This window comes from Cognatiyoonia sediminum, from assembly GCF_900129845.1.
In the GTDB taxonomy this organism is placed as follows: domain Bacteria; phylum Pseudomonadota; class Alphaproteobacteria; order Rhodobacterales; family Rhodobacteraceae; genus Cognatiyoonia; species Cognatiyoonia sediminum.
The window spans coordinates 113096-565897 of the sequence record NZ_FQXB01000001.1; the positions used below are offsets into that span (position 1 = coordinate 113096).

The window sequence follows — 452802 nt, forward strand, 5'->3', positions numbered from 1 at the left end:
TCATCCTTGGACAGTCATAACTGTTCGAACAAGATTCTGTTCCACGCCACTGCCTTGCGGTGGCTTTTTAAGAAAGGGAAGGGGTTGAACAGCCAACTTTGGTAGTGCTGCAATCAACCTAAATCAGGGATGCGGACTAGCTTTTCGCGCATTTGTAAAAAGCGTCTAAACAACCACATTTGATGGCGTTGAACGAAATAGGTAGTTGTATATACAAATTTTTCTAAATAGCCGACATGTTAAGGTGAGCTTAGAAAATTAAGAAAGCTTCAAACTCGAAGGCATTTTTTCCCTTACAATAAACAACATCGTACTAAACTTCCACTTTACGTTTCTTACGCAGACCTAAACCGGCGAAACCAGCGATAGCAGTAAGCAGGAGTGGAAAGCCTGCGGGGATAGGAACTGGAGTGATGCTGGAAAGTTCAATCACGGAAATGTTCGCGGTATCCCAGCTAAATGAAGATGAAAACTCAGAGATTTCACCGAACTTGCCCTCGGCTCGCACCAATAAGCCATCGTAATCGGCACCGGAAATATTTTCGTCTACGAACAGTATTTCGAGCAAACCATTCACAATATCATCTTCAAAAACTAAAGCACTTGCACCGGTAGCTTCGACTTGGGTTGGCAATCCGTCATCGATAATCAAATTATGATTTGCGGGTATTAGCACGTTGGTGTTGGAGCCAGCGGCCGTGGCTTCACCTTTCACTAAACCAGTTATCAGGTTCGGGACTGTGTAAGATAGCTTAGCCGGAATTGTTACAGGAAAACCACCTACATCAATTTCCGCTATTGGGCTATAAACTAATGTCCCAGCTCCTGTCGTAGCGTACAAAGTACTGGCTTCTTTGAGGCCAAATTCGGCAGGATTAATACTAGCTGCGTTCGCTTCGAACCCGGTAAAAATAATGGTAGCAATCGCTGCGGCTTTATTGACCAGCTTCATTCCGACCTCCAACCGTACTTAATACTTTTTACCGTTGAAAGTATGTTGGCAGAAACGTTAGTTGTCAATTGATATGCCTCAAGGTGTAGCGAGCATCGGTTTGGCGCCTCATCTGGCCCTTCCTTTAAACGGTCGTTTTCGATGGGCTCCAACGATCAAAAAGTTGGTCGACTGAAGTTTCCGTAGCGGACCCTGAGCTTGGTGTGGCTGGGTGCCGGGTAATCCAAGTGGTCTGTAACAAAACCAAGTGTTGAGCTAATTGAGCGTCAGCTTCGAGCTCGGATCGACGAATACTGCCAAAAGGGCCAACGACCGCTTTGGATAAAGGTAGCTGCAACGAGCCATCCTTACAGAAAAGCCCGTGTCTCTGGTTTACTTGTCAAGAAATGCACGGATCAACGGCAGTGTTTCGTCTGGATTGTCCCAAATCATATCGTGACCAGAGTGGGGTACGATGGAAAGCTCTCCGTTCTGAAAATAGCTCAGGTGAGCACGTTGGGCGTCCTCGCCGATCCAGTCGTTGCATGCACTGGCGAGCAAAAGGACAGGTCCCGAATAGCGTTCGGCACCTTGGGCAATGAGTTCAATTTCGGCAGCACCAGTTTTGCCTGCGGTTTGGCTGGCCGTTGCCCCAAATCGCCACGCCGCCGCATCGAATTCTTCACCGGGGCAGTGGTACGGGTTTTCCGGGTGATTAAGGAACCTATGAATGATTTCGCTCATCATGTAGTCCTTAGCCGCGCTGGAGTCTGGGCCGGACACATGTAGAGACTGAATGGCGGCGATAGCAGCTTGTCGATAAAATCCCAATCCGGACATATATTGGCTTGCTTGTGCCATCCAATCCTGAGCCTCGTCACCATTGAAAAAGCCCGGTTCCAACAGAATTGCGCGTGCAACTTTTTCGGGAGCTTCGCCCAAATAGGCCGTCGCAAGCATTGCACCCCAGGAATGCCCAAGCAGGGTCACTGGGCGATCTGGTGAATATCTATCAATAACAGCATCGAGCTCTGCTATATAGGCTGGGACAGTTAACTTTTGCGCTGGAACTCTTTCAGACAGTCCCGCACCTCTTTGGTCGTAGAACACTACAAAATTTGTATCCGCCAGTGATTTTGAACCAAGGAGTGATCGGTAGTCTCCGCCCGGACCACCATGCAGAACAATGATCACTGGATTGGATGGGTCGCCGTATGTCTCGGCATGCAGACGCACGCCGTTGATCTTAATCTGTGGTAACGAGGCATCGTCTACCACTGTGGCAGACACCAAGTATTGCCCGGATATGGCAAAATACAAACCTATTGCTGCTAGGATAAACGCCCCAGTAACGCCAATCGAAATTATCAAACCAACCTTGAGTGCCTGCGCAATTCGATTTTTTATAGGTTTTTGATTGTAGGAAACTATTACGGAATCCTCTATCGATGCTGTGGGGGTTTCGCTGGCTGTAAGATCGGCGAGTGCTGCCTTTTGGCTCTGCTGCAAAGGTGAATTCGTCATTTCGTTCTCCTTATCGTTGGAACGGTCGTACTGAGCACGTGCAAGGCTGGCATTATCGTTTGATAAGGAATTCGGGATTTGGACCTTTTGACTTTTTTGAGCAGTTCTTTGAGCGCTCTAGACAAAGATATCGCGCGTGAGTTCGCTGCAGCATGGAGCGTCCAACATGTCGTAAAGGGGTGTTGCCTTGCAGCGCAGGGCGAACCAGACCCAATGGAGCACATCATTCTAGATGGACGCGCCGCTAGCCAAATCAGCGATCTCGACGGTCGAGCCGTTTGTGTTGGCTTTCACGCTGGTCCTTGTGTGGTAACACCAAATATTGTGAGAACAAGAAACGGGACCTCGCTTGTGTCAATAGACGCCGTTACGGACGTGTTGGTTGCGCAGATGGACAACCGCGCTTTGATTGAGCTCATGCTGGTTTCGGAGCCAATACGCGAATGGGCAAACGGCATTATGCAACAAGAACAGGTCCGTAAGGCTGATCGAGAATGGTGTCTTGCAGCTCTTGGTGGCGCAGACCGCCTAGCTTGGTTTCGCAGAGCTTTCCCGCGTCACGAAGACTTCTTCGGACATTATTTAATAGCTTCCTATCTCGGTATGACCCCGGTCACACTCAGCCGACTTCGCGGTGCTGAGCGAAACACGACGCTTGATTGAGGGTTAGATCTGGGAACCGATTGCTAGTAAGGCAGATCTTGGTAGCTACCGTAGCGAAATGGCGCTTTTTCCAAGGAAGCTGACCGTCTCTGCCTTTCTCAACGACGAATGCCAAAAAGGGTCTTTATCGCTGGCGTCACACTTGCCGTGAAACTGATCGGGTAGTTTTACAAGCGGAAACTATAAAAATGGTAGATTACTGGAACGCAATTTAGAACGTAGCATCTGCACGCATTTCGGCGATGGCGGGGTCTTCTAAAACCTCCAAAGATAAGAGGAAAAGTTCGCGCGCGTGCGTGTGATGTTCGGTATCACGAAGCCTAGTCCAGTATGAAATCCAACACACACCCCGCGCCCGTTGGTGTTGGTGACCTAATTCACTATCTTTCCGCTAAGCACCATGACCTCTCGAGTTACATGTTCACCCTGACACGCGAGAATTTCGCCCTTCTTTGTCAAACGGGGCGTTCACTTAGATGCAAATTCGGCCAGCATTTCTTAGGAAAGACCGGGCTGAGGGCGTCAATCAGGCTGTAAAGATCCAAACCTCTTTCCCATTATCAATTATTAATGCCGCTGCCTCGCGAAGCTGCAACACTGGTGGCAATCAAAGGAGATTGTCACATGAGATTGACGCTCAAGCCACGGTCAATGCAATCGACGGAAAATTCTGGCGGTCGCGACAAACGGGAAGGATGTAAAATGGTACTCGCAATGGCCCTTCGCATCTTCCTGGCGCTTTTCATTATCTTGGTGCTTTTGGGCATCGGGCTCTATGCCGCGGCCATTAAGGCCCCGCGCGCACCTCAAGGCGTGGTCGAACAGAGTGAAGTCGTAGAGTACTTGGACCTTTTGGTGGCGTCTAAAACGGCAACGGCCGTCTCCGTCGCGGTCATGCGAAACGGCGAACTCATTTGGGAACACGCCGCGGGACAAGCTAATCCGTTCGAGGCTCGTGATGCGACACCAGACACGGTCTACCATATCTGGTCAGTGACAAAGGTGGCGACTGCGTTGGCGGTTCTGGACCTTGCCGAGGATGGGCTTCTCGATCTCGACTCACCGGTGACCTCGGTACTCCCTTGGTTTGACGTTGAAGCGAAGGAAGGCCGGGCGATGACAGTTCGCGATCTTCTGGGGCACACATCCGGTCTGCGCGACACGGTTCCGGCTGTGTTCGGATGGCTACGCTACGACGAGGATCTGCCCAATCAGACCGATTACCTGAAAGCAAAGATGCCGGAGTATCGCTCTCTGCGGTTTGCGCCGGGAGAAGACCGGCGCTACAGCAACCTCGGCTATATGGTGCTAGGCGCGATCGTCGAAGGTGTTACCGGCGAGGAATACTCGGACGTCATTCGTGAGCGTGTTTTGGAACCCGCAGGGATGACCTCCACAGATTTTACTTTTACGTCCGACCTCGCTCCTCGGGAAGCGCTCGGGAGTCATCCCATCATCCATGTCTTTAGCCCGCTTCTGCCGTTTCTTATTGACATGGGCGACTTCACTCATATGCATGACGGCCCGCTGCTTTGGCAGAACCGGCTCTATGTCGAGGCAACCCCGCCGACGGGTCTGATCGCATCAGCGCGCGATGCCGCCCGTCTGGCACAAGCCGCCCTGTCGCCCGGCGTTGTACTTGAAGAGGAAACGCTCAGCCTAATGCGCCCGAGTTCACCTGACCAAACCCCACTCGGTTGGTTCGAACGCGGCAGCGAAACGCGTCATTGGCTCCAGCACCGTGGAGGTGGACCAGGTTACGCGGCAGCTGTCAGGGTCTATCCGGACGAAGGCCTTGTGATTGCTGTGCTGGCGAGCGGAACGGCCGCCCCTGCATCAACGATCACAGATCTGGTTGCCGGGCTAAAGAACTGAACCTGCCCCAATCTGATGAAAGCCCACCTTGTCTAGTGATTAGACAGATATGTGGCCGGTATTTGCCGGCGGCCTCTCGCCCAACTCGCTCGCAGTCATTAAGCCGACGGGCTTTTGTTTTGGTGTCCCGCCGGAACTCTCTATCGCTGAGGCGTTCACTCAGGTAGTTGTGTTCGATGTGAAGCGCATACCATTTATTGATGTTGAGAAACTCATGGAGATGCTGTGGGACTTTGCGTAAAAAAAAGCGTTCGCGATCGAAAAGAAGGTGCCAGGGTTTGATCTGTCTGGCCATCTTGGTGCCGAAAATAGCTTAAAAAGTACTGGAAATCGAACAAACTCGGCATGTTTCCGTGCTACATGTTCAATTTTTTAAATCACTAGGTGGAGTGGTGGGCGACCCTGGAATCGAACCAGGCGTGCGTCTCCGCGAGGGAGTTACAGTCCCCTGCCACACCTTGCGGCCTGTCGCCCACTGACGGGCTGATTACTTGTGTGACTTCAGGGCGTCAACCTCAAATGTGAGGCTTCACAGATTGATCAGGCTCCGGTATCCGCTAAGGCCTTGGACATGGGGTTCGTTATGAAAAAACCAAAGTGGGTTGTTGCAAAGGAACAGGCGAAACGTGCTGCTGCGGCAGAGACGGTTTGGCTCTTTGGAATTCACGCAGTGCGTGATGCTTTGATGAACCCGAAACGTGAAAAGCTCCGCCTCGTTGTTACTAAAAATGCGGCTGACCGTCTCGCGGATGCGATTGAGGCGTCTGGCGTCACGCCAGAAATGTCTGACCCGCGTAAGTTTGCCGCCCCTATTGATCCGCAATCTGTGCATCAGGGCGCAGCCTTAGAGGTCAAACCATTGGATTGGGGGCGATTGGATGAGATCGCGACGGGCGATGGCCCAATGCCGCCCAGAATCGTGATGCTGGACCGCGTGACCGATCCACACAATGTAGGTGCGATTCTACGATCAGCGGAGGTTTTCGGTGCGCGGGCAGTGGTGTCGATGTCCCGTCATGCGACTCCCGAGACCGGCGCCTTGGCAAAAACAGCAAGCGGTGCATTGGAGCGTCAGCCGTATATTCGAGTGCGCAACTTGGCCGACGCTATGACCGAGTTGAAGTCTGTGGGGTATTTGGTGCTGGGCTTGGATGGAACGGCAGACCAAACGATTGAAGAGGCTGTCGACGGGAAACGTGATCGCGCGATTGCTTTGGTCATGGGTGCAGAAGGGCCGGGATTGCGAGAAAAAACCCTGGCGACCTGTGATCACTTGGTCCGAATTGATTTTTCTGGTGGATTTGGTTCCCTTAACGTCTCAAATGCGGCGGCAGTTGCCCTATATGCCTCTAAAGGATGAGGCAAAGAGGGTCTGATGCAGGGCACTAAAATCGCGACATGTTGTTATTGCGGCACCAAAGCTGCGCTGGTTTTGCGAGGTAAAACGCACCATGAATTGAGCTGTTCCAGCTGTGGTGCGCCTTTGCAAGCGATGAAGATGTTGCCATCGGGGCTTGACCGTGTGACCGCGCCTGCGGCGACGCCCACCCGCCCAAAGCCCAAAAAACGCTCCAAATCGAAGCCGTCGCACTGGGGTGAAAAGAAGCGCAAATCCAAGAAAAGGAAGGGATTTGGGCAGAAGCTCTGGTCTGAATTTTGGGACGAGATCGAGGATATTTTTGATTGACCCATTGAGGTGGGGTGTTCCTTGGGTGTTTCGATAATCACCAAGGCGGCCAACGCGAGTTATCCGGAAGCTTCGGGCTTGCCGTCAAAAGAACATACCACCACGGAAACTACCATTCCCCCTTTGAAAGGAACATGTTAGCGGGCCGCATGACTTATTCAGACGCGTATCTTCGCGATATCCTTTGCCGTACAAAAGTGATTGCCCAAGTTGGGGCGTCAGCTAATCCAGTGCGGCCGAGTTTCTATGTCGCGCGCTATCTGCGCCTAAAGGGGTTTCGAGTGATTCCTGTGAATCCTGGATTGGCCGGGCAGGAGCTGGGTGGGGAGTTGGTTTATCCCGATTTTGCCTCGATCCCGGATGCTGTGGATATGGTGGATATCTTTCGTAGATCAGAGGTTGTGCCAAGCATCGTAAAAGAAGCATTGGCGCGTTGGGATGAATTACAGACCGTTTGGATGCAGATTGGGATTGAGAATGCGGACGCGACTGCACTGGCCGAAGCACGGGGTGTGGAGGTTATTCAGAACCGGTGCCCCAAGATTGAGTATCAACGGCTCTTTGGTGAGTTGCGTATGGGTGGGTTCAATACTGGCGTGATTTCGTCTCGCCTGACGTTGTAGGGCGGGGGCCAGCCCCCGCACCCCTGAGGTATTTTGGGCAAGAGGAAGAGCTTAGCGGTTGGCTTTTTCTTCGATACCGGAGGTGCCTTGGCGGCGGGCGAGTTCTGCAAGAACGTCATTAAGGTGGACGCCGCTGGCTGCGAGCATGACCAGCAAGTGGTAGAGGACATCGGCGGCCTCCGACGTCAGGCGGGTTTTGTCGCCTTTGGTGGCTTCGATGATGGCCTCGATAGCTTCCTCACCGAACTTCTCGGCGCATTTTTCTGGACCTTGGGTCAGGAGTTTTGCCGTCCAACTGCTGTTTGGATTCGCTGATTTGCGGGCCTCGATGGTAGCGTAGAGATCGGAGAGGGTCATGTCTGCCTCACTGGGATGCCGGCCTTGGCCATATGTTCTTTGGCCTCAGCAATTGTGTAAGTGCCAAAGTGGAAGATGGAGGCAGCAAGCACGGCGGAGGCTCCTCCTTCGGTCACGCCTTCGACAAGGTGGTCGAGTGTGCCAACGCCGCCCGAAGCGATGACGGGGACGTTCACCGCATCGCTCACGGCGCGGGTGAGGGGCAGGTTGAAGCCGGATTTGGTGCCATCACGATCCATTGAGGTGAGCAGGATTTCTCCTGCGCCCTTGGCGACCACGGTTTTGGCGAATTCGACGGCGTCGATACCGGTTGGCTTGCGGCCGCCGTGGGTGAAAATTTCCCATTTTCCAGGCACCACTGTTTTGGCATCGATGGCGACTACGATGCATTGCGATCCAAAGCGCATCGCGGCTTCCGCGACGACGTTGGGGTTGGCCACGGCCGCGGAGTTGAAGCTGACCTTGTCCGCGCCTGCAAGCAGAAGATCTCGCACGTCATGGTGGGTGCGTACCCCACCGCCGATCGTCAGCGGCATAAAGCATTGTTCCGCAGTGCGGGTTGCCAAATCGAACATCGTACCGCGGTTTTCATGGGTGGCTTTGATGTCCAGAAAACAAAGCTCGTCTGCGCCGGCGGCGTTATAGGCGATGGCTTGTTCCACCGGATCGCCCGCATCGATCAGGTCGACGAAATTGACGCCTTTGACGGTGCGGCCTTCGGCGACGTCAAGGCAGGGGATGATGCGGGTTTTGAGCATAGCGCGTCTTTAGCAGCGTTGGGGCCATGTGGAAAGCGGGCCTGCGGGGAGAATTTTTTGGGCCAAGATGGGAGGGCATTAGGCGTTTAGGGTGGCGAGCGCTTCTTTCAGGTCGATGGCCCCGTCATACAGCGCACGGCCGGAGATAGCGCCAGAAATGACACCGGTTTTCATGAGTGCTGTGAGGTCGGCCATTGATGAGACACCTCCAGAGGCAAGCACGGGGATGTCGACCGCTCGGGCGAGGGCTTCGGTCGCGGCGATGTTGGGGCCTTTCATCGCGCCATCGCGGAGGATGTCGGTGTAGATGATCGCGGCGATGCCAGCGTCTTCGAAGGATCTGGCGAGGTCGGTAACTTGGATGTCAGTTTCCTCGGCCCAGCCTCTTGTCGCGACAAAGCCGTTGCGGGCGTCTAGGCCCACGGCCACCTTGCCAGGGAATTCTTTCGCGGCTTCGCGTACCAGATCGGGGTTTTCGACTGCGACGGTGCCAAGGATGACGCGGGCGAGGCCTTTGTCGATCCAGCGTTCGATCGTCGCGAGGTCGCGGATGCCGCCGCCGAGTTGCGCGGGCACTGGGCAGGCTTTCAATATCGCTTCTACCGGCGCGGCATTAACGGGTTCCCCTGCGAATGCACCGTTTAAGTCGACCAAATGCAGCCATTGGCACCCCGCGGCAACAAACTCTTTCGCTTGGGCTGCGGGGTCGTCGTTGAACACGGTGGTCTGATCCATATCACCGTGCACAAGGCGCACAGCTTGTCCGTCTTTGAGGTCAATCGCGGGGTAGAGGATCATTGGGCGACCTTTCTTGAGCAGTTTGGCGCCCCTATCGCAAGGGTGGCGGGGAATTGCAACGGACCCAACGTCATACTTGATTGAAACCGTCACCTGTTGGAAGGATTTCGCATCACCCGAGGGAGGACGGTATTATGAGAAAGATTGTTTTGGCACTTGTGGCCCTGTTTGGTTTTGCAACGGCGGCGGCGGCTCAGGATGCTGCAGTTGGTGTTTGGCAAACAGAACCAGATGACGGCGCTTTTGCGCATATCGCGATTTCGCCATGTGGCGGGGCATTTTGCGGCGTAATCCAGCGCGTGTTTGACACCAGCGGCACACAGATTGAGAGCGACAACATCGGCCTGCAAATTGTCATCGACATGGTTCCGAATGGCGACGGGTCCTATAACGGTCAGGTGTTCCGCCCATCTAACGGAAAGACCTACACCGGCAAGATGAACGTCAGCGGTGACCGGCTTGAGCTGAAGGGCTGTATTGCAGGTGGGCTTCTTTGTGCGAGCCAGAACTGGGTTCGTGCTGGCTGATTGCCAAGCAGAATAGTGAAATTAAAGGGCTCGCCGGAATGCGGGCCCTTTATTTATTCCGACCTTAGGCCCGTTTCGACCAACATACCGCGTCGCTTTGCTTCAAAATAAAAGCCGCGCGCATACCACATCACGGCTGTTTCTTCGCTGCCATCGGAGAGGAGCCAAGCGCCGCGCAGATATTTGCCAGCGTATTTTAGGTTGGTTTCCGCATCCAAAAGCTCTTCCGGCGGGCCGTCGTGCCCCATTGATCGAGCCGTTGCAGGCAGGATTTGCATGAGACCCCAATAGGGTCCGTTTCTGGCCCAGGGACGATGCGTGCTTTCGCGGATAATGACGCGGTGCAAAAGCGTGACGGGAATGTCATGGATATCGGCGTATTTGTTGATTAATGCGCGCAGTTCCGGCGTTTCATTCGGATGAAGCGGAATGGTATCGCGGCTCACTTGAACAACGGCAACGCGGGCCTCTTGTGGCGCGTCACGTCGCCCACACGCGGCGAGGGCTGCGATTGAGCAAACGAATAGGCGTCGGTGCATGTGCAAGTCCCTGCTTTTGGCTGACCCCACGATACGTAAAAGCTCAAGCCGGTGAAGGGGCTTACGGTGCCCACTGCAAGAAATTGCCGATCATCCGAAGGCCGGCGGTCTGGCTCTTCTCCGGGTGGAATTGCATCCCAATCACGTTGTCCTTGGCGACAATGGCTGTGACATCGTCACCATAATCCACATGTGCCAAAAGGTCTTTGGGATCAGAAACTTGCATGGCGTAGCTGTGCACAAAATAAGCGTGATCACCTGTCGAAACACCCTCTAAAACAGGGTGTAACCCGTTCAGAACCAAATTGTTCCAACCCATATGCGGGATTTTCAGGCTTGGGTCATTCGGTGCAATCCGATGAATGTCGCCCGCGATCCAGTCTAGTCCGGGGGTTTCCTGATACTCGTGACCCGTCGTCGCCAGCATCTGCATGCCGACGCAAATCCCCATGAAAGGCACGCCACGCGTTTTCACCGCTTCGATCATGGCCTCAGCCAGATCACTGCGGGCGAAAAGTTCGTCTCGACAATGTGGGAACGCGCCGTCGCCGGGAAGCACAACGCGATCCGCTCTAGAAACAACATCTGCATCCGAGGTAACGACGATCTCGCCGCCGTCCACCTCTTTCGCCATACGTTCAAACGCCTTTTGCGCTGAATGCAGGTTGCCGCTGTCGTAATCGATCAGAACAGTGGTCACAGGGCGCCCTTTGTCGACGGGATCGCATCCGCTTTGCGCGGATCGGTTTCCAACGCGTCCCGCAAGGCACGCGCGACGGCTTTGAAGGCAGCCTCGGTGATGTGGTGCGCGTTAAACCCGTGCAGCTTGTCAATGTGCAACGTGATCCCGCCATGCGTGCTGAGCGCTTGAAAAAACTCGCGCACAAGCTCGGTATCGAAGGTGCCAATCTTTCCGAACGGCAACTCCAGATTGCAGATCAGATAGGGACGTCCAGATAAATCAAGGGCACACCGGACTTGCGCATCATCCATCGCAAGATGGCAAGACCCGTAGCGCATGATCCCTTTTTTGTCGCCCATGGCTTCCGTTAGAGCCTGACCAAGTGCGATCCCAACATCTTCAACGGTGTGGTGATCATCAATGTGCAAATCACCATCCGCGCGGACGGTCATGTCAATCAAAGCATGACGCGACAATTGGTCCAGCATGTGGTCAAAAAATCCAACGCCGGTTTGGTTGTCGTAAACGCCTGTCCCGTCGAGATTAATCTCAACGGAGATATCGGTTTCCGCCGTCTTCCGCGTGATTTTTGCTGTGCGCATAACGATTGCTCCTGCTTTCGTGGATGCCTTATACCGAACCTACTTCGGTCGCCAAGCTGAGATCGGAGAAACGGTTGAATTTGTGGCATTTGTCGACCCATTCATAGCATTAGTAGGTCATAGTTCTGCCCTTCTGTTTGTGTAGTATGATCAAAGCGCTCGAGTAGTTGGAGTTTTCGATCTTGAAGGTCATCAGCGGCGATAGACGGATCGACGGTGTTTTGATCACCGAAGATGGTGGGTTTGACGACCCTGTCTTGTCGTTTCACCAGGCCAATACTCTTGGCACGGGCGTAACGGTTACTTTCAATTTCCTGACCGATTCCAACTTGCCCAATTTTGAGGTGATGAACGCCTCCCAGCGCAATGCGGTCCTCAATATTCTTGCGATGTTTGAAACCTTTGCGAACATCGAATTTGAAGAAGTCGCAGACGGTCAGGAAGCCGACATTCAATTTGGAAACGCGGCACTTGGGCAAGATGGCAGCGGGACGGTTGGTATCACGTATCTGTCCTTTGACACCATCGACGGAACCTACGGCTGGCTGGAAGATGTCGAGGTTTACTTGGCGAATGACGCCAGAGTGAACCCTTCGGAATATGAAAACCCGCAGCCCGATACCTTTGCTTATGGCGTGTTGATCCATGAAATCGGGCACGCTGTCGGTTTGGAGCATCCATTCTTTGGGATACGAACGCCGATCGGGACGGATAGTACCGAATATTCGATGATGTCCTATACGGATGGCTTCGCCCAACCCGAAGAACCGCGGACGGTGATGCCTTTTGACGTTCTGGCTCTGCAATACCTCTACGGCGCGAACATGTCGCATATGTCTGGCAACACGCGGTATGACATCACGGAGTTCGAAGAGGGCAGCATCCAAACGATATGGGACGCCGGCGGGTCCGACACCGTTGATCTGAGCGCGCTTGGCGAAGCCGGCCCACGCTTTGGCGGACAGTCGCTGCACTACGTCGACTTGGATCGACTGATCGACACGGGGGCCAAGGTATTTGTTGCCGAAGGCAGCAACCTAGAACATGTCGTTGGCAGCAACTTTGCGGATTGGGTTGTCGGAAACGGTCTCAATAACAACATCAATACTGGTCCCGGTGATGATCTGATCGAATCCCGAGCAGGTACGGATACTGTATCGGCCGGCAGCGGTGATGATTCCTTTATGAACTCTGCGGGCGACGATGTGTTCCGGGGCGAGGGAGGAGACGATCGCGCGTTGGGTCAAGCTGGAGACAATCTGTTCTACGGTGGGTCTGGCGCTGACGTTCTGCTCGGCGGTCTGGGGCAGGATAGTTTGCTTGGCGGCGGTGGAGATGATGCTATCGCCGGTGACGGGTATTCGACATATTTCGGATCGGACGACCGGCTCGACGGTGGTGCGGATGATGATCTTTTGATGGGTGGTTTGGGAGCAGATACCTTTGTGTTCCGACCATTCGAAGGGTCAGACACAATTGCGCGTTTTGATGTCGAGACGCAGGAAATTCTAGGTCGCGATTTTGAGATTGGTCAGGATTCTTGGATGCTGCTGGGATTTGGCTTTTCCGATGCGGACCAAGCCTTACAGGCGTTTTCAAACACCGCGAATGGCGCTGTCTTTTCTAGCTCCGGTACGACAATCCTCATCCGTGGTGTCACGGTTGAAGAACTGACGTCGGATAGTTTTGTGTTCGTGGATGTGGGGGCTTAATTGATGAAACATCAGATCAACCTAATTGTTTCGTTAGCTGCGAGCGTCGCGCTTTCTGCTTGCGGCGGAAGCGGAACAGGATCGAACTCTGGGTCAATCGTTCGTCAACTCGTTCCGAACGGGCTAAACGACACATCTGTCACAAGGACGATTGAAGTGAGCGTCTTTGGTGCAACGGGAACTCAAACGGGCCAGTTTACACCATCTGAAGAAGAATTGGTTCTGGGCAGCGCCCGTATTTCAGTTGCCGAACCTTCCGTCAATCTTGGGCTTGGAAGTGTAACCGTGCTCGATGGCGACCGGTTTATCTTCCTTCCGGTGCCAGATGGCACACCTACGCCGACTGGTGCTGTGAATTATTTCGGTCAAGGATTGCTCGTTGTTAGCGAAGCCGATACAGGAACGGTTTTTGAAGGCATCGCCGATACCAACGTTTCTGTGCGCTTTGGTGGCGCTTCAAGCGGCTTTATCAGTTTCTCCAATTTTGAGGGGCAGCGGCAAGTCGGTGCCCTCGCGCCTGCTTCCACGGCGGGCCAACGGCTGACCATTCAGGGTATTTCGGCTCGTGCAAACGGGCTAAACGGTGGGACCTCGATCACCGATAATACCTTCTCGGATACAGATTTTTCCAGCGGTGACTTCGATATCACCGGTGCGTTTGCGGGCGACGACTTCGAAGAAGTCGGAGGGCTCGTTAATATCGTCGCCAATGACGGCAGTACGGTTCGTTCAAGTTTTGGCGCTGCGCGCTAGAACCTGACGTTTTTATGCTTTGGCGATCGCAGTCCCTATGCCAACGTCACTTTGAAAGAGTAACGGCGCAAGTTGGGTGAACTCCCCAAATGCGGAAACAGGGAAATTCGATATGAAAGTTGGCTTCATTGGGCTTGGGAACGTTGGCGGTAAGCTGTCAGGATCATTGCTGCGAAACGGTGTGGACCTCACCGTCCATGACCTGAACGAAGCACTGGTCGATAGTTTCGTCGAAAAGGGCGCAAAGAAAGCAGATGGACCTGCCCAGCTAATGCGCGATTGCGATGCGGTCATCACTTGCCTGCCGTCGCCTGCCGCATCTGCCGCCGTGATGGATGAAATGCTGCCGGAAGTGACCGCTGGAAAAATCTGGATGGAAATGTCCACCACGGATGAGGCCGAAGTGAAACGTCTTGGCGCGCTGGTTTTGGAGCGCGCGGGAGCCGCAGTTGATTGCCCAGTGTCCGGCGGCTGCCACAGAGCGGATACCGGCAATATCTCTATCTTCGCTGGTTGCGATCGAGAAACCTTCGAACGCATTCTCCCTTTCCTCAAGACCATGGGCCGACGTGTCCTGCACACAGGGGATTTGGGTTCGGCATCTGTCTTGAAGGTCGTGACCAACTACCTTGCCACCGCAAACCTGATCACCTGTTGCGAGGCTTTGGTCACGGCAAAGGCTGCGGGCATGGATCTCAACACGACCTATGAAGCGATTAAAATTTCATCGGGTACATCGTTCGTCCATGAAACAGAGAGCCAAGTGATCCTGAACGGATCGCGCGATATTTCGTTTACGATGGATTTGGTGAAAAAGGATGTCGGTCTGTTTAAAGAAGTCGCCGATCGCGCGAACGTACCCTTGGAGATTGCCCCGATGTTGGTCGAAATTTTTGACGACGGAATTGCGCGTTACGGAGAACGGGAATTATCTCCGAACATTGTCAAACGGCTCGAAGAAGCGACCGGCTTAGACATTCGCGCCCCGGGTTTTCCACCCGAAATGACCGACGATGAGCCGGAAGAGCCGGGGTATGAGGTCGTGCCTCAGGGTAAGGGCTAAGTACTGACTTCGAAACCTACGTCTGATCGTAGGCTGAAAAAATTAACGGCATCCCAAATCTTTTGGGATGCCGTCATGGCTTCTCAACTTTTACTCAAATATCCATCGTATTGTCTTTTTCCCACTGGCTGAAGTGGGAGACGTATGAGTTCCACTCTTCATGTTTCATCTTCAGGTAAGCAGCGGAGAACTCATCACCCATTGAGGCTTTGAGGTCTTTGTCCTTGTCGTAGGCGCGTAGGGCGTCGAGCATGTTCAAAGGCAGCTTTGGTGCGCCGCGCACTTTGTGACCTTCGGCGTACATGTCGATGTCGTGGCGTTTCCCTGGATCGGCTTTGGAGCGGATACCGGAGAGGCCAGCGGCGATGATCACGGCTTGCAGCAGGTAGGGATTTGTCGCGCCGTCGGGCAGGCGCAATTCGAATCGGCCGGGGCCGGGGACGCGGACCATGTGGGTGCGGTTGTTACCAGTCCACGTGACTGTGTTGGGTGCCCATGTGGCCCCTGACATAGTACGAGGTGCATTGATCCGTTTGTAGCTGTTCACTGTTGGGTTGGTGATCGCAGCGAGGGCTGAGGCGTGCTTCATGATGCCGCCCAAGAAGTGCTTGCCGCGCTCGGACAGGCCAACCTCGCCGGTTTGTCCTTCACCGGTCCCCGCAAAGACGTTGGTTTTGGCGGCCGACCCCGGCGCATCCCAGACAGAGATATGCGCGTGACATCCGTTGCCGGTAAGGCCTTCCACAGGCTTCGGCATAAAGGTCGCGCGGTAGCCGTGCTTTTCAGCGACGGTTTTGACCATGAACTTGAAGAAGCTGTGCTTGTCAGCTGTGTTCAGCGCATCGTCAAACTCCCAGTTCATTTCCCACTGGCCGTTCGCGTCCTCGTGGTCGTTCTGGTAGGGGCCCCAGCCCAGCTCCAGCATGTAGTCGCTGATCTCACGGATAACGTCGAGGCGGCGCATGAAGGCTTGCTGGTCATAGCATGGCTTGGCTGCGGTGTCGTACTCGTCGGAGATTTGGCTTCCGTCAGGAGTTAAAAGGAAGAACTCCGCCTCGATGCCGGTTTTGACGTGCATGCCTTCGGCAGCGGCTTCATCAATCAGGCGACGCAAAACGTTGCGCGGGGCTTGGGCGACGGGTTCGTCCTCCATCACGCAGTTTCCTGGCACCCATGCGATTTCCTTGTTCCAGGGCAGGATGATCACAGCTTCGGGGTCCGGCACGGCGAGCATGTCGGGGTGGGCCGGTGTCAGGTCGAGCCATGTGGCGAAGCCCGCAAAGCCTGCGCCGTCTTCTTGCATGTCCGCGATGGCAGAGGCAGGCACCAGTTTGGCGCGTTGACCCCCGAAGAGGTCGGTGAAGGAGATCATGAAGTATTTGACGCCGTTGTCTTTGGCAAATTGTGCGAGGTCTGTAGCCATTGTTGTTTCCCTGTCGTCTAAAGAGTAGGGGCGCGGTCTGCTGATCGCCGCGCCCTCGTTTTGAGATTAGTATCTAGTGCCGGTTTTGCCGGGGTACCAGTCGGTGCCTGCCAGCGGAACTTTTGCCATGGCGGCGGCTTCCATGGTCAGCGCCACCAAATCCTCTGGCTCAAGGTTGTGCAAGTGGTTCTTGCCGCAAGCCCGCGCGATGGTCTGCGCCTCCAGGGTCATTACCTTGAGGTAGTTGCGCAAGCGGCGGCCGCCTTCAATGGGATCAAAGCGCGCCATAAGGTCAGGATCCTGCGTTGTGATACCCGCAGGGTCTTGGCCTTCATGCCAGTCATCGTAGGCGCCAGCCGTGGTGCCGAGTTTGTTGTATTCGGCTTCCCACTTTGGATCATTGTCGCCAAGCGCGATGAGGGCGGCCGTGCCGATGGCGACCGCGTCAGCACCCAGTGCCATGGCTTTGGCCACATCTGCGCCAGAGCGGATGCCGCCGGAAAGGATCAGTTGCACTTTGCGGTGCATCCCGAGGTCTTGTAGCGCTTGCACGGCGGGGCGCACGATGGCGAGGGTGGGCAAGCCCACGTGTTCGATGAAGACGTCTTGCGTGGCTGCTGTGCCGCCTTGCATCCCGTCCAGAACAACCGCGTCTGCACCTGCTTTCACCGCGAGCGTTGTGTCATAGTAGGGGCGGGCGCCAGCGACTTTGACGTAGATCGGCACTTTCCACCCAGTGATTTCGCGCAGCTCGAGGATCTTGATCTCAAGATCGTCTGGGCCGGTCCAATCCGGGTGACGACAGGCAGACCGCTGGTCGATCCCTTTGGGCAGGTTGCGCATTTCAGCGACGCGGTCAGAGATTTTCTGACCCAGAAGCATACCGCCGCCGCCTGGTTTTGCACCTTGGCCAACGACAATCTCAATCGCGTCCGCTTTGCGCAGGTCGTTGGGGTTCATGCCATAGCGGGACGGCAGGTATTGGTAGACAAGCTTATCTGAATGCCCGCGTTCCTCAGGCGTCATGCCGCCATCACCCGTGGTGGTGGAGGTACCTGCGGCAGAGGCGCCGCGCCCCAAGGCTTCTTTTGCAGGGCCAGAGAGCGCACCAAAGGACATGCCCGCAATGGTGATCGGGATATCGAGTTCGATGGGGTTAGATGCGTTCAGACCGCCGATGGTGACGTTGGTGTCGCATTTCTCACGATAGCCTTCGAGCGGATAGCGAGAGATCGACGCGCCCATGAAGAGCAGGTCGTCAAAAGACGGCACCTTGCGTTTCGCGCCACCGCCGCGGATGTCATAGATGCCGGTCGCCGCGGCGCGACGGATGTCGGAGTTAACGTCTTGGGTAAAGGTCGCCGACTGCCGCGGCGTCGTGTGCGGTATACCCTTGGGATCGTGTTTGTTCATCAGATCGGGTCCTTAATAAGCGCCAGCGTTGTCGACGTCGAAGTTATACAAGTTCCGAGCAGAGCCATAGCGGGTGAACTCGGATGGATCGGCTTCAATCTCTGCTTCGGCGAGGATCTCTTTTAAGAACGCGATGTGCTCTGGACGCATCTCTTTCTTCTCGCAGTCCGCACCAAGGGACTTCACCTCACCACGCACAAAGAAGCGTGCCTCATAACAGCTGTCGCCCAATGCGTCGCCTGCGTCACCCAAGACTACGAGGTTGCCGGATTGGCCCATAAAGGCGGACATGTGGCCGACGTTGCCCTGCACCACGATATTGACGCCCTTCATGGAGATGCCGCAGCGAGAAGATGCGTTGCCTTTGACAACAATCAGGCCGCCGTGGCCCGTTGCACCCAAGTACTGGCTCGCGTCACCTTCGATGACGATTTTTCCTGACATGATGTTTTCGCCGGTACCCGGGCCGGCGGAACCGTCGATATTAACGGTCGCTTGCTGGTTCATGCCCGCACAGTAATACCCGGTGGAGCCGCGCACGGTGACTTCGATGGGTGCATTTAGCCCGCAGGCAATGGCATGAGAGCCACGTGGATTGATGATTTCCCACACGGTTTGATTGGTGTCACCGGACTGCGCGTGCAACGTGGCGTTGGTTTCGCGCAGGCCAACTTCTGTCAGATCAATGGTCTGCATGTCTTATGCGGCCTTCTCTTTAGACGTTGGAGCCGCGTCATGGCTCCAGAAGTAAACGGTTGCGGGCTCTGGTTCCCAAACGCGGGCATCCTCGATCCCCGGCAAGTCAACCAGCGCGCGGTACTCAGAACCAAAGGCCACATATTGATCGGTCTCTGCCATCACGGCTGGCTTACAGGCAATCGGGTCGCGGACCACGCCAAAGCCGTCCTTGGTGCCGACAACAAATGTGAAGAACCCATCCAGATCCTCAAGGCTGCTTTCCAGCGCTTCCCCCAAGGTCGCGCCATTTTGCATCTTCCAGGTCAGATAAGCCGCACCCACTTCGGTGTCATTCTCTGTCTCAATATGCACACCTTCACGGCGCAGCTTGCGGCGCAAAGAGTTGTGGTTGGAGAGCGAGCCATTGTGCACGAGGCACTGATCGTCACCGGTATTGAACGGATGCGCGCCCATCGTCGTCACGGCCGATTCCGTGGCCATGCGGGTGTGTCCAATTCCGTGGCTGCCGGACATTTTTTCAATCTCAAAGCGGGCGGCGACGTCTTTGGGTAGGCCGACTTCCTTGTAAATTTCCAGGCTGTCGCCGCGGCTCATTACTCTGATTAAAGGATCTAGCTCTGCAAGCGCCGCGCGGGCAGAGGCAGTCGTTCCCGCCGGAATCTCAAGCACAGCATGAGTGCTTTTAACTTCGGAGCTGACGGTGCAGCCCATAATCTTCCCTAGCCGAGCATCGAGTTTTTCGAAAGCTTGTTCTGGTCTGTCCGACTGAATCGCCATCTTAGTTTTGCCGTTTGCTTCACCACCATAGATGGCAATGCCTGCACTGTCCGGACCGCGATCCGTCATAGTGATAAGCATTGAAGAAAGCATCTCACCCAACTTGGGTTCGAGCGACTTGTCCTTTAGGAACAATCCTACAATTCCGCACATTGCGTTCCCCTTAATCATTAAGTCTGCGTGTCGAACAGATTTCGAATCCTAGTTAGCACTAGCAGTAAACACATTCAACTGAAGAGAAACTTTTATTCTTGAGGTGCAATTTTTTTTTCGTGTCATCATATATGATCGCCTTTGCCTGCTCTGTTAAGGTGAATTCGGGCGGCACTATTCGAACGGAATGGGCATGAATGTTTGATATCTGAAGTTGTTATAAGGTTTGCAGCAAGGACACCAAATTTGCCTAAGTGGCCCGATTCTTTCGGGTAGGAGAATGACACGCAGATAGGTCATGAATTTTCGACAGATCGGTAGAGATCAAAAGGCCTAAGTCGTTCCTCTATTGTTTTGGTTTCCCTTGTATTTGAGAGTTTGCCGCGTTGACCGGACACCGGCTGATGATCCTAAGCATTTGAAAAAACTGTTTTTCAGAACCTCGTGTCTGAACCAGCGGTTTTGATGCAAAGGAGAAGTAGGATTTTATTTTACCACGTCCGTTCGTAAATTTTTTCCAGTGGAATTTCTTCATATTTTCCTGATAGTATAAATTTGTGAACAAAGGTGAAGGTATAACAATTGGGTTCCTGATCTTTCCGGGATTTCCTATGGCGTGTCTTACGTCTTTGATCGAGCCACTGCGCGCTGCGAACGAAATTTCGTCGACAAATACTTTTTCCTGGAGACTGATTTCAGAAAATGGAATCCGTGTTCAGTCGAGTGCGTCAGTTTGGTTCGAACCAGACTTGGCGCTCGCTGAAGCCGATTCACTCGATGCAATCTACATTTTGAGTTCCCCGTCCGGTACGTTTGAAGATGCAAAGATATCCAACGGTAGATTGCGAAAATTGGAACGCCATGGATTGGATCTAGGTGCCGTCAGTGGAGGCGTCTTCCCACTCGCTCGATCTGGCTTGCTCGACGGATACACTGTGTCGGTTCATTGGTGCTATGCTGCGGCCTTTGATGCAGAATTTCCGGATTTAGATGTGACCGATGAAGTCATCGCGATTGACCGACGCCGACTAACCGCATCTGGGGCGTCGGCTGCTTTTGACTTGGCCCTAATACTTATTGATCGTCATCTCGGCCCAGAAGTGGCGACGGAGGTTGCCTGTTGGTTCCAACACCCGCTGGTGCGAGGAGAAGGCATTACGCAAAAGGTTCCAACGGCAAATAGTATAAGTACTGACGATATGTTGCCGCGCTCCGTTCAACAGGCTGTCGCGCTGTTCAGTAGTCATATCGAAGACCCGATCAATGTTGCAGATGCTGCTGCCGTAGTCGGTATATCGGTGCGCCAACTTGAACGAATGTTCAAGCAATCCACAGGTCAATCACCGCATCACTACTATCGTACGATCAGGATGAAAGCCGCGCGACAGCTTGTTCTCTATTCCAATGACAGTTTAAGGGACATTGCGTTGGCTGTTGGCTACTCATCAACTGCTACCCTGACCCAAAACTATAAAGAGACCTTTGGCATTCAGCCGTCCGTGGATCGGGAAAAGGTGAATTTGTTCAGGGTACGCGAAACTCAGATCGCGCGTTCAGCTTAAGCCACGGATTTTGCTGCCACTTCGATAGCATGATAAAGTGATCTTGCCGAAGCGCGTGGTCCCACCACCCGAAGTGTGTTGCCAGAATTCATTGGCGTTACGAAGCAGCCAAGTTGGTGGATAGATGTGCGGCACACATCCCCTACATTCATTTCGCGGATCGGAACGGCGCAGAGGCGTTCGCACACGTCGGGCATTGCCGCACCTGAGATATCAAAGATAGCCCATGCGCCGGTTTGTTCTGTAACAGATGCTTTGGAAACCACAGCCGCAACGAGGTCGTCCGCGATCGTTTCGTGGGTCTCGAGTGGAGCCGTGATCATCCATTGATCTGGTCCCATCCAAAAACCGGAAAAACTGCCTTTCGAACAAGTTTTGCCCACAGCAGGCACGGACCCTATCATGGATTTCAACACCTTCTCGGTCACGGTTTTGCCGCCTTTTCGCGTGGCGATAGAAGCCAGCGCAAGAGAGTCGATTTCCGAAACGTTGATAGACCCAATGGTTGTAATCTTTGGCGTCTGACCGCCAAGAGCAGTGATCGGCGAAAGACTATGCACGGAGGCGCTCCCCCTCTGGGTCAACGAAATGAGCGCTGACAATTTCAATTTCGGTTTCCACCTTGGTCAGTGGGCTGACGAGGCGCATTTTCTCACCCTTGCGATTGCCGCCACCTTTCACGAAACCAAGCGCGATGTGGTGGCCTAGGATCGGGGAATAGCAGGCAGAGGTCACATATCCCTGATCGTGATCTGCATCGACGGGTCCGGTCAGGTTCATCAAATGGGCACCGGCGGGCACGGGTTTGGACGGATCAACTGGTTTGATCCCAACCTGCATTAATACATCGTCGGTGTTCAGTCCTTCGCGCTCAGACAGGATCGAACCGATACTGTCTTTCTTTTTTGATACCATCCGGCCCATGCCAAGGTTCAGCGCTGTCGTTGTGCCATTGAGTTCGTTGCCCGTGGCATGGCCCTTTTCAATCCGCATCACGCCCAGTGCTTCTGTACCATAAGGCACGACGTCAAATTCCGCGCCTTCCTCCATGATGCGGCGCATCAAAGCGTCGCCGTAGCGAGTTGGCACAGCGATTTCATAGGCCAGTTCGCCACTGAATGAGATGCGGAACAAACGTGCGCGCAACCCACCACAGATCGTGATGTTTCCACAGGCCATAAATGGGAAGGCTTCGTTTGAGATATCGTATTCTGGATCGACGATCTTTTGCAAAAGTCTGCGAGAGTTCGGTCCGGCGACTGCGAACTGCGCCCAAGCTTCGGTGGTAGAGATCAGTTGTACGTCCATATCGGGGAAGAGGCATTGTCGCACAAATTCCATGTGGCGATAGACGCCCAAAGCGTTGGCGGTTGTCGTAGTGACAACGAAATGATCCTCGGCCATGCGGGCGGCGGTGCCATCGTCCATGGCGATCCCATCTTCGCGCAACATCAGGCCATAACGTGTTTTGCCCACGGCGAGTTTCGCAAAACCGTTGCAATAGATTTTGTTCAGGAACTCCGCGGCATCAGCGCCCTGCACATCGATTTTACCCAAGGTGGTCACATCGCAAACGCCGACAGATTTACGCGTTGCGATGACCTCACGGTCGACGCTTTGGCGCCAATGGGTTTCACCTTTTTGTGGGAACCATTGCGCGCGGAGCCAATTACCAACTTCGACGAACACGGCGCCTTGTTCCTTGGCCCAATGATGTGAGGGCGTTAGGCGCTTGGGGTGAAACTCCTGACCGCGCGCGCGACCGGCAAGGACCCCAATCGCTGTTGGCGTGTAGGGAGGACGGAAAATCGTCGTGCCAACTTCAGGGATCGTCTTGCCGGCCAACTCTGCCATGATGGCCAGGCCACCCATGTTCGATGTTTTGCCTTGGTCAGTTGCCATACCTAACGTGGTGTAGCGCTTAAGATGCTCCACCGAGCGGAAGCCTTCTTGATGCGACAGCTTCACGTCTTTGACGGTGACGTCGTTCTGTTGATCGAGCCAGGCCCGGCCTTTGCCTTCTTTCACGTACCAGAAAGCAGAGATGTTGATCGGCGCATCTTCGGCTTGCGGTAGCTTGGTGGTTTTGGCTTTGAGGCCGATCGCCTTCAAAGCGGATTTTGCGCCGATTACACCAGAGGCCATGGCGCCAGCGGTCGAGAAATCGCCATTCGCCGCACCGGCAACGGTCATGCCAGCCGGTAGGTCAGCACCGGGGACAAAGGCTGCAAGATCGTCGTTCCAAACGGGGCGACCGCGTTGATGGCAGGTCATATGGACGTTGGGGTTCCACCCGCCGCTCATCCCCAATGCACCACATTCCAGCGTGCGCTCTGATCCATCGGCCAATCGAACGTCTGCGAAGGTCAGACCAAGGCGACCCTTGGTGTCGATAACCTGCGCACCTACAAGCACTTCATAGTCATTGTTGCGCGGTGCATCCGCGCGTGTATCCACCACGGCAGAGATTTTCACGCCTTTCGCGTGCAAATCTGCAGCCGCGCGGTGCCCGTCATCATTGTTGGTGAAGATCGCGACGCGCTTGTCGGCGGCAACGGCCCAACGGTTCGCATAGGACCGCATGGCAGAGGCGAGCATGATGCCCGGACGGTCATTGTTCTCGAACCCGATGGGGCGTTCTAACGCGCCTGCGCAGACGACGGCTTGTTTCGAATAGATGCGCCACAAGGTTTGGCGCGGCTTGCCCTCATCCGGCGTTGCGACATGGTCGTTGTTGCGTTCCACCGCACCATATATGCCGTGGTCAAATGCTCCAATAACCGTTGTGCGGGACATCAGGCGCACATTGGGCAAGCTGGCGAGTTCTGCGACCGTCGCTGCGGCCCAATCCGCGCCGCTGGCATCCCCGATTGTGAAGGTCTCGCTGTTCAGGCGGCCGCCCATTCGAAAATCTTCGTCCGCTAGAATGACGCTCGCCCCGGACCGCCCAGCGGTTAAAGCTGCGGCAAGTCCCGCCGGACCGGCACCGATGATCAGTACGTCGCAATGCAAAAACCCTTTGTCATAGACATCTGGGTCTTCTTTGAGCGATAGCGATCCAAGACCAGCAGCCTTGCGGATAATCGGCTCATAGAGCTTTTCCCAGAACGCGGCAGGCCACATGAAGGTTTTGTAGTAGAACCCGGCGGTCAGAAAGTTCGACAGCCGATCATTGATGGCAAGCAGGTCGAATTTTAGTGATCCAAGCCGGTTCTGGCTGTTCGCCAAGAGCCCATTGTAAAGCTCAACCGTGGTTGCACGTGTGTTAGGTTCTTGCCGTGCACCACCGCGGAGTTCGACCAGCGCGTTAGGCTCTTCCGATCCAGCGGAAAGTACGCCGCGCGGACGGTGGTACTTGAACGACCGCCCCATGAGGCGCACGCCATTTGCTAGGAGGGCGGAGGCGAGCGTATCACCGGGGTGGCCGGTGTACTGTTTGCCGTCGAAAGTGAATTTCAGAGTCTGACTGGTGTCGATCTGGCCGCCGGAGATCCGATTTTGCTGAGTCATTTGCTGCGCCCCCGTGCGCGAGCCACATCGCGGGCAAGTTGGACGTCGGTGATTTCATGGGTCAGGGTGTTGCGCGTAACAACAAGCCACGACCGATCGCCGCTTTCGTGAAACCAGAGTTCTTGGTGTAAACCTGCGGGATTGTCGCGCAGATATTGATATTCATAGAAATCCTGCGCCGCTGTTTCTGACTGCCAATCAGGCCGGTCAATGAGGCTGGCATCGCCAAGATAAGTGAACTCTGACGCATCGCGTGGGCCGAGGAGGGGGTGATTGATGATCATTTCTTGTCCTCCTCAGTGCAGGTTGGGCTGAGCGCCCATACCTTTTTCATCGATCATCAGCCCCTTTTCGAAGCGATCAAACCGATAGGCTTTGGCGGTGGGGTGGGGGGTGTCTTTGGCCAGAAGGTGTGCAAAGCAGAAGCCAGAGGCCGGCGTCGCCTTAAAGCCGCCGTAGCACCAGCCGCCGTTGAAGTAGAGGCCGTCAATGTGAGTGCGGTCGATAATAGGTGATCCATCCATCGACATATCCATGACGCCGCCCCACATCCGCAGCAGCCGCGCCCGACCGAAGGCGGGGAAGATTGCCATGCCGCCCTCGCAAACGTCTTCGACCACAGGCAGATTGCCGCGTTGGGCGTAGGTATTGTAGCCATCGATGTCGCCACCAAAGACCAAGCCGCCTTTGTCAGATTGGCTGCAGTAGAAGTGACCTGCACCAAAGGTTACAACACCCGGCATCACCGGTTTGAGACCTTCTGACACGAAGGCTTGCAACACATGACTTTCCATCGGAAGACGCATATCAACCTTGGACATCAAGCGACTGGAAGACCCAGCCACCGCACAGCCGACCTTGCCCGCGCCGATATACCCGCGCGAGGTTTCGACGCCCACGACCTTGCCATTTTCGCGCCGGAAGCCCGTGACCTCGCAGTTTTGGATAATATCGACGCCACGACTGTCGGCTCCACGGGCATAGCCCCAAGCCACTGCATCATGGCGCACAGTGCCGCCGCGATGTTGCGCCAGCCCACCTTTGATCGGGAAGCGGGCATCGTTGGTGTTGAGGAAGGGATAGCGTTCCTTAATTTGACGTGTGGTCAACAGCTCGGCGTCGGCGCCATTCAGGAACATCGCGTTGCCACGCCGGATAAAGGCATCGCGCTGTGCATCGGTATGGATCAGGTTCAAAATGCCACGCTGCGACACCATGGCGTTATAGTTGAAATCCTGCTCCAACCCTTCCCAGAGCTTGAGGGAGAATTCATAGAAAGGTTCGTTGCCATCGAGCAGATAGTTCGACCGGATGATGGTTGTGTTCCGGCCAACATTGCCGCCGCCGATCCAACCCTTTTCCAGAACAGCGATCTTCTTTTGCCCAAATTCTTTCGCCAGATAATAGGCCGTCGCCAGCCCATGCCCGCCACCGCCAATAATCACGTAATCGTATTGAGATTGCGGATCAGGATCACGCCACGCCGGTGTCCAGCCTTTGTGGCCAGTCAGGGCTTCTTTGATCACTCTCAATCCAGAATAACGCATGCGACGTTCCTTTCACGCGCATCATCAATTTTTCAGCGTGGCTCCGTAAACATCAAATCTGACAAACATGGGTAAAAAGGCGACATCATTGGCAATTGGAGGCTGTTTCTCCGCAAAGCTTCGAGTTGCTTGCTTCGATCTCTCACCAACGACTCAATCAGGGCTTCCTGCCGATTGGAGGCTATGTAGCAAAGTCATGCTAGAGAAGCTCGCAAATTGCGATTTACAAGTCTCGAAGTCGGGAAAACAAATTGGAGCGGGCGATGAGATTCGAACTCACGACCCTAACCTTGGCAAGGTTATGCTCTACCCCTGAGCTACGCCCGCATACCAATTCGTGAGGCGTGATCTATAAACTGTTGACCCGCACTGCAAGTGGAAAAACGCATGAAAGCGGGAAATTGTTGGAATTCGCCTTAGTGCTTCGCCATTGAGTGAAGATCACTTTGAACATCCGACCCGATCCCAACATCTTCACTGTGAAATACCACGCCATTTTCCGTCAGGAGAGCCAATCCGTAGCTGCCGGGTTCGTCGAGCGAAAGTGTCGGATCGATCTTCTCAAGTTCTAGCGGTCCGTGGTGGCAGGTGCTTTTTAACATACTCCATGCCACGCCTTTCAAACTGCCGGAGATCGTGCGGTGAACGTGGCCACAAAAAAGATGCGTATTTGGGTATTGCGCGAGCAAAGCTAACAAGTCCTCGCCATCTTTGAGCTTGATATAATCCATCCCGATGATGCCCGTATCGAACGGCGGGTGGTGGGCAAAGACCAGAGGAATGCGGCTACCCGCGCCCTCTAATGCGTCTTTCAACCACGCCAACCTCTGTGGCCCCAACATCCCCGCATGATGCCATTGCGGGTAGGGCGGGCCGTCGAGCGTATCGAGCGTGATGATCCGATGCGATGACAGATCGACAATTTGCTGGACATGTCCATCCGAGGTCACGGGGGTGTCGGAAAACACCTCCACGAAAGCTTCGCGCCGGTCATGGTTGCCGATCATTTTGATCACATGCATCGGAATATCGGCAAGGGCAGGGGCCAGTCGTTCATATTGAGACACGCGGCCGTGGTGGGTCAAATCCCCCATCAGGATCATTGCTTCGGCATCTGAATGGCGGTCAAGGGCCGCATCACGGGCGAGGCAAAACCGTTCCAACGGATCAAGGCCAATGATTTTTTCCCCTTCATCCGTGATGTGGATGTCGGTCATGATGATGAGTTTCTTTGCGTCGCCGATCATTTCTTATCGCCACCGGCTTTGTGAGACGTTAGGAAGTAGGTCAGACCTGCTATGACCAAGGCAATTGCTGCGCCGTACCCCAAAAGATCGCGTTCACCATCCCAACTTACAATCTGGCCGAGGAATAGAACGCCGAGCACAACGATCACGACAGCGATGAGTTTGTTTTTTAGATCGTCCAATGTTTTGATGCTGAGCCATTTCGGCACCGTGATGTTCGGACTTATGAATAATTCATAAAGCCCAATTGCGACGATGTAGAAGACGGTTCCAAGCAAGAACAAATCGATGATTTCGATGAACTCCAGCGAGAGCGCCTTGGCGACCTTTCGTGACACTTCGCCAGTCACGATGGTTTTTTGAACGAGGTTGATCGTCTCCAGAAGGCCAAAAATCATCATGGTTGTAGCTGCAATCAACGCGCCAATCACAGCGAGGATGATTAGAAAACGGCTTGCTCCGAGTATGTTGGCCATAGCGCCCTCCCTTCACGAAGTTGTGGTCAGGAGAGAGGGATCAAGTCAAGCGTTTTGAAACTGGATCAAGTCCCAACGGTTGCCGAAGGGATCGCGAAAAACGGCCACGATTCCATAAGGTTCATGGCGCGGCTGTTCTTCAAATGACACACCGTTAGATGTCATTCGCCGATGATCGCGTTCAAAATCATTGGTTTCGAGGAACAGCCAGACGCACCCGCCACCTTGATTTCCAATAGCCGCTGCTTGGTCGTCATCCGCTTTCGCAAGCAGGAACTTCGTTTCAGCACCAGCGGGTGCCACGCGTACACAGCGTTTGCCTTCCCCTAAACCGGTATCTTCTAAGAGCCGAAAACCCATTTGGCCCACGAAGAACGCAATACCTTCGTCATAGTCGGGGACCAAAATTGACAGAAGTGCGAGGCGCTGCATTACATCAAACCGATCAGGTTCAACCCCATGCCAAACACCAAGGCAATCAAAGTGAGGAGCATTCCAATCTGGCGATAGATGAATTGCTTTGGCACATAGGACATGCCGTAGCCGTGCAGGAAACGGCCGACCAAAAGCGTGACACCCGTTACATGTACTAGAGCGGTCGAAACGCCCTGCAGTTCCGCCATCACCATCATTAGCAAAGTGATCGGCACATATTCCGACCAGTTCGCCTGCGCCCTGATTTTGGCCTGTACCTTTAAGCTGTCGTTGTCGCCATAAGCAAACCGTTGGCCGCGCCGCTCTGCAATGACCCGCCAAGACAACACCAAGAACAGGGCGACCAGTGGGATGGAATAAAGCGGCGTGACCAAATCCATCATTCGAACTCAACCAGCAGGTCTTTGGCGTCGATCTGACCACCTGCGCTGACGTGAACCGCTTTCACAACAGCGTCACGCTCGGCGTGAATACCGGTTTCCATCTTCATCGCCTCGATCGTCAAAAGCAAATCACCTTCTTTGACTTCAACACCCGCCTGTGCAGCGACCGTTGCCACAACACCGGGCATCGGCGCACCGATGTGGTTCGAATTACCATCTTCGGCTTTTGGGCGGCTCACCTTCTTGGCTTCGACCAAACGGTTCATCACACGCACAGTCCGTGGCTGACCGTTCAACTCGAAGAAGACTTTGACTTCGCCGTCTTCATTGACTTCACTGACCGCCTGCATGCGGATTTCCAACGTCTTGCCGGGATCAATCTCGGCCACAATTTCTTCGCCGGGCTTCATCCCATAAAAGAAGGCTTGGGTCGGAAGTGTCCGGACTGGGCCATAGGTTTTGTGGCGCCCCATGTAGTCGAGGAAGACCTTCGGGTACATCAGGTAGCCATTGAGATCTTCATCGTCGATGTCCATCCCATCCAACTGTTCCGACAGATCTTTGCGTGTCGCTTCAAGGTCGACAGGCTTTAGAGCAGCCCCAGGGCGTTCGGTGCTGGCTTTCTCGCCTTTGAGGACTTTCTTCTGAATATCCTTTGGCCATCCACCGGGAGGCTGGCCAAGGCTACCACGCATCATATCGACGACCGAGTCTGGGAACACAACTTCGGTTTTCGGGTTTTCGACGTCGTCACGGGTCAGGTTCTGGCTGACCATCATCAGGGCCATATCGCCTACAACTTTGGACGATGGCGTCACCTTCACGATATCGCCGAACATTTGGTTCACGTCCGCATAGGTCTGCGCCACCTCATGCCAGCGTTCCTCCAGACCCAAAGACCGCGCTTGCGCCTTGAGGTTGGTGAACTGGCCCCCTGGCATCTCGTGGAGATACACCTCTGACGCTGGCGCCTGTAGGCCACTTTCAAACGCCGCATAGTGCGCGCGGACTTGTTCGAAATAGTTGCTGATATCACGGATTGCCCCGATATCGAGGCCGGTATCACGCTCTGTCCCGCGCATCGCTTCAACGATAGACCCCAAGGTCGGCTGGGACGTATTGCCAGACAGCGCGTCCATCGCGGCGTCCACACAGTCCACACCGGCATTCGCCGCGGCAAGAACCGTCGCAATCGCAGCACCCGAAGTATCATGCGTGTGGAAGTGGATCGGCAGATCCGTTTCTTCCTGCAACGCTTTGACCAACGCCGTCGCCGCGGCTGGTTTCAGCAAACCAGCCATGTCTTTCAGGCCAAGAACATGCGCACCTGCTGCCTCAAGCTCTTTGGCCATGCCGACATAGTATTTCAGGTCGTACTTGCTACGCGCAGGATCAAGCAGATCGCCGGTGTAGCAGATCGTGCCTTCGCAAACCTTGTCGGCTTCAACCACCGCGTCCATCGCGACGCGCATGTTTTCGACCCAGTTCAGGCTGTCAAACACCCGGAATACGTCAACGCCGGAGGTCGCAGCTTGCTTCACGAATGCCTGCACCACATTGTCAGGATAATTCGTGTAGCCAACGCCATTCGAAGCCCGCAGTAGCATCTGCGTCATGATGTTTGGCATCTTCTCACGAATATCGCGCAGGCGCTGCCAAGGACATTCCTGCAAGAAACGATAAGCTACATCAAAGGTGGCACCGCCCCAGCACTCAACCGAGAAGAGCTGGTTCATCTTGGTCGCATACGCAGGGGCCGCGTTTATCATATCGATCGAACGCATCCGCGTGGCCAGCAAAGATTGGTGCCCGTCCCGCATCGTGGTGTCAGTGATCAAAAGTTGGCTTTGATCTTTCATCCAATCCGCAACGGCTTGAGGGCCGGACGCGTCCAAGATCGTCCGCGTACCTGACGGCACATCAATGGTTGGCTTCACCGGCGGTTTTGGCGGCTTTACATCCGCAGCAGGGCGCGGGCGGTCCGTCGTCTCGGGATGCCCGTTGACAGTGATGTCAGCGATATAGGTCAGGATTTTCGTCGCGCGGTCGCGGCGCTTTTTGAAATCAAAAAGATCAGGCGTCGTGTCGATGAATTTGGTGGTGTATTCGTTCGACAGGAACACGGGATGCTTTAGCAGGTTCTCTACAAAGGCGATGTTGGTCGACACGCCGCGAATACGGAATTCCCGCAACGCACGGTCCATCCGCGCAATCGCCTGTTCCGGTGTCGGCGCACGGGCTGTCACTTTGGTCAGCAAAGAATCGTAATAGCGCGTGATAACTGCACCTGAATAAGCAGTGCCGCCATCCAAACGGACACCGGGGCCAGTGGCGGAGCGATATGTTTGAATGCGTCCGTAGTCCGGAATGAAATTGTTGCGTGGGTCTTCTGTAGTGACGCGGCACTGCAACGCGTGACCGTCGAGTTTTACGTCATATTGCGACGCACAACCTGTTGCAGTAGCCAGATGCTTGCCTTCCGCGATCAGGATTTGAGCGCGGACAATATCGATGCCTGTGACCTCTTCAGTCACAGTATGTTCCACCTGCACACGCGGGTTCACTTCGATGAAGTAGAATTCACCTGAATCCATATCCATCAAGAACTCAACCGTGCCTGCGCATTCGTAATTCACATGCGCACAAATTTTCTTGCCGAGATTACACAGCTGTTCACGCTGCGTGTCTGATAGGTAAGGAGCCGGCGCGCGCTCTACCACTTTTTGGTTGCGGCGCTGAACTGAACAATCCCGCTCCCACAGATGGTAGATCTTACCATGCTGGTCGCCAAGGATTTGAACCTCAACGTGACGCGCACGGATGATCATCTTTTCCAGATAGCCTTCACCGTTGCCAAAAGCAGCCTCGGCCTCGCGACGTCCTTCCAGAACCCTCTCTTCCAACTCGTCTTCGCTCTCAATCGGGCGCATCCCGCGCCCCCCTCCGCCCCATGACGCTTTGAGCATCAGCGGATAACCAATCTCTGCCGCTTCTTTCTTGATCGCGACCATGTCGTCGCCCAGTACCTCGGTGGCTGGGATCACAGGAACGCCGGCTTCAATCGCCACGCGCCGCGCGCTGGCTTTGTCACCCAACTGGCGCATGGTCTTTGCTTTGGGGCCAATGAAGGTGATGCCGTTGGTTTCGCAGGCGTCCACAAAATCAGGGTTTTCTGACAGCAAGCCATAGCCTGGGTGGATCGCATCGGCGCCAGACATCTTTGCGACCCGAATGATTTCGTCGATGCTCAAATACGCCGCAACCGGACCCAGATCCTCACCAATGCGGTAGGCTTCGTCGGCCTTAAATCGATGTAAGCCAAGCTTGTCTTCCTCCGCAAAAACCGCGACCGTCTTTTTCCCCATCTCATTTGCAGCCCGCATAATACGGATCGCGATCTCGCCGCGGTTGGCAATCAGGATCTTTTCAAAGTCTTTCATGAGGGGGTCCTTTCGCAGTTGCAGCATTACTAGGCAGACGCCGCGAAAAGGTCTATACGTGAAATCCCGTAGAAATAGGGGCTTTTGCGGCGATTATACCCTTTTTTGAGGCAGAATCACCGCAGTGTTGCACAAATTCAAGGTGATCTCAGTGTCCAAGGAAAAGATCAGTTTTATCGGCGCGGGCCTCATGGGACAGGGGATGGCGTCGAACATTATTCGATCAGGCTATAACCTAAATGTCATCGCCAACCGCAACCGCGTGCCAATTGAAGCGCTGGTCGCTGCCGGAGCAAACGAAGTCATGACATTCCAAGACATGGCGAAGACCTCAGACATCATTCATATCTGTGCTCCAGGGTCGCCCCAAGTCGAAACCATCGTTTCCGGTCTTTTGCCGCAACTGAAGGCAAACTCGGTGATTATAGATTGCTCAACAAGCGACCCTACTTCGACAGCGAAACTGGCCGCTCAACTCGCTGAAGCAGGCTGCCATATGGTCGACGCCCCTCTGGGTGGCACGCCCGTTCAGGCGCAGGCCGGCTCCTTAAGCACAATGGTCGGGGCTGATGATAATATCTTCGAGCGCGTGAAACCCGTCATCGAATGTTGGGCAGAGACGGTTGTTCACCTCGGCGCGGTGGGTATGGGTCATAAAATGAAACTGCTCAATAATATGCTCTCGCTGGGGTATGGCGCGATGTATTCCGAAGCGCTAGCTGTCGCGAAAGGTGTCGGAATCAGCGTTGAGCAGTTTGACAGCGTAATCCGCGGTAGCCGGATGGATTGCGGGTTTTATCAAACCTTCATTGACTGCGCGCTGAATGACAATCGTGAGAGCCATAAGTTCACGTTGACCAACGCGGTGAAAGATTTGACCTATCTGGAAAGCATGGCCGCCGCTGCGCGTGTGCCAAACCCTATCGGCAATGCCACTAAGAACAGTTTTGCTATGGCGGTGGCTGAAGGTGGAGATGGGGCAGAGGACTATATTCCGCATTTGCCCGATTTTGTCGCCAAACGCAGTGGCGTCTAAGCGACGAGCTTAGCTTTCAAGTCAGCCAAACGGTGTGTCCCCAGCTGCCCCATGCAGCTGATCATATCCTTGCGTAGAATATCAATTACATGCGCTGGGCCCTCTGCACCCATTGCGCCAAGGCCATAGTGAAACGCGCGTCCGAGCATCACAAAATCCGCGCCAAGGGCAATCGCGCGCAACACGTCCAAACCGCTCTCTATTCCGCTGTCGAAAACAATCGGGAGATTGGTTGCCGCGCGAATGGCGGGCAATTGTTCGATGGTGGCAGGGGCTGCATCAAACTGACGCCCCGCATGATTGCTGACCCAAATCCCATCGACGCCAAACTTTTCAAGATTCGGCGGGTCTTCTGGGTCCAAAATGCCTTTGACGATCATAGGCCCATCCCAAGCGTCCCGTACTGCTTTCAAATATTCCCAATTGGGCGAGGTGCGCAGCAGGTAGCCCAGATGTTGGTTCGACGGTAGACGCGTCTTTTGTTCGGCATAGTCATCCACCAGCTTCATCGTTGGCATACCCGTTTTGCGAATGCCATTCAGCCAAACCGGACATTGTGCGGCCTGCAGCGCCAGCCGGGGGCTCAGACGTGGCGGCTGGGTGAGCCCGCCGCGGGTTTGGCGCTCACGGCGCGAGGCAACGGGCACATCAAGCGTAACAACAAGTGTCGAGAAGCCGGACGCTTTGGCGCGTTTCAGCATATCGGCGCGGATGTCCGGATCGCGCGGCGGATAGAACTGAAACCACGCATGCTCGCCCGTATGTGGGCCGACCCGTTCTGGCACTTGCGTTGTGACTGTGGAGAGCGTGTAGGGGATGTTGTCTTTCGCGGAGGTTTTCGCCAGAAGCCGTTCCGCATCCGGCCAGATCAGGCCGGACATGCCAATGGGCGCAATGCCGAACGGCAAGGGCAGAGTTTTGCCAAGGAAATTGGTTGAGAGGTCTGGCTCAAACTCTCCGTGCAGGATGGAGGGCATCAAGAGGACCTCATCGAGCTTTGCGCGGTTGCGACGCAAGGTTTGTTCCGTGCCGGTGCCGCTGTCGAGGTATTCCCAGACAAAATGTGGGATTCGGCGTTTTGCGCGGGCTCTGAGATCGCTGATCGCGGGGTATTTGGCGAATGGGTCCATGAGCGGAAGCTAGTGGGTGTTTTGGGGATTTGGAAGTCGGGTTTGTGACGCTCGGCTGCGCCATCGCCCCGCCCACCCTTCCGCTTGCCTTCGGCGAAGGTATTTATGCTCAAAAGAGATAGGGAACGGAATGTGAACATGGGTTTTCTTTCTCAGGCGACCGGTCTAGTTTGTGTGCCATGAGCAGTATGTCCGAAGATGACGCCTTTGAAGCGGCGGTGCCGCTGTCACAGCAGGCGATGACAGCGCGGCCTGCGCCCTATTTAGATGAGCTGAACCCTGCACAGCGTGAGGCGGTGGAGGCCTTGGATGGGCCGGTTCTAATGCTCGCAGGGGCAGGGACGGGTAAGACCAAGGCTTTGACCAGCCGTATCGCGCATCTCCTGATGACGGGAACTGCGCGGCCGAATGAAATTTTGGCGGTGACCTTCACCAATAAAGCCGCGCGTGAGATGAAAAACCGGGTGGGCCGTTTCTTGGGCGAAGCGGTGGAGGGGATGCCCTGGCTGGGCACCTTTCATGCGATTTGTGTGAAGCTTTTGCGGCGCCATGCGGAATTGGTTGGGCTGAAGTCGAATTTCACCATTCTGGATATGGATGATCAAATCCGGCTTTTGAAGCAGCTGATTGTGGCCGCGAATATCGACGAGAAACGTTGGCCGCCACGGATGCTGTCTGGGATCATCGATGGCTGGAAGAATAAGGCCTATACGCCGGATACCGTGCCGGTGGCCGATAGCGGGGCGTTTGATCACAAAGGTGTCGATCTTTATGCCGCTTATCAGACCCGTCTGAAAGAGCTGAACGCCTGTGATTTTGGCGATTTGCTCTTGCATATGGTAACGATCTTCCAGACCCATCCGGACGTTTTGGAACAGTACCAGCGCTGGTTCCGCTATATTCTCGTGGACGAATATCAGGACACCAACGTCGCGCAGTACCTGTGGCTGCGGTTGCTTGCCGGCGGGCATAAAAACATCTGCTGCGTAGGTGATGACGATCAATCGATCTATGGTTGGCGCGGGGCAGAGGTGGGCAACATCCTGCGGTTTGAGAAGGATTTCCCCGGGGCGCATGTGGTGCGATTGGAGCAGAATTATCGCTCGACCGGGCATATTCTAGCCGCAGCGGCCGGAGTGATTGCGGCCAACAAAGGGCGGCTTGGCAAGACGCTATATACCGAAGGCGAGGATGGCGAAAAGGTGCGCCTGATCGGCCATTGGGACGGTGAGGAAGAGGCGCGTTGGATCGGCGAGGAGGTTGAGGCGCTGCAACGCGGGACGCGAGGCCTCACGCCCTATTCCTTGGATGACATGGCGATCCTTGTGCGCGCCTCGCATCAAATGCGCGCCTTTGAAGATCGGTTCCTGACCATCGGTTTGCCTTACCGTGTGATCGGTGGCCCGCGGTTTTATGAGCGGATGGAGATCAGGGATGCTATGGCCTATTTCCGGCTCGCAGTATCTCAGGATGACGATCTGGCGTTTGAGCGGATCGTGAACACACCGAAGCGGGGCCTTGGTGACAAGGCGGTTCAAACCATACAGCGGACCGCTCGAGCGAATGGGGTGTCTTTGGTCGAAGGCGCGCGGCTTTGCGTTCAGGGTAAGCTGCTGGGTGGGAAGGGCCTGAAAGAGCTTGGCATTCTTGTCGTTGGTTTGGATCGTTGGCATGCGCAGGTTCGAGCCGAGGCTGATACCCATGTCGAACTGGCCGAGATGATCCTTGATGAGAGCGGCTATACCGGTTTTTGGCAGAACGACAAAACGCCCGAGGCGCCGGGGCGGTTAGAGAACCTCAAGGAGCTGGTCAAAGCTCTGGAAAACTTCGAGAACCTGCAAGGCTTCCTCGAACACGTCAGCCTGATCATGGACAACGAAAGCGAGGACGCGGAAGAGAAAGTGTCGATCATGACGCTGCACGCTGCCAAGGGGCTTGAATTCCCCGCTGTGTTCCTGCCCGGTTGGGAAGATGGGTTGTTCCCCTCGCAACGCTCCATGGATGAAAGCGGGCTCAAGGGTCTCGAGGAAGAGCGGCGCTTGGCCTATGTCGGCATCACGCGGGCGGAAGAGATTTGCACCGTGTCCTTTGCCGCCAATCGGCGCGTCTATGGCCAATGGCAATCGTCGATGCCCTCGCGCTTTATCGACGAATTGCCAACCGAACATGTGGAGGTGCTGACCCCACCGGGCCTTTACGGTGGCGGCTTTGGTGCGGCAGGGATGGCGGCCAGTGCCAGTCCTTCGGCGCAGGGGATGATGGGATCATCCTTGCATGAGGAGGCGTCCAAGGCCGACGTCTATAACTCGCCGGGTTGGAAACGCCTGCAAGCGCGGAGCCAACAGCGCGGCATGTCACAGCCCTCTGAAGCGCGGAATATGACGATTGATCTGGATGCCGTCAGCGCTTTCACCGAAGGGGATCGGGTGTTCCACCAGAAGTTTGGCTATGGCGAAGTGATGGGGATCGAGGGCGACAAGCTTGATATCGAATTTGATAAGGCTGGATCAAAGAAGGTGGTGGCGCGGTTCGTCGTCTCTGCCGCTCAGGCGGATGATATTCCGTTTTAGTCGTCGACAGATTTCATAATCTTTGCAGGATTGCCTGCGACAACCATGTTTGGCGGCACATCTTTGGTCACGACGGACCCAGCGCCCACAACGGCCCGCGCGCCGATGGTGACACCGGGCATGATAATGGCACCAGCACCGATCCACGCAAAATCGCCAACCGTGATCGGATGCGCGATATTGACGACTTCAAAGGGTGGGAATTGATCGGGTTTCAACTTGATCCGATCTTCGGACCGCAGAGGATGGGTCGCGGTGATGAACTGAACATTTGGGCCGACCGCAACATGATCGCCAAGAGTGATCAGGTTATCATCCAGAAACGTGGCCCCGCGATTGACGAAACACCATTTTCCAAGCCGCACATGGCTGCCGAAACTGATCGTGAACGGCGGCATGACAAACGAAGGTTCGTTCATCTGACCGAACACTTTGGTGAGGGCCTGTATCCAGGCAAAAATATCCGTCTCAGGGATTTCTTCGAGGGCTGCTTTGGCAGCGATCCCCGCCATTTGCTTTTCACTGATTTCGGGATCGCGAGGGTTGTAAGGTTGGCCGGCAAGTAGTTTTTCATATTCGGTCATATAGCCAGCCTATACCGCAGGGCGTTTACATTCCAGTAGGGCTAGCCAAGCTGGCCCTGCGATTTAAATTAGTTTCATGACAAAGCGATATGACATCCCTGACGCGCAGATCAGTGACATCATTCAGATGGCGCTATCCGATCACATTCGATTTGAAGACATTCGCCGCGAATATGGTTTGGCGGAAAAGGATGTAAAAGCTCTGATGCGGCAGAATTTGAAACCGGGCAGCTACCGAACCTGGCGCAAACGCGTGCGTGATTTTGGCACGCGACGTGAGACGTATAAATGAAGGGGCGTAGGGCAGATCGGCCCTCCGGAGAGAGTTTTTTTCGCCAAGATGGCAGAGCTTAGCCGAACCAGACAGGGATAAGTGTCAGCACCAGTAGGGCTGCCATGGTCCAGTTGAACGCACGGAGAAGCGCGGGTCGCGTCAAAAGCCGCTTCACCTGCGTACCGATCGTCGTCCACAACATGATAGATGGGAAATTGGTGCAGGCGAAAACGATGGCGACCAAGAGGGCGGGCCAAAAGATGCCCTCGCCTTGAGCGTAGTTGGTGATTGCAAAGATCGCCATATACCACGCCTTTGGGTTGACCCATTGGAAGGCCGCAGCTTGTAGGAAGGTGAAAGGTTTACCCTTCGCTTCGCCGTCAGAGGGCGGGGCGGCAGTCGCGATCTTCCATGCCAGGTAAATAAGGTACGCCGTGCTGAGTACACGTAGGATGGTTTGCGCCAAAGGGTAGGTCACAAAGAGCTGACCTAGACCAAGCCCGACCATAGTCACTTGAAACGAATGTCCAATCGAAATGCCAAGCATATGCGGTAATGTCCGCCGAAATCCGAAATTGGCACCAGAGGCCATCAGCATCAGGTTGTTGGGGCCAGGCGTGACGGAGCTGACAAAGGCAAAGCCAACCAGCGCGATGAGGAGTTCATAGGTCATGGCGGCACTTTATGCGGCTTTATATCGAATGAAATTGTCATTTTGTGTGGTTTTTCTATAGGATCACAATTTATGAGCAAATTAGACAACATAAGCGCTGCGATATTGCGTGAATTAGAGCGTGATGGCCGGATCAGCAACCTGACCTTGGCGGATAAGGTTGGCCTGTCGCCCTCGGCCTGCCTTCGGCGTGTGCAAGATCTCGAAAAACGTGGAATTATCCGCGGCTACCGCGCGCGGTTGGACCCTAGACAGACCGGTCGGGACTATGTGGTCTATGTAGCTGTTGGATTGGCGGAACATACCAAAGACGCGCAAGAAACCTTTGAGCGTGCAATGCAGCGCGCTGACGAAGTTACCGAATGTCATAACGTGGCTGGGGTCTTCGAATACATGCTGCGGGTCGAGGTGGCGGACCTTCCTGCTTACAAGGCCTTTCACACGGACACGCTGGGCACCGTGCCGCATGTGCGGTCGATCACAAGCTATATGGTGATGGGCTCTCCCAAGGATATGCGTGCATAAATCCTCTTGATCCATGCGCCTCTTTGGTTAAATTTCGCCTTGGGCCAGCGATGGCGTCGCAGCTGCTAATGCAGGGCCTAACCCAAAACCTTCCTGAACGCCGGGATCTTGCTTTGCCGCGACGGTGGAGGGGGTCTTTCCATCAACCGCGGTATCGCGACACGATGGAAACTAGGATGAACCGTCCACAATTTCACCGCTTTCACCAAGGCGAAAAATGCCTTCCATTTTCTGATGCCGAATATGAAGCGCGCCTTGCTGGCCTGCGCCAGATCATGGCCGATCAAGGTGTCGATGCCTGCGTCATGACGTCGATGCACAACATCGCCTATTATTCCGGCTTTCTTTATTGCGCCTTCGGTCGCCCCTATGCTCAGGTGGTCACGGCGACGGAAACGGTCACGATCAGCGCAGGCATCGACGCCGCCCAGCCATGGCGGCGCGGCTTTGGTGACAACATCACCTACACGGATTGGGAACGGAACAATTACTGGCGTGCAATTAAAACCGTGACGGGTGAGGGGCGCGTCGTCGGGTTCGAGGGCGATCACCTTTCGATCGTGCAGATGTCGTTGCTGAATGCCTTCCTTGCGCCGAAAGCCACCAAAGACATCGCGCCCGCCACCATGCGCCAACGCATGTCGAAATCCGCTGCCGAGATTGATCTGATCCGCGCCGGCGCCAACACGGCGGATGTTGGCGGCTTTGCGATCCGCGATGCCATCAAAGCAGGTGCGCGAGAGATCGACGTCGCAATGGCAGGGCGCGACGCGATGGAGCTGGAAATCGCCCGCCGGTTCCCAGATGCGGAATACCGTGACACATGGGTTTGGTTTCAATCCGGCATCAACACCGATGGCGCGCATAACCCTGTCACCAGCCGCAAACTGGAACGCGGCGATATCCTCAGCCTCAACACTTTCCCGATGATTTCTGGCTACTACACCGCGCTCGAACGGACCCTCTTTGTGGAAACCGTCGACGACGCCAGCTTGAAGGTGTGGGAGGCCAACGTGGCCGCACATGAATACGGGATGAGCCTTCTCAAACCCGGTGCCACATGCGCTGAGGTGACAGAGCAGATCAACGCCTTCTTTGCTGAACGCAACCTGCTCCAATACCGCACTTTCGGCTACGGCCACAGCTTTGGCGTGCTGTCGCATTATTACGGGCGCGAGGCCGGTTTGGAGCTGCGCGAAGACATTGATACCGTTCTTGAACCTGGCATGGTGATTTCGATGGAACCGATGCTGACCATCCCTGAGGGCCAGCCCGGCGCGGGTGGGTATCGCGAACATGACATCTTGATCATCACCGAAGATGGAAACGAAAACATCACCGGCTTCCCCTATGGGCCAGAGCATAACGTGGTGGGCTAATTTCTAATCCTAGCTGACCGCAGCGCTTTTTGGGCTGCGGTCTCAGGTTTTCGCTTGAACCTCGCGGGTTATCCATTCCACGGTCGACCTAGTCCAGAATGGGAGAAGACTTTTGGAACCAACTGATTTGGCCGAAAAACTGCGCCAATGGCGTCGCCATCTTCACGCCCACCCCGAATTTGGATTTGAGGAAAAGCAAACGGCCGCTTTCGTTGTCGAACGCCTCAAGGAATTTGGGATTGAGGATATTCAAACCGGCATCGGTGGCACGGGTGTGGTCGCGACATTGAAACGTGGTCACGGCGGCCGGACGATTGCCCTCAGGGCCGACATGGATTGCCTCAAAATCCATGAAACCACGAATCTGCCATATGCCTCAAAAACATCCGGCTTGATGCACGCCTGCGGTCATGACGGGCATACCGTTGCGCTGTTAGGCGCAGCTGCACTTTTGGCCGCGTCAGAAGACTTCGACGGAACCGTTCGCTTTATTTTCCAACCTGCGGAAGAATGGGGGCAGGGGATGAAGGCCATGATCCGTGATGGTCTTGGCACCAATTTGAGCTTTGATGAAATCTACGGACTTCACAACAAACCGGGTCTGCCTGTTGGCTCGTTCGAAACCAAAGTGGGGCCCTATATGGGGGCCGAGGACGGGTTTCGTATTGTTGTCAACGGACGCGGCGGTCACGCGTCGCGACCTCAAGATTCTCAAGATGCCATCGCCTGCGCTTGTTCCATCGTGGGCGAATTGCAAACAATCGTCTCGCGCGCCATCGATCCTGCCGACCTTGCGGTCGTATCGGTGACATCGATCGCGGGAGACAACGTCAAAAACGCCATCGCAAGCGAAGCGGTGATTGAAGGCGATTGCCGCCATTTTGACGATCGGGTCAGCCAAAGCATCGAAGCCACAATGCGCCGGATCGCAAAAGGTGTTGCTGCGGCACACGGCTGTACCGCTCAGGTCACCTATGACCGCGTGTTTATCCCTCTTGTAAATGACGCTGCTGCAGTGGCCCACGGACTGAAAGCAGCAGAACAAGTGTATGGGGCGGAGCATACCAGCGCCGAAGCGCCCCGAATGGGCGCATCAGAAGACTTCGCCCAAGCGCTCAGCCTCGCACCGGGTGCATTCTTCAACTTCGGCAATGGCGACAGCGCAGCCCTTCACAATCCGGAATATGACTTCAATGATGAAGCGCTGATGCCAGCGGCGCGTTGGTATGTGCAATTGGTGAAGAACCGCCTGCCTAGAGCCGACGCATAGACCATACCTAAAACAAAAAAACGGCGATGCGCGGGAGGAGTTGCGCATCGCCGTTCCTTTTTCTGATGGCCCCTCAGGGAGGAGGAAGAAGGACCATCTTGGTGCAAAACGATCAACCCGGGAGGAGGTGGGTCTCTCATTTTGACAGGACGCCTCAGGGAGGAGGAAGAGGCGTCATGTTCATTTCAGACCAGCGGTGGTCAAAAGGGAGGCATATCGCGCCGCTGGTCTGTCATGTCGCGCGTCACATCGGGAGGAGGAGGTGTGTTGCGCTGTCAGAGGCCCATATGAAAAGGGAGGAGATCGGGCCTCTGTCGGAACTTATTTGCCGTAGGCGGCTTCCAAAGCGACTTGCTTGATCATGGAACGGTGAAGGCCCAAGTCAGCCAATTCGCGGTTGGACAGTGCAGAAAGCTCAGACATTGTTGTGTTGTATGTTTTGCGCTGCGCAGAAGCTTCAGCCATGCGTGCACGGAATTCGTTGAACCGCTGACCGAAGGTCACGGATGTGGCGCGTGTTGTTGATACGTAAGCCATTGTAAGGTCTCTTTTCTCTCGTCGTCGTCTTTTCGTATGTCAGGGCGCGTTGTGCCCTTGCCAACCAGAAATAGGCTTTTGCTGCGTGTGCACAATGGAAGTTTCTGCAATGCGGCTATGCGCTTTTTGCATGGGGTTTGACGCGGTTCCTTTACAATGGCGCGTATCGGTATGGATGGCGCGTATGGGCTTGTGGTTTCTGTGCAAAGCTGGAACATCTGCACTCAGTTTTTACGCGACTTAGGAACAACGTACATGGCTCTCTCACGCGACGCGGTATTGGCGGTTTTGTCCAAAATCACACTTCCGAACGGAAAGTCTTTGGTGGAGGTCGACTATGTCCGTGCGCTGAGCATTGAAGGCGGTACGGTCAAATTCGTAATCGAAGCGCCAGATGCAGCTGTGGCGGCGCAGTTGTCCGCAGTGCGGGATGCGGCCGAGGCTGCGGTTAAGGCAATAGACGGGGTGGAGACCGTTTCGGTCGTTTTGACGGCCCATGGCGGCGCTCCAAAGCCTGCTGAGCCGCCATCGCTGAAGGTCGGGCGCCATCCAACGCCGCAGGCAGGTCCAGCACCTGTCGCCGGTGTGGACCGTATCCTTGCGATCGGGTCTGGCAAAGGTGGCGTCGGGAAATCGACGGTATCCTCAAATCTCGCCGTCGCTCTGGCGAAACAGGGCAGGCGTGTTGGTCTGCTTGACGCTGACATCTATGGCCCAAGTCAGCCCCGCATGATGGGAGTCAGCAAGCGCCCAGGCAGCCCTGACGGGAAAACAATCATTCCGCTGCAAGCGCACGGCGTCACGATGATGTCGATTGGCTTGATGGTAGACCCTGACAAAGCCGTGGTCTGGCGGGGCCCGATGCTGATGGGCGCGCTGCAGCAGATGTTAGGGCAGGTTGAATGGGGAAAGCTCGATGTTCTGATCGTCGATTTGCCACCTGGCACCGGCGACGTCCAACTCACCCTATGTCAAAAGACCCAACTGACCGGCGCTGTCGTCGTCAGTACGCCGCAAGACGTGGCTTTGCTTGATGCGCGTAAGGCGCTTGATATGTTCTCGTCCTTGCGGACGCCGGTTCTTGGGCTGATCGAGAACATGTCCACCTTCCACTGTCCGAAATGCGGTCATGAATCTCAGATCTTTGGTCATGGTGGAGTGGCGGCAGAGGCGGAAAAGATCGGCGTTCCTTTCTTGGGCGCTTTGCCGATTGATCTCGATACGCGTCTTGCAGGCGATGGCGGCACCCCAATAGCGGCGGGCGAGGGCCCAATGGCTGACGCCTACGCGCAATTGGCGAAACGGTTTATTGATGGTGGAATGGCTTAATCCGAAACCGGAACAATAGCAGTCAAATCTTGAGTGCTATCGCGGGTGACTTCGATCTGTGAGGGCGCTGCGTTGCTTTCCAGCGCGCTCGGCGGCGCGCCTCCTCGTTCGACAACCAAACTTGGGTTGTCCTCGGCGTAGCGCTTCATGCTTTCAAGAATATCGTTATAGGCACGGCTCGTGTCATTAACGAACACGATCACGGCAAATGCACCAATTGCCAAAGTCACTAACCAAACAACACGCACACGATTAACCTTCACACGCTTTACACCTTCGTGGTGGCGTATGGGGGCAATTGTGTCAATTCCTTGATGGCCCAACAACGGTCTGTTTCCAATCCGAGAACATTTTAAATATCGATTGGGAAAATATGGAATCAATCCTGAATTGATCTCAAATTATCTGCATTTTAGATGGCTAGCAGGTTATATAGAAACAAATTTCCGGTATACACCATATCACATCACAGATTTTTTGGGATCTTTTGGAAAAACTGTGAATACCCCATTTGAACTACATATAGTTGTAATATAGGTAACTTACGCTATATATCCGCAAATTATCGTGATGCTCAAGTGATCGCCTCTCTCATTCAGCCATTAAGTTCCATGAAATCCCAAAAAAACTGTTGATTGGTGACATTTCCCGTGGCACAAAGCTATCACGGTAACAACGGGCACATAACAATAGGGGCGAAAAGAACCCCAACCGGCAAAAGTCAGGTTTCATACAGGCTCCCGAATTTACCGCACAAAAGGATCCGGCGCGCGAGCGAGCAGACATCCCCCCCAGGTGGCGCGCGCAGCTGGACTTTCGCCCTAATGGGCTGGAGCGGCGGATTGAACAGTGGCAGCAGTTCAATCCGCCTTTTCCGTCAAAGGACCCTGTTTTTGGGTCGAGGAGTGGAAAGGGTAACGTGACTTTAGGGTTCACAGGCGAATACACCCAAAAGGTGGACGGCAAGGGACGTATGAGCGTGCCTGCTGATTTTCGTCGTGTGCTCGAAGCGGGTGACCCAGAGTGGACCACGGGCCTGCAGGCCGGTCTATACCTTCTTTACGGCGACCATCTGAAAGAAACCCTTCACGCCTACACCGTCGAAGAATTCCGCAAGACCATGGCCGATATCAACGCCATGCCCAAGGGCGATCCGAACAAGCGCGCCTTGTCACACCTGATTATCGGTCAATCGATGCGTCTCGACGTCGATAAAGACGGCCGCGTCGTGATGCCTCTGAAACAGCGCGAAAAGCTGGGCATCAAAGACGGTGAGCTTTTCTTCCGCGGCATGGGCGACCATTTCGAGGTTTGGAAGGCCGAAACCTTCCACGCCACTATCGGCGCCAGCCTGCAAGACTGGCTCTCTGATAAGCCGGACGATTTCGATCCGCTCAGCCTGCTAGGGACTTAGAGGATACGATGTCAGCTGCCCCCGACACTTCCTCTGCCGCTCATATCCCTGTTCTTATCGGGCCGCTGATCAAAGCGGTCCAACCTGTTTCTGGGACTTGGCTTGATGGCACCTTTGGCAATGGCGGCTATACCCGTGAATTGCTCGCGGCCGGTGCGGATAAGGTGATTGGTGTCGACCGTGATCCGATGGTCTTTGAGATGGCTAAGGATTGGATTGCCGATTACGGCGATCAGATTGAGCTGGTAGAAGGCACATTTTCCAAGCTTGACGAATATGCGTCGGACCTTGATGGCATCGTCCTCGATCTCGGCGTTTCCTCCATGCAGCTCGACATTGCCGAACGCGGCTTTTCCTTCATGCGCGACGGGCCGCTGGACATGCGGATGTCGCAATCCGGCCCCTCCGCTGCTGATCTTGTCAACGACAGTGACGAAGGCGAACTGGCTGATATTATTTACCTTTATGGGGAAGAACGCGCCTCCCGCCGTATCGCGAAATCCATTGTCGCTAACCGTCCAATCACGACAACGCTGGAGCTGGCCAAGATTGTCGAGGGTTGCCTTCCACGCGCAAAACTAAATCAATCGCATTCCGCCACGCGAACCTTCCAAGCGTTGCGCATCGCGGTGAACAACGAATACGGGGAACTCTTTGAGGCGATGATGGCCGCCGAACGGGCGCTCAAGCCCGGCGGGCAACTGGCCATCGTGACTTTCCATTCGGTCGAAGACCGTATGGTCAAACGCTTTTTCTTAAAGCGCAGTGGCAGCATGGCCAACGCCAATCGCTACGCGCCGGAAACCCAACATGACGAAGCCGCATGGACCCTTGCCAACCGCAAGGCCATTTCAGCGGACGACACAGAATTACAAATGAACCCGCGCAGCCGGTCGGCCAAGCTGCGGGTCGCAAGGCGGACGTCGGCAGCAGCGGGAACAGTTGCGCCGAAAGACATCGGAATGCCGGTGCAAAAAAAGGGCAGGTAAATGCGGGGCGTTCTTTACGTATTCGCGGCTTTGGCGGTCATTGGACTAGGGTTTTGGGCCTATCAGGAAAACTACAAAACGCAGCAAGCGATCAAAGACACGCGGCTGCTTCATGCCAAGATCGGTGCCGCGCATGAGCGGATCAACATTTTGCGCGCGGAGTGGGCCTATTTGAACCGCCCCGACCGACTGCGCGACTTGGCGGAGCTGAATTTTGATCGCCTTGGCCTGCTGCCGTTGATGCCCGATGCCTTTGGCGATGTGAAAGACATTATCGAACCGCTGCCTGAGATCCTGCCGATCACCAACCCGATCGACGTCAATTCCATCGGCCCTTCGAATGACGAGGATCCGCTATGATCCGCACACCGCTCCGCCCGCTCGCCCGCGTGCTCGAAGCCCGCGACAACGGCGATGATCCCGCTCTCATTGAGGCTGAGAATAAGCGTCTCCGCCATGAGGCCATGCGCGACAAGGCAAGGCTGCGCGCCGAAGGGCGTTTATTGGTTTTGGGCGCTATGTTCTTTTGTGCTTTTATGACAATCGGCATTCGGATGGGGGCTTTGGCTTCCTCTGAGCCGGAAGAACCACGCGCGGCTGTTGCTGGCAACCCGATCATTGGTCAACGTTCTGATATTGTTGACAGAAATGGACGAATCCTCGCCACAAATCTGGAGACCCATTCCCTCTATGCGCATCCGCAAGACATGGTTGACCCAGAATTTGCTGCCGCCGAACTTGCACATATCTTCCCTGAGCTCGATGAAGAGAAGCTTCTGGCCAATTTCACCGGCGACCGCAAATTCTTGTGGATTCGCAAGCAAATCAGCCCAGAGCAGTTGCAAGCAGTGCATGACATCGGCAGCCCTGGCTTGCTCTTTGGTCCGCGCGAAATGCGCCTTTATCCCAATGGTCCGATTGCGGCCCACATCCTCGGCGGCGCAAGCTATGGTCGCGAAGGTGTTGCCAGCGCCGAAGTGATCGGCGTCGCGGGAGTCGAACGCTTCTTCGACGCGTACTTGCGCGATCCTGCAAACGAAGGCGCGCCGCTCGAACTCTCCATCGACCTGACCGTTCAGGCTGCATCCGAACAGGTGCTTGCCGGTGGCATGTCGATCATGAACGCGAAAGGGGCGACCTCGGTTCTGATGAACATCGATACTGGCGAAATCATCTCCATGGTGTCGCTGCCTGATTTTGACCCCAACAACCGCCCGCCGGTTCTGACAACGGGCGATCAATCCGATAGCCCGCTCTTCAATCGAGCTGTGCAGGGCGTGTATGAACTTGGGTCCGTCTTCAAGATATTCACCATTGCACAGGCGATGGACCTTAACCTCGTCAATCCTGAAACCCTGATTGATACGACCGGTCCGCTTACGTGGGGTCGGTTCAAGATCCGTGACTTCCGCAACTATGGGCCAGAGCTGACAACGACGGATATCATCGTGAAATCCTCAAACGTCGGGACGGCCCGCATCGCCAATATGATCGGCGCGGATCGTCAGCGTGAATTCCTCAACAGTCTGGGCTTTCTAGAACCGACCACGGTTGAGATGGTCGAAGCCCCAACAGGCAAACCACTTTTGCCGCGCAACTGGTCAGAAATCTCAACGATGACAATCTCTTACGGCCATGGTTTGTCATCCTCACCGCTGCACCTCGCAGCAGGCTATGCCTCGCTTCTGAACGGGGGCACGCGGGTGCAGCCGACTCTCCTCCGTCAGGATACCGTGCAAACTGGCGATCGCGTTGTGCGCGAGGCTGTCAGCACTCGGTCGCGCGATATGCTGCGCCAAGTGGTCGAACGCGGCACCGCCTCCTTTGGTGAGGTCGCAGGCTACAAAGTTGGCGGCAAAACCGGCACCGCTGATAAGCCGCGCGAGCGTGGGGGCGGATATTACGATGACAAGGTCATCGCGACCTTCGCGAGTGTTTTCCCAGCGGATGATCCGCAATACGTGCTGATCGTTACCTTGGACGAACCTGTCGAATCTTCTGGCGACGAACCCCGCCGCACCGCGGGTTGGACAGCCGTACCTGTCGCCGCAGAAATGATCCGCCGCGTCGCACCGCTTCTAGGGATGCGGCCAGAAGTTGAAACTCTTGAGCCCATCGGTGTAACACTGACCTCAAACTAAAACCTCACGGATAAGAGGGCGGGCATGGCGAAATCATCCTCACTGGCGGCACTGGGTCTGACGGCCCAAGGCGGGCGCGAGGCAACGATCACCGACATCACAGTCGACAGCCGAGACGCCGGACAGGGCACGCTTTTTGCCGCCCTGCCGGGGTCCAACGTACATGGCGCCAGTTTCATCGGAAAGGCGCTAGCCGCTGGTGCAAGCGCCATATTGACCGATGCCGAAGGGGCGGAGATTGCCGCCGAAGACCTCGCCGCATCTGACGCCGCACTGATCGTAGCGCAAGACCCGCGCCAAACCCTCGCGCAAACCGCCTCACTCTGGTTCGGCGCACATCCTGCGACGGTTGTGGCTGTCACGGGAACCAATGGCAAAACCTCCGTCTCCACCTTCACCCGCCAAATTTGGGAGGCGCTGGGCATTGCGGGCGTCAACCTTGGCACCACTGGCGTCGAAGGCTCATGGTCTCACCCTTTGCGTCATACAACGCCTGAACCGATCACGCTGCACCGCGTTCTGGCTGAAGCCTCCGCCAACGCCATCACTCATGTCGCGATGGAGGCGTCAAGCCACGGCCTCGACCAATGCCGCCTTGATGGCGTGCATCTGACCGCTGCTGGGTTCACCAATTTTACGCAAGATCACCTCGACTACCACGAAACTTTTGATGCGTATTTCGACGCGAAAATGGGCCTCTTCACCCGTGTGCTTTCGCCCGAAGGGGTGGCGGTCGTAAACCTTGATGACCCCAAAGGCAAAGAGGTCGCCAAGATCTGTGAAGAGCGCGGGCAAGAGGTCATCGGCGTCGGCGCGTCAGAAGACGCGCGCCTGCGCCTTTCCGCGCGTCGGTTCGATGCAACAGGCCAAGACCTGCGATTTACGTGGCAAGGCAAACCTTTCCAGACGCGTCTGGACCTGATGGGGGGATTCCAAGCCGACAATGTCTTGCTGGCCGCTGGTCTCGTCATCGCTGCCGGAGCCGCACCGTCCGACGTGTTCGAAACGCTGGACACTCTGACAACGGTGCGCGGGCGCATGGAACTCGCCGCGACGCGCGACAATGGCGCCGCGGTCTTCGTGGATTACGCCCACACGCCAGACGCCGTCTCAACAGCCCTGCAGGCGATGCGCCCACATGTGATGGGCAAGATCGTCGTCATCGTTGGCGCAGGTGGGGATAGAGACACCACCAAGCGCCCGCTGATGGGAGCCGCCGCAGCTGAACACGCCGACGTGGTCATCATCACTGACGACAACCCCCGCTCCGAAGACCCTGCAGCGATCCGAGCTGCTGTCATGGCGGGTGCCGTGCAAGCGGGCGAAGCGGATCAGATCATCGAAGTGGGCGACCGCGCCGAAGCCATCCTGCGCGGGATCGACATGCTAGAGGTGGGGGATGCTCTGCTGATTGCGGGCAAAGGTCATGAAAGCGGTCAGATCGTCGGCGACAGCGTGCTGCCTTTTGATGATGTTGAACAAGCCTCCGTCGCCGTCGCCGCGTTGGAGGGTCGGATATGACGCTGTGGACCGCGAAGGACGCTGCCCAAGCCACAGGCGGGCAGGCCACAACCGACTGGCAGGCGAACGGTGTCTCCATTGACACCCGCACGATCCAAATGGGCGATCTCTTTGTCGCGTTGAAAGACATCCGCGACGGCCATGATTTCGTCGCCCAAGCGCTCGAAAAAGGGGCCGCCGCCGCTCTGGTCACGCATCGTCCCGATGGTGTTGCGGAAAATGCGCCGCTCCTGATTGTCCCCGACGTATTGAAAGCCCTCGAAGCCCTTGGCTCCGCCGCTCGCGCGAGAACAGATGCGAAAGTCATGGGCATCACCGGTTCCGTCGGAAAAACCTCCACCAAGGAAATGCTGCGAGAGGTTCTAAAACCCCAAGGCAAAACCCACGCCGCCGAAGCTTCTTATAACAACCACTGGGGCGTCCCGCTGACACTTGCGCGGATGCCGCAAGACACTGAATTTGCCATCATCGAAATCGGGATGAGCAATCCCGGCGAAATCGCACCGCTCTCGAATCTGGCTCAGCCGCATGTCGTGATGATCACCACCGTGGCCGCGGCACACCTCGAAGCCTTTGAAAGCATCGAAGGGATTGCCCACGAAAAAGCCGCCATCATGGACGGCTTGCTCGCGGGCGGCACCGCGATCCTCAACGCTGACATCGAGACGACAGCGATCTTGCAAACAAAAGCCAAAGACATCGGCGTGACGCCTATCCTATTCGGGACTAAAAACGCGGATTGGCAGATCACCGATGTGCGCCTCTCCACCGACCGCACAATCATCAGCGCAACCCATGGCGATGCAGACTACTTGTTCAAACTCTCAGTTGCCGGTCGCCACTTTGCCTCAAACGCCGTCGGCGTTCTGGCATCTGTCGAAGCACTTGGCGCGGACCCCACCCAAGCCGCACTCGACATCGCACACTGGTTGCCGCCTGCGGGTAGGGGGACACGGGAGGTCGTAACTCTCGACCCCGCCAGAACCGACGAAACGCTCGACTTGATCGATGACGCTTTCAACGCAAACCCCACCTCGATGACCGCGGCCCTCGAAATCCTCGCTGCAGCCACGCCGGTCGACAATGTAGGTCGCATCATCAAAGGCCGCCGCATCGCAATCCTTGGCGACATGTTGGAGTTGGGCGGCGAGGAGATGGCCATGCATCGCGATCTCTCACAAGATACTAACCTTCAAACTGCTGACCTGATCCACTGCGCTGGTCCGCGCATGAAGCATCTATACGACGCTCTGCCAGAAGAAAAACGTGGCCTGTGGGCGGAACAGGCGCAAGAGTTGGCAAGCCAGCCTGCGGCCCTTGTCGACGCGGGTGACGTTGTGTTGGTTAAGGGATCTAAGGGCAGCAAAGTCAGCTTGGTCGTTGACGCCATCCGCAAACTGGGGCATCGCTAGACCCCAATAAAAATAAGAGGGCGAGCAAATGCTATATTGGCTGACAGAGCTGTCGGACGGCGGGGATTTCTTTAATCTCTTCCGCTATATTACATTCCGTTCTGGTGGAGCCTTCTTCACAGCGCTCTTATTCGGTTTCTTCTTTGGGCCGCCTTTGATCAACGTCTTGCGCCGCAAGCAAGGCAAAGGTCAGCCGATCCGTGAAGACGGGCCGGAGGGTCATCTCGCAAAAGCTGGAACTCCGACGATGGGCGGCTTGCTTATTGTCGGCGCTCTTTTGACCTCAACGCTGCTCTGGGCGCGGTGGGATAATGGCTATGTCTGGATGGTGCTATTTGTGACCATGTCCTTTGCCTTGATTGGGTTTGCAGACGATTATGCTAAGGTTTCAAAGCAGAATACCGCGGGCGTTCCGGGGCGCATTCGTATTGCCCTGGGTCTGCTGATTGCAGCAATTGCCGGTTATTGGGCCGCTCAACTGCATCCGATTGATTTGTCCAACCAACTTGCCGTTCCAGTGTTTAAAGACGTTCTGATCAACCTCGGGATCTTCTTCATACCCTTCGCGATGATTGTGATCGTCGGGGCTGCGAATGCTGTGAACCTGACAGACGGCCTCGATGGCCTCGCGATTATGCCAGTGATGATCGCAAGTGCTGCCTTGGGCATCATCGCGTACTTCGTTGGACGTGTGGACTTTACCGCGTCTCTCGGCCTTCACTACGTCCCCGGCACGGGTGAGATGCTCGTCATCGTAGCGGGCCTGATCGGCGGTGGATTGGGGTTCCTCTGGTACAACGCGCCGCCTGCGGCAGTCTTTATGGGAGATACCGGTTCGCTGGCTTTGGGCGGCGCGCTGGGCGCAATCGCCGTTGCGTCTAAGCACGAGATTGTCCTGGCAATCGTTGGCGGATTGTTCGTCGTTGAAGCGCTGTCCGTCATCATCCAGGTGTTCTACTTCAAAGCCACTGGCAAGCGCGTTTTCCTCATGGCGCCGATCCACCATCACTACGAAAAGAAGGGCTGGGCAGAACCACAAATTGTGATCCGGTTTTGGATCGTCTCGCTGATCTTAGCGATGATTGGTTTGGCGACCTTGAAAGTGCGGTAAGCGGGCTTGGACCGAAAATGGGCAGCGCAAACCCAAAACTAGAGCGGAAGGCAGCGCAGGTTGCAAAACGTTGGGGGTTGACGCTTGAGCAGCAACTTGTCGCCGAGAAAAATCGGATCGCATTCAAAGTGTCGTCGCCATGGGGACCAGCCGCGCTCAAGGTCTACCGCGACCTAAATGCCGCTGGCGAACGTTCTGCCGCTTCGTTCTATCGTAAACTCCCCAAAGGCCTTGGCCCGACGCTTTATAAGACAAGCCCGTTGAACCGCGCGATCTTGGTCGAATGGCTGGACGGCCCAAATCTAGGGGAGTTGCGTGCCTCCGGTCAGGAAGATGAGGCGAATGTCTATTTGGCTCAGGTCACGCGGGCGCTCTACCGTGCCAAAATTCAAATTCCGTTCCGATATTTGCGACTGGCCAAAACGATGGAGCAAAAGCTCAAGGTCGCGTCCTCGGTAACTATCACAGATGAATTTGCAAAAGCGCTTGATCAGGTCGCGAACCTGCTCAATGAGCTGAACAACACCACGCAGACAGAGCAGGTCATTCACGGTGATCTTCACTACGAAAATGTCATCCTGACGTCTGAAGGCCCAAAGCTCTTCGATCCCAAAGTGTATCGCGCCGATCCAGCAGCGGAGCTTAGCAAAGGTTTATTAGCCGGTCACGCTGACAGGCCGATCGAAGAATTCTCAGATCGTATCACAAAACGTGCGGATGCTTTGGCTCCAGCAACCGACAGTCAGCCGGAGCGTTTGATCGGGTGGAGCACGGTGCTGTACGCGACCCGCCTGTTCAAAGCGAAGCATAAGGTGGTTCATCAAAGTGATTTTGAGAAACTTGATCTCCTCTTGAAGCTTTCGGCGACTATGTAAATGGCGGGTTCGCCGATTGGCTCAGACAGTAGGTTACATCTGGTTACACTCTCACCAATAGACCGTCCGCATCCTTTATCCCTTCCGTTGTCATACGCCTGTATGCACAGGCTGTGTACGCCCTGTGTACAGCTGGTGTACGAGCGAAATAAGGAAAACAACGCCATTAACCCCTATTAACGCGCCCTTGCGCTGGTTTGCGTTCCCCGCCACTTTGACGACAAGGGAGAAGGGCATGATTCCAGTTCAAGGATACACCGGAAAAACCGTCGCCGTGCTTGGTCTTGGTCGTTCTGGCCGTGCCGCCGCCGCGGCGTTAGAGGCCGGTGGTGCACGGGCTGTCTGTTGGGATGACAGCAGTGCCGCCCAACAAGCGGCTGAGGACGACGGGCTAGAGCTGCGCGATCTTCGAAAAGAAGGCGCATTTGACGATGTGTCGGCACTGATCGTCTCCCCCGGAATTCCGCATTTATATCCCAAGCCGAACGCCGTTATCGCAGCCGCTTGGGACGCAGGCGTTCCCGTGGATAATGACATAGGTTTGTTCTTCCGGTCCTACGCCACGAATGATTGGGATGATTTTGACACCACGCCCAAGGTGATCGCCGTCACCGGTTCAAACGGCAAATCCACCACGTCAGCCTTGATCCATCATATCCTTGTTGAAAACGGTCGCCCCGCGCAATTGGCGGGCAATATCGGACGCGGGGTTTTGGACCTCGAACCGGCGCATGACGGGGAGGTGGTGGTGTTGGAGCTGTCCTCCTACCAAACCGACCTCGCGCGGGCGTTGACCCCCGACATCGCTGTTTTCACCAACCTCAGCCCGGACCACCTGGATCGCCACGCGGGTTTGGGAGGGTATTTTGCAGCGAAACGCCGGCTTTTTGCTGAAGGCGGGCCTGATCGCGCGGTGATCGGTGTGGATGAGGACGAGGGCCGCTATATCGCCAACCAGCTTGCCGAAGCGGGTGATGATTGTGTTCTGCGAATCTCTGTTGAGCGCAAGCTCGGCGGCGACGGCTGGAACGTTTTTGCCAAGAAAGGATTTCTGGCAGAGACCCGCAAAGGCCGCCAGGTTGCCTCGATCGATCTGCGCGATATTGCTGGTCTTCCGGGCGCGCATAACCACCAAAACGCTTGTGCGGCATACGCAGCCTGTCGGACTTTGGGCATTGGTCCGAAGGGCATTGAGGCTGCGATGCGCAGTTATTCGGGGCTACCGCACCGGTCTCAGATCGTGGCTGAGCGAGACGGGGTGACGTTCGTCAATGACAGTAAGGCCACGAATGTCGATAGCGCGGCAAAGGCCTTGCAGGCGTTCAAGAAAATCCGCTGGATTTGCGGCGGTTTGCAGAAAGATGGTGGGTTAGATGCGCTGTTGCCGCATGTTGGGTCTGTGCAGAAAGCCTATGTCATCGGTCGTGAGGCAGATGATTTCGCGCGTCAGCTGACTGGAGTGGAGACGCAAGTTTGTGGGATCATGGAGGCCGCAGTCGGCGCCGCTGTTGCGGATGCAGAGGCGGGGGAAGTTGTTCTTCTAGCGCCCGCGGCGGCGTCCTTCGATCAATACGACAGCTTTGAGAAGCGCGGAGATGATTTTGCGCGTTTGGTGCAAGAGGCGTTGCGTTAAGCCTTTGGTAAGCTGACCCACCGGGGGAGTTTTTTGGCCAAGATGAAAGAGCTTATTGTTTGGCTTTGTTGGCTTGGCCCGCAACCCATCCCGACGACCAAGCCCATTGGAAGTTGTATCCGCCAAGCCAGCCGGTGACGTCAACCGCTTCGCCAACGAAATAGAGGCCGGGGACGGATTTGGCTTCCATGGTTTTGGAGTTGAGATCGGCTGTGTCAACGCCGCCCAGCGTAACTTCTGCTGTGCGATACCCTTCGGAGCCGGAGGGCGTCAGCGTCCAGTGATGCAGGTCTTGCGCAAGGTCTATAAGCCGCGCATCGGACCAATCTGCGAGATTACCATCGAGCGTCCAAGCCTCTGCCAAGTAGCTGGCGAGGCGTTGCGGAATGACTTGCGCCAGTACCGTTGAAATGTCTTTTCGGCCTTCGGTGGTCTTGCGCGATTTCAGGTAGTCAAAGATGTCGGTTTGCGAGGCGCAGTTGATCTCGATGGGTTCCCCTTCGCGCCAATAGCTTGAGGCTTGAAGGATCGCGGGGCCTGACAGGCCACGGTGTGTGAAAAGGGTGGCTTCTTCGAATGTGGTGGCTCCGGCGGTTACTGTGCTGGGCAGCGCCGTGCCCGCCAAGGGTTTGAAGCGGTCATCGGTGAAGGTCAAAGGCACAAGGCCCGGTCGGGGAGTGATGATGTTGAGGCCGAATTGCTCGGCTATGCTGTAGGCAAGACCGGTGGCTCCCATCTTTGGGATCGATTTGCCTCCGGTTGCGACGATCAAATTGTTGGCGCGGATGGTGATCGGCTCGCCGTCTTTGGCAGCCAGGACTTCGAAGGCATCCGTTTTGCGGATATCCGTGATGTCCGTCTTGAGCCACAGCGTCGCGCCCACCTTGGCCATCTCTGCTTGGAGGAGGGCAATGATGTCTTTGGCGCTGGTATCGCAGAAGAGCTGGCCGAGCGTTTTCTCGTGATATGGGATGCCGTGCTGCACGACCAAATCAATGAAATCCCATTGCGTGTAGCGGCTCAGCGCGGATTTCGCGAAGTGCGGGTTTTGGGAGAGGAAATTCTCCGGCCCTGCATAGAGGTTGGTGAAATTGCATCGCCCGCCGCCGGAGATGCGGATTTTTTCGCCGGGCAGTTTGGCGTGGTCAATCACAAGCGTGTTCGGGCCTGCATGGGCTGCAGCCATCATGCCGGCGGCCCCTGCGCCGAGGATGAGCGTGTTAACGAACATGAGGTCCCACTTGTCTTGGTTCGTGCGACTTGGCAAGCGCCGGATGCCTCCGGCGGAGGTATTTTTCGCTCAAAAGATATGGGGTACGGGGCCAGATTTTCAGTGGAATTCTGAGGCCGTTGCGCGTATGATTGGAGGATAGACCTCGGAAAACCGAGGCGTTGAGGCAGATTTGGCGGTGGCTCCATGACGGAAATGGTCTATGGGACGGTCCCTGTGGTATCGGTTGATCCGATTATTCCACGGTGGTGGCGGACAGTTGATAAATGGACATTGACCTGTGTGTTCGTTCTATTCGGGATCGGCTTGTTGTTGGGTTTGGCTTCTTCGCCGCCATTGGCGAGCAAGAACGGGCTTGAGCCATTTCATTATGTGATGCGGCAGGGGTTCTTTGGGGGCCTTGCGCTGGCGACCATGCTGGTGGTGTCGATGATGTCGCCGCAGCTGGTGCGGCGCTTGGCCGTCATAGGATTTGTCTGTGCTTTCGTGGCCGTAGCGCTGTTGCCTATTTTTGGGACGGACTTTGGTAAAGGGGCCACGCGGTGGTATTCGCTCGGCTTTGCGTCGCTTCAGCCATCAGAGTTTTTGAAGCCGGGTTTTGTGGTTGTGACCGCGTGGCTCTTGGCGGCTAGTCAGGACATTGGCGGCCCTCCGGGCAAGACCTATTCCTTTGTTTTGACGGTGATGATCTGCGCGATGCTGGCGCTTCAGCCTGATTTTGGACAGGCGTGTCTGGTCTTGTTTGCTTGGGGTGTGATGTATTTTGTTGGCGGCGCACCGATGCTTTTGTTGATTGGCATCGCCGGTCTTGTCGTCATGGCGGGGAGCTTTGCGTATTCGAATTCGGAACATTTTGCGCGCAGGATTGATGGGTTCCTGTCGCCTGATGTCGATCCGACCACTCAGCTTGGCTATGCCTCGACTGCCATCCGTGAGGGTGGTTTGTTTGGTGTTGGCGTGGGTGAGGGGCAGGTGAAGTGGTCGCTGCCTGATGCCCATACGGATTTCATCATCGCCGTTGCGGCAGAGGAATATGGGCTGATCTGTGTGCTGGCGATCCTCGCGCTTTACACGACAATTGTGGTGCGCAGCTTGATGCGGCTGATGAAAGAACGCGATCCGTTTATTCGGTTGGCAGGAACGGGGCTGGCTTGTGCCTTTGGTGTTCAGGCGATGATCAACATGGGTGTTGCGGTGCGTTTGCTGCCCGCAAAGGGTATGACTTTGCCGTTTGTGTCTTATGGTGGATCGTCGTTGATTGCGGGTGGGATCGCGGTTGGCATGCTGCTGGCCTTCACGCGCACGCGGCCTCAGGGTGAGATGGAAGACGTTCTGATGCGGCGTATCGGGCGATGAGCGGGCCGCTGTTGGTCATCGCCGCTGGAGGCACCGGCGGACATATGTTTCCCGCACAAGCCTTGGCGGAGGCGATGTTGGCCAAAGGCTGGCGCGTCCGGCTTAGCACCGATGCGCGCGGCGCGCGATATACCGGTGGGTTTCCGGACGCGGTGGAGGTGCAGGTTGTCGGATCAGCGACCTTTGCAAGGGGCGGAATTCTGCAAAAGACTATGGTTCCGTTTCGTATTTTAGGCGGGTCCTTAGCGGCTATCCTACGGATGCGGCGCGAACAGCCTGCGGTCGTTGTTGGCTTTGGCGGCTATCCCGCGATCCCCGCGATGGTGGCCGCTTGGGTTCTGCGAAAACCGCGGATGATCCATGAACAAAACGGTGTTCTCGGGCGGGTCAATCAGATCTTTGCGACGCGGGTGGATAAGGTTGCCTGCGGAACGTGGCCCACCGAATTGCCCGAAGGCGTCGAAGGCGAAGATGTGGGTAACCCTGTCAGAGCTGCCGTTTTGGCGCGTGCAGGAGCAGGGTATATTCCGCCGGGCGATTATCCAATGTCGATCCTGATGATGGGCGGGTCGCAAGGGGCACGGATCTTGTCTGACGTGGTGCCTGCTGCTTTGGCGGCTGTGCCGGAAGATTTACGCCAAAACATTCGGATCAGCCATCAGGCGCGTGAGGAAGATGTGGGTCGTGTCGAGGTCGCCTATGCTCAGACGGGTATTTCAGCGGAAGTGCAGACCTTCTTTACCGATGTGCCGGACCGTTTGTCGGAGGCGCAATTGCTGATCGCGCGGTCGGGGGCATCCACGGTTGCGGATGCGACGGTGATCGGACGCCCTTCGATCTTTGTTCCCTTGGCGCAAGCGATACGCGATGAACAAACCGCCAACGCCCGCGCAATGGTGGAGGCAGGAGCGGCAGTCTTAATGCCGGAAAGCACATTTACACCGCAGGCCCTCGCCGAAACGATCGAACGGATCTTGGGAAACCCAAAGGCGGCGACCCAAATGGCGCAGGCGGCTTTGGCCTGTGGCAAGCCCGACGCGACGGAGCGGCTTGTGGCCCTGGTTGAAACTCTGGCAGAGGGAGAGCAGAATTGATGGATGGAGTGGTTAGGATGAATGCGGCAACAAAACTCCCCCTCGATGTAGGGGCGATCCACTTCGTAGGGATCGGCGGAATTGGCATGTCCGGCATTGCCGAGGTGCTCTTGAGCCATGGCTACACTGTTCAGGGCTCTGATTTGAAGGCGACCAAGATCACCGATCGTTTGAAATCACTTGGTGCGATTGTCTTTGAAGGCCAGCGGGCGGAGAATTTGGAAGACGCCGAGGTTGTCGTGATTTCCTCTGCCATCAAGCCGGGCAATGCGGAGTATGATGCCGCACGGGCCAGAGGTCTGCCGATTGTCCGTCGCGCCGAGATGTTGGCGGAGTTGATGCGCCTAAAGTCGAACGTGGCGGTGGCCGGCACGCATGGAAAAACCACAACCACAACAATGGTGGCAGCCTTGCTGGATGAAGGCGGGATCGACCCGACCGTCATCAATGGCGGGATCATTCATGCCTATGGCTCCAATGCTCGCATGGGGCAGGGCGAATGGATGGTGGTGGAGGCCGACGAAAGCGACGGTACCTTCAACCGACTGCCAGCGACCATTGCGATTGTGACGAATATTGACCCAGAGCATATGGAGCATTGGAAAACCGAAGAGGCGCTGCACCAAGGCTTCCTCGATTTTGTATCCAATATTCCGTTCTATGGCTTGGCGGTATGCTGCACTGATGACCCAGATGTTCAGTCGCTGGTGGGTAAGATCAGCGATCGCCGCGTGGTGACATTTGGCTTTAACGCACAAGCGGACGTTCGGGCCGTTAACCTGACGTATAAGGCCGGTGTGGCTCATTTTGACATCGCGCTTCAGACCGAGGGGTTGGTGATCGAGGATTGTGAATTGCCGATGCCGGGGGATCACAATGTCTCTAACGCGTTGTCCGCTGTTGCGGTCGCGCGGCATTTGGGCATGAAGGTCAACGAGATCAAAGCCGCCCTAAAGAACTTTGGCGGCGTAAATCGGCGCTTTACAAAGGTCGGTGAGGTTGATGGCGTGACGATCATTGACGATTATGGCCACCATCCGGTTGAGATCGCGGCCGTCTTAAAAGCGGCGCGGCAAGCGACAGAAGGCCGTGTCATTGCAGTTCATCAACCGCATAGATACTCGCGCCTGAGCCATCATTTTGATGAGTTTTGTGCCTGCTTTAATGATGCCGATGTTGTTGGCATTGCAGAGGTATTTTCCGCAGGCGAAGAGCCAATTGAAGGCGCAAGCCGCGATGATTTAGTTGCTGGGCTTGTCCGTCATGGCCATCGTCATGCGCGATCTGTGGTGGATCAAGACGACCTGACCCGACTGGTGCGAGAGCAAGCCGCTTCGGGTGATATGGTGGTTTGTCTTGGCGCTGGTACGATCAGCGCATGGGCGAACGCATTGCCGGAGCAGCTTAAGAAATGACACTATCTCTCATTTTGGGATGTCTTTGGGGTATGGCGTCTGCCGTGGTGGCCATGTTGCCGATGCAGCGTCAGTTTGGACCGGGCATCGTGCTTTTGATCGCAGCACCGGTTTTGATCGTCTGGATTGGCTATGACTACGGTTGGTGGCTAAGCATTGCCGCTGCGCTGGCGTTTTTGTCGATGTACCGTAATCCACTGCGCTATCTTTGGAAGAAGGCCACAGGCCAAGAGGTTGAGGTGCCGAAATGACGCTGTCTCTCTTTGCCGCAAGCCTTTGGTTCGTTTTGGCCGCTGTCCTTGCGTCCATTCCATCGAATGATCAGCACTGGCGGCGGGCCTATTTCCTGATCGCGATTGGTATTCCGATCGTTGGCTGGGTTGCCTATCAAAACGGCCCCTGGATCGCGTTGATCATTCTCGGTGCTGGGTGTTCGTTCTTGCGGTGGCCGGTTTATTATCTTTGGCAATGGTTTAAGCGCAACGTGACCCAACGCACATGACCGATATCTTCGTCCTTTCCGGCATGATAGCAGCGGCGATGGTGCCGTTTGCTATTATGGCCTTTTGGATGCGTCGAGGACGAACTGGGTATGCATTGACCCTGATTTCCATACTGGGTGCGGCCTTTGTCATTTTCCTTTATGGCGTTCAAACTCCGATTGGATTGACGCCTGTGCAGGCGTATTCCTTCGCCTTGCTCTTTGCGCTGCCAGCGGTTCTAGGTGCCGCGGGTGGAGGGCTGTTGGGTTGGCTGCTTCGCAAACGAGATGATCGAAAAACGCTATGACAAAAAGCCTCCCAAACGTGCGTGGAACGGTGACGCGGAACAAAGACCTTGGTGGCCTGACATGGCTGCGGGTAGGTGGCCCAGCTGATGTGCTTTTCCAGCCTGCGGATGTTGAGGATTTGGCCGCATTTCTTTCCGGACTTCCCACTGAAGTGCCTGTTTTTCCGATGGGTGTCGGCAGCAATCTGATCGTGCGCGATGGTGGGGTCCGAGGCGTGGTGATCCGGCTCGGGCGCGGGTTTAACGGGATCGACATCGACAGTGATCGCGTGACCGCAGGAGCTGCTGCGCTGGATGCCCATGTCGCCCGGAAAGCTGCGGAAGCAGGTTTGGATTTGACCTTTTTGCGCACCATCCCCGGTAGCATTGGCGGTGCAGTTCGTATGAATGCAGGCTGCTACGGCAGCTATACCGGCGATGTCTTTGAAAGCGCGGAGGTGGTGCTGCGGGATGGTACACGGGCGACGCTCTCAGCGAGTGATCTGAACTTCGCCTATCGATCGACCACATTGCCTGAGGGGGCGGTGATGGTTTCTGCAACCTTCAAAGCGCCGAACGGCGACCCCGAAGAACTTACCGCGCGGATGGAGGCCCAACTGGCCAAGCGTGATGAAACGCAGCCGACAAAGGACCGCACAGCAGGGTCGACCTTTCGTAATCCGGCGGGATTTAGCTCAACGGGCCGCGAGGACGACACACATGATCTCAAAGCATGGAAAGTGATTGATAACGCTGGAATGCGGGGCGCCACTCGCGGTGGTGCAGTGATGAACACGATGCACTCCAACTTCCTGACCAACGCCGGTGGCGCGACGGCTGCGGATTTGGAGGATTTGGGCGAGGAGGTGCGAAAAGCTGTTTACGCGCAGAGCGGTATCACGCTACAATGGGAAATTATGCGGGTGGGTGAGCGCGACGCTCCGAAGGCCGCGAAAAAACAATAAGTTGGCTCCAAACAAGGGGCCTGATCCGAGGCAAGGATCGACATGATAAAGACGGGTCACAAGACCCGCGCAAGAGGCGGTTTGGGATATGTCGAGCAGGGCAGACCCCAGCGTTGTTGTATTGATGGGCGGACCATCGGCTGAACGTGAGGTGTCCCTCAGTTCCGGCCGTGAATGTGCAACAGCATTGCGGGCATCAGGATGCGAAGTGGTGGAGGTCGATGCTGGCCCCGACCTTGCCGCGCGCCTGATCGAGATTTCACCGGATGCTGTCTTTAACGCGCTTCACGGCCGCTGGGGCGAAGATGGCTGCGTTCAGGGGATGCTCGAATGGCTGCGTATTCCCTACACGCATTCCGGTGTGGTGGCCTCTGCCGTGGCGATGGATAAGCAACGGACAAAGGATGTCTATCGCGCCGCGGGTTTACCCTTTGTTGACTCAATCATTGCAAAGTCATCCGACGTGTCTGCTGCGCATGTGATGGAACCGCCTTACGTCGTGAAACCCTACAACGAGGGGTCCTCGGTCGGCGTTTACATCGTCGGTGAAAGCCCGAATGGTCCGCCTCAATTGGCGAACGACATGCCGGTTGAAGTGATGGTTGAAACCTACGCCCCGGGTCGTGAACTAACAACAACCGTTCTTGGCGATCGCCCACTGACGGTGACGGATATCATCACCGACGGTTGGTATGATTATCACGCCAAATATGCCGAAGGCGGGTCGCGGCATGAATTGCCTGCGGATGTCCCGACCGAGATTTTCGACGCCTGCATGGACTTCGCGGTAAAGGCCCATAAGGCGCTCGGTTGCCGTGGCCTATCCCGTACAGATTATCGTTGGGATGAAACCCGAGGCATCGACGGGTTGATCCTGCTCGAGACAAACACCCAACCTGGGATGACGCCAACATCTCTGGCGCCCGAACAAGCCGAAAACTGCGGGATTTCTTTCCCCGATCTGTGCCGCCAGTTGGTGGAGGACGCCTCATGCGACCGCTGATCCGCCGCAACCACCGTGCGTCGTTGCGCGATCCGGCCCCGTCGAAATGGGGCTATCGGATGCAGCGGCTTTTGCTGACACCAGGGTTTGTGACCAGTGTGCGCGTTGGTATTCCTTTGGCCTTGATCGGGATCATCGCCGCAACGTGGTTTTCAGACGAACAGAGGGTTGCCGACTTCAACAAGCGGATCGCGGAAGTCAAAGCTTCGGTTCAAGAACGGCCGGAATTCATGGTCACCTCACTCGACGTAGTGGGCGCGGGTCCGGTCTTAGAGGCAGATGTACGTCGTGTTCTTCCGATAGACTTCCCGGCCTCCTCATTCGATTTGGATTTGGAAGCCATGCGTGAAGTTGTGGCCGCTTTGAACGCCGTGGCCGACGCAAGCGTCCGTGTAGGTGAGAATAACGCGTTGACCGTTGAGGTGACACCGCGCATCCCAGTGGCGCTGTGGCGGGCGCATGACAACTTGCGTTTGATCGATGCTGATGGCGTGTTCTCTGGTGTCGTCGCTGAACGCGGGGATCGTTTGGATCTTCCGTTGATTGCCGGCGATGGCGCACATGATCACATTCAAGAAGCGCTGGCTCTGTTCCGCAATGCAGGCCCCTTGGCCCCGCGTGTGCGCGGCTTGGTACGCATGGGTGAGCGTCGGTGGGACATTGTTCTAGATCGCGGCCAACGGATTAAACTGCCTGCCGAGGGGGCCATGGCCGCGCTCGATCGGGTGATCGTCCTCCACCAATCCAATGACATTTTGGAGAAAGATGTCGTGGCCATTGATCTGCGCAATCGCGATCGAGCCACCGTTCAAATGACGACAGAAGCAGCATCCGCGCTCAGACGGGTGAATACATTCGAGGCAGAAGACCAATGAAAGACGTGTACGAAAGCCAGCGCGCCATGCGCAACATGCGTAAAGCAGCGATGCAGCGCGGAGTGATTGCGATTTTGGATGTGGGGACGTCTAAGATCGCCTGTCTGGTTCTGCGGTTTGACGGTCCTGACCAGTTTGGCACGCCTGAGGGGATCGGATCGCTTGCTGGCCAATCGCAATTTCGAGTGATCGGGGCTGCGACAACGCGGTCGCGGGGCGTGCGTTTTGGCGAAGTTGACGCGATGCAAGAAACTGAACGCGCCATTCGGACAGCGGTTCAAGCGGCGCAGAAGATGGCGAATGTGCGTGTGGATCATGTGATCGCCTGCCTTAGCGGGGCGCGGCCTCGGTCCTACGGCCTTGATGGGATGGTTGAGATTGAGAACGGAATGGTCACGGACAATGACATCGCTCGCGTGATGGCGTCGTGCGATGTGCCGGACTACGGTCATGATCGCGATGTGCTGCACGCGCAACCAGTGAATTTCTCGCTGGATCATCGCAGCAGCCTTGCCGATCCACGTGGACAGATGGGCAATAAACTGACCACGGATATGCATATGTTGACCGTGGACAGTGTGGCGCTGCAAAACCTGTTTTTCTGTATCAAACGCTGTGACCTGGAATTGGCCGGCATCGCATCGTCGGCTTATGTGTCCGGTATTTCTTCGTTGGTCGAGGATGAGCAAGAGCTTGGCGCGGCCTGTATTGACTTTGGCGGCGGATCAACCGGTGTGTCGATCTTCATGCGCAAGCACATGATCTACGGAGATGCTGTGCGCATGGGTGGGGATCACGTCACAGGCGACATCTCCATGGGCCTGCAAGTGCCGATGGCGACGGCGGAACGGATCAAGACATTTTATGGCGGCGTGCTGGCGACTGGCATGGATGACCGCGAGATGATCGAGATCGGTGGCGAGACGGGTGATTGGGAACATGATCGTCGGACTGTGAGTCGCGCGGAACTGATCGGGATAATGCGCCCGCGGGTTGAAGAGATATTGGAAGAGGTTCGTTTGCGTCTAGACGCCGCCGGATTTGATCATTTGCCAAGTCAACAGATCGTATTGACGGGCGGGGCGAGCCAGATCCCAGGTTTGGACGGTCTGGCGAGTAAAATCTTGGGCTCACAAGTCCGACTCGGTCGACCGTTGCGCGTGCAAGGTTTGCCGCAGGCGGCAACGGGTCCAGCCTTCTCGGGTGCCGTCGGTTTGACGCTTTTCGCCGCACATCCGCAGGATGAGTGGTGGGATTTCGATATTCCGGCGGATACCTATCCCGCGCGCTCGCTTAAGCGCGCTGTGAAGTGGTTCAAGGATAACTGGTAGGAAATTTGGCTCGCCCAACGTCAACAACGGCGAGCAAGCTGCTGAAAGTTAACGACGTCTTCCTTCGCGGGTGAAGAGCGGAGCCGATTGTGGTGGTCAATTGGTGACCCACAAAGGAATGTGTGATCGGCGAAATCTTACCGAAAACAGTAAGAAACCTCCTATATTTTGTGGTTTTTTCGCGCTTTGCACGTGACGAATCTGCGACAAAAGGGTATCGTCCGTTCAATTTCAAAGAATCTGCCCAACGGGACGGGCTGAAAAACAGGCGGACAGAGCATGACATTGAACCTATCCATTCCTGGACATGAGGAAGAGTTGAAGCCCCGCATCACGGTATTTGGCGTGGGCGGTGCTGGTGGTAACGCAGTAAACAATATGATCGAGCAACAGCTCGAAGGGGTGGAGTTCGTTGTCGCGAACACCGATGCGCAGGCACTGCAGCAATCGCAGTCTGGCGCAAAAATCCAGATGGGTGTGAAAGTCACCGAAGGTCTTGGCGCAGGTGCACGGGCGACCGTTGGTGCTGCTGCTGCCGAAGAAAGCATCGAGCAGATCGTCGATCACCTCGCCGGCGCACACATGTGTTTCATCACTGCAGGTATGGGTGGGGGCACCGGTACCGGCGCTGCGCCGATCATCGCACAAGCAGCTCGTGAGCTGGGCGTGTTGACGGTTGGTGTTGTCACAAAGCCGTTCCAATTCGAAGGCGGCAAGCGCATGAAGCAAGCAGAGGAGGGTGTCGAAGCGCTCCAGAAGGTTGTGGATACGCTGATCATCATTCCGAACCAGAACCTCTTCCGCCTTGCGAACGAAAACACAACCTTCACCGAAGCTTTCGCTTTGGCTGACGATGTTCTCTACCAAGGTGTGAAGGGCGTGACTGATTTGATGGTTCGTCCGGGCCTCATCAACCTCGACTTCGCAGACGTCCGTGCGGTCATGGATGAGATGGGCAAAGCGATGATGGGTACAGGCGAAGCCGAGGGCGAAAGCCGCGCGGTTCAAGCGGCGGAGAAAGCGATTGCCAACCCACTGCTGGACGAGATTTCGTTGGAAGGCGCAAAGGGGGTGCTGATCAACATCACCGGCGGCTACGATCTGACACTATTCGAACTCGACGAAGCTGCGAACAAAATCCGCGAAAAAGTCGATCCAGATGCAAACATCATCGTCGGCTCCACATTGGACACCGGCATGGAGGGTCAGATGCGCGTGTCCGTTGTGGCAACGGGTATCGACGCAATCGCGAAATCATCCGATGTGCCACTGCCACGCCGATCCATGGCGGCCCCATTGACACCACAAGCTGCACAGGAAGAGGCACCGGTTGCCGCTCCAGCGCCAGCACCAGAAGAAGTTGCAGCGACCCCAGCACCCGTTGAAGCGCCAGCTGCCGTAGCGGCGCCTTCAACACCCGAGCCGTCCTTGTTTGAGGATATGCCGGAGCCTGAGCCATACGTGGCCGAGCAAGCTGCACCAGCGGTGGCAGATGATCTTCCGCCGCCTGCATACCAGCCAGCGCCAGCAACAGAAGCTGAAACCTTTGTCGCACCAAGCGCAAGCGCACCAGGTACGCCGACACCTGAGGCGATGGCACGGCTGCAAGCCGCTGTAAACCGCGCTCCGGGCGCACAGCCAGCTGCGGAACCAGCGCCATCTGTTGCAGAAGGTGACAAGCCACGGTTCGGTATCAATTCACTGATCAACCGGATGACAGGTACGGCTGCACCAGAGGCGCCAATACGCCAGCAACCGCCTGTCACGCCGATCCGCGAAGAGCCAGCAGCAGAAGCTGATCCAGATCAGGAACGCATCGAGATTCCTGCGTTTTTGAGGCGTCAGGCGAACTAAACTACAGTTTTTCGTCACACACAAATTGGTGTGACGCAGCGTTCAGATTGAAAGAAAGGCCGCAGAGTTGCGGCCTTTTTTGTTTTGAATCAAAGCGTTGTGGGCGTTTTCTTGAGTAGTGTTACAAAACCCTTCCGCATATTTCAGTCCGTTACAAAGAGTGAATTGAGGACTCAGAGGGCGCACCCTAGGTAGGTGTGCAGGTAAACGGACGATAAACGTGCAAACGACGCTGAATTCAACAACCAACTTTGAGGGCTTGGGCCTTCACACAGGGAAACCTGTGTCAGTTGAATTGCGTCCTGCCTCTCCAGACACCGGAATCGTTTTCCATCGCGTTGATTTGGCCGATGGCGTTGCGGTCCTACCGGCGCTTTGGGATCGGGTAACCGTATCGCCTTTGAACACGCGCCTTTGTAACGATGATGGCATTACAGTTTCAACCATTGAACACGTTATGGCCGCATTGGCTGGCTGCGGCGTGCACAATGCGATTGTTGCAGTGAATGGCCCTGAACTTCCAATTATGGACGGAAGCAGCGCAGCGTTTGTGCGTGGCATCCTTGACGCAGGCGTATGTGAGACGGCCGTCCCGTTGAAGGCGATTGAGATTTTGAAACCTGTTCATGTCGAAGTCGGCGATGCCTGGGCGAGTTTGACACCAGCGACCAGCCTTCAGATAGATTTTGAAATTGATTTCGCCGATAAAGCGATTGGTCAGCAAAGCAAGACTCTTAACCTCGCCAATGGCACATTCGTGCGCGAGCTCTGTGATAGCCGGACATTCTGCCGCCAATCCGACGTCGATGCGATGCACGCCAATGGCTTGGCCCTTGGTGGGTCGCTCGAGAATGCTGTTGTCGTGGATGGCGATGCGATCCTTACGCCTGGTGGCTTGCGTCATGAGGATGAGGCTGTTCGGCACAAGATGCTGGACGCCTTGGGTGATCTTTATACAGCCGGTGCTCCGATTCTGGGTCGGTATCGCGGTGTACGCTCCGGCCATGCGGTGACCAATGCGCTTTTGAGAGCGCTTTTTGCAGACGATAGCGCGTGGCGTTGGGTGGTGTGTGATGCGCAGGTCGCGGCACGTTTGCCCGGTGTCGGTGTCACCAAAGCCGACCTCCACGCCGTCGCTTAAGAGCCCTTCCATTCACAGAACCGCGCAATGGGTGCAAAAGTCATTTTGCCCTCGTTTTTTCTATGTTACACCGATCAAAACGGGACGATGTTAACCGTCCTAGGGTATGGTGGTTGAGCGAGGGCTGGCGATGTCAGGCAATCGAAACAAAGGGTTAGGGCGCGGATTGCGCGTGATCGCGGGTTTTTCGGTTGTTGTCGCTTTGGTGGCGTGTAGTTCATTCGACTCGCGCAGGCCGGGCGCACTTGAACAATATACCGCGAAGGAAATTTTTGAACGCGGTGAGTTAGAGTTGGAACGCGGCGACGGGGAAGAGGCCGCGTTCTACTTTGGTGAGATTGAACGCCTCTACCCCTATTCAGAATATGCAAAGCGTGCGCTGATTATGCAGGCCTTCGCCTATCACAAAGAGCGCGATTACCCGAATTCACGATCTTCGGCCCAACGCTACATTGATTTCTATCCTGCAACCGAAGATGCAGCCTATGCACAGTATCTTTTGGCACTGTCATACTACGACCAGATTGACGAAATCGGACGCGACCAAGGGCTAACGTTCCAAGCGTTACAATCTTTGCGCACAGTGATCGAGCAGTATCCAGACACGGAATATGCGCGGTCATCCGTTCTTAAATTCGATCTTGCCTTCGATCACCTCGCCGCGAAAGAAATGGAAGTTGGCCGCTACTACCTCAAACGCAATCACTTCACTGCTGCGGCCAATCGGTTCCGTGTGGTTGTTGAGGATTTCCAGACAACCACCCACACGCCCGAAGCGCTGCACCGTTTGGTCGAATGCTATTTGTCACTGGGATTGATCCAAGAAGCCCAGACAGCGGCCGCGATCCTTGGTTATAACTTCCAATCGACGGAATGGTACGAAGCAAGCTACGCGTTGCTAACCCTGCAAGGCTTGGAGCCTCGTTCAATCGGAGACAATTGGCTGACAGCGATTTACCGCCAGATGATCCGCGGCGAATGGTTGTGACACGAGCCTGACATGCTGCGCGGGCTAGATATCCGGGACATGTTGATCATTGACCGGCTGGAACTTGAGTTTCAGCCCGGGTTGAACGCGTTAACTGGCGAGACCGGCGCAGGAAAATCTATCCTTTTGGATTCGTTAGGTTTTGTACTGGGGTGGCGTGGACGCGCTGAGCTTGTTCGGAGCGGTGCGGAGCAGGGCGAGGTTACGGCGTGGTTCGATTTGCCTGTCGATCATCCGGCGCGCGCGGTTTTGGACGAGGCTGGGATTGGGGCGGAAGATGAATTGATCTTGCGCAGGGTCAACGCCAAGGATGGCCGCAAAACCGCTTGGGTCAATGACAGGCGTGTGAGTGGTGAAGTTCTGCGCCGATTGTCCGATGTTCTGGTTGAGCTTCATGGGCAACATGATGATCGCGGTTTGCTGAACCCGCGTGGGCATCGTCAGTTGTTAGATGAATTTGCGGGGCTCACTGAGGATGTTGAAGCGTTGCGCGGCCTCTGGCGTAGTCTGGCCGCCGAGAGGTTAAAGCTGGAAGCGCTGAATGCCAATATCGCAGCGGCACGTGAAGAAGAGGATTTCTTGCGACACGCGGTTGCTGAGCTGGAGACGCTCGAACCTCAACCCGGCGAAGAAGCGACACTTGATGCGCAACGTCGGTTGATGCAGGCGGCAGAGAAGATCAGAGAAGACATTACGCGTGCAGCTGAGGCGCTGGGGTTGCAAGGCGCCGAAGGCATGTTGTCCGATGCGTCTCGCTGGTTGGGTTCCGTAGCGGACAAGGCTGAAGGCCAGCTAGATGATCCTATGGCCGCGATTGAGCGGGCGATGGTGGAGCTTGATGCGGCGCAGAGCGGGGTTGTTGCCTCCCTCGATGCCTTGGCTTTCAACCCGTCTGACTTGGAAGACACGGAAGAACGGTTGTTTGCGATCAGAGCGTTGGCGCGGAAGCATAACGTCCTTGCGGATGATCTGGGTGAATTTGCTGCTGAGTTGCGGTCTAAACTGGCAGTTGTTGACGGCGGAAGTGCTGAATTGAGCGCGCAGGAAAGACGTGTCGAGGCTGCGCGTATTGCTTATGTGCAAGCAGCCGAAGCGGTTCGTCAAAAACGGACTGCAGCTGCAAAAAAACTCGATCAAGCGATGACAATGGAACTCGCACCGCTGAAAATGGAACGGGCGGTCTTTGCAACTAAATTGGACACCAGCGACGAGGGTCCGGAAGGCATTGACGATGTGCATTTTGCAGTCGCCACCAATCCGGGAGCGCCGGCAGGCCCGCTCAATAAGATCGCATCAGGTGGCGAGTTAAGTCGTTTTTTGTTGGCTCTAAAGGTGTGCCTTACCAAGTCGAGCAAATCCGGGTTGACGATGATTTTTGACGAAATTGACCGTGGTGTTGGCGGCGCGACGGCTGATGCGGTGGGTCGTCGATTGGCGGAGCTTGCAGAGACCGGTCAGATTTTGGTGGTCACGCATTCGCCTCAGGTCGCAGCACTTGCTGGCCATCATTGGCTTGTTGAGAAGACTCAGAGCACGTCCGAGACCCTGTCTTCGGTTATTCCGCTAGACGCGTCAGATCGCATCGACGAAATCGCTCGGATGTTGTCCGGCGATAAAGTAACAGAGGCTGCGAAAGAGGCTGCAAAGGCCTTGATGGAATAAGAAAAGGCGCTCGACGCAAACGTCGAACGCCTCAATAACCACATTTGCATCAGGGGCTAACCTAGGATGCAAACACCGTTACCACACTCACGAAATGCGCTTTCACGCATATGGGCCGCAAACGACCCAGTGTTACTTTATTGCAGGGTATCAGTTAGGTAAAGGTATCAGTTTTGATTTACCAATTTTCCTGGATTCATGATGGATTTGGGGTCGATGGCCTTTTTTATCAAACCCATCACGCTCCAAGCGTCGCCATGTTCAGCTTGCATCAGGTCTAGTTTTCCCATTCCGACGCCATGTTCGCCAGTGACTGTTCCGCCAAGACGCAAAGAGCGTTCTGCCATTTTTGCAGATAACTCTTTTGCAACTCGAATCTCTGCGGTGTTTTGAGGGTTAACCAACAAGATGGCATGAAAATTTCCATCCCCTACATGACCAAGGATCGGACCTTCGATTGGACTATTCTCAATATCGGTTTGCGTTTCTTCGATCGCTGTTGCGAGCTGTGAGATCGGCACGCAGACATCTGTGACAAGGGCGGTGGACCTAGGTTTGCTTTGAGTGATCGCGTGATATGCGTCATGACGTACTTGCCAAAGCTTATTCCGGTCTTCGGTTTTGGTGGCCCAGTTAAAGCTGATTGATCTATGTTCGTTGGCGATCTCTTTGAGCGTTTCAGCATCTTCTGCGACAGCGGACTCGGACCCGTGAAACTCGACTAAGAGATGCGGTTGCTCCGGTAAACCGAGTGCACCCTGCGCATTGACGGCGGCGACGCTTGCAGCATCCAGAAGTTCGATACGGGCCATCGGTACGCCCATTTGAATGGTCTCGATTACGGTGTCGACCGCATCGCCCACAGTTTTGAAAGCACAGACGGCCGCCCCTATGGCCGGAGGTTGCCCATGAAGTTTCAGCGTGAGTTCCGTGATAATACCGAGTGTTCCCTCCGAACCAACAAAGAGTCCGGTCAAATCATATCCGGCGCTGCTTTTGCGAGCACGGGTGCCGGTTCGGATGATGCGGCCGTCGGCCAATACCACCTCAAGCCCCATCACATTGTCGCGCATTGTGCCGTAGCGCACTGTTGTCGTTCCACTGGCGCGTGTCGATGCCATACCGCCAAGAGAGGCATTCGCTCCCGGATCGACGGGGAAGAACAAACCCGTTGCTCGGAGCTCGTCATTCAAAGCCATGCGGGTCAGGCCGGGCTGGACGCTTACATCCATGTCCTCAGCATTAACTTCTAACACCTTGTTCATAAGCGATAAATCCAAAGTCACGCCTCCGCGCACCGCTAGGGAATGTCCTTCCAAGGACGTACCTGTACCCCATGCGATGACGGGGCAGTTGTGTTTTGAACAGACTTTGATGATCTCGGATACGTCTTGCGTGGTTTCAGGGAATGCCACTCCGTCGGGTTTGATTGGATCAAAATAGGTTTCAGAATGGCTGTGTTGGTCAAGATCGGACTTGGACCGCGAGAAACGTTCGCCTAGTAAGGTTTCAAGCTCCGCGATTGCGGTTTCAATGGTCATGCCCTGATCCTTTGTTGTGTCTGCAGCAGGTTATGGAAATCAGGCCGACGATACTAGGGACAGGTTGGGCATGAGTGCTCCAATAAGATCAGCCGCCAAGGAACGCGTCGATCACTTGGTTCATAAATGCAATCGCGGTTGGCATGTTCTGAAAAAGCAGGGCCCCAACCAAATTCAATTCTGGTTCATTGCTTTGGCGATTGGGATCGCTGCCGGTATCGTCACAGTCTTATTCCGACTTGGGATCGATTGGCTGCAGCGGTTGGTTTACGGGGCAGACGACATCAATACTTTGCACAGCTTTGCAGCGAGCCTGCTTTGGTATCATCTGCTGATCGTTCCGATGATTGGAGGATTGGTTGTTGGCATTATCTTTGACCGCTTCACATCTGATGGTCGGGTCAGGTCAGTTGCTGATGTGATCGAGGGTGCGGCTCTGAACGAAGGGCGTGTCGAAGTGCGACAAGGGATAGCGTCTGGTTTTGCGAGTTTGATTACGTTGTCGACGGGTGGCTCAACGGGGCGGGAAGGACCAGTCGTTCACTTGGCTGCGATGATTTCCACGGCGGTGAGCAAGGTGATCCGAGCCGATGGCGTTACGGGGCGCGATTTGCTGGGCTGCGCGGTCGCGGCGGCGGTATCAGCAAGTTTCAACGCGCCGATTGCAGGCGCACTTTTTGCTTTGGAGGTGGTGCTAAGGCACTTCGCCGTCCACGCATTTGCTCCGATTGTGATCGCTTCTGTCGCCGGAACTGTGATCAGCCGCTCTGTGTTTGGAGACGTGACAGAGTTCATGTTGCCTGTCGCGAATACGTTGGAATTTTACGTCGAACTGCCTGCATACCTCATCCTCGGTGCCATCAGTGGCTTGGTGGCCGTCCTTCTTATGCAAGCGGTGTTCTGGGCAGAAGACTTCGGGAATTTCTTTAGCGAAAAGTTCCGCATTCACAACGTATTACGCCCCGCAATCGCAGGAGCGGGCTTGGGTGCACTCGCCATCTATTTCCCTCACATTATCGGAGTTGGGTATGAGACAACATCTCTCGCTTTGACGGGCGATCTTGTGTTGCACGAGGCGATTGTGTTTGTGGCGCTCAAGATCGTCGCAGTTGCGATCACCATGGGCGGGCGCATGGGGGGTGGTATCTTTTCCCCTGCTTTGATGGTTGGAGCTTTAACGGGCTTGGCATTCGGTATCATCGCAACCAGCATTTTCCCGACGGTGTCTGGCGAGGAAACGCTCTACGCACTTGCGGGAATGGGAGCAGTTGCTGCTGCGGTTCTTGGTGCACCGATTTCAACGACATTGATCGTCTTTGAACTGACCGGTGACTGGCAAACGGGGCTTGCTGTTATGGTGTCTGTTTCGCTTTCCACCGCACTCGCGTCGAGTTTGGTCGATCGGTCGTTCTTCCTGACCCAGTTGGAACGGCGCAATGTGCATTTGGCGGCAGGTCCGCAGGCTTACCTTTTGGCGACGTTCAAAGTGGCAAGCATTATGCGAGAGCGTGGTTCAGAAAACGGCGCTCCAGATGAGGCGTGTTGGGATCTGATGTCAGACGGTGTCTACATTGACGGAAACGCGACCCTAGAACAGGCCATGCCAATGTTCGAACAAGCGAACCATCGGTTTGTGCCAGTCGTTACACTAGGCGATCAGGACAGCCCGCCCGAGCTTTGGGGCGCGTTGTTTCAGGTCGACGCGCTGAAAGCGATGAACAAAGCGTTGTCAGAAACCGCCGCTGAAGAGCATTCTTAAACTTCTTCGACGGCTGCTTTGTCTTTGAAAAAGGCAAGGTGGCCTTGGATTTGCTCCATACCTGCGATCGGGTCTTCATATGACCACGCCGCATTGGCGATTTCACCGCTTTTGGCGATGATCGAATAGTAAGTCGCGTTGCCTTTGTAGGGGCAAGTTGACGTCGTCTCTGTCTTTTCAAGAAACGCCATCGCCATGTCATCGCGTGGGATATAGATCACCGGTGGATAATCTCCTTCGCTGAGCTCGAGTGCATTTTTGGTTTCACCAATGACTGCGCCTGCTGCGCGAACAACCCAAGTTCCGCTCGCTTCGCGAATTTTAATGTGATCAGCCATAGTGAAATCCTTCCCATTTTTGCCGGCACCCTAGTCCAGCAAGATGTCGTTTTTACAACGGCGCGCAGGCTTGCTCAAGCCATTCCTTCGCGGGGCCATCAATCAGAGGTCCAATCTTGGCCATGGTTTCGGCGTGGTAGCCGTTGATCCAGTCGCGTTCATCGTTCGAGAGCAGTGCCACATCGATCAGCCTGCGGTCGATTGGGACATATGTGATCGTCTCAAACGACAGCATATCGCGGTCATCGCCACCTTCGATGTCTGGCGCGGGACCTGTGACGATTAGGTTCTCAATACGAATGCCGAATTCGCCAGTCCGGTAGTATCCGGGTTCATTAGAGAGGATCATGCCTTCTTTCAATGGCACATCGCCACGACGCGACAGGCTTTGCGGTCCTTCATGGACGCATAGATAGCTGCCAATCCCATGTCCTGTACCGTGATCGTAATCCATACCGGCCGTCCACAAAGGGAAGCGAGCAAGTGAATCGAGGTGTTGGCCCTGAACGCCTTTTGGGAAGCGCGCGCGGCTGATAGCAATCATGCCTTGTAGGACGCGGGTGAAGCAGGAGCGGTGGAGCTCTGATGGCGTCCCAACGATAACAGTGCGGGTGATATCAGTGGTGCCGTCAATGTATTGCCCACCACTGTCGATCAGGAGGAGTTCATCGCGCTTAACTGGTCGATTGGTTTCTTCAGTCACGCGGTAGTGAACGATCGCGCCATTACCGCCTGCGCCACAAATGGTTTCAAAGCTCACGTCCAGCAACTGATTGGTTTCGCGGCGAAATTGTTCGAGTTGTTTGACGACGTCGATCTCGGTCAGACTGCCGTTGGGGGCATCCGCGTCCAGCCACGCAAGAAAACGCACCATGGCGGCACCGTCGCGGAGGTGGGCTTCCTTCGCACCAGCAATTTCGGTGTCGTTCTTGCAAGCCTTTGGAAGAAGACAAGGATCATCCTTGTGCCGAATGGTCAGCCCTGCCTTCGCAGCTGTTGTCGCAACGATGGCTGGGCACCATTTTGGGTCCAAATTGATGTCACCGGTGAGGTTCGAGATATGGTTAAGAAAGCTATCTTGGGGGTGAATGCGAACATCCTCGCCCAAGTGATTTGCAACTTCGGCGGTCTTGCCATCTTGTGCGAAGAGATCGACGTGCCCGTCCGTGTTCAAAATCGCAAAGGCGTGCGGCACCGGATTGCGTTCAATGTCAGTTCCGCGAATGTTCAAAAGCCAAGCGATGCTGTCTGGTAGAGTCAGCACGGTCGGAGCTGAGATCGTTTCAGCGAGCCGTTTACTCTTTGATTGACGCGTTTCTCCTGCAAACTCAACAGGGTAGGCGGTGAACTTAGCCTTGGGTGGTTCCGGTTGATCTGACCAAATCGCGTCAACCAGATTGTCAGTTGGCACCAGTTCGATGCCGCTATCCACGAGGGCCTTGGTCAGTTGCCTAATTGCTGACACCGTATGGAGCCATGGGTCAAAGCCGACCTTGCCGCCGTTGGGCAGTTGTTCCTTTAGCCAATCTTCCAATTGAACTTCCGGCCAATCTACTGGTGTGAAATCATCTGCCACCTGATCGCGGACTTGCAGTCGGTATCGGCCGTCAACAAAGACACCCGCGATATGCGTCAAAGCCGCGCAAAAGCCAGCAGACCCCGTAAACCCCGTCAACCATGCGAGACGGGCGTCTCTAGGCGCGACGTATTCGCCCTGGTGCGCATCAGCTCGCGGGATAAGAAATCCGTCTAACCCTTTGTCTGCAATATGTTTTCTGAGGTTCGATAGCCGAGGAGGGCCCTGATCGGGTGACGTTGTTGCTTCAAACGTTTGAAACATGTGGTCTCCTTTGTCGCGGGTTTCTTAGCTGGCTTTGCGCATCCCAAGAACACGCGCACGGCTGCGTGGATCGCTGTCGAAGAGTCCAGCGAGTTGCTCGGTCATTGCTCCGGCTAGTTGTTCGACATCTGTGATGGTGACAGCACGTTCATAATAGCGCGTTACGTCGTGGCCGATCCCGATGGCGACGAGTTCCACCGCCTTGCGCTTTTCGACCATAGAGATGACGTCGCGCAAGTGTTTTTCAAGATAATTCGCCGGGTTAACGGACAAAGTTGAGTCGTCCACCGGTGCACCGTCAGAGATCACCATCAGAACTTTGCGTTGTTCAGGCCGCGCTATCATTCGGCGGTGGGCCCATTCGAGCGCCTCTCCGTCGATGTTTTCTTTCAACAGCCCTTCTTTCATCATCAGACCGAGGTTAGGACGAGTCCGTCGCCATGGCGCATCCGCGGCTTTGTAGATAATATGTCGTAAGTCGTTCAGGCGGCCAGGAGTTGCCTCGCGGCCATCCTTGAGCCATTCCTCGCGACTTTGCCCGCCTTTCCAAGCTTTCGTCGTAAAGCCAAGGATCTCAACCTTAACATCGCAGCGTTCCAACGTCCGCGCCATCACATCGGCGCAGATGGCCGCAATGGAAATCGGGCGGCCGCGCATCGAGCCTGAGTTGTCGAGTAGCATTGTCACGACAGTGTCACGGAATTCCATGTCTTTTTCGACTTTGAACGACAACGGTGTGGTGGGCGAGGCAACGATCCGGGCTAGGCGGCCAGCGTCGAGAATGCCTTCCTCTCGGTCGAATTCCCAACTGCGGTTTTGTTTTGCTTGTAGACGCCGTTGCAGCTTGTTGGCCAAGCGGCTCACAGCCCCTTTCAGAGGCTCAAGTTGCTGATCAAGGTAGTTTCGCAACCGCTCCAATTCAGCTGGCTCCGCGAGATCTTCCGCCGAGATTTCTTCATCGAATTCAGTCGAGTAAACACGGTAATCTGGATCAGCGTCCGAAATTGGCTGTGGCGCGGGTGGCTCCAACGGGGCCTCGCCGTCGGGCATTTCAGTCTCTTCGCCCATCTCAGCGTCAGCCTGATCGTCCATGCTCACCTGAGCTTGGGACGCGTCTTGCTGTTCTTCCTGACTTTGTTCTGGCGAGGCTTCGGCTTCTTCCCCTTCGCTTTCGTCGTCGCCGGTGCTTTCTGGCTCTTCCTCTTGATCTTCGCCGTCTTCGGCTTCGTCCTCTTGATCGTCGTCGATATTATCAGGATCGTCGCCCAATTGATCGGCATAGCCGAGGTCAGCGATCATCTGACGCGCAAATTTCGCAAACTCTTGTTGATCGTCGAGGATGGTTTCGAGGCTTTCAAGCGTTCCGCCGCAGTGATCTTCGATAAACCCGCGCCATAAGTTCATAACGTTCTCAGCGCCGGACGGCAGGTCGCGGCCCGTTGCGAGGTGGCGGATCAGATAGCCCGCAGCTGTCGCGAGGGGTGCGTCAGAGGCTTGTTTGATCTGGTCATAACCCTTGCGCAACGCGTCATTGCCGATCTTTGCGTCGATGTTGCCAGCGGTGCCAGGCATGTGTTTTGCGCCAACGGCCTCAATCCGCGCGGTTTCCATAGCCTCATAAAGGTCTTTGGCCATCTGGCCTTGCGGCATGTATTTGGCGGCTGTGACCTCGTCATGGAACTTGTGGCGGAGCGCGAAGGCGTCAGCGGTTCCTCGAGCCAGCAAGACTTCATCACGGGTCATGCGGCGGCTGACTTGGGGCAGGCGGATGGTATCTGACGTCTGACCCGCCGGATCAACGGAATAGCTGACCGACAGTTCGGGGTCGTCGGCAATCACCTTGGTCGCTTCGGCCAAGGCCTTTTTGAACGGATCGGCTGGATTGTCAGATGGGTTTTGCATCTCGTTTATCCTTTACAGCCAGAAGCCTAGAACCAGATCAAGTGCTTGGCCAGTGGGCGGGCAATTTCCTTAATGTAGGAAATTTCAAAAAGTCTTAGACAAGACTTTTTGTGCCTAGCCCAAGCTCATGCTCGCCGCACTTTCTGGCAGTTCCTCGTCAAAGCAACGCTGATAGAATTCCGCCACTGTTTGACGCTCTAACTCATCACATTTGTTGAGGAAAGAGAGGCGGAAGGCGTAGCCGACATCTTGGAAAATGCGGGTGTTTTCAGCCCACGCCAGAACTGTCCGTGGCGACATAACGGTCGACAAATCGCCATTCATAAACGCGGTACGTGTCAGGTCCGCGACAGTGACCATCTGACTGATTGTCTTGCGGCCAACCTCAGTATTGAAGTGTGGTGACTTTGACAAAACGATTGCCGCTTCCGCGTCGTGCGATAGGTAGTTCAACGTCGCGACCAATGACCAACGGTCCATTTGCGCTTGGTTGATCTGCTGTGTGCCGTGGTAGAGGCCGGTGGTGTCACCCAAGCCGACGGTGTTTGCTGTCGCAAAGAGGCGGAAATAGGGGTGTGGTGTGAGGATTTGGTTTTGGTCCATGAGGGTCAGCTTGCCATCGTGCTCCAGCACGCGCTGAATCACGAACATCACGTCCGCGCGGCCTGCGTCATATTCGTCGAAAACGATGGCAACGGGATTGCGCAGCGCCCATGGCAGGATGCCTTCGTGGAATTCCGTCACCTGCACACCGTCGCGCAGCTTGATCGCGTCTTTACCTATCAAGTCGATCCGGCTGATGTGGCTGTCAAGGTTCACGCGCACCGCGGGCCAGTTCAGTCGCGCGGCGACTTGTTCGATATGCGTCGATTTACCGGTACCGTGATACCCTTGGATCATCACGCGGCGGTTGTAGCCAAAGCCGGCGAGAATGGCCAAAGTCGTATCTGGATCGAACTTATACGTGCTGTCGATTTCAGGCACACGATCGGAGGCATCGGCAAAGCCCTTAACCTTCATATCGGTGTCGATGCCGAACACCTCACGAACAGAGATTTCTTCGGTTGGTTTTGCATCCATATCGATCATGCCGTCGGCCATGTCTTCGCCTTTCAAATTCAACGCCGCTTCCTCGCGCTCTGGATGCTACATAACGCGATGAGGGGCAAGGGCTAGGGGAGATTTGGTCGCTTTGGGCCAGGTATTTTTGAAAGCTTGAAGTACCCTGCAAGAGATTAACTAAAATCGCGACTCCAAAAGCCAAAAACTGGCAGGTTTGATTTGCTAGGTACTTATTGCTTCCAAATTCGAGAAAATGCTGGTTGAAATTCGAAGATTGGTTACATCTGATTTAGCCCTTAGGCGGATAGGGGCCGATTTGGGTGGGCTTGGGGAAGGAAAGGAAGACTTTACGCCAACTACGGTTAACTCTGGTCAAGACGCGGTGAGTATTGGCGGATTGTTGACTGCCGAAACGATTCTGACTTTAGAGGCTAAGACAATGACCGTGCATGACAAACTCAACGAAGATCGTCCAATAGCTGCAGAATATGTTTTGGGTCTCTTGGAGCCATCAGACGCCGAAGACTTTGAAAAGGCCATGAAAGACGATCCATTTCTTCGTGCAAGTTACGCGCAGTGGGCAGCCTATTTTGCGAACGAGAACTCTCAGATCGCTCCTGTCTCTCCGCCAGAGCATGTTGTCCAGAACATCGATAAAACGATCTTTCTGAATGACGTTAAAGAGGAGCCTGTCATAACGCGGTGGGGAATGCTGCCTTTGCTTGCCTCTGCCTTATGCGGATGTGCGGCTTTGATGGTTTGGATAGTTTTCTAGGCAAAAAGGCGGGTCGGCCGGCAACTTTTGAAACGCAGTGTTTCCTTGATGAATTTTCGATTTTGCTCCATTCGATTTGGTACGACCTAAGATTGTATCAAGTGCCTATGTTTAGCGGTTTCAAACTATCAGACCTCACCCAAGGTGAAAAAGCTTTGCTGGCGAGCTACGCCTGCGCTGGCGCGGTCGGGGCGTGGACCTCTCATATTGTAGCGCATCGGTTACTGGGGCGGGACGCGGTGCTGTCCAATACGCTGGGTATTTTTGAAATTTGGACCCTTTGCGCCGGAGCGATCGGTGCAATCCTCGCAATCTATCTTAACAGGCGATGGTTTGGGCATCTCGGGTTTACCGGTTTCAAGTTCACACTCGTTGCGGTTCTGAACACGACCTTTGTGGCAACCTTGATTGGTGGGACGCTCGCCTTGCCCATTTTCGGAACAATGTTCGGCCCGCTCGCCATCACAGGCACATTTTGGTCGAGCCCGCCGGTGCTTTATCTCTGGTTGGCGTCCCTCTTGGGGGCGAACTATGCCTACGGACTTTACCGAAAAGAACGCGCATCCGTGTTCCTCGCCCGACTGTCGAGCGAGGAAGACCCGATTAGTCGGCGTCTCTGAAGTTTCGGCTGTCTTTGATCTGATCCCAAGCCCAAACAACTTCGGCCAACTGTTCTTCTTGGCTACGGTCTCCGCCATTCATGTCGGGGTGAAGAACTTTGATCAACGCTTTGTAAGCCTTGCGAATTTGCGGTTTCGACCAATCGTCCTTGGCCTCAAGAATGTCCATAGCACGGCGCTCAGTCGGAGGCAGCCTGCGTTTTGCGCCGCCATTCTTGCCTGGGTTCTGAGTGGCATTTCCACCCAACACCTGATGCGCGTCATCGATGCCTAGGCGGGCCCAAGCGGCCTCTTCAACGCTGCGTTTGAATGGTTTTGTTGGGCGCTCCCAAGTCTTATCCCGCTCCATCTGAGCCATGATCTCGGCTTCGGAAGTGCTGTCGAAGAAGTTCCATTTTAGGTTATATTCGCGAACGTGCGTCTGACAGAACCAAAAATAGTCGTCCATGGTATCAGGCGATTTAGGCGCTCGATACAATCCCGGCTCATTGCAGCCTTCATGATCGCAAATGCGCGTTGATGTTTCTGATGCTCCAGACATCCCGCGGCGACCCCGCGGGTTTTTCTTTTTCGAGCTCGACACTGACATGTCGAATCCAAACGGATCTTTCTTGTCCATGACGCCTGTTCCCTTTCCGACTCGGAGAGGAGAGAATAAACCCTGATGCAGGAGATTGAAGAGGGTGTCTGAAAATAATGAGCTTGGAACAGCAAATTTCTGAGGCATTGAAACAAAGTTTCGCGCCTAGCCATCTGGACGTCATTAATGAAAGCCACTTGCACGCCGGGCACGACGGTGACGACGGATCTGGCGAAAGCCATTGGAAGGTGGTGATCGTGTCAGACCAATTTTCCGGTCTGACACGTATAGCTAAACATCGCGCCGTTCACGCGGCTTTGGGTAAAGACATCCTGAACCGCATTCATGCGCTGTCTTTGGATATTCAGTCGGACGCCTAGGATTTACTTCCAAGAGCGACGACCTTTGGCGGGTCGATTTCTGCTTGCGTGTTGGCAGCAGCTGGTTGCTTTGACTTGAAAGCAGGTTCCGGATTGATTTCGATGCCCTTTGGACGAACGCGCCGCACAACGATGGGCTTATCCATGGAAGCCTGTCTAACGGGGCGTACTTTTGGCGGGTAGCCATTTTCCAAGGACTGGACAACGCGGGCAAACACCATCTGGCGGCCATCTTCGCGGTCGCCCATATATTCCCAATGATCGGTGGACATAGAATTGAGCAGGTCGTTCAGCTCCTGCATCTGACGTGCGGCATTCTTCCGAAGGCCAAAACTGTTTCTGCCGTTGGGTGCGGCAATCACTTGGTACTCGTACATTTACTCACCTCTAAAATTAACGTTGTCGAAAGTATCGCGGGGGAAAGCACGGGCCAAAGGAAATCTGGCTTAAATCTGTCTGAAATGTGGCAAAACTAAGGTGCGAAGAGATAAAGTATAAATATAACAGATACTTAATAAGTTCTCGTTTCGCTACTTGTGTGGGGATTTGACAATCCCGCCGAAAGCCGACCGTTTCGCTTCCGAAGTCATTCTGCGAGATGGAGAAATAGTATGGAGAAATCGGAAACGGCGCTCAATTCAGGGTAGAGCGCTGTTGCATACTATTTGAGAAAACTGATTCTGCTAATTTGATCAGATGCGCTGAGTGTCTTCTTCGACCAAAGAGCCGTCAGATCCATCTGTAACATCGCTGGTGTCTTCGTCCGACACCGAAGCCTCTTCAGTCTCGAATTCCTCGACTCCTGCCTCGTCAGCTTGCACCTCGGGCTCATCCAACGGCGGAGGCAAGCTACCTGCTATTTCAACTTCGGCTTCTTCTTGAGCAGGGCGCTTAAAGACCAAGACATTCTGATACATTGTCGTCTTGCTCATCAAGCCTTCGCGTTCTTCCGACGGCAAAGTCTCAGCGCGCAGAAACTCCCACCCCTCTTTAGCGTATTCGTTGATCGCCGTCTCAAAGGCCAAACTAAATCGATCGGCAGTTGTTTTGAGGCCTTTGGCTTTCAGCCCCTTAGTCGGGGCGGGAACAACTTTGTATTCATAAATCATTGAAACTGCTCATGCTATGTTTGGCGGAACCTAACGGTTTGGGGCCAATTTTGAAAGCTAAGGAAGGGTCTCGATAGATTAAAGGCCCAACTTGCCTTGTATCAATTGGTTCACAATAGCTGGGTTCGCCTTGCCGCCAGTCGCCTTCATCACCTGACCGACAAACCAACCGGCGAGTTTTGGGTTCACCTTGGCTTTCTCGACCTGAGCAGGGTTAGCTGCGATGATCTCATCCAGCGCGGTTTCAATGGCGCCGGTATCGGTCACCTGTTTCATCCCGCGCTCTTCAACGATCTGCGCGGGATCGCCGCCCTCGGTGTAGACGATCTCGAACAGGTCTTTTGCGATTTTACCGGAAATATCGCCGGATTTGATCAAAGCAATGATGCCACCAAGTTGGTCAGCAGTAACGGGGCTGTCGGTGATACCTTTGTCGTCGTCTTTCTTCAAACGACCGAAGAGTTCATTGATTACCCAGTTCGCGGCAAGCTTGCCATCACGGCCTTCTGCCACAGCCTCAAAGTAAGCGGCATTCTCCGCTTCGGCAGTCAGAACACTGGCGTCATAGTCCGACAAGCCGAAATCGGCCATGAAGCGGGATTTCTTGGCGTCTGGCAATTCTGGCAGGGAAGCAGCGATATCTTCGACCCACGCCTGTTCGATTTCCAATGGCAGCAGGTCGGGGTCGGGGAAATAGCGATAGTCATGCGCTTCTTCCTTTGACCGCATAGAGCGCGTTTCGTTTTTGTCCGGATCGTAGAGGCGGGTTTCTTGAACAACTTCTTGGCCGTCTTCGATTAGGGCGATCTGACGGCGAGCTTCGACCTCAATCGCCATCTGGATGAAACGCATAGAGTTCATGTTCTTGATCTCACACCGGGTGCCGAGGTGGCTGAAATCCTGCGTTTCCTGATATTTTTCATAATCGCCCGGCTTGCAGACGGACACGTTGACGTCCGCACGCAAGTTGCCGTTCTGCATATTACCATCGCAGGTGCCTAGGTACCGCATGATCTGACGCAGTTTGCCGACGTAAGCGGCGGCTTCTTCTGGTCCGCGAATGTCAGGGCGCGACACGATTTCCATCAACGCAACGCCGGTGCGGTTAAGGTCAACGAATGACATATGCGGATCCATGTCATGGATAGACTTGCCAGCGTCCTGCTCCAAATGGATGCGTTCAATCCGAACCACGCGCGCGGTGCCGTCGCCCATTTCGACCAGCACTTCGCCTTCGCCGACAATCGGATGATAGAGCTGCGAAATCTGATAGCCCTGCGGCAAATCTGGGTAGAAATAATTCTTGCGGTCAAAGGCGGAATTCAGATTGATCTCTGCCTTCAGTCCTAAGCCTGTGCGCACGGCTTGTTCCACGCAGCCTTCATTTATGACGGGCAACATGCCGGGCATGCCAGCATCAACAAATGCCACATTGGAGTTTGGCTCCGCTCCAAACAGCGTGGAGGCACCAGAGAAGAGTTTCGCCTTGGTCGCGACTTGTGCGTGGACCTCCAAACCGATGACAAGTTCCCAGTCAGATGTCGCGCCCGCAATGGTTTTTGGGGCAGGGGCGTCGTAGGTCAAATCCAGCATAATGCGCTCCGAAATTGGTCTCGGTCGCTTCTAGGCCAAGGCTGTGGTGGCGGCAAGTGGGGTGCAGTGTTTAAAGCAATCCGCGTGCGGCGGCTTGGGCGCGAAAGTCGGCTAAAATTTCATCCATGCGGTCGATGTTCCACGTTAAGTCACATGGGTTTCCGTCCGGATCGGTGAAGGTAAACCGCATTTCACCGCCTTTTTCTAGGAGCGCTTCAAAGTCGGCAGCGTCTTGTGCTGTGAGTTTGCATTCACGTCCTGCAAGGCACGGGCGACGTGTTTCTTGCCAGACCACTTCGCCGTCACGTTCGACGCGAAATCCATCTGGTTCAAATTCCATCCCGCGTTCGAGGCCAAATTCAATCTCGCCTGGGGTGAGGAAGAAGAACGTCGCCCCAAAATTCGGACGTTTCGAAAACACATCGACGTAGCGAACATAGCACCGTTCTTCCAGCAGATCGCCAGTGGTGCGCTCGTCACAAAAACTGTCCCATAACCCAAAGGCTTTCTTGTGGGTCACAATCCATTCGCCGGGCGTATCATTGCCATCGCGATCTTGAGCGATAACTGGAAACGCGATGGCAATGGTAAGGGATAAGGCGGCGAATAGGGTTTTCATGTCGGTCTCCAGCTTTCGAGAGTTGCATAACGCAATTGGATGCGCCGTGTGATCACGTTGCCGTGGACAAGTTTTATTTCAAAGTGGCTAGGGGTGTGCATATGCCAAAGATGAGGAAGAAGCGGGACCTGCCTCAGAAAACCTGCCCAGTATGCCAAAAGCCCTTCGTCTGGCGAAAGAAATGGGCAAAGGACTGGGACAGTGTTCGCTATTGTTCGGAGCGCTGCCGCAGAGCGGGTGTGCGATAATTGGTAAAGTATTTTTACCATGCTTGTTGCCTATAGGAAACTTCTAAACTAGGTCGGTCGTTAAGAGGAAAGAAGAGGTGCACATGTCACAGCGTATCGAAAAGAACGGCCTTCAAGTAGATGCCGAACTTGCGGAGTTTATTGATGAGAAGGCGCTGCCCGGCTCAGGCGTGAAACCCGAAGACTTTTGGCAGGGGTTTTCGAGCCTAGCTCATGATTTTGCACCTAGAAACAACGAGTTGCTTGCCATACGTCAAACCATCCAAGGGCAAATTGACGATTGGCATATCGTAAGGGAAGGACAGGCACTTGATGGTGCGGACTACAAAGCCTTCCTGCGCGAAATCGGGTACCTCGTCGACGAAGGGCTAGAATTCGAAATTGAAACGGCGAATGTCGATCCGGAGATTGCATTGGTCCCGGGGCCACAGCTTGTTGTGCCCATTACAAATGCGCGTTTTGCTTTGAACGCCGCGAATGCGCGTTGGGGCAGCTTATATGACGCCTTCTATGGCACTGACGCGATGGGAAGCCTGCCGCCTGCGGGCGGGTATGATCGCGGGCATGGGGCGCGTGTTGTCGCTAGATCGCGTGTCTTCCTCGATCAAGCCTTCCCGATTGAGAATACAAGCCATGCTGATGCGCGGCGCTACTATGTTGATAAAGGCGCTTTGCTCATCGACGACGAGCCTCTGAAAGATCCATCGCAATTTGTTGGCTATACGGGGCATCCGAAGGGGCCGGACAGCATTTTGCTTCGAAATAACGGGCTCCATGTGCAGTTGGTCTTTGATCGTGCGCATCCGATTGGCAGCCGAGATCAGGCGTTGTTGGCTGATGTTCGGTTAGAAAGCGCGGTTTCTGCGATCATGGATTGTGAAGACTCGGTTGCTTGCGTGGATGCCGAAGACAAGGTTTTGGCCTATTCGAACTGGCTGGGGCTGATGCAGGGCAATCTGGAAAGCACGTTCCAAAAGGGCGGTCAGTCGATGACCCGCCGTTTGAATGACGACATTTCCTACACGGCCGCTGATGGGTCGGACGCTACGATGAAAGGGCGGGCCCTGCTTTGGGTGCGCAACGTTGGCCATTTGATGACCAACCCTGCCATTCTCTTGAAGGATGGGTCCGAAGTCTACGAAGGCTTAATGGATGCGATGATCACAACTTTGATCGCGATCCATGATCTCAAGCGCGACAGCGGCAATTCGGTTCATGGGTCGGTTTATATCGTGAAGCCGAAGATGCATGGTCCGGAGGAAGTCGCCTTTACCAATGAAATTTTTGCGCACGTAGAGGACACGCTCGGTTTGCCGCGTGACACGGTGAAGGTCGGGATCATGGATGAGGAGCGCCGCACAACGGTGAACCTCAAGGAGTGTATCCGTGCGGCGAAATCTCGGGTGGCCTTTATCAACACGGGCTTCCTTGATCGCACCGGCGATGAAATCCACACCTCTATGGAAGCTGGGCCGTTTAGCCGGAAGGATTTTATCAAGCGCAAACAATGGATTGGCGCATATGAAAACCAAAACGTCGACATTGGTTTGGAATGCGGGTTTTCTGGCAAAGCGCAGATCGGCAAGGGCATGTGGGCCATGCCGGATAAGATGGCAGCGATGATCGAACAGAAGATTGAGCATCCGAAATCAGGCGCGAACTGTGCGTGGGTGCCAAGCCCTACGGCTGCAACCTTGCACGCTCTGCACTATCATGCGGTTGATGTGATGGCGGTTCAGGCGAAACTGAAAGCGGGCGGTCGGCGGGCCTATGTGCAGTCAATCCTTGATATTCCATTGGCGGCATATCGCGCTTGGACACCAGCGCAGATTCAACGCGAGATTGAGAACAACGCGCAAGGTATCCTTGGGTATGTTGTCCGCTGGATTGATCAGGGGGTTGGCTGTTCCAAAGTGCCAGACATCAATGATGTTGGTTTGATGGAAGACCGTGCCACCTGCCGGATCAGCTCTCAGGCGCTTGCGAACTGGTTGCACCATGATGTGGTCACGCAAGATCAGGTCATGGATACGATGCGCAAGATGGCCGAGGTTGTGGATGGGCAAAACGCCGATGATCCAAAATACCGTCCAATGGCGCCAGATTTTTCTGGCGTCGCATTCCAAGCGGCCTGCGATCTGGTGTTCAAAGGGCGAGAGCAACCGTCTGGATACACTGAGCCGGTCCTCCACCGTCGTCGGTTGGAACTCAAAGCACAAAGAAATCACTAAGGAACACAGATATGGCTGAAATTTCGGCAAACCGTGCGCGCACGATCATTCGCAAAACTTTAGCTAAGGGCAAAGAAATGGGCCTAAAGCCGCTTTCCGTTGTTGTTTTGGACTCAGGCGGGCACGTCAAAGCATTCGAACGTGAAGACGGTGCAGCGCCGGGGCGTTTCGCGATTGCGCATGGTAAGGCCTATGGTGCGGTGATGTTGGGAATGCCAGGTTCCGCTCAGATGGCGCGCGCCGAAAAGCAGCATTATTTCATGACGGCGGTAAACGGTGTCTATGGCGGGCAGGTTGTTCCGGTGCCGGGCGGTATCTTGGTTCTTGATAAGCGCGGGAATACGATTGGCGCAGTTGGTGTGACTGGAGACACATCCGACAACGATCTGGAAGCTGGCATGGTTGGAATCGAAGCAGCCGGGCTGAGCGGGCAGGGTTAAGTCCAGCTAAGACATCTGTGCGTCAGCTGCCACGCCGCTGTGCAGCATAATTGGGTTTCATTCTTTCACTGTGGCATTACATTGTCTCAGTGAAAGGAACTAATATGACTCGTCCAGTTATCGGCATCATTGGCAACAGCGGATTGATGAACGACGAATATCCCGTTCAAGCCTCTGGTACTCTGAATCTGGATGCTGTGGCCGAAGTTTGCGGCGGCATGCCGATTATTGTGCCTGCCAGCCCTGGTTATGTTTCGGTTCAAGAGCTCATGGAAATCTGCGACGGATTTGTTTTCACCGGGGGCCGTCCCAATGTGCATCCGGAGGAATATGGCGAGGTCGCGACCGAAGCGCATGGTGCTTTCGACCGAGATCGTGATCGGATCGCGCTTCCTTTGATCCGAGAATGCGTTGCCGTTGGTTTGCCCATTTTGGCGATTTGTCGTGGGTTTCAGGAGCTCAACGTGGCCATGGGCGGTTCTCTCTATCCAGAGATTCGTGACTTGCCGGGGCGCGATAACCATCGGATGCCGCCCGACGGGACACTGGAAGAGAAGTTCGCGATGCGTCATGTGGTGACAATGACCGAAGGCGGTCCGTTTCATCGCGTATTGGGATCGACCGAGGTTCTTACGAATTCTCTTCACGGGCAGGGTATTAAAGAAAAGGGCGACCGGATTGTGATCGATGGCTACGCCCCCGATGGGACGCCCGAGGCTATCTATGTTGCCGGCGCGCCGGGTTTCACTTTGGGTGTTCAGTGGCACCCCGAGTGGCAGGCAGGTTCTGATCCCGTATCAAAACCTTTGTTTGAGGCGTTCGGCGCTGCCGTTCACGCGTGGTCCAACGCCAAAAAGGTCCAACCTGCGAAAAGCGCTTGAGTTGAGCGCAGGCTTGGTGTCAAACATCCAAAGTGTTAGCGCAAACAGCTTGGATGGCCGGTATGAAACGCTCAAGAATTAACGACATTATGGCGGAGGCGGATGAGATGATCCGCCATTACGGGTTCGTTTTGCCGCCTTGGGCCTATTGGTCACCGGATGAGTTTGTCTCTCGCAAAGACGAAGCTTCTCGCGTGATTTCTGCCCGCAACGGGTGGGATATTACCGATTACGGCGACGGCGATTTTGATAAGATGGGGCTGTTTCTGTTCACCTTGCGCAACGGACGCTTGGATGATCTGCAACGCGGCGGTGGTATGTGCTATGCAGAGAAGCTGTTGATTTCGCGGCAAGATCAACTTTCGCCGATGCACACGCATGTCATCAAGGCGGAAGACATTATCAACCGTGGCGGTGCGACTTTGGTGGTGGAGTTATTTGGCTCAGATGCAGATGGAAACTTCGCCGAGGACAAAGGTGGTACCGTATATTGCGACGGCATTCAGCGCGACTTTTCAGCTGGCGAAAAATTGAAACTTGCCCCAGGTGAAAGCGTGACTTTGATGCCGGGTGACTGGCACGCGTTTTGGGGTGAAGGTGGGGATGTGTTGATCGGAGAAGTGTCGACCGTCAATGACGACGAAACCGACAATATCTTCAGAGAGCCCATCGGTCGTTTTGCGGAGATCGAAGAAGACGTGGCACCAACGCATTTGTTGGTCAGCGATTACCGTACGTGGCTGTCCTAGATATTAAGTAGCTTTGTTTCATGCTTTTTGAGGCACCGGCGTGCAGTGTCGCCATAGCCCTTTAAGTCCGCGCGAAGGTCGGGGAACAAGGTGAACAGTTCCTCGCGGGCGGCATCGGTGACGGCATCGACGCCTTGCGCACCCGGATGGAAGCTTTCGGTGGCTGCCCCGTCAGCATAGACGATTTCATGCTGGGCAAACATCATGTGGATGTAGGTCACATGGCCGCCTTCGTCTTGCGTGACGGCCTTACCGTCGACGAGGTGCTTCGCGGCTACCAATACTTCTGACTCACCGAACAGAAGTTCAGCGCGATAACCTTGAAACAGCATCCGGTGTTGGGGGGAAACCAACAAATCCTTTTGTAGGCCTGTGATCACGCCAGGGCGAATGCGGATCGGGGCGAACTTGCTAATGGCGTGGACGGTTCTGCTTTGAATCCAGCGGATCGGCTGAAGGCCATGATCGCGTGTGATCACCAAATCTCCAACGCGTAGGTCCGCGATATCTCTTGCCCCATTTGGTGTCGCAATCATTGCGCCGGGGGTGAAGCAAATGACATTCTCGATTTCAGAGAAGTTGACGATCGTGCCGTCGAACAAAGTGACTGAACCAGATAGGCTGCCTGTGCCGTCATCTGTTGTCGACAACGTAGACATATCGGCGATACCACCAAGTGCGAGGGTGTCGCCTATGGTCTCATCGCCGGAACCGCCATCAATCGTGATTGTTCCGTTGGTCGACTCACCCAGATCATCTATATCGATGATGTCATCGCCCGAGCCAGCAGAGATGCTGTCGCCTTCATTTGCAAAGATCGTATCGTTACCGGCACCAGCGTCGACGGTATCAGAGCCTTGACCGGTGGAAATCTGGTCGTTGCCATCACCTGATATGAAGGTGCTGCTACCGCTGTTTCCCGTGATAGTGTCGTTACCGCTTCCGGTCGTGACGTTCTCAATCTCGGAGTATGTCGCCGTGTCGGTTCCGTTGGTGAGCGTTCCGGCCCCTTCCGAGGTGAATGTGACCGTGACATCCTGTGTGAGCGCCGCACCATCTATGGTGTCGCCAGTAGTCTCGCCACCATTGCCGCCAACGATTGTGTCGTTCCCGAAATCGTCCGAAATCTGGAACGTATCATCGCCATCGCCCATGTGGACGCTATGGCCATCGCTGTTGTCGATAACCAAATCGTCCCCGGAGCCGAGGTTATATTGTTCAATGCCGGTCAGTTCCGCCGAGTTTGCACCGGTCTCCAGCAAATGGTCGCCACCAGTTCCGCCGGTCTCGGGGTCTGGGTCCGGATCGGGATCAGGCGGCGGATCTGGAGGTGGGTCCGGCGGCGGGTCCGGTGGAGGGTCTGGCGGGGGATCAGGTGGTGGATCGGGGTCACCTGGATCACCCGGATCGCCGGGATCAGACGACCCACCTCCGCCGCCAAACGTTAGAACGGAGTCTTCCGTAACAGCGGTCGCATCAAGAACATCGCCAACTGTTTCGTCGGAGTCGCCTCCGAAGATAACATCGCTGCCTGGAACGCCGGTGTCACTATACCCGTCCTCCAGAATGAAAACGTCGTCGCCACCGCCACCGTCCATGCCATCTTGGCCAGTGCCGCCGATGATCGTGTCGTTACCTTCGGCGCCGAGGATCTGGTCGTTGCCGGCCCCGCCGTCGAACGTGTCATTGGATAGGGTTGAGCCGGTATCCAGAATGGTATCGTCGCCGTCACCACCGTAAATGGTATCGCCGTCATCGCCGAAGCCGGTTTCTAGGAAATCGTTGCCATCACCACCAAAGATTGTGTCGGCACCTTCGCCACCGGATATGCTGTCGTCGCCAAGTCCGCCATAGACTTCATCATTGCCCGCGCCCGCTTCGATTGTGTCGTCGTCGGGGCCACCGGGGCCGGTGTTGTCACCGTTGTCGACCAAATCACCTTCGGGATCGCCAACATAGCTGGCATCGATCAGGTCGTCTCCAGAGGTGCCGCTAACCGTCCCGTTAGGCATTGAAGCCTCCCGAGTTCAATTGTTGGGTAGTGCGCAGCCGGATTGCAGCCAATTTTGACTGAGAGATTTCTGAATATGAAAGCATCGTACGCTGCATTCTCGACCCAAATTCGGTTTTAGAATGGGAATGCGCCTGTTCATTTGACTGCGCCCATCCACAAACAGGGTTAACTGGTTGTGATGGCACCATTGGGAGAGGCCTGCGGCATCAATGCGGAAGCCAAGTTTATTTTGTGGCGAAGGGCGCGAAATGTGGCAAGAGCGCGGCGAAAGCCGTTGATTTTACTGGTTTTGTTCTCTTTTTGAGCCTTTCCGTATTAACGGAGAGTTATTTGTTCGCGAATTGTAGACGGTCGGATCCACTGATTCTAAATCAGAGATGGCTGCCGTAGTCCGTCGAGCAATCGAGGGATGATGGATTTGAACTTGAAGAACCCTGCGGTTGCGGCGGACCAGCCTATGCTATCGTAGTCTCGAACCTGCGGTTGGAGAGATACTCCGGCCGTTTCGATCGCATTCAGCCAAGGCGAAATGTGATCGTGGGACGGGCCAATTGTGAGATGATGAAATCCGAGGCGGCGAATGGAATGAGAAGCCACCCAATCGTTCAACTGATCTGCTGAATTTACCAAAGTCGGCGTTTCGCCGAGTTTTGCTATGCGTCTGCAAGCATCATTCGCAAGTGCGGTTTTGAAGTCTTGTTGCAACCCTGAGGGCCGCAAGTTGCCTTCAGTCGAACTCGGAACCAAAACCGCAATGGGACAATTGGGTTGGGCAAGAGTATCTGTTGATAGGTCGCTGATATGTAAAGCAAATCCGTCGAAGCCTTCGCCAGAATCAATTGGTGCAGGGCCCAGTGGCGGTAAATTTGGATTATCAAGTGGTGCCGCGAATTCGGCCAAGCCCCTAGGTCTGAAACGGTCCTGAGTGTATTTTGCGATATTGTCTGGCCTTGCAAGATACGTCTTCCCTGTTGTTTGCAATCCGGCGACCCAGCGCCACGACAAGGTGTTTGATGCAGCGTCAGCATCCAGCAAATGCCGCATGAAAAAGTCTGCGCCTAGCGTCCACGGCAGCCTCAGCGTAAAGATCCAGATTGATGCGAACCACATACGCGCGTGGTTGTGCAAATAGCCTGTTTCAACCAATTCGTTCGCCCAATGATCAAAGGCATCGATGCCGGTACGTCCAAGGCAAGCGTCTTCCCACTCCGATCGTAAACCGGATTGCGTTTGAATCTGGTTCCACGAAGCGTTCAGGTCCGCTTTGTAGCGGTCCCAAAGGGCAGGACGGCGCTCCAAAACACCTTTCCAATAGGTGCGCCAGCAAACCTCTTGGATAAACTTTTCTGCGTCCTTGGCGGTGTGGTGCCGAAGCACTTCGATCAGCACTTCCTCTTCCGAAATCACGCGATGGGTCAGGTATGACGACAGGGCGGAAACATGAGGATGGTTGGTTAGGTCAAAATTTCGGAGTCGTGCATAGCTTGACCCGGCTTTCGGGGCGAAAGATTTTAGCCGGTCTAAAGCGGTGGCTCTGCTCGGAGGAAACTCAATCATTTTTGGCGACTTAAGCCGCCAGTGATTTCGGTCAAGCGGATGGTGTTGCGACGAAGTTTGTCAGACAATAGCGACCAAAACACTCCGCCAAAACGAAGTCCCAACCGGTTTGGTAATTGCCAGCAGTTGCGGTTGCCGCATCACCCAAACGGTCAAATCCGGAATGGGTCAGCTCAATACGGGTTCCGGTGTCCGTCGGAATGAAGATCACTTCTAAATCTGTTGCTTCACCTTCGGAACGGCCAACATACCAGCTGACGCCTAGAGCGCGGCCTTCGTCCCACTTTGTAATGGTGGCCCATCGGCCTGTCGTGCCGTCATGTTTCGTCTCTGTGATATAGCCGCCTTCGCGCATTTCTACGTCGACGGACTTTGGAAGTTCGCCATCGCCCGCAGATAGGGAGTGGCTGTCGAGAGGCCACCATTTATCCAGGTTTTTTGTAAAGAGATCAAAAGCTTGCTTTGGTCTCAATGGCACATTCAAAGTCTTTTCAATGGGTTGGGTCATAACTGTTCCTTTTTCGACTGAGCAGCTTCAGAAAAACATGCCAGCGCGTCGCCCCACAGGCTGTCGAGGTAACGCCTCAATGCATCAACACCTTCTGGAGAAATAGCGTAGAGGCGCTTGGTTCCACTGCTGGCGCATGTCAGCAATCCGGCATCTGTTAGAACACGGAGGTGCTGGCTGACGGCTGGTCGTGAGATGGGTAGCCCATCTGCAATCTCGCCAACTGGTCGGGCGCCAGTGCGCAGGCTTTCCACGATTGCGCGGCGAGAAGGATCGGCTAAAGCTGCTATTGCATCTTCGTAACTCATGACTTACCGTAAGTGGTGACTTACACTCTTGTCAAGTCGGCCTATATATCGAGGATAGTGCGATGCAGGCTGAATGTGCCGCACTTGAAGCCCCTGCAGGTCACCACTAAGACTCTGTCAGGAAAAATGTTGTAAGGACGCCTGCGTCCCCCAATTGAGGCAATGAAAATGCAAGATCCCGTCGAAACATATATGAACCTTGTGCCAATGGTTGTTGAGCAAACAGCCCGCGGCGAGCGCGCTTACGACATCTTCTCGCGCCTACTGAAAGAACGGATCGTTTTCGTTAACGGACCCATTCACGATGGGATGAGCCAATTGATTGTGGCGCAGCTTCTTCACCTTGAAGCCGAAAACCCCAAGAAGGAAATTTCGATGTATATCAACAGCCCAGGTGGTGCTGTTCATTCGGGCATGAGCATCTATGACACGATGCAGTATATCCGCCCGAAGGTGAGCACGCTGATTTGCGGTATGGCAGCCTCCATGGGGTCCGTAATCGCTGTTGGTGGTGAAAAGGGTCTACGTTTCGCGCTACCCAATTCTGAAGTCATGGTTCACCAGCCATCCGGTGGTGCGCAGGGTATGGCGTCTGATATTTTGATCCGCGCCAATCACATCGAGCAGACCAGAGAACGGATGTATAAACTTTATATGAAACATACCGGTCAAACTAAGAAAGAAGTCGAAAAAGCTTTGGACCGCGACAAGTGGATGACACCCGAAGAGGCAAAAGAATGGGGCCATATCGACGAAATCGTCGAGAACCGTCCTAAGTCCGATGACTAACGCAAAGTGACCTTAAAGTGGTCATTTTGACATTGTAGACCTTTGCGGGCTGTCCTAAGGTTGACCTAAGAGGGCAGTCCGTTTGTTTTTTTGAGGCGATCGTCAGGGATCATGTGATGGCAAATAACTCCGGTAAAGATAGCAAAAACACGCTTTATTGTAGCTTCTGCGGTAAGAGCCAGCATGAGGTGCGAAAGCTGATCGCTGGTCCGACCGTGTTCATCTGCGATGAATGCGTTGAGCTTTGCATGGACATCATTCGTGAAGAGACGAAATCCGCTGGTCTGAAAGCAGGCGAAGGTGTGCCGACGCCAACCGAAATTTGCGGCGTTTTGGATGACTACGTGATCGGACAGATGCACGCAAAGCGCGTTTTGTCAGTTGCGGTGCATAACCACTATAAACGCCTTAACCATTCTGAGAAGTCCGACATTGAGCTGGCGAAATCAAACATCATGCTGATTGGCCCAACGGGCTGCGGTAAGACGTTGTTGGCGCAGACGCTGGCCCGCATTTTGGACGTGCCGTTCACAATGGCGGATGCGACCACACTGACCGAGGCCGGTTATGTGGGCGAAGATGTCGAGAATATCATCCTAAAACTGCTCCAAGCCTCCGAATACAATGTCGAACGCGCGCAGCGTGGCATCGTCTATATTGACGAGGTCGATAAGATCACGCGCAAGTCTGACAATCCGTCTATCACTCGTGATGTGTCAGGTGAGGGTGTGCAGCAAGCGCTGTTGAAGATCATGGAGGGCACAGTTGCCTCTGTGCCACCGCAAGGTGGGCGCAAGCATCCTCAGCAAGAATTCCTGCAAGTCGATACGACGAACATCCTATTCATCTGTGGCGGGGCGTTTGCGGGTCTGGACAAAATCATTGGTCAACGCGGCAAAGGCTCTGCAATGGGCTTCGGTGCGGATGTGCGCGAAGAAGACGATCGCGGGATTGGGGAGATCTTTACCGACCTTGAACCAGAAGATTTGTTGAAGTTTGGTTTGATCCCCGAATTTGTTGGACGTTTGCCAGTTATTGCTACGCTGACCGATCTGGATGAAGACGCTTTGGTAACGATCCTGACGCAGCCGAAGAACGCGCTGGTGAAGCAATATCAGCGTTTGTTTGAGCTAGAAGATACCAAACTGACCTTCACCGACGACGCCTTGCGCGCCATCGCTGGACGCGCGATTGAGCGTAAGACAGGTGCACGTGGATTGCGCTCTATTCTAGAAGATATCCTGCTTGATACGATGTTCGATCTGCCGGGCATGGATAGCGTTTCAGAAGTGGTCGTGAATGAAGAGGCTGTGACCTCAGACACCGCTCCGCTGATGATCCACGACGATACGAAAACCAAAGAAAGCGCGACAGCAAGCTGATGCGCTTAGGCCGCGCAACCCCCATCTTACGCATGTTTGATGAGGGGAAGGCGCGGGAGTTTTACGTGGATTGGCTTCAATTCAAAGTTCAATTCGAACACAGGTTCGGGGCAAATATGCCGCTCTATCTCGGCTTGGTTCGAGACGATTTGGAGCTTCATCTTTCAGAACACCATGGTGACACAACGCCGGGAACACGCGTGCGTTTGGCCGTTGATGGCATTCATGCGTTTTATGATGACATTGCATCGCGCCGATATGCGTTTCTGCGCCCGGGTGCGCCGCAGAAGCAAGAGTGGGGCGAATGGGATCTTACGCTTACTGACCCCTTTGGGAACAAACTGACTTTCTATGAGAACATGCAATGACCGTGAGGCGCATTTCTACTGGATCGCCCTTCGAAAAGCAGATTGGCTATAGCCGCGCAGTCGTTGCCGATGGTTGGGTCTTTGTTGCAGGAACGACGGGGTATGACTACGACACGATGGTCATGCCAGACAGTGTTGCGGATCAGTGTCGAAACGCTCTGAATACGATTGAACGAGCGCTGAAAGAGGCGGAGAGTAGCTTAGATGAAGTTGTTCGCGTTAACTACATCGTGCCCGACAAGGACGATTGGCCAGAATGTTGGCCGATCACGTCAAGGGCTTTCGCGAAAGCGCTGCCCGCAGCGACAATGATTTGTGCTGATCTTCAAAACCCCGAAATGAAGATCGAGATCGAAGTTACTGCGCGCGTCAGTCGTTAGGGTTTTCCGCCAACGCCGATCTCCGCTCTGGACCTTTTTAGCGGTTTGCTGCAAGACAGTACCAAGAGATTTCGGAGCGGATCGACGCAATGGCGAACTTCATCAAACGCATTTTTACCTGGTGGGATGGTCAGACTTTTGGCACCCAGTTTTGGACCTGGCGCAAGGGTGAAAAGGTTGGTGAGGACGAAGTTGGTAACATCTTTTACCGCAATGCGGACGACAGCAAACGCTGGGTCATTTACAATGGTGAGATTGAGGCCTCCCGCATCAGCCCTGAATGGCACGGCTGGCTTCATCGGACGTGGGACGAGCCGCCAACGGAACGGCCATTGGTGCGCAAAGACTGGGAACAGCCACATGAAGAGAACCTGACAGGCACCATGGCAGCCTATGCGCCTGCCGGGTCTTTGCGTCAGGCGACGCCTGCGGCACGCTCCGATTACGAGGCGTGGACGCCAGAATAATGCGGGAGAATGGCGCAGAGGTGGCCATGGGGGCCATTGTTCTAGCCGCCGCCGCTGGCTTTTTCTTCTATGTGACGCAGGTCGCTGGCGTTGGCGGGTTAGGGCGCACTTATGATTTGACCGCAAGCTTCCGATCAGTTGAGGGCATTTCGGTCGGTACTGACGTGCGTTTGGCAGGTGTGAAGATCGGTTCGATCTCTGGCATCGACCTTAATCAGGAGACCTACCGAGGTGATGTAAAGCTTGCCATCGAGCGTGGTATTGAAATTCCAAATGACAGCGCCGCGGTTGTTGCGTCAGAAGGGATTTTGGGTGGAAACTTTATCGAGATTATCCCCGGTGGGTCATTCGACACTTTTGCCGAGGGTGAAGAAATCTTGGACACGCAGGGGGCGGTGAGCCTTATCTCGCTACTCTTGAAGTTTGTCACCGGTGAAGGCGAATAATGAAGACTGCGTTCGTTTGTCTTTTGTTGGCCTTCAGCGCCTGCAGCGCGATCGCGCAAATTGCCTTGGAGGGTGTTGGCGGCGAACTCCGTGTTCTAGACAAAGTGACCGGCGAAGTTAGTGATCTAGACCTCCGAATTGGTCAGTCAGAGCAAGTTGGCCGTCTAAATATTACTTTGGAAGATTGCCGCGTGCCACGCGTTAATCCGACGGGTGATGCCTATGCGCGAATAACGGTTTACTACAGCGACAATATCTCCCCGGCTTTTGAGGGCTGGCTCATCGCCTCAGCCCCTGCGCTACATGCGATGGATCATCCACGCTACGATATCTGGGCTCTCCGCTGTAGCACGTCCTGAGCGCTGGACAGTGGCCCTGCAGGTCCGAACGTGGCGATTTGCTCTACGGCCATATCGAGTTGCAGATGATAATCCGCTCTCGTGATTTCAATGGCGCCAAGGCTGCTCAAATGCGGCGTGATGAACTGGGTGTCAAAAAGGCGATAGCCTTGGGTGATCAAACGATCTATTAGGAAGAAGAGAGCTGCCTTTGACGCGTTTGTCGCTGTCGAGAACATGCTTTCGCCGAAGAACGCGGCACCTAGCGTGACGCCATAGACACCGCCGACCAACTCTTCATCATCCCAAATCTCCACCGAATGAGCATGACCCATCTGATGTAGCTGCAGATAGAGATCAAAGATGGTGTCGTTGATCCACGTCTCTGACCGGTCCGCGCATCCCGCAACAACGTCTCGAAATGCCATGTTCGCCGTTGCCGAAAAGTGTCCTTTTCTCAGCGTCTTTTGCAGACTTCTTGAGGCATGAAACCCGTCTAGTGGAAAGACGCCCCGCATCCGTGGGTCGACCCAAAACACGCTCGGGTCGTCGCGGCTTTCCGACATTGGAAACACCCCAACGCGGTAGGCTTGCAACAGAAGCTGAGGCGTTAGGGGTGGGTCCTCGTCACGCATCTTTAGTTCAGATTGTCTTCCAACCAGTGTTCGAGCCAGTGGATATTGTAATCGCCTGTGAGCACCGCGTCTTCGTTCAAGAGCGCATGAAACAAGGGTACGGTCGTATCGACGCCATCAACGATCAATTCGCCGAGTGCCCGCGCCAGACGCGCCAAAGCTTCTGGACGGTCGCGCCCATGCACGATCAGCTTACCGATCAAGCTGTCGTAGTAGGGTGGGATGCGGTAGCCATCATAGAGAGCGCTATCCATCCGCACACCAAGGCCGCCGGGTGCGTGATATTGAGTGATGGTACCAGGGCATGGCGCGAAGTTGGGCAGGCGCTCCGCATTGATCCGCACTTCGATGCTGTGGCCGTTGATCTCCAGATCATCTTGGCCGAACGACATTGGCAAGCCAGAGGCGACGCGAATTTGCTCGCGTACCAAGTCGACGCCAAAAATGCCTTCGGTCACAGGGTGTTCGACCTGCAAACGTGTGTTCATCTCGATGAAATAGAACTCATCGTTTTCGAACAGAAATTCGATGGTGCCTGCGCCGATGTAGTTAATCTTTGCCACGGCATCCGCACAAACCTTACCGATCTTTTCGCGCAGCTCAGGTGTGATGCAGGGGCCGGGGGCCTCCTCGAATACCTTCTGGTGGCGCCGCTGAAGGGAACAGTCTCGTTCGCCTAAGTGGACGGCATTGCCCTTTCCATCGCCAAAGACCTGAATCTCGATATGGCGTGGAGTGGTCAGGTATTTCTCGATGTAGACTTCATCATTGCCAAAGGCCGCTTTGCCTTCTGCGCGAGCGGAATGGAATGCTTGTTCCATGTCGTCTGCGGTCTGAGCGACTTTCATGCCACGGCCGCCGCCACCTGCGGTAGCTTTGATGATCACAGGATAGCCGATCTCTTCGCCGATACGCTTTGCGTCGGCCAACGTATCAACACCACCGTCAGACCCGGGCACGCAAGGCACACCAAGCTGCTTCATCGTGTCTTTGGCGGTAATTTTGTCGCCCATGACGCGGATATGTTCCGCAGTTGGGCCAATGAAGGTAATGCCGTGATCTTCGACGACTTGAACGAAGTTCGCGTTTTCGGACAAGAACCCATAGCCGGGGTGGATCGCTTGAGCGCCAGTCACTTCGCAGGCTGAGATAATAGCCGGGAAGGAGAGGTAGCTGTCAGTGGACGAGGGTGGGCCAATGCAGATGGCCTCATCCGCCATGCGAACGTGCATCGCATCTGCATCCGCCGTCGAGTGGACGGCGACGGATTTGATGCCCATTTCTCGGCAAGCTCGCACGACGCGGAGCGCGATTTCGCCCCGGTTTGCAATCAGAATTTTATCGAACATCTGCTGCGCCTATTCGATGATGACCAATGGCGCGCCAAATTCGACGGGCGAGGCGTCTTCAACCAATATCCGCTTGATCGTGCCTGAGCGCGGGGCAGGGATGTGGTTCATGGTTTTCATCGCTTCGATGATCAAAAGCGTGTCGCCTTCTGAAACTGTTGCACCTGCGGAGATGAAAGCCGCAGCGCCCGGTTCTGGCGACATATAGACCGTGCCAACCATGGGTGAGGTCACAGCACCTGGGTGAGACGCGGGATCGTCAGATGCGCCTGCAGCCGGGGCAGGGGCGGCTGCTGGTGTTTCGGCGGCAGGCGCCGCTGCTACTGGTGCTGCCACGGCGGCAGGTGCTGCTGCTTGGACCACGGTTTGTTGTTGCTGACGGCTGACCCGAACATTCAAACTGTCTGCTTCGCCGTATTCACGCTTAACCTGAACTTCTGTCAGGTCATTTTCGCGCAATACTTCTGCGAGCGCTTGAATAAAGCTGACGTCACTGTCGCGTGTGGATTTGTTGCCCATGTTCCGCCTTGGTCCCTTGCCCAATTGTCTTTTTACGTTGTCACGTAACGTAACTCCGACAGACGTATAGTAAAAGGGGCAAGGTGTGAAAAGCACCAAGCGCGGATGAACTTGGTGCGTTTTCAGGTCTTTAAATAGCTAGATACTTCGCTCTGAGCTGTTCGTCTTCCAGAACTTCCTTGGCAGAACCGTCATAAACGACTGTCCCGGTGTCCAAGATCACCGCCCGATCTGCCAATTTCAAAGCGGCAACGGCGTTCTGTTCTACGATCACTGTGGTGATGCCCTGATCGCGAATGATGTTGAGGGTTTTCGCAATTTCCTGAACGATGACCGGTGCCAAACCTTCGTACGGTTCGTCCAAAAGCAGAACTTTGATGTCACGAGCCAGTGCGCGCGCTATGGATAGCATTTGCTGTTCACCACCGGAAAGCGTCACACCTTCCTGCCTCCGGCGTTCACCGAGGCGTGGGAACAGATCATAGATGCGGTCTAGGGACCAACCGATGGGAGGTGTAATTTGCGCGAGTTGAATGTTCTCTTCAACTGTTAGCCCAGGAATGATGCGTCGATCTTCTGGAACCAGCGCGATACCCGCTTTTGCGGCTTCGTGGCTGCGCATGTTGTGAAGCGGTTGATGATCCAGCCAAATTTCACCATGCTTCAGTTGTGGATCTTCCATCCGCGCAATTGTGCGCAGAGTAGAGGTCTTACCAGCCCCGTTACGACCCAAAAGCGCAAGAATTTCGCCTTCGTGGATATTGAAGCTGATGTTTTGAACAATGTAGCTTTCGCCGTAATACGCCTCAATTTCCCAAACACTGAGGTAGGCGGGGTGAGTGGTGGCATTGTTCTGGTTCTTATTGAACGGTGCGTTCATCTGTCTTTCCTTTGCGGCTGCGGCAAAACTCTTACTAAAGAGTTTTGACAAATTTCTTTTTCAAGAAATTTGCGCCTTAAACTTGTGCCTCGCCCAGATAGGCTTCGCGTACTTTCGGGTGGCCCTTAATGTTTTCCGGTGTCTCTTCCACCAACGGTGTGCCTTGCGCCAAAACAGTGATCCGTTCTGCAAGGGAAAACACAACGTGCATGTCGTGTTCGATAATCGCCATAGTGATATCGCGCTTCTCGTGAATCTCTTTGAGCAGATCGATCGTGTTGTTGGTATCTGCGCGCGCCATACCTGCGGTTGGTTCGTCCAGAAGCAGGAGTCGCGGTTCTTGAACCAAACACATCGCCATTTCGAGGCGGCGTTTGTCGCCGCGCGAAAGACTCGCGGAATGCATGTGACGCTTATCCAACATGCTCACATCGTCCAGAATAGCCTCGGCCTGTTCCAAGATGTCCTTTTCCTTTTTGACATCCCCGATACCGTTCATTTTGAACGCCCCGTCGCGTTTAGCAAAGCAGGGTATCATAACGTTTTCAAAAACGGTCAAGTCGCCAAAAATCTCTGGTGTTTGGAAGACGCGACTGATCCCAAGTTGATTGATCTCATGCGGTTTGCGGCCAAGAACGGATTGGCCGTCAAACATCACCGATCCGCTGTCAGGGATGAGTTTCCCGACCAGCACGTTGAGTAATGTCGACTTACCCGCACCATTCGGACCAATGATTGCATGGACCGAGTTCTCTTCCACGCTAAGGTTTACGTCGCCCAACGCTTGCAAACCACCGAAGCGTTTGTTGATGCCTTTGACCTGAAGAATAGCCATGAATTTTCTCCTTATTCCGCAGGTGTTTCTTTGCTGACCAGAGCATCCTCTGACCCTTTACGGCGGAACCGCGACGCGACACGCTGACCAAGTTCAACCAATCCGCCGGGTACGAAGATCACGACCAACATGAACACGAGGCCAAGTGTCAGGTGCCACGCATGTCCGACAAAGAAGTTTGCGAGGATATAGACGAGGAAGTCTTCCAACCCATCGGGCAAGATCGATAGCCACGAATGCAGCTGCGATTCACTGATGGAGGACAAGATCTTCTCCATATATTTGATCGCGCCTGCGCCCAAGATCGGACCCAATAGGGTTCCCGCGCCGCCAAGGATCGACATGATCACGATTGTACCGCTCTCGGTCCAGAACATCCGTTCCGCACCTGCCTGAGCATCCATTGCAACCAAGAGGCCGCCGCCCAATCCCGCGTAGAGGCCGGAAATCACAAAGGCAGCCAGCATATAGGGCTTGGGGTTCAAGCCCGTGTAGCCCATACGGTGGTTGTTTGCTTTGATCGCGCGAAGCATCATGCCGAACGGTGACCGGAAGACGCGGATCGACAAATAGAAGCTCAGGACCAGAACAAGCGCACAAAGGTAGTAACCAGCCTCAAATGTAAAAGACCAATTCCCGACTTCGGCGACGTATTTCGCATTAAGGTCGAAGCCAAAGAGGTGAGGGACAGTCAGTCCGTTTTCACCTTTCAGGATCATAGGATCGTTGATTGGGTCAGGGGAGAGATTGGTCTCACCACCTGTGATTGGTGTCAGCACAGAATAGCTGAGACGATAGGCCATTTCAGCGAACGCAAGCGTTAAGATCGAGAAGTAGATACCAGTTCTACGAAGACAGATCCAACCGATCAGCACCGCAAAGATACCTGTGACAAACATCGCCATTGGGATGGAGATGATGACGTTGAAGTTCAGTAGCTTATACATCCACATCGCAGTGTAGCTGCCGATCCCGATAAAGGCGGCGTGTCCGAAAGACAGGTAGCCTGTTAGCCCGAACAGGATGTTAAAGCCGATTAGGACAATCCCGAAGATCGCAAAGAGCTGCATCAGAGCAGGATAGCCTGCGTTCAAGAAGCTCAGCGTGCTGGTTTCAGGGAAGGGGTTAAGTAGGATTGGTGCTGCCGCGGCCATAAAGGTGACAAGGCAGAGTAATCCGAAGTCTTTCTTGTTCAATCCAAGCACGGGATCAGTCCTCCATCACGCCTTTGCGGCCCATAAGACCACGCGGACGCGTCAGCAAAATAATGATGGCGATGAGGTAGATGGCGATTTGGTCGACACCGATGATCAAGTTCGCGATCAGGTTCGAGTCGTCGAGACCAAGCCACTCAACAAGGTTGTTTTTCCAGGTTGGGAGCGAAGCAAAACTCTGCACGATACCCAGCAGGAAGCCCGCAAGCACGGCGCCGCCAAGTGAGCCCATGCCACCGACAACAACCACAACAAAGCAGGGCACAAGGTATTCCATGCCGAGGTTGTAGCTCGGCGCCTGGATCGGTGCGAACATCACGCCGGCCACACCAGCCACGGCCGCGGCCAAACCAAACATCATCGTGAAGTAGCGGTTGATGTCGATGCCCAAAAGCCCAACTGTTTCGCGGTCAGCCATGCCAGCCCGAACCACCATGCCGAAGGTCGTGAACTGAAGGAACGCGAACACGCCTGCAATGATGAACATAGAGAAGAAGAAGTAGACGATACGCCATGCGCTATAGGTGATCGTTGAGGCCTCGTATCCGAGGTAGACACCGAGATCTACGGGGCCGTTCAAGGCATCAGGCATCGGTGTCTGGATGGGGTTTGCGCCGTACATAGCGCGGATGAGGTCGCCCAGAACGATTGCCAAACCAAAGGTCACAAGGATTTGGTCTGCGTGTGGGCGATGGTAGAAGTGACGGATGAGGCCACGTTCCATTGCCCAACCAATGAAAATCATGATCGGGATTGAGACAAGTACGGCAATCGGAACCGCCCAATCAGACAGCCAGTTGCCGAAGCTTTCTCCAAACCAGATCACCCAATAGGATGTCTCGACCGCCAGCGGTCGTCCTAAGAAGTCGGTTTGGGTGGGGTCCTCCACCACCTGAACGAGCTTGAAGAAGTCATCGGCACTGCCAATCTCGCGAATATCGCCCAAAACATCGCTCATCAAAACGGCGACAAAAGCGCCAATCATAAAGAGCGCGCCGTGGGCGAAGTTGACGACACCGAGTGTGCCAAAAATGAGTGTCAGACCAAGGGCGATCAGCGCGTATGCAGAACCGCGATCTAGCCCATTGACGACCTGTTGAATAATCTCTTCCATGCTCGTGTTCCCTCAGATGACATGGGTCAGTTTTGCCGGTGTCCGGCATTGGCGCCCCGCAAAAAGGGGACGCCAATCGTTTTTTAAGTCGCCCTTAGGCGCCTGAGTTACACTCACCGAGTGTCGCGTCTGCGCCACCGAAGGATGGGTGATCAGGTGCGTATTCGACCTGTGCACGTGGTGTAACTTCCACGATTTCCAGCGTGTCGTACTGGTTGGATGGGTTCTCTTTACCCTTCACAACAAGAACGTCTTTAAAGCACTGGTGATCTGCGCCACGGTATGTGGTTGGACCGTTGCCCATGCCGTCGAATTCGAAGTCTTCGAGGGCTTCAGCAACGCCACATGGATCGAATGTGCCTGCGCGTGTCACAGCATCCGCATAGAGCAGTGTCTGTACGTAGCATGTGTGCGCTGCGTTTGATGGTGGACGGCCATACTTTTCACCGAAGGATTTGGTGAAGGCGGCAGTACCAGCATCTTCAAGCTGCCAGTTCCAGTTCATGGAGCCAAGGATACCCTGAATGTTCTGGCCAGCACCGGCTGCCATCAATTCAGAGTAAAGCGGAACCACGATTTCCATCTGAGTGCCGTCGACCACACGGTCACGGATACCAGCCTGGATCGCCTGTGTCAGCGAGTTCACCATGTCACCACCGTAGTGGTTCAGAACCAGAACGTCTGCGCCGGAGTTCAAAACAGGTGTGATGTAGCTGTTGAAGTCACCAGCGCCAACAGGTGTCAGCACAGTCTCAACTGTTTCCCAGCCCATCGCTTCTGTGGATGTCTGAACAGCTTCCTGAGTTGTGTAACCCCAGTTGTAGTCAGCAGTCAGGTGGTATGCGCGACGCTGATCACCGTAAGCGTTCTTCAACACAGGCGCCAATGCCGCACCGGACATGTAGCTGTTGAAGAAGTGGCGGAAACCGTTTGCTTTGCGGTCTTTACCAGTGGTGTCGTTGGAGTGTGTCAGGCCAGCCATAAAGATGATGCCAGCTTCTTGACAAAGCGCCTGAACAGCAACAGCCACACCAGAGGATGAGCCACCGTTCACCATGATCACGCCTTCGCGTTCGATCATTTGCTGGGCGGATGCACGAGCAACGTCAGATTTCGTCTGTGTGTCACCTGTCACGAACTCAACCTTGCGGCCCAGAATACCTGTGCCGTCGAGGTTCTTTTCAGAGAAGGTGTTCAGCATACCGCCGTCACCCATGCCGTTGAGGTGCTCAACAGCGAGTTCCTGCGCACGCAGTTCGTCTAGACCTTCTTCGGCGTAAGGACCAGTTTGCGGTACGTTAAAGCCGATTTTTACGGAACCAGCGCCAGGCTCGTTTGTGTAAGCTCTCGCGGCTGACGCAGTAAAGATCGTGGGAACTGCAAGGCCCGCACCAGCGATGGTACCGGACTTCAGCACGCCACGACGTGTTACGTTGTTATTGGACATTAATATCCTCCCTTAGGGTTTGTCTCGACGCGAGCCTCCCCGCCCGCGTACGAATTGCGCTTTACAGCACTGCGCTGATCATGGTTTTCGATTGTGTGTTTGCACAGTTGATGCCTGCAAATGCTGGACTTTTTTGTAAAGTAATGCACAGAATGCAATTGTGCACTGTAAATTGCTGCCTTCGCAGGTGCAGAAACGGTTTGAAAAGGTTTAAGGAAATGTCGGTTGCGAGCGAAGCAAAGACGGGGTCTCGGATACGCGAACGCCGTATTGATTTGGGGCTGCGGCAGGCTGATCTAGCTCAATCTGTCGGAATTTCGGCCTCGTATTTGAACCTAATCGAACACAACCGCCGCAGAATCGCGGGACGACTTCTGGGTGACATTGCTCGATCACTCGATGTCGAAGCAGCACTACTGATGGACGGTGCCGATCGCGAGGTTCTTGAACAAATGCAGGCGGCGGCGGTTCACGCCAAAAGCAAAGCCGAGATTGATCGCGCGGAAGACCTAGCTTCCAGATTTCCGGGGTGGGCGGAGTTGATCTGCGAACAAACACGCCGGATCACAAACCTTGAGGCAAAAGTTCAAGAGTTGTCGGATCGGATGTCACACGATCCGGCGCTGGCGGCGTCGTTGCATTCTGTGATCTCATCGGTGACGTCGATCCGATCGACCGCCTCTATCCTCACTAGCGACGAAAAGTTGGACGCTGACTGGCAGAACCGCTTTCACAAGAACATTCACGACGACGCTGTTCGGTTGGCTGGAAACAGCGAGAGCCTCATTGGGTATCTTGAAGCGCCTCAAGAGACCTTGATTGGAAACTTGCCCGCGCAATTGGTCGAAGAGTGGGTCGAGGGAAACTATGAACTCATTCGTGGCATGGAAACGAGCAGCCGGGCTGTTGATGATGTTGTGGGTGAGGCCGAATTGGATGGCGCTGCGTCGTTGCTGCTGACGCAGTATTTGGACGAGGCGATGAGCGATGCTGCTGTCATGCCAATGTCTGAGTTCGCGAGAGAGGCAAAGAAACGAGACTATCATCCGGGCGAGTTAGCAGAGGTGTTCGAAACCAATCTGAGTGCCGTGTTCCGCCGTCTGTCTGTACTCGGCCCTGAGTCGGGTCACCCGCCAATGGGGCTAACCGTCTGTGATGCTTCAGGTGCGATTTTGTATCAGAAAATAGCGCCTGAGTTTGGCTTGTCACGCGCCGGCAATGCGTGTCCGCAATGGCCGATTTTCGAAGCGCTTGGCCAGCCCGGTCGTCCGGTTGAACGGGAAGTGGTTTTGCCGACCGCACCAAAAACACGGTTCATGTGTTATGCTTTGGCCGAGCAAACGATATCGGTATTGAATGAGCCGCCCATCATCAAAGCAACCATGTTGGCGATCCCAAACCCGTCCGAAGGGGCAAAGCCACCATTAACCGTCGGCCCGACCTGCCGGATATGCGCTGCGACAGATTGCGCAGCGCGGCGGGAACTCTCTGTCTTGACGTCAGCTTGAAGGGGCTTTGACAGGCCGCACATAAGTCGCAATAGTCTGGGCTGTGCCTTTCGGGAGGGCAGGCGCCACACGTTTTGGGAGGAACGGTGACATGGGCAAACGTGTCCTGCTGATCGAGGATGAGCCAAACATCATCGAAGCGATCAGCTTTATTCTGTCGCGCGATGGGTTCACCGTCCATACGCATGAAGATGGCGAGACGGCGATGGAGAAAGTCCGCGCAACGCCTCCGGACATGATCATTCTTGATGTGATGCTGCCTGGGCGGAGCGGTTTTGATATCTTGCGAGACCTACGTGCCGATCCAATAACCGCAGGGCTGCCTGTGTTGATGCTGACGGCACGGGGGCAGACCAAAGATCGCGATTTGGCGGAACGATTGGGCGCTGATCATTTTATGACAAAACCCTTTTCAAACAGCGAGGTGCGTGATCATGTTCGCGCAGTTCTTGAGGCGTGACAGACAAACGAACTCAAAGCCTGTTTCTTGAAAGAAAGGGGTATCGCCAGCGTCGGTTTCGAGATGTGGCGCGCATGCTTCCGATCTTAGGAGGTATTCTTTGGACAATCCCATTGATGTGGCGCCAACAAGGTGAAGAGGCCGTCAGCAACGCGACGGCTCTCCTTTACATTTTCGGAGTATGGGTTTTTGTTATCTTTTGTACGGCGCTCGTATCTAGATTGATCGAACCTGGGAGCGATTTGATCGAAAAAGAAGGTGGCTCCTGATGCTGTCCTTTAACCTTTTGGTTGTCGTTGCGCTAGCCTACGTCTTGCTGCTCTTTCTTGTGGCATTTATGGCGGAGCGACGCGCAGCCGAAGGCGAAGATGGCTGGCTACGCTCACCGATGATCTACACGCTTTCGATCTCGATCTACTGTACCGCATGGACGTTTTACGGCGCAGTTGGTTACGCCGCACGATCGGGATTCGAGTTTGTCACCATTTATCTCGGCCCCACTTTGGTCATGGTGGGGTGGTGGTGGATTTTGCGCCGGTTGGTCCGCATCGGAAAAACTCAGCGTATCACCTCCATTGCGGATTTGATTTCGAGCAGGTTTGGTAAGTCTACACAGCTCGGCATGATCGTGACGATTATGGCTGTCATCGCAACGACGCCTTACATCGCCTTGCAACTTCAGTCCGTTACGCTGTCATTCGCCGTTTTCGCTGACAGCGATGGCAGCAGTTGGAGCCTAGGAGATCTGAACGCAACCGCGATTTGGGTTGCTATTGGTCTCGCGGTTTTCACTATCGTCTTTGGTACGCGAAACTTGGACGCCAACGAACGCCACCATGGCATTGTGATCGCGGTGGCCGTTGAAGCAGTTGTCAAATTGGTTGCTTTGCTGGCCGTAGGTATCTTTGTCGTTTGGGGATTGGCGGGTGGCCCGTCTGAAATGCTCGCACAAATCGAGGCGTCGGAGCTTTCGACGTGGAACCAAGATGGCGGGCGCTGGATCACGTTGATTTTCTTGTCAGCTGCTGCCTTCTTGTGCCTGCCAAGAATGTTTCAGGTTTTGGTGGTTGAAAATGCGGACGAACGCCACCTCCACGTCGCAAGCTGGGCTTTTCCGCTCTACTTGATGGCGATGAGTCTGTTCGTGCTGCCAATTGCCGTCGTGGGATTGGACCTTTTGCCAGAAAGCGCAAACCCTGACCTGTTCGTTTTGACCCTACCGCTCAGCCAAGGGCAGAACGGATTGGCGATTTTCTCCTTCTTAGGTGGCTTCTCCTCGGCCACATCGATGGTGATTGTGTCGACGATTGCCCTTGCGACGATGGTGTCGAACCACATCGTCGTCCCGATTTGGCTGTCGTCTGGCGGCAACGAAGGCGCCATGCAGTCAGGCGACGTTCGCCGTGTGATAGTGATTTCAAGGCGGCTGTCTATCGCGGGCATTTTGGCGCTGGGCTACCTTTATTACCGTCTGTCTGGCGGCGGTACTGCGCTCGCGGCCATTGGATTGGTGTCCTTCTCTGGCGCTGTTCAGGTTCTGCCTGTCATGCTTGGCGGTATCTTTTGGAGAGGCGCTACACGTGTCGGAGCCGCATTGGGCCTTGTCACTGGCTTAATCGTTTGGGGATGGACGCTGTTCTTGCCGAGCATCGGTGAAAACGCAGTGCTGTCTGCAGCGGTTCTTTTAGAAGGTCCGTGTGGCATAGCATGGCTCCGCCCACAGGCTTTGTTCGGGATCGAAGGTTTGGATCCGCTCATTCACGGTATCTTTTGGTCGATGCTGTTCAATTCAGCGATGTTCTTCCTCTGCTCGGTCATGAGTTTTCCCTTACCGCTTGAACGGCTGCAAGGCGCGCAGTTCGTGGACGTTTTTGCCCACTCAGCACAATCACGGACTTGGACCAGAGGAACGGCCGACGCCGAAGATCTGTTGATCATGTCTCAAAGGATTCTTGGGAGCACTCAAGCGCAAAGCGTTTTCCAAGCCGCTGCGATGGATCAAGGCAAAGAAGGGTATCTGCCCGACGTCACGCCTGATTTTGTGGAGCGACTTGAGAGAGAGTTGTCGGGCTCAGTTGGGGCGGCAACAGCGCACGCGATGATTGGTCAATTGACGCAAGGCTCTAACGTTTCGGTTGAGGATTTGATTGCGGTTGCTGACGAAGCTGCTCAAATTTTGGAATATTCAAACCAGTTGGAAGCCAAGTCGGCAGAGCAAGAAAGAACAGCGCGGGCGTTGAGAGAGGCCAATGCGAAACTGACGGAAGTATCAGAGCAAAAGGACGCGTTTTTGAGCCAGATTTCGCATGAATTGCGAACCCCGATGACGTCTATCCGATCTTTCTCAGAAATCCTGCGCGAAACGGAGATCGGCCCGAAAGATCGGTCGAAGTATGCGGGGATCATTCATAATGAAGCGATCAGATTGACGCGACTTTTGGATGACCTTCTGGACTTGTCAGTGTTGGAAAACGGACAGGTCGAATTGCATCAACAAAGCGGCAGTTTGTCCGAGTTGATTGAACGCGCCATCGACGCGTCAGGTGTTTCGAAAAAAGAGCTTAGGATCATTCGGGTGAACGCAGAGGAAGATGTTCCCTTGCACACAGATTTGGATCGACTTGCTCAGGTATTTATCAACCTCATCACAAATGCTGCCAAATACTGTGATGTAGAAGAGCCGGAACTACGGATTTCGGTCCAAGCAATTGGCGGAGGGCATGTAGTAGATTTCGTCGACAACGGTGCTGGCATCCCCCGCTCAAAGCAGGCCATGATCTTCGAAAAATTTACACGCGTTTCGGATCAATCCACCGCCGGCGGTGCGGGCTTGGGATTAGCCATTTGTCGGGAGGTGATGAGCCGTCTCGGTGGCGGGATCACCTATCTACCGGGGCAGGGCGGTGCAGCGTTCCGCGTGACCCTTCCGGCGCCTCAGGCCCTTGCGGCCCAGTAGTTAGCTTTTCTTGAGCGAGTCCAAAGTTGGACGCATGCCGCCGAGGTCATAACCTGCCGCTGATGTCGCATTGAGAATGTCATCAGCTGACGTATCCTCGGCCTGACCAAGCGCCCAGACAATCGAACACCGCGTGCCAGAGGCGCAATAGGCGAAGACAGGTTCGTCGCTCGCATCGATGATTGCGCGCTGCTCTTTTGCAAGTTCCACACTCATCGTCTGATGAGTCAGCGGAATCTTAACAAAATTCAAACCGACATTCTCAGCCGCAGCTTTTACCACTTCGGCGTGATGAGATGGCGGAATTTCCATGTCAGGACGATTGCAAATGATCGTCCCAAATCCTGCTTCTTTGATGGCGGTCACATCCTCAGGATTGATCTGAGGCGATACGGCGTAGCTGTCGCAAAGTCTTCGAATATCCATGTCGTCTCCTTACGCGGTCTGCGGTGAACCGTCCAGATAGCGATTGGCGGTGGGAGCCATCGCCATGCCACCGATCATCGCCGTTGCGAATACTAAACCGGAGAGCCCACCGAAACTGAGGGAGGCGATGGCAGGGCCTGGGCATGGGCCAGATAGGCCCCAACCGGCGCCAAACAGGACTGACCCAATCACGATGCGACGGTCCACTTGGGGATCAGACAGCGCTGTAAAGGCACCACCGATCAGGGCAGTTCTGCCCTTGGTCAATTGCCAAGCGATGGCCATTGGAATGATCGCGCCACCCATCACAAAAGCAAGCGTTGGGTCCCAATCGCCAAAGATGTCGAGCCAGCCCTGAACCTTGCGCGTGTCGGTCATGCCAGAGATCAAAAGGCCTGCGCCAAACAAGCCGCCGACAAGGAATGCAACAAGTGATCGCATCAGATGATCCCCCAGATATGCTTGAAGAGGACGACAGTTAAGCCACCTGCGCCGATCTAGAAAACCGTCGCCACGATGCCGCGCAATGAAAGTCGACTTATCCCGCAAACACCGTGGCCGGAGGTGCAGCCGTTGGCGATCCGAGTTCCAAGGCCAACGAGCAGGCCGGCGATGATAAGGATGGCGAGGTTCGACGTCGCAAATGTGCTCGCCCCGCCTTGCGCCAAGGCGATGATGGCGGGAACAAAGAATAGGCCGAGCAACAGGGCCCCGCGCTCTTTCCAAGCATGATGACCCGAACCATCGACAAGACCGCCGACGATGCCGGATGCGCCCATGATGCGACCATTCACAAGAAGATAGATGGCTGCGGCAAGGCCGATAAGGCCCCCACCGATGAGCCCGTTGATCCAATCAATTGGCATGAGAAATCCTATAGTTCGTTGATCGGGACCTTGAAGTAGCGTTTGCCGCTTTCATCCGGTTCCGGCATGTGACCCGCTCGCATGTTCGTTTGCAAAGACGGTAAAATTAGGCGTGGCATTCCGAGCTTCGCGTCGCGCTCTGTTCGCATGGACACAAAATCTTCCATCGGGCGGCCTTCACCGATGTGGACGTTGAGCGCCTTTTGCTCTCCTACAGTAGTTTCCCACGCAAACTCATCGCGTCCCGGGGCTTTGTAATCGTGGCCGACAAAAATTCGGGTTTCGTCGGGTAGGGACAAGATTTTCTGGATCGATTGATAGAGGTCTTCTGCGGACCCTCCTGGGAAGTCGCACCGAGCGGTCCCAAAGTCAGGCATAAAGAGCGTGTCACCAACGAAAGCGGCGTCTCCGATCACATAGGTGAGGCAAGCGGGTGTATGGCCCGGGGTGTGCAGCACGTCGACGCGCAGTTGACCGACGTGTACGCTATCGCCTTCGGAGAAGAGCGCGTCAAACTGGGAGCCGTCGCGTTGGAATTGGGTTCCTTCGTTAAAGATTTTTCCGAAGGTGTCTTGGATGACCGTGATTTGATCCCCAATGCCTATTTTGCCGCCGAGTTTTTCTTGCAGGTAGGGGGCCGCTGAAAGGTGATCTGCGTGCACATGGCTTTCAAGGATCCAAGCCAGTGACAATTCGTACTCTTGGATGTAGTGAATAATTTGGTCTGCAGACTCTGTAGAGGTGCGGCCTGCCGCTTGGTCATAGTCCAAAACGGAATCAATAACGGCACATGACGCGCCTTCGGGGTCCTTAGCCACGTAGGAGACAGTATTGGTGGCTTCGTCGAAAAAGGCTTTGATCTCAGGGCTCATGGCATTCTCCTTTGCATAAAGGATAGTATCGAAAGAAAAACATTTCAATATTGAAATGTATTAGCTAAAGAACTAGCTTGGCCCCATGAAAGATATGCACCTTGATCAAATGGATGCGGCTGCGGAAGAGGCGGCGCAATTCCTGAAAGCCTTGTCCAATCCCGGAAGGCTCCGCCTTCTCTGCGCGCTTGTTCCCGGAGAGATGACAGTCGGCGAACTGGAACAGACGCTTGGCGCCAGTCAGTCTTACGTTTCTGGGCAACTGATGAAGTTGCGCGAGCAAGGCTTTGTCAGTTGTAGCAAAAGTGGTCGGGTGGTGACCTACAAGATCGCTGACAACCGTGTACAGCGAGTTCTGGAACGCCTGTATGAGGTTTTCTGTTCAGACGTTAGCTGAACGAAATTCCCAAGATCACCATCATCAACCCGATAACGGACAAGAACAATGAGCCGAGGTTAAGCGGCAGGATTTTTGAGATCCGTTCGCGCATGTCTTCGTCTGACAGATTCGCTTTCTTAGCTTTGGAGACACGGACAATGCTCATGATGATACCTGCCAAACCTATGACGGAAATGACCGTTCCGATCCAAATCAGGTACTGCATTGCGTTCTCCTTTGTTCGGCGCTTCGCCTAGCGCGTCAAACCACCGCTTGCAAGGCTTAGAGCGGATCGATAGGGAAGGGCGGACCAAATAAGGAGCGCATGATGTCAGACGAATCCACAAACTCAGAACCTTCCGCGACAACAAGCGTTGCAGCGCAAGAACTGCGTCAATTTGTGGAGCGGATCGAACGGCTTGATGCTGAAAAGAAAGACATCATGGACGCCCAAAAGGAGGTCATGGCAGAGGCGAAGGGGCGTGGCTACGACACCAAAGTTCTGCGCAAGCTGATCGCCATTCGGAAACGCGATCTAAACGACCTCGCAGAAGAAGAGGCTGTGCTGGATATGTATAAAGCTGCGCTTGGTATGTAGCGCGTTCAGGGTTCGATAAATCGAACCCCTGACATCTGGCTGATAACCTCGACGTCTTGATCATAAATCTCGGTCAAATCCTCGACCATTTGTTCGTCGAGACCCTGTAAATCTACAGTCTCTTCGATTTCTTCATCGAGGGCGTATTTGTCTAGGAATGCGGCAATGATCTTGCGCTTATGCGCCTCCGATTTCGGAGGGTGGCTGCGCATGTAGTCCAACATCCGCTTCATCCCGTCTGGGGCCATGATTTTTGCCAATAGGTCAAATCCGCCGGTGATTTGATGCGTTTCCGGCAGGTCAGCAAAAGCACGAATAAGTTCGGCCCAGATGAGCGGCGTATCTTCATTGCACCAGACTGTTACGCGGGCGTTTGGCATCACATGATTGATCCGCCGAATGATATCCGACCACCGAATGTGTGTTGGATGAAACCCCTTAAGAAACGCGTCTAGTGTTGCCGCTTTGCTTTTGCTGAAGGCTGCTGGAAGAAAAGTAGCAGGGTTTCTCAGCCCAATAAAAATCTCAAAGTCAGCATCTGGGAAAAGCGCTGCCACCCCGCGCAATTTGTCCTCGGTCTGTGGGTAAAACGTCCCGCCATCAAACATACGGTTTGGAATGCAGATGAAGTTTGAATTGCTCATAATGAGGCGCTGGGGCTCTTCGCCATCAACGATCACGTCTTGAATGTAGAGTCGTGTGGCTTCTTCCGGCTTAGCACCATCAAGGTTTTGGATCGTTTCACGGAGAATTCGGCGGTATTTGCTAGGACCAGGGACCTTGATCCTTTCCTTCACGAAAGTATCCGCGTTCTTCAGCAGCGACTTTAAAAGTTTGTCGTCGTCTGTGCAATTTGCGCCGATATGGAGTGCGATTTTCATGCCGATCTTCTGCCTGTTTCTTTTGAGCTTAGCATAAGGAGTTTTATGGACAGTTGAAGACGCATCGATTATGCGCATTTTTATGCCCGAGCAAACGACTCAACTATTCACCCAAGTGCCAAAACGTGGAATCGACATCTGGTCGGTTGGCGCTGTGGTCATTGCTCTGCTTGTAATTGCGCCAGTGGCGGCTGTTGTGTGGTTTGCTCTGACGCCAACCGAAAACATTTGGCCCCATCTGCTGAATACAGTTTTGCCACGTTACGTGCGCAATACACTGGTTCTTATGTTTTCCGTCGCGCTGCTAACGGCTGCAATCGGGATTGGGGCCGCATGGCTTGTCACAATGTATCGGTTCCCGGGGCGGAGGTGGATTCAGTGGGCCTTGCTCATGCCTTTGGCAGTGCCGGCTTACGTGGGCGCTTATGCGTTGGTCGATTTCCTCGAATACGCGGGGCCCGTTCAGACGTGGATACGGTCCACCTTCGGGTTCCAAACATCTCGAGACTATTGGTTCCCTGATATCCGCAGCATGGGAGGCGCGATCGTTGTCCTAAGCGCCGCCCTTTACCCTTACGTCTATATTTTGGCCCGCGCTGCGTTAAAGGAACAATCCGCAGCCAGCTACGAAGTGGCTCAGGCGCTGGGCGTTGGGAGCTTTGGGCGGTTCTGGCGCGTTGGCTTGCCGATGGCACGACCGGCGGTGGCGGCTGGTGCTGCCGTTGTCATGATGGAAACGGTGAATGACTTCGGCACGGTTGATTATTTTGCTGTCCAAACGCTCACCACAGGTATTTTCTCGGCTTGGCAGCAGGGGGGCAATCTGGGCGGTGCGGCGCAAATTGCATCCTGCATCCTTGTTTTGATCGCCGTGCTCGTCACCATGGAGCGGCTAAGCCGCCGTCGGTTGAAATTCGCAGCTTCCTCGCGTCACCATCGACCTGTTCAGCCTAGAGCACTGAGTGGCGGGCGGGCTTGGACCGCAACAGTTCTGTGTTTCGTACCGATCTTGATTGGGTTCATCTTTCCGGTAGCTGTACTCTTGGCGAATGCGACAAATGCGTCTGAATGGGTGGCACCGGGTCTCCTTGACGCCCTGCAGCGCACCTTGTTCGTGGGGCTGTCCGCAGCAGCGCTGACGGTTCTGGGTGGGCTATTCATGGTCTATGGGGCGCGGATCTCTCGCCACAGCTTGCCCAAACTACTGATACCCTTCACAGCGCTCGGCTATGCCGCACCGGGAGCAGTGTTGGCATTGGGCATTTTGGTCCCATTGGCCACGATTGATAACGCACTTGCGGATACGATCCTCGCAGTAACTGGGACCGACCCAGGCTTACTCTTGCTTGGGAGCGCGGGCGTTCTGATCTTTGCCTATTTCGTCCGCTTCTTCGCCATCGCGATGGGATCAGCAGACGCCGCGCTGGGGCGGGTTTCTCCGAGCCTTGGAATGGCATCAAGATCGCTTGGAAAAACTGCTGGCGGCACCCTCCGAGCTGTCCATGCCCCATTGATGCGCGCGACCATAGGGTCTGCGTTTTTGCTGGTGTTTGTGGACTGCGTCAAAGAGCTCCCAGCAACGATCATGCTCTCTTTTGAACCGACGCTTGCTACACGTGTTCATGCCAAAGCCTCCCTGGAGCTTTTGTCCGAAGCGGCCCCTGCGGCTTTGATCATTGTCGGTGTTGGGTTGGTTGCCGTAACTCTTTTAGCAAGATCGAACCGATAGGGGTTGCAAGGTCGAAATCCCTAGGCTAAACGCCCCCCTAGTGCCCCTATAGCTCAGCTGGTAGAGCAACTGATTTGTAATCAGTAGGTCCGCGGTTCGAGTCCGTGTGGGGGCACCATTTTCAGTAAAAATGGCACTTTAGGCGACGTTCACGTTGTTTTCGTGTTCCGACGAGATTTTTTGTCTGTCAACTGATTGCATGACACCGGGAACAACGTCGGTCGCTATGCCCATTGTTCTAAGCAATTCCAGCTCTTCAGTTGTTTCGTTTTCACCGTTGGCAGCTTGACCGACTAACCTGACGACTTTGTCGCCCCGACGAACCGCTGACACAAGTATCTGTGTCGTTTTATCACGTGGCCAAATCTGGCATCCGGAACGATTCCCAAAAAAGACACGTTCAGCGTCGCGTCTTGCTAGTTCCAGGATGTCCGGGTCCACGGAATGATCGTAATAAATGACGTCCGCTTCTTGAAGGCGTTGCACGCCTCTGAGCGTCATTAAGTCTTTCGCTCCGGGGCCAGAATGAACAAAGCACAAGGCACCACCATTGCCCGCGTCGAAGGTGCCCGTTTGGATCGCATCCTTGATCATTCTCGTGGCTTGTCGTTCGGCCCCAGACGCAAAAAGGCGCCGCGGCGTTTCATTGAAAACCCAGCGCCAAAGATCGCGTCGCTTCCGTGGTGATAACCTCATCGCCGCTGACGCTCTTAGTCGTCCTGCCAAAGCCGCAAGTTCACCTAGGCGGGGTTCCAGCGTCTCCTCAATCCTGGTCTTTATCTGCCTCGCAAGAACCGGTGAAGTGCCTTCTGTTCCAATGGCCACCACGACTGGGTCGCGGTCGACAATTGAGGGGGTGATGGCGTCGCATAGAGTTGGCTGATCGACGACATTCACCGTTGCTCCGCCTTCTTTGGCCAGCGCGTGCAACGCCATGTCTGCGCCAGGGCATCCCGTGGCGATGAAAGTGAGCGCTGTATTTTCAAAGCTCGATGGGGCGATTGGCCCCGCGTCATGCTGAACTCGTCCGCTTTGCACTAAGTCAGACAGTTCGGCGTCAAGCTCTGGAGCGAGAAGAGTAATCTTAGCCTCAGTTTTAAGGATCAAACGGGTCTTTTGAGCCGCTTGTTCCCCACCTCCAGCGATGACAACTTGGCGGCCAGCCATTTGTAGAAACATGGGGAAAGTTTTCATACGCTCAGACTTTCGGGGTTGTGGCGACGGTGCCAGAGGGCCTCTGCCATCGATTGTGCGTCGCTCAAAGTACTCGCTGCATTAAGCGACCATAGGGCTATTGCAGCAGTGCCTGTTACGGATGCTTCGGCGAGAGGGTCTTGGTTCTTCCCGTGCCAAACGGCACCTAGATCAATGGGTTGGTTTACGTCGTGCAACATTCGCTTTTCGGGTGTTAAAGCAGGCGCTGATTGATCGAGGAATTGCCCAGCCATCCAGCCGTATATCGCGACCCTCTTGGCGGGGTTTCTTTCAAATTCGCCACCGCCCCCTTTGATCACAACCAGATCATTTTCGTCGATGATCTGAGCTGCTTCGGCTTGCAGGCCTCGATAGGACGGATGAAATACGCCTTGTACCGAAGCCGGTGCTCGCGACGGGTTCCACATGCGTAAGACTGTGTTGATGCACGATCTCAGACCGAAAGTATCCCTAAGCTTTAGCAAGGCGAATGCTTCGGGGCAGAGGTCTTCGATTGCAGAGTAACGAACTGTTGGCGCTGCCCATTTCAAAGCACCTCGCACAGAGGCCGAGGCTTGTTGATGCGAGTTCCAACCATGCATTGAAACTGAATACCCAGCTTGAGAAACCAGGCGAGCCGCGAGAATAAACAGAGGTGATCCACGCGTGCGGCCTGCGGCGTAGGAGGGCCAATCCAGATCTGCCTTTGGTAAGATGTTCTTAACATGGTTTCGTAGCCCGACGGTAAAGCCAGAAATTTCTTCGGCGGTTTCCTCGCGCAGGCGCATGACCATTAACACTGCGCCCAAAGCTTCCGGTTCAGCTTCGCCATTTAGAATGATGGCCATTGCGTCCACCGCTTCTGCAAAGCTCATCGATCGACCGCGCCCTTTTCCGCGCGCGACGATTTGGACGTAGGGTGCGAGGCTCATTCGGCGGCCATAGGCGTTTTTGCCTTTGCGATCAGGGCGGCCAGCTCTGGCTTGCAAGACCCGCAATTGGTTCCGGCGTTGGTGGCGTGTCCCAGGTCAGAGACCGTACTTGCGCCAGCGTCCAAGGCGTTCAGCAACGTATTTCGCCCGACGCTAAAACAGCTACAAACGATTGCGCCGGAATCTGGTTGATCCGATGGGGGTCGGCCTGCCAATGCGGGAAGCGCCGACTGTTCGCGACCAATCACCGAAATAGATTCTGTACGCGACAAGAGAACCGGCTTCGTAGATGCGAAGAAGAGCGCTTGAATTTTACCATGATTAGAGAAGGCGATGCGGACAAGGTTCCGTTGTTTGTCTTCAAAAACAGCAGCTTCACCGTCGGTTTTCTCAATCAGGGATCGTGCCTCGGTTTCCCAATCCTCGGGGCGATGACGTCCTGCAACTTCGGCTTGCCATCCTGTTTTGGTTCGAGCGATTGCTGCATATGGTGTTGATGGGCTTAGCTTTTGAGAACTCACCAAGAAGCCGTACCATTTCGCTCTAAACACTTCGGCAGCAACACTGACTGATTTGAGCGCGGGTTGACCAGAAATTGGATCGGTCGTTGGTTCAGTGAGGCTGTTAACGGTGCCTGCGCCAACCTGTTGCCGGGTCCAATGCATGGGTGCAAAAAGCTGACCGGGCGCGATGCGGGGTGTGATAAGAGCGCGCAGGATTGATTGGCCGTACTCGCCTTTCACCCGGATCAAATCACCGATCCTAGCGTTGATGGCCATAGCATCTTGCGGATGAATTTCGAGATAAGGTTCGGCAAGATGTGACCCAAGACGCGGTGATTTTCCCGTTCGCGTCATAGTGTGCCACTGATCTCGATTCCGGCCGGTGTTAAGCTCGAACCTAGGTTTGGTGAGCTTCGGTTGAACCACTGGGATCATCTTTGCTTTGCCATCAGGATGATAGAACTGACCATCTGCAAAGAAGCGTTTACCATTTCGCGGCCATTGGGCAGGGTCGAGCGTTTCATAGTCGAGACCAGCAAATTGGCTTAGGTCCAAGTCGCGCGAGAAATGAGTTGTAGCTGCGTCTAAAGCTAGGTATTCGGCAAATACGTCTGCAGGAGACTTGAAGGCAAAGGCAGAACCATAGCCCATTCGTCTTGCGACATTGCAGATGATTTCCCAATCTGGTTTCGCTTCGCCGGCTGTGGGTAAGAAAGCCCGTTGGCGGGAGACCCTGCGTTCTGAATTGGTGACGGTGCCATTCTTTTCGCCCCACCCAGTTGCCGGAAGGCAGACATGAGCAAGATCGTTGGTGTCGGTCTTTCCCATGATATCCGACGTCACCACAAAGGGTACATTTCGGATCGCAGCAGCGACACCATCCGCATTCGGTAGAGATACAGCAGGATTGGTCGACATCACCCAGAGCGCTTTGATCTGTCCGCTCGCGCAGGCTTCAAACAGTTCGACAGCCTTAAGGCCCTGTGCAGTGCAAATCGTCGGACTCTGCCAGAATTCTTGTACTGCAGCGCGGTGATCGGGGTTCCCTAGTTCCAAATGATTGACGAGCATGTTTGAAAGACCGCCAACCTCTCGACCGCCCATCGCATTCGGCTGCCCCGTGACAGAAAACGGCCCCATGCCGGGCTTGCCAATCCGCCCGGTGGCGAGGTGACAATTCAAGATAGAGTTAACCTTATCGGTGCCGCAGTCTGATTGGTTTACTCCTTGCGAGTAAACAGTGACGACTTTCTCAGTATCCGCCCATAATTCGAAGAAGTTTCGTAGTTCACTGTCGGTTAATCCTGTCGCCGATAGACTTGTCAAACGGCTTGCGACGATTGCCTCAGGTAATTCGTTAACGTGCGCTTCGGTATAGTTGACGTCGATCTTTCGATGGTCAGACAGATGGGCCAAAAGACCGTTGAACAACGCAATGTCGCTGTCGGGTGAGATCTGCAAATGTAGGTCGCACAACTCACTGGTGGCCGTTCGGCGCGGATCGATGTTGACGATCTTCATCTGTGGTCGGTCGGCTTTTGCCGCGGCGATCCTCTGGTAAAGCACAGGATGGCACCACGCGAGGTTCGAACCAACCAAAACGATCAGGTCGGCCTCTTCCAGATCTTCATAGCATCCAGGCACGGTATCAGTCCCAAACGCGCGTTTGTGACCTGCAACAGAAGAGGCCATGCAAAGCCGCGAATTCGTGTCGATGTTGGCAGAACCGATGAAGCCTTTCATCAGCTTGTTGGCGACGTAATAATCTTCGGTCAAAAGCTGACCGGAGGCATAGAAGGCAACACTGTCAGGTCCATGTTCCGCAATCGCGTCGGAGAATTTCTGCGCGACGAGATCGAGCGCCGTGTCCCAATTTGCTTTTTGGCCGTGGACGATTGGGTGCAAAAGGCGCCCGTCGAGATCGATTGTCTCGCCAAGTGCGGAACCCTTTGAGCACAAACGCCCAAAGTTCGCTGGGTGATCAGGGTCGCCTTTGATCGTGCCGTCTGCTCCGGCGAGGACCCCGCATCCTACGCCGCAATAGGGGCAAGTGGTTTTTGTCAACGTCATGCAGCAACACGCGCTAGCAAGAAGGCGCGGTCAAGCAAAATACGGCCAGCTTCTACTTTGGCAGGGTAGGTCGCAACGCGCCCCTCATCCTCGCCCTGGGCTTCACCTGTTTCCAGCGAAATCACCCAGTTATGAAGAGGGCAAGTGACGGATTTTCCATGTACGATGCCTTCAGCCAAGGGGCCTGCTTTATGCGGGCAGGCATTGTCGAGGGCATAGACTTCATCTTCACCAGTGCGGAACACAGCAACGCAGCCCATCGCGGTTTTGACCATGCGTGCACCGCGTTGAGGCACATCTTCCAAAGCGGCAATATCTACCCAATTGGTCATTCCGCGGCCTCCAGAGATAGATTTGCGAGCGGGCGATAGCTGTCCGCTTTGGTGCTGGCGTGTTCGGCCCATGGGTCTTTGCGATAGATCGCTTGGCTCAGCTCAAAACGGTCGACTAGAGCGGCGCGCTCGTCGATGTCATCCACGATCCGCTCTTTGATCCAATCAAGCCCAACCTTGCCCATCCATTTGTAGATCCGGTCGAGGTACTTGGCGTTCTCGCGATACAGCTGTGTAACCGCTTTGATGACCAAGACAGCCTCGTCTTCAGTTGGAACCTGAACGAGAAGCTCAGTCTCTTTCACGTCCATACCAGCCGCGCCGCCGATGCTGACTTGATAACCGCTGTCGACACAAATGACGCCGATATCCTTGCAAGTCGCCTCTGCACAGTTTCGGGGGCAACCGGAGACGGCGAGCTTCAGTTTGTGCGGCGTCCAAGACCCCCAAAGCTCTCTTTCCAGCTTGATGCCGAGGCCGGTGCTGTCTTGCGTACCAAAGCGGCAATGATCGGTTCCAACACAGGTTTTGACGGTGCGCAGACCCTTGGAATAGGCGTGACCCGACACCATTCCGGCGGCGTTCAAATCCGCCCAGATGTTGGGCAAATCTTCACTTTTCACACCAAGCAGGTCGATGCGCTGGCCGCCGGTGACTTTCACGGTTGGAACCATGTATTTGTCGGCTGCATCTGCAATCGCACGCAACTCATTCGGTGTGGTGATACCACCCCACATCCGAGGGACGACGCTAAAGGTACCGTCTTTCTGGATGTTGGCGTGTTTGCGTTCGTTAATGAACCGGCTCTGCGGATCGTCTTGATACTCAAGCGGCCAATCGGCCAACAGATAAAAGTTCAGGGCAGGGCGGCAGACATGGCATCCACAAGAGGTTTTCCAACCGCATTCCTGCATCACGGCCTGCATCGATGTCAGCTTTTGACTTTTGATCATGCGGCGCACGTCTTCATGCGTCATATCGGTGCAGCCACACATCGGTTGCGCCGTTGGCATGACGAATGCGTCGCCGAGGGTGCTGGCCAGAACCTGCTCCACCAGCCCCGTGCATGTACCACAGGAGGCCGAGGCCTTTGTTGTTGCTTTGATCGCGCCGAGATCTGTGGCGCCTGCATTGATCGCCTCGACGATCGTTCCTTTGCAGATTCCGTTGCAGCCGCAGATCTCAGCATCAAGCGGTAAGGCTGCAACAGCCGCTAAAGGGTCCGGGGGTTCTCCCCCTTGGTAGGCCGGACCGAAAATGAGCGTGTCGCGCATTTCCGATATGTCGGTCTTGTCTTTGATCAGGCCAAAGAACCAGTTGCTGTCAGCGGTATCGCCGTACATCACGGCACCGATGACCACGTCGTTCTCAATCACAAGTCGGCGATACACACCGCGGGCGGGATCGCGGAATACGATGTCCTCGCGGCCTTCGCCGTCTGCGAAATCACCGGCTGAGAAGAGGTCGCATCCTGTGACTTTGAGTTTGGTAGAGAGTTCTTTTTGAACGAAGGTGTCTTCTTCACCCGTTAGTGTTTTCGCGACGACCTTTGCTTGGTCATAAAGCGGGGCGACAAGGCCGAAGATCGCGCCGTTGTGTTCGACGCATTCGCCCACCGCAAGGATGTTTTCGTCCGATGTCACCATCTGATCGTCAACATGAATGCCTTTTCCGACGGCCAAACCAGCCTCTTGCGCGAGCGCCACGTTCGGGCGAATGCCAACGGCCATGACGAGGAGGTCACAAGGTAGCTCTGTCCCATCGTCGAGCATCAGCGCTTTGACATGGCCGTTCTCGCCGAGGATTTCCTTGGAGTTGGCGGAGCATTTGACGGTGATGCCTTTGTCGACCAGTGCTTTGCGCAATAGGTAGCCGGCGGCTTCGTCTAGCTGTCGCTCCATCAAATGACCCATGATGTGCACGACCGTGACGTCAACGCCGCGCGCGGCCATGCCTGCGGCAGCTTCGAGGCCCAAGAGGCCGCCACCGATGACAACGACTTTGTTGTCCGGACCCATCGCCATCATACGTTCGGTGTCTTCCAGATCACGATAGGCGATGACACCTTTTAAATCGTGCCCGGGCAGCGGGATCATGAAAGGGTTGGAACCTGTCCCGAAGAGCAACTTGTCGTAGGAGAGGACATCGCCGTTGTCGGCTGTTACGGTCTTTGCGTTGCGGTCGATGTTGGCGATCTTTTCGCCAAACCGGCAGGTGACATTATGCTCGGCGTACCAAGCGTCGTCATGGGTTACGATTTCTTCATATGTCTGTTCACCTGCCAATACAGGCGACAACATGATGCGATTGTAGTTCCCGCGCGGTTCCGCATTAAAAAGGGTGACGTCGTAATCGCCGCCCGTATCGAAAAGGTGCTCAAGCGCCCGACCGGAGGCCATGCCCGCACCGATAACGATAAGCTTCTTGGTCATTGGTTACTCCGCCGCAATCGCTGCAAGTTTCTTGGGTTTGGGCTTTGCGCCGTGTTCGTATTCTTCGAGGAAATCCAGAACATCTTGGCGATAAGCGTAATAGTCGGGGTGTTCCAACAACGCCTTGCGAGTCCTTGGACGCGGCAGGTCGACATCAACGATCTTGCCGATAGTTGCCTGAGGGCCATTGGTCATCATGACCACGCGGTCTGCCAGAAGGATCGCCTCATCTACATCGTGGGTCACGCAGATTGCGGTGACTTTGGTGCGGGACCAGACTTCCATGAGCACTTCCTGAAGTTCCCAACGGGTTAGGCTATCGAGCATGCCGAAGGGTTCATCGAGGAGGAGGAGTTTTGGAGAAAGGGCAAAGGCACGAGCGATACCCACACGCTGTTTCATGCCGTTCGACAAGTCAGCTGCACCTTTGTCCATGCTGTCTGCCAGCCCCACGCGTTCAAGGTAGTATTCAACCACATCCTGACGCTCAGTCTGAGAGGCCTTTGGGTAAACCTTGTCGACGCCAATTGCGACGTTCTCTTTGGCAGTAAGCCATGGGAAGAGGTTAGGAGATTGGAACACCACGGCGCGTTCGGGATCCGCGCCTTCCACGTGGCGCCCGTCCAATCGGATGGCGCCTTTGGAGATTTCATTGAGACCTGCGGCCATCGTCAAAACTGTAGACTTGCCACAGCCGGAGTGACCAATGAGGGATATGAATTCCCCCTTGTCGATCTTCAGGTCGAAATCCTCAACGACCGTCAACGGTCCGTTGGGTGTTGGATAAACTTTATCCAGCTGAGAGAAGTCCAAGAAGCGATTTTCGATCAACCCTTCCTGAGCCTTGGCGACCGCCGCTGGTACTCCGTGGATCGGAGTTACGTCAGGCAGAATACGCGATCCTTCAACCTTGGCTTCAATACCCACATCCATCAGGTACTTGGTGACATCGCGGCGCAAAGTCTTGAACGTCTCGTTGTTGTTCATTTCCATCCGATCGCGAGGTCTTGGAATGCTGACTTTGAATTCGTCACCAAGTGTTCCGTCGGGGTTCAACGCAATTATGCGGTCCGCGAGGATGATGGCCTCATCCACGTCATTTGTGATCAGTACGCAGGTTTTCTTATCCTTGTGCCAAATAGCTTCGATCTCATCTGCGAGGTTGGCGCGGGTGAGGGCGTCGAGCGCAGAAAGTGGCTCGTCCAACAGCAACATCTCTGGGTCCATCGCCAAAGCGCGAGCTACGTTCACGCGTTGCCGCATACCCCCCGATAGTTCAGCTGGACGCCGCGTTGTGGCGTGGCTGAGACCAACCATTTTGACATAGTGATCAACTTTCGCGGCTCTCTCTTGCTTCGAAAGTTCCGGAAACATTGTGTCAACCGCTAGCGCAACGTTCCCATTCACCGTCAACCAAGGCATGAGCGAATAGCTTTGAAAGATGACGCCGCGCTCACGCCCCGGTTCCGTAATTGGTTCACCTTTGAAGGTGACAGAGCCGGATGTCGGCATCTCAAGACCGGCCATCAGATTGACCAAAGTGGTCTTGCCGGTGCCGGAGAAGCCGAGGATGACGACGAACTCGCCTTCCTCAACATCCAGGTTGATGTCTTTCAGAACCGGCATATCGCCATAGCCCTTTGAGACGTCTTTGAAAGATAGAAAGCTCATCTGGATTACCGGTTGTTGGTGAAGGTGAACATGGATTGCAGGGCGTACATCACGCGGTCGAGCAAGAAGCCGATGATACCGATGGTGAAGACAGCAACCATGATGCGGGCGAGGGATTGCGAGGAGCCATTTTGGAATTCATCCCAAACGAATTTACCAAGGCCAGGGTTTTGGGCGAGCATTTCTGCCGCGATCAAAACCATCCATCCGACGCCGAGTGACAGTCGCAAACCAGTGAAGATCAACGGAAGCGCTGAGGGCAGAACCAGTTTTGTAATTTTGCTACCGGTATTCATCTTCAGTACGCGGCTGACGCTGACGAGATCTTTGTCGATACTGCTGACGCCGAGGGCTGTATTGATCAGTGTTGGCCAAAGAGAGCAAAGCGTAACCGTAATCGCTGAGATCAAGAACGACTTGGAAAACATGCCGTCGTTGGTGGTGTATACAGCTGAGACAACCATGGTCACGATCGGTAACCAAGCGAGCGGAGAGACCGGTTTGAAAATCTGAATGAGAGGGTTCATCGCGGCGTTCGCTGTTGGCGAAAGTCCTGCTGTGATGCCCAGTGGTATGGCCACGATGGAGGCAATCATGAAACCAAAGAAAACGGTTTTTATCGACGTCCAAATTTGATCGTAGTAGGTCGGTTTGCCGGTATATGTCCGATCCCGAACTTTGTCGGGTTCTCCATTTGCAATGTGCTCTGCGTTACGTGCATCTTGTCTTTCGTAAAACGCTTCTTCCTTTTCGCCTTCCCGAACCGCATCTTGATGCAATTCACCGACCTGTTCCCAAACATCGGCAGGGCCGGGAATGGCGCCGAGAGAGGTCTGCACTTGCGGGGCCAGCGCGGCCCAAAGCAGCAAAAAGACACAAATAGATGTCAGAGGGATTCCGAGAAGGCGCCAAATCTCACCCATTTGTGCTTTGGGATTGTCGCCTGCAAGCGCTCGAAAGATCGGCGTGACCCACGAAAGTCCGAGGACCCGAAACCATGAGTCGGCCTTTGTGATGCGCGCAAATCGTCGCGCGCGGCGGGCTTCTACGTCTAGAGAATGGGAGTCAATCGCGGTCATGTCGAATGTCCAATGGAAAGTTGTCGTTGGAAGTCGCGATTGCCCTGCGGTCCGCAGGGCAATCAATTTTGCTTAGCCTTGGATTTCGCTGTCGATGACGGTTTGACCAGACTTCAGGCCAATCGGAAGGCTATCGATGTAAGCGTTTGGCGTCCGTCCGTCGTAAGGAATGCCATCGATGATATCTGTCGCAGGTGTCGCCGCTTTGAAGCCGTCTGTATCCCAAGGGAAATCTGCTTCATTCGCCAATCCCTCGTCGACAAGCAAACGTGCCGCTTCGAGATAGATGTCAGGGCGGTAGACCTCAGCCGCTGTTTCAAAATACCACTCATCTGACATGGTTTCTGGGATTTGGCCCCAGCGGCGCATTTGCGTCAGGTACCAGATCGCATCTGAATAGTATGGATAGGTCGCATTGTAGCGGAAAAACACGTTGAAATCTGGGGCGGGGCGCACGTCGCCTTTTTCAAACTCGAAGAAGCCCGTCATTGAGTTGGCGATCACTTCATAGTCGGCGCCGACGTATTCGGAACGAGACAAAATCTCGACCGCTTCAGGCCGGTTTGCGTTGTCGTTTTCATCCAACCACATCGCTGCGCGGATCAATGCCTTGGTCAAAGCAAGTGTGGTGTTTGGGTTCTCTTCGGTGAATTCCTTTGTCAGCCCGAAGACTTTCTCAGGATTATTTTTCCACATGTCATAGTCAGTGATGACAGGAACGCCTATGCCCTTGAACACAGCTTGTTGGTTCCATGGTTCACCAACGGCATAGCCGTAGATTGTACCCGCTTCCATCGTGGCAGGCATTTGCGGTGGTGGCGTGACGGACAGCAAAACGTCTGCGCCAATCTGGCCAGAGATGTCTTGCGGGCTGTAGTAGCCTGGTTCTAAGCCGCCAGCGGCAAGCCAATAGCGGATTTCATAATTGTGCGTGGAGACGGGGAACACCATGCCCATGTTAAATGGCAGGCCTTGGTCCTTATAATCTTCAACAACCGGAGCAAGCGCAGACGCGCTGATCGGGTGCCGTGGTCGGCCATCGTCCATAAGTGGCACATTTGGCTTCATTTCTTCCCAAATTTCATTGGAAACCGTAATACCGTTACCGTTTAGATCCATAGAGAATGGCGTAATAATATGGGCTTCGGTGCCATATCCAATCGTGGCGGCAAGAGGCTGACCTGCAAGCATATGAGCGCCGTCAAGCTGACCGCTGATCACACCGTCCAAAAGGACCTTCCAGTTGGCTTGCGCCTCTAGGGTCACAAACAAACCTTCATCTTCAAAGTAACCCAATTCATACGCTATTGCCAAAGGGGCCATATCGGTCAGCTTGATAAATCCAAATGTCAGATCCTCTTTTTCAAGGTCTAACGATTGCGCTGACGCTGTGGTCGCGAGAACGCTGGTTGTTGCGAGTGCAATTGCACGCAATGCTTTCATTTTGGTCGCTCCTTTTCCGGCCCCGAGGGGCGCAAATAAAAAAGCCGCGCGTCTAGATCACGGGGGAGGAGGTCCGTGTACTAAACGAGCGGCTTTGCTCTTGAATTGATGCACTTGCCTTCAGCGACAGGCGCTCACGATGGGACGTCGATGCCCCGTTGACGGTTACATTAGCCTTGCCGCGGCGAGAGGCAAAAATTCATGCTGCGGTGCCGCAATTTTTCTTCGCCAATGCAGAAAGTGCGTAAGAATTGGGCGAAGAGTCAGGTGAAATCAAACGTCCTGCCATCGAAGAAGGCATCAGGAGCAAGAATCATGCGACCTTTTGTTGAGGCCACTCCCGTCTCTTCCGAGAGCGATCCTTCGACCTTTTCTGAAGCTGTGGGCAAATCCACGCCAATGCCTTCCAGGTTGTTTCGATAGAGGTCGCTTCGAAAGCTAGACTTAGCTCTATTCACATCCTCTTTGCTGCCGCCGAGTTGATCTGCAATCCATGCGGCTTGGCTCCGCCAAGGGAAATTCGCGGCGAACCTATGAAATTGCAAGAAGCGATCGATTTCGATTGGCGCTGCTCCTTTTACTGCCGTCAACTGACCAGTCAGGCCAGGGTCGATGAGCTCGGTTGGCAGATCCAAATGATCGCTTCGGCTGAGGATCTCAATTGCGAGTGGCTTGTTTTCAGGCGCATCCAGCCACTGTGCCGCTCGATAAACTGCGCGTGTCAGCGAGCGAGCGTCTGCGTCATTTTCCAATATCCAGTTCCGCCTAGCCGCTAACACCTTTTCCGGAGAAAACTGCCAAACGTCGCGCCCAGTCATTAGGAGTTGGGCAATGCCTCGTTCAACTGCAACGGTCCCCCAAGGCTCTCCAACCCAAAAGGCGTCGATCCGATCCTCAGCTATGGCATCTGCCATACGAGGTGGCGGAATAATAATCCTTTCAATCTCAACAGCGGGTTCAGTTGATATCCAGTATGATAATAACAACCGATGCATTGAGTGGTGGAACGGCAAACCAATGCGAAGTGGGTCTGCATCTCTTGCTGCAATTGCTCTTTTGATCGTGTGAGGATGGCCAAATGGAATTGGGCCGATTTCTGCGGCAACTTTGTTGGAAACGCCAAAAGCTGTTCCGTTTGCAGAAAGCACCATAAGTGCGTCGATTTCTGCCGAGAGGCTACCAATTCCCAAAGTCATCGCGATCGGCATGGGGGATAACATTTGTGCAGCGTCCAAATGACCTAAGGCCAGCATATCTCTTAGGGCCGACCATGAAGGTTGACGCACCAAGTTCAATTCAACGCCTTCTTCCAAGGCAAATTGCAACTCTTTGGCGATAATCAAAGGCGCGCTGTCGACCAATGCGACGTACCCGCAATTAAGAATGGTCCGCGTCATGACAACAAATCCGCAGCGGTTACGAGAGCCTGAGCAACATCAATGACACGCCTGCCTTGATCCATCGCAGTTTTTCGCAAGAGGCGGTAAGCTTCCTCTTCGCTCAGACTGCGTTGCCGCATGAGGAAACCCTTAGCACGATCAATTGTCTTACGATCTTCAAGAGCTCGTTTCGCCGCGTCCAATTCCGATTGTATCTGTCGAATGACTTTGAAGCGTGCAATTGCCGTTTCGAGCACCGATTTGATCCGGTTCCTATCAAGACCGTCGACGACATATGCACTGACCCCCGCTTTCAAGGCCGCACTCGTCAATGCATCATCTGTTTGATCTACGAACAAAGCGACCGCTCGTTTTCCAGCGCCGCTTGCGTGAGTTATGTTTTCAAGCGTGTCGCGGTCTGGGTTTGCCAGGTCGATGAGAACGATGTCGGGCTCATAGTCTTGCACGGTGCGAGCGATCGAGGATATTTCAGGCAGCGCTCTGACGTCTGTCCAGCCAACATCGGTCAAAGCGTCAACGATTTCGCGTAACCGGTTTTCATCCGGTTCTACTACCAATATTCGCAAGGCGGTCGTCATAAGAATGCTCAACCTTACTTGGAGCGCGCAGACCATTCGTAAGAAGGAATTTATGCACCTGGGTCGGCGAATGTCTTAAAATTTGGGCAAAACCGGTTAGATTGCGTGCGCAATTTGCATATTTTTTGCCATTCGCCCGGATCCAGTTGGCGTTTGGCTACGTTCTGGTGCGGGTTCTTTGTCCGATGCACCTGATCAGAGCGAAAAGTTACTGGATTAAGAACGTCGATAAAGCAGGGAAGTAACTCAACAAGGTCAAAACGAGAGCCACCGCGATCAGGAAGGGCCAAAGCGTTTTCAGGATCGTTCCGGGTTTAGTGTCGCTCATCGAGGCTGCGATATATAGACCGATGCCAACGGGTGGTGTCAGAAGGCCAAGCACAAGGTTCAAGCAGGCAACCCAAACCAAAGGCGCGTGGCAATCATGGCGCGGAATTGCCATCCGTCATTGTTGGCTTTCTTGGAAAATCAATAACAACTTGCTTGGTCAATCGCGGCCATCTGGGGGTGTCGTAATGCTCAAGCCTCAATTCCGCCAATCGAGCAAAATGCCAGTCATCGGTCATTCGTTCCTAAGAAACTAAGAATTCGGTTCTTCCAAACCACTTCTCGAGTCTCTTGCGGTGCGTCAATTTTTCGGCTCACCTCCTTTCATGAGTACACAAATGAAGCGTGGCGGTCGTAAGGCGCGTCATGCGCAAAGAGCAAGTAAACCGCAGGTAAGCCCTGCGCCTCCCGGGCAAATTGGTGGCCGCTTTAGGCCGTTGGACGAAGTGGATTTGCTCGAAATTAAAGCTACTTCCTTTCGCTTACTTGCTGAACTGGGAATGGGAGAAGTTCCGAATAAGTTGGCAGATTTGCTAATACAAGGTGGAGCTTCAAAACAGGGAAGCCGTATCTGCTTCCCACCGCACCTGGTCGAAGACGCAATAGCTGCTGCGCCGAAATCCTTCACTTTGCACGGTCGAGACCCCAGTCGCTCAATTGATATCGGTGGAGCGTCAGTACATTTTGGCACCGGTGGTGCGGCCGTCCAAACCCTCGATCTTGACACCGGCCTTTATCGTGCCTCGACATTGGCGGATTTGAAGGACTTTACGCGGCTTCAAGACACGCTTGAAAACGTCAGCTGGTTTACGCGTTGTTGTATTGCGACGGATGTTCCGGATATATTCGATCTTGATTTGAACACGGCCTTCGCTTTGCTCAAGAACACGACCAAACCCGTCGCGACGGCCTTTACGGTGGCCGAGAACGTGGCACCAATCGTTGAGATGTTTGATATTGCCGCCGGAGGCCCGGGCGCTTTTGCCAAACGCCCCTTTGTCAAAGCACATATAAGTCCGGTAATCTCCCCAATGCGTTACGGGGAGGACGCGGTTGATGTGACGTTTGCATGCCTCGAACACAATATACCTGTCTCCTGCATTACGGCCGCTCAGGCTGGCGCAACGGCGCCTGCGACCTTGGCTGGCTTTCTGGCGCAATCTTTAGCCGAAACGTTGGCCAGCCTTGTAATGGTGCATGTCATCAAACCTGGCCATCCGATGGTCTTTTCAAACTGGCCCTTTGTGGTTGATTTGCGGACAGGGGCGTTTGCCGGAGGAGGCGGTGAAACCGCACTATTAAACGCAGCCTCTGCGCAATTGTCGAACTGGTTGGGCCTCCCGTCTGGTGTGTCGGCCTCCATGTCGGATGCAAAGGCAATTGACGCGCAATATGGATCAGAAAAGGCGATGACGTCACTGGCCGCAGCCTTGGCGGGCGGCAACCTTATCTATGAGAGCTCAGGGATGACGGCGTCGCTTCTGGGGGCGAGCTTTGAGGCTTTTGTCCTAGATGATGAAATGCATTCAAATACCTATCGTATTCTGCGTGGCTGCGAAGTGACGGAGGAAAACCTAGGCTTTGACGCAATTTGCGAAGCTGTCCTGGGAGACGGCCATTTTCTTGGCAGTGGACATACGCTTGCCGCGATGGAACGGGATTATGTTTACCCGTCCCTGTCAGATCGAGATACGCCAAAGGGCTGGGAAGATGCTGGGGCCAAAGATGCCTGGGCGCGCGCCAACGCGCGGGCAAGGGAGATATTGGAAGAACATCACCCGACTTATCTGACGGCTGGGCAAGAGGCGGAAATCCGGGCGAAGTTTAACATCCTTTAGGGTTAGGTGTCTGATAGATCAGTGAAAATCCCGGCTTTTTGGGATAACGGAAACATTACGCGGATGCCGCGATGACGGTGCGGGGAGGGGGCGATTGACCTCATCCGCATGTGCCATCGCCGGTTGCAACCCATCAGGCGAAAGCTTCAAAAGCGCATCTGAACGATCCTCAAGGTGCTTGGCGATGACATGGATGATCTCCACATCGCGCTGCACATACCCCTCCACCATCAGCAGGCGCGATTGCATCACAACCTTGCGGTAGTGCTCCATCACCTTTGGCCATACGACGACATTGGCAACCCCCAGCTCATCTTCAATCGTGATAAAGCACACCCCCTTAGCACTGCCCGGTCTTTGCCGGATCAAGACAAGCCCCGCCATCTTCACCTTTTGCCAGTTTCGGCTCGGCAAAAGCTGCTTGGTGCTGATGAAACCCTGCTTATCCATACTCTTGCGCAAGAACGACATCGGATGCGCTTTCAAAGACAAGCGCATGGTCTGATAATCCGCGACAACCTGTTCACACACCGGCATTGCTGGAAGAGGCACCGGCACTTCCGCCCCTTCATCCCGCGTGTCTTGAAACAGGGGGAGGTCGGGCGCATCTTTCAGCGCCTTTGCTTCCCAAAGTGCTTGCCTGCGATCAATAAACATCGAGCGCATCGCATCTGCTTCGGCCAGTCGGCGCACAATGGGGGCGGTGATCCCTGCGCGGACCTTCAGGTCTTCTAAATCGTGATAAGGGGCCTCCCGCGCTGCGATGATCCGAGCAGCGGCGTCCTCCCTTAACCCGCTGATCTGGCGCATCCCAAGGCGTATCGCGAATGTTCCGACCTCGCCTGTGACCGGCTCCAGAGTATTGTCCCACTCGGAATAATTCACATCCGCCGCACGCACCTCGATGCCATGCTCCCGCGCGTCCCGAACCAGTTGTGCAGGCGCATAAAAGCCCATCGGTTGGGAATTGAGTAGGGCGGTCGTGAATACTGCAGGAAAGTGGCATTTCAGCCAGCTTGAGACATAGACAAGCTGCGCAAAACTTGCCGCGTGACTTTCCGGAAAGCCGTAATCGCCAAATCCTTTGATCTGATCGAAACAGCGCTGGGCAAAATCGGGATCATAGCCGCGCTTTGTCATCCGTCCGACCATCTTATCTTGCAAGGTCTCAATCGTGCCTCGTGACCGGAAGGTAGCCATCGCCTTGCGCAGATCATTGGCCTCTTTTGAGGAAAACTTGGCTGCATCAATCGCGATCTTCATCGCTTGTTCCTGAAAGATGGGAACCCCCAAAGTGCGGCCCAAAATCTTCTTAAGCTCCGCTGGATCATGTGGCGCACCGGGCGAGGGATATTCCACTGCTTCCTCGCCAGAGCGTCTGCGCAGATAAGGATGCACCATGTCCCCCTGAATGGGACCGGGCCGGACGATCGCAACCTCAATCACAAGGTCATAAAAGGTGCGGGGACGCAGGCGCGGCAACATGTTAATTTGAGCCCGACTTTCGACCTGAAAGACGCCAATGCTATCACCTTTACAGAGCATATCATACACGCGCGGGTCTTCTTGCGGGACGGTCGCCAAAGTCCAGCTCTGACCATAATGCGCCTTGATCAAATCAAAACACTTGCGAATGCATGTCAGCATCCCGAGTGCCAGAATATCAACCTTCAGAATGCCAAGCGCATCGATGTCGTCCTTATCCCATTCGATGAAGGTCCGATCCGGCATTGCCCCATTGCCGATTGGAACGGTTTCGATCAAGGGCCGCTCGGTCAGAATGAAACCACCTACGTGCTGCCCCAAATGTCGAGGCATTCCAATCAGTTGCTGGGCAATGATAAGCGTTTTGCGCAAGATTGGATCGCTCAAATCCAATCCGGCCTCGCCGACGTTGCTGTCATCAACGGTCTTGCCCCAACTGCCCCAAACGGTTTTGGCCAGGGCCCCTGTGACGTCTTCAGACAACCCCATCACCTTACCCACCTCGCGGATGGCAGAGCGGGGGCGGTAATGGATCACTGTCGCACAGAGCCCCGCGCGATCCCGTCCATATTTCTGATAGATGTGCTGAATGACCTCCTCACGCCGCTCATGTTCAAAATCGACGTCAATATCAGGGGGTTCTTTACGTTCCTCGCTGATAAAACGCTCAAACAACAGGCTGTGTTGGGTCGGATCGACCGCTGTGATCCCAAGCACATAACACACAGCAGAGTTTGCCGCTGACCCACGCCCTTGGCAGAGGATTTCTGGGGTCGCCCCCTGTCGTGCAAAACGGATGATGTCATGGATCGTCAGAAAATACTGCGCGATGTCGAGTTTCTTGATCATCGCCAGTTCTTTATTGAGGATGGCTCGCGTCTCTTCCGATACCCCATCGGGATAACGCTGCTCCGCATGATGCCATGTCAGCTGCTCAAGATAGGCTTGGGGCGTCATATCCTGCGGGATCACTTCACGCGGATATTCATAGGCCAGTTCTTCCAGATCAAAGGTGCAGGCATCCGCCACACGCCGCGTGGCTTGAATGGCGTGGGGCCATTCTGCAAAAAGTTCAATCATTTGCGCGGGAGACTTCAAGTGCCGTTCCGCGTTGGGTTCTAAAAGATAGCCAGCCTTTTGGATGGTTGTCTTTTCCCGAATGCAGGTCATTACATCCTGCAAAGGGCGCCGATCTGGCGCATGATACAGCACGTCGTTGGTGGCCAAAAGCGAGAGACGATACCGGTCTGCCAAAGCATCCAGCGCATTGATCCGTGCACGATCGTTCACCCGATACAGATAGCTTGCCGCTATATAGCGCAGGGCGGGTAAAGCCTTCAGCAATCGAGGCAATCGGGCGGCAAATGCATCGACATCTACATCCGGGATCACAATCAACTGTACGTTTTTGCAGGCGCCAGCCAAATCTTGAAGCGTCAGATCGCACACCCCTTTCGCTTGCCATTCCCCTTCAAGATCGCGGGTCTTTCCTTTGGACAGCAATGTCGAAAGCCTGCCATAGGCATCGCGGGTCTCAGGGTAGGCGAGAAATACTTCTCCAGTGACAAGCGCAATCCGACATCCAATCACGGGGCGCATCTTGGTCTTCTTGGCTTCAGTATGAATGCGTACGACGCCCGCAAATGTATTCAGATCAGCGCATCCAATCGTATCATACCCCAAGGCCCATGCAGTTTTTGCGAGGTCCACGGCATCTGATGCTCCCCGCAGAAAGGAAAAACAGGTCGTCAGACCAAGTTCGACAAACACAGCCTTTGAATTAGGCTCAAAATCACCATCTTCAGGCAAGGTGCGTCTTGGGTGCGCGTGATCATTCTGCGGCATCGCACCCTCTCTTTTGAGCAAAAATACCTCCCCCGGAGAGAAAATTTTTGACAAAAATTTTGTTCAATTTTTTATCTAAAAAATTAGCGCTCATGCGAAACTTCCGTGCAAAAACCAGCGCGGCGTCGCACCACGGCCATCGCCCATAACTCCATCCCGATAGAGCCAAAACCGCTGTCCGAAATGATCTTCAACGCGGTAATAATCCCGCAGCCGCGTGCCCGGGCTGTCACGCCACCATTCTGGCGCGATCCGCTCTGGCCCTGAAAAGCGCGTCACGCGATGGGTGATCCGACGCCACACAAACTGCGCTGGCGGTCCTTCTGGAACCGCATAAAGCACGCGCACTTCTTCGGGGGGATCAAACAGCCGTAGCGGGCGCTCGGGGCGTAAATGAGCCACCTGCGGTGCGCGTTCCAAAGCGCTACGCCACTCTTCGGTCCGTTCTGGCATATGGCTGGCAAGGGGGAGGGCGCAGCGGATGTTATGGCTCCCAAGCCGCGCGGACAAACGATCCACCAAACGCGCAAGCTCTGCTCCGTCATCGACACCCCCATCCAGCCGTGTTTGGTGGGTGTGCAGATTTTCCGCAACTGAGGCGGCTAGAGTGATCAGGTCAAACCCAAAGCCGGGGTTGATATTATCAAGTTTGCCATCAAAGAGCCGAAGCAGATGGTCCGCGTCGCGGCTGGCTTGGGCTGTAGCAACAGTGACATGGGCGACCTCGCCGTCGGTACGATAGATCGTCAGCGTGACGCGCCGTGCCCCAAAGCCTTCTGAGTGCAGGCCTTTACAGAGTTCTGCACAGAGGTCGGGCAGATGTGGGGTGGGGTCTTGGACAGGCTCTGCGAGTGTGGATTGCACAGCAAACCGCGGCGGATCGTCTGGGGCGTTTACGGGCTCTGCCAGTTTCCCCATCATTTGATCCAATCGCAGCAGCGGATTTTGCGGCAGTGGAGCGGTATTAAACCGGCGCGCAAGAGAGACGCGCGGCACAGCGGCCAGATCGCCAATGGTTTTCAGGCCGAGGCGTTTGAGAAGTAGGATCGTATCCGGCTCCAACCGTAACGCGCGTACGGGCAAAGGGGCCATATGCACTGGAAGCGTTTCTGGCGCGCAGATGTCGCGGACGCCGCCAAAACGCGACAAGGCCCAAGCTGCCCCATGGGTGGGGGCTGCGGCAAGATTGGCAGACAGCCCTAGATGTGAGAGTTTCTCTTCTATGTCGCGCATCATCTGCGCCTCACCCCCAAAGAGGTGATCAGATCCGGTCGTGTCCATCACCAGTCCGGCTGTTCCATCCACAGCCGTCCAGGGACACCAGCGGCGGCACCAGTGCATCAGCTTTTCAAGGGCGCGCTGGTCCCCGCCAATATCGGCAAATTCTACCTTGAGGTCGGGGCAAAGCGCGCGCATATCCACAACGCGTGCGCCCGTATGAACGCCCTGCAATTCCGCGCTTCGGTTTGTGGCGTGGACCACGGGGCCATGTGTGCCTTCAATGGCAAGTGCGATCGGCAGGTCATCTGGCGACGCATCGCCTTGCCGTGTGGCCCAGCGTTGCCAGCGCTCCATCGCAAAGCGGGGCAAATGGATCGCGACAACCCGCCGTGCCAGCAGGTCGCGCTCCAGCTCTGGTCCGGTCGGTGCGGCTGCGCCTGCGGCGACACCCGCCCGCCCGGACCCAGACGCTGATTTCATCTGATCACTGGCGCGCCATGTCGGGGTACCGATGGGTGAGAAGCTCTCCGGTTCTGGGCGGGGGTCCTGAACGGGTTTGGGTTTCTTCAGCTCAGCTTCCAGTGCGCCGCGTAACGCATCAATGGCGCGGGCCAGATCATCTGGGTTGGCACGGGGGGAAGCCTTGGGTTTCGGGCGGGGTCTTGGGGGTGGAAACGCAAGGACGGGCAGCTTGTCCTGAGCGGTCATCGGTGGGCAGAGGTCCTGTTTGGGTATTTATACTCAAAAGACGATCAGGCTGTGTGCTGATGTGAAGGTGCGTCGTTTAAGCCATGAGAGAGGGTTAAGCCTGTAGCGCTCTGGCGGGCGACCCATTCGCCCGGTGGTCGCCAACGGGCGCGAAAGAGTTCTGCGCGCCAGAGGGGGTGGCCTGGTGCGCGCATATCATAGCGGTTTGTTTCGGACGGCAGGGAGCTGATGCGCCAGCGCATGCGGGCAGCGCTCAGGTTTGGGGTCGCCGCACGTCGGATTAACCAAGCTGGCAGGTCGCGTGCCTCTGCCCGTAAGGCAAGGCGTTTGCTAGCGGTGAAATCGAGGCAGGGCGGATCGCCCCAGATTTCGCCCAAAACGGCAGAGAGGCCGGTGCAGCGCAACCCTTCTTCCATTGACCAGAGCACATCGGCGGGTTTGGAGACGGTGACAGAAATCACTTTCAGTGGGGCGGATAGCCCTGCGAGGTAGGGTTTGCCCGCTTCGCGTCTGGACAAGCGATCCTGAATCCACAGGATAGGTTTACCAGCTGCCGCGAGTTGCGCGCAGATAAAGCCCGTGGCGGCGGCATCGACGACCGTATCTGCAAAAACCTCTGCAAATGTGGCTTCTGGCGCTTCTTGCTTATGGTTGCGGTTGCGCAGCACCATTTGGGGCGTGTTTTCGCCTTTTGTGGTGAGAGGGGGCAGGTGCTGCATGAGTCTCTTTCGATTAAATGTTCCTATTTTGTTCTAATTTTCTTCTGATCAATCGTCAATCCCTCATGGCCTGCGCTTGTAACCCTTAGGGGGATTTGGCACATCCACCCTAAACGCCACAGACCATTCAAACGAGAGCCCCCCATGACCGATCCGCGTGCGCAGGCCCGAGCGATATTCCAAGCAGGTGTTGCAGCTGCTGATCCTTATGAACGTGTGCGGGCATCCCTCAACAATGTAGCTGAGCAACCGGCACACATAATCGCAGTCGGGAAGGCTGCGGTGCGGATGGAGGAGGCGGCGCGAGAGGCCTATCCAGACACACCCGCTCTTGTTGTAACGAACTACGAGAACGCTCAGGCGCTCAAAGGCGCTACGGTCATGCCCGCAGGGCATCCGATCCCGGATGAGAATGGGTTGAGGGCTGCTGAAGCGGTTATCGACACCTTATCCTCTGCCACGGGTCCGATCTTGGCGTTGATTTCGGGCGGTGGGTCGGCCTTGCTGCCAGCGCCCGCCGACGGGATCAGCTTGGAGGAAAAGGCAGCCGTGAATGCCGCACTTTTGGCATCAGGGATCGAGATTACTGAGATGAATTTGGTACGGCAGCAGTTGTCTCGCTTGAAAGGTGGGGGGCTGTTGCGCCATGCGGCACCGAATGCTGTGACGGCTTTGATCCTATCAGATGTCATCGGCGATGAACTCTCCGCCATTGCGAGCGGTCCGACGGTTGCGCCTTTGGGAACAAAAGCAGAGGCCAAGGGTATTTTGGAGCACTACGGGATATGGGATGAGATGCCTCAAAGCGTGAAGGCGCATTTGCTGGCGGGCGAAAAAGAGAGCGTTCTTCCCGCGCATACGAACCACCTTATAGGGTCGAACGGGCAAAGTGTGGAGGCGATGCGAGTGGCCGGAGATGCTGTGGCAATTGACACGCCGATTGAAGGCGATGTTGCCGACGCTGCGCGGCGGATTTGTGACGCTTGCGGCACTGGCACCACCGTTTGGGGCGGTGAGACGACAGTGATCCTGAAAGGCGACGGGCGCGGCGGGCGCAATCAGGAGTTGGCGCTGCGGATTGCGCGAGAGGCGGAGGCACGCGGGTGGACGGATTGGACGTGTCTTCAAGGAGGCAGCGACGGGCGCGATGGGCCGACGGATGCGGCCGGTGGCTTGGTCGATTCCGGGACGTTGCAACGCATATCCGATAAGGGTGGTGATCTTGATGCTCTGCTTGGAAATAATAACAGTTATCAAGCGCTTGCGCTGGCGGACGATCTGTTGATGACGGATGCAACGGGCACCAATGTCGCTGACCTTGGCGTTATGATCCGCCGTTAATCTACAGGTAGACCACTCGGTACCGTCTCTGGCCTCCCAAGCGGCCGGTCATCTGCGGTTTCACCGGTAAGCGCGTTCAAAAAGGCAACAAGATCTGCAATGTCTTTTTCGCTCAGATCAATGGGGCGTTTTTCTATCGTGGCTTCCTGACGGGCTATCTCGCGAGTGTCCTGCTGTATAGCGAAATCGACTTTGGCCAGCCACGGCACCTCGGGCAGTTGCGCATCCGCTGGCGTCCAGCTTTCTCTCGCTGCGACCGGATCGGCATGGTGGCGGATCATCGCCTCGAGTGTGGCATAAGCACCGTTGTGGCCATAGGGACCTGTTAAAGCCACGTTCCGCAACGATGGCGTTCGGAACTTGTAGGCGTCCTCCAAAGCGTCCGTTTCGGCCATTCGTCCAACATCACGCGAAATCTGATCCCAACGGCGAGTGCGACCGGGGCCAAAGGCGGGAAGGCCGAGCGCATGAAAGGCCTGATCGGTGAAAAGATCACCCGCGTGGCAAGAGGCGCAGCGTGCTGAGTTGTAGAAGAGTTTACGCCCACGATCTGCATCATCGGGCAGAGGCGTGCCGGTCAGCCATGCGTCATAAGGGCTATCGTAACTTTGCCATTCAGAGGCAATAAAAGCCCCCAAAGCATTGCCGATTTCCACGATTGTGACTTCTGAAGGTTCTTCAATATGATCAAAGGCTTCTACGAACATGCTGCCATATTCAGGAATGACCCGAACCCGCTTGGCGATGATCGGCCAGCCGTTGTCGATGCGGTCATGGACAGCACCTGTGACTTCGTTTTCGCCGGGGTTTCCGGCCATCTCAAACTGCGCCGTCATCGGGAATAAAGATTGGGCAGCAAGCAGGTTGTCGAGGCCCTTTGGAAGCCATTCCTCTGCCGGACTGTCGAAGCCGTTTCCGTAGAGATCGGACTCCGTCAGGCGACCATCATGAAAAAGAACGTTGATGTCGCGGTGCCCCAAATTCCAAAGGGCAGGCGCGTTGCGTGGAATGCGCTTTCTGATCCGATCAGCACCCATGCCGGGCGTGCGATCCGGGCCAACGCCGACACCGCCTTCACCGATACCTAAGCTTAGTCCATCGCCACCGGCATGGTCATGGTGATGACATGTCCCACAACTGATGTTCAGATTGCCAGAGAGGATCTTGTCATAGAACAAAAGTTGTCCCAATCGGGCTTGAGCTGGGTCGACGTCAATGTAATCCTCAGCAGAGATTTGGGCCTGAGCCGTGCTCGCAAAAAGAAGGACACATGCCGTATGCAATGCGTACACAGAGCGTACACAGCCTGTACATACACTATGGCGTTTCTGCTGTTTTGGGCCGTTCCGGCGCAGGCCACGATGGAAGAGGCCAAGGACCTTATGGAAGCCGGTGAATTCGAGGCGGCCAAGGAGCTTTTTGAAGTGTACGCGCGCTCTGGAAACGCCGATGCGGAAGAGCTGATCGGTGTCATGTACGCCCTTGGGCTTGGCGTCGAAAAAGACGATGTCCGGGCGTTTGACTGGTATCTTCGGGCGTCTTTGAAAGGGCATGCAGGCGCTCAATCTGGTATCGGTTGGTACTACGAGGTTGGTCGAGGCATGCCCGAACCGGACTTGGTTAGAGCCTATCTTTGGTATGCGCTTTCAGCAATAGGTGGCGACGTTGACGCGCCCGACAGTCTGGAGGAATTGACACCTAAATTGACTCCGGAACAAAGAGCGCAAGCCGAGAAGATGATCGACGATTATCGGGTGTGGATGTACCCGTTTAGATGAGGTTTTGACGACAAATTAGAAGCGAATTTTAGGTAGTTTTATCAGCTAAGAATTCCGCGACTTCACCTAACATCAATTTTTCCCACCGATACAAAACACCTGTCTTGAGGACGAATAGGTGTGGATGTGACAGCAGGTACAATCGGCCGGTTTTGGTCCCTCAGATGGTTAACCACCAACCCAAGCCGTTTGTGGAAAAGGTATGTGGTTGCGATAGGCTTGATCGTACTCCTACTGATAGGATCGCAAGTCGCACACACGATGACGCTGACCGAGACAGCCCGCGACGCGAGCGTCATAAATCTGAGTGGTCGGCAACGGATGCTCAGTCAGCGGATACTCTACCTCGCTACGCAGCTTGAACTCTCGCAAGACAGTCCAACAGCGGCCATGTTAACGGATGCAGTTGGTGAGTTTGAAAACGCTCACAATCGATTGGTTGGGATTGCGATGGAGTCCCCTCAACTATCGGAGTTTTTTGCCGTTGGTACCCCAGAGAGGCTTGATGCGAGGGCGCGCGATTACGTCAACACTGCCCGTGCTATCATTCAATCGCCTCTCGATCCACAAGTTCTTCATCCCTTGCTTGAAGATCTAAAGGCGTTTGGGACATTTGAGTTATTGCGGGATCTCAACACCGCAGTTCAGCTTTTTGAAGAGGACGCCAACGACCGCGCAGAGCGGTTGAGTCAGTTGCAAGAGGCCACGCTAATTTTGGCGATCCTGACGATTATCATTGAAGCCGTACTCATTTTTTGGCCAGCTCAAATCAGTATCAATCGAGCGCTGGACGGTTTGGAAAGCCGGAATCGCGACATCGTTAAATCGAACGAAGCCCTGCAAGAATTGACACAGCGTCTTTCGTTTGCGGCACATCATGACAGTTTAACAGGCGTGGCGAACCGCAAGAAACTGAAGGAAGAATTGTCAGAGAGATTGGCCAAAATTGACCACGATAAACGCTCTATCTGCGTCATGCATTTGGACCTGGATCGGTTCAAAGAAGTCAATGACACGCTTGGACATATTGTTGGAGATTCCGTCTTAAGCCGCGCTGCCGAGATCATGGCGTATACCGTGCATGACGATGACATTGTCGCTCGGGTCGGTGGGGACGAATTTGTAATTGTTATGGACATGCCGAGAGCGGCTGGCGTCAAAAGGGCGATGGAGATCGCGGAAACTCTCATTCGCCGCATTTGTGAGCCGATGATGTTGGACGACGCAATGGTCACTGTAGGAACAAGTATTGGAATTGCTTTTTCATCAGAACAAGAAGCCGAAGCCGACCTGCTAATTGGGAACGCCGATATCGCACTTTACGAGGCTAAGAGAGACGGGAAAGGTGTTGCGCGTCTCTTTACGCGCAGCATGCGAGAAGGCGTCGAACAACGCCACAATATGATCCAAGATATTCATGAGGGTTTGGAAAAGGGTCAGTTCATTCCATTTTTTCAACCGCAAGTGAGCTTTGATACCGGCGAACTGATCGGTTTTGAAGTTCTGGCGCGTTGGGATCATCCCAAATACGGATTACTTCCCCCCGCTGATTTCATTCCACTCGCAGAAGAAATCGGGGTGATTGACCAAATAGATATGCAAGTCGCCATCGCGGGCCTTGATGGACTAAACAAAATCAGAGCGCGAGGCCTCAAAGTACCTAAGCTTTCTATCAATGTGGCTGCGCGATCTTTGCGTTTGGGCACCTACCGCGACGACTTGCATAAGGCTTTGAAAGAACGTGGTCTGTCCCCATCCGACATTGTTGTCGAGGTTTTGGAAACGACCCTCATCGAAGGGAAGGATGACCCAGCATACCAGATGATTGGTGATTTGGCCTCTGACGGCTTTGACATCTACATCGATGACTTTGGGACCGGATACGCATCGCTTGCGAGTTTGGCGCAGCTGGATTTGTCAGGCATGAAAATTGACAAATCCCTCGTCGCGAACCCTGAAGATCGAAGAGCCAACCAAGTCATCGCTGCGGTTTCCAGTTTGGCCGATGGCCTAGGTCTAACCATTGTTGCCGAAGGCGTGGAGACACCGCAAACCTATAGCGCACTAAAACGAATGAAGTGCCACGTTGCTCAAGGGTACGGCATCGGTGTGCCGATGTCTCAAGACGATGCGATCGGTTGGATGGCAGACTACGGCGCGTCGCCTCAACAGCTTGCGGACTAACCTCGGAGTGACCGCAAGAACAAGCCGAGTCCACCAAAGAGGAGGATCAAGATTACCAAAAGGTCAAAGATGCTAAGTGCCGCGAATTGAATATTCAGGTTGGCAATGACGCCGGCAACCAAGGCGATGACGGACCCAATCGCGAGGCCCCAGCCAAATTTGCTACTACTATTGTAGAACACGAGCCCGACGCCAAAAATAAATGGGATCAGGATCATGCCGGTGGTGATACCAAATCCACCGATATTAAATGCCGCCGTACGAAAGCCAAAAACCGGCCTGATCACGATGTTGCTCAGCAAAAGATACCCGCCTGCAATCATCATCGCCAATCCGATAAAGAAGGTCAGCGTCCCGCCCTCTGATCCACCCGCGCCGCGCATGTCTGCTCTCCTGTTTTTTCTAGACACTAGCGTTGGCAGCAAACGCCCGCAACTTTGGCGTCATACACTCACCCCAAAGAGCCTACCTATGGCCGCTGTCACGATCATCGTACCGACACTCCATGAGACGACCCACAGGACCGCAGGCAGTATCGGTGCGCCGCCCGCTTTCGCGCCCAGAGCTCCGAGGATGGCCAAAGCCGATACGGTCGCAACTAAAACGACAGAGATGATAGAGGACGCTGGGGCGAGGAAGGCTGCGACTACTGGGATGGCGGCCGCAACAGAAAAGGTAAAACCAGATGCAAGAGCGGCGCTTAACGGATTGGCTCCGAGTTCGTCGGTCAAACCTAACTCTTCACGCACATTCGCGGCCAAGGCATCTTTTCCGCTGAGTTCCGTGGCAACGGTGCGAGCGGTTGCTGGCGTTAATCCGCGTTTTATGCAGATATCAATCAGTTCCTCGAACTCCTCTTCGGGCGCTTCATCTAACGCACGCAATTCCCGCGCAATATCTCCGCGTTCCATATCGGATTGCGAGGAGACCGACACATATTCGCTAACCGCCATCGACATCGCACCAGCCGCAAGCCCGGCTACCCGTGCAATCAGGATCGCGTTTCGATCTGGGTTCGCGGCCGCTACTCCGACAACGAGTGCTGAGACAGAGACGATCCCGTTGTTGGCTCCTAGAACAGCGGCACGGAGCCAATTGCTCCGACCGAGGTAGTGGGGGTCATCGGGGTGCGCACTTGTTTCGGGCATTGGTGATCTCGCTCTTGCTGTCGAGGAAGGTCAAATGTCACCGAGAAAATCTCAAACAAAAAGGGCCACCCGAAGGTGGCCCAAATCGTAGAAGTCTACAAAACCTTAATTCAGGTCTTTGGCGTAGTCGTCAGCCAACTCGGCTTCCGCCTCCGCAACCGCTTCAATCAATGCGTCGAGGATTTCATCGCCACCGTCCACGTTGGAACGGAACCAATCCTGCACAGGAGCAGCGGCTTCTGCGAAAGTTGCTTTCTCTTCCGGTGTTGGAACGTAGAGATCACCGCCGCCAGCAACGAAGTCCTGATAGGCTTGGATCGACTTACGCTTTGGAGATGCAAATGTCGCTTGCTGCAACTGGCTGAAGCCATCGACAACAACGCGGCGAAGATCTTCTGGCATTGCCATAAAGTTCTCGTTGCTCATCCACCACAGCGCACCCATGTAGGCGTGGCCGTCAAGTGTCAGGTATTGCAGGCCAGCATCTGGAAATTTCATGCCCATGATGTCGGTGATACCGTTCTTGGAGCCGTCAACAACGCCAGTTTGGAACGATGTGAAAAGCTCTGGCCATGGAATTGGTGTCGCAGAGGCGCCCAGTTCCTGAACGAGGATCTGAGGAAGGTCAGCCACAACGGTCCGGATCTTAAGGCCTTCAAAGTCAGCAGGGGATGCCAAACGACGCTGCGTATTGGCAAAGTTACGCCAGCCGCCTGTGTTCCCGATGGTCATCAAACGGATCGCACCGTCAGATGTTTCCAGCGCCATATCACGCATTTTGCGGGTAAAGTCGCCCGTCAAAACAGCTTCTGCCACGCGGTCGTCAGCCATCAGATATGGCAGGTCGAGCACCTGAACATATGGGAAGATGCCTGCCGCACCGCCTGAGGTGGAGATGTAGACGTCAATCGTGCCTTCGGCGACGCCTTCAAGGCATTCAGCACCGTTGCCGCAAAGCTGTGTGCCGATGAAAAGCTCTACGCCAATCCGGCCGTTAGAAGCGGATTCAACATAGTTCTTGAACACGACTAGACCGTCATAGTCTTCGTCGTTTTCGTTTGAGTTTGCTGTGGCGCGGATTGTGAATTCTTGGTGACCGTCCGCCCATGCGGCGAATGGTGTCGCCAAGAGCGCAGCGGTTGCCGCCACTTTGGTTAGAGTTTTCAGCATATAAACCTCCCTTGGAAAATGCTTAATTTGGTATCGGCGTTGGGCTGATACATTCGGAGAAACCAACTTCGGGTCCGCACCCTAAGAAGCCGGTCAGATATGGCACGGTCATCGAAATGGCCGGGACATAGGTGATGAGGAAGATCACAAAGATCTCCACTGCGAGGAATGGCAGGATCGCTTTTGCGATGGTTTCAACTTTTTCTCGACTGACGGTCGAGGCGACGAAGAGGACAAGCCCCATCGGCGGTGTGGCCAAACCCACAGTCAGGTTGACGCTCATGATGATCGCGAAATGAACGGGATGAACGCCAAGTTCCACAAAGATCGGGCCGAGGATCGGGCCGAGGATGATGATCGCGGGGCCTGCATCGAGGAACATGCCTACGATAAAGAGCAGGATGTTGATGAGGAAGAGCAGGACCAATGGGTTTTCAGACAGTCCAAGGATCGCCTCGGTCAAAATCTGCGGAGCATAAGAGAGCGACACAACTGTTTTGAAGGCCACCGCCGCGCCGACGAGAAGAAGGACGGCTGACGTGGACAATGCCGACTTGCTTAAGACCTCAATCAAGTCGCGGCCATTCATCGACCGCAGGACAAAGAAACTGACGATCAGCGCGTAGGCGACAGCGATGGCCGACGCTTCGGTCGGGGTGAAGACGCCGATCAGGATACCGCCCAAGATGATGATTGGGGTCTGTAACGGAGCGACAGCTTTTTTACAGACGATCCGAAAATCATTCGAGACTTGGCTTTTGATGTACTGAACGATCACATGGGCGATCGGCAGTAGAATCAAGAAGACCAGCCAGTTCGATGGCTCTGTCGGCAAGAACATCGTGACAAGGCCAGAGAAGGCATAGAGCAGGCCTGCGATATTGATGCGGATCAGACCCCAGCTGACGACGCTTTCTAAGGGTGTGATGGTTTGGTCTTTAGTGACGATCCGCTCCGCTTTCGGCAGGTCGTAACGGTCTGCCATGAGGCGAACCATGATCATCAACCCAACACCGACCATTACACCGGGGACGATGCCCGCAAGGAAGAGTGCTGCGACGCTTTCGCCCATCACATAGGCGTAGATGATCATGATGCCGGACGGCGGAATGATCGGACCGATGACGGAGGAAGCAGCCGTGATCGCTGCGGCAAATTTACGGGTGTAGCCGTTCTTTTCCATCGCTGGGATCAGGGTGGATCCGAGTGCCGATGTGTCGGCCACGGCGGACCCAGAGAGGCCCGCGAAAAGGATGGACGACAAGATGTTCACATGCGCGAGGCCGCCACGTAAATGACCCATAAAGGCTTGGCTGAATTCGACAAGACGGGTGGTGATGCCGCCACGGTTCATGATCTCACCCGCCAACATAAAGAAAGGCAGCGCCATGAGTGGGAAGCTGTCCATTCCGTTGTAGAGGTTACGATACAGCACTGAGAGCTGGCGTTCTTGGCCATCGAAGATGAGCAACGCACCCGGGGCTGCGAGCAGGGCGAAAACCACCGGCAGGCCGATCATGATCAGGACGAGGAAGACGGGAAGGAACCAGATGAGCATCAGTCAGCCCTCACTGCGTTTTCATCGTTGAGAAGTGTCAGTTCATCGCCGCGTCCACCGATGATGATGAACTGGCGTATGATCAATTCAATCGCTACAAGGATCATCAGATTCACGCCGACGAACAAAGATGCGAACTGCCAATTGTTGCGGAACTTGATGTTTTCGCCGCCAAACATCTCAAGCGGGATGCGCAAGGACGCCGAAGAACCGCGGCCGGAGAGGCTATCGACGTGATTGTTGAGGCCCTTGTCCCACGCGATCAGAAGGACGCCGAGAGAGATCAAGAGGAGGAACAGCGTCAAAAGGCGGGAGAGAGCGGTTGGAAGTGCGCGTTCGAGCATGTCGATCGCAACAAACCCACCCATGCGCATGGCTGAGGGGGCCATCAGGCCTGTCATCCAGAGCATCCCAAAGCGGGCGGCTTCTTCTGTCCAATTGGGCGCGTCGTTGAGAACGTAGCGAAAGAAGACCTGCCCTAAGATCAGACAGACCATGACGGCCAAAGCTATGATCGCAATGACCCTCCCGATGCCCAAAAGGACATTGTTTATTCTTTCAAGGGGCCAGAGGGCCCCGAACAAGACTGACATCGTCAGCTCCTCCCTTGTTCATATCTTTGGGGCTTTTGCCCTTCTTGTTATGCGGCGCGGCTTACGCCGCATTCTTTTTTGGTGTTGGGGCTTTGCCCCCGGCGCTGGCGCGCCTCCCCCAAGGTATTTTTGGCAAGAGGAAGATCAGGTTTCGTTGAACTCCCCATATTTTCCGCCATGAAAGACCAATGGTGTGCCCGTGCTGTGGGTGCAGCGGGTGACTTCGCCAACAATGATGACGTGGTCTCCTGCGTCATGGGTGGCGTGCAGATTGCATTCGAAGGTCGCCAAAGCGCCATAGATGAGAGGCATACCACAATGGGACTTGGTCCACGTGACGCTGTCGAAAGCAGTTTTTGATTTTGCGAAGGCGGCGCAGACGTCGCGTTGATCTGCGGACAGGACGTGAATCGCGAAGCGGCGTGAACCTGCAAAATGTTCGAAACGTTTAGATGCTTTTGCCGGCGACCAAAGGACCAAAGGTGGGTCCAAGGACACGCTGGCAAAGCTGTTTGCGACGATGCCAATAGGGCCTTCGGGGCTGTCGGTTGTGACAAGCGTGACGCCGGTGACAAATGTTCCCAATGCGCCGCGGAAGCTGCCTGCGTCGGTGCTTGGGTCAAAGCTGGCGATGGTGCCTGCGTCCATTATGGCACCTCCGCGCCGAGGGCGGCGGTGTAAAGTTCGAACCAAGTTTCACGGTCCATTCTGACTTTAAGCGCATCGGAGAGTTTGCCGATGCGGCTCAAGTTGTTGGTGCCCATGACCGCCATGATGTTCGCGGGATGCGCGAGTAGCCAGGCGACAGCGACGGCTCCGGTGTCTACATCATTCTCGGTTGCGACTTTGGTCATCGCGTCTTGGACCGGACCTTTGCTAGTCATCAAGCTCCCGCCGCCAAGGGGGGACCACGCCATTATCGGAATGTTGCGTTCCTGCAGGTATGCGACATCGCCGTTGGTGAAACCCTCATGCGCAGAGAGCGAAAGTTCGATTTGGTTGGTGACCAATTCATTTTTCATTGCGGATTGCAGCAGGGTCCAATCGTGCAGTTTGAAATTGGAAACCCCGACAGTGCGCACCTTACCTGACGCGACGACTTCATCGAGCGCGGCACCGGTTTCGTGATGATCCATGAAGGGATCGGGGCGGTGGATCAGAAGCGTATCGATCCGGTCGATGTTCATCAGGCGCAGGGAGTGATCGACGGAGGCCACAATATGCGCGCGGCTAGTGTCATAGAATTTGCCGCTGACGTTCGCATAGCGCCCCGCAGGGATCAGGATGTCGCATTTTGTTACGACTTCGATTTTGTCCTTGAGATGAGGTGCCGTTTTGAGGGCGTTGCCAAAGACCTCTTCAGCCTCATAGCCGCCGTAGATATCGGCTTGGTCCATGGTTGTGATGCCTTGTTCAAGGCAGCTTTCGATTTTCGCCTGAACATGGGCGGGGGAGGTGTCTTCTGCCTCTGCCAAGCGCCACATGCCGTAGATGATTTGGCTAAAAGAGAGGTCTTTTTTAATCGTGATGCGTTTCAAGTGCGCGGTCCTGTGCCCAGAGGGGTTGCGGGTGTCTCGGCTGGCACACGACCATAAGCGTGCGGCAGCGAGCAGGTTTTTAGCTCTGGCATAACGCGTTTGCCGAAGTGTTTGGCTTCGTCGATATGCGGGTAGCCTGAGAAGATGAAAGCACGGATACCCATCTTTTGATAGCCCTCGATTTTGCTCAAGATTTGATCGGTTGACCCGACGAGGGCGGCGCCGCAGCCGGAGCGCGCGCGCCCAACCCCTGTCCAGAGGCCGGGTTCAGTGTAGCCGTATTTGTCGGCGAGTTCGCGGGCGCGGGCTTGGTGGGCTACACCAAGCGAGATGCTGTCATGAGCGCGGTCGCGGATCAGTTTGCCGTATTCATCGTCAAGCTTGGACGCGATGTAGTCGGCGTATTCTTTCGCTTCTGCTTCGGTGTCGCGCACGATCATGTGTACCCGCAGACCATAGTCCAGCGTTCGACCATGGCGTTCGGCGACGGCATGCACATCTTTCATGCGCTGGGTCAGCATGTCCTTGGTCTCCGGCCACATCAGATAGACGTCACATTGGGCGCCGCAAAGTTCGAGCGCCGCTGGGGAGTAGCCGCCGAAGTAAAGGAGCGGTCCGCCGTTTTGTTGGTAGGGTTTAGCAGGGCCTGTGGGCACGTTTTCGAAGTTATACACTTCGCCTCGGAAATTGATTTCGTCTTGGGTCCACGCTTGGCGCAAGATTTCCACAACCTCATGGCTGCGTTTGTAGCGGTACGCGCTTTCTGCGACCTCGCCGGGGAAGTCCGAGCTGATGACATTAAGTGTCAAGCGCCCTTTGAGCATGTGATCGAGCGTGGCCACTGTGCGGGCGAGCATAATGGGTTGCATCTCGCCGCAGCGGATCGCGGCGAGGAAATTCATTTTGCTTGTCAGCGGCGCCATGCCCGCGACAAAGCTGAGGGTGTCTTGGCCCACTTGGTACGAAGACGGGGCAAGGATATTCCGGAAACCTTGTTCCTCGGCCGTGAGGGCAATGTCTCGGCAATGCTCCCAAGACGAACGAAGATCGCCATCAGGCACACCTAGGAATTGGTAGTCATCTGAGCAAAGGGCGGAAAACCAGCTGACTTCAGCTGCATCCAGATCAGCGCTTGTCACTGGTACGATCTGGCTCATCGTGTCCCCCCAAAGAATCCTCTTGCCAAATGCGTAGCACGGGTTTTTATGTGCAGCAATAGTGTATCAATTTGGCGCAGCCACGGGAGGGGCGGCCGTCATGACGCAATCCGCGACACCCCAGGCGCTGCCGATTTATGTGCAAATAAGCGAACGGTTGATCCGAGAGATTGCCGCAGGTCACATCGCCGACGGTGCGCGTTTGCCGCCTGAGCGCGAGATGGCGAATGAGCTTGGCGTTGCCGTCGGGACGCTACGCAAGGCTTTGGCGGACTTGGAAACCAAGGGGATGCTGGAGCGTATTCAAGGGTCGGGGAATTATGTTCGTCACCGGCCACAGGTTGCATCAGTTTATGCGTTTTTCAGATTGGAGAAAGTCGGTGGGGGTGGTTTGCCGACGGCTGAAGTTTTGTCGGTGGATCGCATGAAAAAGCCAAGCGATGCGCCGTTCTTTGGACTGTCCAGTGAAGGCCACAGGATTCGCCGTTTGCGCCATTTGGATGAAGACGCAATCGCGGTCGAAGAGATTTGGCTCGATGGCGGCTTACAAGATCGCATCACGCGGGATGATTTGTCAGACTCACTCTACCTCTATTATCGGGAACAGCTTGGCGTCATTGTCGCTTCCGTTGCTGATGAAATTGGGGTCGGGCAGGTGCCGGATTGGGCAGACCCGAGGTTCGGCTTGGACCGTGGGCAAGCCTGCGGCTACATCGAACGGGTGAGTTGGGATAGTGCCGGCCAACCGGTCGAATTCTCGCGGACATGGTTTGATAACAACAAAGCGCGGTACATGTCGCGTATGGGCAAAGGATAGGGTGTTGGAACAGGTCAAATATGGGCTGATCGGCTGTGGCATGATGGGGCAGGAGCATGTGAAAAACATCAACCTGCTGCCGCAAGGTGACGTTGTCGCCGTCTATGATCTGCATCGCCAGCTGGCAGAAGTCTCTGCGGAGTTGGCGGGTGGTGCCTATGTTGCGAAGAGTTTGGATGATTTGTTGACGCGGCCGGATCTGGATGCTTTGGTCATTGTGAGCCCGAATTTTGAGCATGTGGGGCAGTTGAAGCAAATCGTTGCGAAACGCCCTTTGCCGATTCTTTGCGAAAAACCGCTTTATACGAAGCCTGAGGATAAGGCTGACCTAGATGCATTGTTTGACGGCTATCCGCATCCGGTTTGGGTGGCGATGGAGTATCGCTATATGCCACCCGTTGCGGCTTTGATCGAACAGGCCGAGCAGGCAACTGGCGGCATCGCGATGTTGACGATCCGAGAGCATCGGTTTCCGTTCCTGCCTAAGATCGGTGATTGGAACCGCTTTAACGAAAATACGGGTGGCACTTTGGTCGAGAAATGCTGCCATTTCTTTGATTTGATGCGGTTGATTTTGAAGTCCGAACCCGTGCGAGTGATGGCCTCTGCTGGGCAAGCCATGAACCATCTGGATGAGCGGTATGATGGACGCGTGCCGGACATCTGGGACAATGGCTATGTCATCGTGGATTTTGAAAGCGGTGCGCGGGCGATGTTGGAGCTTTGCATGTTCGCTGAAGGATCAGAGTTTCAAGAAGAGATCGCGGCCGTTGGTCCAAAGGGCAAGATCGAGTGCTTTGTACCGGGGCCAGGCAGGTTCTGGCCAAAGGCGCTGGGCAAACCACCTGTGCCTAAGTTGGTGATATCGCCTCGTGCTCCTAAGGGGCCGTTGGAATCAGAGATGCCGGTTGATCCGACATTGTTGGATGCGGGGGATCACAATGGGTCGACCTATTACCAGCATATGAAGTTCAACGCGGCTGTACGTGGCGAAGGCGGGATTGAGGTGTCGTTGAAAGATGGCGCGCGCGCGGTTGAGATTGGTTTGGCGGCGCAAAAGAGTGCGGAGACGGGCGAAGCTGTGAAGCTGTGATGTCGATGCCGCTGCCTGCCTATTCGGCAGATGCGCCCCACCCACCATCCCGCTAAGTGAGCGGGTTTGTTTGATACAAGGTCACGCGCAGACCGCCATTAGGAATAGGAGCATCCGTTGGTTTGAACGGGAGGCCCATGGCCTTTGCCAATCCGCCGTCGGTTGTGACAAGCCCAACGCGCCAGCCTTTGAAATGGGTTGAGAGCTGTTTGCCGAGCGCTCCATACAGGCCAAATAGCTGTCTTTTGTTGCCGATCCTGTCGCCGTAAGGTGGGTTAATCATGACAAGGCCGGGCGGCCCGTCTGGTGGCAATGCGTCGCTGAAGCTTTGGCATTTGAAACGCGTGCAGTCTTCGATACCTGCGCGCTGGGCATTTGCGAGCGCGCCTTTGATCGCACCTTCGTCGCGGTCTGAGCCGGTGAAAACAAACGGTGTGGTTTGTTGCGTCAGATCTGCGAGCATCGCCTTCCAGCGTTCCGGTTGAAAGCTCGCCAATCTCTGAAACGCGAAGTCTCGATTGCGTCCGGGTGCTAACCCGCTTGCGATCTCAGCAGCTTCTAAAACGAACGTACCCGACCCACACATCGGATCGAAAACAGGTTCATCGCCCGAATACCCGCAGTGCCGCAAAAACAGCGATGCCAACGTTTCGCGCATCGGTGCTTTGCCGACAAAGGCTTTTGCCCCGCGTTTGTGCAACGGCTCGCCCGATGTGTCGACCGATAGGGTGCAAATGTTGTTCTCAATGCGGACCCGAATACCGCCAGACGCTTCTCTGACAATGGGACATCTCAACTGCGTCCTGATCGCGTTTTCAATCCGCTCCGCTGCGGCGCTTTGGTGGTAGATTTTTGAGTTTCGGGTTGTGACCTCTACATGCACCGATTCCCCAACTTTCAGAACTGTGCTCCAATCAAACTCACTGGCGCGGCGGTTCAATTCTGCGAGGTGATAGGCTCGAAACTGACCGATGCGTGCGAGAATGCGCGTGGCGCCCCGCAGATGCAGATTGGCGCGCCAAACAGATGTCCAGTGGCCCAAGAAGGCGATGCCACCTGGGACGGCTTTGGCGTGCTTGAAACCCTTTTCGATGGCTTCTTCCTGAAGGGTGGTTTCCATGCCCGGGACGGTGGCCGCAAAGATCTCAAATGGCTTACTCATGCCCTGTCCCTAAACTGGATCTGACGTAAGGGCGAGGGGGCGCACTTCTGTTATCAAGCGAAAAGAGCACTTATCTTTGTTCGGATAGGCGATGTTGGAAGAGTGATTTACAACTGTGGATTGCTCAACCGACAAACTGCGTGTTAGCGTTTGAGGCATAAAGCCAGGGAGACAGGCGAACAATGTTTAGAACAAAGATGCTTGCTGCCATTGGTGGCGCGTTTCTTGCAACAGCTTCGATGGCGGTTGCGGATATTTTCCACTTGGAAGCGACAATCTCGTACCGGGAACGCATCCTGCTACCAGAAGAAGCTGTTCTTGAAGTGGAGCTTTTGGACACATCCCGTGCCGACGCGCCGTCGATCCGGATGGCATCCCAACGTTTCCGGCTTGGTGGCGTACCACGCCGGGTCGAGATTGCTTATGATTCTGATCTGATCGATGACCGGCATACCTATACGGTGGCTGCGAAAATCCTTTTGGGTGACGAAGTGCTGTTCCGTTCAACAACCGCCTACATGGTCCTCACCCGCGGTGCGCCTGATAAAACAGAGATCGTCTTGGAGGCGATGCCAGTGCAGGCTGATATGGGTGATGCAGATGACCAGTCCATCTACGGTGAAACTTGGACAATCTATGAAGTGACCGGTCGTTTGTTGGTGACAGAAGATCTACCCGTGATGATGATCGATGAAGAAGGCAATTTCGGCCTATATGCTGGCTGTAACAACTTTGCAGGCTCGCTGACGGCCGAAGACGGTGTTTTGACCATGCCCGCGGCGTTCGCAGGGACAAAAAAGCTGTGTGAAGAAGGCAAAATGACTCTTGAACAAGACATCATTGACGCTTTGTCCGTGTCGACAGGATACGTGCGCAATGACCAAATTCTGGCCTTTACGAACGATGCTGGCGTTACAGTTTTGCGGATGCAAATTACAGAATGATCTCCTGTAGAATTTGAATTGGACGGCCCCTTAGCGGGGCCGTTCTTATTTCTTAGGGTGTTTCGCCCCGTTCTCAGGACATTTTGGGCCTCCGCTTACCCAAGCGACTATGCTAGAAGGCGCGTCGAAGAATCTCGGATGTGGTCAAGTGACTGAAAAGACGCCGCAAAGATTAGAGCATCATGCCCGCCTCTCCGTCGCCCCGATGATGGATTGGACGGATCGGCATTGCCGTTACTTGCATCGTCGTATGTCCAAACATGCATTGCTCTATACCGAGATGGTGACGGCACCCGCAGTTATTCATGGCGATCGGGAGAGGCTCCTTGGATTTAACGAAACAGAGCATCCTGTTGCCGTTCAACTTGGCGGGTCCGATCCAAAGCAGTTGGCAGAGGCTGCGAGGATTGCCGAGGACTACGGATATGATGAGATCAATCTGAATTGCGGCTGTCCATCGGATCGCGTGCAATCGGGGTCGTTTGGTGCGATCCTGATGGAGACGCCAGCTTTGGTCGCGGAGTGCTGTGCCCAGTTGATTGCCGCGGTAGATGTGCCTGTTACGGTTAAGTGCCGCATTGGCGTCGATGATCAAGAGCCAACGGAAGTGTTGCCGGATTTCTTGGCCCGGGTCAGCAGTGCGGGCGTAGGGCGCTTTACGATCCACGCACGCAAAGCTTGGCTGCAAGGTCTCAGCCCGAAGGAGAATCGCGATATTCCACCGCTTGATTATCCTTTGGTGCATGAGATGAAAGCGGTGTTCCCGCATCTGCATTTATCGATCAACGGCGGCATCGAGAGTCTCGATCAAGCTGAACCGTTTTTAGACGCCTTGGATGGTGTGATGATCGGTCGCGCGGCCTATCATACGCCCAGCGACATTCTGCTTGATGCAGATCGCAGGATTTTTGGTGGAAGAGTCGGGCCGACTGCGGAAGAGGTCGTTATGGAGATGTTGCCCTATATTGACCAGCACCTTGGAGCCGGTGGCAAACTGCACCATGTCACGCGCCATATGTTGGGCCTGTTTCAAGGGCGGCCTGGCGCGCGGATGTGGCGGCGCTATCTCTCCGAGAATGCGCATAAAGACGGAGCAGGGTGTGACGTTGTCGAAACGGCTCTGGGATTTGTCACGCAGCAGGCTGCTTGATCGCGTGAGGTTGAGCATTTGATTAACGGTTTCAAAGTGTTCGATGCCGACCCTTATGTAAATAAGTGGGTTAGTTCAGCGCGTCGCGTTGTTGAAACTCTGGACGTCAGCCAACGGCGACACGGGCGCACATGGTTTGTTGGTGTGGATGCTCTGCCGAACAACACAGACGGCAGTATTCGTGGCGCTACGCTCGGTGGCGCTTGGATGGATGATCTCAGCGCACATCCGGAGTTTGATGGATGGCATAAGGCGCAGGTCTCAATCGTCTATGATGGCTATCCGCGCCAAGACCCCGATGAAAGCGACGCGGCGCATCGGTTTCGAGTGAAACGGGATGCGGCGCATATGGATGGCTTGCTGCCAGAAGGGGCGGTCAGGCGGCGGCATCTTCGCGAACCCCATGCGTTTATCGTTGGGCTGCCGTTAAACAACGTGCCATCCAGCCCATTGGTTGTTTGGCCCGACAGTCATCGCGTCATGCAAACTGCTTTTTCTAAGGTATTTGAAGGTGTTGAGCCGTGTTATTGGGGCGATCAAGATGTCACTGACGTCTATCAAGCCGCGCGGCGTGAAGTGTTTGAACGCTGCGAACGGGTCGAGGTTAGTATGCGCCCGGGGCAAGCTGTTTTGCTGAACAGGCATCTTATTCACGGTGTCGCCCCGTGGGAGGGGCCGAATGTGATCGAAGGCCGGCAGGTAGCCTACTTTCGTCCAATGGTCGCCAATGTGGCCGATTGGCTCTAGCCTTTTTGCCGAAGGTAGGCCGCATAAGACTTGTCGGCTTCATCGACGAAAAGCCCCGGTAAGATACGCAGATCGCTGATTTGATCGACGCGCAACTCATCAAAGCTTTGCGTGGTCTCGCACCACGCCACACAGGTCCACAAGCGCCCCCAATAGTCGAGTTGTAGCGGGCGCAATGTTCGTATGTTATCATCCAGCGTAACAGATAGTTTTTGCCGCGTTCGAATGGCTTGCCGAATGGTCGGAAGATGCTGGAACCCTCGTGCAGCATCCGCGAAGGGATAAACAGCGAGGTTAAAACCCTCCGGCGCTTTACTAGGATCTTCGGGCATGACGCTGTCGAGTTTGCGCGCTAGATCCTTCGCCGCCTGCGTTAGATCGGGGTCGGTTGAGGTGCTGACAGCCATGAGGCCAAGGTGCAGCGCCTCAACTTCTGTCATTGTCAAATTCAGAGGGGGCAGGGTGATCGCTGCCATGACGCGATAGCCAACGCCGCGCTCCCCTTCGATGGGAACGCCAGAAGCCGCGAGCGTGTCCATATCGCGGTAGATCGTCCGTAAGGATACGTCTGTTCGTTTTGCCAAATCTTCAGCTTTGTGGAGCGAGCCATCACGAAGAATCTGAATGAGGTTCATAAGACGGTCTGATCGGCGCATTTTTGAAGGTGGTTTGTCATTTTTCTGTCAACTGACAGAAAAATGACATAAAAAAAGAAAAACTCAATAAAAAAAGGGCTTTCTGGCGCCAAGAAATGGCAATTTTCCCTTTCCTCGGGCGATATGGGGCCCTATTTATCACTTCAGCACATGAGCCTTGGCGCTCAGAAAGAGGAGATTGAGAGATGCTCAACAATATCGGACTTCCTGGCCTGCTGCTGATCGCAGTTGTGGTTTTGGTTTTGTTTGGCCGTGGCAAGATTTCGTCACTGATGGGTGAAGTCGGCAAAGGTATCACAGCGTTCAAGCGTGGTGTTGATGACGGCAAACAAGAGATTGAAGACAGCTTGGCAGAAGCCAAGGACGTCACACCTGCTGAAGAAAAAGACAAAGCCTAAGTCGTATGTTCGGACTCAGCTGGGGTGAACTTATGGTGGTGGGCGTTGTTGCGCTCATCGTTGTGGGGCCGAAAGACCTGCCGGGTCTGTTTCGGTCTGTTGGGGAATTCACGGGTAAAGCCCGTCGAATGGCCCGCGAGTTCAGCCGCGCGATGGAGCAAGCGGCGGAAGACTCTGGCGTGAACGACATCAACAAGACGATCCGCGCAGCAACCAATCCAACCAAATTTGGAACGGACGCGATCAAAGACAGCGTCACCTCGACCTTCAAAGAGGGGTCAGAGACGGCCAAGCTGTCCGAACAGCGCCAAGCTGACAAAAAGAAGATCGACGAGGCGATGGCAAAAGCGGCCACAGAACGTATGGAACGCGAAGCGGCGGAAAAGGCAGCAGCGGAGGCCACTCCGAAGCCAGCGGCCAAGCCGAAGCCTAAGACGGCGACGAAGGCTAAGCCGAAGGTGGCTGCCAAACCAAAAGCAGCCCCAAAGGCAAAAGCGAAACCAAAGCCCAAACCAAAGGCTGAGACATGAGCACAACGGACGAGATTGAAGACAGCTCCGCCCCGTTGATTGAGCATTTGGCGGAACTTCGCACACGCCTGATCCGCTCTGTCGGTGCGTTCTTGGTCGCTATGATCATATGCTTCAGCTTTGGAAGCACAATCCTAGACTTTCTGCTGATTCCGATCGAAGAAACATTGCGCGCGCTGGGTGATCCTAATCCAGTGATGCAGTACACCGCGCCGCAAGAGTATTTCTTCACGCTGGTCCGCATTTCGGTCGTGGGTGGGTTGATCCTCGCCTTTCCTGTCATCGCGTTTCAGCTTTGGCGGTTTGTGGCGCCCGGACTTTATAAGAACGAAAAGAATGCGTTCCTTCCATTCCTGATCGCTTCGCCTTTCCTCTTCCTTTTGGGCGCTGTATTCGCCCATTACGTTGTTGTCCCGCTTGCGATGACCTTCTTCCTCGGATTTGCGGATATTCCGTCGATGGTCCATGCACTCATCAATGAAAACTTCCAACCACCTGCGGACGGGGCTGCGTTGCTTCCTGGTGCGGGCGGTGGTGCAGCGCTTCCGACGACCACTGAAGATGCGGGCATCGACATCGTGTTCATCGGTAAGGTGAACGAAAGCCTTGATATCACTCTGAAAATGATCGTGGCTTTTGGCCTGTGCTTCCAATTGCCTGTTCTGCTGACGTTGATGGGGACCGCTGGCTTGGCCAGTTCGCGCGGTCTGCGCAACACGCGGAAATACGCGGTTGTTGGCATTCTGATGGTTGCTGCACTGGTTACTCCACCTGATGTTGTGACGCAGGTGATCCTCTTTACTGTTGTCTACGGCCTCTATGAAATTTCGATCCACCTTGTTGCCGCAGTTGAGCGGAAAAAGGACCGTCAAGCGCGGGCCGAAGGGGTGATCGGGGAAGGTGAAAGCCTGTTCGATGATATCGAAGACGACGCGGACATCGAAGAGGAAGCCGCGAAGTGAGTGATCCGCTAGATCGGATTGCAGACGCACTGGAGCGGATGAGCCCTGCGCCTATCGCCGCTCCAGATTTCGACGCAGCCACTGCGTTTGTCTGGCATCCGGACCCTGATCGGTTGGTCCCTGTACCGGAAGTTAATCGCGTCGATGTCGGCCTTTTGGTCGGCATCGATAGGTCGCGCGACACACTGATGGCCAATACCGAACAATTTGCCAAAGGCTTACCGGCGAACAATGCGCTCCTTTGGGGTGCGCGTGGGATGGGTAAATCCAGCCTTGTCAAAGCCATCCACGGTAAGCTGGGGGTGGAGTATCCCGACCTCAAGATCGTAGAGGTTCAGCGCGAAGATTTGCCAACCATTGGGCGTTGTCTGAACATGCTTCGTGGCGCGCGGCATCGCTTTATCATGTTTTGTGACGACCTTTCGTTCAGCCATGACGATGCGCACTATAAGTCGCTCAAGGCTGTACTGGATGGTGGTATTGAAGGGCGTCCAGATAACGTCGTGCTGTATGCAACCTCAAATCGTCGCCACCTCATGCCACGCGATATGATCGAGAATGAACGATCGACCGCGATAACGCCGGGAGAGGCGGTTGAAGAAAAGGTCTCACTGTCTGATCGATTTGGGCTTTGGCTTGGCTTCCATCCATGTGACCAAGATCAGTATCTCGCCATGATCCGCGGTTATTGCGACGCCCACGGAGTGGATATTTCGGACGAAGATCTACGTGCCGAAGCCATTGAGTGGCAAGCGACGCGGGGCAGCAGGTCAGGCCGCGTAGCTTGGCAGTATTTTGTCGATCTTGCAGGGAGCAAGGGCGTGACCCTTTAAGGGAGGAACTCAGCAGGGTCGAGCGCTTCGAGCCCACGCCTCACTTCGAAGTGCACGAAGCTCGGATCGCCAGCCTTAACCGTACCGATGGTTTGGCCGCGGCTGACGCTGTCGTTCTTCTCAACCGTAAGACCTTCGAGGTTTGTGTAAACGGTCAGTAGGTTGTCAGCGTGTTTGATCACGACGATAGCGACGCCATTGGTATCTGTCGTCACGGCGGCGACAGATCCAGCGTCAGCCGCCTTTACAGCTGTTCCGGCGGCGACGCCAATGTCGATGCCTTCGTTTCGGCCTGGTGCGAATGCACGGATGACGCTGCCTTCAACGGGTCTAATGAACCGCGCAGTAGTGGCCGGTTCTTGCGTGGCAGTACCAAGGTCTGGTGCCTCAGGTGTCGGCGTTGGCTCGACGAGTGGAATCGTGTCGTCTTCGGGGAGCGGCACAGTCGCGCTTGGTGGAACAGGCGTTTCTGAGCCTGCACCCGGCTCGGACACGTCATTGGTTGAGGTGGCTGCGGGTGGTCTTGCACCTGCTCGCGGCACCAGAAGGACCTGACCTTCGCGTATTGTCAGATCGGACCCTAATCCGTTCCATTCCGTGAGGTTTTGAACCGGCACGTTATAAAGGCGGCCAATTTGGAAGATGGTTTCGCCCGGCTGAACGCGGTGTTGAATAGGTTCTGGCGATGATTGTGTAGGGGCAGGTGCTGCTGCAGGTGCAGACGGCAATGTCGTCACTGTTGGCTGAGCGCTGTCGACACGTTCGAGGGCTGTGGTCGCAACTGATGCAATATCCAACGTTTGGATGGGGCCGCCCGCAGGTTCGGCTACGCGACTTGGCAGGGCAATGATCTCGCCCTGTCTGAGAGCAACATCCGGCTCAATCCCATTAAAGGAAGCGAGTGTCGTCGCGTCCAGATTCAATCGCGTTGCGATCGTACGGATCGTGTCATCACGTTGGGCAACGACAACTTGGTAATTCGGGTAGGAGATGACGCCGCGGGCATCTGGCGTCGGGCGATCCGGCAAGTTGGCGACGGCGGCACTGGTGTCAAAGCCATCGCCCAGATCGCGCAAATCGAAGTCTGGCACGGTGTCACATGCCACAAGAGAGACCGCTGCCACGCCGGTCCAAAGAAGTCTGTTGAGTGCCATTGCTCTGCTCCTCATCGTGTTGCCCCTTATTTTTGGGGTCATTCACTTATGGTTCTAGTCCTTCCCGAGCCCTTCAATCAAGGGGACAAAACGGACATTGCGCAGCTCTTCGTAGTCATAGCCCTGTTCGAGCCGTGTGACTTTGATCAGACTTTGTACTGTATCGGATTGTCCGACGGGCAAAACCATGATCCCACCAACGCGAAGCTGCGCGAGCAGGGGGCCAGGTGGGTCTTCGGCGGCAGCGGTGAGCAGGATGCGATCGAAAGGCGCTTGTTCGGGCAACCCAAAGCTGCCGTCTGCTGTCATCGCGGTAATATTGGTGATGCCCAAGCTGTCAAAAATACGCTGAGCCTCTTGTACGAGGCGGCGGTAGCGGTCGACTGTGTACACACGTCGTGCCAACTGGCTCAGGATCGCAGCCTGATAGCCGGAGCCGGTGCCGACCTCGAGGACTTTGTCACGGGGTGTGACGGCCAGGGCTTGCGTCATAATGCCGACAATAGAGGGCTGGCTGATGGTTTGGCCGCAGGAGATCGGCAGGGGCGTGTCCTCATAGGCGCGTTCTGAGAAGAGCCCTTGCATGAATGCCGCGCGATCAACCGCTTCGACGGCGCTTAGAACGCGCGCGTCGGTGACGCCCTTGCTCCGTAGGGCGAAGAGAAACTGCATCTTTGTTTCGGCGTCGAATGTCACCTGAAGATGTCCTGTAAGGTCGCGAGGCGGCTGTAGTCTGTGAGGTCAGCACGCATCGGAGTGACCGAAATATAGCCATTCAAATTGGCGTGGACATCTGTTCCGGGTAGGGTCGGCTGGTTTTGAGGTCCGCCCTTGACCCAGAGGTAGTTGCGGCCAGAGGGTGAGGTTTGAGAGGTCACACCGAATGTCACGTCCTGTCGGAACCCTTGAGAGACGGCTCTGATGCCTTTTACAGTGTCGGCCGAGGTTGGCGGGAAATTCACGTTGAAAAAGAGCTTATAGTCCGCACCATCCCATCCGCCGTTGTCGAGGAGTTGCTGAACCAGTTCGGCACCATGCGTTGCTGCGGCTTCGAAAGGATCATCAAGATCCCGGTTGTCTGAGCCATAGTACTGGGACAGGGCGATCGATTTGTATCCTTGCAAGGCGGCTTCGATGCAGGCGCCAACCGTGCCGGAGTAGAGCGTGTTCTCACCTGCGTTGTTACCTCTGTTCACACCTGACAGGATAAGATCGGGCGGCGCGTCTTTCATCATGTGATGGATGCCCGCGAGGACACAATCAGCGGGCGACCCTTCAACGGCGAAACGGTGCGTGCCGTATTGGGCCGTCATGGTAGGGCGCGTGTAGTTGATGCAGTGGCCAACGCCTGATTGTTCGAAGGCGGGTGCAACGGTCCAAACCTCACCAGTTTCGCCAGCAACGGTTTTGGCGATGGCTTCTAGGGTTTTAAGGCCCGGTGCATCGATGCCGTCGTCGTTGGTGATCAAGATACGCATGTGCTTGCCCTTTGCGGTTGTGACTTTGTGGTAGAGGGCGCGTGAAGGGGCGGCAAGACCGTGTGGCGTAACTTCTATGCGCTGTGGCGTTGTGGACTCAGAGCGTGTCAAATTGTGCGGCTGCGCCGCGCGCGACTTTGGTCCGGCCATCCGGCCGGACGGTGCCTCCGGCGGAAGTATTTTTACTCAAAAGACGACAGAAGGCGTTTTGCTTCGGCTTCGGGTGCAAAGAGAGGCGTGCGGTCTTCTCCCGGGAAGAAGCGAGCGCGGGTTGCTGTCGGCATCGGGTTTGGGGTCACGATGGACACTTTTGGCCCGGTGTTGCGTGTTTCGCTTTGCCAACTGCGGGCGAGGGCGATTTGGGCGGCCTTTGTCGCGCCATAGCTGCCGAAAAAGCTGTTGCCTGCTTGGGGATCGTCGAAAAAGACGGCTCGGCCATTGGTCCCGAGCAAGGGGGCGACATATTTGATCAGGCGAGAGGTTGCGGTGATGTTGATGTCGACTGACTTGGAGAAGTCTTTCTCCCCGATGTGATTGGCTGGTGTGAGCGGGGCCGCGTGGATTGCAGTATGGAGCCAGAGATCAAGTTTCCCCCAACGATCGAAGATTGACCGGCAGAGTTGTTGCATGGCGGAATCGATGGTGATGTTCATGGGGGCCAGCGTTGCTTGGCCTCCGGCGGTTTGGATTGCGTCGTCGAGCTCTTCCAGCGCGCCGGTCGTTTTCGCCACGGCGATAACGTGATGTGTTGTGGCAAGTTCTTTGGCCAGAGCGGCACCGAGGCCACGGGATGCGCCAGTGATGAGGGCAATTTTTGTCATGGGCGGTCTTTGGACCGCTGCGCCGCTGGCGTCAAGCGCGCTATTCGGCGGCGGTTTTCATCTGAAAGCCGTCTTCGATCATATCCGATGGCGCGACCGGGTATTCGCCGGAGAAACAGGCGTCGCAATAGGCGGGACAGCTCGAATCGCGACCATTGGCCTCCCCCACGGCGCGGTAGAGGCCATCGAGTGAGATGAATCTAAGAGAATCCACACCGAGATGGTCGCGCATTTCTTCTTCGGACATGGTGGCGGCGAGGAGTTTTTCGCGTTGTGGTGTGTCGACCCCGTAAAAGCATGGCCAAGCTGTCGGGGGGGATGCAATGCGGAAATGCACTTCGGCGGCGCCTGCATCAAGGATCATTTCCTTGATTTTGCGGCTAGTGGTCCCGCGGACAACGCTGTCGTCGACAAGGATCACGCGCTTGCCTTTGATCAATGCGCGATTAACGTTGAGTTTAAGACGCACGCCCATGTTGCGGATCTGCTCGGTTGGTTCGATGAAGGTACGGCCCATGTAGTTGTTGCGGATAATGCCCATGGCGTAGGGAATACCGCTTTCGAGGCTGTAGCCGATGGCCGCGGGTGTGCCGCTGTCTGGAACGGGGCAGACGAGATCGGCGTCGACTGGATTTTCTTTCGCCAGTTCGCGGCCGATGTTTTCACGCGTTTCATAGACAGACCGACCGCCCAATTGGCTATCGGGGCGGCTGAAATAGACATGTTCGAAGATACAGAACCGAGAGGCGGCTGGGCGGAATGGGAAGTGGCTTTGGACGCCAGATCCATTGATGACAACCATTTCGCCCGGTTCGATTTCGCGGACAAAGTCAGCGCCGATGATATCCAAGGCGCAGGTTTCCGAAGCGAGCACCCATCCGTCGCCAACTTTTCCCAAAACCAATGGGCGCACGCCCAAAGGATCGCGGCAGCCGATCAGCTTTGTGCGAGTCATTGCGACGACGGAGAAGGCTCCTTCGACCTTGCGCAGCGCTTCTTCCATACGGTCAGGGATGTTGCGGCCCATCGAACGCGCCATCAAGTGGATGATACATTCGCTGTCAGATGTGCTTTGGAAGATGGAACCACGTTCGATCAATTCGCGGCGCAGCGATAGCGCGTTGGTGATGTTGCCATTGTGGGCGATGGCAGCGCCCCCCATGGAGAATTCGCCAAAGAACGGCTGCACGTCTCGAATTGCCGTCTGGCCTTTGGACCCAGCGGTGGAGTAGCGGACATGGCCGATACCGATGCCACCTGGGATTTTTGCCATAGTGTCAGCGGATGTGAAGTTATCCCGTACCAAGCCAAAACGGCGCATTTGGTTAAAGCCGGTCTCAGGATCATGAGTGACGATCCCGCCAGCCTCTTGCCCACGATGTTGCAGCGCGTGAAGGCCAAGTGCGATGAAGTTGGAAGCGTCTGAAACACCGATGACGCCAAATACACCGCATTCCTCCTTTAACTTATCGTCGTCAAAAGGGTGGGCGGGCGGCATTTGGGAGGACAAGGGGCAGCTCCGAATCCTATGAAACAGATAGGTAACTCTTTAGCCGCTCAGATCGGGGATGTCATGCGAAAGGGCATCGTGGAACGGGCATTGTTGCAAAAACAAAGCGGCGCCCTTTTGGAACGCCGTTCAAATGGTATCAAACGAGACTTTTTCTTAGGGTTTGCGACGCTTGTAGAAACCTAAGCCCATGATGGCGGCAAGAAGCAGCCCACTTGAAGCTGGAAGGGGGATTTCGCTGAGTTCGACTTGGATGTTTGAAATCTTGATTCCGCGATTTCCAGGGCCGTTAGGTACCACCCCTTGAATGGTGAAACTGCTCGCACCGTTTAGGAGCGATGCCGTGAAAGTTTGCAATGACACACCATTAGTGCCGCCAAACGCAGTTAGTAGGCCGTCAGAACCAAAAATAAACTGTTCGTCTTCCGAGCCGCGTTCCCAAATTGTGGCCGTGAAGCTGTCGATGCGATAGCCGTCGAACGTGAAGGTCAACTGCTCACCCAACCCGATGCGCGCGCCCTCAGGGTTTCCTCGAACGCCGATACCGTTTCCTGCGCGATGAACTTGGCCACCGGTCGACGAGACTGTCAGCGTGACGCCATTTTCAATGTAATCGACCGAGGTTTGGTTGTCTGAAAGGTTCTGCTCGAAGTCGTAGAGCACGGTTATCGCTGACGCCGACGTCGCGAATGACAAAAAGAATGCTGTGAGTAGGACGGAAAAAATACGCATGGGAGGTCCGTTAATAACTAGATAGCGCACGCGTACTATGGACCAGTGGCACCTTTTGGTTCGAAATGTGTCAGCTTTGTGGCGGGTGGGCCGATTGTTATTCGGGTGCAGGGGCTCCGCAGGCACCAACAAGCTGTTCGTACTGAGTGGTGATCCAGCTGAGTGCTGCTTCGGGATCTTGTCCTTCAACCTGGCCGGTGAGACGGGCGAAGACCTTTGCGGAGCGGCTGTCTTCGATCATCGCAATATCCTGCGTCGCCAAGACCGTTTCATAGACGAAGAAAGCAACAGCAACCAAGAGAATGCCTCGCAAAACACCGAAAAGGAAACCGGCACCTTGATCCAGCCCGCCGAGTGCAGACCGCTGTACCAGAGTGGAAAAGAGCGGGGTGAAGATAGACACCACGACAAGAGAGACCGCGAAGACGAGTGCGAAGGCAGCAATGATAGAAAGTTCGCAGCTGTCGCCTATGAAATCGCCCAAAATTGGGATTTGACGAACGAGTGGCTCAACCTGATCTGCGAAGATGAAGGCCAGGATGGTCGCACCGATCCAGCCTGCAATTGCCATCGCTTCGCGGACAAACCCACGGCTATAGGCCAGCAAAGCTGAGATAACGATGATCGCGGCGACGACGCCGTCGACAATGGTGAACCCTTCCATGGTCTAACTCCTGCAGGCGGCCTAGCGGGCGCCGAAAACCTCTTCTACGAACCCGGCCAAATCGGTCATTTGACGCAGATTTATGCCGGACGTCGCGTGTTTCTTATGCGAATGCGACGAAATTGCGGACGTAAAACCAAGTTTTTCGGCCTCTTTCAATCTATTTTCGGTTTGAGCGACGGGTCTGAGCGCGCCTGAGAGCGAGATTTCACCGAAAATGACCGTATCTTTTGGCAGTGCTGCGTCTTCTCTGGCAGAGATCAGCGAGGCCGCAATTGCAAGATCTGCCGCGGGCTCTGAAATGCGCAAACCCCCAGCAACATTGAGATAAACGTCTAGTCCCGCGAAAGGAACACCGCATCGAGATTCGAGAACAGCAAGGATCATAGCGAGCCTTCCGCCGTCCCATCCCACAACAGACCGGCGCGGTTGGCTGTGTGGCGAAGGGGCCACAAGCGCTTGGATCTCACACAGCATGGGGCGGCTGCCTTCGATCCCAGCAAAGACGACGGAACCCGGAGCAGGATCGCCCCGATCAGATAGGAACAGGGCAGAGGGATTCTTAACCTCTGCCAAGCCTTTGCCGGTCATCTCAAAGACGCCAATCTCATCTGCAGGGCCAAACCGGTTTTTGACGGCACGAAGAATGCGGAATTGGTGACCACGTTCGCCTTCGAAATAGAGGACTGTATCGACCATGTGTTCGACCACGCGCGGTCCGGCGATGGCCCCTTCTTTGGTGACGTGGCCGACCATGATGACTGCGATGCCGTGACGTTTGGCGAAATTGGTGAGCTCATGAGCAGACGCGCGGACTTGGCTGACGCTACCGGGGGCGCTTTCCACGTTGTCGGCCCACATGGTTTGAATGGAATCGATGATTGCGAGATCAGGCTTTTCGGTCTCCAGCGTCGTGAGGATGTCGCGCAAGTTCGTCTCAGAGGCAAGCTGAACGGGGCTTTCTGTGAGGCCAAGACGACGGGCGCGCATTTGCACTTGGGCCGAGGATTCCTCTCCAGAAATGTAGATGACTTTCAATCCGTTGCGGGCAAATCTTGCAGCGGCTTGCAGGAGCAGTGTGGATTTCCCAATGCCTGGATCTCCGCCGACCAAAAGGGCAGATGCCTTGACCAAACCACCCCCAAGAACGCGGTCGAGTTCGCCGACACCGGCATGGGTACGCGGGGGCTCTTTTTCTTCGGTAGCAAGGTCTGTGAGGTTGATGGTTTTGCCGCGATGCCCGCCGAGTGTCTTCTTTTTTGGGCCAGAGGAGATCGCTTTGTCTTCGTGGATCGTATTCCATTCACCACAGCTTTCGCAGCGTCCGGACCATTTGGTGGTGACTGCTCCGCAGGCGCTACAGGAATAAGATATATTTTTTGCCATGAAGCGGTTGTGCCTGATCGGGTGGGGCTGTGCAACGGAACAGACATGCCCAAATTGGAAAAACTAGCTCTGGGTTGTGAGAGGCGGATGCCTCCGGCGGAGGTATTTATGGCTCAAAAGACGATGAGGGTGTGGCTTCGCTGGATTTCGTCAGACCAGAGATGATGATTGAGGAGAGGATGCAGGCGGTGAAGAGATAGAGGCCCCAAGCGGTTTCGACTTGGCCAATACCGATGCCTTTCACGACGACGATGTAAAGCGCGATCAAGAAGATGTCGGCCATGGCGAGTTTTCCGATCCACGTCAGCACCGGCAATGTCGCGTCTTTCAGCAGGTTAAACTGCACTAAGGCGAGGCCGATTGTTTTGAGGTAGGGTGCGAAGATCGCCAGAAATGACACCAAAAGCGCAAGGATGACGTCGGTTTCCCATAGGCTTTGCATGCCTGAAATGACGCTAATTTCGGAGAGACCAAAAAGCGGTAGCAGACCCGCCCGCAACAAAGGCGCAAACCAAGCGATTGGGAACAGAACCAGTAAGCTGAGGTTTGCGATGCGGAGGAAAAGTTGCATGGGTGTCCTTTACGCGTGCTCGATGAACCTGTGTATCGCGGAGGTCCCCGTCAAGGGGCAGCGCGGCCAGTAACGAAAGCGTCTACGTCCGGGTTTGAGGAGGCGCGCAATTCATCTGGCACCCCTTGCCAGATTATTTTGCCGTCTTTCAGCATGGCCACTTTGTCCGCAATGGCGTCGACCGACGTGAGGTCGTGGGTGATCGTCAGAGTCGTGGCTCCGATCTCATCCACAACCCCGCGGATCAGCGTGTTAATCGTGTTCGCACGGATTGGATCGAGGCCCGTCGTCGGTTCATCAAAGAAGATGATGTCAGGATCGGAAAAGATCGCGCGGGCGAGACCGGCGCGTTTTCTCATGCCGCCGGAGAGGTCGGAGGGAAATTGATCTGCGACTTTAGCGCTAAGGCCGACGCGGTCGAGTTTTTCGATGGCTCGTTTCTTTGCCATCGGGCGTTCTTGGCCTGTTTGGAGGGCGCGAAACGCGACGTTTTCCCAAACCGGAAGGCTGTCGAAAAGGGCAGCGCCCTGAAACAACATGCCGAAACGATCCAAGAATTGCGGAGGATTGGCGGGTTTGCCATCGACGGTGATCGTTCCGCTGTCAGGGGTCTCTAGCCCAAGGATGCACTTAAGGAGAACCGATTTGCCGCTGCCGGAGGCTCCAATCAGGACAAGGCTTTGGCCTTGTTCGATGTCGAGCGTGACCCCTTGTAGAACTGCGGCTGAGCCGAACGATTTATGGACATTGGACAAATGTATCATGCGGAGAAGAAGGCCTCCGTCAGGACAAAGTTGGCCGCAAGAATGAGGACCGATGCCGCAACCACCGCGGATTTTGTTGCGCGTCCGACGCCCATCGCACCTCGGTCTGAATTCATGCCGAAGAAACATCCCATAAGGGCAGCGATAAATCCAAAAACCGCGCCTTTGACGAGAGAAGAGGCAATATCCTTTGCTTCAAGGAAATCTACCGTGTTTTGCAGATAGGCGGCGGAGGCAAACCCCAAACGTTCGGTGCCGATGATGTAGCCGCCCATAATGCCGATGGTATCTCCAACGGCGACGAGGAAGGGCGTCACCAGTGTCGCAGCCAAAACGCGTGGTGCTGTAAGGTATTTCATCGGATTGGTCGAAAGGGTGATGAGCGCGTCGATTTGTTCGGTGACTTTCATCGTCGCGATTTCAGCGGCAATGGAGGAAGTGACGCGGGCCGCCACCATAAGCCCGACCAAGACCGGCCCCAGTTCACGTACCATGCCGATGGCGACGATCTGCGGCACTGCAGCTTCAGCACTGAAGCGCGCGCCGCCTGCGTAGATTTGCAAGGCGAGCGCCCCGCCAGTGAAGAGCGCGGTTAGGCCGACGACGGGCAGGGACAAAAAACCGATTTGGATCAGGGCCGTTCCGAAGGCTCGGCCATAGAACGGTGGCGTGACGATGTGGCGGAGGCTGTCAAAGGCAAAAAAGGAAAGTCGGCCAAGAAAGGCGAGGGCCGAGAAACTGGCCGCTCCGATCAGGGCGAAAAATCGCGTCATGCGCCCTTATAACGGCGCGAATAGCGACCGCCGAGTGATGTTAAGATTTCATAGCCAATTGTTCCGGCAGCATTGGCCAGATCGTCGACGCCTTGCTGCGGGCCGAGGAATGTCAGCGCTTGTGGCGTTTCGCGTAGGTCCGTGACATCGACGGTGATGAGGTCCATGGATACGCGGCCAACAAGCGGGCAAGGCGTATCTTCATGCCAGAAGGTGGCCTTTCCTGACATCGCGCGGATTATTCCGTCGGCATAACCAGCTGATACAGTTGCGATTTTTGATGGTCGTTTGCACTGCCAAGAATTGCCGTATCCGACGACTTCGCCTTCTTCCAAGCTACGGATTTGGATAACAGGCAGGTCCATACGAACGACATCCCGCGCCTCGGTAAATGGCAGACCACCGTAAAGTCCAACGCCAGGGCGGCAGAGATCAAAGTGGTAGTCTTTTCCGAGCAATATGCCGCCAGTGGCGGCGAGCGAGCGAGGCGTTGAGATGCCGTCTGTCATCTGATGAAACACATCAAGCTGGTAGGCATTCATTGGGTGATCTGGTTCATCAGCACAGGCAAGATGGCTCATCACCAAGGTCGGGCGTTGGGCGAGCGCGAGCTGCGCGATGGCTGCCCATTCATCCCATTCCATGCCGAGCCGGTTCATGCCGGTGTCGAGTTGCAGGCCAAACGCGTGGCCGGGCAAGGCTTCGAGATGGCGCGTCACTTGGTCGATCGAATTGAGCATCGGGGTGAGGCCCAGGTCACCGATCATATCGGTATCGCCACGCATATGGCCAGAAAACACATTGATTTCAGGGCCTTCGCCTAAAGCCTGCCGTACAGCGGCGCCTTCTTCAGCGACCGCGACAAAGAACTTTCGCGCACCGGCCTTGGCGAGGGCAGATGCGACTTTGCCCGATCCCAAACCATAGCCATCTGCTTTGATCACAGCCGCGGTTTCGCAGTTGGTTTTGGCATCCAAAGCGCGCCAGTTTGCGACGAGCGCGTCGAGATCGATGGTCAGGTGTCCGGTACTCATGGCGGCTGTTTTGACAGGGGTTTTCCGGCGCGGCAAGAGGCGGTTTTGGTATAGAAACAAATAGTTCTATGGTGTTTTGCAAAATGCCGCCGCCGCAAACCCGAGGTGTGATACCGTCCAGGGGCGAATGGCTAAGTGGTAAGTGCGTTGGCTAAAAGGAGGCCGCGATGGCGAATGACGAACCCAAAACGATCTGTCGAACGCCGGCAGAAGGCAAACCTGGAACCACACGCATCCCGACTTGGAAATTTGACCTGCTACGTGGTCATATTTTGAACGTTGTTCGCGAAGCTGGATCCGATGGATTACCGTTTAGGGACTTGTCGTCTCTCGTCGCAAAACGATTGACCGAAGAAGAGACAACGCGCCTTGGATCAATCGGGTGGCACACGACGACGGTGAAGCTTGAGATGGAAGTCGCGAGAGATATCAAACGCTTGGAAGGTGTTTCTCCACAACGGCTCGTTCTTGCTTAACTGAGAGGCGTTAGAGTTCGCGAATGTCCTCAGCTTCAGGGCGTTCCAAAATTTGCTCAATCTCGATCATCTGCTCTGGCGTCAGGGGACCGGCATCTAGTGCACCGCAAAGATCGGTCGCTTGTTCCGCTGTTCGAACTCCCGGAATCGGCATCGTGTTGGCTGACCTCGCCCAGAGCCACGCAAGTGCCCCTTGCGCAATACTGCGCCCATTCGACTGAAGGATGTCTCTAACAGCCTCGCGTTGTGACAACGCGGTCTCTGTGATCCGTCCGTCCATCAGATACGTGTTCGACGCATCACCGGTGTTGCGAATGTCATCTTTCGAAAAGCGGGTGGTGGAGTCATATTTCCCTGTCAGCACACCCATCGCCAAAGGTGAGCGGATCAAGGCGACAAGATTGTTTTCTTTCGCCAATTCACACATGCCGGACGCAGGAAGGAAGACATTCATGGCATGTTCAACCGCGGTGAAGTTCAGCCGATCTGCTTGCGGCGATGCGTTTTCTGGGAAATCCGTGGACCAACCAAATGACCCGACTTTTCCGTCTTGAATCATATCGTCCAACGCATCGAAGATTGGATCAGCGTTTTCTTTCTCCAATTGGTTCAGATGCAAAAGAACCAGATCAATATGATCGCGTTGTAGACGTCTCAACGATCCCACGAGGCTTCTTTTGATCTCTACGGGGTCTGTCATCGGTCCCGTAATCAGTTTCTTTTCGCCATTGATCTCAAGCCCGATCTTTGTCGCGATTGCCACATCTCGACCTTTCAGCGCCTGCCCCAAAACCGTTTCGGAGTGGCCTGCGCCATAGGCTTGAGCCGTGTCGAAATGGACGACGCCATGGTCTAACGCAGCGTGAAGCGCCTTGGTCGAAACGGCGTCATCGACCTCACCCCAGCCTCGAGCGATGCCGTCGAGGCTATAAAACGGACCGCCGATGGCCCAACAGCCGACGCCAAGTGCTTGTTTTGCATGTATTTTTTTGAAATTAACCATTTAGAGCCCAAGTTTTGATGTATATGTGGAAATTTTGAAATTCAGATAGTCTTCGCAGGCCTCCAACTCCGCGCGTCTCTGCGAGAGAGTTTCGGCATGAGAGCGTAAGAGATCGAGCCGCTTTCGTTGTTCGGTCGAGGTTTCCGATTCAGCGCTTTGGGCTGAGGCGGCAAACTCTCGGACCGCCTTCAATGGCATCCCTGTTGCGCGAAGGCGTGCAAGGACGATGAGCCATTCAAGGTCATCTGGCGCAAACTGCCGCCATCCTCGCTGATCCCGCGCGATGGCTGGAAGCATGTCCGATTTTTCATAAAACCGAATTGTATCGGGGGTCAGTCCAGACTTTTCAGATACCTCGTCTATTCGCATAGGGTAATCCTTTCCACCCTATGCCTAGCGACTTGGAGTAACTCTAGGTCAAGTTAAAATTCTTGATCGCTGCCCTGTTGCCAAGGTTTGACGAGGTTGCCGAAGCGCGTGAAGCGGCCTTCGAAGCTGAGTTCGACGGTACCGATAGGCCCGTGACGCTGTTTGCCGATGATCACTTCGGCTTTGCCGTGCAGGCGTTCCATCTTTTCTTGCCACTCGGCCATCTTTTCCATCTCGTGGTCACCGGGTTTTTCGCGTTCGGCGTAATATTCCTCTCGGAAGACGAACATAACCACGTCAGCGTCCTGCTCGATTGACCCTGATTCCCTGAGGTCAGACAGCTGCGGGCGTTTATCGTCCCGCGCTTCAACTTGACGAGACAGCTGAGAGAGGGCGATCACTGGGATATTGAGCTCTTTGGCAATCGCTTTGAGGCCCATCGTGATTTCCGAGATTTCATTCACCCGGTTCTCGGATCGGCCAGCGCCGCGGACCAGCTGGAGATAATCGACCATCAACACATCCAAGCCATGCGTGCGCTTCAATCGGCGGGCGCGGGCTGCCAATTGGCTGATGGGCAGGGCGGGCGTGTCATCGATGAAGAGCGGGCAGGCTTCCAAGGCTTTCGCGGCTTCCACAAAGCGACGGAATTCGGCTTCCGTCATATCGCCGCGCCGGATCTGTTCTGAGGGCACTTCGGATGCCTCTGACAAGATCCGGGCGGCGAGCTGCTCTGCGCTCATCTCTAGTGAATAGAACCCAACAACACCGCCATCGACGGCGCCCTCGCTACCGTCGGGAAGGATGCCTTTTTTGTAGGCCTTCGCGATATTGAAGGCGATGTTGGTCGCAAGAGAGGTTTTCCCCATCGATGGACGACCGGCGAGGATCAAAAGGTCGGATTTATGAAGCCCGCCAAGTTTGCGGTCCATATCGGTTAGGCCGGTTGAGACGCCAGAGAGTTGGCCATCCCGTTGATAGGCTGCATTTGCGACATTAACAGCATCAGTTACGGCTTTAAGAAAGCTTTGAAAACCGCTATCCGAGCTGCCTTGTTCAGCGAGACGATAGAGCTCTTGTTCTGCCTCTACGATCTGTTCTTTTGGTTCGCTGTCGACGGCCACGCGGCTCGCTTTTTCAGCGATGGTTTGGCCGACTTGGATCAGCTCGCGGCGGATCGCTAGATCATAGATCATTTGGGCGTAGTCTCGGGCGGCAAAGGCGGAGATTGCAGCACCAGCGAGGCGTGCCAGATAGGCCGGGCCGCCCAGCTCTTTCAGCCCTTCATCGTCCTCCAGAAAGGTCTTCAAAGTAACGGGCGAGGCTAAGGCATTTTTTGCGATCCTGTTCGCGGCAGTCTCAAAGATGCGCGCGTGAACAGGGTCAAAGAAGTGCTGCGGGCCAACAATGCTCGCCACGCGATCAAAAATGTCGTTGTTGGTAAGGATCGCGCCCAACAACTGTTGTTCCGCTTCAACGGAATGAGGAAGAGTTTCGCCTTCGGCGGCTTCGATACCTGTCGCGTTGAATTGCGTGATCTCGTTCATGTTTCCCTGTCCCGACTGCCCGCGTCTGTCTTAGCACTTTGGCTTTTCTGAAAGCTATCTGGGTATGTCTGTGGACAACCCAACCTGAACTGCTGTGAACAACCTTGGGGACGGTTGAAGTTCCCTAGATATAGCCGAAATGCCAGAGCAAATCTACCATATCTGTAAGTGCGCCACACCGAATCGTGTAACCGTCACAACAATCTGTGGAAAAGAAAGTTAGGCTGGGGACCAGCCTGATGGGTCGTTTAGATATGCTTCTACAGCGTTTAATGTCTCTGGATCATATGCGTTTCTGGCCTTGGCTTCGGCCAATACATCCCACCATGTGCAGAGGCTGAGGAGCTGCACGCCGTGCTTCGCCAAATTGTCTTCAACACCCTCGAAAATACCGTAGTAAAAGATTACCGCTGTGGCATTGCAGGTCGCACCCGTTTCGCGGATCGCATCAACGAAAGACAGCTTCGACCCACCGTCTGTTGTCAAATCTTCCACCAAGATCACGCGCTGACCTTCGGTCATCACGCCTTCGATCCTTGCGTTGCGACCGTACCCTTTAGGCTTTTTGCGCACATACGTCATCGGCAAGGCAAGACGTTCTGCAATCATGGCACCAAAGGGAATTCCCGCGGTTTCGCCACCTGCCACGTTGTCGAAGGCTTCGAAACCTGCTTCCCGCATTATCGTGACGGCAAGGAAATCCATCAGGGTGCTGCGGATACGTGGGAAGGAGATCAGCTTGCGGCAATCTACATAAGTGGGTGCTTGCTTGCCAGAGGCATGGGTGAACGGCTCTGTCGCGTTGAAATCAATGGCTCCGATTTCGATCAACATTCCAGCGGTAAGGCGTGCGATTTCTTCTTTGCTGGGGAAGGACGTCGGGATCATTGATGTGCTTTCTTTTGGTTATGTTTCGATATGCCAGTGCAGCGGGAATCCGGGATCAAACAGGGTGACAGGGCCGTCACCTGTTTCGATGTGATCCGGATAGGCGATGGGGTCGCCCTTGCGAAGGGTGATTGTGTCCGTATTGGCAGGCAGACCGTAGAAAGCAGGCCCGTTTAGCGATGCAAAGGCTTCCAATTTGGGAAGCGCGCCAGCGGCCTCAAATACTTCCGCCAAACAGGACATAGTGTTCGTCGCCGAGAACACCCCCGCGCAGCCACAAGATTGGAGCTTGTTTGCATCGGTATGCGGCGCGCTGTCTGTACCTAAGAAGAACCGCTTGTCGCCGGAAATTGCTGCTTGAACCAGTGCCACTCGATGTTTTTCGCGTTTCGCAACAGGCAAGCAGTAATAATGCGGGCGGATGCCGCCGGCGAGAACGTGGTTGCGGTTTATGATCAAATGGTGCGTTGTGATCGTCGCCGCGAGGTTCTTGCGATTGTCGCGGACATAATCTACGGCGTCTTCCGTCGTGACATGCTCCATGATCACACGCAGATCAGGGTTCTTCTTGCGGATCGGTTTGAGTACGCGGTCGATGAAAACGGCTTCGCGGTCGAAGATGTCGATTTCGCTGTCAGTCACTTCGCCATGAACGCAAAGCGGCATCCCAATCTCTGCCATACGGTCGAGCACTGGACGCACTTTGTCGAAGTCACGCACACCCGAAGAAGAGTTGGTCGTCGCACCGGCCGGATACAGCTTCACCGCTGTTGCAATGCCGGACGCATGTGCGTGTTCAACATCGTCGGGGTCAGTATCTTCGGTCAGATACAGCATCATCAGCGGTGTGAAATTGCTACCGACAGGGCGCGCCGCCATAATCCGATCTCGATAGGCGGCCGCGTCAGCTGCGGTCACAACCGGTGGCACCAAATTGGGCATCACAATCGCTCGCTCAAAATGGCGGGTCGTTTCAGGCAACACGGCTCTTAACATTGCACCGTCGCGTAAATGCAGGTGCCAGTCGTCTGGCCGTGTGATCGTGAGTTCTGTAATGGCTCTGTCAGGCATGTGTGTCGATTACACTGCATTTTCTACGGTGACCAGTAGGGGCAGGGACCCACTTGAGCGTTATCCGAAATTTTTGCATCTTTAAGCTGCAAAGCACGCGGAGAGAGACATGTTTGGATTTCTAATTGCCTTGGGCGCTGGGTTCTTAACGCCTTTTCTGGAAAAACCACTGGCCGAACCATTGGCAAAGGCCATGGAGGGTCAGATCAAGGTGGAAGCGGGCGAGATGCGTTTGCTGGCCTTTATGATCGCCATGCTGATCGGTGCCATATGTTGTGCGGCCCTAGGAACAGGCAGCATGTTTTCTATCGTGATTGGCGCGTCCTTGGGGTACTTTGGTCTTCGCATTGTCGACGTCATCAAAGGTGCGGTCGACGGGAAGCCGAAGAACTAAGGCGAGGCCCTGGCTATTGGGCGGCGCTGCTGATCACTGGTCGAGCTGGGCGTAGCCCGTCTGCGGCAAGCTCAGCCAATCGTTCGCGAAAGAATGGGTCATCTGTTTGACGCAGGACATAGGCGCACAGGTTTGCAGCCAGTTGCGTGTGACCTGCTTTCAAGGCTCTGTTCAGGACGCGGCGAATGTAAGGGTCATGGGCACGACGGGCGCGCATAAGCTTGGCAAATTTCAAAGTCGTAAGCCGGCCTTCCATGGCGGAAAGCATCATGTCATCATGTGTGCCGAGGCCGTCGAACGTCGTTTCGATGTCGCGTCCGATGCTTGTAGCCTGCAATAAATCCACATTTCGTTTTGCAAAGAGCGCCGCATGCGCCCCATCGATCTTCTGCATCGGGTCGAATACCACATAGGCCTGCATCGCGGCATCAATCATCTCCGGCGCGAACCCGTACCTTGATGTAAAGTCATAACGGCGGTGGGGTTTGAAACGGGTGTCAAAGCCAGCGATCCGCGGATCGAGCGTCGCCTGTGGCTGAATGGCGAGAACCCGAGCCCCTGGGGCTGCGACGCTATAGGCCGCCGCGGCATAGCCTCCTGCGAGTGCGCCGTAAAAGAGCACATCCTCAAAGGCTTCGAAAAAGCCCTCATCGGTCAAAGCGTCGAAATAGCTGTAGATCACCTGATCGCGGAACCAACTTTGCCGTTCCGATACAATTGTCAGGCAAGACCATCCTTCTTCCCGGGCATAGACAATCCCGCGTGGTTCAGCGGACAGTTTAGAGGCGCGAATACGCTCTACGCTTTCAAATGTCACCAAAAGCTGTGGGCCGGCCTTCAGGAAATAGGCTGTGTGATCGGGCCCAAGTTCTTTAGCCGTGCCAAACTCATCTGCGATTTCTTGAAGACGGTTCGACCAATCTCGGATCGAAAGCCCCTTTAAGCGGGGTTCGAATTCGAGCGCATGGTCTTCCATTATCAACGTCCCAACTCGTTAACGGTTCAACAGTTTCCCACCTAGGCACGCTTTGCGGCGAAAATGGGCTCCCCTCAAGACAGATCATGGGTCATTGCTGGACAAACAAAAGCAATTTTGGCGATCCATTGATGCTGCGACCGTAACAATGGCCCCATTTTTGTTTATTTTCCATAAGAAAATGATGATTTGCGGTGACGACTGGTTCCCTTGCCATCCGCTCCTAAGTGAAGGAGGGTGAGCTTCACTGAGGTTCGCACTTGAAACCTTTTGAGACACCGGAATTGGGAACAAATGATACGATCTGACCACGATCTTTTGGCGCTCGCTTTAGACTGGCACAAAGCCGGTCGAAAGGTTGCCATTGCAACTGTGCTTGAGACTTGGGGCTCTGCACCACGTGGCGTCGGGAGCCTTTTGGTGATGGACGATGCCGGTGCGATGGAAGGGTCGGTGTCAGGTGGCTGTGTTGAAGGCGCGGTTATGGTTGAGGCCATGGATGCAGTGTCCGATGGCAAGCCTCGCGTTCTTGAGTACGGTGTGTCCGACGACACGGCTTTTGAAGTTGGACTCGCGTGTGGTGGAACCATTCGGATTCTGGTGGAGGCGGTCGGCGCTTCCATGGGTGAAGACGTCCTCAGGTCTTTGGTTGCGAGCAAATTGAGCGCGAAACCAGCGGCTTATGTCGTTGATTTGGAAAGTAACGCGCGCCGTGTGTCAGATGCTTCCGAGTATGTTGAACGCTTTCGAGTGGATCGCTCTGGTATCGAAGAGGACGGGCGCACTTTTGTTGCGATCCACAATCCACCTCTCCGGCTTTTCATCGTTGGGGCCGTCCATATTGCGCAACATCTGGCGCCGATGGCGCGTGCGGTTGGCATGTCGGTGACAGTCATTGATCCGCGCGAGGCCTTCGCAGTTGCCGCGCGGTTCCCGGATGAGACTTTGGTGCATGAATGGCCAGACGAGGCTATCGACGCATTGGCCCCTAATGAACGCACGGCGATCGTGACGCTAACACATGACCCCAAACTAGATGATCCGGCGCTTCAATCTGCGCTCAAGTCTAAAGCCTTCTATATTGGCTGCCTTGGGTCAAAACGAACCCATGCAAAGCGCGTCACTCGTCTGGAAGAAAGCGGTTGGACCGTTGACGACATCGACCGCCTACATGCCCCGATCGGATTACCCTTGGGCGGTCGCGCACCCGCAGAGATTGCTGTCAGCGTCATTGCCGAGATCGTTCAATCTTTGAGGTCCGCCCAATGAAATTTGGCGAAGTTCCGATCTCGGAAGCCGAAGGTGGTATCCTTGCGCATCGCGTCTCGAATTTGGGGAAAGGCAAAGTTATCACAGCCGACGATGTGACGCTGCTAGACAAGCAAGGGATTGAAACGGTTGTTGTTGCCCGGCTCCAAGACGGGGACATTGGGGAAGACGAAGCGGCACAGCTATTGGCCGGAGCTCTTGTCGGGAATACCTCCGGCCTACGTTTGACCAAGGCATCTACCGGTCGTGTTAACGTTGTTGCTGATGTTCCGGGGCTAGCAGCGGTGAGTGCTGACGTCATCAACGCAGTAAATGCGGTTGATCCCATGGTAACTGTCGCGACCGTTCCTGACCTGCACCGGCTAGATGCCGGAAGCCTTCTCGCAACCATCAAAATCATCTCCTATGCGGTGCCAAAAGAAGATGTTTTGCGTGCTGTTGACCATGCAAGTGGCGGCTTAGGTTTGCACCTGCCACAGCCAAAGACCGTGTCTTTGATCGAAACCTATCACGGGGAAGAACCGCAATCTGACAAGGGTGAGCGGGCCTTGCGGACAAGGCTAGAGGCCTTGGGGCAAACGCTGGAAACAAGTGACTTTGCGCCTCATCAGATCGTCCGTGTTGCTGGGAAACTCACATCTGATCCTTCAGATATCATTTGCCTTCTGACGGCGTCAGCCACATCTGATGCGCGTGACATTGGGCCAGAGGCAGTCCGTGCAGCAGGGGGCGAATTGATCCACTTTGGAATGCCTGTCGATCCTGGAAACCTGCTTTTTTTGGGGCGGATCGGAGATCAGATCGTTCTTGGCTTGCCCGGTTGTGCTCGATCTCCGGCACTCAACGGCGCGGATTGGGTGCTGGAGCGGCTCATTTGCGGCATAGATGTCAGGGCGAGCGATATTGTCGGTATGGGAGTCGGCGGGTTGCTGAAAGAGATACCAACGCGGCCCCGCCCACGTAGAAGTCACGAATAACGATGTCCAACCTATTGAGAGACATCTGGGCGAGCTTTTGGCGCTTACCACTTTGGGTGAAGGTCTGGATGGTCTTCATTCTGGTACCCGTAAACCTCGCGAGCCTCTGGTTCATTCCATTCTTTGGCGGTGACTGGATTGCAGGCCTCGCGATCGCAGGAATGGCCTTGAACATCCCGATTATGTTCAAAGACCGAGGCATGTCGAAGCTTATGGCGTTACCTCATCTCATCTTTTGGATACCCTTGGTTTTGTTCGCCTACTGGATATTGACGAACAAAGGCGGGGTTCCATCGCATTATGTAGTGTATCTTCGCGTTTTGATTGCAGTTAGCGTCGTATCACTGGTGTTTGATATCCCAGATTTCATTCGGTGGCTTCGCGGTGACCGCGCAACAGCCTAAGCGCGCCTGCGTGCGTCGAGCTCATCCAAAGCTGCGTCAAAAACGTCATTGTCCCAGCCTTCATCCAAAGCTTCGCGAAATAGGTCAGCGTGCGTTTGAGGCACCAAGCCGCCGATGGGCGGATCACTATCGAGATTGGTTGGGAATGAGTATCCTTCAGCGCAGCACGCGATGGCCGCATCTTTTTCATGGGGGCTTAGGTTGGCGCGTCTCAATTCGGGATAGAGCGCTTTGCACATCGCCGTGCGGTCAACCGCCTCGATTGATCGACCCATTGCCGACCCAACTTGAAGGAGGTTGGCGAAGCGATTGATATCCTTGGATGTATTCGACCCGGCAGCGTGGAACAGGGCAGGGTTAAAGAAGATCGCGTCGCCTTTTTCCAGTGGTATCTGAACATGGTTTTCTTCGAAATGGTCCTGAAACTCTGGCAGACGGTAGGCCATATAGCCCGGACGATAGGATTGCGAAAACGGGAGCAGTTTTGTTGGCCCGCTCTCCACCGGCATATCGCAATGGGCAATCGCGCCTTGCAGCGTCATAACCGGAGACAAGTCGTGCACATGCGCTGGGAAAGAGCCGGCTACATCCGCCGTCTGAAAGCCTAGGTGATAATCACGATGCGCGGTCTGCGCCGCTCCGCCGGGGTAGACGAGATTCACTTGCGCCGTCATTTGGTACATCGGTCCAAGCCAAGCCTCGCTGGCGGCTTGGATGGCTTCGTTGCCGAAGTATCTCGCAAAGAGTGCGGGATCAGCCATACATAGCTTTTGAAGGGCATTCCAAACGCGGTCATTGCTGCCCGCGGCGGCAAAGTGATCTCCAACTGCGCCGGATTGTTCCTTCTCTTCGGCGATGATCTTTAGGTAGACATCGGTTGCCTCATCGATGGCATCTGTATGCGCATAGGCCGATTTCAGGACAATCACACCACACCCATTCAGCATGACCGCAGCCCATTCGGAGAGCAATGCGCGCCGCCGCTCGCTGTGCAAGGTCGGTCGAAGCTCTTCCATGTCATAGATAGGAATGTTGTGGACGATACTCGATGCAAATGGAACAGCGTCTGACGCCGTCACCTGATCCAAATGCGCCGCGAAATTATCGATATTGCAATCTGCGTCTGAAAAATAGCCCTGCATAGCCCACCCCCAACTAGGGGTAGGCTAAGACGCTACATTCAGTTTTGCAACCGGTTGCAATTGCGCTGTTCAGATTATTTCTGAACCGGCCCAATCAACATGACCATTTGGCGGCCTTCCATCTTGGGGAAGTTCTCTACCTTGCCGGTCTCTTTGGTGTCTTCTGCAACGCGCTCCAAAAGCTGACGGCCCAGTTCTTGGTGCGCCATCTCACGACCACGGAACCGAAGTGTGATTTTGACCTTGTCGCCGTTTTCCAAGAATTTGAAAACGTTGCGCATTTTCACTTCGTAGTCGTGGTTGTCCGTATTTGGACGGAACTTGATCTCTTTGATCTCAATCGTTTTTTGTTTCTTCCGAGCCTCAGCTTCTTTCTTCTGGGTCTCGTACTTGAATTTGCCGTAATCCATGATCTTGCAGACAGGAGGATTGGCATTTGGTGAAATCTCAACCAGATCGAGGCCGGCATCTTCTGCCATGACGAGGGCGCGTTCAGGAGAGACAACTCCGACATTTTCGCCTTCAGCGCCGATGAGGCGGATTTCTGTGGCCCGGATTCGATCGTTGATGCGGGGGCCAGTGTCGCGCTGTGGAGGCGCGTTGTGGGGTCTGCGTGCTATGGTTTTCGTCCTTTTAGCAATTGGTGTTGTGCGCACAAACTAATGACGCATCGATATGCCTTCAACCCGCAAAAAAGCGCCGATGCAAGTTGTTTTCCCCTTAAGGATTGAAATGACTCGCGTCATGGTGGTGTCATAAACCAGGGAGCGGTGGCGTAGAGACCGCTGACATTTTTAAGGAAGGACAGATCTGATGAGAGCAATTCTAATTTTGGTGATTGTGGGCGCTCTTGGCTATTTTGGATACCAGTACTTTGCCGGCGACGAAACGATGAGTGACGTTGTCGATGACGCAGCGGACGCGGCCAGCGATGCCGCAGAAGCGGCGGCCGATACTGCAGAAGAAGTGGTCGATGGAGCCGCGGATGCTGCTAGCGACGCCGCCGACGTTGTTGAGGAAGCTGTTGATGACGCTGCCGCAGCGACCGAGGAAGCTGTAGAGGAAACCACGGATACAGCGACTGAGATGGCCGACGACGCGACGGAAGCGGTCGAAGAAACCGTTGATGAAGCAGCAGATGCTGCTAACGCCGCGACAGATACTGCCACAGATACCGCCGAGGCTGCCGCGGATGGTGCCGATAGCATGGTTCAGCAACTGTTGTCGCTCGACGGCTTCGATGCTGACAAAGTGGGCGAGATGATTGCCAACTCCGATTTGAGCGACGTTCAGAAAACTACTCTCACGACCGTGCTGGAGGGAGCGAAGGACAATCCTGAGCTTCTTGAAGGTGCGCTTGAGCAGATCAAGACAGCGCTGGGCCTCTGAATCACAAACAAAAAAGCCGCGCGGAGTATTGCGCGGCTTTCAAAGTGTTCGGTCGATCAATTAGCCTACAAATGCCTTTTCGATGACAAACTGTTGTGGGTCAGAGTTCGCACCTTCTTTCAGGCCAGCTTTTTCCAGTAGGTCTTTGATGTCGAGGTTGAAGCCGAGTGATCCACACACCATGGCGCGGTCCGTTTCAGGGTTCAGCGGTGGGACGCCAAGATCCTCAAACAGTTCACCGTTTTCGATGAGCGTCGTGATCCGACCCATCTTCGGGCTCTCTTCCCGCGTGGTGGTCGGGTAGTATTGGATCTTATCGCCAAACCCTTCGCCCATCAGCTCGTTCATCAGTTCATCTTTTTTCAGATCCTCGATGAGGTCACGGCCATAGGTCAGCTCATCGACGTCACGACATGTGTGCGTGATGATGACTTCGTCGTAGTCCTCATAGGTCTGAGGCTCGCGTAGAAGCGATGCAAAAGGCGCAAAACCTGTGCCTGTCGCAAAGAAATACAAACGCTTTCCGGGCAGCAAGGCGTCATGCACCAGGGTTCCAACAGGTTTTGGACGAAGAATAATCTCTTCGCCGGGCTGGATGTGCTGCAATTTAGATGTCAAAGGCCCGTCAGGGACTTTGATGGAATAGAACTCCATCTCTTCCTCCCACGCAGGGGAGGCGATGGAATAAGCGCGCAAGAGCGGCTTTTGTTTGCCCGTTTCAGGATGCGGATCGCCCATAAGACCGATCATCACAAACTCACCAGATCGGAACCGAAGCGACGCAGGGCGCGTGCAGCGGAAGGAAAAAAGGCGGTCTGTGTAGTGTTTTACTTCCGTCACGGTCTGCGCGTCGGGCAAGGCCGGTACGGCTTTTGCGGGTTGATCGGTCACAACTGTATGCTCTGTCATAGTCTCATCTCTTGCAGCTATTAGCCACAATTTTAGTAGTTAGTCAAATTTTTGAATGATTGTGGTTTGTGATCTAGCCACGCATCCGCGATTGATAGTCATGCGCACGCCAATCTGTACGGCGCAACCACTGATCTTCGGGCTGGCGTGCGGCGAGTGCATCATCGATTTCAACTTCGTCAAAACCGCTACGACGCGCCATCGCATATTGATCCGCCAAGACATGTCCTTTGGCACGTAACCGACCACTGAAGCCCGCACGGCGCAACATCGCAGCAAGCGTAAAGCCGCGACCATCTGCCGAGGTTGGAAAATCAATGCGGATCATCGGCGCGTTGATCAACCCAGCCAATGCTTCAGGCGACGTGTCGGATCCAAGATCGATCCCATAGTCGCTGTCGTTTGCGGCGGACTCGTCCAAGGCAACGAAATTTCCTGCCCAATCATCGGATGCGAAACCGCTGTCTGTTATAATGGTGCTCATGCTGCAGCCTCTTTGGTTCGGGTGGCTTTCCCACCGTCAAAATGAATTCCGCATTCGGTCTTTGCGGTGTCGCGCCAACGACCGGCGCGGGAATCTTCGTGATCGCCGACGCGGCTTGTGCAAGGCATGCATCCGATAGACGGGTAGCCCTTTGCCACCAGCGGGTGGCGCGGCAGATTGTGCTTGTCCATATAGGCGGCGATGTCGTCGCGCGTCCATTTTGCCAGCGGGTTGATTTTGATCTTGCGGCCGTCCTTTTCGAACAAAGGAAGGGTTTGGCGTTGTCCGCCTTGAAATTGCTTGCGACCAGTGAGCCAGCCACCGAACTCTTGAAGCGCGTTCTCAAGCGGCTCAACTTTGCGCAACGCACAGCACGCGTCGATCTCTGCCTGATGCAAAAGCCCATCTACGTCGCGCTCAAATACCGCAGCACGTGACGGTTTCACAACGCGCACATCGGTCAGGCCGAGGTGCTCGGACACATCCTTTTGGTACTGAAGCGTTTCTTCAAACAGCATTTCGGTGTCTAGGAAGATGATCGGCGTATTTTTGTCGATCTCAGAGATCATGTGCAAAAGCACGACGCTTTCGGCACCAAAGGATGAGACAAGCGCCACCGGACCGATATGCAGATCGGCCAAGGCGTGCCGTAGCACGGTTTGCGCGTCGCTTTTCCGGTGCAGCGAATTGCGGCGTTCTGCAAGTTCCTTAAGCGGCATTGGCTTCGGCCTTTTCTGGGTAAAGGATGGCTTTGAACGGCTCCATGCCAAGGCGGCGATAGGTCTGAAGGAACGTCTCATCCGCGCTGTCGCGAATGTCGAGATAGCCCAGAACCAAGCGTTCGATGGCCGGAATGATTTCATCAGCAGAGAAGCCAGGGCCAGCGCGTTCGCCAATCGCCGCATCTTCGGTGCCGTCACCGCCCAGAGTGATCTGGTAGTTCTCGACACCAGCCCGGTCGAGGCCGAGGATGCCGATGTGCCCAACATGATGGTGACCACAGGCGTTGATGCAGCCAGAAATTTTGATCTTCAGCAGGCCTACTTCATGTTCCAGTTTCAATTCGTCAAACCGCGTCGCGATCTCTTGCGCAATCGGGATCGAGCGCGCCGTGGCCAGCGCACAGTAGTCCATGCCGGGGCAGGCGATGATGTCACTGATCAACCCGATGTTAGCGGTCGCCAATCCTTCTTCGCGCAGCGTGTTATAAATCTCTGGCAGGTCCGATTTATGGACATGCGGCAGGATCACGTTCTGCTCATGGCTGATCCGCAATTCATCGTGGCCAAGACGCAAAGCAAGATCTGCCATAGTGCGCATCTGTTCTGAACTCGCATCGCCCGGCGTTGCGCCGTGCGATTTGAGCGAAATAGAGACAATCGCGTATTCAGAGTTCTTGTGTTCGGCCAGGTTCGTGTCGGCCCAAGACTGGAAGGCTGGGTTCGCCGCTTTATACGCATCAAACGCGTCTGTTGCGCTTGACTTGTATGCGGGTTCCGCGAAATGCTCTTTGATTTCGGCAAAGAGTTTCTGATCCACACCAGTGAAGCTTGGGCGAATTTCGGCAAATCGCTGTTCGACCCGTTCGCTGATCTCTTCGATGCCGTGTTCGTGCACGGTGATTTTGATCCGCGCTTTATATTTGTTGTCGCGACGACCGAGCAGGTTCCAAACGCTGACAACCGCTTCGACATAAGGCAGCAGGTCCGCTTCTGGCAGGAAGTCACGCAGGACTTTGCCGATCATCGGCGTACGGCCCAGGCCACCGCCCACAAAGATGCGGTAACCGCGCTGGCCGTCTTTTTCGACGATCTGCACCGCGACGTCATGCGCGCGCAAAACAGCGCGGTCATTCTCGGCTCCAGATACCGCGATCTTGAACTTGCGGGGCAGGGCTTGGAATTCAGGGTGATCGGTCGACCACTGGCGCAGCAATTCTGCGACCGGGCGTGGATCTGCAATCTCATCCCCCGCAGCACCGGCGAAGTGGTCAGCCGTCACGTTGCGGATCGTGTTGCCGGATGTCTGGATCGCGTGCATCTCAACATCGGCCAAAGCCTCAAGCATATCAGGCACATCTGGCAGCTTTGGCCAGTTGTATTGGATATTCTGACGCGTGGTGAAGTGGCCGTACCCTTTGTCCCACTTCTCGGCAATGAAGGCCAATTGGTTCATTTGGCGGCTGTTGAGTGTGCCGTAAGGGATGGCCACGCGCAGCATGTACGCGTGCAGCTGCAGATAAAGGCCGTTCATCAGTCGGAACGGTTTAAATTCATCTTCGGTCAGGGAGCCATCAACGCGACGTTCTACCTGTCCGCGGAACTGGGCCACGCGTTCACGGACAAAAGCTTCGTCAAAGTCGTCATACTTATACATCTCTTAAGCCTCTGCCTGCTTGCCGTGGTGGTAGTTGGATGGGCCGCGCGTGCGGAACTCTTCGCGGAAATGCGTCGGCGCCGGGCCATTCTCTGTCTGCTTTGCATCAGCGAGATACGCACCCGCGATCTGATCGGCGAACGCCTGTGCTTCGATCAAACGAAGATCGGCGTGTGTTTCATCCGTGATCAATTCCGCATCCGCGATGTCGCGGGACCATTCGTTGTTTTCTGTGAACCAAATCGCGTCGCCTTCAAGCAATGCATTGGCTGTGATGACTTTTGGGGTAAAGGCGCGAGGCATTATGCAAGCTCCTGTTCTTTGATATCGTAACTGGCCGCGACCGCATCGCGCGGAGCAAGACCGTAGAAAGTGAGGGCGGGGCCAGTGAGGCCTGCGTTCGAAATGGTCGGTTCCATCTCGGCCAAGGTGGTCGAAATGATCCGCTGATCGGTGCGGCTGACGTTTTCGATGATGGTCACAGGCGTTGCTGGGTCGGCACCATGCATCAGCAAGCGACCTTGGATAAACCGCGCCGCTTTCTTGCCCATATAGATCGCCGCAACCTGACCGGGTTCGGCCAGAATGCGCCAATCCTGATCGGCGTAGCCCTTGGTGTCGTGGCCCGTGATCAATCGCACGGCGGAGTTACGATTGCGCTTTGTCAGCGACTGACCAATGGAGGCCACAGCGGCGGAAGCAGCTGTAATGCCCGGAACAACACGCCAGCTGACGCCAGCGGCTTCGCAGGCTTCAATCTCTTCGTCCAAGCGGCCAAAGACAGTTGGATCGCCCGCTTTCAAACGGACAACGTGATGACCGCTCATCGCATGTTCGATGATGAGTGAGTCGATATCGGACTGCTTCGTCGACTGGCCAAAGCCCTCTTTGCCCGCATCGATGATGATAGCTTCGCGACGGGCCAGTTCCAGAATTTCCGGCGTGACCAAACGGTCATGGATCACAACGTCGGCCTTATCCAATGCCTTGCGCGCTTTGAGGGTCAGCAGTTCTGGATCGCCCGGGCCCGCGCCTACCAGATCAACGTGACCTTCGGCACCTTTAGCCATGACGTGAGTGTCCAGAAGGGCGCCAAGGGCCGGAAGAACGCCCTCAGCCCCTTCTGCTTCCACGGCTTCGGGACCGTTTTTGAAATAGTAGTTCGACCAGAACTCGCGACGCTTGCGGCCCATCGGCAAAACCTCGACCGCGTGGCGGAAGGTCTTTCCGATGCGCGCCAGTAGACCAAGCGAAGAGGGCAGGCGCTCCTCCAAGTCAGCTTTGATCGCGCGCGCCAAAACTGGAGCCGCACCTTCTGTACCGATAGCGATCGTCACCGGATCGCGATCCACGATCGCTGGTGTGATGAACTGGCTATCCGCAAGATTGTCGACGATGTTGACTTTAGCACCATCCGCATGAGCCAAAGCGGCAACCCGCGCGTCTTCAACATCATCTTCGTTGGCTGCGTAGAATAAAACCGCACACATCGCGTCACCCGCTTCCATCGCGCGCGGGATGTAGGTTAGCTTACCCTCAGCGGCCCAAGCGTGAATTTCAGGGGCCGCCTCTTCGGCAATTACAGTGATCTTCGCTGTCGTCTTGAGGATCAGACGCAGTTTCGCCAAAGCCGCATCCCCCCCACCAGAGAGGACAATGCGGCGGCCTTCGACAGCCATGAAGATAGGAAAGTGGTCCATTTGGGAGGGCTTTCTCAGTTCCTTGCTCTCTATATAGAACAAAGTTCTTTATTTTGCCCATATATTGAGATAATTAAGAACATAAGTTCTGAATTGGTTGCTAAATAGGCCAGTTCTTCTCAGATTCAGGAGAATTTGGAATGGCGTTGCGAATAGATGAAACAGATCGGAAAATACTCGCAGAGCTGCAGCGCGATGCAGCCCAATCTTTGGATGAAATCGCCAAGAATGTAGGGAGTTCCAAGACACCTGTTTGGAACCGGATCAAAAAATTGCGGGATGCCGAGATCATCGGTCAGCAGACGGTCATGTTGGATGCCGAAGCACTTGGGTTCGAAGCCTGCTTTTTCGTGCTCATACGGACGTCAGAGCATGAGGCGGAATGGCAGGCTAAGTTTTTGAAAGCGCTGCGAGATCGGCCAGAAGTGCAAGAAGCTCACAGGCTTGCAGGGGACATTGACTACATCCTGAAAGTCCGCGTGGCGAATGCGCGGGCCTACGACGATTTTTATCAAGCATTGATTTCAGAGGTCCGCGTGCACAACGTGACCGCGTTGCTATCGATGGAGGAAATTAAATCGACGGTGGCTTTACCGCTTTAAGCCATTTGCTTGTCCTAGAAGACGATGTCTGCAAGGACGTACATCTTCCAACCTGCGTCGGTTTTCCGAAACGCGTAGAAGCCATGGACTTTCTCAATCACGCTCCCGTCCTTTCGGCATCGCGTGGCTTTTGCGACCATATGCGCCGTGGTTTCGTTCACGCCGGCCACATCAAAAGACCAATCGGTGGAATGATCCCAATCTAGTTCTGCTTTCAACGCCGCTGGATCGACAGGATATGTATCCCGCAAAGAAACCTCGCCGTCTTTGATGTAGGTGATCGGGTAGTCGACGATCTTATCGATGAGCGATATGTCATTGGTGCGAAAACCTTCGACGTAGTATGTTTGGTAAAGTTCAATCAGATCTTCAGTCATTTTCTCCCTATCTTTAAAGTATCAATTCTGAACTTTGAGCGATTTCAGCCCGTGAAAATGATAGAAATCCGCATATTCTGGCGGCTCAACCAAACGTAAATTCGGCATTACCTCGAGCAAAACGCGAAGCCCCACCAACAGCTCTAATCGAGCCAGGGGCGCACCGACGCAAAAATGAATACCCCCGCCAAAGGCTGTGTGCGCTTTGGCCGTTCGATCAGGTATGAAGCTATTCGGGCTATCGTATATAACCGGATCACGGTTCGCCGCTCCCAAGAGGCAGGCAACCTGATCGCCGCGTTTCAACTGTGCCCCATGAAACTCGATGTCCTCATAGACCCATCGCGTGAACATATGCAGCGGCGGGTCAAAGCGCATGATCTCTTCCACAAGCGTAGGGGTCACCTCCGTCACGCCAGCCTCCAACATAGCTTTGACGCCATTGCCCATGGTGTGGACGGTCGCCTCATGGCCTGCGTTCAACAGCAAAATGACGGTGGTCATCAACTCGTCTTTGCTGAGCTTTTCGCCATCTTCTTCTGCAGCAATGAGTGAGGACACCAAATCGTCTTGAGGCGATTGGCGCTTTTCAGCAATCACGTCAGACAGATAGGTTTTGAATTCTAGCGTTGCTTTGACAGCGGCGTCTTCGATCTCCCTCGTGCGTCGCGCCTGATACATCGCAACCATCGCATTGGACCAAGCGAGCAGGTCGTCTGCTTTATCGTCTGGCACGCCAAGTAGCCGTGCGATGACTGTAACGGGCAAGGGCTGCGCGAATGTTTCCAACAAATCAAACGGTTCCGGTCCGAGGTTCGCCAAGAGATCGCGCGCCAAAGCTTCAATCTCTGGCTCCAGTGAGGCAATCCGCCTGCTTGTAAATGCCCGCAGAACCAAGCCGCGCAGTCTTGTATGTCTCGGCGGCTCAAGTTCCAACATCGAATGCGCTTCGACGTCATAGAAGGGTTGAACGTGGTCTGCTATCTTTGGCGCAAACTCCGGCGGTGCCTCACGGCCCATACGTTTGTCACGCAAAGCCTCCGACACGGCGGAGCGGGACAAGGCGCAGACCATCTCATAGTCAGACCACCAAAACACATCTCCCGATTGCCGCGCCAAATCGTAGAAAGGGTAGGGGTTTTGAACGAAATTTGGATCGGTCGGGGATTGAGAAAAGGTCTTCATAGCGATGTGATGCGCCTTCGTATCCGCTCGCGCAACCCAAATCTTTCTGCGCCTGCAGCGCGACCTTCTGACGCGGCCCGCTTTGGCATCCCTGTGGTACGGTTAGCCAACGCATACCGTGGAATGCCGAATGGTGTGTTAGCCAACAGGGAGCTCGTGAAGGTGGCAAACAAGCCATTTGACGACAGGGAACTAGATCAAGAGGCATACGAGCAGGCGGAAGAGCACTTTCGTCTGGTTCAAACTCGTTTGCCGCAGGACGCAGTTGAGGCCGTGGCCCGCGAGGTCGTGCGCAGGTTGGCGTTTCGGCTGCCACGAAACTTGTCCTCAGGGCACATGCCTACAGAGGAAGAAATCGATCTACTTTGTGAGGCTTTGTTGTCGAATGATGAAGTCGCAGGTGATCGGATTATTCTTGCGGCACGCAGGGACGGGATAGAGCCGGAAAATATCTATCTTGGATACGTCGCAGGGGCCGCGCGCCGGCTCGGTGTGATGTGGGAAGAAGACCGCGTGAGCTTTCTTCAAGTCACAATGGCGTCGGGAAAACTTTACCGCATTATTCGTGGCTTACGGCACGTTCTTGATAATAGCCTGAACCTCGCGGGCCCGGAAAAGCGGTCGCTCTTTGCATTGGTGCCGGATGAGACGCATACCTTAGGCATTGAAATCGCTACCGATGTCTTCCGCCGTCAAGGCTGGGACGTTGAAATGGTTATGGGCGAGCCGCATGACGCCATCATCGCCATGACCGAGCAGCACAGGTTTAGGTCTGTTGTTTTGGTCGCGCATTCAGAACGGATGCTGGCCGCGCTGATCAGTCTGGTTCTGGCCATCCGTATAACACAACCGATGGCCTATATCGTTGTGGCGGGGAATATTGTTGATCAGGTCGAAGACGTGAGCACTCTTGTCGGGGCGGATGATGTCATCCCAGACATTGAAACCGCTGTCGGCCGTCTTGGCGCCATAATCGACTTTGACTAGGCGTTTTCGAGCGCGCTAACGATTGGACTGAAGTCGGCAGCTTTGAGGCTGGCGCCACCGACCAAAGCTCCGTCAACATGTGGAACCTCAAAGATTTCTGCCGCGTTGGAACCCTTCACAGAACCGCCATAGAGCAGCGAGAACTCAGCGCCGTCTGCGAAACGGCCCGCCAATTTCGCCCGAATATGCGCGTGAACTTCGGCAATCTGGTCCGTAGTTGGTACTTTCCCTGTCCCAATTGCCCAGACCGGTTCATAAGCAATAACCGTATATGCTGCATGGGCCGTATCGGGGATTGATCCATCGAGTTGTACGTCCAACACGTCCAAGGTTGTACCAGCCTCGCGCTCTTCCAATGTTTCCCCAATACAGATGATTGCGACCAAACCGGCATCATAGGCCGCTTTGGATTTGCTCGCTATCAGCGCATCCGTTTCGCCATGGTCAGTCCGGCGTTCAGAGTGCCCGACAATGACATGGCTTGCCCCTGCTGCTGCCAACATAGTGGCCGAAATATCGCCGGTATGGGCGCCACTTACCGCTGCATGGCAATCCTGTCCGCCGGTCTGCACCGGACCATCCATTTGAGCCAAAGAAGAGACAAGCGTTGCAGGTGGGCAGATCACCACGTCGACGTTCGGATCAGGGTGGTCAGTGACAAGTGCCAGGATTTCTCCAAGATCGCTCGCCGTTCCGTTCATTTTCCAGTTTCCAGCTGCGATCTTGCGGGGCATGTCGTGTCCTTTTCGCGAATGTTTCCGACTATTTACCAAGCGTCTTAGGAAAGCGAAAGGACTTGTGTTTCTACGCGATACCCACCATGTGACGGCCAAGTAGCCAAAGAAGAAGGGGTAGATCATGATACCCAGAATTGACGCACAAGCCCTATTGGATGCGGCACACCTTGATCATGATGCAGCCAAAACTTTGGTTGCGACGGCAGCGACAGACATCGGCTTTATGACCGTCCACAACACGCCGATCGATCCAGCTTTCGTTGCTGACGCGATTGAACACTACAGAGCCTTCTTCAAACTGCCCGCAGCGACGAAGCAGAAGTATGACATGGCCCAGACAGGCTCCAATCGCGGGTGGGGCGCGCCAGGGTCGGAACAAGTCGATCCGAATGCGAACCCTGACTACAAGCAAGTGTTTGATATTGGATCGATCCTGCCGGATGGCGCACCCGACAGCGCCAAGGGGCTTTTGACCTATGCGCCGAATGTTTGGCCGGACGCGCCCGATGGTTTCGCTGATGCGCTTCGTTCTTACTATTACAAAAGCACCGAGTTTGCGTTGGATCTGCTCTGCGCCATTGCGGATGCGGTCGGTGAAGATGCCGACTATTTCCGCAACCAGTTCACCTATCCAATGTCTTTGGTCCGCGGCAACTTCTACCCAGAGCGCCCCGAATGGGCGAGCGAGCGGGATTTTGGGATCGCGACACATACCGATTATGGCTGCCTGACGCTATTAGCGACGGATGGAACGCCGGGTTTGGAAGTGCGCAAACGGGGCGGTGGTTGGATTCCTGTGACAGCCCCTATTGGGGAGTTCGTGATCAACTTCGGAGAAATGTTGGAGTTTTGGACCGGTGGAAAGGTCGTTGCCACGCCTCACCGTGTGATTGGAACCGACGACGAGCGCATCTCTATCCCGCTGTTCTTCAATCCAAACCACGACGCGAATGTGGCACCGAAGGGAAAGCCTCCAATTTCAGCGGGTGCGCATTTAGAACAGCGTTACAAAGAAACCTACGTTCATCTGCAAAAGGCGAGCTAGACAATCTATTCTGCAGCGAGGCTTTCGTCGAATTTGATGGACTCGCCGCAGCCGCACGCATCAACAACGTTTGGATTACGGAACTTAAAGCCGCTTTCCAGCAGGCTGACTTCATAGTCGATCTCGGTGCCAAACAAGAACATTTGCGCCATAGGTGCAATCATTACCCGCGCGCCGTCTTGCTCGACGACCTCATCAAGTGGATCAACCTCGGTCACGTAATCCATTGTGTATTCCATGCCCGCACAGCCGCCCTTTTTGACACCAATGCGCAAGCCTTCGTGCCCATCCTTTGCCATCAGTTTGGCAATCTGAGCGGCGGCTTTGTCTGTTATGGTGACGGCTTGTTTACCTGGAATACCGAACATATGAATGCTCCTTTGCCTTATATCTAGGCGTGACAGCGCGTTAGCTCAAGAACCAAGACGGTTTGCCTCACATAAAGCCCAATTCAAGGCGGGCTTCATCAGACATCATATCCATGCCCCACTGCGGCTCGAACGTCATTTCGACATCGACCTGTTTCACACCGGGAAGCGGCTCAATTGCATCGGCAACCCAGCCTGGCATCTCGCCGGCTACAGGACAGCCCGGAGCCGTGAGCGTCATCGTGACGTTCACCGCAGACTCTTCATCGATAGCAATCGTGTAGATCAGACCAAGATCATAGATGTTCACTGGGATCTCTGGATCGTAGACGGATTTGCAGGCCGCTACGATACTGTCGTAGAGGGGATGCTCTGTACTGGAAGGGGCGATCAGTGGGACGCCTTCCATCGGGCTTGTGTCATCAGTCATCTTGCAGATCCTGTTATTCCTGAGTGTTCATATAAGAAATGTTTTCCGGCGGTAAAGCGCAAAGCGGATATCATTGCGAACCAGTTGCAAATTCTGCATATGGGGCGCGATGACGGAAAGGGAACGCATGGGCGGCTTTAGCTTTGAAAAATTGGGTCAGGATGGCAAAGCGAGGACCGGTGTGATCCATACGCCAAAAGGCGATATTCGCACGCCTGCGTTTATGCCGGTGGGTACTGCGGCGACAGTGAAGGCCATGATGCCGGAAAGCGTTGCGGCTACCGGCGCGGAAATCTTGCTTGGGAATACGTATCACCTGATGCTGCGCCCCACGGCGGAGCGGATCAATAACCTTGGCGGCCTGCATAAGTTCATGAATTGGAGCAAACCGATCCTGACCGACAGCGGCGGCTTTCAGGTGATGAGTTTAGCGGGCCTGCGAAAGCTGACTGAGGAAGGTGTTACGTTCCAATCTCACATCGATGGCTCAAAGCATCATCTGACGCCAGAACGGTCGATGGAAATCCAGCGGCTTCTGGGCTCAGACATCGTGATGTGTTTCGATGAATGCCCCGCATTGCCGGCCGACCGAGATCGCATTGCCGAAAGCATGAGGCTTTCCATGCGCTGGGCGCAGCGATCACGTGATGCGTTCGGTGATCGGCTGGGCTATGCGCTTTTTGGCATTCAACAGGGCGGTTTGGAGCAGGATTTCCGCGAAGAAAGCGCCGAAGCCCTGAAATCTATCGGCTTTGACGGCTACGCCATTGGCGGCCTTGCAGTTGGCGAGGGGCAGGATGCGATGTTTGGCTGCCTCGATTTTGCACCGGATCAACTGCCAGAAGACAAGCCGCGCTATCTGATGGGCGTCGGCAAACCCGACGACATCGTGGGGGCGGTCAAACGCGGTGTCGATATGATGGATTGCGTGTTGCCCTCACGCTCTGGCCGCACGGGGCAGGTGTTCACGCGTCGCGGCGTCATAAACATCAAGAATGCGCGACATGCTGACGATCCGCGGCCTTTGGACGAACACTGCACCTGTCCAGCCTGCCGCAACTATTCGCGCGCCTATTTGCATCATGTCTTCCGCTCCAATGAGATGATCGCTGGAATGCTTCTGACTTGGCACAACTTGCACTATTTCCAAGAGATCATGCAGGGTATGCGGGATGCAATTGCGGCAGGAACCTTTGACGCTTGGGAGGCTGATTTTCACGCAATGCGGGCGCAAGGTGATATCGATCCGATCTAATTGCCTTAAAATGGTCCGGAAATCCTCCATACGGATGGCGCAATGAAAGCGTTATGTAGGGCTTGTTTTAGCAAGTGAGTCTGCCATGCCTTTTCTAATGATTACTCTTTCTTGGTCCGCAGTCGCCGGAATCGCCGCGCTTATTTTGGCTTAACGGCATCTAGCGAAGCCAAAAAAAGAAACGGCCTCAGGCCCCTAAACCGTGTTCAATCCCGCTTTTGCGGACAACTTGTTCGCAGAAACGAAAAGAATCGTGGAAAACTGCGATCCCTTCCTTGCCCCCACGGAATTGTCAGGGCAAAACTCCCTTCCAAGGCTAATAACATGGTTGAATATCTGCGGTTGACCCCCAGATATTGAATCCGAAAAGGAGACAGCAACGTTGCCGCAAAGCGGGACGGGCCGTCTTGCCAAAAAAGGAAATTGAGCATGAACGAACCATTGAGTTCCTCTTACCCAGTCCTGCCGCTTCGCGACATCGTGGTGTTCCCACATATGATCGTGCCGCTCTTTGTCGGCCGCGATAAGTCGGTGCGCGCGCTGGAAGAGGTGATGCAGGACGATAAACAGATCCTGTTGTCGAGCCAGATGGACCCGGCCGAAGATGATCCGCAGGTGGATGGCATCTACCGGGCAGGTGTCTTGGCAAATGTCTTGCAGCTGCTGAAACTGCCTGATGGCACCGTCAAAGTGCTTGTCGAAGGCCGCAGCCGCGTGCGGATCACTGAATTTGTAGACAACCCGAACTTCTTTGAAGCGACTGCGGAGTCGCTGGAAGAATTGCCGGGCAACCTTGAAGAGGTTGATGCGCTCGTGCGCTCGGTCGCGAACGAATTTGAGCGCTACGCCAAGGTCAAAAAGAATATCCCAGAAGAGGCAATGGCCGCTGTTGGCGAAACAACAGAAGCCAATAAACTTGCCGATCTTGTTGCCGGTCATCTGGGTATCGAAGTCGATCAAAAGCAGGAGCTTTTGGAAACACTCTCCGTGACCGACCGTTTGGAAAAGGTCTTTGGTTTGATGCAAGGCGAAATGTCCGTCTTGCAGGTCGAGAAAAAGATCAAAACCCGCGTGAAATCGCAGATGGAGAAGACCCAGCGTGAATACTATCTGAATGAGCAAATGAAGGCCATTCAGAAAGAGCTTGGGGACGGTGAAGAAGGCCAGAACGAGGTCGACGAGCTTGAGGCGAAAATCGCTGAAACCAAGCTGTCGAAAGAGGCGAAAGACAAAGTCGATGCGGAGTTGAAAAAGCTCAAAAACATGTCGCCGATGTCTGCGGAGGCCACGGTCGTGCGCAACTACCTCGATTGGGTGTTGGGTGTGCCATGGGGCGTGAAATCACGCACCAAGAAAGACCTGAACAAAGCGCAGGCGATCCTTGATGACGATCACTATGGTCTGGAAAAGGTCAAAGAGCGGATCGTTGAGTACCTTGCGGTCCAGCAACGCTCGAAAAAGCTGAAAGGCCCGATCATGTGCCTCGTTGGCCCTCCCGGTGTCGGTAAGACCTCGCTTGGTAAATCTGTTGCGAAAGCGACAGGGCGTGAGTTCATTCGCATCTCCCTTGGGGGTGTGCGTGACGAATCCGAAATCCGTGGCCACCGCCGGACCTACATCGGCTCTATGCCGGGTAAGATCATCCAGGCGTTGAAAAAGGCAAAGACAACAAACCCGCTTATCTTGCTCGATGAGATCGACAAGATGGGTCAGGATTTCCGTGGCGACCCGGCATCCGCGATGCTTGAAGTGCTTGATCCGGAACAGAATTCCACATTTGTGGATCACTATTTGGAGGTTGAATATGACCTCTCTAACGTGATGTTCCTGACCACGGCGAACAGCTACAATATGCCGGGGCCATTGTTGGACCGGATGGAGATCATTTCGCTTGCGGGCTACACCGAGGACGAAAAACGCGAAATCGCGCGTCAACACCTGTTGCCAAAAGTTCTGAAGAACCATGGTTTGAAAGAGAAAGAATTCTCGATCACCGATGAGGCTTTGACCAAGGCAATCCAGCTCTACACGAAAGAGGCTGGTGTTCGGAACCTTGAACGAGAGTTGGCTAAAGTTGCGCGGAAAGCGGTGACGACGATCGTTAAAGGCGACATGGATGTCATTGAAGTGACTGCCGATAACCTCAACGACTTCTTGGGTGTTGAAAAACACCGGTTCGGCCTTGCTGAGAAAGAAGACCAGGTTGGCGTTGTGACGGGTCTTGCATGGACATCAGTAGGTGGGGAGCTTTTGAACATCGAAGCGCTCCGCTTGCCCGGTAAAGGTCGAATGAAAACCACCGGTAAACTGGGCGATGTGATGAAAGAGTCGATCGACGCTGCGTCTTCCTACGTGCGCTCCATCGCGCCTGAGATTGGTGTGAAACCCACGAAGTTCGACACGATCGATATTCACGTGCACGTCCCTGACGGAGCAACACCTAAGGATGGTCCATCCGCTGGTTTGGCCATGGTCACCTCGATTGTCTCTGTTCTTACGGGTATTCCGGTTCGCAAAGATATCGCCATGACAGGTGAGGTCAGCTTGCGCGGGAATGCGATGCCGATTGGTGGTTTGAAAGAGAAACTCCTTGCGGCGCTTCGTGGTGGGATCAAGACGGTTCTCATTCCACAGGAGAATGCTAAGGACTTGCCGGAGATTCCGGACAACGTGAAAGAAGGTCTTGAGATCATCACGGTGACGCATGTGTCAGAAGTGTTGAAACATGCGCTGGTGTCCCAACCTGAAGCGATTGAGTGGGATGAAGCCGCAGAGGAGGCGCGTCTTACTTCCCTCAAGGACGGCGGCGATGGGGTTGGTGCCGGCGTTCACTAGAAAGTCTAAGTTAAAAATAAAAAGGGCACGCCGTCGCGTGCCCTTTTTACGTTCTGTTAAGGCTGAAGCCTTATGCTATTACTCGGAGTCGCTGTCGGACTCGGAGGAAGCAGCAACTGCGATCAGTGCAACCAAGATTGCTGGGACAACCAGGCCGGAAAGAGAAGATGTAGGCTCTACTGGATCTACGATCACTACAGGTGGCTCATCAATTTCAGGTGCAAGGCCACCAGCTGTTGCTGTGGTTGCAGTAACAGCCAAAGCGGCTGCAGCAGCGAGTTTTACAAATGTCATTTTGATCTCCTTAAAGTCGACTCTGAACTGGACTACGAGGGTGCTGACAGCGAGTCAACCTTGTGAGGCCCCATAATCAGTTACCTAAGGTTATGAATGCACTCGTTTTGAAAAACAAGCTCTCCGTGAAATTTCTTGTGGCTTTTTGCTAAGATAGATCAAGGTGAGGCGCGAAGAACACATGTTTAGGGCGAACAATACTCTACTTAGGCGCAGTGGAGGTGTGCCGTATACTCAACTTAGAGGGTAAATGAGCCAACGGATTCGAAAACGTCAATAATTTCAGAAAGTTATGCTTAGGTACCGTTCATGGTAAAGGTTCCTTTGAAAGAGAAGCGAAGAACCAAATGCGAATGGATTGCGGTCGATTTGGGTTACAGACCCTGTCCTTGTTGGGTTTTTTGAGGCATCCGCGCCAATTGCGTGCCACTTTGACGCGGCTATGTGAGCATTTTTTCTTGCCGACGAAGTCTTGGAACCGTTGTTCGTAGACAAAACAAGAATCAGCTTAGGCGCCTATATTGCCGAGCCACCTAACGCTAGTGCGCATGGTCTCACCAAAAATTCTATTGCGAAAAGCAATGGGCGCATCTCTCTACCTCATACATTTGCACACTGGTGTTTTGGACTGGCGATTTTAAACTACAAGAAAATACAAAGGACCCGACCATGACCAAAAAGGTCACATCGCCCAAAAAGCCGACAACAGGAACCGTCAATAAGCCAAGCTCGTCAGTAAAGTTGACCCCAAAGAAGTTGACTGTTGATGTGTCAAAACCTACCAGTACAAAGTCGGCAACTGTCGCAATCGCAGCTAAGCCGGTCGAATCTAAGGCAGTCCTAAAGAAGGGCGAACTGGTTGATCGGGTCGTCGAACAAACGGGTGTTAAGAAGCGGGACGCAAAAACTTCGGTCGAAGCGGCTCTAGAAGTCTTGGCCGATGCACTTAAGAGTGACACCGATCTTAACTTGCCGCCGATGGGCAAAGTGAGGTTAGTCAAAAGCAAAGAAGTCGGAGATGGCGCGAAAGTCCTTACGCTGAAACTCCGCACAATGAAGTCAAAAGCTTCTACCGAAGAAAGTTAAACTATGAAAAATTGGCCTGAAGTCATCGTGCTGCGGCACGGTGAAACGGTTTGGAACCGTGATAATCGTATGCAAGGGGCGTTAAATTCGCCCCTCACAGAAACGGGGCGCCAGCAAGCCAGCCGCCAGGGGGAGCTTCTGTCCCAGTTCGATTTGTCTACAGACTGGGTCGCATTTTGCAGCCCGCAGGGCCGCGCATTTCAAACGGCGGGCTTATCAGTCGCGCTCCATATACCGTTTGTCCGCACAGATGATAGGCTCCGCGAAATCGGTGTGGGTGAGTGGTCAGGAAAGTTTCGTTCCGATCTAAAAGTTGAAGGTCCGAGCCACGACGGGCCGGATGGTCCGATAGCAATGTATGAACAAGCGCCGGGCGGTGAGGGCTTTGATGCTCTGAACCTTCGTTGCCAGTCCTTTCTCGATGATTTGAAAGGGCCGACGGTCATCGTGACGCATGGGATCACATCCCGAATGCTACGTATCAATTTGCTCGGATTGCCAAGGAGCGAATTGGGCAAATTACCTGGCGGGCAGGGCAATCTTTTTCATATAAAAGACGGTGTTCAAAAAGAGATCGTTTGACACTTGCAAAGGCTGAAATGATCGCTTAGTACGCGCTCTATCGGGTCGTTAGCTCAGTTGGTAGAGCGCTTCGTTTACACCGAAGATGTCGGGAGTTCGAGCCTCTCACGACCCACCATCTCCCCCCCCCCTGAGCGACTTATATTACCAAAGAAAACTGGCGTTTGTGTTGGTTCTACTGTTGCTGAAAGATTATTGGACGGAAGCGAAAGATTTCCGCATTTTGCGATGTTTTCGCACTTGACCCTACATCAGCCTTAGCCTAATTCAGCCCTCACGCGCGGTTGTAGCTCAGTTGGTTAGAGTACCGGCCTGTCACGCCGGGGGTCGCGGGTTCGAGCCCCGTCAACCGCGCCACTTTTCCTCCTTCATATGTATTCTAGGCCACTCAGGCTTTTTGCGATTTTGGTGTGTATATGTTCGATTTCTAAATTCGCTAAATCGCTTCGTTTGAAAGGTTAGTTCGAGGAAAAAAGGCCCTCCCCACTAGGAAAGGCCTTTTGTTTCTTCTCTCGACTGATGCAGACTAAGCCGTCATCTCCGCCAAAATTCGGGCCCAGCTACGAATGCCTTTGTGGAAGCTTGACAGGTCGTATTTCTCATTCGGGCTGTGGATTTGGTCGTCGTCTTTGCCAAAGCCGATCAACATGGCATCCATATCAAGGATGTCCTTGAAATATCCGGCGATAGGGATCGAACCGCCGCAGCCGACATAAGCAGCGGCATTCGGCCATTCGTCTGACAGCGCTTTGCGCGCCTGATCAAAGGCGGGGTGGGTGGTGTTCATGTGACCGGCTGGACCCGCGCCGTGATCGGAAAATTCGACCGAACAGTCTTCGGGGATCATTGTACGAACCATTTCGCGGAAATTTTCGCGGATGGCGAAGGGATCTTGCGTGCCGACAAGGCGGAAACTGATCTTGGCTGACGCTATAGAGGGAAGGACGGTTTTGAACCCTTCGCCGGTGTAACCCGATGTCATGCCGTTGACCTCGCAGGTGGGGCGGGACCAGATCATCTCCAACGGGCGGCGACCTTGTTCGCCTGCGGGTTTTGACAATCCAACTTCGCCTAAGAACTCTTTTTCATCGAATTTCAGGTCGTCCCAGCTTGCCGCGAGTTCGTTCGACAGTTCCGGAACGCCGTCATAGAAGCCCGGAATTGTAATGCGGCCTGCGTCGTCGTGCAGGGAGGCTATGATTCTTGCCAAGACGCGGGCTGGGTTCATGGCGATGCCGCCGTACATGCCAGAATGCAGGTCTTTGTTGGGGCCGGTGATCGTGATCTCTTCCCCGAGCAACCCGCGCAGCTGTGTGATGATGGCGGGCGTGCTGTCGCCGTACAGGCCGGTGTCACAGATTAGGGCGATATCGGCGGTCAGTTCTTCGGCGTTGTCCTTCATGAAAGGAATCAGTGAAGGAGAACCTGATTCCTCTTCCCCTTCAAAGAAGATTGAGATGTTGGCCGGAAGCATACCATGTACCGCTTTCCACGCGCGGCAGGCTTCTACAAAGGTCATCAACTGGCCCTTGTCGTCGGATGAACCGCGTCCGCGAATGACTTTGCCTTTGGCCGTATCTTCGATCTGTGGGTCAAACGGGTCACGATCCCAAAGATCAATTGGATCAATGGGTTGCACGTCGTAGTGACCGTAAAACATAACGTGTGGGCCATCGCCGCCGGAATGGGCAACCACCATCGGATGTCCTGGTGTTTCGCGTTTGCTTGCGTCAAAACCGATGGTCTTCAAGTCTTCGACCAACCAGTCAGCCGCGCGGTCGCATTCGGCTTTGTAGGCTGGATCAGTAGAGATCGATTGGATACGCAGAAGCTCCAATAGGCGATCGGTTGATTGATCTAGATCGGCGTCAATTTGGTCCAATACGGCAGAGAGAGTCATAGCGTCACCTTGTTCGAGAATTTGGGCAGACCGTCGCGGCGTTTTTGATCGAGGTCAATGTTCCGAACAGAAAATTAACGTACGATAGGCACTACAAACATAAAAAAGCTTCGAAAGGGCGTATTTTTGTTGGGGAGCGTCAAACTGTGCCATGTTGCCCCGACCGATTGCGCCCTATATGAGACTTAGAATGATTCAAAGGTCGCGCGGGCGGCCTTTATTTGAATAAGGATACCGCGGTGAACTACGACGCGCATCTCGATCAAGCCCTGAACCGCCTTCATGAAGAGGGCAGGTATCGCACGTTCATTGATATTGAGCGGACCAAAGGACAATACCCCCACGCGGTGTGGCGTAAGCCAGACGGGAGCGAGGCGCCGGTGACTGTATGGTGCGGCAACGATTACCTCGGCATGGGTCAGCATCCGGTTGTTCTGGAGGCAATGCACGAAGCGATTGATGCGACCGGTGCAGGGTCCGGCGGGACGCGTAATATTTCCGGCACAACCGTGTATCACAACCGGTTGGAGGCCTGTCTGGCCGACCTCCACCAGAAGGAATCAGCGCTGCTTTTCACTAGCGCCTACATCGCAAATGACGCAACGTTGTCGACTTTGCCTAAACTTTTCCCGGGTTTGATTATTTACTCAGATGCGTTGAACCATGCCTCCATGATTGAAGGTGTGCGACGGAATGGCGGGGCGAAACGGATCTTCCGCCACAACGATCTGGATCACTTGCGAGAGCTGATGGCGGCCGATGATCCAGACGCGCCAAAGTTGATCGCCTTTGAGTCGATCTACTCGATGGATGGCGACATCGCGCCGATTTCCGAGCTCTGTGATTTGGCAGATGAGTTTGGCGCACTGACGTATCTGGATGAGGTTCATGCGGTCGGCATGTACGGCCCACGCGGAGGTGGGATTGCGGAACGCGATGGCGTTATGGACCGCATCGACATCATCAATGGCACTCTGGCAAAAGCCTATGGTGTGATGGGCGGGTATATCGCTGCATCTGCAAAAATGTGCGACGCGATAAGATCTTATGCGCCGGGCTTCATCTTTACGACATCGATCCCTCCGGCGGTCGCGGCGGGTGCTTGCGCTAGTGTTGAGTTCTTGAAAACAGATCAAGAACTGCGGGCCAAACATCAGACCCAAGCGAGCATTCTTAAGCTGCGACTGAAGGGGCTGGGATTACCGATTGTGGATCATGGAACACACATCGTTCCGGTGATTGTGGGTGATCCTATCCACACGAAAAAGTTGTCCGATATGCTGCTGTCAGAGTACGGTATCTACGTCCAGCCGATCAATTTCCCGACGGTTCCGCGCGGAACAGAACGGTTGCGGTTCACGCCGTCGCCAGTACATGGACCGAGCGAAATGGATGCTCTGGTTAGTGCGCTTGACAACCTCTGGTCGCACTGTGCGCTTAATCGTGCCGAGTTAGCTGGATAGACCTTCTGTGGGGTGCAACTTTGCCCCGCTTGTGCTATGAAATTGCCAATAAGTTCAGTTACATCGATTCGAGTTAGCTGAACGTGGGGCAGAATGGCAGCGGGACCAAGCATGATCGTAAAGGGCTTCAGACGCACGGATGTGGCTGAGGACGTCCAACCGGCAGGGTTTGACGATTTCGATTTGCGACTTGGTGATTTGATGCGCGGTGAGCGTGCGACGATGGGCAAGAGCCTGCTGGATGTTCAGCGCGAATTGAAGATCAAAGCAGCCTACATCGCCGCCATCGAAAACGCCGATCCATCTGCCTTTGACACACCCGGGTTTATTGCCGGATACGTTCGTTCTTACGCCCGCTATCTGAATATGGACCCTGAGTGGGCATTTGAGAAATTCTGCAACGAGAGTGGGTTCGTGACGGCGCATGGCATGTCTGCCGAAGCCTCATCGAACAAGCGTAAGAATGAAGCGATTGCAGTTAACCCTCCGGGCAAAGATATTTTCGCAGCGCCAGCGACACCCTTCATTCCGACGGGTGAGGCGCGGTTCAGCACGATTGAACCAAGCGCGATTGGCTCTCTAGCCGTCTTAGCGGTTCTGGTTTGCGGTCTGGGATATGGCGGCTGGTCTGTTTTGCAAGAAGTTCAGAAGGTGCAGCTCGCACCCGTCGAACAAACACCGCAGGTGATTTCATCGCTTGATCCGCTCGCCGGTGGCGCTGGCATTTTAGAGCCGGAAGAGGATCGTTTGGCGCTCAACGCACCGTCAACGGATGCTTTGGACCGTCTGTATCGTCCACAGCCGCTGGATGTTCCCGTTCTGGTCGCTCGCGATGCGCCGATCTCGACACTGAATCCAGGTTCATTCGGTGTGATCGAGCCCATCACGGGCGTCGACGCCGCATTGGCCGAAGCGGTCGCCAATCCGGTTGAACCTACACCCATACAAGTGAACGAAACTCCCGTTCCCGAAGTACAGCTTGTCGCGGTACGCCCGGCTTGGGTCCGCGTACGCTCCGCTGACGGTACAATCATCTTCGAAGGGACAATGAACGCAGGCGATACGTTCGCGCTTCCTCAAACCGAAGAACCAGCGACCCTGCGCGTTGGCGAAAGCGGGGCGATGTATTTCGCTGTAAACGGCGAACATTTTGGACCGGCCGGTCCACAAGGGACGCTGACCAAGAACCTGCCGCTTGATAGCGAAAGCCTTGTTGCAGCCTATGAGCCTGCCGATCTGGATCGCGACGATGATCTGGCGGAAATCATTCGCCTCGCTCAGCTGGCTGTGTCCGAATAGCGCATTCTTTCAAACACACGTTGCCCAAAGACCGCGCCGACCTTAGGTTGGACGCGAATAGCAAACGATAGGCACTCCATGTCGCTCAATCACATCCGTCCTTGGCGTAACATCTACCGTCGCGAGTCGCGGCAGATCATGGTCGGGAACGTGCCCGTTGGGGGCGATGCCCCAATTTCGGTCCAGACCATGACCAACACGCTGACCACGGACGTGAAAGCGACGATTGAACAGTGCCAACGCGCGGTGGAGGCTGGTGCCGATATTGTACGCATCTCGGTGCCGGATGAAGCGTCGAGCCGTGCATTGAAAGAGATCGTGCCAGAGGTAGACGCGCCGATCGTGGCTGACATCCACTTCCACTACAAACGCGGGATTGAGGCGGCAGAGGCAGGGGCCGCCTGCCTGCGGATCAATCCGGGCAACATCGGCAGCGAAGATCGTGTGAAAGAGGTGATCAAAGCCGCACGCGATAATTCCTGTTCGATCCGCATTGGCGTGAACGCAGGGTCTTTGGAAAAGCACTTGCTGGAGAAATATGGCGAACCGACACCGGATGCGATGTGTGAAAGCGGCTTGGATCACATCAAAATCCTGCAAGACAACGACTTTCAAGAATTCAAGATCAGCTGCAAAGCCTCCGACGTCTTCATGGCCGCTGCCGCCTATCAGCAACTGGCCGAAGCCACCGACGCGCCGATCCACCTTGGAATTACAGAGGCCGGTGGCCTGACCTCCGGCACAATCAAATCGGCCATTGGGTTGGGCAATCTGCTCTGGATGGGGATCGGCGATACCATCCGCGTGTCCCTTTCTGCGGATCCGGTGGAAGAGGTGAAGGTCGGCTATGAAATCCTGAAATCCCTCGGGCTGCGCCATCGCGGTGTGAACATCATCTCTTGCCCATCCTGCGCCCGCCAAGGGTTCGACGTGATCAAAACGGTGGAGATTTTGGAAGAGCGTTTGGAACACATAAAAACGCCCATGTCGCTCAGCATCATCGGCTGCGTCGTCAACGGCCCGGGTGAAGCCTTGATGACCGACGTGGGCTTCACCGGCGGCGGGGCAGGCAACGGCATGGTCTATCTGGCCGGCAAGCAGAGCCACCGGCAGGACAACGATACGATGATTGATCATATCGTGGAGCAGGTGGAAAAGAAGGCGCAGGAGTTAGAGGCGGAGCGCGCTGCGGAGGCGGCGGAGTAGGGGGAAGGTCCGGTTTGAGCCCAGACCTACCAAATGCTGCGGTGCGAACGAATGAGCAGGATGGGCGGAAAGGAGACGTTCGCTGCAGTAGCGAAACGAATCAGTTTTCATCTTCAAAGCCGACAATTAATTGGTACTATTTTCGACATTCACTGTGCTCCACCTCAAGGTCCGATTGAGCTCATAAATCGGAAACCTGACTACGCTTTGGAGCGTCTTCCATTCCACTCGGCCGCGTAAAGTGAATAGGCTTCTCTCATCTGTTTTTCAGGGACAGGAATAGAGGGCATTTGGTGTCTTGAGGAGCCATCTGGAGAAACGAGAAGGGCGGCACCCCGGCTCGTGCCCGTTGCGCTCGCTATGGGAATGATTGGGGACTGGGAGGCCACTCTCAGCATGTCGAGATAAGCTTTGTTTCGTGCGAATGGGCCTTCAACGATCACAGACCCGTCGTGACCTATGAGGTCGAGGCAGTGTGACGTTACTAAGGCGAGATAAAAGCCGACTGCAGCGCTTCGTTGCGGTGATCCTAATTTCGGTTCCTTGCCCACCCATACCGCCTGAGAACTGGCAAAGGGCCCAGTCTCCGGCACGACCGCGGGCAGAAGCATGCTCCCGTTCTTCAGCACCTCAAGCATATCACGGGCATCTGCATCCACGACAGCTCCGCCAAGAGCAAGGTCATGCTCGCGCCCACCCATGAAGCGCGCCGATGGCACCGCATGGCCAAAGGCATTCACATTGACGAGCGTGTCACATGCTGGGTCCAATGTCACAGGTTTGCCGCCCACTGCCATGGCGATCACCCATGTGCCAGTCGACACTACGCTAAACGGGGGCCTTTGCGCGACAAGGTGCGATAGAAGAGAGGCATTGGAGTCATGAATGCCACAATGAACCGCGGTATTCGCAGGCAACCCAGTATTTTGTGCAACTTCCGCGGTCACATGACCGACAACATCGCCGGGTTTGCGGGGTTGTGCGATTTTGTCTGCGATATTCAGTTTTGCAGGCAGAGATGAAAATTCGCTTTGATAAGGATTCCATAGATCCGTGTGGCACCCAAGTGATGTCACATCAGTCGCGTAAACACCTGTCAGACGATGCGCCCAGAATTGAGGATATGTTATGATATGACAGACTCGGTCTTTGAGTTTCGGATCGCGAGTAAACTGCCAATGAATCTGCGCTCCCAAGTTCAGTCCTAACGCCAGACGGGGGGACCCTGTTTCTGAAAACGGGGGCCTGATGGCGTCATAAACCTCTGCACATTCGTCCGGACCAGTGTGCTCATAATCGAGAATTGGCGCCGCAAGCGATCCATCCGTAGCGATTAAGGCCCCCGCGGCGCCGTGAGTGGTGATGGTGATCGCTTCGATCCCAAATTCAGCATGGAATGAGGCGAGCCCTTCCAGAAGGAAATGCCAAAGTCCTTCTACGTCGAAATGCGGATAGGGTGGACCCGGCAAGACGGTATTGGGCCGCGTGACAACTTTGATTTCTAACAGGTCTGACTGCCGCACGAGCGCCAGTTTGGCGTTCGTTTTGCCGATGTCGATGACCGCAATATGTCCGGTCGTCATGACATATGAAAGACGGTTGTAAGCGGCACCGCGACCGGCTCGTTGTTGTTATGGGTTTCCATGATATCAGCCATATGCGCCCACCATTTCTTCATGATCTCATGAGACGGAAGACTGTCCATCTTATGATCTTCCGGACGCCAAAGAACCCCAAAAAGGACGTTAGTCTCTTCATCCAGGTGGATGGAATAGTCCGAGACTCCCGCCTCTTTTAGAAGGGTTACAAGCTCCGGCCATATCTCATCATGCCGCTTCAGGTATTCCGACTTCATTCCTGGGTTGAGGTGCATTTTGAACGCGTATTTTTCCATTATGACTTCCACTTTTCCCAAAGGCGCGGCAATGCGATGACGCCGATCAAGAGAAGTCCGATCACGATGGACATTACGATTCCGGGGACGTTAAGGAGGCCGAGGCCGAATGTAACCAATCCCATCACAAAGGCCGCGATCACAACACCTGGGATCGTTCCCGATCCACCTAGGATGTTGACACCACCTAAGACAACCATCGTCACGATTTCCAGTTCCCAACCAAATGCAATTGATGGGCGTGTCGAGGCCAGTCGTGAGGTTAGGCAAACAGCTGCTACGCCGGACATGAGCCCCGTCAAAAGGAAAAGGATGAACTTTACACGCGCAACGCGGATGCCCGAGAATTCAGCGCCGACTGGGTTGTTTCCAATTGCATAGACGGCCCTGCCAAAGTTCGTATTGTGAAGGATGACAAAGTATATGAGGGCAATGATGGCGAAGAGCACAAACTCAAACGAGATCACCCAGAACACATAGCCCTGCCCGAAGAACGAGAAATCAGATGGGTAACCGCGATAAGCCTGATCGCCTAAGATAATGTAGCTGATGCCGCGGAACAAGCTCATCGTGCCGATGGTTACCACGATGGACGGCAGGCCCAATTTCGTCACAAGGAAACCGTTGAAAGCGCCGCAGATAAGCCCGACACCAAGGCCTATGAGAACCAGACCAGGCGTCCCGATACCTATCTGCACGGCGGCCCCCATGGCCGTCGAGGCGAGTGCGATTATCGAGGCGACGGAGAGATCGATCTCGCCAGCGATGATCAAAAGCGCCATCGCGAAGGCGATCATCGCTTTCTCGGTAAAGTTGAACGTCATATCGCTGAGGTTCCACGCGTTCAAAAAGTATGGCGATGTGAAACTGTTGACGATAAAAATAGATACGGCCACGGCCAGTAGGAGTGTCTCCCAGCTTTTCAGGCGCCGTTCCAACGGCGATTGAAGACGATCGGGAATGAAACGAGTTGTATCGGTCATGTCGCGTTCTCCGCGCGCTTAAGGATGATTCTGCCCTTTTCACGGTTGGCTTGTGCATTCAGGGCGACAGCAATGATGATGGCGCTTCCCGAGATTGCGAGTTGCCAGAAGGGCGAGATATTTACGACTGGCAAGGCGTTGCTGATAATGCCAAGAAATAATGCTCCAAGCATGGCTCCGACGACAGAGCCAATGCCCCCCATGATAGCTACGCCTCCAATCACGCAGGCGGCGACGACGCTAAGCTCAAACCCTCCGGCAAGGTCGACAAAGGCGACTGCAAAGCGTGATACCCACAAGTAACCAGTCAGCCCAGCGAGCGCGCCGGATATAGTGAAGGCCCAGAATTGGGTGCGGCCAACGTCGATCCCTGCATAGGTCGCCGCGTGTGGGTTCCCGCCAGCAGCATAGAAAGCACGCCCGAGGGTCGTCCGTGACATGACGACTGAAAAGAGAATGACAGCGGCAATCGCGATCCAACTCATGAGAGGGAGACCAAGAAGTTCTGTTCTTGGAAACGCTTTAAAGGGTTCGCTGAATTCGTGGGCGTTGATCCACTTGCCTTCGGACAAAAGGAAAATCGTACCACGAAAGATGGTCATCGTTCCCAGTGTAACAACGATCGGTGGAATCTCGAGTTTCCAGACGAGGATACCATTCACCATTCCAAGAAGTGCGCCAAACGCAACCGAAACGAAAATGATGATCGGCACTGGCAACCCCGGTACCGCGACGTTGATCATTGAAACAACCATACCTGTCAGGGCAAGGTTCGCTGCCACGCTAAGGTCGATACAGCGTGTTAGGATGACGATCATTTGTCCAATGGCCAAGAGGATCAGGGGCGCTGTGTCGTTGAATACGTTGGCAAGATTTGAAGGTGCAATAAAGGCCGGGAACCGAGTGGCGATGATAGCGAGAAGAAGGACGATCGCGCCAGTCAACAAGAATTCGCGGGACGTGAAGATTTGCTTCGGCATAGTTTGATCCTTTAAATTCCAGCCGCGTGACGCACGAGTGTTTCAGGGGTCATGTCTTCACCAGTAACTTCAGTCGCAATCCGGCCTTCCCGCATGACTATAACGCGGTCGGACATGCCTAAGACTTCTGGGATTTCAGAACTGATCATGATTACTGCCAGTCCTTGGGCCGCCAGTTCTGCCATGAACTCATGAACAGCTGCCTTAGAGCCAATGTCGATACCTTTGGTGGGTTCATCAAGGATGATGACCTTTGGCTGGGTCGCGAGCCATTTCGCAATCACGACCTTCTGCTGGTTGCCACCTGAGAGATTTCCGACATCGGTATCGAGCGACGCTGCCCTAAGATCGAGCCGCTCCGTGTATTCTCGCGCAAGCTTGAATTCTTCAGCTAGTCTGAGGAACCCATTTTTGGAAGTACGATCAAGCGATGGGAGCGTGACGTTTTGGAAAATCGGAAGGGTCGTGATGGCGCCCTGTCGGCCTCGGTCTTCGGGCACATAGACAATACCCTTGCCAACCGCGTCGGCTGGGGATCGAATGATTGCGTCCTCGCCGTCTATGGTGACTTTACCTGAAGAGGGCCGCGTAATACCAAAAAGCGCCTGCATAAATTCGGAACGTCCGGCGCCAACAAGGCCATAAAAGCCCAGAATTTCTCCTCGTCGCAGCGTAAAACTAATATCTGCGAACTCGGTTGGATGTTCATAGCCATCAACTGAAAAGATTTCATCGCCGGTGTTGCGCTCTCGGTTGGGGAAAATTTGGCTCACATCCCGACCAACCATCAGTTTGACGAGTTCCGCTTCAGTCACATCGGCAATCGCGCCATTCCCGACAAGAGCACCATCTCGAAAGACCGTATAGCTATCGGCAATGCGGAAAATCTCATCGAACTTGTGGCTGATGAAAAGTATGGCCTTGCCTTGCGCTTTCAGCTCCTCAACAAGTTCATATAGCTCTTCAATTTCTTTTTGGCTCAGTGCGGCAGTCGGTTCATCCATGATCACCACTCGCGCATCAATTGATAGCGCACGGGCAATTGCGACGAGATGCTTGTTCGCAATTCCAAGATCTTTGAGTTTCGTTCTAGGATCAATGCTGGCGCCGATACCGTCAAGAATTTCGCGGGAATGGTCCATCATCGCAGACGTATCGATGAGGCCAAAACGCCCTCGCGGTGCGTGACCAAGAAAAACATTCTCTGCCACCGACAACTCGTCGAACAGGACTGTTTCCTGATGGATCGCCGTTACGCCGACGTCACCGGCGTCTTGTGCTGTCGGAAAATGAACAGGCGACCCATCGATCTCGATTTGGCCCCCGTTTGGCTGATAGATACCTGTCATGATCTTGACGACAGTCGACTTGCCAGCGCCGTTTTCTCCAACGAGCGCAGTCACCTTGCCGGGGAAAAGCTCTAATGACACTTCTGATAACGCCGTTACGCCAGGGAACGTCTTGGTCACTTCTCTTAGTGCAAGGACCGGCACCTTTGGTTCGGCCCCGGTGGGCGCCGATTTTTGATCTGTTTCCATCAACATTGGGTCAGTTGCCATACGGAATAGTATCGGCGCAGCAACGAAGCTGCGCCGATCGGGTTACAGCGATCAGAAGATATCTTTGAACTGATCGATGTTGGATGCGTCGTAGGTGAACGGATCCGACATTGCTGCAGTGTTCGTGTCATCGAGGGTGACTGAACCCATACGACCTGTCGGGATTTCTGCACCCGGTTCAGCCGTCGCAGCACCAGTTGCCAGCGCATGGGCGATCATCGTCGCTGAGTAGCCTAGATCGATCGGGTTCCAGATGGCAAAGCTTTCCGTCGCGCCGGACACGACGCAACCTGCCATCTCGGATGGTAGACCAAGGCCTGTGACGTTGATCTCGCCGATCTTGTCGGCGTCAGACACGGCCTGACACGAGGCAAGAATACCGACTGTCGTTGGAGCGATAATCGCCTTAAGATCTGGGTAGGACGCCATCAGACCCTGTGCTTCACGATAGGACTTGTCCGAGAGATCATCGCCATAAACAGTAGCGACAAGTTCGATCCCCGGGTAGTTCGGAAGAACTTCTTCTGCAGCTTCGATCCATGCGTTTTGGTTCGTCGCCGTTGCGGACGCTGACAAGATAGCAACTTGGCCACCATCAGGCATGTGATCTGCTGCGAGCTTGATGATCGTGTTGCCAATCAATGGTGTCGAAGATGGGTTCAGATGCATCATCCGACCTTCTTCGTTAACGCCGGAATCCCAGGAAACGACGGTGATGCCACGCTGCATGGCGCGCTGAAGTGCAGGCGAAACAGCGTCAGGGTCGTTGGCGGAGATTGCTATTGCGTCGACACCTTGGGCGATCAGCGAGTTGATCACCTCGATTTGTCCTTCTGCTGTAGTGTCCGTTGGACCAGTATAGATAATTTCGACATTGCCGAGCTCTGCTGCGGCTTCTTCAGCGCCTTCTGCTGCGGCTTCAAAGAAGCCGATGCCAAGTGCCTTGACCACGAGTGCGATGCGCATGTCGTCTTGTGCGTATGCAGCATTTCCGGCCAGCATAGCGGTCGCAATCGCGCTGCCGCCAAAGAGTCTTCTGGTGATGCTCATGGATAATCCTCCCTGTCGAGCGATAGTAAATGGTCCGTTTAAGTCGAACCGGTTTCCGCCGCGGCATTCCATTCTGCCACGATCAGATTTATTTCAGCGGCCTCTAGCATTGCGGCTGCGCGATCTGAGATGCCGCCATCGGTAATGACTGTATCAATCCGATCCAATGGGCAGAGCACGAGGCTAGAGCGGGCGTCGAACTTGCTGCTGTCGACCAAAACAATCAGCTCGTCGGCCTGTCCCATAAGCTTTTCTTCAGCCTGGATGAGCAGTGGATCGCCCTCCATCACACCTAGTGGACCGATGCCTTGCGCACTCATGAACATACGCCGCGCATAGAAGTTGCGCGTTACGTCATTTTCAAATGGCGACAGAATGATGTTTTGTTCTCGGTAAATTGCACCGCCGGGTAGCATCACTGTGTTCTTGGAATGCTTCAGCAGGTGCTCCGCGATTGGAAATGAATTGGTAAAGACTTGCATGCGCCTGTTCGCCAGCGGATGCACCATCTGAAACGTGGTAGTGCCGCCGTTGACAATAATGGGGTCGCCGTCTTCGCACAGCTCCGCAGCTGCGCGGGCGATCGCCTGTTTTTCCTCAATTCGGATGGTTTCATTGACAGCAAATGTCCGACCGGCGAGTCCGACAAACTGTGGCGGAGCAATCGCTTCAGCCCCTCCGCGTACCCGACGCAGCTTCTTCTGTACATGAAGCGTAGCAATGTCACGACGAATGGTTGCCTCTGACGCCCCAGTCAGCCCACAAAGGTCAACAACACTGACAAATGGACGATCTTGAACCGCTGATAGAATAACAGTGTGTCGCTCAGTTTCGTGCATTTCTGGCCCCCCTTGGACTTACACGATGTCCAGATTCGCACCACCTGTCAATCATTTTCAATCATATTCAATCATTCTGCATCGCAGCATGATTGTTTGTGATCATTTTTGATTGACAATACACCGCATCTCGCGCACCTTCTCTGTCATCGAATATCCGAAGTTTGGACGCAGCCGGGAGGGCCAGATGTTGAAGACCGTTGAGAAACAACCCCTTGAGAACCTCTGGAACGACAGCGTTGCCGATGAGATGAGCGAGTCGGAAAAGCTACTTTATCGCTCAAATCTCTTGGGATCCGACAAGCGGATCACCAACTACGGTGGAGGAAACACGTCGGCCAAGGTGGTGGAGCGGGATCCTCTATCTGGAAAAGATGTCGAAGTTCTTTGGGTGAAAGGCTCAGGCGGCGATATTGGCTCCATCAAGATCGACGGATTTGCGACTCTCTACATGGAAAAACTAGAGGCGTTGAAAGGACTCTACCGTGGCGTCGAATTTGAGGACGAAATGGTGGGATACCTCCCCCACTGTACGTTCGAGCTAAATCCGCGTGCGGCTTCTATCGACACTCCGCTTCACGCTTATGTCCCGCAAAAGCATGTCGACCACCTACACCCAGATGCTATCATTGCGATAGCAGCGTCCAAAAATTCAAAGGATCTGACCCAAGAGATCTTCAACGGTGAGATCGGCTGGCTTCCTTGGAAAAAACCAGGCTTTGAACTTGGTCTCTGGTTAGAAGATTTTTGCAAGAAGAACCCGGATGCCAAGGGAGTCGTGCTTGAGTCTCATGGGCTTTTCACATGGGCAGATGATGCCAAAGCGTGTTACGAACTATCATTGGAGATCATTCAGAAAGCTACAGACTGGTTCGAGGCAAAGACCGCCGACGTCGCTGCATTCGGAGGGGCGGTGCATAAAAGTCATGCGCCTGGGCAACGCCGTGCAATTGCCGCGCGTCTGATGCCTGCGATCAGGGGTTTGGTTTCTGGCAAACAGCACATGGTCGGCCATTTCGACGACAGCGACGGTGTCCTTGAATTCGTGAATGCCAAAGATATGCGCCCGCTTGCCGCGCTCGGTACATCGTGCCCTGACCACTTTCTTCGGACGAAGATACGCCCCTTGGTCGTGGATTTTGTCCCGGCTGAAAACAACATTGACGCCGTTCTTGAAGGTTTGCCCACTCAGGTCGCCGCATATAGAGAAGACTACGCTGCCTACTACGAGCGCTGCAAACACGATAACAGCCCAGCAATCCGCGATCCGAATGCGGTCGTTTACCTCATCCCCGGTGTAGGCATGATCACCTTTGCCAAAGACAAGGCCACGGCGCGTATATCGGGCGAGTTCTACATTAATGCTATCAACGTTATGCGCGGCGCTTCGTCGGTCAGTGAATACGTTGGATTACCCGAACAAGAAGCCTTCGATATCGAGTATTGGCTTTTGGAAGAAGCAAAGCTTCAGCGCATGCCAAAACCGAAATCACTGGCGGGGCGTATCGCGCTCGTAACCGGTGGCGCAGGGGGCATTGGTGCGGCAACCGCTGAAAGGTACCTTTCGGAAGGGGCTTGCGTCGTTTTAGCTGACATCGATGCGGAGGCCTTGGCCTCGGTCGAAGAAAAACTGAAGTCTCTCCATTCAATCGACGTCGTTCGCAGCGTGAATTTAGACGTTACTGACGAAACCGCTGTCATAGCCGCTTTTGCAGAGACTGCGGTTGAATTTGGCGGCATTGATATACTGGTCTCAAACGCCGGTATTGCCTCATCTGCTCCCGTTGAGGAAACATCGCTCGCGCTTTGGAACAAGAACATGGATATCCTTTCCACAGGCTATTTCCTTGTCAGTCGAGAGGCGTTCAAAGTTTTGCGAACCCAGAGCATCGGTGGCGCCATCGTGTTCATCGCATCAAAAAACGGCTTAGCAGCGAGCCCGAACGCATCGGCATATTGCACGGCAAAGGCGTCTGAACTTCATCTTGCACGTTGCTTGGCGCTTGAAGGGGCTGAAGCCGGCATTCGCGTCAACGTCGTCAATCCAGATGCCGTTCTTCGTGGTTCACGCATTTGGGAAGGCGATTGGCTAGATCAACGTGCATCAACTCATGGAACCGACAAGGACGGACTTGAAGAGATGTACCGCCAACGATCTATGCTAAAGCGTTCAGTTTTGCCCGAAGACATTGCAGAGGCGGCCTATTTCTTTGCCTCTGATAAGTCCGCGAAATCAACCGGTAATATTGTGAATGTTGACGCGGGCAACGTCCAAGCATTTACACGCTAAGAGAAGAATTCCATGACCTATGAAAGTGCGAAAGCGGTATTTGCAGATTGGGGTGTCGATACAGAAGCGGCACTTGACCGACTGGCAACAATTACCATCTCCATGCATTGCTGGCAGGGCGATGACGTTGTCGGGTTCGAAACCCGTAGCGGCACTTCGGGAGGTGGCATCCAAGCGACGGGCAATTACCCCGGACGTGCCCGAACACCAGATGAACTTCGCGCTGACCTTGAATTTGCCTATGGTCAGATCCCCTGCAAGCACAGGCTCAACTTGCATGCCATTTACCTGGATACCGACGAATCCCCCGACCGCGATGAAATTGAATACCACCATTTCGCCTCTTGGGTCGATTGGGCCAAAGATCAGGGCATCGGCCTAGACTTCAATCCGACTTTCTTCGCGCATGAAAAGGCCGATGACAATCTCACACTCAGTCATCCTAACAAAGGCATCCGCGACTTTTGGATCGAGCATGGACGCCGCACGCGAGAGATTGCGTCAAAGATGGGTGAGGAACTCGGCTCTTCAGCGGTTAACAACATCTGGGTGCCGGACGGGTACAAGGACATTCCTGTCGATCGCATGGCGGCCCGTACTCGGCTTGAAACCTCGCTCGACGCCATGTGCGAAAGCGAGCAAGACCCAGCGCACATGGTTGACGCCGTTGAAAGCAAACTCTTTGGTATTGGCGTAGAAGCTTGCACAGTCGGTAGCCACGAATTCTATATGGGCTATGCAATTCGCAAAGGGACTCTCCTCTGCCTCGACATGGGGCATTTCCATCCCACTGAGAACATCGCCGATAAACTCAGTGCGGTTGCGCTCTCACTTGACGAAATTCTCCTCCACGTGTCGCGACCTATGCGTTGGGATAGCGATCATGTGATCTTGCTGAATGATGACATTCAGGCGATGGCAAACGAACTTGTGTTTGCAGACCTTCTTGGCCGGACACGCATTGGCCTCGATTTCTTTGACGCCACGATTAGCCGAACTGCGGCTTGGGTGGTTGGAACGCGGAACATGCAAAAAGCGTTGTTGCGCTCTCTGCTCAAACCCCAGAAGGAACTGAAGGAGGCGGAAGCAACGCTGGACTTCACAAGGCGTCTGATTTTTACCGAGGAACTTAAGGATTTGCCTTTTGGCGCGGTCTGGAAAGAGTTTTGCGAAAGGCACAAGGTTCCTTACGGCTTGGCTCTTTCAAGGTCGCTTGAGACTTATCAATCGAGTGTTAGCGAGCGTGGTTAGGTCACCTGGTCCGAAGTACAGCTTCGTCCCTTACAACGCAAATCCTGAAAAATCTATATCGAGCGAACTCAGCGAAAGGCGGCTATGCGGGCTGCGGCCGCAGCATTTAAAAAATGTGTCGAAGGTCTGCTATGGGCCGATAGCTGTCATTAGAAACAAAGATCCGAACGGCAGCGGCGTCCGCAAGTAGCCCATCAAGCAACTGGCGCTGTAGACGCCACCAGCCCCGCTACCCCCGCAACTCCGCAATAATCTGCGTCATTTGATCGAGCGGCACGTAGCCGCGCAGCAGTTGATCGTCGAAGACAAACGTCGGGGTGCCGGTGATCTGAAGGTTCTGGGCCAGCGCGCGGTTGGTGTTGATGACATCGCTGATCTCAGGATCCGTCATCGCGGCGAAAACCGTATCGGAGTCGATAGCCAAAGAGTCGGCCAACCGAATAAGGCTGCTTTCGGAAATATCGCTCCGCTGCTCCATCAAAGCGTCATGCGCCAGTTTGTAGGCCTCATCCCCCGCGACCTTTCGAACCGCCAGCGCAAAGCGGGAGGCGAGGATGGATTGTTCGCCCAGAATCGGCAGCTCTTTGATTACGTAGCGAATATTGCCGTCGTTTTCCAAAAGCGCCTGCACCTCTGGAAAGGCGCGTTTGCAGAAGCCGCAGCGGTAATCCATGAACTCGACAATAGTAATGTCACCGTCAGGATTTCCGCCGACAAAGGACGTTGGATCGTTGAATAAAGCGTCTTGGTTGGCGCGGGCCATCTTAATGTCGGCGTCGATTCGGGCCTGTTGCTCGCGCGCTTCAAGGATGCCGACGGCTTCCATAATCACTTCGGGATTGTCCAACAGATAGGCGCGAACCTCGGCGCGGAAGGCTTCGCGCTGTGCGTCCGTCATCTCTTGAGCGGCCAAGGGTGTTGCCAAGGCAATCAGGGCAGCACGCAAAAAGCGCATGTTCGGATTCCTTCACTGATCTCCTAGGCACCTCAGATCACAACCGTGCAACATTGCCAAGGTGCATTGACGCCATACGATAAGGGCGGGCATTTATAGGCAAAACTATAAGAGGCAGTGGATGCGCAACTCAACCCGTGGTGACGTTGATCCCTTTATTGTGATGGATGTTATGGAGGCTGCCCGTCAAGCCGAGGCGGCGGGGCGTAGCATTATCCATATGGAGGTGGGGCAACCGGGGACGGGAGCGCCAAAAGCGGCGACTGAGGCTTTGGCCGCGGCTTTGGACGATCCATTGGGGTATACGGTTGGTCTTGGGTTGCCGGAGCTGCGCCAGCGGATCGCCAAGCTCTATGACGAATGGTACGGCGTCGATCTTGATCCGCAAAGGGTGGTTGTCACTGCTGGCGCATCGGGTGCGTTTTTGCTCGCATTCTCCGCGCTTTTCGACAATGGAGAGCGGGTTGGGTTGGGGTTGCCGTGCTATCCATCCTACCGGCAGATTTTGCGCGCCGTTGGGCTGACGCCGGTTGAGATGCCGACGGCTGCAGCCGCAAGGTATCAGCCGGTGCCATCGGATGTTGCGGCGCATCAGCTTGATGGGTTGATCGTCGCATCACCTGCCAATCCGACGGGCACGATGTTGGATTTGGTGGAGATCAGGGCGCTCTCCGACGCGTGCCAAGAGGCGGGTGCGGCGTTTATCTCTGATGAGATTTATCATGGTATTGATTACGACAAGAAACCGGTGACGGCCTTGCAGGCAACGGATGAGGTTTATGTCGTCAATTCGTTCTCCAAATATTTCTCCATGACCGGATGGCGCGTGGGCTGGATGGTTGTGCCAGAGGATCACGTCCGGCGGGTGGAGCGGTTGGCGCAAAACATGTTCATCTGCGCGCCACACGCGTCGCAACGGTTGGCGTTGGCGGCGATAGATTGTGACGATGAGTTGCAGGGCAACCTTGAGGTCTACGCTGAGAACCGGCGCTTGATGTTGGAAGGGCTGCCCAAGGCCGGTTTCACCAAATTCGCGCCGCCCGATGGGGCGTTTTATGTCTATGCGGATGTGTCGGATTATACCGATGATGCGCTGTCATTTGCGTCTGAGATTTTGGATCAGACGGGTGTTGCTGTGACGCCAGGTCTCGATTTCGATCCCGACGAAGGGCGGCGTTGGTTGCGGTTTTCCTATGCGCGGTCAACGGCAGATATTATCGAAGGTTTGCAAAGGCTTGAACGGTTCATGTCGGAGCGGCAGGCGTGATCAGAGCGGTCCTTTTCTGGCTGTTGATGTCTAGCGCGGCAGTGGCGCAGAGCTTTACCGGTTTGGCCCGCGTGGACCCTACCGAAAGCCGTGTCGTGGACACGGCAGGTGGCATCGATCTGACCTTGGCGCTGTCTCAGATCGTGCCCTATCGCGTGTTTACGTTGGAGGCCCCCGAGCGGCTTGTTCTTGATTTTCGCGAAGTGAATTGGGGAGACTTAGACACCCTAGATTTCGATCAGGCTAAGCACGTGACAAACGTGAGTTTTGGCCAGCTGCGCCCCGGCTGGTCACGGATGGTTTTGGAACTCTCGGAACCGATGTTTTTAAATCTCGCAAGCGCTACCGTTGAAGACACGGACGCAACAGCGGTTGTTGAGATTAGCCTTCAAAGGACCGATGCGGAGACCTTCGCAGGCTTATCCGGCGCGCCTGTCGACCCGCAGTGGGGCGACCTCTTTGCAGCCCCAACGTTGCAAGCGCCCAACTATGATGACGACACGCTGGTCGTGGTCGTCGACCCCGGCCACGGTGGAATTGACCCGGGTGCAGAGCATGGCGGTGTAACCGAAGCAGATTTGATGCTTACTTTAGGGATCGAGGTCGCCGAAGCTCTGAACCGGCTCGACGGAGTAGAAGCCATTCTGACCCGTGTGTCCGATGTCTTCGTCCCGCTCAACACGCGCATGACAATCGCGCGTCAGAACAATGCTGACCTCCTAATTTCGCTCCATGCTGACGCGTTGGAGGCGGGACAGGCGCGCGGCGGTTCGGTGTATACTTTGTCTGACAAAGCTGCGTCCGTCGCCGCAAGACGCATGGCCGAACGGCACCAGCGCGGCGACCTGATCGCCGGGTTGGACCTGACGGAGCAGGATGACCGAGTGGCATCAGTCTTGATGGATTTGGCGCGGGCCAAGACGGGGCCAGAGGGCGTTCGATTTGCTGAGGTGCTTGTTGCGAACCTGATGGAAAACGATGTGCGTCTTCATCGAAACTCCCTCCGACAGGGGCCACTGGCGGTTTTGAATGCAGCGGATTTCGCCTCAGTTCTGTTCGAAGTGGGCTATCTCTCAAACGATCGGGATCGCTCAATATTGCTCAACGAAGACACCCGAAAACCGATTGTAGACGCATTGGCGCAGGCCGTTTCAGATTGGTTGGCGATGAGAGGGCTGCGCTAAACAAAGCGAAATGCGCAAAAAATGCTAAAACCCGCAGCGTAAATTGGCCGATTGTGATCATTTGCGCCTTTGACCGACGCAAAGCCACCCCATATAAGATGACAACGTTTGGTCGAGGTTCAGGCACCCCTTGTTACGGTTCATTTTATCCTTCTTTGGCACAATTTTCTCGATGCTCACATTGGGCATCGCGATGATGGCGCTTGTGGTTGGGGCTGTCTTCTACATGTACGGCCGCGATTTGCCGTCCTATGAGGTGCTGTCGCAATATACGCCAAAGACGATCAGCCGGATTTACAATCAAGAAGGTCAGATCATTGATGAATATGCGGTTGAACGCCGCTTGTTCACGCCTGCCGAAGAAATCCCTGATATTGTAAAGCAGGCCTTTATTTCAGCGGAAGACAAAAACTTCTACACACACGCTGGTTTTGACCCACGCGGCATAGCGGCTGCTGCTTATGAAGCAGTGGCGACAAGAGGCGATACGGTCCGCGGTGCGTCCACGATCACACAGCAGGTGATGAAGAACTTCCTACTCGATGGTGGTCGAACCGCGGAACGAAAGATCAAGGAGATCATCCTTGCTGCGCGCATCGATGGCGCGATGAGCAAAGAGCAAATTCTTGAACTCTACCTCAACGAAATTGACCTCGGCGTGCGCAGCTTTGGTGTGACCGCTGCCGCTCTATCGTACTTTAACAAGCCTTTGGACGAATTGACCCCAGCAGAGGCTGCGTTCCTCGCTGTGCATCCGAAAGCGCCCTATAGCTACCATCCCGTTGATGATCGCGAAGCGGCGCTCGATCGCCGCAACAACCTCGTCCTGCGCGAGATGTTTGAGAACGGCTATCTGACAGAGGAAGAATACGAAACCGCGCTGGCCGACCCGCTTCGGACGGTTCAGAACGGTGATTTTCCAAGCTTCCAAAGCGAACGTCCTGATCGCGATTACTTTAGCTCTGAAGTCCGTCGCCAGTTAACCCGCCAGTTTGGCGAAGATGACGTAGATTTCTCCGCTTCCGGCTATTCGATCCGAGCGACGGTAGATCCAGATCTTCAACAGCAAGCTGCTCTTTCCTTGCAAACAGCGCTTGAGCGTTATGACCGTGGCGTCGGTGCTTGGCGTGGCACAGGCGAAAACATTGCTGCTGAGGCGTTGGCGACAGAGGAAAGCTGGCGTGAGGCATTGGCCAATACCGACGTCGCCCGCGACATCGAACTTGGGGGACGCTGGTATCCAGCAGTCGTTCTAGGCGTCGAGGATCAGCAACTTCGGTTGGGTATCGAAGATATCGCCAGTGATGATGTGCGCGGCAATGTCGTGCCGCGATCTGACACATCTTGGTTTAGCGGCAACCTTTTTGACAACTTCGAAGTTGGCGACGTGATCCATGTTAGCAAGCTGGACGAAGGGTGGACCTTACGCCAAGTGCCCGAAGTGCAAGGCGGCTTTATGGCGATGGACGTGAACACAGGCCGCGTTCTGGCGATGCAGGGTGGCTTTAGCTTCCAGCATTCATCCTTTAACCGCGCAACTCAGGCCCGCCGTCAGCCCGGATCGTCATTTAAGCCGTTTGTCTACGCGGCAGCTTTGGACAGTGGCTATTCGCCCGCAACCATCGTTGTCGATGCGCCGATCGAGATCAACACACCGCAAGGCGTTTGGCGCCCACAGAACGCCTCGAACCAGTTTTACGGCCCTACACCGTTGCGCACTGGGATTGAGCAATCTCGAAACCTGATGACGGTTCGGCTTGCTCAAGAAGTCGGCATGGATGTGATCGCGAGTTATGCTGAGCAGTTTGGCGTCTATGACCGCATGAACCAAGTTCTGGCGACGTCACTCGGGTCAGACGAAACAACGCTTTACCAGATGGTCGCCTCCTACGCGATGTTTGCCAACGGCGGTGAGCGGGTTGAGCCAACCTTGGTGGACCGCGTGCAAGACCGCTATGGCAATACCATCTTCCGCCATGATCAGCGCACGTGCTGGGATTGCGATGCGCCGCTGGCCGAGGGGCAGGCGCCGCGGATCACATCGAACCGAGAGCGGGTGATGAACGAAGTTACCGCGTTCCAGCTGACATCGATGATGCAAGGCGTAGTTCAGCGGGGCACAGCAAGCGGTGCAATCAACCTTCCTGTGCCGATTGCGGGTAAGACAGGTACGACCAATGACGCGAAAGACGTTTGGTTCGTTGGTTTCTCGTCCAACATCGTCGCGGGTTGTTATATCGGCTTTGATACGCCTCGTTCGTTGGGACGGGGTGCGTCTGGCGGCGGCATCTGCGGCCCTGTTTTCCAGAGCTTCATGTCCGAGGCGATCGAGACCTATGGCGGCGGCGCGTTCCGCGCGCCTGAAGGCTGCCAGTTCATCAGCATCGACCGCTTCACTGGCGCACGTCTTCCAGATGGAACGCAGGGCGAGAATGTTGTGGCCGAATGCTTCCGGCCAGGCGAAGAGCCGATCTTTGGCATCATGTTCGACGGCGGCTTCGCAATGGGGGCGGACCTTCCGCTCTTTGATGAGGTCGCAAGCCAAGCGCGTCAGGTGACGACATCGACCGGTGAAACTGCCACGGTGGGTCCGAAAGCGTCGTTCGGATCGCTCTCGTCTGGCGGCTTGTACTAACCACATCTTGCCGATCTGTAGGGCGGGGGGTATCACAGCCCTCAAGCCAATTCGCACAAAAGAAAGTCACCCCAAATGCGCGCGGAAATCGAAAACTCAGTCGAAGCCATTCAAAAGTCGCTCGACCTTTTGGCGCAGCGGATGGATTACGAAACCGCGCCGCATCGGTTGGAGGAATTCAACGCGCGGGTGGAAGACCCGAACCTCTGGGACAATCCTGAGGGCGCACAAAAGCTCATGCGCGAACGGCAGCTGCTTGTCGATGCGATGGAAGGCTATGAAAAGATCAAGACCGAGTTGCAGGACAACATCGACCTGATCGAATTGGGAGAGATGGAAGACGACTTCGAAGTGGTGTCGGAGGCCGAAGAGGCGATCAAAGCGCTGGAGAGTATGGCCGCTGATAAAGAGCTTGAGGCGCTTTTGGATGGTGAGGCTGACGGCAATGATACCTTCCTCGAAATCAACTCTGGCGCGGGTGGCACGGAAAGCTGCGACTGGGCGTCGATGCTAGCGCGGATGTATATCCGTTGGGCTGAGAAGAAGGGCTATAAGGTTGAATTGCAGTCTGAAACGGCTGGCGAAGAGGCGGGCATTAAATCCGCTGCCTATAAGATCAGCGGGCACAACGCCTACGGTTGGTTGAAATCCGAAAGCGGCGTCCATCGCTTGGTGCGGATTTCGCCTTTTGACAGTGCTGCCAAGCGGCACACGTCGTTTAGCTCGATTTGGGTGTACCCAGTTGTCGATGACAATATTGAGATTGAGGTAAACCCCGCCGACATTCGTATCGATACCTATCGGTCCTCCGGTGCGGGTGGTCAGCACGTGAACACCACTGATTCCGCCGTTCGGATCACTCACGAACCAACAGGAATCGTGGTGACAAGTTCCGAAAAATCCCAGCACCAAAACCGTGATATCGCGATGAAAGCGTTGAAATCACGACTCTATCAAATGGAGCTGGATAAGCGGAACGCGGCGATCAACGAAGCACATGAAAACAAGGGCGATGCTGGTTGGGGCAACCAGATCCGATCTTACGTTTTGCAGCCCTACCAAATGGTGAAAGACCTGCGCACGAACCATGAGACATCAGATACCAAAGGCGTTCTTGATGGCGACTTGGATGCTTTCATGGCCGCGACCTTGGCGATGGACGTATCCGGCAAGAGCCGCGCGGATGCTCAGGCTGAGGACTAATCTTGGACGAATAAAAATCTTCGCTTAGGGTCGGATCATGGACCCAATCTTAAGCAATGATGCCACTGACCTTCGGCGTCTCATGACGACCGGTGCATTGAGTGCCGAAGATCTTATGGCAGCAACCCTCGACCAGATCGCGACGGTCAATGGAACGGCCAACGCCATCGTCTCACTTCGGCCAGAGGATGCGCTGTTGGACGAGGCACGCGCCTGCGATCAGACACCAAAAGATCGCCCGCTTTCGGGCCTTCCGATCGCGGTCAAAGATCTGGCAAATGTGGCCGGCTTACCAACCTCGATGGGCTCGCCTCTATTTGCGGGGCAGGTCGCACATGCAAGCGACATCATGGTTCAGCGGATGCAGGACGCCGGCGCGATTGTCATCGGCAAGACCAATACGCCTGAATTTGGGTTGGGCAGCCATACCTACAACCCGGTGCATGGCGCCACGCAGAACGCAATCTTGCCAGGTATGTCGGCGGGTGGGTCGTCGGGCGGCGCAGCGGTGGCCTTGGCTTTGAACATGGTCTCCATCGCGGATGGGTCTGACATGATGGGCAGTCTGCGAAACCCAGCCGGCTGGAACGGCGTTTATGGGATGCGGCCGACGTGGGGCTTGGTGCCCTCAGAGCCTGTTGGCGACACGTTTCTTCATCAACTGTCTACCAATGGTCCGATGGCCCGAACGCCGCGAGATCTGGCGTTGCTCTTGAGCGTCCAATCTGGTGCTGACCCGCGGCAACCGCATGGTTTGCCAAGGTTTGAACTGGAACAAAACCTAGAGGTGGACATCAAAGGCGCGCGCATCGGCTGGCTGGCTGATTGGGGCGGCGCCTATCTGATGGAAGAGGGTGTCATAAACCACTGCGAAGCGGAGCTAACGCGCTTTGGGGTTGCTGGCGCGATCATCGAACCCGTAGCACCGCCGATGAGTGCCGCAGAGATTTGGGAGGCGTGGACAACCCTCCGCTCTTGGTCGGTCGCGTCGGGGCTTGAGACTCTCTATGCCCAAGAGAAAACGCGTGCGCATCTCAAGCCCGCAGCGATTTGGGAGATTGAACGGGGCCGAAAACTCTCTGCGATGGAAGTGCAGCGCGCCAGCGTGATCCGGTCAAACTGGTTCAAAGCGGCACATGAACTTTTCCAATCCTATGACGCTTTGGTACTACCGTCTGCGCAGTGTTGGCCTTTCCCGATCGACTGGGATTGGCCGAAAGAAATCGCCGGCCAATCCATGGATACCTATCATCGCTGGATGGAGGTCGTAATCCCCGTCAGCCTTATCGGATTGCCAAGCGTCGCGGTTCCATTGCGGCCTAAGCCACGGCCAATGGGCTTGCAACTCTTCGGGCCGCGTGGATCGGATTTGAAACTCCTGCGGCTGGCGCAAATCTGGCATCAGGCGCTTTAGTGAAGGACCATCAGCCAGTTGCAGGCGAGGCAAATGTCGCAAACTGTCTTGATCGTCTTGTGCAATCCGACAAGTATCTTCCTCAACGACTGTGTTTTGAGGAGCTAGACCATGGACGTTTCTGTGAGTGAGGACGGCGGCATTCTCACATTAGCCACGCAGCAAAACACCATTCGCTTCCATGCGATTTGGCTGAGAGATAATTCTCCCGACCCTGATACGAAATCATCCGGGAATGGGCAGCGACTGATTGCATTGCGCGACATACCTAAGGATATACGAATTTCTAATGTGCAAGCCGACGGTGGAAGTCTCGACATAACTTTCGCGCCAGAAGAAAAGACGGCGTCGTTCGATCTGGGCTGGTTGGTTGAAAACGCATATGATATCGGATCGAACCAAGGAAATGGCTGGCTGTCTGACGAGGTCACAAAGTGGGATTCGACTCTCCAATCTAGCGTGCCATCTGCAAAATTATCAGACCTCGCCCAGCGAGGTGACATCTATTCCGATTGGATCGAAAAGATTGCCAGATATGGTTTCGGCAAAGTCGAGGGCGGGCCGGTCTCCGAAGGAGCGCTGTTCGATGTCGTAGACCTTTTTGGTTTTGTTCGCGAAACCAACTACGGCAAGCTTTTTGAAGTACGCACGGAAGTGAACCCGACCAATCTAGCCTTTACCGGTCTTGGTTTGCAGGCCCATACGGACAATCCCTACCGCGATCCTGTTCCCACAATCCAAGTTCTCTATTGTCTGGAAAGCTCGGCGGCGGGCGGTGAAAATATGGTGGTGGACGGGTTTGCCTGTGCTCTTCGCTTGAAAGAGGAATCGCCAGAGCATTTTGATGTGCTCTCCGAGTACTGTGCCCGGTTCGAATACGCTGGCGAAGACGGGGTTTGTCTGACATCTAAGAGGCCATTGATTGAGCTTGCGCCGGATGGAGAGCTCATTGGCGTTAGGTTTAACAACCGATCTCTCTCGGCCGTAACAGATGTACCTTTTGAGAATATGGGACTCTGGTATGAAGCATATCGTCGTTTGGGTGAGATCATCGACGATCCGGCCATGGAAGTTGTTTTCCGACTAGAGCCTGGCGAGGCGTTTATCGTGGACAACACCCGCGTTTTACATGCGCGGAAAGCCTATTCGGGAACCGGAAAACGATGGCTTCAAGGGTGTTACGCCGACAAAGATGGGCTTTTGTCGACGAGAAACGCCTTGCGTCGTAAGGCCGGAAAGGGCGCAAAATGACCGACAAACCCACAGATTTGACAGCGGAAAATATCGTTGAGTTTCTAGCGTCCATTTTCGAAAGGCGAGGTGCGGAAGAGTATTTAGGCGAGCCCGTGACAATCGGCGAACACATGCTTCAAGGGGCAACGATCGCAGAGCAAAACGGTCAATCTGATGAGATCATCGTCGGTGCGCTCCTCCATGATATTGGGCACTTCACCTCTGAATTTGGGACATTCACGATGGACGACGTGGAAGATCGCCACCACGAGGATGCCGGTGCAAAAGTGCTAGAACGGTTTTTCCCGAAGGTCGTCACGGATTGCTGTAAATATCATGTGGCGGCTAAGCGCTATCTTTGCGCGACAAACCCCACTTACTTTGAAAGGCTTTCCGAGGCATCGGTCCATTCGCTCAACCTGCAGGGTGGTCCCATGTCGAAACAGGAAGTGAAAGAGTTTGAGAAAAACCCCAACCTCAAAGAGATCATTGCCGTTCGGTACTTAGACGAAGCTGGGAAAATTGCGGGAATGGAGACGCCAGATTTTCGGCACTTCGTTCCAAGGGTCAGAAGATTGGTACACCAACATGTTGGTATGGTGGAAACCTAAGCTTCATTCCGACTAACCAAAAAAAGCGGACCTATTGGTCCGCTTTTCGTTTGCTCGCAAAGTTCAGCTAATCCGTAGCTTTCGCCTTCGAACTGCTGCCAGAAGACAAAGGATCGTCTTGGCGCTGTACGGACCCTTCAAAGTGGGCGCCGCTTTCGATGGCGATGGTTTTGTGGATGATGTCACCCTCAACACGCGCTGTCGAAGTTAGACGAACCTTCAAGCCACGCACGCGGCCAACGATACGGCCGTTGACCACAACGTCATCGGCAACGACTTCGCCCTTGACGGTCGCGCCTTCGCCGACGGTCAACAGATGTGCACGAATGTCGCCTTCGACCTGACCTTCGATCTGGATGTCGCCAGAGGTTTTCAGGTTCCCTGTGATCAGCAAATCAGACGACAGCTGAGATGCCGGCGGCTTTGCCTTTGGCGCAGATGGCGCAGGGGTTGATGGGGCAGGAGCCGCTGGCTTGCTTTCAGCTTTAGCAGGAGTGTCTGCGCTTGGGCCAGGCTCGTTGATTTTGGATTTAGAAAACATTCTGTCCAGCTCTTATGTATGTCATGGGATTGACGGCATTGCCGCCAACGCGCACTTCGTAGTGCAGATGTGGTCCAGTGGACCGTCCAGAATTGCCCATATCACCTATTCGCTCACCACGCGAGACTCTTTCACCGACATTCACACGAATTCTGTTAAGATGGGCGTATCGTGTTTCAATGCCAAAGTCGTGTTGGATTTTTATTAGTCTGCCATAGCCCGAGGACCAGCTTGCATGGGTGACCACCCCGTCTGCTGTCGCATAGATTGGAGTGCCCACAGGTGCTGCAAAATCCGTTCCTGCGTGCATGCGACCCCATCGCGGGCCAAAGCCGGAGGTATAGCGGAAGTTCGATTTCACTGGGATGTCAAACGGCGCGCGTTCTGCCGCGATCCGATACATGTTGATGCGATCCATGCGGTCCAGAATGCTGTTGGCCCGCGCGGCATCTGGGTCGATGGTCCCGCCACTGGTGGAGAATTGCAGCGGCGCCAAAGGTCCGCCTTGACCGGAATATCCACGGCGAACTGCCGACAGTAGGCTGTCGGGGTTTAATCCTGCACTCCGGAACATCTGATCCAAAGGTTCAACGGAGACCAACATCGCCTCTTCCAACTGACGGAAGATTTCGTCGTTTTTGTCTTCCATCAACCGCAACTCAAGTTCCAACTCGGCGGCATGGTTGATGGCGTATTCGGCATCGGAGGCGATCATATCGCGTTCTGCCGCGGTTTCGGCAAGCGCTGTTGCAAGAAGGTCAACTGTTCCATCGCCCTCTTGCGATGAGGCAACAGCCGCCGCGCCGCCATTCTCTGTTATCTCAGCAAGCTCGCTGCGCGCAACCTCACGCTCTTGCATGGTGTCGCGCAACGTTCCCTGAACAGCGTCCAAAGCAGTCTCCAACTCCCTACGCCGTTCTTCGGTGCGGAGGAGCTCGGTCTGCATCATCGAGATTTGCGAAAGGGCAGAACTAAACCGCTGCTGGGCGGCGATGGCTTCCTCTGCGCGCGCGTCGCGCTCATCAGACAAAGCATTCAAGCGCTGTTCATAGATCAACTGATCGCGCTGCGCCTGAGCGCGGAAGTTGCCTGAACCGATACTGTCCATCAGCAAGATCGCGGTGGCCACAATTGTCCAGGCGACAACTGCCGCTCCACCAGCCCATGCCACAAGCTGGGTTTCCGGTTTCAATCGAATGAACCGCGTTTCGGTGTCAGATCTCAGAAAGAGTCTCTTTTCTGGAAAGTGCTTTTCCAATTTCGCGTGAATGCGATGTGCAATCCGTGATTTCACGTTGTCGTTCCTAGCCCCATCCATCCCTCGCATTTCGGCCCCCACCAAAATGCACCCGAGTTTGTTAACGAATTGAACCCAATGCTGCAACGATTTTGACCAAAAACATGTTGAATACGAACGTCTTGGCGAGTCTTTGCCGATGACGTAGGGGCCGCTTCACGCCCTTGCTTCGTATTCTTCGGTGAGAGGCCAATAGAAATCGGGCGGTAGTCCGGCTTCTGCGCGTTTTTCTTCGTTGAACGGCGGTTTCAGTGTGCTGTGGAAATACTTGCGGACCAACCTATGGAAAACCTCTGTCGGATCAAGGTTGTCCCGTCCGCAGAGAAAATTAAACCACTTTGACCCGTAAGCGACGTGATGCACCTCTTCGGCATAAATCACTTCCAAAGCATCTATCGCCTGCTGGTTCTTGGATTGTTTAAAGAGCTTGATCATCCCAGGGGTCACATCAAGCCCGCGCGCCTCCAACACCATTGGCACGACGGCAAGGCGGGCCATGATATCGCCTGTGGTATCTTCTGCCGCACGCCACATACCTGCGTGGGCAGGGAGCGCGCCATAGTGGCTTCCAAGCGCTTCAAGACAGTCGCACATCAGATTGAAATGTTTACTTTCTTCATCAGCGGCTTTGACCCAATCGTCAAAGAACCCAATCGGCATCTCGATATCTGGAAACCGCGCGATGATGTCCCAATGCAAATCAACCGCATTCAATTCGATATGGGCCACCGCATGAAGCAAAGCCAATCGACCCGCCTCTGATCCCGGTTTGCGTTTCGGAACATCGCGCGGGTCCAGAAGCTCTGGTTCACTCGGACGGGCCGGAAAATCCGGCGGGTTCGCGCGGCCGAGCTCCGGCAGTTCACCCGCCTTCCGCGCTGCCTGCCACTCTGCCGCATACTGTCGAGAAAGGGCGGTCTTGGTGCGACCATCTGCCGTCGACAGCACATCGACCGCCATTTCTCGAAGTGGTTTCATCTTTTGATCCTCAGAGCGCTTTGACCGCGTCCAGCACGGCGTCTGAATGGCCTGGCACTTTCACTTTGCGCCAGATTTGAGCGATTTTACCCTCAGTATCAATCAGGTAAGTTGCGCGCTCGATCCCCATGTAAGTCTTGCCATACATCGATTTTTCAACCCAAACGCCATAGTCTTCGCACATGCTTCCCTTTTCGTCCGACAAAAGCGGGATTCCAAGGTCATGCTTGGCGATGAATTTTTCATGTTTGGCGACTTTGTCTTTGGAAATGCCATAGATCACGGTGTTGAGCGCGGCAAACTCATCCTTTTGGCCGGTAAAGGCGATGGCCTCTTTGGTGCAGCCAGGAGTGTCGTCTTTGGGGTAGAAATAAAGCACCACGTTTTGCCCTTTCAGGTCTGAAAGCGAGACCTCATCACCGCCATCACGAGGGAGAGAGAAACCGGGCGCTGGATCACCGATGTTCAAATCAGCCATTTTATGCCTTCCTTTTGAATTTTCGACTGCATTTGCAATGAGTTTTAGGGCACAAAGGCCAAAGTTAAAGGGGCCTTATGACCGAAACCGAACAGGCAGATGAACCAAAGACCAAAGCAAGGTCAAAGCGAAAGGTCGCTTGGCATGCTCTACGGTCTGTGGGCTTGTTGCTGTTCCTGCCGGTTCTGTTTGCCTTGGTGGCAGCGGTGATGCTGTTTGACCGCGACATCACGGCACCGAGTTGGGTCAAGTCTGAAGTGTCCCAGCGGGCGGAGAGAGCGCTTGCTGGTGGCTCGATCGAGTTTGGCGCGATCAACGTGAATGTCGGTCGCGATTTGCATCCGAGTTTGCGGTTGGAGGACACAACCCTCCGTGATGCCAATGGTGAAGTTTTGGTCAATGTGGATGAGATCTCCGGCCTTATTTCCCCCCGTGGTTTGGTGCTCGAGCGCGCAGCCCTTTTGCAAGAGGTGGTTTTCAGTGGGATTGAACTAACGCTCAATCGGACAGCTGAGGGCGAGGTCGCCTTGTCTTTTGACAACACCACAGGTCCCGCACAAACAGCCCCCGACCTGATTTCGCTTCTCACGCAGGTCGAGCAGGTGTTTGAACAACCCGCGCTCGTCGCGTTGGAGCAAATCGAACTCGCCGACCTGTCCATCATCTACCGTGATGATCGCTCAGATCAGACGTGGCAGGTGGAGAGTGGAGGGGTTTCGCTCGATCTGCGAGGAGATCAGTTGCTGGCGGTGGCCGATTTACCGTTCGTGCAGGCGTCTGGTGAAATGGGGTTGGCCGCGCTGGACCTACGGCAGATGCGGTCATCTGGTCAGGCTGATCTTGCTGTCTCAATAGAGAACATCAGAGCCAAAGATCTGGCCGCGCAAAGTTCTGCGGTGAGTTTTCTTGCAAATGTTGACGCACCACTCACCGCGTCTTTGCACATGTCCATCGAAGAGGGCGGGGTCTTCACGCCTATTCGCGTCGCCCTCAATTTGGACGAAGGGGTCGTGAAAACTGGGCCGAATACACCCGGATTGGAGTTTGAAACTGCGCAGGCACTCCTAAGTTTTGACCCCGCCACCCGCATCGTGACATTCGACGACGTGTTGATGTCATCTAATTGGGGCGGTCTGAACGCTCAAGGCCAATTGATCCTGATTGGTACGGAACAAGGCCTGCCTACAGAAATCATCAGCCAATTTACGATGCGAGAAGTCACCCTGTCTCCACCAGGCATTTTTGCGGAGCCCAAATCCATCGACGGTGCAAGCATCGATCTGCGTGCCTCGCTCGATCCGTTTGTTTTAGATATCGGGCAGTTCGTCGTTCATGATGCGCATCAACCATTGCAAGCCGCAGGGCGCGTTTTGGTGGACGGCCAAGGTGTCACGGCGGATCTGGATTTCGAAGTCCCGCGTATCGAACACACCGACCTGCGTGCATGGTGGCCAGAAGGCCGAAAGGTTGGGACGCGAGAGTGGTTGACGGAGAATGTCTCGACCGGCGTTTTGGTCGACATGGTAGGCGGTGTGCGTATCCGCCCCGAGTTGCCTGCGATGTACAGTGTTGGGTTTCAGTATGAAGACGCCACAGTCAAATACCTGAAAGATTTGCCGCCACTTGAGAACGGATCGGGCTACGCCAGCTTCCTCGACAATGCGTTTTTTCTGAGCGTAGACGAAGGCTACATCGAAGCTCCGCAGGGGGGACAAATTGATCTCGAAGGCTCTGATCTTGAAATCAGAGATTTGCGCGTCAAAGGTGGCCCGATTGATCTGAATATCCGCGGTGCGAGTTCCATCACAGCAGCGCTTTCGACGCTGGATTTGCCGCCTTTCGAATTCATGCAAAAGGCAAACTTGCCTGTCACACTTGCTGACGGCTTGGCCCAGTTTGATGGCCTTGTGACGTTTCCGTTGAAGAAAAAACTGACCAAGCCGGAAGTTGCGTTTTCCTTTGACGCAGATCTGCGTCGTGTCGCTAGCGACAGGCTGATCCCAAACCGAAGCCTTTCCGCTCCCGATCTCAGCTTGGCTGTCACGGCTGATCGTATTGAGCTTGAAGGCGACCTGAGCGTCGATGGCGTGCCGCTAAACGCAAACTACGCCCAAACCTTCGGGCCCGATGGCGGGCGTCTGGTGTCAGGTGAGGTAGAGCTTTCGCAACGCTTCCTCGATGGTTTCAACATCTCACTACCGCCCGGCACTCTGAGAGGCGAAGGTAGAGGTACGTTCGAAATAGCTCTGCCAAAGGACGCGCCGCCAAAGTTCGAAATGACGACAGACCTTGCAGGCGTCGGATTATCCATTCCGGCCCTGAATTGGTCGATGAGCGAGCGTGCAACGGGCCTTCTTTCCATCAGCGGGTCGCTGGCAAACCCTGTTCAATTGGATCGTTTGGAGATTGATGGGCCGGGGCTGGATTTGGTGGGATCGGTCGACCTTTCACCAACTGGCGGTTTCGAACGCGCACAATTCTCGCAACTTCGGGTCGGCAATTGGCTCAATGCGCCAGTCACTTTGCGTGGACGGGGCGCAGGGCGACCGGCCGCTGTTCAGATCAACGGTGGTGCGCTCGATTTGCGGCAAGCGAGCTTCGGTGGAGGGCAATCTCGCTCCGGTCCGTTGGATTTAAATTTTGACCGGTTGCAGGTCACGGAAGGCATCGCGTTGACCGACTTCAGAGGGGCGTTCGACGAAGGTGTCGGTCTGAGCGGTCAGTTTACAGCAAACATAAACGGCCAGACCGCCATCCGTGGAACACTTGTGCCGCAAAATGGGCGCACGGCCATGCGTTTACAAACTGATGATGCGGGCAGGGCGGCAGCTGCAGCGGGTTTGCTTCGGAACGGTGTGGGCGGCGTTCTCGATCTGTTTCTGATCCCTGCTGAACAAGATGGCGTGTTTGACGGGGTTCTAAAGATTGAACGCCTCCGCATCAGAGATGCACCCGCGATGGCTGCCCTACTAGACGCCATCAGTGTAGTGGGCCTTCTGCAACAACTCGACGGCCAAGGCTTGGCGTTAGAGGAAGTCGACGCGCGTTTCCGACTAACCCCTACCCAACTCATTGTCACCGAAGCCAGCGCCGTCGGTCCGGGGCTTGGCATTTCCATTGATGGCATCTACACGCTCGCCAGCAAATCGATGGATTTTCAGGGGGTCATTTCGCCCGTTTATCTATTGAACGGTATTGGATCACTTTTGACGCGGAAGGGCGAGGGATTGATCGGCTTCAATTTCAATCTTACCGGGCAAACGGACAACCCGAATGTCTTGGTCAACCCGCTCTCTGCGCTGACACCGGGTATGTTCCGCGAATTGTTCCGCAGACCCCCGCCGCAGGTGTCTCAATGAAGCTGTCAGATTTTGATTTCGATCTGCCAGAGCATCTGATCGCCACAAGACCAGCAAATCCAAAGACATCAGCCAAACTGCTTGTCGCTGGGCCGGATCGGATCGAGGACCTGATCGTCGCTGATCTAACGAAGGTGTTGCGCGCTGGAGATCGGTTGGTGCTCAACGACACCAAAGTCATTCCGGCGCGCCTTTCGGGCACCCGCACCAGAACGGGCGAAGCAGGCACAACGCAGGCTGCCATTGAGGTGACATTGCTCGAACCGCAAGCCAGTGGCACGTGGTCGGCCTTGGTCAAGCCGTTGAAAAAAGTGCGCGATGGAGAAACGATCAAGTTCTCTGATGCCCTTTCGGCCGAACTTGTCAGCCGTGCAGACGGGCAAGCGAGTCTTGTGTTCAACTTGACCGGCGACGATTTCGATGCTGCTTTGGCGGACGTAGGCGCCATGCCCTTGCCGCCTTACATCGCCGCCAAACGCGCTGCAGATGAGCAGGACAAAACTGATTATCAAACCGAGTGGGCGAAGCATTCTGGCGCGGTGGCGGCTCCTACGGCGTCGCTGCATTTTGACCAACCCTTACTGGACACCCTCGCAGAAATGGGTGTCGAGTTCTCCTTTGTCACACTGCACGTCGGTGCGGGCACGTTCCTTCCGGTTAAAGTGGACGACATCAAAGATCATAAGATGCACGCTGAATTGGGTTATGTATCCGCGCAAGCTGCGGATGAGATCAACGCGACGAAGCGAGCAGGGGGGCGCGTAATCCCCGTTGGCACCACGGCGCTTCGACTGATCGAAAGCGCGGCCAAAGGCGGCGAACTTCACGCTTGGGAAGGACCAACGGATATCTTCATCACTCCGGGGTTTCCATTTCAGATAGCCGATGCCTTGATGACCAACTTTCACCTGCCAAAGTCGACATTGATGATGCTGGTCTCTGCCCTGATCGGATCGGATCGGATCAAAGACATCTACGCCCATGCCATTTCTCAAAACTACCGTTTCTTTTCCTATGGCGATGCCTCGCTTTTGATGCCAAATGGCAGCGAATTGCCGTAGGCGACATCTCGAGTCGTTTGCAGTCTAGAACGCAGTCAAGAAGTCCGGCTAACTACCGCTATAGACCCCTGAAAGGGACACGTGATGATTCAGGTCTTTAACGCCTCATGGGCCCTGTTTCTGGGCATGTTCATGCTGATGATCGGGAATGGCCTGCAAGGCACCTTGCTTGGGCTTAGGGGGGAGCTCGAGGGCTTCTCCACCTTTGAACTATCGGTCGTCATGTCGGCGTATTTCGTCGGCTTTCTGTTCAGTTCGCGCACAACGCCTTTGCTGATCCAACGAGTCGGCCATGTGCGTGTCTTTGCAGCACTTGGTTCCACAGTATCAGCTGTTTTGATCCTTTACCCCGTCTTGACCGAGCCATGGGCTTGGACCATCGGGCGCGTGATCATCGGATTTTGTTTTTGTGGGGTCTATATCACCGCTGAAAGCTGGCTGAATGATGCCTCCAGCAACGAGACACGCGGCAAAGCGCTCTCGATTTACCTGATGGTTCAGATGGCGGGCATTGTGGCCGCGCAATATATTATCACGCAAGGCGATGTATCCGGCTTTGTCTTGTTCATCATCCCATCGGTTTTCGTGTCATTGGCGTTTGCGCCCATTCTGCTTTCGATCCGCCCTACGCCTGCGTTTGAGCAAGCCAAGAGCATGACCATGCGCGAACTGGTCTCTGCATCACCGCTGGCCTGCGTCGGCATGTTCCTTTTGGGTGGCATCTTCTCTGCTCAGTTTGGCATGGGCGCCGTTTACGGAACGCAGGCCGGATTGAGCGTGTCTCAAGTCTCGCTCTTTGTTTCGGTGATTTACATAGCGGCACTGGTCGCCCAATGGCCGATAGGTTGGCTATCTGATCGCATCGACCGACGCATCTTGATTATTTTGACCACGCTTGTGGGCGGCTTGGGCGGATTGATTGCATTCATATGGACAGGCAATTTTGCCATTATCCTTGTGTCTGCCGCCCTTGTCGGCGGCACCTCCAACCCGCTTTATGCTTTGCTGATCGCTTACGCCAACGACTACCTCGAAAAGGAAGATATGGCGGCGGCCGCTGGTGGGTTGCTTTTAATCAATGGGGTGGGGGCGATCGCCGGACCACTTATTGTGGGCTGGATGATGGAAACCATCGGGGCTGAGGGGTTCTGGCTCTTCACAGCTTCACTCATGCTTGGCGTCGCAGGTTATGCGGCCTGGCGTATGATCCAGCGTCCTCGTGGAGAGCTCGACCTCGAAGCGGTCTCCTATGTGCCGGTGTCTGCGGCCACCACGCAGGTTGCGGCTGAGATCGCGCAGGAGGTCTATATTGAGACAGAGGAAGAAGAAGCGCAGGCAAATGCTTAAAAATGCGTTGCCAAAATGAAATTTGCGTGCTTGGGTCAAGGTACCCGGGGGGGCCACAGCCTTTGGAGTGCGGGGTTATGACACCTCAAGATGTATTGTCGTTTTGGTTAGATGAATGCCGTCCGGAAGATTGGTATCGGAGCGATGAAGAGCTCGATACCAAGATCAGCGACAGATTCCTTTCGACATGGGAACGGGCCGCAGACGGGGCATTGGGCATGTGGCTCACCTGTCCGTCAGAGACGCTCGCGTACATCATTCTGATCGATCAATTCAGCCGCAATATGTTCCGCGGGTCGCCGAAGTCCTTCGAATTGGACCCAGCCGCAAAAGCGGCGGCGAAAATGGCGATTAAGCGCGAATGGGATCTCAAGATCGACGAACCCGCGCGGCAGTTCTTTTACATGCCGCTGATGCACGCGGAAAACCTATGTGATCAGGATCGAGCCGTGCGGCTTTTCCATACCCGTATGCCGGAAACCGGCGTGCACAACATCGATCATGCACGCACCCATCGGGAGATCATTCGCCGGTTCGGCCGTTTCCCTTATCGGAATAAGGCTTTGGGTCGGAAGTCCACGCCTGCGGAACAGGATTTCTTGAACAATAGCGGTTACGGTGCCATTTTGAACGAGCTAAAAGAAGGTGCTGCAGCCTAACGATCCAGTGGGCCTTTGCCCGCAAGGATCTTGTCGCGAAACTTCTCAATCCGCGCGATCCGCGTCGCGGATTGTTTTGCACCATTCAGATTAATCACATACCCCCGCTGACGCCCAGGTGTCAGCGCATGGAATGCCTCAGCAAGCGTAGGGTCTGCATCAAGGGCCGCTGCAAGTTCTTCCGGCATGTCCAAGTCAAGTTCTGGTTTGGGCCCCTTTAGCCCCTGTTCGGCATAGCTCATCGCTTCGGTAAGATATTGACCGATGATTTCTACATGCTGCCCGACCTCAGAAACATCACGAAAGACAAAGCTATCCGCAAAAGCGGTATTGGGGCCAGATTTCTCTAAAAGGCTTTCAGGGTCTTTAAGCAACCCTGCCTCAAAAAAGCTCAAGCGAAAGTCTTTCCGAAACGCTGCAAGGATCGCAACATTTCGGCTCGAAAAAGTGTAACAGGGCGCGCCCCACTTCGACGTTTCCGTTAGCCCCTGCGCCAAACAAATACTGCGCAATTCTTGCAAGCCTTCACCCCATTGCAAAGCCGAGCAATCTTTCGTGTCGAACCGATCGCAGCGTCCGCAGCCCTTCTCGAAATAGGTTGCGACGTCTTTGACCATCTGACGCGCTTCGCTCATTGGGTAAGCCTCTCCATTTTGCTGCACCAAATTTCATTGCAATGCGCACAGAGCTTGGCACACTGTCGATTATTCGGCCAGCTTTGGCGAGCGTAATGAGCATTGCACCCCGTAAATAGCTGCCATTCCCTAGCGTCACTAGCGGCGCTGAAAAAAATAGTTTAATGCTAAACAAAATTATTTCGGTGAGGAGAGGCTGATGGCCGGAAAGACATTTGACTTGATCGTAATCGGCGCTGGACCGGGTGGATATGTGGCCGCGATCCGCGGTGCACAGCTCGGAATGAACGTCGCGATTATCGAACGCGAACATATGGGCGGCATCTGTCTGAACTGGGGCTGTATTCCCACAAAGGCTCTGCTTCGATCCTCTGAAGTGTTCCATCTGATGCACCGCGCAAAAGAGTTTGGCCTGTCTGCAGACAAGCTGGGCTTTGATCTGGATGCGGTTGTCAAACGCTCTCGCCAAGTTGCTGGGCAGCTGTCAGGCGGTATTGGTCATCTGATGAAAAAGAACAAAATCACCACGATAATGGGTGAGGCCACCTTGCCAGCCAAAGGCAAGGTTTCGGTCAAAACCGACAAAGGCACCGAAGAATTAACTGCAAAGAACATCGTTCTTGCGACTGGCGCGCGCGCGCGTGAATTGCCGGGGCTAGAGGCCGACGGTGATCTGGTTTGGACCTATAAACACGCGTTGCAGCCGGCGCGGATGCCTAAGAAACTGTTGGTCATCGGCTCCGGCGCAATCGGAATCGAATTCGCCAGCTTCTACAACACCATGGGCGCCGATACGACGGTGGTGGAAGTGATGGACCGAGTTCTGCCTGTGGAAGACGAAGAGATTAGCAAATTTGCGAAAAAGCAGTTTGTGAAGCAGGGTATGAAGATCATGGAAAAATCCATGGTCAAGCAATTGGACCGCGCCAAAGGCAAGGTCACAGCGCATATCGAAACCGGCGGCAAGGTAGAAAAGCACGAGTTTGATACTGTGATTTCCGCAGTGGGCATTGTGGGTAATGTCGAGGGGTTGGGCCTCGAAGGCTTAGGCGTCAAAATCGACCGTACCCATGTTGTCACGGATGAATATTGCCGTACGGGCGTCGATGGCCTCTATGCAATTGGCGACATCGCGGGCGCGCCGTGGTTGGCTCATAAGGCCAGCCATGAGGGCGTGATGGTTGCCGAACTCATCGCTGGAAAGCATCCACATCCTGTAAAGCCGGAAAGCATCGCGGGCTGTACCTACTGCCATCCGCAAGTTGCCTCTGTTGGTTTTACCGAAGCGCAGGCAAAAGAAAAAGGCTACGACATCAAAGTCGGTCGCTTCCCCTTCATCGGCAACGGCAAAGCGATTGCCCTGGGCGAGCCTGAAGGCGTGATCAAGACTGTGTTTGATGCCAAAACAGGAGAACTTTTGGGCGCGCATATGGTGGGCGCAGAAGTGACGGAATTGATCCAAGGTTATGTGGTTGGACGTCAACTTGAGACAACCGAAGAAGACCTGATGCACACGGTTTTCCCGCACCCAACGCTGTCAGAGATGATGCATGAAAGCGTTCTCGACGCATATGGTCAGGTTATTCATATGTGATTTGCTTGGTTTGGCGATGGCCTTAACAACCATCGAAGCAAGAAAATGCCCGACTGATTGTCGGGCATTTTTGTTTTCTGTGTCGGTCGCGTCTTAGTCGGCGTACCAAAGGCCGGAGAAACTATCTGTGGTATTGTCGGGATACGTCATTGTGCCTTCGGTTTGTCCTAACATGCTGCTCGCGCCATCACCTGCAAAAGCACCATCAAAACTGCCGTTCAGATTGAAGTCACCGTTCGGAAGCGAAAAGGTGCCTTTGACTGTTCCAAGTTCCAAAGACGGACCAGAGATTGGAGCGTCGATCGCGAGACTCCCGGTAGGATTATAAGTACCGCCGCCATCTACGACTGAAAGATTGGTAACTTTGCCTGTCACAAGATCGCCGTTGGGGTTGTCCCAATCCGCCGCCAAGGCCAAATCACCATAGATGGCGGCCACAATCACATCGCCGTCTTCGACGCTAATGCCGAATGTACCTCTGTAGTTTGCCGTTCCCATCGTCGGAATGTTTGACGCTTGCGGTGTGTTCTCGTTCCGGTCTTGGAACTCTGTGATCAGATCCTGAACTTCCTGGGGGTACACAGCGAGATCTCCGCCAGTTGGCAGTTCGATACCGTCGATAATTGCATTTGAAACAACGAACTCTCCACCGCCGCCTCCACTACTTCCACCGCCGCATGCGGTGAGCGCCAAACTTGCTATTCCCAAAAATATTACCTGATATTTCATAGTTTATGATATCCTTTCGTGATAAAAAAACCCGCCGGTTCTCTGTTGCGACTTCGAAACACTACACTTCAAGATTGATTTGAGGAGACGTTTTTTGCTAATTATGCAATTTTTACGTGTATGTAATTAATAAATATCAAAACAGTTAAGGATTTGAGAAACATATCTTCTTCCTAGCCCTTTATGTACGGAGTTTGGAAACGATTGGTCAGTCGCAGTGACCAAAAAAAATAGGCGAAGCAAGGGATTGCTCCGCCTTTAAGATCAGTTCACGGTGATCGGAACGGAAACCAACCGTGTGTTGTCGAGGCCGAAGACGTATTCGATCACATACAATCCTGGCTCTTCCGGCAGCGCAATGTTCAGAACATCGCCGCCATCGACGCGAAGGGTATCGCTGGAGAACCTATAGGGGTAGTTTGTGTCCTCGTAATCCGCTGCCGTCACGCCGATATAGTCACGACTGTAGGCCGGTCCGGTCCACGCAACTTCGATCGTTGACCCTGCCGCGCCAGTGCTGGGCGCGGTGAGCGTCGCTGTGACGGGCGTCACCTCAATCGTGGAAGACGCTAATCGCGAATTGTCCTGATCGAGGACATACTCAATGACATAGTCACCTGGCATGGTTGGCAATTGCACGTTGAGCACATCGCCTTCACTGACCCGTTTTGTGGTGGTGGCGAAACGGTAGACATAGCCAATGTCCTCGACGTCTGCGGCGGTCACGCCGACATAGTCCCGCTCATATCCTGGACCGGTCCATGCAACTTCGATGACGGACCCCGCGGGTGCTGTGTTGGGTGCGGTGACGCTTGCCGAAAGGGCAGTAACCTCAATCGGAGCGAAGGCCAGTCGCGAGTGATCCTGATTGACCACATATTCGACGATGTACTGGCCCGGGTCTGCTGGGGCACGCACTCGCACGGTATTTCCATCGCTATCGCTAACCCGTTTGATGTCCGTTGCAAAGCGGTAGACATAGCCGATGTCTTCGGCATCTGCGGCTGTGATGCCGATGTAGTCTCGCTCATACCCAGGACCGGACCATTCCACCTCAAACGTGGATCCAGCGGGGACGCTGGCGGGTGCAGTAACGCCCGCCTGAACGTCCACCACTTCCAGAGGAACGGAAGCGAGGCGTGAATGATCCTGATTGATCACATACTCCAGCACATAGCTGCCAGGTTCGACCGGAGCGCGGACGTTCAAAACATCCCCGTCGCTTACGCGAACAATATCCGTTGCAAAGCGATAGACATAGCCGATGTCTTCGGCATCGGCGGCAGTGATCCCGATATAGTCGCGATCATACCCCGGGCCTGACCATGAAACTTCAAAGGTTGATCCTGCCTCGACACTGTCAGGCGCGGTGAGACTTGCGCTGACAGCGACCACTTCCAAAGGAACGGCGGCGAGGCGGGAATTGTCCTGACCAAAGGCATATTCGATCACATAGCTTCCCGGTTCTGTCGGCGCGGTGAGTTTTGCCACCCGCGTGTCGTCGAGGCGGGCTGTATTGGTTACAAACCGGTAGGGATAGCTGGTATCTTTGTAATCCGCAGCTGTGATCCCGATATAGTCGCGGTCATACCCTGGGCCGTCCCAACCGACCTCAATCTGAGAGCCTGCTTCAACAGTTTCGGGCGCGAAAATGCTGGCCTCAACCGGGGTAAGTATGATCGCTTGTTCGCCAATGCGCTCGTTGGTTGCGCCTAAGGAATATTCAATCACATAGTCGCCTGGCGTCGTCGGCATCAGGAGCGAGACGGGGTTGCCGGTATCGGTTCTGACGCTGTTTGAGAACCGATAGACATAGGATGTGTCGTTCACCGACGCCTCCGTCACGCCGATCACATCGCGTTCTTCATCCGGGCCATTCCAGCCAATCTCAATCGTCGATCCAACAGGCGCCGTTTCAGGTGCAGTGACGGTTGCGGTTTGGGCAGGCGTTTCAAACACCATCACCACGGTGCGCGGATTGGCTGTCGCGATGAATTGTTTGGTCTGCTCCACTTCCTGCGCCAGCCAATAGGCCGTCACCTCGTAAGAGCCTTGCTCCATCTCGAACACAAGTTCATTGCCCATTTCCTCAGCCGCTACGTTTTCCGGCAAAGGGTTCAGCGTCCACAACAGCGGAGTATCGATCAGGGGGCCGTCTTCGGTATCCAGACGCGCTTCAAACGTCACTTCACCAATGATCGGTTCCGGTTCGGGCTCCGGCTCAGGCGCGGCGGCCACTTGGGTCAGCGCTTCGGCCAACTGCCCTGCATTGTCCGCGGTGAGGAACTGACCACCCGTTTCGCCAGCGATACACTGCATCTGTGCCAAGGCTTCTGGGTCGGACCCAACATCAAAGCCAACAACATGGGCCGTAAAGTCGATGCCCGCTTCTTCCAACAGGCGTGCCGCGGCGCATGGATCAGGGTTGCAGGTCTCAACCCCATCCGACACGAGGATCACTGTTGCCTTGTCTTCGGTGTAACGCAGCGCTTGCGCGGCTGCGATCACCGCGTCGGTCATAGGCGTTTTGCCAAGCGGCTTGATCCCCGATACCGCATCCCGAATGGCGCCAGCGGTTCCAGGGGCAGGGGCCACAATCGTCTCAATATCAGTGCAGTTGCCCCGCTCGCGATGGCCGTAAACCGTCAGGCCCAAGCCCTGATCGGCTGGAATTGTACCAAGCAATTGCCCTACAACATCCTGCGCAATCGTGATCTTTGCCACACCATCAATCTGACCCCACATGGAGCCTGATCCGTCCAAAACAAGGATCGTGTTCGGCTGTTCCTGCGCCATTGCAGAGGTCGCAATCATCACCGCTGCTGCGCAACTTATTGGTCGTTTCATCATCAAATCCCTTAACTCTTTGAGTTAAATGAACCACAAGAGTATCGATCTGAATAGAATAAGTCGGCCATGGGTCAGGAATACCCGACCAAAACCGCAAAAATATCTCTCGTAAGTTCATGCTTTGTTCTGTATTTGGGGTAGCGAAGACATGTCAGCGTGCTATCTGAACCGCAGATGCTCTTGGGGGGCCTGATGGCTGAACTGAAAAATATCGAAGTGCGCGGCGCGCGGGAACACAATCTGAAGAATATCGATGTCGATATTCCGCGCGATCAGCTTGTAGTGATCACCGGCCTGTCCGGCTCGGGCAAATCCTCATTGGCCTTCGATACGATCTATGCCGAAGGCCAGCGCCGTTATGTTGAATCGCTCTCGGCCTATGCGCGGCAGTTCCTTGATATGATGGAAAAGCCGGATGTGGATCATATCGCGGGCCTTAGCCCTGCGATCTCAATTGAGCAAAAGACCACATCAAAGAACCCGCGCTCTACTGTTGGCACGATCACGGAAATCTACGACTACCTCCGTTTGCTCTTTGCCCGCGTCGGCACGCCATACTCGCCCGCCACCGGCCTGCCGATTGAAGCGCAACAGGTTCAGGACATGGTCGACCGCGTAATGACCTTGGAGGAGGGCACGCGCGGATACATGTTGGCCCCTATCATCCGCGACAGGAAAGGCGAATATCGCAAGGAGTTCCTGGAACTGCGCAAGCAGGGTTTTCAACGGGTCAAGGTCGATGGCGAATTCTACGATCTTGATGAACCCCCAACGCTAGATAAGAAATTCCGTCATGATATCGACGTGGTCGTTGATCGGATCGTCGTTCGAGAAGGCATCGAAACGCGGCTTGCTGATAGCTTCCGTACCGCTCTCGATCTGGCAGATGGCATCTGCATTTTGGAAACCGCGCCCTCTGAGGGCGATCCGGAACGGATCACCTTTTCAGAGAATTTCGCCTGTCCCGTCTCCGGCTTCACGATCCCCGAGATTGAGCCGCGCCTTTTCTCCTTCAACGCACCGTTCGGGGCGTGCCCGTCCTGTGATGGCTTGGGGGTAGAGCTGTTTTTCGACGAACAGCTGGTCGTGCCGGATGTGACCTTGAAGATCGCGGATGGCGCTTTGGCCCCATGGCGCAAAGGCAAATCGCCGTATTTCCTACAAACCATCGAAGCCATCGCGAAGCACTATGGTTTTGATAAGAACTCCCGCTGGAAAGACCTCGATCCCAAGATCCAGAACGTGTTCCTGCGCGGCTCCGGCAAGGAAGAGATCAAATTCCGCTATGACGAAGGGGGCCGCGTCTATCAGGTCGAGCGCGCCTTTGAGGGCGTGATCCCGAACATGGAACGGCGCTACCGCGAAACCGACAGCAACTGGATCCGCGAAGAGTTCGAACAGTATCAAAACAACCGCCACTGTGGCACATGCGGCGGCTACCGTTTGCGGCAAGAGGCTTTGGCGGTGAAGATCGGATCACACGACGCCTTGCTGCATGTCGGGCAAGTGGTCGAAATGTCGATCAAGGAAGCCTACGACTGGTGCCTCACTGTTCCCGACAATCTGACGGCCCAGAAGAATGAGATTGCAAAGGCGATCCTCAAGGAAATCCGCGAACGCCTTGGGTTCCTCAACAACGTGGGTCTCGAATACCTCACATTGTCCCGCAATTCGGGCACGCTGTCGGGTGGTGAAAGCCAGCGTATCCGGCTCGCTTCTCAGATCGGTTCTGGCCTAACGGGGGTACTCTATGTCCTCGATGAACCCTCGATCGGCCTGCACCAGCGCGACAATGACCGCCTTTTGACCACGCTGAAAAACCTGCGCGATCAGGGGAACACCGTGATCGTCGTAGAACATGACGAAGAGGCGATCCGCGAGGCGGATTATGTCTTCGATATCGGTCCGGGGGCAGGTGTGCACGGCGGACAGGTGGTCGCCAAAGGCACGCCCCAACAGATCATGGATCACGCAGGGTCGGTGACAGGCGAATACCTCGTTGGAACTCGCGAAATTGCGGTTCCGGCAGAGCGGCGCAAAGGCAAAGGAAAGTCGGTCGAAGTCATCAAGGCCACCGGCAACAACCTCCAAAACGTCACGGCGGAGTTCCCCTTGGGCCAGTTCGTCTGCGTCACCGGTGTGTCAGGCGGTGGCAAATCCACCCTAACGATTGAGACGCTGTTCAAAACTGCCTCCATGAAACTGAACGGCGCACGGCAAACGCCCGCACCTTGCGAGACGATCAAAGGGCTGGAACACCTCGACAAAGTCATCGATATCGATCAACGCCCGATTGGCCGCACGCCACGATCAAACCCCGCGACTTATACCGGCGCTTTCACACCGATCCGCGATTGGTTTGCGGGGCTCCCTGAATCCAAAGCGCGCGGGTACAAACCCGGTCGCTTCAGCTTCAACGTCAAAGGCGGCCGGTGCGAGGCTTGTCAGGGCGACGGTGTGATCAAGATCGAAATGCACTTCTTGCCAGACGTCTACGTCGAATGCGAAACCTGCAAAGGCGCGCGTTACAACCGCGAAACGCTTGAGATCAAGTTCAAAGGCAAATCCATTGCCGATGTGCTGAACATGACCGTCGAAGACGCGCAGGAGTTCTTTAAAGCCGTGCCTTCCATCCGCGAAAAGATGGATGCGCTGATGCGCGTGGGGCTCGGTTATATCAAGGTTGGCCAACAAGCGACGACGCTTTCTGGCGGTGAAGCACAGCGAGTCAAACTGTCCAAAGAACTCGCCAAACGATCAACAGGCCGCACGCTCTATATCCTCGATGAACCGACAACAGGTTTGCACTTCGAAGATGTGCGTAAGCTCTTGGAAGTGCTTCATGAATTGGTGGATCAGGGCAATTCGGTGATCGTCATCGAACACAACCTCGATGTGGTCAAAACCGCCGATCATATCATCGACATTGGCCCGGAAGGCGGTGACGGTGGCGGCAAGATCGTCGCGACCGGCATTCCAGAAGAGGTCGCTCAAGTCGCTGAAAGCCACACGGGCCGCTACCTAAAAGACATTCTAAACCCCAAACGCGTCGCGGCAGAATAAAAAATCGTTCATCTTGGCCAGAAAACTCTCCCCGAAGGGTCGGTTAGCAAAGCTTTACTCAGCCGCCCATTTCGCTTCATTCGCCTCAATCGCAGCAATCCGCCTGTCGGTCTTGGGATGGCTCATAATCCACGCAGGAACAGACGCGCCGCGCGCACCCGTTAGATGCTCTAACTTATGAAACAACGATTTCTGCGGCTCTGTGCCAATCCCCGCCTTCACCAATAGCGCAGAGGCGTAAGCATCCGCTTCAAACTCATCCGAGCGCGACAATCGCGCGGCCAAAATACTCATCATGAAATTTGCGATGAAGGGCCCGATGAACGGAATGAAGCGGTTAAACATCATCGCGAGCGCCGTGCGCATTGCGTTTTGGCTGGAGAAATCGATCATCCGCCGGCGCGAATGGCCCAAAGCGACGTGTCCAAGCTCATGCGCGATGACCGATGCCATCTCATCCGCTGTGACCTGACCAGATCTATATTTGTTGAAGAACCCTCGGGTGATGAAAATCCGGCCATCTGGTGCGGCCAGCCCGTTCACGGGTTCGATTTCATAGATATAGACCTTGATCCGCTCGATATCCAAAGCTTTGGCCATACGGTCCATCAAAGTGCGCAGCATCGGATCGGCCAGTTCCGTCGATTGTGCGTCCAATTCCCGCGACGTGCGCCAGACCGAAAAGCGGTACATCACAAGACCATAAAGAACGGCCAGAAGGATCGGGGTAAGTTTGATCATAGCTCTTATATGGGGGCGAATTTCAGAATGTCACCGCACGAGCAAAGTTGTGTCATGCCGCGACAGCCGTTCGCATCCATCTTCGGTGACAAGAACGGAATGCCCCAGTGTCATCGCATGGCCGTTGTCGCTGTCCATCAGGATCATATGCAGAAAGAACACCTGATTTTTGCGCATCAGTAGCGGGTTGCCTTCATAGAACATCGGAAAGTCGATCCAAATCGGCGTGTAGACTGCCCCCATGCCATAGCCGCAGGCTTGCAGCCGCGCATCGGACATGCCGGCCTTGTCGAACACGTCCGCATGGGCCGCGTAAACATCGCCCATCGGTTGCCCTGGTTTGATTGCGGCCTCGCAAGAAATCAGCGCCTCTTCGACCAAACCGTGTAGGCGTTTATGCGCATCTGACGGTGTGCCCACCAGAACCGTGCGCATCATCGCCGCGTGATAGCGGGCATAAACGCCGGACCATTCGAGCGTCAGTTGATCCGTCGCATCAAGATGACGCCGACCAGAGAAATAGCGGCAGAGCAGGGCGCGTTCGGCCGAACCGATGATAAACTCATTGCCCGCATAGTCCCCCCCACCGCGAAAGACGGCGCCTTGCATATCGGCCAAAATATCGCCCTCGAAGGCACCGGCTTTGGTGGCGGCCAAAGCCGCATCCAACGCGTCGTCAGACAGCGCCGCGGCTTTGCGGTGCATCGCGACCTCCGCGTCTGATTTATCCCGTCGCAGGGTACGGATCAGGCCCGATGCGTCTTCCAAGCCGCTGATCTCGGCCCGTATGGCCTGACCGTTTTTATCTGACAAACCTGCCGTATCACTTTCAAACCCAATCCGACCCGTCACGCCCAGATCGGACAGCAATGCTGCCAAATCCCGCGCCGGATTGGCCCCCTCATGTTCTGGCCAAATGTGGATCTGGTCATTTACCAATGTCGACGTCACCTGCGCTTGCCTGAGGTCGGGCATCCGTGTGAGCAGATGAAGCTCTCCCTCCGCGGTAAGAACAAGGCATTGGAACATTGCAAAGCCAAAGGTGTCATAGCCGCAAATCCAAAACTGGCTTTCGGGGGCAAACATCAACAAGGCATCAAGCCCACGCTCAGATAGCGCCTGCTTGGCGCGTGACTGGCGCATCTCATATTCGGGGCGATCAAAATGAAGTGTCATGGGGAGACGTTGTCTCGCAAATTTCGGCGCGTCAACGCTTTGGATAGTGATCGTGAGCTACCGCACCAATACCTTCATGCCTGTCTCAATGCCCGACAGCGTCATCGGCACCATGCGATCTGCACCGAATACCTCTTGGATCATCCCAATCGATTGGGTGTAGCCCCAGTATTTCTCCGGCACTGGATTGATCCAAAGATGGCCCGCCCATTGATCCCGCGCACGTTCAAGCCAGACATGGCCTGCTTCTTTGTTCCAATGCTCATTGGCGCCACCGGCAAAGGCAATCTCATAAGGCGACATGCTGGCGTCGCCTACGAAAATACATTTGTAATCAGGGCCATACGTGCGCAGCACATCCCAGGTTGGCGTCTGCTGATCCCACCGGCGGCGGTTGTCCTTCCACACCCCTTCATACAGGCAATTGTGGAAATAAAAATGCTCCATATGCTTAAATTCAGCCTTGGCCGCGCTGAAAAGTTCTTCGACGATCTTCACGTGCGCATCCATCGATCCACCGATGTCCAAAAACAGCAAAACTTTCACCGCATTCCGCCGTTCAGGCCGCGTTTTGACGTCGATATACCCATGTTCGGCCGTGGATTGGATCGTACCGGGGAGGTCTAATTCTTCCTCCGCCCCGTCGCGGGCCCAGCGGCGTAGCCGTTTCAACGCAACCTTGATATTGCGTGTCCCCAGCTCCACATCGCCATCAAGATTACGAAACTCTCGTTTGTCCCAGACCTTTACCGCGCGCTGATGGCGGCTTTCCTTTTGCCCGATCCGAACGCCTTCCGGATTGTAGCCATAAGCGCCAAATGGGGAGGTGCCACCTGTGCCAATCCATTTATTGCCCCCCTGATGGCGCCCTTCCTGTTCCTTCAAACGTTCTTTCAGCGTCTCCATCAGCTTATCGAACCCGCCTAAGGCTTCGATCTCGGCTTTTTCCTCTTCTGACAAATGCTTCTCTGTCATCTTACGCAGCCATTCTTCGGGAATGTCGACGGCGTTCAGCACATCTGCCGCGCTGATCTCTTCCAACCCTGAAAACGTGGCCGCAAAGGCTTGATCAAAACGATCGATATGGCGTTCGTCTTTGACCATGATCGCGCGGGCGAGGAAGTAGAACGCCTCAATATCGTACGTCGCCAGACCGGCTTTCATCGCCTCAAGGAATGACAAAAACTCTCGCAAACTGACGGGCACTTTCGCGCGGCGCAGATTGTCGAAGAACGGCAGGAACATTAGGTTAGGCTGCGCTCAATAAAGACCAAAGCGAACAGTCCGATCAGGCCGAAGATCATTGCAAAGACTGCGCCCCATTGCAGCATGTCCAGCACTTTGCCGCCGCGCATCTTGGCGCGCACGGCCCCCACAATCGCGCCGATCAAAAGTCCAGCAAGAGGGTAGATCATTGGTGTGGTCCCTTAGAAGGGGCGCAGCGAAGCCACTTCGGCAAGCCGGGCCTGAACGTTTCTGTCCGAGCCGAACCCGTATCTTGCCCAGCCCAAACTGTCCAGTCGGACCGCATCCGCGGCGTCGTTATTGCCCCTCATATCCAAGGCTTCGGCTTTGAACATCATCAGAGTGGAGAGGAGGGCCGCGTTCTGATGCTGCTCTGCCACCGGAATGGCTGCGTTGGTCAGCGCAAGCGTGGCATCCGTATCGCCAGAAGCCAATGTGAACGCCGCCTTTTGAACAGCGATGTGGGCTGCGTGAATGTCGGTGTTGTCGCTCTGACGATAAAGCGCCTCTGCGGCATCAAAAGCGCGCAGGGCGCGCTGTGGATCATTGGCAACCTCAAGCCGGCCATAGGCATAATAGGCAAAGCCCTGACGCGGCCCGCTCCAACCGGAGTCCGTACCAATCGCAATAGCCGATTGTGCTGCGCGACGCCTGCGGTTTTGGCTTGATCCCGAACTCACCGCTGTTGCCATCGCATCAATCCATTCGCGGCTTGTCGCGGAGCGGCTTTGCGGAGAAATCGACCGACCGGCAGGGTTCAGGCGGGCCAACACGGTTGGGATAACTTCCAAAGCTTCGGCGTCGGTCATGCCATTGCGCATCTCAGGCGCGTAGTAAGCGCGCAAGATCAACATATCAAAACCGGTGAGGACGGTGTGAATGTTGTCGTCGTTAAAGATACTGTCCGGCAAGCGGTAGAGATCGTTCAGCGGACCAATCGCTTGCGCCAATTCTTCATGGAGGCAGTCGCGCACCTCTTGCGGGGCCGCATCGGAGGGGATGAAAACGGAAGCCCTTTCGCGACGCTCTAAGGTTGACCAGTCCAAAGCAGACGTGCCAGCTTTGCGGCTGAACTCTGCCCAGCTTTCGACCCGTGGAACGACAAAACAGGCAGCCCTTGGAGCAACCCCTTGCAAGGTGTTCAGCGGAATCGCTTCAACAGTGATCGAAGCATCATCCTCGTTGGTCATCAGAATGTTGATGCCCGCCTCGCGGCGCAGTCGAGTCAAAAGCGCGTGAAGATCATCGAGCATCTGATCGGAGGTCTCCCCCGTCAGCCGCACCGTGATCGGCCCCTCAAACCGTGTCATAAAGGGCAGTTCTTTCCCACTTTCCATGCGGAAACTGAGATCAAGAAAATCCCGTGCGATTTCGGCATTTGATCGCTTTGGCGGCACCAAAGGGGCAGGGGCAAAGGCACGCATCGGCGGCAGGTCTTGCACGATCGAGGCCGCCCGCGTTGGCAGTGCGCTGTCACGCTGAACCGGCGCACAGGCGACCAAAAGGGTCAACGCCAATGCCGCCAGCCGGTTGATCATGCGGGCCTCTGGTATTTGATGAAATTGGTCTTGGTCGCGATCCGGTCGTATAGTTTTTGGGCCGTGACATTGTCATCTTGTGTCGTCCAATAGACCGAAGGGCAGCCCGCCGCGTCAGCGGCCTTATACACCGCTTCGATCAAAGCGCGCCCAACACCCAGCCCGCGCGCTTCTGGCACAGCGTAAAGGTCTTGCAAGTAAACAACGTTCTCAACCCGCCAATTGTGCCGGTGAAATAGATAATGCGTCAGCCCAACAAGCTTTCCGTCATGCTCTGCCACCAAGCAGGTGTAATCTTGCGGATCATCCCCCAAAAGGCGGGCAAAGGTGGTGTCGTAAACTACGTCTGCGACTGAAGATTCGTAAAACTCTAGGTAAGCCGTCCAAAGCGCCTGCCATGCGTCCCGATCTTCGGAACGCAGTTCACGAATGGTGACGGGCAATTTCGCCTCTGCCATCTCTGCTCTCCATCTTATTTCGTCAGTGCCGCAGCACTGCGGTCCCTCTCAATCGGGGACACCGCAATTAACTATGGATTCGTATGGTAAATCATCCGCTAACGAGACCTTGCAACGCCATGATTCCTCACCGTTGCGAGAAAGACTCAGATTTAACGCTGTCCGCGCGCCATAAAGGCCAAACGCTCAAACAAATGCACGTCTTGCTCGTTCTTCAGCAAAGCCCCGTGCAGCTTCGGCAAAGCATTCGCACCATCGCGTTTGAGGTCTTCTGCATCCAAGTCCTCCGCTAACAACAGCTTCAACCAATCCAAAACCTCAGACGTAGACGGCTTTTTCTTCAAGCCGGCGGTGTCTCGGATCTCATAGAATTGCGTCAGCGCGGTTGTCAGCAAGGCCTCTTTGATCCCGGGGTGATGGACCTCAACGATTTTCTTCATCGTCTCTGCATCGGGGAACTGGATGTAGTGAAAGAAACACCGGCGTAAAAACGCATCTGGCAGCTCTTTTTCATTGTTCGACGTGATGATCACAATCGGCCGATTATCGGCCTTAATCGTCTCACCGGTTTCATAGACATGAAACTCCATCCGATCGAGTTCTTGCAGCAGGTCATTGGGGAATTCGATGTCTGCTTTGTCGATCTCATCAATCAACAGAACGACCTTTTCCTCGGCCTCAAACGCCTGCCAAAGCTTGCCTTTCTTGATGTAGTTTTTGACGTCATGAACCCGCTCGTCGCCCAATTGGCTGTCTCGCAAGCGGCTGACGGCATCGTATTCATACAACCCCTGCTGCGCTTTGGTCGTCGATTTGATGTGCCACTCAATCATCGGCAGCCCCAAAGCTGCGCTGACCTGACGCGCCAATTCGGTCTTTCCCGTCCCGGGTTCGCCTTTAACGAGCAGTGGCCGCTCCAAGGTCACAGCGGCGTTTACCGCGATTTTCAGATCGTCAGTGGCTACGTAGTTGTCAGTGCCTTGGAATCGCATCATCGCCTCATCAAGAATTTGCCGCACCCTATGCGTGCTTTGACGCCGCATCAACACACTGTGTCACGGGCTTTTTGGGGGTGACAGTCGCGCCGCAAAGGCGTAGAGGGTGCAAAACTGTTTTGGGGAAAGGTTGCTGACGCCACGTAGTCAAGCCGCAGCGACTAAAAAAAAATGGGAAAAAGCATGAAAGCTGAAGTGTTCTTGGACGAAGATTACCGTCCTGCCGAAGACGAACCGTTTATGAACGATCGCCAAATCGAATACTTCAGACGGAAGCTGATCAACTGGAAAAACGACATCCTTGACAACAGCAGTGACACCGTTGCTGGTATGAAGGATCAGACACGCAATATTCCAGATGTGGCCGACCGTGCCTCCGAAGAAACAGACCGCGCGCTTGAGCTGCGCACACGCGACCGCGAACGCAAGCTGGTGGCCAAGATTGACGCTGCTCTGCGTCGTATCGACGAAGGGGAATACGGCTATTGCTCAATTACTGGTGAGCCGATTTCCCTCAAGCGTTTGGACGCACGTCCGATTGCGACCATGAGCCTTGAAGCGCAGGAACGCCACGAACGCCGCGAGAAGGTTCATCGCGACGACTGATCTAGATGGTTTCACCGTTGGCATCGTCGGCGGTGGTATTGGCGGGTTAACCGCAGCGCTTGCTTTTGCCGATCGCGGAGCAAGCGTTTCTGTCTTAGAGCAAGCCAAAGAGTTTACCGAGGTCGGGGCTGGCATCCAAATCACGCCGAACGCCGCGCGGGTGTTTCAAGCCTTAGGTCTGCTTGAGTTTTTGCCGCGCATCGGGATCGAAGCCGAAGCCGTTGTGCCGGTTGATGGGCTGACGGGGAAGGCGATCACGGGTTTTGATCTCTCCGCCCAATCGCCGCGTTATCATTTTGTGCACCGCGCCAAGCTGCTTGAAATGTTGGTCAACGCCTGTATTGGACGCGGCGTTCAGCTTCATACCAACAGTCGTGTCGCTTCCGCGACCGACGAAGGGGTGATGTCCTTCGAAGACGTGGACGCAACCCACGCACAATTCGATCTGGTAGTCTTCGCGGATGGCATTCATTCCATCGGCCGCGCTTTGATAAATGGCCCCACTGAGCCGTTTTTCGCCGGCCAAGTCGCGTGGCGCGCGATTGTCAGCGGGAGCATGACCAATGCGGCCCAAGTGATTATGGGGCCGGGTCGGCACATCGTTCTCTATCCGCTCGGACCGAACCAGATCAATTTGGTGGCCGTTCAAGAACGCTCGAATTGGGCTAAGGAGGGATGGAACCACGCAGACGATCCTGCCAATCTACAAGACGCATTTTCGGATTTTGCACCGGATATCAGAGCTTTGCTGGAAAAAGTTGAGACCGTGAACCTTTGGGGTCTTTTCCGACATGAGGTCGCGCAAAGCTGGGTTAAAGGTCGAATGACTATGCTCGGCGACGCCGCCCATCCGACTTTGCCGTTCCTCGCCCAGGGCGCGAACCTTGCAATTGAAGACGCCTATGTTCTGGCCCGATCTGTTGAACGAGATGGGCGTGTACAGGGTTTAGGCACCTACCAGAACATGCGTCGTCCTAGGGTAATCCGCGCGATTGACGCTGCGAATGCGAATGCAAAGAACTACCACCTCTCTGGGCCACAACGCTGGGCGTCGCATATGGCTTTGAGGGGGCTCGGCGTTGTGGCTCCCAACGCGTTCTTGAGGCGGCTCAGTTGGCTCTATGATTTCGACGTAACCGTGTAGAGCGACATAGAGTTTTTTCTAAAACTCTTCCCATTTTTTTTGCAATAAACTTCCCCCCCCAGGGAGTTTATTGGCCAAGATGAAAGAGCAACTGGGCATGAAAAAAGCCACCCGGAGGTGGCTTTTGAAGTCTTAGCGGTTTTCGATGTCCATGTAATCGCGGCTTGTTTCGCCCATATAGAGCTGGCGTGGGCGACCGATCTTCAACGCTGGATCGGACAGCTGTTCTTTCCACTGTGAAATCCAGCCCACCGTCCGTGACAGCGCAAAGATCGGCGTGAACATAGATGTCGGGAAACCCATCGCTTCGAGGATGATCCCGGAATAGAAATCCACATTTGGGAACAGTTTCTTTTCTGCGAAATACGGATCGGCCAAGGCGGCTTTCTCCAGCTCCTTCGCCACTTGCAACGTTGGATTGTTCTCTACGCCCAGAAGATCAAGCACCTCATCCGCGCTTTCCTTCATCACGGTCGCCCGTGGGTCGAAGTTTTTGTAAACGCGGTGGCCAAAGCCCATCAGGCGGAACGGGTCTTCCTTGTCCTTCGCACGGGCGATGAACTCAGGAATCCGGTCGACGGTGCCAATTTCACGCAGCATTTCCAAACACGCTTGGTTCGCGCCCCCATGGGCAGGGCCCCAAAGGCACGCGATACCGGCTGCGATACACGCAAATGGATTCGCGCCGGATGAAGAGGCCAGACGCACTGTCGAGGTAGACGCGTTCTGTTCGTGATCGGCGTGCAGCGTAAAGATACGATCCATCGCGCGGGCGAGGATCGGATCAACTTCGTAGTCTTCGGCTGGGACGGAGAAACACATGCGCAGGAAGTTTGACGCATAGTCCAGATCATTGCGCGGGTACACGAACGGCTGACCGATGTGGTATTTGTAGGCCATCGCCGCGATTGTCGGCATCTTTGCGATCAGCCGGATGGACGCCACTTCACGCTGCCATGGATCGGATGGGTCGGTTGAATCGTGATAGAACGCAGACATTGCACCAACGACGCCAACCATAATCGCCATTGGATGCGCATCGCGGCGGAAGCCACGGAAAAAGTTCATCATTTGCTCGTGAAGCATAGTGTGGTTGGTCACACGGCTTTCGAAATCTTCTAACTGAGCAGCCGACGGCAGCTCACCATAAAGCAGCAGATAGCACACTTCGAGATAATGAGATTTGGCAGCCAGCTGATCAATCGGGTAGCCACGGTGCAACAACTCACCTTTACCGCCATCAATAAAGGTAATTGTGGAGTCAGTGGACGCCGTAGACGTAAAGCCCGGGTCATATGTGAACACACCGGCTTGAGCATAAAGCTTGCGGATGTCCAAAACATCCGGTCCAGCGGTCGGAGAGTAGATCGGCAGCTCATAGTCCTGCCCATCAATGGTCAGCGTTGCGGTTTTTGTGGCGTCAGACATATCACTCTACCTCCTAGCGCGGCGCGCGCGGGTGCACGGGCCGGTGTTTGCATTTTCTAGCCTTTGGTGGACTTAACGAGGAACCGTTACAGTCGCGTGTCAGGCGGATGCTTCTTCCAGACGCGCGATGGTTTCGTCGCGCCCGATGACAAGCATCATGTCAAAGACCGAAGGGGAGACCGAGCGCCCAGCCAGTGCCGCCCGAAGCGGGCCTGCCAGCTTACCCAGTTTGGTGTCATGTGCCTCTGCGAGTGCGGCGACAAGACCCTCCAGCGTGTCTCGGTCCCAGCTAGCATTTTGCAACTGCGGCGTCAATTCGCTCAGTATACCACGGGATACCGTATCGAGCATTTTGTCAGATCTCTCATCCCGCTCCAACGGGCGTTCCGCAAGGACAAAGTGAGCCTTTTCAAGAAGTTGCGGAAAGGTTTTGGCGCGATCTTTCAAACAATACATCGCGGTCAACAGGCCGTGAGATTGTGTGTCAGTCAATGGATCGGCGCCCGTGACGGCCAAAAACGCTTTGATTTCATGCAGCAGTGCAGCATCGTCACTCGCAGCAATGTGCTGACCGCAGATATTCTCCAGTTTTTTGAAATCAAATCGGGCTGGTGATTTGCCAATTCCATCAAGGTCGAACCATTCCTTTGCCTGCGCGTCAGTAAAGAACTCATCGTCCCCATGGCTCCAGCCGAGGCGGGCCAAATAGTTGCGCATCCCCGCTGCGGGATAACCCATCTTTTGATACTCCGCGGCGCCCGTCGCACCATGCCGTTTTGAGAGCTTCTTACCATCAGGGCCAAAGATCAGCGGGATATGAGCCAGAACGGGCTTGTCCCATCCCATCGCCTCGTAAATCAGGTTTTGACGGAAAGCATTCACTAAGTGATCGTCGCCTCGAATGATGTGCGTGACGCCCATGTCATGGTCGTCAACCACGACAGCCAGCATATAAACGGGCGTGCCATCAGACCGCAGTAGGATCATGTCGTCCAACTGATCATTTTGCCATGTCACATCGCCCTGAACCTCATCATGCAGAGTCGTAGACCCCTCGCGCGGGGCTTTGATCCGGACCACATAAGGCGCATCAGGGTGATCCTCTTCAGCCACATCGCGCCATGGCGAGCGGAACAAGGTCGAAGTATTCTCAGCGCGTGCCATTTCGCGGAACGCCTCAATTTCATCCTGCGTCGAGAAGCACTTGTAAGCTTTGCCATTGGCGAGCAGCTCATGGGCCACCTCAGCATGACGTTCGGCATTCGCAAACTGGCTAGAAGGCTCTCCATCCCAATCCAAGCCCAACCAAGTCAGACCATCCAAAATCGCTTGCGTGTTTTCATCTGACGACCGCGCGCGATCCGTATCTTCGATCCGCAACAAGAATTTCCCGCCGCGTCCTCGGGCGTAAAGCCAGTTGAACAATGCGGTCCGTGCGCCACCGATGTGCAGCGATCCAGTCGGTGAGGGGGCGAAGCGTGTTACGACGGTCATGGGCAGTTTAACCTTTGGTTTACCAAAATCAGGCAGGTTTCTCTTCGCTGGGGGATACGAAAGACGGGAGGTAAGAACAAGTGCAGCCCTTCCGATTGATCTCCAGCGGGCTGCTTGCGCAAAGAGGGCACTTTGTTGGCTGGGTTCCAGTATTCCTTGGAATAGGGATCGGGCTCTATCTCGGCCTGAAGTCGGAACCTGCCTTTGAGGTATGGATCGGTGTCGGAGCGATTGTGCTCCTCCTAACTCTTCTATCGCGCGTCATCGGGTACGCGTGAGCACCGCTCCTTATCGCTCTCGCTCTCGTAGGCGCAGGGGCCGGATTGGCCAAGGTGAGGACGGAATTGGTCCGCGCCCCTGTGCTCGATTTTCGCTACTATGGGCCGATTGAGGGCAGGGTGGTGCATATCGACCGCTCTGCCAGTGACGCGTTCCGTCTGACGTTGGATCGGGTGGTCCTGTTCAATATCGCACCTACGGACACCCCCGACCGCGTGCGGGTGTCGGTGCATGGCGATCAATCGTATACGGCGTATCACCCCGGCGATACCCTGATGACGACCGGCCACCTTGGCCCGCCGTCCGGCCCTGCCGAACCGGGCGGTTTTGATTTTCAACGGCATGCATGGTTTCTCGAACTTGGGGCTGTTGGTTACACTCGTAATCCTGTGTTGCGGCTTTTGCCGGCTACGGGTGAGACCGACATTGCTATCGCTACCCTTCGGGATCGCATCTCCAAACATGTCCTTGGTGCAATGACAGAGGAAACGGGTGGGTTTGCGGTTGCGATCACGACGGGTGATCGATCGGGCATAGCGACCACGACAATGGAAGATTTGCGTGCAGCGAACCTCGCGCATCTTTTGGCGATTTCGGGCCTGCACATGGGCCTTTTGACGGGATTTGTGTTTCTGCTGATCCGGTCCGCTATGGTGTTGTGGCCGCACATAGGCGTCCAATGGTCGACTAAGAAGATCGCAGCTGCCACAGCAATCTTGATCGGAGCGGTTTATCTCCTGTTGTCAGGTGGAAACGTGGCGACGGAACGCGCCTTCATCATGGTCTCGGTCATGTTTCTGGCCGTGATTTTGGATCGGCGCGCCTTGACTTTGCGCGCGGTCGCCATTGCCGCAACCATCGTTTTGATCCTACGGCCTGAAGCATTGATTGGCCCAGGATTTCAGATGTCATTCGCGGCGACGACGGCCTTGGTCTTTGTCTTTGGCCTATTGCGCCATGTCGACCTTTATCGCTACCCGAAATGGGCGCGGGGGGCGTTTTCGGTTGTTGTCTCCTCCGGCGTCGCTGGTCTTGCGACAGTGCCATTCGCCGCAGCGCACTTCAACCAAATCGCGCATTTCGGCTTGATTGCGAATGTATTGAGTGTGCCGATCATGGGGGCGTTGGTGATGCCGTCAGCAGTTGTCGCGGCTATCTTGGCCCCGCTGGGTCTGGAAAGCATCGGCTTCCTCGGGATGGACATCGGCTTGCGCTGGATTCTCTTCGTGGCCGAAAACACCGCCAATCAACCCGGCGCGGTTAGCCATGTTGCGGCACCAGATACGCGCGTGCTCCCGTTGATCGCCCTTGGTCTGTTGATCATCGTCTTGTGGCAAGGCCATCTGCGCATGGCAGGGGGCATCGCCGTCGCAGCTGGGTTTGTGCTGTGGACCTCCTCCGAGCGTCCCGCGCTCTTGGTGGCGAATACAGGCGGATTCATGGGCCTTGCGACACCCGAAGGGCGCGACCTGTCTCGCGCGACGGGCCATGGATTCGTGGCTAAGATTTGGTTGGAAAACGATGGCGCACCCGTTCCGCAGCGGGCGGCCGCGGCAAGGGAAGGGAAGGGATTGAAACCGCGGAACGTTTGTATCGCGCAACGTTGGGCGAGTGGTCCGTCCTGCTTGTCTCAGGCAAAACGGCGCTGAGCGATCTGGAGGGCTGCGGCGATGCGGATGTGTTGATTAGCAATCAGGACGTGACCAGCGACAGGAATTGCCTTGTGTTTGATCAAACCGCATTGCGCCGATCCGGTTCCCTCGCCATGGACATTGAGGACGATCATTTGCTGATCCAATCCGGCCGGTAGGCGAGCGGTGTACGCCCTTGGAATGCCTATGCCTATTCCCAACCGATCCCAGAGTCATGGGCACTGCAAAGGGAAAACAGCCCGCAGGAGGCGCCCGTTTTGGCAGAGTGGTAAGTGAGCTGTCATTTGAAGTCGAAGTTCGGTCGATTGAACCTTGTCATCCGGATCGCCTGCGATCCGGTTCGCGCCCGACCCCGCCCCCCAGGGCGGGTGCGAATGAGCTAAGTTTACTATGGATTGGACCCACAAAACATTGCAGCGCATGCGGCGCAAATTCAGAGCCGCCCTCGGTGTCGGGCGCGAACCTACTGTCGCGTTCTGATTTCCAAGGGGTTAGTAGGTCCGGATCAAACCAGCCAGTTTCCCCTGAACCTTGACCTGTTCGTCACGGAACACGCGGGTTTCATAGGCGGGGTTAGCGGCCTCCAATGCAATAGAAGATCCGTTACGGCGCAGCGTTTTCAACGTTGCCTCCTGACCTTCGACCAAGGCCACAACGATATCCCCGTCATCCGCAACAGAGGTTTCGCGCACAATCACGATGTCCCCATCATTGATGCCAGCGTTGATCATTGAGTCGCCCTTAACCTCCAACGCGTAATGTTCGCCATTGCCAAGCATTGATTTCGGCACAGCAACATTGTGCGAGGCATGGCTGATCGCTTCAATCGGCACACCGGCAGCAATCTTACCCATCACCGGAATATCAAGCGACGCCGCCTCAACCGGCATCGCTTGAGGAGGAGTGCTATCTGGTTTGTCGCCTTCGATCACACGCGGGGTAAACCCGGTTGAGCTCGGCCCGCCGAGGCTTTCTGGCAGTTTCACAACTTCCAAAGCACGGGCACGGTGCGCAAGGCGGCGGATGTAGCCGCGTTCTTCCAGCGCTGTGATCAATCGGTGAATGCCGGATTTGGAGCGTAGATCCAGTGCCTCTTTCATCTCATCAAAGGACGGCGGCACTCCGTCGCGCTGCGTGCGCGTGTGGATGAATTCCAGCAGATCGAGTTGTTTCTTGGTCAGCATCGAAAACCTCGTGTTTTTGTGCCCATTTTGGGCCATGTTTTGAGTATGTTCTACGCATGTTCTCGTTTTGTGTCAACTCTGGACGCGGTTCAGCTCAGATCAGAACCACCTCCACCGTCTCACCTGCGGCTGTAAGCGGCGCCTTTGGAGGCCGCACGCAGAGGCAATTGGCATCCGACAAAACGGTTAGCAATGCGCTGTCCTGCCGTTCGAATGTCGTGACCTGACCATTCTCGATCCGACCGCGCATATAGTGTTCACGTGGGCCGTTTACGGGGATGTCTTTTGCGACGATAGCGTTCTGTCGCGGAGCAGCCGCTGCCCCGAGGCCAAGCATTTTGCGCAAAACGGGCAGCACAAAGATATGACCGCAGACCATAGCCGAAACAGGATTCCCGGGAAGCCCGATCATCATCGAACGCCCAAGCCGCCCAGCCATCAAAGGCTTCCCCGGTCGCATCGCGATTTTGTAAAAGGAACGCGCCATCCCCAAATTAGCAGCCGCCTCGGCCACCAAATCGTGGTCCCCCACAGACGCGCCGCCAATTGTCACGATCAAATCGGCGTCCAACGCGAGATCGAAGGCGAGTTTCAACGAGGGCAGGTTGTCTTTCGCAATCGGTAGAATCCGCGCATGGCCACCGTTGGCATTGACCAAGGTTGCCAAACCATAGCTGTTGGACGCGATGATCTGATCTTGGTTCGGTGTCTCCCCCGGTTGCACCAACTCATCCCCCGTTGCGATGATCGCCACCACGGGCTTTCGTGTCACGGGTACGCTGGCATGGTTCATCGACGCTAGAAGGGCAATGTCTGACGGGCGCAAAGCGCGTGGAGCTGAAAAGGTATCACCAGCTTTGAAATCCGCACCGGCGGGGCGAATGTAGAGGTTGGGATCGAGTTTTTCTGCCAAGATGATACGAGCATTATCGCGCTCCACATCTTCTTGGATGATGACACGACCAGCGCCAGCGGGTAGGGGCGCGCCAGTGAATATCCGACAGGCCTGACCTTCGGACAAAGTGCCGTTGAACCCATGGCCTGCGGCGGCTTCCCCGATAACCTCAAAACTGTCTCCTGGGGCCGCTGCATCGCCAAAGATCGCATAGCCGTCCATGGCAGAAGCAGCAAAGGGTGGTTGGTTCCGTTTGGCGGTCAGGGGGGCCGCCAATACGCGCCCGTTGGCCTCCGATAAAGGAACAACCTCTGTATCTAGCGGCGAGGCGAGCGCAAAGAGCGCCGACAGGGCCTCTTCAACGGATATCATGGATTTTCAAACCGTCCCGATTTGCCGCCATCCTTTAGCGTCACTTTGATGCCGCCGATGACCATATCCTTCTGCACCGCTTTCACCATGTCATGCACGGTCAGTGCCGCAGTCGATACGGCCGTCAGCGCTTCCATCTCCACACCTGTTTTGCCAGTAGTCTTAACGGTGGCGGAAATACGCACGCCGGGCAAGTCGTCGTCCGGCTCCAACGCAACGCTGACTTTCGTGATCGGCAGCGGATGGCAAAGCGGGATCAAATCTGCTGTCTTTTTTGCGCCCATAATCCCAGCAAGACGCGCGATCCCTAAAACATCACCTTTTTCCGCGCGCCCCTCTTTGATCAGCGCGAGGGTCTCAGCCGTCATCGTGACGTATCCCTCCGCCATAGCAATCCGCGATGTGATCTCTTTGTCAGAGACGTCGACCATATGGGCCTTACCGCTGTCGTCAAAGTGGCTGAGGGCCATCACATCCCCGATGCTGTCAGAGGTTTCGACAAAAGTTCTCGCGTGGCGGTCGTGACGTCGTCCTGCCGCATCAGGCTTTCACCAATCAGGAAGGTGCGCGCGCCATATCGAGCCATATCCGCCAGGTCGTCAGGCGTGAACAACCCGCTTTCGCAGACGATCATACGATCGGCTGGCACCTGCCGGCTAAGTTCTCTTGTCGTGTCCAATGTCACGTCAAAGGTTTTGAGATTGCGGTTGTTAATCCCCATCAAAGGCGATTTGAGATGACAAGCGCGTTCCAATTCCTCGGCGTTATGAACTTCCAGCAAGACATCCATGCCCCAGCTAATAGCGGCATCTTCCAGTTCCTGAGCTTGCGCGTCACTGACACTGGCGAGAATGATCAAGATGCAATCCGCATGAAGCGCGCGGGCTTCGGCGACCTGATAGGTGTCATACATGAAGTCTTTGCGCAGGGCGGGCAGGGATACCGCCGATCGTGCGGCCGTCAGGAAACTGTCATCGCCCTGAAAGCTCGGCCCGTCTGTAAGAACCGAAAGGCATGTTGCCCCTCCGTCCTCATAAGCTTTCGCCAATGCGGGCGGGTCAAAATCCGGCCGGATCAACCCTTTGGAGGGGCTGGCTTTCTTGATTTCAGCGATCAGGCCGTATCCCTGACGGCTCGCTTCGACCAACCGCTTGTGAAAGCCGCGCGTTTCTGGCGCATCCTTGGCGCGGGCCTCAACCTCGCCAATCGGCATGGCCTCTTTGCACGCGGCGATATGGTCCAGCTTATAGGCTTTGATCTTGTCCAGAATGGTGTCGGTCATGCGCCTACCCAAGTGATTGGTTCCTGACCTTGATCCATAAGCCACTGGTTGACGGTTGAAAATGGCCGAGAGCCGAAAAATCCACGGTAAGCCGACAAGGGCGACGGGTGCGCGGTTTCGATTTTAAGGTGATACGCGGCCAAATCCTGACCAAACCCCTGCGCATGTTTGCCCCACAGCAGCCACGCGCGCGGGGCTTCATCCAATCGCGCGACGACCTGTCGAGTAAGCTCGGACCATCCGAGTTTTGCATGTGATCCGGCCTCATGAGGGCGCACGGTCAGCGCGGTATTCAATAAAAGAACGCCTTGATCCGCCCAGTGATGCAGATCGGGTGAGCTTGGGTTTTCGCCAAGATCACTTTCCATCTCTTTGAAAATATTGAGTATTGATTTGGGGAACGGCGTAGTTCCTTCTTCGGCTGAAAAGGCGAGCCCATGGGCGTGTCCGGGCGTCGGGTACGGATCTTGGCCAAGGATTAAGACGCGGCAATCCTCGGGTTGCACACGCTCAAGTGCGGCGAAAACCTGATGCTCAGGCGGCAAAAACTGCTGTCCCGCCAACGCCGCTTCGATGGAAGGCAATGCGTCCGCAAAAAACGGCAAGTCGCCCCAAGTGCCCAGACGGCTGAGATCGAACACTAGGCTGCGGAAGTCACGCGAGCCAAGGCCTCAACAGCCGCCTTGGCTTTTCCGCTGTCGATGCTTTCCGCCGCAAGGCCGACACCTTCTTTCAGATCAGAGGCCCGTTCTGCCACGACCAATGCTGCAGCCGCATTGAACAAAACAGCGTCGCGATAGGCGTTCTGCGCACCATCCAAGATCGCCCTGAACGCTTCAGCATTCTCAGCAGGGGTTCCGCCGAGAATGTCCTTAAACGGATGCTCCGGCAAACCAGCATCTTCAGGGTGAACCTCTTTAGAGACGATTTTGCCATCTGGCGTCAGCGCCGCAACCGCGCTCGTCCCGCAGATCGTCAGTTCATCCGTCCCGTCTGATCCATGCACCAGCCAAGCCGCTTCGGAACCAAGCTCCTTCAACGTCTCTGCCATTGGGAAAATCAAATCGGGCGCAAAGGCTCCTGTGAGCTGACGCTTCGCTCCGGCCGGATTTGTCAATGGCCCCAAGATGTTAAAGATCGTTTTGCATCCTAGTTCCTGCCGCACCGGCATCACATGCCGCACGGCTGGATGGTGCATTGGGGCCATCATGAAGCCAATGTTTGCTTCTTTCAGCGCCGCCTCAACCACCTCTGGCCCGACCATGATGTTGACACCCATCTCAGTCAGAATGTCACCCGCACCGGAAAGGGACGACAAGTTTTTGTTGCCATGCTTAGCCACAGGCACACCGGCCCCGGCCACAACAAAGGCTGTCGCGGTCGAGATGTTCAGCGTTTTCATCCCGTCACCGCCGGTGCCGACAATATCAATCGCGCCTTCTGGGGCTGCCACCGGATTACACCGGTCACGCATCACAGCCGCCGCCGCTGCATATTCCGCCACCGATTCACCACGTGCCCGCATTGCCATCAGCAAACCGCCGATTTGGGATGGCAGGGCCTCGCCATCAAAAAGCAGGACAAAGGCGGCTTCGGCCTGCACGCGGGACAGTGGACCTTCGCTCGCCGCAAAGATCAAAGGCTTCATTGCGTCGCTCATGCTGGCACCTTTGCAAGATCAAGGAAGTTTTGCAGCAAGGCATGGCCATGCTCTGACGCTATCGATTCTGGGTGGAACTGCACCCCATGGATCGGCAGCGTCTTGTGCTGTAGCCCCATGATTGTGCCATCCTCAAGCTCTGCCGTGATCTCCAAAGCATCCGGAAACGTCTCGCGCTCCACGACCAAAGAATGATACCGCGTCGCCTCAAACGAGGCTGGCAGACCTTTGAACAGCCCTTTACCGTCATTTTTCATGGTGCCCATCTTGCCATGCACAATCTCGTGGCACCGCACGACTTTTCCGCCAAAGACCTCACCAATCGTTTGGTGCCCAAGGCACACGCCCATCAGCGGCGTCCGTGTCTCTGCCGCAGCTTCCGTGAGGGCCAGACATATGCCCGCTTGCGCCGGATCGCACGGCCCCGGGGACAGCATGATCATTTCAGGCTTCAGCCCCATGGCCTCTTGCACATTCAGCGCATCATTGCGGTGCACAACCACATCTGCACCCAATTCGCCAAGGTAGTGCACAAGGTTATAGGTAAAACTGTCGTAGTTATCGATGAGCAAAAGCATGGTCAGGGTTCGCCGGTTTTGAAATAAGGGCTACCGCAACAGGCATCTGTCGGGGTATGGTTGCGCCAATACATGGGCCATGCGGCAAGACCGCGTCAAGGCCGGGCAGGCAAACAAGGGGCAGTCAGGTGCTAAAGTCACTTCTTTCGGGTGCTTTTCTCGCTGTGGTTTTAGGGGCGATCCTTTTGGTGTCGCTTTCCATTGTAGCACCTGCGCCAATTTCCAACGTGCCACCCGAAACGCCACAGACCGAAGTGCCGGTAGTTGCTGAGGTTCCTCAGACCGAAGCGCCCGAAATCGAAGCAGCAGAAACAGATGCTGATGCGTCTGCTCCGGCGACTGTACCGGCCGTGGACGAACCACAGATTGAAACCGCATCTGACGTATTGGACACCACACCGCTAGAGGTGCCGGACACCGCATCGATCGAAGGCGGGCTTGTTGATCCAGAAGAGGCCGAGGCGCCTAACGTCGCCAGCAGCAGCGAAACTCCCGTCGAGCCATCAGAACCTCTAAGCAGCATCCAAACGCCCACGCTTGAACAGGATGTAGCTGTGTCGACAGTTCCGGCTGATCCGATTGTTGTCCCTGAACCGGAGACTGAACAGGTCGAACTGACGCAACCCGAAACGACCGAAGATCAAGAGATCACAGAAGAACCGGTGATCGTTGAGACGACGGACCCTGAACCACCAATTATTGAAAACGACACTGCTGCCACTGAGCCTCAAGATCAGTCCATCGAAACGGCAGAACCCGCTCCGACCACCGATGACGAACCAACCGTCACAGCGGGCGTTGCCACAACATCGTCCGGCCTTCCAACGGGCACCTCAGGCGTGCGCGTGAACCGGATCATTGGAAGCCAACCCGAGGCAGAAGCTGAAACCGCGGCACCTGCCGAGATCGATCCAAATGCGCCTGCACTGCAGCGGTATGCGGCGACGTTCGAAAATCCAGACGGAACACCGACGGTTTCTCTCGTCCTATTGGATGATCCCGCGCTGGCAAGCGGCGCTGACCTCATTCGCCTCTTGCCGTTCCCCGTTACGCTCGTCGTCGATAGCGGCACACCTGATGCCATTTCTCGCATGACGGCGTTCCGCGATGCCGGTGCCGAGGTCGCGCTCAGAGCACAGTTTCCAGCTGGCGCACTACCGTCCGACGTCGAAGTCACGCTCCAGTCCGCGCTCGAAGCCGTCCCCGAAGCGGTGGCCTTTGTCGATGAAGGAGGAACAGGCCTTCAATCGAGCCGCGATGTCACAAACCAAACCATTGAAGCGATGGCCGAAGATGGCCGCGGCCTAGTGATCTTTCCCAAAGGCCTCAATTCAGCGCTCAGAACCGCTCAGTCCGAAGGCGTTCCTGCCGCCGCGATCTACCGCGACCTGGATGGAGATGGCCAAGATGCTCGCGTGATCCGCCGGTTCGTTGATCAAGCCGCCTTCCGCGCCCGCCAAGACGGCAGCGTCATCCTTCTCGCACGTTTGCGGCCAGAGACGTTGGACGCGCTTGTCGGATGGGATGCCGCCAACAATCGCGGCCAAGTGGTTCTCGCACCGCTCTCGGCGGTCTTGGCACCTGCGGCGAACTAGCCCCGGCAATTCAAAGCCATTCCGTCAATAGTTGCTTCCGGATCGCTTGCGATCCGGTTCGCGCCCGACCCCGCCCCCCAGGGCGAGTGCGAAATGGAGATGTTTGTAAGAGATTGAACCTTCTGCTCTTTGAGCAAAGTCAGCGCAAATTCAGGGCCGCCCTCGGGGCCGGGCTCGAACCTTTTGTTACGCCTTTCATTGCCGCGTCACAAAGACCCCCGGAAAATCCGCCCGTCCGTCACCAACAACCCAACCGCAATCAGCGCAAACCCGATCCAAGCTGTCAGCGTCATCACTTCGCCTAGGAACAAAACCCCAAGCGCAATGGCGAATGGTGGGATCAGCAGCGTGACCAACATCAAATTCGCAGCCCCCGCCCTCACCAAAACGGCGAAATACAAAAGATAGGCCAAAACGGTGGACAGCATCACAAGCCCAAGCATCGCCGCAAATACGGTCGCGGACATCTCAAACTTTGGCACGCCATCGACCAAAAAGACCAATGGCACCATCAAGACCGTGCTGCCCGCAATCATGCCAAGAGCGTTAACCAAAGGCGGCTGTCTGCCCAATTTCGTGCGTCCCCAAACGCTGGCCAACGAATAGGACACACCCGCTAGCAAGATCGCAAACTGCCCAATATTGGCAAGGCTCAGGCTTTGCAACGCATCAGGCCCAACGATCACCGCAACGCCTGCCACCCCAAAAAGTGCGCCAAAGATCTTAGGCGCAGTTAGGGGTTCGTCTTTCAACAACAAACCCGCAATAACCGCGCCCGAAATCGCGGTCATCCCATTCAAGATCGACGCCAGCCCGCTATCGATCTGCGTTTGCCCCCAAAAGATCAGCGTGAAAGGAATCGCATTGTTCAACGCGCCCATCACCAGATATGCGCCCCAAACCTTGGGGTCCGTTGGGATCGGCACGCCAGCGAATTTCACCACCACAAACAACATCGGCAAGGCCCACAGAACACGGTGAAGCGTCACCGTCATGGGCGAAAGTTCGGTCAAGGCAATCTCAGCAAAGAAAAACGACCCGCCCCAAACCGCAGCCAAGGCCAGAAGCATCAGCAATGAGGGCAGGGTGAGTTGCGGTGGGCTTGACATGTCAGTGCCTTCGGTATGTCACCGAAACCCTAGCCATCAAAAGAAACCGGCGCGACCCGAAACTTGCGTTTAGCTGTTGCCGTCACCACTGAACATCGCTGCATCTGCCGCCGCTTTACGGATCGCGTTCGATTTGTGAACGGTTTCCATATATTCCGCCTGTGGATCGCTGTCATAAACGACCCCGCCACCGGCTTGGATATAGAGCTTTTGATCCTGCACAACGGCCGTGCGCAGCGCGATGCACATATCCATATCGCCATTGACCGAGAAATAGCCGCAGCCGCCGCCATAAACGCCACGTTTTTCAGGCTCCAACTCGTCAATGATCTCCATCGCACGAACCTTCGGAGCGCCAGAGACTGTTCCCGCGGGCATGCCCGCAAAGAAAGCAGACAGGGCGTCTTGATCCTCGGCCAACTCGCCCGTCACGTTCGACACGATGTGCATCACGTGGCTGTAGCGTTCGATGATGAACTGCTCGGTCGGTTTCACGGTGCCAACTTTCGACACTTTGCCAGTGTCATTCCGCCCCAGATCAAGCAGCATCAAATGCTCTGCCATCTCTTTTTTGTCAGCCAGCAAATCTGCTTCATTCGCGTCGTCTTCTGCTGGTGTTGCGCCACGTGGGCGCGTGCCTGCGATAGGCCGGATCGTCACCTCATTGCCAAAGACCCGCACAAGGATTTCCGGCGAGGCCCCGACAACCTGAAAACCACCGAAGTTGAAGTAGAACATGAACGGCGACGGGTTTGTCCGCCGCAGCGACCTATACAGCGCAAAGGGCGGTTCGCGGAAATCTTGCGTCCAGCGTTGCGACGGCACCACCTGAAAAATGTCACCGGCACGGATGTATTCCTTGGCCTTTTCCACCGCGTCCAAATACCCCTTATGGGTGAAATTCGATGTGGGTTCTGCTACAGGCGCCGGATTGGAGATGTCGCGCTGTGCAGGCACCGCGCGTTCCAACGCCCGCTGCGCATCCATGACACGTTCCGCCGCTTGCGCATATGCGGCACGGGCGCCGAGGCCCGAATTGGCCCAAGCGGGGGCCACCAAAATCACATCACCCTTCACGCCGTCCAAAACCGCAACCACGGCTGGCCGCATCATCACCGCGTCGGGCAGGCCAAGGGGATCAGGGTTGATGTCAGGTAAATGCTCGATCAACCGAATGGTGTCGTAGCCCAGATACCCAAAAAGCCCGGCAGAGGCGGCGGGCAAACCCTCTGGTAAGTCGATCCGGCTTTCGGCGATCAATGCGCGCAGGGCGGTCAGCGGATCATCATCGCAGGGTGTAAACGCGTCCGGATCAAATCGTGCATCGCGGTTGATCTGGCTCTCTGTGCCACGACATTTCCAGATCACGTCCGGATTCATACCCACAATAGAATAACGCCCACGGACTTCTCCGCCTGTCACGCTCTCCAACACAAAGCTGTCTTTGCCCGCATCCGACAGCTTCAAAATCAGCGAGACTGGCGTGTCCAGATCAGCGGCAAGGCGGGTATAAACCACCTGATTTTCGCCCGCCTCATAGGCTTTGGCGAAGTCCTCATATGACGGGTGCAGTGCCATTTTGTCCTACTGGAATTGCGCGTGGATCGCGTTGATGATGTTCTGGTCTAACTGGATGTCAGTACGCGATTGAACTTCGTTACCGTAAGCTTCGAACACATCCTGCGCGATGCCGGCTGCGGTTGAGGCCAATATCTGTTCGCGCTCCGCTGCAACCGCAGGATCATCCGCATCCGGCGGGAGGATACCATCCAAACGGACGATGATCGCCCCATCGGTGTTTTCAATCACGCGTGTTGTCGCGATGTCCATCTCAAACACGTCGACCATAAAGCCCGGAGGCGTGCCTTCGACAAAGCTGCGACGGGTCAAGTTGTTCTCCACCATTGCGTCAAGGCCAATGGCCGTGAAATCCGTCAGCGGCTCGATGGTTGCCGCGATCTCTTCCGCGCGCTCCATGATGGCTTGCTGTTTGCGCTGTGCGTTCCAAGCGTTTGTCACCTCATCACGCACATCGTCAAACGGCTGCAAAGTCGGCGGTGTCACACCGTCAAGCCGCAGCGAGAAAATGCCGCCATCAGCAAGATTGTCCAAAACAGGAAAATCGCCTTCTTCAACCGTCGCGGCTGCAGAGCGGAACGCTTCATAGGCTGCGATTCCATCTCGTGTCTCTGGCGTGACGCTGATCGTCCCCAATTCCATGTCTGTTTCAGCTTCGAGGTCTTCCAAAGTTGCGCCGCCAGCCAAAAGATCGTTGATCCCCTCGGAAGAGGCATCAATCACGCGTCGCGCGCGATCAGCAGAAAGCTCTTCCTCCAGCTGCGGTCGCACATCTTCAAATGTCGCTTCTTCGGCGGCTAGCACGGCGTTCATACGGAAAAGTGCCGGCCCAATAGTGGAGTTGATCGGGCCAACCACATCGCCTGGGTTTGCGCCAAACACAGCCTCGCCAGCAGAACCTAAATCGTCAATGGTGACATCACCCAGATCGATGTCAGCCAAATCCAAGCCGCGTTCAGCGACAAGCGCATCAAAATCCAACTCGCCGGCATCAATCCGTTGCTTGGCGGCTTCCGCCGCTGCCGGATCGACAAAGGCCAAGCGTTCCACCAAACGGCGTTCTGGACGCACATACTCCTCCACGCGGCTGTCGTACAGCTCGCGAAGGGCGGTTTCGTCTACGGACAGGCTGTCTTGGATCATATTCGGCGTCAGCCACGTGTAGGTAATTTCACGCGCTTCAGGCAGGGTGAAGAGCTCAGGGTTTTCATCGTAGAAAGTTTGAAGATCGGCGTCCGTCGGGCCGGGGATCGGTGCGGTCAAATCATCCTCGGTGACGTCGGCCCAAGTAAAACTGCGTTGTTCCCCGATGAATTGCACCAAGGCGTCCGCATAAGCGTCAGGCGCTTCGACGCCGCCGATGACGGAGGCCTGCAGCAATGTGCGCGCCATATCTTCGCGGATGCTCGTTTCGAAATCCGCCTCAGTCAGGCCGTTGCGCTGCAAGGCTTGACGATAGGTTTCGCGGTCAAAGTTCCCGTCGAGCCCACGGAAAGCGGGTACGCGTAGTACTTCTTGACGCACACGCTCATCACCGACGGAAATCCCAATCTCAGTTGCTTCATTGTCCAAGGCGCGGCTGGAGATCAGTTGCGCTTGAGCCGCATTCACAAGGCCAAAGCTTTGCGCCTCTGGGAAGCTGACCCGTGTGCCGATCTGCGCCTCAAATGCGCGTATCTGCTGGTTCAGCGCATTTTGATAGGCGTTCACTGACAAATCTTTGTTGCCGACGCTGCCGATGGAGCGGATATTGTTGCCCAAACCACCGGTTCCGAAGCCCAACAATCCCACACAGAGCAAGATCATAATTGCCCAAAGAAAATAGCGTGGTTTCTTCTGTTCAGCCATGTCGCAGCCTATCCTTGTAAAGGCCCCTCAGAGCCGTTTGCAACTGCATATGGCGCAGGGCCAGCGGGTGCAAGTCTTAGGGGGTGAAACTGGCCAAACGGGTGAACAAATCTTCGATGCCGGAGCGATCCACATTGGCGAACGCCACTCGGAATTGTTTTGCGCCTGACGGATCGCCCTCCGGCACGAACATAGTACCCGGCAGAAGCAGGATGCCTGCGTCTTTCACCATCTGCGGCGCTAAGTCTGCTGAAGAGGCGTCAAAGGGATGCTCGACGTAGGCAAAATAGGCGCCGCATCCCAAAAGTTTCCACCCCTTCGCCTCCAGCAGGGGAAAGAACTCGGCAATCGCCGCGCGACGGTTCAGAATTTCCAAACGCTCCCCCGCGACCCAATCGCCCAAGTTGCGCATCCCCCAGAGGGCCGCCCTCTGCCCAAGCTGATTGGGGCAAATCGCGACGGTATCAAGGAATTTCTCCATCTCTGCCAAAAGCTTAGGGCTCGCCAGAACCGCACCAACCCGATGACCGGTAAGGCGGTAGGCTTTGGAGAAGGAATAAAGGTGAATAAGCGTATCGTCCCAATGGTCGTCTTGGAACAGCGGGTGTGGTGCACCTGTCCGACTGTCAAAATCGCGGTAGGTTTCATCGACGATCAAAGCGATCCCGCGCCTGCGCGCGAGGTCACGGAAAGACGCAACCACCTCTGAGGGATATTCCACACCGCCAGGATTGTTCGGCGTCACCAGCGAAATCGCGCGAGCGCGATCGGTGATCAGGCGATCCGCATCCTCTGCGGAAGGCAAAAGGCCCTCACCAGTTGTCAAAGGCACGGTCTTCACTCCGCTCATGTCGAGCCACATCGCGTGGTTAAAGTAATAGGGCGTCGGTAGGATGACTTCGTCACCCTCGGTGCAAAGCGCCGCAATCGCCGCGGCAAAGGCCTGATTGCATCCAGAGGTGATCGCCACTTGATCGGGCGAAATGCTGCCGCCGTAAGCCGCAGACCAATCCTGCGCCACTTGCGCGCGCAACTCCGGCAAGCCCAGCACGGGACCATAAAGATGGCTTTCCGCATCCTCAACGATGATCTGCGCCATCGCATCGCGCAGCTGGGCAGGGGGCGGATCAACAGGTGCCGCTTGGCTGACATTCAAAAGCGGTCGATTGCTTGGATGGGTGACGCCTTCAAGCCAACGGCGGGCCTCCATCACGGGCGGCGCAAAAGTCGCGGTTGTTCGAGACATCTTCAAAATCCTCTCAAAAGGAGCGGCTGCGCCGCACGCGATTTTTTGTGCCTCCAGCGGAGGTATTTTCGCTCAAAAGAGATCAGTCGGTTCCGCGATAGGGTTCGACGTATTGCAGTGCCATGTCCCATGGGAAGAAGATCCATGTGTCTTGGCTGACGCCGGTGATGAAGGTGTCGACCTGTGGTTCGCCCTTTGGTTTTGCGTAGACCGTGGCGAAATGGGCGTTGGGGTAGCGGGCGCGGACGACTTCGAGCGTTTTGCCGCTATCGACGAGGTCATCGATGATCAGAATGCCAGTGCCATCGCCCATCATCTCTGCGTCCGGTTCTTTAAGAACTTTGGCGTCGGATTGCTTTTGATGGTCATAGCTTTTGATCGAGATTGTATCGACTGTGCGGACATCCAATTCGCGCGCGATGATCATCGCTGGGGCCATGCCACCGCGCGTGATTGCAACAATTGCTTTCCAAGATCCATCGCCTGGGCCTTGCCCGTCAAGACGCCACGCAAGCGCGCGGCTGTCGCGGTGAATCTGATCCCAGCTGATGTGGAAGCCTTTTTCGTGGGGCAGGCGGTCGGTCATATTCGGCTCCGTCAAGTAAGGGCTATTTTTGCGCCGAGGCCAGCAAGGAAAAAGCCGAACATTCGGTCAATCCCAGATTTGGCACGGGCATAGGCATGTCTGGCGCGTGCAGTTGAAAAAAGCCTCGCAACCAAAAGATACCACAGGGTTTCATTAAAAAAGATGACAGCAACAATCGCAGCTTGCCATACAAAACTTGTCTCAGGAGGAACCAACCCGATAAAGACCGCGCCGAAAAAGACAGCGGATTTTGGATTGCTCAAAAACGTCAACAACCCCAAACGCGCCGCACCGATAGGCTTGGTTTTTCGAGGCTGGTCCTCTGATGCGATTTGAAGCGGTTCCGAGGCATCCCGCCACATCATCAGGGCAAGAAAGATTAGGAAAGCGGCGCCAACCAACTTTAGACCTGTAAACAGCGCCGGCACCAATTCAAACAAGATCGCAACACCGGTCATTGCAGCGGTCGCCCAAATCGCGGCCCCAAGTCCAAAGCCAAGCGCCAAAGCCGCCGCGTTTTGGAAGCCATCGGTTGCGGCCATACGGATCGATACAAAGAAGGCCGGCCCCGGGCTTATAGCAGCAGCAAGGTGAATGCCGACAATGGTGAGAAACAGCGCAAACGTCATGCGCTACTCTTTCGTTATATCTGGTGCATCGACAGCCTTCATGCCGACGACATGATACCCCGAATCGACGTGGAGGACTTCGCCTGTGGTACCAGACCCAAGATCGGACAGCAGATAGAGCGCAGATTTACCCACATCTTCAATAGTGACGGTGCGGCGCAGCGGTGAGTTGTATTCGTTCCACTTCAGAATATAGCGGAAATCGCCAATCCCGGATGCGGCGAGGGTTTTGATCGGTCCTGCCGAGATTGCGTTGACACGTATGCCGTCTTTACCGAGGTCTTCAGCAAGGTATCGCACGGAGGCCTCCAATGCGGCCTTCGCAACACCCATAACGTTATAATGCGGCATCACCCGTTCGGCGCCATAGTAGGTGAGCGTCAGGCAAGATCCGCCTTCGTTCATCATCTTCTCAGCGCGCTGAACCACCGCGGTGAAGGAGTAGACGGAAATATCCATCGACATTGCAAAGTTGCCACGGCTCGTGTCCACGTAGCGCCCGCGCAATTCGCTCTTGTCCGAGAACCCGATCGCATGGACGACAAAATCGATGCTGCCCCATTTGTCTTTCAGGGCATCAAAGAGGCCATCGATTGAGGCCTCATCGCTCACATCACACGGGAGAACGGTATCAGACCCGACGGATTGGGCGAGGGGTTCAACGCGCTTCTTGAGAGCGTCACCTTGATAGGAAAAGGCAAGTTCCGCGCCCGCATCGGCGCAAGCTTTCGCAATCCCCCAGGCGATTGATTTGTCATTGGCGAGCCCCATGATCAAACCGCGTTTTCCAGAAAGAAGGTTGTTGCTCATTTCAATGTCCCCACTGTTTTATTGAAGGCAGGTTTAGGCGATTGCGATTTGAGCATCAAGCGGCGGAAACTTTGACTTTGATGGGTTGAAGGCCAGATGTTTTTAAGAATAAGTGGCCGCGAGGGAAATTGGGCACTCACATGACAGATCGTAAAGACATCTTTGCCGGTGAAAATCCGTTCGAACTGGCGCGCTCTTGGCTGTCGGAAGCCGAGGCGAGCGAGATCAATGATCCTAACGCGATTGCGCTTTCCACCGTCGATGCAGACGGCTTGCCGAATGTGCGGATGGTGTTGCTTAAATCCATCGAAGATGACGCTTTTGTCTTTTACACCAATTACGGGAGCGCCAAAGGGCAAGAGATTGAGCAATCCGGCAAAGTCGCTTTCGTTTTGCACTCGAAATCTCTGCGCCGTCAGCTCCGTGTGCGGGGTATTGTAGAGAAAGAAGACGGCGAAGTTGCGGATGCCTATTATAAGTCCCGAGGCCTCAAGAGTCGCTTAGGGGCTTGGGCATCCGACCAATCCCGACCCTTAGAATCACGTGCCGCTCTGGTTGCAAAGGTTGCTAAAGTCACAGCCACTCATGGGATCAACCCAGAGCGCCCTCCGTTTTGGGGAGGTTTTCGCATTTTTCCACTAGAGGTTGAATTTTGGGCGGATGGAGATCACCGTTTGCATGATCGCTTTAGATGGCGGCGGCAAGCTATTGGAGACACTTGGGAAATTTCGAGGTTGTCGCCTTAAAAAACTCTAGATTATACGTGATCAAGAAGTATAGTCGGCAACTTGTTAACATGGTCGTCTGTTTGACATTGGCACCCTAATACGGCTCATATGAGCACAACGAAGAGAAGAAAAAACGAATGACCACTGACGCGTCTAACGAAATTCACGGCCAGATCAAATGGTTCGATCCTGCAAAGGGTTTTGGGTTCGTTGTATCCGATGAGGGTGGTCCGGATATTCTTCTGCACGCAAATGTCTTGCGAAATTTTGGGCAAGGGTCCGTTGCAGACGGTTCACGCATCATCATCGTCGTCCAACGTACCGATCGTGGGTTGCAGGCGGTAGAGATCGTGTCGATTGAGCCGCCAGAGGATGACGGCAGTCCGGCGCTTGGCGACATGCAAGAAGTGACGCCAGAAGAAATCGCTGCGAGTCCAATTCATCCTGCGCGGGTGAAATGGTTCGACAAAGGCAAAGGCTTTGGCTTTGCGAACGTATTCGGTGATGATCGGGATGTGTTCCTGCATATCGAGGTTTTGCGCCGCTCAGGCCTGTCTGATCTCGCGACGGGTGAGGCTGTTGGCATGCGCATGATGAGTGGTGCGCGCGGCATGATGGCCATCGAGATCACGACTTGGGAATCCGGGTCCAAATGATCCGTAAGGCAGTTGCCGCCGCTCTTTTCTTACTACCGTCAGGTGTTTGGGCTTCTTGTGACTTTGATCGCGTCAGAGTCTTTGGGGACTGGGGGCAAGCGCGTTTTGATGTGCGCGTCGCGGATGAGCCTGCCGAACGCAGTCAGGGATTGATGTTCGTGGAAAGCATGCCGACGTTGGAAGGCATGTTGTTTGTCTATCCACAGCCGCAGCGTGCGACGTTTTGGATGCGGAATACTCTGATTCCCCTCGATATGATTTTTGTCGCGCCCAATGGGGAAGTGCTCAAAATCCACGAAAACGCGATACCATTGGATGAAACCACGATCGATGGCGGTCTGGGCATCCAATACGTGTTGGAGATTAACGGCGGTTTGGCATCGCGTTTAGGCATCTCAGTGGGCGACGTTCTTCAGCATCCTTCTATTGATCAAGATGCGATCAAACCTTGTGCAAATTAATCGCGATTTGGGTCTTTTCAAATCGAAATCTTCGGCGTAAGTACACGCACGGTCCGGGGCATAGCGCAGCCTGGTAGCGCATCTGTTTTGGGAACAGAGGGTCGGGAGTTCGAATCTCTCTGCCCCGACCATCAAAAACGGCAGGTCTTCGGACCTGCCTTTTTTGTTTGAGTGTCTCCTTTTGCTGCCGGTCCAACCACAGGGGAAGTGCTGAAAGATTAGGCGGTATGTTGTGTCGCTTTGGTCACGCGATTTGGGTAAGGGCAAACCATCTAACTTCGCGTCGATCCCCGTGCTTCATTCGTTAACGCTTGTGGATTTCTTGATCCAAAAACTGAACTGATCATGGCAAACCACCGTGTTTGTTGAGTTTCTTTGACCGCAAGAAAATCCGAACAGGTGTGAGTATCGATGTGGAGGAATCGGACGCGATTTCCCCGACTCAAGCTATTGGGCATCGTCAACACAAAAAACTCAAGATTTAGTGAATAAAGCCGTTGACCCACTAGGTGTAGTTGTTCCAAGTTGTGTGGGCTGACACCGCAGACACAATATATGGTGGCGGCACGGGGAAAGACAGACGACACCAGCATACCATGCCGGGGACCTGCCAAAGCGCGGGCCAGTGAAGATTTGTCTCAATCGTGACCGGTGGTCAGCGACGTTGAGGGCGCCTTGCGGGGCGCAGATTTTTCTAGGGGCCGCAACGACGGCGAAACAGGGGCAGACGCGATGAAGATTGATCGTAACTTCACGACATCCGGTAAAGATGCATACGACGGTTTGGAGTTTACAAAGACCAGTTCCGAGATCAGGAACCCAGACGGCACTGTTGTTTTCAAACTTGATGATTGTGAGATTCCATCCTCTTGGAGTCAGGTTGCGAGCGACGTGATCGCACAGAAATACTTCCGCAAAGCAGGCGTTCCGTCTGAACTGAAGAAGGTCAAAGAAAAAGACGTTCCAGAATTCCTCTGGCGGTCTGAGCCTGCCAAAGGCGCCGAAATGGGCGGTGAGATTTCCGCCAAGCAGGTGTTCGATCGTCTTGCGGGTGCGTGGACGTATTGGGGTTGGAAAGGCGGCTACTTCTCCACCGAAGAAGATGCGCGCGCTTACTTTGACGAAATGCGCTATATGCTGGCGACACAGCGCGCGGCACCAAACTCCCCTCAGTGGTTCAACACTGGTCTGCACTGGGCCTATGGAATCGACGGTCCAGCTCAAGGTCACCACTATGTTGACTACAAAACAGGTGAGCTAACCAAATCCACATCATCCTATGAACATCCGCAGCCGCACGCTTGCTTTATCCAATCTGTATCTGACGATCTGGTAAACGACGGCGGTATCATGGACCTCTGGGTCCGCGAAGCACGCCTCTTTAAATACGGCTCCGGCACCGGCACCAACTTCTCCAGCCTACGGGGCGAGGGCGAGCCACTGTCCGGCGGCGGTAAATCCTCCGGTCTGATGGGCTTCCTGAAAATCGGCGACCGAGCAGCAGGCGCAATCAAATCCGGCGGCACCACACGCCGTGCAGCCAAAATGGTTATCGTCGACGCAGAACACCCAGACATCGAAGAATTCATCGAATGGAAGGTGATTGAGGAACAAAAAGTGGCCTCCATCGTCGCCGGCTCCAAAATGCACGAGCAAAAGCTCAACGGCATTTTTGCAGCGATCAAATCTTGGGATGGAGCAGAGGATGACGCCTACGATCCAAAGACAAACAAATCCCTTGCCTCAGCGATCCGCGAAGCGAAAAAAGTCGCAATCCCAGAGACTTACGTCAAGCGTGTGCTGGACTACGCCAAGCAAGGCCACACCAGCATCGAATTCCCAACCTATGACACAGACTGGGATTCTGAGGCTTATTCATCCGTATCCGGCCAGAACTCCAACAACTCCATCCGTGTCACCGACGCTTTCCTAAAAGCCGTCGAAGACGACACCGATTGGCACCTACGCAACCGCGTCAACGGCGAGGTGACACGCACAGTTCGTGCACGTGACCTATGGGCCAAAGTGGGCCACGCCGCATGGGCCTGCGCCGATCCGGGCATCCAGTACCACGACACCGTCAACGCATGGCACACTTGCCCAGAAGACGGTGAAATTCGCGGCTCCAACCCGTGCTCCGAATACATGTTCCTCGATGATACGGCGTGTAACCTCGCGTCGATGAACCTGCTGACCTTCTATAAAGACGGCGTGTTCCAAGTCGAAGATTACATCCACGCCACCCGTCTGTGGACAGTAACGCTCGAAATCTCGGTCATGATGGCGCAATTCCCATCAAAAGAGATCGCACAGCGCTCTTATGACTTCCGCACCTTGGGCCTCGGCTATGCCAACATCGGCGGCCTGCTGATGAACATGGGTCTGGGCTACGACAGCGACGAAGGCCGCGCGATGGGCGCTGCCCTGACCGCAATCATGTCTGGCGTGTCTTACGCGACATCTGCGGAAATGGCAGGCGAGCTTGGCCCATTCCCGGGCTATAAGAAAAACGCAAAGCACATGCTGCGCGTCATCGAAAATCACCGCACTGCGGCACAGGGAAAAACCAATGGTTACAAACAGTTGGCGGTCAAACCTGTCGCGCTCGATCACGCAAACTGCCCCGATCAGCGCCTAATCGACCTTGCTGTGTCCAGCTGGGATGAAGCGCTGGATCTGGGCAAAAAGCACGGCTACCGCAACGCTCAGGTTTCCGTCATCGCACCAACAGGCACCATCGGTCTTGTCATGGACTGTGACACCACCGGCATCGAACCTGACTTTGCTTTGGTGAAGTTCAAGAAACTCGCAGGCGGCGGCTACTTCAAGATCATCAACCAATCCGTGCCAGCGGCCTTGGAAACGCTCGGCTACGGCTCTGCTCAGATCGAAGAAATCATCGCCTATGCGGTCGGCCATGGCTCACTGGGCCAAGCGCCAGCGATCAACCACACATCCCTGATCGGCCACGGCTTCGGCCAAGCGGAACTCGATAAGGTCGAAGGCGCGCTCGCCTCTGCCTTCGACATCCGCTTTGTCTTCAACCAGTGGACTTTGGGCGAAGAGTTCTGCACCAAGACCCTCGGCATCCCAGCCGAGAAGCTGAACGATCCAACCTTCGACCTGCTGCGCCACCTCGGCTACTCCAAGCAGGACATCGACGCCGCCAATGACCATGTTTGCGGCACGATGACCCTCGAAGGCGCACCGTTCCTCAAAGAAGAGCATCTCAACGTCTTTGATTGTGCGAACCCATGCGGCAAGAAAGGCAAACGCTTCCTCAGCGTCGACAGCCACATCACTATGATGGCCGCAGCACAGTCCTTCATCTCCGGCGCGATCTCCAAAACGATCAACATGCCAAACGATGCGACGATCGAAGATTGTCAGAAAGCCTATGAGTTGAGCTGGTCCTTGGGCATCAAGGCCAACGCGCTCTACCGCGACGGCTCGAAACTGTCTCAGCCGCTGGCAGCCGCGCTTGTGGAAGACGATGACGAGGCGGCAGAGGTGCTCGAGACCGGCTCGCCGCAGGAAAAAGCCGCTGTTCTGGCCGAGAAGGTGGTCGAAAAGATCATCGTCAAGGAAATCATGCGCGAGCAAGAGCGCGAAAAGATGCCAGAACGCCGCAAAGGCTACACGCAGAAAGCCATTGTGGGCGGTCACAAGGTCTACCTCCGTACGGGGGAGTACGAAGACGGCAAACTGGGCGAAATCTTCATCGACATGCATAAAGAAGGCGCAGGCTTCCGCGCGATGATGAACAACTTCGCCATCGCAGTCTCCGTCGGCCTGCAATACGGCGTGCCACTGGAAGAGTTCGTGGATGCCTTCACCTTCACCAAGTTCGAACCTGCGGGCATGGTCCAAGGCAACGACAGCATCAAGAACGCAACGTCGATCCTCGACTATATCTTCCGCGAACTGGCTGTCAGCTACCTCGACCGCACCGATCTGGCCCACGTGAAGCCAGAAGGCGCATCCTTTGATGACATCGGCCGCGGGGAAGAAGAGGGCGTGAGCAACGTGCAAGCGCCGTCCGAGACGGCCGCAACAAGGTCGCTCGAAGTCCTCAAGCAAATCAGCTCCACCGGCTACCTGCGCAAGCGGATGCCGCAAGAGCTGGTCGTATTGAACGGCGGGCAGGGGGCAACAGCACTCGCAACCGGCTCCGATCCGGTCGGCGCGCTGCAAACTTTGGTGCCAGAGGTCACGGAAACAGCCATGCCGAGCGGCACCATCACCTCAACCGGCATGTCCGCCCGCGACAAGGCAAAAATGCAAGGCTACGAAGGCGATCCATGTGGCGAATGCGGCAACTACACACTAGTGCGCAACGGCACCTGCATGAAGTGCAACACCTGCGGATCAACGTCTGGGTGTAGCTAAGAGAATCCGGGGCGGGTGCGCTCGCCCCCGGCGCGGTTCGGGCCGCAGGCAAAAAACTAACGAGCGGTATAATACTGAGCCCGAAAAGCGAGACTACAAAGGGGGACTTCGGTCCCCCTCTTTTTTATCCAAACACCCTGGGGCGCTGCCCCAGACCCCGAGGTATTTTATCTCAAAAGAGAAGCATTAACCTTAACGCAATCAATTTAGGTAAAATTGAGCGCGCGGTACAGGCTGAGGAGCCGATGCCCGCCTCGAAAGACGGCCCCCTTTACGGCGCCTGGCGACCCACTAAAGGGGGCTGCATCGTCTTTTGAGCAATAAATACCTCCGCCGGAGGCATCCGTTGCTAGCCAAAGGCTATAGGCTAGGGATGTCAAAACCCGGCTCAGCCAAATGAAATCCCGCAAAATCAAAGCCAGGCGAGACCGTACAGCCAACAAGCGTCCACTCGCCCAAGCTCTTCGCCGATTGCCAATGTCCCCTCGGGACAATGCCTTGCGGTCTTTGACCAGCGGCTAAATCCGGTCCAAGGATCATCTCAGCCGAAGGCCCGGCTTCGGTTTCTGCCATCCGCAACTGTATCGGAGCACCTGAATAATAGTGCCAGATCTCCGTCGCATCGACGGTGTGCCAATGGCTGACCTCTCCAGCCTTTAACAAAAAGTAGATGCACGTCCCCGCAGCACGCCCGTCGTTTTCGGCGATCCAAGTCTGCCGATAATGCCCGCCTTCCGGATGCGGAGCGAGGTCGAGCAGGGCTATGATGACGTCAGCGGTCATCATGTCTCGATCAAAGGGTGTTGTGGCGCGGTATCTTCTCCCAGATATCCAGCGAGGCGCGGATCTTCAAAGATTTCAACCTGTCGCCGCGTCGGGCGGAGGCCGGAAGCCAGGTAGAACGGCACCGCCTTGGGCGAATCCAGCGTGCAGGTGTGCAGATGAAACCGTTTGATCGGGCGAGAGAACCCGCGTTTCTGGGCAAAGGACATCATCGCCTTGCCCAAGCCGCCACCAGTTTCGGTCGGGATCAGACCAAAGAATGCCAATTCGCATTCGCCTGCGACCCTGAAATCCAGCTCAACCACACCGATGTCGATCCCATGCCGACGTAAAAGCCAAACCTCAACATCTTGATCTGACAGGATTTCTGCCAGCTTCGAGTCGCTCAATTTCAGCCGAGACGTCCAGAGCCATGGCGCACCAATTGCGCGAAACAACGCCCGATAGCGCTCCACGCTGGGCAGGTCTCTTTCAATCGACACATCGTCCGGAAAAGGGCTGTCCGGCACGGCAACCGCGGTTGTCTCCAGATGGGTGACAACCGCTGCCAAATGGCCTTCTGGCACCGGATAAAGTCCGGCGTCTAAGCTCATGATTTCAGGATGCTTCTGCCAGCGTATTCTGCTGTTTCGCCCAAGACTTCTTCAATCCGGATCAACTGGTTGTATTTTGCCAAACGATCCGACCGGGAAAGAGAGCCGGTTTTGATCTGACCGCAGTTCGTCGCCACCGCTAGATCAGCGATTGTCGCATCCTCGGTTTCACCCGAACGGTGCGACATCACGTTGGTGTAGCGCGCGCGATGCGCCATATCGACGGCTTGAAGAGTTTCCGTCAAGCTACCGATTTGATTGAGTTTTACCAGCATGGAATTCGCAACACCTTGAGCAATGCCATCGGACAGACGGTTCGGGTTTGTCACGAAAAGGTCGTCGCCAACCAGCTGCACTTTATCCCCGATCATCTCGGTCAGGATTTTCCACCCCTCCCAATCGTCCTCATCCATACCGTCCTCAATGGAGATGATTGGATAATCGGCACAGAGATCCGCCAGATACTGCGCGTTTTCCACGGAGGTCAGCGATTTGCCTTCGCCCACCATCTCGTATTTGCCATCTTTGTAGTACTCAGATGACGCGCAATCGAGTGCGAGGTAGATGTCCTCGCCCAGCGTGTAGCCGGCTTTTTCAACGGCTGTTTTGATGAAATCCAAGGCAACACGTGTGCTTTCGAGGTTTGGTGCAAAGCCACCTTCATCGCCGATGCCGGTGTTGTGGCCTGCATCAGAAAGTTCTTTCTTTAGCGTGTGAAACACTTCCGCGCCCATGCGGACGGCCTCGCGGATGTTTTCTGCCGAGACCGGCATGATCATGAATTCTTGAATGTCGATTGGGTTGTCGGCATGTTCCCCTCCATTGATGATATTCATCATTGGCACCGGCAAAACACGCGCAGACGTGCCACCGACATATCGGAAGAGGGGTTGCGCTGTGAAATCCGCAGCCGCCTTCGCGACAGCCAAGGAAACGCCCAAAATCGCATTCGCCCCAAGGCGGCCTTTGTTCGGTGTGCCGTCGAGTTCGATCATCGCTTGGTCAATCGCCACTTGCTCAGTGGCATCAAAACCAACCAGCGCTTCAGCGATTTCGCCATTCACAGCCGCGACGGCTTCCAAAACGCCTTTGCCCTTGTAGCGGGCTTTGTTCCCGTCCCGCTTTTCAACAGCCTCATGCGCACCCGTCGACGCGCCGGACGGTACCGCCGCGCGGCCCATTGTGCCGTCTTCAAGCATGACATCGACCTCAACGGTCGGGTTGCCACGGCTATCCAGAATTTCGCGTGCGTGAATATCAATGATGGTGCTCATGAGGAGATCCTATGGGAGGGTGTTAGCGTTATCACGGGGTCTATACCGTGCCTGTCCCTGAAGGGGAAGTCTTGCGCAGGCGCGCCTCGCGCAGCAACGTAAAGAGGCCTGAGGCGATAATAATTGCAGCGCCGATCAATGTGGCTGCGTCGGGCCGTTCGGCAAAGAAAGCGTAGCCAATGATCAAAGCGAAAAGCATCCGAGAGTAGCGGAAGGATGAGATGATCCCCGCATTACCATCTCGGGTGGCCGCCACAATCGTGAGGTAGGCAAGAATACCAATCACCACGGTCGCCGCCAAAATCAGGGATTGTTCGAAGTTCGGTATCACGAAGGACTGCCCTTGGCTGTAGGCCAGCAAAACACCAGCGGGGCACAGCAGGGCAAAGGTATGCGTCGCCAGCTGCACGCCGCTGAGATCAACGGTTAGGCCGCGGGTCAGCAAGTCTCTGGCTGCGAGGCCGAGCATTCCACCAACGGCCAAGAGCGTATAACCATCAAACCCTTCCGTTCCGGGACGGATGATGATCATCACCCCAATGAACCCGATGATAATCGCGATCCATCGTCGCCAGCCGATGGTTTGGCCAAGAAACAGCGCCGCCCCCAGCGCCACGACAAGAGGCGTCGCTTGGATCACCGCCGATGCAGTTGTCAAAGGGATCAGCGACAGCGATGTGACAAAGAAACACGATCCAATCACGTCGCTTAAACTGCGCAAATTCACGCGCCGATCCAGATAGCCGTCATTCCAAAGCGGGATGCCGCGGGCCACAGACCAGACCAAGAACAGGATCAACGCGCCACCACATGTCACAGTGATAATCTGCCCGACGGGTATGTCATCAGCGACGGATTTGATCAGCGCGTCTTCGATCGCAAAGAATCCCATGGCCAGAACCATGAACGCCGCACCACGCAGGTTTTCCATCAGTCGTCCGTCTTTTTCAGTGGGACGCCATAAAGCTCCAACCGATGCCCCATCAGCTTATAGCCAAGTTTTTGCGCGATCTTTTCCTGCAAGGCTTCGATTTCTTCATCGACAAATTCGATTACATCGCCGGAATGGACATCAATCAGGTGATCATGGTGGTCCCCATCCGCCGTTTCATACCGCGCGCGCCCATCGCCAAACTCGTGCTTTTCCAGAATGCCGGTTTCTTCGAAAAGCTTCACTGTGCGATACACGGTCGCCAACGAAATCCCATCGTCCTGCGCAGAGGCGCGTTTATACAGCTCTTCAACATCGGGATGGTCGTCTGACGCTTCCAGAACCAAAGCAATTGTACGACGTTGCCCGGTCATACGAAGCCCTTGTGCTTCGCAACGCGCTAAAATGGTATTTGTCATAGAGGCCTCAGGTCAGTCGCGTGTTTGTGTCATACCGCCACAGGTCAGAGGAGGGAAGGCGTTAGAGCGTTAAAACTCCCGACATCGTCTTCACTGCCTGACCCCCAATCGTGATACCCACCGGATCACCATCCGCCGCCGCCGAGATCAACGACAGTCGCCCCATGTCTTCGCCCTGTCGAATGTCCAAATCGAGCGGTCCGCCCAAACGGTCATGCAGCAGAGCGGCCAATGCCGCACAGGCACTGCCCGTTGCTGGGTCTTCAGGGATATTATCAAGGGGCGCAAACATCCGTGCGTCAACGGCGGTCCCGTTCCGCACATAGGCAAAGATCGCAAAATCCAACCCGGTTGGATAGCGCTCTTTCCCCTCTCGAATGGCATCTATGGCAGGGGCGCAAGCGGCTAATGTCACGCGATCCGTCACCTCTACCATTGTAAAATGCAGACCTACACTGGCTTGCACGGGCAGGTGGGTCGAGGTCGCAATCGCGTCGGTGCTCAACCCGAGGCACCGCGCCACCAACTCGATTTCCGGCTCCGCTGCGACCTCAAGCGGGAGATGCGTGGTAAACGACGCCTGATCGCCGTCAAACCGGCAGGGGATCGGCCCGACGCCAAGCTCCAACACCATATCGCCTTGATGCCCCATGTCTCGCAATGCAATCGCGGTGCCAATGGTCGGGTGGCCTGCAAAGGGGATTTCCATCGTCGGCGTAAAAATCCGCACCTTAGCGGTATGTGCCTGATCAACTGGCGGATACACGAAGGTGGTTTCCGAGAAATTGAACTCCCGCGCAATGCGTTGCAGGCTGTCCTCCGGCAAAGCGCGCGCATCAGGGATCACCGCAAGCGGATTTCCGGCAAAAGTAGTGTCCGTGAAGACGTCATAGACAAGATAATTGGTCATGGTCTTTCTTACCCCAGGATACGCTCCACCGCATCTACACCCGAATATGCTGCCCCCTGCACGGTCGATTGCGCATCCCCGCCCAATGCTTCTCCGGCAAAGAAGATGCGTCCGTTGATCGGGGCTAAAATCTCTTCGATATCGTAATCGCTGTTGTTGTCCATCGAATAGCTGCCACCAATATTCGGCTCCTGCGACCAGAGTTTTGTAACAGCGCTTTCGAACAAGGCTCTGGGCGCACCGTCATAGATCGCGTCCAATTCCTCCAAAACCGATTGCACCAAATGGTCCGCGCTCAGTTGGCTCCACGGCAAGGCACCTTGTGCAACGTTGAACAGCCCTAGGACATTGTCGGAGGTGTCTTTGCCAAAGGCCGCGTTGTAGTAGAGCTTGCTGTCCCAACTGTCATCCGTCTGTTCCCAAACACTGCCTTCGACAAGAATGTCCGGATAGAACTGCTCGCGGAACTTCAAAAACACCTTCAATCCTTGGCCAAAGCCAACCTCGCTCAGCGCTTCAGATTTCCAATCCTCAAAACCGGACGCAATCTTGATACGACCCGATTGCAAAGCCGAGATCGGCGTCGCGACGATCACACGGTCAGCCTCCAACACATCTCCAGTTGTCGTCCGCACTCTGACGCCATCTGCACTATGTTCGATCCAATCCACACCCGTGTTCAACCGAACCGACGGCGCAATCTTTTCCATCACAAACCGCTCAAAAAACCCGTACCATGTTGTGTCGAGGAATTTTGTTTCCGCATAGGTGAACCGCAGCAGGTTGCGGTTGCGCAGCCGACCGCCATCATAAAATTGATAGGTCTGCGGACGATACACAATCGTTTCCACATCGGTCAGCGTCCAGCCGAGCCCCAAAATATCGCCCAAAACTTCAGGATCGTTGTGAATCCACTCCGCCCCCAGATCAATCGGGAAATCGGCCAGCGTCGTGTCCCGCGCCATACGCCCACCCAACACGTCCGATGCTTCCAATAGCACCACGTCAACACCTGCATCGATCAACCGCGCCGCCGCTGTCATTCCGGCAGAGCCGCCACCGATCACAATCACCCGCTGCACAGTCTGCGCAGTCAAAATCGCCGGAGCCGCCAACGCCGCCCCAGTTGCCAACAGAAACCCGCGCCGTTTCATGGAATTATCCCAGCTGCACCAAACTGTGCCGCTTCTTGCCTGCGCTCAGCTTAATCGGGCTGGCAAGCATCTCTGCATCGACCATCAGCCCCGCATTGGTCAGCGGCTCATCATTCAACTTCGCGCCATTCTCAGCAATCAAACGCTTCGCTTCTTTACCGCTGCCCGCGAGGCCGGATTTCACAATCAGCTGCACAATTGAGACCCCGTCGCCCAAATCTTCCGCGCTCAGCGTCAGCGTCGGCAGGTCATCCCCAACGCCACCCTTTTCGAACACTTCACGCGCGGTTGCTTCCGCCGCTTTGGCCGCATCTGCCCCATGCAAAAGCGAAGTCACCTCATTGGCCAAAATGATCTTCGCTTGATTGATCTCAGACCCTTCCAAAGCGCCTAATCGATCACAATCCTCTACCGGCAGTTCAGTGAAAATCTTTAGGAACTTGCCGGTATCTGCATCCGTGGTATTCCGCCAGAACTGCCAGAACTCATAAGGCGACAGCATATCGCCATTGAGCCAAACGGCTCCCCCTTGCGATTTACCCATCTTGCGCCCGTCGGAGGTGGTCAACAAAGGCGTTGTCAGCCCATAAATCTCCTGATCCAGCACCCGCCGTGTCAGATCGATCCCGTTGACAATATTGCCCCACTGATCCGACCCGCCCATCTGCAACAAGCAGCCATAGCGGCGGTTCAGCTCAAGGAAATCGTAGGCCTGAAGGATCATGTAGTTGAATTCTAGGAACGACAACGATTGTTCGCGGTCCAACCGTGATTTCACACTTTCAAATGACAGCATACGGTTGACCGAGAAGTGCCGCCCGATGTCGCGCAAGAACGATAGATAGTTCAGATCATCCAGCCATTCTGCGTTGTTCAGCATAAGTGCGTCCGTCGCGCCTTCGCCATAAGTCAGGTATTTGGCGAATACTTGTTTCATGCCCTCAATGTTTGCGTCGATGGCCGCTTCATCCAAAAGCGGGCGCTCATCTGATCGGAATGAGGGATCACCGACTTTTGTTGTGCCGCCACCCATTAGGGTGATCGGCTTGCCGCCGCACTTTTGGAACCACCGAAGAACCATGATGTTCATCAAATGGCCCACATGCAGCGATTTCGCCGTCGCATCATAGCCAATATAAGCCGGCACCACACCGCGGCTCAACGCATCGTCAAGGCCTTGATAATCGGTGCAATCGGCCAGAAAGCCGCGCTCCATCATGACAGAGATAAACTCAGACTTGGGATGGTAGGTCATGGTCTTGTTCCTAAAGGCGTTTCACTGCACTCTATAGGCTGCAGTGTCGGGTAGGGAAAGTGCATGTTGAAAAATCGCGTGGTGCGGGCTGTTGGGGCCATGTCGGGCACATCGCTTGACGGCATTGATACCGCCGAAATCCTGACCGACGGCCACACGATCCGGGGCTTTGGCGATCACAGCTACCACGCCTATACAGACGCTGAACGCGCCGCGCTGAAGGCCGCTCTCGGCCAATGGTCCGAAGAGGTCGCCCCGGAAGTGGTCGAGCTCATTGAAACCACCCATGCTGCCGCTCTGAAACCCTATGAACTTGCGGACGTCATCGGCTTTCACGGCCAAACTTTGGCGCATGACCCAAACGGCCGCGGCACCCATCAGGCGGGTGACGGGCAAATCCTTGCTGAGGTCTTGCAGAAACCAGTCGTCTGGGATTTCCGCACAGCGGATGTCGAACTTGGCGGGCAGGGTGCGCCTCTGGCCCCATTCTTTCACTTCGCCCTCGCCAAATACCTCGAAGAAACTGCGCCCATCACCTTTCTAAACTTGGGCGGCGTTGGCAACCTCACCTGGGTCGACCCGTCGAAAGAGAAGCCAGAGGAGCCAGATGCGCTTCTCGCCTTCGACACCGGCCCCGCCAACGCACCTATCAATGACCTGATGCAAAGTCGCCTTGGCCAGCCTCACGACGACAACGGCGCTTTGGCGAAAGAGGGCACCGTGAACGGAGAGATCGTAGCGACGCTCCTCACACACCCTTATTTCTACAAAATGCCGCCAAAATCACTTGACCGCGACACGTTCAGCGATCTGGCCACTGCCGTCGCGCCGCTCTCAGATGCAGACGCCGCCGCGACCCTGACCGCGGCCTGCGCGCTGACTATCTCTGAATCCATGCGCCACTGCCCGAAGCCTCCCACCAAACTCTACGTCTGCGGCGGCGGGCGTCAGAACGCAACCTTGATGGAGATGCTCCGCGTCAGCATCGACACGCCCGTCCATGTCATCGAAGAGGCAGACCTCAACGGCGATATGATCGAGGCCCAAGCCTTTGCCTTCTTAGCGGTCCGCGTTCTCAACGGCTTGCCCACCAGCGCCCCTAGTACCACCGGCGCCAAAGCCGCCATTTGCGGCGGCACGCTCAGCGTCCCACGCCACGCATAGTTGAACTTACAGGAGCCTCCGGCGGAGGGTTCAAGGCGATAAGAAACGATGCAGTGCATCGTTTCAGCCTAAGAACGGGCGGAGCCCTAACAAAGGCTCAAAAAACGAACGCTCACCACACCTTCCTCTTGCCTAAAATACCTTGGGGGAGGCCCGAAGGGCCGGGGGCAACGCCCCCAAACCCTTATTGAACCGGCAGATGAATATTGAACCGTTCGCGAATAGCCGCATCCACATCGGGGCTTAACGCCACCCGCGACCGTTCCGCTAAGATCTTCTCCTTTTGCGCAATCGCTGTCTTGATCAGGTCAGGCTTATCAAGCTCCTGCCATTCTTTTGGCGAGGTGCGATCGGCAACCTCAGGGTAGATGTATTCGGTTTGCATCAAAGCCAGCGTCTGATCTGACCCCAGATAATGCCCCGGTCCGCCCATGCAAACAGAGCGCATCGTGTCCAAGCCAAGCGTGGCTTCATTGACCTCAATCCCGCGCACGCAGCGCATCGCTTGGCCCAAAAGGTCATTCCCCAAAACCAGCGATTCATGGCAAAAGCCCAGCAAAGACGCGTGCATCCCTGCCGCTTCATAGACCATGTTCAACCCTGACAAACCGGCCATCACGTTGGAGCACATCTGCTCCCATCCGGCCTGCATGTCCGGCAGTTTCGCATCCGCAATCCCCGCAGCCGCCCCGCCGGGCAAGCCAAGAAACTGGTGCATCTGCGCGCAACCCGCTGTCAGCAGCGCTTGTTCGCCAGACCCGCCCGACATCGCGCCGGTGCGCAGATCACTGACAAAGGGCCAAGTGCCAAAGACCGCCGTATGCCCCGGCTTGATCGCGTTGACATAAACGACACCGGCCAGACATTCCGCCACGGCCTGCACAATCGCGCCCGCAATCGGGGCGGGGGCAGTCGCACCGGCTTGTCCAGCGGACAACAAAAGCACCGGCATGCCGCCTGCGATGCAGTTCTCCATCACCTGACAGCTCTCGGTGGCGAATTTCATCGGCGGCACCACAAAACAGTTGGAGTTCAGAACAAACGGGCGCTCCCGCCATGCCTCTTCACTGCCTGCCATCATATGAAGCATCTCCAAACAGTCGCCGACAAAATCAGGCTCCGTGAAGGAGGTGCCCACGTGTTTCGTGGTGCCCGAAACGCAGGCGTAGATGGTGTTATAATCCATCTCGCGGTTGTCGGTGATGTCGCGGCAGACCATCGGGCGTTGGAGGAAATGGATGTTGTCCATTTGCTGCACGATCTTGGCCGCATCATGCAAATCCTGCACCGTACTGTCGCGATAGTTCCGGCCTTCGACATCAACCATGTGCACCGCGGCCCCAGCCGTGCCGAAATGCACATTGGTGCCAGTGAGGTGCATGTCGTACTTCGGATCACGACCGTAGAGCGTGACGTCCTTCGCAGCTTTGCCGAGCATCTCTTTGACCAACCCGCGCGGGAACCGCAATCGGCCGTCTTCGCCCAAGATCGCGCCCGCACCGACCATGGCGTCGATGCCAGATTGCGGGGCGTCAATCAGGCCGATTTCTTCGAGGGCCACAAGTGCTGCTTCGTAAATCGCGTCTACATCGGCATCGGAGAGCGGTTTGTAGGTGCCGCCAGCCATGCCAGCGCGCACTGGGCGCAAATCTTCGGCCAATTTCGCAGACCGCAAAGCCGTACGCGCTGCACGGCCGCCGGACCGACGCGGGCGACCAGCACGTTGGGGGGATTCATCATTCATTTTGGTGTCTCTTCGTTCGGGTTGGGAAAATGAGGTGGCTTACCCGAACACTGGACGCCCCCGTGCCGCACGGCCGCGCCGCGCACCAATGGTGCGGCTGATCAATGCGATCCTGACCCGGCTGCGTTTCAAATCTGCGTCTCCCTTTGGATCAAACTGCCCAATCGCGCACCGCGCCGCTTGCCCAAATCCGACGCCATGTCGTTTTTGAACCAAAGCGAAACCACCGGTCATCCAAGGTCGTTTTTCAAGGGCAAAAATCTGTGATGAGCAAGGCCCAGCCGGTCGAGCGCCCCTTGCGCGGGGCACCGCCAAATGGCGCTTCGCGAGCCAGATTTTGCCATAAATTACAAGGCTTACCGCGGAATATCGCCGGTCAAAAAACGTGTTGAATGGGCTGGTTGTGGTTTGGATTTGCAGCACCGATGTGAGGGTTCTCCCAACCATATTCAGGAGTTTTAGAAATGGTTCGTAATTCCCTTATCATCTCAGCGATTGCCCTTGGGGCCGCGACAACAGCGCAGGCCGGTTCCCTCGCTGATCCCGCCGTCGAAGCAGCGCCAACGCCGGTTGCGGTTGTCCCTGTCGTAGCGCCAACGCCTCGCGGCAACGATTGGACAGGCTTTTACGCAGGTGCGCAACTCGGCTACGGCCAGTTGGAATCTGAAGCATTCGACGAAGACGCAGAAGACCTGCTTTACGGTGTACACGCTGGTTATAACTACGACTTCGGCAATTTCGTCATCGGCGGTGAAATTGACTACGACTGGACGCAAATCTCAGACAGCGGCTCTGGCATCGATCTTGATAACGTGGCGCGCTTGAAACTGCGCGCAGGCTATGACGCGGGTGAATTCCTGCCTTACGTAACTGTCGGTGCCGCACGCGCCTTCACTGGCGGCGCATTGGACGCAAACGATGATGGTCAGTTCTTTGGCGTAGGCCTAGATTACCAAGTCGGCTCGAACCTACGGGTGGGTGGTGAAGTTCTCCGCCACGAGTTTCAAGATTTCGACGGAAGCGGCGCCGACATTGAGGCGACAACAATCGCTGCGCGTGTCAGCTACAACTTCTAATCCTTAGGCAAGACATCAGCTCTGACCTGTCAGCATCTTATCGACGATATCAGAGCTGATCGTCTGCTTAAGGCCGGTGAAATCCCCATCCTCGATCATACTCTGCCCCAAATCGTGCATCACCCGTTGCGTGGTCCGCGCTAAGGCTGACCCGATCGAGATCCGCGCCACGCCTGCGTCCCCAAGCGTGGCGCGCGTTTCTTTGCCCATTCGACCCACGGCAAGCACGTTGACAGGTTTCGAGAGGGTAGAGGTCACGCGCCGCACCGCATCCATATCCGGCAATAAGGGCGCATAAAGGCAATCCGCACCAACCTTTTCAAACGCCTGCAACCGTCGAAACGCTTCATCGACATCATAGCGACCCGTCAACACACCATCTGCCCGCGCGGTCAGAACAAAATCCTGTGGCAAAGCGCGCGCTGCACTCACCGCCGCTTTGATCCGCTCAACTGTCAGATCAAACGCGTAAGCATCGCCAGAGGGGAACATCGTATCTTCGATGCAAATCCCCGCCAGCCCAATCTCTGCCGACAAACGTACCGTTTCGGCGCAAGTGTCCGGATCATCGCCAAACCCATTCTCGAAATCCCCTTGAACGGGCAGGGCGGTGGCCGAAACAATCTCTTGCGCATGGGCCAAAGCGTCATCACGGCTAACATCACCACCGTCTGGTTTGCCCATCAAATAGGCGTGCGCGGCGGAAGACGTCGCCAATGCCTTTGCACCCAAAGCGGCCATCATCTTGGCCGTGCCCCGATCCCAGACATTGATCATCACCAGCGGATCTCCGGGCACATGCAAGCTGCGGAAGGTTTCACCGATAGCGGTCATGATCTGTCCTTTCTGTTATTTTGCCTTTTCGTTCGCAAATGAAATCAGGGTCTTAAGTGCCTCGACATAGCGCGTGTTATCAATCGTCATCGCCACGCGAATATGCCCTGCCGCTGCGGCGCCAAAGCTTTCACCCGGCATAACCGCGATCCGGTGCTGATCCAGCAACGCCAAAGCAAATTCCTCGCCGCTCATGCCGGTGGCGCGAATATCCAGCATCACATACATCGCCCCATCCGCAGGCACCGCCCGCACGGCGTTTTGCCCCGCCAAAGCCTCCAAGGTCAAAGCCCTGCGGCGGCGGAAGGGGGCTGCGACTTTCTCTTCATGCGCTTCGCCAAGGTTCAAGGCAAAAAGTGCTGCATCCTGCACAAATCCGGCAACGCCATATGTCGTGCTCGTCGCCAGATCGATCAGCTTCTGGATCGCTGCCTCAGACCCGCAAATCCAACCGCAGCGGCTACCAGTCATCGCATGGCTCTTTGACATCGACCCGATCACTAACGTCCGCTCCGCCATATCGGGCAGGGATCGTGGGCTGATATGTTCGCCTTGCCAAACTTGCGTGTCATACACCTCGTCTGAGATCAGCCAGAGGTCATGGTCTTTGCACACGCCTGCGATCCCCTCCAACGTCTCGCGGCTATACACAACACCTGTTGGGTTGTTCGGACTATTGATCAAAAGCGAACGCGCTCCATTTGCCTTGGCGGCAATATCCGCCGCATCCGGCTGGAAATGCCGCTCTGCCCTTGCTTTGATCGGTACAGCTTTCGCACCGACACCGCGCAACGACCCTGGGTAAGTCGCGTAGTAAGGATCAATGAAAAGCGCCGTATCGCCCTCATCACAGACCGAATGGTGTGATGCAAAAAGCGCCGACTGACCGCCGGGCGTGATGATGATATTATCCCGCGTCGTCGGCACGCCGGTCCGCGCTTGAATGCGGCTGGCCACAGCATCGCGCAACCTATCCGTTCCAGGCACCATGGCATAGCCCGTATGCCCGCCCATCGCGGCTTTGTGCATCGCCTCCAAAATCACCGGATCGGTACGAATGTCATGTTCGCCGATGGTCAGTTCTGTCACCGGAATGCCCTCAGCGATCATCCGACGCGCCTTATAGAAAACGCCCCATCCGTCGGAGCCACCGCCGACTATTCCCGATATGCGATTAGATAGTCTCATAGGCGCACTCGGCCTCAGAGCGCGGGGGAAGTCAACCCAAGTTCAGCTTGCGCGGCCCAACTCCTGCACGCCCCTCCACATCGTCGGGATTGTAGAGCGCGCACACCTCCAACGACAAACACCCGCAACCGATACACCCGTCCAACCGATCGCGCATATCCTGCATCTTGGCGATCCGCGCATCGATCTTTTCCGCGATGTTCCCCGAAATCCGCGCCCAATCGGCCTTGCTGGGCGCTATATGCGCCGGAAGATCGCGCAAATGCACAGCAATCTCATCCAATGAAAACCCCAGCGACTGCACCGCCATCACAAAGGACAACCGCCTGATATCTTGCCGCCCATAGCGCCGGTGCCCGCCCGCATTGCGCACGGGGACAACGATCCCATGGGTTTCATAAAATCGGATCGCAGAGACGGCCAATCCCGTCCGCGCCGCCAAATCGCCAATCGTCAATCCTTGCACCATGAAAATAATCCTTGATCTCAAGTTAACTTGAGAAATGAAAAAGGATTCGCACAAGAAAATCCAGAGGAGAGCGCCATGAAACGCTTTTTGACACAAACCTACTGCGCAAAGCCGCATGAACTGGCCGCATTGGCCCGCGATGGGATAGGCTGGGGGCACGATCTACACTGCGGCTCCTTCCGGGCACCCAAAGCACCCCACGTAACATCCTTCCAGATCGGAAAAAGGAGAGTAAAATGAGCCGCTTAGAACACGTAAACATCACAGTCAGTGACACCCACAAAACCGCGCAGATGCTTAATGCGATCTTCGGCTGGCACGTGCGCTGGGAAGGCGCGTCCATCGACAACGGCTACTCCATGCACGTGGGAGAGGAGGACACCTATCTCGCCCTCTACGCCGGACCGAACGAACAAAAGGTCACCGAGGATGACGCCAGCTACGGCACGCGCGGCGGCCTCAACCACCTAGGCGTCGTGGTCGATGATCTTGATGCGGTGGAGGAACGGGTCAAAGCCTACGGATTCGAACCACATTTCCACGCGGATTATGAACCCGGGCGCCGGTTCTATTTCTACGATCACGACCGGATCGAGATAGAGGTTGTGGAATACGGCTAAAGCGTCTCGCGCAGCTTCTTAGGCAGCGCCTTCACGATGATATCGTAGGATACCAGAAGGCGGTGCCGAAGCTCTTCTTCCGGCGCATCAAACCCGACCAAGACCCAGCTCTTGTGGAAATAGGGCGCCTTCACCGCAGCCCCCGCATCGATCAACATCGTCGCGGTCTCAACGCTGTCAGTCTTCACACAAACCCCATCAATCCGATCTCCAAAACACGCAAACATCTTGCCTCCGACCTTCCAGCTATCAAGCTCCGTCGTGGGGGCAGAGGCTATAGCCCCCGCCATCTTAGCGCAGATTTGGTCGATCAGCTGTCGTGTCATGTCGCCTCCGAATGGTCTGCCATAAAGGATAAGCCAAATGCTCGTAAACACCACCAATACCTTTGGAATCATCCTCGGCACAGAAAACTACGATGCCTGCCTATCATTCTACCGCGATACGCTTGGTCTATCCGTCTGGTTCGACAAAGGGCATCTGTGCTGTCTTAGGTTCGGAGACGGCTATCTGATGATCGAAACCGGTGGGGTTGCCTCACTTTGCCTAAAGACCAACGCTCAAAATCCGACGGTGTTGCGATTTAACGTCGAAGACGTAGCCGCGGCCGCAAACAATTAGAGGGACAAGGGTGTCGAGGTTGAAATCAAATCGTTTGATTGGGGGCAGGTTGGCACGTTTCAGGATCCTGACGGAAACAAATGCGAGCTCAAGAATGCCGATTATCCCTACTTTAAATGACCGTGGACCGGATTTGTGATATACTATGACCATGAATACCACATGGATCGCCCTTTTGCGCGGGATCAATGTCGGCGGGGGGAATAAACTGCCGATGGCGGACCTGCGCGCCATATGTGAAGGCATCGGCTGGCAAAACATCCGCACCTATATCGCCAGCGGAAATGTGGTGTTCGAAGCCGACGGCGCGGCAGAGGCTTTGGCTTCCAAGCTCCACCAAAACTTGCCCCTCGACGTGCCCGTCCTCGTCCTCAGTGCCCATGATCTCGCCAACCGCTTGGCCCATTGCCCCTTCCCAAACGGAGCTGGCAACACCGTCCACGGTTTCTTCTGTCTTGATGCGCCCGATGTCGATGAAGATGTAATCGCGCAGTTTGCCACAACAGAAAAAGTCATTGTTCAAGGCCACACCGTCTGGCTCTATGCTCCCGACGGTTTCGGTCGCTCGAAACTTGCGGAAAACTTTCATCGCGTTGTCACAAGTACGACTTATACAGCTCGAAATTTTAACACCATCCGTAAGCTCGTGGAGATGAGTTGTGATTAGTGCCTGTACGTCTGTATCGAATTGCGGTGTTGCAAGATGAGTAAGGCTATAAGCATAAGTTGTGAGCGTCCGTTCTCAGCACCTTTACGCCGTTCGCGGCTTAAGCAACAAGCATTTATGAACGCGAATGATCATGAAGCAACTAAAAGGGTTTCAAGGAGACTACCTAAGTCTGTTCGCAGGTCTGCTAATCCGGCGTGTGTCAAAGCCTCCATTCCAATTAACGCACTATAGAGAATTACCGAATTTGTTCGACCAACTGCCGGGTCTGTTCCACATTGCTTAAATAGTGTTCCAAGATACTCAATCCGCAGGGTGTTCACTTCAATTTCTTCTGCGGTAACCTGGAGGGACACCAAAGTTCCTTTTGAAAGCGCGGCCAAACGCTGGTTCTGATCCATAGCCAACCCGCATGGCAATTTCCCCAAGGGATAAATCAGTTTCATCCAGTAAAGATATCGCCAAGGACAAGCGCCATTTAGTCAGATAAGTCATAGCGCTTTGCCCAACCATTTCAGTGAAGCGGGCAGAGAAAGCTGAGCGCGAAAGTGCTGCCTTTTCGGCCAATGTTGATACCGACCATCGAAGTTCGGGCTGTTGATGAATATAGGCTAGAGCGCGCCCAATCTTTTGGTCGCGCATGGCCGCTAGCCAACCTTTACGCGCATCAGGTGCAGTGTCGAGCCACGCACGGATTGCTTGAATAACTAGAATATCCGCCAGGCGAGTAAGTACAGTCTCGCCACCCGGCCGCAAACTTGCTGCCTCGCGGGATACGTAACGCATGGTGCTGTCCATCCAACCATCTGTTTCTTGATCCCAACGATGGTGGAAAATTGCATTTGGGAGTTGCGCAATGAGGCGTTGGGCAATTTGATTATCAAAGCGCACAACGCCATAAGTAACACGAGTCAGGTCTCCAACCTGGCCATACTGTAAAATCTCATAGTGATCCGTAATTTGAGTGACGGGCAGGTTGTGGAGTGGTACGACCCGAGTGTCTGTTGCGCTGCGCAACTGATGTGGCAGCCCATGCGGTACAAGTGTTAGGCTGCCAGTTTCTAGCCAGCGCCCGTCGGTTCCCTCCATTTCGAACCATATTCGCCCCGACGTCACCACCATAAAACCCATCAGTCCGCCGAGGTTGGGAATTTCTATCCCCCAGGGCGCGCGGAGTTCTGCGCGACAATAAAGTGTGCCCCTCATATGCATGGCATGCAGCGTTTCACTGAGTGGATCTAGGGCCTGTGGCGGGGACGTTGTTGGATGGGTCATGCATAGTGAATAGCGCAAATTATCTCGCCCGTCTCCAGAGTTTGGACGAATGGTACAGAATACTGGATGATGTGTAATTTATAGATCGATGCAGTTGGGCTATCTGCAAGTCGTGCCCCACTAACAGGCACTACCAAAATGGAGCTCAAAATGGCGAACCAAAGAGTGCTGGTAACCTACGCCATTGGTCATGGTTCCACGGCCTCTGTGGCCGGTCTGATCGCTGAGGGTTTCAAGGACTTCGTCACAGATGTCGATGTTTTGCACATCGACGCCGCGGCGAACCCTAATCGTTACGATGCCGTCGTAATTGGCAGCCCCATTCGCTACGACAGATGCCTTCGCTGCGCCAATGCATATGTTGAAGCCCACGAACTGGCGCTAGCAACCCGTCCAGTCGCATATTTTTTTACTTGTATGGCACTGTCTGTGCCTAGTGGCAACGCACAAGGCCGGCGCTATGCCGAACGGATCGCAGCACAAAATAGAAATGTAACACCGGTCTGCATCGGCCAGTTTGCTGGCGCGCTTGACTTCGAGAAATTTCCGGGCCCGATGCATTTGCCCGTGCGCCTTCTCTTGAAAATTCTGGGTGTAAATAGTGGTGACTTCTTAGATCCTGATGCGATCCGGATCTGGTCACACCACTGCTTCGCCTCATTCCAACTGAAAGAAACCAAGGAGACTAAGCTATGAATTTAACTTTCTTGCAAAAGGGCACGCTTGCGCTGTCTGGGCTGATCGCAATGGGTATCGGTGCAGCCATCCTTTTCGCGCCTGCAACTTTTTATGGGCTCAGTGAGGTTACGCTGCCTGACGATGTGAACCTTCTCAACGACATACGAGCGTTTGGCGGAGGTTTGGTCGCTGCAGCGGTTTTCATCAGTTTGGGTCTGGTACAAAGAAACTTGATCTTGCCATCACTTATGGCCGCAGCAATCGTTTTCGCAGGTTTCGGCTTGGCCCGTATCTGGGCGATCAGCGTCGATGGTGTTCCAGCGGCCACGTATGTCTGGGTATTGATAATTGAACTCTTTGTGGCAGCCCTAGCTGCTTTTGCTGGGATAAAAACGTCGAATACACAAGTCTGACCGTACTAACTATAGAAAACTATGTAGGGTGTTCCCCTAGGATAGGTTATCATAAACAGCAGGTGATGGCTGCTTTCACGGAGATGGCTGGGTGTGTGATTTCATATAGGTCGCGTGTCTGATTGCAATCTTCTTTTCGCCAGCCTCGACATTATTTCATCAAGAACTCATAGCTTCTATTCTAACTTAGGGAATGAGAAGTGCAGAGTTTTGACGCATGCGAAGGTTGCTAAAATTTGACGTTGTTAATTCTTTTGACCATAACCGCTCCAACCATGAAAGATCGCTATCCTGCCGATAAACACTTGGACCCAAATGTACCGCTGCTTCTTCTATTTAGCGACAGATTTATTCTGGATTAGTTTATGCCGCTTGCTTTAAAGACGACTCTTGCAAGTTTTTCAGACAGTGCTGTTTGCGCTTGTCCTAGTTGAACGCGAATAGTAGGCGGATTGCAATCGGATCGATTTTGAAAGCAGCCTTACAGGATTTTCCTGCAAGTGGTTGTTATACGACTAGGAGCTTTATCCAATGCTAAATCGTGTTTTTCCAGCTTCGTTTGATAATCAGTTTCCCGGTCAGAACGTCGCGCTCTACGTCTTTTATGCGCTGACGGCGCTGACCCTTTGGCGCAGCCAGCATCATCTATTTGCAGATGATGGCGGAGCCCAAAGCATAGCCTCGATCCCGCTAGATACCTATTCAAACAACGCTGCTGATACGGTGGTTGGGATTTTCGGGTTGTGGGGGGTGTCACAGCTGATAATCGGCCTGATCTATTTACTTGCAGCAATCCGGTATCGAGCACTGATCCCTTTTCTCTACCTACTGTTTGCGCTTGAATACGCAATGCGACTTTGGGTCGGCGCGAATAAGGCAATCGAAACAGTAGAGACCGCGCCCGGCAGTGTGATTAATCTCCCCTTCATGATTGCGGGTATTGCTTTGTTCGCGCTCAGTATCTGGAACGGTAAAAATAACTCAGAAGTTTAGCGATAATATTTTGAGTTTAAGTAATTCCAGCTTGCCAAAATTTACAATTCCAGAAGGGACTCAAAACGGTCGTTCGCTTCATCCAAACAGATGACAGCTGTTGCATACAAATCAGTTACCCGCAGTCAATAAGTCTATCCCGCAAAAAAGTGGCTCTTGGCAGTGGAGAGGTGCTCAACCTAAACTTAAAGCCAGTCATTTAAATGGGTATTCCTGATGACGATAGCGAAACCTGTCTGCTCTATTATCGAAGTCGCATAACGGTTCTCCCAAGTTGTCCAGGTTGCTGCAATGAAGCGAAAGCTTGTTCGAAGTCCTCGAAGTCGAATTCGCGAACTGGTCCGACACTGAGTACACCTTGTGCGATCTGTCCTGCCAGCTCCGTAAGTAGAGTGCTGTCCCCACGGTCCACAAACAAGTAGCCGACCTTTTGCCTGCGAAACTTATTTCCTGCGATGGCGAGAAGATTTTTCTGAGGATTGGTGGGGACAAAAGTACCATGGGGTTTCAAGAGATGGCGGACATCGCGAAACATGTACTGGTTAGACAGTTCCAGAACCACGTCGAACTGATTGATCATCTGGTCGATGGAGGTTCTTCGGTAGTTTACTACTTCGTCCGCACCCAGTTCTTTCATAAGGTTCAAACCATCTGGACCAGAAACACCGGTGATAGCAAGTTGCATATGGCGTGCAAGTTGGGTTGCATATACGCCCAATCCCCCGCTGGCTCCGAGGATTAGAACAGATTGTCCTCGTTTCAGTTGAGCAATATCCCGTAGAGCCACAAGGCTTGTTTGCGCTCCAAGTGGAAATGCAGCTGCTTGCGAAAAACTTAAGTTTTTGGGCATTTTTGCGATGAATGATTCAGGAATACTGACAACATCCTGGTGGGTCTTTGGGCCCTTCATTAGATGCGTGTACCCGAAAACCTTTGTGCCTGTCGGAAATTTCGCGCTACCCTCAGCTACCGTACCGGAAAACTCTAATCCGGTGCGCACGCTCGATCGTGCTCGCGCAAGCTTAATGAACAAGTCGAGATCCCCTCGGGCAATATCGGCATCAGTGGGGTTCAAGGAAGCGTAATGGATTTGGACCTTGACCTCGCCTTCTTGACGAACGGGTTCAGGAGCGCCGCGTATAAGCGACAGTTTATGATTAATGTTTTGAAGAGCTCGCATAAAAACTTCCTCTAGATTGGGTCATTTGACCTATTTTGTGATCTTGCAATTAGGTCGATTGACCTATTTGATCAAGATCACTACTGTAAATTTAAGCGATCAATTTATGAGAAATATGGTATGAGGGCAGAAATCCGCCGCGGGCATATTCTCGACGCGACCGAAGGCTTGCTTTTAGAAGTTGGAAGCGCAGGGTTAACGATGAGATCAATTGCGACCTCAACTGGGATCAGTTTGGGCAATTTGCAATATCACTTCCCAACGCGTGAAGACGTTTTGCTGGCGCTTTTGAATAGGTTTCTTACGCCTTATGAAGAGCGATTGAGAAACCTTCCTGAACGTACGTCGGAAAATGTCGCCGAAGCTCTAGGATTTGTATTTAAGACGGTCTTAAACGATCAAGATTTTGATCGTTGTGCGACGATCTATAAAGAAATCTGGGCCGCCTCTAGCCATTCCGAGGAAATGCGGAACGCGTTGAACACTTATTATAGGCGCCTCGCTGAGTTCTATCGCAAGTTACTCTCAAATGTCGCTGCACCACAAGTGGACCCTGAGAAAATTAGGCGCGCAGCCGCAGCGATGTTGCCAGTCCTTGAAGGGTATTGTGTTACGAAAGATGCTGTGGATTTGCCTGTAGAAGAAACGGTAGAAGATTGGTCCAAGATGATCGCAGGGCTCATCTGTTGATGTTCAAGTGTATTTCGATCCTGCATAATTTTTGGCCTGCCAACATCCACCGAAGCCTACTCGCTAGACAGGGTCACTGTCCTCTGCTAACCGATTTCTCATGAGAAAGACGTGCACCATTTTTTGCAGCATTTTTACCTGTTGACTTCGTCGCGGGCGGCTTTTTCACGTTTCATCCAATCGCTGAACTCGCTAAGCCCGCTGGGAAACGCCGCGTGTGAGAGACATGACCGATATTAAACTGCATAATACCAAGACCCGCCGCAAGGAGGTCTTTGAACCGATCGATCCAAGCAACGTTCGTATGTATCTCTGCGGGCCAACGGTTTACGACCGCGCGCATCTCGGGAACGCGCGCAATGTGATGATGTTCGACGTCCTCTTTCGGCTATTCCGTCATTTCTATGGAGAGGATCACGTCACCTATGTGCGCAACTTCACCGACGTTGATGACAAGATTAACGCCAAAGCCGCCGAAACAGGCCGCCCGATCCGCGACATTACCGATGAGACGATTGCCTGGTATCATGCCGACATGGACGCACTGGGCGCTCTACGGCCCACACATGAGCCGCGCGCGACCGAATACATCGACCAGATGATCGAAATGATCGAAGGTTTGATCAAAAAGGGCCATGCCTACGAAGCCCAAGGCCATGTGCTCTTTGCCGTGGCGACCGACCCAGAATATGGTTCACTCTCTGGTCGTTCCGTCGAAGACATGATCGCCGGAGCCCGTGTCGAGGTCGCGCCCTACAAACGCGACCCGATGGATTTTGTCCTCTGGAAGCCCTCCGACGCCGAAACCCCCGGCTGGGATAGCCCATGGGGCCGGGGCCGCCCAGGATGGCACATCGAATGCTCTGCCATGTCAAAAGAGCTGTTGGGAGAAACCTTCGACATTCACGGCGGTGGCAACGATCTGCAATTTCCACATCACGAGAATGAGATTGCGCAGTCTCGCTGCGCCCATCCCGACAGTGACTTCGCCAAGATCTGGCTGCACAACGATATGCTGCAGGTTGAGGGCAAGAAGATGTCTAAGTCACTTGGCAACTTCTTTACGGTTCGCGATTTGTTGGAGCAGGATGTGCATGGGGAAGTGATCCGCTTTGTCTTCCTATCCACGCACTACGGCAAGCCGATGGACTGGACGGAGAAGAAACGGGAGGAGGCTGAGAAGACGCTTCGAAAGTGGTATGCCCTTGCGGATTTTGAAGCGGATCACGCTGTACCGACCGAAGTTCTTGAAGCAATTTCTAACGACCTTAACACAGCAGGGGCACTCGCTGAGGTACACAAGATGGCCTCGTCCGGTGACGCCGCAAGTCTCGGCGCAGCCCTGACACTGTTGGGTCTTGGTTATGTGCCTGACTGGGCGAAAACTGCTGACGTCGACCTTTCCGTATATGAGGGAAGATTATCAGAGCTTCGCGCGTCAGCCATGGAAAGCAAGGACTTCGCTCCTGTCGATGCGATGAAGTCTGCATTGATCGAAGCGGGAGTTGAAGTGCAAATGAGTAAAGCAGGCATCACGCTTGTTCCGTCCGCTGGCTTCGACCCCTCCAAACTCGAGGGCCTCCTATGACCCTCTTTGAAACTCAGGATCACGCCCGGCACGAGGGTCGGGGTATCGCCCCCGCCCTGGGGGCGGGTCGGGTGCGATCCGGATCGCAAGCGATCCGGTTGGTTCTGCTTGATGCCTGTCACGTTACGAAAGAGGCCCTCCAATGACCAAAGGCCGCCTCTACCTCTATGACACGACCCTCCGCGATGGGCAGCAAACCCAGGGCGTGCAGTTCTCCACGGATGAGAAGATCCAAATATCGACGCTCCTTGACGACCTCGGCCTCGACCATATCGAAGGCGGCTGGCCCGGCGCCAACCCCACCGACAGCGACTTCTTCAACGCAGCCCCCAAAACCCGCGCCACCATGACCGCTTTCGGCATGACCAAACGCAGCGGGCGCTCCACCGAAAACGACGACGTCCTCGCCGCCGTGATGAACGCAGGCACCCCCGCGGTCTGCCTTGTGGGCAAATCCTCTGCCTTCCACGTCACCGACGCGCTCGGCATCACCTTGGCTGAAAACTCAGAAAACCTCCGCTCCTCCTTTGCGCATCTGGTGGCGCAAGGGCGCGAAGCGATCTTTGACGCCGAACATTTCTTTGACGGCTACAAAGATAATCCAGACTACGCCCTCGAAGCCATCCACACAGCTTACGAAGCCGGCTGCCGCTGGATCGTGCTCTGCGACACCAACGGCGGCACAATGCCCCATGAGGTGACCGAGATCGTCACCGCCGTCATCAACAGCGGCATCCCCGGCGACCGCTTAGGCATCCACACCCACAACGATACGGAAAATGCCGTGGCCAACACGCTCGCCGCTGTCCTCGCGGGTGCACGCCAAATCCAAGGCACGCTCAATGGCTTGGGCGAACGCTGCGGCAACGCAAACCTCACCACGCTGATCCCGATTTTGAAGCTGAAAGAACCCTTCGCCAGCCAGTTCGAAACCGGCGTCTCTGACGCGGCCCTCAAACGCCTGCTGCCCGCATCCCGCATGTTGGATGACATCCTCAACCGCGTGCCCGCGAAACAAGCCGCGTTTGTCGGCGCTTCTGCCTTCGCCCACAAGGCCGGTCTGCACGCCAGCGCGATCCTGAAAAACCCGACGACCTATGAACACGTCGATCCCGCGGCTGTCGGCAACACGCGTATCGTGCCCATGTCGAACCAAGCGGGTCAATCGAACCTGCGCGAACGTCTCGCCAAAGCGGGCCTTGCAGTCGAAAAGGGTGATCCGGCTCTGGCGCGCATTCTCGACCGGATCAAAGCGAAAGAGGCAGAGGGCTATTCCTACGACACCGCCCAAGCTTCCTTTGAACTGCTCGCGCGCAAGGAACTTGGCCAACTCCCCAAGTTCTTTGAGGTCAAACGCTACCGTGTCACCGTTGAACGCCGCAAAAACAAAAAGAACGAAACCGTATCGCTGTCGGAAGCCGTGGTCGCCGTGAAAATGGATGGCCAACGCAAGCTCAACGTCTCCGACAGCCTCGGCGAAGATGGCAAAGACCAAGGCCCCGTCAACGCGCTGGGCCGCGCGCTCAGCAAAGACCTCGGTAAGTACCAAAGCTACATCGAGGATCTGAAACTCGTCGACTATAAGGTGCGCATCACTAACGGCGGGATAGAGGCGGTGACCCGCGTTATCATCGACAGCGAAGACGGGCAGGGCAACCGCTGGTCCACCGTCGGCGTCAGTGCCAACATCGTTGACGCCTCCTTCGAAGCGCTCGTCGATGCGATCAATTGGAAACTCATCCGCGACAGGGCCCCTTTGTGAGTTTTGAGGCTTGCGCTGCCATCGTCGAACGCGGCGATACCGACCGGTTTCGCGCCGCCATGGCCGCACCTGTTGAGGCGCGCAAAATCCTCTTTCCGCTTTATGCGTTCAACGTCGAAGTCACCCGCGCCCCTTGGGTGACGCAAGAACACATGATTGCCGAAATGCGCCTGCAATGGTGGCGCGATGCGCTCGAAGAAATCAGGCAGGGCGGGCCGGTGCGCAAACATGAAGTCGTCGATGAACTCGCCAAAATCCTCGACAAGGAAGCTTGCGAAACCCTCGACGCCCTGATAGCCGCCCGCCGCTGGGACATCTATTCAGACCCGTTCGAGGACGAAGCACATTTAGACGATTACATCCACGCCACATCCAGCAACCTGATGCAGGTCGCAGCCCAAGCGCTCGGCGCCGCAGACGTCAAAACCATCCGCTATGTTGGCTACGCCTCCGGCCTCGCCAACCTCTTCCGCGCGATCCCTGCGCTGGAACAAGCCGGTCGCAAACCCCTTGTCGACGGCCGCCCCATCGCGATCCGCACATTGGCGGAGCGCGGCGCCGAATGCCTCAAACGCGCCCGATCCACGAAACACGCGGTGTCGAAGGCGGCTTCGCCAGCTTTGATCGCAGCCTTTCGTGCAAAACCCACGCTGGAACAGATCATCAAAGACCCGAACCTAGTGGCGTCAGTAGCGCTTGAACCGTCACCGGCAAAAGACAGTCTGCGCTTTGCCAATGTGACCATGCGCGGATGGTGGCGATAGGCTTAAACGGCAAGAAAGCGTCCTATTTCTAGCACTAATCCACGTGTTGCCTCCAACATTGCGTTCGCTTTTCAGCCCAAAAGTCCTACTTTTGATCACAAATCGCGTTTGCAACTCGCTCCAAAAAGAAAATTATTGACTTACTAGTAAAAAAATTCCCTCCTAAGAGTAAGCCAAGGAGGGTTTTTGCCATGACTGTCGATCTTACAACCAAATTCACGGGTCTTGATTTCGTCAATCCTTTTATTCTGGCCTCCGCGCCACCCACGGAAAGCAAACGCAAAATCCTGCGTGCGTTCGAGGCCGGGTGGGGTGGAATTGTGACCAAAACAATCGGCCTTCATCCGGTTGAAAACGTCGCCGGACCGAAAACCATCTACCAACGGACCAGCGAGGAAAAGCCGTATGTGTCGCGGATGAAGCGGGCCGACACAGTCTCTCATTCTTCTTGGAACTGGGAATTGATTTCCGATCAGGCGCTGGAGATTTGGCTGCCAGATCTGAAGGAGATCAAAGAAACATATCCCGACCGCATGGTCATCGCCTCGATCATGGCCGGCGCTGGCAGTCAGGAAGAGCTCGACAATTGGTGTAAACTCGCCAAAGAGGTCGTGGCAGTTGGTTGCGACGCCATCGAACTCAACATGTCTTGCCCGCACATGGATCGCAAGGATATGGGAGCCAATATTGCCAATGACGAAGAGATAATTCGCGACATTGTGGGGGCCGTGACTAAAGCGGTCGATGTGCCGATCTGGGTCAAACTCACACCTGCAACCTCCACCGTGGCAGACGCGGCTGGTGCGGCCTATGACGCCGGAGCAGCCTGTATCTCCATCTGCAACACCTTCCCCTCGCTGCCTTTGATGGACCCCGAAACCCTCAAATTCGAGGTTGAGGTCGATGGCCTCGTCACCTCCGGCGGATTGGGCGGGCTTGCGATCCTCCCGCAAGCCCTTCAACGCGTCTCCGACATCAACAAAGCCCATCCAGACGGTGCGATTTCCGGCATCGGCGGGATCAGAGGCTTCCGCGAAGCGTTCAACTTCATCGTACACGGGGCAGGGAACCTACAAATCTGCACCGCAGCGATGGAAGAAAAGGGCAGCGGCGGCGTCGGTGTCAAGCTGATCCAGGAACTCAAAGACGATCTGGCCGATTATCTTGAACGCCACGGCCATTCTTCGATTGAAGATTTTCGCGGCATCGCCCGCGACCGCATCGTCGAACACTCGCAAGTGCGCCGGAAAAGCGACGACTATAATGGCGGTTATGCGAAGTCGGCATAGCGCTCCATTTTACTAAAGTTCTGATCGCTTAGAGAGATGAGAAGGCTCGCCTCAATGGCGGGCCTTTGTTTTTGTTCGTTTCTTTGATTTAGGGGAATCGCAAAAACGGGACGCTTTCATCCCTCCCACTTTGTCGGCGTTTTGAGAACAATAAGTCCTCAACACTAAGTCTAGTGATATTCTCGAAACAGATTGAGATTGATTTCCGCCAATTTAACCAAGCTTGACGTTTTCTTGTTGAAATTAAGGCGAAAATTAGGCCACACTTTTTGCGTTCGTAAAGGCGGTCCAATGGTTAAAAAGTTTTTGCCGGTTTTGGCGGCGTCCGTGGTGATTGGTGGCTCAGCCAATGCAGCGATCCTAGATTTCACAGATTTGCAAACGCTGAATGATCTTTCCAGCAATGCATGGGAAGGGTCGATCCTCGGCGTCGGCTACAAAGTTTCGGGATCGGGGACGATCAAGTTTAACGAATCCAATGTTGGGTCATCTTGTGACGATACCGTTTTGGCTTGTGAGAGAGACGGTCTCGGCATCGGCGACGATGAAATTCGCGCTGGCGGAATGACCATTTCTGAAGGCCAATGGATTACGGTTGAATTTGATCACGCCGTGAAAATCACCGATTTGTATTTTCTGGACCTTTTCAGAGGCAAGAATCAATTTGCGGGACAATTCGAACAAGCGGCAGTCAGCTTAGACGACGCAACACCGCTCACGTTTGATGCAGCCTTGACGGCCTATGGCGGCTATCTCGCAACGGACGATGGGCTTTTCATCACGGCTAAAATGCTGAAGTTTGGCGCATTCACGGGCGACAACCTAAAAGATCGCGGGGGCAACAATGACTATGCGCTTGCAGGTATAGGAATCGCCGCGGGTACGGATACGACCGGTTTAACGCCCGTACCCGTTCCGGCCGCGGGGCTTATGCTTCTCGCTGGTCTTGGCGGATTAGGTGCGTTGAGACGGTCTAAGTCTTAAAGCAGACCTCGTTTTCGAAACAAACAACCGCCGCAGGGAAACCTGAGGCGGTTTTTTTGTCTTTCGCCTTAGATCATTTAGGCCACGCGACGCTGTCGCATGACGAGCCAAACAATCGACCAACCCGCAAGGATCAGGAACGGCACCATCGCATAGTTCACAGCATTCCACCCTTCCACTGGATCGCCGCCAGAGCAGTTCATCAACCCACCAGACGACAGCGACGCGATCGTCACCATGCCAAAGACGATCATGTCATTCATACCCTGAACGGACCCACGTTCGTTCGGAGAATGTGCGCTCGACAACAACGTGGTAGCGCCGATAAAGCCAAAGTTCCATCCTAGGCCCAACAGCACCAAGGCGAGGAAGAAATTGGTCAGCGTCACGCCAGAAAGGGCCACCAACCCAGCACCGGCAAGGATTACGATACCCGCACCCATGATTTTCTCAACCCCGTAGCGGGCGATCAAATGGCCGGTGAAGAAAGACGGCGCAAACATCGCGAGAACATGGGCGGAGACAACGTCATTTGCATTGTTGGTGGTGAACCCACAGCCCACAACCGCCAGCGGCGTGGAGGTCATCACAAGGTTCATCAGCGAATAAGCCACCATCCCGCAGATGATCGCCACAAGGATACGCGGATCGCGCAGCAGCTCCATCCGGCTGCGCCCCGGCACCGCTTGCGCCTTTTCTTCTTCGACCTCTCCACCTTTCGGAAGATCAAGGAAAAGAAACAGCAACATCCCCACAAGGTTCAACGCGACAACGGCCAGATACGTGCCCAAGAACGGAACAACATAAGCCTCTTGCACGACCTTATTGAGCTGCGGTCCGATGATCGCAGAGAGTAACCCGCCCGCCATCACATAAGAGATCGCCTTGGGTCGGAAATCTTCAGACGCGGTATCCGTCGCTGCAAACCGATAAAAGCCCTGCGCGGACATATAGATGCCGGTGAAATAAGACCCTACGAGCAGCCAGAAAAACGAACCCACATAGAGGCCATAAGCTCCAATCGCGGCGCCAACAGCCCCCGCAAGCGCGCCCAGCATAAAGCCAAACTGACGCCCTCGTTTCTGCATCAAAGGCGAGAGCCACGGTGCGGTCGTCATAGACCCAAAAACAATGATCGAGATGGGCAAGGTCGCGAAACAAATATTCGATGCTAACATGCCACCAGCAAGCCCGCCGATCACAAAGATCATCGGCATTTGCGAACCCAAAATTGCTTGCGCCATCACCAGAATGACAACGTTTCGTTTCGCGCGGGTGTCGTCGACCATACTCATACAAGTATCGGTAATCTTAGGCGCGGGAAGTGTCCATGCCCGTTCAGGCTTTGTCGATCACATGTGCGAAGCTGCCTGAAACATGCCCTTCGACCAAGCCCATCGGCGGCATGGAACTTCCCGTCGCATCAGTGGCGGCAAAAAGCGGTATACCGTCTGCGTTCTGGGTGGTGGCATAATGAAACTCATGCCCCATCCAATCGCCTTGAAACGGTCCGGCGGCACTGCGCAACGTCCGATAGCCAAGATGCAATTTGCGGGTCTCGAAAGAGGTTTCCAGCCGAAGCAAACCCGCCATTGGATGCGTCTCGCCCTTCGCGTCTGTCAGAGCATCCCCCAGCACCATATAGCCACCGCATTCGCCATAGATGGGCTTGCTTTCTGCATGGGCGCGCAAACTGTCGAGGAATATCTGATTGCCCGCCAAGCGACCGGCATAAAGCTCTGGATACCCGCCCGGCAAAAACACCAGATCGGCCCAAGGTACCGGATCATTCCGCAGGGGGGAGAAGACATCAATCTCTGCCCCGGCATCGCTCCAATCCTGAAGGATATGCGGATAGGCAAAGGCAAAGGCGTTGTCCTGCGCAACCGCAATCCTTTGCGCTGGCGGCTGCAACCGTGTCGCACGACCGATCGATGACACAGGCTGCAACAGCGCTGAAATCGCATCCATATCAACCGACGTTTCAATCTGGTCTGCCACCTGATCCAGAAACGCGCTCAAGTCAGGATGCTCGCCCGCTTGAACCAGCCCCAGATGGCGCGACGGTCGCGACAGGTCACTCTGCCGAAAGAGCGTGCCAAGAACCGGCACGCCCAACGGCTCTAACGCGTCTTTCAACATCGCCTCGTGACGTGCCGATCCGACCTTGTTCAAAAGCACACCGGCAAAACGCATCGCGGGATCATGTAGCAAAAACCCACCCACCAAAGCCACCACCGACTGCGCCATATGGGACGCATCGACCACCAAAACCACCGGTAGGTCCAACTGCCGCGCAAGATCAGCACAAGCCCCTTTGCCGACAGGTGGCGCGCCATCAAAGAGGCCCATCGCGCCTTCGATGATCAAAGGCACGTCGCCCGCTGCCAAACTGGCGATCCGTTTCGGCGACATCGCCCAAGCGTCTAGATTGAAACACTCCCGCCCACAGGCGGCTGCGTGAAAACGAGGGTCAATGTAATCCGGCCCAGATTTCGCGCCGCGCACAGCAATGCCGCGTTGGGTCAAAGCGCGCAAAAGGCCTAATGTGATGGTGGTTTTACCGCTCCCCGATCCGGGGGCCGCGATCAGAAAGCTCATGCGCTCTCCGCCGGACGCCCGCGATCCAGAGGGTCCAGATTGCGCGGCGCTTCACCAGCGGCTTGGGCCTGCCAATCAAGCGCTTGGCGCATCAGAACGGATTTGCCGACGCAGATGATGGCAGGCGGCTCCATTCCTGCGGCATCGATGTCTTCAACAATCGATCCCAACGTAGTTTCCAACGCTCGTTGCTCGTCCGTTGTCGCTGTCGACACGACTGCAACGGGTTCATGGATCGACCGACCTGCCTCCATCAGTTTCGCGGCAATCTGAGCGATATGCTTCATGCCCATATAAATGACGATAACCTGTGATCCCTTGGAAATACTCGCCCAGTCCAAAGATCCCGGCGTGTTGCCCGATTGGTCATGGCCAGTCACGAATGTCACAGACTGGTTCACATCGCGATGCGTGACCGGAATGCCGGCATAGGCAAGCCCGCCGATCCCCGCCGAAATCCCCGGAATAATCCGCACCTGAATGCCATGCTGCACAAGGGTTTGCGCTTCTTCCCCGCCGCGCCCAAACACAAAGGGATCGCCGCCTTTCAATCGCAACACCCGTTTGCCTTCCCGCGCCAGATCAACCAACCGCAAGGAAATATCCCGCTGCTTCGCACTCGGTTTGCCGCCACGTTTTCCCGCGTAAACATGATCCGCTTGTGGTGCCCATTGCAGAATGTCCTGCTGCACCAAAGCGTCATAGATCACGACATCCGCCTGACGCAGCGCATTCAACGCATGAAGCGTAAGCAACCCCGGATCACCGGGGCCAGCACCACACAGCCACACCCAACCCGGCTCCATCACGGGCCAGTTGTGATCGGGGAGGGGCGCTTGCGTTGTCATACGCGCTATATTGCATCGCTGCGCCGCAGAAGGAAAGATCGCAAACGACACGCACTTTCGCATTGGCGGCATGACCTCGCGTTTCTATAGTCGCGCGGATGACGGAGACGCCCAAAACCGAATTGCGCAAAGGCTGGACCACCGGCGCCTGCGCCACGGCTGCGACAAAGGCCGCGTTGCAGCAGCTTTGGGGCGGGGCGTTTCCGAAAGAGGTGCAGATCACACTGCCGCGCGGAGAGACACCGAGTTTTCCGCTTGCGTGGTCTCAGGCAGGTGAGGGGTGGGCCGAAGTGGGCATCACCAAAGACGCGGGCGATGATCCCGACGTGACACACGGCGCGCTGATGATCGCGCGGGTTCGGGCCTCCAATGGTGGCGTCATTTTCAAAGCGGGCGAGGGCGTCGGCACGGTGACCAAGGAAGGCTTGCCGATCCCTGTCGGAGAGCCATCAATCAACCCCGTGCCGCGCCAAATGATGACACAAGTGGTCGAGGAGCAGGCCGAGGCTTTCGGTCAACCGGCAGACGTTGAAATCACCGTTTCCATCCCCGATGGAGCTGAGATCGCAAAGAAGACATGGAACCCGCGTCTAGGCATCGAAGGCGGACTGTCGATCCTTGGCACCACCGGCATCGTCCGACCCTTCAGCTGTGCCGCTTGGATCGCCTCCATCCATCGCGGCATCGACGTCGCCCGCGCAGACGGGCTGACCCATGTAGCGGGCTGCACCGGAGCGACGTCTGAGCGGATCGTACAATGCCTGCATGGGTTGCCAGATCATGCGATGCTGGACATGGGGGATTTCCTTGGCGGGATGCTCAAATATATGTCGAAACACCCTGTCGAGCGCCTGACCATCGGTGGCGGTATCGGCAAGATCACTAAGGCGGCACAGGGCGCGATTGATTTGCATTCCAGCCGCTCCCAAGTCGATTTCAAAGCTTTGGCGGCGCTAGCCGATATGCCAAAGGTGGCAGAGGCCAACACTGCGCTAGAGGCCAGCAAAATCGCACCGCAACTTCCAGAATTGGTCGCTACAAAGGCGTCTCAAGAAATCCGCGCCCGCTTTGGCGGGGCCATGCAGAATCTCGACATCGTGGTCATCGACCGCTCGGGTGAGATTTTGGCGAGGGCCGAAGGATGACGCTTCTTTTGCTGGGCGGCACAGGCGATGGTAAACGTATCGCCACACGACTTGTGGAGCAGGGGGTTGATCTGATCATCTCCCTCGCCGGAGCGACCCGCAGCCCTGATGCCATGCCAGCCCCCACCCGCGTCGGTGGCTTTGGCGGTGCAGAGGAGTTCGAAGCCTACCTTGATGAGGCCGGAATCAGTGCGGTCCTCGACGCAACGCACCCTTACGCCCATCGCATCACCGACCGCACTGCCGCGATCTGCAAGGCGCGCAACATGCCCCATGCGATCTTCCACCGCCCGCCGTGGGAGCCGAGAGAGGGCGACCGCTGGATTGAAATCGAGCACGAAGAAGACGCCGTCAGCCATATCGCCAAAGGCCAGACCGTGTTCCTCGGCACCGGTCGACAAACGCTCGAAAAGTTCGCCAACCTCGAAGGCCGCCGCGTGATCTGCCGCCAGATCGATCCGCCTTCTAAACCTTTCCCCTTCGAAGGTGGCGAATACCTGATCGGACGCCCGCCATTCTCGACCCAGCAAGAACGCAGCCTCTTTCGGTCGCTCAGCGTCGACTGGCTGGTGGTTAAAAACGCAGGAGGAGAGCAAAGCATCACCAAACTCCTCGCCGCACGCGAACTTGGCATTTCTGTCCTGATGGTCAAACGTCCCCCCGTCCCAGATGCGACGATCTTTTCGACGGTGGCAGAGGCCGTGGCGTGGGCCGCGCAATGACCGTCGGTCGGATCATCGAAACCGATGCTTGCGTTGCAGAAGGGGCGGACTGGCTCGCAGCACATGATCCGCGCTTCGCCGAAGCGCTCGACCTCGTTGGCCCGCTGCCGCTGCGCCGCAAACCAGACGGGTTTTCGCAGCTCCTCAACGCCATCGTCGGGCAACAAGTCAGCGTGGCTTCCGCAAATGCGATCTGGGCCAAGCTGGAAGCCGCAGAGATGTACACCGACGCGGCCATCCGGCAAGTCGATGAGGAGCATATGCGCAGCCTCGGCCTCAGCCGTCAAAAGGCGCGGTATGCCTGCGCCTTGGCCAATGCTCAGATCGACTATGACGCGCTTCGGGACACGCAAACCGATGAGGTGATCGTCATCCTCACCGAAGTCCCCGGCATCGGCACATGGACAGCTGAGATTTACGCTATGTTCTCGCTTGGTCGAGCCGACATCTTCGCATCTGGCGATCTGGCGCTGCAAGAGGGCGCGCGGATGCTCTTTGACCTCGACGCGCGACCGACGGAGAAACAAATGCGCGCCATGGCGCAAGACTGGTCGCCATGGCAATCGGTTGCAGCCCGCATCCTCTGGGCCTACTACGCATATATGAAATCACGGGAAGGGATCCGATGACACGTGCACTTACTGCTGGCCGCAAAGAGCCTCTTTCGGGTGAACTCCGTTCTTGCGTGGTGTTCCTGCATGGTTACGGCGCCAATGGCGCGGACCTTCTGGGCCTTGCCGACCCGCTGGCCGAACACATGCCCGACACGCTGTTCCTTGCCCCCGACGCGCCCGAAACCATCCCCGGGATGCCCACCGGCTACCAATGGTTCCCGATCCCTTGGATCGACGGGTCGTCAGAGGAAGAAGCCGCCATCGGGTTGCGCCGCGCCGCGGATGATTTGAACGCCTTCCTTGATGGCGTCATGGTGGATGAAGATTTGTTGCCCGAACAGGTCATGGTCTTGGGCTTTTCCCAAGGCACGATGATGGCCCTGCATGTGTTGCCCCGCCGCGAGGATGAAGTCGCGGGCATCGTCGCCTTCTCAGGCCGCTTGCTCGAACCCGAACTTTTGGCCGATGAAGTCCAATGCCGGCCACCGGTCTTGCTGATCCACGGTGATCAAGACGATGTGGTTCCGCCCCAATCCCTGCCGCAAGCCGCCGAAGCCTTGCAAGAGGCCGGTTGGAAAGAGGTCTACGCCCATATCATGAAAGGCACTGCGCATGGGATCGCGCCGGATGGTCTGCAAGTCGCGCTGGCGTTTATGCGGGATCGGTTGGGGATGTAATTACCCCGCAGGCTCCGCGCCCGGTAGGGTGATTTTCGCGACCTGTTCAGCAATTGGCTCCGTCGACAGAGGGTCAACGGCGCTGGAATACTCTTTAGGGTCTTTCAACCGACGCCAGCGGCCATCAGTGAACACTTCGATCCCGCTGAAGTTGGCTTTATATCCCATCTTCGTACTGCCCGGCACCCAATAGCCCAAGTAGACGTAAGGTAGGCCCAATTCCCGTGCGATCTCGATGTGGTCGAGGATCAGATAGGTGCCGGGGGAATTGCGCTCCATTTCCGGCTCAAAGAACGAATAGACCATGGAGAGGCCATCATCGAGGATGTCCGTCAGGCAGGCTGCAACAGGGGCGGGGTTGTCCGAGGTCAGATCGCTGTATTCGACCACACGGCTGCGGATTGGTGTTTCTTCGACCATGGCCGCGAATTCGAACATGTCCATATCAGCCATGCCGCCGTCTGCGTGCCGCCCGTCGAGGTAGCGGCGGAAGAGGTCGTATTGATCCTCGGTTGCCCAAGGTGATGTTGCGCGACGCTTGAGGTGCGCATTGCGCTTGAGGATGCGTTTTTGGCTGCGTGATGGTTGAAACCGCGCCACATCAATCCGGGCTGACATGCAGGCGGCGCAGTCTGAACAGGATGGGCGGTAGAGCACGTTCTGTGACCGGCGGAAGCCTTGTTTTGACAACGTATCGTTGAGCTCGGACGCGCTGTCACCCTGCAAAGCTGTAAACAACTTCCGCTCCATCCTGCCGTCCAGATAGGGGCAGGGTTGCGGGGCCGTCACATAAAATTGGGGCGCTATGGGCAGGGTATGGCGCATGGCCATAACCTGCTTTGATTTAGAGGCCTACGCAAGCCTTACTTGGTTAAGGCGGCAATTCAGCGCGGCTTGTTGATTGGGGCTGTGCCCATCAGGTGGTCGGTCAAACCTTGGCCACGCGGGGTGACAACCATCATGATCACAGAAATCAACTGGAGCGGCGCCATGGCAACGGACACAGTATACCCCAGCGTGTGAAAGAGCGCGGTGCTGCTGTCAAAGCGCTGGCCCGCGTGATCACGGAATTCGATCGACATCAGGCGCATACCCCAAGTGGAGGACTGACCGGACAAGGTGAACCAGCGATAAAACACGCCCACAATTAGCATCAGGAAGGGAAAGAAAAAGACGCCAGTGAAGGCCGTGAAAGGCAGAACCAACAGGCACAAAAGCGCAATCATCACCACGTCAATCACCCAAGCCATGGCGCGTTTGAACAAAACGCCATCATAGAATTGGGATTGCGAATGCGGGTCAGGGAGGCCGGACATCATCGTTGCGGTTGTCATTTTTTCTTTCCTTGAGAAGTGGAAGGGTGAGGGCGGCCAAGGACGGGGGCCACCCTCAGGGGGGATTAATTGGCGTCGCGTGGCATTGCGGCGCGGTCATCCATAAACTGGTCGAACTCTGTTTTGTCTTTCGCGTCGCGAAGGCGTTCGAGGAAAGCCTCAAAGTTCACTTGCTCCGCTTCCAAACGCTCAATCACGTCGGAGCGGTAGGCATCAAAGCTCGCGTTGCCGCTGCTGCGGGGCTCTTGCGAGGGCACGAGATCTTTCACCATCTCTTCAACTTCTGTCGCGTCGAGCCCCTTTGTCTTTGTCTCAAACGGGCGCGGCCAATAGATGGCGAAGACCAAGGCCAAGGCAAAACCTGCCGGCCAAAACACATTGATCATCACGATTGCGGTCGGCACTGCGAAAACGGCAAATAATAGCATCGAGAGTATTTGGACGCTCGTTGGTGTTTGTTTTGACGCTGTTCGGCGGTGCGCGCGCGGTACGTCAGTTGTTGCAAATGTCATAATCTATCCCCTCTGTTCGAAATAGGCGGGCGCATTATTCAGCGCCCGCCGGTCTTATCTTAGTTTGCACGCGGTGCGTCGTCAGTATCTTCGTCAGACGGTGTTACGTCGCTGGCGCGTTCTTCCATGAATTGGTCGAACTCGGCTTTGTCTTTGGCGTCACGAAGGCGCTCAAGGAAGGCTTCAAAGTTGTTCTGCTCTTCTTCCAAACGGCGCAGCGTGTCGGCCTTATAGGCGTCAAAAGCTGTGTTGCCGGATGATTTCATCGCAGTGCGGGCATAGCGCGCATTATGGCGGCCGCGGGCCGAACAGGATTTGCTGAACATACGTTTGCTCCAGATCATATAGGCAAGAAGGGCTAGGCCAATCGGCCAGAAGAAGATGAAGCCCAGAACCATGGCGGCGATCCACGCGCCTTTGCCACGCTCGTCAAGCCAAGCCTCAGACCGGGCAAGAACGCCGGGGCGGGCTGGTGCATAAGCCGTCTCGGTCACGGATTGGGTTGCGGTGTTCATCGGGTGCTCCTTACGGGTTAGGGTCTCTGTTGTGTGTGAATGTTTATCGTTTTCACATTACAACAGATGGGGAGCCACCGATGGGGTTCAAGGGACAATGTAAAAGATTTTTACATTTTATGAGGAGCAGCCGCCAGAGATCGCAAAGGTAGAGGCGCTAAGAGCCTCAATTTCAACCATTATTTCGGAAGAAATGCGGCTTTCGGAGCTTAGGTTTTTTGCAAGGTCAACGACAGAATTTCGAATTTGCGTTGCATTTTTCTGTGTGGAACCACTGTTATCCAGCATGGCTGCTAGGGCCAAGTCTTGGATTGCGACGGGCACGTCAGCTGCAAATTGCAGGCCATTCCTCGCATTTTCTAGGCCTTCACACCCATTCGCGAATTTAGTAGTTGAAAGGTATCTTTCCATGACGCCGTCGTGTCCCAGCTCATTTCCAAGGGCAAAGGCCGCGCGTATCTGACCGGCCTGATCTAGATCTTGGTTTGCTGGGTCTGATTGGACCAGCGACATCGTCAAGGCGCTGTGAGAGGCGGGTTTGTCGAAGAAATCAGGTTCTAGAACGGCCGCAACTGCTTGAGATAGAACGGTGCCGTCGTTTTGAGGCGCTAATGTCGGACGTTCATCAAACTGAGCCTCGAACGCACCAACAAAGTTCCGCTGCCAAAGCGCGAACATCATCGTGGCGGCGATGGCCACGAAAAACAGCGTAAGTTTTTGCACAGCTACCTCGGTTCTGTGAACTCTCTGACGTCTGCGTCTATTATGTCGGCCAACTTTGACGGATTTATGGGGAAGATATGGCGAGGTGTGCCGGCTGCAGCATAGATCACGTCGAAGTCCATCAATCGTGGGTCCATGTAGGCGGTGATCGGATTGAGATGTCCCAGAGGTGACACGCCGCCGATGGCAAATCCAGTGTGCGCGCGAATAGCGGCGGCATCCGCTTTGCTGAGCTTTGTACCGGCGGTATCGGAAGCAAGCACCGCATCAACCTGATTGCCGCCTGCAGTTAGAAACAAATAGCATGTGCCGGTTTCACCATCCTGCAAAATCACCGATTTCGCAATCTGATCCAGTTCGCAGCCTGCGGCATCAGCAGCTTGCTGCGCCGTCCGCGATTCGTTCGGCATTTCCATTGGTTCAATGTTGAGGCCTGCGTCGCGTAGGGCGGCTTTGACCCGTTTCAGGCTCTTGCTCATCTTTCTTCCTCCAAGGTTGTGGTCGCACGTTGTTCAGCGATTGACCAACCAGAACGTAAGGCACAAGTTGGCAGAATGACGTTCGAAAACCGTATGACCGCGCGCCCTCGGGTGTTTGACGCCGACAAGGCGCAAGAGATCAAAGAGAGCATTGGTTGGGCGTCTGGCCAAGTTGCTGAGCTGTTACAAGCCACCGCGAGTTGCAGCCCCTATCTGGAAGGCTTGATCCGGTCGGAGAGCGTGTGGCTCGAAAGCGCGCTGGCTGATCCCGAGGGGGCGATGGATGCTTGCCTGACGGATGTCAAAACGCTGGAAACGGCGGAACTGAGCTTTGGGCTACGTGCTGCCAAACTGCAGGTGGCGGTGTTGACCGCCTTGGCCGATGTCGCTGGCGTTTGGCCCTTGGAGACCGTCACTGGCTATCTTTCGGACTTCGCAAGCCTTTGCGTGGACCAGATCCTGAAACGGCTGGTCGCCGACGAAATTCGCCGGGGTAAACTGCCCGGTCAAAGGGAGGAAGATGGGGAGACTGCCGGTGGAATGGTCGCGCTCGCTATGGGGAAGATGGGCGCGGGGGAGTTGAATTATTCCTCTGACATCGACTTGATCTGCCTCTTTGATGAAACCCGCTTTGATCCTGACGACTATCACGATGCGCGTGCTGCCTTTATCCGCGTCACCCGCAAGATGACGGCGCTTTTGTCCGACACCAAGGCTGGCGGTTACGTCTTCCGCACCGATCTGCGCTTGCGGCCAGATGCCTCTGTCACGCCCGTGTGCCTGTCGATGGAAACGGCAGAGCGGTATTATGAAAGCGTCGGCCGGACGTGGGAGCGGGCTGCGTATATCAAGGCCAAGGCTTGTGCGGGGGACGTCGAGGCGGGGCAGAGGTTTTTGAAGACCTTGCAGCCATTTGTTTGGCGCAAGCATTTGGATTTTGCGGCCATCCAAGACGCCCATGACATGCGGTTGCGCATTCGGGATCATAAGGGCTTAGCAGGGCCTTTACGGCTCGAAGGGCATAACATGAAATTGGGGCGCGGCGGGATTCGAGAGATCGAGTTTTTCACCCAAACCCGCCAGTTGATCGCTGGCGGGCGCGATCAGAGCCTGCGCGCGCGGGGGACGTTGGAGGGCTTGGCCGCGCTGACAGAGGCCGGTTGGGTGAAAGAGGCAGATCGCGTAGCGCTGACGGATCACTACCGGTTCCATCGGACCGTTGAGCATCGCCTGCAAATGGTGCGGGATGCGCAGACGCATCATTTGCCAAATGATTCCGAAGGGTTTGAGCGCTTGTCGGCTTTTTTGGGTCGGGATACGAAAGAGTTACGTGCCGATCTTCAATCCCGTCTTGAAGCCGTTCATGACCTCACAGAGGGTTTCTTTGCCCCGGATGCAACACCTGAAGTGGATGAGGCCTGGGGCACGGACGTCACTGACCGTTGGGTGACCTATCCCGCCTTGCGCAGCACGCGCGCGCAGGAGACTTTTAGCCGCTTGAAGCCCGAAATCCTGACGCGTTTGCAAGATGCCGCCAAACCAGATGAGGCACTGGCGCAGTTTGATGCGTTTTTGGCGGGGCTTCCGGCGGGGGTTCAGCTGTTTTCGCTGTTCGAGGCCAACCCGCATTTGACCGATTTGTTGATCGAAGTGGCCTCGACCTCTCCGGCCTTGGCGCGATACCTGTCGAGGAACTCATCCGTGTTGGACGCTGTCTTGGGCGGGGCCTTTTTCACCGATTGGCCGGAGGTGGAGGGGCTGCGAGCCGAATTGTCTGCCGCTTTGGCGCGCACAGACGACTATGAAACGCAATTGTCGCTCACCCGTCGCTGGATGAAGGAATGGCATTTCCGGATCGGTGTGCATCACTTACGCGGCTTGATTGATGCGAAAACCAGCGGCGTGCAATACGCCGACCTTGCCGAAGCGGTGGTTGCGAGCCTCTTTCCATGCGTTCAGGCGGAGTTTGAGCGCAAGCACGGGCGTTTGACCAAAAGCGCGGCCGTTGTTCTGGGCATGGGCTCGCTCGGCGCGCGGCAATTGAATGCCTTATCCGATCTTGACCTTATTATGATCTACAACGCTGACAGCGATGATATGTCAGATGGGAAAAGACCCTTAGGAACAAGGCAGTATTACGCGCGGTTTACGCAAGCGTTTATCACGGCATTGACCGCTCCCATGGCGGATGGAGACCTTTACGAGGTCGACATGCGCCTGCGCCCGTCGGGCCGTCAGGGGCCGGTGGCGACGTCCTTTGACGCCTTCCGCAGCTACCAAATGAGCGACGCGTGGACGTGGGAGCATTTGGCGCTGACGCGGGCGAGGCCTGTTGCTGGGGATGTAGGGTTGGCCGAGGCGATAGAGGCGGCCCGCACTGATGTCTTGGCCGCGAAAGCAAAGGGGGAAACGATTGCCCAAGATGTTGCCGATATGCGCACCCGATTGGAGGGGGCCAAGGCCACGGGCAACCCGTGGGACATGAAAACCGGCGGGGGGCGGCTTCAGGACATCGAGCTTTTTGCGCAGATGCTTGCCCTGCGCAGTGGCAGCGCTGAGGGCGCAACGGCTGCGCAAATCGACGTTGGTGTCGCGGATGGCCAAATCTCTGCCGCTGAGGGGCAGACATTAGCGCAGGCCGTTGATTTGATGTGGAAAGTGCAGTCAGCGGGTCGCTTACTGGCCGGTGGCGTGCTCGATCCGGAGCTGATTGGCGAAGGCGGGCGGCGTTTGGTGCTGCGAGAAACAGGGTTTGAGACGATGGACGCATTGAGAAACGCGATCGAAGACCTAAGTGTTCGATCGGATAGCATCATCTCAAAAGGGTTGGAGGCCTGATGAAAGGCGACTTGTTAGATCCCAAAGGCCTATTCAGAGAGGCCTATCGCATCGATGGCATTACTGCGGGTGAATGCCGTAGTATTTTTCTGGATTGGGCCTTGGGCGTGCCATTGGGTGAGGATACCGAGGAACGCGTGCAAAAACTGCTGACGCAATATGCGGATCAGCCTGAGGATCATCCGATGACGCAAACCCTCGTAGCCGCTTTGCGCAAGACAGAGCCTGCGCGCAGGCGTGGCGGTCGGGCTGGCCGTTTAGCGAGGTAAGGCTGCGGCCTCTGCTGCGAGGGCTTCGATGCCCGCCCAATCTTCGTTTGCGATCATATCTTGGGGCGCAACCCAGCTGCCACCCACGCAAAGAGTGTTGGATAAGGACAAGTATTCATTTGCATTTTTGAGGCTGATACCCCCTGTCGGGCAGAACGACACTTGCGGGATCGGCGCTCCGATGGCTTTCAATGTTTTGGCACCGCCGTTGGCCTCTGCCGGAAAGAATTTTTGCACGTTGTAGCCGCGTTCCAGCAGGCGCATCGCCTCGCTTGATGTTGCAGCACCGGGCAGCAAGGGCAGTTCATTGGCCTCGCAGGCTTCGAGAAGAATATCTGTCGCCCCTGGCGAGACGCCAAACTGCGCGCCGGCTTCTTTGGCTTTTTCCACGTCGCGCGGGGTCAAAAGGGTGCCTGCGCCCACAACACCGCCTTCAACGCTAGCCATCTCGCGGATTGCGTCTAGGGCGGCATCCGTGCGTAAAGTCACCTCCAGAGCAGGCAAGCCACCAGCTACAAGAGCGGTCGCTAAGCCTTTGGCTTTACTGGCGTCTTTTAAGACCAGAACCGGCACCACTGGTGCTAGATTGCAGACTTTTGCCGCTTCGATTGAGGCTTGTTGCGGTGTCATATCCGTCTCTCCCTAGACCACCACGCCAGCGCCGGTGGCCGCAGGGCCAACCGTCTGGCGGAACATTTCAAATAATTCGCGACCGACACCATTGCCGTTACCGGTGAGATCCGCTTCAGCCACTGAACGGCTGTCGAGATCGACGCCAAGCACCTCTAGCGCGCCATTTGTCGCGTCCAACCGGATCAAGTCGCCGTCCTGAATTTTGCCAATCGCGCCGCCATCAGCGGCCTCTGGGCTGACGTGGATGGCGCTTGGCACCTTGCCAGAGGCGCCAGACATGCGCCCATCTGTGACCAAGGCCACCTTGAGCCCGCGATCTTGCATCACCGCGAGGGTTGGGGTCAGGCCGTGAAGTTCTGGCATTCCGTTGGACTTTGGCCCTTGGAAGCGGACAACGATCACAGTGTCTTGCGTCAATTCGCCCGCCTTGAACGCCTCTTTCACGGCTTCCTGCGTGTGGAACACCCGGGCGGGGGCTTCGATGACGTGACGCTCGGGTGCGACGGCAGAGATTTTGATCACGCCGCGGCCGATGTTCCCGGAGAGTTGCGTCAACCCGCCTGTGGCCGAAAATGGTTCAGAAACGGGTCGCAGGATTTTGTTATTCAACGTTTCTTTGGTACCATCGAAGTATTTGATTTCACCCTCGATCAGCTTTGGCTCTTGCGTATACAGCCCAAGACCATCGCCCGCGACCGTCTTGACGTCGTCATGCAAAAGGCCAGCGTTCAAAAGCTCAGAAATCATATACCCAAGCCCGCCAGCGGCGTGGAAATGGTTCACGTCGGCCAAGCCGTTTGGATAGACCTTCGCCAAAAGTGGAGTGGTTTGGGAGAGCGCATCAAAGTCTTCCAGATCGAGGAGGATACCCGCAGCTCGCGCCATGGCGGGCAGATGCAGGATCAGGTTGGTCGATCCGCCGGTGGCCATCAATCCGACCATCCCGTTCACGAAAGCGCGTTCGTCCAGAACTTCGGAAACGGGTGTAAATTCATTGCCTTGCGCGGTGATCTGCAACGCGCGTTCGGTCCCTGCGATGGTCAAAGCCTCGCGCAGTGGCGTGTTAGGGTTCACGAAAGATGCACCCGGCAGATGCATCCCCATGAACTCCATCAGCATTTGATTGGTGTTGGCCGTGCCGTAGAACGTACAGGTGCCGGGTCCGTGGTAGGAGGCCATTTCGGCGGCCATCAGTTCTTCGCGCCCGCATTCGCCTGTTGCGAACTCTTGCCGGACACGGGCTTTTTCGTCGTTGGGTAAGCCGCTAACCATGGGGCCCGCAGGGATAAAGATCGACGGTATGTAGCCGAACGTTACGGCGGCCATGATCAAGCCGGGCACGATCTTGTCGCAAACGCCGAGGTAAAGCGCGCTGTCAAAGACGTTGTGAGATAGGCCAACTCCGGCTGATAAGGCAATGACATCACGGGAAAAAAGCGAAAGTTCCATCCCGGTTTGGCCTTGCGTGACGCCGTCGCACATCGCAGGCACACCGCCTGCAACTTGCGCCGTGCCTCCGGCGGCGCGGGCGGCTTTGCGGATCACCTCTGGATAGGTTTCGAACGGCTGATGCGCCGAGAGCATATCGTTGTAGGCGGTGATGATCCCGATGTTTGGCACCTGACCGGCGGCGAGTTTCGCCCTATCATCGCCCATTGCGGCATAGGCATGTGCTTGGTTCCCACAGGTCAGATGCGCGCGACGCGGGCCTTCTGCGGCGGCAGCAGCCATGCGATCAAGGTAAATGCGGCGGCTGGTTTCGCTGCGCTTTCGGATGCGATCAGTGACGTCGGAGATAACGGTGTGAAGGGTCATGGCGACTCTGTTGGCTATGTTCGGCGCCGGCCTAACATAAAAAGTTAGCGCTAACAATAACTGACTTAACGGCTTCCCCCTGTGGCGGTTTGCCGCTAGGAGAGGCGCATGACTGATACCTCTCTTCCCGTCGTACGTATGCTGCCGAAGGGCAATGCGCTTGCCATTCGCCATGGGTTTCCTTGGGTTTATGCCAATGAATTGGTTCTGGATCGCCGGACCAAAAAGCTGCCGGCCGGATCATTGGCGGTGTTGCAGGATGCGGAGCGCAAGCCGCTTGGCGTTGTCGCGTTTAACGCCAATTCCAAGATCACCTGTCGGATGCTGGATCGTTCGCCTGACGCGGTAATTGATGGGGCTTGGTTTGACGGGAAGCTGAAAGCCGCCTTGGCCCATCGCGAAACGCTCTTTGACGCGCCGTTTTATCGGCTGGTTCACGCAGAGGCGGATGGGCTGCCGGGGGTGATCATTGACAGGTTCGGGGATGTTGCCGTGGTGCAACCCAACACGGCTTGGGCGGACAGGTTGATTGAGGCACTGTTGCATGCGCTGATGCGTGTCACGGGTGTCTCAACAGTGATCGTCAACGGCACGGGACGTACCCGTGCTTTGGAAGGGTTGGACGACCGGACGGAGGTGGCGAGGGGGGCGGCACCTGCGGGGCCTATCGCCGTGCCGATGAATGGTGCTGTCTATATGGCCGATGTGCTGGGCGGTCAGAAGACCGGACTGTTCTATGACCAACGTCCGAACCATGCTTTTGCGGCGCGGCTGTCGAAAGGCGCGCGGGTGTTGGATGTGTTCAGCCATGTCGGCGGGTTTGGCTTGGCGACGCTGGCGGGCGGTGCGACGTCAGCTTTGGCTGTTGATGGATCAGCCGACGCATTGGCCTTGGCGGAACAAGGGGCAGGGCAGATGGGCGTCGCTGACCGCTTTGCCACACGAAAGGGGGATGCCTTTTCGGTCTTGGAAGACCTTGCGAAAGACAAAGAGCTGTTCGACGTGGTGATCTGTGATCCGCCCGCCTTTGCACCCTCAAAAAAGGCTTTGGAGGCAGGGTTGCGGGCGTATGAACGGGTGGCGCGATTGGCGGCTCCTTTGGTGAAACCTGGCGGCTATTTGGGCCTGTGTTCGTGCAGTCATGCAGCCGATCTGACAAAGTTCCGCAACGCCTCTGCCCGGGGGATCGGGCGGGCGCGGCGCCGTGGCCAGATCGTGCACACGGGCTTTGCGGGGCCCGATCACCCGCTGATGCCGCATCTGGCCGAAAGCGGCTATCTGAAGGCCTTGTTCTTCCGCCTATGAGGGTGTTGCTCGACGCCTGCGTTTTGTACCCGACCGTGATGCGAGAGGTCGTGCTTGGTTGCGCCAAGGCAGGCTTGTTTGAGGTGCGGTGGTCTGAGCGTATTTTGGAAGAATGGGCGCGGGCGACGGTTAAGCTGGGGCCAGAAGCGGAAGTCTTTGCGCGTGGTGAGATCGCTGTGCTGGGCGCGCAGTTTCCGGATGCGATTGTGCCGGTACATGAGGGGCTGGAGCAACGGCTGTGGTTGCCGGACCCGAATGATGTGCATGTGCTGGCCTCTGCTGTTGCGGGGTCGTGCGATGCGATCATGACGGTCAATGCGAAGGATTTTCCACGGAACGTTTTGGCTGAGGAAGGGGTGTCGCGAGTTGATCCCGATAACTTTCTCATCGGGTTCTTTGCAGTTCACGAGCCGGTCGTGCAGGGTGTTTGTGATCAGGTTCTAGTTCAAGCGCGTGTAATGTCGGGCGACGATTTGACCATGCGCAAGCTGATGAAGAAGGCGCGGTTGCCGAGGCTTGGCAAAGCGTTGGGATAGGGCGCAACAGAAGGGTCGAGCCCAGCACCGAAGGCGGGTGTTTAATTGGCGGTCGTTTGCTATCCGAATTGTCGTAGGTGCGTATCGAAAGGGAGCAATTTCGCGCCCGCCCTGGAGGGCGGGGCTGGGCGCGAACCGGATCGCGGGGCGATCCGGGGTCTATTTGATATGTCACCCTGTATGTACAGCTTATGCACGCCGTGTGTACGCACGGTGTACACGCAAAATAACGGTTTTTTACCCACGCCCGCGCTTTTCGAACCGCGGCAGCATGGCGGAAAAATCCTGCCCCATTCCGTCTTCATCCTCGACAAATTGCGCATAAAGATCGGTCGCCGCTTGGCCCATGGGCGTGTCGGCATCCACGGCCTCTGCCGCCATCTGGCTGAGGTTGAGATCTTTCAACATCAACTCTGCTGCGAAACCGGGTTTGTATCCGTTGTCCGCTGGAGATTGCGGGCCTACGCCGGGGGCAGGGCAATAAGTGTTCATCGTCCAGCTATAGCCGGATGAGGTGCTGACCACATCGAACATCGCCTGCCGATCAAGGCCGAGTTTGTCGGCCAGATTGAACGCCTCACAGGTGCCGATCATGGTGATGCCGAGGATCATGTTGTTGCAAATCTTTGCCGCCTGACCATTGCCCGCATCGCCACAATGCACGGCCTTTTGCCCCATGATGTCGAACAAGGGCCGGACGGTTTCAAAGGCGTCTGTCGGGCCGCCAGCCATGAACGTCAGCGTGCCGGCCTGTGCGCCTCCGATGCCGCCAGAGACAGGGGCATCAACGGCAGAAAGGTCAGCGTTTTGAGCGGCTTGTGCGACGTCCCTCGCACTTTGCACGTCGACGGTGGAGCAATCGAGATGCACGGCTCCGGCTTTCATCGCGGGGTGAATCTCGGAGGCCACGGCGCGCAAGATATCGCCATTGGGCAGCATTGTGATAACGACGTCAGCGCCTTCCGCCGCAGCGGCGGAGGTTGCGGCCATGTCCAACCCATCGGGGCTCGCCACAGTGTCGAACCCCACGACCTCATGACCCGCTGCCTGCAAATTCGCAGCCATCGGTGCGCCCATGTTGCCCAGCCCAATAAATCCGATCTTCATGTCAGTCCTCCCACTGCAATGCGTCTTTGCCCAGCGGCATTGTCATTTTTAATACATCCGCGCCGGTAACAGCCTCCCAACTGTCATGCACCCATTTTGGGTTGCGGTCGCGGTCGATGATCGCGGCACGGATGCCTTCGATAAAGTCACCCTGCTCGACAGAGCGATAGGTGTAGCGAAACTCCTGATCCAGCGCAAAGCGGATGTCTTGCCGCGCGCGTACACGGTGGATCGCTTCAACGGCGACGGCCATGGCGAGCGGTGCGTTGTGGCCAATCGCCTTCATTGCTTGGGCCAAATGGCCTTCAGGGGCCTCCGGCATGGCCCGCATAATGTCGCCCAAGGTTTCGCCGCCGAAGACGGCATCGATGTCGGCTTGAGCGGCTTTGAGTGGGCTATCGGGGGCGGGTTTAGCAGCGGCATCGACGCGGGACACATCGCCCGTCGCGATCAACTCGGCTTTGAGCGCGTCCCAGTCTTCGAAGGGTAAGAAATAATCCGCAAACTCCGCATAGATCGCGTCGCCTGCGCCCATCCGGTGACCGGTGACGCCTAAGAATTCGCCCAAACGCCCCGGTGCGCGGGCCAAAAGGAGTGTGCCGCCGACATCCGGCAAAAGACCGATGGTTGCTTCTGGCATGGCGATTTGGCTGTTGTCGCAGACGATCCGGTGCGACCCGTGACAGCCGACGCCAACACCGCCGCCCATGGTGAAGCCTTGCAGGAAGGTCACGACAGGCTTGGGAAACTCAAACATCTTGGCGTTCATGCGATATTCGTCGCACCAGAAGGTGCGGCCATAGTCCAGATCGCCGTGCTGGCCGCTTTTGTACATATCGGCGATGTCGCCACCGGCGCAAAACGCGCGGTCGCCCACGCCGTCGATGATCAGCAAGTCGATATCGGCTTCGCGCCAATCGTCGAGCGCGGCTTCGATATCTAGGCACATTTGATAGGTCAGGGCGTTTAGCGCCTCTGGCCGCTGCAGGGTAATCCGGCCTGCGCGGCCTTCGATACGGATGGAGATGTCGCTCATGGTTTGATCATATCTCGAGAGACGATCATGCGCATGATCTCATTTGTGCCTTCAAGGATTTGATGCACGCGCAAGTCCCTCACGATTTTCTCGATCCCGTAGTCGGCAAGATAGCCATAGCCGCCGTGGAGTTGCAGGCATTGATCGGCCACCTCGCTGCCGGTTTCCGTGACCAGTTTCTTCGCCATAGCGCAGAATTTTGTGGCGTCGGGTGCGCCTGTGTCCAACTTCCACGCTGCCTGCCGCAAGAAGGTGCGGGCGGATTGTAGGGCAATCTCCATGTCGGCGAGCCGGAACTGTAACGCTTGGAATTGATTAATGGATTTCCCGAAGGCTTTACGCTCCGCCATATAGGCCACGGTGTGATCCAGCGCCGCTTGGGCAGCACCTAGGGAACAAGCTGCGATGTTCAAACGCCCCCCGTCGAGACCTTGCATCGCGTAGGTGAACCCTTTGCCTTCTTCGCCCAACAGGTTCGTCGCAGGGACCGAGCACCCATCGAGTTGTACTTGACGAGTTGGTTGCGACCGCCAACCCATTTTAACCTCAAGCCCGCCAAAGCTGAGGCCTTCAGCTCCGTCCTCGACCAATAGGGCGCTGATGCCTTTGGGGCCTGTGTCCCCCGTGCGGGCCATAACGATGTAGGCGTCGGAATAGCCGCCGCCGGAGATGAATGCCTTGGTGCCGTTGAGGGTGTATCCAGCGTTTGTGCGCTCTGCTTTGGTTTTCAGGGCTGCCGCATCCGATCCGCTGCCCGGTTCGGTGAGGCAGTAGGAAAGGAAGGTTTCCATGGTTAGCGCCTTGGGCAGGATGCGCGATTTCATCTCGTCAGACCCGTAGGCGTCAATCATTCGCGCGCACATGTTGTGGATCGACAGAAACGCCGCGACCGAGGCGCAGGAGTGTGACAGGGCTTCAAACACAAGCGTCGCGTCGAGGCGGGTCAGACCCGATCCACCGCTGTCTTCGGAGACATAGAGGCCGCCAAACCCGAGTTCAGCCAGTCTGGGCCACAGGTCTTTAGGTATCTCACCCGCCTTGTCCCAGTCTTGAGCGAAGGGTGCGATGTTCTCTTGTCCGAAGGAGAAGGCCATATCGAAGATGGCTGACTGTTCTTCGGTTAGCGAAAAGTCCATGGTTTGCGGCCCTCCCAAGAAATGAACATGTGTTCATTAAATGCAGGATAGCTGGGAAATGGAAGTCAAAATTTGCCTATTCCTATAGTTTTCTTGCGAAATCTCGTTGTTTCGTATGTCGATAATCAAACAACCATGTCCCGCCGTTTCGTTTCTGATTTGGAAACAGTTTGTATCCTATTTTGACCAGAAAAGAATTGTGGCAAAATCTTGCCGATCATATGAAGTTTCCGTGGCGTAATGTTTGCGCAATGAGTGGCCGACCATTTGTCGGTTTTGTTTGGAGTAAAGAAAATGAAAATAATTTTGGGCGCTGGTTTGGCGCTGGCTTTGACAGCGGGTGCTGCACATGCTGTTTCATTAACCTATGATTTTTCGGGCTATAGTAGTGTCTGGTCTGATCAGTTGACGTTCTCGTCGACAACGGGCCAAGGTCCGGATGTGACCGTTACCGCGACGGACTACTATCGAGACACTGGAGTAATTCAAGATCGGCAGCATGGATTGCAAGCTTCGGTGGAGGACTAGGGATTTGTTCAGGTAGCCGAGTCGGCAACATCTACGATCCAAACGACGGCCTATCATATGGGTGTAGCGAACGTCATGTCGTAGACGGTGTTGGTTATGATGAGATGGCGTTGTTCGACTTTGGCGAAAGTGTCTTTCTAGAGGAGATCAGATTTTCGTTTGCAACTGATGGGCAAGATCAATTCGACTTCCGAGTATACGAACCTACTATCGGTTTCTTCTTTGACGACGTTGATCCTGTCAACAACGTCTACACCCTAAACACGCCTCGTAGAGGTTCGGTTTTTGGAATTGGCGCAACGCGAGGCGCAGATTTCAAAATCTTGAGCCTTACAGTGGACGCGACTTTGCGAACCGGCGAACCCCCAGCAGTTCCACTGCCAGCATCCTCGCTTCTGCTTCTCGCAGGTCTTGGTGGACTGGGCGTGATGCGCAAGAAGAAGAGCGTTTAACATCTTTCGATGAACTTAAGAAAAGGCCGCGGACTGTGAACTCCGCGGCCTTTTTGTTTATTCCATCACTGGAATGGAGAATTCTCCGCCTTCCTTGATGCCCGATGGCCAGCGAGAGGTGACGGTTTTTGTTCGTGTGTAGAACTTAAACGCGTCCGGTCCGTGCTGGTTTAGATCGCCAAAGACGGATTTCTTCCAACCACCGAACGTATGATAGGCCAGCGGCACAGGGATCGGAACGTTCACTCCGACCATGCCGATGTTGATGCGGTTGGCAAAGTCGCGTGCGGTGTCGCCGTCTCGGGTGAAGATCGCGGTGCCGTTGCCATATTCGTGGTCCATGGCGAGGCCGATGGCTTCTTCGTAACTTTGAGCGCGAACGGTGGAGAGAACAGGGCCGAAGATTTCGGTTTTGTAGATGTCCATATCCTTGGTCACGTTGTCGAAGAGGTGCGCGCCGACAAAGAACCCGTCTTCGTAGCCTTGCAAGCTGAAGTCGCGGCCGTCGACGACGAGTTTTGCACCTTGGTCGATGCCGGTTTGCACCAAACGTTCGATGTTGGCTTTTGCGGCACCCGTCACGACGGGGCCATAGTCGACATCATTGCCAGCTGTGTAAGGGCCGACTTTGAGCGCTTCGACACGTGGAACCAGTTTTTCGATCAAGCGGTCGGCAGTTTCGTCACCCACTGGAACAGCCACAGAGATCGCCATGCAGCGTTCGCCCGCCGCGCCGTATCCTGCGCCAACCAGCGCGTCAGCGGCTTGGTCCATGTCAGCGTCGGGCATGATGATCATGTGGTTTTTGGCACCGCCAAAGCACTGCACGCGCTTTCCTTGGGCGCAGCCAGTGCCATAGATGTATTCGGCGATTGGGGTGGACCCAACGAAGCCGACAGACTGGATCGTGTCGTTGTTGAGGATCGCGTCCACCGCTTCCTTATCGCCGTTCACGACTTGCAGCACGCCTTTGGGCAGGCCTGCTTCTTCCATCAGCTCGGCCAGCATCAGCGGCACGGAAGGGTCACGCTCCGACGGCTTGAGGATGAAGCTGTTGCCGCAGACGATGGCAGGTGCGAACATCCACATCGGGATCATAGCAGGGAAGTTAAACGGGGTGATGCCAGCGGTCACACCCAGCGGCTGTTTCATCGAATACATGTCGATACCGGGGCCTGCGCTGTCGGTAAATTCGCCTTTCAACATATGAGGCGCACCGATGCAGTATTCGACAACCTCTAGCCCGCGTTGCACGTCGCCTGCCGCATCAGGCAGGGTCTTGCCGTGTTCGCGGCTGAGTGCCTCGGCGAGTTTGTCCATGTCGCGCTGTAGAAGAGCGACGAATTTCATCATCACGCGGGCGCGGCGTTGTGGATTCACGGCGGCCCAAGCGGGTTGCGCGGAAGCGGCAACCGCAACGGCCAGTTCCATTTCTTGGGTGCTGGCAAGCGGGACTTTTGCCTGCACTTCGCCAGTTGCAGGGTTAAATACATCTGCAAAACGGCCGGACGTGCCTTTGACGTGTTCGCCGTTGATGTAGTGGGTGAGTTCTTGCATCGGAGTCCTCCTAAAACCTTGGTAGCATCTTAGTCTTGCGTTTTTGCTGGTAAAAGCCTCAATATGGCAAATTCATTTTGCAAAAATGTAGGGTTTAGGATGTTCAATTGGGATGACATGCGTGTCTTTTTAGGTGTCGCGCGGGAGGAAAGCCTGTCGTCGGCAGCTCCACGGTTGCGGATGGATCCAGCAACCCTGAGCCGCCGCATTGCCCGGCTAGAGGCGGAATTGGGGCAGGTGCTGTTTGTGAAATCCCCCCAAGGCTACAGGCTAACGGATTTTGGTAAGCGCTTGATGAAGGAGGCTGCCGATGCGGAGGCCGCGTTCCTAAGGGCGGCGGATGTCTCAACCGACAATAGTGTTGGCTTGTCCGGGCAAATTCGGATCGGCGCGCCGGACGGTTGTGCCAGCTTTCTGCTGCCGCAGGTCTGTGCCGCGATTCAGGCGGATAACCCCGAATTGGAAATTCAAATCCTGTCCTTGCCGCGCATTGTGAACCTGTCTCAGCGGGAAGCAGACATGGCGATCACCGTGAGCCCGCCGGAGACGGGGCGCTACACTGTGCGGAAAATCACCGACTATCAATTGCACCTAGCCATGCGGTCCGATCAACCGGAGCCGCAGTCATTGGAAGAGGTTAGAGGTGTGCCGGTGGTAGGATATATTCAGGATATGATATTCGATAAGGAACTGGATTATCTTGATGCACTCCATGCGCCTGAGGTGCGGTTGACGTCCAATTCCGTCTCGGTTCAGATGCAGTTGTTGAAGCAATCCAATGGTATAGGCTTTGTCCATGACTTTGCTTTGCCAGCTTTCCCTGATTTGCGACGCGTGTTGGACGACCAGATTTCGCTTCGGCGATCTTACTATCTTGTGCGCCATACGTCCGACCGTCAGTCAGAAAGGTTGCAAGCCTTTGCTGAGGCTTTGACTTCAGGTTTGCAGGCGGAGGTTGCGCGATTGGAGGGTTTGTAACCTTGACAGATGTGGGACGCCCGCGTCACCCTGAGTTGTACAGCCACAAAATATAGGGAGGGCTGACATGCTCGTTCAACAAATTCTTTCCTCGAAAGCCACCCAAGGTGTTCTGTCCATTGGCCCAGATGCGCCGGTGTCGGAGGCCGCCAATTTATTATCGAACAATCGGATCGGGACGGTTGTTGTCTCGTCAGATGGACACACGCTCGAAGGGATCCTCTCTGAGCGCGATATTGTCCGCGAATTGGGTAAGCGAGGGGCAGGGTGTTTGAATGATCCGGTGTCGGATCTGATGACCAAGAAGATCGTCACCTGCACCACGGCAGACACAGCAGATGCGGTGTTGGAGATGATGACAAACGGCCGGTTCCGGCATCTTCCCGTAGTGGACGGGGACAATATGATTGGACTTATTTCCATCGGCGATGTGGTCAAAGCGCGGTTGGCCGAATTATCTATGGAAAAGGATGCCTTAGAAGGCATGATTATGGGGCACTGACGCAAAGTAGCGTTCTGCAAATGCCTTGCATTTCGTGCTGCAATATTGTTGCGTGCGCGAAAGGGAACTAGCTTGAGGGTCCGCGATGCGCACTGGCCTCTATCCTGGGACGTTTGATCCCATTCATCATGGACATATCGATATTATTCGGCGCGGTTGTTCACTAGTGGATCGCTTGGTGATCGGCGTTGCAATCAATCGAGACAAGGGGCCGATGTTTTCCCTCGAAGAACGGGTCGCGATGATCGAGGCCGAGGTGGGGCCGGTTGCGACAGAAACCGGCTGCGAGATCGTCGTGCATCCGTTTGAAAACCTGTTGATCGATTGTGCCCGTGATGTGGGCGCGAGCGTTATTGTGCGCGGTTTACGCGCGGTTGCAGATTTTGAGTATGAATTCCAGATGGTTGGAATGAACCGGTCGCTTGATAACAGTATCGAGACCGTGTTCCTGATGGCGGATGCGAAGAACCAAGCCATCGCATCCAAGCTTGTCAAAGAGATCGCGCGCCTTGGCGGGGACGTCAGCAAATTCGTGACGCCCGCTGTGAGAGAGGCGTTGGTCGAGCGGGTGAGCGCTTAACCGTAGACCGCTTTAGACGCGATTTTGGCGGCGTCGCCACGGTAGATGTCGAGATCAAGTGCAACGTCGATCGACATGGATTCAAGTTCAGATTTTGTGCGCAGGTAAGCCACGCGCTTTTGAACGGCTTGGGATACAGATTTCAGGACTGACATGTGCGGGCTCCTTTTAGATGTTGGCGTTATCAGTTGTCTTGCTTGCAGATTTAGCGATGCTGCGGTGCAGCACAAGCGACAGAAGTGAAAAGCCTCTTTGCACGGGGTGCATGACACCGGTTGCAAATGCTGAAATTTTCAACACTCTGATTTCAAACAAAAAAGGCCGCCTAAATGGGCGGCCTTTTGGTTAAAATTTAGTTTGGCTCAGATCAGCTTGCCCATAGCAACGGCCGTGTCTGCCATGCGGTTGGAGAAACCCCATTCGTTGTCGTACCAGCTGAGGATACGGACCATGTTGTCGTCCAAAACCTTGGTTTGATCGAGGTGGAAGATCGACGAATGCGGGTCATGGTTGAAGTCAGAGCTGACCATCGGCAGGTCTGTATAGCCAAGGACACCTTTGAGCGGGCCATCTGCGGCAGCGATGATCGCTGCGTTGATTTCTTCGACTGTTGTTGCGCGAGAGGCTTCGAAGGTGAGGTCGACAACAGAGACGTTTGGCGTTGGCACGCGGATCGCCACACCATCGAGTTTGCCGTTGAGTTCAGGAAGCACCAAGCCAACGGCCTTTGCGGCGCCGGTAGATGTCGGGATCATCGACAAGGCTGCGGCACGGGCACGATAAAGGTCTTTGTGCATCGTATCGAGCGTCGGCTGGTCACCTGTATAGCTGTGGATCGTTGTCATGAAGCCCTTTGTGATGCCGACGGCGTCGTTCAGGACTTTGGCGACTGGGGACAAGCAGTTTGTGGTGCAAGACGCGTTGGAGACGACGATATCGTCGCTTGTCAGCGTGCCATCATTGACACCGTAAACGATGGTCTTGTCGGCGTTCTTACCAGGAGCGGAGATCAACACGCGGCTGGAGCCATTTTCGAGGTGCGGTTGGCAGGCTTCCTTGCTGGTGAAAATACCTGTGCACTCCATCACCACGTCAACATGGGACCACGGCAAATCAGCAGGGTTGCGGATAGCGGTCACTTCGATGGGGCCGCGACCTACGTCGATGGTAGTTTCGGTGGTTTTGACCTCAGCAGGGAAGCGACCATGAACAGAGTCAAACCGCAGCAAGTGCGCGTTGGTTTCCACAGGTCCTAGATCGTTGATTGCAACGACTTCGATGTCTGTTCTTCCGCTTTCGATGATCGCGCGAAGTACGTTTCTGCCGATGCGGCCGAAGCCGTTGATTGCAACTTTGACTGCCATAATTGGCCCTCCGAATAATCCGCGCCGGGAGTTAGCGCTAATGTTGGCGCTAACATTGCGATTTTGGAGAAAAGGTCAATGCCGTACCGGAAGGGTTTTACCGCCAGAAGGCGACGAAATCGATAAATTCGACGAACTTGCGCATAAAGGCGATGAGGAGTGCCCAATCAAAGAAGAAGTAGTCTACTGCAAAAACGGCAAGCAGGATGCCACCAAACCAGAGGGCAAGCGTATTTGTCATGCCGTTGGTGTAGCGGGCAGTTTCGGTGATGCCCAGCCCAAAACCGTTAGTTGAGGCGACCCATCGCAGAGGCGACGTCGGCCATGCGTGCAGAGAAGCCCCACTCGTTGTCGTACCACGCCAGAACGCGTACGGTACGGCCGCCAACCACTTTGGTTTGATCAGGAGCAAAGATGCTGGATTCGGTTGTATGGTTGAAGTCGATCGAAACCTTGGCTTCTGCGTCGTAACCAAGGACCATACCCATGTAACCGGCAGCGGCTTCGGCGACGATTTCGTTCACGTCGTTCACGGTGACGTCTTTTCCGGCTTCAAAGGTCAGATCAACTGCGCTGACGTTCGGCGTTGGGACGCGCATTGCGGTTCCGTCGAGCTTGCCGCTGAGTTCGGGCAGTACTTCGCCCAAGGCTCTCGCAGCCCCTGTTGAAGTCGGGATCATCGCCATGGCGGCAGCGCGTGCGCGGTATAGATCGTTGTGCCGACGGTCGAGCGTTGGTTGGTCGCCAGTGTAGCTGTGGATGGTCGTCATGATCCCGCGTTCGATGCCAATCGCGTCGTTTAAAACTTTGGCGAGTGGGGCAAGGCAATTGGTGGTGCATGAGCCGTTGGAGATCATCTTTTCGTTCGCCAACATGTCGCGGTGGTTGACGCCGTAAACGACCGTGCGGTCCACGTTGGTGGCGGGGGCGGAGATCAGAACCTTTTTTGCGCCTTGATCAAAGTGAACGCTGGATTTCTGGCCATCGTTGAATTTGCCCGTGCATTCCAGAACGACATCGATGCCATCCCAGTTCAACTCGGTAGGATCGTAAGTCGACATCACCTCAATCGGGCCGCGGCCAAGGTCGAGCGTATTGCCATCGACCCGCACCTCATTCCCGAAACGTCCGTGCACGCTGTCGTATTTCAGTAGGTGCGCGTTGGTTTCGATGGGTCCGGTGGCGTTGATTTTGACGACTTGCACGTCATTGCGTGCCGCTTCGGTGATATGAGCTAGCGTGCAGCGCCCGATCCGGCCGAAGCCGTTGATGCCCAATGTTACCGTCATGACATGCCTTCCGAGTCGTCTTTTCTTGGGTTGGCTATATCAAGGGTGGGTTAATCGACCAACAAGAAATCCTTTATGTATCAGTATGTTACCGTTAACATGAGCGATTTTTTCATGTTAGCGATAACCGTTTGCGCCAACACTTAGGGCCGTTCGATAGCAACTTCGCAGAACTACAGTTGTCGAAAAATTCAAACCCCAAAAATGAAAAGAGCGCTCAGTGAGCGCTCTTTCTTTAGTCGTTTGCAGGATCTTACTTCAGCAGTGCCTTTGCCGCTTCGGATGTGTCTTTCGCCGTGATGCCGAACTTTTCAAAGAGCGTACCAGCTGGCGCGGATGCGCCGAAGCTGTCCATGCCGACAAATGCCGCCTTCTGCTCTCTCCCACGTTCGCCCAACAGCCATTGATCCCAGCCTTGGCGCACGCCCGCTTCAATCGCGACGCGTGCGGGACCACCTGGCAGCACGCGCTTGCGGTAGCTTTCGTCTTGCTCGGCAAACACCTCCATACAAGGCATGGAGACAACCCGTGTGCCGATGCCTTCGGCTTGCAGGATGTCACGGGCCTCCATTGCGACAGACACTTCGGAGCCGGAGGCCATTAGGATGACCTGACGTTTACCCTCGGCATCGGCGAGGACGTAGCCGCCTTGAGCGGAGAGGTTCTTGGCCTTGTGCTCCTTACGCACACAAGGAAGACCCTGACGGGAGAGGGCGAGGACGTGTGGCGTTGTTTTTGCCGTCAGCGCACATTCCCAAGCCTCTGCCGTTTCTACGATGTCGGCAGGGCGGAACACATGGGTGTTTGGTGTGGCGCGCAGCAGGGCGAGGTGTTCGACCGGCTGGTGGGTTGGACCGTCTTCGCCAAGACCGATGGAATCATGTGTCATCACGTAGGTGGTGGGCACTTGCATCAAGGCAGACAGCCGCATGGAACCGCGCGCATAGTCGGTGAAGCACATGAATGTGCCGCCATATGGCCGTGCGCCGCCGTGTAGGACCATGCCGTTCATTGCTGCCGCCATGCCGTGTTCGCGGATGCCGTAATAGATATAGCGCCCGCCGCGGTTTTCAGGCTCAAAGACGCCGAGATCAGCGGTTTTGGTGTTGTTCGATCCTGTGAGGTCGGCAGAGCCACCGATGGTTTCTTTCATGATCGGGTTCACAACGCCAAGCACTTTTTCGGAAGCCGCACGGGTGGCGAGCTTTGGCGCCTCTTCCGCCATCTGCTTTTTGAAGGCACGGATGGCAGAGGCGAGCTTCTTGGGAGCTTCCAACGCATAGGCGCGGTTGAATTCGGCTTGTTTGGTGCCGGACAGTTTGAGGAACCGATCTTGCCATTCGGCGCGGGCCGCTGCGCCGCGTTCGCCCATGGCTTCCCAGCCTGCTTTCACATCAGCAGGGATTTCAAACGGGCCACCTGTCCAGCCATACGCCTCTTTGGCGGCTTTCAACTGGTCTGGGTCGGTCAATGCGCCGTGGCCTTTGGACGTGTCTTGGGCTGCGTGACCTAAAGCGATGTGGGTTTTGCAGGCGACCATCGACGGGCGTGGGTCTTTTTGTGCCGCGATGATGGCTTTGTCGATCGCCTCTGGATCGTGGCCGTCGATCGAGATGACATGCCAGCCGGAGGCTTCGAACCGCATCACTTGGTCGGTCTTGTCCGCGATGTCGACGGTGCCGTCGATGGTGATGTTGTTGTTGTCCCAGAAAACGATCAGGTTGCCGAGTTCATGCTTGCCCGCAAGGCCGATGGCTTCTTGGCTGACGCCCTCCATCAAACAGCCGTCACCTGCGATGACATACGTGCGGTGATTAACGATGTTTTTGCCGTAGCGCGCACGCTGGATTTCTTCGGCAATCGCAAAACCGACGGAATTGGCAATCCCTTGGCCGAGCGGGCCAGTGGTGGTTTCGATGCCAGCGGCGTGGCCATATTCTGGGTGGCCCGCTGTTTTCGCGCCCCACTGGCGGAAATCTTTGAGCTGTTGCAGGTCCATGCCTTCGTACCCGGTAAGGTAGAGCAGGGAATAAAGCAGCATTGAGCCGTGACCGGCGGAAAGGATGAAACGGTCGCGGTCGGGCCAGTTTGCATCCTTTGGATCAAAGCGCAGGTGCTTTTCATAAAGAACGGTGGCAACGTCGGCCATGCCCATCGGCATACCGGAGTGACCTGAGTTTGCGGCGGCCACGGCGTCCAGTGTCAGGGTCCGAATGGCGGCGGCTTTCATCCAGTGATCGGGGTGCGCGGTGCGCAGGGCTGCTATATCCAAGGTCCTCGTCCGTTCTGCTTGGTTTATCTGGTTGAAAGCGTCTTATCAGGCCAGCGCCGCAGTTCAAGGCCGCAAGCTAAGCCATTCATATCAAACGGTTCGATCAATTTGCGAGGGCGTTAAGGATCGCTTAGGCTTTGACCAAGGGGCGCGATTCGGCTTTGCCAGTGATAGGCGAGCGGCGATGCAAACTCACAAAGGGTGAGGTTTGCGTAGATAAGGACAGGCGAATGAGCGAAATAAACGCATTGGAAAGCAGACTGACAGCAGCTTTGGATCGGATCAGGGCCGGTGTCGATGGTTTGGGAGCCGGTGCGGTGGGGGATGCGTCCTCAGCTTTGGAAGCGCAGCTGTCTGAAGAGCGGACGGCAAATGCGCAGCTTGAGGAGCGTGTGAAGGCGCTGAAAGAGCGTCAGGACAATAAGATCGCAGAACTTGAAGCGCGGGTGACGTCTTATCGCAAGCAGATGAGCGACTTGGATGCGGAGCTGCAAAAGCTACGGACATCAAACGCGGATCTGCGCGATATGAATGCCAAGTTGCGGGCTGCGGCGGCGGATGGGATGTCTCAACCAGAGTTGTTGAACCGCGCGTTGATGGCCGAGGTGGACGCGTTAAAGACGCAGCGCAGTGCGGATGCGACGGAGGTGGATGCTATTTTGGCAGAGCTGAAGTCACTGGTGGGGAGCGACTGAGATGGCGCAGGTAGAGATCAAAATCGGTGGCCGGACTTTTGAAGTTGCCTGTCAGGACGGGGAAGAGCATTTCTTGCAGACCGCCGCAGGGATGTTGGATGAAGAAGCGACGCATCTATCGAGCCAGATCGGCCGGATGCCAGAGGCGCGGATGCTGCTGATGGCGGGTCTGATGCTGGCGGATAAGACCGCTGGCTTAGAGGACAAGGTCAAAGAGGCTGCGGATCGAGAGGCGCAATTGCAAGCGCGGATTGATACGCTTGAGAGCCAGCCGCAGGAGACGCGCGAGATTCCTGTGGTGCCGCCCTCGGTGACGGAGACGTTGTCAGAGCTCGCAGCACGGGCTGAGGCGCTGGCGGAAGAGGTTGAGCGGAAGGCGAGGTAGGCGCTTTTTTGGCCTCCGTTATGAATTGATGCAAATTCCCAAACAGGCTGAAGAAATGATTTTCGCGGAGTTCTGCGAGGAATCTGCTGCGATTAGGCTGGAATATGCGATTAAAGCTTATTCAAATGAGAAGCTGACTCGATTGTGTGGCCACGAGATTGTCCTTGATTTTGATTGCGACAAAGGTCTGGTCACGATCAAGGACATGTTCTGCGAAATCGACGATTTTGAAATGAATTGGTCCGAATTCCTTGGACATGTGAGAGCCCAACGAGGCTTAGCTATTGGGTTTTCGTAGCAACGCGGTCGGATTTCGCCTCTAGAGCATGTGGAGCAACAATTAACCGGCACGGAGTCAAGGCGAAGCCGCCGTGCCAACACCTACCCGTCCCGGCGGGCTGGTGTTTTGGGAGCTCAGCGGCATTGAAATTCTGTGGAATGTGCTTGGCGACTATAAAGCGCAACCGAACGAGCTTAGCGACACCATCCCACGGGCAGGTGGTGGCTCGACTCAACGGTCGTTGGCAGACGTCTACGCATTCGCCTCGCGAATTTTGTCCGCTGCTTCCTTATCAAACGCCACGCCGTTTTCTTCCAGCATCGTGTCCAACTCGCCAGACAGGGTCATCTCTGTGATGATGTCGCAACCGCCGACGAATTCGCCCTTCACATAGAGCTGTGGGATTGTCGGCCAGTCGGAATAGTCCTTGATACCTTGGCGGATCTCATCATCGGCAAGCACGTTGATGTCGGAATACTCCACACCCATGAAGTTCAAAACGCCAGCCACGCGGGACGAAAACCCGCATTGCGGCATGGTTTTCGTGCCTTTCATAAACAACACGACGTCGTTGGTGGTGACGATCTCTTTGATCTGATCTTGGGCGCTCATTTGGCGTTATCCGTTCTTTGCTTGGGCACGAAACGTTTGGCATAGGCCTGCGGGTCGCGCGGGATGGTGTATGTTGTGGAATGGCCCGAAAAGCCGGAGCTGTATTCCGCATGAATGGTATGGACGCCTTCGCCAGGTTCAGAGCCTCTGACCGGTTCGTTGCCTTCCTTCTGCACGACAGAAATCGCGCGGCCGATCAATAAGATCAGGATCGCGGAACTGACGAGGAATATGAAGAAACCGGAGCTCACCGAATTAGTCCGGTGCCTTGGTGGTCAGGGCGAGGGCGTGGAGTTCGCCATTGTTGCCGTCCATCTTGCCTTTAAGAGCGGCATAGACAGCACGTTGCTGTTGGACGCGGTTTTTGCCACGGAAGCTTTCGTCGATCACTTTGGCTGCGAAATGCGCGCCATCGTCGCCTTCGACGGTGATATCCGCATCCGGAAAGCTTTCACGGATCAGGGCTTCGATGGTGGGGGCGTCGATCATGGGGCGTCCTTTGTTGGTCTTGATCCCTAATTTATGAACTCAACCGCCGTTGGCAAGGTCTTTAGGCGACGGCTTGTTCGAAGCTCGTGCGATAAAGTTCTGACAATTCGGTGAGATCAGCGCTGTGGCTGCCAAAGGTCACTTGATCGCCGCCGACGCGCCCGACCATCGCAATTGGCACACCATCGCGACCTGCGCAGAGCATCAGGTCTTCGGCTTGGTCAAAATTGCAGGCCACCAGATAGCGCGCTTGATCTTCGCCAAAGAGGGTCGGTGTGTCGTCCATATCAAGCGTGATGCCACAGCCTGCGGCTTCTGCGAGTTCGAATGCGGCCAGTGCGAGGCCGCCGTCAGAGAGGTCGGTGCAAGCTCGGATCATGCCATTGTTGGCACGGATGAAATCGCCGTTGCGTTTTTCGGCCGCAAGGTCCACGGCAGGTGCATCGCCTTCGGCGCGAACATAAACCTCGGCCAGAAGGGCGGATTGGCCAAGGTGGCCGTCGGTTTTCCCGACAACAAGCAGGACGTGACCGTCGCGAATACTGTCTGAGATCATCGCGTCGGGGGTCGGGATCAGGCCGACCGCGCCGATAGTCGGGGTGGGCAGGATCGCTTGGCCATCGGTTTCATTGTAAAGGGATACGTTGCCGGAGACGATGGGCATGTCGAGGGCTGAGACAGCTTCGCCAATGCCTTTGATCGCGCCGACGAATTGGCCCATGATCTCGGGCTTTTCAGGATTGCCGAAGTTCATGTTGTCAGTGGTTGCGAGCGGCGTCGCGCCCACGGCGGTGAGGTTGCGATAGGCTTCGGCGACGGCTTGCTTGCCGCCCTCTACTGGGTTGGCTTTGACATAGCGCGGGGTCACATCGCTGGTGAAGGCGAGGGATTTTTCAGTGCCGTGCACGCGGATGACACCGCCGCCGGTTCCGGGCGTGACCGCCGTGTCGCCCATGACCTGTTGGTCGTATTGTTCATAGACCCACTGCTTGCCCGCGTAGTTCGGGCTGCTGATCAGGGCCTTGAGGCCGTCTATGGGGTTCACGCCTGTAATCTCGCCCAAAGGTTCGGCGTTTGGGGTTTCGACCCATGGGCGGTCGTATTCTGGCGCGGTTGAGGAGAGTTTGGACAGCGGCAGGTCGGCTTTGACTTGACCATTGTGCATGATCAGGAAGCGGTCTTCGGGGAGGGTTTCGCCGACGATGGCGAAATCGAGATCCCATTTTTCAAAAACGGCGCGGGCTTCAGCCTCTAGCTCTGGTTTCAGAACCATCAACATGCGTTCTTGGGATTCAGACAGCATCATTTCATAGGCTGTCATGTTTTCTTCGCGTTGAGGGACATTCTCCAGATCGAGGCGGACGCCGAGGCCACCTTTGTCGCCCATTTCAACGGCAGAACAGGTGAGGCCAGCGGCGCCCATGTCTTGAATAGAGATCACAGCACCGGTCGCCATCAATTCAAGCGTCGCTTCCATCAGGCGTTTTTCAGTGAAGGGGTCGCCGACCTGAACAGTGGGACGTTTCTCTTCGATGGTGTCATCAAATTCAGCGGAGGCCATGGTTGCGCCGCCGACGCCATCGCGTCCGGTTTTCGCGCCGAGATAGACGACGGGCATTCCAACGCCGGAAGCTGCGGAATAGAAAATCTTGTCCGCGTCAGCGAGACCCGCGGCGAAAGCATTCACAAGGCAGTTGCCGTTATAGGCCGGATCAAAACGGACTTCACCGCCGACGGTTGGGACGCCAAAGCAATTGCCGTAGCCGCCGACACCTGCAACGACGCCGTTGACGAGCTGGCGGGTTTTCGGGTGGTCCGGTTCGCCGAAGGACAGAGCGTTCATGGCTGCAATTGGCCGAGCGCCCATGGTGAAAACGTCGCGTAGGATGCCCCCAACGCCGGTTGCAGCGCCCTGGTAAGGTTCGATGTAGCTGGGGTGGTTGTGGCTTTCCATCTTGAAGATGACCGCTTGGCCATCGCCAATATCGACAACGCCTGCGTTCTCGCCAGGGCCGCAGATCACTTGCGGGCCCTCTGTCGGCAGGGTGCGGAGCCACTTCTTTGACGATTTGTAGGAACAATGTTCGTTCCACATCGCAGAGAAAATGCCCATTTCGGTAAAATTGGGGGTGCGGCCAAGAATGTTCAGAACTTCTTGCCATTCGTCGGGGCTGAACCCATGTGCGGCAATGACGTCTTCGGTGAGTTCTGGCTCTGACATACCCTATCCCCATAGCAGCAGTTGCGGGCCTTTTAGGGCAGCGTGTTGCAAAGGGAAAGGCCGGAAAGAAAAAAGCCGGGCACAAGGCCCGGCGAAGTCCAACAGGGAGGTAAAAGGGATGAGCGCGAGGCGTCATCGCTTTCGAGAATTCAGATAGGGCTGAGACTTTAAGCAATCAATAAAAATTCGCTGGAAAAAGTGCAAAGCCGGTATGCGTTCTGTGCATATCGATGGCAAGCATCTGATTTACAGTAACAATTTTCTGGTTTGCAAAAATTTAGCCAGCTGCTTGTTCGCGCATTTTTCTACGATGGCTGATGATTTCATCCTGAACGAAGTCTCGGAACGCCGCGATGCGCTTTGATTGACGCAATTCTTCTGGGTAGGCCAAGAAAACTGGCACCTCGCCAGATTCGAGATCGGGCAGGACGCGGACAAGATCTGGGAAGTCTTCGGTCACGTAGTCGGGTAGAACGCCGACGCCCAAACCGTTGAGCACGCCTTGCAGCACGCCGTAGTAGTTGTTGACGGTGAAAAGGCTTGGGACATCATAGCTGAGCAGATGCCGGACGAGCGTTGTGCCGGCGGCGACTTGTGCTGACGACAAGCTTTGACAGATCAAGCGATGTTTCGAGATGTCAGTTGCGGCGTCGATCGCGCCATTTTTCTGAATGTACTCTTTGGTCGCATAGAGACGCATGCGCACTGACATAAGGCGTTTACGGATCAGATCAGCCTGAGAGGGTTCTTTCATGCGAATGGCAACGTCGGCCTCGCGCATCGGGAGATCAAGCACGCGTTCTTCCAACATCAGGTCGATTTTTAGATCGGGGTACTTCTCGTAAAGGTGCGGGAGGCGTGGCGCGAGCCAGAGGGTACCGAAGCCAATTGTTGTTGTGACCCGCAGTTCACCAAAGACTTCCTCTTCACTGTCTCTGATCCGCGCCGAGGCAGCCTCCAACCGTTTGTTCATGGATTTCGTCGCATCAAACAGCAATTCGCCCTGTTCGGTGAGAATCAGTCCGCGGGCGTGGCGGTGAAAAAGGGTGGTGTTGAGCGCCTCTTCGAGCGCGCGGATTTGGCGACTGACGGCTGATTGAGACAAATGAAGGGTGTCACCCGCATGGGTCAAAGACCCCGCATCCGCGACCGCGTGAAATATTCTTAGCTTGTCCCAATCCATTTCTGCCTCAAATGATCTTTTGTTATCGCTCGCAGTTTGCGTTCGTTTCGTTCCCTTAGTCTAACATGCCAATTATGTGAAAGGGGGAACTTTTTTCTTGGTAGGTCAGCAATTGTGACCTAACCTTACAGCAGCGAAGCCGCTTTGGGAGGAAAGCCGTGAGCCACGAAAAGATATCCTTGAACGACCGATACGACTTGGACAAGACGACTGTTCTATTGAATGGGACGCAGGCACTGGTCCGGTTGATGTTGATGCAGCGCGCGCGGGATGAAAGGGCAGGGTTGAATACGGCTGGATATGTCACGGGTTATCGCGGATCGCCTTTGGGGGCGGTCGATATGCAGATGACGCGGGCGGCAGAGCCTTTGACCAAGGTCAACATAAAGTTCCAACTTGGCTTGAATGAAGACCTTGCCGCGACAGCGATCTGGGGCTCGCAACAGGCGGAGTTGCGCGGTGAAGGGAAATACGACGGCGTCTTTGGCCTGTGGTACGGCAAGGGACCGGGTGTGGACCGCTCTGGCGATGTGATGCGCCACGCTAATATGGCCGGTACTTCGCCCCACGGAGGGGTGATCATGGCGATGGGGGATGACCATACAGGCGAAAGCTCCACCACGTTGCATCAATCCGATTGGGCGATGCTGGATGCCTATATGCCGATTGTCTCTCCCGCGGGAGTGCAGGAGATTCTGGATTACGGGCTTTATGCCTATGAACTGTCGCGGTTTTCGGGCCTTTGGGTTGGGTTGAAAACGATGAAGGACACCATCGAAGTGACGTCGGTGGTGGAGGCTGATCCGTTTGAGGCCCAGTTCGTACGCCCTGAGGTGCCAATGCCGCCCGAGGGATTAAATATTATGCTGGGGGAGACGCCTCAGCAGCAGGAAGCGCGGGTGATTGATTATAAGCGCCACGCCGCCGAAGCCTTTGCGCGCGCGAATAAGATCGACAAGCGGATGCACGGGAAAGCCGGTGCCAAAATTGGGATCGTGGCGGCCGGTAAGAACTGGCTCGATGTGCAGCACGCCTTGTCTTTGCTGGGTGTGGATGAGGCTGAGGCAGAGAAGCTTGGGATCACCACCTATAAGATCGGGCAGGTGTGGCCGCTGGATATGGCGTCGTTCCATGAATGGGCCGAAGGGTTGGAGTTGATCATTGTTGTTGAGGAAAAGCGCAAGCTTATCGAGGTGCAGGTCAAAGAGGCGATCTTTGATGATCGGCGCGGTCGTCGAGTTTATGGCTGGCACAAGGGTGATGAACATTCCGCCAACAAAGAAGAGATTTTCCCGACACGGGCGGATTTGAACCCGATTTTGATTGCTGAGAAATTGGGGAACGTCTTCGTTGAGGAAGGCTGTGCATCATCTAAAGTTACTTCTGGCCTTGAAGCGTTGATTGAGGCGAAGAAAGCCGACAACGCGCCAGAGATCGCGGCGCGCTTGCCATATTTCTGCTCCGGCTGTCCGCATAATTCATCGACGAAAGTGCCCGAAGGTAGCCGTGCTTATGCCGGGATTGGCTGTCACTACATGGTGCAGTGGATGGATCGGGAAACCGTAGGTTTTACCCAAATGGGAGGTGAGGGCGCCAATTGGGTCGGTGAAGCGCCTTTCAGTACGCGGGGCCACGTATTTCAGAACCTTGGTGACGGGACGTATAATCACTCTGGCGTGCAGGCGATCCGTTTTGCGCTGCTGGCAGGGACGAACATCACCTATAAGATCCTCTACAATGATGCCGTCGCGATGACCGGTGGGCAGGGAAATGATGGCGGGTTGACCGCTGATCAGATCACCCGAGAGCTGCTTGCGATGGGCGTGAAGGACGTCACAGTTGTCTATGACGACAAAGAGGACGTTGATCCCGCGAAGTTCCCCAAAGGGATACCTTTGCACGAGCGGGCGGAGTTGCAGCAGGTGCAAGAGCGATTGAGCAAGGTCGAGGGCGTCACGGCGATTGTTTATATCCAGACCTGTGCGGCAGAGAAGCGCAGACGGCGGAAACGGAACCTCTTTCCCGATCCTGATAAGCGCGTGTTCATCAACACCGATGTCTGCGAAGGCTGCGGCGATTGCGGGGTGCAGTCGAATTGTGTTTCGATTGTTCCCGTGGAGACAGAGCTTGGCCGCAAACGCGCGATTGATCAGTCCTCTTGCAACAAGGATTTCTCCTGCGTGAATGGGTTTTGCCCGTCGTTTGTGACGATTGAGGGTGCGAAGATCCGCAAAGAGGCGACCGCTTCTATTGATATTCCCGATCTGCCCCAGCCAGACCTTCCTCAGATCGAGGGGACGCATAACGTCGTGATCACCGGTGTCGGGGGTACGGGTGTTGTGACCATCGGTGCGGTTCTGGCGATGGCCGCCCATATCGACGGCAAAGGGGCCGGGATGATGGAGATGGCCGGTCTTGCTCAGAAAGGCGGCGCGGTACACATCCACTGCCGTTTGGCGAATAAGCCCTCGGATATTTCGGCCATTCGCGTGGCGACAGGGGAGGCAGATGCCTTGATCGGTGGTGATCTGGTCGTGAGTGCTGGCGCTAAGACCATTGGCTTGATGAAGACGGGCCGGACCAAAGGCGTGGTCAACAGCCATGAGATCATCACCGGCGATTTCACCCGCGATACGGAGTTTAAGCTGCCCTCTGATCAGCTGAAGCTGTCACTGGAGGCGCGATTGCGCGACGATTTGGCCATGTTTGATGCCTCTGACCTTGCGAAAGCGCTGATGGGCGACAGCATTTATTCAAACATGATGATCTTTGGCGCGGTATGGCAAATGGGTGCGATACCGATCTCATTCGAGGCGATTCTACATGCGATCACCTTAAATGGCGCGGCTGTGGAGCGGAACAAGCAGGCGTTTGAATATGGGCGCTGGGCGTTTCTACATCCCGATGAGGCGGCGAAGGTGCTAACGCCGAATGTTGTGGCATTGCCAAAGAGCTTGGATGAGAAAATCGCGTTTCGCGCGGATCATTTGGTGAAGTACCAGAGCAAACGCTTGGCGAAACGCTATACCAAACGGTTGGCGCAGATCAGCGATCCCGTTTTGAAAGAGGCGGTGGCGCTGGGGTATCATAAGCTCCTGTCCTACAAGGATGAATATGAGGTCGCGCGGTTGTTGAAAGACACCGAAGCCAAAGCGCGCGAGACGTTTGATGGTGATTTGAAGCTGACGCACCACATGGCACCGCCTGTGTTGAGTAAGGTCGGGCCAAACGGGCGGCCCGTTAAGAAAGAGTATGGCGCCATGACAGCGCGTATGTTCCCGATTTTAGCGCGGTTTAAGCGACTGCGCGGCACGTGGCTTGATGTGTTCGGCTATACGGCTGAACGGAAGATGGAGCGCGCGTTGATCAAAGAGTATGAGGCGGATTTGAAAGAGATTTTGACCGCTGTGCGAGATGATACCAAGGATGCCGCAGTATCATGGGCGAAGCTACCGATGGAGATACGGGGGTTTGGTCCGGTCAAGGAGGCTAATGCCCGTGCGGCTGCGAAGCGGCGAGAAGAGTATCTGGCGGTGCTGCGTGCGAAACCGATGGAGATGGCGGCATAGTAGCGTAGTTTCCGCGATTAATTTGTCGCGCGACCTTGCAGGGCGCAGAAGACCGATGGATTTCCGTGGCAAATCGACGTATGGCTTGAGCAAGGCTGCGACTGTCGTCTCAGTTCAGCCTCATGATTGAACAAAGTGATAAAGGTCGCGACCATGGCCGTCGGCGTATTTGATAGCGGATTAGGAGGCCTTACCGTCCTCAATGCAGTGCAAGACACACTGCCAGACCTTCCGTTGGTCTATTTCGCGGACAGCGCCCATGCGCCGTATGGCGTGCGCGACGCCGACGACATCTATGATCTAACGACCTCTGCCGTTTCCCAGATGTTCGATCAGGGTTGCGATCTTGTGATTTTGGCCTGCAACACCGCCTCTGCGGCTGCTTTGCGGCGGATGCAGGAAGGCTGGGTGCCGAAGGACAAGCGGGTGCTTGGTGTCTTTGTGCCGATGATCGAAGCGCTGACAGAGCGCCAGTGGGGCGACAACTCCCCTCCGCGAGAGGTTGAGACAAAACATGTGGCGCTTTTTGCCACGCCCGCCACGGTGGCGAGTCGTGCGTTTCAGCGTGAGTTGGCGTTTCGGGCTATCGGTGTCGATGTAGAGGCGCAGGCCTGTGGTGGCGTTGTCGATGCGATTGAAGACGGTGATATGATCCTCGCGGAAGCGCTGGTGCGCAGCCATGTGGATGCGCTGAAACGAAAGATGCCCAAACCGGACGCAGCGATTTTGGGCTGTACGCATTATCCGCTGATGCACAAAACGTTCCAAGACGCGCTGGGCGCGGATGTGAAGGTTTTCAGTCAGGCGAACTTGGTTGGTGACAGTCTGAAGGACTATCTGGACCGCAGGCCAGAGTTTATCGGCGGCGGTGAGGGAACGACCTATCTAACCACGGGCGATCCGCAGCGCGTGTCTGACCGTGCGACCCAATTTTTGCGACGAGACATCAGCTTTATCTCCGCATAATTGGCAGCCGCGGCTGTTTTCCTTACATACCCCTCTGAAGAAGGGATTCGAAGAATGACTTACAACGTCGCCATCCTTGGCGCTTCTGGCTACACGGGCGCAGAGCTTGTCCGGTTGATCGCAACCCATCCGTCGCTGAAGATTGTCGGGCTCTCCGGCAATTCAAAAGCGGGTCTGAGCATGGCTCAGGTGTTTCCGCATTTGCGCCATTTGGACCTGCCGGTTCTGACCACGATCGAAGATATGTCCTTTGACGGTGTTGATCTGGTGTTCTGCGCGCTGCCCCATGCGACATCGCAGAAAGTGATCTCTGGCTTGCCGCGTCACTTGAGGATCGTGGACCTGTCCGCCGATTTCCGGCTGCGCGACCCGGCGGAGTATGAGAAATGGTATGGCAAGCCGCATTCAGCGGTCGAGATGCAGAAAGAGGCGGTTTATGGGCTGACCGAGTTTTACCGCGATGAGATTTCGCAGGCGCTATTGGTTGCAGGAACGGGATGCAATGCGGCGACGGGGCAATATGCCTTGCGGCCGTTGATTGCCGCTGGCGTGATTGATCTCGATAACATTATCATCGACCTGAAAGCGGCTGTTTCTGGCGCTGGGCGGGCGTTGAAAGAGAACTTGCTGCACGCCGAACTGTCCGAAGGCTATCACGCCTACGCTGTGGGCGGCACGCACCGGCATTTGGGCGAGTTTGATCAGGAGTTTTCGGCTGTAGCGGGGCGGCCCGTGCATGTGCAGTTCACACCGCACTTGGTTCCTGCGAACCGCGGGATTCTGGCGACTGTCTATGTGCAGGGTGATGTGGAGGCGATCTATGGTGCCTTAGATGCTGCCTATGCGGAGGAGCCGTTTGTCACGGTGCTGCCGAAGGGTGAGGCACCGTCGACCAAACATATCCGCGCCAGCAACTTTTGCCACATCGGTGTGGTCGCTGACCGCGTTTCGGGCCGTGTGATGGTGATTGCCGCGCTTGATAACCTGACGAAAGGTTCATCTGGGCAGGCCTTGCAGAACGCCAATCTGATGTTAGGTCTGCCAGAGACGGAAGGATTGATGTTGGCCCCGGTGTTCCCGTGAAATCGCTCAAAAAACAAAGACGCATTCAGATTATCATCGTCGCCTTCTTCGCGTTGGTGATCTCAACCGCGCTTATTGGTTATGCGATGCGGGATGGGATCAACTTTTTCTACTCGCCGACTCAAGTGACAGAGAATCCGCCAAGCCCAACGGAGGTGTTTCGGATTGGTGGACTTGTAGAAGAAGGATCGATCCAGCGCGGTGAAGGGACGGAAGTGTCGTTTCGTGTGACGGACGGGATCAATGCCGTACCGGTAACTTACGATGGCATTCTACCGGACCTGTTTGAAGAAAATCAGGGGATGGTCGGGCAAGGTCGCTACGTGAACGGTACCTTTGAAGCGTTTGAAATCCTGGCAAAACACGATGAAGAATATATCCCGAAAGAAGTGCTCGACGTGTTGAAGGAAAACGGAACTTACGTCGAACCGGACGGTGCCTAGCAACAGCCTTAACCATTAGGCGGCAAGCTTTCTGCGATAAGTGCAGTAGGCGTGAATGCCAACCGTTCGAGAGATTGCCGAAGAGATTGTGCGCCGTGAGGGCGGCTATGTGAATGATACTGACGATCCGGGCGGAGCGACGAACCACGGTGTGACGATCCACACGATGCGTCGACTTGGGCTTGATCTGGATGGCGACGGGCGTGTGACGGCGGATGATGTGAAGGTTTTGCCGCGTGATACGGCGATCAACATCTTTATCGATCACTACTTTCACGGGCCACGGATCGATGCGCTGCCAGAAACGCTTCGCGCATCGGTGTTTGATATGTATGTCAATGCTGGCAGTCATACTGTGCAAATTTTACAGCGTGTTTTCAATCAGATGCGGATTGAAGTTACTGTCGATGGGGTGATTGGCCCACAAACGATTGCGGCGGCAGAGCGTGCCTTTCAGGCGGCGCCGGATCATCTGGTTGATGCTTACGGAATTGCGCGGCGCAATTACTACTACGACCTTGCGGATCGGCGCGTGGCGTCGCGCAAATACGCGCGCAGGCGCGATGGGGGCAAAGGTGGTTGGATTCGTCGAGCGGAGGAATTCATAGCACCGAAATACCATCTGACTGCAGAGCAGCACCAAGCGAGGGTGGCGTCATGGGGTTAGTCGGGCGGTTGATGACGATGATTTTCGGCGACGGGCGCAACGTGATCGCGGAAACGGCTGAGGTGTTTCGTGTGAACTCGGAACAGGCGGATCAAAGTGCGACTGATGTGACTAAAGCGACGTTGGCGCAGTTTGCGGCCGAGTTTGCACATCCGCGAAAGGGGCTGTTTGATCGTGTGATCGACGGGATCAACCGGTTGCCACGGCCTATGCTGGCCTTGGGCACCATTGCTTTGTTCGTCACCGCGATGTTTGATCCGGTTTGGTTTGCCAGCCGGATGGAGGGCGTGGCGCTGGTGCCGGAGCCGCTTTGGTGGTTGATGGGGGCGATTGTGAGTTTCTACTTTGGTGCTCGCCATCAAGCAAAAGGGCAGGATTTCAGCGCTGTCGCGGAAACTTTGAGCGCGTCCGAGTTGTTAAAGCCGAAAGAACCGCAAGCCCCAGACAATCCTGCCTTGGCGGATTGGGAGGCGAAGAATGGATAATGATTGGCATCTCAAAGTGGATGAGCGGTTGGCGGCTTTGGAAACGCGTAACGCTGTTGATGAGGTGCATCGGCTGAACGTGACAGAGCGTTTGTCTGCGATTGAGGACACATTGAAATGGGTCGTTCGGTTGATGATCGGCGGGTTGATCGTTGCCGGACTGACCTATGCGCTGAACGGAGGGTTGTCGCTGCCATAATGTCGCGTTGAAAAACGCGTGTGGGGCATGTCCGAACCGGTTTGACTGCGCTATATCAGGGGCATGTTGATCGAGCTTGCCCATTTCTGTTTGATTCTGGCCTTCGCCATTTCCATCGTGCAAATGATCGTTCCCTTGGTGGGCGCGCATAAGAATTGGCGTGGGTGGATGGCTTTGGCGGAACCTGCGGCGACGTCTCAGGTCATTTTAGTTGGCTTTGCCTTTGCCGTGCTGACATGGGCTTTTGTTGTCTCGGATTTTTCGGTCCAGCTGGTCTATCTGAATTCTCACACGGACAAGCCGTTGATCTATAAGATCAGTGGTGTTTGGGGGAACCATGAAGGGTCACTCCTACTTTGGGTGCTGATCCTTGCGATTTTCGGGGCCTGTGCAGCGTGGTTTGGTGATGACCTGCCGGCGCGCTTGAAGGCGCGCGTTTTGGCGGTTCAGGCCGCGGTTTCGGTTGCGTTTTATGCCTTCATCATCTTCACTTCGAACCCCTTTGTCCGGCTGGAATTCGCGCCGCTGAACGGCCGCGATTTGAACCCATTGTTGCAAGACCCCGGCTTGGCATTTCACCCGCCGCTTTTGTATTTGGGGTATGTGGGCCTAAGCATGACGTTCTCATTCGCAGTGGCCGCCTTGATCGAAGGAAAGGTTGATGCGGCGTGGGGGCGGTGGGTGCGCCCTTGGACCTTGGCCGCTTGGATGTTCCTCACCGTGGGCATCGCGCTTGGCTCTTGGTGGGCGTACTATGAGCTCGGTTGGGGCGGCTTCTGGTTCTGGGATCCGGTGGAAAACGCGAGCTTTATGCCGTGGCTCTTTGCGGCGGCTTTGCTGCATTCCGCCATTGTTGTGGAAAAACGCGAAGCATTGAAAAGCTGGACGATACTGCTGGCGATCCTTGCGTTCGGGTTCTCGCTCTTGGGTACGTTTATTGTAAGGTCAGGCGTCCTGACCTCGGTACATGCTTTTGCGAATGATCCAGAGCGCGGGGTTTATATCCTCGCGATTATGGTGATCTTCACAGGCGGATCGTTGGCCTTGTTTGCGATCCGGTCTGCGGCGTTGGAAGCTAAAGGCGCGTTCGGGATTGTGAGCCGCGAAAGCGCCTTGGTTTTGAACAATATCCTGCTCGCCGTGAGTGCGTTTGTCGTGTTCATCGGGACAATGTGGCCGTTGATCGCCGAAATGGCGACAGGGCGGGTTTTGTCCGTGGGGCCGCCGTTCTTTAACGCAGCCTTCACGCCGTTCATGATCGCTTTGGCGCTGGCGCTGCCGATTGGGTCAATGCTGGCCTGGAAGCGCGGGTCGATCAAACGCACAGCGAAGAGCCTTGTGGGTTGGGCGGTTTTGGCTGTTGCGATTGGATTGCTCGCCTATGCGGTGCAAACAGGGCGATCTGCATTGGGGCCGGTCGGAATGGCTCTTGGCGTTTGGGTTGTGGGCGGTGCGTTGACGGATTTGTGGTCACGGACAGGGCGCGGCGGTGTGCCGGATCGGGTCCGGCGTTTGCGTCGGTTGCCACGGGCGGACTGGGGCAAAGCCTTGGCACATTTCGGAATTGGTGTGACCTTCCTTGGCGTCGCTGGCATTCTTGCTCGGGAGACTGAGGACATTCGCGTCGCGCAGATTGGCGAAAGCTATCAGGTTGGAGCGTATGAGGTAACGCTTGCCGATGTGCGGCAGGAACGCGGGCCGAATTATGTGACGACGATCGCTGATGTTGCGATTGAGAGGGGCGGGCAGAGTTATGTCTTGCAGCCGGAGAAGCGGTTTTATCCGGTCGCCCAGATGCCAACGACGGAAGCCGCGATCCGCAATGGGTTCCTGCGGGACGTTTATGCTGTGATTGGTGATCCGCAAGAGGGCGGTGGCTATGCTGTTCGACTTTATATCAAACCGCTGGCCAATTGGATTTGGGGCGGCTGCATTTTGATGGCGCTTGGCGGATTGCTGTCACTGTCTGATCGTCGTCTGCGTGTCGCTGCGGGTGCGGCGAAGGCAAAAACGGTGCCTGCTGAATGAGGTGGCTGGCGATCGCATTGATGCTTTGGGCGGCACCGCTTTGGGCGGTTGAGCCGAATGAGATGCTGGATGATCCGGCTCTGGAAGAGCGCGCGCGAGAGATTTCGCAGCTAGTGCGCTGCCCGGTCTGTCAAAACGAGAGCATCGATGAATCCCATGCTACCGTTGCGCGCGATCTTCGGGTGATCATTCGTGAGCGTTTGGTTGCTGGCGACACGGATCAGCAGGTTCTGGATTATCTGTCGGCGCGATTTGGCGAATTTGTTTTGCTGACACCACCGCGAGACGGGGCAAATCTGATTTTGTGGCTGGCCGCACCAGCCATGTTTTTGGTGGCGCTTGGGATCGGTTGGGCAGCGATCCAGCGGAAGCCCAAAGCCGCAGATGAAGGGCTCAGCCAAGACGAACAAGCCGAATTGGACAAAATTCTCAATTCGTGACGCTGTGTAGGGGTTTTCTAAACTGACCGGTTCACTAGATTGAGCGTAAGATTACCGAAGGGACCCATTTCATGCAGTATCAGGCCATTTCTTACGTCAACCGCACCGGTGTCGGCGTTATTACGTTGAACCGGGCGGAGGTGATGAACGCATTGAATACGCAGATGCGTGCAGAGATTACCCATGCGGTGAAAGCAGCCGAGCAAGAGGCGCGGGTGCTGGTGATCACCGGCCGCGGCAAGGCGTTCTGTTCTGGTCAGGATTTGGGCGACGGGGGAAACGCCGCGCGGTTGGATTTGGAGCGGACCTTGCGGGATGAATATGTGCCGATGTTGAAGGCCATTTTCGACTGTAAAATTCCGACGATCAGCGCTGTGAACGGCCCTGCGGCGGGAGCAGGGGCAAACCTTGCATTGGCTGCGGATGTGGTGATCGCGAGCGAGGATGCGTATTTTGTGCAAGCCTTTACGCGTATCGGTCTGATCCCTGATGCAGGCGGCACGTGGATGCTGCCGCGCCAGATTGGCATGGCGCGGGCCATGGGCGCATCGCTTTTTGCGGATAAAGTGAGCGCGAAGCAAGCGGCTGATTGGGGCATGATCTACGAGACCGCACCGGCAGAGGAATTTGCACGGCATTGGCAGGCACGCGCAGCCCAACTGGCGCAAGGGCCGACGGAGACTTACCGGTACGTGAAAGACGCGCTTCATGCGGCTTACGATAATGATCTTGATGGGCAATTGGCGCTGGAAGCGAAATTGCAGGGGAAGTGCGGCAAGACCCGTGACTTCAAAGAGGGCGTGGTCGCCTTCCTAGAAAAGCGACCAGCTGTTTTTGAGGGACGTTAATGCCTAGAGTTAGAGAGCCTCGCCAAACGCAGGGCGGGTGCCTGCATTATCTGGGTTGGCCTGTGACCGAAGAACGCGTTCGGATAGCACTCGAATGACCTGGCGCGCCTCCGGCGAGGGGCTTTGTTCAATCCGCCGGTAGGTGGCACCGTCGAGTGTTCGGGTGACAAGCTTATGCTCGATCAAAGATCGGCGCAGCAGGACGTGATCGCCGAAGCGTTCAGCACTTCGTAGGATGTCATTCACCTGAGGCTCCGACAGATCGGTCTTTGAGGGTAACCGGCTCCAAAACCACGCCATGCAGAGGGCTTGGACGGAGGTTTTCTTGGGCCAACGCAACATCTGCCCAGTATCGTCGAAGACGCGCAACGCGTCATGGATACGACGCTCTGCCTCCTTCGACAGGTCGGGGTCTGCTTGGACCTCAGCTTTGAGATGCTGATGATTGCGATAGCCTGCTGACTTCGCAATCAAGCTCAGGAGTTGAGCGTGGCTCGGCTCTTCAGTGGGCCAGTGTTTTCGTAGGGTCTGCGCAAAGGCAGACACGTCCTCGATCACGAGGGGAAGGGGGGACCGGGTCATGTATCTCTCCATTCAGACGCATGGATGGGGTCGAGAGCTGCCCTTGTCGACCGAAGCGTCATGGGATGACGGTCCGAACGTTTGAATGACAGGTTTAGCGTGGCCCTGATGGGCTGGCAGCGTCTAGGTGTCCTGTCGACCTGTGAGGCGGTCTAGACGGGTTTCCGTTGTAAAGCAAGAATGGCTTATGCGGCGAGGTCGACCCAGACGGGGACGTGATCGGACGGTCTTTCACGGCCTCTGACCTCTGCTTCGATCCAACAGGAGTTGAGCAGATCGGCGCATTGAGGGGTGAGCAGAAAGTGGTCGATGCGGATGCCGTCGTTGCGATCCCATGCGCCGGCTTGGTAGTCCCAAAAAGAATAATGCCCGTCACCGTGGGTGGTGGCGCGGAACGCTTCGGTAAAGCCCAGGTTCAGGATACGGCGATAGCTTTCGCGGCTCTCCATTCGATACAGCGCATCTTCGGTCCAAGCCTCAGGGCGTTTGGCGTCTTCGGCCTGTGGGATGATGTTGTAGTCGCCGCACATCAAGGCGGGTTGTTCTTCGGCGAGGAGGGCTTCGGCGCGGGCTTTCAGGCGCTCCATCCACGCAAGTTTGTAGTCGTATTTCGGGCCTGGGGCGGGGTTGCCATTGGGGAGGTAAAGGCCGCAAACGCGCACCGGTGTATCACCCATCACGGTGGCTTCGATCCAGCGGGCTTGTTCATCGCTCTCGTCGCCCGGCAGGCCGCGAGTGACGTCCTCAAGCGGGAGTTTGGAAAAAATCGCGACGCCGTTGAAGCCCTTTTGCCCGTGGGTTTCCACGCGATAGCCAAGGTCTTCGAAATGTTCACGGGGGAAGGCTTCATCAACCGATTTGATCTCTTGTAGCACGGCGACGTCGGGTTGGCTTTCATTGAGCCAGTCGGTTAGCGCGCCGATACGGGCTTTGACGCCGTTGATATTGAAGGTCGCAATTTTCATGGCTCATCCCCTTTGGCATCCGTTGTGACGGAAGCGATTGGGAAGCTCAAGTTCGCATTGCTTTGGGGACTCGGATAAGGCACGTTTGATTAGTCAAATTTATCGTTGGTGAAGATATGATAAAAAGCCGGTTTACCCTGAAACAGCTCGAAGCTTTTGCTTTCGTGGTTGATTTGGGGACGTTTCGCGCGGCGGCTGAGGTTCTGGGGACCACGCAGCCGAATATCTCCGCGCGGATCGCCGCGTTGGAAGCGACGCTGGGCGCGACGCTTTTGCAAAGGGATGCAGGATCGGTGCGTCTGACAGCGGAAGGTGAGGCGCTTTTGGATAACGCGCGAGAGGTTTTGTGGGCCGGTGAGGCGCTGTTGGAAGCGGCGGGGCGCAGGGACAGTGTGACCGAGCGGTTGCGGCTTGGCGTGACGGAATTGGTTGCTTGCACGTGGTTGCAGCCGTTTCTGAAACGCCTTCGGGCTGAATATCCGCAGTTGAAGATTGAGCTGCAGGTCGATTTGTCGGCCAAGATCGATGATTTGTTAGGGGCGGGGCTATTGGACCTCGCGCTTCAAAATTTGCCGTTTTCGAGAAAAGTGAGTGCGCAAATCGCCCTAGGCCGTGTGCCTTATGTGTGGGTTGAGCGAGTGGAGGGCGCTGCGCAAGCGCGTGTTCGAAAGACCGTGGAGCAGCTCTTTGAACAGCCAGTGATGACACATGCGCGAGAGACCCAGGCGGGTCTTGCTTTGCACGATATGGCGCGGGAACGCGGGCTGGATGTGGGACAGATTGTGCATTCGAGTGCCTTATCGGCGTGTTTGCCGATGCTGCATGAAGGGGTTGGCGTCGCATTGCTGCCGTGTCCTCTGGTGCAGGGGGATGTAAGTCGTGGTGAATTGCGTCTGATTCAGGTGGATTGGGCGCCGCCGGAATTGGAGTTCTATGCGCGTTACCATGCGGATCGGGCGGCTCGGTTTGTGGGGCAGGCGGCTGAGGTGGCCGCAGAGGTTTTTGCTGCATCATAAAAATTGATCAACTGCAGAAATTTAATCGATTTGATTGCTGGTGCGGTTTTGGTGTTGAGTGGCAATGTCATGTGATCATTAAGAGGGCAGCCATGAAATCCGCATCTATTCGCATGGGCGTCGATATTGGCGGAACCTTCACCGATGTAGTGTTGGAAAAACACGGAGAGGTGTTTTCGACCAAAGTTCTGACCACATACGGCGCGCCTGAGGATGCGATCATTGATGGGATGCGTCAGGTTTGTGCGCTTTGTGCGATTGAGCCGTCTGCGATTGAGCAGATCATTCACGGCACGACGCTGGCAACCAATGCATTGATCGAGCGGCGCGGGGCGAAAACGGCGCTGATCACGACGCAAGGATTTCGTGATGTGATCGAGATGCGGACCGAATCTCGGTTTGAGCAATACGATCTGAACCTGACCCTGCCGGAGCCATTGTTGCCGCGTCAGATGCGGTTCACGGTTCAAGAGCGTGTGAACGCCAAGGGTGAGATCATGATTGATCTTGATCCTGCCGAGGTCGAGCGCGTTGTCGATCAGATTGAGGAGGCGGGGTTCACCTCCGTCGCGATTGGGTTGATCCATTCCTATTTGAACCCAAAGCACGAACAGATGGTGCGCGATATTTTGCAGGCGCGCTTACCGGACGTCTCGGTTTCGATCTCTTCCGAAGTTTCCCCGCAGATGCGCGAATATGAACGGTTCAACACAGTTGTCGCCAATGCCTACATCAAGCCGTTGATGAGTTCTTATCTAGGTCGGCTTGAAGCGCGATTGGCCGGGGAAGGCGTGACCTGTCGCATCTTCCTGATGCACTCTGGCGGTGGGATTATTTCAATCCAGAATGCCTCGGATTTTCCGGTGCGTTTGGTCGAATCCGGTCCGGCGGGCGGGGCGGTTTTTGCGGCCCATATCGCAGCACGCTACGGGTTAGATAAGGTTTTGTCCTTTGACATGGGCGGCACAACTGCGAAGATTTGTTTGATCAAAGATCAGACGCCTAAAACCAGCCGTGTGTTTGAGGTGGCGCGAACCTATCGGTTCAAGAAAGGGTCGGGGATGCCGATTTCGATTCCTGTGATCGATATGGTGGAGATTGGGGCCGGTGGAGGATCGCTTGCGCATGTGGATGCGCTGAACCAAATCCGTGTTGGTCCAGAAAGCGCGGGGTCTGAACCTGGGCCTGCTTGTTATGGCCGTGGCGGCGACCGGCCCGGCGTGACGGATGCTGATCTGGTTTTGGGTAAGCTTGATCCAGATAATTTTGCCGGTGGGTCGATCCAATTGCATCCAGATAACTCCCGTGCGGCCTTGGCGGCGCATGTGGGGGATCAACTGGATATGGAAGCCGTGGAGGCGGCGCATGGTGTGGCTGAGGTTGTGGATGAGAATATGGCCAATGCGGCGCGGGTTCACGCGGTGGAGAATGGCGAGGACCTGAGCGAATATACGATGATTGCTTTTGGTGGCGCGGCGCCGCTTCATGCGGGGCGGCTTTGCGAAAAGCTTGGCGTGGATCGGTTGATTGTGCCCCCCGGGGCGGGTGTTGGATCAGCGATTGGATTTTTGCGCGCGACGTTCAGTTTTGAGGCCAATCGGTCGGTCTATATGAAGCTGAGCGATTTTGACCCCGAGGTCATCAAAGCTTTGCTGACCGAGTTGCGGGAGGAGGCGACAGGCTTTGTGCGGACCTGTGACGCTGAGCCGGAGATACTGAGCGAGTTCAAGGTCTATATGCGCTACACGGGGCAGGGTTGGGAAATCCCCATTTCACTGACCGAAGCGCAGGCGATGAAACCTGATGTGTCGGTCTTTGAGTCGCGGTTTGAAGAGGATTATACCAAGCTCTTTGGTCGCCCAGTCGCAGGTATGGATATTGAGATTACTGTGTGGTCAGTCAACGCGACAACGCCGCAAGAACAGGTTGATTTGATTGATGTGGAGAGAGGCGGCGGTGTTGCTTCGGCAGAAGGTCAACGCCCTGTCTTTGATGCGGCAGAGGGCGCTTATCTCGACGCGGACGTAGTGCTACGGGATGGCATGGTAACAGGCGCTGTTGCGCAGGGACCGGTTGCGATCACGGAAGATGAAACCACGATCATTGTCCCTGCCAGCCGCAAGGCAATCCGTCAGCCCGATGGCTGCATTGATGTTGTGAAGAAGGGATAAGGTCATGGCTCAGACACATTCGACAGTGGCCTATCAGGTGATGTGGAACCGCTTGATTTCGGTGGTTGAGGAACAAGCCCAGGCTTTGGTGCGCACGGCTTTTTCGACGTCTGTGCGCGAGGCGGGGGATTTGTCGGCGGGGGTTTATGACCTGCATGGCAACATGCTCGCGCAGGCGGTGACGGGGACGCCCGGACACGTGAACGCGATGGCCGATGCGGTGGCGCATTTCATTTGCCGCATTGGGCGCGAGAATATGTTCGAAGGCGATGTCTATATCACCAACGACCCGTGGGAGGGCACGGGCCATTTGCATGACATCACCATGGTCACGCCGTCCTTTCATAAGGGTTCTTTGGTTGGCTTTCTTGCCTGCACGGCGCACATCGTCGACATTGGCGGACGCGGGTTTGGAGCCGATGCGCACAGTGTTTATGAAGAAGGGCTGTATATCCCGATCATGAAATTTGCGGATCGGGGAGAGGTCGATGACACTTTGGTGCGGATCATTCGCGGCAACGTGCGTGAGCCGGATCAGTTGATTGGGGATGTCTATGCGCTCGCGACCTGTAATGAGATTGGGCATCGTCGCTTAATCGACATGATGGAAGAGTTTGGACTTGAGAATTTGGAGGGGATCGCGGAGTTCATCCTAACCAACTCTCGCAAGGCCACTTTGGAGCGGATCGCCGCCTTGCCTCAGACCTCGGCCACAGGATCAATGACGATGGACGGGTTTGATCGGCCGATTACGTTGCAGGTGAAGGTCTCGGTTGAAGGGGATCGGATTGTCACTGATTTTGAGGGCACAACAGGAGTCGATGAGAAAGGCATCAACTGCCCGTTGGTCTATACCAAGGCCTATGCTTGCTATGCCCTGAAAGTTGCCATTGCACCGGAAATTCCTAACAACGCTGCCTCTCTCGCACCGTTTGAGGTAGTGGCGCCCGAAGGCACGATCGTGAATGCGGTGCATCCGGCCCCAGTGGCCTTGCGCCATATCGTTGGGCATTTCGTGCCGGACGCGGTGTTTGATGCTTTTGACAAGATTGTACCATTGTTGGTGCCAGCTGAAGGCGCGGGGTGTTTGTGTAACTTCCAAGTGTCTTTGCGGCCTCGGACCGATGGGCCGGCACCAGAGGATGCGCGGCGGTCAGAGGTGTTAACGTTTAACTCTGGCGGCTCGGGCGCGCGGCCTGAGTTTGACGGGTTGAATGCGACGGCGTTTCCTTCTGGTGTGATGACGATGCCGATTGAGGCGACGGAGCACGCAGGCCCTGTGATCATCTGGCGCAAAGAGCTGCGCGAAGGCAGCGGTGGCGCGGGCAAGATGCGGGGTGGTCTTGGGCAGCACATGGAAGTCGGTGCTATGGAAGGGCATGAGTTTGACATTCAAGCGATGTTTGACCGGCGCGATCATCCGGCCCGCGGGCGTCGTGGCGGGCAGGGGGGTGCGGCCACCGAAATCGCGCAGGATGATGGCAGGGCGATGACTGTGAAGGGCAAGCAGTTCGTGCCCCATGGTCGGAAAGTTGTCATGGCGTTTCCCGGTGGCGCTGGCTACGGCGATCCGAAAGAACGATCTGCGGAGTTGGTGAAGCGTGATTTGGCGCGGGGCTATATTTCGGCGAATACGGCACAAGAGGTCTATGGATTGTCGGGCGCTGATGTAGCGGATGTCGAAGAGGCTGTGCGCAAGGGCGAAGCCTTCTGAGATTTGCCGCGACGTCCGGCTTGGCGATTTAAACTGCTTCGAGTTACGTTGGGTGAAAGGAGAAAACCATGATTCCAACCCTGCGCGTTTTGATGCATATGGGCGGTTTGCATCGACTGGCACCGTTCTTTCTGATCGGTTTGGTTGTTCTATTCGCGCAGTTTGAAGCGTGGATGTTGATCGCTTTGGGCTATGGTGTCGTTGCCCAGTTTTTTGTCGAGTACTGCATGCACCGGTTCCTGTATCATCGGGAGCCGCCGACCGATCAGGGTGTGTTCAATGACCTGTATCGGTCGCACATTGGGCATCATGAATTCCCCACGGATCCTGAGTTCTTCACCGGCGATGACCATTGGTTCGCTGTGAGGTTCGGCTTGGTGTCCGTTGTGGTGCATACGCTTGCGCTGTGGCCGTTAATCGGGGTGACCAACGCGGCTTTGTTCGCGGTCGTTGCGATCTTTGTGGGGTCAATTGGGGCGTTCACCTTCTACGAATACTGCCACACGATTGCGCATTTGAATGTTCCAAAGGGCCGGATTGCGCAGCGGATCACCAGGAGCCATTTGGCGCATCATTATCAAGATCATCATGCGACCTATCATGTCAGTTTTGGTATGGGGTGGATCGATCGTTTGTTCGGCACAAAGCATGACGCCGATGTGGCGCGTCAGCGCTATGACCGCGAGACGATGTTGAGTTTGGGCATGGACCCAGAGGATTTGCGGCTGGTAACGGCGCGCAAAGCTTATGGGATTACCAAGATGCCGCGGAACAGCGCTGCCAAGTCGACTTAGTTCCTTAGAAACGTAGTACGTGTGTTTTCAGTTGCTGCGCGACAGTAGGTTTGCGCCCGAGCCCGAGGGCGGCTCTGTGTTTGCACCGAATGTGCCGCAAAGTGCTTAGGTTGCAAATTTTTTCTTACGTAGTTCATTCGCGCCCGCCCTGGGGGACGGGATCGGGCGCGAACCGTATCGCGGGCGATCCGGAGGCGAGGTTTAGTGGAGTGAATTCGGAGTTCGGGCGATTAGCGATAAATTGCAACGGGATCACCGATGCTATAGTAATCCGGTTCCACGCCCAGTCTGGGCGTGTCTGTCGCGAAGAGCTTCCCATCTTTGACAGTCGGCCCGCCGATGCCGGTTGAGCGGGTGTTGTAGTTGTGCAGGTCAGTGGAATTGATGAGGTAGTCTTCGGGCGTTGAGGCCGCGAAATGGGCCACGGCGGAGGACGTAATCTCGCCGCCCCACGTATCCTCCGACACAACAGGAATGCGATTTGCGATGAGGAAATCGCGCACGCGCCGCGCTTTGGCGAGGCCGCTGAGGTTTGAGATCTTGAGACAGCAGATTTCCGCCCCTTGGTCCTGAACAATGCGCTGTGCCGCGCGCATTCCCGTGACGCATTCGTCGAGCTTCATTGGCTAGCTGACATGGCGACGCACCTGTTGGCATTCCTCGTAGGTGTGGCAGGGCTGTTCAAGGATGTAGTCGAGGTCTTTGGTGGCATTGGCGACGCGTATTACACTGTCGACCCGCCAACCTTGGTTCGCATCTGCCGTCGCCTTTTCGCCCTTTTGTAGCAGCGGGACTGTACTGCGTATGCGGTCGATGTCGACCTCCCAATCTGCGCCAACTTTGACCTGAAACTGACGATAGCCCGCAGCGCGGTGTTGATTGAGTTCGGCCTTGGTTTCTTCGACGGATTCCTGAGGGGCCACGCGGTACATCGGCGCCCCATCGGTGAGTTTGCCGCCGATCAGCATCCAGACCGGCACCTCCAGAGCTTTGCCCAGAATGTCATAGCAAGCCGCGATAATGGGTGATTTTGCGTATCTGTGGCCTTGGACGGCGTGGTCCATCGCGTAGTCAATCGCGTCGATCTGGCGTGGGTCTTGACCTATGAGAACGGGTGCAAGGAGTTTTGCGGTGGCTGCGACACCCTGCGAATGCGCGACCATGTAATTCTCGCCGCAGGGTGTGAATTCGCCACAACCCGTGATGCCTGCGTCGGTTTCAATCACAACGACGGAGGCCTTGGCAACGGAGATCTCGTTGCCCGCGCCCTAGCCATAAGTGCCTCCCACATAGGGTAGGTCTGTCTGGTAAATGCGTAGGGTGGTGATTTTCATGTGAGTGTTCAAAGTGGTTTGCACGTTGCAACGTGTCAGAACGCAAGCTTTAGGTAAATCAGTTTTTGTCTAAACGGATTTATCGTCTTTTTTGGAAACCAGATCTGCAAATACCTTAGCGACTGTGCCTACAACGGCGATGATCATCGTTCCGATGATTACTTGGCAAAGAAAAACACCAAATAATACGACGTTGAGCAAGCTGAACAAAAATAGAGCAACAAATACTTGAGCGAAATGGCGCCAGCTCACGCGTTTGATCAAGCAATAGTATTAGACACCGGCGAAGATTATCACAATGTTAGCGACACCAATGGCCTGAATGGACATTTGCTGACCAGTTAGACCACCATAAAATCCGACAACGAAGCCACCTAGGAACGTTAGACCCCATAAGCAAAGCGCGTGAAACAGAACAGTTTTAAGATTCCTAGGCATAGTGCGTTTCAGACTTTCGATGAAAACTAGGATTGGATTAGGTCAAATCGAAAAACTAGTCCCGCAGCCGCAAGAACTGGTCGCATTCGGGTTGTTGATCACAAACCGCGCGCCAATCAGTTCTTCGGTGAAGTCAATCACAGCTTCGGTCAGGAACGGCAAAGACACATCATCAATGACGACTTTCTCTCCCGCGCCTTCCAGCACCAAGTCTCCATCTTTGACGTCATCGAGATCAATCTCATACTGGAAGCCAGAACACCCGCCGCCTTCGACTGCGACCCGTAGGGCTTTGCCTTGATCGGAAGCACCAATCTCGGCCAGACGCTCAAATGCGCGTTCGGTCACTTTGGGGGGAAGGGTGAGCATTTTAAAGACCTATTCGTCGGGTTCGAACCCATATATAAGGGCAGCAGGCAAAGACGACAAGGCAGGCAAGGGCATGGCAGCGCCTTATGCGACCGATCCGAGCAATGTGCGCGGTCGGTTATTTCCTGAAGAGGAATCCCTCTTTCGATCCCCGTTCCAACGGGATCGGGATCGTATCATTCATGCAAGCGCGTTTCGGCGGCTGAAGCATAAGACCCAAGTTTTTATTGAACATGAGGGCGACTACTTTCGCACCCGTCTTACACACTCAATTGAGGTGGCTCAAGTTGCGCGAACCGTGGCGGCGGCGTTGGAGTTGAACGTAGAGCTGACCGAGGCCGTCGCCTTGGCGCATGACTTGGGCCACACACCGTTCGGGCACACAGGAGAAGACGCGCTGGACCGTCTGATGCAGCCCTATGGCGGGTTTGACCACAACGCGCAGGCTCTGCGGATCGTGACATCGTTGGAACGACACTATGCCGAATGGGACGGGCTGAACCTGACGTGGGAAACCTTGGAAGGCATTGCTAAGCACAATGGGCCGGTGACAGGTGACATCCCATATGCCTTAGCGCTTTATAACGAGCGGCATGATTTGGAGTTGAACACCCACGCCAGTGCGGAGGCGCAAGCGGCGGCCTTGGCGGATGACATTGCCTACAACAATCATGACCTGCATGATGGTTTGCGGGCGGAGTTGTTTAGCACCGATGAATTGGCAGAGATGCCGATTTTGCAAGATTGCTTTGCGGAAGTGGATCGCAAGTATCCGGGCCTCAATTACTATCGCCGTCGGCACGAGGCGTTACGCCGGTTCTTTGGTATTTTGGTGGAGGACGTTATTGTCGTCAGCCGCCGCAAATTGGCGGAGCTTGGTCCAGCGAGTGTACATGACGTGCGCCATGCGGGTCGGATGATGGTGCAGTTCACACCAGAACTTTGGGAAGACCTGAAGGTCATCCGCAAGTTTCTCTTCACCCGTATGTACCGTGCCCCCGTCGTGATCGAGATGCGCGAGGCGGTCACGCATATGATCGATGAGCTTTTCCCGTTTTTCATGGAAAACCCCGAGGAATTGCCAAAGCAATGGCGCAAAGATGTGGCCTGCGCGGGGAGCGAAACTGCTTTGGCGCGGATCGTTTCTGATTATATTGCTGGAATGACTGATCGGTTTGCGATCCAAGAACACAAGCGTCTGATTGGGGGGACGCCCGTACCGCCGGGAGTAACTGATGGCACTTGAAACAGCGAGCGATGCGCTTCAACCAGTGATGGCCTTTGCGCTTGTCGGCGTTTTGGGCGTTGGATCGCAATGGCTGGCGTTCCGGCTGCGAATGCCTGCGATCGTCTTGATGTTGCTGGCGGGTATTTTGATCGGTCCGGTGGCGGGCGTTTTCGATCCGGAACGGGACATTGGCCCTTTGATGTCGCCAATGATCTCCATCGCAGTGGCGATCATCCTGTTTGAAGGGGGGCTCACGCTCAATTTCCATTCGCTACAGGATGCGGTGAAAGGCGTGAAACGACTGGTCTTTGTCGGTGCGCCGCTTGGCTGGCTCACATCAGCCTTGGCGCTTCATTACGTTGCGGGGCTAAACTGGGAATCCTCGGTGGTCTTCGGTGGGATCATGATTGTGACAGGACCGACAGTGATCGCGCCTTTGCTGCGAACGGCGCGGCTTTCAAAACGACCGGCCGCGCTTTTGCAATGGGAGGCCATCGTTAACGATCCCATCGGTGCCTTGGCTGCAGTGCTGGCGTTCAGTGTGGTTTTGGTGCTGACGGCATCGACGACCTTGGGCGAGGCGATTTGGAGCTTTGTGATTGGCATCAGCGTGGCCACCGCTCTTGGTTTCATTGGCGGCTACGGCATTGCGCGGTCATTCCGTGAGGGTTGGGTGCCGGAATATATGAAGGTTCCGGTGCTGTTTGTGGTTCTTTTGGCGGTCTTCGCTCTTTCGGATTTCGTTCTGCATGAAAGTGGGCTTTTGGCGGTTACGATCATGGGCATCGTGATCGCGAATAGCAATTTGCCGAGCTATGGCGAGTTATTGCGGTTCAAAGAACACGCGACGATCTTGTTGGTGTCGGGTGTCTTTATCCTTTTGGCCGCGAACATCGAGTTTTCCGCATTGGCCCAGCTGAATTGGCGCGCTGTTGCTTTCGTTTTGGCGATGGTGTTGCTGGCTAGGCCGATCACAGTGTTGGTCTCACTAACCGGGTCAGGCATTCCGTATAAGGAGCAAATCCTCGTCGCCTTCACTGGCCCGCGTGGTGTTGTTCTTGTCGCGGTCGCTGGGCTTTTCGGTGAACGGTTGTTCGCATTGGGATTCGAAGATGCGGCGTTGATCGCGCCGCTGGCCTTTGTCTTGGTGGCCTTCACCGTCGTTTTGCATGGGTTCACCTTGGCCCCATTTGCGAGGGCATTGGGGCTGACAGGATCGGACATTCCGGGAGTGATTTTGGTTGGAGGTCGACCATGGACGACGGCCTTTGCTGAGGTTTTGCAGAAGTCTGACGTGCCTGTGCTGATGACCGATCCAAACTTTGGCAACTTGCGTACCGCCCGTACGGCAGGGATTGAGACGTTTTCGGGGGATATTTTATCTGAAGCGGCGGAGCATCGGTTGGAATTGGTGAGCTACACTACAATCGTGGCTGCGACCGACAATGACGCTTACAATACGTTGGTCGCAACAGACCTCGCGCCGGAGTTTGGGCGGGACAATGTGTTTCAGGTGATGCGAGATACCTCGGACAGTGCACGGCATCATCTGCCAACAACACTAGGCGGCAAGGGTTTTGGGCCAGAGATGACAGATCGAGAGATCAACGCTTTGATCCGACAAGGCTGGGGTTTTGGCGCGACGCGTTTGACTGAAGAATATACAGCCGACCAGTGGCGGGCGGAGAACCCCGAGGCGCATGTTTTTGCGCGGATTGATCCCAAAGGGGTGATCCGGTTTGTCCAGTCTGATGACGACGTCAAAGGCGCGCCGGATGTTCGCATCGTTTCGCTGAGGCCCAAGACTGAAGTTGAAGCGGCCTAAAGGGTCGGTGTACGTGCCTCTGTTGACCCGCCGCAGCAAGGTGATACATGGGACGGCGAGCTTTTCTATGGATATGAAATATGAACCTCTTTGCTGATCTTCGCGCAACTGTTGTGGCAGCCATCGATGCGATGGTGGCTGAAGGTGCATTGCCGGACGGGTTGAACACCGCCGCCGTGACGGTTGAACCGCCGCGCGATCCGTTGCATGGGGATATGGCGACGAACGCGGCGATGGTTTTGGCGAAACCTGCCAAGATGAACCCACGCCAAATCGCCGAAGGTCTTGCCTCGAAACTGGCGGCGGATGACGCGGTGACGAGCGCTGATGTGGCGGGGCCCGGCTTCATCAATCTGCGGCTTGCAGCAACGCAGTGGCACGGGGTGATTTCGGCGGCTCTAACTCAGGATGGCTATGGCCGGTCTGCGATGGGGCAGGGTCAGAAGATGATGGTGGAATATGTCTCCGCCAACCCGACGGGGCCTTTACATGTGGGTCACACGCGCGGTGCGGTGTTTGGTGACGCTTTGGCGAGCCTGCTGGACTACGCCGGTTTCGATGTGACGCGGGAGTATTACATCAACGATGGCGGTGCGCAGGTCGATGTGCTCGCCCGGTCTGTGTACCTGCGCTACTTGGAAGCGCATGGGCAAGAGGTGGCGTTTGAAGATGGTACATATCCCGGCGACTATCTGATCCCTGTTGGTCTGGCGCTGAAAGACAAGGTTGGTGATAAGTTCGTCGACAAAGGCGAACAGTTCTGGCTGGAAGAGATCCGCGAGTACGCAACTGAGGCCATGATGGACCTGATCCGCGATGACTTGGCCCAGCTTGGCATCAAGATGGATATGTTTTTCTCGGAAAAATCGCTCTACGGAACTGGCCGGATCGAAGACGCCATCCAATCGCTCAAGGACAAAGGGCTGATCTATGAAGGCGTGCTTGAGCCGCCAAAGGGCAAAGTGCCTGAAGATTGGGAACCGCGTGAGCAGACATTGTTCAAATCCACTGAGTATGGCGATGACGTGGATCGGCCAGTCCAGAAATCAGACGGGGCGTGGACCTATTTCGCGCCGGACATTGCCTATCACTACGACAAGGTTGAACGTGGCTTTGACCAGTTGATCGACGTCTTTGGCGCGGACCATGGCGGCTATGTGAAACGGATGAAGGCAGCTGTTGCGGCCTTGTCCGATGAAAGAGTGCCACTCGACATTAAACTGACGCAGTTGGTCAAGCTCTATAAGAACGGCGAGCCGTTCAAAATGTCAAAACGGGCAGGGACGTTTATTACTCTACGCGATGTGGTGGAGCAGGTTGGCGCGGATGTGACGCGGTTCCATATGCTAACCCGCAAAAACGATGCGCCGCTTGATTTCGACTTCGACAAGGTGACGGAGCAATCCAAGGATAACCCTGTCTTCTACGTCCAATACGGGCACGCGCGGGTGAACTCGGTTCTGCGCAAAGCGCGGGATGAGGGCTTTGATGTCAGCGATGCGAATCTGCAGGGTGCTGAATTGTCAGCGATCACCCATGATGCTGACATCGCCCTTGCGAAGAAGCTCGCCGAATGGCCGCGTCTGATCGAGATCGCCGCAAAAGGGCATGAACCGCATCGGATCGCGTTCTATCTTTATGATTTGGCGTCAGAATTCCATGGTTTGTGGAACAAGGGCAACGATGATCCATCGCTGCGCTTTGTGCAGACGGGTGACATTGCCACAACACAAGCAAAAATCGCGCTGATCCGTGCGGTACAGCTTGTTATTGCATCGGGCTTGGGTATTTTGGGCGTAACGCCGGCGGAAGAGATGCGCTAACGCACGAACTGCCGGTCCAAGCAGATCCCAAAGAGGCCGAAAACGGTCCAAGCGGAATGAGGCAGAGATGGCGGTTTATGACGATGGGGCGCAGCCCTTTTCCCAACGTGCAACTTCATTGGTGAACTATGCGGGTGCGGCGTGTTCGCTGGCGCTGATGGTTGGCATTGGCTTTTGGGGATATGAATTGATCAAACGGGATGTGTCCGGCATTCCTGTTGTGCGCGCTGTCGAAGGCGACATGCGCGTGGCGCCTGACAATCCTGGTGGAGAAGTTGCGGCACACACTGGTTTGGCTGTGAATGCAGTTGCGGCAGAAGGTGAGGCTGCAGGTTTCGAAGATACACTTTTGTTGGCCCCACGGACGCAGCAGCTTGCTGAGGAAGATTTGGCCGTGCAGCCGACTGCTGAAGCTGGCGAGGTTGCGCCGGTTGAGGATGACACCGCCGCAGTTGAGGTATCTTTGACCGAGACATTGCCTGAAGAGCAGGCCCCAATGAGTGCTGACGAGATTCTGGCTTTGGCGGACAGGTTGGCGACTGGTGTGGAGCCGATTGACGCCCCCGTAGAGCCGGAAGTTGCGGCTGCGGAAGAGGCTGTTCCAGCCGAACCAGAGGTGGAGGTTATCGCAGCGTCCGTGCCGGGTGTGTCCACATCACTTCGCCCATTTGTGCGTCCAGTGAGTTTGTCAGTGCCGGTTTCCGCAAGTGCGCAGGTTGATGAAGCTGTGGCCGCTGCCTTAGCGTCGGCGTCTGCAAACACGGGGCCGAACAACAGCGAAGTCTCGGTTCTCGCGACCGAATTGCCCGTTGGCACGAAACTCGTACAGCTTGGCGCTTTTCCAACGCCGCAAGATGCAGCCGAGGTCTGGGCCAATCTGCAGGGCCGCTTTGGCGACTATTTGGTAAGCAAAGAGCGCGTGATCCAAGTGGCTGAACGCGGTTCGTCGACCTTCTACCGCCTGCGTGCTATGGGGTTTGATGACCTGACCGACGCGCGCCGGTTCTGCGCCGCTCTTGAAGCGGGCAATGCGGAATGTATTCCGGTGGTGATCCGTTAAATGTCGAGCGGGGCATATATCTTTGCTCCGAAAGGCCTGCGGCTCAATCGCTATGAGAAATGGTTCTTTCGGGATGCCGACCCTTGGGGGTTCATCCTGTTTGCCCGCAACATTGACGATCCAGAGCAGGTGCGCGCGCTAACGTCTGAGTTGCGTGAAACTGTTGGGTGGCACGCGCCTATTCTAATCGACCAAGAAGGTGGACGCGTTCAACGGATGCGCGCGCCGCATTGGCGTGAGTACTTGCCAGCCTTGGATCAAATGCGGCAAGCACGGGAACCGATGAAGGCCCAATTGCTGCGCAACCGCTTGATCGCAGAGGAGCTTCGCGCTGTTGGGATCGACGTGAATTGCGCGCCGTTGGCGGATGTTTTGGAAGAGAACACGCATCTGGTTTTGGCGAACCGTCTTTACGGCGATGACGTTGATACCGTTGTTCAAGCCGCGCGCGTTTGTGCCGAGGCATTCAAGATGCAAGGTGTTCTTCCCGTCTTGAAGCATATTCCTGGCTATGGTCGCGCCCATGTCGACAGCCACACAGATCTCCCACGTGTTGACGCTACGCGGAGCGTTCTGACGCGGAGAGATTTCAAGACCTTTGAAGCTTTGAAAGACATCGCGATGGGGATGACGGCGCATATCGTCTATGAGGCGATTGATCCCCAGAACCCTGCCACGACCTCTCCAACCGTTATTCGTTTGATCCGTAAGGAAATCGGTTTTGACGGGTTGTTGATGACAGACGATATCTCAATGGGCGCGCTTTCCGGCACGATCAAAGATCGGGCTGAGGCAGCGATGACGGCGGGCTGTGACATCATCTTGCATTGTAACGGCGTCACCAAAGAGATGATCCAAGTTGCGGCCGGAGCAGGGCCGATGCGGGTCAATGGTATGGTGCGTGCCGATGTTGCGTTGATGGCTCGGCAAGACCCATCGCCAATTGACATTTCCGCCGCTGCGGCTGAACTTGAAAGCCTTCTGGCATAAAGGCCAATCGAGCATGAGCGAAGAGTTTCAGGAAGACGTCATTAGCGTCGCTGACCGCATGGCGGCAGAGGCGTTGATCGTTGACGTTGGAGCTTTCGAAGGTCCGCTTGATCTGCTGTTGATGTTGAGCCGGACGCAAAAGGTGGACTTGCGCCAGATTTCGATCCTTGCCTTGGCAGAACAGTATCTTGCTTTCGTCGAAAAGGCGAAACAGCTGCGGTTGGAGCTGGCCGCTGATTACTTGGTGATGGCAGCTTGGTTGGCGTTTTTGAAATCGCGGCTTTTGTTGCCGCCTGATCCGACCGAAGAAGGGCCATCGGGCGAGGAACTTGCCGCCCATCTTGCGTTCCAACTTGAGCGGTTGGAGGCGATGCGCAAAGCAGCGGCACAGTTAATGGCGCGGGATCAGTTGGGCCGGGATTTCTTTGCGCGCGGGATTACCGAAGATGTGCAGCGCACGCGCAAAGTAACGTATACGGCGACGTTGCTTGATCTGATGCAGGGCTATGCGCGCATTCGGACCAAGGATGAATTCCGCCCCTTTGTCATGGACCGCGACCAAGTCATGACGATGGAAGAAGCCTTGGGGCGGATGCGTAAAATGATCGGTTTTGCGGGCGATTGGACAGATTTAACGAGCTATCTGCCTGAAGGCTGGGAAACTGATCCGACCCGCAGGCGTACCGCAACGGCTGCGACCTTTGCCGCCACTTTGGAATTGGCAAAAGAGGGCAAGGTTGAGCTGCGCCAAGGCGATACATTCGCGCCGATACAAATTCGAAAGAGGGATCCTCGCGATGTCTGACACCCAAGAAGAAAGCCTGTTCGAAGCCCCCCCAATGGGAGAGCAAGAGCGCATGGTCGAAGCGATCCTTTTTGCCAGTGCGGAGCCGGTGACGGTGAAAGAGCTGATGGGCCGAATGCCGCACGGGTCGGATCCGGCCGAGGCGTTGCAATACTTGCGCAAACGGTACGACGGGCGCGGGGTGCAGGTGGTTCGTGTGGGTGATGCTTGGGCCATTCGGACGGCTGGAGATCTTGGCTTTTTGATGCAGAAAGAAACCGTTGAGGTGCGCAAGCTGTCTCGCGCGGCGGTCGAGACCTTGGCGATTGTGGCCTATCACCAGCCGGTGACGCGTGCAGAGATTGAGGAAATCCGCGGTGTGAGCGTGAGCCGTGGCACTGTAGATCAGTTGATCGAATTAGAGTGGATCAGGTTTGGCCGCAGGCGGATGACGCCGGGGCGTCCGGTGACTTTCGTCGTAACTCAAGATTTCCTTGACCATTTCGGATTAGAAAACGCGCGCGACTTGCCGGGGCTGAAGGAATTACGTGCTGCAGGATTGCTTGAAAACCGTCCGCTGCCGGGGGCCACTTTGGACATCGACGACGAAGAAGACGACGATACACCAGACATGTTCACGCCTTCACCAGAAGAGGAAGAATAATGAGTGCAGAGCAACTCACACGAATTGTAACACGCGTTTTGACCCGTTGGGGCATGGGGGCCGGAATGGATATGTTATCGCGTGGGGGCAAAGACCCTTCCGAGATGACCGCCGAAGAACGCGCACAGGCCAAAGCCTCGCGCCAAGCGATGCGGAATGGGCAACGCGGAATGCGGCAAGCGAGACGGTTTATGAAGTTTTAAATGGGCGTTTCTGTGGGCGCTTTAGTCTGACCTAAAGTGCTTCGACAGCTTCAAACCTTGCCCTTGGTAGTTCGACTTGATCTCGCGCCCATAGAGCGCATCGGGCATGGCGGCCATGTGCTCATAAACCAAGCGACCGACAATCTGGCCGTGTTCCAAGACGAACGGCGCTTCGTGGCACCGAACTTCTAGCACACCGCGAGAGCCTGCACCGCCCGCGTCGGCATAACCAAAGCCGGGGTCAAAGAAGCCCGCGTAGTGGACGCGGAATTCGCCGACCATGGCAAGATAGGGCGCCATTTCGGCGGCTTGCATCGGCGGGATCACAATCGCTTCGCGGCTGACGAGGATGTAAAACGCGCCGGGATCGAGGATGATCCAGCCTTGGTCGGTGTGAACCTCTTCCCAATATTCGGATGGGTCGTAATGGCCCAGATTGCGCAGGTCGATGACGCCCGTATGGGGTTTGGCGCGATAGCCGACGAGGGTGCCTTCGGACGGTTTGAGGTCGACCGAGAAGCCAAGACCGTCAGAGATGACGGGATCTGTGTCGACGATCGGCGTTTGAGCGTGAAGGGCGCGCAATGCGTCATCATCCATAAAGGTTTTACCCTGCCGAAAGATGATTTGGTTCAGCATCTGCCCAGGTGTCGCCACGACGCTGAAGGAGCGCGGGCAAATCTCGACATAGAGCGGGCCGTCATAGCCATCGGGCACGCGGTCAAACTCTTCCCCGCGGTCGGTGATAATGCGGGTCAGTAGGTCGAGGCGGCCGATGGAGGATTTCGCGCTGGCGGCGGCTGTCATGCCATTGGGAAGCGACAGTCGTTCCATCAGAGGAACGACATAGACGCATCCTTTTTCTAGCACGGCACCGCCTTCGAGTTCAACCGCGTGCATTTGAAAGTCTGCGAGGCGTTCGCCGACGGTTCGATTGGGACCAGCGAGGAAAGAGGCTCTTACGCGGTAGGCGACGTCGTCGAGACGTAGATCGAGGGAGGCGGGTTGTATTTGGCCTTCTGCGATGTTCTGCGTGGCCGAAATAGCGCCGGAGGCGATCAGATCGCGGATTTGGTGATCGGCCAAAACGCCGTTGGTCATGGATCTTCCCCCAGTCGCATCATAGCAAAACGCCCGCTGCGTGAATTACGCAAACGGGCGGTGTTGCTGGTCGGGCTAGCAGGACTTGAACCTGCGACCTTCCGTCCCCCAGACGGACGCGCTACCAGGCTGCGCCATAGCCCGACGTGGGAATGTGTTTACTGGATTCTTGCGGCGGGGCAAGCGGAATTAAGGGCTGGCAGCGCAGGTCAGGGACTACCCGCGCCGCCGCCCACGCCGAGCCGGGCGCTTCGGCGCTTTATCATCAGTTCCATCTGACTCCGAAGAGAACCCGCCAAGCGCAGTTGTGATCTGATCAAGCGATGGCGTTTCGCCTCTTGGTCGCGTTTCGAGAGCTTCTCGCATGGCGCGTAGGTGGTCGGGCGTTGTGCCACAGCAACCACCGATAATCGTAGCGCCACAGTCGCGTGCAAGGACGGCGTAATCTGCCATCAATTCAGGCGTTCCGTCGTAGTGGATATGACCATCGTGATACTTTGGAATGCCAGCATTGCCCTTGGCAATGACTGGGATATTGGCACCCGCTTTTTTGAACCCGATGACGGTTCTGAGGAGGTCAGACGCGCCAACACCGCAGTTAGCCCCAAACGCGACTGGTGCGTTGTCGATTTTGCCAACCTGCTTGGTCATGTCTTTGGAGGTTAAGCCCATCATTGTGCGGCCAGCTGTGTCAAAACTCATGGTGCCGCACCACGGCATGTCTGCCAAAGCGAAGGCCTCGGCAGCTGCACGGAATTCTTCAATCGCACTGATGGTCTCGACCCATAAAACATCGGCGCCTCCAGCTTTGAGGCCCTCGGCCTGTTCGTGGAACATCTCAACCGCGATTTCATGCGTGAGACTGCCCATGGGGGCCATGATCTCGCCCGTTGGGCCGACAGACCCAGCGACAATGATGGGACGGCCCGATTGATCAGCCACTTCGCGGCCAATCTCGGCACCAGCTTTGTTCAATTCATGTACACGGGCCTCACCCCCGTGCAGCTTGAGGCGAGACGCGTTGCCGCCGAAGGTATTCGTCAGAAACAAATCGCTTCCAGCGTCGACCGACCCTTTGTAGAGTGCTGTGATCTTTTCAGGATGATCCACGTTCCAAAACTCTGGCGCGTCGCCGGATTCGAGCCCCGTGTTGAAGAGGTTCGTGCCCGTTGCGCCATCGGCTAGAAGCCAATCGCGAAGAAGCAGGAGCTTGGAGAGCGGGTTTTCGGTCATTTTGTGCGCCTTAAGAGGAGGGAGAATGACCCATCCTATGCGCTCACACTATTTTATTGGCAAATTCATAATTATCATGAAGTTTATGAGTTTTCCTCAGTTTGAGCTCGGAGCTACGTGCTTGTGATCTGATCTCGGGCTTCAGAGAGCAGTTCGGCCATTTTCGAACGAACGGTTTTCTGATCCGCACGACCGTTTAGATCGCCATGCACTTTGCGAAACACATCCTCGTCGCCGGGCTCTGCAAAATCGGCTTTGATCACCTCGCGGGCGTAGTCTTCGATTTCTGACCCGGATTTCCCCATCAATTGCGCCGCCCATTGGCCCAGCAAGCGGTTACGTAGGGATTCAATTTTGAACTGGGTCTCTGCGTCATGGACAAATTTGTTCTCGAAAGCGTTTTCGCGGTCTTTCATGCCACTCATTTCAGCATCCTTTCCGGTAACTACACTCTACAATTGATATGGAAACGCTAGTGCTTGCCCACAAGGGATGGGTGTCGTATGAGGCGGCCAAGGTTGCGCCGCTGCTGGCGCTGATGGGGAAAGAGGCGGATATGGCACGTCGCAAGATGATCTACGAAGGCAAGGCAAAAATCCTTTATGAGGGGCCGGAGCCGGGGACGTTTGTTCAATACTTCAAAGATGATGCGACGGCGTATAACGCAGAAAAGAAGGCCGTGATCGAGGGCAAGGGCGTTTTGAACAATCGCTTGTCCGAGTTCTTTATGACCGGCTTGCAAGGTATTGGAATTCCTACGCATTTCATCAAACGCCTGAACATGCGTGAACAGTTGATCCGTCAGGTGGAAATCGTCCCGCTTGAGGTGATTGTGCGCAATATTGCTGCCGGTTCGATGGCAAAACGGATGGGCATGGAAGAGGGTACACCACTGCCGCGCCCGATTGTAGAGTTTTCCTATAAGGACGACAGCCTGGGCGATCCTTTGGTGCCAGAGGAGTACATCATAGCGTTCGGCTGGGCATCACAACAAGATTTGGACGATATCGTCAGCATGGCGCTGCGTGTGAATGACTATATGTCTGGTCTGATGCACGGTGTTGGGATCAAACTGATTGACTTCAAACTTGAATTTGGTCGCCTCTGGGATGGTGATTTTCAGCGCTTGGCATTGGCGGATGAAATTTCACCGGACAGTTGCCGTTTATGGGATGTGGAAACGGGACAGCGGTTGGACAAAGACGTGTTCCGTAAGGATCTTGGCAGCTTGTCAGACGCCTATACCGAGGTTGCACGTCGCTTGGGTGTTTTGCCCAGCAATGTGACCCATGTCCCGACTAAGCCAACGCCTATTAACTGAGAGGTTTCAATACGATGAAAGCCAAAGTTCATGTCATGCTAAAGAACGGCGTCCTTGATCCTCAAGGTGAGGCAGTCAAACACGCGTTGGGGTCTTTGGGCTTCGAAGGTGTTGAAGGTGTCCGTCAGGGTAAGGTGATTGAGTTGGACCTCGCGGATGGCACGTCCGAGGAAACAATCAATGAGATGTGCGAGAAACTCCTCGCCAATACTGTGATTGAAAGCTACCGCGTGGAGCTGGTCTGATGAAGGCGGCGGTTCTCGTCTTTCCAGGGTCGAACTGTGATCGAGACATGGCCGTGGCGTTGAAAGCCGCTGGTGCCGATGTGGAAATGGTCTGGCACAAAGACGCGGATTTGCCGAGTGGTTTGGATTTGGTCGCCGTGCCGGGCGGGTTCTCATTTGGGGACTATCTGCGGTGCGGTGCGATTGCGGCGCAGTCTCCTATTTGCAAAGCGCTGGTAGATCATGTGAACCGTGGCGGATATGCGCTTGGGGTGTGCAATGGTTTTCAGGTTTTGACTGAAACGCGCTTGCTGCCCGGTGTTTTGATGCGGAATGCAAAGCTCAAGTTTGTGTGTAAAACCATTGGGTTGCAGGTCGAAACGTCGAATTCTGCATTCACCGAGGCGTTTAATGCAGGTGATACAGTCGGTTTCCCTGTGGCACATCACGACGGGAATTACACTGTCGATGATGACACGCTTTCGACGTTGCAAGATCAAGACCGCATCGCGTTCACATATACAGAGAACCCCAATGGCTCTGTCTCTGATATCGCGGGTGTTTTGTCTGAAAACCGTCGCGTGCTCGGCATGATGCCCCATCCAGAACGGGCAGTTGATCAGGGGCATGGCGGAACCGACGGACAGGCCTTGTTCCGTGGGTTGTTGTCACAATTCGCCGACGCTTAAACGCCCGCCTTGTTGAAGCCATAAGCAAGGCTTAACTTAAAGGCCATGAGCGAAACCTCATCCGTAAGACGCCCCTACCGCTTTGGCGGTTGGCGGCTGCGTGCCGTCGTGATTGCGATCACAACGATTGCGGTGCTTGTGATCTACGCGTCGAACCAGCTGTTGACCCAACGATTTACGGAAAGCACGCGTAATCGGTCTGAAGTGCGTTTGACTTTCTACGTCGCGAGTTTGATGGCGGAGCTTCAGCGGAATTCTATCGTACCGCAGCTTTTGTCGCGCGATCCGGAACTGATCGAGGCTTTGGAAAGTGGCGATTACTCCCTTTCGACTGCGCGGTTGCTGTCATTCGTAGATGAAATCGGCGCGGCGTCTTTGATGTTGCTGGATGTTGATGGTCGGACGGTGGCGGCCACCGACCGCAACAGGTTGGGCGAAAATCACAAAAAAGAACCGTATTTCATCAATACGATCCGAACCAATCAGTCGACGTTCACGACGTCTCCGCTTGAGGGCGGCGGCTTTGGGTTCACTTATGCACGAAAAATCGCATCGGCGGGCGACACTCTTGGTGTGATTGCGGTTCAAGTCGATATTCCCAAGCTCGAACGGAATTGGGCAGGGGTTTCTGACGCGGTGTTCGTTGAAGACAGCGAAGGCACCATAATCATGTCGACCGAACCCACGTGGCGCGGGTTGAATGAAGAAGAGGCGATTGCGCTTCGGCCAGTGCCAACAGCTATTGAGAGGGCTTGGCGCGCGACCCAAGGGTGGGGCGGGTTGCCTGTTGATGCCTATCTGGCGGGCGAGGCCGTATTGCGCCGCGATGTGCGAGTACCGTTCCAGGGCTGGCGTATGGTCAGTTACACCGCCTATTCATCGGTGAGGGACCGGGTAAACACGATTCTCGCGCTCGAGATTATGGGTTTTGCGGTCCTCTTAGCTTTCGTGTTCTGGATATCGTCGCGCAGCTCAGCCTCTCGCGTGGCGTTATTCCAGCGAGAGTCAGCAGAATTGCGCCAATTGAACCAACGGCTCCAGCGGGAAATTGCCGAACGAAAAAGGGCGGAAAAGAACCTCGAAGTGGCCGAGCAAACCATTGCTCAATCCTCCAAATTGGCCGCTTTGGGGGAAATGTCTGCGGCGGTGAGTCATGAGTTGAACCAACCGTTGGCGGCGATGAAAACCTACCTTGCAGGCGCGCGGCTTTTGCTCACGCGCAAGCGCTCAGATGAGGCGTTGTCGTCCTTCCAAAGGATCGATGATTTGATCGAACGAATGGGGGCGATTACGCGACAGCTGAAGTCGTACGCGAGGAAAGGGTCAGAGGCGTTTGAGCCTGTAGATACAAGGGATGCGGTGTCTACAGCCCTTTCTATGATGGAGCCGCAATTGAAGTCGCGTCATGTACAAATCACGCGGACTTTGCCCGATCAACCGGCAATGATTTTGGGTGATCGCTTGAGGCTAGAGCAGGTGATTATCAACCTGTTGCGTAACGCCTTGGACGCGACAAGTGCAGTCGATGATCCAGAGGTCGAAGTGCTGGTCGCGGTTGGGGATACGGTGACGCTGACAGTCCGTGACAATGGCGCGGGGATCGAGAACCTCGATGAGCTTTTTGAGCCGTTTTACACCACAAAAGAGCCCGGAGACGGCGTTGGCCTTGGGCTTGCCATTTCCTCGGGGATTGTGAACGACTTAGGTGGAAGACTTACGGCGCGCAACGGGACCAAGGGCGGTGCTGTTTTCGAAGTGAAATTACCAGTGCTGACCAGCGAAATCGCGGTAGCGGAATAGGAGCCGGACATGGGCAAGGCTATGAAGATCGCAATTGTGGATGATGAACGGGACATGCGCCAATCCATCAGCCAGTGGCTGTCCTTATCTGGGTTCGAGACAGAAACATTCGCATCGGCCGAAGATGCGCTGCGCGGGGTTGGCAGCGACTTTCCAGGGATCGTCGTGAGCGACATCAAGATGCCCGGAATGGACGGGATGCAGTTTCTGAAAAAGCTCAAGGGCGTCGATAGCCAGCTACCGGTGATCATGATCACGGGCCACGGCGATGTGCCCATGGCTGTGGAGGCGATGCGTGTCGGAGCGTTTGATTTTCTTGAGAAGCCGTTCAATCCCGACCGCATGACAGAGCTTGCGAAAAAGGCGACAAACGCGCGTCGCTTGACGCTCGACAACCGAGCGCTTCGCAAGGAATTGTCCGATGGCGCGTCCCTAATTAAGAAGTTGATCGGCCAATCACCTCCGATGGAGCGGTTGAAGGAAGACATTCTCGATCTCGGCCAAGCGGATGGCCATGTGTTGATCGAAGGGGAGACGGGAACGGGCAAAACTCTTGTTGCCCACGCACTTCACGCAGTAGGTGCGCGTGCTTCCAAGCAATTTACCCTCATCAGCTGTTCTGCTTTTGATGAAGACAGCTTGGCGCGCAGGCTTTTTGGCCCAGCGGAAGAGGGGGAGCCGATCCCTGCTATCGAAGAAGCGCGTGGTGGAACTTTGGTTTTGGAAGACATCGAGGCGCTCAGTGACAAGCTGCAAGCGCGTTTGTTGACGGCGATCAATGACCAAGGCGTGCCTGCCGAGACGCGGATCGTCGCGATTTGTAATCTGCAGGAACAGGATAAGACCTGTGAAGACGTGTTGCGACCTGACCTGTTTTATCGGCTTGCTGCGCTCAAGATCACGGTGCCACCGCTCCGGCAGCGTGGGGAAGATATACTGACGCTATTCACTCGTCTCAGTGAACAGTTTGCTGACGAGTATGGATGTGACGCGCCTGAGGTCTCGGCTCAGGAGGCTGCTCAGCTTCTGCAAGCGCCGTGGCCGGGCAATGTGCGTCAGTTGATCAATGTCGCCGAGCGGGCTGTTCTGCAAAACCGCCGGGGGACTGGCTCCATTGCGTCGCTGTTGATGGCCGATACTGAAGAGGCGAAGCCAGCAATCACGACTGAAGGCAAGCCGTTGAAGGAGTTTGTCGAGGCATTTGAGCGGATGTTGATCGATAACACGATGCGTCGTCACAAGGGCTCGATTGTATCGGTGATGGAAGAGCTGTGCCTGCCGCGCCGTACCTTGAATGAGAAGATGGCGAAGTATGGGTTGCAGCGGTCGGATTATTTGGACGGGTGATGCCTAAAAATTCGGGCCTCCTGGTCTCGAACCTGGCTTTCTTCGACTTAGCGATTGTAAAATCCCCACAACCTCCCTTATGTATAAACCACGAGCATGTCGCGAGATGGATTGCGGTGGGCTCGGAGAGATTCTCTGATTTGGACACGAGGCGTAGACTTCGGAGGGCCAAAACAGCTGATTTGACCCCGATGCGGGTCAGTGGAACGCCCAAGGCCTTGCATGTTTGTTCGCAGGGACCGGGCCATGAATGGGTTCTTTGACGTTCAAAGAGCCGGAGAAGAAACGCGATGCAAAGCGCGCGCAATATTGGCCGAGTAGCAGCGCCCCCACGGGGCCGCACCGCCGCACGCGCGTCTATCGCCTTAATCAGACACCATCACCTCTCAAACGCTCCACCGGGGCGCAGGCGATCGTGTCGTGTGAACGGATACTATGCCAAAGAAAATGTTAATCGATGCGACGCATGCGGAGGAAACCCGCGTCGTCGTTGTAGACGGGAACAAAGTCGAGGAGTTTGATTTCGAGAGCCAGTTCAAGCGTCAGCTTGCTGGGAACATCTATCTAGCCAAAGTCACGCGGGTTGAGCCTTCGTTGCAAGCGGCGTTTGTGGATTATGGCGGGAACCGGCATGGGTTCTTGGCGTTCTCTGAAATCCATCCGGACTATTACCAAATTCCAGTGGCCGATCGGGAAGCGTTGATCGCTGAAGAAAAAGCCTATGCCGAAAGCCTGCGGGCAGCGGAAGAAGAGGAAGAGGCGAAACCCAAGCCTAAACGACGCCGTCGTCGGTCTAAGACCGCTGCTGCGGAAGCTGCAAATGAGGATGCGGTCGCTACGGCGGAAGTTGAAGAGCAGACGGCAGACGCTTCTGAGGAAACAGAGGCGTCGGAGAGTAACAACGACGCTAAAGCCGCTGACGACACTCCGGTTGAAGACGCAGAAGCTGCAGATGCTCCAGAGGTCGAAGCTGTAGAGCCGGAAGAGGAAACTTCTGGCGATATCGCCGGGATGGAAACCATCGATCTCGGTGATGAGAGCGACTCGGAACCCATCGTAGACGCGTCTGACGATGAGGAAGATTCGCCAAAGGCAGATGCGACCTCTAAAGACGATCGGATTGAGAGCGTAAAAGAGGACGACACGGATGAAGTGCGTCCGGTGCGTAAGCCACGCCCCAAGCGCTACAAAATCCAAGAAGTGATCAACGTTCGTCAGATCTTGTTGGTTCAGGTCGTTAAAGAAGAGCGTGGAAATAAAGGTGCGGCCCTTACGACTTACCTGAGCTTGGCCGGACGCTACTGCGTCTTGATGCCGAACACTGCGCGTGGTGGTGGCATTAGCCGCAAGATCACCAATGCGGCGGATCGCAAAAAGCTGAAAGAAATCGCGAATAGTATGGATGTGCCAGAGGGCGCAGGGCTGATTATTCGCACCGCTGGATCTCAGCGGACGAAGACAGAGATCAAGCGCGACTACGAGTATCTGCAACGCATGTGGGAGCAGATCAGAGAGCTTACCTTAAAGTCGATTGCACCCGCTGCGATCTACGAAGAGGGCGATCTGATCAAACGGTCGATCCGCGATCTTTACAGCAAAGAGATTGAGGAAGTGATCGTTGCTGGTGATGAAGGCTATCGCACGGCGAAAGACTTCATGAAGATGATCATGCCGTCCCACGCTAAGAACGTGAAGCACTATACTGAGCAACTGCCGCTTTATGCGCGTTATCAGGTGGAAGGGTTCTTGAACGGTATGTTCAACCCGACGGTGCAGTTGCCTTCAGGTGGCTACATCGTGATCGGCATTACCGAAGCCTTGGTCGCGATTGATGTGAACTCCGGTCGGGCGACGAAAGAAGGCTCGATCGAGCAAACGGCTCTGAAGACCAACCTTGAAGCTGCGGATGAGGTTGCGCGTCAGCTTCGTTTGCGTGACTTGGCTGGCTTGATCGTGATTGACTTCATCGACATGGATGAACGGCGTAACAACAACGCGGTTGAGAAGCGGTTTAAGGACCGGCTGAAAACGGATCGCGCGCGTATTCAGGTCGGACGGATTTCCGGCTTTGGTCTGATGGAAATGAGCCGTCAGCGTTTGCGTCCGGGGATGTTGGAAGCGACGACGCAGATGTGCCCGCATTGTCATGGGACTGGCCTTTTGCGGTCAGATGACAACGTTGCATTGTCGATCCTGCGGTCCTTGGAAGAAGAGGGCGTTCGTGGGCGCAGTAAGGAAGTTCTGGTCAAAGCGCCGATCTCAATTGCCAACTTCCTAATGAACGGAAAGCGCGAGCATATCGCCGATATTGAAGCGCGTTATGGCATGTCGGTGCGGATCGAATGTGACCCGACGTTGGTGTCGCCTGATTATAACATCGAGAAGTTCAAGACCGCGACGCGGGTGGTGCCAGAGGCGACGGTCGTTGTTTCGGCTGAGTCGTTGATGGAAGAGGGTATCGATTTGGATGCCGCTGTTGCGGACGAAGAAGAGGCGCCGACCGAAGAAAATAAACCAAAGCGGAAGCGTCGTCGGCGTCGCCGGCGCCGCGGTGGTGGCGCGAATGCCGAGAACCAACAAAATGCTGAAGGTCAGAACGCTGATACTGCAGAAGGCGGCGAAGGCGATGCTGATGGTTCCGAGGCTGTAGAAGCGGCGGAGGCACCTGCCGACGCTAACGCGGCGGAAGTGACCGAAGAGAAGCCGAAGCGCAGTCGAAGCCGAAAGAAGCCTGCTCCAAAGGCTGAGGAGACATCTTCCGAAGCAACTGATGCAGAAGTTTCGATAGAGTCAGACACAGCGGAAGAGAAGCCGAAGGCGCGCAGATCACGCAAAAAACCTTTGAAGGCGGAAGCTGAGGCTGGTGAGGCGGCAGCGGAGGCAACGCCTCAAGATGAGGCTCCTCAGGAAGAAACAAAGCCGAAACGGACACGCTCGCGCAAGAAGACGGAGCCTGAGGCTGTCGAGGCCGAAGTTGAGGCAACGACCGAAGAGAAGCCGAAGCGTAAGCGGACCACTCGGAAGAAGGCAGAACCGAAAGCTGAAGCCCCAGTGTTAGAAACGGCTGCAGCTGAACCTGTTGTTGAAACGGCAGAGCCGGCACCTGCAGTTGAGGACGCACCTGCCGCCGAAGCTAAGCCTAAGCGAAAAGGCTGGTGGTCGTTGAACCGATAAACTCAGAAACGCCGCCCTTTGGGCGGCGTTTTTGGTGATGCGGAAAACCCACAACCTAAATCGGGAGACGCCTGTTGGCTTTGCCAATTCTGAAAATTCGCGTGATAGTTGCGACGCTGGTTTTGATATTTTGGAGAGTTTGATTTGATGCCCGCTGTTCCATCGACAAAAATTCTAGGTCTCGTCTTTCTGGGGCTTGCAGGATGCGCTGTTCAAAATACGGATGGTACCGTTTCTGTCCCTAGTGGCGACGTACCCGCCGAAGTTTTGGAAGCAGCGGCACCAAATCAAGATCTGAGCTTTGTCGAACTACGCGAAAGCGACAACTGCTACTGGTATCGATATCGCGGGCCAGTTGAGACAACGATGCTGCCGCTCAGAACGCGCTCCGGCCGTCCGATTTGTGCTCAGGTTGCAGAAGCAGCGCCTGCAACCTAATCCGGTTTACGTCTCCGCAGGATACAGATGCGCCGTCGATCCCGTTTGCACATTGTCATAAAGATCGATGATGTGGCGCATCACCATGCGCACACAGCCGGAACTTGCGCGACCGCCGATAGAGCGGGGGCTAGGGGTTCCGTGGATGCGCAGGTAGGTGTCGCGGTTGCCAACATAGAGGTACAACGCACGTGATCCAAGAGGGTTGCTTGGCCCGCCGTCCATCCCGTCTTTGAAACGTTCGAATTGTTCTGGCTCACGCTCGATCATCGCGTCGGTTGGGCGCCAAGTTGGCCATTTCGACTTGCGACGGATCGTGTAGACGCCTGGTTCATAGAGGCTGCCGCGCGCAATCGCGACGCCGTAACGCATCGCGGTTCCGTCTGGCTGAATATGGTAGAGGTAGCGCGCAACTGCATCGACGTGAATGTCGCCAGGTTTGAGGCCGCTATTCGCTTGCACGCGAACGGGTAAGAACCTTGGGTGCAGACCCCACGGGTTCGAAGTTGCGGGGTCATAGTTGGCTGGTGTCACGCGCGCATCCCAACCATCCCAATTTGCTGGATTGGAACGAGGCGGGCGCGGAGCAGGGTCCGCTGGCGGCGCAGCAGCGGCCAAAGCCGCTTCTGCTGCGCGTTGTTCTGCAATCTCTTCGAGGGCTTCCTGCCCTAAGAGGGGTGTTGCGATGGGGCCGGAAAAGAGGGCTGCAGCCCCTCCCATAAATTTGCGTCGTGATGTGGCTGACATAACGATGTTCCCTACAGTTTGGCCTGATTTGGCTAGTATTGACGCCTGTGACCGATAAAATAATCGCTGCTACTTTAGCGGGTGGCGCAGAATTTCCAAATCACATTTTGTCGTGCGAGGTAAATGGAACCCTAGATGAGGTAGCTGCGTCACGGGGAATTACCCTTTTTCTATCTCATATTTCTGAACGCCGTCTGCGTCTTCTTGCGAAATAAGAAGATGTCCAGCCTCTGCGCAGAAATGCGGGATATCGACCACAGCGGCAGGATCATCTGCCAAAACGGTCAAAACATCTCCGCTCTGCAAGGCCTGCAGTCGTTTGCGGGCCTTTAGCACGGGAAGGGGGCACAAAAGGCCCGTTGCATCTAAGGTTTGGTCGCTCATAGGGCGCGACCTAAGCGTCATGTTACAGTTTGTAAACACAAGCGTGACATCAGATTGGGTGACGCGGGCGAAAGGTTAGATTATCTGACGTTCAAGGAGTATTCATCTTGGACGCAGTGACACTACTCGACGCGACTTTATTGCCTGCTATCGCTATCGCGGTGTTTGCGGGGCTTTTGTCGTTCCTGAGCCCCTGCGTTCTTCCGATTGTACCGCCGTATCTTGCTTATATGGGCGGCGTTTCGGTCGGCGATATGGATGAAGAACGCGCCGCGCGGAAACGGGTGTTTACCGCGGCCTTATTCTTCGTTCTGGGTCTATCCACGGTCTTCATCTTCCTCGGGATGGCTGTCTCTGCCGTTGGGCGTGCATTCCTGCAATATCAGGATTGGTTTATTTATGGTGCTGGCATCATTGTCGTAATCTTTGGATTGCACTTTCTGGGGGTCTTCCGGATCGGTTTTTTGCAAAAAGAGGCCCGTTTAGATGCCGGCGACCGAGGTGGGTCATCCTTTGGAGCGTATGTTTTGGGCTTGGCCTTTGCCTTTGGTTGGACGCCTTGCATCGGGCCAATTTTGGGAGCGATTCTTGGTCTTGCCGCGTCGGAGGCTGACGTGGCGCGTGGGACAACATTACTTGCAGCCTACGCGCTTGGGCTTGGCATACCGTTTTTGTTGGTTGCCGCCTTCTTCCCTCGACTGAAAGGGGCAATGGCTTGGATGAAGCGCCATATGGTGGCAATTGAACGCGTATCCGGCGTTTTGTTGGTAACGGTTGGCGTTCTGATGCTGACCGGTCAATTCACGGCGTTAAGCTATTGGCTGTTTGAAAAATTCCCAGCTTTGGCAGTCCTCGGATAAGCGCTTAATTTCGCCACAACCTCGGTATAGGGTCGTTTGGAATCCAGCTGGGTGGGCGATGGATAACGGCACAGAAACTTCGGTTAAACGACGCCAGGTCTTTTATATACCTGGCTACGATCCCTTTCCGCCGCGGCGGTATCGAGAGCTGTATCGCACCGAAAGTGCAGCTCAGGCGAAGATCAGCGGGTACGAGATAGGCGTGGCTGGGAAGCCGAAAGATGACGGTTATGGCTGGCGCGCGGCTGCGAAAATCGACGGATCGACGACTGTTGCGGATATTGATGTTTTGATCTGGTCAGACATCGTGCGCGACAGCATGTCGAATTCGATTCCAGCGACCTATTGGCAGATGCTGCGGACCAGTTGGATTTACATCACGTCGGGCACGTTGCGCCGGTTGATGTGGATGCGCAAAGGGCCGGTGATTGCGGCGCTCTATCCGGTCGGGATGTTGATCTTGCAATTGCTCGTTGGGCTGTTGCTGGGGTGGTTTGTTGCATCCGTGGTGGAGGGCATCGTTGCAAGCGTCATCGGCCTATTTGGCTGGAGCGTCCGGTTTCCTTGGTTTGTGTCGTGGCCAATTGTTCTGGCTATTTGCTGGCTTGTTTTACGGTTTTGCCAATCGAAGGACCGTAAGACCTACGCCTATTATCTGATGTACGACTACGCGTTTTCGGCCGGATTGAAGGGGGACACGCGGCCGGAATTGAAGGAACGCATGGCTGAGTTCGAAGCGCGGATTTCCGAAGCGCTGAGATCGGATGTGGATGAGGTTCTTGTTGTCGGCCATTCATCTGGGGCGCATTTGGCGATTTCGATACTGGCAGCGGTTTTGCGTTCGTCGCCTCCTCGTAAGAATGGACCCAAGTTGGGATTGCTCACGTTGGGGCAGGTTGTCCCGATGGTGTCATTTCTTCCCAAGGCGACGGCGCTAAGGGCGGACCTCAACTATATAGCGACCAGTGAGGCGATCACATGGATCGATGTTTCTGCACCGGGCGATGGGTGTTGCTTTGCTTTGTGCGATCCAGTGGCGGTGAGCGGTGTGGCTGACAGCGATCAGAAATGGCCCATCGTCATTTCCGCGGCCTTTACCCAAACCTTGGCGCCAGAGCGTTGGGAGGAACTTAAACGCAAGTATTTTAGGTTACATTTTCAGTATCTTTGTAGTTTCGACCGCCCCAAGGATTACGACTATTTCCAGATCACATGCGGGCCGCGCACTCTTGCGGATCGCTATCGTGGGCGGGCATCCTCGAAATCGAGGATCGACGTTGTGGCGTCAAAGTATACAACAATGGAATGACACGACCGCCGAAACCAGATCATCGACCGGAGACGGTAAGCCTTTGGCAGCACCTTCGACTTTTTCGGCGTGATATTCTGTCGGCCCAGCCTGAGAAACTCTATCGTGCGTGGATGGCTGAATTTCGGACGCCTTTCTTTCGAAGTTTTCTTGTCAATGATCCTGAGGTCATCAAAACCGTGTTGAAGGATCGGCCTGATGATTTTCCAAAGTCAGAACGGGTTGGCGTCGGATTGCGGCCTTTGCTTGGGAACTCGGTATTCCTCACCAACGGTGAAGAGTGGAAGCGGCAACGGCGGATCATTGATCCGGCTTTTGAAGGTGGGCGACTGAAATCGGCCTTTCCGGCGATCCTAAGTGCGGGAGAGGCGGCGGTTGATCGTTTGCGTCCTCTGGCGAATGGCGCAACCGTTGATGTGGAGCCAATCACCTCGCATTTGGCGGCGGATGTGATTTTCCGAAGCCTTTTTTCGATCCCGATTGAAGATGAGCTGGCAACTAGAACCTTTGAGGCGTTCCGCGCCCACCAGCGCAGCCAACCCATCGTGAATCTTTCGGCTTTTTTATCCGGTCCGAATTGGATGCCAAAGCTATTCCGCAAAGAGACCACCGAGACAGCGGAAGAGATTAGGGGTCTGATTGCGAAGCTGGTTGAGCGTCGGGCGGATCGGATTGCGAAGGGGAGTGCGCCAGACGATCTTGCGACCAAGATTATGACGATGAAAGACCCGGAGACGGGTGAGGGGTTCAGCAGTGACGAAATCGTCGATCAGGTCGCGATCTTCTTTCTGGCGGGGCATGAGACTTCGGCAGCGGCGCTGTCGTGGGCGCTGTATCTATTGGCGCTTGATCCCGAATGGCAGGAGAGGCTGCGTGACGAAGCAAGTGAGTTCTCGGGTGAATTTGCGGGATTGTCGAAGTTGGCCGTTACAAGGGACGTTTTCCGCGAGACGCTACGGCTTTATCCGCCAGTGCCAATGATGGTGCGGGAGGCCGCGCAGCCTGAGATTTTTCGAAAAAGACCGGTTCCAAAATCATCTCAGATCATCGTATCGCCTTGGCATCTTCACCGCCAAAATCGGCTTTGGGGCGATCCCGATGAATTTAGGCCCGACCGATGGTCCTCTCCCAATGGAAAGGAGTGTTCTCAGAAGGCCTATTTGCCGTTCTCGGCCGGACCGCGCGTATGCACTGGCGCTGGGTTTGCGATGATGGAAGGGGTGTTGTTGCTTTCGAAACTGGTCGGTGCATTCGCCTTTGAAGTCGACAATAGCCGTCCACCAGTGCCCGTTGCTCAATTGACGGTGCGGAGCAAGGATGGAATTTTCCTAAAAATCCGACCGGCCTAGCGGCTTTGTAGATCTTCCAGCACAAAGACGCGGATCGCGGACGCAAGGCCTACGTCGCCGCGCGCCTCGTCAATTTCTGCGGCAAGACCGTTGATGGTCTTGCCCGTTCTTTCAGCAATGACTTTGAACTCTTTCCAAAACGCATCTTCGAGCGACACGCTGGTCCGATGCTGCTGTAGGGTCAGTGAGCGTTTGACGGGGCGGCCGCTACTCATCTTCGAACTTGAGTTCCGACAGGCGCTTGCTCGCCTGTTCTTGCTGCGTCGCCTCAAGCAGTCGCTGCGCTTTGGTCCGTCCGTATTTCACAGCGTTTTTGTTAGCGCGGGCTTTTGCATCGTCCCGCGCTTTCGCCTTTCGGGCCTTGTTCAGATTAATCGGCTTCATTTCGGGCCGATCATATCCTCAGGACGGACAACTTTGTCGAAGGTTTCTTCATCAACAAAGCCGAGCTTGATCGCTTCTTCTTTCAGTGTAGTGCGGTTCTTATGCGCTGTCTTCGCGACCGTCGTAGCATTGTCGTAGCCAATCGTCGGGGCAAGCGCTGTGACGAGCATAAGGCTTTCGCGCAACAATTGCTCAATCCGGCCTTCGTCGGCTTTGATGCCAACGACACAGTTATCGGTGAAGGCAGAGGCCGCATCACCGATCAATTGCATCGATTGCAGCACGTTATAAGCCATCATTGGCTTCATCACGTTGAGTTCAAAATGCCCTTGCGATCCGGCAAAGCCCACGGCGGCGTCATTGCCCATGACATGGGCACAAACTTGCGTAATTGCCTCAACCTGTGTTGGGTTCACTTTGCCTGGCATAATGGAGGAGCCAGGTTCGTTTTCAGGCAACATCAACTCACTTAGGCCACAGCGCGGGCCGGAGCCGAGGAAACGGATGTCGCAGGCGATTTTGTAGAGGCTCGCCGCAACTGTTTTCAACGCGCCGGACATTTCGACCAAGGCGTCATGTGCGGCGAGAGCTTCGAATTTGTTGGGCGCTGTGACGAAGGGCAGGCCGGTGATCTCTGCCATGTTCTTGGCAACCGTTTCGCCCCAGCCCTTAGGCGTGTTCAGGCCGGTTCCAACAGCCGTACCACCCTGAGCCAGTTCATAGATCGCCGGCAACGCGGCTTTGACGCGGCGCAGGCCCATTGCGACTTGATGAACGTAGCCGCTGAATTCCTGACCCAATGTAAGGGGGGTGGCGTCCATCGTATGTGTGCGGCCGATTTTGATGATGTGATCGAACTCGGCTTGCTTTGCCGCGAGAGCGGCGTGGAGTTTTTCCAAGCCGGGGATCAGAACGTCATGGGCAGTCGTGGCTACGGCGATGTGCATTGCAGTTGGGAAGGTGTCGTTTGACGATTGACCCATGTTGCAATGGTCATTCGGATGCACCGGCTCTTTCGATCCAATCTCACCGCCCAAAATTTCAATAGCGCGGTTTGAGATCACCTCGTTCGCATTCATATTGGACTGCGTGCCCGATCCGGTTTGCCAAACAACGAGCGGGAAATGGTCATCGAGCTTGCCCGCCACCACTTCCGAGGCCGCTTCGATCATCGCGTCGGCTTTTTCTGCGTCTAGCTTGCCACGTTCTTTGTTGGCCATCGCACAGGCTTGTTTGATGACACCTAAGGCCCGAACAATCGCAACAGGCTGCTTTTCCCAACCGATCGGGAAGTTTTGAAGCGAGCGCTGGGTTTGTGCGCCCCAATAGCGGTCTGCTGGGACTTCTAAAGGGCCAAAGCTGTCGGTTTCTGTGCGGGTTTCGGACATCGAGGTCTCCGTCATCAAGGATTTCAACCTTGATTAGCCAGCGCCCCGATAAAGCGCAATGGCGCTATTTGCGGAATTGATCCAAAGAGACGACTTCGGCCTCTGTTGGCGGGGCTTCGGGTTCTTCGGCCATCTCTTCCATAGGCGCCTCTTCGACTTCGTCTTCCTCGTCTTCGTCTTCCTCTTGCGTCTCAAAGCGAAGGCCAAATTCGACAGATGGATCGACGAAGGTTTTGATCGCGTCGTAGGGGATATACATCGGTTCGGGGTTTTCGCCGAAGTTAAGCGTGATCGAGAACCCTTCGTCGGTTACGTCTAAATTGTCGAACCAATGCTGGATGACAATCGTCATTTCACCGGGATAGCGATCAGACAACCAGTCTGCCAGTTCGACATCCGGATGGAGCGTATCGAAGGTAATGAAGAAATGATGTTCGCCGGGTAGGCCATTCTGCTGAATGTCGGTCAAGACGTTTTGGATCAGGCTGCGCATGGCCCTATGCATCAAGTTTCCGTAGTCGATGCGACGTGACATCTTGAGCACCCCTGTCCGTTGTCGTGACGTCAGCATAGTGGATTCGGGTCTGGTTGAAAGGGGCTATGCGCCGATTGCCCAGCCCAAACCGAATGACGCCAATGAGCAGAGGATCAAAACACGCCAAAGCGGTTGTTTTGCGAACAACAAAATGACGGCGGCCAAAACGGCGACCATGACGGCGGCAATGTTGATAGAAGACAGGTTGGGACTGAGGACGTTGAACGGACCAATGGTGACGTCGTCAAAAAATACCTGAACAGCGAACCAGAGTGAAAGATTTGCGATGACGCCAACGACCGCAGCGGTGATGCCCTTCAACGCCGCTTGAAGTCGCGGCTGGCCAGAAAGCCATTCGATGTAAGGTGCGCCTGCGAAAATCCATATAAAGCAGGGCACAAACGTGACCCACAAGGTCATCAGGCCAGCGGCAATTGCGATACCTATCCCGCCTTCTGACAAGCCAGCGAGTATGGCAACGAATTGCGTTACCAGAATGAGCGGGCCGGGGGTGGTTTCGGCTAGACCGAGCGCGTCCAGCATCTCATTCGGGGCAAGCCAGCCGAAATCTGTGACGACCACCTGCGTCATATAGGCGAGAACGGCATAGGCTCCGCCGAAAGAGACGACAGCGAGTTTTGAAAAAAAGAGGCCGATTTCGGTCAGGAAGTTGGCGTCAAGGGCTATCGCCAAAACCAAAGGGAGTGCCCAGATGAGGCCGCTGATCACGATAACCGGAAGCACTCCTTTGCGCGAAACCGGTTTGACTTGTCCGTTTGGTGGCAAGGTTTTGAAACCGAACCAGCCGATACATGCTGCCACAGCAATGACTAACGGAAAAGGAAGGGCAAACACATAGAGCGAAAAAAAGGATAAGGCTGCGATCACGAACGCCAGTGGCCCTGTCAGCGCCTTTTGAGAGACCTTACGCAAGGCATCCACGACGATTACCACGACTGCTGCCTGTATCCCCAAAAAGAGCGATTGCGCCCAAGGTTGATTTCCGAATGTGCCATAAGCGATGGCCAGCATGGCGATCACAATGGCCCCAGGTAGGACAAAGAGGCCACCGGCGATCAAACCGCCTGTGATACCGCGCTGCTGCCAGCCGGAATAGGTGGCGAGTTGCATTGCCTCAGGCCCTGGAAGGAGCATGCAGAAGGAGAGGGCTCTCAAGAACTCTTCTTCCGTCAACCAATCTCGGTTTTCGACCAGTTCTTTGTGCATCAATGCAATCTGTGCTGCAGGGCCACCAAAGGATTGGAGGCCGATGCGTCCGAAAATCCGAAAGAGATCTGCGTAACTTGGCACGTTCCGTTTGCCCTCAAACACCAGTTGAAGACTGTGTGACCAGCAAGGTGTTATGCGTCAACCAAGCATTCTGCTGAGTTCGCGAATAATCTTCTGACGGATGGCGCGGGGGTAATCGAGATGTCGACGCGCGGTCAGGACAAAGCCGTTTCGTGTGATGACTTTGCGCTCATAAAAGTTGGTAATCGCGACCCCCATGGATTCAATTGCAATGCCGTTGATTGTCACGCCGGAACGCTCTGCGATGATTCGCGCGGTTGCCGTGTCGCGCCCGGAATTGGGGGTTCCGTCGCCGGATATGTCGATGACTTTGCGCAGGCAATCGGGTACATCCTCAAACTGTTCCAAAGAGAAGTAGATGGCTTCTGCTGGGGCTGTGTCTGACAAAACAAAGGCGCGTTCCATATCGGCTGCCAGGTTCGCGAATAATGCTGCGTCCAATTCGTTTTCAACACGCGTCCAAGGGATGGAGATTTCTTGTTTGTCTTCGCCCGACCACTGGATGACCATGAGGGCAGCGTAGTTGTCTACCATTGCGCCAACGACCTCGGGATCGCGGAGAGCGTCGACAAGCCCATCTTTCTGAAGGGCCCATTCAGCCGGGTCGACGGAATTTGAGACATCAATGGTCAGAATAAGCGCTGTGTCACAGGCCAGTGCCGGAACGCTCGTCAAGGTTAGGAAAGTCGCAGCAATGAACCGTTTCAACATACCGCACGATGGGCGAAACAGCTGGTAAATTGCAAGGGATGACCGCGAGGCAGGAAATGCTCGAAACACAAAACAGATGACAAATTCGTGAACTGTGGCTTAGGCTGTCGCAGGGTCAGGGGAAATTGACCCGTGTTGTTACTAAAATTTGGGGAAATGAATGTCGTTTCAATATAAATCTGCTGCTTTTGCCACTGTCTTCGCTCTCGGTCTTGCCGGTTGTGTGGAGCAAAACGCGTCTTCTGATGGATTCAACCGCAATGTGTTGATCAATAACCAAACTGGTGAAACCATTTGGCGGTTCTACGGATCACGTGTGTCAACCAATTCCTGGGAAGAAGACATCCTCGGCTCAACCGTTCTGGGCAATGGTCGATCCGTAAGCATCAACTTCGATGATGGCACTGGGGCCTGTAACTTTGACATGAAAGCCGAATTCCAAGACGGACGGTCGATCGAGCGATACAACGTGAACGTCTGCACGGCAGCGAGCGTGACATTCAGATAATTGATTGGGGCCGCTGAAAGGCGGCTTCTTTTCACAAAAAAATTTGGAAATGCAGGTTTCTGTTGCCAGGTACCTGCGGACCCCGCCTAGGGTCGCAAAACCCTAGGAGTTAAGATTTCAGTCTTAGGAACTGCTTACGCAGCTACTGCAACTGGAGCATGGTTGTCATTTGCAACTAGCTTAAGTGAACCGATAACGGTGGTATCTCACCGAGACAAAGCAAACCCCTTTAGACGTTCGTCGATCCTATTTCGGCCCCATGATCCCCAAATGAAGGATGTTTGGTGGAGCCGCCGGGTACCGCCCCCGGGTCCGATCCGCTTATTACGAGCGCGTTTATGTCCATAGTCCCGAAGGACACTTGTTAGATAATGCACAGATTTTGCGCTCGCAAGGGTCAGATCGCCTCTGGTCACTTGGGCGAATGTTTTCTAGCTTAGGTGGAAATGCTTCCGGGGGGCTGCAATGACCGATTTTCTTGCTTTGGCGTTTGTATTTTTGGCCGCGGGCGTTGTTGCGGTTCCTATCGCTTCGCGACTTGGTCTTGGCTCTGTGCTTGGCTATCTGATCGCGGGCATCGCGATTAGCCCCATCCTTGTCATTTTGAACGTCGACGTCATCTCCATTCAACACTTCGCTGAGTTTGGCGTTGTCATGATGCTGTTCCTTGTCGGCTTGGAATTGGAGCCGAAACTACTCTGGGGAATGCGGGCCAGATTATTGGGGCTGGGTGGTGGTCAGGTGATCCTCACCACATTGGCCGTCATGGGGATTGCGATGCTCTTTGGGCAACCTTGGACCATTGCTTTGGCGATCGGTTTGGTTCTTGCGCTTTCGTCAACGGCAATCGTGCTTCAAACGCTCAATGAAAAAGGGCTTATGAAGAGTGACGGCGGGCAATCGAGCTTCTCGGTTCTTTTGACACAAGACATCGCAGTGATCCCGATGCTTGCCCTTATTCCGTTGTTGGCGATGCCTGACCTCATGGATGTTGCGATGGCGGCAGACACACATGGCGAGGTCGCGGCGCACGCCTCGGACAGCAGTGGTCACGGTGATGATCACGGTGATGGCCATGCTGACGACCACGGCGACGATCATGGTCACGGCGGAGGTATGAGCCTCGTCGACGGGCTCGACGGATGGCAGACAGCACTGGTTACAATCGGGGCTGTCGCGGCGGTTGTTCTTGGCGGAAGCTATTTAACGCGGCCAGTTTTCAGGTTCATTTCCGCTGCGAATCTAAGAGAGCTCTTTACGGCTACAGCTTTGATGATGGTCGTAGGCATTGCTTTGTTGATGTCGCTCGTCGGACTGTCAGCGGCGCTAGGGACATTCCTTGCGGGTGTTGTCTTGGCCAACAGCGAGTATCGTCACGAGTTGGAATCGGACATTGATCCTTTCAAAGGGCTGCTCTTAGGGCTTTTCTTTATGACCGTTGGGGCAGGGATCAACTTTGGCCTGCTGGGGGCAAACGTCGCAATGATCCTCGGTTTGACCATCGGTTTGATGTTTGTCAAAGGGCTTATCCTTTTTGGATTGGGAACACTCTTTGGTTTGCGGGGAACGGATCGCTGGTTGCTGACCCTTGGGCTCGCACAGGCCGGTGAATTTGGCTTTGTTTTGTTGTCATTCACTGTGGCCAACCAAGTCTTGCCGCAGTCTATTTCGCAGATGTTGCTTTTGGTTGTGGCGATCTCAATGCTGCTGACGCCCGTCTTGTTCATTCTTTACGACAAGGTCATCGCCCCGAAATACAGCGATGATCAGGCGCGTGACCCTGATGAGATCAACGAACGCAACCACATCATTATTGCCGGCAGTGGTCGTGTCGGCGGTATGGTGAACCGTATGCTCGTGGCTGCAGGCTTCTCGTCTACGGTGATCGACTATAGTGCCAAGCAACTTGAAAACTTACGCGCATTTGGCGTGCACAACTACTATGGGGATGCGACAAGGCCGGACCTTCTGCACGCGGCTGGGATCGAAGAAGCCAAGCTCTTGGTGATTGCGATTGATGACAAGGATCAGATCACGAACCTTGTCCATTACGTGCATCAGAACTACCCGCATGTTCATATCCTAACCCGCGCCATAACGCGCGATCATGTTTATGATCTTTGGGCTGCTGGGTCGCGGGATATCGTCCGAGAGACATTTGACAGTTCAATTCGGATGGGGCGTTCGGCCTTTGAAGCCTTGGGTATTCACAGAGATCATGCGCAGCAGATGGCGGATGAGTTTGTCAAAATGGACGGGAAAGCCATGATCGCCGTAGCTGACGTTCATGACCCCAATGTCCCCGCCGCGCAAAACGAAGCCTATGTCGCCCGCGTTATGGAGATTCTTGGTCCGTGGCAGGACGAATTGAATCAGAAAATGAACGAAATCCGCGCTCAAGATATCCCGGATGAAGAGTTAGAGGGTAAGGCCTAAGCGGCCTTACTCTTCTGCGTCGAACTTCAGGGCCGCACCGTTGATGCAATAGCGCAGGCCGGTCGGCGCCGGTCCATCGGGAAAAACGTGGCCAAGGTGGCCGTCGCAGCGGTTACAGTGAACTTCGGTGCGACGCATGAAGAAGCTGCGATCTTCCTGTTCTCCGACCATTTCGCCGTCGATTGGTTGATAAAAGGACGGCCAGCCGGTTCCACTTTCGAATTTGGTTTCTTGATCAAAGAGAGGGGCGTCGCAACCAGCGCAGCGAAATGTTCCGGGATCCTTTGGAAAATTGTCATTGGTACCAGCGCGTTCTGTGCCATGCTTGCGCAGCACTTTATAGGCGAGATCACTTAATTGTGCTTTCCATTCCGCATCTGATTTAACAACTTTGTCCATTTTATTCGTCCTGCTGTTACGTTCTCGTGTAATGTAGTTTTCAAAAAACAATGCTCCAAGGCTCGGCAGATGACAATTGCGTTTACAGTGGGACAGTATGATGTCCGGTTTTCAGTTACACCTGAAGACCTGACGGCTTGTCAGTCGTTGCGGCATCTTTGTTTCTTTTTTGAAGATGGCATCGATGCCGACCGGTTTGATCCTTTGTGCCGGCATTTGATGGTCCACAAGGCCGGTGAACTTGTCGCGACCTGTCGGTTGATGCTGCCGACGTCTGGGGCGTCGATTGACATGAGCTATGCGGCCCAACGTTACGACCTTTCGTCCTTGGAGCCATATCAAGGCCGGATGCTGGAGATCGGAAGGTTCTGCATAGCGCCCACCACATCCGATCCGGACGTATTGCGCTTGTGCTGGGGTGCTATTGCGCAATTGGTGGATTTGTCTGACATTGGGTTCATTTTTGGCTGCACGAGCTTTGAGGGGACCGATCTTGAGAAGTATCGTCAGGCATTTGAGCTATTGGCCGATAGCTACGGTCCGCCCGCCTATTTCCCGATCGAATCTGCATCGAATGACTGCGAGGATCTTGAGTCCGGTTTGATCTATGATCGAAAGGTGGCCGTTGGCCAATTGCCTGCGCTTTTGCGGTCCTATCTCAGCTTGGGGGCTTGGGTGAGTGACCATGCAGTCGTGGATCGAGAGATGAACACAATCCATGTGTTTACAGGGTTGGAGGTAGAGAAGATCCCAGCCTCCAAAGCTCAAGCGTTGCGGTCCATTGTGCCGGTTGAACGCAATCCTCTTGCGGAGAATGCTTGGGTTGCTTAGCAGGCTCCCATGGCCCGTACACCGCTTCTTCAACTCTCTGATATTTCTCTGACCTTCGGCGGTGATCCCGTTTTTGACGACTTGTCGTTGGTGGTTCAGCCAGGTGATCGTGTCGCTTTGGTTGGGCGTAACGGGTCAGGAAAGTCGACCTTGATGAAAGTGATGGCGGGTTTGGTCGAGCCGGATCAGGGTTCCGTTGTGGCCGCGCCGGGTGTGCGTGTTGGTTACATGGAACAAGATCCGACAATGGCGGGTTTTGCGACTTTGGGGGATTATGCCGCGAGCGGGCTGGACGATGGAGACGCTTACCGCGTAGAAATGGTGGCGGAAGGGCTGAAATTTGATCCGGCGGGCGATGTGAACACGGCTTCGGGCGGTGAGCGGCGTCGCGCGGCCTTGGCCAAGTTGATGGCAGAAGCGCCTGAACTGATGCTCTTGGATGAGCCGACGAACCATCTTGATATCGAAGCGATTGCTTGGTTGGAGCAGGAGTTGAAGCAAACACGCGCAGGGTTCGTTTTGATTTCCCACGACCGCGCATTTTTACGTGAGCTTGCACGCGCAACCCTATGGATTGACAGGGGAATAGTGCGACGCTTGGAGCAAGGATTCGATAAATTTGAACCTTGGCGGGATAAGCTGTGGGAGGAAGAAGACCTTCAGCGACATAAACTCAATCGCAAGATCAAAGCCGAGGCGCGTTGGGCCGTCGAGGGGATTTCCGCGCGGCGCAAACGCAATATGGGGCGCGTGCGCGCCTTGCAGGATTTGCGTGCTGAGCGGGCTGCGCAGATCAAGCGGCAAGGCACGGCTGCGATGTCGTTTGAAAGCGGTCAGGCCTCAGGGAAAAAGGTGATTGAGGCCTTTGGATTGACGAAGTCTTTTGACGGAAAGCCCATTGTCAAAGGGTTTGATCTGATGGTGCAGCGTGGCGATCGGGTTGCGTTTGTCGGGCCAAATGGCGTTGGGAAAACCAGCGTTATCAAAATGTTGTTGGGTCAACTTGAACCTGATGAGGGAACGGTCAAACACGGCACTAATCTGCAGATCGCTGTGTTCGACCAAACCCGCGCACAGTTAAACCCGGATGAAAGCCTTTGGGACAATCTGGTCCATGATCCGGAGATGGGTGTCAGTGGAAAGGCCGATCAGGTGATGGTCTGCGGGACGCCAAAACACGTGGTCGGTTATCTCAAAGAGTTCCTTTTTGATGAAGCGCAGGCCCGCGCACCGGTTCGGTCTTTGTCCGGTGGGGAAAAGGCGCGGTTGCTGTTGGCGCGTTTGATGGCGCGGGAAAGCAATGTGTTGGTTCTGGATGAACCGACCAACGATTTGGACATGGAAACGCTGGATTTGTTGCAGGATATCTTGGGCGATTATGACGGCACGGTTCTGCTTGTCAGTCACGATCGCGATTTCCTTGACCGCGTCGCAACGACGACCGTTGCGATGGAAGGGAATGGGCGAGCTGTCACTTATGCGGGGGGCTGGTCTGATTATCGTTCGCAAAGGGGTGATGTGGCTGAGGCCGCGGTCAAAGCAAATGGGGCGGTTAAGCCTAAGCCAGCTCAAGCTAAGGAAAAGCCCAAAGCAAAGCAGGCGGGCCTTTCGTTCACAGAGAAACACCGGCTGGAAGAACTGCCTGACGTGATGGACAGGCTGGGCGCGGAGATTGCGAAGTTAGAAGAGTTGTTGGCGGATCCCGATCTTTTCTCTGCCAATCCTGTGAAATTCCAGAAAGCAACGGAAGCTCTGACGGATAGGCAAACAGCCTTGAGCAATGCCGAAGATGAATGGCTTGAACTCGAAGCAAAAGCGGAGGCCGCAGCCTCCGCTTGATTGGGTCAAGGCGCAAATGACCCGAAGTAGTTTAGCCGTCGAAATCAACTTCTTCCATGATGCGCAACGCAGTGGGGCGATGTCCCGCGATTGTGGTCAGGTTCACGTTATCAGGTTGAATGTCGCCCCAGCTTGCGACCAGTTCAGAAAGCGGTGTGCCTTCCAAGACAGGATATTCATAGTTCCCTTCCGCATAAAGCGACTGTGCGGCGGGGGAGACAAGATACTCCATCAACTGCAATGCTTCTTCTTTGTTCGGCGCAGATTGTGTCAGTGCAATGCCGGAGACATTCACATGTGTGCCGCCACCTTCGAACACGGGAAATTCGATCCGCACGTCGTCGGCCCAAGCTTGCTGGCCATCGGTCTCAAGCATTTTGCCCATATAGTAGGTGTTGCCCAAGCTGATGTCGCATTCCCCGGCCCAAATCGCCTTAACCTGTGCGCGGTCATTGCCTTCAGGGGATCGCGCAAGGTTTGCGCGAACACCCTCGGCCCAGTCGCGTGCTGCGTCTACGCCAACGTGGTCGATGACTGCGGACAATAGGGCCAAGTTGTAATTATGCAGGCCAGAACGTGTGCAAATGCGGCCCCTCCATTTGTCGGAGGCGAGGTCCTCGTAAGTGGTCACTTCGCCTTCCGCCACGCGGCTTTTAGATGCGTATACGATGCGGGCGCGCGTCGTCAGTGCGAACCATAGGTTTTCAGGGCTCCGCAATGTCTCAGGTACTGAGGACAACATAATTTCGCTATCAACTGGTTGTAGAACACCCTCATCCACAACCCTTTGCAGGTTGGCGATATCGACAGTCATAACCAAATCGGCAGGCGAGCGTGCGCCTTCGGCCTTCAAGCGTTCGACTAGACCGTTATCAACATATTGCAGGTTCACGCCAATGCCGGTTTCCTCGGTGAAGGCATTAACCACAGGTTCAATCAGGAACGGCTGACGCGTTGTGTAAATTGTAACGTCAGCAACAGCGGGGGCTGCAACGGCACAAAGCGTGGTTGCAAACAGTGTTGATCGTAGATTCATGAGGAACTCCTTAACATCTAAGATGGACATATCGTCACCAGACGACAGGTCAATACCCAATTGAATTTGTCGGAATTTAATATGAGGCCTTCTCGCGCGCCTTTGCCGTGTCCCAAAGGCTGTCCATTTCTTCCAAATTACTCTCAGCCGGTGTCTTACCCATGGCGGCAAGATCGTCTTCGATCTGTTCAAAACGCCTGATAAACTTGGCATTCGCAGAGCGCAGGGCTTCTTCGGGATCGACGTTCAGGTGTCGCCCGAGGTTTGCCAGAACAAACATCAGGTCACCAAATTCTTCGGTGACTTCGGCTTGGGACAGTGTGTCGCGTGCCTCCGACAGCTCAGCCGCTTCTTCGATAAGTTTGTCCACGACCATACCGATTTCAGGCCAGTCAAAACCGACACGCGCCGCGCGTTTTTGCAATTTCACCGCTCGTGTCAGAGCGGGCAGGCCGACTGCAACCCCATCAAGCGTGCGTGCTTGTTGCTTTCCCGCCCGTTCAGCCGCTTTGATCTTTTCCCAATCGGCCGTTTGCTGCTCTGCAGATTTATCGCGGCTTTCATCACCAAAAACATGGGGATGCCGATGCACCATTTTGTCGGCAATGTTCTTCACCACTGAGTCAAAGGTGAAGTGGCCCGCTTCGGACCCCATCTGCGTGTGGTAGACGGTTTGAAGCAGTAGATCGCCTAGCTCGCCCTCTAATTCCGCCCAATCAGACCGTTCGATAGCGTCGGCAACCTCATAAGCTTCTTCAATTGTGTAGGGTGCAATACTAGCGAAATCCTGTTCGATGTCCCATGGACAGCCGGTTTCCGGATCGCGGAGACGGCGCATGATCTCCAACAGTCGCGGCATTCCACCGTTTGGATCGTGAATGAGAGGGTCATTTGGCATTGCGTCATCCGATGTTCTGCGGTCAACTGAACTCTACCACCCCAAAGACGGAGTACCACCCATGCCGGTCATCAATCGCATCGCAGAGTTCTCGGAGGACATGAAAACATGGCGGCGGCATTTGCACACGATGCCTGAGTTGGAATTGGAGTGTTATGAAACAGCTTCTTATGTAGTTGAGCGCCTAAAGGAGTTTGGGATCACCGAAATCCACGAAGGTATCGCCAAAAGCGGTGTTGTTGCGATCATTGAGGGGCAGGGCGAGGGCCCAACGATTGGGCTTCGTGCGGATATGGACGCACTGCCGATGACCGAGATGACGGGTCTTGAGTATGCATCAAAGGTGGATGGCCGGATGCACGCCTGCGGTCATGACGGGCACACAACCATGTTGCTTGGTGCTGCGAAATACATGGCAGAGACGCGTAATTTCTCGGGCCGTGTGGCATTGATCTTTCAGCCTGCTGAGGAAGAAGGCGGCGGCGGTGAAGTGATGGTGCAAGAAGGCATGATGGAAAAGTTCGGGATCGATCAGGTCTATGCTTTGCACAACGCGCCAGGCACGCCGATTGGTCATTTTTATACGACTCCGGGGCCGATCATGGCTGCGGTTGATACATTTACGATGAATATTATGGGCAAAGGCGGGCATGGGGCCTATCCGCATGATTGCAATGATCCCATTCCCGTTGCGATTTCGATCGCGCAGGCGATCCAAACGATTGTCAGCCGCAATCACGATGGTCGGAAAGAGATCGTGATCTCTGTTACACAAATCCACAGCGGGACGGCGAGCAATATCATTCCAGAAAGCGCTATGATCAATGGAACGGTGCGAACGTTTGATCCTGAGGTTCAGAAGCTAGTAATGGACCGAATGCAAGCCATCGCCGATGGGCAAGCTGCGGCCTTTGGGGTGGAGGTCGAACTGGATTATGAGATCGGGTATCCCGCCACGATCAACGATCCTAACAAAGCGGCCTTCGCGGCCGAAGTGGCCAAGGAAGTGGCGGGCGAAGCGGGTGTGAGCATTGACGTCGGCCCAGAAATGGGTGCGGAAGATTTTTCCTATATGCTTAATGAACGCCCGGGTGCCTATCTATTTGTTGGGAACGGAGACTCAGCGGGTGTGCATCACCCTGAATATGATTTCGCTGATGAAACTGCGGCGTCCGGCGCCTCATTCTTTGCTCGGATTGTCGAGAGGGCGCAGCCGGTTGTGCGTTAGGTTTTCTTGAGCGTGACAATGAGCTTTTGAATGCGATCTTTGCGTGTTGCGTCTCGTTTGGCCGTGTTTATTTGATGCAGATAACCGCGCTTTCTGCATGCGGTTAAACGCTCCCATTGAGTGATCGCCTCGCTTTCGCGCAACGCGGCCAAAACGTCGTGCGGTTCCTCGACTATGTCGGGGTTGGCTACGCGCAGACGCACATCAATCATATCGCCGGGTTCAATACCGGTTTCTTTCAAAACGGATTTTCCGGTGTATACGAAGGTGTGATCAATGACAGGCGCTTTGGTGAGCGCTAAATTGAAGGGGGTGTCGTTTAACTCAATCTCGATCCGCTTGGCATTGCGGCTTCGTAGATCATTCGCAATGTCATCGGGTATTGGCAGAACGGTGAAGACACTTTCACCCCAGACCATTGGTGTAATCTGGCCTTCGAATGTAATCCAGTCATCCACGTGGCGATCCCGTATTGCGCACATTGTAAATTAGCGAGATGATCTCATTGGTCAATTTGGTTGGATTGGTTGCCAACTGTCCTTGACCCGCCTCGCCAGTTCACCTCTAGTTACGCAACACAACTTGGAAAGGCCTGTTATGTCTTTGGCAATGTCACGCTCGGCAATTGATCGCGCGTTCGCGGATGATGAAAAAAAAGGGCTGGCGTTTGAGGTCGCCTTCGGTGGGGCGACGTCGTTCTTGCGTCGGAACTACACTAAGGATTTGACAGGGTTCGATTTGGCCGTGACCGGTGTACCGTTTGATCAGGCGGTGACACATCGGCCGGGCACGCGGTTCGGTCCTCGTGCTATTCGCGAAGCATCAACACTGCAGACATTTGATCCGCCGATCTACTGGGATGGGTTTGATCCTATGTCGGAGTTCGCCATCGCGGATTATGGCGATTTGGCTTACGATTATGCTGATATTTCTGGTGTTCCTGATCTCTTGCAGGCGCATATCAAAGGCATTTTGGATCAGGGGTGTCAGGCGATCACGCTTGGTGGCGATCACTTTATCACCTTGCCGATTTTGCGCGCTTATGCCGAGAAATACGGCCCCATGTCCGTCATCCAGTTTGATGCTCACTCTGACCTTTGGCCGGATGACGACATGTCTCGGATCGACCATGGGACAATGATGTATAAGGCCGTGAAGCTTGGCATTGTTGATGTGACCCGCTCGGTTCAGATTGGGATTAGGACGGTTTGTGACGACTATCTTGGGATGCCGTATATCGACGCGCGTACCGTGCACGAGAAAGGCTGCGATTGGGTGGTAGATGAAGCGAAGCGTCTGGTAGGCGATGCGCCGACCTACATCACTTTCGATATTGACGCCCTTGATCCGGCCTACGCCCCGGGCACAGGAACACCCGTATGGGGTGGTCTGCATTCATGGCAGGCAGCGGCGATGTTGCGCGATCTTGCGGGGATCAACATGGTGGGTGGCGATTGCGTTGAGGTTTCGCCACCCTATGACACCACAGGTGCGACAGCGATTGCAGGGGCGCATGTGGCGATGGAGCTGTGCTGTCTGAACCTTTGGAACAAGAGGGCCTCTTAATGCCATCAATGCCGATCAGTGGGAACGATCTTGCGAGGTTTTCAGGCCCGCAGACGTTTATGAGGTTGCCAGAAGCCACGTCTGCACGGGATATTGACGTAGGCTTCATTGGGATCCCGATGGACATTGGCACGAGTTGGCGGTCGGGAACGCGCTTTGGGCCGAAACAACTTCGCCAAGAAAGCGCGATGATCCGCCCCTACAACATCCAAACTGGAGCGGCACCGTTTGATGCTTTGGAGTGTAGTGATCTGGGTGATGTTGCCATCAATACGTTTTCACTTTCCGACACCATCCGGATCATCGAGGACACCTATGACGCGTTCCTGAAGGATGATTTCATTCCGATGACGCTTGGCGGGGATCATTCCTTGACCCTTCCAGTGCTGCGATCGATTGCCAAGAAACACGGTCCCGTGGCTTTGGTGCATGTGGACGCTCATGCCGATGTAAATGACGAGATGTTCGGGGAACGGGAAACTCATGGAACAGTGTTCCGACGAGCATACGAAGAACGTTTGATCACTGCTGACAAGGTGTTCCAGATCGGGTTACGTGGAACGGGTTACACGGCCGACGACTTCAACGAAGCGGCTGATTGGGGCTTTAATCAATGGATCGCGCCTGACATCTGGCACAAATCGCTCACACCGCTGGCCGAAGAAATCAAATCTCGCATTGGCGATCAGAAAACCTACATCACCTATGACATCGATAGTTTGGACCCATCCTTTGCACCGGGGACAGGTACTCCAGAGATCGGTGGCCTGACCACACCGCAGGCGATGGAACTGATCAGAGGGTTGCGCGGATTGAATATCGTTGGCTGCGATTTGGTTGAGGTGTCGCCACCTTATGATCCGTCGGGCAATACCGCTCTGGTCGGTGCAAACTTGATGTTTGAAATGCTCTCCATCCTGCCCGGCGTCCCGGTACGATAAAGGTCAACAATGCTAAAATATATCATCGCTCTTGGCGTCTTTGCGATTGCCGCCTCGCTTGTCTACATCCGGCTTGGCCCCGTCGACACAGCTCAATTTCATAAGGCGCCATCGCCTCAGCCCGTGGGAGACTATGAGCGCATCGATGGCATCATGGTAGTGCGTGAAATCACGGACACTCCGATTAATGTGATGGGCGAACTCAATCGCATCGCGCTCGACACGCCGAGAACGCGCAGGATCGCAGGAGACCTTGGGACGGACCTCGTTACCTATGAAACGCGCTCTCTTCTGATCGGATTTCCAGACTACGCGACGGTTTCTTTTGTCGAACCGGATACCATCGGAAATGAGCGCCGTCTTATGCTGATCGACAGCCGGCTTCGGTTTGGCAATTCCGACCTTGGCGTCAACAAACGCAAAGTCATGGGGTGGCTTGAGGCGCTAGGCCCCTTGACCGTGACGCCCTAAAGGGTCAAAGCCAACGCCATGATAGCTCAGGAAAAAATTGCACAACTGATTGATCGGTTTCAGTTCATCGAAGCCAAGATGTCCGAAGGTCTGGATGGGGCCGAGATTGCGGCTTTGGCCAAGGAATACGCTGATCTAAAGCCAATTGTTGAAACAGTGTCGGCCTATAAGTCTTTGATAGACCAGATCGCCGAAGCTGAAGAGATGCTGTCCGATCCTGAGATGAAGGAATTGGCTGAGGCTGAATTGCCTGAATTGCGGGAGCAGTTGGAGGCGTCCGAGCATGGCGTGCAGCTTGCTTTGCTTCCCAAAGACGCAGCGGATGGAAGACCTGCGCTCTTAGAGATCAGACCGGGGACAGGCGGCGATGAAGCTGGCTTGTTCGCAGGTGATCTTTTGAGGATGTATCAGCGGTATGCTGAGCGGCATGGATGGTCGTTCGAGATTTTGGAACAAAGCCTCAGCGAGCTTGGCGGTGTGAAAGAAGTCACTGCACGAGTGGCAGGTGACGGCGTGTTCGCGCGAATGAAGTTCGAGAGTGGTGTGCATCGTGTTCAGCGTGTACCAGAGACGGAAAGTGGCGGGCGGGTTCACACATCTGCGGCGACTGTTGCTGTGCTGCCAGAAGCCGAAGACGTGGATATCGAGATTAACCCAGCCGATATTCGCATCGATACCATGCGTGCCAGCGGGTCAGGTGGTCAGCACGTGAACACGACCGATTCCGCTGTTCGTATCGTGCATGAACCGACCGGTATCATCGTGGTAAGTTCCGAAAAATCCCAGCACCGCAACCGCGAAATTGCCATGCAGGTTTTGAAGACGCGGCTTTATGATTTGGAACGTCAGAAGGCCCATGATGAACGATCTGCCGATCGAAAGGCGCAAGTGGGGTCTGGCGACCGGTCAGAGCGCATTCGAACTTATAACTTCCCACAAGGCCGGATGACGGACCACCGCATCAACCTGACGCTCTATTCTTTGGGGCAGGTGATGCAGGGCGATCTGGATGAGATTATCGATGCCTTGATTGCAGATGCGCAAGCAACAATGCTCGCGGAAATGGGCGAGTGACAGGCCGAGAGGCTTTAGCCACAGCAACGGAGCGCTTGCGTGCGGCAGGTGTGCCTGACGCGGTGAACGATGCGCGGCGGCTTTTGCAGAATGCAATGGATGCGCCGCAGTTCGTTCTCATTGATCTCGACAGAGAAATGGCGGGCGCGCAACTTTCTATGTTTCAAGATGCTCTGAACCGACGAGAAGCCCGCGTGCCGATGTCACACATCACAGGACAGCGTGAATTCTATGGCCGAACTTTCCGAGTATCGTCCGCAGTCTTGGACCCTCGGCCAGATACTGAGACGTTGATCGAAGTGGCGTTACGCCAACCTTTTGAGAGGGTCTTGGATTTAGGCACTGGTTCGGGCTGTATCCTTGCGACCTTGTTGGCGGAGCGGCCCAATGCAACAGGCGTGGGGACTGATTTATCCGCCTCCGCCTTGAAGGTCGCTGAACAGAACATATCTGAGTTGCAGCTAAACGAACGGGCTAAGCTAATCGAAAGCGATTGGTTAGCAAAGGTCGACGGGAGCTTCGACCTCATCGTCTCTAACCCGCCCTATATAGCCCTCGACGAAATGGAAGGCCTGCAGCCAGAAGTTCAAAACCATGAACCACGCATGGCCTTGACGGACGAAGGTGATGGGTTGTCGTGCTATCGGGCGATCATATCTGAAACGGGCTCTTACTTGTCCGCTGGTGGACGCGTTGTCGTTGAAATCGGTCCAACTCAAGGAGTAGCGGTTTCAGCATTGATGACCGAAGCAGACCTAGATCAAACTGAGGTCATCCAAGACCTGGATGGCCGAGATCGCGTTGTAGTGGGACATAAACCGCACAAATGAGCTGGATGGGCTCTAAAACCGCCGATAGATGGTAATAAACTCGATTTTTGCTTGCTCTAACCCCTCGCACATGCTTTTTAGAGTATGTCGAAACCAAGGGCTATCTTGCTCGTCCTTGTCGATAAATCGTCAAACAATGATCGCAAAATTACTTCACCAAAGGTGTCGCGGTCTACAAAACGAGAGTTATGCGCCAATTGGGCGCGACGAAAGTACCTTATGAGATCTTCGAAATCGCGGTCACGCAACAAGAACCGTAACAATCGCCCTTCCGGCGGAAACATCATCAACCGAGTGTTTGATAGCTCGGGTCCGGATGGGAAAGTACGTGGCACGCCACAGCAGATTATCGACAAATACAATCAGTTGCACCGTGACGCGCAATTGTCTGGCGATCGCGTGAACGCGGAAAACTTTGCGCAACACGCAGAGCATTATCTGCGGATGCTGGCCGAAGCTCAGCGCGAAGTGGAAGCGAAGCGACAAGAGCAAGAGGCGCAAAACCGTGAGCGTCAGGCGGAGCGGGATCGCGAGCGGGCTGAGCGTTTGAAAGCGCAGGAAGAGGCGGCGGCTGATCCGTCTACGTTGGACCAGCCTGATGTTGCTGACGCAGGCGCAGACAACGGATTGGTAGAGACGCCGGAAGCACAGCCAAAACCGCGCAAACCGCGCCAGCGTAAGCCAAAGCCTCAGCCTGAAGCGACTGAACAGCCGTCCTCCGACGATACAGCAGCGCCAGAAGCTGCAGAATAGTTAACCCTTGAAAGTACGGGCGAGGGCGCAAAAGCCCTCTAGCGGAACTTGTTCTGCGCGTTCCGTGGGCTTTATGCCTGCCGACAACAAGCGATCTTCAATGTCAGGAGCGAGCCCTTTAAGGGCCGAGCGCAGCATTTTGCGGCGCTGATTGAATCCCGCAGCAACAACCTTGTTGAGGATTTCCGCTTCAGCTTCAGACCTTGCCTGCGGCAAAGCCTTTATATGAACCACGGCTGAGCTGACTTTCGGGGCAGGCGTAAAGGCTTCGGGCGGAAGGTCCAAAACTATTTTCGGGTCGGACCGCCATTGGGATAGGATTGCGAGGCGACCATAGGCTTTGGAGCCGGGCTGTGCGACGATCCTTTGTGCCACCTCCCGTTGGAACATAAGCGTCAGGCTGTCCCAAAAGGGCGGCCAGTTCTTTGGTGTTAGCCATCGGACCAAAAGTTCGGTGCCGACGTTGTAAGGCAAGTTCGCTGCGACTTTGATCGGTGCGTTTAGGTATTGCGTTGGATTTATGTCCAACGCGTCAGCGTTGATGACTTGAAGGCGACCTGGATAAGCCGCTTCGATCTCTGCCAAGGCGGACATACAGCGATCATCTTTTTCGATGGCGAGCACTTTGCGCGCTCCTTCTGCAAGAAGGCCGCGGGTCAATCCCCCTGGTCCGGGGCCCACTTCCAGAATATCTGAACCTGACAGATCGCCCGCCATACGTGCGATTTTTGCTGTTAGGTTCAGATCGAGGAGAAAGTTCTGCCCCAAGGATTTTCTGGCGGCAATTCCATGGGTCGCGATGACGTCACGAAGAGGCGGAAGGTTGTCGATTGCGGCCACTAGCTGCGCGCCTCGGCCATCTGCGCCGCCATCCGGATCGCGGCAATCATCGAGGTTGGATCGGCTATGCCTTTTCCCGCGATGTCGAATGCTGTGCCATGGTCCGGCGAGGTGCGCACGAATGGCAGGCCAAGCGTGACATTCACGCCGCCAGAGAAATCAATGGTCTTGATCGGGATCAACGCCTGATCGTGGTACATGCAAATGGCCACGTCGTATGTCTTCCGCGCCGCTGCGTGGAACATGGTGTCTGCGGACAGTGGGCCAGAGATGTCTAAACCTTCATTTCGAAGAGCATCCAAAACGGGGGAGATCATTTCGATCTCTTCGCTGCCCATTTTGCCGTTTTCGCCAGCATGAGGATTCAAACCGGCAACTGCCATACGAGGGGCATCGATACCAAAGTCCCGTTTCAGCGCCGCGTTGGTGACAAGTATGGTATCGGTCAGAAGGCGCGCAGTGAGTTGCTCAGGAACATCAGCTAGAGGGATGTGGATGGTCGCGGGTACGACGCGCAATTCATCGCAGGCGAGCATCATCACAGCGTCGCCTCGGCCCGCGAGATGGGCGAGAAATTCAGTGTGGCCGGGGAACGCAAAATCTGCGCCTTCCTTTAGCGCTGCCTTATGGATCGGAGCGGTGCATAGGGCCGCACATTTGCCTCCGGTGACAAAGCCAACTGCGGTTTCGATTGAGGAGATAGTGCCTTTTGCGTGGGTTGGGTCTGGTGTGCCTGCGACGCGAGGTGTCTGAAAGTCCATAGCCCACACGGGCAAGGCTCTGGAACACACCTCGCGCGCTTCGGAAGGGTCGGGGACAACTTCAAACGCCGTGCCCTTCGGCAGGTGGTTTGGATCACCAAGCCAAAGCAACGGCACGTCGTCCTTCAGCGATTTCCACGCATCAACGGTAATTTCGATGCCAATTCCAGCGGGTTCGCCACAGCTGATGGCAACGGGTTTTGGATCAGCCATCGATCGTCGCAGCGGCGCGCAGGTCTTCTAGCAAGGCGTCAGCAAAACCTGCCAATTGTTGGCTCCGCAATTGGTTGCGAATAGCTTCGCGATCAATGGTTTCGTCTTCGCCATAGAGGCGGTTGCAAAGCATCAGCACAACAGTCGTCTGTCCGTTGGAGCGGGTAAGATTGGTTGAAACCTCATCTTGGTCTAAACGAGCAAGTTCAAGTGCGACGTCTGACGGAATTTCGTTCACTGGCAATGTATCACGCTCAAGCTGTTCCTCTGGAAGCCCTTTGGCCTCACCGAAGAGATCATCACAGGTATCTACCCGTTCGGCGACAGCGCGTGCTTCACCTGCCGAGCCGACGTAGAAGGCTGCGAAATCAATAGAGTTCGGAGTTTGACGCGATCTTTGGACCTCCCGCACTCCGCGCATCTGGAAAAGCGCCACGCCGTTGGGAATTGGGATCGGTGCTGTGACTTCGCCATTGTCGAGATCAAGAATGATATTCCGGATCTGAGTTGGGTAGTTGGCAATTGGCAGCCACCCCAAACGCCCACCGTTTTCACGACTTGGAAGCGCTGAAACGCGCTGTGCCTCTGCTGAGAACGCTGATGTGCTGGTCAGCCGAGATATCCGTTCTGCTTCGGAGAGAGCTTCTGCTTCGCGCTCGGGTGGGGCAGGTATGATGATTTCGGAGAGCAAAACCTCGATGCCGGTGCCGCTGTCTCCAACTTGACCGATGGCACGGTCAATGTCTGTTTCTGTGATTTGGACGCGTGAGCCGAACCGTGCGCGGACATAGTCACGCCAAATGACGCCGATGGTAACGAATTCTGAGAGTGTTTCAGGCGCGATGCCATTTTGCTGTAGAACATTTAGGAATTGTTCCAATTCAAGGTTCGCGCGGCCGGCAAATTGTTCCAGCTCGTTTTGCAGCGCTTCGTCAGAAATGCTCGCGCCGACCCGCTCAAGCTCAGTTTGTTTCAGCCGGTCTTCGACCAACTGCTCGCGTGCCAAAGTTGCCAAATCGCCTGGTGTTCTAAAAGCTTCTAATAGCTTAATGCGCTGATCAATTTCATATCCTGTGATGGCCTTATCATCGACTGTGATGACCGGAGAGAATAAGCCTTGTGCTGCGGCCAAGGTCGCAGCGCAGGAAAACAAAAGTGAAGTAACAACCAGTCTGAAACGCATCATCGGTCCTGCTCTTTTTCTCAGTTATTGCACCGTCTGGCTGGTCCCGCAATGCTTCCGCCCGCGGAAAAGCCGGTCAACTCGATGGATAGGCCAAAATCCGTCGATGGCTCGATGTTCGTCGAGGACGTGAAGCGGCGTGATACCGTTAGATCGACGATGGTGCATTCATTGCGCCATTCTAGGCCAAGGCTGGCGCGGGTCGGTTCGTCCGCCACGACATCATAACGCCCGTCAAACTCGACTTTCCACTTGTCAGATATCCTGTAGGCCGTATCGAAAGACCACTCTGAAATCGCCTCCGTTCGCAAGTCTTGATCCGAGGTTTGCCAAATGTAGTTCGCGGCAAGATCAAGCCTTTCGGTTTCCCAATCCAAGCCTGCCGTTGCCAGTGTTGTTTCGCCATTGTCAGATAACAAGACCCGTCCGTCGAAGCGTAGACCGTCAAAAAGGTCAAGCTGAGCTGCAATGAGCCAATCGGAAACCGTGCCATCAAGGCCCGAACCTTGGTTAAAGGCAAGGTTTGCGCTTTCTTGATAAACCTTTCCGAATGTCAGGCGAGCCTGTCGGCCAGCCGTCGTCCGATGAGTCCATCGCAGGCCAATCGCCGTGCTCATCCCAGTCTCGGCCACGTCTTGTCCCGGAAGCCGGTCGGGCCAAAGCAAGTTCCCTGCATCAAGTTCGGGGCGCGTGGAGTCTTCGTTAGGTGTAGGATCTCCGGTTACGTTTCTGAAAGAAACCGCGACGAGGGGCTCTAATAGATTTTGACTGTACTCTGTCCGACTTATCAAAGGATAGCTCAGAACGACGGTCGCGGAAGAGGTGACGCGAAACTGGCTTTCATCGAATGTAGGATCGTCAGAAATTCGGAAGAAATCTGCACCCAGCCGCACGTCTGATGACGTGACGAGGCCGGTCCCGCTGATCCAGTTGCGGTGCCACGAAACTTCGGTTCCAACGCGTGACAAATCGCGCCCTGCATCAGCGCCATCCGCTTCCCTCGCTATGGCGTCGGCGTCGAGCCTCCAGTTGAGGAGACCACCCAGCACATTGCGAAGACGACGTTCATAAGACAGGTCGGCGACGACAGGTGGCAAAGTGCTGTTAGTTTCGTCATCCCGAAGTGTTTCGTAGTAAGTCAGCGATCCGGTGAAAAAATCACTGTCCCGAATGCGTGAAATTGCGAGTGCGCTGTCTAGCCTGTCTTTCGACGAGTACCCGTATTCAAGTAGGTAGGCGGGGTCGGTGGCATTCTCGATGTCGAATTCCAGTTTGAAATCACTTGGTAACTCAAATGAGCCCTCGGCAACGATGTATCCGCGTGTGATATCTGGGCGAAGGGTGTCTTCGCTTACAGCCAAATTCACCTCAATTTCACCTGTGAGGAATGCCTGTCTATACCGTGCTTCTAAAGTGCGGGTTTCTGTTGAAAGGTACGGGATCAGAGTCAAATCACTGTGGTCACCGACCGTGATATAGTAGGGGACTTTGATGCCTGTGCTCAATCTGTCGGTTGTTCTGATCCGAGGAATTAAGAATCCGGTAGCGCGTTCCAAGGTAGGATCAGGTAGCCGCAATCGCGGAATCCAAAGAATTGGAATGTTGCGGATTCTTAGGGTGGCGTTTTGGAAATAGAGCTGACGTTCGACTTGATCGTGGATGACCCTTTCGGCCCGAATTTGCCACAGCGGGATTTCCGTGCCGCAGACCTGGCAGGACGTCACCGCCGATTTGTAGAGTTGTGAATACCGACCGTCGACGCGATTGATCTGGTTTGCGGCGAGTTGGATTTGTTGGTTCAAAACCAACCGCGCGCCTCTGAGTAGGCCGTTTTCCAACTGTGGATCGAGGGTCGCGCGTTCCGCCGTAAACACAGCGCCGTTGTTGGTGCGGATCACGATAGGGCCAACGATATCAAGCTGGTCGGTCGTTTGATCGAATATGACTTGTTCGGCGGTCATGGTTTGGTCGCCAAAGAAAGCTTCAACCCCGCCACTGGCGATCAGGCGGTCTCCATTTTCGATGCTGATGCTGTCAGCGACAAGGCTTGCGACTCCCTGCGACAACACAGGCGTTGCGAAGAACCAGAACAAGATGGGGACCAACCAGCGCACTATCCGTCCTCATTGTGAAGGAGAAGACCCATCGCAAGCCCGATGGCCGCCAGAGGCGGAGCCCAAGCGGCAAGAACCGCGGGAATCTGCCCGTTCTCGCCCAATATCTGCGAAAAGTTTCTGAGGAAATAAATCCCGAAACTTAGCATGATCGCTAGCATGACCATTAGTCCGGTGCGTCCGCCGCGTTGGTGCCTCAAGGTGAAGGCCGCTCCAATCAACACCATCGATACGAGGAACAAGGGTAGGGCCAGCTCCATTTGAAACCAAACTTGGTGTCGTTGGGCAGAGAAACCGGCCTTCTGCAATCGCTGTATAAATGCCGGTAAATCCCAGATCGGAATCGAACTAGGGGTGCCAAAGCTGTCTCTAATTTGATCGGGCGTCAGGGTGGACGGCACAGTTAATGTTTCGTGATAGGTCGCCGAGGCTTCAGGAACTCCGTCGCGAAAGAGTGGCCAACTTTTCACGTTTGTGAGAACCCATTCACCTTCCTGAAGCTCCGCAGTCTCAGCGGTGATCCGTCTTGTCGGAACGCCATCGGGAGAGAAGGTCGTGAATGTTGCATCGCGCATTTCCGTGCCGTTTAGATTGGCACTTTCGGCATGGATAACTGTTTGGCTGTCCTCGTTGCCTTGTCGCAGCCAAAGCCCTGTTGCGCCGATGGAGAGGACGCTGCCCTCGCCGCGGATCGCGTCATTCTGTACTTCGAATTGCTTCGACGTGGCGGCGACAATTGGGTTTAGGATCGCGACGGCGAAAATACCGATCATCAACGCTACGATGAGAGGCGGAACCATTGCGCGCAAAGCTCCACGACCAGCGGCACGGGTGACGACCATTTCGGAAGATCGCGCCAAGCCTAGAAAAAGAGTGATGGTGGCGATGATCATAACCAATGGCAAAATACCGTAGAGGGCTTCAGGCAAACTCAAGGCAGACAGGCGCAGGACATCAGCAAAACTTGCGTCGAAGTTGGACAGCCGCCGCAACTGTTCGACCAATCCAATGAACGCAAGAATCAGGAAAAAGACGCCGAACACGCCAGCAAACGTCCAAAAAAACCGACGGGCGAAGTAGCGATCCAAGATCATGCCGTTGCCCTCACGCGCCTTCGGAACAGGCTGGGTTTAGAAGCAAAAAAGAGCAAAAGAAGAACGATGACCAAACCAACACCGACCGCGAGGTAGCTTGCGATCCAAAGGTCAGGATCTTGCCGCGCGATGTTGAGGCCCACTGTTTCTAAGCCTTTGATCACGATAATCAGGAAAATGGCAAAGACGATTTGTTGCCATACGCCAAACCTGCTGTACCCGCCGATCATCAAAGCCGAAAAGCCTAACATGGCTGCCACGAGTGCGAGCAGTGATTGGGAAATCCGATCGTGAGCTGCGGCCTTCAGTTCCGCTTCCGTCCGACGTGTTTCTTCTTCTAGGCTCGGAGTGGGACTCAGAAGTTTTAAAGTGGAAACTTCTCTAAAGCTTCTGCGGTCGGAGCGAGACACGTTCATAAGGTCTCCCACGTTGTAGGCGAAGTCATCAAAGGAAGTGGTGAACAGCTTGTTCGTTTCGGTGTTGAGCGTTTGCGCTAGCCCATCGACCATTATCAACTGCGTCTCGGTATCGGTCCGGACGACATATGCGCGAGACGCTGTATAAGTGACGTGACTGTTAGGGTCGCGTTGATCGGAAAGGAATAGGTTTCTTAACTCGTTGTTAGGAGTGATTTCCCGAATGTAAACGGTCACCCCGTCCGTAGGTTCCATAAATTGGCCTTCGGTCAATATTCGTACTGTCGCGTTTTGTGCGACTTCTGCTGTACGATCGTTCAACCTAGTGATGGACAGTGGAACGAGCAAATGCACCAGTAAAGACATCAGAAGGGCGACGAATACCCCGTAGACGAAGACCGGTCGAGCCAATCGAAATGGCGAATATCCAGTCGCTTGAACGACCACCAATTCGCTTTCATTTGCCATCCTGTTGGTAACGTAGACCGAACCAGCGAAGGCCGCGATCGGCAACACCAGCCTGACAAGGTTCGGAAGCGATAAAGCGGTAAATTCCAAGAAAACGACGGCACTTTGACCATCAGCAATCAGTTGGTCAAACAGGGAAACCGCGCGGTTGATCCAATAGACCATCACAAGGATCAAACTGAAAAAACCGAACAGCATGATCAACTGCGACAGCATATATCTGTCAAACCTTGCCACGTTCGCTTTTTCCCCAAGTATTGTTTCGCTCAAATTAACGGAATTGATACCAAGACAAAATAGCAATCTGGCCAAGCGAAACGCGGCGCGCTACCTATTGCCGAAAGAAAATTGAGGAGCCGCGCATGTCCCAGCCTATTGAGCTAAAGTTTGAAGGGATCGATATCCACGATGTAAAATCCATCTCGGGCGCTTTGGTCATATTTGCGACACCGGATGGCAAGCTGGATGCACTCGGCCGAAAGGTGAATTCGGCATCCCGAAAGGCGGTTCAACGCTTTCTCGAAAGCTCTGCATTTGAAGGCATGTCTGAGGGTTCTATCTCGCGTCTGGCTTTCCCAAGCGGGTTAAAAGCCGATGCGATTTTAATCGTCAAACTCGGTAAGCGGGCGAAAGCGCTGGAGGTCCGTCGTGTGGGGGCGAAACTGGCAAAGATGCATTCGGCATCCGATACGAACATTCTGGCGGGTGGGTTAAAACATGCGTCGGAACTCGCCTTTGGATTTGCCCTTCGGCACTATGAATTTTCGTCCCACAAAACAGCAGAGGCGAAACCGGTAGGAACGGTCAAGCTTCATGTGAATGCACCAGAAGCAGTTGCAAAGAACGCAAAAGATGCAGCTGCTGTGGCAGAAGGCGTGTTCTTCACGCGCGATCTGACAAATGAACCGGCAAATGTTCTGACGACGGATGATTTCGCAGCTCGTTTGGCGGCGATGCAGGAAATCGGGTTGGATGTCGAAATCCTGGAAGAAAAGGAATTGGAAAAACTCGGCATGGGTGCGCTGCTCTGTGTCGGGCAGGGGTCCGTCAGCCCGTCAAAGGTTGTTGTTATGTCTTGGAATGGCGGCGGCAAGGAGCCTCCCTTGGCGCTGGTCGGCAAAGGCGTGGTCTTTGATACCGGTGGCATCAGCCTCAAAAACCCCAGCGGCATGGAAGAGATGACCATGGATATGGGCGGCGCAGGCGTAGTGTCCGGTGTTATGCGCGCATTGGCATTGCGTAAAGCGAAGGCGAATGTCGTGGGCCTTGTTGGCTTGGTTGAAAACATGCCTTCGGATCGCGCCACACGGCCCGGTGATGTTGTAACCTCAATGAAGAGTGATACGATTGAGGTTATCAATACAGATGCCGAAGGCCGTTTGGTTTTGGCGGATGTCCTTTGGTACGCTCAGGAAAGGTTTAAACCGTCCGGAGTTATCGATTTGGCGACGTTAACTGGGGCTATGTTGGTAGCACTGGGTCATGACCTTTGTGGTGTTTATTCCAACTCCGATTCCTTGGTGGCGCAGCTGTTAAAAGCTGCAGAATCCGAAGGCGAGGGCGCATGGCGTATGCCGCTCGGTGACGGTTACGCGAAGGGGCTGAAATCACGCATCGCTGACATGAAGAATGTGGGCGGCCGATATGGCGGCGCGAACATTGCGGCTGAATTTCTGCGCAAGTTCGTGAAAGAGGAAACTCCGTGGTGCCATTTGGATATAGCGGGGGTCGCGCTGACTAAGTCGGAAACGCCGATGGCACCGGCAGGAGCGACGGGGTGGGGTGTCATGACGCTCAACCGCCTTATTGCCGATCACTTTGAGGGCTAGATGGGCGCGGTTTATTTCTATCATCTGACGGATACACCACTAGAAGCCACATTGCCGATGCTTCTGAGCAAAGCGCGGGGCGCGGGGTGGCGTATTCTGGTGCGTGGGGACGATCAGGCGTTGCTTGAGCGGTTGGATCAGACGCTTTGGAATGGTCCCGTTGATGATTTCCTGCCGCATGGCTTGGCAGGTGGGCCGCATGATGGCGAACAACCCATTTTGCTCGCCTCCGGTCTTGCGGCAGATGGGTTTGAGTGCGTGATGAGCGTGGGCGGATCGACGATCACTGCCTCTGAGGTCGGTTTGTCTGAACGCTGTTGCGTCTTGTTCGACGGGCATGATGAAGCTGCGCTGAATGTGGCGCGTGGTCAGTGGAAGATGCTCACAGATGCAGGCTGTGCCGCCCAATACTGGGCGCAAGACAATGGAAGCTGGACGAAGAAGGCGGAATCCGGTTCCTAGCGGCTTAAGACAAGTTCGCCGTCTCGGATTTCAATACGTTCAAACCCGTTCAGGTAAGACATGCCAAGAAGGGATTTATCCATCTCGCCGCCGTTCACCAAGGCGCGTAGGTTGGCGTCCTGGATCCCTCCAAGTTCGACAGTATCCAAATACACCTGAGCCACGGGCACCGATCCGTTCGCTGTCATTGCTGACCCAATGTAGTTCAATTCGTCAGGATTGATTCCGATGGCTCTTGCGTCCGCCTTAGTCAAAACAACTTCGCTGGCGCCTGTATCCACGAGAAACTCGAGCGGAACGTCATTCACTTCCAGAGAAAGATGATAGTGACCATCGCTTCGTAGAGGGACAGATATCTCGCTTTCTCCGACCATCATCTGCTGGGGTGAAACAGTGTTCCGAATGTCTCCCCACATGCCAAAGGCGGCAATGACGCCGATGAAAATCAGCGCCCAGATCATCGCTTGTTGGGTCATTTTGCCCAATTGGCCGCGATTTGAGACGAAATAGCTGCCAGCAATGGCCGCACCAAGCAGGCCAAGAAAGGCTAGGTTTGCAATCTGATCGCCATCCATGGTGTCGATATAGGGACTAGCCCGCCAATCCAAAACCCTTGAGGCCATCAAGGATGAATTGAACGGAAAGGGCCGCTAGCAACATGCCGAGCAATCGGGTGACAACGTTGATGCCGGTTTTGCCCAGCAACCGTTCAAGCCAAGTGGCGACGTTGAAGAGGATAAAGACAAGTAAAATAACCGCGAGCATCACCCCAATGGCCGCGCCGTAGTCGGTCGCTCCTTCTGCTTCGCCAGTTAACAGGATCATGGTCGCGATGGCCCCAGGACCAGCGATGAGTGGGATGGCCAGAGGAAAGACTGATGGGTCATTTTCGATTGTGGCTGTCTCATCGGTTGTATCTTGGCGCCGCGCCTGCCGCCGTTCGAATAGCATGTCCAAAGCCGTTAGAAACAGCAACACGCCGCCCGCGATCTGGAAAGCTGGCATCGAAATCCCAATGAACGAGAGAAGCTGTTCCCCAAGCAGCGCAAACACCACCAAAATCCCGATTGAAACCGCGCAGGCCCGCAAGGCAATCGCGCGACGATCTTTGGCGTCGAGGTTGGGCGTCATCGCGATAAAGAGAGGCGTTAGACCTATGGGATCGATCACGACAAAGAGGGCAGTAAAGGCCGCGATAAACTCAGGCAGTGTGTTCATCTAGCTTGCGCCTCCTCCAATTTCTCCAAGGCCGTCATCCAAAGACCCTCAGCGCGATCAACGGCCTCCATCAGCTCGGCGTATTTCTTGTTCCACATTTCAAGTTCGCCAATGCGCGTATCTTCGTAGAGTTCTGGGTCCGCGAGTTTTGTGGCAAGTTTGTCCCGCATCTCATTGATTTTATTGACGCGTTCCTCGCATTTGCGCACCTCAGCCTTAAGCTGCAGAAGAACGTCACGAGATGGCTTTGACTTCTTGGGTTTGGGCTCTTGCGTTTTCTGCGGCTTGTCCGGAGTCAGCAACATCTTTCGATAGGCTTGCAGATCGTCTTCGTAAGGGGCGACACGGCCGTCTCTTACCAGCCACAAGCGGTCTGCGACCATGCTCAGCAGGTGCATGTCGTGGCTGACGAGGATTACCGCGCCTGTATAGGCGGTCAGCGCCTCAACCAAAGCCTCTCGGCTTTCGATATCCAAGTGGTTTGTCGGCTCGTCCAAAATCAGCAAATGCGGCGCGGGCAAGGTCGCCAACAGCAGCGAAAGGCGGGCTTTCTGTCCGCCGGATAGCCGCCCCACTTCGGTTTCCGCCTGATCAGGCCCTAATCCAAACCCTGCCATGCGCGCGCGGAGTTTGGATTCCTGTTCATCTGGCCGTTCGCGCCGCAAGTGCTGAAGCGGTGTTTCATCGACTGAGAGTTCCTCGACTTGGTGCTGTGCAAAGAAACCGATGCGGAGTTTCTTGGATTTGCTCAAACGCCCATGCGCGGCGTCGAGCCGTCCTGACAACAGTTTGGACAAAGTGGACTTGCCTTCGCCATTCCGACCGAGCAGAGCAATGCGGTCATCCTGGTCGATCCGCAGGTTCAATCGATCCAGAACGATGGTCTCGTCATACCCAACCCCAACGCCTTCGGTCGCGATGATCGGCGGCGATAGTTCTTCGGGCTTTGGAAAGGTGAAAACAGTTCGCGCGGCATCTTCTGGCGCGCGAATGGTTTCCATCTTTTCCAGCATCTTCACGCGCGATTGCGCTTGTTTGGCCTTAGACGCTTTCGCTTTGAACCTGTCGACAAAGGCTTGCAGATGCGCACGCTTCTCCGCTTGTTTCTTGGCCTGAGAGGCTTGCAAAGCCCGCTTTTCAGCCCGTTGACGCGCGAATTGATCGTAGGGGCCCGTGTAGTAGGTCAAATCCTTATCTTCGAGATGCAGAATCCCACCCACCGAGCGGTTCAAAAGTTCTCGGTCGTGGCTGACGATTAGAACCGTGTGGGGATAGCGCACAAGGTAGCTTTCCAGCCAAAGGGCGCCTTCAAGGTCGAGGTAGTTCGTGGGTTCGTCCAATAACAGCAAGTCGGGTTCGGAAAACAGAACTGCGGCGAGCGCCACGCGCATCCGCCACCCGCCGGAGAAGGCAGAGCAGGGCATCTTTTGCTCTGCATCCGTGAAACCAAGCCCCTTAAGGATCGAAGAGGCGCGCGCTTCGGCAGACCACGCGTCGATGTCGGTCAGGCGGGTTTGAATGTCTGCAATTCGTCCTGGGTCAGTGGCCGTTTCGGCCTCCTCCATCAAAGCGGAGCGTTCGATATCGGCACTTAGAACAGTATCGATCAGAGTAATTTCATTTCCGGGGACTTCCTGACTGACGCCACCGATTTTCCAGCCCCTTGGAATATCAACGTCGCCCGTATCCAGGATCATTTCGCCGCGAATGATGCGAAAGAGTGTGGTTTTACCTGTCCCATTGCGCCCCACCAAACCGACCTTGTGCCCCGTCGGGATCACGACATTGGCGTTCTCGATCAGGGTCCGTCCTTCGATGGAGTAGGTGATGTCAGTTAGACGCAACATGGCCCCGCATTGCCTGAGGAACTGGGCTGCGTCAATGGCCGCCTAGCGGTTAACACTTCCCAAGGGAAGATACCCATGCTAGTGCGCGCCCACATGAGATTTTCGGGGCACCTCCGGCCCAAAACCAAAGGACGATAAGATGGCTATCCAGCGCACATTCTCAATCATCAAACCAGACGCAACCAAGCGTAACCTGACCGGTCAGATCGTGGCTAAATTCGAAGAAGCGGGTCTGCGCATTGTTGCCTCCAAGCGCATTCAACTGACACTGGCTCAAGCACAGCACTTCTATGGCGTACACAAAGAACGTCCGTTCTTTGACGAACTTTGCGAATTCATGATTTCTGAGCCTATCGTGGTTCAGGTTCTTGAAGGTGAAGACGCAATCGCGAAAAACCGCGAAGTCATGGGTGCGACAAACCCAGCTGACGCCGCTGAAGGCACCATCCGTAAAGAGTTCGCACTCTCTGTTGGTGAGAACTCCGTACACGGTTCTGACGCGCCAGAGACAGCTGCAGAAGAGATCGCTTTCTTCTTCTCCGGCCTCGAATTGGTCGGCTAAAAAGTTAGCCTATTTACGATTGTGTCGGCCGCGCGGCGAAATGCTGGCGCGGCCGTCATGATTCTTAAGCACTGCTTAATTTTCTAATTAAAGTATTTATTTACATATATTTACGGGAGATTAGACAGCCCGGCGATCGGCCAAAGTTGACGTAAAGGTCAGGTATCGGAAACAAACAGTTTCCAAAAAAACCGACGAACCTGTCCCTTTAGACAATTGGCGGAATCGACCGTATTCCGTACATCCATACATGTAAGTTGTTCATGGTTACCAAGTTCAGTTGTGTTTTAACGAGTGACCATTCTGTTTCCCGCACGTTGCGGGGTGTTGAACGAGTAAGCCGAGTTTCGGCAACGTGTAACGAGTATGCTGCGTGTGCTGCAGCAGTGTTAAACGGTTTAGTGTGGCAGTGTCCGTGGGGTCTGATGCTGTTGGTTAATCTGACGCTTGTGTGTGTGAGCGAACGATCCGGATTAAAAGGGCGTCCTGCCTCTCAGGGCGCCCTTTAACTTTTCTTCATGCCATTTGCAGACATTTTGGTTGGCGTGTGACTTCATAGGCTTGTGCAGCCTGTTTGTTCAGTTTGCGTTCAAGCGCCCGATAGTTTCGGATGTTTGAGTTGTAGACCACGTCGAAAACGTCACCGATGATCGGGATCGAATCAATTAGCAGGTCGACGACCGTGTTGCTGATCATATAGGCCAAAGCGCCCGGCGTCGCGCCAAGCTGTTTCGCTTTGTAGATCATGTACACGGACGGGGCGACGGCCATAGTGTCACCGACGATCGGGATAAGTCCGAAAAAGTTGTCGAGGCCCACAGATATATTTGTGCCTGGAATGTAGAATAAAGCGTCCATCCGCCAGGCAATGACGCGCAGTTTCTTAAGTTCATAGTCGATGTCTTGCTCAATGTTCATGGTGTTAACATACACTATGAGCGGTCAAATGTGAAGGGTATTTACTTTGAAGCTTTGATGACACCGATTTCGTTGAGCATACGTTCTAGATCGGATTGATCCTGATCGAAATGAGACGCCTTGAGCGCATCGAACTTTTTGCGAAGCGCTTTTTTCTCGTTGCCTTTGCAGTCATTCCAAGGGCGCCCTTGTAAGGCCATATGCAAAACGTAGTAACCAATGAAATGTGGTTTCGTGCCGTTCTCAAGCAAACGGGCATAGGCGGCGTCGGCTCCAAGGTCTCGCAATTCCTCGGCAGTCTTGATGCCAACAGCGATCAAGGACTCTTCGAAGGCGGGGCCGATATTGCGGATGGTGGTCAGGGCAGCCATAGCTTCAAATTAGCCGTGACACCAAAAAAGGACCAGTGGGGACAGCGCTCGATCGGGAGGAAAATCGAGGCGTCACCCGCTGGCCAAAGCGCGGTAAGGTTGGTGGCTCTAGATACTCGCGTAGTCCGTGAAGACGGGTTTTTCAGCTTTTACTGGTGGTGTTGCACGCACAGGAGTGGGTGTTTTCACAGGTGCTGGCTTAGGAGGTTGTGCCGATGCCATGTCGCTTGTCCTTAACTGCCTCAAATTCGGTGTCCCGCGCGCCTCTTTTTGGGCGATAGGAAACGATTCCACGACTTTTTGGCCGGATTTAGGGTGAATTAAGGCAAGAATGTGACGGAAGGGCTGGAATCGCTACGTGTTTGTTTCGAACCAAGCATCAATGCGGTTTTTGAGAACATCCCAAATCGCAGGCGCCCCGCGCTTGACTTTCACCGCCACGCGGCGTTCGAGCTTTTCTTGATCCACATCGTATTCATGCCAACTGCCGCCGCCGGATTCCAGATTGGCGATGACGGGCTGAACCCGATCAATCGACTTCGCAAATATCGCATCATCGGTTTCCGCCGCTTCAAATTCGTCCCAAAGCGCACGGAACCCGTCGCGTTGGTCCTTCGGCAAGAGGCCGAAGATGCGATCGGCTGCAGCTTTTTCGACTTTTTCCATTTCGACCGGATCATGGTCGCCGTGGATCGGGTTGTCGCCGGCGTCGATCTCAACGATGTCGTGCAAAAGAAGCATCTTTATCACACGGTCGACATTTATAGGACGATTTGCGTGTTCTGCGAGGGTCAGAACATATAGCGAAATGTGCCAACTGTGCTCCGCTGAATTCTCTTTTCGCGAGCCATCGTTGAGTGTCGTCCCGCGCGTGACTGATTTGAGTTTGTCCGCCTCGTTCAGAAAAGCCAATTGTTGTTCGATCCGTGAGGTCATGAGGGGAACTGGCTCTTCATTTTGGCGGTGGAAGGGATGCGATCTGGATGAATTAGCAGCTTTGTAAAGAACTGACTGTCCGGAAAGCCGTCCCATGGGTAGAGCCCGTGACAGGCGTTTACGAAGGCTTCCAAGATAGCAGGATCATGGACTGTTAGGTTCTCAAAGTTCGAGGCCACTGCCTTTTCCAAATCAAACACGCGTTCTAACGCTGGCACAGCTTCAAACCCGACCGTTTGCCAAGTCCCATCGGTCAATGACGCGGTCTGGGTCAGCACTAATGCAATGGCTTCAGAATAATGAATAGGGGACGGGGGCCAATCTGGCGCGGATTTGAGCAAGGTCAAAATGCAAAGAACCGTGCCCTCAGGCGTATCCTTTGCATTTACCACCTGACCGACGGCGAAGTCGCCGTCCATCAAGGGGATCAGAAAAATGTCAGCCAGCTGCGGGGGCTGCATCAGCGCTCCGCTTTTTGCGCGACTCGTCTATCATTTCTTTGGCGCGTGCTTCAGCGCGGCGCACACGAATGCCAGTGAGATAGGCTTCTTCCAGAGATTGCGAAGACGCGCCCAGCATCGTGGCGATGCGGTCGACCAGTTTTTCGTCGCCTGATGCTGCGGCCTCGGCCAGAGCCTCATCCGCCAATGCCATGCCCATATCGTCAATAAAGCTCATTAGCGTGTATTCTCTGTCAAACGGCGGCGGACGTAAGCTTGCACGTTTTCAATCATCGGATCCATGTAAGGATCTTCAAAGAAGTGCCCGGCGCCTTCCATCTCGGTGTGCGTGATGGTGATACCTTTTTGCTCATGCAGCTTGTTCACAAGGTTGACCGTATCGGCTGGTGGCGCGACGCGGTCGTTGGAGCCGTTGATGATCAAGCCAGAAGACGGGCAGGGCGCGAGGAAGCTGAAATCATACATATTGGCTGGTGGGGAGACAGAGATGAACCCTGTGATCTCAGGCCGCCGCATCAAGAGCTGCATTCCGATCCAAGCGCCGAAGGAGAAACCGGCGACCCAGCAATGCTTTGAATTGGAATTCATGGATTGCAGGTAGTCGAGGGCGGACGCCGCATCGGACAGTTCACCAACGCCTTGATCATATTCGCCTTGGCTGCGTCCAACACCGCGGAAATTGAAGCGCAGGCAGGTGAAGCCCATCTCGTGAAACGCGTAGTGCAGATTGTAGACGACACGGTTGTTCATCGTGCCGCCAAACTGCGGATGCGGGTGCAAGATGATTGCAATTGGTGCGTCACGGTCTCTTTGCGGGTGATAGCGACCTTCGAGGCGGCCTTCTGGGCCAGGAAAAATGACTTCAGGCATTGTGATCCATCAGTTTGATACCCAGATTCTTGACAGAAAGAGTCGGGCAAATTAGAAAGGTTCTAAATTCAGCGCAGATGTGCTAAATCTGGTTTCAATTGACCTAATCAGCCGCGCCGGAAAGGTCAATTGAATTGAGAATCGTTGTGAGGGAACACCGTGAAGCTGAGTACTAAAGGCCGCTATGCGATGGTTGCGCTTACCGATATTGCGATGCAACCCGAAACCGCCTTGGTGAACCTAACCGAAATTTCCAAGCGGCAGGACATTTCTCTGGCCTATCTTGAGCAACTTTTTGTGAAGTTGCGCCGTGCGGATCTTGTTGTGTCTGTCCGTGGTCCCGGTGGAGGGTATCGGTTGTCAAGACCTGCGTCGGATATTCGCGTGGCGGAAATCCTTGAAGCCGTGGATGAAACTGTGAGCGCAATGCACAAAGGCGGTGGGGCAACTGGGGCGGAATCAGGAAGCCGCGCGCAATCTCTAACCAACCGTTTGTGGGAAGGCTTGTCTGCACATGTCTATGTTTTCCTTCATCAAGCGCGTTTGTCAGATGTCGTCGAGAATGATCTAGCGCCTTGCCCCGCTGTTCCGGCCTTGTTTGAAGTTGTGGACGAATGATGGGGGTCGTGTTCTTGCTGGTGAAAAAAGGGGGTGCTGCCCCCTTCGGCCTGCGGCCGTCATCCCCCGAGGTATTTTCGGCAAGAGGAAAGCTGTAAGGTGTCTCGCGTCTATTTGGATCATAATGCAACGACGCCATTAAGGGCTGAAGCGCGTTCCGCGATGATTGCTGCTATGGATGTGGCGGGAAATCCGTCGTCTGTGCATGCGGAAGGTCGTGCAGCGAAAGGCATATTGGAAAAGGCGCGCCAGCAGGTTGCGGCGGCGACAGGTGCGGGGAACGCAGATATTGTCTTTACGTCTGGAGCGACGGAAGCTGCCGCTTTGGCGTTTGGTGGACGTGGCTTGTTGGCTTCTGTGATGGAGCATGAGGCAGTATTGGCGTGGTGCGCACCATCTTTGCAGGTGAGTGGTGTTTCGGTCCAAGTGCGTGAACCTGAAGCCTCAACGCTTCAATTGGCAAATTCTGAAACAGGTATTCTTCAGTCTTTGCCAAAAGGATTGGCGGTTTCGGATGTCACGCAAGCGGTCGGAAAAATTCCGGTAGCTTACAGTTGGTCGGGCGTCGAGATGATGTTTTTGTCGGCTCACAAGTTTGGCGGACCGAAGGGGGTTGGCGCTTTGATTCTCCCTCAGGGCCATGATTTGACGGCACAACTGCGCGGCGGTGGTCAGGAGATGGGTCGGCGATCTGGTACCGAAAACATCATTGGAATTGCCGGAATGGGGGCTGCCATTGAGGCTGCGGATAAGGCTCTTTCTGACGGTCAAATGGATCGACTTGCGCAATTTAGAAATATTCTAGAAAAGGCCATTGAGGATGCGGTGCCGGATACTATTTTTGTAGGGAAAGGTGCTGAACGGCTGCCAAATACGAGCTGTTTCATTTCCCCCGGTTGGAAGGGCGAAACGCAAGTTATGGCGATGGATTTGGCAGGTTTTGCTGTTTCAGCTGGATCGGCCTGTTCATCGGGAAAAGTGAAGGCAAGCAAGGTTTTGCAGGCTTTGGGCTATTCGAACGAGGATGCGAGTTGCGCTGTTCGCGTCTCGCTCGGGGTCGAGACGACAGAAGATGATGTGCTTCGGTTCGCCGAAGCCTGGACAAAGAAAAGACTGGGTCGCCGCGCTGCATAGGCGGTGTGGAGAGAGGACGAGAGAAGATGGCTGCATTGGATCAAATGGACGTCAAAGACGGTGTCGATCAGGAAACGGTTGACGCGGTTGCGGAACTGTCCGGGACCTACAAATATGGTTGGGAAACCGAGATCGAGATGGAGTACGCGCCAAAAGGCGTAAATCCAGACATCGTTCGGTTGATTTCGTCCAAGAACGATGAGCCGGAGTGGATGACGGAATGGCGCCTTTCCGCTTTTGAGCGTTGGGAAAAGATCGAAGAGCCAACATGGGCGATGGTGGATTATCCTGATATCGATTTTCAGGACATTTACTATTATGCCCGCCCGAAAAGCATGGAAGAGAAGCCGAAATCCTTGGATGAGGTCGATCCTAAGCTGCTGGCGACTTACGAAAAGCTTGGTATTCCGCTAAAGGAACAGATGATCCTTGCTGGTGTTGAGGGCGCTGAAGATGCGCCGTCCGAAGGGCGTAAGGTTGCCGTAGATGCTGTCTTTGACTCCGTGTCTGTTGGAACGACTTTTCAGGAGGAATTGAAGAAAGCAGGCGTGATCTTCTGCTCGATCTCGGAGGCGATCAAAGAGCATCCTGAGTTGGTGAAGAAATACCTTGGGACAGTGGTGCCACCTTCGGATAATTTTTATGCGACTTTGAATTCTGCTGTCTTCTCTGACGGATCTTTTGTTTATGTCCCGCCCGGTGTGCGCTGCCCGATGGAATTATCGACGTATTTCCGCATCAATGCGGAGAACACAGGGCAGTTTGAGCGGACGTTGATCATTGCTGATAAGGGATCGTATGTGTCGTATCTTGAAGGCTGCACAGCACCTCAGCGTGATACGGCGCAGCTTCACGCGGCTGTTGTGGAAATCATCATCGAAGAAGATGCGGAGGTGAAATACTCCACCGTTCAAAACTGGTTCCCTGGCGATGAGAATGGCAACGGCGGGATTTATAACTTCGTGACCAAGCGGGCCGACTGCCGCGGCGCGCGGTCAAAGGTGATGTGGACACAGGTGGAGACAGGTTCCGCTGTAACTTGGAAATACCCGAGCTGCATTCTGCGTGGCGATGACAGTCAAGGTGAATTCTATTCCATCGCGATCGCGAACAACTATCAACAGGCCGACACCGGCACAAAGATGGTTCATCTTGGGAAGAACACCAAATCTCGGATCGTTTCTAAAGGGATCAGTGCTGGCAAGGCACAAAATACCTACCGCGGATTGGTGTCGATGCACCTGAAAGCCAAGGATAGCCGGAACTACACACAGTGTGATTCACTTCTGATTGGTGACAAATGCGGGGCGCATACGGTTCCTTATATCGAGGTGAAGAATAACTCTTCGCGTGTGGAGCATGAGGCGACAACTTCCAAGGTTGACGACGATCAGCTGTTCTATTGCCGGTCGCGTGGCATGGATGAGGAAGAAGCCGTTGCCTTGGTTGTGAATGGGTTCTGCAAAGAGGTGCTCCAAGCACTTCCAATGGAATTTGCTATGGAAGCTCAAGCACTTGTGGCGATTTCTTTGGAAGGGTCTGTTGGCTAATGGACGATCGCTCCACCCCAAATACGCTTGAGGAAAAGGCAGGCCAGCTTCAGCATCTTTTGCTGAATTGGCTGCTTCCGATTGCGTCTGTGGTGACACTGATTTCCATCTGGATTGCGGTGTCGCGCGGGTGGGAGCGTGGATCAATCGTTACCGTGGTGATTTTGATCTGTGCTTTCTTCATTGCGCGGTCATTTTATCACTTCTCGAAAAAGCAGTTTAGCAAATGACTCGGTTCATGTGGGTATCTGCGTTTATGACGGGCCTGTTCTGCGCCGGATTCGCAGCCGTCGTAGACGCATTGACCGACCAGCTGATGGTTTGGCAAGTCATTGCTTTGGCGGCACTTTCTGGAACTTTGGGTTCACTCTTTGCCCAAGTGGTTTTGGGGAGAAGTGGAAAGTGAACAGAACATCACTAAATCGCCGAAGCCTAGCCCTGACGACGCCCAAGTCTCGCCCAAATCCACGTCCATATGGAAAGTGGGGCGTAGTAGGTATGACCGGTGATGGAAGATCAGGTCTCGTATTTTCAGGCGCGCATCAAACGGATCAACGATCCGAAGAATACGTCGTACCTCGATCCAGAAACCGGAATGCGTATTCCCAAACGCATTTCCAAGCAGATCATCAAGACCAACAACAGTGCCCGAACAGAACAGAAAGCCGGTCTGGGATCGGTTTTGCTGTCGGTGGCCTTGGGCTTCCTTGCATTGATCGCGGCTCGTTATATTCGGTTCGAACTGGTCGGCATTTCCAACGATGCGACCGATCCTGCGACGCTGGCCGCTATGGACGCAGGATTGGCAGCTATGATTGTATTCTTCATCGGCGGGGTGCTCAAACACAAGTCGTTGCGGCATATGATGGCGCAGGTGTGCGGGATCGCCGTTATGCTTGTGACCATGCACAATCTGGTGTGGTTCTTTCCCGCAGAATTCGCTCAGGCGTTCAGCCAAGATTATGTGGAGCAGGTGACGCAAACGACTGCACCGCTCTCCATCCACTTCAACGGCGAGACGATCGTTTCGCTCTAGCACAATCCGTATTTGACCGAATGAAACGTCGTAGTGTCGCCACTGCGACGATCTGCGTGTTGGAATACGATGAAATCAATACGCCTAAGCAGGCAATCAGAGGAAAATAAGATGTTGGAAATCAAAGACCTCCGCGTTGATCTTGAAGAGGAAGAAAAGTCTATCCTGAAGGGCGTAGACCTCACAATCGAACCTGGTACGGTTCACGCCATCATGGGGCCTAATGGCTCGGGTAAATCGACTCTTTCCTATGTCTTGTCTGGCAAAGATGGGTATGAGGTGACGGGCGGAGCGGCGACCCTAGACGGTGAAGATCTGCTTGATCTTGAACCAGAAGAGCGCGCGGCAGCAGGGTTGTTCCTCGCATTTCAGTACCCGGTCGAGATCCCTGGTGTCGGCAACATGACGTTCTTGCGCACGGCGGTTAATGCTCAGCGCAAAGCCCGCGGCGAAGAGGAATTGAGCGCGGGTGATTTCCTCAAGGAAGTTCGCGCAAAGGCAAAGACGCTTAAGATCGATGCTGACATGCTCAAGCGCCCAGTGAACGTGGGCTTTTCTGGCGGTGAGAAAAAGCGAAACGAAATCCTTCAGATGGCGATGCTAGAGCCAAAGATGTGCATCCTCGACGAAACAGACTCCGGTCTGGACGTGGATGCGATGAAACTTGTGTCCGAGGGCGTTAACGCATTGCGGTCCGAAGGGCGCGCGTTTCTTGTTATCACGCACTACCAGCGTTTGCTGGATCATATTAAGCCGGATGTCGTGCACATCATGGCGGATGGTAAGATTATCAAATCCGGTGGGCCGGAACTGGCCTTGGAAGTTGAAAACAACGGATATGCTGACATTCTGGCGGAGGTCGCTTAATGGCTTTGCCACAGATGAAAGCGGCTCTAACCGCGACAAGACTAGACGGCCTGACGTTACCGGCCTCAAACGGCTGGGGGAACGCTGCGCGGGAAAGCGCGCTTGCTCGGGTGCGAGAGATGGGGCTTCCAACTCGGCGTGATGAGTATTGGAAATATACTGACCCAACGAGCCTCACATCGGTGGACGCGCCAGAAGCTGCATTGTTCCATAACGATGAAGGCCCTCTTTTCGATGCTGTTGATCGTGTGAAGATTGTCTTTGTCGATGGCGTATTTGATGAAGCGGCGTCGGACGATTTGAGCGCGGAAGGCGTGACGATTGAACGACTCGCCGTGGCCATGGATGCCGACATTCATTGGGCGAAAGACCTCTATGGCGTATTAGAAGCCAACGGTCAGTCGCCGGTTGAACGTCCTTTGGCCGCTTTGAACACAGCGTTGGCGCAGGACGGTGTGATTATCCATGCAACGGGTGTCGCATCAAAGCCGATCAATTTGATCTATCTGCACAACGATGTGGCCTCCGACGTTGCGATCCACAACGTCGTGAAAGTCGACGAAGGGGCATCTGTGACGCTCCTAGAGACTGGTCCTGCAGGTGCGCGGCTCTCTAAGGGGTTAGAGGTCGACATCGCGAAGGGCGGTGCGTTCCATCATGTGCGAGCACAAGGCCGCGATCATGAACGTCGCGCCGTAACCCATTGTTTTGCAAGAGTTGCGTCCGAGGCGACGTTCAAGTCCTTCACGCTAACCGCGAACGGCGTTTTGACCCGCAATGAATGCGTTATCGACATCGTTGGTGACGACGCTGTAGCGCATGTTGCTGGGGCTTGTGTGGGTGACGGTAAGGATTTCCATCACGACGATACGGTGTTCATTACCCATGACGCGGTGAACTGCGAAAGCCGTCAGGTGTTTAAGAAGGTGCTCCGCAACGGTGCGTCGGGTGTGTTTCAGGGCAAAATTCTCGTCAAAGAGGGCGCGCAAAAGACCGACGGTTACCAAATAAGCCAATCTTTGTTGCTCGATGACGATAGCCAGTTTTTAGCGAAACCTGAGCTAGAGATTTACGCCGATGATGTCGCGTGCTCCCACGGGTCGACGTCGGGTGCTATTGATGAAACGGCCTTGTTCTATTTGCGTTCGCGCGGTGTGAACCATCGAGATGCCACCAATCTTCTGACTTTGGCGTTCTTGGCCGAGGCATTGGAAGAGATTGAAGACGAAGAGTTAGCAGAAGATATCCGTTCTCGTCTCGAAAACTGGTTGGCACGGCACAGCTAATGGCCGTCACGACGGATATTGTCAGGACGTGGCGCAGGCCCCGAACCGTCGTTCGTGAGCTGTTATCCCATGGCAAACGCGAAGATCGCGCAATTGCATATGTCATGGCCGCGTGCTTCCTGATTTTCATAGCGCAATGGCCTCGCTTGTCGCGGCGCGCGGCAGGGTTTGAGCTTGAAGCGGGGCAAGAGGCGCCAGAGTTGACGCAACTGATGGCATACGAGTTCATGAGCTGGATCATGATCTGGCCTTTGATGCTCTACTTGCTCGCCGCGGGTCTTCATCTCCTGTTCCGCCTCTTTGGCGGGAAGGGAACATTCTATAGCGCCCGCATTGCATTGTTTTGGTCACTGTTGGCCACAACGCCCGTGCTGTTGCTCTATGGTTTGATGGCAGGCTTTTTGGGGCCGGGACCTGGGGCAAACCTTGTCGGCGGGGTCTGGTTGGTGTCTTTTGCAATCATTGGACTTCAAGCATTTAGAGAAGCGGAGGCAGGGGAATGAGCAAAGAACGATCTTTTGTGTCTCAACTCGTCCTTCAATCCTTTACGGAACCGAGAAAGGTTGCCGAATACTTGATCTCGTTGGATATTGACCGGCGATCGCTTTGGCTTTTGCTTGGTCTGGTTTCCATCCTCAGCGCATTGGTTCTATCGGCCGTCGCTGCGGTAACGCCGGCTCCTGAAGGTGTGCAGACGGTTTCGCTATCGCCTTGGATGGCGGCAGTCTTCGTTGGCTTTGTCATGCTCGCGATGGTGTTTGCGCTGCACTACATCGGGCGATGGTTAGGAGGGACGGGATCGTTGGACAGTACGATCCTGCTAATCTCATGGCACCAAGGCATTACAGTTGCATTCCAACTTCTTCAGTTGGTGCTTGTTCTCATTTCACCTTTGCTTGGCGCGTTCGCGAATTTCGCCGGAATCGTCTTCCTATTCTACATCCTCTTGCAGTTCATCGACGTGCTTCATGGGTATAAGAGCTTGTGGAAGTCGTTTGGCGCATTCGCTTTGTCTATTGTCGCGATGGTCATTGCTTTGTCACTGCTGCTTCCCATTCTGGGCCTCCCAATCGCTGGAACTGTGTAAATGACATTCGACGTACAGAAAATTCGCGCCGACTTTCCGATCTTGTCGCGTGAAGTGAACGGTAAGCCGCTGGTTTACCTCGACAACGGAGCATCAGCGCAAAAACCTCAATGCGTGATTGATGCGGTGACCCGTGGCTACGCCGAAGAATACGCGAATGTTCATCGGGGGCTTCATTACCTCTCCAATCTTGCGACGGACAAATACGAGGCAGTGCGTGGGACCATTACCAAATTCCTGAATGCCAAATCGGAAGACAATATCGTCCTTAATTCGGGAACGACCGAAGGCATCAATATGGTCGCTTATAGCTGGGCTATGCCACGGTTTAAGGCTGGGGATGAGATCGTTCTTTCGATCATGGAACATCACGCCAATATCGTGCCCTGGCATTTCTTGCGCGAACGCATAGGCGTGGTTTTGAAATGGGTCGATGTGGACGCGAATGGCGACCTTGATCCGCAAGCTGTTTTGGACGCGATTGGTCCGAAAACAAAGCTCGTTGCCATTACTCATATGTCGAATGTTCTGGGCACTGTTGTGGACGTCAAAGCGATCACAACAGGCGCGCATGAGCAGGGTGTGCCTGTGCTTGTCGACGGAAGCCAAGCAGCGGTTCATTTACCTGTCGACGTTCAAGACATTGGCTGCGACTTCTACGCGATCACGGGGCACAAGCTCTATGGCCCATCTGGATCTGGGGCGATCTATGTCGCACCCGAGCGGATGAAAGAGATGCGCCCCTTTATCGGCGGCGGCGATATGATCCGCGACGTTCGGCGCGATGGGGTGGATTACAACGATGCGCCGATGAAGTTCGAGGCTGGGACACCTGGCATCGTCCAAACCATCGGACTCGGCGTTGCGCTTGATTATATGATGGAGATCGGCCTTTCCAATATTGCCGCCCATGAACTTGAATTGCGTGACTACGCCCAGTCAAAGTTTGCAGGTCTGAATTGGCTGAACGTACAAGGTAACTCGGTCACCAAAGGTGCAATCTTTTCTTTGTCGATCGAAGGGGCGGCCCACGCCCACGACATTTCGACTGTCTTGGATAAACGCGGCGTGGCTGTGAGGGCAGGGACGCATTGCGCGATGCCCTTGATGGAGCATATGGGTGTTTCCGCGACCTGTCGCGCGTCTTTCGGGATGTATAATACGACCGATGAGGTGGACGTGTTGATTGACGCACTCGAACTTTGCCACGAGCTTTTCGCTTAACCCATTGCGAGCACCGCCGCGCCAAGTTATAGCGACTTCAGGCACCCGTAGCTCAGCTGGATAGAGCGCTGCCCTCCGAAGGCAGAGGCCAGAGGTTCGAATCCTCTCGGGTGCGCCACATCGCCGTAAGTCGATATCTTATTTTCTTCTTGGATGGGTTCCTAAATCCGACATAGTTTGGGGCTGAGCGCGTTCTTGTTTCTAAGCGCGCACTAAAGCACTGAGGTAAAGATTTAGATGAATTTTGTAGTAAGATTTACCGGATCCTCGATTGTAGGGGCGGTTCTTTTTGCGTTCATTCCATCCAGCGCAATAGCCGACTGCGCTATCGCAATGGATGTCAGTTCCTATTTCGAGAAACTGGAGATGGCGAACATCGTCACGCAATATGGAAATCAGGTCGTCCGGGCTACGGATGGTGCGATCTAATGTGTGGAGGACAGTTCCGAAGGTCGGCTAGTTTGTCTCATTGACGGTGCAGGCGAGATGCTTGTTGAGAACGATCAAGGCCTATTTGTCGTGCAACTGACAGGGGGTGATCCTCACGCATTGCACGTTTATGAGGCTGGTGATTTGTCTTGCGGCTTGGAGGCGGATTTCTAAGAAAAAAACTGTGCTCTCAATTGAGCGCAATCTCCTTCGCATTAAACTTCGAGAATGACTTGGGGTCGATTAACGACCCCAGGTCCGTACAACGCCGCAGTCCATGTGTACAAAGTTTGAACCGGAATATTTTCCGACGCCACCCGCACGACAAGATGCCGCTGCGCGCGCCATCTGTGACACAGAACGCCCAGCCAAGCGGAGATCAGCGGCTTGGCCTTTCATGTGCAGTGAATTGCGTGCAACGCCTCGAGAGCGCGACCGCAGCAAGGCGTTTGTTTGAGGAGACCGGTAACCGGACAACAACTGATACGGTTGATCTGTATCCAGCAACCGGGCCGACGCCGACATGATGTCGATCGTTCTTGTGTCCATGCTGATGGCCTCGCTCGTACGCCAATCACGCATGAAAAGGTTAATCTCTCTCAACGCTTCGCTGATATATTCGCCGTCGATCCAGTAAACAGTGTTGATCCGTTCACCCGTCCGACCAGAAAACATGCTCAAACGCCTCACGTCGCCTGAGCCTCTGAGGAAACCAGCTGCATTGGAGAAAGTAGGTGCCGCGATGATAACGGTTGCAGCAAACGCACCCAACACGCCGCGCCGCGAAATGCTCGTACCTGTATTGCCTGTCATAAGCCTGTAGTGCCCCGTCTTTTATTCTGCGCCTCACATAACGCAGGTGTCACCTCATCCCCCGGTGATGGCGAATTTATGACATAAGACGATTCGAGGACCAACACATTTCTGCACCCCCTTAAGTTGACTAGGGGGAAATAGGCAGGATTTTGCGCAAATTTGAAGGCTTTAGTCTGTGACGATTTTTCAACACCGAACCTCAGAACGACCGGTTAGGTAGAGAACATCGTGAATGTGATTAGACTAAGTTGCGTATCTGCTTTGTATTGCCCTGTAATTTAAGACCAAACCTTCATGGGGATGATGTTTGTGCATTGGCGTTTTTTTGATTTGAATTTGCGAATTTTGGCTCCGGCGATTGTCGCAGTTTCATTGATTTTACCGACTGCCATTGCGGCTCAAGTCACCGCATTTCGCCAAGCCGTTGCAGAGGCCGCTGCGCGGGATGACGATCTTGCAGCTTTTTATCGCGACAGGAATTTCGAAGGCATTTGGACGGGTTCGGACGAACAGGCTCAAGAGCGCCGCAATACCTTTCTAACTGTTTTGGATGGAACCGATGCGCATGGTTTGCCGCCGGAGCGTTACAATACATCCAACGTCATGGCTATGTTGAGGGAGGCAAGAACACCCGAACAGCAAGGCAAGGTTGAAGTCGAGCTCAGCCGATTGTTGCTCCAATATGCGCGCGATGTCCAGTCCGGTATTTTAGTACCTGGCAATGTCGATGAATTGATCAAGCGCGAAGTTGCATATCGTGATCGTCTTGAGACCATAGAAGAATTCGCGGCAGCGAATGCCGGGACATTCTTGCGCGCGCTGCCGCCGAGCTCGCCAGAATACAGTCGTTTGATGCGCGAAAAAATCGAACTTGAGGCTGGTTTGCTGAACGGTGGCTGGGGTCCGCGCGTTAATGGTCGGAAGCTCGAACTTGGAGATTCTGGTCAAGCTGTTGTCGCGTTGCGTAATAGACTGATTTCCATGGGATATTTGCCGCGTACAGCATCTCAAACATATGATGAAGCTCTAGAAATGGCGGTGCGCAAGTTTCAAGAGATGCACGGTCTTGAAGTGGACGGAACCGCTGGTGAAGGCACATTGGAGCAAATCAACGTTTCAATGGAGCGTCGATTGCAATCCGTCCTTGTTGCGATGGAACGTGAACGTTGGATCAATCACGAGAAGGGTGACCGCCATATTTGGGTGAACCTGACGGACTTCACAGCTCGTATTGTCGACAATGATGTTGTGACGTTCCAAACCCGATCGGTGATTGGTGCGAATGATGCCGATCGGCAAAGCCCTGAATTTTCTGATGTGATGGAATTCATGGTCATCAATCCAAGTTGGTATGTGCCGCGTTCGATCATGACCAAGGAATATCTGCCGCAGCTTCAGCGCAATCCAAATGCGGTGCGCCATTTAGAGATCACCGACCGTCGCGGGCGTGTCGTAAACAGAGCTAATGTTGATTTCACACAGTTTACGCGTCGGAACTTCCCATTCTCAATGCGTCAACCGCCTAGCCGGAGCAATGCTTTGGGCTTGGTGAAATTTATGTTTCCGAACCAATACAACATCTATCTTCACGATACTCCGGCAAAAAACCTGTTCTCTCGTGAAACCCGGGCGTACAGCCACGGATGTATCCGTCTGAATGATCCGTTTGATTTTGCTTACGAATTGTTGGCCTTGCAAGAAGTTGATCCAGAAGGGTTCTTTCAAGCGAAATTGGGCACTGGACGCGAAAATCGCGTAGATCTCGAACAGCCGGTTCCGGTTCATCTTGTTTATCGCACCGCCTTCACCGACGCGCTTGGCAATCTTCAGTTCAGACGTGACGTTTATGGCCGCGATGCACGTGTCTGGCAGGCCTTGGCGCGTGAAGGGGTAGCGATCAGCGCTGTTCAAGGCTAAGTAGGCCCCGCAATCAAGGGGTGTCTATGGCACGGCGAATTTCAGAAATTGCAGCCGCACTTGGGGCTGAAGCAGTTGGCAATGTCGATCTAGCAGTCAAACGACCGCAAGAACCTACTAGTGCCGGCGTAAATGATTTAGCACTAGCGATGTCGGCAAGATATGCGGGGGCCGTTGCTGCCACGAAGGCTAAGGCTGCGATCCTTTGGAAAGACGCGGATTGGCAAGCGCTCGGGCTGGATGCGGCCGTCTTGGTAGAGCGCCCACGTTTGGCAATGGCGCATCTTACTCAATCTTTTGATACACCGGCCTCTGGCGATGGGGTGTCCGAGTTGGCGCAAGTGTCCGCCAAGGCGCATCTCGATGAAGACGTTTCCGTTGGGCCTTTCACAACTATTGCCGATGCGGCAGTCGTCGGTTCTGGAACACTCGTCGCTTCGCACGTCAGCGTTGCGGATGGCGCGAAGATTGGCCGCAATTGTCATATACACCCCGGTGTTCGGATCGGTCGAAACGTCTTGATTGGCGACAATGTAATCCTTCAACCGAACGTCGTTGTTGGCGCGGATGGGTTCTCCTTTGTGACGGAAGGGCTTTCGAATGAGGAACGGGCCTTTATGTCTCTTGCCAAAGAGCCACTTTCGCCCCCTGACGACGCTATCCGCCACCGCATTCATTCTTTGGGAAGTGTCATTATCGGCGATGACGTCGAAATCGGTGCCAATTCGACCGTAGATGCAGGCACTATTCGGTCAACTTCAGTCGGTCGCGGGACCAAGATCGATAACCTTGTTCAAGTCGGTCACAACGTGGTCGTAGGTGAGGATTGCGTACTCTGTGCTCAGGCCGCGGTAGCCGGTTCGACTGTGCTTGGTGATAGATCGGTTCTTGGCGGGAAATCTGGTGTCAAAGACAATGTTGTCGTCGGAAAAGATGTTGTTCTTGGTGGCGGTGCCATCGTTCTTGGAAACGTAGACGATGGGCATTTTGTGATGGGTTATCCTGCTGTGGATATGTTGGATCATCGTGCCCAGATGAGAGGTCTGAAATCACTTCCGGCCCTTTTGAAACGGCTAAGGAATGGTTAAGTGATCACGCAAGTTGGTCAATGATCCCACAAGGTAAGCCATGAGCGTTCAAGACAAAATCATCGAGATCATCGCGGAACAGGCGTTGTTGGAGCCGTCGGATATCTCATTGGACGACACCCTCGAAAGTCTGGGTGTCGATAGCCTGGCCTTAGTTGAAAGTATCTTTGCCATTGAAGAGGCGTTCGATATCTCGGTTCCCTTCAACGCGAACGATCCAACAGCGAGTGATTTCGATATCACATCTGTGAAGAGCATTATCCGCGCTGTTGAAAAACTCGTCGCGGATCAAAAAACCTGACAATGAAACGTGTCGTCATCACAGGGGCAGGGACGATCAATCCCCTTGGGCATGATGCAGCCTCGACCTTTGAAGCCATGAAGGAAGGCCGGTCCGGTATTGGAGCCTTAGACATTCGTGATGTGGACCGGCTTCAAATCCAAATCGGTGGTCAGGTGAGCGGATATGATGAAAACGCTTATTTTAACCGCCAACAAATCGCCCTCTACGATCGTTTCACACAGTTTACGTTATTATCCGCGCGACAGGCGATTGAACAGGCGGGGTTGAAGTTCACCGGCAAACTCGCTGACCGATCGGGGGTTGTGCTTGGAACCTCAGGCGGTGGCCTAAACACACAAGATGAAAACTACCGTGTGGTTTACGAAGAGGGAAAGAACCGCGTTCATCCCTTTATTGTACCAAAACTTATGAACAACGCGGCGGCCAGTCACGTGTCCATGGAGTGGAACCTACGCGGCCCGTCTTTCACCGTCGCAACGGCCTGTGCGTCGTCCAATCACGCGATGGGACAGGCGTTCAATATGGTCCGTAGCGGCATGGCCAAGGTGATGGTCACTGGTGGCTCTGAAAGCATGTTGTGCTTTGGTGGGATCAAGGCCTGGGAAGGCCTTCGGGTCATGTCCAAGGATGGGTGTCGACCATTCTCGGCCACGCGAAACGGGATGGTGCAGGGCGAAGGTGCAGGCATCTTTGTTTTTGAAGAATACGAACATGCCAAGGCGCGCGGGGCTGATATTTTGTGTGAAGTGGCAGGATTTGCGATGTCCTCGGACGCGGCCGACATTGTTATGCCCTCAAAACAAGGGGCAGCGCGCGCAATCCATGGTGCATTGAAGGACGGCAAGATCGCGAAGTCCAAAGTCGGCTACATCAACGCGCATGGCACCGGAACAGCGGCAAATGACAAAACTGAATGTGCCGCCGTGGCGGATGTGTTCGGAGCTCATGCAGATCAGTTGATGATTTCGTCGACCAAGTCGATGCACGGGCATTTGATCGGTGGCACCGGTGCAGTCGAACTTTTTGCCTGCATCATGGCATTGCGTAAAAGCGTGATCGCCCCGACGATCAACTACGAAGAAGCTGATCCGGAATGCGCTCTGGACGTAGTTCCGAACGAAGCAAGAGATGCGGAGGTCGATGTCGTACTATCGAACGCCTTTGCGTTCGGCGGATTAAACGCCGTTCTCGCCCTTCGAAAAGTTTAGAGCTACCCGAAGGTAGCCCTAAAACACTTAGCTGTTTTCCAGCTTATCATAAGCTGCCGTAAATCCCGACAGCGAGATTGAGAGGATCACTTCTTCATCAGGGGCCGCTGCAGGAACAATCCGCATGGTCGCTTGGTTGCCGCGCTTGAACTGATCAATCTCTTCGGCAGTAAAGCCAACACGCGCCACACAGCCCGCACTATTGCAGAACGTGAAAGGGTACCGACGCGCGGTGCCGCCATCGATGCTCAGGGTCACTTGCTCTGTCAAAAACGTCTCGAGCGGAACAACGATCGTTGCGCCTGCGGCGGCACGTTCGCCGTTTGGAATTGGGAACAGGCTCATCTCTGCGACGGAATTTCCGCTTTCATCGTTCAGCAGTTGATAAAGCTGGCAAGGATCGACGCTACCTTCTTCAGCTTTCAAACAACGCAGGGCCCAATCGCCTTCGACTGACCCAATATAAGTCTCGCCGACCTGCGGCTCGCGTGGGGCCTGAGTGACTTCTTCGCCAAGGCTTAAAGTGGATTCCGTGTTTGCAACGGCATCGTCAGTATCCTCTTGGGCAAAGGCGAATGATCCAGCAAACACCGCTGTTGTTGCGACTGCTACAATTGTTTTCTTGAACATAGATTGCTCCGATTTTTGTCGGGTTGATCCGTATCACGCGCTCAAAGGACTGTCAGCGCAAAAAATCGCCGGTGAGTTCACAATCGCCGAATGAAAAAAGGGTCCTACAGAAGGACCCCTTTTCCAATTCTCCCTGTCGGACATTGCCGACTATTGGCGAAAAACTAGAAAACATATTCCTTCACGTCAACAGCTAAGTCAGGGGAAAAGTGTTCTTAAGCAACGAACTACATGAACATGCTGATCTGCGGCCAATTGCACTGGCGTCATTCATTTTTGAATGTATCGTCAGCGAGACAGTTTTCGGGGGACGACATGGCAGATTCAATCTTTGTAGGTGGCGGTGCAGAGGGCTACGCTACACCGCAACATCTCAGGCTGGATAAGTCAAATCGTCATGGACTGATTGCCGGAGCCACAGGGACGGGTAAGACCGTGACCCTACAGATTTTGGCAGAGGGGTTTTCGGCCAACGGCATTCCGGTGTTTCTCTCTGATGTCAAAGGAGACCTTTCGGGTCTAGCTGCGTCAGGGACAGAGACGTTTAAGCTGCACGATGCATTCACAAAGCGCGCGAAGACCATCGGCCTGGATCTGGACTACTCTGGCTTCCCTGTCACTTTCTGGGATCTATTTGGCGAGCAAGGCCATCCCATTCGCACCACCGTGGCTGAGATGGGGCCATTGCTTTTGTCACGGTTGCTGGAACTCACCGACGTTCAAGAAGGTGTTTTGAACGTCGCGTTCCGCGTGGCAGACGAAGAGGGCTTGCCGCTGCTTGATTTGAAAGACCTGCAAGCAATGCTGGTTTGGGTTGGGCAAAACGCAAAGGATTTGTCGCTGAGATACGGCAATGTCAGCGCGTCTTCGGTTGGCGCAATTCAGCGGCAGCTTTTGGTGCTTGAGAACCAAGGCGGGACATCGTTGTTCGGAGAACCTGCGTTAGACCTATCGGACATCATTCGGTGCAATGACGATGGTCGCGGGGCGATCAACATTCTTGCTTCTGACAAGCTGATGGGAAGCCCTCGGCTCTATGCGACTTTCCTGTTGTGGCTGTTGTCTGAGTTGTTCGAAGAACTGCCTGAAGTTGGTAATCCCGATAAACCGAAATTAGTATTCTTCTTTGATGAAGCGCATTTGCTTTTTGACGATGCACCCAAAGCGCTCGTGGATAAAGTTGAACAGGTTGCTCGGCTCATTCGCTCAAAGGGTGTTGGCGTATTCTTCGTGACACAGAACCCTGCTGATGTTCCTGAAGATGTCTTGGGACAACTCGGTAATCGCATTCAACACGCGTTGCGCGCGTTCACAGCAAAAGACCGCAAAGAACTAAAACAAGCGGCTGAGACATACCGCGAAAATCCCGCCTTCGATACGTCGGAGGCCATTCAAGAGGTGGGAACGGGCGAGGCGGTTACGTCATTTTTGGATGACGACGGCATTCCGTCGATTGTGGAACGCACGCTTATTCGCCCTCCTTCGTCGCAACTTGGGCCGCTTGATAGCATCTCCAGAGCTGCGATCATGCGAGCGTCACCGATGGCCGGGAAATACGACGAACGCTTGGATCATGAAAGCGCTTTTGAGCTGCTAAAGGAGCGCGCCAATCAAGCGGCGGAGGCGGCTGAAAAGGCGGAGGCGGAAGAAGAGGCTGCAGAAGCGGAACTACGCGAATTTAAAAAGGCCCGTCGATATAACGGCTCGCAAGTCGGGCGGTCCTCATCTCGAAAATCCTCTTCCCCAGATAGCCTGAGCGACGCATTGACTCAAGCAGTTGTTAAGGAGCTCGGGGGCACAACTGGTCGCCGTCTTGTTCGTGGGCTATTGGGTGGATTGTTTAAGGGGCGGTGACGCCCCTATAGTTTACGAATTTTGAGTTGAGAAATCCTGTTTTGATCCTTCTCAACGACTTCAAACCTAAACCCATGGAAAGAAAATACCTGTCCTTCCAGCGGGATCATCTGTGCTTCGTGAATGACCAATCCTGCGACTGTATTGGCTTCTTCATCGGGCAGCGACCAGTCGTGAGCACGATTCAGATCGCGAATGGTCATCGCGCCTTCGACAAGGAAGGCCCCGTCGCCTGTCGCTTCGATAAGGTCTTCCTCATCGCTGTCGAATTCATCGGTGATCTCACCAACGATTTCTTCAAGAATATCTTCGAGCGTGATCAGCCCTTGAAGTGAGCCATATTCGTCAACCACCAGCGCAAAGTGCGTTTGGCGGCGCAGAAAATTCCGCATTTGATCGTCGAGCGTCGTCGTCTCGGGGATAAAGTAGGGAGGTTTCGCGACCTCAAGAATGTCGAACTCGGATGAAGCGCCATTGTGTGTTGCACGCAGAAGGTCTTTCGCGTGGATCACACCGACGATGTTTTCAGGGTCATCCTGAAAAACTGGTAGGCGCGTGTATTTGCTCTCCAACACCTGCTTCAAGATTGCATCTCTGCCTTGCGCAACGTCGATCATTTCAATGCCAGAACGATGCAGCATGACCTCTTCAACTTCGCGGTCGCTCAAATCAAGCGCGCCAAGAATGCGGTCACGGTCTTCTTTCTCAACCACGCCCTCTGAATGGCCAAGTTGTAACGCTCCTGCGATCTCTTCGCGTACAGCTAGAATGTTGCTATTTGGATCGATCTCGACACCAAATATTCGCAAGACTCCACGCACCAACAGTCGCACGGCAGATACGATCGGCGAGAACACAAACACAACAACGCTGATCGGACCGGCTACGCGAGAGGCCACCTGTTCTGGGTTTGTGATGGCATAGGTCTTTGGCAGAACTTCAGCGAAAATCAGGACTAACAGGGTCATGATCAAAGTCGCTGCCGCAACACCGTTTTGACCAAAAACTTTGGTCAAGACAGCCGTTGCAAGCGAAGTGGCGAGAATATTGACGACGTTATTGCCCAAAAGTACAGAACCGATAAGACGTTCATTGTCTTCGGTTATGTCCAAGGCGCGCTGTGCACCCCGGCCACCTTTATCGGCAGTTGCCCGCAACTTGCCGCGAGATGCGGCAGTGAGGGCGGTTTCTGACCCAGAAAAGAAGCCGGATAAAACAAGAAGGACTGCGATGGCTCCAGCGGAAACCCAAAAGGCAGCATCAAAAGCGGTGGTATCAATCATTTGATTTCAGTGAATAGGGGCAGCAGCGTCGGCGATCAAGATTTCTTATTGGAGAGTGGGTGATGGTTCATCACGAGTTCTGTCAGTCTTTCATCCAGCACATGGGTGTAAATCTCTGTCGTCGCAACGTCTGCATGGCCTAACATAGTCTGAATCGCCCTTAAGTCAGCACCACCTGCCAAAAGGTGGGTTGCAAAGGCGTGGCGTAGTGTATGTGGGGTGACCTTTTCAGGTGAAACACCTGCCTTAACTGCGATTTCTTTAATCAAACCAAAGAACCGATGACGCGTTAGGTGACCCAGCTTGCCGCGACTTGGGAAGAGGAATTTTGACTCAGGGATGCCTTTGTATCTTTTTTCGGTTTCCTTTTCGTCGCGTTCTACAATGTACGCCGCTAAGGCGTCTCGGGCCGGAGGCGATAGGGGTACCATCCGTTCCTTGCCGCCTTTTCCTTTCACTAACAGCATGCGCGGGTCGCCGCGCGCAGCAGACACCGGGAGTTCAACAAGCTCCGACACCCGCATCCCAGTCGCATATAAAAGCTCCATCAGGCATGTGTTCCGCAAACTCGCAATGCCACAGTCTCGTGCGGCTGCGAGAAGCGCTTCGACTTCTTCCACTGATAAGGTTTTCGGGAGCGATTTGGCTTTCTTCGGCCCCTTAATCTGCATCGCGGGATTGTCGTCCCGCAGCCCTTCTTCAAAGGCAAAACGAAAGAGTTGCTTGATGGCTGACAAGCGTCTTGCTCGGGTCGACGCAGATAGACCCTCGGCGTCGCATTCGATCAAATATCCTTCGATGTTGTCTTGCGTGACAGTGGCGAAGTGCAACGACTTACGTTCTAGCCAATCTGAAAAATTCGCCAAATCTCGACCATAGGCTAGACGTGTGTTTGTTGCCGCGTCCAATTCAGCAGCTTGGGCCTCCAAAAATCCTTGGATCCAATGCGACATTGGCTGTTCTGAACTGGATGTCAAAGGCGCTCCATTAGCAAAAATTGCAAGCTGGCCTTTCGTGCGATGTCTTCCAGGCCAACGGCTCGAAGAATTGTAATCGCATCGCGCATCGCATTCAAATCCCCATCAAGCCCGCCTTCGGTCAGGTGAATGGCTTCCAAGATGGCTTCGCCGGTTCGGCCATCGTCCAATAAGGTTTGAACGCTTTGCGGGGGTGTCGCGCCGTTGAACGCCGCTTGAATAGCGAGGCGGCGAGGTTCTGTTGCACGAACTTCTTGAGGCCGTCCTTGAGCAACTGCGACAAGGAACGGATCAACATTCACGCCACTCATGTCCAACTCAGAACCGGGACTAAGCAACATCATCGTCGCAGCAATCTCCGCAGCTTCGCCAGTCAAATCGTATTCGCTTACCTCATTTGAATAGATCTCTGAAAATAACGCCTCCGCACCCATTTCTTTAGCGCTTTCGAAGGCGGATGGGAGAGCCGCTCCAACAGCGTCTGTTCGTTCCGAGTCGAGCGCGGCTTGAAGTGCCTGCAAAGCGGCCACTTTGTCCCAAACTCCTCCCGACGCAGATGGGCGTCTCGTAGTAAACAGGGCCTTCATGACATTCGGTTCAATTGCACCGTTCCGCGCCAGCCTTTCTGCGGCATCTAGCTGGGTTTTCCACCCATTGATCGATCTCAAATCAGCGTGCGCGAAGGCCAAGGGCAGTTCTACTGTGCTTAGGCTTTCCCCCACAGCTTCTCGAATTCGGAAAATCAGGGGCGTTACCCGATCTGGTTCCGGCAATTCTAAGCTGTGGTCAAAGATTTCGGGATCAAGAAATAGACTAAACAACAAATCATCGTCATCTGAGATATCCCCAAGAGCACGCCTCGTATTGAGAGTTAGTGCAGCAGCGGGCCAATCACCTTCTCTCGCGAGGCAATAAATGCGAGCGGCATAGGATGGAGCAACTTTCGACCCTTGGCTGAGTGAACGGCACGCCTTGTCCTCAGTTCCGGTGAGTAAAGAAACGTCGAATTGGCGGCGGAAAATCTCTGGCGTGTTGAGGTCAGTTGCATCCAATAGAGCCCCAGCTTCTTCAAGGCGCCCTAGTTCCAACAATTTATCGACCCTAGACAGGAAAAACCGTCCTTGCGGCGTCGCGCCGAAAGGGGGATCGGATTGTATAAGCAGCAAAGTGACCAACAAATCCTGAAGAACCGGGATTTTTGGATCCGGCAAGTCAGAAACAAGCTCTACAAGAGAGGTTTCTTCGCTCAGCGACCACATCGAATTCGGCAAGCCGAGGGTCGCCGAAGAAAACAGTCCAACTGCGTCGGGTGTCGGCATATCAAGTTGGGTCACAAGGACATCGGGAGGACGCGCACTCGTGGCAGTCGGTGGTTCTAAGCCACGATCGCCCAATGCCTGTTCGTCCGTCACACTATCGGACAGCCAATCAATTACCGAGAGCGGTTCGTTTGCTTGAGCGAACAGGGCTGTTGGCGCAATTGCAAGAAAACAAAGGGCCGACAATAACTGGCGCACTATTCGGTCTCCAACACCACGGGTTCGCTCACCTCAGCTGTGGGAGGCGCAAAATCAGCCGGGAAGAATATGGGACCCATATAGGCATATGCAATCAAACCGGCCACAGCCAACACACTCAAAAAAAACAGTACTTTTATGAGTCGCCACATTCGACATGCCCCAATCTTCTTTCTGCCCGTATCACGGCTGTTCCGCCGCTTTTGTCATCTTTATATATGGCCTTTTTCTGAAGTTCACGGCATTGAGTAAAAGATTTTTTCATTAGGCGATGTGCAGCCTAGATCCGGGGCGGTGAAGATGAACTCAGATCATGCGATCTCAAGTGCTTATCGCTTAAAGCGATCCGTTGTGCTTGTGGGCATGATGGGGTCCGGAAAATCTGCCATTGGACGGGCGTTGTCCGAAAAATTGTGTGTTCCGTTTCTGGACAGTGATGCGGCAATCGAGGCTGCTGCAAACGCGACAATCGCTGAAATTTTTGCCCGCGATGGAGAAGCCTTTTTCCGAGAACGGGAAACCGAAGTGATCGCGCGACTTTTGTCTGGTGAACCTTGCATCCTGTCAACTGGCGGTGGTGCGTTTCTGGCAGAACGCAATAGAGCATTGATTGATGAGAAGGGCGCGTCCGTTTGGCTCGACGCTGATCTGAAGCTTCTTTGGGAGCGTGTGCGCCATAAAGACACGCGGCCACTTCTGCGGACGGACAACCCATTTCAAACGCTTTCTGACATTTTCGATGTGCGGCAACCGATCTACCAATTGGCTCAACTCCGCGTAGACGTTCAACCGGGCGCGTCCATTGACGAAACAACTCAGCGGACCATCGAGGTCTTGCTCAGCGAAGATCATATCTTGGAGCTGATCACATGACCGAAACCGTACGCGTCAATCTCCCAAACCGCGAATACGATATCATTATTGGCGATGGTGTTTTGCAAAGCGCGGGAGACCGGATCGCCGCAATGGGTGGCCGCAAGCAAATTGCGATCATCACGGATGAGACAGTCGCGGGCCACCATCTTGATGGCTTGCAATCCAGTCTCGCCAGCGCGGGCTTGACGTTTGACGTGTTGCGCTTGCCAGCAGGCGAGAAAACCAAAGGCTGGGCGCATTTGGAACAGAGCGTCGAGTGGTTGCTAGAGCAGAAAGTCGAGCGTGGCGATGTCATTATCGCCTTCGGCGGCGGGGTTATTGGCGATTTGGTCGGCTTTGCGGCTGCCATTCTTCGGCGGGGCGTAAGGTTTGTACAGATCCCGACGACATTGCTGGCGCAGGTCGACAGTTCGGTCGGAGGGAAAACCGCGATCAATTCGGCGTCGGGTAAGAACCTCATCGGCGCGTTTCATCAACCGAGCTTGGTTCTCGCCGATACCGCACTGCTTTCGACTCTGTCGCAGCGAGATTTCCTCGCCGGATACGGCGAGGTGGTCAAATACGGGCTTCTTGGGGACGCGGATTTCTTTGAGTGGTTGGAAACCAATGCCGACGCTATCGCCAACCGGGAGATGGACGCCCTGATTTATGCGGTGAAACGCAGCTGCGAAATGAAGGCTGACATAGTTGAGCGTGACGAGACGGAGCAGGGCGACCGTGCGCTTTTGAACCTTGGTCATACGTTTTGTCATGCCTTGGAGGCTGCGACGGGATATTCAAATAGGCTTTTGCACGGTGAAGGAGTCGTGGTTGGATGCGGCCTTGCGTTTGAACTTTCGGCGCGTCTCGGACTTTGCAGCCAGGAAGACCCAAGCCGCGTTCGTGCCCATCTCAAAGCGATGGGTATGAAAGTGGATGTGTCGGATATCGACGGAGATTTACCCAGCGCAGAAGCGCTTCTTGATTTGATGGGTCAGGACAAAAAAGTCGTCGCTGGTACGCTCAGATTCATTCTTGCGCGGGGAATTGGAGACGCCTTCATTACGTCTGACGTACCCCGCGACGCGGTATTGTCCGTTTTGTCAGACGCTTTGGATATGCGCTAACGGCGCCGACTGAGCCAATGCCCGATCGACGCCCTAGGTCTTAGAACGGAATTTCGTCGTCCATGTCGCGGCCACCGCCGCCGCCAGAGTTTCCGGACGGTCCACTTTCGTAGCCGCCACCACTATCGTAGCCACCACCGCTGCCATAACCACCACTGCTACCACCATAGCTACCACCGCCTTCACCGCGACTGTCGAGCATTGTGAGGGTACCATTGAGGCCCTGCAGCACAACTTCGGTCGAGTATCGATCTTGACCGGATTGGTCCTGCCATTTGCGAGTCTGCAGCTTACCTTCGATGTATACTTTGGAGCCTTTGCGTAGGTACTGTTCGGCTACACGAACGAGGCCTTCGCTGAAAATGGCGACGGAATGCCATTCTGTCCGCTCGCGGCGTTCACCTGTGTTACGATCTTTCCAGTTCTCGGACGTCGCGATCCGCAGGTTGCAGACTTTGCCGCCGTTTTGGAACGTGCGCACTTCTGGATCGGCTCCGAGGTTGCCGATTAGAATGACTTTGTTAACTGACCCGGCCATACCGGCACCCCCACGAATCTGATTTTGGTTTGGCGTAGGATAGGCATCGCGCATCAAGGTTAACAGAGGCTTTACCGCCGAAGGCTGGTTATTCCTGTGGAAAACGCTAAATTGTGTGAGAGATTTCTAGGGGTGTCCTATGCGCTTTTTGATCTGCGCATCATTGATAAGTGGCTTGGCGACAGTTTCGGTCGCGCAAGACACCATTTCAACCAGTTCACGGACAGCGCTGTTTCAGCGCCAACTTGATGTGCTAGATGGGCGCGCAGCACAGCAGTACAACAATTCGGTTCGGCTTCAGCCTCAAGCCATCATCGTCCCCGGAGCTCCGGGTTCGATCCCTGCGTACTCAGGCAATTATAGCGGCGAATACCTGCAACTCGCTTCAGCAGCAGCAAGACGGCACGGTGTACCGCCGAACCTATTTTTGCGTCTTGTCCAACAGGAAAGCGGTTGGAATCCCCGCGCTGTTTCAAACAAGGGCGCGATTGGCCTCGCTCAGTTGATGCCTGCCACAGCGCGGTACTTGGGCGTCGATCCTTATGACGTTGATGAGAATTTGGACGGTGGCGCGCGCTACCTCAACGAACAATTCCGCAAGTTCGGAACTTGGAGGTTGGCACTCGCCGCCTATAACGCAGGGCCGGGCGCTGTAGAGCAATACGGCGGCATCCCGCCGTACCGAGAAACTCAAGACTACGTGCGTATTATTTTGGGGAGCTAGACGCTCCCCAATTTCTTATTCAGCCGCGATTTTGATGACCTGATCCATCTCGGCCAACGCATCGTCGCTCAGGTGGCACTTGATCTGATGGCCATCCGCCATCATGCGCACCGCTGGTACTTCCTTCTCACACAAGCCACCGGCGACCTTATCCTTCCAACGGCACCGTGTTTGGAATGGGCAACCCGAAGGCGGGTTCATGGCTGACGGAATGTCGCCCTCCAGCACGATATGCTTTTTCTCAACGGACGTATCCGCAATTGGAACGGCTGAGAGCAAGGCTTCAGTATAAGGGTGATACGGCGGTGCGAAGACCTGGTCGGTCGTGCCCAGCTCGACCACATGGCCCAGATACATCACCATCACACGGTCGCTGAGGTAGCGCACGATGGAAAGGTCATGGCTGATAAAGAGCAGGGTGGTTTTGTGTTCCCGCTGAATTTCCATCAACAAATCAGTCACAGCCGCCTGAACAGACACGTCGAGCGCTGATACAGGTTCATCCGCCACAACGATGCGGGCATCGCCTGCGAAGGCGCGCGCGATACCGACACGCTGTTTCTGACCACCAGACAGTTGCCGCGGCATCCGATCCGCAAAGGCGCGCGGAAGTTTCACCAGATCGAGCAGCTTCAACATGCGATCTTTGCGATCTGCATCGCTGTCGCCGACGCCAAAAATCTCGAGCGCCCGTATAATCTGCCGACCGACTGTCATGGATGGGTTCAATGTGTCGAACGGATTCTGGAACACCATCTGTACGTCGGCGACGGTTTTCGTGTCTCGATCTTCAATAGGCGTGTCCCCGATAGACCGATTGTCCAAAATGATCTGACCATCTGTTGCCGTCTCCAGTCCCATCAGAACCTTGGCGAAGGTAGATTTCCCGCAGCCAGATTCGCCGACGATGGCGAGCGTTTCCGACTCACGCGCTTCAAAGCTAAGCGTTTCATTCGCTTTGACGACCTTTTTGTCGCCGCCGCCAAAGAGCGCATTCGCCGCAACCTCATAGTATTTCTTGAGGTTGTCCATCTTCAGAACAACGTCACCAGCAGCCGCTTTTTCCTTCTGTTCGCCAACCTCAATCGGAGCGTTCCAATCGATTTCTTTGAACTTCAGGCACCGAGATTGGTGGCGATCATGGCCTTCGATGATTTCCATCGGAATGGACATATCGGCGTCGCAGCGCCCTTCTTCGAAGTAGTCACACCGCGGGCCAAAGTTACATCCTTGAGGTCGCTCATGCGGCAGTGGGAAGTTACCCGGAATAGCAACGAGGGGGCGCGCATTTTTGTCGGCCCCTGGAAGCGGGATCGAACGGAACAGCGCCTGTGTGTAAGGGTGCTGCATCTTGTCGAACACGTCTTCGATAGACCCGCGTTCCACCGCTTCACCGGAATACATCACGCAAATGCGGTCGCAGGTTTCAAGGACAAGGCCAAGGTTGTGGCTGATGAACAGCATCGATGTGCCGTACTTCTTCCCAAGATCCTTCACCAACTCCACAACAGCGGCTTCCACGGTCACGTCAAGCGCTGTCGTTGGCTCATCTAGGATCAACAACGATGGTTTGGACATCAGTGCCATCGCGATGACAATACGTTGCTGCTGACCGCCAGAAAGCTGGTGCGGATAGGATTTCAAAATCCGCTGCGGGTCAGGAAGCTTCACATCCGTTACCACTTCGAGAGCGCGTTTCATCGCTTCGTCTTCGCTGACACCCTCGTGGATCATCGGCACTTCAGCAAGCTGCTTGCCGATCTTCATCGCGGGGTTCAGTGAGGCCATCGGCTCTTGATAGATCATAGCGATCTCTGAACCGCGAATGTCACGCAGTTCATCTTGAGACATTGTGTTGAGGTCACGACCCTTGAACTTGATCGAACCGCCGACGATGCGGCCATTGACGCCGAGGTCTTGCATGACGCCCAACGCCACGGTGGATTTGCCGCAGCCGGATTCCCCGACGAGCCCCAATGCCTCACCCGGCATCACCGTGGCAGAGAAATCCATAACTGCTGGAATTTCCCGCAGGCGCGTGAAGAAGGAGATGGACAGTTTGTCGATCTCAAGGATTGGGCCGTCGTAGTCTTGTTTTTCCATGGGCTTAGTCCTTCAATGATTCTTCACGCAGGCCGTCGGCCAGCAGGTTTAGACCCAACACGAGCGAGAGCAGCGCCAACGCTGGTGGCAGGGCAGGGTGCACGAAGATCAGCAGCAACTTGCGGCCTTCGTTGATGGTGGACCCCCAGTCAGGTGATTCAGGCGGAAGGCCGAGGCCAAAGAAACCTAGTGTTCCCAAAAGGATCGTGGTGTAGCCAATCCGGAGGCAGAAATCGACGATCAGCGGTCCGCGTGCGTTAGGCAAGATTTCCCACAGCATAACGTACCAGCTGCTTTCGCCGCGTGTCTGAGCCGCGGCAACGTAGTCGCGGGTGCGAAGATCCAAAGCGAGGCCGCGGACAATCCTGAACACGGTCGGCGAGTTTACGAAGACCACTGACACGAACACCACAAGGATACCTGAGCTGATATCGAAGAGGTCGAGTGCCGCTGGCATAAAGTTAAATACCGTTCCTTCTTGGCTGATCAAGGACAGGTAAAGCAATCCGAGTACACCGAGCACGACTGCAAGCATGATGGTTCGCTGCGTCGGCTGGGTGTGGTAGCGCGAGTTTATCAACACGCCGAAAAACACCAACGGGAAGATGAACAAAACCGTCGCCATAAAGGTTGGGATACCTGTGGCTACAATCTCTGGTGTCACCAATAGGTAGAACAACAGAATGACAGGGAAGGCGAGGATCAGGTTCGCAAGGAACGACAGGATCGTATCTAAGCGTCCACCGTAGTAGCCTGCTGGAAGCCCCAACGTGATCCCCACCATAAAGGCAAAGACGGTCGCCAAAGGCGCAATCGCAATCACGATCACCGAACCATAGACCATGCGGCTAAACACATCACGCGCGAGGTTATCACCGCCAAGAAGGTAGTGCGGATAGCCTTCGACACCTTCTGGAAGCGGAACACCTGGCAGTTTGTTCTTGAGGCCCGAAATCTGCTGCAACGGATCATGCGTGGCGAGCATATCGAACATTCCGGCAAAACCTGCTGTGAATACCCAAAACATGACTAAGCCAAACCCAATCATGCCGACTGTGCTGTCAAAAAGCTTACCATACAGGCCTAATGAGCGCTTGAAGGTGATTGAGAGAGCGAAAGTCGCGATGAGAGCCAGCCAAACGGGTGTAAACTGCTTCGCCATATTGCCAACGATGCCGACTGATCCGTAGGGAAGAACGACGCCAAGAATGATGTAGGCGAGGACGATCAAAACGACTGCAAAGAACGAATACTTCGTCAGCCTTTCAACAAGCCCAAATAGCCCACCACGGCGCATCAACGTGCCATCAGGATTGGCTTGCAATGTCATTTCTTCCGCGAAAAAGGAAAGAATGATCTGTGCAATGACTGACACAAGAAGGATGACCGCGGCGATCCAAAAGATTGGGTTAAGAAAGTCACCGACGTTTCCGGTCCAAGTTAACGGTTCCATAGCCAGTCTCCCTTACGAAATTCGGATGCGTGGGTTCAGGAAGACATAGCCGATGTCCGATATCAGCTGTGTCAGGAGAACGACGAAGACTGAAACGACTGATACGCCGAGAAGCAGTTCAATGTCGTTGTTCGACGCGGCTTGGACCAAGGTCCAGCCAAACCCTTTATAGTTGAACAACGTCTCGACGATCACGACACCGTTCAGGAGCCAAGGGATCTGGAGCATGATAACTGTGAAGGGCGCAATCAAAGCGTTGCGCAACGCGTGCTTGATCACAATTGTTCGGAACTTCACACCTTTGAGGCGTGCCGTTCGGATGTACTGCGCTGTCATAACTTCCGTCATCGATGCGCGGGTCATACGCGCGATATAACCCATGCCATAGAGGGCGATTGTTATCACGGGCAGGAAGAAGTTTTGGAAATTTGCATCATCCATCGCACTTGTCGCAGTTCCTTTGAAGTACTGCATTCCAAAGAGCGGAGTCGCAAATACGGCGATCAACACAACGCCGGACACATATTCAGGTGTTGCTGTCGTCATAATTGAGAAAGTCGAGAGACTTCGATCTAGCTTAGATCCCTCGCGCATGCCAGCAAGAATACCGATGATGAGCGCACCAGGCACCATGACCATGAGCACCCAGAACATCAATTTCCCTGTTAACGCGAGTCGGGTGGCGATGATCTTGCTCACATCTTCTTTGAAGACTGTTGAATATCCCCAATAGCCCTGAAGGACGCCGCAATAGTTCTGCCCTTCCTCGCATCTTCTGCGAAGCTCACCATCGGAGCCTTCAATCTCCCAACCCGGCAACACACCTAACCACTGTCCGTATTTTACTGGCAAACTTTGCGTGTACCCTCGATTGGTCAGGTAGCTCGTTACAGCCTCATCAGACATTCGGAAGTTGCCTTGGGTCTTGGCGAGCTTTTCGAGATTTGGATAGAGATTGGTAAGCCAGAAAACGATAAATGTCAGGCACAGCGCCGTCAGGATCATGACCCCAAGGCGTCGAAGAATAAACAGTCCCATAAAGGATCCCTGTCGTTGGCTGGACCGCTCTTTATTGGCGGTCTTGCGCAGTTGAAAAGGCCGCCCAGATTACTCTGGACGGCCTTAGAAGTTAGCTTAGTTAGGTAGCAACGCCGATCTTGTAGATCTGTGGCAGGTACGCGATGTGCATGTCCCAACCCGTGAAGCCTGGCTTGGCGTGGCGATATACCGTACGCCAGTATGGCTGTAGCGTCACGCCTTCGTCAGTCATGATGCCTTGCAGCTTAGCCATCACTTCACGGCGTGCATCTGCATCCGCAATCGAGTTCGCCTCAGCAAGCAGAGCATCAAACTCAGCATTTGCGAAGGCAGCTTC

The 452802-nt window shown here is 55.0% G+C and carries 449 protein-coding genes, 8 tRNA genes, 1 other RNA gene and 1 pseudogene (1 of these 459 running past the window's edge); 219 read left to right on the forward strand and 240 right to left on the reverse strand.

Features of this window, described 5'->3' with window-relative positions:
- Positions 1-313: 313 nt before the first annotated feature.
- Both BUA85_RS00585 and BUA85_RS00590 read right to left on the reverse strand, forming a co-directional pair.
- Positions 314-952 carry a VPLPA-CTERM sorting domain-containing protein gene (locus BUA85_RS00585; protein ID WP_131802746.1) on the reverse strand — a complete coding sequence of 213 codons (639 nt, stop codon included), beginning with the start codon at positions 950-952 and terminating at the stop codon, positions 314-316.
- 372 nt (positions 953-1324) lie between these two features.
- On the reverse strand, positions 1325-2440 hold the full coding sequence (locus tag BUA85_RS00590) for an alpha/beta fold hydrolase (RefSeq protein WP_165611567.1): 1116 nt from the start codon (positions 2438-2440) through the stop codon (positions 1325-1327).
- Positions 2441-2563: 123 nt separating this feature from the next.
- Here BUA85_RS00590 and BUA85_RS00595 point away from each other — a divergent pair, with 123 nt between their 5' ends.
- From BUA85_RS00595 to BUA85_RS00605, 3 genes are all read left to right on the forward strand, one after another.
- Entirely contained in the window at positions 2564-3118 is a 555-nt protein-coding gene (locus BUA85_RS00595) for a Crp/Fnr family transcriptional regulator (RefSeq protein WP_131802747.1), read from the forward strand.
- 624 nt (positions 3119-3742) lie between these two features.
- Positions 3743-4993: a serine hydrolase domain-containing protein gene (locus tag BUA85_RS00600; protein ID WP_165611568.1), complete on the forward strand. Its 1251-nt coding sequence runs from the start codon at positions 3743-3745 to the stop codon at positions 4991-4993.
- 49 nt (positions 4994-5042) lie between these two features.
- Positions 5043-5234, forward strand: coding sequence for a hypothetical protein (locus BUA85_RS00605; protein WP_072898481.1), 192 nt, complete (start codon positions 5043-5045; stop codon positions 5232-5234).
- 149 nt (positions 5235-5383) lie between these two features.
- Here the strand turns inward: BUA85_RS00605 and BUA85_RS16710 are convergent.
- A tRNA-Tyr gene (locus tag BUA85_RS16710) sits at positions 5384-5467 on the reverse strand.
- Positions 5468-5576: 109 nt separating this feature from the next.
- Here BUA85_RS16710 and rlmB point away from each other — a divergent pair.
- The 3 genes from rlmB (at position 5577) to BUA85_RS00620 (ending at position 7303) form a co-directional block, all read left to right on the forward strand.
- Positions 5577-6353: a 23S rRNA (guanosine(2251)-2'-O)-methyltransferase RlmB gene (rlmB, locus tag BUA85_RS00610; protein ID WP_072900331.1), complete on the forward strand. Its 777-nt coding sequence runs from the start codon at positions 5577-5579 to the stop codon at positions 6351-6353.
- A 15-nt stretch (positions 6354-6368) separates the two neighbouring features.
- Complete coding sequence (locus tag BUA85_RS00615; RefSeq protein WP_072898482.1) at positions 6369-6680, forward strand: hypothetical protein; 312 nt, start codon at positions 6369-6371, stop codon at positions 6678-6680.
- Positions 6681-6829: 149 nt separating this feature from the next.
- Positions 6830-7303, forward strand: a complete 474-nt coding sequence (locus tag BUA85_RS00620; RefSeq protein ID WP_072898483.1) for a CoA-binding protein — start codon at positions 6830-6832, stop codon at positions 7301-7303.
- A 51-nt stretch (positions 7304-7354) separates the two neighbouring features.
- Here BUA85_RS00620 and BUA85_RS00625 read toward each other — a convergent pair whose 3' ends face one another.
- The 3 genes from BUA85_RS00625 to hisA all read right to left on the reverse strand — a co-directional run bounded on the left by BUA85_RS00625 (position 7355) and on the right by hisA (position 9216).
- Entirely contained in the window at positions 7355-7660 is a 306-nt protein-coding gene (locus tag BUA85_RS00625) for a phosphoribosyl-ATP diphosphatase (protein ID WP_072898484.1), read from the reverse strand.
- Positions 7657-8418: an imidazole glycerol phosphate synthase subunit HisF gene (hisF, locus tag BUA85_RS00630; protein ID WP_072898485.1), complete on the reverse strand. Its 762-nt coding sequence runs from the start codon at positions 8416-8418 to the stop codon at positions 7657-7659. Before hisF ends, BUA85_RS00625 begins: the two co-directional genes overlap by 4 nt.
- A gap of 78 nt (positions 8419-8496) precedes the next feature.
- Entirely contained in the window at positions 8497-9216 is a 720-nt protein-coding gene (gene hisA, locus BUA85_RS00635) for a 1-(5-phosphoribosyl)-5-[(5-phosphoribosylamino)methylideneamino]imidazole-4-carboxamide isomerase (RefSeq protein WP_072898486.1), read from the reverse strand.
- Positions 9217-9350: 134 nt separating this feature from the next.
- On the opposite strand from hisA, the gene BUA85_RS00640 reads away from it, so the two are divergent.
- A complete protein-coding gene (locus BUA85_RS00640; RefSeq protein WP_072898488.1) occupies positions 9351-9743 on the forward strand; it encodes a DUF2147 domain-containing protein in 393 nt (130 codons plus the stop codon).
- 53 nt (positions 9744-9796) lie between these two features.
- Here the strand turns inward: BUA85_RS00640 and BUA85_RS00645 are convergent, their stop codons facing one another.
- The 3 genes from BUA85_RS00645 to hisB form a co-directional block, all read right to left on the reverse strand.
- The gene (locus tag BUA85_RS00645; RefSeq protein WP_072898490.1) at positions 9797-10282 is read right to left on the reverse strand and encodes a lytic transglycosylase domain-containing protein; all 486 of its coding nucleotides are present in this window, start codon (positions 10280-10282) and stop codon (positions 9797-9799) included.
- 61 nt (positions 10283-10343) lie between these two features.
- Positions 10344-10982 (reverse strand): imidazole glycerol phosphate synthase subunit HisH, encoded by a 639-nt coding sequence (hisH, locus tag BUA85_RS00650; RefSeq protein WP_072898491.1) that lies wholly within the window; start codon positions 10980-10982, stop codon positions 10344-10346.
- Entirely contained in the window at positions 10979-11566 is a 588-nt protein-coding gene (gene hisB / locus BUA85_RS00655; RefSeq protein WP_072898492.1) for an imidazoleglycerol-phosphate dehydratase HisB, read from the reverse strand. The genes hisH and hisB overlap by 4 nt, the downstream gene beginning before the upstream one ends.
- A gap of 182 nt (positions 11567-11748) precedes the next feature.
- On the opposite strand from hisB, the gene BUA85_RS00660 reads away from it, so the two are divergent.
- From BUA85_RS00660 to BUA85_RS00670, 3 genes are all read left to right on the forward strand, one after another.
- On the forward strand, positions 11749-13278 hold the full coding sequence (locus BUA85_RS00660; protein ID WP_131802748.1) for a M10 family metallopeptidase: 1530 nt from the start codon (positions 11749-11751) through the stop codon (positions 13276-13278).
- Between the two features lie 3 nt (positions 13279-13281).
- Entirely contained in the window at positions 13282-14031 is a 750-nt protein-coding gene (locus tag BUA85_RS00665; RefSeq protein ID WP_072898494.1) for a hypothetical protein, read from the forward strand.
- A 112-nt stretch (positions 14032-14143) separates the two neighbouring features.
- Complete coding sequence (locus tag BUA85_RS00670; protein ID WP_072900332.1) at positions 14144-15094, forward strand: NAD(P)-dependent oxidoreductase; 951 nt, start codon at positions 14144-14146, stop codon at positions 15092-15094.
- 94 nt (positions 15095-15188) lie between these two features.
- Here the strand turns inward: BUA85_RS00670 and glnT are convergent, their stop codons facing one another.
- From glnT to BUA85_RS00690, 4 genes are all read right to left on the reverse strand, one after another.
- Positions 15189-16517 (reverse strand): type III glutamate--ammonia ligase, encoded by a 1329-nt coding sequence (gene glnT, locus BUA85_RS00675; RefSeq protein WP_072898495.1) that lies wholly within the window; start codon positions 16515-16517, stop codon positions 15189-15191.
- 66 nt (positions 16518-16583) lie between these two features.
- Positions 16584-17930: an FMN-binding glutamate synthase family protein gene (locus tag BUA85_RS00680; protein WP_072898496.1), complete on the reverse strand. Its 1347-nt coding sequence runs from the start codon at positions 17928-17930 to the stop codon at positions 16584-16586.
- Between the two features lie 12 nt (positions 17931-17942).
- Positions 17943-18626, reverse strand: a complete 684-nt coding sequence (locus BUA85_RS00685; RefSeq protein WP_072898497.1) for a GltB/FmdC/FwdC-like GXGXG domain-containing protein — start codon at positions 18624-18626, stop codon at positions 17943-17945.
- 3 nt (positions 18627-18629) lie between these two features.
- On the reverse strand, positions 18630-19559 hold the full coding sequence (locus BUA85_RS00690; RefSeq protein ID WP_072900333.1) for a class II glutamine amidotransferase: 930 nt from the start codon (positions 19557-19559) through the stop codon (positions 18630-18632).
- A gap of 611 nt (positions 19560-20170) precedes the next feature.
- Between BUA85_RS00690 and BUA85_RS00695 the strand changes: the two genes are divergently transcribed.
- The gene (locus tag BUA85_RS00695; protein ID WP_072898498.1) at positions 20171-21121 is read left to right on the forward strand and encodes a GlxA family transcriptional regulator; all 951 of its coding nucleotides are present in this window, start codon (positions 20171-20173) and stop codon (positions 21119-21121) included.
- Here BUA85_RS00695 and BUA85_RS00700 read toward each other — a convergent pair.
- From BUA85_RS00700 to BUA85_RS00745, 10 genes are all read right to left on the reverse strand, one after another.
- The gene (locus tag BUA85_RS00700) at positions 21118-21681 is read right to left on the reverse strand and encodes a sarcosine oxidase subunit gamma (protein ID WP_072898499.1); all 564 of its coding nucleotides are present in this window, start codon (positions 21679-21681) and stop codon (positions 21118-21120) included. The genes BUA85_RS00695 and BUA85_RS00700 overlap by 4 nt on opposite strands.
- A complete protein-coding gene (locus BUA85_RS00705; RefSeq protein WP_072898500.1) occupies positions 21674-24631 on the reverse strand; it encodes a sarcosine oxidase subunit alpha family protein in 2958 nt (985 codons plus the stop codon). Before BUA85_RS00705 ends, BUA85_RS00700 begins: the two co-directional genes overlap by 8 nt.
- Positions 24628-24915, reverse strand: coding sequence for a sarcosine oxidase subunit delta (locus BUA85_RS00710; protein ID WP_072898501.1), 288 nt, complete (start codon positions 24913-24915; stop codon positions 24628-24630). The genes BUA85_RS00705 and BUA85_RS00710 overlap by 4 nt, the downstream gene beginning before the upstream one ends.
- Before the next feature lie 12 nt (positions 24916-24927).
- Positions 24928-26178 carry a sarcosine oxidase subunit beta family protein gene (locus BUA85_RS00715; RefSeq protein ID WP_072898502.1) on the reverse strand — a complete coding sequence of 417 codons (1251 nt, stop codon included), beginning with the start codon at positions 26176-26178 and terminating at the stop codon, positions 24928-24930.
- Positions 26179-26430: 252 nt separating this feature from the next.
- Positions 26431-26505: transfer RNA gene (locus BUA85_RS00720), tRNA-Gly, on the reverse strand.
- An 89-nt stretch (positions 26506-26594) separates the two neighbouring features.
- Positions 26595-27425 carry a metallophosphoesterase gene (locus BUA85_RS00725; RefSeq protein ID WP_072898505.1) on the reverse strand — a complete coding sequence of 277 codons (831 nt, stop codon included), beginning with the start codon at positions 27423-27425 and terminating at the stop codon, positions 26595-26597.
- A complete protein-coding gene (locus tag BUA85_RS00730) occupies positions 27422-27901 on the reverse strand; it encodes a YqhA family protein (RefSeq protein WP_072898507.1) in 480 nt (159 codons plus the stop codon). Before BUA85_RS00730 ends, BUA85_RS00725 begins: the two co-directional genes overlap by 4 nt.
- A 45-nt stretch (positions 27902-27946) precedes the next feature.
- Positions 27947-28333, reverse strand: coding sequence for a VOC family protein (locus BUA85_RS00735; protein ID WP_072898509.1), 387 nt, complete (start codon positions 28331-28333; stop codon positions 27947-27949).
- On the reverse strand, positions 28333-28719 hold the full coding sequence (locus BUA85_RS00740; protein ID WP_083526151.1) for an MAPEG family protein: 387 nt from the start codon (positions 28717-28719) through the stop codon (positions 28333-28335). Before BUA85_RS00740 ends, BUA85_RS00735 begins: the two co-directional genes overlap by 1 nt.
- On the reverse strand, positions 28716-32159 hold the full coding sequence (locus BUA85_RS00745) for a pyruvate carboxylase (protein ID WP_072900334.1): 3444 nt from the start codon (positions 32157-32159) through the stop codon (positions 28716-28718). The genes BUA85_RS00740 and BUA85_RS00745 overlap by 4 nt, the downstream gene beginning before the upstream one ends.
- Positions 32160-32301: 142 nt before the next feature.
- Here BUA85_RS00745 and BUA85_RS00750 point away from each other — a divergent pair, with 142 nt between their 5' ends.
- Positions 32302-33195 carry an NAD(P)-dependent oxidoreductase gene (locus BUA85_RS00750; RefSeq protein ID WP_278246400.1) on the forward strand — a complete coding sequence of 298 codons (894 nt, stop codon included), beginning with the start codon at positions 32302-32304 and terminating at the stop codon, positions 33193-33195.
- On the opposite strand, the gene BUA85_RS00755 is transcribed toward BUA85_RS00750, so the two are convergent.
- Positions 33192-34325 (reverse strand): alpha-hydroxy acid oxidase, encoded by a 1134-nt coding sequence (locus tag BUA85_RS00755; RefSeq protein WP_072898511.1) that lies wholly within the window; start codon positions 34323-34325, stop codon positions 33192-33194. The two genes, BUA85_RS00750 and BUA85_RS00755, sit on opposite strands and share 4 nt — an antisense overlap.
- Before the next feature lie 179 nt (positions 34326-34504).
- On the opposite strand from BUA85_RS00755, the gene BUA85_RS00760 reads away from it, so the two are divergent.
- Positions 34505-36895, forward strand: a complete 2391-nt coding sequence (locus tag BUA85_RS00760) for an ATP-dependent helicase (RefSeq protein WP_072898513.1) — start codon at positions 34505-34507, stop codon at positions 36893-36895.
- Here the strand turns inward: BUA85_RS00760 and BUA85_RS00765 are convergent.
- Complete coding sequence (locus tag BUA85_RS00765) at positions 36892-37479, reverse strand: sugar O-acetyltransferase (protein WP_072898515.1); 588 nt, start codon at positions 37477-37479, stop codon at positions 36892-36894. The two genes, BUA85_RS00760 and BUA85_RS00765, sit on opposite strands and share 4 nt — an antisense overlap.
- Before the next feature lie 76 nt (positions 37480-37555).
- Between BUA85_RS00765 and BUA85_RS00770 the strand changes: the two genes are divergently transcribed.
- On the forward strand, positions 37556-37771 hold the full coding sequence (locus tag BUA85_RS00770; RefSeq protein ID WP_072898517.1) for a TIGR03643 family protein: 216 nt from the start codon (positions 37556-37558) through the stop codon (positions 37769-37771).
- Positions 37772-37829: 58 nt separating this feature from the next.
- Here BUA85_RS00770 and BUA85_RS00775 read toward each other — a convergent pair whose 3' ends face one another.
- Positions 37830-38426, reverse strand: a complete 597-nt coding sequence (locus BUA85_RS00775) for a LysE family translocator (protein ID WP_072898518.1) — start codon at positions 38424-38426, stop codon at positions 37830-37832.
- A gap of 72 nt (positions 38427-38498) precedes the next feature.
- Here BUA85_RS00775 and BUA85_RS00780 point away from each other — a divergent pair, with 72 nt between their 5' ends.
- The 3 genes from BUA85_RS00780 to BUA85_RS00790 all read left to right on the forward strand — a co-directional run bounded on the left by BUA85_RS00780 (position 38499) and on the right by BUA85_RS00790 (position 41600).
- Positions 38499-38951, forward strand: coding sequence for an Lrp/AsnC family transcriptional regulator (locus BUA85_RS00780; RefSeq protein ID WP_072898520.1), 453 nt, complete (start codon positions 38499-38501; stop codon positions 38949-38951).
- 176 nt (positions 38952-39127) lie between these two features.
- Positions 39128-40330 (forward strand): aminopeptidase P family protein, encoded by a 1203-nt coding sequence (locus BUA85_RS00785; protein ID WP_072900337.1) that lies wholly within the window; start codon positions 39128-39130, stop codon positions 40328-40330.
- Positions 40331-40442: 112 nt separating this feature from the next.
- Complete coding sequence (locus BUA85_RS00790; protein ID WP_072898522.1) at positions 40443-41600, forward strand: amidohydrolase; 1158 nt, start codon at positions 40443-40445, stop codon at positions 41598-41600.
- Between the two features lie 321 nt (positions 41601-41921).
- On the opposite strand, the gene BUA85_RS00795 is transcribed toward BUA85_RS00790, so the two are convergent.
- Complete coding sequence (locus BUA85_RS00795; RefSeq protein WP_072898524.1) at positions 41922-42137, reverse strand: DUF1127 domain-containing protein; 216 nt, start codon at positions 42135-42137, stop codon at positions 41922-41924.
- Positions 42138-42392: 255 nt separating this feature from the next.
- On the opposite strand from BUA85_RS00795, the gene BUA85_RS00800 reads away from it, so the two are divergent.
- A complete protein-coding gene (locus BUA85_RS00800; RefSeq protein WP_072900338.1) occupies positions 42393-43466 on the forward strand; it encodes an Mrp/NBP35 family ATP-binding protein in 1074 nt (357 codons plus the stop codon).
- On the opposite strand, the gene BUA85_RS00805 is transcribed toward BUA85_RS00800, so the two are convergent.
- Positions 43463-43729, reverse strand: a complete 267-nt coding sequence (locus BUA85_RS00805) for a hypothetical protein (RefSeq protein ID WP_131802749.1) — start codon at positions 43727-43729, stop codon at positions 43463-43465. The two genes, BUA85_RS00800 and BUA85_RS00805, sit on opposite strands and share 4 nt — an antisense overlap.
- A 656-nt stretch (positions 43730-44385) precedes the next feature.
- Between BUA85_RS00805 and BUA85_RS00810 the strand changes: the two genes are divergently transcribed.
- The 9 genes from BUA85_RS00810 to murD all read left to right on the forward strand — a co-directional run bounded on the left by BUA85_RS00810 (position 44386) and on the right by murD (position 54562).
- Positions 44386-44880, forward strand: a complete 495-nt coding sequence (locus BUA85_RS00810; protein ID WP_072898528.1) for a division/cell wall cluster transcriptional repressor MraZ — start codon at positions 44386-44388, stop codon at positions 44878-44880.
- An 8-nt stretch (positions 44881-44888) separates the two neighbouring features.
- Positions 44889-45869, forward strand: coding sequence for a 16S rRNA (cytosine(1402)-N(4))-methyltransferase RsmH (rsmH, locus tag BUA85_RS00815; protein ID WP_072898529.1), 981 nt, complete (start codon positions 44889-44891; stop codon positions 45867-45869).
- The gene (gene ftsL / locus BUA85_RS00820) at positions 45870-46229 is read left to right on the forward strand and encodes a cell division protein FtsL (protein ID WP_072898531.1); all 360 of its coding nucleotides are present in this window, start codon (positions 45870-45872) and stop codon (positions 46227-46229) included.
- On the forward strand, positions 46226-48010 hold the full coding sequence (locus BUA85_RS00825) for a peptidoglycan D,D-transpeptidase FtsI family protein (protein WP_072898533.1): 1785 nt from the start codon (positions 46226-46228) through the stop codon (positions 48008-48010). Before ftsL ends, BUA85_RS00825 begins: the two co-directional genes overlap by 4 nt.
- 24 nt (positions 48011-48034) lie before the next feature.
- On the forward strand, positions 48035-49531 hold the full coding sequence (locus BUA85_RS00830) for a UDP-N-acetylmuramoyl-L-alanyl-D-glutamate--2,6-diaminopimelate ligase (protein WP_072898534.1): 1497 nt from the start codon (positions 48035-48037) through the stop codon (positions 49529-49531).
- The gene (locus tag BUA85_RS00835) at positions 49528-50943 is read left to right on the forward strand and encodes a UDP-N-acetylmuramoyl-tripeptide--D-alanyl-D-alanine ligase (protein ID WP_072898536.1); all 1416 of its coding nucleotides are present in this window, start codon (positions 49528-49530) and stop codon (positions 50941-50943) included. The genes BUA85_RS00830 and BUA85_RS00835 overlap by 4 nt, the downstream gene beginning before the upstream one ends.
- 28 nt (positions 50944-50971) lie before the next feature.
- Complete coding sequence (gene mraY, locus BUA85_RS00840; protein WP_072898538.1) at positions 50972-52054, forward strand: phospho-N-acetylmuramoyl-pentapeptide-transferase; 1083 nt, start codon at positions 50972-50974, stop codon at positions 52052-52054.
- 17 nt (positions 52055-52071) lie between these two features.
- On the forward strand, positions 52072-52929 hold the full coding sequence (locus tag BUA85_RS00845) for an aminoglycoside phosphotransferase family protein (RefSeq protein WP_131802750.1): 858 nt from the start codon (positions 52072-52074) through the stop codon (positions 52927-52929).
- 235 nt (positions 52930-53164) lie between these two features.
- Complete coding sequence (gene murD, locus BUA85_RS00850; protein ID WP_072898540.1) at positions 53165-54562, forward strand: UDP-N-acetylmuramoyl-L-alanine--D-glutamate ligase; 1398 nt, start codon at positions 53165-53167, stop codon at positions 54560-54562.
- 52 nt (positions 54563-54614) lie between these two features.
- Here the strand turns inward: murD and BUA85_RS00855 are convergent, their stop codons facing one another.
- Positions 54615-55793 (reverse strand): BaiN/RdsA family NAD(P)/FAD-dependent oxidoreductase, encoded by a 1179-nt coding sequence (locus BUA85_RS00855; RefSeq protein WP_072900339.1) that lies wholly within the window; start codon positions 55791-55793, stop codon positions 54615-54617.
- Positions 55794-55979: 186 nt separating this feature from the next.
- On the opposite strand from BUA85_RS00855, the gene ftsW reads away from it, so the two are divergent.
- From ftsW to recN, 14 genes are all read left to right on the forward strand, one after another.
- Positions 55980-57149 (forward strand): putative lipid II flippase FtsW, encoded by a 1170-nt coding sequence (gene ftsW, locus BUA85_RS00860; protein ID WP_072898541.1) that lies wholly within the window; start codon positions 55980-55982, stop codon positions 57147-57149.
- On the forward strand, positions 57146-58243 hold the full coding sequence (locus BUA85_RS00865; RefSeq protein ID WP_072898542.1) for a UDP-N-acetylglucosamine--N-acetylmuramyl-(pentapeptide) pyrophosphoryl-undecaprenol N-acetylglucosamine transferase: 1098 nt from the start codon (positions 57146-57148) through the stop codon (positions 58241-58243). Before ftsW ends, BUA85_RS00865 begins: the two co-directional genes overlap by 4 nt.
- A 17-nt stretch (positions 58244-58260) precedes the next feature.
- On the forward strand, positions 58261-59658 hold the full coding sequence (murC, locus tag BUA85_RS00870) for a UDP-N-acetylmuramate--L-alanine ligase (protein ID WP_072898543.1): 1398 nt from the start codon (positions 58261-58263) through the stop codon (positions 59656-59658).
- Positions 59655-59909, forward strand: coding sequence for a DUF2484 family protein (locus tag BUA85_RS00875; RefSeq protein ID WP_072898544.1), 255 nt, complete (start codon positions 59655-59657; stop codon positions 59907-59909). The genes murC and BUA85_RS00875 overlap by 4 nt, the downstream gene beginning before the upstream one ends.
- Positions 59906-60160 carry a DUF2484 family protein gene (locus BUA85_RS00880; protein WP_072898545.1) on the forward strand — a complete coding sequence of 85 codons (255 nt, stop codon included), beginning with the start codon at positions 59906-59908 and terminating at the stop codon, positions 60158-60160. The genes BUA85_RS00875 and BUA85_RS00880 overlap by 4 nt, the downstream gene beginning before the upstream one ends.
- A complete protein-coding gene (locus tag BUA85_RS00885; protein ID WP_072898546.1) occupies positions 60157-60447 on the forward strand; it encodes a hypothetical protein in 291 nt (96 codons plus the stop codon). Before BUA85_RS00880 ends, BUA85_RS00885 begins: the two co-directional genes overlap by 4 nt.
- Positions 60444-61391, forward strand: coding sequence for a UDP-N-acetylmuramate dehydrogenase (gene murB, locus BUA85_RS00890; RefSeq protein WP_072898547.1), 948 nt, complete (start codon positions 60444-60446; stop codon positions 61389-61391). Before BUA85_RS00885 ends, murB begins: the two co-directional genes overlap by 4 nt.
- 88 nt (positions 61392-61479) lie before the next feature.
- A complete protein-coding gene (locus BUA85_RS00895) occupies positions 61480-62394 on the forward strand; it encodes a D-alanine--D-alanine ligase (protein WP_072898548.1) in 915 nt (304 codons plus the stop codon).
- Positions 62382-63269 (forward strand): cell division protein FtsQ/DivIB, encoded by an 888-nt coding sequence (locus BUA85_RS00900; protein WP_072898549.1) that lies wholly within the window; start codon positions 62382-62384, stop codon positions 63267-63269. The genes BUA85_RS00895 and BUA85_RS00900 overlap by 13 nt, the downstream gene beginning before the upstream one ends.
- Positions 63266-64600, forward strand: a complete 1335-nt coding sequence (ftsA, locus tag BUA85_RS00905; protein WP_072898550.1) for a cell division protein FtsA — start codon at positions 63266-63268, stop codon at positions 64598-64600. Before BUA85_RS00900 ends, ftsA begins: the two co-directional genes overlap by 4 nt.
- 279 nt (positions 64601-64879) lie before the next feature.
- Complete coding sequence (ftsZ, locus tag BUA85_RS00910; protein WP_072898552.1) at positions 64880-66454, forward strand: cell division protein FtsZ; 1575 nt, start codon at positions 64880-64882, stop codon at positions 66452-66454.
- Between the two features lie 220 nt (positions 66455-66674).
- The gene (gene lpxC, locus BUA85_RS00915; protein WP_072898555.1) at positions 66675-67595 is read left to right on the forward strand and encodes a UDP-3-O-acyl-N-acetylglucosamine deacetylase; all 921 of its coding nucleotides are present in this window, start codon (positions 66675-66677) and stop codon (positions 67593-67595) included.
- Between the two features lie 130 nt (positions 67596-67725).
- Positions 67726-68583, forward strand: coding sequence for an outer membrane protein assembly factor BamD (locus BUA85_RS00920; RefSeq protein WP_083526203.1), 858 nt, complete (start codon positions 67726-67728; stop codon positions 68581-68583).
- Positions 68584-68595: 12 nt separating this feature from the next.
- Entirely contained in the window at positions 68596-70245 is a 1650-nt protein-coding gene (gene recN / locus BUA85_RS00925; RefSeq protein ID WP_072898556.1) for a DNA repair protein RecN, read from the forward strand.
- Positions 70246-70412: 167 nt separating this feature from the next.
- Here the strand turns inward: recN and BUA85_RS00930 are convergent, their stop codons facing one another.
- Positions 70413-71786: an FAD-binding oxidoreductase gene (locus BUA85_RS00930; RefSeq protein WP_072898557.1), complete on the reverse strand. Its 1374-nt coding sequence runs from the start codon at positions 71784-71786 to the stop codon at positions 70413-70415.
- A gap of 70 nt (positions 71787-71856) precedes the next feature.
- Between BUA85_RS00930 and BUA85_RS00935 the strand changes: the two genes are divergently transcribed.
- Positions 71857-73545: a chloride channel protein gene (locus BUA85_RS00935; protein WP_072898558.1), complete on the forward strand. Its 1689-nt coding sequence runs from the start codon at positions 71857-71859 to the stop codon at positions 73543-73545.
- Here the strand turns inward: BUA85_RS00935 and BUA85_RS00940 are convergent.
- The 4 genes from BUA85_RS00940 to cobS all read right to left on the reverse strand — a co-directional run bounded on the left by BUA85_RS00940 (position 73542) and on the right by cobS (position 78726).
- Positions 73542-73883: a DUF427 domain-containing protein gene (locus BUA85_RS00940; RefSeq protein ID WP_072898559.1), complete on the reverse strand. Its 342-nt coding sequence runs from the start codon at positions 73881-73883 to the stop codon at positions 73542-73544. The genes BUA85_RS00935 and BUA85_RS00940 overlap by 4 nt on opposite strands.
- A 52-nt stretch (positions 73884-73935) precedes the next feature.
- Complete coding sequence (locus BUA85_RS00945) at positions 73936-75723, reverse strand: aminopeptidase P family protein (protein WP_072898560.1); 1788 nt, start codon at positions 75721-75723, stop codon at positions 73936-73938.
- A gap of 24 nt (positions 75724-75747) precedes the next feature.
- Positions 75748-77625 (reverse strand): cobaltochelatase subunit CobT, encoded by a 1878-nt coding sequence (gene cobT / locus BUA85_RS00950; RefSeq protein ID WP_072898562.1) that lies wholly within the window; start codon positions 77623-77625, stop codon positions 75748-75750.
- Between the two features lie 114 nt (positions 77626-77739).
- Positions 77740-78726, reverse strand: a complete 987-nt coding sequence (gene cobS / locus BUA85_RS00955; protein WP_072898564.1) for a cobaltochelatase subunit CobS — start codon at positions 78724-78726, stop codon at positions 77740-77742.
- 277 nt (positions 78727-79003) lie between these two features.
- On the opposite strand from cobS, the gene BUA85_RS00960 reads away from it, so the two are divergent.
- The gene (locus BUA85_RS00960; RefSeq protein WP_131802751.1) at positions 79004-79462 is read left to right on the forward strand and encodes a hypothetical protein; all 459 of its coding nucleotides are present in this window, start codon (positions 79004-79006) and stop codon (positions 79460-79462) included.
- A gap of 101 nt (positions 79463-79563) precedes the next feature.
- The gene (locus BUA85_RS00965) at positions 79564-80082 is read left to right on the forward strand and encodes a hypothetical protein (RefSeq protein WP_131802752.1); all 519 of its coding nucleotides are present in this window, start codon (positions 79564-79566) and stop codon (positions 80080-80082) included.
- Here the strand turns inward: BUA85_RS00965 and BUA85_RS00970 are convergent.
- Positions 80066-80701 carry a J domain-containing protein gene (locus tag BUA85_RS00970; RefSeq protein WP_072898571.1) on the reverse strand — a complete coding sequence of 212 codons (636 nt, stop codon included), beginning with the start codon at positions 80699-80701 and terminating at the stop codon, positions 80066-80068. The two genes, BUA85_RS00965 and BUA85_RS00970, sit on opposite strands and share 17 nt — an antisense overlap.
- Positions 80702-80778: 77 nt before the next feature.
- Between BUA85_RS00970 and BUA85_RS00975 the strand changes: the two genes are divergently transcribed.
- Positions 80779-81042, forward strand: coding sequence for a BolA family protein (locus BUA85_RS00975; protein WP_072898573.1), 264 nt, complete (start codon positions 80779-80781; stop codon positions 81040-81042).
- On the opposite strand, the gene BUA85_RS00980 is transcribed toward BUA85_RS00975, so the two are convergent.
- From BUA85_RS00980 to BUA85_RS00995, 4 genes are all read right to left on the reverse strand, one after another.
- Positions 81039-81419 (reverse strand): hypothetical protein, encoded by a 381-nt coding sequence (locus BUA85_RS00980; RefSeq protein ID WP_072898575.1) that lies wholly within the window; start codon positions 81417-81419, stop codon positions 81039-81041. The two genes, BUA85_RS00975 and BUA85_RS00980, sit on opposite strands and share 4 nt — an antisense overlap.
- Before the next feature lie 315 nt (positions 81420-81734).
- Entirely contained in the window at positions 81735-82151 is a 417-nt protein-coding gene (locus tag BUA85_RS00985) for a DUF4177 domain-containing protein (protein WP_072898577.1), read from the reverse strand.
- Between the two features lie 78 nt (positions 82152-82229).
- A complete protein-coding gene (gene gatB / locus BUA85_RS00990) occupies positions 82230-83744 on the reverse strand; it encodes an Asp-tRNA(Asn)/Glu-tRNA(Gln) amidotransferase subunit GatB (RefSeq protein ID WP_072898580.1) in 1515 nt (504 codons plus the stop codon).
- 70 nt (positions 83745-83814) lie between these two features.
- Positions 83815-84363: a hypothetical protein gene (locus tag BUA85_RS00995; RefSeq protein ID WP_072898582.1), complete on the reverse strand. Its 549-nt coding sequence runs from the start codon at positions 84361-84363 to the stop codon at positions 83815-83817.
- Positions 84364-84464: 101 nt separating this feature from the next.
- Between BUA85_RS00995 and BUA85_RS01000 the strand changes: the two genes are divergently transcribed.
- The 5 genes from BUA85_RS01000 to BUA85_RS01020 all read left to right on the forward strand — a co-directional run bounded on the left by BUA85_RS01000 (position 84465) and on the right by BUA85_RS01020 (position 88912).
- Entirely contained in the window at positions 84465-84611 is a 147-nt protein-coding gene (locus tag BUA85_RS01000; RefSeq protein WP_072900341.1) for a DUF2256 domain-containing protein, read from the forward strand.
- Positions 84612-84694: 83 nt separating this feature from the next.
- Positions 84695-86842 carry a malate synthase G gene (locus BUA85_RS01005; RefSeq protein WP_072898584.1) on the forward strand — a complete coding sequence of 716 codons (2148 nt, stop codon included), beginning with the start codon at positions 84695-84697 and terminating at the stop codon, positions 86840-86842.
- An 11-nt stretch (positions 86843-86853) separates the two neighbouring features.
- Entirely contained in the window at positions 86854-87282 is a 429-nt protein-coding gene (locus BUA85_RS01010; protein WP_072898586.1) for a GlcG/HbpS family heme-binding protein, read from the forward strand.
- Positions 87283-87386: 104 nt separating this feature from the next.
- Positions 87387-88163, forward strand: coding sequence for a gamma-glutamyl-gamma-aminobutyrate hydrolase family protein (locus BUA85_RS01015; protein ID WP_072898588.1), 777 nt, complete (start codon positions 87387-87389; stop codon positions 88161-88163).
- Positions 88164-88225: 62 nt separating this feature from the next.
- Positions 88226-88912: a D-lyxose/D-mannose family sugar isomerase gene (locus BUA85_RS01020; RefSeq protein WP_072900342.1), complete on the forward strand. Its 687-nt coding sequence runs from the start codon at positions 88226-88228 to the stop codon at positions 88910-88912.
- Here the strand turns inward: BUA85_RS01020 and BUA85_RS01025 are convergent.
- The 4 genes from BUA85_RS01025 to BUA85_RS01040 all read right to left on the reverse strand — a co-directional run bounded on the left by BUA85_RS01025 (position 88909) and on the right by BUA85_RS01040 (position 93299).
- Positions 88909-90924 (reverse strand): Hint domain-containing protein, encoded by a 2016-nt coding sequence (locus BUA85_RS01025; RefSeq protein ID WP_072898590.1) that lies wholly within the window; start codon positions 90922-90924, stop codon positions 88909-88911. The two genes, BUA85_RS01020 and BUA85_RS01025, sit on opposite strands and share 4 nt — an antisense overlap.
- 368 nt (positions 90925-91292) lie before the next feature.
- A complete protein-coding gene (locus tag BUA85_RS01030) occupies positions 91293-92483 on the reverse strand; it encodes an FAD-binding domain-containing protein (RefSeq protein WP_072898592.1) in 1191 nt (396 codons plus the stop codon).
- A gap of 31 nt (positions 92484-92514) precedes the next feature.
- A complete protein-coding gene (locus tag BUA85_RS01035; protein WP_072898594.1) occupies positions 92515-92991 on the reverse strand; it encodes an SRPBCC domain-containing protein in 477 nt (158 codons plus the stop codon).
- The gene (locus BUA85_RS01040; protein ID WP_072898596.1) at positions 92988-93299 is read right to left on the reverse strand and encodes an ArsR/SmtB family transcription factor; all 312 of its coding nucleotides are present in this window, start codon (positions 93297-93299) and stop codon (positions 92988-92990) included. The genes BUA85_RS01035 and BUA85_RS01040 overlap by 4 nt, the downstream gene beginning before the upstream one ends.
- Before the next feature lie 168 nt (positions 93300-93467).
- On the opposite strand from BUA85_RS01040, the gene BUA85_RS01045 reads away from it, so the two are divergent.
- The 7 genes from BUA85_RS01045 to BUA85_RS01075 all read left to right on the forward strand — a co-directional run bounded on the left by BUA85_RS01045 (position 93468) and on the right by BUA85_RS01075 (position 97490).
- Entirely contained in the window at positions 93468-94088 is a 621-nt protein-coding gene (locus tag BUA85_RS01045) for an ATP-dependent Clp protease proteolytic subunit (protein ID WP_072900343.1), read from the forward strand.
- Between the two features lie 116 nt (positions 94089-94204).
- Complete coding sequence (clpX, locus tag BUA85_RS01050) at positions 94205-95470, forward strand: ATP-dependent Clp protease ATP-binding subunit ClpX (RefSeq protein WP_072898598.1); 1266 nt, start codon at positions 94205-94207, stop codon at positions 95468-95470.
- Complete coding sequence (locus tag BUA85_RS01055; protein ID WP_072898600.1) at positions 95470-95838, forward strand: glyoxalase superfamily protein; 369 nt, start codon at positions 95470-95472, stop codon at positions 95836-95838. The genes clpX and BUA85_RS01055 overlap by 1 nt, the downstream gene beginning before the upstream one ends.
- On the forward strand, positions 95835-96218 hold the full coding sequence (locus tag BUA85_RS01060) for a RidA family protein (protein WP_072898602.1): 384 nt from the start codon (positions 95835-95837) through the stop codon (positions 96216-96218). The genes BUA85_RS01055 and BUA85_RS01060 overlap by 4 nt, the downstream gene beginning before the upstream one ends.
- Positions 96219-96307: 89 nt before the next feature.
- The gene (locus BUA85_RS01065) at positions 96308-96685 is read left to right on the forward strand and encodes an NADH:ubiquinone oxidoreductase subunit NDUFA12 (protein WP_072898604.1); all 378 of its coding nucleotides are present in this window, start codon (positions 96308-96310) and stop codon (positions 96683-96685) included.
- A complete protein-coding gene (mlaD, locus tag BUA85_RS01070) occupies positions 96685-97131 on the forward strand; it encodes an outer membrane lipid asymmetry maintenance protein MlaD (protein WP_072898606.1) in 447 nt (148 codons plus the stop codon). The genes BUA85_RS01065 and mlaD overlap by 1 nt, the downstream gene beginning before the upstream one ends.
- Entirely contained in the window at positions 97131-97490 is a 360-nt protein-coding gene (locus BUA85_RS01075) for a DUF2155 domain-containing protein (RefSeq protein WP_072898608.1), read from the forward strand. The genes mlaD and BUA85_RS01075 overlap by 1 nt, the downstream gene beginning before the upstream one ends.
- Here the strand turns inward: BUA85_RS01075 and aat are convergent.
- From aat to BUA85_RS01115, 8 genes are all read right to left on the reverse strand, one after another.
- Positions 97454-98104: a leucyl/phenylalanyl-tRNA--protein transferase gene (gene aat / locus BUA85_RS01080; protein ID WP_072898610.1), complete on the reverse strand. Its 651-nt coding sequence runs from the start codon at positions 98102-98104 to the stop codon at positions 97454-97456. The two genes, BUA85_RS01075 and aat, sit on opposite strands and share 37 nt — an antisense overlap.
- Positions 98105-98106: 2 nt before the next feature.
- Entirely contained in the window at positions 98107-99453 is a 1347-nt protein-coding gene (gene accC / locus BUA85_RS01085) for an acetyl-CoA carboxylase biotin carboxylase subunit (RefSeq protein WP_072898616.1), read from the reverse strand.
- Between the two features lie 9 nt (positions 99454-99462).
- Positions 99463-99972 carry an acetyl-CoA carboxylase biotin carboxyl carrier protein gene (gene accB / locus BUA85_RS01090; RefSeq protein ID WP_072898618.1) on the reverse strand — a complete coding sequence of 170 codons (510 nt, stop codon included), beginning with the start codon at positions 99970-99972 and terminating at the stop codon, positions 99463-99465.
- A 130-nt stretch (positions 99973-100102) separates the two neighbouring features.
- Positions 100103-100852: an ABC transporter ATP-binding protein gene (locus tag BUA85_RS01095; RefSeq protein ID WP_072898620.1), complete on the reverse strand. Its 750-nt coding sequence runs from the start codon at positions 100850-100852 to the stop codon at positions 100103-100105.
- 76 nt (positions 100853-100928) lie between these two features.
- Entirely contained in the window at positions 100929-101687 is a 759-nt protein-coding gene (locus BUA85_RS01100; RefSeq protein ID WP_072898622.1) for an ABC transporter ATP-binding protein, read from the reverse strand.
- 11 nt (positions 101688-101698) lie between these two features.
- Positions 101699-102892, reverse strand: coding sequence for a branched-chain amino acid ABC transporter permease (locus BUA85_RS01105; RefSeq protein WP_072898625.1), 1194 nt, complete (start codon positions 102890-102892; stop codon positions 101699-101701).
- A gap of 4 nt (positions 102893-102896) precedes the next feature.
- Complete coding sequence (locus BUA85_RS01110) at positions 102897-104015, reverse strand: branched-chain amino acid ABC transporter permease (RefSeq protein WP_072898627.1); 1119 nt, start codon at positions 104013-104015, stop codon at positions 102897-102899.
- Between the two features lie 94 nt (positions 104016-104109).
- A complete protein-coding gene (locus BUA85_RS01115; protein ID WP_072898629.1) occupies positions 104110-105462 on the reverse strand; it encodes a substrate-binding protein in 1353 nt (450 codons plus the stop codon).
- Between the two features lie 218 nt (positions 105463-105680).
- Between BUA85_RS01115 and BUA85_RS01120 the strand changes: the two genes are divergently transcribed.
- The 3 genes from BUA85_RS01120 (at position 105681) to BUA85_RS01135 (ending at position 110386) form a co-directional block, all read left to right on the forward strand.
- The gene (locus BUA85_RS01120) at positions 105681-106970 is read left to right on the forward strand and encodes a short-chain fatty acyl-CoA regulator family protein (RefSeq protein ID WP_072898631.1); all 1290 of its coding nucleotides are present in this window, start codon (positions 105681-105683) and stop codon (positions 106968-106970) included.
- Between the two features lie 91 nt (positions 106971-107061).
- Entirely contained in the window at positions 107062-107430 is a 369-nt protein-coding gene (locus tag BUA85_RS01125) for a response regulator transcription factor (RefSeq protein WP_072898633.1), read from the forward strand.
- A gap of 268 nt (positions 107431-107698) precedes the next feature.
- Entirely contained in the window at positions 107699-110386 is a 2688-nt protein-coding gene (locus BUA85_RS01135; protein ID WP_072898637.1) for an ATP-binding protein, read from the forward strand.
- Here the strand turns inward: BUA85_RS01135 and BUA85_RS01140 are convergent, their stop codons facing one another.
- The 4 genes from BUA85_RS01140 to BUA85_RS01155 are packed head-to-tail and all read right to left on the reverse strand — an operon-like array spanning position 110387 to position 112550.
- Positions 110387-110812 carry a protein tyrosine phosphatase family protein gene (locus BUA85_RS01140; protein WP_072898639.1) on the reverse strand — a complete coding sequence of 142 codons (426 nt, stop codon included), beginning with the start codon at positions 110810-110812 and terminating at the stop codon, positions 110387-110389.
- Positions 110813-110821: 9 nt separating this feature from the next.
- Positions 110822-111253, reverse strand: a complete 432-nt coding sequence (locus tag BUA85_RS01145; RefSeq protein ID WP_072898641.1) for a DUF6691 family protein — start codon at positions 111251-111253, stop codon at positions 110822-110824.
- A gap of 56 nt (positions 111254-111309) precedes the next feature.
- A complete protein-coding gene (locus BUA85_RS01150; RefSeq protein WP_072898643.1) occupies positions 111310-111678 on the reverse strand; it encodes a YeeE/YedE family protein in 369 nt (122 codons plus the stop codon).
- 8 nt (positions 111679-111686) lie between these two features.
- The gene (locus BUA85_RS01155; protein WP_072898645.1) at positions 111687-112550 is read right to left on the reverse strand and encodes an MBL fold metallo-hydrolase; all 864 of its coding nucleotides are present in this window, start codon (positions 112548-112550) and stop codon (positions 111687-111689) included.
- Between the two features lie 85 nt (positions 112551-112635).
- On the opposite strand from BUA85_RS01155, the gene BUA85_RS01160 reads away from it, so the two are divergent.
- Positions 112636-112947: an ArsR/SmtB family transcription factor gene (locus BUA85_RS01160; protein WP_072898647.1), complete on the forward strand. Its 312-nt coding sequence runs from the start codon at positions 112636-112638 to the stop codon at positions 112945-112947.
- Here the strand turns inward: BUA85_RS01160 and BUA85_RS01165 are convergent.
- Positions 112940-113155 carry a hypothetical protein gene (locus BUA85_RS01165; RefSeq protein ID WP_072898649.1) on the reverse strand — a complete coding sequence of 72 codons (216 nt, stop codon included), beginning with the start codon at positions 113153-113155 and terminating at the stop codon, positions 112940-112942. The two genes, BUA85_RS01160 and BUA85_RS01165, sit on opposite strands and share 8 nt — an antisense overlap.
- Positions 113156-113257: 102 nt before the next feature.
- Here BUA85_RS01165 and BUA85_RS01170 point away from each other — a divergent pair, with 102 nt between their 5' ends.
- Positions 113258-113527, forward strand: coding sequence for a DUF2312 domain-containing protein (locus BUA85_RS01170; RefSeq protein WP_072900344.1), 270 nt, complete (start codon positions 113258-113260; stop codon positions 113525-113527).
- Between the two features lie 5 nt (positions 113528-113532).
- Here BUA85_RS01170 and BUA85_RS01175 read toward each other — a convergent pair whose 3' ends face one another.
- Positions 113533-114408 (reverse strand): hypothetical protein, encoded by an 876-nt coding sequence (locus BUA85_RS01175; RefSeq protein ID WP_072898652.1) that lies wholly within the window; start codon positions 114406-114408, stop codon positions 113533-113535.
- Positions 114409-114490: 82 nt separating this feature from the next.
- Between BUA85_RS01175 and BUA85_RS01180 the strand changes: the two genes are divergently transcribed.
- Together BUA85_RS01180 and BUA85_RS01185 are read left to right on the forward strand one after the other, a co-directional pair.
- On the forward strand, positions 114491-116137 hold the full coding sequence (locus BUA85_RS01180; protein ID WP_110559055.1) for an ABC transporter permease: 1647 nt from the start codon (positions 114491-114493) through the stop codon (positions 116135-116137).
- A 42-nt stretch (positions 116138-116179) separates the two neighbouring features.
- A tRNA-Thr gene (locus BUA85_RS01185) sits at positions 116180-116255 on the forward strand.
- Positions 116256-116275: 20 nt separating this feature from the next.
- Here the strand turns inward: BUA85_RS01185 and BUA85_RS01190 are convergent.
- From BUA85_RS01190 to BUA85_RS01240, 11 genes are all read right to left on the reverse strand, one after another.
- Positions 116276-117331 (reverse strand): NAD(P)-dependent oxidoreductase, encoded by a 1056-nt coding sequence (locus BUA85_RS01190; protein WP_072898654.1) that lies wholly within the window; start codon positions 117329-117331, stop codon positions 116276-116278.
- The gene (locus tag BUA85_RS01195) at positions 117328-118263 is read right to left on the reverse strand and encodes a glycosyl transferase family protein (protein ID WP_072898655.1); all 936 of its coding nucleotides are present in this window, start codon (positions 118261-118263) and stop codon (positions 117328-117330) included. The genes BUA85_RS01190 and BUA85_RS01195 overlap by 4 nt, the downstream gene beginning before the upstream one ends.
- The gene (locus BUA85_RS01200) at positions 118260-120836 is read right to left on the reverse strand and encodes a nitrate reductase (RefSeq protein WP_072898657.1); all 2577 of its coding nucleotides are present in this window, start codon (positions 120834-120836) and stop codon (positions 118260-118262) included. Before BUA85_RS01200 ends, BUA85_RS01195 begins: the two co-directional genes overlap by 4 nt.
- Complete coding sequence (nirD, locus tag BUA85_RS01205; protein ID WP_072898659.1) at positions 120833-121168, reverse strand: nitrite reductase small subunit NirD; 336 nt, start codon at positions 121166-121168, stop codon at positions 120833-120835. Before nirD ends, BUA85_RS01200 begins: the two co-directional genes overlap by 4 nt.
- On the reverse strand, positions 121165-123600 hold the full coding sequence (gene nirB / locus BUA85_RS01210; protein WP_072898661.1) for a nitrite reductase large subunit NirB: 2436 nt from the start codon (positions 123598-123600) through the stop codon (positions 121165-121167). Before nirB ends, nirD begins: the two co-directional genes overlap by 4 nt.
- Before the next feature lie 3 nt (positions 123601-123603).
- Complete coding sequence (locus BUA85_RS01215) at positions 123604-125271, reverse strand: ABC transporter ATP-binding protein (protein ID WP_072898664.1); 1668 nt, start codon at positions 125269-125271, stop codon at positions 123604-123606.
- A 5-nt stretch (positions 125272-125276) separates the two neighbouring features.
- On the reverse strand, positions 125277-126350 hold the full coding sequence (locus BUA85_RS01220; protein ID WP_072898666.1) for an ABC transporter permease: 1074 nt from the start codon (positions 126348-126350) through the stop codon (positions 125277-125279).
- 72 nt (positions 126351-126422) lie between these two features.
- On the reverse strand, positions 126423-127793 hold the full coding sequence (locus BUA85_RS01225) for a CmpA/NrtA family ABC transporter substrate-binding protein (protein ID WP_072898668.1): 1371 nt from the start codon (positions 127791-127793) through the stop codon (positions 126423-126425).
- Positions 127794-128056: 263 nt separating this feature from the next.
- Entirely contained in the window at positions 128057-129190 is a 1134-nt protein-coding gene (locus BUA85_RS01230) for a CmpA/NrtA family ABC transporter substrate-binding protein (protein WP_072898670.1), read from the reverse strand.
- Entirely contained in the window at positions 129187-129771 is a 585-nt protein-coding gene (locus BUA85_RS01235; RefSeq protein ID WP_072898672.1) for an ANTAR domain-containing response regulator, read from the reverse strand. Before BUA85_RS01235 ends, BUA85_RS01230 begins: the two co-directional genes overlap by 4 nt.
- Positions 129772-129979: 208 nt before the next feature.
- Positions 129980-130213, reverse strand: coding sequence for a TRAP transporter large permease subunit (locus BUA85_RS01240; protein ID WP_072898674.1), 234 nt, complete (start codon positions 130211-130213; stop codon positions 129980-129982).
- A 223-nt stretch (positions 130214-130436) separates the two neighbouring features.
- On the opposite strand from BUA85_RS01240, the gene BUA85_RS01245 reads away from it, so the two are divergent.
- Complete coding sequence (locus BUA85_RS01245; RefSeq protein WP_423219893.1) at positions 130437-131936, forward strand: trimethylamine methyltransferase family protein; 1500 nt, start codon at positions 130437-130439, stop codon at positions 131934-131936.
- An 18-nt stretch (positions 131937-131954) separates the two neighbouring features.
- On the opposite strand, the gene BUA85_RS01250 is transcribed toward BUA85_RS01245, so the two are convergent.
- The 3 genes from BUA85_RS01250 to BUA85_RS01260 all read right to left on the reverse strand — a co-directional run bounded on the left by BUA85_RS01250 (position 131955) and on the right by BUA85_RS01260 (position 137914).
- On the reverse strand, positions 131955-135266 hold the full coding sequence (locus BUA85_RS01250) for an error-prone DNA polymerase (RefSeq protein WP_072898678.1): 3312 nt from the start codon (positions 135264-135266) through the stop codon (positions 131955-131957).
- A gap of 90 nt (positions 135267-135356) precedes the next feature.
- On the reverse strand, positions 135357-137195 hold the full coding sequence (locus BUA85_RS01255; RefSeq protein ID WP_083526152.1) for a Y-family DNA polymerase: 1839 nt from the start codon (positions 137193-137195) through the stop codon (positions 135357-135359).
- A 44-nt stretch (positions 137196-137239) separates the two neighbouring features.
- The gene (locus tag BUA85_RS01260) at positions 137240-137914 is read right to left on the reverse strand and encodes an ImuA family protein (protein ID WP_242648966.1); all 675 of its coding nucleotides are present in this window, start codon (positions 137912-137914) and stop codon (positions 137240-137242) included.
- Between the two features lie 144 nt (positions 137915-138058).
- Here BUA85_RS01260 and BUA85_RS01265 point away from each other — a divergent pair, with 144 nt between their 5' ends.
- Positions 138059-139255 (forward strand): glycerate kinase type-2 family protein, encoded by a 1197-nt coding sequence (locus BUA85_RS01265; RefSeq protein WP_072898680.1) that lies wholly within the window; start codon positions 138059-138061, stop codon positions 139253-139255.
- Here BUA85_RS01265 and BUA85_RS01270 read toward each other — a convergent pair.
- A complete protein-coding gene (locus BUA85_RS01270) occupies positions 139252-140547 on the reverse strand; it encodes a cytochrome-c peroxidase (RefSeq protein WP_242648967.1) in 1296 nt (431 codons plus the stop codon). The genes BUA85_RS01265 and BUA85_RS01270 overlap by 4 nt on opposite strands.
- Positions 140548-140574: 27 nt before the next feature.
- Between BUA85_RS01270 and BUA85_RS01275 the strand changes: the two genes are divergently transcribed.
- Together BUA85_RS01275 and BUA85_RS01280 are read left to right on the forward strand one after the other, a co-directional pair.
- Positions 140575-141033, forward strand: coding sequence for a tetratricopeptide repeat protein (locus BUA85_RS01275; RefSeq protein ID WP_072898682.1), 459 nt, complete (start codon positions 140575-140577; stop codon positions 141031-141033).
- Between the two features lie 126 nt (positions 141034-141159).
- A complete protein-coding gene (locus BUA85_RS01280; RefSeq protein WP_072900349.1) occupies positions 141160-143217 on the forward strand; it encodes a putative bifunctional diguanylate cyclase/phosphodiesterase in 2058 nt (685 codons plus the stop codon).
- On the opposite strand, the gene BUA85_RS01285 is transcribed toward BUA85_RS01280, so the two are convergent.
- The 8 genes from BUA85_RS01285 to BUA85_RS01320 all read right to left on the reverse strand — a co-directional run bounded on the left by BUA85_RS01285 (position 143214) and on the right by BUA85_RS01320 (position 150381).
- A complete protein-coding gene (locus tag BUA85_RS01285) occupies positions 143214-143600 on the reverse strand; it encodes a hypothetical protein (RefSeq protein WP_072898684.1) in 387 nt (128 codons plus the stop codon). The two genes, BUA85_RS01280 and BUA85_RS01285, sit on opposite strands and share 4 nt — an antisense overlap.
- 60 nt (positions 143601-143660) lie before the next feature.
- The gene (locus BUA85_RS01290) at positions 143661-144365 is read right to left on the reverse strand and encodes a VIT1/CCC1 transporter family protein (protein WP_072898686.1); all 705 of its coding nucleotides are present in this window, start codon (positions 144363-144365) and stop codon (positions 143661-143663) included.
- 105 nt (positions 144366-144470) lie between these two features.
- Positions 144471-145535: a TRAP transporter substrate-binding protein gene (locus tag BUA85_RS01295; protein ID WP_072898688.1), complete on the reverse strand. Its 1065-nt coding sequence runs from the start codon at positions 145533-145535 to the stop codon at positions 144471-144473.
- A gap of 22 nt (positions 145536-145557) precedes the next feature.
- Complete coding sequence (locus BUA85_RS01300) at positions 145558-147093, reverse strand: TRAP transporter large permease (protein WP_072898690.1); 1536 nt, start codon at positions 147091-147093, stop codon at positions 145558-145560.
- On the reverse strand, positions 147093-147686 hold the full coding sequence (locus BUA85_RS01305) for a TRAP transporter small permease (RefSeq protein WP_072898692.1): 594 nt from the start codon (positions 147684-147686) through the stop codon (positions 147093-147095). The genes BUA85_RS01300 and BUA85_RS01305 overlap by 1 nt, the downstream gene beginning before the upstream one ends.
- Positions 147687-147830: 144 nt before the next feature.
- A complete protein-coding gene (locus BUA85_RS01310; RefSeq protein ID WP_207548124.1) occupies positions 147831-148334 on the reverse strand; it encodes a flavin reductase family protein in 504 nt (167 codons plus the stop codon).
- A complete protein-coding gene (locus tag BUA85_RS01315; protein WP_072898694.1) occupies positions 148334-149224 on the reverse strand; it encodes an aldo/keto reductase in 891 nt (296 codons plus the stop codon). Before BUA85_RS01315 ends, BUA85_RS01310 begins: the two co-directional genes overlap by 1 nt.
- Positions 149221-150381 carry an LLM class flavin-dependent oxidoreductase gene (locus tag BUA85_RS01320; RefSeq protein WP_072898696.1) on the reverse strand — a complete coding sequence of 387 codons (1161 nt, stop codon included), beginning with the start codon at positions 150379-150381 and terminating at the stop codon, positions 149221-149223. Before BUA85_RS01320 ends, BUA85_RS01315 begins: the two co-directional genes overlap by 4 nt.
- Before the next feature lie 100 nt (positions 150382-150481).
- Between BUA85_RS01320 and BUA85_RS01325 the strand changes: the two genes are divergently transcribed.
- Positions 150482-151198 (forward strand): GntR family transcriptional regulator, encoded by a 717-nt coding sequence (locus tag BUA85_RS01325; protein ID WP_072898698.1) that lies wholly within the window; start codon positions 150482-150484, stop codon positions 151196-151198.
- Between the two features lie 4 nt (positions 151199-151202).
- Positions 151203-152291, forward strand: a complete 1089-nt coding sequence (locus BUA85_RS01330) for a Gfo/Idh/MocA family protein (protein ID WP_072900351.1) — start codon at positions 151203-151205, stop codon at positions 152289-152291.
- 52 nt (positions 152292-152343) lie between these two features.
- Here the strand turns inward: BUA85_RS01330 and BUA85_RS01335 are convergent, their stop codons facing one another.
- Positions 152344-153453: a THUMP domain-containing class I SAM-dependent RNA methyltransferase gene (locus BUA85_RS01335; protein ID WP_072898700.1), complete on the reverse strand. Its 1110-nt coding sequence runs from the start codon at positions 153451-153453 to the stop codon at positions 152344-152346.
- A 182-nt stretch (positions 153454-153635) separates the two neighbouring features.
- Here BUA85_RS01335 and BUA85_RS16570 point away from each other — a divergent pair, with 182 nt between their 5' ends.
- The 3 genes from BUA85_RS16570 to BUA85_RS01350 all read left to right on the forward strand — a co-directional run bounded on the left by BUA85_RS16570 (position 153636) and on the right by BUA85_RS01350 (position 156294).
- Complete coding sequence (locus tag BUA85_RS16570; RefSeq protein WP_072898702.1) at positions 153636-154397, forward strand: YbaY family lipoprotein; 762 nt, start codon at positions 153636-153638, stop codon at positions 154395-154397.
- 148 nt (positions 154398-154545) lie between these two features.
- The gene (gene dusA, locus BUA85_RS01345; protein WP_278246371.1) at positions 154546-155547 is read left to right on the forward strand and encodes a tRNA dihydrouridine(20/20a) synthase DusA; all 1002 of its coding nucleotides are present in this window, start codon (positions 154546-154548) and stop codon (positions 155545-155547) included.
- An 18-nt stretch (positions 155548-155565) separates the two neighbouring features.
- Complete coding sequence (locus BUA85_RS01350) at positions 155566-156294, forward strand: hypothetical protein (protein ID WP_072898705.1); 729 nt, start codon at positions 155566-155568, stop codon at positions 156292-156294.
- On the opposite strand, the gene BUA85_RS01355 is transcribed toward BUA85_RS01350, so the two are convergent.
- Positions 156291-156950 carry a helix-turn-helix transcriptional regulator gene (locus BUA85_RS01355; RefSeq protein ID WP_072898706.1) on the reverse strand — a complete coding sequence of 220 codons (660 nt, stop codon included), beginning with the start codon at positions 156948-156950 and terminating at the stop codon, positions 156291-156293. The two genes, BUA85_RS01350 and BUA85_RS01355, sit on opposite strands and share 4 nt — an antisense overlap.
- A 185-nt stretch (positions 156951-157135) precedes the next feature.
- Between BUA85_RS01355 and BUA85_RS01360 the strand changes: the two genes are divergently transcribed.
- The 4 genes from BUA85_RS01360 to BUA85_RS01375 are packed head-to-tail and all read left to right on the forward strand — an operon-like array spanning position 157136 to position 159673.
- Positions 157136-157348: a twin-arginine translocase TatA/TatE family subunit gene (locus tag BUA85_RS01360; protein WP_072898707.1), complete on the forward strand. Its 213-nt coding sequence runs from the start codon at positions 157136-157138 to the stop codon at positions 157346-157348.
- A 5-nt stretch (positions 157349-157353) separates the two neighbouring features.
- Positions 157354-157878 (forward strand): Sec-independent protein translocase protein TatB, encoded by a 525-nt coding sequence (tatB, locus tag BUA85_RS01365; protein ID WP_072898708.1) that lies wholly within the window; start codon positions 157354-157356, stop codon positions 157876-157878.
- Positions 157875-158840 (forward strand): twin-arginine translocase subunit TatC, encoded by a 966-nt coding sequence (gene tatC / locus BUA85_RS01370; protein ID WP_072898709.1) that lies wholly within the window; start codon positions 157875-157877, stop codon positions 158838-158840. The genes tatB and tatC overlap by 4 nt, the downstream gene beginning before the upstream one ends.
- Positions 158837-159673 (forward strand): ATP-binding protein, encoded by an 837-nt coding sequence (locus BUA85_RS01375; RefSeq protein WP_242648968.1) that lies wholly within the window; start codon positions 158837-158839, stop codon positions 159671-159673. The genes tatC and BUA85_RS01375 overlap by 4 nt, the downstream gene beginning before the upstream one ends.
- On the opposite strand, the gene BUA85_RS01380 is transcribed toward BUA85_RS01375, so the two are convergent.
- From BUA85_RS01380 to alr, 12 genes are all read right to left on the reverse strand, one after another.
- Positions 159670-160827 (reverse strand): M23 family metallopeptidase, encoded by a 1158-nt coding sequence (locus BUA85_RS01380; protein WP_242648969.1) that lies wholly within the window; start codon positions 160825-160827, stop codon positions 159670-159672. The two genes, BUA85_RS01375 and BUA85_RS01380, sit on opposite strands and share 4 nt — an antisense overlap.
- Before the next feature lie 54 nt (positions 160828-160881).
- The gene (locus BUA85_RS01385; RefSeq protein ID WP_072900354.1) at positions 160882-161499 is read right to left on the reverse strand and encodes a protein-L-isoaspartate(D-aspartate) O-methyltransferase; all 618 of its coding nucleotides are present in this window, start codon (positions 161497-161499) and stop codon (positions 160882-160884) included.
- Between the two features lie 20 nt (positions 161500-161519).
- Positions 161520-162305: a 5'/3'-nucleotidase SurE gene (gene surE, locus BUA85_RS01390; RefSeq protein WP_072900355.1), complete on the reverse strand. Its 786-nt coding sequence runs from the start codon at positions 162303-162305 to the stop codon at positions 161520-161522.
- 182 nt (positions 162306-162487) lie between these two features.
- Complete coding sequence (locus BUA85_RS01395; protein WP_072898710.1) at positions 162488-163126, reverse strand: SDR family NAD(P)-dependent oxidoreductase; 639 nt, start codon at positions 163124-163126, stop codon at positions 162488-162490.
- Between the two features lie 40 nt (positions 163127-163166).
- Positions 163167-164624 carry an amidophosphoribosyltransferase gene (gene purF / locus BUA85_RS01400; protein ID WP_110559043.1) on the reverse strand — a complete coding sequence of 486 codons (1458 nt, stop codon included), beginning with the start codon at positions 164622-164624 and terminating at the stop codon, positions 163167-163169.
- A gap of 168 nt (positions 164625-164792) precedes the next feature.
- Entirely contained in the window at positions 164793-165368 is a 576-nt protein-coding gene (locus BUA85_RS01405; RefSeq protein ID WP_072898712.1) for a VPLPA-CTERM sorting domain-containing protein, read from the reverse strand.
- 97 nt (positions 165369-165465) lie between these two features.
- Entirely contained in the window at positions 165466-166032 is a 567-nt protein-coding gene (locus BUA85_RS01410; protein ID WP_072898713.1) for a CvpA family protein, read from the reverse strand.
- A gap of 21 nt (positions 166033-166053) precedes the next feature.
- The gene (gene radA, locus BUA85_RS01415) at positions 166054-167418 is read right to left on the reverse strand and encodes a DNA repair protein RadA (protein WP_072898714.1); all 1365 of its coding nucleotides are present in this window, start codon (positions 167416-167418) and stop codon (positions 166054-166056) included.
- Positions 167419-167524: 106 nt separating this feature from the next.
- The gene (locus tag BUA85_RS01420) at positions 167525-167989 is read right to left on the reverse strand and encodes a paraquat-inducible protein A (protein WP_072898716.1); all 465 of its coding nucleotides are present in this window, start codon (positions 167987-167989) and stop codon (positions 167525-167527) included.
- 50 nt (positions 167990-168039) lie between these two features.
- Complete coding sequence (locus tag BUA85_RS01425) at positions 168040-168753, reverse strand: ABC transporter ATP-binding protein (RefSeq protein WP_072898718.1); 714 nt, start codon at positions 168751-168753, stop codon at positions 168040-168042.
- Positions 168750-169526, reverse strand: a complete 777-nt coding sequence (locus BUA85_RS01430) for an MlaE family ABC transporter permease (protein ID WP_072898720.1) — start codon at positions 169524-169526, stop codon at positions 168750-168752. The genes BUA85_RS01425 and BUA85_RS01430 overlap by 4 nt, the downstream gene beginning before the upstream one ends.
- Complete coding sequence (alr, locus tag BUA85_RS01435; protein ID WP_072900356.1) at positions 169523-170560, reverse strand: alanine racemase; 1038 nt, start codon at positions 170558-170560, stop codon at positions 169523-169525. Before alr ends, BUA85_RS01430 begins: the two co-directional genes overlap by 4 nt.
- 167 nt (positions 170561-170727) lie before the next feature.
- On the opposite strand from alr, the gene BUA85_RS01440 reads away from it, so the two are divergent.
- Positions 170728-171036, forward strand: a complete 309-nt coding sequence (locus BUA85_RS01440; protein WP_072898722.1) for a DUF6958 family protein — start codon at positions 170728-170730, stop codon at positions 171034-171036.
- A 10-nt stretch (positions 171037-171046) separates the two neighbouring features.
- Here the strand turns inward: BUA85_RS01440 and BUA85_RS01445 are convergent, their stop codons facing one another.
- From BUA85_RS01445 to pyrC, 5 genes are all read right to left on the reverse strand, one after another.
- Positions 171047-172039, reverse strand: coding sequence for an aldo/keto reductase (locus BUA85_RS01445; protein ID WP_083526154.1), 993 nt, complete (start codon positions 172037-172039; stop codon positions 171047-171049).
- Positions 172040-172408, reverse strand: a complete 369-nt coding sequence (locus tag BUA85_RS16485; protein WP_083526155.1) for a MerR family transcriptional regulator — start codon at positions 172406-172408, stop codon at positions 172040-172042.
- A gap of 53 nt (positions 172409-172461) precedes the next feature.
- Positions 172462-173955 (reverse strand): replicative DNA helicase, encoded by a 1494-nt coding sequence (locus tag BUA85_RS01450; protein ID WP_072898723.1) that lies wholly within the window; start codon positions 173953-173955, stop codon positions 172462-172464.
- A gap of 219 nt (positions 173956-174174) precedes the next feature.
- On the reverse strand, positions 174175-174843 hold the full coding sequence (locus tag BUA85_RS01455; protein ID WP_072898725.1) for an orotate phosphoribosyltransferase: 669 nt from the start codon (positions 174841-174843) through the stop codon (positions 174175-174177).
- Positions 174844-174861: 18 nt separating this feature from the next.
- Entirely contained in the window at positions 174862-175914 is a 1053-nt protein-coding gene (gene pyrC / locus BUA85_RS01460) for a dihydroorotase (protein ID WP_072898727.1), read from the reverse strand.
- A 109-nt stretch (positions 175915-176023) separates the two neighbouring features.
- Here pyrC and BUA85_RS01465 point away from each other — a divergent pair, with 109 nt between their 5' ends.
- On the forward strand, positions 176024-176308 hold the full coding sequence (locus tag BUA85_RS01465; protein ID WP_072898729.1) for a hypothetical protein: 285 nt from the start codon (positions 176024-176026) through the stop codon (positions 176306-176308).
- Between the two features lie 13 nt (positions 176309-176321).
- On the opposite strand, the gene BUA85_RS01470 is transcribed toward BUA85_RS01465, so the two are convergent.
- Entirely contained in the window at positions 176322-177284 is a 963-nt protein-coding gene (locus BUA85_RS01470; RefSeq protein WP_072898731.1) for a hypothetical protein, read from the reverse strand.
- Between the two features lie 294 nt (positions 177285-177578).
- Between BUA85_RS01470 and BUA85_RS01475 the strand changes: the two genes are divergently transcribed.
- Genes BUA85_RS01475 through BUA85_RS01485 form a run of 3 tightly spaced genes read left to right on the forward strand, consistent with a single transcriptional unit; the run spans position 177579 to position 179934 of the window.
- Positions 177579-178553 (forward strand): XdhC family protein, encoded by a 975-nt coding sequence (locus tag BUA85_RS01475; protein ID WP_072898733.1) that lies wholly within the window; start codon positions 177579-177581, stop codon positions 178551-178553.
- The gene (locus BUA85_RS01480) at positions 178550-179530 is read left to right on the forward strand and encodes a molybdopterin-binding protein (protein WP_072898735.1); all 981 of its coding nucleotides are present in this window, start codon (positions 178550-178552) and stop codon (positions 179528-179530) included. The genes BUA85_RS01475 and BUA85_RS01480 overlap by 4 nt, the downstream gene beginning before the upstream one ends.
- 2 nt (positions 179531-179532) lie before the next feature.
- Positions 179533-179934, forward strand: coding sequence for a hypothetical protein (locus BUA85_RS01485; protein ID WP_072898737.1), 402 nt, complete (start codon positions 179533-179535; stop codon positions 179932-179934).
- Here the strand turns inward: BUA85_RS01485 and BUA85_RS01490 are convergent.
- The gene (locus tag BUA85_RS01490; protein ID WP_072898739.1) at positions 179931-181076 is read right to left on the reverse strand and encodes a phytanoyl-CoA dioxygenase family protein; all 1146 of its coding nucleotides are present in this window, start codon (positions 181074-181076) and stop codon (positions 179931-179933) included. The two genes, BUA85_RS01485 and BUA85_RS01490, sit on opposite strands and share 4 nt — an antisense overlap.
- A 74-nt stretch (positions 181077-181150) precedes the next feature.
- Entirely contained in the window at positions 181151-181732 is a 582-nt protein-coding gene (infC, locus tag BUA85_RS01495) for a translation initiation factor IF-3 (protein WP_072898741.1), read from the reverse strand.
- 157 nt (positions 181733-181889) lie between these two features.
- Between infC and BUA85_RS01500 the strand changes: the two genes are divergently transcribed.
- Complete coding sequence (locus BUA85_RS01500) at positions 181890-182465, forward strand: hypothetical protein (protein WP_072898743.1); 576 nt, start codon at positions 181890-181892, stop codon at positions 182463-182465.
- 60 nt (positions 182466-182525) lie between these two features.
- On the opposite strand, the gene BUA85_RS01505 is transcribed toward BUA85_RS01500, so the two are convergent.
- From BUA85_RS01505 to cysG, 6 genes are all read right to left on the reverse strand, one after another.
- Positions 182526-183374, reverse strand: a complete 849-nt coding sequence (locus BUA85_RS01505; RefSeq protein ID WP_072898745.1) for a ferredoxin--NADP reductase — start codon at positions 183372-183374, stop codon at positions 182526-182528.
- Positions 183375-183447: 73 nt separating this feature from the next.
- Positions 183448-183858 carry a DUF934 domain-containing protein gene (locus BUA85_RS01510; protein ID WP_072898747.1) on the reverse strand — a complete coding sequence of 137 codons (411 nt, stop codon included), beginning with the start codon at positions 183856-183858 and terminating at the stop codon, positions 183448-183450.
- Positions 183855-184577, reverse strand: a complete 723-nt coding sequence (locus BUA85_RS01515) for a phosphoadenylyl-sulfate reductase (protein WP_072898749.1) — start codon at positions 184575-184577, stop codon at positions 183855-183857. The genes BUA85_RS01510 and BUA85_RS01515 overlap by 4 nt, the downstream gene beginning before the upstream one ends.
- Positions 184567-186234 carry a nitrite/sulfite reductase gene (locus tag BUA85_RS01520; RefSeq protein ID WP_072898751.1) on the reverse strand — a complete coding sequence of 556 codons (1668 nt, stop codon included), beginning with the start codon at positions 186232-186234 and terminating at the stop codon, positions 184567-184569. Before BUA85_RS01520 ends, BUA85_RS01515 begins: the two co-directional genes overlap by 11 nt.
- 3 nt (positions 186235-186237) lie before the next feature.
- Complete coding sequence (locus tag BUA85_RS01525; RefSeq protein WP_072898753.1) at positions 186238-186537, reverse strand: DUF2849 domain-containing protein; 300 nt, start codon at positions 186535-186537, stop codon at positions 186238-186240.
- Positions 186537-187934 carry a siroheme synthase CysG gene (gene cysG / locus BUA85_RS01530; protein WP_072898755.1) on the reverse strand — a complete coding sequence of 466 codons (1398 nt, stop codon included), beginning with the start codon at positions 187932-187934 and terminating at the stop codon, positions 186537-186539. The genes BUA85_RS01525 and cysG overlap by 1 nt, the downstream gene beginning before the upstream one ends.
- Positions 187935-188074: 140 nt before the next feature.
- Here cysG and BUA85_RS01535 point away from each other — a divergent pair, with 140 nt between their 5' ends.
- Positions 188075-188536, forward strand: coding sequence for an Lrp/AsnC family transcriptional regulator (locus BUA85_RS01535; protein ID WP_072898757.1), 462 nt, complete (start codon positions 188075-188077; stop codon positions 188534-188536).
- Between the two features lie 14 nt (positions 188537-188550).
- Here BUA85_RS01535 and BUA85_RS01540 read toward each other — a convergent pair whose 3' ends face one another.
- Together BUA85_RS01540 and BUA85_RS01545 are read right to left on the reverse strand one after the other, a co-directional pair.
- Complete coding sequence (locus BUA85_RS01540) at positions 188551-188913, reverse strand: hypothetical protein (RefSeq protein WP_072898759.1); 363 nt, start codon at positions 188911-188913, stop codon at positions 188551-188553.
- Between the two features lie 21 nt (positions 188914-188934).
- The gene (locus BUA85_RS01545; protein WP_072898760.1) at positions 188935-190098 is read right to left on the reverse strand and encodes a cytochrome P450; all 1164 of its coding nucleotides are present in this window, start codon (positions 190096-190098) and stop codon (positions 188935-188937) included.
- Positions 190099-190260: 162 nt separating this feature from the next.
- On the opposite strand from BUA85_RS01545, the gene BUA85_RS01550 reads away from it, so the two are divergent.
- Positions 190261-191085, forward strand: coding sequence for a cobalamin B12-binding domain-containing protein (locus BUA85_RS01550; RefSeq protein ID WP_110559057.1), 825 nt, complete (start codon positions 190261-190263; stop codon positions 191083-191085).
- Here BUA85_RS01550 and tpiA read toward each other — a convergent pair.
- Entirely contained in the window at positions 191082-191819 is a 738-nt protein-coding gene (tpiA, locus tag BUA85_RS01555; RefSeq protein ID WP_072898761.1) for a triose-phosphate isomerase, read from the reverse strand. The genes BUA85_RS01550 and tpiA overlap by 4 nt on opposite strands.
- Before the next feature lie 124 nt (positions 191820-191943).
- On the opposite strand from tpiA, the gene BUA85_RS01560 reads away from it, so the two are divergent.
- On the forward strand, positions 191944-192867 hold the full coding sequence (locus tag BUA85_RS01560; RefSeq protein WP_072898762.1) for an isopenicillin N synthase family dioxygenase: 924 nt from the start codon (positions 191944-191946) through the stop codon (positions 192865-192867).
- A gap of 5 nt (positions 192868-192872) precedes the next feature.
- On the opposite strand, the gene BUA85_RS01565 is transcribed toward BUA85_RS01560, so the two are convergent.
- Positions 192873-193235 (reverse strand): HesB/IscA family protein, encoded by a 363-nt coding sequence (locus BUA85_RS01565; RefSeq protein ID WP_072898763.1) that lies wholly within the window; start codon positions 193233-193235, stop codon positions 192873-192875.
- A gap of 67 nt (positions 193236-193302) precedes the next feature.
- Positions 193303-193665 (reverse strand): SUF system Fe-S cluster assembly protein, encoded by a 363-nt coding sequence (locus BUA85_RS01570; protein ID WP_072898764.1) that lies wholly within the window; start codon positions 193663-193665, stop codon positions 193303-193305.
- 127 nt (positions 193666-193792) lie between these two features.
- Here BUA85_RS01570 and tgt point away from each other — a divergent pair, with 127 nt between their 5' ends.
- The gene (tgt, locus tag BUA85_RS01575) at positions 193793-194920 is read left to right on the forward strand and encodes a tRNA guanosine(34) transglycosylase Tgt (RefSeq protein WP_207548132.1); all 1128 of its coding nucleotides are present in this window, start codon (positions 193793-193795) and stop codon (positions 194918-194920) included.
- Between the two features lie 429 nt (positions 194921-195349).
- Entirely contained in the window at positions 195350-197755 is a 2406-nt protein-coding gene (lon, locus tag BUA85_RS01580) for an endopeptidase La (RefSeq protein ID WP_072898766.1), read from the forward strand.
- Between the two features lie 78 nt (positions 197756-197833).
- On the opposite strand, the gene BUA85_RS01585 is transcribed toward lon, so the two are convergent.
- Positions 197834-198049, reverse strand: coding sequence for a hypothetical protein (locus BUA85_RS01585; RefSeq protein ID WP_072898767.1), 216 nt, complete (start codon positions 198047-198049; stop codon positions 197834-197836).
- 669 nt (positions 198050-198718) lie between these two features.
- Between BUA85_RS01585 and BUA85_RS01590 the strand changes: the two genes are divergently transcribed.
- The 4 genes from BUA85_RS01590 to BUA85_RS01605 all read left to right on the forward strand — a co-directional run bounded on the left by BUA85_RS01590 (position 198719) and on the right by BUA85_RS01605 (position 200074).
- The gene (locus BUA85_RS01590; protein ID WP_110559058.1) at positions 198719-199135 is read left to right on the forward strand and encodes an HU family DNA-binding protein; all 417 of its coding nucleotides are present in this window, start codon (positions 198719-198721) and stop codon (positions 199133-199135) included.
- A gap of 3 nt (positions 199136-199138) precedes the next feature.
- A complete protein-coding gene (locus BUA85_RS01595) occupies positions 199139-199717 on the forward strand; it encodes a histidine phosphatase family protein (protein WP_072898768.1) in 579 nt (192 codons plus the stop codon).
- Between the two features lie 42 nt (positions 199718-199759).
- Positions 199760-199835, forward strand: a tRNA-Val gene (locus BUA85_RS01600).
- A 162-nt stretch (positions 199836-199997) separates the two neighbouring features.
- Positions 199998-200074, forward strand: a tRNA-Asp gene (locus BUA85_RS01605).
- A gap of 169 nt (positions 200075-200243) precedes the next feature.
- Here the strand turns inward: BUA85_RS01605 and BUA85_RS01610 are convergent.
- Entirely contained in the window at positions 200244-201617 is a 1374-nt protein-coding gene (locus BUA85_RS01610) for a M20/M25/M40 family metallo-hydrolase (RefSeq protein WP_072898769.1), read from the reverse strand.
- 239 nt (positions 201618-201856) lie between these two features.
- Here BUA85_RS01610 and hemA point away from each other — a divergent pair, with 239 nt between their 5' ends.
- The 3 genes from hemA to ispG all read left to right on the forward strand — a co-directional run bounded on the left by hemA (position 201857) and on the right by ispG (position 205585).
- The gene (gene hemA / locus BUA85_RS01615; protein WP_072898770.1) at positions 201857-203080 is read left to right on the forward strand and encodes a 5-aminolevulinate synthase; all 1224 of its coding nucleotides are present in this window, start codon (positions 201857-201859) and stop codon (positions 203078-203080) included.
- A 111-nt stretch (positions 203081-203191) separates the two neighbouring features.
- Positions 203192-204379 (forward strand): helix-turn-helix domain-containing protein, encoded by a 1188-nt coding sequence (locus tag BUA85_RS01620; protein WP_072900359.1) that lies wholly within the window; start codon positions 203192-203194, stop codon positions 204377-204379.
- A gap of 78 nt (positions 204380-204457) precedes the next feature.
- Positions 204458-205585, forward strand: coding sequence for a flavodoxin-dependent (E)-4-hydroxy-3-methylbut-2-enyl-diphosphate synthase (gene ispG, locus BUA85_RS01625; protein ID WP_072898772.1), 1128 nt, complete (start codon positions 204458-204460; stop codon positions 205583-205585).
- A 200-nt stretch (positions 205586-205785) separates the two neighbouring features.
- Here ispG and BUA85_RS01630 read toward each other — a convergent pair whose 3' ends face one another.
- The 7 genes from BUA85_RS01630 to BUA85_RS01660 form a co-directional block, all read right to left on the reverse strand.
- Positions 205786-207168, reverse strand: coding sequence for an FGGY-family carbohydrate kinase (locus BUA85_RS01630; protein WP_072898774.1), 1383 nt, complete (start codon positions 207166-207168; stop codon positions 205786-205788).
- Complete coding sequence (gene rhaM / locus BUA85_RS01635; protein WP_110559044.1) at positions 207165-207479, reverse strand: L-rhamnose mutarotase; 315 nt, start codon at positions 207477-207479, stop codon at positions 207165-207167. The genes BUA85_RS01630 and rhaM overlap by 4 nt, the downstream gene beginning before the upstream one ends.
- Positions 207479-208462 (reverse strand): ABC transporter permease, encoded by a 984-nt coding sequence (locus BUA85_RS01640; RefSeq protein ID WP_072898776.1) that lies wholly within the window; start codon positions 208460-208462, stop codon positions 207479-207481. Before BUA85_RS01640 ends, rhaM begins: the two co-directional genes overlap by 1 nt.
- Entirely contained in the window at positions 208459-209442 is a 984-nt protein-coding gene (locus BUA85_RS01645; protein ID WP_072898778.1) for an ABC transporter permease, read from the reverse strand. The genes BUA85_RS01640 and BUA85_RS01645 overlap by 4 nt, the downstream gene beginning before the upstream one ends.
- 11 nt (positions 209443-209453) lie before the next feature.
- Positions 209454-210986, reverse strand: coding sequence for a sugar ABC transporter ATP-binding protein (locus BUA85_RS01650; protein ID WP_072900361.1), 1533 nt, complete (start codon positions 210984-210986; stop codon positions 209454-209456).
- Positions 210987-211052: 66 nt separating this feature from the next.
- Complete coding sequence (rhaS, locus tag BUA85_RS01655) at positions 211053-212051, reverse strand: rhamnose ABC transporter substrate-binding protein (protein ID WP_072898779.1); 999 nt, start codon at positions 212049-212051, stop codon at positions 211053-211055.
- A gap of 38 nt (positions 212052-212089) precedes the next feature.
- A complete protein-coding gene (locus tag BUA85_RS01660) occupies positions 212090-212890 on the reverse strand; it encodes a DeoR/GlpR family DNA-binding transcription regulator (protein ID WP_072898781.1) in 801 nt (266 codons plus the stop codon).
- Positions 212891-213077: 187 nt separating this feature from the next.
- Here BUA85_RS01660 and BUA85_RS01665 point away from each other — a divergent pair, with 187 nt between their 5' ends.
- Positions 213078-215180 carry a bifunctional rhamnulose-1-phosphate aldolase/short-chain dehydrogenase gene (locus BUA85_RS01665; RefSeq protein WP_072898782.1) on the forward strand — a complete coding sequence of 701 codons (2103 nt, stop codon included), beginning with the start codon at positions 213078-213080 and terminating at the stop codon, positions 215178-215180.
- Positions 215181-215192: 12 nt separating this feature from the next.
- Positions 215193-216431: an L-rhamnose isomerase gene (locus tag BUA85_RS01670; RefSeq protein WP_072898784.1), complete on the forward strand. Its 1239-nt coding sequence runs from the start codon at positions 215193-215195 to the stop codon at positions 216429-216431.
- Positions 216432-216660: 229 nt separating this feature from the next.
- Here BUA85_RS01670 and BUA85_RS01675 read toward each other — a convergent pair whose 3' ends face one another.
- On the reverse strand, positions 216661-217386 hold the full coding sequence (locus BUA85_RS01675; RefSeq protein ID WP_072898786.1) for a DsbA family protein: 726 nt from the start codon (positions 217384-217386) through the stop codon (positions 216661-216663).
- A gap of 121 nt (positions 217387-217507) precedes the next feature.
- Between BUA85_RS01675 and BUA85_RS01680 the strand changes: the two genes are divergently transcribed.
- The 7 genes from BUA85_RS01680 (at position 217508) to tmpB (ending at position 226933) form a co-directional block, all read left to right on the forward strand.
- A complete protein-coding gene (locus BUA85_RS01680) occupies positions 217508-218653 on the forward strand; it encodes a pyridoxal phosphate-dependent aminotransferase (protein ID WP_072898788.1) in 1146 nt (381 codons plus the stop codon).
- Entirely contained in the window at positions 218650-219837 is a 1188-nt protein-coding gene (locus tag BUA85_RS01685; protein WP_083526158.1) for an N-acetylmuramoyl-L-alanine amidase, read from the forward strand. Before BUA85_RS01680 ends, BUA85_RS01685 begins: the two co-directional genes overlap by 4 nt.
- Positions 219838-219967: 130 nt before the next feature.
- Complete coding sequence (locus tag BUA85_RS01690; protein ID WP_072898790.1) at positions 219968-222472, forward strand: penicillin-binding protein 1A; 2505 nt, start codon at positions 219968-219970, stop codon at positions 222470-222472.
- Between the two features lie 75 nt (positions 222473-222547).
- Positions 222548-223675: a peptide chain release factor 2 gene (gene prfB / locus BUA85_RS01695; protein WP_072898792.1), complete on the forward strand. Its 1128-nt coding sequence runs from the start codon at positions 222548-222550 to the stop codon at positions 223673-223675.
- 37 nt (positions 223676-223712) lie between these two features.
- Entirely contained in the window at positions 223713-225089 is a 1377-nt protein-coding gene (locus BUA85_RS01700) for an amidase (protein ID WP_072898794.1), read from the forward strand.
- A 111-nt stretch (positions 225090-225200) separates the two neighbouring features.
- Positions 225201-226340 (forward strand): 2-trimethylaminoethylphosphonate dioxygenase, encoded by a 1140-nt coding sequence (tmpA, locus tag BUA85_RS01705; RefSeq protein WP_072898796.1) that lies wholly within the window; start codon positions 225201-225203, stop codon positions 226338-226340.
- Positions 226337-226933, forward strand: coding sequence for a (R)-1-hydroxy-2-trimethylaminoethylphosphonate oxygenase (gene tmpB / locus BUA85_RS01710; protein ID WP_072898798.1), 597 nt, complete (start codon positions 226337-226339; stop codon positions 226931-226933). The genes tmpA and tmpB overlap by 4 nt, the downstream gene beginning before the upstream one ends.
- Positions 226934-227000: 67 nt before the next feature.
- On the opposite strand, the gene BUA85_RS01715 is transcribed toward tmpB, so the two are convergent.
- The 4 genes from BUA85_RS01715 to bcp all read right to left on the reverse strand — a co-directional run bounded on the left by BUA85_RS01715 (position 227001) and on the right by bcp (position 230227).
- Positions 227001-227474 carry a bactofilin family protein gene (locus BUA85_RS01715; RefSeq protein ID WP_072898800.1) on the reverse strand — a complete coding sequence of 158 codons (474 nt, stop codon included), beginning with the start codon at positions 227472-227474 and terminating at the stop codon, positions 227001-227003.
- Complete coding sequence (locus BUA85_RS01720) at positions 227464-228768, reverse strand: M23 family metallopeptidase (RefSeq protein WP_242648970.1); 1305 nt, start codon at positions 228766-228768, stop codon at positions 227464-227466. The genes BUA85_RS01715 and BUA85_RS01720 overlap by 11 nt, the downstream gene beginning before the upstream one ends.
- A 159-nt stretch (positions 228769-228927) precedes the next feature.
- Positions 228928-229749, reverse strand: coding sequence for a ferritin-like domain-containing protein (locus BUA85_RS01725; protein WP_072898804.1), 822 nt, complete (start codon positions 229747-229749; stop codon positions 228928-228930).
- 10 nt (positions 229750-229759) lie between these two features.
- Complete coding sequence (gene bcp, locus BUA85_RS01730; protein ID WP_072898806.1) at positions 229760-230227, reverse strand: thioredoxin-dependent thiol peroxidase; 468 nt, start codon at positions 230225-230227, stop codon at positions 229760-229762.
- 77 nt (positions 230228-230304) lie between these two features.
- Between bcp and BUA85_RS01735 the strand changes: the two genes are divergently transcribed.
- The 4 genes from BUA85_RS01735 (at position 230305) to BUA85_RS01750 (ending at position 236653) form a co-directional block, all read left to right on the forward strand.
- A complete protein-coding gene (locus BUA85_RS01735) occupies positions 230305-233586 on the forward strand; it encodes a YhdP family protein (RefSeq protein WP_072898808.1) in 3282 nt (1093 codons plus the stop codon).
- Positions 233583-234647: a tRNA preQ1(34) S-adenosylmethionine ribosyltransferase-isomerase QueA gene (gene queA / locus BUA85_RS01740; RefSeq protein WP_072898810.1), complete on the forward strand. Its 1065-nt coding sequence runs from the start codon at positions 233583-233585 to the stop codon at positions 234645-234647. The genes BUA85_RS01735 and queA overlap by 4 nt, the downstream gene beginning before the upstream one ends.
- A gap of 84 nt (positions 234648-234731) precedes the next feature.
- Complete coding sequence (locus BUA85_RS01745; protein WP_072898812.1) at positions 234732-235994, forward strand: MFS transporter; 1263 nt, start codon at positions 234732-234734, stop codon at positions 235992-235994.
- A gap of 77 nt (positions 235995-236071) precedes the next feature.
- Positions 236072-236653, forward strand: coding sequence for a DUF924 family protein (locus tag BUA85_RS01750; RefSeq protein WP_072898814.1), 582 nt, complete (start codon positions 236072-236074; stop codon positions 236651-236653).
- On the opposite strand, the gene BUA85_RS01755 is transcribed toward BUA85_RS01750, so the two are convergent.
- Positions 236650-237288, reverse strand: coding sequence for a YdeI/OmpD-associated family protein (locus tag BUA85_RS01755; protein WP_242648971.1), 639 nt, complete (start codon positions 237286-237288; stop codon positions 236650-236652). The two genes, BUA85_RS01750 and BUA85_RS01755, sit on opposite strands and share 4 nt — an antisense overlap.
- Before the next feature lie 199 nt (positions 237289-237487).
- Between BUA85_RS01755 and lpdA the strand changes: the two genes are divergently transcribed.
- Positions 237488-238882 carry a dihydrolipoyl dehydrogenase gene (gene lpdA / locus BUA85_RS01760; RefSeq protein WP_072898816.1) on the forward strand — a complete coding sequence of 465 codons (1395 nt, stop codon included), beginning with the start codon at positions 237488-237490 and terminating at the stop codon, positions 238880-238882.
- 93 nt (positions 238883-238975) lie between these two features.
- Here lpdA and BUA85_RS01765 read toward each other — a convergent pair whose 3' ends face one another.
- Together BUA85_RS01765 and BUA85_RS01770 are read right to left on the reverse strand one after the other, a co-directional pair.
- Complete coding sequence (locus BUA85_RS01765) at positions 238976-239611, reverse strand: hypothetical protein (protein WP_131802753.1); 636 nt, start codon at positions 239609-239611, stop codon at positions 238976-238978.
- A gap of 264 nt (positions 239612-239875) precedes the next feature.
- Complete coding sequence (locus BUA85_RS01770; RefSeq protein ID WP_072898820.1) at positions 239876-242458, reverse strand: VWA domain-containing protein; 2583 nt, start codon at positions 242456-242458, stop codon at positions 239876-239878.
- A gap of 195 nt (positions 242459-242653) precedes the next feature.
- On the opposite strand from BUA85_RS01770, the gene uvrA reads away from it, so the two are divergent.
- The gene (gene uvrA / locus BUA85_RS01775) at positions 242654-245524 is read left to right on the forward strand and encodes an excinuclease ABC subunit UvrA (RefSeq protein ID WP_072900364.1); all 2871 of its coding nucleotides are present in this window, start codon (positions 242654-242656) and stop codon (positions 245522-245524) included.
- 54 nt (positions 245525-245578) lie between these two features.
- On the opposite strand, the gene BUA85_RS01780 is transcribed toward uvrA, so the two are convergent.
- From BUA85_RS01780 to BUA85_RS01805, 7 genes are all read right to left on the reverse strand, one after another.
- Positions 245579-246265, reverse strand: a complete 687-nt coding sequence (locus tag BUA85_RS01780) for a M48 family metallopeptidase (RefSeq protein WP_072898822.1) — start codon at positions 246263-246265, stop codon at positions 245579-245581.
- 30 nt (positions 246266-246295) lie between these two features.
- Entirely contained in the window at positions 246296-247441 is a 1146-nt protein-coding gene (locus BUA85_RS01785; protein ID WP_072898824.1) for a M24 family metallopeptidase, read from the reverse strand.
- 57 nt (positions 247442-247498) lie between these two features.
- Positions 247499-248686: a vWA domain-containing protein gene (locus BUA85_RS01790; RefSeq protein WP_072898827.1), complete on the reverse strand. Its 1188-nt coding sequence runs from the start codon at positions 248684-248686 to the stop codon at positions 247499-247501.
- Complete coding sequence (locus tag BUA85_RS16715; protein WP_165611562.1) at positions 248686-248856, reverse strand: hypothetical protein; 171 nt, start codon at positions 248854-248856, stop codon at positions 248686-248688. The genes BUA85_RS01790 and BUA85_RS16715 overlap by 1 nt, the downstream gene beginning before the upstream one ends.
- Positions 248857-248868: 12 nt before the next feature.
- The gene (locus BUA85_RS01795; protein ID WP_072898829.1) at positions 248869-250224 is read right to left on the reverse strand and encodes a DUF2927 domain-containing protein; all 1356 of its coding nucleotides are present in this window, start codon (positions 250222-250224) and stop codon (positions 248869-248871) included.
- The gene (locus BUA85_RS01800) at positions 250221-250682 is read right to left on the reverse strand and encodes a GNAT family N-acetyltransferase (protein WP_072898831.1); all 462 of its coding nucleotides are present in this window, start codon (positions 250680-250682) and stop codon (positions 250221-250223) included. Before BUA85_RS01800 ends, BUA85_RS01795 begins: the two co-directional genes overlap by 4 nt.
- A gap of 152 nt (positions 250683-250834) precedes the next feature.
- Entirely contained in the window at positions 250835-251674 is an 840-nt protein-coding gene (locus tag BUA85_RS01805) for an AAA family ATPase (RefSeq protein WP_072900365.1), read from the reverse strand.
- Between the two features lie 186 nt (positions 251675-251860).
- Between BUA85_RS01805 and dksA the strand changes: the two genes are divergently transcribed.
- Together dksA and BUA85_RS01815 are read left to right on the forward strand one after the other, a co-directional pair.
- On the forward strand, positions 251861-252283 hold the full coding sequence (gene dksA, locus BUA85_RS01810) for an RNA polymerase-binding protein DksA (RefSeq protein WP_072898833.1): 423 nt from the start codon (positions 251861-251863) through the stop codon (positions 252281-252283).
- Positions 252231-253427 (forward strand): FAD-dependent monooxygenase, encoded by a 1197-nt coding sequence (locus tag BUA85_RS01815; RefSeq protein ID WP_242648972.1) that lies wholly within the window; start codon positions 252231-252233, stop codon positions 253425-253427. The genes dksA and BUA85_RS01815 overlap by 53 nt, the downstream gene beginning before the upstream one ends.
- Before the next feature lie 132 nt (positions 253428-253559).
- Here BUA85_RS01815 and gltA read toward each other — a convergent pair whose 3' ends face one another.
- Together gltA and gltX are read right to left on the reverse strand one after the other, a co-directional pair.
- Complete coding sequence (gene gltA / locus BUA85_RS01820; protein ID WP_072898835.1) at positions 253560-254855, reverse strand: citrate synthase; 1296 nt, start codon at positions 254853-254855, stop codon at positions 253560-253562.
- A gap of 99 nt (positions 254856-254954) precedes the next feature.
- A complete protein-coding gene (gltX, locus tag BUA85_RS01825; protein WP_110559045.1) occupies positions 254955-256355 on the reverse strand; it encodes a glutamate--tRNA ligase in 1401 nt (466 codons plus the stop codon).
- A 74-nt stretch (positions 256356-256429) separates the two neighbouring features.
- On the opposite strand from gltX, the gene BUA85_RS16880 reads away from it, so the two are divergent.
- Together BUA85_RS16880 and BUA85_RS01830 are read left to right on the forward strand one after the other, a co-directional pair.
- Positions 256430-256627, forward strand: coding sequence for a hypothetical protein (locus BUA85_RS16880; protein ID WP_242648973.1), 198 nt, complete (start codon positions 256430-256432; stop codon positions 256625-256627).
- A gap of 54 nt (positions 256628-256681) precedes the next feature.
- Entirely contained in the window at positions 256682-258277 is a 1596-nt protein-coding gene (locus tag BUA85_RS01830; RefSeq protein WP_242649020.1) for a ComEC/Rec2 family competence protein, read from the forward strand.
- Here BUA85_RS01830 and BUA85_RS16885 read toward each other — a convergent pair.
- From BUA85_RS16885 to BUA85_RS01865, 8 genes are all read right to left on the reverse strand, one after another.
- Positions 258259-258414, reverse strand: a complete 156-nt coding sequence (locus tag BUA85_RS16885; protein WP_242648974.1) for a hypothetical protein — start codon at positions 258412-258414, stop codon at positions 258259-258261. The genes BUA85_RS01830 and BUA85_RS16885 overlap by 19 nt on opposite strands.
- Positions 258415-258771: 357 nt before the next feature.
- A complete protein-coding gene (gene lexA / locus BUA85_RS01835) occupies positions 258772-259464 on the reverse strand; it encodes a transcriptional repressor LexA (protein WP_072898838.1) in 693 nt (230 codons plus the stop codon).
- A gap of 94 nt (positions 259465-259558) precedes the next feature.
- Complete coding sequence (locus BUA85_RS01840) at positions 259559-260731, reverse strand: molybdopterin molybdotransferase MoeA (RefSeq protein WP_072898840.1); 1173 nt, start codon at positions 260729-260731, stop codon at positions 259559-259561.
- A complete protein-coding gene (moaC, locus tag BUA85_RS01845; protein WP_072898842.1) occupies positions 260728-261201 on the reverse strand; it encodes a cyclic pyranopterin monophosphate synthase MoaC in 474 nt (157 codons plus the stop codon). Before moaC ends, BUA85_RS01840 begins: the two co-directional genes overlap by 4 nt.
- Complete coding sequence (gene trpC, locus BUA85_RS01850; RefSeq protein WP_072898844.1) at positions 261201-262013, reverse strand: indole-3-glycerol phosphate synthase TrpC; 813 nt, start codon at positions 262011-262013, stop codon at positions 261201-261203. The genes moaC and trpC overlap by 1 nt, the downstream gene beginning before the upstream one ends.
- Positions 262010-262654, reverse strand: coding sequence for a uracil-DNA glycosylase (locus tag BUA85_RS01855; protein WP_072898846.1), 645 nt, complete (start codon positions 262652-262654; stop codon positions 262010-262012). Before BUA85_RS01855 ends, trpC begins: the two co-directional genes overlap by 4 nt.
- Positions 262654-263673: an anthranilate phosphoribosyltransferase gene (trpD, locus tag BUA85_RS01860; RefSeq protein WP_072898848.1), complete on the reverse strand. Its 1020-nt coding sequence runs from the start codon at positions 263671-263673 to the stop codon at positions 262654-262656. The genes BUA85_RS01855 and trpD overlap by 1 nt, the downstream gene beginning before the upstream one ends.
- Positions 263670-264251: an anthranilate synthase component II gene (locus tag BUA85_RS01865; protein ID WP_072898850.1), complete on the reverse strand. Its 582-nt coding sequence runs from the start codon at positions 264249-264251 to the stop codon at positions 263670-263672. The genes trpD and BUA85_RS01865 overlap by 4 nt, the downstream gene beginning before the upstream one ends.
- A gap of 128 nt (positions 264252-264379) precedes the next feature.
- Between BUA85_RS01865 and BUA85_RS01870 the strand changes: the two genes are divergently transcribed.
- Positions 264380-265846, forward strand: a complete 1467-nt coding sequence (locus BUA85_RS01870) for a divergent polysaccharide deacetylase family protein (protein ID WP_165611569.1) — start codon at positions 264380-264382, stop codon at positions 265844-265846.
- Between the two features lie 206 nt (positions 265847-266052).
- Here the strand turns inward: BUA85_RS01870 and BUA85_RS01875 are convergent, their stop codons facing one another.
- From BUA85_RS01875 to fabI, 7 genes are all read right to left on the reverse strand, one after another.
- On the reverse strand, positions 266053-266955 hold the full coding sequence (locus BUA85_RS01875; RefSeq protein WP_072898854.1) for a DMT family transporter: 903 nt from the start codon (positions 266953-266955) through the stop codon (positions 266053-266055).
- 69 nt (positions 266956-267024) lie between these two features.
- A complete protein-coding gene (trpE, locus tag BUA85_RS01880) occupies positions 267025-268533 on the reverse strand; it encodes an anthranilate synthase component I (protein ID WP_072898855.1) in 1509 nt (502 codons plus the stop codon).
- Positions 268534-268539: 6 nt separating this feature from the next.
- Positions 268540-270381 carry a SurA N-terminal domain-containing protein gene (locus tag BUA85_RS01885; RefSeq protein ID WP_072898856.1) on the reverse strand — a complete coding sequence of 614 codons (1842 nt, stop codon included), beginning with the start codon at positions 270379-270381 and terminating at the stop codon, positions 268540-268542.
- A gap of 76 nt (positions 270382-270457) precedes the next feature.
- Complete coding sequence (locus BUA85_RS01890; RefSeq protein WP_072898857.1) at positions 270458-271627, reverse strand: aminotransferase; 1170 nt, start codon at positions 271625-271627, stop codon at positions 270458-270460.
- Between the two features lie 82 nt (positions 271628-271709).
- A complete protein-coding gene (gene gpt / locus BUA85_RS01895; protein ID WP_072898858.1) occupies positions 271710-272213 on the reverse strand; it encodes a xanthine phosphoribosyltransferase in 504 nt (167 codons plus the stop codon).
- Positions 272214-272224: 11 nt separating this feature from the next.
- Positions 272225-272842, reverse strand: coding sequence for a LysE family translocator (locus tag BUA85_RS01900; RefSeq protein WP_072898859.1), 618 nt, complete (start codon positions 272840-272842; stop codon positions 272225-272227).
- 3 nt (positions 272843-272845) lie between these two features.
- The gene (fabI, locus tag BUA85_RS01905) at positions 272846-273652 is read right to left on the reverse strand and encodes an enoyl-ACP reductase FabI (RefSeq protein WP_072898860.1); all 807 of its coding nucleotides are present in this window, start codon (positions 273650-273652) and stop codon (positions 272846-272848) included.
- A 140-nt stretch (positions 273653-273792) separates the two neighbouring features.
- Between fabI and pdxH the strand changes: the two genes are divergently transcribed.
- The 5 genes from pdxH to BUA85_RS01930 all read left to right on the forward strand — a co-directional run bounded on the left by pdxH (position 273793) and on the right by BUA85_RS01930 (position 279886).
- On the forward strand, positions 273793-274398 hold the full coding sequence (pdxH, locus tag BUA85_RS01910; protein ID WP_072898861.1) for a pyridoxamine 5'-phosphate oxidase: 606 nt from the start codon (positions 273793-273795) through the stop codon (positions 274396-274398).
- Between the two features lie 119 nt (positions 274399-274517).
- Positions 274518-275036 (forward strand): cold-shock protein, encoded by a 519-nt coding sequence (locus BUA85_RS01915; protein ID WP_072898862.1) that lies wholly within the window; start codon positions 274518-274520, stop codon positions 275034-275036.
- On the forward strand, positions 275033-275497 hold the full coding sequence (locus BUA85_RS01920) for a DUF192 domain-containing protein (protein ID WP_072898863.1): 465 nt from the start codon (positions 275033-275035) through the stop codon (positions 275495-275497). Before BUA85_RS01915 ends, BUA85_RS01920 begins: the two co-directional genes overlap by 4 nt.
- A 54-nt stretch (positions 275498-275551) precedes the next feature.
- Positions 275552-275628, forward strand: a tRNA-Pro gene (locus BUA85_RS01925).
- A 601-nt stretch (positions 275629-276229) separates the two neighbouring features.
- Positions 276230-279886, forward strand: a complete 3657-nt coding sequence (locus BUA85_RS01930) for a vitamin B12-dependent ribonucleotide reductase (RefSeq protein WP_083526206.1) — start codon at positions 276230-276232, stop codon at positions 279884-279886.
- 360 nt (positions 279887-280246) lie between these two features.
- Here BUA85_RS01930 and BUA85_RS01935 read toward each other — a convergent pair whose 3' ends face one another.
- From BUA85_RS01935 to tyrS, 8 genes are all read right to left on the reverse strand, one after another.
- The gene (locus BUA85_RS01935; RefSeq protein ID WP_072898864.1) at positions 280247-280669 is read right to left on the reverse strand and encodes a cupin domain-containing protein; all 423 of its coding nucleotides are present in this window, start codon (positions 280667-280669) and stop codon (positions 280247-280249) included.
- Positions 280669-281262, reverse strand: coding sequence for a GNAT family N-acetyltransferase (locus tag BUA85_RS01940; RefSeq protein ID WP_072898866.1), 594 nt, complete (start codon positions 281260-281262; stop codon positions 280669-280671). The genes BUA85_RS01935 and BUA85_RS01940 overlap by 1 nt, the downstream gene beginning before the upstream one ends.
- Positions 281259-282536, reverse strand: a complete 1278-nt coding sequence (gene eno, locus BUA85_RS01945) for a phosphopyruvate hydratase (protein WP_072898868.1) — start codon at positions 282534-282536, stop codon at positions 281259-281261. Before eno ends, BUA85_RS01940 begins: the two co-directional genes overlap by 4 nt.
- A gap of 40 nt (positions 282537-282576) precedes the next feature.
- On the reverse strand, positions 282577-283467 hold the full coding sequence (locus BUA85_RS01950; protein ID WP_072898870.1) for a DMT family transporter: 891 nt from the start codon (positions 283465-283467) through the stop codon (positions 282577-282579).
- Positions 283467-283886: a Fur family transcriptional regulator gene (locus BUA85_RS01955; RefSeq protein WP_072898872.1), complete on the reverse strand. Its 420-nt coding sequence runs from the start codon at positions 283884-283886 to the stop codon at positions 283467-283469. The genes BUA85_RS01950 and BUA85_RS01955 overlap by 1 nt, the downstream gene beginning before the upstream one ends.
- A 61-nt stretch (positions 283887-283947) precedes the next feature.
- Positions 283948-284796 (reverse strand): PhzF family phenazine biosynthesis protein, encoded by an 849-nt coding sequence (locus BUA85_RS01960; RefSeq protein WP_072898874.1) that lies wholly within the window; start codon positions 284794-284796, stop codon positions 283948-283950.
- An 8-nt stretch (positions 284797-284804) separates the two neighbouring features.
- On the reverse strand, positions 284805-285950 hold the full coding sequence (locus BUA85_RS01965) for a flavin monoamine oxidase family protein (RefSeq protein WP_072898876.1): 1146 nt from the start codon (positions 285948-285950) through the stop codon (positions 284805-284807).
- Positions 285951-285954: 4 nt separating this feature from the next.
- Entirely contained in the window at positions 285955-287205 is a 1251-nt protein-coding gene (tyrS, locus tag BUA85_RS01970) for a tyrosine--tRNA ligase (protein WP_072898878.1), read from the reverse strand.
- Positions 287206-287268: 63 nt separating this feature from the next.
- On the opposite strand from tyrS, the gene BUA85_RS01975 reads away from it, so the two are divergent.
- Positions 287269-288369 carry an anhydro-N-acetylmuramic acid kinase gene (locus tag BUA85_RS01975; protein ID WP_072898880.1) on the forward strand — a complete coding sequence of 367 codons (1101 nt, stop codon included), beginning with the start codon at positions 287269-287271 and terminating at the stop codon, positions 288367-288369.
- A gap of 184 nt (positions 288370-288553) precedes the next feature.
- Here BUA85_RS01975 and BUA85_RS01980 read toward each other — a convergent pair whose 3' ends face one another.
- Both BUA85_RS01980 and BUA85_RS16655 read right to left on the reverse strand, forming a co-directional pair.
- Entirely contained in the window at positions 288554-290113 is a 1560-nt protein-coding gene (locus BUA85_RS01980; RefSeq protein ID WP_072898882.1) for a trimethylamine methyltransferase family protein, read from the reverse strand.
- Positions 290114-290152: 39 nt separating this feature from the next.
- A complete protein-coding gene (locus tag BUA85_RS16655) occupies positions 290153-290347 on the reverse strand; it encodes a hypothetical protein (protein WP_131802754.1) in 195 nt (64 codons plus the stop codon).
- Between the two features lie 230 nt (positions 290348-290577).
- Here BUA85_RS16655 and BUA85_RS01990 point away from each other — a divergent pair, with 230 nt between their 5' ends.
- Entirely contained in the window at positions 290578-291189 is a 612-nt protein-coding gene (locus tag BUA85_RS01990) for an outer membrane protein (RefSeq protein ID WP_072898886.1), read from the forward strand.
- Positions 291190-291204: 15 nt separating this feature from the next.
- Here BUA85_RS01990 and BUA85_RS01995 read toward each other — a convergent pair whose 3' ends face one another.
- From BUA85_RS01995 to soxR, 3 genes are read right to left on the reverse strand one after another with little or no spacing between them, the layout of a single operon-like run.
- Positions 291205-292023, reverse strand: coding sequence for an isocitrate lyase/PEP mutase family protein (locus BUA85_RS01995; protein ID WP_072898888.1), 819 nt, complete (start codon positions 292021-292023; stop codon positions 291205-291207).
- A gap of 15 nt (positions 292024-292038) precedes the next feature.
- Positions 292039-293211, reverse strand: coding sequence for a pyridoxal phosphate-dependent aminotransferase (locus BUA85_RS02000; protein WP_072898890.1), 1173 nt, complete (start codon positions 293209-293211; stop codon positions 292039-292041).
- A 31-nt stretch (positions 293212-293242) separates the two neighbouring features.
- A complete protein-coding gene (gene soxR, locus BUA85_RS02005; RefSeq protein WP_072898892.1) occupies positions 293243-293680 on the reverse strand; it encodes a redox-sensitive transcriptional activator SoxR in 438 nt (145 codons plus the stop codon).
- Positions 293681-293916: 236 nt separating this feature from the next.
- Here soxR and BUA85_RS02010 point away from each other — a divergent pair, with 236 nt between their 5' ends.
- On the forward strand, positions 293917-294300 hold the full coding sequence (locus BUA85_RS02010) for a VOC family protein (RefSeq protein WP_072898894.1): 384 nt from the start codon (positions 293917-293919) through the stop codon (positions 294298-294300).
- On the opposite strand, the gene BUA85_RS02015 is transcribed toward BUA85_RS02010, so the two are convergent.
- The gene (locus BUA85_RS02015) at positions 294297-294626 is read right to left on the reverse strand and encodes an MmcQ/YjbR family DNA-binding protein (RefSeq protein ID WP_072898896.1); all 330 of its coding nucleotides are present in this window, start codon (positions 294624-294626) and stop codon (positions 294297-294299) included. The two genes, BUA85_RS02010 and BUA85_RS02015, sit on opposite strands and share 4 nt — an antisense overlap.
- Positions 294627-294663: 37 nt before the next feature.
- Between BUA85_RS02015 and BUA85_RS02020 the strand changes: the two genes are divergently transcribed.
- Positions 294664-294921 carry a VOC family protein gene (locus tag BUA85_RS02020; RefSeq protein ID WP_242648975.1) on the forward strand — a complete coding sequence of 86 codons (258 nt, stop codon included), beginning with the start codon at positions 294664-294666 and terminating at the stop codon, positions 294919-294921.
- A gap of 145 nt (positions 294922-295066) precedes the next feature.
- Entirely contained in the window at positions 295067-295588 is a 522-nt protein-coding gene (locus BUA85_RS02025) for a DUF1697 domain-containing protein (RefSeq protein WP_083526161.1), read from the forward strand.
- Positions 295589-295912: 324 nt separating this feature from the next.
- On the opposite strand, the gene BUA85_RS02030 is transcribed toward BUA85_RS02025, so the two are convergent.
- Positions 295913-296863 carry an AraC family transcriptional regulator gene (locus tag BUA85_RS02030; protein WP_072898898.1) on the reverse strand — a complete coding sequence of 317 codons (951 nt, stop codon included), beginning with the start codon at positions 296861-296863 and terminating at the stop codon, positions 295913-295915.
- 150 nt (positions 296864-297013) lie between these two features.
- On the opposite strand from BUA85_RS02030, the gene BUA85_RS02035 reads away from it, so the two are divergent.
- The 3 genes from BUA85_RS02035 (at position 297014) to BUA85_RS02045 (ending at position 298947) form a co-directional block, all read left to right on the forward strand.
- A complete protein-coding gene (locus tag BUA85_RS02035) occupies positions 297014-297559 on the forward strand; it encodes a flavodoxin domain-containing protein (protein WP_165611570.1) in 546 nt (181 codons plus the stop codon).
- A complete protein-coding gene (locus BUA85_RS02040; protein ID WP_072898901.1) occupies positions 297556-297954 on the forward strand; it encodes a DUF4345 domain-containing protein in 399 nt (132 codons plus the stop codon). The genes BUA85_RS02035 and BUA85_RS02040 overlap by 4 nt, the downstream gene beginning before the upstream one ends.
- A gap of 531 nt (positions 297955-298485) precedes the next feature.
- On the forward strand, positions 298486-298947 hold the full coding sequence (locus BUA85_RS02045; RefSeq protein ID WP_072898902.1) for a hypothetical protein: 462 nt from the start codon (positions 298486-298488) through the stop codon (positions 298945-298947).
- A 244-nt stretch (positions 298948-299191) separates the two neighbouring features.
- Here BUA85_RS02045 and BUA85_RS02050 read toward each other — a convergent pair whose 3' ends face one another.
- Positions 299192-300127, reverse strand: coding sequence for an NAD(P)-dependent alcohol dehydrogenase (locus BUA85_RS02050; protein WP_072898903.1), 936 nt, complete (start codon positions 300125-300127; stop codon positions 299192-299194).
- Positions 300128-300247: 120 nt separating this feature from the next.
- Here BUA85_RS02050 and BUA85_RS02055 point away from each other — a divergent pair, with 120 nt between their 5' ends.
- The 7 genes from BUA85_RS02055 (at position 300248) to BUA85_RS02080 (ending at position 307204) form a co-directional block, all read left to right on the forward strand.
- Positions 300248-300817, forward strand: a complete 570-nt coding sequence (locus BUA85_RS02055; protein ID WP_072898904.1) for a TetR/AcrR family transcriptional regulator — start codon at positions 300248-300250, stop codon at positions 300815-300817.
- A 226-nt stretch (positions 300818-301043) separates the two neighbouring features.
- Positions 301044-302405, forward strand: a complete 1362-nt coding sequence (gene cysS, locus BUA85_RS02060; RefSeq protein ID WP_072898905.1) for a cysteine--tRNA ligase — start codon at positions 301044-301046, stop codon at positions 302403-302405.
- Positions 302402-302551, forward strand: a complete 150-nt coding sequence (locus BUA85_RS16720; protein ID WP_165611571.1) for a hypothetical protein — start codon at positions 302402-302404, stop codon at positions 302549-302551. Before cysS ends, BUA85_RS16720 begins: the two co-directional genes overlap by 4 nt.
- Positions 302548-304167, forward strand: a complete 1620-nt coding sequence (gene cimA / locus BUA85_RS02065) for a citramalate synthase (protein ID WP_072898906.1) — start codon at positions 302548-302550, stop codon at positions 304165-304167. Before BUA85_RS16720 ends, cimA begins: the two co-directional genes overlap by 4 nt.
- Positions 304164-304931, forward strand: coding sequence for a phytoene/squalene synthase family protein (locus BUA85_RS02070; RefSeq protein ID WP_072898907.1), 768 nt, complete (start codon positions 304164-304166; stop codon positions 304929-304931). The genes cimA and BUA85_RS02070 overlap by 4 nt, the downstream gene beginning before the upstream one ends.
- 191 nt (positions 304932-305122) lie before the next feature.
- Positions 305123-306220, forward strand: coding sequence for a tRNA-dihydrouridine synthase (locus BUA85_RS02075; protein ID WP_072898908.1), 1098 nt, complete (start codon positions 305123-305125; stop codon positions 306218-306220).
- Between the two features lie 291 nt (positions 306221-306511).
- A complete protein-coding gene (locus BUA85_RS02080; RefSeq protein ID WP_072898909.1) occupies positions 306512-307204 on the forward strand; it encodes a VPLPA-CTERM sorting domain-containing protein in 693 nt (230 codons plus the stop codon).
- 77 nt (positions 307205-307281) lie between these two features.
- On the opposite strand, the gene BUA85_RS02085 is transcribed toward BUA85_RS02080, so the two are convergent.
- From BUA85_RS02085 to cobA, 3 genes are read right to left on the reverse strand one after another with little or no spacing between them, the layout of a single operon-like run.
- Positions 307282-308499 (reverse strand): MFS transporter, encoded by a 1218-nt coding sequence (locus BUA85_RS02085; protein WP_207548125.1) that lies wholly within the window; start codon positions 308497-308499, stop codon positions 307282-307284.
- Positions 308500-308542: 43 nt separating this feature from the next.
- Positions 308543-309805 carry a cobyrinic acid a,c-diamide synthase CobB gene (locus tag BUA85_RS02090; RefSeq protein ID WP_072898911.1) on the reverse strand — a complete coding sequence of 421 codons (1263 nt, stop codon included), beginning with the start codon at positions 309803-309805 and terminating at the stop codon, positions 308543-308545.
- Positions 309802-310653, reverse strand: a complete 852-nt coding sequence (gene cobA / locus BUA85_RS02095; RefSeq protein WP_072898912.1) for a uroporphyrinogen-III C-methyltransferase — start codon at positions 310651-310653, stop codon at positions 309802-309804. The genes BUA85_RS02090 and cobA overlap by 4 nt, the downstream gene beginning before the upstream one ends.
- 98 nt (positions 310654-310751) lie before the next feature.
- On the opposite strand from cobA, the gene BUA85_RS02100 reads away from it, so the two are divergent.
- Genes BUA85_RS02100 through BUA85_RS02115 form a run of 4 tightly spaced genes read left to right on the forward strand, consistent with a single transcriptional unit; the run spans position 310752 to position 313811 of the window.
- Positions 310752-311798: a cobalt-precorrin-5B (C(1))-methyltransferase gene (locus BUA85_RS02100; RefSeq protein ID WP_072898913.1), complete on the forward strand. Its 1047-nt coding sequence runs from the start codon at positions 310752-310754 to the stop codon at positions 311796-311798.
- A complete protein-coding gene (locus BUA85_RS02105) occupies positions 311795-312520 on the forward strand; it encodes a cobalt-precorrin-6A reductase (RefSeq protein WP_072898915.1) in 726 nt (241 codons plus the stop codon). The genes BUA85_RS02100 and BUA85_RS02105 overlap by 4 nt, the downstream gene beginning before the upstream one ends.
- Positions 312517-313149 carry a DNA-3-methyladenine glycosylase family protein gene (locus tag BUA85_RS02110; protein WP_072898917.1) on the forward strand — a complete coding sequence of 211 codons (633 nt, stop codon included), beginning with the start codon at positions 312517-312519 and terminating at the stop codon, positions 313147-313149. Before BUA85_RS02105 ends, BUA85_RS02110 begins: the two co-directional genes overlap by 4 nt.
- Positions 313146-313811 carry an alpha/beta hydrolase gene (locus tag BUA85_RS02115; protein WP_072898919.1) on the forward strand — a complete coding sequence of 222 codons (666 nt, stop codon included), beginning with the start codon at positions 313146-313148 and terminating at the stop codon, positions 313809-313811. The genes BUA85_RS02110 and BUA85_RS02115 overlap by 4 nt, the downstream gene beginning before the upstream one ends.
- Here the strand turns inward: BUA85_RS02115 and BUA85_RS02120 are convergent, their stop codons facing one another.
- From BUA85_RS02120 to BUA85_RS02145, 6 genes are all read right to left on the reverse strand, one after another.
- The gene (locus tag BUA85_RS02120; protein ID WP_072900369.1) at positions 313812-314636 is read right to left on the reverse strand and encodes an arginyltransferase; all 825 of its coding nucleotides are present in this window, start codon (positions 314634-314636) and stop codon (positions 313812-313814) included.
- A gap of 59 nt (positions 314637-314695) precedes the next feature.
- Positions 314696-315145 (reverse strand): RDD family protein, encoded by a 450-nt coding sequence (locus BUA85_RS02125; protein ID WP_072898921.1) that lies wholly within the window; start codon positions 315143-315145, stop codon positions 314696-314698.
- A gap of 65 nt (positions 315146-315210) precedes the next feature.
- Positions 315211-315657 carry a DUF2852 domain-containing protein gene (locus BUA85_RS02130; protein ID WP_072898923.1) on the reverse strand — a complete coding sequence of 149 codons (447 nt, stop codon included), beginning with the start codon at positions 315655-315657 and terminating at the stop codon, positions 315211-315213.
- A 59-nt stretch (positions 315658-315716) separates the two neighbouring features.
- Positions 315717-316172 (reverse strand): DUF2852 domain-containing protein, encoded by a 456-nt coding sequence (locus BUA85_RS02135; RefSeq protein WP_072898925.1) that lies wholly within the window; start codon positions 316170-316172, stop codon positions 315717-315719.
- A gap of 117 nt (positions 316173-316289) precedes the next feature.
- A complete protein-coding gene (locus BUA85_RS02140; RefSeq protein WP_072898928.1) occupies positions 316290-316895 on the reverse strand; it encodes a hypothetical protein in 606 nt (201 codons plus the stop codon).
- Between the two features lie 2 nt (positions 316896-316897).
- Positions 316898-317374, reverse strand: a complete 477-nt coding sequence (locus BUA85_RS02145; RefSeq protein ID WP_072898930.1) for a YbaK/EbsC family protein — start codon at positions 317372-317374, stop codon at positions 316898-316900.
- A 75-nt stretch (positions 317375-317449) separates the two neighbouring features.
- Between BUA85_RS02145 and BUA85_RS02150 the strand changes: the two genes are divergently transcribed.
- Both BUA85_RS02150 and BUA85_RS02155 read left to right on the forward strand, forming a co-directional pair.
- Positions 317450-320212: a [protein-PII] uridylyltransferase family protein gene (locus tag BUA85_RS02150; protein ID WP_072898932.1), complete on the forward strand. Its 2763-nt coding sequence runs from the start codon at positions 317450-317452 to the stop codon at positions 320210-320212.
- A complete protein-coding gene (locus tag BUA85_RS02155) occupies positions 320212-320481 on the forward strand; it encodes a hypothetical protein (protein ID WP_072898934.1) in 270 nt (89 codons plus the stop codon). Before BUA85_RS02150 ends, BUA85_RS02155 begins: the two co-directional genes overlap by 1 nt.
- Here BUA85_RS02155 and eda read toward each other — a convergent pair.
- Together eda and edd are read right to left on the reverse strand one after the other, a co-directional pair.
- Entirely contained in the window at positions 320470-321111 is a 642-nt protein-coding gene (gene eda / locus BUA85_RS02160) for a bifunctional 4-hydroxy-2-oxoglutarate aldolase/2-dehydro-3-deoxy-phosphogluconate aldolase (protein ID WP_072898936.1), read from the reverse strand. The two genes, BUA85_RS02155 and eda, sit on opposite strands and share 12 nt — an antisense overlap.
- Before the next feature lie 12 nt (positions 321112-321123).
- Positions 321124-322929, reverse strand: coding sequence for a phosphogluconate dehydratase (edd, locus tag BUA85_RS02165; protein WP_072898938.1), 1806 nt, complete (start codon positions 322927-322929; stop codon positions 321124-321126).
- 108 nt (positions 322930-323037) lie between these two features.
- Here edd and BUA85_RS02170 point away from each other — a divergent pair, with 108 nt between their 5' ends.
- Together BUA85_RS02170 and BUA85_RS02175 are read left to right on the forward strand one after the other, a co-directional pair.
- A complete protein-coding gene (locus tag BUA85_RS02170; protein WP_072898940.1) occupies positions 323038-324234 on the forward strand; it encodes an RSP_2647 family RNA methyltransferase in 1197 nt (398 codons plus the stop codon).
- On the forward strand, positions 324231-324770 hold the full coding sequence (locus tag BUA85_RS02175; protein WP_072898942.1) for an RSP_2648 family PIN domain-containing protein: 540 nt from the start codon (positions 324231-324233) through the stop codon (positions 324768-324770). Before BUA85_RS02170 ends, BUA85_RS02175 begins: the two co-directional genes overlap by 4 nt.
- A gap of 237 nt (positions 324771-325007) precedes the next feature.
- Here BUA85_RS02175 and mmsB read toward each other — a convergent pair whose 3' ends face one another.
- Genes mmsB through BUA85_RS02190 form a run of 3 tightly spaced genes read right to left on the reverse strand, consistent with a single transcriptional unit; the run spans position 325008 to position 328049 of the window.
- On the reverse strand, positions 325008-325877 hold the full coding sequence (gene mmsB, locus BUA85_RS02180) for a 3-hydroxyisobutyrate dehydrogenase (protein ID WP_072898944.1): 870 nt from the start codon (positions 325875-325877) through the stop codon (positions 325008-325010).
- Position 325878: 1 nt separating this feature from the next.
- Positions 325879-326913 carry an enoyl-CoA hydratase/isomerase family protein gene (locus BUA85_RS02185; RefSeq protein WP_072898946.1) on the reverse strand — a complete coding sequence of 345 codons (1035 nt, stop codon included), beginning with the start codon at positions 326911-326913 and terminating at the stop codon, positions 325879-325881.
- Positions 326910-328049 (reverse strand): acyl-CoA dehydrogenase family protein, encoded by a 1140-nt coding sequence (locus tag BUA85_RS02190; RefSeq protein WP_072898948.1) that lies wholly within the window; start codon positions 328047-328049, stop codon positions 326910-326912. Before BUA85_RS02190 ends, BUA85_RS02185 begins: the two co-directional genes overlap by 4 nt.
- 294 nt (positions 328050-328343) lie before the next feature.
- Here BUA85_RS02190 and BUA85_RS02195 point away from each other — a divergent pair, with 294 nt between their 5' ends.
- Both BUA85_RS02195 and BUA85_RS02200 read left to right on the forward strand, forming a co-directional pair.
- Positions 328344-328577 carry a hypothetical protein gene (locus tag BUA85_RS02195; protein WP_072898949.1) on the forward strand — a complete coding sequence of 78 codons (234 nt, stop codon included), beginning with the start codon at positions 328344-328346 and terminating at the stop codon, positions 328575-328577.
- Between the two features lie 104 nt (positions 328578-328681).
- Positions 328682-329029: a VPLPA-CTERM sorting domain-containing protein gene (locus BUA85_RS02200; protein ID WP_072898951.1), complete on the forward strand. Its 348-nt coding sequence runs from the start codon at positions 328682-328684 to the stop codon at positions 329027-329029.
- Between the two features lie 57 nt (positions 329030-329086).
- Here the strand turns inward: BUA85_RS02200 and BUA85_RS02205 are convergent, their stop codons facing one another.
- Complete coding sequence (locus BUA85_RS02205) at positions 329087-330586, reverse strand: CoA-acylating methylmalonate-semialdehyde dehydrogenase (RefSeq protein WP_072898953.1); 1500 nt, start codon at positions 330584-330586, stop codon at positions 329087-329089.
- A gap of 99 nt (positions 330587-330685) precedes the next feature.
- Between BUA85_RS02205 and BUA85_RS02210 the strand changes: the two genes are divergently transcribed.
- The 3 genes from BUA85_RS02210 (at position 330686) to coaD (ending at position 332646) form a co-directional block, all read left to right on the forward strand.
- Positions 330686-331564, forward strand: a complete 879-nt coding sequence (locus tag BUA85_RS02210; protein ID WP_072898954.1) for a LysR family transcriptional regulator — start codon at positions 330686-330688, stop codon at positions 331562-331564.
- A gap of 67 nt (positions 331565-331631) precedes the next feature.
- Entirely contained in the window at positions 331632-332066 is a 435-nt protein-coding gene (locus tag BUA85_RS02215; RefSeq protein WP_072898956.1) for a CBS domain-containing protein, read from the forward strand.
- Between the two features lie 85 nt (positions 332067-332151).
- Positions 332152-332646, forward strand: coding sequence for a pantetheine-phosphate adenylyltransferase (coaD, locus tag BUA85_RS02220; RefSeq protein ID WP_072898958.1), 495 nt, complete (start codon positions 332152-332154; stop codon positions 332644-332646).
- Here coaD and BUA85_RS16725 read toward each other — a convergent pair.
- Positions 332643-332801, reverse strand: coding sequence for a hypothetical protein (locus BUA85_RS16725; protein ID WP_165611572.1), 159 nt, complete (start codon positions 332799-332801; stop codon positions 332643-332645). The genes coaD and BUA85_RS16725 overlap by 4 nt on opposite strands.
- A gap of 207 nt (positions 332802-333008) precedes the next feature.
- Positions 333009-334010, reverse strand: coding sequence for a type I glyceraldehyde-3-phosphate dehydrogenase (gap, locus tag BUA85_RS02225; RefSeq protein ID WP_072898960.1), 1002 nt, complete (start codon positions 334008-334010; stop codon positions 333009-333011).
- 40 nt (positions 334011-334050) lie between these two features.
- Here gap (BUA85_RS02225) and BUA85_RS16730 point away from each other — a divergent pair, with 40 nt between their 5' ends.
- Positions 334051-334305 (forward strand): hypothetical protein, encoded by a 255-nt coding sequence (locus tag BUA85_RS16730; protein WP_165611573.1) that lies wholly within the window; start codon positions 334051-334053, stop codon positions 334303-334305.
- On the opposite strand, the gene gap (BUA85_RS02230) is transcribed toward BUA85_RS16730, so the two are convergent.
- Positions 334298-335299, reverse strand: a complete 1002-nt coding sequence (gap, locus tag BUA85_RS02230) for a type I glyceraldehyde-3-phosphate dehydrogenase (protein WP_072898962.1) — start codon at positions 335297-335299, stop codon at positions 334298-334300. The genes BUA85_RS16730 and gap (BUA85_RS02230) overlap by 8 nt on opposite strands.
- Before the next feature lie 253 nt (positions 335300-335552).
- Complete coding sequence (tkt, locus tag BUA85_RS02235; protein WP_072898964.1) at positions 335553-337571, reverse strand: transketolase; 2019 nt, start codon at positions 337569-337571, stop codon at positions 335553-335555.
- A 230-nt stretch (positions 337572-337801) separates the two neighbouring features.
- Here tkt and BUA85_RS02240 point away from each other — a divergent pair, with 230 nt between their 5' ends.
- The 3 genes from BUA85_RS02240 to BUA85_RS02250 are packed head-to-tail and all read left to right on the forward strand — an operon-like array spanning position 337802 to position 338949.
- On the forward strand, positions 337802-338266 hold the full coding sequence (locus tag BUA85_RS02240; protein ID WP_072898966.1) for a hypothetical protein: 465 nt from the start codon (positions 337802-337804) through the stop codon (positions 338264-338266).
- A gap of 1 nt (position 338267) precedes the next feature.
- Entirely contained in the window at positions 338268-338651 is a 384-nt protein-coding gene (locus BUA85_RS02245) for a cell division protein ZapA (RefSeq protein WP_072898968.1), read from the forward strand.
- Between the two features lie 28 nt (positions 338652-338679).
- Complete coding sequence (locus BUA85_RS02250) at positions 338680-338949, forward strand: hypothetical protein (RefSeq protein ID WP_072898970.1); 270 nt, start codon at positions 338680-338682, stop codon at positions 338947-338949.
- 234 nt (positions 338950-339183) lie between these two features.
- Here BUA85_RS02250 and grxD read toward each other — a convergent pair whose 3' ends face one another.
- From grxD to BUA85_RS02275, 5 genes are all read right to left on the reverse strand, one after another.
- On the reverse strand, positions 339184-339543 hold the full coding sequence (gene grxD, locus BUA85_RS02255; protein WP_072898972.1) for a Grx4 family monothiol glutaredoxin: 360 nt from the start codon (positions 339541-339543) through the stop codon (positions 339184-339186).
- Positions 339540-339794 (reverse strand): hypothetical protein, encoded by a 255-nt coding sequence (locus tag BUA85_RS02260; protein ID WP_083526162.1) that lies wholly within the window; start codon positions 339792-339794, stop codon positions 339540-339542. Before BUA85_RS02260 ends, grxD begins: the two co-directional genes overlap by 4 nt.
- 4 nt (positions 339795-339798) lie before the next feature.
- Positions 339799-340032: a BolA/IbaG family iron-sulfur metabolism protein gene (locus tag BUA85_RS02265; protein WP_072898974.1), complete on the reverse strand. Its 234-nt coding sequence runs from the start codon at positions 340030-340032 to the stop codon at positions 339799-339801.
- A 61-nt stretch (positions 340033-340093) separates the two neighbouring features.
- The gene (gene purL / locus BUA85_RS02270; RefSeq protein ID WP_072898976.1) at positions 340094-342253 is read right to left on the reverse strand and encodes a phosphoribosylformylglycinamidine synthase subunit PurL; all 2160 of its coding nucleotides are present in this window, start codon (positions 342251-342253) and stop codon (positions 340094-340096) included.
- A gap of 277 nt (positions 342254-342530) precedes the next feature.
- Positions 342531-343436: a LysR family transcriptional regulator gene (locus BUA85_RS02275; protein ID WP_072898978.1), complete on the reverse strand. Its 906-nt coding sequence runs from the start codon at positions 343434-343436 to the stop codon at positions 342531-342533.
- Positions 343437-343594: 158 nt separating this feature from the next.
- Between BUA85_RS02275 and BUA85_RS02280 the strand changes: the two genes are divergently transcribed.
- The 10 genes from BUA85_RS02280 to BUA85_RS02325 all read left to right on the forward strand — a co-directional run bounded on the left by BUA85_RS02280 (position 343595) and on the right by BUA85_RS02325 (position 354164).
- Positions 343595-347005, forward strand: a complete 3411-nt coding sequence (locus BUA85_RS02280; protein ID WP_072898979.1) for an indolepyruvate ferredoxin oxidoreductase family protein — start codon at positions 343595-343597, stop codon at positions 347003-347005.
- A 153-nt stretch (positions 347006-347158) separates the two neighbouring features.
- Positions 347159-347971, forward strand: a complete 813-nt coding sequence (locus tag BUA85_RS02285; RefSeq protein ID WP_072898980.1) for a glutamate racemase — start codon at positions 347159-347161, stop codon at positions 347969-347971.
- A 54-nt stretch (positions 347972-348025) separates the two neighbouring features.
- On the forward strand, positions 348026-349054 hold the full coding sequence (gene argC, locus BUA85_RS02290; RefSeq protein ID WP_072900371.1) for an N-acetyl-gamma-glutamyl-phosphate reductase: 1029 nt from the start codon (positions 348026-348028) through the stop codon (positions 349052-349054).
- Positions 349051-349497 (forward strand): cytochrome c maturation protein CcmE, encoded by a 447-nt coding sequence (gene ccmE / locus BUA85_RS02295; RefSeq protein ID WP_072898981.1) that lies wholly within the window; start codon positions 349051-349053, stop codon positions 349495-349497. Before argC ends, ccmE begins: the two co-directional genes overlap by 4 nt.
- A 55-nt stretch (positions 349498-349552) precedes the next feature.
- A complete protein-coding gene (locus BUA85_RS02300) occupies positions 349553-350164 on the forward strand; it encodes a holin-associated N-acetylmuramidase (RefSeq protein ID WP_072898982.1) in 612 nt (203 codons plus the stop codon).
- Positions 350155-350649: a holin family protein gene (locus BUA85_RS02305; protein ID WP_072898983.1), complete on the forward strand. Its 495-nt coding sequence runs from the start codon at positions 350155-350157 to the stop codon at positions 350647-350649. The genes BUA85_RS02300 and BUA85_RS02305 overlap by 10 nt, the downstream gene beginning before the upstream one ends.
- The gene (locus BUA85_RS02310) at positions 350642-350848 is read left to right on the forward strand and encodes a hemolysin XhlA family protein (RefSeq protein WP_072898984.1); all 207 of its coding nucleotides are present in this window, start codon (positions 350642-350644) and stop codon (positions 350846-350848) included. Before BUA85_RS02305 ends, BUA85_RS02310 begins: the two co-directional genes overlap by 8 nt.
- Positions 350849-350911: 63 nt before the next feature.
- Positions 350912-352876 (forward strand): heme lyase CcmF/NrfE family subunit, encoded by a 1965-nt coding sequence (locus BUA85_RS02315; RefSeq protein ID WP_072898985.1) that lies wholly within the window; start codon positions 350912-350914, stop codon positions 352874-352876.
- Positions 352873-353316, forward strand: a complete 444-nt coding sequence (locus tag BUA85_RS02320) for a cytochrome c-type biogenesis protein (protein WP_072898986.1) — start codon at positions 352873-352875, stop codon at positions 353314-353316. The genes BUA85_RS02315 and BUA85_RS02320 overlap by 4 nt, the downstream gene beginning before the upstream one ends.
- A gap of 71 nt (positions 353317-353387) precedes the next feature.
- Positions 353388-354164, forward strand: coding sequence for an enoyl-CoA hydratase-related protein (locus tag BUA85_RS02325; RefSeq protein WP_072898987.1), 777 nt, complete (start codon positions 353388-353390; stop codon positions 354162-354164).
- Positions 354165-354173: 9 nt separating this feature from the next.
- Here the strand turns inward: BUA85_RS02325 and BUA85_RS02330 are convergent, their stop codons facing one another.
- Positions 354174-354746, reverse strand: a complete 573-nt coding sequence (locus BUA85_RS02330; RefSeq protein ID WP_072898988.1) for a DUF2087 domain-containing protein — start codon at positions 354744-354746, stop codon at positions 354174-354176.
- 185 nt (positions 354747-354931) lie between these two features.
- The gene (gene xth / locus BUA85_RS02335) at positions 354932-355711 is read right to left on the reverse strand and encodes an exodeoxyribonuclease III (protein WP_072898989.1); all 780 of its coding nucleotides are present in this window, start codon (positions 355709-355711) and stop codon (positions 354932-354934) included.
- A gap of 116 nt (positions 355712-355827) precedes the next feature.
- Between xth and BUA85_RS02340 the strand changes: the two genes are divergently transcribed.
- From BUA85_RS02340 to BUA85_RS02355, 4 genes are all read left to right on the forward strand, one after another.
- Complete coding sequence (locus BUA85_RS02340; protein ID WP_072898991.1) at positions 355828-356727, forward strand: LysR family transcriptional regulator; 900 nt, start codon at positions 355828-355830, stop codon at positions 356725-356727.
- Positions 356728-356819: 92 nt separating this feature from the next.
- The gene (locus BUA85_RS02345) at positions 356820-358898 is read left to right on the forward strand and encodes a hydantoinase/oxoprolinase family protein (RefSeq protein ID WP_072898993.1); all 2079 of its coding nucleotides are present in this window, start codon (positions 356820-356822) and stop codon (positions 358896-358898) included.
- Positions 358899-358902: 4 nt separating this feature from the next.
- The gene (locus BUA85_RS02350; protein ID WP_072898995.1) at positions 358903-360612 is read left to right on the forward strand and encodes a hydantoinase B/oxoprolinase family protein; all 1710 of its coding nucleotides are present in this window, start codon (positions 358903-358905) and stop codon (positions 360610-360612) included.
- 68 nt (positions 360613-360680) lie between these two features.
- Positions 360681-361406, forward strand: coding sequence for a sterol desaturase family protein (locus BUA85_RS02355; protein WP_072898997.1), 726 nt, complete (start codon positions 360681-360683; stop codon positions 361404-361406).
- 230 nt (positions 361407-361636) lie between these two features.
- Here BUA85_RS02355 and BUA85_RS02360 read toward each other — a convergent pair.
- Positions 361637-362659, reverse strand: a pseudogene (locus BUA85_RS02360) (mandelate racemase/muconate lactonizing enzyme family protein).
- Between the two features lie 561 nt (positions 362660-363220).
- The gene (locus tag BUA85_RS02370) at positions 363221-363547 is read right to left on the reverse strand and encodes a HesB/IscA family protein (RefSeq protein ID WP_072899001.1); all 327 of its coding nucleotides are present in this window, start codon (positions 363545-363547) and stop codon (positions 363221-363223) included.
- 73 nt (positions 363548-363620) lie between these two features.
- Here BUA85_RS02370 and BUA85_RS02375 point away from each other — a divergent pair, with 73 nt between their 5' ends.
- From BUA85_RS02375 to BUA85_RS16660, 8 genes are all read left to right on the forward strand, one after another.
- A complete protein-coding gene (locus tag BUA85_RS02375; protein ID WP_072899003.1) occupies positions 363621-364793 on the forward strand; it encodes a deoxyguanosinetriphosphate triphosphohydrolase in 1173 nt (390 codons plus the stop codon).
- Positions 364783-366600 carry a cation:proton antiporter gene (locus BUA85_RS02380; RefSeq protein WP_072899005.1) on the forward strand — a complete coding sequence of 606 codons (1818 nt, stop codon included), beginning with the start codon at positions 364783-364785 and terminating at the stop codon, positions 366598-366600. Before BUA85_RS02375 ends, BUA85_RS02380 begins: the two co-directional genes overlap by 11 nt.
- Before the next feature lie 80 nt (positions 366601-366680).
- Complete coding sequence (argS, locus tag BUA85_RS02385) at positions 366681-368423, forward strand: arginine--tRNA ligase (protein WP_072899007.1); 1743 nt, start codon at positions 366681-366683, stop codon at positions 368421-368423.
- Positions 368424-368490: 67 nt separating this feature from the next.
- Entirely contained in the window at positions 368491-369483 is a 993-nt protein-coding gene (locus BUA85_RS02390) for an SPOR domain-containing protein (RefSeq protein WP_072899009.1), read from the forward strand.
- Entirely contained in the window at positions 369484-370473 is a 990-nt protein-coding gene (locus BUA85_RS02395) for a glycoside hydrolase family 3 N-terminal domain-containing protein (RefSeq protein ID WP_072899011.1), read from the forward strand. It begins immediately after the preceding gene.
- A gap of 13 nt (positions 370474-370486) precedes the next feature.
- Complete coding sequence (locus tag BUA85_RS02400; protein ID WP_072899013.1) at positions 370487-371278, forward strand: segregation and condensation protein A; 792 nt, start codon at positions 370487-370489, stop codon at positions 371276-371278.
- Positions 371271-371921: an SMC-Scp complex subunit ScpB gene (gene scpB / locus BUA85_RS02405; RefSeq protein ID WP_072899015.1), complete on the forward strand. Its 651-nt coding sequence runs from the start codon at positions 371271-371273 to the stop codon at positions 371919-371921. The genes BUA85_RS02400 and scpB overlap by 8 nt, the downstream gene beginning before the upstream one ends.
- Positions 371921-372124, forward strand: coding sequence for a hypothetical protein (locus tag BUA85_RS16660; RefSeq protein ID WP_131802755.1), 204 nt, complete (start codon positions 371921-371923; stop codon positions 372122-372124). The genes scpB and BUA85_RS16660 overlap by 1 nt, the downstream gene beginning before the upstream one ends.
- Before the next feature lie 21 nt (positions 372125-372145).
- Here BUA85_RS16660 and BUA85_RS02410 read toward each other — a convergent pair whose 3' ends face one another.
- From BUA85_RS02410 to BUA85_RS02425, 4 genes are all read right to left on the reverse strand, one after another.
- Entirely contained in the window at positions 372146-373225 is a 1080-nt protein-coding gene (locus BUA85_RS02410; RefSeq protein ID WP_072899017.1) for a 2'-deoxycytidine 5'-triphosphate deaminase, read from the reverse strand.
- A 67-nt stretch (positions 373226-373292) separates the two neighbouring features.
- Positions 373293-373369: transfer RNA gene (locus BUA85_RS02415), tRNA-Pro, on the reverse strand.
- A gap of 72 nt (positions 373370-373441) precedes the next feature.
- Positions 373442-374458, reverse strand: coding sequence for a betaine--homocysteine S-methyltransferase (gene bmt / locus BUA85_RS02420; RefSeq protein WP_072899018.1), 1017 nt, complete (start codon positions 374456-374458; stop codon positions 373442-373444).
- 113 nt (positions 374459-374571) lie between these two features.
- A complete protein-coding gene (locus BUA85_RS02425) occupies positions 374572-374883 on the reverse strand; it encodes a DUF1476 domain-containing protein (RefSeq protein ID WP_072899019.1) in 312 nt (103 codons plus the stop codon).
- Between the two features lie 131 nt (positions 374884-375014).
- Between BUA85_RS02425 and purC the strand changes: the two genes are divergently transcribed.
- From purC to BUA85_RS02460, 7 genes are all read left to right on the forward strand, one after another.
- Positions 375015-375779: a phosphoribosylaminoimidazolesuccinocarboxamide synthase gene (gene purC, locus BUA85_RS02430; RefSeq protein WP_072900372.1), complete on the forward strand. Its 765-nt coding sequence runs from the start codon at positions 375015-375017 to the stop codon at positions 375777-375779.
- A gap of 14 nt (positions 375780-375793) precedes the next feature.
- Entirely contained in the window at positions 375794-376024 is a 231-nt protein-coding gene (gene purS / locus BUA85_RS02435) for a phosphoribosylformylglycinamidine synthase subunit PurS (protein ID WP_072899020.1), read from the forward strand.
- Complete coding sequence (purQ, locus tag BUA85_RS02440) at positions 376024-376692, forward strand: phosphoribosylformylglycinamidine synthase subunit PurQ (RefSeq protein WP_072899021.1); 669 nt, start codon at positions 376024-376026, stop codon at positions 376690-376692. Before purS ends, purQ begins: the two co-directional genes overlap by 1 nt.
- A 45-nt stretch (positions 376693-376737) precedes the next feature.
- Complete coding sequence (locus tag BUA85_RS02445; RefSeq protein ID WP_083526163.1) at positions 376738-378492, forward strand: sensor histidine kinase; 1755 nt, start codon at positions 376738-376740, stop codon at positions 378490-378492.
- A gap of 9 nt (positions 378493-378501) precedes the next feature.
- On the forward strand, positions 378502-379839 hold the full coding sequence (locus BUA85_RS02450) for a sigma-54-dependent transcriptional regulator (RefSeq protein WP_072899022.1): 1338 nt from the start codon (positions 378502-378504) through the stop codon (positions 379837-379839).
- A 435-nt stretch (positions 379840-380274) separates the two neighbouring features.
- Positions 380275-383013, forward strand: a complete 2739-nt coding sequence (locus BUA85_RS02455) for an Rne/Rng family ribonuclease (RefSeq protein ID WP_072899023.1) — start codon at positions 380275-380277, stop codon at positions 383011-383013.
- A gap of 147 nt (positions 383014-383160) precedes the next feature.
- Positions 383161-383451: a hypothetical protein gene (locus tag BUA85_RS02460; protein ID WP_072899024.1), complete on the forward strand. Its 291-nt coding sequence runs from the start codon at positions 383161-383163 to the stop codon at positions 383449-383451.
- Positions 383452-383457: 6 nt separating this feature from the next.
- Here the strand turns inward: BUA85_RS02460 and BUA85_RS02465 are convergent, their stop codons facing one another.
- Entirely contained in the window at positions 383458-384198 is a 741-nt protein-coding gene (locus BUA85_RS02465) for a L,D-transpeptidase (RefSeq protein WP_072899025.1), read from the reverse strand.
- 159 nt (positions 384199-384357) lie between these two features.
- Positions 384358-384582: a sulfurtransferase TusA family protein gene (locus BUA85_RS02470; protein ID WP_072899026.1), complete on the reverse strand. Its 225-nt coding sequence runs from the start codon at positions 384580-384582 to the stop codon at positions 384358-384360.
- Between the two features lie 104 nt (positions 384583-384686).
- Here BUA85_RS02470 and BUA85_RS02475 point away from each other — a divergent pair, with 104 nt between their 5' ends.
- The 3 genes from BUA85_RS02475 to BUA85_RS02485 are packed head-to-tail and all read left to right on the forward strand — an operon-like array spanning position 384687 to position 388100.
- Positions 384687-385442, forward strand: coding sequence for a cytochrome c biogenesis CcdA family protein (locus BUA85_RS02475; RefSeq protein WP_072899027.1), 756 nt, complete (start codon positions 384687-384689; stop codon positions 385440-385442).
- 58 nt (positions 385443-385500) lie between these two features.
- On the forward strand, positions 385501-386751 hold the full coding sequence (locus BUA85_RS02480) for an alpha/beta hydrolase family protein (protein ID WP_072899028.1): 1251 nt from the start codon (positions 385501-385503) through the stop codon (positions 386749-386751).
- Positions 386748-388100 (forward strand): cytochrome P450, encoded by a 1353-nt coding sequence (locus BUA85_RS02485; RefSeq protein WP_072899029.1) that lies wholly within the window; start codon positions 386748-386750, stop codon positions 388098-388100. Before BUA85_RS02480 ends, BUA85_RS02485 begins: the two co-directional genes overlap by 4 nt.
- On the opposite strand, the gene BUA85_RS02490 is transcribed toward BUA85_RS02485, so the two are convergent.
- The 6 genes from BUA85_RS02490 to BUA85_RS02515 form a co-directional block, all read right to left on the reverse strand.
- Positions 388097-388315 (reverse strand): ribbon-helix-helix domain-containing protein, encoded by a 219-nt coding sequence (locus tag BUA85_RS02490; protein WP_072899031.1) that lies wholly within the window; start codon positions 388313-388315, stop codon positions 388097-388099. The two genes, BUA85_RS02485 and BUA85_RS02490, sit on opposite strands and share 4 nt — an antisense overlap.
- Positions 388308-388484 carry a DUF4169 family protein gene (locus tag BUA85_RS02495; protein ID WP_072899033.1) on the reverse strand — a complete coding sequence of 59 codons (177 nt, stop codon included), beginning with the start codon at positions 388482-388484 and terminating at the stop codon, positions 388308-388310. Before BUA85_RS02495 ends, BUA85_RS02490 begins: the two co-directional genes overlap by 8 nt.
- Positions 388481-389872, reverse strand: a complete 1392-nt coding sequence (gene fumC / locus BUA85_RS02500) for a class II fumarate hydratase (protein ID WP_072900374.1) — start codon at positions 389870-389872, stop codon at positions 388481-388483. The genes BUA85_RS02495 and fumC overlap by 4 nt, the downstream gene beginning before the upstream one ends.
- 64 nt (positions 389873-389936) lie before the next feature.
- The gene (locus BUA85_RS02505; RefSeq protein WP_072900375.1) at positions 389937-390407 is read right to left on the reverse strand and encodes an SspB family protein; all 471 of its coding nucleotides are present in this window, start codon (positions 390405-390407) and stop codon (positions 389937-389939) included.
- 63 nt (positions 390408-390470) lie between these two features.
- Positions 390471-391718, reverse strand: coding sequence for a chromate efflux transporter (chrA, locus tag BUA85_RS02510; protein ID WP_072899035.1), 1248 nt, complete (start codon positions 391716-391718; stop codon positions 390471-390473).
- Between the two features lie 57 nt (positions 391719-391775).
- Complete coding sequence (locus BUA85_RS02515) at positions 391776-392429, reverse strand: DUF1194 domain-containing protein (RefSeq protein WP_072899037.1); 654 nt, start codon at positions 392427-392429, stop codon at positions 391776-391778.
- A 160-nt stretch (positions 392430-392589) separates the two neighbouring features.
- Between BUA85_RS02515 and BUA85_RS02520 the strand changes: the two genes are divergently transcribed.
- The gene (locus BUA85_RS02520) at positions 392590-392937 is read left to right on the forward strand and encodes a hypothetical protein (RefSeq protein ID WP_072899038.1); all 348 of its coding nucleotides are present in this window, start codon (positions 392590-392592) and stop codon (positions 392935-392937) included.
- A 48-nt stretch (positions 392938-392985) separates the two neighbouring features.
- Here the strand turns inward: BUA85_RS02520 and ssrA are convergent.
- Positions 392986-393335: a transfer-messenger RNA gene (gene ssrA, locus BUA85_RS02525) on the reverse strand.
- Between the two features lie 67 nt (positions 393336-393402).
- Between ssrA and BUA85_RS02530 the strand changes: the two genes are divergently transcribed.
- Positions 393403-395373: a cation:proton antiporter domain-containing protein gene (locus BUA85_RS02530; protein WP_072899039.1), complete on the forward strand. Its 1971-nt coding sequence runs from the start codon at positions 393403-393405 to the stop codon at positions 395371-395373.
- A gap of 6 nt (positions 395374-395379) precedes the next feature.
- Here the strand turns inward: BUA85_RS02530 and msrB are convergent, their stop codons facing one another.
- Positions 395380-395772 (reverse strand): peptide-methionine (R)-S-oxide reductase MsrB, encoded by a 393-nt coding sequence (gene msrB, locus BUA85_RS02535; RefSeq protein ID WP_072899040.1) that lies wholly within the window; start codon positions 395770-395772, stop codon positions 395380-395382.
- Positions 395773-395841: 69 nt separating this feature from the next.
- On the opposite strand from msrB, the gene BUA85_RS02540 reads away from it, so the two are divergent.
- Entirely contained in the window at positions 395842-396603 is a 762-nt protein-coding gene (locus BUA85_RS02540) for a GNAT family N-acetyltransferase (RefSeq protein WP_072899041.1), read from the forward strand.
- A 9-nt stretch (positions 396604-396612) separates the two neighbouring features.
- Entirely contained in the window at positions 396613-398442 is a 1830-nt protein-coding gene (locus BUA85_RS02545) for an ABC-F family ATP-binding cassette domain-containing protein (protein ID WP_072899042.1), read from the forward strand.
- Positions 398443-398473: 31 nt separating this feature from the next.
- Here the strand turns inward: BUA85_RS02545 and BUA85_RS02550 are convergent, their stop codons facing one another.
- On the reverse strand, positions 398474-399478 hold the full coding sequence (locus BUA85_RS02550) for an extracellular solute-binding protein (protein WP_072900376.1): 1005 nt from the start codon (positions 399476-399478) through the stop codon (positions 398474-398476).
- Between the two features lie 76 nt (positions 399479-399554).
- Entirely contained in the window at positions 399555-400376 is an 822-nt protein-coding gene (gene mazG / locus BUA85_RS02555) for a nucleoside triphosphate pyrophosphohydrolase (RefSeq protein WP_072899043.1), read from the reverse strand.
- Positions 400377-400437: 61 nt separating this feature from the next.
- Here mazG and BUA85_RS02560 point away from each other — a divergent pair, with 61 nt between their 5' ends.
- Positions 400438-401604: a M20 aminoacylase family protein gene (locus tag BUA85_RS02560; protein WP_072899044.1), complete on the forward strand. Its 1167-nt coding sequence runs from the start codon at positions 400438-400440 to the stop codon at positions 401602-401604.
- Here the strand turns inward: BUA85_RS02560 and BUA85_RS02565 are convergent.
- Positions 401601-402062: a YdeI/OmpD-associated family protein gene (locus BUA85_RS02565; protein WP_165611574.1), complete on the reverse strand. Its 462-nt coding sequence runs from the start codon at positions 402060-402062 to the stop codon at positions 401601-401603. The genes BUA85_RS02560 and BUA85_RS02565 overlap by 4 nt on opposite strands.
- Positions 402063-402201: 139 nt before the next feature.
- On the opposite strand from BUA85_RS02565, the gene speB (BUA85_RS02570) reads away from it, so the two are divergent.
- From speB (BUA85_RS02570) to BUA85_RS02595, 6 genes are all read left to right on the forward strand, one after another.
- On the forward strand, positions 402202-403170 hold the full coding sequence (gene speB, locus BUA85_RS02570) for an agmatinase (RefSeq protein WP_072899051.1): 969 nt from the start codon (positions 402202-402204) through the stop codon (positions 403168-403170).
- Positions 403170-404111 carry an agmatinase gene (speB, locus tag BUA85_RS02575; RefSeq protein ID WP_072899052.1) on the forward strand — a complete coding sequence of 314 codons (942 nt, stop codon included), beginning with the start codon at positions 403170-403172 and terminating at the stop codon, positions 404109-404111. Before speB (BUA85_RS02570) ends, speB (BUA85_RS02575) begins: the two co-directional genes overlap by 1 nt.
- A gap of 9 nt (positions 404112-404120) precedes the next feature.
- Positions 404121-404582 (forward strand): DUF1499 domain-containing protein, encoded by a 462-nt coding sequence (locus BUA85_RS02580; RefSeq protein WP_072899053.1) that lies wholly within the window; start codon positions 404121-404123, stop codon positions 404580-404582.
- 18 nt (positions 404583-404600) lie between these two features.
- On the forward strand, positions 404601-405656 hold the full coding sequence (prfA, locus tag BUA85_RS02585; RefSeq protein ID WP_072899054.1) for a peptide chain release factor 1: 1056 nt from the start codon (positions 404601-404603) through the stop codon (positions 405654-405656).
- On the forward strand, positions 405653-406486 hold the full coding sequence (gene prmC, locus BUA85_RS02590; protein WP_072899056.1) for a peptide chain release factor N(5)-glutamine methyltransferase: 834 nt from the start codon (positions 405653-405655) through the stop codon (positions 406484-406486). Before prfA ends, prmC begins: the two co-directional genes overlap by 4 nt.
- Before the next feature lie 219 nt (positions 406487-406705).
- Entirely contained in the window at positions 406706-407239 is a 534-nt protein-coding gene (locus BUA85_RS02595; RefSeq protein ID WP_072899059.1) for a DUF4167 domain-containing protein, read from the forward strand.
- Here BUA85_RS02595 and rsmA read toward each other — a convergent pair whose 3' ends face one another.
- Genes rsmA through lptF form a run of 6 tightly spaced genes read right to left on the reverse strand, consistent with a single transcriptional unit; the run spans position 407240 to position 414544 of the window.
- Entirely contained in the window at positions 407240-408079 is an 840-nt protein-coding gene (gene rsmA / locus BUA85_RS02600; RefSeq protein ID WP_072899061.1) for a 16S rRNA (adenine(1518)-N(6)/adenine(1519)-N(6))-dimethyltransferase RsmA, read from the reverse strand.
- Positions 408079-409053 carry a 4-hydroxythreonine-4-phosphate dehydrogenase PdxA gene (pdxA, locus tag BUA85_RS02605; protein WP_072899063.1) on the reverse strand — a complete coding sequence of 325 codons (975 nt, stop codon included), beginning with the start codon at positions 409051-409053 and terminating at the stop codon, positions 408079-408081. The genes rsmA and pdxA overlap by 1 nt, the downstream gene beginning before the upstream one ends.
- Positions 409046-410239 carry a peptidylprolyl isomerase gene (locus BUA85_RS02610; protein ID WP_341350614.1) on the reverse strand — a complete coding sequence of 398 codons (1194 nt, stop codon included), beginning with the start codon at positions 410237-410239 and terminating at the stop codon, positions 409046-409048. The genes pdxA and BUA85_RS02610 overlap by 8 nt, the downstream gene beginning before the upstream one ends.
- A gap of 17 nt (positions 410240-410256) precedes the next feature.
- Positions 410257-412350, reverse strand: a complete 2094-nt coding sequence (locus BUA85_RS02615; RefSeq protein ID WP_072899065.1) for an LPS-assembly protein LptD — start codon at positions 412348-412350, stop codon at positions 410257-410259.
- Positions 412350-413444 (reverse strand): LPS export ABC transporter permease LptG, encoded by a 1095-nt coding sequence (lptG, locus tag BUA85_RS02620; RefSeq protein WP_072899067.1) that lies wholly within the window; start codon positions 413442-413444, stop codon positions 412350-412352. Before lptG ends, BUA85_RS02615 begins: the two co-directional genes overlap by 1 nt.
- Complete coding sequence (gene lptF, locus BUA85_RS02625; RefSeq protein ID WP_110559046.1) at positions 413441-414544, reverse strand: LPS export ABC transporter permease LptF; 1104 nt, start codon at positions 414542-414544, stop codon at positions 413441-413443. The genes lptG and lptF overlap by 4 nt, the downstream gene beginning before the upstream one ends.
- A 146-nt stretch (positions 414545-414690) precedes the next feature.
- Here lptF and BUA85_RS02630 point away from each other — a divergent pair, with 146 nt between their 5' ends.
- Both BUA85_RS02630 and BUA85_RS02635 read left to right on the forward strand, forming a co-directional pair.
- A complete protein-coding gene (locus BUA85_RS02630; RefSeq protein WP_072899070.1) occupies positions 414691-416157 on the forward strand; it encodes a leucyl aminopeptidase in 1467 nt (488 codons plus the stop codon).
- Positions 416158-416619, forward strand: a complete 462-nt coding sequence (locus BUA85_RS02635) for a DNA polymerase III subunit chi (protein WP_072899072.1) — start codon at positions 416158-416160, stop codon at positions 416617-416619.
- Here the strand turns inward: BUA85_RS02635 and BUA85_RS02640 are convergent.
- From BUA85_RS02640 to BUA85_RS02650, 3 genes are read right to left on the reverse strand one after another with little or no spacing between them, the layout of a single operon-like run.
- Positions 416616-417227: a retropepsin-like aspartic protease family protein gene (locus tag BUA85_RS02640; RefSeq protein WP_341350615.1), complete on the reverse strand. Its 612-nt coding sequence runs from the start codon at positions 417225-417227 to the stop codon at positions 416616-416618. The two genes, BUA85_RS02635 and BUA85_RS02640, sit on opposite strands and share 4 nt — an antisense overlap.
- The gene (locus tag BUA85_RS02645) at positions 417211-417837 is read right to left on the reverse strand and encodes a MarC family protein (protein ID WP_072899076.1); all 627 of its coding nucleotides are present in this window, start codon (positions 417835-417837) and stop codon (positions 417211-417213) included. The genes BUA85_RS02640 and BUA85_RS02645 overlap by 17 nt, the downstream gene beginning before the upstream one ends.
- Positions 417834-419684 carry an ABC-F family ATP-binding cassette domain-containing protein gene (locus BUA85_RS02650; RefSeq protein ID WP_072899078.1) on the reverse strand — a complete coding sequence of 617 codons (1851 nt, stop codon included), beginning with the start codon at positions 419682-419684 and terminating at the stop codon, positions 417834-417836. Before BUA85_RS02650 ends, BUA85_RS02645 begins: the two co-directional genes overlap by 4 nt.
- A gap of 139 nt (positions 419685-419823) precedes the next feature.
- Between BUA85_RS02650 and ndk the strand changes: the two genes are divergently transcribed.
- Positions 419824-420246: a nucleoside-diphosphate kinase gene (gene ndk, locus BUA85_RS02655; RefSeq protein WP_072899080.1), complete on the forward strand. Its 423-nt coding sequence runs from the start codon at positions 419824-419826 to the stop codon at positions 420244-420246.
- Positions 420247-420762: 516 nt separating this feature from the next.
- Here ndk and BUA85_RS02660 read toward each other — a convergent pair.
- The 6 genes from BUA85_RS02660 to BUA85_RS02685 all read right to left on the reverse strand — a co-directional run bounded on the left by BUA85_RS02660 (position 420763) and on the right by BUA85_RS02685 (position 423802).
- Positions 420763-421164, reverse strand: a complete 402-nt coding sequence (locus BUA85_RS02660) for a DUF4112 domain-containing protein (RefSeq protein WP_072899082.1) — start codon at positions 421162-421164, stop codon at positions 420763-420765.
- 41 nt (positions 421165-421205) lie between these two features.
- Positions 421206-421535: a TfoX/Sxy family protein gene (locus BUA85_RS02665; RefSeq protein WP_072899083.1), complete on the reverse strand. Its 330-nt coding sequence runs from the start codon at positions 421533-421535 to the stop codon at positions 421206-421208.
- Between the two features lie 354 nt (positions 421536-421889).
- Positions 421890-422471, reverse strand: coding sequence for an HD domain-containing protein (locus tag BUA85_RS02670; protein WP_072899084.1), 582 nt, complete (start codon positions 422469-422471; stop codon positions 421890-421892).
- Positions 422468-422932, reverse strand: a complete 465-nt coding sequence (locus tag BUA85_RS02675; protein WP_072899085.1) for a hypothetical protein — start codon at positions 422930-422932, stop codon at positions 422468-422470. Before BUA85_RS02675 ends, BUA85_RS02670 begins: the two co-directional genes overlap by 4 nt.
- Positions 422910-423149, reverse strand: a complete 240-nt coding sequence (locus BUA85_RS02680) for a hypothetical protein (RefSeq protein ID WP_072899086.1) — start codon at positions 423147-423149, stop codon at positions 422910-422912. The genes BUA85_RS02675 and BUA85_RS02680 overlap by 23 nt, the downstream gene beginning before the upstream one ends.
- On the reverse strand, positions 423149-423802 hold the full coding sequence (locus BUA85_RS02685) for an alpha/beta hydrolase (RefSeq protein WP_072899087.1): 654 nt from the start codon (positions 423800-423802) through the stop codon (positions 423149-423151). The genes BUA85_RS02680 and BUA85_RS02685 overlap by 1 nt, the downstream gene beginning before the upstream one ends.
- 159 nt (positions 423803-423961) lie before the next feature.
- On the opposite strand from BUA85_RS02685, the gene iscR reads away from it, so the two are divergent.
- The 13 genes from iscR to BUA85_RS02750 all read left to right on the forward strand — a co-directional run bounded on the left by iscR (position 423962) and on the right by BUA85_RS02750 (position 433033).
- Positions 423962-424420, forward strand: coding sequence for a Fe-S cluster assembly transcriptional regulator IscR (gene iscR, locus BUA85_RS02690; protein ID WP_072899088.1), 459 nt, complete (start codon positions 423962-423964; stop codon positions 424418-424420).
- Positions 424421-424519: 99 nt separating this feature from the next.
- Entirely contained in the window at positions 424520-425554 is a 1035-nt protein-coding gene (locus BUA85_RS02695; RefSeq protein WP_072899089.1) for a cysteine desulfurase family protein, read from the forward strand.
- Positions 425555-425580: 26 nt separating this feature from the next.
- Positions 425581-427104: a Fe-S cluster assembly protein SufB gene (sufB, locus tag BUA85_RS02700; RefSeq protein ID WP_072899090.1), complete on the forward strand. Its 1524-nt coding sequence runs from the start codon at positions 425581-425583 to the stop codon at positions 427102-427104.
- Positions 427104-427334: a hypothetical protein gene (locus BUA85_RS02705; protein ID WP_072899091.1), complete on the forward strand. Its 231-nt coding sequence runs from the start codon at positions 427104-427106 to the stop codon at positions 427332-427334. The genes sufB and BUA85_RS02705 overlap by 1 nt, the downstream gene beginning before the upstream one ends.
- Entirely contained in the window at positions 427331-427510 is a 180-nt protein-coding gene (locus BUA85_RS02710; RefSeq protein ID WP_072899092.1) for a hypothetical protein, read from the forward strand. Before BUA85_RS02705 ends, BUA85_RS02710 begins: the two co-directional genes overlap by 4 nt.
- Before the next feature lie 102 nt (positions 427511-427612).
- The gene (locus BUA85_RS02715) at positions 427613-428140 is read left to right on the forward strand and encodes a hypothetical protein (RefSeq protein ID WP_072899093.1); all 528 of its coding nucleotides are present in this window, start codon (positions 427613-427615) and stop codon (positions 428138-428140) included.
- Between the two features lie 111 nt (positions 428141-428251).
- Positions 428252-429007: a Fe-S cluster assembly ATPase SufC gene (gene sufC, locus BUA85_RS02720; RefSeq protein WP_072899095.1), complete on the forward strand. Its 756-nt coding sequence runs from the start codon at positions 428252-428254 to the stop codon at positions 429005-429007.
- On the forward strand, positions 429007-430293 hold the full coding sequence (locus BUA85_RS02725) for a SufB/SufD family protein (RefSeq protein WP_072899097.1): 1287 nt from the start codon (positions 429007-429009) through the stop codon (positions 430291-430293). Before sufC ends, BUA85_RS02725 begins: the two co-directional genes overlap by 1 nt.
- Positions 430293-430796 carry a YIP1 family protein gene (locus tag BUA85_RS02730; protein WP_072899099.1) on the forward strand — a complete coding sequence of 168 codons (504 nt, stop codon included), beginning with the start codon at positions 430293-430295 and terminating at the stop codon, positions 430794-430796. The genes BUA85_RS02725 and BUA85_RS02730 overlap by 1 nt, the downstream gene beginning before the upstream one ends.
- Entirely contained in the window at positions 430793-431380 is a 588-nt protein-coding gene (locus BUA85_RS02735; RefSeq protein ID WP_072899101.1) for a YIP1 family protein, read from the forward strand. The genes BUA85_RS02730 and BUA85_RS02735 overlap by 4 nt, the downstream gene beginning before the upstream one ends.
- Positions 431381-432604: a cysteine desulfurase gene (locus tag BUA85_RS02740; protein ID WP_072899103.1), complete on the forward strand. Its 1224-nt coding sequence runs from the start codon at positions 431381-431383 to the stop codon at positions 432602-432604.
- Positions 432605-432645: 41 nt separating this feature from the next.
- Positions 432646-432722: transfer RNA gene (locus BUA85_RS02745), tRNA-Arg, on the forward strand.
- A gap of 119 nt (positions 432723-432841) precedes the next feature.
- Positions 432842-433033: a hypothetical protein gene (locus tag BUA85_RS02750; protein WP_072899105.1), complete on the forward strand. Its 192-nt coding sequence runs from the start codon at positions 432842-432844 to the stop codon at positions 433031-433033.
- Between the two features lie 243 nt (positions 433034-433276).
- Here BUA85_RS02750 and mepK read toward each other — a convergent pair whose 3' ends face one another.
- Positions 433277-433846, reverse strand: coding sequence for a peptidoglycan L,D-endopeptidase MepK (gene mepK, locus BUA85_RS02755; RefSeq protein WP_072899107.1), 570 nt, complete (start codon positions 433844-433846; stop codon positions 433277-433279).
- A gap of 306 nt (positions 433847-434152) precedes the next feature.
- On the opposite strand from mepK, the gene BUA85_RS02760 reads away from it, so the two are divergent.
- Genes BUA85_RS02760 through BUA85_RS02775 form a run of 4 tightly spaced genes read left to right on the forward strand, consistent with a single transcriptional unit; the run spans position 434153 to position 438366 of the window.
- Entirely contained in the window at positions 434153-435766 is a 1614-nt protein-coding gene (locus BUA85_RS02760; protein WP_072900379.1) for a L,D-transpeptidase family protein, read from the forward strand.
- 26 nt (positions 435767-435792) lie between these two features.
- On the forward strand, positions 435793-436854 hold the full coding sequence (locus BUA85_RS02765; RefSeq protein ID WP_072899109.1) for a UDP-3-O-(3-hydroxymyristoyl)glucosamine N-acyltransferase: 1062 nt from the start codon (positions 435793-435795) through the stop codon (positions 436852-436854).
- A 40-nt stretch (positions 436855-436894) separates the two neighbouring features.
- A complete protein-coding gene (locus tag BUA85_RS02770) occupies positions 436895-437155 on the forward strand; it encodes an acyl carrier protein (protein WP_072899111.1) in 261 nt (86 codons plus the stop codon).
- Between the two features lie 2 nt (positions 437156-437157).
- Positions 437158-438366 carry a beta-ketoacyl-[acyl-carrier-protein] synthase family protein gene (locus BUA85_RS02775; RefSeq protein ID WP_072899113.1) on the forward strand — a complete coding sequence of 403 codons (1209 nt, stop codon included), beginning with the start codon at positions 437158-437160 and terminating at the stop codon, positions 438364-438366.
- Between the two features lie 27 nt (positions 438367-438393).
- Here BUA85_RS02775 and BUA85_RS02780 read toward each other — a convergent pair whose 3' ends face one another.
- Entirely contained in the window at positions 438394-438996 is a 603-nt protein-coding gene (locus tag BUA85_RS02780) for an invasion associated locus B family protein (protein ID WP_072899115.1), read from the reverse strand.
- A gap of 315 nt (positions 438997-439311) precedes the next feature.
- Between BUA85_RS02780 and BUA85_RS02785 the strand changes: the two genes are divergently transcribed.
- Positions 439312-440850: a helicase HerA-like domain-containing protein gene (locus BUA85_RS02785; RefSeq protein WP_072899117.1), complete on the forward strand. Its 1539-nt coding sequence runs from the start codon at positions 439312-439314 to the stop codon at positions 440848-440850.
- A 5-nt stretch (positions 440851-440855) separates the two neighbouring features.
- On the opposite strand, the gene BUA85_RS02790 is transcribed toward BUA85_RS02785, so the two are convergent.
- From BUA85_RS02790 to BUA85_RS02800, 3 genes are read right to left on the reverse strand one after another with little or no spacing between them, the layout of a single operon-like run.
- On the reverse strand, positions 440856-442133 hold the full coding sequence (locus BUA85_RS02790; RefSeq protein WP_207548126.1) for an HlyC/CorC family transporter: 1278 nt from the start codon (positions 442131-442133) through the stop codon (positions 440856-440858).
- Between the two features lie 35 nt (positions 442134-442168).
- On the reverse strand, positions 442169-443086 hold the full coding sequence (locus BUA85_RS02795; RefSeq protein ID WP_072899119.1) for a site-specific tyrosine recombinase XerD: 918 nt from the start codon (positions 443084-443086) through the stop codon (positions 442169-442171).
- A 20-nt stretch (positions 443087-443106) separates the two neighbouring features.
- Positions 443107-444627: a hypothetical protein gene (locus BUA85_RS02800; protein WP_083526165.1), complete on the reverse strand. Its 1521-nt coding sequence runs from the start codon at positions 444625-444627 to the stop codon at positions 443107-443109.
- A gap of 300 nt (positions 444628-444927) precedes the next feature.
- Between BUA85_RS02800 and BUA85_RS02805 the strand changes: the two genes are divergently transcribed.
- Together BUA85_RS02805 and aroB are read left to right on the forward strand one after the other, a co-directional pair.
- A complete protein-coding gene (locus BUA85_RS02805; RefSeq protein WP_072900381.1) occupies positions 444928-445500 on the forward strand; it encodes a shikimate kinase in 573 nt (190 codons plus the stop codon).
- Positions 445497-446609, forward strand: coding sequence for a 3-dehydroquinate synthase (gene aroB, locus BUA85_RS02810; protein WP_072899123.1), 1113 nt, complete (start codon positions 445497-445499; stop codon positions 446607-446609). Before BUA85_RS02805 ends, aroB begins: the two co-directional genes overlap by 4 nt.
- A 40-nt stretch (positions 446610-446649) precedes the next feature.
- Here aroB and BUA85_RS02815 read toward each other — a convergent pair whose 3' ends face one another.
- Entirely contained in the window at positions 446650-447147 is a 498-nt protein-coding gene (locus tag BUA85_RS02815) for a single-stranded DNA-binding protein (RefSeq protein WP_072900382.1), read from the reverse strand.
- A 139-nt stretch (positions 447148-447286) separates the two neighbouring features.
- Here BUA85_RS02815 and BUA85_RS02820 point away from each other — a divergent pair, with 139 nt between their 5' ends.
- Complete coding sequence (locus tag BUA85_RS02820; RefSeq protein ID WP_072899124.1) at positions 447287-447871, forward strand: lytic transglycosylase domain-containing protein; 585 nt, start codon at positions 447287-447289, stop codon at positions 447869-447871.
- 15 nt (positions 447872-447886) lie between these two features.
- Here BUA85_RS02820 and BUA85_RS02825 read toward each other — a convergent pair whose 3' ends face one another.
- The 4 genes from BUA85_RS02825 to BUA85_RS02840 form a co-directional block, all read right to left on the reverse strand.
- Positions 447887-449974 carry a dipeptide ABC transporter ATP-binding protein gene (locus BUA85_RS02825; protein ID WP_072899125.1) on the reverse strand — a complete coding sequence of 696 codons (2088 nt, stop codon included), beginning with the start codon at positions 449972-449974 and terminating at the stop codon, positions 447887-447889.
- Between the two features lie 4 nt (positions 449975-449978).
- Entirely contained in the window at positions 449979-451427 is a 1449-nt protein-coding gene (locus BUA85_RS02830; RefSeq protein ID WP_072899126.1) for an ABC transporter permease, read from the reverse strand.
- Positions 451428-451439: 12 nt separating this feature from the next.
- On the reverse strand, positions 451440-452465 hold the full coding sequence (locus tag BUA85_RS02835) for an ABC transporter permease (protein ID WP_072899127.1): 1026 nt from the start codon (positions 452463-452465) through the stop codon (positions 451440-451442).
- Positions 452466-452565: 100 nt separating this feature from the next.
- Positions 452566-452802, reverse strand: partial view of an ABC transporter substrate-binding protein gene (locus BUA85_RS02840; protein WP_072899128.1) — the end only. Its footprint extends 1425 nt past the window's final position; the window shows 237 of its 1662 coding nt (coding positions 1426-1662); the start codon falls outside the window, past its right edge; its stop codon occupies positions 452566-452568.

Excerpts from the sequence above, each read along its gene's own strand:
- BUA85_RS02015 (WP_072898896.1), bottom strand. The coding sequence starts at position 294,626 with ATGACACGACAGCTGATCGACCAAATCTGCGCTAAGATGGCGGGGGCT.
- BUA85_RS02125 (WP_072898921.1), bottom strand. The coding sequence starts at position 315,145 with ATGACAACCGCAACGATGATGTCCGGCCTCCCTGACCCGCATTCGCAA.
- purL (WP_072898976.1), bottom strand. The coding sequence starts at position 342,253 with ATGTCAGAGCCAGAACTCACCGAAGACGTCATTGCCGCACATGGGTTC.
- BUA85_RS02055 (WP_072898904.1), top strand. The coding sequence starts at position 300,248 with ATGAGGGCAGAAATCCGCCGCGGGCATATTCTCGACGCGACCGAAGGC.
- BUA85_RS01040 (WP_072898596.1), bottom strand. The coding sequence starts at position 93,299 with ATGAGTTACGAAGATGCAATAGCAGCTTTAGCCGATCCTTCTCGCCGC.
- BUA85_RS02175 (WP_072898942.1), top strand. The coding sequence starts at position 324,231 with ATGAGGGTGTTGCTCGACGCCTGCGTTTTGTACCCGACCGTGATGCGA.
- BUA85_RS01155 (WP_072898645.1), bottom strand. The coding sequence starts at position 112,550 with ATGAGCCCTGAGATCAAAGCCTTTTTCGACGAAGCCACCAATACTGTC.
- BUA85_RS01715 (WP_072898800.1), bottom strand. The coding sequence starts at position 227,474 with ATGTTTTCTAAATCCAAAATCAACGAGCCTGGCCCAAGCGCAGACACT.
- BUA85_RS02120 (WP_072900369.1), bottom strand. The coding sequence starts at position 314,636 with ATGCGCCATACCCTGCCCATAGCGCCCCAATTTTATGTGACGGCCCCG.
- BUA85_RS02350 (WP_072898995.1), top strand. The coding sequence starts at position 358,903 with ATGGCTCAGACACATTCGACAGTGGCCTATCAGGTGATGTGGAACCGC.
- BUA85_RS01510 (WP_072898747.1), bottom strand. The coding sequence starts at position 183,858 with ATGAGCACCATTATAACAGACAGCGGTTTCGCATCCGATGATTGGGCA.
- BUA85_RS01295 (WP_072898688.1), bottom strand. The coding sequence starts at position 145,535 with ATGCTGAAAACTCTAACCAAAGTGGCGGCAACCGCTGCGCTCTTGGCG.
- BUA85_RS01355 (WP_072898706.1), bottom strand. The coding sequence starts at position 156,950 with ATGCGCCGATCAGACCGTCTTATGAACCTCATTCAGATTCTTCGTGAT.
- BUA85_RS01865 (WP_072898850.1), bottom strand. The coding sequence starts at position 264,251 with ATGCTTTTGCTCATCGATAACTACGACAGTTTTACCTATAACCTTGTG.
- BUA85_RS01300 (WP_072898690.1), bottom strand. The coding sequence starts at position 147,093 with ATGCTCATCTGGTTCCTTCCCGTCTTCCTCGTCCTGATCATGATCGGC.
- BUA85_RS00975 (WP_072898573.1), top strand. The coding sequence starts at position 80,779 with ATGAGCTTGGAACAGCAAATTTCTGAGGCATTGAAACAAAGTTTCGCG.
- BUA85_RS01405 (WP_072898712.1), bottom strand. The coding sequence starts at position 165,368 with ATGCGTATTTTTTCCGTCCTACTCACAGCATTCTTTTTGTCATTCGCG.
- BUA85_RS16730 (WP_165611573.1), top strand. The coding sequence starts at position 334,051 with ATGTTGGCGCTAACATTGCGATTTTGGAGAAAAGGTCAATGCCGTACC.
- BUA85_RS02830 (WP_072899126.1), bottom strand. The coding sequence starts at position 451,427 with ATGGAACCGTTAACTTGGACCGGAAACGTCGGTGACTTTCTTAACCCA.
- BUA85_RS01190 (WP_072898654.1), bottom strand. The coding sequence starts at position 117,331 with ATGAAAACTTTCCCCATGTTTCTACAAATGGCTGGCCGCCAAGTTGTC.
- BUA85_RS01765 (WP_131802753.1), bottom strand. The coding sequence starts at position 239,611 with ATGAAATATCAGGTAATATTTTTGGGAATAGCAAGTTTGGCGCTCACC.
- BUA85_RS01145 (WP_072898641.1), bottom strand. The coding sequence starts at position 111,253 with ATGCGATCACTTGTTGCATTCCTTGTCGGCGGCTTGTTTGGCGCAGGC.
- BUA85_RS02455 (WP_072899023.1), top strand. The coding sequence starts at position 380,275 with ATGCCAAAGAAAATGTTAATCGATGCGACGCATGCGGAGGAAACCCGC.
- BUA85_RS01320 (WP_072898696.1), bottom strand. The coding sequence starts at position 150,381 with ATGAGCCAGATCGTACCAGTGACAAGCGCTGATCTGGATGCAGCTGAA.
- BUA85_RS00755 (WP_072898511.1), bottom strand. The coding sequence starts at position 34,325 with ATGGACCCATTCGCCAAATACCCCGCGATCAGCGATCTCAGAGCCCGC.
- BUA85_RS00940 (WP_072898559.1), bottom strand. The coding sequence starts at position 73,883 with ATGGCTGATCACATTAAAATTCGCGAAGCGAGCGGAACTTGGGTTGTT.
- lexA (WP_072898838.1), bottom strand. The coding sequence starts at position 259,464 with ATGCTGACCAAGAAACAACTCGATCTGCTGGAATTCATCCACACGCGC.
- BUA85_RS02790 (WP_207548126.1), bottom strand. The coding sequence starts at position 442,133 with ATGATTGATACCACCGCTTTTGATGCTGCCTTTTGGGTTTCCGCTGGA.
- BUA85_RS00995 (WP_072898582.1), bottom strand. The coding sequence starts at position 84,363 with ATGAAAACCCTATTCGCCGCCTTATCCCTTACCATTGCCATCGCGTTT.
- BUA85_RS02275 (WP_072898978.1), bottom strand. The coding sequence starts at position 343,436 with ATGGATTGGGACAAGCTAAGAATATTTCACGCGGTCGCGGATGCGGGG.
- BUA85_RS01035 (WP_072898594.1), bottom strand. The coding sequence starts at position 92,991 with ATGACCCAACCCATTGAAAAGACTTTGAATGTGCCATTGAGACCAAAG.
- BUA85_RS01890 (WP_072898857.1), bottom strand. The coding sequence starts at position 271,627 with ATGTCTCGAACAACCGCGACTTTTGCGCCGCCCGTGATGGAGGCCCGC.
- BUA85_RS02395 (WP_072899011.1), top strand. The coding sequence starts at position 369,484 with ATGTCGAGCGGGGCATATATCTTTGCTCCGAAAGGCCTGCGGCTCAAT.
- BUA85_RS16660 (WP_131802755.1), top strand. The coding sequence starts at position 371,921 with ATGAGTGCAGAGCAACTCACACGAATTGTAACACGCGTTTTGACCCGT.
- rhaM (WP_110559044.1), bottom strand. The coding sequence starts at position 207,479 with ATGGAAAAATACGCGTTCAAAATGCACCTCAACCCAGGAATGAAGTCG.
- gap (WP_072898960.1), bottom strand. The coding sequence starts at position 334,010 with ATGGCAGTCAAAGTTGCAATCAACGGCTTCGGCCGCATCGGCAGAAAC.
- nirB (WP_072898661.1), bottom strand. The coding sequence starts at position 123,600 with ATGACCAAGAAGCTTATCGTTATCGGTGCGGGCATGGCCTCCGGTCGG.
- BUA85_RS02610 (WP_341350614.1), bottom strand. The coding sequence starts at position 410,239 with ATGATGCGTTTCAGACTGGTTGTTACTTCACTTTTGTTTTCCTGCGCT.
- BUA85_RS02090 (WP_072898911.1), bottom strand. The coding sequence starts at position 309,805 with ATGAGCTTTCTGATCGCGGCCCCCGGATCGGGGAGCGGTAAAACCACC.
- BUA85_RS02020 (WP_242648975.1), top strand. The coding sequence starts at position 294,664 with ATGCTCGTAAACACCACCAATACCTTTGGAATCATCCTCGGCACAGAA.
- prfB (WP_072898792.1), top strand. The coding sequence starts at position 222,548 with ATGCGCGCGGAAATCGAAAACTCAGTCGAAGCCATTCAAAAGTCGCTC.
- BUA85_RS02150 (WP_072898932.1), top strand. The coding sequence starts at position 317,450 with ATGACGTTCGAAAACCGTATGACCGCGCGCCCTCGGGTGTTTGACGCC.
- BUA85_RS00865 (WP_072898542.1), top strand. The coding sequence starts at position 57,146 with ATGAGCGGGCCGCTGTTGGTCATCGCCGCTGGAGGCACCGGCGGACAT.
- accC (WP_072898616.1), bottom strand. The coding sequence starts at position 99,453 with ATGTTCGATAAAATTCTGATTGCAAACCGGGGCGAAATCGCGCTCCGC.
- BUA85_RS02155 (WP_072898934.1), top strand. The coding sequence starts at position 320,212 with ATGAAAGGCGACTTGTTAGATCCCAAAGGCCTATTCAGAGAGGCCTAT.
- BUA85_RS02110 (WP_072898917.1), top strand. The coding sequence starts at position 312,517 with ATGACCGTCGGTCGGATCATCGAAACCGATGCTTGCGTTGCAGAAGGG.
- BUA85_RS02645 (WP_072899076.1), bottom strand. The coding sequence starts at position 417,837 with ATGAACACACTGCCTGAGTTTATCGCGGCCTTTACTGCCCTCTTTGTC.
- BUA85_RS00930 (WP_072898557.1), bottom strand. The coding sequence starts at position 71,786 with ATGACCATTGAAACCGCAATCGCGGAGCTTGAAACCTTACTAGGCGAA.
- BUA85_RS01650 (WP_072900361.1), bottom strand. The coding sequence starts at position 210,986 with ATGTTGATGGAAACAGATCAAAAATCGGCGCCCACCGGGGCCGAACCA.
- BUA85_RS01055 (WP_072898600.1), top strand. The coding sequence starts at position 95,470 with ATGCGCTTAGGCCGCGCAACCCCCATCTTACGCATGTTTGATGAGGGG.
- clpX (WP_072898598.1), top strand. The coding sequence starts at position 94,205 with ATGGCAAATAACTCCGGTAAAGATAGCAAAAACACGCTTTATTGTAGC.
- BUA85_RS01545 (WP_072898760.1), bottom strand. The coding sequence starts at position 190,098 with ATGAAGACCTTTTCTCAATCCCCGACCGATCCAAATTTCGTTCAAAAC.
- BUA85_RS02725 (WP_072899097.1), top strand. The coding sequence starts at position 429,007 with ATGGCTTTGCCACAGATGAAAGCGGCTCTAACCGCGACAAGACTAGAC.
- BUA85_RS01540 (WP_072898759.1), bottom strand. The coding sequence starts at position 188,913 with ATGACTGAAGATCTGATTGAACTTTACCAAACATACTACGTCGAAGGT.
- trpD (WP_072898848.1), bottom strand. The coding sequence starts at position 263,673 with ATGAGCGACGCAATGAAGCCTTTGATCTTTGCGGCGAGCGAAGGTCCA.
- glnT (WP_072898495.1), bottom strand. The coding sequence starts at position 16,517 with ATGGCTACAGACCTCGCACAATTTGCCAAAGACAACGGCGTCAAATAC.
- soxR (WP_072898892.1), bottom strand. The coding sequence starts at position 293,680 with ATGGTGCAAGGATTGACGATTGGCGATTTGGCGGCGCGGACGGGATTG.
- BUA85_RS01735 (WP_072898808.1), top strand. The coding sequence starts at position 230,305 with ATGACCGAAACCGAACAGGCAGATGAACCAAAGACCAAAGCAAGGTCA.
- BUA85_RS01445 (WP_083526154.1), bottom strand. The coding sequence starts at position 172,039 with ATGGTTAATTTCAAAAAAATACATGCAAAACAAGCACTTGGCGTCGGC.
- ftsL (WP_072898531.1), top strand. The coding sequence starts at position 45,870 with ATGCGGGGCGTTCTTTACGTATTCGCGGCTTTGGCGGTCATTGGACTA.
- BUA85_RS00680 (WP_072898496.1), bottom strand. The coding sequence starts at position 17,930 with ATGAACAAACACGATCCCAAGGGTATACCGCACACGACGCCGCGGCAG.
- BUA85_RS01595 (WP_072898768.1), top strand. The coding sequence starts at position 199,139 with ATGAAAAATTGGCCTGAAGTCATCGTGCTGCGGCACGGTGAAACGGTT.
- BUA85_RS01480 (WP_072898735.1), top strand. The coding sequence starts at position 178,550 with ATGAAATTTGGCGAAGTTCCGATCTCGGAAGCCGAAGGTGGTATCCTT.
- BUA85_RS02735 (WP_072899101.1), top strand. The coding sequence starts at position 430,793 with ATGAGCAAAGAACGATCTTTTGTGTCTCAACTCGTCCTTCAATCCTTT.
- BUA85_RS00785 (WP_072900337.1), top strand. The coding sequence starts at position 39,128 with ATGAACCGTCCACAATTTCACCGCTTTCACCAAGGCGAAAAATGCCTT.
- BUA85_RS01235 (WP_072898672.1), bottom strand. The coding sequence starts at position 129,771 with ATGACGACCGCCTTGCGAATATTGGTAGTAGAACCGGATGAAAACCGG.
- BUA85_RS16725 (WP_165611572.1), bottom strand. The coding sequence starts at position 332,801 with ATGTCAGTCCTGAAATCTGTATCCCAAGCCGTTCAAAAGCGCGTGGCT.
- BUA85_RS01325 (WP_072898698.1), top strand. The coding sequence starts at position 150,482 with ATGACGCAATCCGCGACACCCCAGGCGCTGCCGATTTATGTGCAAATA.
- BUA85_RS01780 (WP_072898822.1), bottom strand. The coding sequence starts at position 246,265 with ATGATCAAACTTACCCCGATCCTTCTGGCCGTTCTTTATGGTCTTGTG.
- BUA85_RS02465 (WP_072899025.1), bottom strand. The coding sequence starts at position 384,198 with ATGTCAGCCACATCACGACGCAAATTTATGGGAGGGGCTGCAGCCCTC.
- BUA85_RS01885 (WP_072898856.1), bottom strand. The coding sequence starts at position 270,381 with ATGGCTGAACAGAAGAAACCACGCTATTTTCTTTGGGCAATTATGATC.
- BUA85_RS02480 (WP_072899028.1), top strand. The coding sequence starts at position 385,501 with ATGGATAACGGCACAGAAACTTCGGTTAAACGACGCCAGGTCTTTTAT.
- BUA85_RS02170 (WP_072898940.1), top strand. The coding sequence starts at position 323,038 with ATGACTGATACCTCTCTTCCCGTCGTACGTATGCTGCCGAAGGGCAAT.
- BUA85_RS02560 (WP_072899044.1), top strand. The coding sequence starts at position 400,438 with ATGCCGGTCATCAATCGCATCGCAGAGTTCTCGGAGGACATGAAAACA.
- BUA85_RS02710 (WP_072899092.1), top strand. The coding sequence starts at position 427,331 with ATGACTCGGTTCATGTGGGTATCTGCGTTTATGACGGGCCTGTTCTGC.
- BUA85_RS01980 (WP_072898882.1), bottom strand. The coding sequence starts at position 290,113 with ATGAATGATGAATCCCCCCAACGTGCTGGTCGCCCGCGTCGGTCCGGC.
- BUA85_RS02045 (WP_072898902.1), top strand. The coding sequence starts at position 298,486 with ATGCTAAATCGTGTTTTTCCAGCTTCGTTTGATAATCAGTTTCCCGGT.
- BUA85_RS02580 (WP_072899053.1), top strand. The coding sequence starts at position 404,121 with ATGCTAAAATATATCATCGCTCTTGGCGTCTTTGCGATTGCCGCCTCG.
- BUA85_RS02190 (WP_072898948.1), bottom strand. The coding sequence starts at position 328,049 with ATGGACTTTTCGCTAACCGAAGAACAGTCAGCCATCTTCGATATGGCC.
- BUA85_RS01515 (WP_072898749.1), bottom strand. The coding sequence starts at position 184,577 with ATGCCGCTTAAGGAACTTGCAGAACGCCGCAATTCGCTGCACCGGAAA.
- BUA85_RS01485 (WP_072898737.1), top strand. The coding sequence starts at position 179,533 with ATGTCCAACCTATTGAGAGACATCTGGGCGAGCTTTTGGCGCTTACCA.
- tyrS (WP_072898878.1), bottom strand. The coding sequence starts at position 287,205 with ATGACCTACCATCCCAAGTCTGAGTTTATCTCTGTCATGATGGAGCGC.
- tmpB (WP_072898798.1), top strand. The coding sequence starts at position 226,337 with ATGACCGACAAACCCACAGATTTGACAGCGGAAAATATCGTTGAGTTT.
- BUA85_RS00735 (WP_072898509.1), bottom strand. The coding sequence starts at position 28,333 with ATGCAGCGCCTCGCACTTCTGTCAATTTTGGTCCCCGACTATGACGAA.
- BUA85_RS02730 (WP_072899099.1), top strand. The coding sequence starts at position 430,293 with ATGGCCGTCACGACGGATATTGTCAGGACGTGGCGCAGGCCCCGAACC.
- tatC (WP_072898709.1), top strand. The coding sequence starts at position 157,875 with ATGAGCACAACGGACGAGATTGAAGACAGCTCCGCCCCGTTGATTGAG.
- BUA85_RS00725 (WP_072898505.1), bottom strand. The coding sequence starts at position 27,425 with ATGATCGGCGACGCAAAGAAACTCATCATCATGACCGACATCCACATC.
- BUA85_RS02665 (WP_072899083.1), bottom strand. The coding sequence starts at position 421,535 with ATGGCTGCCCTGACCACCATCCGCAATATCGGCCCCGCCTTCGAAGAG.
- BUA85_RS00875 (WP_072898544.1), top strand. The coding sequence starts at position 59,655 with ATGACACTATCTCTCATTTTGGGATGTCTTTGGGGTATGGCGTCTGCC.
- BUA85_RS02315 (WP_072898985.1), top strand. The coding sequence starts at position 350,912 with ATGTTGATCGAGCTTGCCCATTTCTGTTTGATTCTGGCCTTCGCCATT.
- BUA85_RS00775 (WP_072898518.1), bottom strand. The coding sequence starts at position 38,426 with ATGACCTATGAACTCCTCATCGCGCTGGTTGGCTTTGCCTTTGTCAGC.
- speB (WP_072899051.1), top strand. The coding sequence starts at position 402,202 with ATGTCTTTGGCAATGTCACGCTCGGCAATTGATCGCGCGTTCGCGGAT.
- BUA85_RS02195 (WP_072898949.1), top strand. The coding sequence starts at position 328,344 with ATGAAAATAATTTTGGGCGCTGGTTTGGCGCTGGCTTTGACAGCGGGT.
- BUA85_RS01750 (WP_072898814.1), top strand. The coding sequence starts at position 236,072 with ATGACACCTCAAGATGTATTGTCGTTTTGGTTAGATGAATGCCGTCCG.
- BUA85_RS01065 (WP_072898604.1), top strand. The coding sequence starts at position 96,308 with ATGGCGAACTTCATCAAACGCATTTTTACCTGGTGGGATGGTCAGACT.
- BUA85_RS00605 (WP_072898481.1), top strand. The coding sequence starts at position 5,043 with ATGTGGCCGGTATTTGCCGGCGGCCTCTCGCCCAACTCGCTCGCAGTC.
- BUA85_RS02010 (WP_072898894.1), top strand. The coding sequence starts at position 293,917 with ATGAGCCGCTTAGAACACGTAAACATCACAGTCAGTGACACCCACAAA.
- BUA85_RS02265 (WP_072898974.1), bottom strand. The coding sequence starts at position 340,032 with ATGATCGACGCCCCCACCATCGAAGCCCTGATCCGTGAAAGCTTTCCG.
- cimA (WP_072898906.1), top strand. The coding sequence starts at position 302,548 with ATGACCAAAGGCCGCCTCTACCTCTATGACACGACCCTCCGCGATGGG.
- BUA85_RS00620 (WP_072898483.1), top strand. The coding sequence starts at position 6,830 with ATGACTTATTCAGACGCGTATCTTCGCGATATCCTTTGCCGTACAAAA.
- murD (WP_072898540.1), top strand. The coding sequence starts at position 53,165 with ATGATTCCAGTTCAAGGATACACCGGAAAAACCGTCGCCGTGCTTGGT.
- BUA85_RS02240 (WP_072898966.1), top strand. The coding sequence starts at position 337,802 with ATGAGCGAAATAAACGCATTGGAAAGCAGACTGACAGCAGCTTTGGAT.
- BUA85_RS01200 (WP_072898657.1), bottom strand. The coding sequence starts at position 120,836 with ATGACGTTGACAAAAACCACTTGCCCCTATTGCGGCGTAGGATGCGGG.
- BUA85_RS01475 (WP_072898733.1), top strand. The coding sequence starts at position 177,579 with ATGATACGATCTGACCACGATCTTTTGGCGCTCGCTTTAGACTGGCAC.
- speB (WP_072899052.1), top strand. The coding sequence starts at position 403,170 with ATGCCATCAATGCCGATCAGTGGGAACGATCTTGCGAGGTTTTCAGGC.
- BUA85_RS01335 (WP_072898700.1), bottom strand. The coding sequence starts at position 153,453 with ATGAGTAAGCCATTTGAGATCTTTGCGGCCACCGTCCCGGGCATGGAA.
- BUA85_RS16485 (WP_083526155.1), bottom strand. The coding sequence starts at position 172,408 with ATGCGAATAGACGAGGTATCTGAAAAGTCTGGACTGACCCCCGATACA.
- BUA85_RS01565 (WP_072898763.1), bottom strand. The coding sequence starts at position 193,235 with ATGTTCGGTATTCCAGGTAAACAAGCCGTCACCATAACAGACAAAGCC.
- BUA85_RS01275 (WP_072898682.1), top strand. The coding sequence starts at position 140,575 with ATGGCGTTTCTGCTGTTTTGGGCCGTTCCGGCGCAGGCCACGATGGAA.
- BUA85_RS01020 (WP_072900342.1), top strand. The coding sequence starts at position 88,226 with ATGAAACGCTCAAGAATTAACGACATTATGGCGGAGGCGGATGAGATG.
- rlmB (WP_072900331.1), top strand. The coding sequence starts at position 5,577 with ATGAAAAAACCAAAGTGGGTTGTTGCAAAGGAACAGGCGAAACGTGCT.
- BUA85_RS01725 (WP_072898804.1), bottom strand. The coding sequence starts at position 229,749 with ATGAAACCACTTCGAGAAATGGCGGTCGATGTGCTGTCGACGGCAGAT.
- BUA85_RS02630 (WP_072899070.1), top strand. The coding sequence starts at position 414,691 with ATGTCCCAGCCTATTGAGCTAAAGTTTGAAGGGATCGATATCCACGAT.
- BUA85_RS01455 (WP_072898725.1), bottom strand. The coding sequence starts at position 174,843 with ATGATCCCGACGTCCTTCCCCAGCAAAGAAGAAATCGCACGCCTTACC.
- BUA85_RS00825 (WP_072898533.1), top strand. The coding sequence starts at position 46,226 with ATGATCCGCACACCGCTCCGCCCGCTCGCCCGCGTGCTCGAAGCCCGC.
- BUA85_RS00780 (WP_072898520.1), top strand. The coding sequence starts at position 38,499 with ATGAGCAAATTAGACAACATAAGCGCTGCGATATTGCGTGAATTAGAG.
- BUA85_RS02760 (WP_072900379.1), top strand. The coding sequence starts at position 434,153 with ATGTTTGTGCATTGGCGTTTTTTTGATTTGAATTTGCGAATTTTGGCT.
- tatB (WP_072898708.1), top strand. The coding sequence starts at position 157,354 with ATGTTCGGACTCAGCTGGGGTGAACTTATGGTGGTGGGCGTTGTTGCG.
- BUA85_RS02380 (WP_072899005.1), top strand. The coding sequence starts at position 364,783 with ATGGCACTTGAAACAGCGAGCGATGCGCTTCAACCAGTGATGGCCTTT.
- BUA85_RS02740 (WP_072899103.1), top strand. The coding sequence starts at position 431,381 with ATGACATTCGACGTACAGAAAATTCGCGCCGACTTTCCGATCTTGTCG.
- BUA85_RS01015 (WP_072898588.1), top strand. The coding sequence starts at position 87,387 with ATGACTCGTCCAGTTATCGGCATCATTGGCAACAGCGGATTGATGAAC.
- BUA85_RS00705 (WP_072898500.1), bottom strand. The coding sequence starts at position 24,631 with ATGACTCAGCAAAATCGGATCTCCGGCGGCCAGATCGACACCAGTCAG.
- bcp (WP_072898806.1), bottom strand. The coding sequence starts at position 230,227 with ATGGCTGATTTGAACATCGGTGATCCAGCGCCCGGTTTCTCTCTCCCT.
- BUA85_RS01490 (WP_072898739.1), bottom strand. The coding sequence starts at position 181,076 with ATGCAGGGCTATTTTTCAGACGCAGATTGCAATATCGATAATTTCGCG.
- bmt (WP_072899018.1), bottom strand. The coding sequence starts at position 374,458 with ATGACCGAAAACCCGCTCTCCAAGCTCCTGCTTCTTCGCGATTGGCTT.
- BUA85_RS02485 (WP_072899029.1), top strand. The coding sequence starts at position 386,748 with ATGACACGACCGCCGAAACCAGATCATCGACCGGAGACGGTAAGCCTT.
- BUA85_RS01770 (WP_072898820.1), bottom strand. The coding sequence starts at position 242,458 with ATGAAACGACCAATAAGTTGCGCAGCAGCGGTGATGATTGCGACCTCT.
- BUA85_RS00830 (WP_072898534.1), top strand. The coding sequence starts at position 48,035 with ATGGCGAAATCATCCTCACTGGCGGCACTGGGTCTGACGGCCCAAGGC.
- BUA85_RS01965 (WP_072898876.1), bottom strand. The coding sequence starts at position 285,950 with ATGAAACGGCGCGGGTTTCTGTTGGCAACTGGGGCGGCGTTGGCGGCT.
- BUA85_RS02205 (WP_072898953.1), bottom strand. The coding sequence starts at position 330,586 with ATGCAAGAACTCACCCACTACATCAACGGCGAACACGTCAAAGGCACG.
- BUA85_RS01395 (WP_072898710.1), bottom strand. The coding sequence starts at position 163,126 with ATGACAAAAATTGCCCTCATCACTGGCGCATCCCGTGGCCTCGGTGCC.
- BUA85_RS02750 (WP_072899105.1), top strand. The coding sequence starts at position 432,842 with ATGAATTTTGTAGTAAGATTTACCGGATCCTCGATTGTAGGGGCGGTT.
- lptG (WP_072899067.1), bottom strand. The coding sequence starts at position 413,444 with ATGATCTTGGATCGCTACTTCGCCCGTCGGTTTTTTTGGACGTTTGCT.
- BUA85_RS02040 (WP_072898901.1), top strand. The coding sequence starts at position 297,556 with ATGAATTTAACTTTCTTGCAAAAGGGCACGCTTGCGCTGTCTGGGCTG.
- BUA85_RS02795 (WP_072899119.1), bottom strand. The coding sequence starts at position 443,086 with ATGTCGCATTGGATCCAAGGATTTTTGGAGGCCCAAGCTGCTGAATTG.
- BUA85_RS00980 (WP_072898575.1), bottom strand. The coding sequence starts at position 81,419 with ATGTACGAGTACCAAGTGATTGCCGCACCCAACGGCAGAAACAGTTTT.
- BUA85_RS00945 (WP_072898560.1), bottom strand. The coding sequence starts at position 75,723 with ATGTTTCAAACGTTTGAAGCAACAACGTCACCCGATCAGGGCCCTCCT.
- BUA85_RS16720 (WP_165611571.1), top strand. The coding sequence starts at position 302,402 with ATGACCCTCTTTGAAACTCAGGATCACGCCCGGCACGAGGGTCGGGGT.
- BUA85_RS02660 (WP_072899082.1), bottom strand. The coding sequence starts at position 421,164 with ATGAACATTGAGCAAGACATCGACTATGAACTTAAGAAACTGCGCGTC.
- trpC (WP_072898844.1), bottom strand. The coding sequence starts at position 262,013 with ATGACCGACACCATTCTGGACAAGATCAAAGCCTATAAGCTGGACCAT.
- BUA85_RS16885 (WP_242648974.1), bottom strand. The coding sequence starts at position 258,414 with ATGATCGTCCTCAATGTCCATGGCGAGGGAACCGGATCGGCGCAATGC.
- BUA85_RS02285 (WP_072898980.1), top strand. The coding sequence starts at position 347,159 with ATGGCCGTCGGCGTATTTGATAGCGGATTAGGAGGCCTTACCGTCCTC.
- BUA85_RS02445 (WP_083526163.1), top strand. The coding sequence starts at position 376,738 with ATGAGCGAAACCTCATCCGTAAGACGCCCCTACCGCTTTGGCGGTTGG.
- BUA85_RS02425 (WP_072899019.1), bottom strand. The coding sequence starts at position 374,883 with ATGAGTGGCATGAAAGACCGCGAAAACGCTTTCGAGAACAAATTTGTC.
- BUA85_RS01135 (WP_072898637.1), top strand. The coding sequence starts at position 107,699 with ATGCTGTCCTTTAACCTTTTGGTTGTCGTTGCGCTAGCCTACGTCTTG.
- alr (WP_072900356.1), bottom strand. The coding sequence starts at position 170,560 with ATGAGTACCGGACACCTGACCATCGATCTCGACGCGCTCGTCGCAAAC.
- BUA85_RS00855 (WP_072900339.1), bottom strand. The coding sequence starts at position 55,793 with ATGTTCGTTAACACGCTCATCCTCGGCGCAGGGGCCGCCGGCATGATG.
- BUA85_RS01500 (WP_072898743.1), top strand. The coding sequence starts at position 181,890 with ATGAGAGCAATTCTAATTTTGGTGATTGTGGGCGCTCTTGGCTATTTT.
- ftsA (WP_072898550.1), top strand. The coding sequence starts at position 63,266 with ATGAAAGACGTGTACGAAAGCCAGCGCGCCATGCGCAACATGCGTAAA.
- BUA85_RS01680 (WP_072898788.1), top strand. The coding sequence starts at position 217,508 with ATGCGCAACTCAACCCGTGGTGACGTTGATCCCTTTATTGTGATGGAT.
- BUA85_RS01005 (WP_072898584.1), top strand. The coding sequence starts at position 84,695 with ATGTCACAGCGTATCGAAAAGAACGGCCTTCAAGTAGATGCCGAACTT.
- BUA85_RS02355 (WP_072898997.1), top strand. The coding sequence starts at position 360,681 with ATGATTCCAACCCTGCGCGTTTTGATGCATATGGGCGGTTTGCATCGA.
- BUA85_RS01265 (WP_072898680.1), top strand. The coding sequence starts at position 138,059 with ATGACCGATCCGCGTGCGCAGGCCCGAGCGATATTCCAAGCAGGTGTT.
- BUA85_RS01180 (WP_110559055.1), top strand. The coding sequence starts at position 114,491 with ATGCCCGAGCAAACGACTCAACTATTCACCCAAGTGCCAAAACGTGGA.
- BUA85_RS01665 (WP_072898782.1), top strand. The coding sequence starts at position 213,078 with ATGTTGAAGACCGTTGAGAAACAACCCCTTGAGAACCTCTGGAACGAC.
- BUA85_RS00835 (WP_072898536.1), top strand. The coding sequence starts at position 49,528 with ATGACGCTGTGGACCGCGAAGGACGCTGCCCAAGCCACAGGCGGGCAG.
- BUA85_RS00845 (WP_131802750.1), top strand. The coding sequence starts at position 52,072 with ATGGGCAGCGCAAACCCAAAACTAGAGCGGAAGGCAGCGCAGGTTGCA.
- BUA85_RS01000 (WP_072900341.1), top strand. The coding sequence starts at position 84,465 with ATGCCAAAGATGAGGAAGAAGCGGGACCTGCCTCAGAAAACCTGCCCA.
- BUA85_RS01795 (WP_072898829.1), bottom strand. The coding sequence starts at position 250,224 with ATGATCAACCGGCTGGCGGCATTGGCGTTGACCCTTTTGGTCGCCTGT.
- fabI (WP_072898860.1), bottom strand. The coding sequence starts at position 273,652 with ATGAGCAACAACCTTCTTTCTGGAAAACGCGGTTTGATCATGGGGCTC.
- BUA85_RS02815 (WP_072900382.1), bottom strand. The coding sequence starts at position 447,147 with ATGGCCGGGTCAGTTAACAAAGTCATTCTAATCGGCAACCTCGGAGCC.
- BUA85_RS02030 (WP_072898898.1), bottom strand. The coding sequence starts at position 296,863 with ATGACCCATCCAACAACGTCCCCGCCACAGGCCCTAGATCCACTCAGT.
- purF (WP_110559043.1), bottom strand. The coding sequence starts at position 164,624 with ATGCCGCCCGCCCACCCTTTTGACGACGATAAGTTAAAGGAGGAATGC.
- BUA85_RS02145 (WP_072898930.1), bottom strand. The coding sequence starts at position 317,374 with ATGAGCAAGAGCCTGAAACGGGTCAAAGCCGCCCTACGCGACGCAGGC.
- BUA85_RS02495 (WP_072899033.1), bottom strand. The coding sequence starts at position 388,484 with ATGAAGCCGATTAATCTGAACAAGGCCCGAAAGGCGAAAGCGCGGGAC.
- gpt (WP_072898858.1), bottom strand. The coding sequence starts at position 272,213 with ATGACCGACCGCCTGCCCCACGAAAAAGGCTTCCACATCAGCTGGGAT.
- tmpA (WP_072898796.1), top strand. The coding sequence starts at position 225,201 with ATGGACGTTTCTGTGAGTGAGGACGGCGGCATTCTCACATTAGCCACG.
- BUA85_RS02765 (WP_072899109.1), top strand. The coding sequence starts at position 435,793 with ATGGCACGGCGAATTTCAGAAATTGCAGCCGCACTTGGGGCTGAAGCA.
- BUA85_RS02400 (WP_072899013.1), top strand. The coding sequence starts at position 370,487 with ATGAGCGAAGAGTTTCAGGAAGACGTCATTAGCGTCGCTGACCGCATG.
- BUA85_RS01560 (WP_072898762.1), top strand. The coding sequence starts at position 191,944 with ATGATACCCAGAATTGACGCACAAGCCCTATTGGATGCGGCACACCTT.
- BUA85_RS02775 (WP_072899113.1), top strand. The coding sequence starts at position 437,158 with ATGAAACGTGTCGTCATCACAGGGGCAGGGACGATCAATCCCCTTGGG.
- gatB (WP_072898580.1), bottom strand. The coding sequence starts at position 83,744 with ATGCTGGATTTGACCTACGACGCCCCTGCCCCAAAAACCATTGCGGGC.
- BUA85_RS02705 (WP_072899091.1), top strand. The coding sequence starts at position 427,104 with ATGGACGATCGCTCCACCCCAAATACGCTTGAGGAAAAGGCAGGCCAG.
- tpiA (WP_072898761.1), bottom strand. The coding sequence starts at position 191,819 with ATGCCCCGCAAGATCGCAGCTGGAAACTGGAAAATGAACGGAACGGCG.
- BUA85_RS02785 (WP_072899117.1), top strand. The coding sequence starts at position 439,312 with ATGGCAGATTCAATCTTTGTAGGTGGCGGTGCAGAGGGCTACGCTACA.
- BUA85_RS01640 (WP_072898776.1), bottom strand. The coding sequence starts at position 208,462 with ATGACCGATACAACTCGTTTCATTCCCGATCGTCTTCAATCGCCGTTG.
- purC (WP_072900372.1), top strand. The coding sequence starts at position 375,015 with ATGGCACGTCGCAAGATGATCTACGAAGGCAAGGCAAAAATCCTTTAT.
- BUA85_RS02675 (WP_072899085.1), bottom strand. The coding sequence starts at position 422,932 with ATGCAGCCCCCGCAGCTGGCTGACATTTTTCTGATCCCCTTGATGGAC.
- lpdA (WP_072898816.1), top strand. The coding sequence starts at position 237,488 with ATGGCCGGAAAGACATTTGACTTGATCGTAATCGGCGCTGGACCGGGT.
- BUA85_RS01700 (WP_072898794.1), top strand. The coding sequence starts at position 223,713 with ATGGACCCAATCTTAAGCAATGATGCCACTGACCTTCGGCGTCTCATG.
- BUA85_RS02505 (WP_072900375.1), bottom strand. The coding sequence starts at position 390,407 with ATGTCACGTCGCATCGACTACGGAAACTTGATGCATAGGGCCATGCGC.
- BUA85_RS02215 (WP_072898956.1), top strand. The coding sequence starts at position 331,632 with ATGCTCGTTCAACAAATTCTTTCCTCGAAAGCCACCCAAGGTGTTCTG.
- BUA85_RS01920 (WP_072898863.1), top strand. The coding sequence starts at position 275,033 with ATGATCCGTAAGGCAGTTGCCGCCGCTCTTTTCTTACTACCGTCAGGT.
- BUA85_RS02080 (WP_072898909.1), top strand. The coding sequence starts at position 306,512 with ATGGTTAAAAAGTTTTTGCCGGTTTTGGCGGCGTCCGTGGTGATTGGT.
- BUA85_RS00585 (WP_131802746.1), bottom strand. The coding sequence starts at position 952 with ATGAAGCTGGTCAATAAAGCCGCAGCGATTGCTACCATTATTTTTACC.
- BUA85_RS00665 (WP_072898494.1), top strand. The coding sequence starts at position 13,282 with ATGAAACATCAGATCAACCTAATTGTTTCGTTAGCTGCGAGCGTCGCG.
- BUA85_RS01220 (WP_072898666.1), bottom strand. The coding sequence starts at position 126,350 with ATGACCGCGATTGACTCCCATTCTCTAGACGTAGAAGCCCGCCGCGCG.
- BUA85_RS01230 (WP_072898670.1), bottom strand. The coding sequence starts at position 129,190 with ATGACGCGGACCATTCTTAATTGCGGGTACGTCGCATTGGTCGACAGC.
- BUA85_RS02470 (WP_072899026.1), bottom strand. The coding sequence starts at position 384,582 with ATGAGCGACCAAACCTTAGATGCAACGGGCCTTTTGTGCCCCCTTCCC.
- BUA85_RS01535 (WP_072898757.1), top strand. The coding sequence starts at position 188,075 with ATGGCGTTGCGAATAGATGAAACAGATCGGAAAATACTCGCAGAGCTG.
- eda (WP_072898936.1), bottom strand. The coding sequence starts at position 321,111 with ATGACACCGCAACAAGCCTCAATCGAAGCGGCAAAAGTCTGCAATCTA.
- BUA85_RS02340 (WP_072898991.1), top strand. The coding sequence starts at position 355,828 with ATGATAAAAAGCCGGTTTACCCTGAAACAGCTCGAAGCTTTTGCTTTC.
- BUA85_RS16570 (WP_072898702.1), top strand. The coding sequence starts at position 153,636 with ATGTTTAGAACAAAGATGCTTGCTGCCATTGGTGGCGCGTTTCTTGCA.
- cobT (WP_072898562.1), bottom strand. The coding sequence starts at position 77,625 with ATGCAAAACCCATCTGACAATCCAGCCGATCCGTTCAAAAAGGCCTTG.
- BUA85_RS01610 (WP_072898769.1), bottom strand. The coding sequence starts at position 201,617 with ATGACTCTCTCTGCCGTATTGGACCAAATTGACGCCGATCTAGATCAA.
- BUA85_RS02490 (WP_072899031.1), bottom strand. The coding sequence starts at position 388,315 with ATGAGTAGCGGCCGCCCCGTCAAACGCTCACTGACCCTACAGCAGCAT.
- surE (WP_072900355.1), bottom strand. The coding sequence starts at position 162,305 with ATGCGTATCTTGATCACCAACGACGACGGCATCGATGCACCGGGCCTT.
- BUA85_RS00745 (WP_072900334.1), bottom strand. The coding sequence starts at position 32,159 with ATGAAAGACTTTGAAAAGATCCTGATTGCCAACCGCGGCGAGATCGCG.
- BUA85_RS01620 (WP_072900359.1), top strand. The coding sequence starts at position 203,192 with ATGATCGTAAAGGGCTTCAGACGCACGGATGTGGCTGAGGACGTCCAA.
- tgt (WP_207548132.1), top strand. The coding sequence starts at position 193,793 with ATGGGCGGCTTTAGCTTTGAAAAATTGGGTCAGGATGGCAAAGCGAGG.
- BUA85_RS01800 (WP_072898831.1), bottom strand. The coding sequence starts at position 250,682 with ATGGCAGAGGCGAAATTGCCCGTCACCATTCGTGAACTGCGTTCCGAA.
- scpB (WP_072899015.1), top strand. The coding sequence starts at position 371,271 with ATGTCTGACACCCAAGAAGAAAGCCTGTTCGAAGCCCCCCCAATGGGA.
- BUA85_RS01095 (WP_072898620.1), bottom strand. The coding sequence starts at position 100,852 with ATGAACGCACCGTTCAATAAGAACCAGAACAATGCCACCACTCACCCC.
- nirD (WP_072898659.1), bottom strand. The coding sequence starts at position 121,168 with ATGACCAATTGGGTAGATATTGCCGCTTTGGAAGATGTGCCTCAACGC.
- ndk (WP_072899080.1), top strand. The coding sequence starts at position 419,824 with ATGGCTATCCAGCGCACATTCTCAATCATCAAACCAGACGCAACCAAG.
- aat (WP_072898610.1), bottom strand. The coding sequence starts at position 98,104 with ATGCGTGACGAGGACCCACCCCTAACGCCTCAGCTTCTGTTGCAAGCC.
- BUA85_RS01290 (WP_072898686.1), bottom strand. The coding sequence starts at position 144,365 with ATGCCCGAAACAAGTGCGCACCCCGATGACCCCCACTACCTCGGTCGG.
- mepK (WP_072899107.1), bottom strand. The coding sequence starts at position 433,846 with ATGACAGGCAATACAGGTACGAGCATTTCGCGGCGCGGCGTGTTGGGT.
- BUA85_RS01110 (WP_072898627.1), bottom strand. The coding sequence starts at position 104,015 with ATGGAAGAGATTATTCAACAGGTCGTCAATGGGCTAGATCGCGGTTCT.
- BUA85_RS02515 (WP_072899037.1), bottom strand. The coding sequence starts at position 392,429 with ATGTTGAAACGGTTCATTGCTGCGACTTTCCTAACCTTGACGAGCGTT.
- BUA85_RS02680 (WP_072899086.1), bottom strand. The coding sequence starts at position 423,149 with ATGAGCTTTATTGACGATATGGGCATGGCATTGGCGGATGAGGCTCTG.
- BUA85_RS02185 (WP_072898946.1), bottom strand. The coding sequence starts at position 326,913 with ATGAGCGACATCTCCATCCGTATCGAAGGCCGCGCAGGCCGGATTACC.
- BUA85_RS01100 (WP_072898622.1), bottom strand. The coding sequence starts at position 101,687 with ATGGCTATTCTTCAGGTCAAAGGCATCAACAAACGCTTCGGTGGTTTG.
- BUA85_RS02545 (WP_072899042.1), top strand. The coding sequence starts at position 396,613 with ATGGCCCGTACACCGCTTCTTCAACTCTCTGATATTTCTCTGACCTTC.
- BUA85_RS01990 (WP_072898886.1), top strand. The coding sequence starts at position 290,578 with ATGGTTCGTAATTCCCTTATCATCTCAGCGATTGCCCTTGGGGCCGCG.
- gap (WP_072898962.1), bottom strand. The coding sequence starts at position 335,299 with ATGACGGTAACATTGGGCATCAACGGCTTCGGCCGGATCGGGCGCTGC.
- xth (WP_072898989.1), bottom strand. The coding sequence starts at position 355,711 with ATGAAAATTGCGACCTTCAATATCAACGGCGTCAAAGCCCGTATCGGC.
- BUA85_RS01160 (WP_072898647.1), top strand. The coding sequence starts at position 112,636 with ATGAAAGATATGCACCTTGATCAAATGGATGCGGCTGCGGAAGAGGCG.
- rhaS (WP_072898779.1), bottom strand. The coding sequence starts at position 212,051 with ATGAGCATCACCAGAAGACTCTTTGGCGGCAGCGCGATTGCGACCGCT.
- BUA85_RS01240 (WP_072898674.1), bottom strand. The coding sequence starts at position 130,213 with ATGGCAATTCCGCGCCATGATTGCCACGCGCCTTTGGTTTGGGTTGCC.
- BUA85_RS00985 (WP_072898577.1), bottom strand. The coding sequence starts at position 82,151 with ATGATTTATGAATACAAAGTTGTTCCCGCCCCGACTAAGGGGCTGAAA.
- BUA85_RS01935 (WP_072898864.1), bottom strand. The coding sequence starts at position 280,669 with ATGACCGCTGACGTCATCATAGCCCTGCTCGACCTCGCTCCGCATCCG.
- BUA85_RS02330 (WP_072898988.1), bottom strand. The coding sequence starts at position 354,746 with ATGACCCGGTCCCCCCTTCCCCTCGTGATCGAGGACGTGTCTGCCTTT.
- BUA85_RS01470 (WP_072898731.1), bottom strand. The coding sequence starts at position 177,284 with ATGGAAGACCATGCGCTCGAATTCGAACCCCGCTTAAAGGGGCTTTCG.
- mraY (WP_072898538.1), top strand. The coding sequence starts at position 50,972 with ATGCTATATTGGCTGACAGAGCTGTCGGACGGCGGGGATTTCTTTAAT.
- BUA85_RS01425 (WP_072898718.1), bottom strand. The coding sequence starts at position 168,753 with ATGATACATTTGTCCAATGTCCATAAATCGTTCGGCTCAGCCGCAGTT.
- BUA85_RS00710 (WP_072898501.1), bottom strand. The coding sequence starts at position 24,915 with ATGATCATCAATCACCCCCTCCTCGGCCCACGCGATGCGTCAGAGTTC.
- BUA85_RS01420 (WP_072898716.1), bottom strand. The coding sequence starts at position 167,989 with ATGCAACTTTTCCTCCGCATCGCAAACCTCAGCTTACTGGTTCTGTTC.
- BUA85_RS02105 (WP_072898915.1), top strand. The coding sequence starts at position 311,795 with ATGACGCTTCTTTTGCTGGGCGGCACAGGCGATGGTAAACGTATCGCC.
- murB (WP_072898547.1), top strand. The coding sequence starts at position 60,444 with ATGACAAAAAGCCTCCCAAACGTGCGTGGAACGGTGACGCGGAACAAA.
- BUA85_RS01590 (WP_110559058.1), top strand. The coding sequence starts at position 198,719 with ATGACCAAAAAGGTCACATCGCCCAAAAAGCCGACAACAGGAACCGTC.
- eno (WP_072898868.1), bottom strand. The coding sequence starts at position 282,536 with ATGAGCACCATCATTGATATTCACGCACGCGAAATTCTGGATAGCCGT.
- BUA85_RS01585 (WP_072898767.1), bottom strand. The coding sequence starts at position 198,049 with ATGACATTTGTAAAACTCGCTGCTGCAGCCGCTTTGGCTGTTACTGCA.
- ftsZ (WP_072898552.1), top strand. The coding sequence starts at position 64,880 with ATGACATTGAACCTATCCATTCCTGGACATGAGGAAGAGTTGAAGCCC.
- BUA85_RS02770 (WP_072899111.1), top strand. The coding sequence starts at position 436,895 with ATGAGCGTTCAAGACAAAATCATCGAGATCATCGCGGAACAGGCGTTG.
- BUA85_RS01930 (WP_083526206.1), top strand. The coding sequence starts at position 276,230 with ATGAAGATTGATCGTAACTTCACGACATCCGGTAAAGATGCATACGAC.
- BUA85_RS02135 (WP_072898925.1), bottom strand. The coding sequence starts at position 316,172 with ATGAACACCGCAACCCAATCCGTGACCGAGACGGCTTATGCACCAGCC.
- BUA85_RS02635 (WP_072899072.1), top strand. The coding sequence starts at position 416,158 with ATGGGCGCGGTTTATTTCTATCATCTGACGGATACACCACTAGAAGCC.
- BUA85_RS02000 (WP_072898890.1), bottom strand. The coding sequence starts at position 293,211 with ATGAGACTATCTAATCGCATATCGGGAATAGTCGGCGGTGGCTCCGAC.
- BUA85_RS02685 (WP_072899087.1), bottom strand. The coding sequence starts at position 423,802 with ATGCCTGAAGTCATTTTTCCTGGCCCAGAAGGCCGCCTCGAAGGTCGC.
- BUA85_RS02520 (WP_072899038.1), top strand. The coding sequence starts at position 392,590 with ATGTCGTTTCAATATAAATCTGCTGCTTTTGCCACTGTCTTCGCTCTC.
- BUA85_RS00920 (WP_083526203.1), top strand. The coding sequence starts at position 67,726 with ATGTCAGGCAATCGAAACAAAGGGTTAGGGCGCGGATTGCGCGTGATC.
- BUA85_RS01805 (WP_072900365.1), bottom strand. The coding sequence starts at position 251,674 with ATGCGATTCCAAGGCACTGACAACTACGTAGCCACTGACGATCTGAAA.
- coaD (WP_072898958.1), top strand. The coding sequence starts at position 332,152 with ATGCGCACTGGCCTCTATCCTGGGACGTTTGATCCCATTCATCATGGA.
- BUA85_RS02780 (WP_072899115.1), bottom strand. The coding sequence starts at position 438,996 with ATGTTCAAGAAAACAATTGTAGCAGTCGCAACAACAGCGGTGTTTGCT.
- mazG (WP_072899043.1), bottom strand. The coding sequence starts at position 400,376 with ATGCCAAATGACCCTCTCATTCACGATCCAAACGGTGGAATGCCGCGA.
- BUA85_RS01410 (WP_072898713.1), bottom strand. The coding sequence starts at position 166,032 with ATGGAAGGGTTCACCATTGTCGACGGCGTCGTCGCCGCGATCATCGTT.
- BUA85_RS00760 (WP_072898513.1), top strand. The coding sequence starts at position 34,505 with ATGAGCAGTATGTCCGAAGATGACGCCTTTGAAGCGGCGGTGCCGCTG.
- BUA85_RS01385 (WP_072900354.1), bottom strand. The coding sequence starts at position 161,499 with ATGCAGTTTCTCTTCGCCCTACGGAGCAAGGGCGTCACCGACGCGCGC.
- BUA85_RS01260 (WP_242648966.1), bottom strand. The coding sequence starts at position 137,914 with ATGCAGCACCTGCCCCCTCTCACCACAAAAGGCGAAAACACGCCCCAA.
- cysS (WP_072898905.1), top strand. The coding sequence starts at position 301,044 with ATGACCGATATTAAACTGCATAATACCAAGACCCGCCGCAAGGAGGTC.
- cysG (WP_072898755.1), bottom strand. The coding sequence starts at position 187,934 with ATGGACCACTTTCCTATCTTCATGGCTGTCGAAGGCCGCCGCATTGTC.
- BUA85_RS01440 (WP_072898722.1), top strand. The coding sequence starts at position 170,728 with ATGGCGAATGACGAACCCAAAACGATCTGTCGAACGCCGGCAGAAGGC.
- BUA85_RS02820 (WP_072899124.1), top strand. The coding sequence starts at position 447,287 with ATGCGCTTTTTGATCTGCGCATCATTGATAAGTGGCTTGGCGACAGTT.
- rsmH (WP_072898529.1), top strand. The coding sequence starts at position 44,889 with ATGTCAGCTGCCCCCGACACTTCCTCTGCCGCTCATATCCCTGTTCTT.
- BUA85_RS01225 (WP_072898668.1), bottom strand. The coding sequence starts at position 127,793 with ATGAAAGCATTGCGTGCAATTGCACTCGCAACAACCAGCGTTCTCGCG.
- BUA85_RS02805 (WP_072900381.1), top strand. The coding sequence starts at position 444,928 with ATGAACTCAGATCATGCGATCTCAAGTGCTTATCGCTTAAAGCGATCC.
- BUA85_RS02310 (WP_072898984.1), top strand. The coding sequence starts at position 350,642 with ATGGATAATGATTGGCATCTCAAAGTGGATGAGCGGTTGGCGGCTTTG.
- BUA85_RS02050 (WP_072898903.1), bottom strand. The coding sequence starts at position 300,127 with ATGCGAGCTCTTCAAAACATTAATCATAAACTGTCGCTTATACGCGGC.
- BUA85_RS02200 (WP_072898951.1), top strand. The coding sequence starts at position 328,682 with ATGGCGTTGTTCGACTTTGGCGAAAGTGTCTTTCTAGAGGAGATCAGA.
- BUA85_RS00690 (WP_072900333.1), bottom strand. The coding sequence starts at position 19,559 with ATGTGCGGAATTGTAGGATTGTTCCTAAAGGACAAGTCGCTCGAACCC.
- BUA85_RS01520 (WP_072898751.1), bottom strand. The coding sequence starts at position 186,234 with ATGTATAAGTATGACGACTTTGACGAAGCTTTTGTCCGTGAACGCGTG.
- BUA85_RS02305 (WP_072898983.1), top strand. The coding sequence starts at position 350,155 with ATGGGGTTAGTCGGGCGGTTGATGACGATGATTTTCGGCGACGGGCGC.
- BUA85_RS02075 (WP_072898908.1), top strand. The coding sequence starts at position 305,123 with ATGACTGTCGATCTTACAACCAAATTCACGGGTCTTGATTTCGTCAAT.
- uvrA (WP_072900364.1), top strand. The coding sequence starts at position 242,654 with ATGGCTGAACTGAAAAATATCGAAGTGCGCGGCGCGCGGGAACACAAT.
- BUA85_RS01045 (WP_072900343.1), top strand. The coding sequence starts at position 93,468 with ATGCAAGATCCCGTCGAAACATATATGAACCTTGTGCCAATGGTTGTT.
- BUA85_RS00885 (WP_072898546.1), top strand. The coding sequence starts at position 60,157 with ATGACCGATATCTTCGTCCTTTCCGGCATGATAGCAGCGGCGATGGTG.
- lptF (WP_110559046.1), bottom strand. The coding sequence starts at position 414,544 with ATGCTGTCGCAGTTGATCATGCTGTTCGGTTTTTTCAGTTTGATCCTT.
- fumC (WP_072900374.1), bottom strand. The coding sequence starts at position 389,872 with ATGTCCGAAACCCGCACAGAAACCGACAGCTTTGGCCCTTTAGAAGTC.
- BUA85_RS02825 (WP_072899125.1), bottom strand. The coding sequence starts at position 449,974 with ATGGAAAAACAAGACTACGACGGCCCAATCCTTGAGATCGACAAACTG.
- argC (WP_072900371.1), top strand. The coding sequence starts at position 348,026 with ATGACTTACAACGTCGCCATCCTTGGCGCTTCTGGCTACACGGGCGCA.
- BUA85_RS02245 (WP_072898968.1), top strand. The coding sequence starts at position 338,268 with ATGGCGCAGGTAGAGATCAAAATCGGTGGCCGGACTTTTGAAGTTGCC.
- BUA85_RS02100 (WP_072898913.1), top strand. The coding sequence starts at position 310,752 with ATGACGGAGACGCCCAAAACCGAATTGCGCAAAGGCTGGACCACCGGC.
- BUA85_RS01245 (WP_423219893.1), top strand. The coding sequence starts at position 130,437 with ATGAAGCGTGGCGGTCGTAAGGCGCGTCATGCGCAAAGAGCAAGTAAA.
- BUA85_RS00895 (WP_072898548.1), top strand. The coding sequence starts at position 61,480 with ATGTCGAGCAGGGCAGACCCCAGCGTTGTTGTATTGATGGGCGGACCA.
- BUA85_RS01305 (WP_072898692.1), bottom strand. The coding sequence starts at position 147,686 with ATGTCAGTCTTGTTCGGGGCCCTCTGGCCCCTTGAAAGAATAAACAAT.
- BUA85_RS01675 (WP_072898786.1), bottom strand. The coding sequence starts at position 217,386 with ATGCGCTTTTTGCGTGCTGCCCTGATTGCCTTGGCAACACCCTTGGCC.
- BUA85_RS01995 (WP_072898888.1), bottom strand. The coding sequence starts at position 292,023 with ATGACCGCTATCGGTGAAACCTTCCGCAGCTTGCATGTGCCCGGAGAT.
- cobA (WP_072898912.1), bottom strand. The coding sequence starts at position 310,653 with ATGACAACGCAAGCGCCCCTCCCCGATCACAACTGGCCCGTGATGGAG.
- BUA85_RS00880 (WP_072898545.1), top strand. The coding sequence starts at position 59,906 with ATGACGCTGTCTCTCTTTGCCGCAAGCCTTTGGTTCGTTTTGGCCGCT.
- BUA85_RS01025 (WP_072898590.1), bottom strand. The coding sequence starts at position 90,924 with ATGCCTAACGGGACGGTTAGCGGCACCTCTGGAGACGACCTGATCGAT.
- BUA85_RS02345 (WP_072898993.1), top strand. The coding sequence starts at position 356,820 with ATGAAATCCGCATCTATTCGCATGGGCGTCGATATTGGCGGAACCTTC.
- BUA85_RS02370 (WP_072899001.1), bottom strand. The coding sequence starts at position 363,547 with ATGCTCACCCTTCCCCCCAAAGTGACCGAACGCGCATTTGAGCGTCTG.
- pdxA (WP_072899063.1), bottom strand. The coding sequence starts at position 409,053 with ATGGCTGATCCAAAACCCGTTGCCATCAGCTGTGGCGAACCCGCTGGA.
- recN (WP_072898556.1), top strand. The coding sequence starts at position 68,596 with ATGCTGCGCGGGCTAGATATCCGGGACATGTTGATCATTGACCGGCTG.
- BUA85_RS01175 (WP_072898652.1), bottom strand. The coding sequence starts at position 114,408 with ATGAAAATCGCACTCCATATCGGCGCAAATTGCACAGACGACGACAAA.
- BUA85_RS00970 (WP_072898571.1), bottom strand. The coding sequence starts at position 80,701 with ATGGACAAGAAAGATCCGTTTGGATTCGACATGTCAGTGTCGAGCTCG.
- BUA85_RS01215 (WP_072898664.1), bottom strand. The coding sequence starts at position 125,271 with ATGAGCTTTCTATCTTTCAAAGACGTCTCAAAGGGCTATGGCGATATG.
- queA (WP_072898810.1), top strand. The coding sequence starts at position 233,583 with ATGAAGCTGTCAGATTTTGATTTCGATCTGCCAGAGCATCTGATCGCC.
- prfA (WP_072899054.1), top strand. The coding sequence starts at position 404,601 with ATGATAGCTCAGGAAAAAATTGCACAACTGATTGATCGGTTTCAGTTC.
- BUA85_RS01940 (WP_072898866.1), bottom strand. The coding sequence starts at position 281,262 with ATGAGCTTAGACGCCGGACTTTATCCGGTGCCAGAAGGCCATTTGGCA.
- BUA85_RS01670 (WP_072898784.1), top strand. The coding sequence starts at position 215,193 with ATGACCTATGAAAGTGCGAAAGCGGTATTTGCAGATTGGGGTGTCGAT.
- BUA85_RS01465 (WP_072898729.1), top strand. The coding sequence starts at position 176,024 with ATGTTTGGATTTCTAATTGCCTTGGGCGCTGGGTTCTTAACGCCTTTT.
- BUA85_RS01450 (WP_072898723.1), bottom strand. The coding sequence starts at position 173,955 with ATGAACGAGATCACGCAATTCAACGCGACAGGTATCGAAGCCGCCGAA.
- BUA85_RS16715 (WP_165611562.1), bottom strand. The coding sequence starts at position 248,856 with ATGATCTACCCTCTTGCTGGACTTTTGATCGGCGCGATTGTGGGGGCC.
- BUA85_RS01570 (WP_072898764.1), bottom strand. The coding sequence starts at position 193,665 with ATGACTGATGACACAAGCCCGATGGAAGGCGTCCCACTGATCGCCCCT.
- BUA85_RS02595 (WP_072899059.1), top strand. The coding sequence starts at position 406,706 with ATGAGATCTTCGAAATCGCGGTCACGCAACAAGAACCGTAACAATCGC.
- BUA85_RS01285 (WP_072898684.1), bottom strand. The coding sequence starts at position 143,600 with ATGCGCGGCGCGGGTGGATCAGAGGGCGGGACGCTGACCTTCTTTATC.
- BUA85_RS00615 (WP_072898482.1), top strand. The coding sequence starts at position 6,369 with ATGCAGGGCACTAAAATCGCGACATGTTGTTATTGCGGCACCAAAGCT.
- purS (WP_072899020.1), top strand. The coding sequence starts at position 375,794 with ATGAAAGCCAAAGTTCATGTCATGCTAAAGAACGGCGTCCTTGATCCT.
- pyrC (WP_072898727.1), bottom strand. The coding sequence starts at position 175,914 with ATGCCTGACAGAGCCATTACAGAACTCACGATCACACGGCCAGACGAC.
- BUA85_RS00625 (WP_072898484.1), bottom strand. The coding sequence starts at position 7,660 with ATGACCCTCTCCGATCTCTACGCTACCATCGAGGCCCGCAAATCAGCG.
- BUA85_RS02835 (WP_072899127.1), bottom strand. The coding sequence starts at position 452,465 with ATGGGACTGTTTATTCTTCGACGCCTTGGGGTCATGATCCTGACGGCG.
- BUA85_RS00770 (WP_072898517.1), top strand. The coding sequence starts at position 37,556 with ATGACAAAGCGATATGACATCCCTGACGCGCAGATCAGTGACATCATT.
- BUA85_RS00695 (WP_072898498.1), top strand. The coding sequence starts at position 20,171 with ATGGCGTGTCTTACGTCTTTGATCGAGCCACTGCGCGCTGCGAACGAA.
- sufB (WP_072899090.1), top strand. The coding sequence starts at position 425,581 with ATGGCTGCATTGGATCAAATGGACGTCAAAGACGGTGTCGATCAGGAA.
- BUA85_RS00800 (WP_072900338.1), top strand. The coding sequence starts at position 42,393 with ATGGCTCTCTCACGCGACGCGGTATTGGCGGTTTTGTCCAAAATCACA.
- BUA85_RS02715 (WP_072899093.1), top strand. The coding sequence starts at position 427,613 with ATGGAAGATCAGGTCTCGTATTTTCAGGCGCGCATCAAACGGATCAAC.
- BUA85_RS01195 (WP_072898655.1), bottom strand. The coding sequence starts at position 118,263 with ATGAGCCTCGCACCCTACGTCCAAATCGTCGCGCGCGGAAAAGGGCGC.
- BUA85_RS02410 (WP_072899017.1), bottom strand. The coding sequence starts at position 373,225 with ATGACCAACGGCGTTTTGGCCGATCACCAAATCCGCGATCTGATCGCC.
- gltA (WP_072898835.1), bottom strand. The coding sequence starts at position 254,855 with ATGTCTGACGCCACAAAAACCGCAACGCTGACCATTGATGGGCAGGAC.
- BUA85_RS01875 (WP_072898854.1), bottom strand. The coding sequence starts at position 266,955 with ATGTCAAGCCCACCGCAACTCACCCTGCCCTCATTGCTGATGCTTCTG.
- moaC (WP_072898842.1), bottom strand. The coding sequence starts at position 261,201 with ATGGCCCTCAGCCACTTTGACGACAGCGGTAAGGCCCATATGGTCGAC.
- BUA85_RS01250 (WP_072898678.1), bottom strand. The coding sequence starts at position 135,266 with ATGCCGCAGAATGATCACGCGCACCCAAGACGCACCTTGCCTGAAGAT.
- BUA85_RS01060 (WP_072898602.1), top strand. The coding sequence starts at position 95,835 with ATGACCGTGAGGCGCATTTCTACTGGATCGCCCTTCGAAAAGCAGATT.
- BUA85_RS00640 (WP_072898488.1), top strand. The coding sequence starts at position 9,351 with ATGAGAAAGATTGTTTTGGCACTTGTGGCCCTGTTTGGTTTTGCAACG.
- BUA85_RS01660 (WP_072898781.1), bottom strand. The coding sequence starts at position 212,890 with ATGCACGAAACTGAGCGACACACTGTTATTCTATCAGCGGTTCAAGAT.
- BUA85_RS01380 (WP_242648969.1), bottom strand. The coding sequence starts at position 160,827 with ATGGCACTCAACAGACTTCTTTGGACCGGCGTGGCAGCGGTCTCTCTT.
- BUA85_RS00795 (WP_072898524.1), bottom strand. The coding sequence starts at position 42,137 with ATGGCTTACGTATCAACAACACGCGCCACATCCGTGACCTTCGGTCAG.
- BUA85_RS02650 (WP_072899078.1), bottom strand. The coding sequence starts at position 419,684 with ATGTTGCGTCTAACTGACATCACCTACTCCATCGAAGGACGGACCCTG.
- BUA85_RS01900 (WP_072898859.1), bottom strand. The coding sequence starts at position 272,842 with ATGACGTTTGCGCTGTTTCTCACCATTGTCGGCATTCACCTTGCTGCT.
- BUA85_RS01125 (WP_072898633.1), top strand. The coding sequence starts at position 107,062 with ATGGGCAAACGTGTCCTGCTGATCGAGGATGAGCCAAACATCATCGAA.
- BUA85_RS00685 (WP_072898497.1), bottom strand. The coding sequence starts at position 18,626 with ATGCAGACCATTGATCTGACAGAAGTTGGCCTGCGCGAAACCAACGCC.
- BUA85_RS02300 (WP_072898982.1), top strand. The coding sequence starts at position 349,553 with ATGCCAACCGTTCGAGAGATTGCCGAAGAGATTGTGCGCCGTGAGGGC.
- BUA85_RS00645 (WP_072898490.1), bottom strand. The coding sequence starts at position 10,282 with ATGCACCGACGCCTATTCGTTTGCTCAATCGCAGCCCTCGCCGCGTGT.
- BUA85_RS01915 (WP_072898862.1), top strand. The coding sequence starts at position 274,518 with ATGACCACTGACGCGTCTAACGAAATTCACGGCCAGATCAAATGGTTC.
- BUA85_RS01645 (WP_072898778.1), bottom strand. The coding sequence starts at position 209,442 with ATGCCGAAGCAAATCTTCACGTCCCGCGAATTCTTGTTGACTGGCGCG.
- BUA85_RS01950 (WP_072898870.1), bottom strand. The coding sequence starts at position 283,467 with ATGGAAAACCTGCGTGGTGCGGCGTTCATGGTTCTGGCCATGGGATTC.
- BUA85_RS01525 (WP_072898753.1), bottom strand. The coding sequence starts at position 186,537 with ATGCCTCGCGCCTTTACCCCAAAAGTCATCACAGCCAATGCATTGCTT.
- pdxH (WP_072898861.1), top strand. The coding sequence starts at position 273,793 with ATGACAGATCGTAAAGACATCTTTGCCGGTGAAAATCCGTTCGAACTG.
- BUA85_RS01255 (WP_083526152.1), bottom strand. The coding sequence starts at position 137,195 with ATGACCGCTCAGGACAAGCTGCCCGTCCTTGCGTTTCCACCCCCAAGA.
- BUA85_RS02130 (WP_072898923.1), bottom strand. The coding sequence starts at position 315,657 with ATGACATTTGCAACAACTGACGTACCGCGCGCGCACCGCCGAACAGCG.
- argS (WP_072899007.1), top strand. The coding sequence starts at position 366,681 with ATGAACCTCTTTGCTGATCTTCGCGCAACTGTTGTGGCAGCCATCGAT.
- BUA85_RS02115 (WP_072898919.1), top strand. The coding sequence starts at position 313,146 with ATGACACGTGCACTTACTGCTGGCCGCAAAGAGCCTCTTTCGGGTGAA.
- BUA85_RS00670 (WP_072900332.1), top strand. The coding sequence starts at position 14,144 with ATGAAAGTTGGCTTCATTGGGCTTGGGAACGTTGGCGGTAAGCTGTCA.
- BUA85_RS02390 (WP_072899009.1), top strand. The coding sequence starts at position 368,491 with ATGGCGGTTTATGACGATGGGGCGCAGCCCTTTTCCCAACGTGCAACT.
- BUA85_RS02460 (WP_072899024.1), top strand. The coding sequence starts at position 383,161 with ATGCCCGCTGTTCCATCGACAAAAATTCTAGGTCTCGTCTTTCTGGGG.
- BUA85_RS01785 (WP_072898824.1), bottom strand. The coding sequence starts at position 247,441 with ATGACACTTCATTTTGATCGCCCCGAATATGAGATGCGCCAGTCACGC.
- BUA85_RS02320 (WP_072898986.1), top strand. The coding sequence starts at position 352,873 with ATGAGGTGGCTGGCGATCGCATTGATGCTTTGGGCGGCACCGCTTTGG.
- purQ (WP_072899021.1), top strand. The coding sequence starts at position 376,024 with ATGAAGGCGGCGGTTCTCGTCTTTCCAGGGTCGAACTGTGATCGAGAC.
- BUA85_RS01975 (WP_072898880.1), top strand. The coding sequence starts at position 287,269 with ATGTTGAAAAATCGCGTGGTGCGGGCTGTTGGGGCCATGTCGGGCACA.
- BUA85_RS01955 (WP_072898872.1), bottom strand. The coding sequence starts at position 283,886 with ATGACAAATACCATTTTAGCGCGTTGCGAAGCACAAGGGCTTCGTATG.
- hisA (WP_072898486.1), bottom strand. The coding sequence starts at position 9,216 with ATGATCCTCTACCCCGCGATTGACCTCAAAGACGGACAAGCTGTGCGC.
- ftsW (WP_072898541.1), top strand. The coding sequence starts at position 55,980 with ATGACGGAAATGGTCTATGGGACGGTCCCTGTGGTATCGGTTGATCCG.
- BUA85_RS00900 (WP_072898549.1), top strand. The coding sequence starts at position 62,382 with ATGCGACCGCTGATCCGCCGCAACCACCGTGCGTCGTTGCGCGATCCG.
- BUA85_RS02530 (WP_072899039.1), top strand. The coding sequence starts at position 393,403 with ATGACCGATTTTCTTGCTTTGGCGTTTGTATTTTTGGCCGCGGGCGTT.
- BUA85_RS01840 (WP_072898840.1), bottom strand. The coding sequence starts at position 260,731 with ATGATATCCGTTGAAGAGGCCCTGTCGGCGCTCTTTGCGCTCGCCTCG.
- BUA85_RS01745 (WP_072898812.1), top strand. The coding sequence starts at position 234,732 with ATGATTCAGGTCTTTAACGCCTCATGGGCCCTGTTTCTGGGCATGTTC.
- dksA (WP_072898833.1), top strand. The coding sequence starts at position 251,861 with ATGAAAGCTGAAGTGTTCTTGGACGAAGATTACCGTCCTGCCGAAGAC.
- BUA85_RS00600 (WP_165611568.1), top strand. The coding sequence starts at position 3,743 with ATGAGATTGACGCTCAAGCCACGGTCAATGCAATCGACGGAAAATTCT.
- BUA85_RS01120 (WP_072898631.1), top strand. The coding sequence starts at position 105,681 with ATGTCGGTTGCGAGCGAAGCAAAGACGGGGTCTCGGATACGCGAACGC.
- BUA85_RS01170 (WP_072900344.1), top strand. The coding sequence starts at position 113,258 with ATGTCAGACGAATCCACAAACTCAGAACCTTCCGCGACAACAAGCGTT.
- BUA85_RS02325 (WP_072898987.1), top strand. The coding sequence starts at position 353,388 with ATGCAGTATCAGGCCATTTCTTACGTCAACCGCACCGGTGTCGGCGTT.
- mmsB (WP_072898944.1), bottom strand. The coding sequence starts at position 325,877 with ATGAAGATCGGATTTATTGGGCTGGGCAACATGGGCGCACCGATGGCT.
- BUA85_RS01140 (WP_072898639.1), bottom strand. The coding sequence starts at position 110,812 with ATGGATATTCGAAGACTTTGCGACAGCTACGCCGTATCGCCTCAGATC.
- BUA85_RS01310 (WP_207548124.1), bottom strand. The coding sequence starts at position 148,334 with ATGGACGCAGGCACCATCGCCAGCTTTGACCCAAGCACCGACGCAGGC.
- BUA85_RS00715 (WP_072898502.1), bottom strand. The coding sequence starts at position 26,178 with ATGCGTTATTCTGGATTGAGAGTGATCAAAGAAGCCCTGACTGGCCAC.
- BUA85_RS01505 (WP_072898745.1), bottom strand. The coding sequence starts at position 183,374 with ATGACAGAGCATACAGTTGTGACCGATCAACCCGCAAAAGCCGTACCG.
- BUA85_RS02450 (WP_072899022.1), top strand. The coding sequence starts at position 378,502 with ATGGGCAAGGCTATGAAGATCGCAATTGTGGATGATGAACGGGACATG.
- BUA85_RS01755 (WP_242648971.1), bottom strand. The coding sequence starts at position 237,288 with ATGAGCGAAGCGCGTCAGATGGTCAAAGACGTCGCAACCTATTTCGAG.
- trpE (WP_072898855.1), bottom strand. The coding sequence starts at position 268,533 with ATGGCACTGCACCCGTCATATGAGGACTTCGCCAAAGCCTATGAGGCG.
- mlaD (WP_072898606.1), top strand. The coding sequence starts at position 96,685 with ATGCGGGAGAATGGCGCAGAGGTGGCCATGGGGGCCATTGTTCTAGCC.
- BUA85_RS01360 (WP_072898707.1), top strand. The coding sequence starts at position 157,136 with ATGCTCAACAATATCGGACTTCCTGGCCTGCTGCTGATCGCAGTTGTG.
- BUA85_RS02025 (WP_083526161.1), top strand. The coding sequence starts at position 295,067 with ATGACCATGAATACCACATGGATCGCCCTTTTGCGCGGGATCAATGTC.
- hisB (WP_072898492.1), bottom strand. The coding sequence starts at position 11,566 with ATGCGCACAGCAAAAATCACGCGGAAGACGGCGGAAACCGATATCTCC.
- BUA85_RS02670 (WP_072899084.1), bottom strand. The coding sequence starts at position 422,471 with ATGACCTCACGGATCGAACAACAATTGGCTTTTCTGAACGAGGCGGAC.
- BUA85_RS00730 (WP_072898507.1), bottom strand. The coding sequence starts at position 27,901 with ATGGCCAACATACTCGGAGCAAGCCGTTTTCTAATCATCCTCGCTGTG.
- BUA85_RS02035 (WP_165611570.1), top strand. The coding sequence starts at position 297,014 with ATGGCGAACCAAAGAGTGCTGGTAACCTACGCCATTGGTCATGGTTCC.
- BUA85_RS01150 (WP_072898643.1), bottom strand. The coding sequence starts at position 111,678 with ATGCCAATTGATTGGATCAACGGGCTCATCGGTGGGGGCCTTATCGGC.
- hisF (WP_072898485.1), bottom strand. The coding sequence starts at position 8,418 with ATGCTCAAAACCCGCATCATCCCCTGCCTTGACGTCGCCGAAGGCCGC.
- accB (WP_072898618.1), bottom strand. The coding sequence starts at position 99,972 with ATGGGCAACAAATCCACACGCGACAGTGACGTCAGCTTTATTCAAGCG.
- radA (WP_072898714.1), bottom strand. The coding sequence starts at position 167,418 with ATGGCAAAAAATATATCTTATTCCTGTAGCGCCTGCGGAGCAGTCACC.
- BUA85_RS01630 (WP_072898774.1), bottom strand. The coding sequence starts at position 207,168 with ATGACGACCGGACATATTGCGGTCATCGACATCGGCAAAACGAACGCC.
- BUA85_RS16655 (WP_131802754.1), bottom strand. The coding sequence starts at position 290,347 with ATGACCGGTGGTTTCGCTTTGGTTCAAAAACGACATGGCGTCGGATTT.
- BUA85_RS00740 (WP_083526151.1), bottom strand. The coding sequence starts at position 28,719 with ATGATGGATTTGGTCACGCCGCTTTATTCCATCCCACTGGTCGCCCTG.
- aroB (WP_072899123.1), top strand. The coding sequence starts at position 445,497 with ATGACCGAAACCGTACGCGTCAATCTCCCAAACCGCGAATACGATATC.
- BUA85_RS02375 (WP_072899003.1), top strand. The coding sequence starts at position 363,621 with ATGGCAGCGCCTTATGCGACCGATCCGAGCAATGTGCGCGGTCGGTTA.
- BUA85_RS01030 (WP_072898592.1), bottom strand. The coding sequence starts at position 92,483 with ATGATTGAGTTTCCTCCGAGCAGAGCCACCGCTTTAGACCGGCTAAAA.
- BUA85_RS02085 (WP_207548125.1), bottom strand. The coding sequence starts at position 308,499 with ATGAGTATGGTCGACGACACCCGCGCGAAACGAAACGTTGTCATTCTG.
- BUA85_RS01960 (WP_072898874.1), bottom strand. The coding sequence starts at position 284,796 with ATGACCAATTATCTTGTCTATGACGTCTTCACGGACACTACTTTTGCC.
- BUA85_RS02250 (WP_072898970.1), top strand. The coding sequence starts at position 338,680 with ATGCAAATTCCCAAACAGGCTGAAGAAATGATTTTCGCGGAGTTCTGC.
- BUA85_RS02540 (WP_072899041.1), top strand. The coding sequence starts at position 395,842 with ATGACAATTGCGTTTACAGTGGGACAGTATGATGTCCGGTTTTCAGTT.
- murC (WP_072898543.1), top strand. The coding sequence starts at position 58,261 with ATGAATGCGGCAACAAAACTCCCCCTCGATGTAGGGGCGATCCACTTC.
- BUA85_RS01430 (WP_072898720.1), bottom strand. The coding sequence starts at position 169,526 with ATGACGCGATTTTTCGCCCTGATCGGAGCGGCCAGTTTCTCGGCCCTC.
- BUA85_RS01165 (WP_072898649.1), bottom strand. The coding sequence starts at position 113,155 with ATGCAGTACCTGATTTGGATCGGAACGGTCATTTCCGTCATAGGTTTG.
- BUA85_RS01075 (WP_072898608.1), top strand. The coding sequence starts at position 97,131 with ATGAAGACTGCGTTCGTTTGTCTTTTGTTGGCCTTCAGCGCCTGCAGC.
- cobS (WP_072898564.1), bottom strand. The coding sequence starts at position 78,726 with ATGGCCGACGGCATGATCGATATGGATGCAAAACCAACCGAAGAAATC.
- BUA85_RS02210 (WP_072898954.1), top strand. The coding sequence starts at position 330,686 with ATGTTCAATTGGGATGACATGCGTGTCTTTTTAGGTGTCGCGCGGGAG.
- BUA85_RS00935 (WP_072898558.1), top strand. The coding sequence starts at position 71,857 with ATGAGTGCTCCAATAAGATCAGCCGCCAAGGAACGCGTCGATCACTTG.
- BUA85_RS00765 (WP_072898515.1), bottom strand. The coding sequence starts at position 37,479 with ATGACCGAATATGAAAAACTACTTGCCGGCCAACCTTACAACCCTCGC.
- BUA85_RS01010 (WP_072898586.1), top strand. The coding sequence starts at position 86,854 with ATGGCTGAAATTTCGGCAAACCGTGCGCGCACGATCATTCGCAAAACT.
- grxD (WP_072898972.1), bottom strand. The coding sequence starts at position 339,543 with ATGAGCGCCCAAGATCAGATCAAAGAGATCGTCACCACCAACGACGTC.
- BUA85_RS01115 (WP_072898629.1), bottom strand. The coding sequence starts at position 105,462 with ATGTCCAATAACAACGTAACACGTCGTGGCGTGCTGAAGTCCGGTACC.
- BUA85_RS02550 (WP_072900376.1), bottom strand. The coding sequence starts at position 399,478 with ATGAATCTACGATCAACACTGTTTGCAACCACGCTTTGTGCCGTTGCA.
- edd (WP_072898938.1), bottom strand. The coding sequence starts at position 322,929 with ATGACCCTTCACACCGTTATCTCCGACGTCACTGATCGCATCCGAAAG.
- msrB (WP_072899040.1), bottom strand. The coding sequence starts at position 395,772 with ATGGACAAAGTTGTTAAATCAGATGCGGAATGGAAAGCACAATTAAGT.
- ispG (WP_072898772.1), top strand. The coding sequence starts at position 204,458 with ATGTCGCTCAATCACATCCGTCCTTGGCGTAACATCTACCGTCGCGAG.
- BUA85_RS01790 (WP_072898827.1), bottom strand. The coding sequence starts at position 248,686 with ATGTTCCTGCCGTTCTTCGACAATCTGCGCCGCGCGAAAGTGCCCGTC.
- lon (WP_072898766.1), top strand. The coding sequence starts at position 195,350 with ATGAACGAACCATTGAGTTCCTCTTACCCAGTCCTGCCGCTTCGCGAC.
- sufC (WP_072899095.1), top strand. The coding sequence starts at position 428,252 with ATGTTGGAAATCAAAGACCTCCGCGTTGATCTTGAAGAGGAAGAAAAG.